450 protein-coding genes, 5 tRNA genes, 1 other RNA gene and 3 pseudogenes (2 of these 459 cut by a window edge) are annotated in these 446,394 nt (G+C 69.6%); 222 read left to right on the top strand and 237 right to left on the bottom strand.

Annotated elements, in window-relative coordinates; translation table 11 throughout:
- From ACXVUM_RS09550 to aztA, 6 genes are all read right to left on the bottom strand, one after another.
- On the bottom strand, window positions 1-1,050 hold the 5' portion of the coding sequence (locus ACXVUM_RS09550) for an AlbA family DNA-binding domain-containing protein (protein WP_458521573.1). 441 nt of this gene lie to the left of the window's left edge; the window shows 1,050 of its 1,491 coding nt (coding positions 1-1,050); it begins with the start codon at window positions 1,048-1,050; the stop codon falls past the left edge of the window.
- Between the two features lie 308 nt (window positions 1,051-1,358).
- Window positions 1,359-1,907 carry a uridine kinase family protein gene (locus ACXVUM_RS09545; protein WP_458521572.1) on the bottom strand — a complete coding sequence of 183 codons (549 nt, stop codon included), beginning with the start codon at window positions 1,905-1,907 and terminating at the stop codon, window positions 1,359-1,361.
- Complete coding sequence (recR, locus tag ACXVUM_RS09540) at window positions 1,904-2,515, bottom strand: recombination mediator RecR (protein WP_458521571.1); 612 nt, start codon at window positions 2,513-2,515, stop codon at window positions 1,904-1,906. Before recR ends, ACXVUM_RS09545 begins: the two co-directional genes overlap by 4 nt.
- Before the next feature lie 7 nt (window positions 2,516-2,522).
- The gene (locus ACXVUM_RS09535; protein WP_458522841.1) at window positions 2,523-2,849 is read right to left on the bottom strand and encodes a YbaB/EbfC family nucleoid-associated protein; all 327 of its coding nucleotides are present in this window, start codon (window positions 2,847-2,849) and stop codon (window positions 2,523-2,525) included.
- A 49-nt stretch (window positions 2,850-2,898) separates the two neighbouring features.
- Window positions 2,899-3,234 (bottom strand): hypothetical protein, encoded by a 336-nt coding sequence (locus tag ACXVUM_RS09530; RefSeq protein ID WP_458521570.1) that lies wholly within the window; start codon window positions 3,232-3,234, stop codon window positions 2,899-2,901.
- The gene (gene aztA, locus ACXVUM_RS09525) at window positions 3,231-3,935 is read right to left on the bottom strand and encodes a zinc ABC transporter ATP-binding protein AztA (protein WP_458521569.1); all 705 of its coding nucleotides are present in this window, start codon (window positions 3,933-3,935) and stop codon (window positions 3,231-3,233) included. Before aztA ends, ACXVUM_RS09530 begins: the two co-directional genes overlap by 4 nt.
- 51 nt (window positions 3,936-3,986) lie before the next feature.
- On the opposite strand from aztA, the gene aztB reads away from it, so the two are divergent.
- From aztB to aztD, 4 genes are read left to right on the top strand one after another with little or no spacing between them, the layout of a single operon-like run.
- Window positions 3,987-4,838: a zinc ABC transporter permease AztB gene (gene aztB, locus ACXVUM_RS09520; protein WP_458521568.1), complete on the top strand. Its 852-nt coding sequence runs from the start codon at window positions 3,987-3,989 to the stop codon at window positions 4,836-4,838.
- Window positions 4,835-5,992, top strand: coding sequence for a hypothetical protein (locus tag ACXVUM_RS09515; RefSeq protein ID WP_458521567.1), 1,158 nt, complete (start codon window positions 4,835-4,837; stop codon window positions 5,990-5,992). Before aztB ends, ACXVUM_RS09515 begins: the two co-directional genes overlap by 4 nt.
- Window positions 5,989-6,915, top strand: a complete 927-nt coding sequence (gene aztC, locus ACXVUM_RS09510; RefSeq protein ID WP_458521566.1) for a zinc ABC transporter substrate-binding protein AztC — start codon at window positions 5,989-5,991, stop codon at window positions 6,913-6,915. The genes ACXVUM_RS09515 and aztC overlap by 4 nt, the downstream gene beginning before the upstream one ends.
- A 31-nt stretch (window positions 6,916-6,946) precedes the next feature.
- Entirely contained in the window at window positions 6,947-8,119 is a 1,173-nt protein-coding gene (gene aztD, locus ACXVUM_RS09505) for a zinc metallochaperone AztD (RefSeq protein WP_458521565.1), read from the top strand.
- A gap of 9 nt (window positions 8,120-8,128) precedes the next feature.
- On the opposite strand, the gene ACXVUM_RS09500 is transcribed toward aztD, so the two are convergent.
- From ACXVUM_RS09500 to ACXVUM_RS09490, 3 genes are read right to left on the bottom strand one after another with little or no spacing between them, the layout of a single operon-like run.
- Complete coding sequence (locus tag ACXVUM_RS09500) at window positions 8,129-9,046, bottom strand: pseudouridine synthase (RefSeq protein ID WP_458521564.1); 918 nt, start codon at window positions 9,044-9,046, stop codon at window positions 8,129-8,131.
- The gene (locus ACXVUM_RS09495) at window positions 9,046-9,483 is read right to left on the bottom strand and encodes an SRPBCC family protein (RefSeq protein WP_458521563.1); all 438 of its coding nucleotides are present in this window, start codon (window positions 9,481-9,483) and stop codon (window positions 9,046-9,048) included. Before ACXVUM_RS09495 ends, ACXVUM_RS09500 begins: the two co-directional genes overlap by 1 nt.
- 55 nt (window positions 9,484-9,538) lie before the next feature.
- Complete coding sequence (locus tag ACXVUM_RS09490; RefSeq protein ID WP_458521562.1) at window positions 9,539-10,036, bottom strand: OsmC family protein; 498 nt, start codon at window positions 10,034-10,036, stop codon at window positions 9,539-9,541.
- Window positions 10,037-10,135: 99 nt separating this feature from the next.
- On the opposite strand from ACXVUM_RS09490, the gene ACXVUM_RS09485 reads away from it, so the two are divergent.
- Window positions 10,136-11,536: an FAD-binding oxidoreductase gene (locus tag ACXVUM_RS09485; protein WP_458522840.1), complete on the top strand. Its 1,401-nt coding sequence runs from the start codon at window positions 10,136-10,138 to the stop codon at window positions 11,534-11,536.
- Between the two features lie 10 nt (window positions 11,537-11,546).
- The gene (locus ACXVUM_RS09480; protein ID WP_458521561.1) at window positions 11,547-12,884 is read left to right on the top strand and encodes a class I SAM-dependent methyltransferase; all 1,338 of its coding nucleotides are present in this window, start codon (window positions 11,547-11,549) and stop codon (window positions 12,882-12,884) included.
- 97 nt (window positions 12,885-12,981) lie between these two features.
- Here ACXVUM_RS09480 and ACXVUM_RS09475 read toward each other — a convergent pair whose 3' ends face one another.
- Entirely contained in the window at window positions 12,982-15,195 is a 2,214-nt protein-coding gene (locus tag ACXVUM_RS09475; protein ID WP_458521560.1) for a DNA polymerase III subunit gamma and tau, read from the bottom strand.
- Window positions 15,196-15,205: 10 nt separating this feature from the next.
- Window positions 15,206-16,507 carry a glycosyltransferase 87 family protein gene (locus ACXVUM_RS09470; RefSeq protein WP_458521559.1) on the bottom strand — a complete coding sequence of 434 codons (1,302 nt, stop codon included), beginning with the start codon at window positions 16,505-16,507 and terminating at the stop codon, window positions 15,206-15,208.
- 52 nt (window positions 16,508-16,559) lie between these two features.
- Here ACXVUM_RS09470 and ACXVUM_RS09465 point away from each other — a divergent pair, with 52 nt between their 5' ends.
- Window positions 16,560-17,438: an SDR family oxidoreductase gene (locus tag ACXVUM_RS09465; protein ID WP_458521558.1), complete on the top strand. Its 879-nt coding sequence runs from the start codon at window positions 16,560-16,562 to the stop codon at window positions 17,436-17,438.
- On the opposite strand, the gene ACXVUM_RS09460 is transcribed toward ACXVUM_RS09465, so the two are convergent.
- The 3 genes from ACXVUM_RS09460 to ffs all read right to left on the bottom strand — a co-directional run bounded on the left by ACXVUM_RS09460 (window position 17,410) and on the right by ffs (window position 20,152).
- Complete coding sequence (locus ACXVUM_RS09460) at window positions 17,410-18,729, bottom strand: glycosyltransferase 87 family protein (protein ID WP_458521557.1); 1,320 nt, start codon at window positions 18,727-18,729, stop codon at window positions 17,410-17,412. The two genes, ACXVUM_RS09465 and ACXVUM_RS09460, sit on opposite strands and share 29 nt — an antisense overlap.
- Window positions 18,730-18,736: 7 nt before the next feature.
- The gene (locus ACXVUM_RS09455; protein WP_458521556.1) at window positions 18,737-20,014 is read right to left on the bottom strand and encodes an aminotransferase class I/II-fold pyridoxal phosphate-dependent enzyme; all 1,278 of its coding nucleotides are present in this window, start codon (window positions 20,012-20,014) and stop codon (window positions 18,737-18,739) included.
- A 41-nt stretch (window positions 20,015-20,055) separates the two neighbouring features.
- Window positions 20,056-20,152: signal recognition particle sRNA small type (gene ffs / locus ACXVUM_RS09450), an RNA gene on the bottom strand.
- 95 nt (window positions 20,153-20,247) lie between these two features.
- Between ffs and ACXVUM_RS09445 the strand changes: the two genes are divergently transcribed.
- From ACXVUM_RS09445 to ACXVUM_RS09435, 3 genes are all read left to right on the top strand, one after another.
- A tRNA-Ser gene (locus tag ACXVUM_RS09445) sits at window positions 20,248-20,336 on the top strand.
- Window positions 20,337-20,473: 137 nt separating this feature from the next.
- The gene (locus tag ACXVUM_RS09440) at window positions 20,474-20,983 is read left to right on the top strand and encodes a DUF6764 family protein (protein ID WP_458521555.1); all 510 of its coding nucleotides are present in this window, start codon (window positions 20,474-20,476) and stop codon (window positions 20,981-20,983) included.
- 164 nt (window positions 20,984-21,147) lie between these two features.
- A complete protein-coding gene (locus ACXVUM_RS09435) occupies window positions 21,148-21,894 on the top strand; it encodes a hypothetical protein (protein WP_458521554.1) in 747 nt (248 codons plus the stop codon).
- Between the two features lie 45 nt (window positions 21,895-21,939).
- Here the strand turns inward: ACXVUM_RS09435 and ACXVUM_RS09430 are convergent, their stop codons facing one another.
- Window positions 21,940-23,205 carry a DUF7373 family lipoprotein gene (locus tag ACXVUM_RS09430; protein WP_458521553.1) on the bottom strand — a complete coding sequence of 422 codons (1,266 nt, stop codon included), beginning with the start codon at window positions 23,203-23,205 and terminating at the stop codon, window positions 21,940-21,942.
- Between the two features lie 92 nt (window positions 23,206-23,297).
- Between ACXVUM_RS09430 and ACXVUM_RS09425 the strand changes: the two genes are divergently transcribed.
- The 5 genes from ACXVUM_RS09425 to ACXVUM_RS09405 are packed head-to-tail and all read left to right on the top strand — an operon-like array spanning window position 23,298 to window position 29,265.
- Window positions 23,298-25,139, top strand: coding sequence for a dynamin family protein (locus tag ACXVUM_RS09425; RefSeq protein ID WP_458521552.1), 1,842 nt, complete (start codon window positions 23,298-23,300; stop codon window positions 25,137-25,139).
- Window positions 25,136-26,599 carry a GTPase gene (locus ACXVUM_RS09420; RefSeq protein ID WP_458521551.1) on the top strand — a complete coding sequence of 488 codons (1,464 nt, stop codon included), beginning with the start codon at window positions 25,136-25,138 and terminating at the stop codon, window positions 26,597-26,599. Before ACXVUM_RS09425 ends, ACXVUM_RS09420 begins: the two co-directional genes overlap by 4 nt.
- Window positions 26,596-28,356 (top strand): Hsp70 family protein, encoded by a 1,761-nt coding sequence (locus ACXVUM_RS09415; protein WP_458521550.1) that lies wholly within the window; start codon window positions 26,596-26,598, stop codon window positions 28,354-28,356. The genes ACXVUM_RS09420 and ACXVUM_RS09415 overlap by 4 nt, the downstream gene beginning before the upstream one ends.
- Window positions 28,353-28,730 (top strand): hypothetical protein, encoded by a 378-nt coding sequence (locus tag ACXVUM_RS09410; RefSeq protein ID WP_458521549.1) that lies wholly within the window; start codon window positions 28,353-28,355, stop codon window positions 28,728-28,730. The genes ACXVUM_RS09415 and ACXVUM_RS09410 overlap by 4 nt, the downstream gene beginning before the upstream one ends.
- The gene (locus ACXVUM_RS09405; protein ID WP_458521548.1) at window positions 28,723-29,265 is read left to right on the top strand and encodes an RNA polymerase sigma factor; all 543 of its coding nucleotides are present in this window, start codon (window positions 28,723-28,725) and stop codon (window positions 29,263-29,265) included. Before ACXVUM_RS09410 ends, ACXVUM_RS09405 begins: the two co-directional genes overlap by 8 nt.
- A 12-nt stretch (window positions 29,266-29,277) precedes the next feature.
- Here ACXVUM_RS09405 and ACXVUM_RS09400 read toward each other — a convergent pair whose 3' ends face one another.
- From ACXVUM_RS09400 to ACXVUM_RS09390, 3 genes are all read right to left on the bottom strand, one after another.
- Window positions 29,278-30,819, bottom strand: a complete 1,542-nt coding sequence (locus ACXVUM_RS09400; protein ID WP_458521547.1) for a DUF222 domain-containing protein — start codon at window positions 30,817-30,819, stop codon at window positions 29,278-29,280.
- A gap of 103 nt (window positions 30,820-30,922) precedes the next feature.
- On the bottom strand, window positions 30,923-31,543 hold the full coding sequence (locus ACXVUM_RS09395) for a methyltransferase domain-containing protein (protein WP_458521546.1): 621 nt from the start codon (window positions 31,541-31,543) through the stop codon (window positions 30,923-30,925).
- Between the two features lie 64 nt (window positions 31,544-31,607).
- Window positions 31,608-32,804 (bottom strand): epoxide hydrolase family protein, encoded by a 1,197-nt coding sequence (locus ACXVUM_RS09390; protein WP_458521545.1) that lies wholly within the window; start codon window positions 32,802-32,804, stop codon window positions 31,608-31,610.
- Window positions 32,805-32,893: 89 nt separating this feature from the next.
- Between ACXVUM_RS09390 and ACXVUM_RS09385 the strand changes: the two genes are divergently transcribed.
- From ACXVUM_RS09385 to ACXVUM_RS09370, 4 genes are all read left to right on the top strand, one after another.
- A complete protein-coding gene (locus ACXVUM_RS09385; protein WP_458521544.1) occupies window positions 32,894-33,460 on the top strand; it encodes a CGNR zinc finger domain-containing protein in 567 nt (188 codons plus the stop codon).
- 92 nt (window positions 33,461-33,552) lie between these two features.
- Window positions 33,553-35,145 (top strand): carboxyl transferase domain-containing protein, encoded by a 1,593-nt coding sequence (locus tag ACXVUM_RS09380; RefSeq protein WP_458521543.1) that lies wholly within the window; start codon window positions 33,553-33,555, stop codon window positions 35,143-35,145.
- A gap of 4 nt (window positions 35,146-35,149) precedes the next feature.
- The gene (locus ACXVUM_RS09375) at window positions 35,150-37,150 is read left to right on the top strand and encodes an acetyl-CoA carboxylase biotin carboxylase subunit (RefSeq protein ID WP_458521542.1); all 2,001 of its coding nucleotides are present in this window, start codon (window positions 35,150-35,152) and stop codon (window positions 37,148-37,150) included.
- Window positions 37,147-38,310 (top strand): acyl-CoA dehydrogenase family protein, encoded by a 1,164-nt coding sequence (locus ACXVUM_RS09370; protein WP_458521541.1) that lies wholly within the window; start codon window positions 37,147-37,149, stop codon window positions 38,308-38,310. The genes ACXVUM_RS09375 and ACXVUM_RS09370 overlap by 4 nt, the downstream gene beginning before the upstream one ends.
- A gap of 4 nt (window positions 38,311-38,314) precedes the next feature.
- Here ACXVUM_RS09370 and ACXVUM_RS09365 read toward each other — a convergent pair whose 3' ends face one another.
- Window positions 38,315-38,812 carry an SRPBCC family protein gene (locus ACXVUM_RS09365; RefSeq protein ID WP_458521540.1) on the bottom strand — a complete coding sequence of 166 codons (498 nt, stop codon included), beginning with the start codon at window positions 38,810-38,812 and terminating at the stop codon, window positions 38,315-38,317.
- A 93-nt stretch (window positions 38,813-38,905) separates the two neighbouring features.
- Between ACXVUM_RS09365 and ACXVUM_RS09360 the strand changes: the two genes are divergently transcribed.
- Window positions 38,906-39,658, top strand: a complete 753-nt coding sequence (locus tag ACXVUM_RS09360; RefSeq protein WP_458521539.1) for an isocitrate lyase/PEP mutase family protein — start codon at window positions 38,906-38,908, stop codon at window positions 39,656-39,658.
- Between the two features lie 46 nt (window positions 39,659-39,704).
- On the opposite strand, the gene ACXVUM_RS09355 is transcribed toward ACXVUM_RS09360, so the two are convergent.
- Window positions 39,705-40,046, bottom strand: coding sequence for a DMT family transporter (locus ACXVUM_RS09355; protein ID WP_458521538.1), 342 nt, complete (start codon window positions 40,044-40,046; stop codon window positions 39,705-39,707).
- Window positions 40,043-40,372 (bottom strand): DMT family transporter, encoded by a 330-nt coding sequence (locus ACXVUM_RS09350; RefSeq protein WP_458522839.1) that lies wholly within the window; start codon window positions 40,370-40,372, stop codon window positions 40,043-40,045. Before ACXVUM_RS09350 ends, ACXVUM_RS09355 begins: the two co-directional genes overlap by 4 nt.
- A 126-nt stretch (window positions 40,373-40,498) precedes the next feature.
- On the opposite strand from ACXVUM_RS09350, the gene ACXVUM_RS09345 reads away from it, so the two are divergent.
- Window positions 40,499-41,260, top strand: coding sequence for a lysophospholipid acyltransferase family protein (locus ACXVUM_RS09345; RefSeq protein ID WP_458521537.1), 762 nt, complete (start codon window positions 40,499-40,501; stop codon window positions 41,258-41,260).
- Window positions 41,261-41,361: 101 nt separating this feature from the next.
- Here the strand turns inward: ACXVUM_RS09345 and ACXVUM_RS09340 are convergent, their stop codons facing one another.
- Window positions 41,362-42,234, bottom strand: a complete 873-nt coding sequence (locus ACXVUM_RS09340; protein ID WP_458522838.1) for a LysR family transcriptional regulator — start codon at window positions 42,232-42,234, stop codon at window positions 41,362-41,364.
- Between the two features lie 135 nt (window positions 42,235-42,369).
- On the opposite strand from ACXVUM_RS09340, the gene ACXVUM_RS09335 reads away from it, so the two are divergent.
- From ACXVUM_RS09335 to ACXVUM_RS09315, 5 genes are read left to right on the top strand one after another with little or no spacing between them, the layout of a single operon-like run.
- Window positions 42,370-43,554: a CaiB/BaiF CoA transferase family protein gene (locus ACXVUM_RS09335; protein WP_458521536.1), complete on the top strand. Its 1,185-nt coding sequence runs from the start codon at window positions 42,370-42,372 to the stop codon at window positions 43,552-43,554.
- 54 nt (window positions 43,555-43,608) lie between these two features.
- Window positions 43,609-44,781, top strand: coding sequence for an acyl-CoA dehydrogenase family protein (locus ACXVUM_RS09330; protein ID WP_458521535.1), 1,173 nt, complete (start codon window positions 43,609-43,611; stop codon window positions 44,779-44,781).
- Window positions 44,782-44,807: 26 nt separating this feature from the next.
- Window positions 44,808-45,983, top strand: a complete 1,176-nt coding sequence (locus ACXVUM_RS09325; RefSeq protein ID WP_458521534.1) for an acyl-CoA dehydrogenase family protein — start codon at window positions 44,808-44,810, stop codon at window positions 45,981-45,983.
- A gap of 12 nt (window positions 45,984-45,995) precedes the next feature.
- Window positions 45,996-46,907 carry a hypothetical protein gene (locus ACXVUM_RS09320; protein ID WP_458521533.1) on the top strand — a complete coding sequence of 304 codons (912 nt, stop codon included), beginning with the start codon at window positions 45,996-45,998 and terminating at the stop codon, window positions 46,905-46,907.
- Window positions 46,904-47,797 (top strand): 3-hydroxyacyl-CoA dehydrogenase NAD-binding domain-containing protein, encoded by an 894-nt coding sequence (locus ACXVUM_RS09315; protein ID WP_458521532.1) that lies wholly within the window; start codon window positions 46,904-46,906, stop codon window positions 47,795-47,797. The genes ACXVUM_RS09320 and ACXVUM_RS09315 overlap by 4 nt, the downstream gene beginning before the upstream one ends.
- 10 nt (window positions 47,798-47,807) lie before the next feature.
- Here ACXVUM_RS09315 and ACXVUM_RS09310 read toward each other — a convergent pair whose 3' ends face one another.
- Window positions 47,808-48,362, bottom strand: a complete 555-nt coding sequence (locus ACXVUM_RS09310) for a hypothetical protein (RefSeq protein WP_458521531.1) — start codon at window positions 48,360-48,362, stop codon at window positions 47,808-47,810.
- 159 nt (window positions 48,363-48,521) lie between these two features.
- Here ACXVUM_RS09310 and ACXVUM_RS09305 point away from each other — a divergent pair, with 159 nt between their 5' ends.
- The 3 genes from ACXVUM_RS09305 to ACXVUM_RS09295 all read left to right on the top strand — a co-directional run bounded on the left by ACXVUM_RS09305 (window position 48,522) and on the right by ACXVUM_RS09295 (window position 51,456).
- A complete protein-coding gene (locus ACXVUM_RS09305; RefSeq protein ID WP_458521530.1) occupies window positions 48,522-49,535 on the top strand; it encodes a poly(ethylene terephthalate) hydrolase family protein in 1,014 nt (337 codons plus the stop codon).
- Window positions 49,532-50,767, top strand: coding sequence for a glycosyltransferase (locus ACXVUM_RS09300; protein WP_458521529.1), 1,236 nt, complete (start codon window positions 49,532-49,534; stop codon window positions 50,765-50,767). The genes ACXVUM_RS09305 and ACXVUM_RS09300 overlap by 4 nt, the downstream gene beginning before the upstream one ends.
- A gap of 95 nt (window positions 50,768-50,862) precedes the next feature.
- Window positions 50,863-51,456, top strand: a complete 594-nt coding sequence (locus ACXVUM_RS09295; protein ID WP_458521528.1) for an Rv1733c family protein — start codon at window positions 50,863-50,865, stop codon at window positions 51,454-51,456.
- Window positions 51,457-51,525: 69 nt separating this feature from the next.
- Here ACXVUM_RS09295 and ACXVUM_RS09290 read toward each other — a convergent pair whose 3' ends face one another.
- The 5 genes from ACXVUM_RS09290 to ACXVUM_RS09270 form a co-directional block, all read right to left on the bottom strand.
- Entirely contained in the window at window positions 51,526-51,948 is a 423-nt protein-coding gene (locus ACXVUM_RS09290) for a DoxX family protein (protein WP_458521527.1), read from the bottom strand.
- 49 nt (window positions 51,949-51,997) lie between these two features.
- A complete protein-coding gene (locus ACXVUM_RS09285) occupies window positions 51,998-52,705 on the bottom strand; it encodes a cation transporter (RefSeq protein WP_458521526.1) in 708 nt (235 codons plus the stop codon).
- Window positions 52,651-53,004, bottom strand: coding sequence for an ArsR/SmtB family transcription factor (locus tag ACXVUM_RS09280; RefSeq protein ID WP_458521525.1), 354 nt, complete (start codon window positions 53,002-53,004; stop codon window positions 52,651-52,653). The genes ACXVUM_RS09285 and ACXVUM_RS09280 overlap by 55 nt, the downstream gene beginning before the upstream one ends.
- 31 nt (window positions 53,005-53,035) lie before the next feature.
- Window positions 53,036-53,977 carry a cellulase family glycosylhydrolase gene (locus ACXVUM_RS09275; protein WP_458521524.1) on the bottom strand — a complete coding sequence of 314 codons (942 nt, stop codon included), beginning with the start codon at window positions 53,975-53,977 and terminating at the stop codon, window positions 53,036-53,038.
- Between the two features lie 320 nt (window positions 53,978-54,297).
- On the bottom strand, window positions 54,298-55,380 hold the full coding sequence (locus ACXVUM_RS09270) for a DNA polymerase domain-containing protein (protein WP_458521523.1): 1,083 nt from the start codon (window positions 55,378-55,380) through the stop codon (window positions 54,298-54,300).
- A 68-nt stretch (window positions 55,381-55,448) separates the two neighbouring features.
- Between ACXVUM_RS09270 and ACXVUM_RS09265 the strand changes: the two genes are divergently transcribed.
- A complete protein-coding gene (locus ACXVUM_RS09265) occupies window positions 55,449-56,516 on the top strand; it encodes an ATP-dependent DNA ligase (RefSeq protein ID WP_458521522.1) in 1,068 nt (355 codons plus the stop codon).
- A 46-nt stretch (window positions 56,517-56,562) separates the two neighbouring features.
- On the opposite strand, the gene ACXVUM_RS09260 is transcribed toward ACXVUM_RS09265, so the two are convergent.
- Window positions 56,563-57,105: a hypothetical protein gene (locus tag ACXVUM_RS09260; protein ID WP_458521521.1), complete on the bottom strand. Its 543-nt coding sequence runs from the start codon at window positions 57,103-57,105 to the stop codon at window positions 56,563-56,565.
- Between the two features lie 55 nt (window positions 57,106-57,160).
- Between ACXVUM_RS09260 and ACXVUM_RS09255 the strand changes: the two genes are divergently transcribed.
- The 4 genes from ACXVUM_RS09255 (at window position 57,161) to gluQRS (ending at window position 60,951) form a co-directional block, all read left to right on the top strand.
- Window positions 57,161-57,481 (top strand): NUDIX domain-containing protein, encoded by a 321-nt coding sequence (locus ACXVUM_RS09255; protein WP_458521520.1) that lies wholly within the window; start codon window positions 57,161-57,163, stop codon window positions 57,479-57,481.
- 9 nt (window positions 57,482-57,490) lie between these two features.
- Window positions 57,491-58,324 (top strand): TIGR03854 family LLM class F420-dependent oxidoreductase, encoded by an 834-nt coding sequence (locus ACXVUM_RS09250; protein WP_458521519.1) that lies wholly within the window; start codon window positions 57,491-57,493, stop codon window positions 58,322-58,324.
- A gap of 81 nt (window positions 58,325-58,405) precedes the next feature.
- Window positions 58,406-60,046, top strand: a complete 1,641-nt coding sequence (locus ACXVUM_RS09245) for an SMP-30/gluconolactonase/LRE family protein (RefSeq protein ID WP_458521518.1) — start codon at window positions 58,406-58,408, stop codon at window positions 60,044-60,046.
- A complete protein-coding gene (gluQRS, locus tag ACXVUM_RS09240) occupies window positions 60,043-60,951 on the top strand; it encodes a tRNA glutamyl-Q(34) synthetase GluQRS (protein WP_458521517.1) in 909 nt (302 codons plus the stop codon). Before ACXVUM_RS09245 ends, gluQRS begins: the two co-directional genes overlap by 4 nt.
- A 3-nt stretch (window positions 60,952-60,954) precedes the next feature.
- Here the strand turns inward: gluQRS and ACXVUM_RS09235 are convergent, their stop codons facing one another.
- The gene (locus ACXVUM_RS09235) at window positions 60,955-61,824 is read right to left on the bottom strand and encodes a hypothetical protein (RefSeq protein ID WP_458521516.1); all 870 of its coding nucleotides are present in this window, start codon (window positions 61,822-61,824) and stop codon (window positions 60,955-60,957) included.
- Window positions 61,825-62,008: 184 nt separating this feature from the next.
- Here ACXVUM_RS09235 and ACXVUM_RS09230 point away from each other — a divergent pair, with 184 nt between their 5' ends.
- Window positions 62,009-62,728 (top strand): RDD family protein, encoded by a 720-nt coding sequence (locus ACXVUM_RS09230; protein WP_458521515.1) that lies wholly within the window; start codon window positions 62,009-62,011, stop codon window positions 62,726-62,728.
- A 32-nt stretch (window positions 62,729-62,760) separates the two neighbouring features.
- Here the strand turns inward: ACXVUM_RS09230 and tgt are convergent, their stop codons facing one another.
- Window positions 62,761-64,002, bottom strand: a complete 1,242-nt coding sequence (gene tgt / locus ACXVUM_RS09225) for a tRNA guanosine(34) transglycosylase Tgt (protein WP_458521514.1) — start codon at window positions 64,000-64,002, stop codon at window positions 62,761-62,763.
- A 42-nt stretch (window positions 64,003-64,044) separates the two neighbouring features.
- On the bottom strand, window positions 64,045-64,503 hold the full coding sequence (locus ACXVUM_RS09220; protein WP_458522837.1) for a cupin domain-containing protein: 459 nt from the start codon (window positions 64,501-64,503) through the stop codon (window positions 64,045-64,047).
- Between the two features lie 100 nt (window positions 64,504-64,603).
- Between ACXVUM_RS09220 and ACXVUM_RS09215 the strand changes: the two genes are divergently transcribed.
- Complete coding sequence (locus ACXVUM_RS09215) at window positions 64,604-65,092, top strand: hypothetical protein (RefSeq protein ID WP_458521513.1); 489 nt, start codon at window positions 64,604-64,606, stop codon at window positions 65,090-65,092.
- A gap of 277 nt (window positions 65,093-65,369) precedes the next feature.
- Here the strand turns inward: ACXVUM_RS09215 and ACXVUM_RS09210 are convergent.
- The 4 genes from ACXVUM_RS09210 to ACXVUM_RS09195 all read right to left on the bottom strand — a co-directional run bounded on the left by ACXVUM_RS09210 (window position 65,370) and on the right by ACXVUM_RS09195 (window position 66,826).
- A tRNA-Ser gene (locus ACXVUM_RS09210) sits at window positions 65,370-65,457 on the bottom strand.
- A 66-nt stretch (window positions 65,458-65,523) separates the two neighbouring features.
- Window positions 65,524-65,733 (bottom strand): CsbD family protein, encoded by a 210-nt coding sequence (locus tag ACXVUM_RS09205; RefSeq protein ID WP_458521512.1) that lies wholly within the window; start codon window positions 65,731-65,733, stop codon window positions 65,524-65,526.
- 99 nt (window positions 65,734-65,832) lie between these two features.
- On the bottom strand, window positions 65,833-66,282 hold the full coding sequence (locus tag ACXVUM_RS09200) for a nucleoside deaminase (protein WP_458521511.1): 450 nt from the start codon (window positions 66,280-66,282) through the stop codon (window positions 65,833-65,835).
- Window positions 66,283-66,316: 34 nt separating this feature from the next.
- Window positions 66,317-66,826 carry a tRNA adenosine deaminase-associated protein gene (locus tag ACXVUM_RS09195; RefSeq protein WP_458521510.1) on the bottom strand — a complete coding sequence of 170 codons (510 nt, stop codon included), beginning with the start codon at window positions 66,824-66,826 and terminating at the stop codon, window positions 66,317-66,319.
- Window positions 66,827-66,916: 90 nt separating this feature from the next.
- On the opposite strand from ACXVUM_RS09195, the gene ACXVUM_RS09190 reads away from it, so the two are divergent.
- Window positions 66,917-67,918 carry a prephenate dehydrogenase gene (locus ACXVUM_RS09190; protein ID WP_458521509.1) on the top strand — a complete coding sequence of 334 codons (1,002 nt, stop codon included), beginning with the start codon at window positions 66,917-66,919 and terminating at the stop codon, window positions 67,916-67,918.
- On the opposite strand, the gene ACXVUM_RS09185 is transcribed toward ACXVUM_RS09190, so the two are convergent.
- From ACXVUM_RS09185 to ACXVUM_RS09175, 3 genes are read right to left on the bottom strand one after another with little or no spacing between them, the layout of a single operon-like run.
- Window positions 67,891-68,418 (bottom strand): putative glycolipid-binding domain-containing protein, encoded by a 528-nt coding sequence (locus ACXVUM_RS09185; protein ID WP_458521508.1) that lies wholly within the window; start codon window positions 68,416-68,418, stop codon window positions 67,891-67,893. The two genes, ACXVUM_RS09190 and ACXVUM_RS09185, sit on opposite strands and share 28 nt — an antisense overlap.
- 37 nt (window positions 68,419-68,455) lie before the next feature.
- Entirely contained in the window at window positions 68,456-69,289 is an 834-nt protein-coding gene (locus ACXVUM_RS09180; RefSeq protein ID WP_458521507.1) for an aspartate/glutamate racemase family protein, read from the bottom strand.
- A 5-nt stretch (window positions 69,290-69,294) separates the two neighbouring features.
- Window positions 69,295-70,803 (bottom strand): NCS1 family nucleobase:cation symporter-1, encoded by a 1,509-nt coding sequence (locus tag ACXVUM_RS09175; RefSeq protein WP_458521506.1) that lies wholly within the window; start codon window positions 70,801-70,803, stop codon window positions 69,295-69,297.
- A gap of 84 nt (window positions 70,804-70,887) precedes the next feature.
- Here ACXVUM_RS09175 and ACXVUM_RS09170 point away from each other — a divergent pair, with 84 nt between their 5' ends.
- Entirely contained in the window at window positions 70,888-71,268 is a 381-nt protein-coding gene (locus ACXVUM_RS09170; RefSeq protein WP_458521505.1) for a VOC family protein, read from the top strand.
- Between the two features lie 79 nt (window positions 71,269-71,347).
- On the opposite strand, the gene ACXVUM_RS09165 is transcribed toward ACXVUM_RS09170, so the two are convergent.
- The 11 genes from ACXVUM_RS09165 to ACXVUM_RS09115 form a co-directional block, all read right to left on the bottom strand.
- Window positions 71,348-71,548 (bottom strand): hypothetical protein, encoded by a 201-nt coding sequence (locus tag ACXVUM_RS09165; protein ID WP_458521504.1) that lies wholly within the window; start codon window positions 71,546-71,548, stop codon window positions 71,348-71,350.
- A 10-nt stretch (window positions 71,549-71,558) separates the two neighbouring features.
- The gene (locus ACXVUM_RS09160; protein ID WP_458521503.1) at window positions 71,559-72,248 is read right to left on the bottom strand and encodes a GntR family transcriptional regulator; all 690 of its coding nucleotides are present in this window, start codon (window positions 72,246-72,248) and stop codon (window positions 71,559-71,561) included.
- A gap of 7 nt (window positions 72,249-72,255) precedes the next feature.
- Complete coding sequence (puuE, locus tag ACXVUM_RS09155; RefSeq protein ID WP_458521502.1) at window positions 72,256-73,203, bottom strand: allantoinase PuuE; 948 nt, start codon at window positions 73,201-73,203, stop codon at window positions 72,256-72,258.
- The gene (gene alc, locus ACXVUM_RS09150; RefSeq protein WP_458521501.1) at window positions 73,197-74,189 is read right to left on the bottom strand and encodes an allantoicase; all 993 of its coding nucleotides are present in this window, start codon (window positions 74,187-74,189) and stop codon (window positions 73,197-73,199) included. Before alc ends, puuE begins: the two co-directional genes overlap by 7 nt.
- Window positions 74,186-75,418 carry a DUF6986 family protein gene (locus tag ACXVUM_RS09145; protein WP_458521500.1) on the bottom strand — a complete coding sequence of 411 codons (1,233 nt, stop codon included), beginning with the start codon at window positions 75,416-75,418 and terminating at the stop codon, window positions 74,186-74,188. The genes alc and ACXVUM_RS09145 overlap by 4 nt, the downstream gene beginning before the upstream one ends.
- Window positions 75,419-75,450: 32 nt before the next feature.
- A complete protein-coding gene (locus tag ACXVUM_RS09140; protein WP_458521499.1) occupies window positions 75,451-76,164 on the bottom strand; it encodes an ABC transporter permease in 714 nt (237 codons plus the stop codon).
- Window positions 76,161-76,862, bottom strand: a complete 702-nt coding sequence (locus ACXVUM_RS09135; RefSeq protein ID WP_458521498.1) for an ABC transporter permease — start codon at window positions 76,860-76,862, stop codon at window positions 76,161-76,163. The genes ACXVUM_RS09140 and ACXVUM_RS09135 overlap by 4 nt, the downstream gene beginning before the upstream one ends.
- Window positions 76,859-77,956: an ABC transporter ATP-binding protein gene (locus ACXVUM_RS09130; RefSeq protein WP_458521497.1), complete on the bottom strand. Its 1,098-nt coding sequence runs from the start codon at window positions 77,954-77,956 to the stop codon at window positions 76,859-76,861. The genes ACXVUM_RS09135 and ACXVUM_RS09130 overlap by 4 nt, the downstream gene beginning before the upstream one ends.
- Complete coding sequence (locus ACXVUM_RS09125; RefSeq protein WP_458521496.1) at window positions 77,953-78,945, bottom strand: ABC transporter substrate-binding protein; 993 nt, start codon at window positions 78,943-78,945, stop codon at window positions 77,953-77,955. Before ACXVUM_RS09125 ends, ACXVUM_RS09130 begins: the two co-directional genes overlap by 4 nt.
- 65 nt (window positions 78,946-79,010) lie before the next feature.
- On the bottom strand, window positions 79,011-79,781 hold the full coding sequence (locus ACXVUM_RS09120; RefSeq protein ID WP_458521495.1) for a class I SAM-dependent methyltransferase: 771 nt from the start codon (window positions 79,779-79,781) through the stop codon (window positions 79,011-79,013).
- Window positions 79,782-79,786: 5 nt separating this feature from the next.
- Complete coding sequence (locus tag ACXVUM_RS09115) at window positions 79,787-80,890, bottom strand: aldo/keto reductase (RefSeq protein WP_458521494.1); 1,104 nt, start codon at window positions 80,888-80,890, stop codon at window positions 79,787-79,789.
- A gap of 103 nt (window positions 80,891-80,993) precedes the next feature.
- Between ACXVUM_RS09115 and ACXVUM_RS09110 the strand changes: the two genes are divergently transcribed.
- Window positions 80,994-81,626, top strand: coding sequence for a TetR/AcrR family transcriptional regulator C-terminal ligand-binding domain-containing protein (locus tag ACXVUM_RS09110; RefSeq protein WP_458521493.1), 633 nt, complete (start codon window positions 80,994-80,996; stop codon window positions 81,624-81,626).
- A gap of 7 nt (window positions 81,627-81,633) precedes the next feature.
- On the opposite strand, the gene ACXVUM_RS09105 is transcribed toward ACXVUM_RS09110, so the two are convergent.
- Complete coding sequence (locus ACXVUM_RS09105; RefSeq protein WP_458521492.1) at window positions 81,634-83,082, bottom strand: ATP-binding protein; 1,449 nt, start codon at window positions 83,080-83,082, stop codon at window positions 81,634-81,636.
- On the bottom strand, window positions 83,079-84,749 hold the full coding sequence (locus tag ACXVUM_RS09100) for an FAD-dependent oxidoreductase (RefSeq protein WP_458521491.1): 1,671 nt from the start codon (window positions 84,747-84,749) through the stop codon (window positions 83,079-83,081). The genes ACXVUM_RS09105 and ACXVUM_RS09100 overlap by 4 nt, the downstream gene beginning before the upstream one ends.
- A gap of 65 nt (window positions 84,750-84,814) precedes the next feature.
- Between ACXVUM_RS09100 and ACXVUM_RS09095 the strand changes: the two genes are divergently transcribed.
- The 7 genes from ACXVUM_RS09095 to ACXVUM_RS09065 all read left to right on the top strand — a co-directional run bounded on the left by ACXVUM_RS09095 (window position 84,815) and on the right by ACXVUM_RS09065 (window position 92,364).
- Entirely contained in the window at window positions 84,815-85,546 is a 732-nt protein-coding gene (locus ACXVUM_RS09095; protein WP_458521490.1) for a YqjF family protein, read from the top strand.
- Between the two features lie 69 nt (window positions 85,547-85,615).
- Window positions 85,616-86,635 carry a hypothetical protein gene (locus ACXVUM_RS09090; RefSeq protein ID WP_458521489.1) on the top strand — a complete coding sequence of 340 codons (1,020 nt, stop codon included), beginning with the start codon at window positions 85,616-85,618 and terminating at the stop codon, window positions 86,633-86,635.
- Between the two features lie 120 nt (window positions 86,636-86,755).
- Window positions 86,756-87,013 carry a hypothetical protein gene (locus ACXVUM_RS09085; RefSeq protein WP_458521488.1) on the top strand — a complete coding sequence of 86 codons (258 nt, stop codon included), beginning with the start codon at window positions 86,756-86,758 and terminating at the stop codon, window positions 87,011-87,013.
- A 25-nt stretch (window positions 87,014-87,038) separates the two neighbouring features.
- On the top strand, window positions 87,039-87,998 hold the full coding sequence (locus ACXVUM_RS09080) for a TIGR03557 family F420-dependent LLM class oxidoreductase (RefSeq protein WP_458521487.1): 960 nt from the start codon (window positions 87,039-87,041) through the stop codon (window positions 87,996-87,998).
- 75 nt (window positions 87,999-88,073) lie between these two features.
- The gene (locus ACXVUM_RS09075; protein WP_458522836.1) at window positions 88,074-88,961 is read left to right on the top strand and encodes an NADPH-dependent F420 reductase; all 888 of its coding nucleotides are present in this window, start codon (window positions 88,074-88,076) and stop codon (window positions 88,959-88,961) included.
- A 323-nt stretch (window positions 88,962-89,284) separates the two neighbouring features.
- On the top strand, window positions 89,285-90,325 hold the full coding sequence (locus ACXVUM_RS09070; RefSeq protein WP_458522835.1) for an ATP-grasp domain-containing protein: 1,041 nt from the start codon (window positions 89,285-89,287) through the stop codon (window positions 90,323-90,325).
- A gap of 41 nt (window positions 90,326-90,366) precedes the next feature.
- Window positions 90,367-92,364, top strand: a complete 1,998-nt coding sequence (locus tag ACXVUM_RS09065; protein ID WP_458522834.1) for a hypothetical protein — start codon at window positions 90,367-90,369, stop codon at window positions 92,362-92,364.
- A gap of 40 nt (window positions 92,365-92,404) precedes the next feature.
- Here the strand turns inward: ACXVUM_RS09065 and ACXVUM_RS09060 are convergent, their stop codons facing one another.
- The 3 genes from ACXVUM_RS09060 to ACXVUM_RS09050 form a co-directional block, all read right to left on the bottom strand.
- Window positions 92,405-93,058, bottom strand: a complete 654-nt coding sequence (locus ACXVUM_RS09060) for a nucleoside/nucleotide kinase family protein (RefSeq protein ID WP_458521486.1) — start codon at window positions 93,056-93,058, stop codon at window positions 92,405-92,407.
- Window positions 93,059-93,133: 75 nt separating this feature from the next.
- Window positions 93,134-93,206 (bottom strand) — tRNA-Arg (locus ACXVUM_RS09055).
- Window positions 93,207-93,236: 30 nt separating this feature from the next.
- Window positions 93,237-93,325, bottom strand: a tRNA-Ser gene (locus ACXVUM_RS09050).
- Window positions 93,326-93,429: 104 nt separating this feature from the next.
- On the opposite strand from ACXVUM_RS09050, the gene hisC reads away from it, so the two are divergent.
- Window positions 93,430-94,494: a histidinol-phosphate transaminase gene (gene hisC / locus ACXVUM_RS09045; RefSeq protein ID WP_458521485.1), complete on the top strand. Its 1,065-nt coding sequence runs from the start codon at window positions 93,430-93,432 to the stop codon at window positions 94,492-94,494.
- A 19-nt stretch (window positions 94,495-94,513) separates the two neighbouring features.
- Here the strand turns inward: hisC and ACXVUM_RS09040 are convergent, their stop codons facing one another.
- A complete protein-coding gene (locus tag ACXVUM_RS09040; RefSeq protein WP_458522833.1) occupies window positions 94,514-95,488 on the bottom strand; it encodes an alpha/beta hydrolase in 975 nt (324 codons plus the stop codon).
- 222 nt (window positions 95,489-95,710) lie between these two features.
- Here ACXVUM_RS09040 and ACXVUM_RS09035 point away from each other — a divergent pair, with 222 nt between their 5' ends.
- Both ACXVUM_RS09035 and ACXVUM_RS09030 read left to right on the top strand, forming a co-directional pair.
- Window positions 95,711-96,139, top strand: coding sequence for an acyl-CoA thioesterase (locus ACXVUM_RS09035; RefSeq protein WP_458521484.1), 429 nt, complete (start codon window positions 95,711-95,713; stop codon window positions 96,137-96,139).
- A gap of 130 nt (window positions 96,140-96,269) precedes the next feature.
- Window positions 96,270-97,646, top strand: coding sequence for an alpha/beta hydrolase-fold protein (locus ACXVUM_RS09030; protein ID WP_458522832.1), 1,377 nt, complete (start codon window positions 96,270-96,272; stop codon window positions 97,644-97,646).
- A gap of 3 nt (window positions 97,647-97,649) precedes the next feature.
- On the opposite strand, the gene ACXVUM_RS09025 is transcribed toward ACXVUM_RS09030, so the two are convergent.
- Window positions 97,650-98,279 carry a TetR/AcrR family transcriptional regulator gene (locus tag ACXVUM_RS09025; RefSeq protein WP_458521483.1) on the bottom strand — a complete coding sequence of 210 codons (630 nt, stop codon included), beginning with the start codon at window positions 98,277-98,279 and terminating at the stop codon, window positions 97,650-97,652.
- Between the two features lie 44 nt (window positions 98,280-98,323).
- On the opposite strand from ACXVUM_RS09025, the gene ACXVUM_RS09020 reads away from it, so the two are divergent.
- Window positions 98,324-99,766 (top strand): serine hydrolase domain-containing protein, encoded by a 1,443-nt coding sequence (locus ACXVUM_RS09020; protein ID WP_458521482.1) that lies wholly within the window; start codon window positions 98,324-98,326, stop codon window positions 99,764-99,766.
- A gap of 3 nt (window positions 99,767-99,769) precedes the next feature.
- On the opposite strand, the gene ACXVUM_RS09015 is transcribed toward ACXVUM_RS09020, so the two are convergent.
- Complete coding sequence (locus ACXVUM_RS09015; RefSeq protein ID WP_458521481.1) at window positions 99,770-101,152, bottom strand: MFS transporter; 1,383 nt, start codon at window positions 101,150-101,152, stop codon at window positions 99,770-99,772.
- Window positions 101,149-101,592: a MarR family winged helix-turn-helix transcriptional regulator gene (locus ACXVUM_RS09010; RefSeq protein WP_458521480.1), complete on the bottom strand. Its 444-nt coding sequence runs from the start codon at window positions 101,590-101,592 to the stop codon at window positions 101,149-101,151. Before ACXVUM_RS09010 ends, ACXVUM_RS09015 begins: the two co-directional genes overlap by 4 nt.
- 59 nt (window positions 101,593-101,651) lie before the next feature.
- On the opposite strand from ACXVUM_RS09010, the gene ACXVUM_RS09005 reads away from it, so the two are divergent.
- Window positions 101,652-102,209, top strand: coding sequence for a cysteine hydrolase family protein (locus tag ACXVUM_RS09005; RefSeq protein ID WP_458521479.1), 558 nt, complete (start codon window positions 101,652-101,654; stop codon window positions 102,207-102,209).
- Here ACXVUM_RS09005 and ACXVUM_RS09000 read toward each other — a convergent pair.
- From ACXVUM_RS09000 to ACXVUM_RS08990, 3 genes are read right to left on the bottom strand one after another with little or no spacing between them, the layout of a single operon-like run.
- Window positions 102,198-103,406 (bottom strand): hypothetical protein, encoded by a 1,209-nt coding sequence (locus ACXVUM_RS09000; RefSeq protein WP_458521478.1) that lies wholly within the window; start codon window positions 103,404-103,406, stop codon window positions 102,198-102,200. The two genes, ACXVUM_RS09005 and ACXVUM_RS09000, sit on opposite strands and share 12 nt — an antisense overlap.
- Window positions 103,403-104,509, bottom strand: coding sequence for an acyltransferase family protein (locus ACXVUM_RS08995; protein WP_458522831.1), 1,107 nt, complete (start codon window positions 104,507-104,509; stop codon window positions 103,403-103,405). The genes ACXVUM_RS09000 and ACXVUM_RS08995 overlap by 4 nt, the downstream gene beginning before the upstream one ends.
- A gap of 35 nt (window positions 104,510-104,544) precedes the next feature.
- Window positions 104,545-105,879: a UDP-N-acetylmuramoyl-tripeptide--D-alanyl-D-alanine ligase gene (locus ACXVUM_RS08990; protein WP_458521477.1), complete on the bottom strand. Its 1,335-nt coding sequence runs from the start codon at window positions 105,877-105,879 to the stop codon at window positions 104,545-104,547.
- An 83-nt stretch (window positions 105,880-105,962) separates the two neighbouring features.
- Here ACXVUM_RS08990 and ACXVUM_RS08985 point away from each other — a divergent pair, with 83 nt between their 5' ends.
- From ACXVUM_RS08985 to ACXVUM_RS08970, 4 genes are all read left to right on the top strand, one after another.
- Window positions 105,963-107,081: a D-alanine--D-alanine ligase family protein gene (locus ACXVUM_RS08985; protein ID WP_458521476.1), complete on the top strand. Its 1,119-nt coding sequence runs from the start codon at window positions 105,963-105,965 to the stop codon at window positions 107,079-107,081.
- Between the two features lie 5 nt (window positions 107,082-107,086).
- Window positions 107,087-108,160: a magnesium transporter CorA family protein gene (locus tag ACXVUM_RS08980; protein WP_458521475.1), complete on the top strand. Its 1,074-nt coding sequence runs from the start codon at window positions 107,087-107,089 to the stop codon at window positions 108,158-108,160.
- Between the two features lie 64 nt (window positions 108,161-108,224).
- The gene (locus tag ACXVUM_RS08975; RefSeq protein WP_458521474.1) at window positions 108,225-109,385 is read left to right on the top strand and encodes an NAD(P)H-binding protein; all 1,161 of its coding nucleotides are present in this window, start codon (window positions 108,225-108,227) and stop codon (window positions 109,383-109,385) included.
- A gap of 5 nt (window positions 109,386-109,390) precedes the next feature.
- Window positions 109,391-110,104: a CPBP family intramembrane glutamic endopeptidase gene (locus ACXVUM_RS08970; protein ID WP_458521473.1), complete on the top strand. Its 714-nt coding sequence runs from the start codon at window positions 109,391-109,393 to the stop codon at window positions 110,102-110,104.
- 1 nt (window position 110,105) lies between these two features.
- On the opposite strand, the gene ACXVUM_RS08965 is transcribed toward ACXVUM_RS08970, so the two are convergent.
- The 8 genes from ACXVUM_RS08965 to ACXVUM_RS08930 all read right to left on the bottom strand — a co-directional run bounded on the left by ACXVUM_RS08965 (window position 110,106) and on the right by ACXVUM_RS08930 (window position 116,344).
- Window positions 110,106-110,711, bottom strand: a complete 606-nt coding sequence (locus ACXVUM_RS08965; protein WP_458521472.1) for a class I SAM-dependent methyltransferase — start codon at window positions 110,709-110,711, stop codon at window positions 110,106-110,108.
- The gene (locus ACXVUM_RS08960; RefSeq protein ID WP_458521471.1) at window positions 110,708-111,235 is read right to left on the bottom strand and encodes a hypothetical protein; all 528 of its coding nucleotides are present in this window, start codon (window positions 111,233-111,235) and stop codon (window positions 110,708-110,710) included. Before ACXVUM_RS08960 ends, ACXVUM_RS08965 begins: the two co-directional genes overlap by 4 nt.
- 246 nt (window positions 111,236-111,481) lie before the next feature.
- Window positions 111,482-112,258, bottom strand: a complete 777-nt coding sequence (locus ACXVUM_RS08955; RefSeq protein WP_458521470.1) for a hypothetical protein — start codon at window positions 112,256-112,258, stop codon at window positions 111,482-111,484.
- A gap of 52 nt (window positions 112,259-112,310) precedes the next feature.
- Window positions 112,311-114,398, bottom strand: coding sequence for a hypothetical protein (locus tag ACXVUM_RS08950; RefSeq protein WP_458521469.1), 2,088 nt, complete (start codon window positions 114,396-114,398; stop codon window positions 112,311-112,313).
- 23 nt (window positions 114,399-114,421) lie between these two features.
- Window positions 114,422-114,748 carry a hypothetical protein gene (locus tag ACXVUM_RS08945; protein ID WP_458521468.1) on the bottom strand — a complete coding sequence of 109 codons (327 nt, stop codon included), beginning with the start codon at window positions 114,746-114,748 and terminating at the stop codon, window positions 114,422-114,424.
- A 25-nt stretch (window positions 114,749-114,773) separates the two neighbouring features.
- Window positions 114,774-115,427: an MspA family porin gene (locus ACXVUM_RS08940; protein ID WP_458521467.1), complete on the bottom strand. Its 654-nt coding sequence runs from the start codon at window positions 115,425-115,427 to the stop codon at window positions 114,774-114,776.
- 270 nt (window positions 115,428-115,697) lie between these two features.
- A tRNA-Ser gene (locus ACXVUM_RS08935) sits at window positions 115,698-115,782 on the bottom strand.
- Between the two features lie 43 nt (window positions 115,783-115,825).
- Window positions 115,826-116,344 (bottom strand): MarR family winged helix-turn-helix transcriptional regulator, encoded by a 519-nt coding sequence (locus ACXVUM_RS08930; RefSeq protein WP_458521466.1) that lies wholly within the window; start codon window positions 116,342-116,344, stop codon window positions 115,826-115,828.
- Window positions 116,345-116,553: 209 nt separating this feature from the next.
- On the opposite strand from ACXVUM_RS08930, the gene ACXVUM_RS08925 reads away from it, so the two are divergent.
- The gene (locus ACXVUM_RS08925) at window positions 116,554-117,531 is read left to right on the top strand and encodes an NAD(P)H-quinone oxidoreductase (RefSeq protein ID WP_458521465.1); all 978 of its coding nucleotides are present in this window, start codon (window positions 116,554-116,556) and stop codon (window positions 117,529-117,531) included.
- A 24-nt stretch (window positions 117,532-117,555) separates the two neighbouring features.
- On the opposite strand, the gene ACXVUM_RS08920 is transcribed toward ACXVUM_RS08925, so the two are convergent.
- A complete protein-coding gene (locus ACXVUM_RS08920; RefSeq protein WP_458521464.1) occupies window positions 117,556-118,752 on the bottom strand; it encodes a cysteine desulfurase-like protein in 1,197 nt (398 codons plus the stop codon).
- A 173-nt stretch (window positions 118,753-118,925) separates the two neighbouring features.
- On the opposite strand from ACXVUM_RS08920, the gene ACXVUM_RS08915 reads away from it, so the two are divergent.
- The 4 genes from ACXVUM_RS08915 to glfT1 are packed head-to-tail and all read left to right on the top strand — an operon-like array spanning window position 118,926 to window position 122,158.
- Window positions 118,926-119,480, top strand: coding sequence for a bacterial proteasome activator family protein (locus ACXVUM_RS08915; protein WP_458521463.1), 555 nt, complete (start codon window positions 118,926-118,928; stop codon window positions 119,478-119,480).
- 19 nt (window positions 119,481-119,499) lie between these two features.
- Window positions 119,500-120,348: a galactan export ABC transporter permease subunit Wzm/RfbD gene (wzm, locus tag ACXVUM_RS08910; protein WP_458521462.1), complete on the top strand. Its 849-nt coding sequence runs from the start codon at window positions 119,500-119,502 to the stop codon at window positions 120,346-120,348.
- A 48-nt stretch (window positions 120,349-120,396) separates the two neighbouring features.
- Window positions 120,397-121,245, top strand: a complete 849-nt coding sequence (wzt, locus tag ACXVUM_RS08905) for a galactan export ABC transporter ATP-binding subunit Wzt/RfbE (RefSeq protein ID WP_458521461.1) — start codon at window positions 120,397-120,399, stop codon at window positions 121,243-121,245.
- Window positions 121,238-122,158: a galactofuranosyltransferase GlfT1 gene (glfT1, locus tag ACXVUM_RS08900; RefSeq protein ID WP_458521460.1), complete on the top strand. Its 921-nt coding sequence runs from the start codon at window positions 121,238-121,240 to the stop codon at window positions 122,156-122,158. The genes wzt and glfT1 overlap by 8 nt, the downstream gene beginning before the upstream one ends.
- Before the next feature lie 173 nt (window positions 122,159-122,331).
- On the opposite strand, the gene ACXVUM_RS08895 is transcribed toward glfT1, so the two are convergent.
- Window positions 122,332-122,937, bottom strand: a complete 606-nt coding sequence (locus ACXVUM_RS08895) for a hypothetical protein (protein ID WP_458521459.1) — start codon at window positions 122,935-122,937, stop codon at window positions 122,332-122,334.
- Between the two features lie 106 nt (window positions 122,938-123,043).
- On the opposite strand from ACXVUM_RS08895, the gene ACXVUM_RS08890 reads away from it, so the two are divergent.
- Entirely contained in the window at window positions 123,044-123,922 is an 879-nt protein-coding gene (locus tag ACXVUM_RS08890; protein ID WP_458521458.1) for a TIGR03619 family F420-dependent LLM class oxidoreductase, read from the top strand.
- A gap of 37 nt (window positions 123,923-123,959) precedes the next feature.
- Window positions 123,960-124,823: an alpha/beta fold hydrolase gene (locus ACXVUM_RS08885; protein ID WP_458521457.1), complete on the top strand. Its 864-nt coding sequence runs from the start codon at window positions 123,960-123,962 to the stop codon at window positions 124,821-124,823.
- Between the two features lie 18 nt (window positions 124,824-124,841).
- On the opposite strand, the gene ACXVUM_RS08880 is transcribed toward ACXVUM_RS08885, so the two are convergent.
- Window positions 124,842-125,531, bottom strand: coding sequence for a GntR family transcriptional regulator (locus ACXVUM_RS08880; protein ID WP_458521456.1), 690 nt, complete (start codon window positions 125,529-125,531; stop codon window positions 124,842-124,844).
- Window positions 125,532-125,630: 99 nt separating this feature from the next.
- On the opposite strand from ACXVUM_RS08880, the gene ACXVUM_RS08875 reads away from it, so the two are divergent.
- Window positions 125,631-126,047 carry a nuclear transport factor 2 family protein gene (locus ACXVUM_RS08875; protein ID WP_458521455.1) on the top strand — a complete coding sequence of 139 codons (417 nt, stop codon included), beginning with the start codon at window positions 125,631-125,633 and terminating at the stop codon, window positions 126,045-126,047.
- 49 nt (window positions 126,048-126,096) lie between these two features.
- On the opposite strand, the gene ACXVUM_RS08870 is transcribed toward ACXVUM_RS08875, so the two are convergent.
- Both ACXVUM_RS08870 and ACXVUM_RS08865 read right to left on the bottom strand, forming a co-directional pair.
- Complete coding sequence (locus tag ACXVUM_RS08870) at window positions 126,097-126,906, bottom strand: UbiA family prenyltransferase (protein ID WP_458521454.1); 810 nt, start codon at window positions 126,904-126,906, stop codon at window positions 126,097-126,099.
- Between the two features lie 40 nt (window positions 126,907-126,946).
- Window positions 126,947-127,396, bottom strand: coding sequence for a MarR family winged helix-turn-helix transcriptional regulator (locus tag ACXVUM_RS08865; protein ID WP_458521453.1), 450 nt, complete (start codon window positions 127,394-127,396; stop codon window positions 126,947-126,949).
- 49 nt (window positions 127,397-127,445) lie between these two features.
- Between ACXVUM_RS08865 and ACXVUM_RS08860 the strand changes: the two genes are divergently transcribed.
- Window positions 127,446-127,802 carry a Fe-S protein gene (locus tag ACXVUM_RS08860; RefSeq protein WP_458521452.1) on the top strand — a complete coding sequence of 119 codons (357 nt, stop codon included), beginning with the start codon at window positions 127,446-127,448 and terminating at the stop codon, window positions 127,800-127,802.
- 22 nt (window positions 127,803-127,824) lie between these two features.
- On the opposite strand, the gene ACXVUM_RS08855 is transcribed toward ACXVUM_RS08860, so the two are convergent.
- Together ACXVUM_RS08855 and ACXVUM_RS08850 are read right to left on the bottom strand one after the other, a co-directional pair.
- Window positions 127,825-128,646 (bottom strand): SDR family oxidoreductase, encoded by an 822-nt coding sequence (locus ACXVUM_RS08855; protein ID WP_458521451.1) that lies wholly within the window; start codon window positions 128,644-128,646, stop codon window positions 127,825-127,827.
- Complete coding sequence (locus ACXVUM_RS08850; protein ID WP_458522830.1) at window positions 128,646-129,077, bottom strand: GtrA family protein; 432 nt, start codon at window positions 129,075-129,077, stop codon at window positions 128,646-128,648. Before ACXVUM_RS08850 ends, ACXVUM_RS08855 begins: the two co-directional genes overlap by 1 nt.
- Before the next feature lie 159 nt (window positions 129,078-129,236).
- Between ACXVUM_RS08850 and ACXVUM_RS08845 the strand changes: the two genes are divergently transcribed.
- A complete protein-coding gene (locus ACXVUM_RS08845; RefSeq protein ID WP_458521450.1) occupies window positions 129,237-130,109 on the top strand; it encodes an aldo/keto reductase family oxidoreductase in 873 nt (290 codons plus the stop codon).
- 3 nt (window positions 130,110-130,112) lie between these two features.
- Here the strand turns inward: ACXVUM_RS08845 and ACXVUM_RS08840 are convergent, their stop codons facing one another.
- Window positions 130,113-130,742, bottom strand: a complete 630-nt coding sequence (locus ACXVUM_RS08840; protein WP_458521449.1) for a LysE/ArgO family amino acid transporter — start codon at window positions 130,740-130,742, stop codon at window positions 130,113-130,115.
- A 70-nt stretch (window positions 130,743-130,812) separates the two neighbouring features.
- Between ACXVUM_RS08840 and ACXVUM_RS08835 the strand changes: the two genes are divergently transcribed.
- Window positions 130,813-131,721, top strand: a complete 909-nt coding sequence (locus ACXVUM_RS08835) for a LysR family transcriptional regulator ArgP (RefSeq protein ID WP_458521448.1) — start codon at window positions 130,813-130,815, stop codon at window positions 131,719-131,721.
- A 2-nt stretch (window positions 131,722-131,723) separates the two neighbouring features.
- On the opposite strand, the gene ACXVUM_RS08830 is transcribed toward ACXVUM_RS08835, so the two are convergent.
- The gene (locus ACXVUM_RS08830) at window positions 131,724-132,563 is read right to left on the bottom strand and encodes an aldo/keto reductase (RefSeq protein WP_458521447.1); all 840 of its coding nucleotides are present in this window, start codon (window positions 132,561-132,563) and stop codon (window positions 131,724-131,726) included.
- 72 nt (window positions 132,564-132,635) lie between these two features.
- On the opposite strand from ACXVUM_RS08830, the gene ACXVUM_RS08825 reads away from it, so the two are divergent.
- From ACXVUM_RS08825 to ACXVUM_RS08805, 5 genes are all read left to right on the top strand, one after another.
- Entirely contained in the window at window positions 132,636-133,850 is a 1,215-nt protein-coding gene (locus ACXVUM_RS08825) for an alpha/beta hydrolase (protein WP_458521446.1), read from the top strand.
- The gene (locus ACXVUM_RS08820) at window positions 133,847-135,049 is read left to right on the top strand and encodes an alpha/beta hydrolase family protein (RefSeq protein ID WP_458521445.1); all 1,203 of its coding nucleotides are present in this window, start codon (window positions 133,847-133,849) and stop codon (window positions 135,047-135,049) included. The genes ACXVUM_RS08825 and ACXVUM_RS08820 overlap by 4 nt, the downstream gene beginning before the upstream one ends.
- Window positions 135,050-135,143: 94 nt before the next feature.
- Window positions 135,144-136,850 (top strand): dihydroxy-acid dehydratase, encoded by a 1,707-nt coding sequence (gene ilvD, locus ACXVUM_RS08815; RefSeq protein WP_458521444.1) that lies wholly within the window; start codon window positions 135,144-135,146, stop codon window positions 136,848-136,850.
- A 19-nt stretch (window positions 136,851-136,869) separates the two neighbouring features.
- Entirely contained in the window at window positions 136,870-137,271 is a 402-nt protein-coding gene (locus ACXVUM_RS08810; protein WP_458521443.1) for an SRPBCC family protein, read from the top strand.
- Between the two features lie 89 nt (window positions 137,272-137,360).
- Window positions 137,361-138,236 (top strand): crotonase/enoyl-CoA hydratase family protein, encoded by an 876-nt coding sequence (locus ACXVUM_RS08805; protein WP_458521442.1) that lies wholly within the window; start codon window positions 137,361-137,363, stop codon window positions 138,234-138,236.
- 21 nt (window positions 138,237-138,257) lie between these two features.
- Here the strand turns inward: ACXVUM_RS08805 and ACXVUM_RS08800 are convergent, their stop codons facing one another.
- Entirely contained in the window at window positions 138,258-138,707 is a 450-nt protein-coding gene (locus ACXVUM_RS08800) for a DoxX family protein (protein ID WP_458521441.1), read from the bottom strand.
- A 121-nt stretch (window positions 138,708-138,828) separates the two neighbouring features.
- On the opposite strand from ACXVUM_RS08800, the gene ACXVUM_RS08795 reads away from it, so the two are divergent.
- On the top strand, window positions 138,829-139,305 hold the full coding sequence (locus ACXVUM_RS08795) for a DUF2231 domain-containing protein (protein WP_458521440.1): 477 nt from the start codon (window positions 138,829-138,831) through the stop codon (window positions 139,303-139,305).
- Here ACXVUM_RS08795 and ACXVUM_RS08790 read toward each other — a convergent pair.
- A complete protein-coding gene (locus tag ACXVUM_RS08790) occupies window positions 139,260-140,627 on the bottom strand; it encodes an alpha-hydroxy-acid oxidizing protein (RefSeq protein ID WP_458521439.1) in 1,368 nt (455 codons plus the stop codon). The genes ACXVUM_RS08795 and ACXVUM_RS08790 overlap by 46 nt on opposite strands.
- A gap of 253 nt (window positions 140,628-140,880) precedes the next feature.
- Between ACXVUM_RS08790 and ACXVUM_RS08785 the strand changes: the two genes are divergently transcribed.
- On the top strand, window positions 140,881-142,092 hold the full coding sequence (locus ACXVUM_RS08785; RefSeq protein ID WP_458521438.1) for an EAL domain-containing protein: 1,212 nt from the start codon (window positions 140,881-140,883) through the stop codon (window positions 142,090-142,092).
- Window positions 142,093-142,174: 82 nt separating this feature from the next.
- A complete protein-coding gene (locus ACXVUM_RS08780; protein ID WP_458521437.1) occupies window positions 142,175-142,684 on the top strand; it encodes a MarR family winged helix-turn-helix transcriptional regulator in 510 nt (169 codons plus the stop codon).
- Here ACXVUM_RS08780 and ACXVUM_RS08775 read toward each other — a convergent pair.
- Window positions 142,675-143,421 (bottom strand): SDR family oxidoreductase, encoded by a 747-nt coding sequence (locus tag ACXVUM_RS08775; RefSeq protein ID WP_458521436.1) that lies wholly within the window; start codon window positions 143,419-143,421, stop codon window positions 142,675-142,677. The genes ACXVUM_RS08780 and ACXVUM_RS08775 overlap by 10 nt on opposite strands.
- Before the next feature lie 120 nt (window positions 143,422-143,541).
- On the bottom strand, window positions 143,542-144,723 hold the full coding sequence (locus ACXVUM_RS08770) for an MFS transporter (RefSeq protein ID WP_458521435.1): 1,182 nt from the start codon (window positions 144,721-144,723) through the stop codon (window positions 143,542-143,544).
- A 128-nt stretch (window positions 144,724-144,851) separates the two neighbouring features.
- On the opposite strand from ACXVUM_RS08770, the gene ACXVUM_RS08765 reads away from it, so the two are divergent.
- From ACXVUM_RS08765 to ACXVUM_RS08745, 5 genes are read left to right on the top strand one after another with little or no spacing between them, the layout of a single operon-like run.
- Window positions 144,852-146,213 (top strand): RraA family protein, encoded by a 1,362-nt coding sequence (locus ACXVUM_RS08765; protein ID WP_458521434.1) that lies wholly within the window; start codon window positions 144,852-144,854, stop codon window positions 146,211-146,213.
- Window positions 146,210-147,550 carry a TRAP transporter large permease subunit gene (locus ACXVUM_RS08760; RefSeq protein ID WP_458521433.1) on the top strand — a complete coding sequence of 447 codons (1,341 nt, stop codon included), beginning with the start codon at window positions 146,210-146,212 and terminating at the stop codon, window positions 147,548-147,550. The genes ACXVUM_RS08765 and ACXVUM_RS08760 overlap by 4 nt, the downstream gene beginning before the upstream one ends.
- Window positions 147,551-147,584: 34 nt before the next feature.
- Window positions 147,585-147,872 (top strand): hypothetical protein, encoded by a 288-nt coding sequence (locus ACXVUM_RS08755; RefSeq protein ID WP_458521432.1) that lies wholly within the window; start codon window positions 147,585-147,587, stop codon window positions 147,870-147,872.
- Window positions 147,869-148,861, top strand: coding sequence for a cyclase family protein (locus ACXVUM_RS08750; RefSeq protein ID WP_458521431.1), 993 nt, complete (start codon window positions 147,869-147,871; stop codon window positions 148,859-148,861). The genes ACXVUM_RS08755 and ACXVUM_RS08750 overlap by 4 nt, the downstream gene beginning before the upstream one ends.
- Window positions 148,862-148,919: 58 nt before the next feature.
- Window positions 148,920-149,687 (top strand): IclR family transcriptional regulator, encoded by a 768-nt coding sequence (locus ACXVUM_RS08745; RefSeq protein ID WP_458521430.1) that lies wholly within the window; start codon window positions 148,920-148,922, stop codon window positions 149,685-149,687.
- Between the two features lie 66 nt (window positions 149,688-149,753).
- Here ACXVUM_RS08745 and ACXVUM_RS08740 read toward each other — a convergent pair whose 3' ends face one another.
- Window positions 149,754-150,359: a TetR/AcrR family transcriptional regulator gene (locus ACXVUM_RS08740; protein WP_458521429.1), complete on the bottom strand. Its 606-nt coding sequence runs from the start codon at window positions 150,357-150,359 to the stop codon at window positions 149,754-149,756.
- A 106-nt stretch (window positions 150,360-150,465) separates the two neighbouring features.
- Between ACXVUM_RS08740 and ACXVUM_RS08735 the strand changes: the two genes are divergently transcribed.
- Both ACXVUM_RS08735 and ACXVUM_RS08730 read left to right on the top strand, forming a co-directional pair.
- Entirely contained in the window at window positions 150,466-151,542 is a 1,077-nt protein-coding gene (locus tag ACXVUM_RS08735) for an aldo/keto reductase (RefSeq protein WP_458521428.1), read from the top strand.
- Window positions 151,543-151,547: 5 nt separating this feature from the next.
- Window positions 151,548-152,345 carry an alpha/beta fold hydrolase gene (locus ACXVUM_RS08730; protein ID WP_458521427.1) on the top strand — a complete coding sequence of 266 codons (798 nt, stop codon included), beginning with the start codon at window positions 151,548-151,550 and terminating at the stop codon, window positions 152,343-152,345.
- Window positions 152,346-152,377: 32 nt separating this feature from the next.
- Here the strand turns inward: ACXVUM_RS08730 and ACXVUM_RS08725 are convergent, their stop codons facing one another.
- From ACXVUM_RS08725 to ACXVUM_RS08715, 3 genes are all read right to left on the bottom strand, one after another.
- Window positions 152,378-153,886 carry a flavin-containing monooxygenase gene (locus ACXVUM_RS08725; protein WP_458521426.1) on the bottom strand — a complete coding sequence of 503 codons (1,509 nt, stop codon included), beginning with the start codon at window positions 153,884-153,886 and terminating at the stop codon, window positions 152,378-152,380.
- A gap of 50 nt (window positions 153,887-153,936) precedes the next feature.
- Complete coding sequence (locus ACXVUM_RS08720; RefSeq protein ID WP_458521425.1) at window positions 153,937-156,765, bottom strand: DUF2232 domain-containing protein; 2,829 nt, start codon at window positions 156,763-156,765, stop codon at window positions 153,937-153,939.
- A gap of 122 nt (window positions 156,766-156,887) precedes the next feature.
- Window positions 156,888-157,670, bottom strand: coding sequence for a crotonase/enoyl-CoA hydratase family protein (locus tag ACXVUM_RS08715; protein WP_458521424.1), 783 nt, complete (start codon window positions 157,668-157,670; stop codon window positions 156,888-156,890).
- 177 nt (window positions 157,671-157,847) lie between these two features.
- Between ACXVUM_RS08715 and ACXVUM_RS08710 the strand changes: the two genes are divergently transcribed.
- Complete coding sequence (locus tag ACXVUM_RS08710) at window positions 157,848-158,498, top strand: hypothetical protein (RefSeq protein WP_458521423.1); 651 nt, start codon at window positions 157,848-157,850, stop codon at window positions 158,496-158,498.
- A gap of 187 nt (window positions 158,499-158,685) precedes the next feature.
- Here the strand turns inward: ACXVUM_RS08710 and ACXVUM_RS08705 are convergent, their stop codons facing one another.
- Window positions 158,686-159,243, bottom strand: coding sequence for a dihydrofolate reductase family protein (locus ACXVUM_RS08705; RefSeq protein WP_458521422.1), 558 nt, complete (start codon window positions 159,241-159,243; stop codon window positions 158,686-158,688).
- Between the two features lie 95 nt (window positions 159,244-159,338).
- On the opposite strand from ACXVUM_RS08705, the gene ACXVUM_RS08700 reads away from it, so the two are divergent.
- Together ACXVUM_RS08700 and ACXVUM_RS08695 are read left to right on the top strand one after the other, a co-directional pair.
- A complete protein-coding gene (locus ACXVUM_RS08700) occupies window positions 159,339-160,391 on the top strand; it encodes a crotonase/enoyl-CoA hydratase family protein (protein WP_458521421.1) in 1,053 nt (350 codons plus the stop codon).
- Window positions 160,392-160,486: 95 nt separating this feature from the next.
- Entirely contained in the window at window positions 160,487-161,674 is a 1,188-nt protein-coding gene (locus tag ACXVUM_RS08695) for an RtcB family protein (protein ID WP_458521420.1), read from the top strand.
- Window positions 161,675-161,725: 51 nt separating this feature from the next.
- On the opposite strand, the gene ku is transcribed toward ACXVUM_RS08695, so the two are convergent.
- A complete protein-coding gene (ku, locus tag ACXVUM_RS08690; protein ID WP_458521419.1) occupies window positions 161,726-162,685 on the bottom strand; it encodes a non-homologous end joining protein Ku in 960 nt (319 codons plus the stop codon).
- A 153-nt stretch (window positions 162,686-162,838) separates the two neighbouring features.
- Entirely contained in the window at window positions 162,839-163,819 is a 981-nt protein-coding gene (locus ACXVUM_RS08685; RefSeq protein WP_458521418.1) for an NADPH:quinone reductase, read from the bottom strand.
- A 111-nt stretch (window positions 163,820-163,930) separates the two neighbouring features.
- On the opposite strand from ACXVUM_RS08685, the gene ACXVUM_RS08680 reads away from it, so the two are divergent.
- Together ACXVUM_RS08680 and ACXVUM_RS08675 are read left to right on the top strand one after the other, a co-directional pair.
- Entirely contained in the window at window positions 163,931-164,368 is a 438-nt protein-coding gene (locus tag ACXVUM_RS08680; protein WP_458521417.1) for a MarR family winged helix-turn-helix transcriptional regulator, read from the top strand.
- Between the two features lie 43 nt (window positions 164,369-164,411).
- Entirely contained in the window at window positions 164,412-164,810 is a 399-nt protein-coding gene (locus ACXVUM_RS08675) for a DUF5313 family protein (RefSeq protein ID WP_458522829.1), read from the top strand.
- Window positions 164,811-164,812: 2 nt separating this feature from the next.
- Here the strand turns inward: ACXVUM_RS08675 and ACXVUM_RS08670 are convergent, their stop codons facing one another.
- Window positions 164,813-165,994 (bottom strand): MFS transporter, encoded by a 1,182-nt coding sequence (locus tag ACXVUM_RS08670; RefSeq protein ID WP_458521416.1) that lies wholly within the window; start codon window positions 165,992-165,994, stop codon window positions 164,813-164,815.
- A gap of 323 nt (window positions 165,995-166,317) precedes the next feature.
- Between ACXVUM_RS08670 and ACXVUM_RS08665 the strand changes: the two genes are divergently transcribed.
- On the top strand, window positions 166,318-166,824 hold the full coding sequence (locus tag ACXVUM_RS08665; RefSeq protein ID WP_458521415.1) for a hypothetical protein: 507 nt from the start codon (window positions 166,318-166,320) through the stop codon (window positions 166,822-166,824).
- Window positions 166,825-166,878: 54 nt separating this feature from the next.
- On the opposite strand, the gene ACXVUM_RS08660 is transcribed toward ACXVUM_RS08665, so the two are convergent.
- A complete protein-coding gene (locus ACXVUM_RS08660; RefSeq protein WP_458521414.1) occupies window positions 166,879-167,922 on the bottom strand; it encodes an aldo/keto reductase in 1,044 nt (347 codons plus the stop codon).
- 84 nt (window positions 167,923-168,006) lie between these two features.
- Between ACXVUM_RS08660 and ACXVUM_RS08655 the strand changes: the two genes are divergently transcribed.
- A complete protein-coding gene (locus tag ACXVUM_RS08655) occupies window positions 168,007-168,567 on the top strand; it encodes a TetR/AcrR family transcriptional regulator (protein WP_458521413.1) in 561 nt (186 codons plus the stop codon).
- Between the two features lie 180 nt (window positions 168,568-168,747).
- Entirely contained in the window at window positions 168,748-168,987 is a 240-nt protein-coding gene (locus ACXVUM_RS08650; RefSeq protein WP_458521412.1) for a hypothetical protein, read from the top strand.
- Between the two features lie 22 nt (window positions 168,988-169,009).
- Here the strand turns inward: ACXVUM_RS08650 and ACXVUM_RS08645 are convergent, their stop codons facing one another.
- Genes ACXVUM_RS08645 through ACXVUM_RS08625 form a run of 5 tightly spaced genes read right to left on the bottom strand, consistent with a single transcriptional unit; the run spans window position 169,010 to window position 172,358 of the window.
- Complete coding sequence (locus ACXVUM_RS08645; RefSeq protein WP_458521411.1) at window positions 169,010-169,273, bottom strand: ferredoxin; 264 nt, start codon at window positions 169,271-169,273, stop codon at window positions 169,010-169,012.
- Complete coding sequence (locus ACXVUM_RS08640) at window positions 169,270-170,505, bottom strand: NADH-ubiquinone oxidoreductase-F iron-sulfur binding region domain-containing protein (protein ID WP_458521410.1); 1,236 nt, start codon at window positions 170,503-170,505, stop codon at window positions 169,270-169,272. The genes ACXVUM_RS08645 and ACXVUM_RS08640 overlap by 4 nt, the downstream gene beginning before the upstream one ends.
- Window positions 170,502-171,083 (bottom strand): ferric reductase-like transmembrane domain-containing protein, encoded by a 582-nt coding sequence (locus ACXVUM_RS08635; RefSeq protein WP_458521409.1) that lies wholly within the window; start codon window positions 171,081-171,083, stop codon window positions 170,502-170,504. The genes ACXVUM_RS08640 and ACXVUM_RS08635 overlap by 4 nt, the downstream gene beginning before the upstream one ends.
- Window positions 171,080-172,012, bottom strand: a complete 933-nt coding sequence (locus tag ACXVUM_RS08630; RefSeq protein WP_458521408.1) for an FAD:protein FMN transferase — start codon at window positions 172,010-172,012, stop codon at window positions 171,080-171,082. Before ACXVUM_RS08630 ends, ACXVUM_RS08635 begins: the two co-directional genes overlap by 4 nt.
- A 1-nt stretch (window position 172,013) precedes the next feature.
- Entirely contained in the window at window positions 172,014-172,358 is a 345-nt protein-coding gene (locus tag ACXVUM_RS08625) for a hypothetical protein (protein WP_458521407.1), read from the bottom strand.
- 132 nt (window positions 172,359-172,490) lie between these two features.
- Between ACXVUM_RS08625 and ACXVUM_RS08620 the strand changes: the two genes are divergently transcribed.
- On the top strand, window positions 172,491-173,516 hold the full coding sequence (locus tag ACXVUM_RS08620) for an NADP-dependent oxidoreductase (RefSeq protein ID WP_458521406.1): 1,026 nt from the start codon (window positions 172,491-172,493) through the stop codon (window positions 173,514-173,516).
- 9 nt (window positions 173,517-173,525) lie between these two features.
- Here the strand turns inward: ACXVUM_RS08620 and ACXVUM_RS08615 are convergent.
- Window positions 173,526-175,108 (bottom strand): annotated as a pseudogene (locus ACXVUM_RS08615) (serine hydrolase).
- A gap of 223 nt (window positions 175,109-175,331) precedes the next feature.
- Between ACXVUM_RS08615 and ACXVUM_RS08610 the strand changes: the two are divergent.
- Window positions 175,332-175,814: an SRPBCC family protein gene (locus ACXVUM_RS08610; RefSeq protein WP_458521405.1), complete on the top strand. Its 483-nt coding sequence runs from the start codon at window positions 175,332-175,334 to the stop codon at window positions 175,812-175,814.
- Window positions 175,815-175,899: 85 nt separating this feature from the next.
- On the top strand, window positions 175,900-176,619 hold the full coding sequence (locus ACXVUM_RS08605; protein ID WP_458521404.1) for a VIT1/CCC1 transporter family protein: 720 nt from the start codon (window positions 175,900-175,902) through the stop codon (window positions 176,617-176,619).
- Between the two features lie 11 nt (window positions 176,620-176,630).
- On the opposite strand, the gene ACXVUM_RS08600 is transcribed toward ACXVUM_RS08605, so the two are convergent.
- The 4 genes from ACXVUM_RS08600 to ACXVUM_RS08585 all read right to left on the bottom strand — a co-directional run bounded on the left by ACXVUM_RS08600 (window position 176,631) and on the right by ACXVUM_RS08585 (window position 180,364).
- Complete coding sequence (locus tag ACXVUM_RS08600; protein WP_458521403.1) at window positions 176,631-176,897, bottom strand: metal-sensitive transcriptional regulator; 267 nt, start codon at window positions 176,895-176,897, stop codon at window positions 176,631-176,633.
- Window positions 176,898-176,972: 75 nt separating this feature from the next.
- Window positions 176,973-177,383 carry a DUF302 domain-containing protein gene (locus tag ACXVUM_RS08595; RefSeq protein ID WP_458522828.1) on the bottom strand — a complete coding sequence of 137 codons (411 nt, stop codon included), beginning with the start codon at window positions 177,381-177,383 and terminating at the stop codon, window positions 176,973-176,975.
- 33 nt (window positions 177,384-177,416) lie between these two features.
- Entirely contained in the window at window positions 177,417-179,582 is a 2,166-nt protein-coding gene (locus tag ACXVUM_RS08590) for an MMPL family transporter (protein WP_458521402.1), read from the bottom strand.
- A gap of 167 nt (window positions 179,583-179,749) precedes the next feature.
- Window positions 179,750-180,364, bottom strand: coding sequence for a mycothiol-dependent nitroreductase Rv2466c family protein (locus tag ACXVUM_RS08585; protein WP_458521401.1), 615 nt, complete (start codon window positions 180,362-180,364; stop codon window positions 179,750-179,752).
- Between the two features lie 146 nt (window positions 180,365-180,510).
- On the opposite strand from ACXVUM_RS08585, the gene ACXVUM_RS08580 reads away from it, so the two are divergent.
- The gene (locus ACXVUM_RS08580; protein ID WP_458521400.1) at window positions 180,511-181,599 is read left to right on the top strand and encodes a sulfite oxidase; all 1,089 of its coding nucleotides are present in this window, start codon (window positions 180,511-180,513) and stop codon (window positions 181,597-181,599) included.
- Window positions 181,600-181,647: 48 nt separating this feature from the next.
- On the opposite strand, the gene arsB is transcribed toward ACXVUM_RS08580, so the two are convergent.
- The 5 genes from arsB to ACXVUM_RS08555 form a co-directional block, all read right to left on the bottom strand.
- Complete coding sequence (gene arsB, locus ACXVUM_RS08575) at window positions 181,648-182,715, bottom strand: ACR3 family arsenite efflux transporter (RefSeq protein WP_458521399.1); 1,068 nt, start codon at window positions 182,713-182,715, stop codon at window positions 181,648-181,650.
- A 121-nt stretch (window positions 182,716-182,836) separates the two neighbouring features.
- Entirely contained in the window at window positions 182,837-183,892 is a 1,056-nt protein-coding gene (locus ACXVUM_RS08570) for an ABC transporter ATP-binding protein (RefSeq protein ID WP_458521398.1), read from the bottom strand.
- Complete coding sequence (locus tag ACXVUM_RS08565; RefSeq protein WP_458521397.1) at window positions 183,889-184,674, bottom strand: ABC transporter permease; 786 nt, start codon at window positions 184,672-184,674, stop codon at window positions 183,889-183,891. The genes ACXVUM_RS08570 and ACXVUM_RS08565 overlap by 4 nt, the downstream gene beginning before the upstream one ends.
- Window positions 184,671-185,474 (bottom strand): ABC transporter permease, encoded by an 804-nt coding sequence (locus ACXVUM_RS08560; protein ID WP_458521396.1) that lies wholly within the window; start codon window positions 185,472-185,474, stop codon window positions 184,671-184,673. Before ACXVUM_RS08560 ends, ACXVUM_RS08565 begins: the two co-directional genes overlap by 4 nt.
- A gap of 52 nt (window positions 185,475-185,526) precedes the next feature.
- On the bottom strand, window positions 185,527-186,738 hold the full coding sequence (locus ACXVUM_RS08555) for an ABC transporter substrate-binding protein (RefSeq protein ID WP_458521395.1): 1,212 nt from the start codon (window positions 186,736-186,738) through the stop codon (window positions 185,527-185,529).
- A 129-nt stretch (window positions 186,739-186,867) separates the two neighbouring features.
- Between ACXVUM_RS08555 and ACXVUM_RS08550 the strand changes: the two genes are divergently transcribed.
- Together ACXVUM_RS08550 and ACXVUM_RS08545 are read left to right on the top strand one after the other, a co-directional pair.
- Window positions 186,868-187,590 carry a TVP38/TMEM64 family protein gene (locus ACXVUM_RS08550; protein WP_458521394.1) on the top strand — a complete coding sequence of 241 codons (723 nt, stop codon included), beginning with the start codon at window positions 186,868-186,870 and terminating at the stop codon, window positions 187,588-187,590.
- Window positions 187,590-188,219, top strand: coding sequence for a CDP-alcohol phosphatidyltransferase family protein (locus tag ACXVUM_RS08545; RefSeq protein WP_458521393.1), 630 nt, complete (start codon window positions 187,590-187,592; stop codon window positions 188,217-188,219). Before ACXVUM_RS08550 ends, ACXVUM_RS08545 begins: the two co-directional genes overlap by 1 nt.
- Before the next feature lies 1 nt (window position 188,220).
- Here ACXVUM_RS08545 and ACXVUM_RS08540 read toward each other — a convergent pair whose 3' ends face one another.
- Window positions 188,221-189,690 (bottom strand): dihydrolipoyl dehydrogenase family protein, encoded by a 1,470-nt coding sequence (locus ACXVUM_RS08540; protein WP_458521392.1) that lies wholly within the window; start codon window positions 189,688-189,690, stop codon window positions 188,221-188,223.
- A gap of 87 nt (window positions 189,691-189,777) precedes the next feature.
- Here ACXVUM_RS08540 and ACXVUM_RS08535 point away from each other — a divergent pair, with 87 nt between their 5' ends.
- Window positions 189,778-190,401: a class I SAM-dependent methyltransferase gene (locus ACXVUM_RS08535; protein ID WP_458521391.1), complete on the top strand. Its 624-nt coding sequence runs from the start codon at window positions 189,778-189,780 to the stop codon at window positions 190,399-190,401.
- 51 nt (window positions 190,402-190,452) lie between these two features.
- On the opposite strand, the gene ACXVUM_RS08530 is transcribed toward ACXVUM_RS08535, so the two are convergent.
- The 6 genes from ACXVUM_RS08530 to ACXVUM_RS08505 form a co-directional block, all read right to left on the bottom strand.
- Entirely contained in the window at window positions 190,453-190,824 is a 372-nt protein-coding gene (locus tag ACXVUM_RS08530; RefSeq protein ID WP_458522827.1) for a MerR family transcriptional regulator, read from the bottom strand.
- A 36-nt stretch (window positions 190,825-190,860) separates the two neighbouring features.
- On the bottom strand, window positions 190,861-192,381 hold the full coding sequence (locus tag ACXVUM_RS08525) for a SulP family inorganic anion transporter (protein ID WP_458521390.1): 1,521 nt from the start codon (window positions 192,379-192,381) through the stop codon (window positions 190,861-190,863).
- Window positions 192,382-192,500: 119 nt separating this feature from the next.
- On the bottom strand, window positions 192,501-192,644 hold the full coding sequence (locus ACXVUM_RS08520) for a hypothetical protein (RefSeq protein ID WP_458521389.1): 144 nt from the start codon (window positions 192,642-192,644) through the stop codon (window positions 192,501-192,503).
- A gap of 123 nt (window positions 192,645-192,767) precedes the next feature.
- Complete coding sequence (locus ACXVUM_RS08515; protein WP_458521388.1) at window positions 192,768-192,935, bottom strand: hypothetical protein; 168 nt, start codon at window positions 192,933-192,935, stop codon at window positions 192,768-192,770.
- A gap of 41 nt (window positions 192,936-192,976) precedes the next feature.
- Window positions 192,977-193,111: a hypothetical protein gene (locus ACXVUM_RS08510; protein ID WP_458521387.1), complete on the bottom strand. Its 135-nt coding sequence runs from the start codon at window positions 193,109-193,111 to the stop codon at window positions 192,977-192,979.
- On the bottom strand, window positions 193,108-193,806 hold the full coding sequence (locus ACXVUM_RS08505) for a phosphatase PAP2 family protein (protein ID WP_458521386.1): 699 nt from the start codon (window positions 193,804-193,806) through the stop codon (window positions 193,108-193,110). The genes ACXVUM_RS08510 and ACXVUM_RS08505 overlap by 4 nt, the downstream gene beginning before the upstream one ends.
- A gap of 229 nt (window positions 193,807-194,035) precedes the next feature.
- On the opposite strand from ACXVUM_RS08505, the gene ACXVUM_RS08500 reads away from it, so the two are divergent.
- Together ACXVUM_RS08500 and ACXVUM_RS08495 are read left to right on the top strand one after the other, a co-directional pair.
- A complete protein-coding gene (locus ACXVUM_RS08500; RefSeq protein ID WP_458521385.1) occupies window positions 194,036-194,287 on the top strand; it encodes a hypothetical protein in 252 nt (83 codons plus the stop codon).
- Window positions 194,288-194,311: 24 nt separating this feature from the next.
- The gene (locus ACXVUM_RS08495; protein ID WP_458521384.1) at window positions 194,312-195,451 is read left to right on the top strand and encodes a permease; all 1,140 of its coding nucleotides are present in this window, start codon (window positions 194,312-194,314) and stop codon (window positions 195,449-195,451) included.
- Here ACXVUM_RS08495 and ACXVUM_RS08490 read toward each other — a convergent pair.
- Both ACXVUM_RS08490 and ACXVUM_RS08485 read right to left on the bottom strand, forming a co-directional pair.
- On the bottom strand, window positions 195,407-196,561 hold the full coding sequence (locus tag ACXVUM_RS08490; RefSeq protein ID WP_458521383.1) for a sensor histidine kinase: 1,155 nt from the start codon (window positions 196,559-196,561) through the stop codon (window positions 195,407-195,409). The two genes, ACXVUM_RS08495 and ACXVUM_RS08490, sit on opposite strands and share 45 nt — an antisense overlap.
- Before the next feature lie 2 nt (window positions 196,562-196,563).
- The gene (locus tag ACXVUM_RS08485) at window positions 196,564-197,274 is read right to left on the bottom strand and encodes a response regulator (RefSeq protein WP_458521382.1); all 711 of its coding nucleotides are present in this window, start codon (window positions 197,272-197,274) and stop codon (window positions 196,564-196,566) included.
- Window positions 197,275-197,394: 120 nt separating this feature from the next.
- Here ACXVUM_RS08485 and ACXVUM_RS08480 point away from each other — a divergent pair, with 120 nt between their 5' ends.
- Together ACXVUM_RS08480 and ACXVUM_RS08475 are read left to right on the top strand one after the other, a co-directional pair.
- Window positions 197,395-198,045, top strand: coding sequence for a DUF305 domain-containing protein (locus ACXVUM_RS08480; RefSeq protein WP_458521381.1), 651 nt, complete (start codon window positions 197,395-197,397; stop codon window positions 198,043-198,045).
- 17 nt (window positions 198,046-198,062) lie between these two features.
- The gene (locus ACXVUM_RS08475) at window positions 198,063-199,499 is read left to right on the top strand and encodes an ATP-binding protein (RefSeq protein WP_458521380.1); all 1,437 of its coding nucleotides are present in this window, start codon (window positions 198,063-198,065) and stop codon (window positions 199,497-199,499) included.
- Here ACXVUM_RS08475 and ACXVUM_RS08470 read toward each other — a convergent pair.
- A complete protein-coding gene (locus ACXVUM_RS08470; protein WP_458521379.1) occupies window positions 199,475-200,149 on the bottom strand; it encodes a response regulator transcription factor in 675 nt (224 codons plus the stop codon). The genes ACXVUM_RS08475 and ACXVUM_RS08470 overlap by 25 nt on opposite strands.
- A 74-nt stretch (window positions 200,150-200,223) precedes the next feature.
- On the opposite strand from ACXVUM_RS08470, the gene ACXVUM_RS08465 reads away from it, so the two are divergent.
- The 3 genes from ACXVUM_RS08465 (at window position 200,224) to ACXVUM_RS08455 (ending at window position 203,901) form a co-directional block, all read left to right on the top strand.
- Window positions 200,224-200,694 carry a DUF2231 domain-containing protein gene (locus tag ACXVUM_RS08465; protein WP_458521378.1) on the top strand — a complete coding sequence of 157 codons (471 nt, stop codon included), beginning with the start codon at window positions 200,224-200,226 and terminating at the stop codon, window positions 200,692-200,694.
- An 83-nt stretch (window positions 200,695-200,777) separates the two neighbouring features.
- Entirely contained in the window at window positions 200,778-203,150 is a 2,373-nt protein-coding gene (locus ACXVUM_RS08460) for an ATP-dependent DNA ligase (RefSeq protein WP_458521377.1), read from the top strand.
- A gap of 10 nt (window positions 203,151-203,160) precedes the next feature.
- Window positions 203,161-203,901, top strand: coding sequence for a metallophosphoesterase (locus ACXVUM_RS08455; RefSeq protein ID WP_458521376.1), 741 nt, complete (start codon window positions 203,161-203,163; stop codon window positions 203,899-203,901).
- A 426-nt stretch (window positions 203,902-204,327) separates the two neighbouring features.
- On the opposite strand, the gene ACXVUM_RS08450 is transcribed toward ACXVUM_RS08455, so the two are convergent.
- Window positions 204,328-205,746, bottom strand: coding sequence for an MFS transporter (locus ACXVUM_RS08450; protein ID WP_458521375.1), 1,419 nt, complete (start codon window positions 205,744-205,746; stop codon window positions 204,328-204,330).
- Window positions 205,747-205,797: 51 nt separating this feature from the next.
- On the opposite strand from ACXVUM_RS08450, the gene ACXVUM_RS08445 reads away from it, so the two are divergent.
- From ACXVUM_RS08445 to ACXVUM_RS08430, 4 genes are read left to right on the top strand one after another with little or no spacing between them, the layout of a single operon-like run.
- The gene (locus ACXVUM_RS08445; protein ID WP_458521374.1) at window positions 205,798-206,379 is read left to right on the top strand and encodes a winged helix-turn-helix transcriptional regulator; all 582 of its coding nucleotides are present in this window, start codon (window positions 205,798-205,800) and stop codon (window positions 206,377-206,379) included.
- A 57-nt stretch (window positions 206,380-206,436) separates the two neighbouring features.
- On the top strand, window positions 206,437-206,811 hold the full coding sequence (locus tag ACXVUM_RS08440) for a VOC family protein (protein WP_458521373.1): 375 nt from the start codon (window positions 206,437-206,439) through the stop codon (window positions 206,809-206,811).
- Window positions 206,808-208,529: a chloride channel protein gene (locus ACXVUM_RS08435; protein ID WP_458521372.1), complete on the top strand. Its 1,722-nt coding sequence runs from the start codon at window positions 206,808-206,810 to the stop codon at window positions 208,527-208,529. Before ACXVUM_RS08440 ends, ACXVUM_RS08435 begins: the two co-directional genes overlap by 4 nt.
- Window positions 208,526-209,236 (top strand): IclR family transcriptional regulator, encoded by a 711-nt coding sequence (locus tag ACXVUM_RS08430; RefSeq protein WP_458521371.1) that lies wholly within the window; start codon window positions 208,526-208,528, stop codon window positions 209,234-209,236. Before ACXVUM_RS08435 ends, ACXVUM_RS08430 begins: the two co-directional genes overlap by 4 nt.
- On the opposite strand, the gene ACXVUM_RS08425 is transcribed toward ACXVUM_RS08430, so the two are convergent.
- Complete coding sequence (locus ACXVUM_RS08425; RefSeq protein WP_458521370.1) at window positions 209,222-210,646, bottom strand: CoA transferase; 1,425 nt, start codon at window positions 210,644-210,646, stop codon at window positions 209,222-209,224. The two genes, ACXVUM_RS08430 and ACXVUM_RS08425, sit on opposite strands and share 15 nt — an antisense overlap.
- A gap of 344 nt (window positions 210,647-210,990) precedes the next feature.
- Here ACXVUM_RS08425 and ACXVUM_RS08420 point away from each other — a divergent pair, with 344 nt between their 5' ends.
- Window positions 210,991-211,416 carry a Rieske (2Fe-2S) protein gene (locus ACXVUM_RS08420; protein WP_458521369.1) on the top strand — a complete coding sequence of 142 codons (426 nt, stop codon included), beginning with the start codon at window positions 210,991-210,993 and terminating at the stop codon, window positions 211,414-211,416.
- A 73-nt stretch (window positions 211,417-211,489) separates the two neighbouring features.
- Here ACXVUM_RS08420 and ACXVUM_RS08415 read toward each other — a convergent pair whose 3' ends face one another.
- Genes ACXVUM_RS08415 through ACXVUM_RS08405 form a run of 3 tightly spaced genes read right to left on the bottom strand, consistent with a single transcriptional unit; the run spans window position 211,490 to window position 214,400 of the window.
- Complete coding sequence (locus ACXVUM_RS08415; protein WP_458522826.1) at window positions 211,490-213,007, bottom strand: NAD(P)(+) transhydrogenase (Re/Si-specific) subunit beta; 1,518 nt, start codon at window positions 213,005-213,007, stop codon at window positions 211,490-211,492.
- 8 nt (window positions 213,008-213,015) lie between these two features.
- Window positions 213,016-213,321: an NAD(P) transhydrogenase subunit alpha part 2 gene (locus tag ACXVUM_RS08410; protein ID WP_055784778.1), complete on the bottom strand. Its 306-nt coding sequence runs from the start codon at window positions 213,319-213,321 to the stop codon at window positions 213,016-213,018.
- The gene (locus ACXVUM_RS08405; RefSeq protein ID WP_458521368.1) at window positions 213,321-214,400 is read right to left on the bottom strand and encodes a Re/Si-specific NAD(P)(+) transhydrogenase subunit alpha; all 1,080 of its coding nucleotides are present in this window, start codon (window positions 214,398-214,400) and stop codon (window positions 213,321-213,323) included. The genes ACXVUM_RS08410 and ACXVUM_RS08405 overlap by 1 nt, the downstream gene beginning before the upstream one ends.
- Before the next feature lie 207 nt (window positions 214,401-214,607).
- On the opposite strand from ACXVUM_RS08405, the gene ACXVUM_RS08400 reads away from it, so the two are divergent.
- On the top strand, window positions 214,608-215,078 hold the full coding sequence (locus ACXVUM_RS08400; RefSeq protein ID WP_458521367.1) for a MarR family winged helix-turn-helix transcriptional regulator: 471 nt from the start codon (window positions 214,608-214,610) through the stop codon (window positions 215,076-215,078).
- The gene (locus tag ACXVUM_RS08395; RefSeq protein ID WP_458521366.1) at window positions 215,075-215,464 is read left to right on the top strand and encodes a DUF5313 family protein; all 390 of its coding nucleotides are present in this window, start codon (window positions 215,075-215,077) and stop codon (window positions 215,462-215,464) included. The genes ACXVUM_RS08400 and ACXVUM_RS08395 overlap by 4 nt, the downstream gene beginning before the upstream one ends.
- A gap of 4 nt (window positions 215,465-215,468) precedes the next feature.
- On the opposite strand, the gene ACXVUM_RS08390 is transcribed toward ACXVUM_RS08395, so the two are convergent.
- From ACXVUM_RS08390 to ACXVUM_RS08380, 3 genes are read right to left on the bottom strand one after another with little or no spacing between them, the layout of a single operon-like run.
- Window positions 215,469-216,272, bottom strand: a complete 804-nt coding sequence (locus tag ACXVUM_RS08390; RefSeq protein ID WP_458521365.1) for an anti-sigma factor — start codon at window positions 216,270-216,272, stop codon at window positions 215,469-215,471.
- Window positions 216,262-216,888: an ECF RNA polymerase sigma factor SigK gene (gene sigK, locus ACXVUM_RS08385; RefSeq protein WP_458521364.1), complete on the bottom strand. Its 627-nt coding sequence runs from the start codon at window positions 216,886-216,888 to the stop codon at window positions 216,262-216,264. The genes ACXVUM_RS08390 and sigK overlap by 11 nt, the downstream gene beginning before the upstream one ends.
- A 32-nt stretch (window positions 216,889-216,920) precedes the next feature.
- Window positions 216,921-218,489, bottom strand: coding sequence for a molybdopterin-dependent oxidoreductase (locus ACXVUM_RS08380; protein WP_458521363.1), 1,569 nt, complete (start codon window positions 218,487-218,489; stop codon window positions 216,921-216,923).
- A gap of 260 nt (window positions 218,490-218,749) precedes the next feature.
- On the opposite strand from ACXVUM_RS08380, the gene ACXVUM_RS08375 reads away from it, so the two are divergent.
- Window positions 218,750-219,433, top strand: coding sequence for a fasciclin domain-containing protein (locus ACXVUM_RS08375; protein WP_458521362.1), 684 nt, complete (start codon window positions 218,750-218,752; stop codon window positions 219,431-219,433).
- 153 nt (window positions 219,434-219,586) lie between these two features.
- On the opposite strand, the gene ACXVUM_RS08370 is transcribed toward ACXVUM_RS08375, so the two are convergent.
- The 3 genes from ACXVUM_RS08370 to ACXVUM_RS08360 form a co-directional block, all read right to left on the bottom strand.
- Window positions 219,587-221,041, bottom strand: coding sequence for an FAD-binding protein (locus tag ACXVUM_RS08370; RefSeq protein ID WP_458521361.1), 1,455 nt, complete (start codon window positions 221,039-221,041; stop codon window positions 219,587-219,589).
- 106 nt (window positions 221,042-221,147) lie between these two features.
- Entirely contained in the window at window positions 221,148-221,594 is a 447-nt protein-coding gene (locus tag ACXVUM_RS08365; RefSeq protein WP_458521360.1) for a hypothetical protein, read from the bottom strand.
- On the bottom strand, window positions 221,594-222,253 hold the full coding sequence (locus ACXVUM_RS08360; RefSeq protein WP_458521359.1) for an RNA polymerase sigma factor: 660 nt from the start codon (window positions 222,251-222,253) through the stop codon (window positions 221,594-221,596). The genes ACXVUM_RS08365 and ACXVUM_RS08360 overlap by 1 nt, the downstream gene beginning before the upstream one ends.
- 255 nt (window positions 222,254-222,508) lie before the next feature.
- Here ACXVUM_RS08360 and ACXVUM_RS08355 point away from each other — a divergent pair, with 255 nt between their 5' ends.
- Genes ACXVUM_RS08355 through ACXVUM_RS08325 form a run of 7 tightly spaced genes read left to right on the top strand, consistent with a single transcriptional unit; the run spans window position 222,509 to window position 225,549 of the window.
- On the top strand, window positions 222,509-222,991 hold the full coding sequence (locus ACXVUM_RS08355; protein ID WP_458521358.1) for an Asp23/Gls24 family envelope stress response protein: 483 nt from the start codon (window positions 222,509-222,511) through the stop codon (window positions 222,989-222,991).
- Window positions 222,988-223,320 carry a hypothetical protein gene (locus ACXVUM_RS08350; RefSeq protein WP_458521357.1) on the top strand — a complete coding sequence of 111 codons (333 nt, stop codon included), beginning with the start codon at window positions 222,988-222,990 and terminating at the stop codon, window positions 223,318-223,320. The genes ACXVUM_RS08355 and ACXVUM_RS08350 overlap by 4 nt, the downstream gene beginning before the upstream one ends.
- Before the next feature lie 7 nt (window positions 223,321-223,327).
- Window positions 223,328-223,615, top strand: a complete 288-nt coding sequence (locus ACXVUM_RS08345) for a hypothetical protein (RefSeq protein ID WP_458521356.1) — start codon at window positions 223,328-223,330, stop codon at window positions 223,613-223,615.
- Between the two features lie 39 nt (window positions 223,616-223,654).
- Window positions 223,655-223,837 carry a DUF2273 domain-containing protein gene (locus tag ACXVUM_RS08340; RefSeq protein WP_458521355.1) on the top strand — a complete coding sequence of 61 codons (183 nt, stop codon included), beginning with the start codon at window positions 223,655-223,657 and terminating at the stop codon, window positions 223,835-223,837.
- Window positions 223,830-224,237: an Asp23/Gls24 family envelope stress response protein gene (locus ACXVUM_RS08335; RefSeq protein WP_458521354.1), complete on the top strand. Its 408-nt coding sequence runs from the start codon at window positions 223,830-223,832 to the stop codon at window positions 224,235-224,237. Before ACXVUM_RS08340 ends, ACXVUM_RS08335 begins: the two co-directional genes overlap by 8 nt.
- Window positions 224,234-224,980: a DUF6286 domain-containing protein gene (locus tag ACXVUM_RS08330; RefSeq protein WP_458521353.1), complete on the top strand. Its 747-nt coding sequence runs from the start codon at window positions 224,234-224,236 to the stop codon at window positions 224,978-224,980. Before ACXVUM_RS08335 ends, ACXVUM_RS08330 begins: the two co-directional genes overlap by 4 nt.
- A complete protein-coding gene (locus ACXVUM_RS08325) occupies window positions 224,977-225,549 on the top strand; it encodes a hypothetical protein (RefSeq protein WP_458521352.1) in 573 nt (190 codons plus the stop codon). The genes ACXVUM_RS08330 and ACXVUM_RS08325 overlap by 4 nt, the downstream gene beginning before the upstream one ends.
- Window positions 225,550-225,610: 61 nt before the next feature.
- On the opposite strand, the gene ACXVUM_RS08320 is transcribed toward ACXVUM_RS08325, so the two are convergent.
- The 5 genes from ACXVUM_RS08320 to ACXVUM_RS08300 form a co-directional block, all read right to left on the bottom strand.
- Complete coding sequence (locus ACXVUM_RS08320; protein WP_458521351.1) at window positions 225,611-227,911, bottom strand: heavy metal translocating P-type ATPase; 2,301 nt, start codon at window positions 227,909-227,911, stop codon at window positions 225,611-225,613.
- Window positions 227,908-228,114: a heavy-metal-associated domain-containing protein gene (locus tag ACXVUM_RS08315; RefSeq protein WP_458521350.1), complete on the bottom strand. Its 207-nt coding sequence runs from the start codon at window positions 228,112-228,114 to the stop codon at window positions 227,908-227,910. The genes ACXVUM_RS08320 and ACXVUM_RS08315 overlap by 4 nt, the downstream gene beginning before the upstream one ends.
- A 31-nt stretch (window positions 228,115-228,145) precedes the next feature.
- A complete protein-coding gene (locus ACXVUM_RS08310; protein ID WP_458521349.1) occupies window positions 228,146-228,445 on the bottom strand; it encodes a metal-sensitive transcriptional regulator in 300 nt (99 codons plus the stop codon).
- A 127-nt stretch (window positions 228,446-228,572) separates the two neighbouring features.
- On the bottom strand, window positions 228,573-228,743 hold the full coding sequence (locus tag ACXVUM_RS08305) for a hypothetical protein (protein ID WP_458521348.1): 171 nt from the start codon (window positions 228,741-228,743) through the stop codon (window positions 228,573-228,575).
- A 78-nt stretch (window positions 228,744-228,821) separates the two neighbouring features.
- Window positions 228,822-230,108, bottom strand: coding sequence for a nucleotide disphospho-sugar-binding domain-containing protein (locus tag ACXVUM_RS08300; protein ID WP_458521347.1), 1,287 nt, complete (start codon window positions 230,106-230,108; stop codon window positions 228,822-228,824).
- Window positions 230,109-230,222: 114 nt separating this feature from the next.
- Here ACXVUM_RS08300 and ACXVUM_RS08295 point away from each other — a divergent pair, with 114 nt between their 5' ends.
- Window positions 230,223-230,855 carry a TetR/AcrR family transcriptional regulator gene (locus ACXVUM_RS08295; RefSeq protein ID WP_458521346.1) on the top strand — a complete coding sequence of 211 codons (633 nt, stop codon included), beginning with the start codon at window positions 230,223-230,225 and terminating at the stop codon, window positions 230,853-230,855.
- 19 nt (window positions 230,856-230,874) lie between these two features.
- On the opposite strand, the gene ACXVUM_RS08290 is transcribed toward ACXVUM_RS08295, so the two are convergent.
- The 3 genes from ACXVUM_RS08290 to ACXVUM_RS08280 all read right to left on the bottom strand — a co-directional run bounded on the left by ACXVUM_RS08290 (window position 230,875) and on the right by ACXVUM_RS08280 (window position 234,541).
- The gene (locus ACXVUM_RS08290) at window positions 230,875-232,125 is read right to left on the bottom strand and encodes a phophatidylserine decarboxylase associated domain-containing protein (RefSeq protein WP_458521345.1); all 1,251 of its coding nucleotides are present in this window, start codon (window positions 232,123-232,125) and stop codon (window positions 230,875-230,877) included.
- 104 nt (window positions 232,126-232,229) lie between these two features.
- On the bottom strand, window positions 232,230-233,747 hold the full coding sequence (gene glpK / locus ACXVUM_RS08285; RefSeq protein WP_458521344.1) for a glycerol kinase GlpK: 1,518 nt from the start codon (window positions 233,745-233,747) through the stop codon (window positions 232,230-232,232).
- A complete protein-coding gene (locus ACXVUM_RS08280; protein ID WP_458521343.1) occupies window positions 233,744-234,541 on the bottom strand; it encodes an IclR family transcriptional regulator in 798 nt (265 codons plus the stop codon). Before ACXVUM_RS08280 ends, glpK (ACXVUM_RS08285) begins: the two co-directional genes overlap by 4 nt.
- Before the next feature lie 162 nt (window positions 234,542-234,703).
- Between ACXVUM_RS08280 and glpK (ACXVUM_RS08275) the strand changes: the two genes are divergently transcribed.
- From glpK (ACXVUM_RS08275) to ACXVUM_RS08265, 3 genes are read left to right on the top strand one after another with little or no spacing between them, the layout of a single operon-like run.
- Entirely contained in the window at window positions 234,704-236,218 is a 1,515-nt protein-coding gene (glpK, locus tag ACXVUM_RS08275; RefSeq protein WP_458521342.1) for a glycerol kinase GlpK, read from the top strand.
- Window positions 236,219-236,267: 49 nt separating this feature from the next.
- The gene (locus ACXVUM_RS08270; RefSeq protein WP_458521341.1) at window positions 236,268-238,019 is read left to right on the top strand and encodes a glycerol-3-phosphate dehydrogenase/oxidase; all 1,752 of its coding nucleotides are present in this window, start codon (window positions 236,268-236,270) and stop codon (window positions 238,017-238,019) included.
- A 5-nt stretch (window positions 238,020-238,024) separates the two neighbouring features.
- Window positions 238,025-238,765: an MIP/aquaporin family protein gene (locus ACXVUM_RS08265; protein WP_458522825.1), complete on the top strand. Its 741-nt coding sequence runs from the start codon at window positions 238,025-238,027 to the stop codon at window positions 238,763-238,765.
- 32 nt (window positions 238,766-238,797) lie between these two features.
- Here ACXVUM_RS08265 and ACXVUM_RS08260 read toward each other — a convergent pair whose 3' ends face one another.
- The 3 genes from ACXVUM_RS08260 to ACXVUM_RS08250 all read right to left on the bottom strand — a co-directional run bounded on the left by ACXVUM_RS08260 (window position 238,798) and on the right by ACXVUM_RS08250 (window position 240,973).
- A complete protein-coding gene (locus tag ACXVUM_RS08260) occupies window positions 238,798-239,451 on the bottom strand; it encodes a hypothetical protein (protein ID WP_458521340.1) in 654 nt (217 codons plus the stop codon).
- 75 nt (window positions 239,452-239,526) lie between these two features.
- The gene (locus ACXVUM_RS08255) at window positions 239,527-239,691 is read right to left on the bottom strand and encodes a hypothetical protein (RefSeq protein ID WP_458521339.1); all 165 of its coding nucleotides are present in this window, start codon (window positions 239,689-239,691) and stop codon (window positions 239,527-239,529) included.
- Between the two features lie 139 nt (window positions 239,692-239,830).
- Window positions 239,831-240,973: an acyl-CoA dehydrogenase family protein gene (locus ACXVUM_RS08250; protein WP_458521338.1), complete on the bottom strand. Its 1,143-nt coding sequence runs from the start codon at window positions 240,971-240,973 to the stop codon at window positions 239,831-239,833.
- A 230-nt stretch (window positions 240,974-241,203) separates the two neighbouring features.
- On the opposite strand from ACXVUM_RS08250, the gene ACXVUM_RS08245 reads away from it, so the two are divergent.
- A complete protein-coding gene (locus ACXVUM_RS08245; RefSeq protein WP_458522824.1) occupies window positions 241,204-242,058 on the top strand; it encodes an alpha/beta fold hydrolase in 855 nt (284 codons plus the stop codon).
- On the opposite strand, the gene nadB is transcribed toward ACXVUM_RS08245, so the two are convergent.
- From nadB to ACXVUM_RS08220, 5 genes are all read right to left on the bottom strand, one after another.
- On the bottom strand, window positions 242,055-243,635 hold the full coding sequence (gene nadB, locus ACXVUM_RS08240; protein ID WP_458521337.1) for an L-aspartate oxidase: 1,581 nt from the start codon (window positions 243,633-243,635) through the stop codon (window positions 242,055-242,057). The genes ACXVUM_RS08245 and nadB overlap by 4 nt on opposite strands.
- 68 nt (window positions 243,636-243,703) lie before the next feature.
- A complete protein-coding gene (locus ACXVUM_RS08235; RefSeq protein ID WP_458521336.1) occupies window positions 243,704-244,750 on the bottom strand; it encodes a 2Fe-2S iron-sulfur cluster-binding protein in 1,047 nt (348 codons plus the stop codon).
- Window positions 244,747-245,580: an SDR family NAD(P)-dependent oxidoreductase gene (locus ACXVUM_RS08230; protein WP_458521335.1), complete on the bottom strand. Its 834-nt coding sequence runs from the start codon at window positions 245,578-245,580 to the stop codon at window positions 244,747-244,749. The genes ACXVUM_RS08235 and ACXVUM_RS08230 overlap by 4 nt, the downstream gene beginning before the upstream one ends.
- On the bottom strand, window positions 245,577-246,521 hold the full coding sequence (locus ACXVUM_RS08225) for an AurF N-oxygenase family protein (RefSeq protein ID WP_458521334.1): 945 nt from the start codon (window positions 246,519-246,521) through the stop codon (window positions 245,577-245,579). The genes ACXVUM_RS08230 and ACXVUM_RS08225 overlap by 4 nt, the downstream gene beginning before the upstream one ends.
- Complete coding sequence (locus ACXVUM_RS08220) at window positions 246,518-247,573, bottom strand: diiron oxygenase (RefSeq protein WP_458521333.1); 1,056 nt, start codon at window positions 247,571-247,573, stop codon at window positions 246,518-246,520. The genes ACXVUM_RS08225 and ACXVUM_RS08220 overlap by 4 nt, the downstream gene beginning before the upstream one ends.
- A gap of 162 nt (window positions 247,574-247,735) precedes the next feature.
- Between ACXVUM_RS08220 and ACXVUM_RS08215 the strand changes: the two genes are divergently transcribed.
- A complete protein-coding gene (locus ACXVUM_RS08215; protein WP_458521332.1) occupies window positions 247,736-248,089 on the top strand; it encodes a DUF4873 domain-containing protein in 354 nt (117 codons plus the stop codon).
- A 21-nt stretch (window positions 248,090-248,110) separates the two neighbouring features.
- Complete coding sequence (locus ACXVUM_RS08210) at window positions 248,111-249,802, top strand: alkaline phosphatase D family protein (RefSeq protein WP_458521331.1); 1,692 nt, start codon at window positions 248,111-248,113, stop codon at window positions 249,800-249,802.
- A gap of 27 nt (window positions 249,803-249,829) precedes the next feature.
- On the opposite strand, the gene ACXVUM_RS08205 is transcribed toward ACXVUM_RS08210, so the two are convergent.
- Window positions 249,830-250,741, bottom strand: a complete 912-nt coding sequence (locus ACXVUM_RS08205) for an AurF N-oxygenase family protein (RefSeq protein WP_458521330.1) — start codon at window positions 250,739-250,741, stop codon at window positions 249,830-249,832.
- A 213-nt stretch (window positions 250,742-250,954) separates the two neighbouring features.
- Between ACXVUM_RS08205 and ACXVUM_RS08200 the strand changes: the two genes are divergently transcribed.
- From ACXVUM_RS08200 to ACXVUM_RS08190, 3 genes are read left to right on the top strand one after another with little or no spacing between them, the layout of a single operon-like run.
- Complete coding sequence (locus ACXVUM_RS08200; protein ID WP_458521329.1) at window positions 250,955-251,167, top strand: hypothetical protein; 213 nt, start codon at window positions 250,955-250,957, stop codon at window positions 251,165-251,167.
- A 2-nt stretch (window positions 251,168-251,169) separates the two neighbouring features.
- The gene (locus ACXVUM_RS08195) at window positions 251,170-252,543 is read left to right on the top strand and encodes an NADP-dependent succinic semialdehyde dehydrogenase (RefSeq protein WP_458521328.1); all 1,374 of its coding nucleotides are present in this window, start codon (window positions 251,170-251,172) and stop codon (window positions 252,541-252,543) included.
- Between the two features lie 28 nt (window positions 252,544-252,571).
- Complete coding sequence (locus ACXVUM_RS08190) at window positions 252,572-253,204, top strand: lipocalin family protein (protein ID WP_458521327.1); 633 nt, start codon at window positions 252,572-252,574, stop codon at window positions 253,202-253,204.
- Here ACXVUM_RS08190 and ACXVUM_RS08185 read toward each other — a convergent pair.
- A complete protein-coding gene (locus tag ACXVUM_RS08185) occupies window positions 253,201-254,082 on the bottom strand; it encodes an aldo/keto reductase (RefSeq protein ID WP_458521326.1) in 882 nt (293 codons plus the stop codon). The two genes, ACXVUM_RS08190 and ACXVUM_RS08185, sit on opposite strands and share 4 nt — an antisense overlap.
- A gap of 89 nt (window positions 254,083-254,171) precedes the next feature.
- On the opposite strand from ACXVUM_RS08185, the gene ACXVUM_RS08180 reads away from it, so the two are divergent.
- On the top strand, window positions 254,172-254,741 hold the full coding sequence (locus tag ACXVUM_RS08180) for a TetR/AcrR family transcriptional regulator (RefSeq protein WP_458521325.1): 570 nt from the start codon (window positions 254,172-254,174) through the stop codon (window positions 254,739-254,741).
- Between the two features lie 39 nt (window positions 254,742-254,780).
- On the opposite strand, the gene ACXVUM_RS08175 is transcribed toward ACXVUM_RS08180, so the two are convergent.
- Window positions 254,781-255,428, bottom strand: a complete 648-nt coding sequence (locus ACXVUM_RS08175; protein ID WP_458521324.1) for a TetR/AcrR family transcriptional regulator — start codon at window positions 255,426-255,428, stop codon at window positions 254,781-254,783.
- Window positions 255,429-255,480: 52 nt separating this feature from the next.
- On the opposite strand from ACXVUM_RS08175, the gene ACXVUM_RS08170 reads away from it, so the two are divergent.
- Together ACXVUM_RS08170 and ACXVUM_RS08165 are read left to right on the top strand one after the other, a co-directional pair.
- Window positions 255,481-256,341, top strand: a complete 861-nt coding sequence (locus ACXVUM_RS08170) for an SDR family oxidoreductase (RefSeq protein ID WP_458521323.1) — start codon at window positions 255,481-255,483, stop codon at window positions 256,339-256,341.
- Window positions 256,342-256,408: 67 nt separating this feature from the next.
- A complete protein-coding gene (locus tag ACXVUM_RS08165; RefSeq protein ID WP_458521322.1) occupies window positions 256,409-258,193 on the top strand; it encodes a CocE/NonD family hydrolase in 1,785 nt (594 codons plus the stop codon).
- Here ACXVUM_RS08165 and ACXVUM_RS08160 read toward each other — a convergent pair.
- Window positions 258,168-258,659 carry a MarR family winged helix-turn-helix transcriptional regulator gene (locus tag ACXVUM_RS08160; RefSeq protein WP_458521321.1) on the bottom strand — a complete coding sequence of 164 codons (492 nt, stop codon included), beginning with the start codon at window positions 258,657-258,659 and terminating at the stop codon, window positions 258,168-258,170. The two genes, ACXVUM_RS08165 and ACXVUM_RS08160, sit on opposite strands and share 26 nt — an antisense overlap.
- Before the next feature lie 136 nt (window positions 258,660-258,795).
- On the opposite strand from ACXVUM_RS08160, the gene ACXVUM_RS08155 reads away from it, so the two are divergent.
- Both ACXVUM_RS08155 and ACXVUM_RS08150 read left to right on the top strand, forming a co-directional pair.
- Complete coding sequence (locus tag ACXVUM_RS08155) at window positions 258,796-259,737, top strand: NADP-dependent oxidoreductase (RefSeq protein ID WP_458521320.1); 942 nt, start codon at window positions 258,796-258,798, stop codon at window positions 259,735-259,737.
- Between the two features lie 55 nt (window positions 259,738-259,792).
- A complete protein-coding gene (locus ACXVUM_RS08150) occupies window positions 259,793-260,365 on the top strand; it encodes a hypothetical protein (RefSeq protein WP_458521319.1) in 573 nt (190 codons plus the stop codon).
- 602 nt (window positions 260,366-260,967) lie between these two features.
- On the opposite strand, the gene ACXVUM_RS08145 is transcribed toward ACXVUM_RS08150, so the two are convergent.
- Window positions 260,968-261,609, bottom strand: coding sequence for a TetR/AcrR family transcriptional regulator (locus tag ACXVUM_RS08145; RefSeq protein ID WP_458521318.1), 642 nt, complete (start codon window positions 261,607-261,609; stop codon window positions 260,968-260,970).
- 312 nt (window positions 261,610-261,921) lie between these two features.
- On the opposite strand from ACXVUM_RS08145, the gene ACXVUM_RS08140 reads away from it, so the two are divergent.
- The 4 genes from ACXVUM_RS08140 to ACXVUM_RS08125 all read left to right on the top strand — a co-directional run bounded on the left by ACXVUM_RS08140 (window position 261,922) and on the right by ACXVUM_RS08125 (window position 266,194).
- Entirely contained in the window at window positions 261,922-262,953 is a 1,032-nt protein-coding gene (locus ACXVUM_RS08140; protein ID WP_458521317.1) for an oxygenase MpaB family protein, read from the top strand.
- Between the two features lie 578 nt (window positions 262,954-263,531).
- Entirely contained in the window at window positions 263,532-264,053 is a 522-nt protein-coding gene (locus ACXVUM_RS08135) for a PaaI family thioesterase (protein WP_458521316.1), read from the top strand.
- Between the two features lie 43 nt (window positions 264,054-264,096).
- A complete protein-coding gene (locus ACXVUM_RS08130; protein ID WP_458522823.1) occupies window positions 264,097-264,993 on the top strand; it encodes a metal-dependent hydrolase in 897 nt (298 codons plus the stop codon).
- A 10-nt stretch (window positions 264,994-265,003) separates the two neighbouring features.
- Window positions 265,004-266,194: a PucR family transcriptional regulator gene (locus ACXVUM_RS08125; RefSeq protein ID WP_458521315.1), complete on the top strand. Its 1,191-nt coding sequence runs from the start codon at window positions 265,004-265,006 to the stop codon at window positions 266,192-266,194.
- Between the two features lie 19 nt (window positions 266,195-266,213).
- Here the strand turns inward: ACXVUM_RS08125 and ACXVUM_RS08120 are convergent, their stop codons facing one another.
- The 10 genes from ACXVUM_RS08120 to ACXVUM_RS08075 form a co-directional block, all read right to left on the bottom strand.
- Window positions 266,214-266,843, bottom strand: a complete 630-nt coding sequence (locus tag ACXVUM_RS08120) for a hypothetical protein (RefSeq protein WP_458521314.1) — start codon at window positions 266,841-266,843, stop codon at window positions 266,214-266,216.
- 32 nt (window positions 266,844-266,875) lie between these two features.
- Window positions 266,876-267,979: an MCE family protein gene (locus ACXVUM_RS08115; protein WP_458521313.1), complete on the bottom strand. Its 1,104-nt coding sequence runs from the start codon at window positions 267,977-267,979 to the stop codon at window positions 266,876-266,878.
- Window positions 267,980-268,023: 44 nt separating this feature from the next.
- A complete protein-coding gene (locus ACXVUM_RS08110; RefSeq protein WP_458521312.1) occupies window positions 268,024-269,205 on the bottom strand; it encodes an MCE family protein in 1,182 nt (393 codons plus the stop codon).
- Window positions 269,202-270,284 (bottom strand): MCE family protein, encoded by a 1,083-nt coding sequence (locus tag ACXVUM_RS08105; RefSeq protein ID WP_458521311.1) that lies wholly within the window; start codon window positions 270,282-270,284, stop codon window positions 269,202-269,204. The genes ACXVUM_RS08110 and ACXVUM_RS08105 overlap by 4 nt, the downstream gene beginning before the upstream one ends.
- A complete protein-coding gene (locus ACXVUM_RS08100; protein WP_458522822.1) occupies window positions 270,281-271,294 on the bottom strand; it encodes an MCE family protein in 1,014 nt (337 codons plus the stop codon). Before ACXVUM_RS08100 ends, ACXVUM_RS08105 begins: the two co-directional genes overlap by 4 nt.
- Window positions 271,295-271,305: 11 nt before the next feature.
- Window positions 271,306-272,328 carry an MCE family protein gene (locus tag ACXVUM_RS08095; protein WP_458521310.1) on the bottom strand — a complete coding sequence of 341 codons (1,023 nt, stop codon included), beginning with the start codon at window positions 272,326-272,328 and terminating at the stop codon, window positions 271,306-271,308.
- Window positions 272,328-273,629: an MlaD family protein gene (locus ACXVUM_RS08090; RefSeq protein ID WP_458521309.1), complete on the bottom strand. Its 1,302-nt coding sequence runs from the start codon at window positions 273,627-273,629 to the stop codon at window positions 272,328-272,330. The genes ACXVUM_RS08095 and ACXVUM_RS08090 overlap by 1 nt, the downstream gene beginning before the upstream one ends.
- A 4-nt stretch (window positions 273,630-273,633) precedes the next feature.
- A complete protein-coding gene (locus ACXVUM_RS08085; RefSeq protein ID WP_458521308.1) occupies window positions 273,634-274,494 on the bottom strand; it encodes an ABC transporter permease in 861 nt (286 codons plus the stop codon).
- Window positions 274,494-275,300, bottom strand: coding sequence for an MlaE family ABC transporter permease (locus ACXVUM_RS08080; protein ID WP_458522821.1), 807 nt, complete (start codon window positions 275,298-275,300; stop codon window positions 274,494-274,496). Before ACXVUM_RS08080 ends, ACXVUM_RS08085 begins: the two co-directional genes overlap by 1 nt.
- Before the next feature lie 193 nt (window positions 275,301-275,493).
- Window positions 275,494-275,838, bottom strand: coding sequence for a winged helix-turn-helix transcriptional regulator (locus ACXVUM_RS08075; protein ID WP_458521307.1), 345 nt, complete (start codon window positions 275,836-275,838; stop codon window positions 275,494-275,496).
- A gap of 105 nt (window positions 275,839-275,943) precedes the next feature.
- On the opposite strand from ACXVUM_RS08075, the gene ACXVUM_RS08070 reads away from it, so the two are divergent.
- Window positions 275,944-276,777: an SDR family NAD(P)-dependent oxidoreductase gene (locus ACXVUM_RS08070; RefSeq protein ID WP_458521306.1), complete on the top strand. Its 834-nt coding sequence runs from the start codon at window positions 275,944-275,946 to the stop codon at window positions 276,775-276,777.
- 86 nt (window positions 276,778-276,863) lie between these two features.
- Here ACXVUM_RS08070 and ACXVUM_RS08065 read toward each other — a convergent pair whose 3' ends face one another.
- From ACXVUM_RS08065 to ACXVUM_RS08040, 6 genes are all read right to left on the bottom strand, one after another.
- A complete protein-coding gene (locus ACXVUM_RS08065; protein ID WP_458521305.1) occupies window positions 276,864-277,625 on the bottom strand; it encodes an SDR family NAD(P)-dependent oxidoreductase in 762 nt (253 codons plus the stop codon).
- A 4-nt stretch (window positions 277,626-277,629) separates the two neighbouring features.
- On the bottom strand, window positions 277,630-279,435 hold the full coding sequence (locus tag ACXVUM_RS08060) for an AMP-binding protein (protein WP_458521304.1): 1,806 nt from the start codon (window positions 279,433-279,435) through the stop codon (window positions 277,630-277,632).
- A 21-nt stretch (window positions 279,436-279,456) separates the two neighbouring features.
- The gene (locus ACXVUM_RS08055; protein ID WP_458522820.1) at window positions 279,457-280,758 is read right to left on the bottom strand and encodes a lipase family protein; all 1,302 of its coding nucleotides are present in this window, start codon (window positions 280,756-280,758) and stop codon (window positions 279,457-279,459) included.
- Window positions 280,759-280,993: 235 nt separating this feature from the next.
- Complete coding sequence (locus ACXVUM_RS08050) at window positions 280,994-281,881, bottom strand: GGDEF domain-containing protein (protein ID WP_458521303.1); 888 nt, start codon at window positions 281,879-281,881, stop codon at window positions 280,994-280,996.
- 375 nt (window positions 281,882-282,256) lie between these two features.
- Window positions 282,257-282,412, bottom strand: coding sequence for a hypothetical protein (locus ACXVUM_RS08045; protein WP_458521302.1), 156 nt, complete (start codon window positions 282,410-282,412; stop codon window positions 282,257-282,259).
- Window positions 282,409-283,686: a cytochrome P450 gene (locus ACXVUM_RS08040; protein ID WP_458521301.1), complete on the bottom strand. Its 1,278-nt coding sequence runs from the start codon at window positions 283,684-283,686 to the stop codon at window positions 282,409-282,411. Before ACXVUM_RS08040 ends, ACXVUM_RS08045 begins: the two co-directional genes overlap by 4 nt.
- A gap of 91 nt (window positions 283,687-283,777) precedes the next feature.
- On the opposite strand from ACXVUM_RS08040, the gene ACXVUM_RS08035 reads away from it, so the two are divergent.
- Window positions 283,778-284,410: a TetR/AcrR family transcriptional regulator gene (locus ACXVUM_RS08035; RefSeq protein ID WP_458521300.1), complete on the top strand. Its 633-nt coding sequence runs from the start codon at window positions 283,778-283,780 to the stop codon at window positions 284,408-284,410.
- Between the two features lie 28 nt (window positions 284,411-284,438).
- Here ACXVUM_RS08035 and egtD read toward each other — a convergent pair whose 3' ends face one another.
- The 6 genes from egtD to ACXVUM_RS08005 form a co-directional block, all read right to left on the bottom strand.
- Window positions 284,439-285,425 carry an L-histidine N(alpha)-methyltransferase gene (egtD, locus tag ACXVUM_RS08030; RefSeq protein WP_458521299.1) on the bottom strand — a complete coding sequence of 329 codons (987 nt, stop codon included), beginning with the start codon at window positions 285,423-285,425 and terminating at the stop codon, window positions 284,439-284,441.
- 43 nt (window positions 285,426-285,468) lie between these two features.
- Complete coding sequence (gene egtC, locus ACXVUM_RS08025) at window positions 285,469-286,203, bottom strand: ergothioneine biosynthesis protein EgtC (RefSeq protein ID WP_458521298.1); 735 nt, start codon at window positions 286,201-286,203, stop codon at window positions 285,469-285,471.
- A gap of 3 nt (window positions 286,204-286,206) precedes the next feature.
- Window positions 286,207-287,541: an ergothioneine biosynthesis protein EgtB gene (gene egtB / locus ACXVUM_RS08020; RefSeq protein ID WP_458521297.1), complete on the bottom strand. Its 1,335-nt coding sequence runs from the start codon at window positions 287,539-287,541 to the stop codon at window positions 286,207-286,209.
- A complete protein-coding gene (gene egtA, locus ACXVUM_RS08015) occupies window positions 287,538-288,839 on the bottom strand; it encodes an ergothioneine biosynthesis glutamate--cysteine ligase EgtA (RefSeq protein WP_458521296.1) in 1,302 nt (433 codons plus the stop codon). Before egtA ends, egtB begins: the two co-directional genes overlap by 4 nt.
- Before the next feature lie 91 nt (window positions 288,840-288,930).
- The gene (locus ACXVUM_RS08010; protein ID WP_458521295.1) at window positions 288,931-290,502 is read right to left on the bottom strand and encodes a HAMP domain-containing sensor histidine kinase; all 1,572 of its coding nucleotides are present in this window, start codon (window positions 290,500-290,502) and stop codon (window positions 288,931-288,933) included.
- Window positions 290,499-291,221 carry a response regulator transcription factor gene (locus ACXVUM_RS08005; protein WP_458521294.1) on the bottom strand — a complete coding sequence of 241 codons (723 nt, stop codon included), beginning with the start codon at window positions 291,219-291,221 and terminating at the stop codon, window positions 290,499-290,501. The genes ACXVUM_RS08010 and ACXVUM_RS08005 overlap by 4 nt, the downstream gene beginning before the upstream one ends.
- A gap of 140 nt (window positions 291,222-291,361) precedes the next feature.
- Here ACXVUM_RS08005 and ACXVUM_RS08000 point away from each other — a divergent pair, with 140 nt between their 5' ends.
- The 4 genes from ACXVUM_RS08000 (at window position 291,362) to ACXVUM_RS07985 (ending at window position 294,773) form a co-directional block, all read left to right on the top strand.
- Window positions 291,362-292,147 carry a hypothetical protein gene (locus ACXVUM_RS08000; protein WP_458521293.1) on the top strand — a complete coding sequence of 262 codons (786 nt, stop codon included), beginning with the start codon at window positions 291,362-291,364 and terminating at the stop codon, window positions 292,145-292,147.
- Window positions 292,148-292,269: 122 nt separating this feature from the next.
- A complete protein-coding gene (locus ACXVUM_RS07995; protein WP_458521292.1) occupies window positions 292,270-292,440 on the top strand; it encodes a hypothetical protein in 171 nt (56 codons plus the stop codon).
- Between the two features lie 7 nt (window positions 292,441-292,447).
- Entirely contained in the window at window positions 292,448-293,218 is a 771-nt protein-coding gene (locus ACXVUM_RS07990) for a putative protein N(5)-glutamine methyltransferase (protein WP_458521291.1), read from the top strand.
- An 82-nt stretch (window positions 293,219-293,300) separates the two neighbouring features.
- Complete coding sequence (locus tag ACXVUM_RS07985) at window positions 293,301-294,773, top strand: DUF2867 domain-containing protein (protein WP_458521290.1); 1,473 nt, start codon at window positions 293,301-293,303, stop codon at window positions 294,771-294,773.
- On the opposite strand, the gene ACXVUM_RS07980 is transcribed toward ACXVUM_RS07985, so the two are convergent.
- Together ACXVUM_RS07980 and ACXVUM_RS07975 are read right to left on the bottom strand one after the other, a co-directional pair.
- Complete coding sequence (locus ACXVUM_RS07980; RefSeq protein WP_458521289.1) at window positions 294,748-296,010, bottom strand: APC family permease; 1,263 nt, start codon at window positions 296,008-296,010, stop codon at window positions 294,748-294,750. The genes ACXVUM_RS07985 and ACXVUM_RS07980 overlap by 26 nt on opposite strands.
- A gap of 40 nt (window positions 296,011-296,050) precedes the next feature.
- On the bottom strand, window positions 296,051-296,992 hold the full coding sequence (locus ACXVUM_RS07975) for an alpha/beta hydrolase (RefSeq protein WP_458521288.1): 942 nt from the start codon (window positions 296,990-296,992) through the stop codon (window positions 296,051-296,053).
- A 211-nt stretch (window positions 296,993-297,203) separates the two neighbouring features.
- On the opposite strand from ACXVUM_RS07975, the gene ACXVUM_RS07970 reads away from it, so the two are divergent.
- The 5 genes from ACXVUM_RS07970 to ACXVUM_RS07950 all read left to right on the top strand — a co-directional run bounded on the left by ACXVUM_RS07970 (window position 297,204) and on the right by ACXVUM_RS07950 (window position 302,694).
- Entirely contained in the window at window positions 297,204-297,644 is a 441-nt protein-coding gene (locus tag ACXVUM_RS07970; RefSeq protein WP_458521287.1) for a MarR family winged helix-turn-helix transcriptional regulator, read from the top strand.
- A gap of 28 nt (window positions 297,645-297,672) precedes the next feature.
- Window positions 297,673-299,517 carry an MFS transporter gene (locus tag ACXVUM_RS07965; protein ID WP_458521286.1) on the top strand — a complete coding sequence of 615 codons (1,845 nt, stop codon included), beginning with the start codon at window positions 297,673-297,675 and terminating at the stop codon, window positions 299,515-299,517.
- Window positions 299,518-299,756: 239 nt separating this feature from the next.
- The gene (locus ACXVUM_RS07960; RefSeq protein WP_458521285.1) at window positions 299,757-300,902 is read left to right on the top strand and encodes an acyl-CoA dehydrogenase family protein; all 1,146 of its coding nucleotides are present in this window, start codon (window positions 299,757-299,759) and stop codon (window positions 300,900-300,902) included.
- A 29-nt stretch (window positions 300,903-300,931) separates the two neighbouring features.
- Entirely contained in the window at window positions 300,932-301,693 is a 762-nt protein-coding gene (locus ACXVUM_RS07955) for an SDR family NAD(P)-dependent oxidoreductase (protein WP_458521284.1), read from the top strand.
- Window positions 301,690-302,694, top strand: a complete 1,005-nt coding sequence (locus ACXVUM_RS07950; protein ID WP_458521283.1) for a GmrSD restriction endonuclease domain-containing protein — start codon at window positions 301,690-301,692, stop codon at window positions 302,692-302,694. Before ACXVUM_RS07955 ends, ACXVUM_RS07950 begins: the two co-directional genes overlap by 4 nt.
- A 22-nt stretch (window positions 302,695-302,716) precedes the next feature.
- Here ACXVUM_RS07950 and ACXVUM_RS07945 read toward each other — a convergent pair whose 3' ends face one another.
- A complete protein-coding gene (locus tag ACXVUM_RS07945) occupies window positions 302,717-303,382 on the bottom strand; it encodes a peroxiredoxin-like family protein (RefSeq protein WP_458521282.1) in 666 nt (221 codons plus the stop codon).
- Between the two features lie 104 nt (window positions 303,383-303,486).
- Here ACXVUM_RS07945 and ACXVUM_RS07940 point away from each other — a divergent pair, with 104 nt between their 5' ends.
- The 4 genes from ACXVUM_RS07940 to ACXVUM_RS07925 all read left to right on the top strand — a co-directional run bounded on the left by ACXVUM_RS07940 (window position 303,487) and on the right by ACXVUM_RS07925 (window position 308,714).
- Window positions 303,487-304,119, top strand: coding sequence for a TetR/AcrR family transcriptional regulator (locus ACXVUM_RS07940; RefSeq protein ID WP_458521281.1), 633 nt, complete (start codon window positions 303,487-303,489; stop codon window positions 304,117-304,119).
- Between the two features lie 52 nt (window positions 304,120-304,171).
- The gene (locus tag ACXVUM_RS07935) at window positions 304,172-307,057 is read left to right on the top strand and encodes a DEAD/DEAH box helicase (protein WP_458521280.1); all 2,886 of its coding nucleotides are present in this window, start codon (window positions 304,172-304,174) and stop codon (window positions 307,055-307,057) included.
- Window positions 307,058-307,146: 89 nt separating this feature from the next.
- Window positions 307,147-307,839 carry an SWIM zinc finger family protein gene (locus tag ACXVUM_RS07930; RefSeq protein WP_458521279.1) on the top strand — a complete coding sequence of 231 codons (693 nt, stop codon included), beginning with the start codon at window positions 307,147-307,149 and terminating at the stop codon, window positions 307,837-307,839.
- Between the two features lie 20 nt (window positions 307,840-307,859).
- A complete protein-coding gene (locus tag ACXVUM_RS07925; RefSeq protein WP_458521278.1) occupies window positions 307,860-308,714 on the top strand; it encodes an alpha/beta fold hydrolase in 855 nt (284 codons plus the stop codon).
- A gap of 7 nt (window positions 308,715-308,721) precedes the next feature.
- Here the strand turns inward: ACXVUM_RS07925 and ACXVUM_RS07920 are convergent, their stop codons facing one another.
- Entirely contained in the window at window positions 308,722-309,972 is a 1,251-nt protein-coding gene (locus ACXVUM_RS07920; RefSeq protein ID WP_458521277.1) for an NAD(P)/FAD-dependent oxidoreductase, read from the bottom strand.
- A 29-nt stretch (window positions 309,973-310,001) separates the two neighbouring features.
- Window positions 310,002-311,756 carry a potassium channel family protein gene (locus ACXVUM_RS07915; protein WP_458521276.1) on the bottom strand — a complete coding sequence of 585 codons (1,755 nt, stop codon included), beginning with the start codon at window positions 311,754-311,756 and terminating at the stop codon, window positions 310,002-310,004.
- Window positions 311,757-311,880: 124 nt separating this feature from the next.
- Here ACXVUM_RS07915 and ACXVUM_RS07910 point away from each other — a divergent pair, with 124 nt between their 5' ends.
- Entirely contained in the window at window positions 311,881-312,459 is a 579-nt protein-coding gene (locus ACXVUM_RS07910) for a TIGR03086 family metal-binding protein (RefSeq protein WP_458521275.1), read from the top strand.
- A 136-nt stretch (window positions 312,460-312,595) separates the two neighbouring features.
- Window positions 312,596-313,489 carry an alpha/beta hydrolase fold domain-containing protein gene (locus tag ACXVUM_RS07905; RefSeq protein ID WP_458521274.1) on the top strand — a complete coding sequence of 298 codons (894 nt, stop codon included), beginning with the start codon at window positions 312,596-312,598 and terminating at the stop codon, window positions 313,487-313,489.
- 10 nt (window positions 313,490-313,499) lie between these two features.
- Here ACXVUM_RS07905 and ACXVUM_RS07900 read toward each other — a convergent pair whose 3' ends face one another.
- Entirely contained in the window at window positions 313,500-314,015 is a 516-nt protein-coding gene (locus ACXVUM_RS07900; protein ID WP_458521273.1) for a hypothetical protein, read from the bottom strand.
- A 122-nt stretch (window positions 314,016-314,137) separates the two neighbouring features.
- On the opposite strand from ACXVUM_RS07900, the gene ACXVUM_RS07895 reads away from it, so the two are divergent.
- A complete protein-coding gene (locus ACXVUM_RS07895) occupies window positions 314,138-315,277 on the top strand; it encodes an XdhC family protein (RefSeq protein WP_458521272.1) in 1,140 nt (379 codons plus the stop codon).
- A gap of 3 nt (window positions 315,278-315,280) precedes the next feature.
- Here ACXVUM_RS07895 and ACXVUM_RS07890 read toward each other — a convergent pair whose 3' ends face one another.
- On the bottom strand, window positions 315,281-315,841 hold the full coding sequence (locus ACXVUM_RS07890; protein WP_458521271.1) for a nucleotidyltransferase family protein: 561 nt from the start codon (window positions 315,839-315,841) through the stop codon (window positions 315,281-315,283).
- 88 nt (window positions 315,842-315,929) lie between these two features.
- Here ACXVUM_RS07890 and ACXVUM_RS07885 point away from each other — a divergent pair, with 88 nt between their 5' ends.
- From ACXVUM_RS07885 to ACXVUM_RS07855, 7 genes are read left to right on the top strand one after another with little or no spacing between them, the layout of a single operon-like run.
- The gene (locus tag ACXVUM_RS07885) at window positions 315,930-317,927 is read left to right on the top strand and encodes a solute carrier family 23 protein (protein ID WP_458521270.1); all 1,998 of its coding nucleotides are present in this window, start codon (window positions 315,930-315,932) and stop codon (window positions 317,925-317,927) included.
- Between the two features lie 3 nt (window positions 317,928-317,930).
- Window positions 317,931-318,458, top strand: a complete 528-nt coding sequence (gene uraD, locus ACXVUM_RS07880) for a 2-oxo-4-hydroxy-4-carboxy-5-ureidoimidazoline decarboxylase (RefSeq protein ID WP_458521269.1) — start codon at window positions 317,931-317,933, stop codon at window positions 318,456-318,458.
- Window positions 318,458-318,781, top strand: a complete 324-nt coding sequence (gene uraH, locus ACXVUM_RS07875) for a hydroxyisourate hydrolase (RefSeq protein WP_458521268.1) — start codon at window positions 318,458-318,460, stop codon at window positions 318,779-318,781. The genes uraD and uraH overlap by 1 nt, the downstream gene beginning before the upstream one ends.
- Window positions 318,782-318,792: 11 nt before the next feature.
- Window positions 318,793-319,701: a factor-independent urate hydroxylase gene (gene pucL / locus ACXVUM_RS07870; protein WP_458521267.1), complete on the top strand. Its 909-nt coding sequence runs from the start codon at window positions 318,793-318,795 to the stop codon at window positions 319,699-319,701.
- A complete protein-coding gene (locus tag ACXVUM_RS07865) occupies window positions 319,698-321,062 on the top strand; it encodes an 8-oxoguanine deaminase (RefSeq protein ID WP_458521266.1) in 1,365 nt (454 codons plus the stop codon). The genes pucL and ACXVUM_RS07865 overlap by 4 nt, the downstream gene beginning before the upstream one ends.
- A 6-nt stretch (window positions 321,063-321,068) precedes the next feature.
- On the top strand, window positions 321,069-321,887 hold the full coding sequence (locus ACXVUM_RS07860) for an FAD binding domain-containing protein (RefSeq protein WP_458521265.1): 819 nt from the start codon (window positions 321,069-321,071) through the stop codon (window positions 321,885-321,887).
- Entirely contained in the window at window positions 321,884-324,529 is a 2,646-nt protein-coding gene (locus ACXVUM_RS07855) for a molybdopterin-dependent oxidoreductase (protein ID WP_458521264.1), read from the top strand. The genes ACXVUM_RS07860 and ACXVUM_RS07855 overlap by 4 nt, the downstream gene beginning before the upstream one ends.
- On the opposite strand, the gene ACXVUM_RS07850 is transcribed toward ACXVUM_RS07855, so the two are convergent.
- From ACXVUM_RS07850 to ACXVUM_RS07830, 5 genes are all read right to left on the bottom strand, one after another.
- A complete protein-coding gene (locus tag ACXVUM_RS07850; protein ID WP_458521263.1) occupies window positions 324,499-326,193 on the bottom strand; it encodes a DUF222 domain-containing protein in 1,695 nt (564 codons plus the stop codon). The genes ACXVUM_RS07855 and ACXVUM_RS07850 overlap by 31 nt on opposite strands.
- A gap of 79 nt (window positions 326,194-326,272) precedes the next feature.
- Window positions 326,273-327,223: an NADP-dependent oxidoreductase gene (locus ACXVUM_RS07845; RefSeq protein ID WP_458521262.1), complete on the bottom strand. Its 951-nt coding sequence runs from the start codon at window positions 327,221-327,223 to the stop codon at window positions 326,273-326,275.
- Window positions 327,224-327,298: 75 nt separating this feature from the next.
- Entirely contained in the window at window positions 327,299-327,907 is a 609-nt protein-coding gene (locus ACXVUM_RS07840; RefSeq protein WP_458521261.1) for a TetR/AcrR family transcriptional regulator, read from the bottom strand.
- A 41-nt stretch (window positions 327,908-327,948) separates the two neighbouring features.
- Entirely contained in the window at window positions 327,949-328,878 is a 930-nt protein-coding gene (locus ACXVUM_RS07835; protein ID WP_458521260.1) for an oxygenase MpaB family protein, read from the bottom strand.
- Between the two features lie 77 nt (window positions 328,879-328,955).
- Window positions 328,956-329,438, bottom strand: a complete 483-nt coding sequence (locus ACXVUM_RS07830) for a MarR family winged helix-turn-helix transcriptional regulator (RefSeq protein WP_458521259.1) — start codon at window positions 329,436-329,438, stop codon at window positions 328,956-328,958.
- A 110-nt stretch (window positions 329,439-329,548) separates the two neighbouring features.
- Here ACXVUM_RS07830 and ACXVUM_RS07825 point away from each other — a divergent pair, with 110 nt between their 5' ends.
- The gene (locus ACXVUM_RS07825) at window positions 329,549-329,914 is read left to right on the top strand and encodes a DoxX family protein (protein ID WP_458521258.1); all 366 of its coding nucleotides are present in this window, start codon (window positions 329,549-329,551) and stop codon (window positions 329,912-329,914) included.
- A 141-nt stretch (window positions 329,915-330,055) separates the two neighbouring features.
- A complete protein-coding gene (locus ACXVUM_RS07820) occupies window positions 330,056-331,357 on the top strand; it encodes a lipase family protein (protein WP_458521257.1) in 1,302 nt (433 codons plus the stop codon).
- Here ACXVUM_RS07820 and dnaB read toward each other — a convergent pair.
- Entirely contained in the window at window positions 331,354-333,567 is a 2,214-nt protein-coding gene (gene dnaB, locus ACXVUM_RS07815) for a replicative DNA helicase (RefSeq protein ID WP_458521256.1), read from the bottom strand. The two genes, ACXVUM_RS07820 and dnaB, sit on opposite strands and share 4 nt — an antisense overlap.
- A 512-nt stretch (window positions 333,568-334,079) precedes the next feature.
- Between dnaB and ACXVUM_RS07810 the strand changes: the two genes are divergently transcribed.
- Window positions 334,080-335,090 (top strand): DUF3089 domain-containing protein, encoded by a 1,011-nt coding sequence (locus tag ACXVUM_RS07810; protein ID WP_458521255.1) that lies wholly within the window; start codon window positions 334,080-334,082, stop codon window positions 335,088-335,090.
- 75 nt (window positions 335,091-335,165) lie between these two features.
- Here the strand turns inward: ACXVUM_RS07810 and rplI are convergent, their stop codons facing one another.
- The 4 genes from rplI to rpsF all read right to left on the bottom strand — a co-directional run bounded on the left by rplI (window position 335,166) and on the right by rpsF (window position 336,912).
- The gene (rplI, locus tag ACXVUM_RS07805; protein ID WP_458521254.1) at window positions 335,166-335,621 is read right to left on the bottom strand and encodes a 50S ribosomal protein L9; all 456 of its coding nucleotides are present in this window, start codon (window positions 335,619-335,621) and stop codon (window positions 335,166-335,168) included.
- 17 nt (window positions 335,622-335,638) lie between these two features.
- Window positions 335,639-335,902, bottom strand: a complete 264-nt coding sequence (gene rpsR / locus ACXVUM_RS07800; RefSeq protein ID WP_458521253.1) for a 30S ribosomal protein S18 — start codon at window positions 335,900-335,902, stop codon at window positions 335,639-335,641.
- 62 nt (window positions 335,903-335,964) lie between these two features.
- The gene (locus ACXVUM_RS07795) at window positions 335,965-336,483 is read right to left on the bottom strand and encodes a single-stranded DNA-binding protein (RefSeq protein WP_458521252.1); all 519 of its coding nucleotides are present in this window, start codon (window positions 336,481-336,483) and stop codon (window positions 335,965-335,967) included.
- 141 nt (window positions 336,484-336,624) lie between these two features.
- Window positions 336,625-336,912, bottom strand: coding sequence for a 30S ribosomal protein S6 (gene rpsF, locus ACXVUM_RS07790; protein ID WP_458521251.1), 288 nt, complete (start codon window positions 336,910-336,912; stop codon window positions 336,625-336,627).
- Window positions 336,913-337,072: 160 nt separating this feature from the next.
- On the opposite strand from rpsF, the gene ACXVUM_RS07785 reads away from it, so the two are divergent.
- Window positions 337,073-339,061, top strand: a complete 1,989-nt coding sequence (locus ACXVUM_RS07785) for a phosphotransferase (RefSeq protein ID WP_458521250.1) — start codon at window positions 337,073-337,075, stop codon at window positions 339,059-339,061.
- 3 nt (window positions 339,062-339,064) lie between these two features.
- Window positions 339,065-340,591 carry a hypothetical protein gene (locus tag ACXVUM_RS07780; protein ID WP_458521249.1) on the top strand — a complete coding sequence of 509 codons (1,527 nt, stop codon included), beginning with the start codon at window positions 339,065-339,067 and terminating at the stop codon, window positions 340,589-340,591.
- Here the strand turns inward: ACXVUM_RS07780 and ACXVUM_RS07775 are convergent.
- The 3 genes from ACXVUM_RS07775 to ACXVUM_RS07765 form a co-directional block, all read right to left on the bottom strand.
- Complete coding sequence (locus tag ACXVUM_RS07775; RefSeq protein ID WP_458521248.1) at window positions 340,480-342,051, bottom strand: glycosyltransferase family 87 protein; 1,572 nt, start codon at window positions 342,049-342,051, stop codon at window positions 340,480-340,482. The genes ACXVUM_RS07780 and ACXVUM_RS07775 overlap by 112 nt on opposite strands.
- A gap of 10 nt (window positions 342,052-342,061) precedes the next feature.
- Complete coding sequence (locus tag ACXVUM_RS07770; RefSeq protein WP_458521247.1) at window positions 342,062-344,227, bottom strand: transglycosylase domain-containing protein; 2,166 nt, start codon at window positions 344,225-344,227, stop codon at window positions 342,062-342,064.
- Window positions 344,228-344,309: 82 nt separating this feature from the next.
- Window positions 344,310-344,714, bottom strand: coding sequence for a DUF5318 family protein (locus ACXVUM_RS07765; RefSeq protein WP_458522819.1), 405 nt, complete (start codon window positions 344,712-344,714; stop codon window positions 344,310-344,312).
- Window positions 344,715-344,934: 220 nt separating this feature from the next.
- Here ACXVUM_RS07765 and ACXVUM_RS07760 point away from each other — a divergent pair, with 220 nt between their 5' ends.
- The gene (locus ACXVUM_RS07760; RefSeq protein ID WP_458521246.1) at window positions 344,935-345,531 is read left to right on the top strand and encodes a PadR family transcriptional regulator; all 597 of its coding nucleotides are present in this window, start codon (window positions 344,935-344,937) and stop codon (window positions 345,529-345,531) included.
- Entirely contained in the window at window positions 345,524-346,621 is a 1,098-nt protein-coding gene (locus ACXVUM_RS07755) for an inositol-3-phosphate synthase (RefSeq protein WP_458521245.1), read from the top strand. The genes ACXVUM_RS07760 and ACXVUM_RS07755 overlap by 8 nt, the downstream gene beginning before the upstream one ends.
- 72 nt (window positions 346,622-346,693) lie before the next feature.
- On the opposite strand, the gene ACXVUM_RS07750 is transcribed toward ACXVUM_RS07755, so the two are convergent.
- Together ACXVUM_RS07750 and ACXVUM_RS07745 are read right to left on the bottom strand one after the other, a co-directional pair.
- The gene (locus ACXVUM_RS07750; protein ID WP_458521244.1) at window positions 346,694-347,377 is read right to left on the bottom strand and encodes a response regulator; all 684 of its coding nucleotides are present in this window, start codon (window positions 347,375-347,377) and stop codon (window positions 346,694-346,696) included.
- 26 nt (window positions 347,378-347,403) lie between these two features.
- Window positions 347,404-349,041 carry an ATP-binding protein gene (locus ACXVUM_RS07745; RefSeq protein WP_458521243.1) on the bottom strand — a complete coding sequence of 546 codons (1,638 nt, stop codon included), beginning with the start codon at window positions 349,039-349,041 and terminating at the stop codon, window positions 347,404-347,406.
- 117 nt (window positions 349,042-349,158) lie between these two features.
- Between ACXVUM_RS07745 and ACXVUM_RS07740 the strand changes: the two genes are divergently transcribed.
- From ACXVUM_RS07740 to ACXVUM_RS07720, 5 genes are read left to right on the top strand one after another with little or no spacing between them, the layout of a single operon-like run.
- Complete coding sequence (locus tag ACXVUM_RS07740) at window positions 349,159-350,127, top strand: Bug family tripartite tricarboxylate transporter substrate binding protein (RefSeq protein WP_458521242.1); 969 nt, start codon at window positions 349,159-349,161, stop codon at window positions 350,125-350,127.
- Entirely contained in the window at window positions 350,124-350,657 is a 534-nt protein-coding gene (locus ACXVUM_RS07735) for a tripartite tricarboxylate transporter TctB family protein (protein WP_458521241.1), read from the top strand. The genes ACXVUM_RS07740 and ACXVUM_RS07735 overlap by 4 nt, the downstream gene beginning before the upstream one ends.
- The gene (locus tag ACXVUM_RS07730; RefSeq protein ID WP_458521240.1) at window positions 350,657-352,186 is read left to right on the top strand and encodes a tripartite tricarboxylate transporter permease; all 1,530 of its coding nucleotides are present in this window, start codon (window positions 350,657-350,659) and stop codon (window positions 352,184-352,186) included. Before ACXVUM_RS07735 ends, ACXVUM_RS07730 begins: the two co-directional genes overlap by 1 nt.
- Window positions 352,183-352,578, top strand: a complete 396-nt coding sequence (locus ACXVUM_RS07725) for a universal stress protein (protein ID WP_458521239.1) — start codon at window positions 352,183-352,185, stop codon at window positions 352,576-352,578. The genes ACXVUM_RS07730 and ACXVUM_RS07725 overlap by 4 nt, the downstream gene beginning before the upstream one ends.
- Window positions 352,579-352,604: 26 nt before the next feature.
- Window positions 352,605-353,453 (top strand): DUF1206 domain-containing protein, encoded by an 849-nt coding sequence (locus tag ACXVUM_RS07720; RefSeq protein ID WP_458521238.1) that lies wholly within the window; start codon window positions 352,605-352,607, stop codon window positions 353,451-353,453.
- Window positions 353,454-353,457: 4 nt separating this feature from the next.
- Here ACXVUM_RS07720 and ACXVUM_RS07715 read toward each other — a convergent pair whose 3' ends face one another.
- Both ACXVUM_RS07715 and dinB read right to left on the bottom strand, forming a co-directional pair.
- Complete coding sequence (locus ACXVUM_RS07715) at window positions 353,458-354,705, bottom strand: lipase family protein (protein WP_458522818.1); 1,248 nt, start codon at window positions 354,703-354,705, stop codon at window positions 353,458-353,460.
- 84 nt (window positions 354,706-354,789) lie between these two features.
- Complete coding sequence (dinB, locus tag ACXVUM_RS07710) at window positions 354,790-356,046, bottom strand: DNA polymerase IV (RefSeq protein WP_458521237.1); 1,257 nt, start codon at window positions 356,044-356,046, stop codon at window positions 354,790-354,792.
- Between the two features lie 100 nt (window positions 356,047-356,146).
- Here dinB and ACXVUM_RS07705 point away from each other — a divergent pair, with 100 nt between their 5' ends.
- The 3 genes from ACXVUM_RS07705 (at window position 356,147) to ACXVUM_RS07695 (ending at window position 359,554) form a co-directional block, all read left to right on the top strand.
- Window positions 356,147-356,962, top strand: coding sequence for an LLM class F420-dependent oxidoreductase (locus tag ACXVUM_RS07705; RefSeq protein ID WP_458521236.1), 816 nt, complete (start codon window positions 356,147-356,149; stop codon window positions 356,960-356,962).
- Complete coding sequence (locus tag ACXVUM_RS07700) at window positions 356,959-357,372, top strand: thiol-disulfide oxidoreductase DCC family protein (RefSeq protein ID WP_458521235.1); 414 nt, start codon at window positions 356,959-356,961, stop codon at window positions 357,370-357,372. Before ACXVUM_RS07705 ends, ACXVUM_RS07700 begins: the two co-directional genes overlap by 4 nt.
- 100 nt (window positions 357,373-357,472) lie before the next feature.
- Window positions 357,473-359,554 carry a PhoX family protein gene (locus ACXVUM_RS07695; RefSeq protein ID WP_458521234.1) on the top strand — a complete coding sequence of 694 codons (2,082 nt, stop codon included), beginning with the start codon at window positions 357,473-357,475 and terminating at the stop codon, window positions 359,552-359,554.
- Between the two features lie 12 nt (window positions 359,555-359,566).
- On the opposite strand, the gene ACXVUM_RS07690 is transcribed toward ACXVUM_RS07695, so the two are convergent.
- The 3 genes from ACXVUM_RS07690 to ACXVUM_RS07680 are packed head-to-tail and all read right to left on the bottom strand — an operon-like array spanning window position 359,567 to window position 362,279.
- Window positions 359,567-359,881, bottom strand: a complete 315-nt coding sequence (locus tag ACXVUM_RS07690) for a hypothetical protein (protein WP_458521233.1) — start codon at window positions 359,879-359,881, stop codon at window positions 359,567-359,569.
- Between the two features lie 59 nt (window positions 359,882-359,940).
- Complete coding sequence (locus ACXVUM_RS07685; RefSeq protein ID WP_458521232.1) at window positions 359,941-360,957, bottom strand: hemolysin family protein; 1,017 nt, start codon at window positions 360,955-360,957, stop codon at window positions 359,941-359,943.
- The gene (locus tag ACXVUM_RS07680) at window positions 360,954-362,279 is read right to left on the bottom strand and encodes a hemolysin family protein (protein ID WP_458522817.1); all 1,326 of its coding nucleotides are present in this window, start codon (window positions 362,277-362,279) and stop codon (window positions 360,954-360,956) included. The genes ACXVUM_RS07685 and ACXVUM_RS07680 overlap by 4 nt, the downstream gene beginning before the upstream one ends.
- A 135-nt stretch (window positions 362,280-362,414) precedes the next feature.
- Here ACXVUM_RS07680 and ACXVUM_RS07675 point away from each other — a divergent pair, with 135 nt between their 5' ends.
- Window positions 362,415-362,900: a DUF421 domain-containing protein gene (locus tag ACXVUM_RS07675; protein WP_458521231.1), complete on the top strand. Its 486-nt coding sequence runs from the start codon at window positions 362,415-362,417 to the stop codon at window positions 362,898-362,900.
- Here the strand turns inward: ACXVUM_RS07675 and ACXVUM_RS07670 are convergent.
- Together ACXVUM_RS07670 and ggh are read right to left on the bottom strand one after the other, a co-directional pair.
- Window positions 362,894-363,175 carry a YrhK family protein gene (locus ACXVUM_RS07670; RefSeq protein WP_458521230.1) on the bottom strand — a complete coding sequence of 94 codons (282 nt, stop codon included), beginning with the start codon at window positions 363,173-363,175 and terminating at the stop codon, window positions 362,894-362,896. The two genes, ACXVUM_RS07675 and ACXVUM_RS07670, sit on opposite strands and share 7 nt — an antisense overlap.
- A 42-nt stretch (window positions 363,176-363,217) precedes the next feature.
- Window positions 363,218-364,558, bottom strand: a complete 1,341-nt coding sequence (gene ggh / locus ACXVUM_RS07665) for a glucosylglycerate hydrolase (protein WP_458521229.1) — start codon at window positions 364,556-364,558, stop codon at window positions 363,218-363,220.
- Between the two features lie 163 nt (window positions 364,559-364,721).
- On the opposite strand from ggh, the gene ACXVUM_RS07660 reads away from it, so the two are divergent.
- Both ACXVUM_RS07660 and ACXVUM_RS07655 read left to right on the top strand, forming a co-directional pair.
- A complete protein-coding gene (locus ACXVUM_RS07660) occupies window positions 364,722-364,982 on the top strand; it encodes a hypothetical protein (protein ID WP_458521228.1) in 261 nt (86 codons plus the stop codon).
- A 66-nt stretch (window positions 364,983-365,048) separates the two neighbouring features.
- A complete protein-coding gene (locus tag ACXVUM_RS07655) occupies window positions 365,049-366,206 on the top strand; it encodes an EAL domain-containing protein (RefSeq protein ID WP_458521227.1) in 1,158 nt (385 codons plus the stop codon).
- Window positions 366,207-366,226: 20 nt separating this feature from the next.
- On the opposite strand, the gene ACXVUM_RS07650 is transcribed toward ACXVUM_RS07655, so the two are convergent.
- Entirely contained in the window at window positions 366,227-366,382 is a 156-nt protein-coding gene (locus ACXVUM_RS07650; protein WP_458521226.1) for a hypothetical protein, read from the bottom strand.
- A 436-nt stretch (window positions 366,383-366,818) separates the two neighbouring features.
- Here ACXVUM_RS07650 and ACXVUM_RS07645 point away from each other — a divergent pair, with 436 nt between their 5' ends.
- Window positions 366,819-367,511 carry a YceI family protein gene (locus ACXVUM_RS07645; RefSeq protein ID WP_458521225.1) on the top strand — a complete coding sequence of 231 codons (693 nt, stop codon included), beginning with the start codon at window positions 366,819-366,821 and terminating at the stop codon, window positions 367,509-367,511.
- Between the two features lie 42 nt (window positions 367,512-367,553).
- On the top strand, window positions 367,554-368,231 hold the full coding sequence (locus tag ACXVUM_RS07640; protein ID WP_458521224.1) for an SDR family oxidoreductase: 678 nt from the start codon (window positions 367,554-367,556) through the stop codon (window positions 368,229-368,231).
- Between the two features lie 38 nt (window positions 368,232-368,269).
- Here the strand turns inward: ACXVUM_RS07640 and ACXVUM_RS07635 are convergent, their stop codons facing one another.
- Together ACXVUM_RS07635 and ACXVUM_RS07630 are read right to left on the bottom strand one after the other, a co-directional pair.
- Window positions 368,270-368,929 carry a TMEM175 family protein gene (locus ACXVUM_RS07635; protein ID WP_458521223.1) on the bottom strand — a complete coding sequence of 220 codons (660 nt, stop codon included), beginning with the start codon at window positions 368,927-368,929 and terminating at the stop codon, window positions 368,270-368,272.
- Window positions 368,930-368,950: 21 nt separating this feature from the next.
- Complete coding sequence (locus ACXVUM_RS07630; RefSeq protein WP_458521222.1) at window positions 368,951-369,502, bottom strand: DUF6790 family protein; 552 nt, start codon at window positions 369,500-369,502, stop codon at window positions 368,951-368,953.
- 59 nt (window positions 369,503-369,561) lie between these two features.
- Here ACXVUM_RS07630 and ACXVUM_RS07625 point away from each other — a divergent pair, with 59 nt between their 5' ends.
- Window positions 369,562-370,041, top strand: coding sequence for a MarR family winged helix-turn-helix transcriptional regulator (locus tag ACXVUM_RS07625; protein ID WP_458521221.1), 480 nt, complete (start codon window positions 369,562-369,564; stop codon window positions 370,039-370,041).
- Here ACXVUM_RS07625 and ACXVUM_RS07620 read toward each other — a convergent pair.
- Genes ACXVUM_RS07620 through ACXVUM_RS07610 form a run of 3 tightly spaced genes read right to left on the bottom strand, consistent with a single transcriptional unit; the run spans window position 370,014 to window position 372,401 of the window.
- The gene (locus tag ACXVUM_RS07620; RefSeq protein ID WP_458521220.1) at window positions 370,014-370,883 is read right to left on the bottom strand and encodes a sulfurtransferase; all 870 of its coding nucleotides are present in this window, start codon (window positions 370,881-370,883) and stop codon (window positions 370,014-370,016) included. The genes ACXVUM_RS07625 and ACXVUM_RS07620 overlap by 28 nt on opposite strands.
- 33 nt (window positions 370,884-370,916) lie before the next feature.
- Window positions 370,917-371,963 carry a hypothetical protein gene (locus ACXVUM_RS07615; protein WP_458521219.1) on the bottom strand — a complete coding sequence of 349 codons (1,047 nt, stop codon included), beginning with the start codon at window positions 371,961-371,963 and terminating at the stop codon, window positions 370,917-370,919.
- Window positions 371,964-372,017: 54 nt separating this feature from the next.
- Window positions 372,018-372,401, bottom strand: coding sequence for a nuclear transport factor 2 family protein (locus ACXVUM_RS07610; RefSeq protein WP_458521218.1), 384 nt, complete (start codon window positions 372,399-372,401; stop codon window positions 372,018-372,020).
- A gap of 247 nt (window positions 372,402-372,648) precedes the next feature.
- Between ACXVUM_RS07610 and ACXVUM_RS07605 the strand changes: the two genes are divergently transcribed.
- From ACXVUM_RS07605 to ACXVUM_RS07585, 5 genes are all read left to right on the top strand, one after another.
- Complete coding sequence (locus tag ACXVUM_RS07605; RefSeq protein ID WP_458521217.1) at window positions 372,649-373,641, top strand: GGDEF domain-containing protein; 993 nt, start codon at window positions 372,649-372,651, stop codon at window positions 373,639-373,641.
- Complete coding sequence (locus tag ACXVUM_RS07600) at window positions 373,641-374,309, top strand: GntR family transcriptional regulator (RefSeq protein ID WP_458521216.1); 669 nt, start codon at window positions 373,641-373,643, stop codon at window positions 374,307-374,309. The genes ACXVUM_RS07605 and ACXVUM_RS07600 overlap by 1 nt, the downstream gene beginning before the upstream one ends.
- Window positions 374,310-374,380: 71 nt before the next feature.
- On the top strand, window positions 374,381-375,784 hold the full coding sequence (locus ACXVUM_RS07595; RefSeq protein ID WP_458521215.1) for an allophanate hydrolase: 1,404 nt from the start codon (window positions 374,381-374,383) through the stop codon (window positions 375,782-375,784).
- Window positions 375,781-376,485, top strand: a complete 705-nt coding sequence (locus ACXVUM_RS07590; RefSeq protein WP_458521214.1) for a cysteine hydrolase family protein — start codon at window positions 375,781-375,783, stop codon at window positions 376,483-376,485. The genes ACXVUM_RS07595 and ACXVUM_RS07590 overlap by 4 nt, the downstream gene beginning before the upstream one ends.
- Entirely contained in the window at window positions 376,482-378,080 is a 1,599-nt protein-coding gene (locus tag ACXVUM_RS07585) for a regulator (protein ID WP_458521213.1), read from the top strand. The genes ACXVUM_RS07590 and ACXVUM_RS07585 overlap by 4 nt, the downstream gene beginning before the upstream one ends.
- Before the next feature lie 21 nt (window positions 378,081-378,101).
- Here the strand turns inward: ACXVUM_RS07585 and ACXVUM_RS07580 are convergent, their stop codons facing one another.
- The gene (locus ACXVUM_RS07580; RefSeq protein WP_458521212.1) at window positions 378,102-378,599 is read right to left on the bottom strand and encodes a DUF427 domain-containing protein; all 498 of its coding nucleotides are present in this window, start codon (window positions 378,597-378,599) and stop codon (window positions 378,102-378,104) included.
- A gap of 140 nt (window positions 378,600-378,739) precedes the next feature.
- Here ACXVUM_RS07580 and ACXVUM_RS07575 point away from each other — a divergent pair, with 140 nt between their 5' ends.
- Complete coding sequence (locus tag ACXVUM_RS07575; RefSeq protein WP_458522816.1) at window positions 378,740-380,155, top strand: MFS transporter; 1,416 nt, start codon at window positions 378,740-378,742, stop codon at window positions 380,153-380,155.
- A gap of 1 nt (window position 380,156) precedes the next feature.
- Here the strand turns inward: ACXVUM_RS07575 and ACXVUM_RS07570 are convergent, their stop codons facing one another.
- The 5 genes from ACXVUM_RS07570 to ACXVUM_RS07550 form a co-directional block, all read right to left on the bottom strand.
- A complete protein-coding gene (locus ACXVUM_RS07570) occupies window positions 380,157-380,780 on the bottom strand; it encodes a response regulator (protein ID WP_458521211.1) in 624 nt (207 codons plus the stop codon).
- A complete protein-coding gene (locus ACXVUM_RS07565; RefSeq protein WP_458521210.1) occupies window positions 380,777-381,973 on the bottom strand; it encodes a sensor histidine kinase in 1,197 nt (398 codons plus the stop codon). The genes ACXVUM_RS07570 and ACXVUM_RS07565 overlap by 4 nt, the downstream gene beginning before the upstream one ends.
- A gap of 51 nt (window positions 381,974-382,024) precedes the next feature.
- Complete coding sequence (locus tag ACXVUM_RS07560; RefSeq protein WP_458521209.1) at window positions 382,025-382,813, bottom strand: ABC transporter permease; 789 nt, start codon at window positions 382,811-382,813, stop codon at window positions 382,025-382,027.
- A complete protein-coding gene (locus ACXVUM_RS07555) occupies window positions 382,810-383,721 on the bottom strand; it encodes an ABC transporter ATP-binding protein (protein ID WP_458521208.1) in 912 nt (303 codons plus the stop codon). Before ACXVUM_RS07555 ends, ACXVUM_RS07560 begins: the two co-directional genes overlap by 4 nt.
- A gap of 73 nt (window positions 383,722-383,794) precedes the next feature.
- The gene (locus ACXVUM_RS07550; RefSeq protein WP_458521207.1) at window positions 383,795-384,292 is read right to left on the bottom strand and encodes an SRPBCC family protein; all 498 of its coding nucleotides are present in this window, start codon (window positions 384,290-384,292) and stop codon (window positions 383,795-383,797) included.
- Between the two features lie 114 nt (window positions 384,293-384,406).
- Between ACXVUM_RS07550 and ACXVUM_RS07545 the strand changes: the two genes are divergently transcribed.
- The 4 genes from ACXVUM_RS07545 to ACXVUM_RS07530 all read left to right on the top strand — a co-directional run bounded on the left by ACXVUM_RS07545 (window position 384,407) and on the right by ACXVUM_RS07530 (window position 387,749).
- Window positions 384,407-385,027: a TetR/AcrR family transcriptional regulator gene (locus ACXVUM_RS07545; protein ID WP_458522815.1), complete on the top strand. Its 621-nt coding sequence runs from the start codon at window positions 384,407-384,409 to the stop codon at window positions 385,025-385,027.
- 178 nt (window positions 385,028-385,205) lie between these two features.
- Complete coding sequence (locus tag ACXVUM_RS07540; RefSeq protein WP_458521206.1) at window positions 385,206-386,423, top strand: hypothetical protein; 1,218 nt, start codon at window positions 385,206-385,208, stop codon at window positions 386,421-386,423.
- Window positions 386,424-386,433: 10 nt separating this feature from the next.
- Window positions 386,434-386,988, top strand: a complete 555-nt coding sequence (locus ACXVUM_RS07535; protein ID WP_458521205.1) for a hypothetical protein — start codon at window positions 386,434-386,436, stop codon at window positions 386,986-386,988.
- Window positions 386,985-387,749, top strand: a complete 765-nt coding sequence (locus tag ACXVUM_RS07530) for a hypothetical protein (RefSeq protein WP_458521204.1) — start codon at window positions 386,985-386,987, stop codon at window positions 387,747-387,749. The genes ACXVUM_RS07535 and ACXVUM_RS07530 overlap by 4 nt, the downstream gene beginning before the upstream one ends.
- Window positions 387,750-387,770: 21 nt before the next feature.
- On the opposite strand, the gene ACXVUM_RS07525 is transcribed toward ACXVUM_RS07530, so the two are convergent.
- Window positions 387,771-388,313 carry a CGNR zinc finger domain-containing protein gene (locus tag ACXVUM_RS07525; protein WP_458521203.1) on the bottom strand — a complete coding sequence of 181 codons (543 nt, stop codon included), beginning with the start codon at window positions 388,311-388,313 and terminating at the stop codon, window positions 387,771-387,773.
- Between the two features lie 25 nt (window positions 388,314-388,338).
- On the opposite strand from ACXVUM_RS07525, the gene ACXVUM_RS07520 reads away from it, so the two are divergent.
- Together ACXVUM_RS07520 and lon are read left to right on the top strand one after the other, a co-directional pair.
- On the top strand, window positions 388,339-388,584 hold the full coding sequence (locus ACXVUM_RS07520) for a hypothetical protein (protein WP_458521202.1): 246 nt from the start codon (window positions 388,339-388,341) through the stop codon (window positions 388,582-388,584).
- A gap of 59 nt (window positions 388,585-388,643) precedes the next feature.
- The gene (lon, locus tag ACXVUM_RS07515) at window positions 388,644-390,968 is read left to right on the top strand and encodes an endopeptidase La (RefSeq protein ID WP_458521201.1); all 2,325 of its coding nucleotides are present in this window, start codon (window positions 388,644-388,646) and stop codon (window positions 390,966-390,968) included.
- Between the two features lie 51 nt (window positions 390,969-391,019).
- Here lon and ACXVUM_RS07510 read toward each other — a convergent pair whose 3' ends face one another.
- Window positions 391,020-391,634, bottom strand: coding sequence for a hypothetical protein (locus ACXVUM_RS07510; RefSeq protein WP_458521200.1), 615 nt, complete (start codon window positions 391,632-391,634; stop codon window positions 391,020-391,022).
- A gap of 495 nt (window positions 391,635-392,129) precedes the next feature.
- On the opposite strand from ACXVUM_RS07510, the gene ACXVUM_RS07505 reads away from it, so the two are divergent.
- The 3 genes from ACXVUM_RS07505 (at window position 392,130) to ACXVUM_RS07495 (ending at window position 395,219) form a co-directional block, all read left to right on the top strand.
- On the top strand, window positions 392,130-393,245 hold the full coding sequence (locus ACXVUM_RS07505; RefSeq protein ID WP_458521199.1) for an alpha/beta hydrolase: 1,116 nt from the start codon (window positions 392,130-392,132) through the stop codon (window positions 393,243-393,245).
- Between the two features lie 10 nt (window positions 393,246-393,255).
- A complete protein-coding gene (locus ACXVUM_RS07500) occupies window positions 393,256-393,591 on the top strand; it encodes a TfoX/Sxy family protein (RefSeq protein WP_458521198.1) in 336 nt (111 codons plus the stop codon).
- 80 nt (window positions 393,592-393,671) lie between these two features.
- Window positions 393,672-395,219 (top strand): alanine/glycine:cation symporter family protein, encoded by a 1,548-nt coding sequence (locus ACXVUM_RS07495; protein WP_458521197.1) that lies wholly within the window; start codon window positions 393,672-393,674, stop codon window positions 395,217-395,219.
- A gap of 1 nt (window position 395,220) precedes the next feature.
- On the opposite strand, the gene ACXVUM_RS07490 is transcribed toward ACXVUM_RS07495, so the two are convergent.
- Together ACXVUM_RS07490 and leuS are read right to left on the bottom strand one after the other, a co-directional pair.
- A complete protein-coding gene (locus ACXVUM_RS07490) occupies window positions 395,221-395,922 on the bottom strand; it encodes a YoaK family protein (protein ID WP_458521196.1) in 702 nt (233 codons plus the stop codon).
- 8 nt (window positions 395,923-395,930) lie between these two features.
- Window positions 395,931-398,804: a leucine--tRNA ligase gene (gene leuS / locus ACXVUM_RS07485; RefSeq protein ID WP_458521195.1), complete on the bottom strand. Its 2,874-nt coding sequence runs from the start codon at window positions 398,802-398,804 to the stop codon at window positions 395,931-395,933.
- Between the two features lie 29 nt (window positions 398,805-398,833).
- Between leuS and ACXVUM_RS07480 the strand changes: the two genes are divergently transcribed.
- Together ACXVUM_RS07480 and ACXVUM_RS07475 are read left to right on the top strand one after the other, a co-directional pair.
- Window positions 398,834-399,277: an SdpI family protein gene (locus tag ACXVUM_RS07480; RefSeq protein WP_458521194.1), complete on the top strand. Its 444-nt coding sequence runs from the start codon at window positions 398,834-398,836 to the stop codon at window positions 399,275-399,277.
- A pseudogene (locus tag ACXVUM_RS07475) lies at window positions 399,241-400,273 on the top strand (bile acid:sodium symporter family protein). The gene ACXVUM_RS07480 and the pseudogene ACXVUM_RS07475 overlap by 37 nt, the downstream one beginning before the upstream one ends.
- Here ACXVUM_RS07475 and ACXVUM_RS07470 read toward each other — a convergent pair.
- Entirely contained in the window at window positions 400,230-400,964 is a 735-nt protein-coding gene (locus ACXVUM_RS07470; protein ID WP_458521193.1) for a mycothiol-dependent nitroreductase Rv2466c family protein, read from the bottom strand. The pseudogene ACXVUM_RS07475 and the gene ACXVUM_RS07470 sit on opposite strands and share 44 nt — an antisense overlap.
- A 55-nt stretch (window positions 400,965-401,019) precedes the next feature.
- Window positions 401,020-401,616, bottom strand: coding sequence for a TetR/AcrR family transcriptional regulator (locus ACXVUM_RS07465; protein ID WP_458521192.1), 597 nt, complete (start codon window positions 401,614-401,616; stop codon window positions 401,020-401,022).
- A gap of 106 nt (window positions 401,617-401,722) precedes the next feature.
- On the opposite strand from ACXVUM_RS07465, the gene ACXVUM_RS07460 reads away from it, so the two are divergent.
- The 6 genes from ACXVUM_RS07460 (at window position 401,723) to ACXVUM_RS07435 (ending at window position 408,077) form a co-directional block, all read left to right on the top strand.
- Window positions 401,723-402,901: an MFS transporter gene (locus ACXVUM_RS07460; RefSeq protein WP_458521191.1), complete on the top strand. Its 1,179-nt coding sequence runs from the start codon at window positions 401,723-401,725 to the stop codon at window positions 402,899-402,901.
- Window positions 402,902-402,978: 77 nt separating this feature from the next.
- Window positions 402,979-404,391 (top strand): amino acid permease, encoded by a 1,413-nt coding sequence (locus ACXVUM_RS07455; RefSeq protein WP_458521190.1) that lies wholly within the window; start codon window positions 402,979-402,981, stop codon window positions 404,389-404,391.
- Complete coding sequence (locus ACXVUM_RS07450) at window positions 404,388-405,488, top strand: alpha-hydroxy acid oxidase (RefSeq protein ID WP_458521189.1); 1,101 nt, start codon at window positions 404,388-404,390, stop codon at window positions 405,486-405,488. The genes ACXVUM_RS07455 and ACXVUM_RS07450 overlap by 4 nt, the downstream gene beginning before the upstream one ends.
- Window positions 405,485-405,868, top strand: coding sequence for a RidA family protein (locus ACXVUM_RS07445; protein ID WP_458521188.1), 384 nt, complete (start codon window positions 405,485-405,487; stop codon window positions 405,866-405,868). Before ACXVUM_RS07450 ends, ACXVUM_RS07445 begins: the two co-directional genes overlap by 4 nt.
- Window positions 405,865-406,872 (top strand): hypothetical protein, encoded by a 1,008-nt coding sequence (locus ACXVUM_RS07440; protein ID WP_458521187.1) that lies wholly within the window; start codon window positions 405,865-405,867, stop codon window positions 406,870-406,872. Before ACXVUM_RS07445 ends, ACXVUM_RS07440 begins: the two co-directional genes overlap by 4 nt.
- Window positions 406,869-408,077, top strand: a complete 1,209-nt coding sequence (locus tag ACXVUM_RS07435) for an FAD-binding oxidoreductase (protein WP_458521186.1) — start codon at window positions 406,869-406,871, stop codon at window positions 408,075-408,077. Before ACXVUM_RS07440 ends, ACXVUM_RS07435 begins: the two co-directional genes overlap by 4 nt.
- 12 nt (window positions 408,078-408,089) lie before the next feature.
- Here ACXVUM_RS07435 and ACXVUM_RS07430 read toward each other — a convergent pair whose 3' ends face one another.
- Window positions 408,090-408,635, bottom strand: a complete 546-nt coding sequence (locus ACXVUM_RS07430) for a molybdenum cofactor biosysynthesis protein (protein ID WP_458521185.1) — start codon at window positions 408,633-408,635, stop codon at window positions 408,090-408,092.
- Between the two features lie 22 nt (window positions 408,636-408,657).
- Window positions 408,658-409,344 carry a hemerythrin domain-containing protein gene (locus ACXVUM_RS07425; RefSeq protein ID WP_458521184.1) on the bottom strand — a complete coding sequence of 229 codons (687 nt, stop codon included), beginning with the start codon at window positions 409,342-409,344 and terminating at the stop codon, window positions 408,658-408,660.
- 146 nt (window positions 409,345-409,490) lie between these two features.
- Between ACXVUM_RS07425 and ACXVUM_RS07420 the strand changes: the two genes are divergently transcribed.
- On the top strand, window positions 409,491-410,888 hold the full coding sequence (locus ACXVUM_RS07420) for an HNH endonuclease (RefSeq protein ID WP_458521183.1): 1,398 nt from the start codon (window positions 409,491-409,493) through the stop codon (window positions 410,886-410,888).
- Window positions 410,889-410,912: 24 nt separating this feature from the next.
- Here the strand turns inward: ACXVUM_RS07420 and ACXVUM_RS07415 are convergent, their stop codons facing one another.
- The gene (locus ACXVUM_RS07415) at window positions 410,913-411,485 is read right to left on the bottom strand and encodes a YqgE/AlgH family protein (protein WP_458522814.1); all 573 of its coding nucleotides are present in this window, start codon (window positions 411,483-411,485) and stop codon (window positions 410,913-410,915) included.
- Between the two features lie 187 nt (window positions 411,486-411,672).
- On the opposite strand from ACXVUM_RS07415, the gene ACXVUM_RS07410 reads away from it, so the two are divergent.
- Window positions 411,673-413,001: an MFS transporter gene (locus tag ACXVUM_RS07410; RefSeq protein WP_458521182.1), complete on the top strand. Its 1,329-nt coding sequence runs from the start codon at window positions 411,673-411,675 to the stop codon at window positions 412,999-413,001.
- On the opposite strand, the gene ACXVUM_RS07405 is transcribed toward ACXVUM_RS07410, so the two are convergent.
- A complete protein-coding gene (locus ACXVUM_RS07405) occupies window positions 412,964-413,569 on the bottom strand; it encodes a hypothetical protein (RefSeq protein ID WP_458521181.1) in 606 nt (201 codons plus the stop codon). The two genes, ACXVUM_RS07410 and ACXVUM_RS07405, sit on opposite strands and share 38 nt — an antisense overlap.
- A gap of 82 nt (window positions 413,570-413,651) precedes the next feature.
- On the opposite strand from ACXVUM_RS07405, the gene ACXVUM_RS07400 reads away from it, so the two are divergent.
- On the top strand, window positions 413,652-414,746 hold the full coding sequence (locus tag ACXVUM_RS07400) for an aminotransferase class V-fold PLP-dependent enzyme (RefSeq protein WP_458522813.1): 1,095 nt from the start codon (window positions 413,652-413,654) through the stop codon (window positions 414,744-414,746).
- Window positions 414,747-414,756: 10 nt separating this feature from the next.
- On the opposite strand, the gene ACXVUM_RS07395 is transcribed toward ACXVUM_RS07400, so the two are convergent.
- Window positions 414,757-416,298 carry a glycerol-3-phosphate dehydrogenase/oxidase gene (locus ACXVUM_RS07395; protein ID WP_458521180.1) on the bottom strand — a complete coding sequence of 514 codons (1,542 nt, stop codon included), beginning with the start codon at window positions 416,296-416,298 and terminating at the stop codon, window positions 414,757-414,759.
- Entirely contained in the window at window positions 416,298-416,918 is a 621-nt protein-coding gene (locus ACXVUM_RS07390) for a TetR/AcrR family transcriptional regulator (protein ID WP_458521179.1), read from the bottom strand. The genes ACXVUM_RS07395 and ACXVUM_RS07390 overlap by 1 nt, the downstream gene beginning before the upstream one ends.
- A 20-nt stretch (window positions 416,919-416,938) precedes the next feature.
- Here ACXVUM_RS07390 and ACXVUM_RS07385 point away from each other — a divergent pair, with 20 nt between their 5' ends.
- Both ACXVUM_RS07385 and ACXVUM_RS07380 read left to right on the top strand, forming a co-directional pair.
- Window positions 416,939-418,579: an FAD-binding oxidoreductase gene (locus tag ACXVUM_RS07385; RefSeq protein ID WP_458521178.1), complete on the top strand. Its 1,641-nt coding sequence runs from the start codon at window positions 416,939-416,941 to the stop codon at window positions 418,577-418,579.
- On the top strand, window positions 418,576-419,481 hold the full coding sequence (locus ACXVUM_RS07380; protein WP_458521177.1) for a diacylglycerol kinase: 906 nt from the start codon (window positions 418,576-418,578) through the stop codon (window positions 419,479-419,481). The genes ACXVUM_RS07385 and ACXVUM_RS07380 overlap by 4 nt, the downstream gene beginning before the upstream one ends.
- 279 nt (window positions 419,482-419,760) lie before the next feature.
- Here ACXVUM_RS07380 and ACXVUM_RS07375 read toward each other — a convergent pair whose 3' ends face one another.
- From ACXVUM_RS07375 to ACXVUM_RS07345, 7 genes are all read right to left on the bottom strand, one after another.
- Window positions 419,761-420,297 carry a Dps family protein gene (locus ACXVUM_RS07375; RefSeq protein WP_458521176.1) on the bottom strand — a complete coding sequence of 179 codons (537 nt, stop codon included), beginning with the start codon at window positions 420,295-420,297 and terminating at the stop codon, window positions 419,761-419,763.
- Between the two features lie 96 nt (window positions 420,298-420,393).
- Complete coding sequence (locus tag ACXVUM_RS07370; RefSeq protein ID WP_458521175.1) at window positions 420,394-421,002, bottom strand: SAM-dependent methyltransferase; 609 nt, start codon at window positions 421,000-421,002, stop codon at window positions 420,394-420,396.
- Complete coding sequence (locus tag ACXVUM_RS07365) at window positions 420,999-421,793, bottom strand: PIG-L deacetylase family protein (RefSeq protein ID WP_458521174.1); 795 nt, start codon at window positions 421,791-421,793, stop codon at window positions 420,999-421,001. The genes ACXVUM_RS07370 and ACXVUM_RS07365 overlap by 4 nt, the downstream gene beginning before the upstream one ends.
- Entirely contained in the window at window positions 421,790-422,791 is a 1,002-nt protein-coding gene (locus ACXVUM_RS07360) for an acyl-CoA dehydrogenase (protein WP_458521173.1), read from the bottom strand. Before ACXVUM_RS07360 ends, ACXVUM_RS07365 begins: the two co-directional genes overlap by 4 nt.
- Complete coding sequence (locus tag ACXVUM_RS07355) at window positions 422,788-423,546, bottom strand: glycosyltransferase (protein WP_458521172.1); 759 nt, start codon at window positions 423,544-423,546, stop codon at window positions 422,788-422,790. The genes ACXVUM_RS07360 and ACXVUM_RS07355 overlap by 4 nt, the downstream gene beginning before the upstream one ends.
- The gene (locus ACXVUM_RS07350; RefSeq protein WP_458521171.1) at window positions 423,543-424,211 is read right to left on the bottom strand and encodes an HAD family hydrolase; all 669 of its coding nucleotides are present in this window, start codon (window positions 424,209-424,211) and stop codon (window positions 423,543-423,545) included. The genes ACXVUM_RS07355 and ACXVUM_RS07350 overlap by 4 nt, the downstream gene beginning before the upstream one ends.
- Window positions 424,208-425,755 carry a catalase gene (locus ACXVUM_RS07345; RefSeq protein ID WP_458521170.1) on the bottom strand — a complete coding sequence of 516 codons (1,548 nt, stop codon included), beginning with the start codon at window positions 425,753-425,755 and terminating at the stop codon, window positions 424,208-424,210. Before ACXVUM_RS07345 ends, ACXVUM_RS07350 begins: the two co-directional genes overlap by 4 nt.
- A 101-nt stretch (window positions 425,756-425,856) precedes the next feature.
- On the opposite strand from ACXVUM_RS07345, the gene ACXVUM_RS07340 reads away from it, so the two are divergent.
- Window positions 425,857-426,573, top strand: coding sequence for a GAF and ANTAR domain-containing protein (locus ACXVUM_RS07340; RefSeq protein ID WP_458521169.1), 717 nt, complete (start codon window positions 425,857-425,859; stop codon window positions 426,571-426,573).
- Between the two features lie 4 nt (window positions 426,574-426,577).
- On the opposite strand, the gene ACXVUM_RS07335 is transcribed toward ACXVUM_RS07340, so the two are convergent.
- The 3 genes from ACXVUM_RS07335 to ACXVUM_RS07325 form a co-directional block, all read right to left on the bottom strand.
- A complete protein-coding gene (locus ACXVUM_RS07335; protein WP_458521168.1) occupies window positions 426,578-427,015 on the bottom strand; it encodes a hypothetical protein in 438 nt (145 codons plus the stop codon).
- Window positions 427,015-428,178 carry an EAL domain-containing protein gene (locus ACXVUM_RS07330; protein WP_458522812.1) on the bottom strand — a complete coding sequence of 388 codons (1,164 nt, stop codon included), beginning with the start codon at window positions 428,176-428,178 and terminating at the stop codon, window positions 427,015-427,017. Before ACXVUM_RS07330 ends, ACXVUM_RS07335 begins: the two co-directional genes overlap by 1 nt.
- A gap of 386 nt (window positions 428,179-428,564) precedes the next feature.
- Window positions 428,565-430,040, bottom strand: a complete 1,476-nt coding sequence (locus ACXVUM_RS07325) for a CCA tRNA nucleotidyltransferase (protein WP_458521167.1) — start codon at window positions 430,038-430,040, stop codon at window positions 428,565-428,567.
- Between the two features lie 108 nt (window positions 430,041-430,148).
- On the opposite strand from ACXVUM_RS07325, the gene ACXVUM_RS07320 reads away from it, so the two are divergent.
- The 10 genes and pseudogenes from ACXVUM_RS07320 (at window position 430,149) to ACXVUM_RS07275 (ending at window position 443,689) form a co-directional block, all read left to right on the top strand.
- A complete protein-coding gene (locus ACXVUM_RS07320; protein WP_458521166.1) occupies window positions 430,149-431,291 on the top strand; it encodes an NUDIX domain-containing protein in 1,143 nt (380 codons plus the stop codon).
- Window positions 431,288-433,762 carry a DUF6049 family protein gene (locus ACXVUM_RS07315; RefSeq protein ID WP_458521165.1) on the top strand — a complete coding sequence of 825 codons (2,475 nt, stop codon included), beginning with the start codon at window positions 431,288-431,290 and terminating at the stop codon, window positions 433,760-433,762. The genes ACXVUM_RS07320 and ACXVUM_RS07315 overlap by 4 nt, the downstream gene beginning before the upstream one ends.
- 155 nt (window positions 433,763-433,917) lie before the next feature.
- The gene (locus ACXVUM_RS07310) at window positions 433,918-437,712 is read left to right on the top strand and encodes a murein biosynthesis integral membrane protein MurJ (RefSeq protein WP_458521164.1); all 3,795 of its coding nucleotides are present in this window, start codon (window positions 433,918-433,920) and stop codon (window positions 437,710-437,712) included.
- Between the two features lie 10 nt (window positions 437,713-437,722).
- A complete protein-coding gene (locus ACXVUM_RS07305) occupies window positions 437,723-438,352 on the top strand; it encodes a DNA-3-methyladenine glycosylase I (protein WP_458521163.1) in 630 nt (209 codons plus the stop codon).
- The gene (locus tag ACXVUM_RS07300; RefSeq protein WP_458521162.1) at window positions 438,349-439,413 is read left to right on the top strand and encodes an NAD(P)H-dependent flavin oxidoreductase; all 1,065 of its coding nucleotides are present in this window, start codon (window positions 438,349-438,351) and stop codon (window positions 439,411-439,413) included. The genes ACXVUM_RS07305 and ACXVUM_RS07300 overlap by 4 nt, the downstream gene beginning before the upstream one ends.
- 31 nt (window positions 439,414-439,444) lie before the next feature.
- Window positions 439,445-439,999 (top strand): annotated as a pseudogene (sigM, locus tag ACXVUM_RS07295) (RNA polymerase sigma factor SigM); the annotation flags it as partial.
- A gap of 104 nt (window positions 440,000-440,103) precedes the next feature.
- Window positions 440,104-440,895 carry an anti-sigma factor family protein gene (locus tag ACXVUM_RS07290; RefSeq protein WP_458521161.1) on the top strand — a complete coding sequence of 264 codons (792 nt, stop codon included), beginning with the start codon at window positions 440,104-440,106 and terminating at the stop codon, window positions 440,893-440,895.
- Between the two features lie 118 nt (window positions 440,896-441,013).
- Window positions 441,014-442,003, top strand: coding sequence for a thioredoxin-disulfide reductase (gene trxB, locus ACXVUM_RS07285; RefSeq protein WP_458521160.1), 990 nt, complete (start codon window positions 441,014-441,016; stop codon window positions 442,001-442,003).
- Between the two features lie 44 nt (window positions 442,004-442,047).
- Entirely contained in the window at window positions 442,048-442,386 is a 339-nt protein-coding gene (gene trxA, locus ACXVUM_RS07280; RefSeq protein WP_458521159.1) for a thioredoxin, read from the top strand.
- A gap of 139 nt (window positions 442,387-442,525) precedes the next feature.
- Window positions 442,526-443,689, top strand: a complete 1,164-nt coding sequence (locus ACXVUM_RS07275) for an N-acetylmuramoyl-L-alanine amidase (protein WP_458521158.1) — start codon at window positions 442,526-442,528, stop codon at window positions 443,687-443,689.
- A gap of 9 nt (window positions 443,690-443,698) precedes the next feature.
- On the opposite strand, the gene ACXVUM_RS07270 is transcribed toward ACXVUM_RS07275, so the two are convergent.
- The 3 genes from ACXVUM_RS07270 to ACXVUM_RS07260 all read right to left on the bottom strand — a co-directional run.
- On the bottom strand, window positions 443,699-444,403 hold the full coding sequence (locus ACXVUM_RS07270; RefSeq protein ID WP_458521157.1) for a hypothetical protein: 705 nt from the start codon (window positions 444,401-444,403) through the stop codon (window positions 443,699-443,701).
- 129 nt (window positions 444,404-444,532) lie between these two features.
- Window positions 444,533-445,555: a ParB/RepB/Spo0J family partition protein gene (locus tag ACXVUM_RS07265; RefSeq protein WP_458521156.1), complete on the bottom strand. Its 1,023-nt coding sequence runs from the start codon at window positions 445,553-445,555 to the stop codon at window positions 444,533-444,535.
- Window positions 445,552-446,394 carry the 3' portion of a ParA family protein gene (locus tag ACXVUM_RS07260; RefSeq protein WP_458521155.1) on the bottom strand. Its footprint extends 9 nt past the window's final position, so the window shows 843 of its 852 coding nt (coding positions 10-852); its start codon lies beyond the right edge, outside the window; its stop codon occupies window positions 445,552-445,554. Before ACXVUM_RS07260 ends, ACXVUM_RS07265 begins: the two co-directional genes overlap by 4 nt.

The raw sequence follows: 446,394 nt of genomic DNA, 5'->3' as shown, positions 1-446,394 counted from the left end.
TTTGTTGGCGGGGTACAAAAAGTCGCGCGAAGCAGCGACTTGACCTTCGCGGATCCAGGATGGGTAGACCTCTTCAATGGGTAGTTGCAGTACCAGTTTGCGGAGGTCGCTCCATTTCTCGAGTCGGACCAGGCAGCTGCCCAGGACGTACACCCGGTCGACAATAGCGAGCTTTATGCGGCTGTCATTGAGCGTGAGTTGGAGGTACACCCTGTGTAGCTGGTCGACGACCCAGCCGTAGACTTCGTCGTTCTGGTAGAGCGCTGCGTGCGTGCCGATGATCGTGAGCTGATCGAGCGCGGTAGTGTCGTCATCGCCGAATTGCAGTGCGCGCTGTCCAGCCGCAAGTATGAAGGTCCGGATCGCACCGTAGGTCGTGGAGTGCTCGAAATGGGACACCAGCGTAGCCGCGAAGCCGGTTTCATCGAGCCCCGGATCGATGGGCAGGAGCGATGGGGTCACTGCTTGTTGGCCGCCCGCGAGTCGGTTTATCAACGCATCCAAGTCGCGGCGTGTTCTTTCCTGGATCGCTCCCTCATGCCGGGCCAGCAGGGCTGGCCAATGGCTGTATTCGAGCGAAACGTTCTGTGCGCCTTCGCGTACGGGAACGTCCCCCTTTCGGAACTTGTATTGCTTGCGCTTCTTGGCGTCTTCATACTCACCGTCGGTGATCATGGGCAGGGGTGGACCGGAAGTCGGCGGCACAAAGATCACGATTACCTCGTTCCTGCCGACGGAGTGCGGTTGGCTGACGAGCGCGGGGACAGGCCGGGTGTACCTACGGAAGATGTCGTTAAGTTTTGCTGGATCGAACCGAGGCCGATCGAGTGATCCTGACGGCGCGCACGGGTCGCCGACGTCGTCGACGCCGACAAGGATGTAGCCGCCACCCGTGTTACCCATCGCGACTGCATCTTTGACCAGGTTTAACCTGGTCTCGTGATCGGTCAGATCCAACGCTTCTTTGTATTCGAGAGACTGCTGTTCTGCCTGTTGAAGCAATTCTCGCAGCTTCTCGGCGTCGGTCCGGCCGTCGACGACAATACTCACTCGTTGCCCCCCTACCCGTCGCCAATTTGCGTCTCCATGGAAGCTTAAAGCCGGGATGGCCAGGCAACTCGCCGACACTGCCGTCTACCGTCACGCCTCCGGCCCCTGCATTGAGAAAGCAGCGACGGTCCTGGACCACCGCCACTAGTACAGAAGGCTGCCTTCCACTGTTGAAGCTGGCGCTCATCTACCCCGAAAAACGGGTCGCGGACACCAAGACCGTATGCGCCGAGCCGATTGTCGAGCACCCAGCCGCCGTAGCACGCACGGACCGAACCCGGGGTAGTAGAACGGCTCTCGGTCACGCCTCAGAGATCGAGGACGCGACAGCGCTCGCGGGTTCGATCGACGGCGAACCAGCCGTCTTCGAACTCCTGCCACCGCCGCAGGTGCGGGCGAGCGGATTCCCCGTCGCGCGCGACGGCTCGTTCCAGGCGTGTCTCGCGATCCTCGCCGTCGAGCCACAGCGCCGCGGCGACCCGGTCGGCGATGCGACGACGCGCCGAGGTCACGCCCTCGATGACGAGCAGCGGCTCCCAGCGCCGCCACACCCTGGGCCCCGGTTCGGCGACGTCGCCGGACCACACGCGGGGTCGGTGCCGGAAGTCGTGCCCGCGTCGGAAGGCCTGCAGCACTTCACGATCCATCTCCGACCACCATCCGGCGGGGTCCTGCCAGGTGGCGAACTCGTCGGTGCGGACGAGCGCCGCGTGCATCCGTCGGGCGGACAGCGCGCGCATCAGTGCGTCGGCGAAGGTCGACTTCCCGGCCCCGGACGGGCCGTCGATGACGACGATCCCCGTGTCGAGATCGGCCGCGATCGCAGCGGCGGTGGCGTCGACGTCGAACGCGGTCACGTCAGGATGCGGCGGCCCGACAGCGCGCGACCAAGTGTCAGCTCGTCGGCGAACTCGAGGTCACCGCCCATCGGCAAACCGGAGGCGAGCCTCGTCACCGACAGGCCGGGGAAGTCCTTGAGCATGCGCACGAGGTAGGTCGCGGTTGCCTCACCCTCGGTGTTCGGGTCGGTCGCGACGATCACCTCGGTCACGTCGACACCATCGGTCTGATTGGCCAACCGGCGCAACAACTCTCGTATCCGCAGCTGGTCCGGTCCGATGCCGCCGAGCGGATCGAGCGCACCCCCGAGCACGTGGTAGCGGCCGGTGAACTCCTTGGTCCGCTCGATGGCCTGCACGTCCTTCGGCTCCTCGACGACGCAGATCTTCGTCGCGTCACGCCGCGCGTCGGAGCAGATCCGACACAGCTTCTGGGCGGACACGTTGCCGCACTCCGCGCAGAAGGTGACGTTGTCGCGGACGTTTCCGAGTGCCGCGATCAGGCGATCGATGTCGGTGCGTTCGCCGCCCAGGAGGTGGAACGCGATCCGCTGGGCGCCCTTGGGACCGAGACCCGGCTGCTTTGCCAGCTCGTCGATCAGATCCTGGATCGGCCCCTCGTACACCGGCCCGTCACTGCCCCAGACCCGGGCCGCCGAAGCCCGGGAGTCCGCCACCCAGGCCGCCCGCGAGCGGGCCCATCGTCGTCGCGGTCAGCTCGTCACGCTTGCGGGCCAGGTCGGCCAGTGCGCCGACGAGGAGGTCCTGCAAGGTCTCGACGTCGGACGGGTCGACGACGGACGGGTCGATGGTCACCCCGGTGACCTCACCCGCACCGTTGCCGGCCACGGTCACGCGACCACCGCCGGCGGTGCCGGTCAGCTCCGTCGCCGCGATCGTGTTCTGGGCCTCCAGGAGCTGCTGCTGCATCTTCTGTGCCTGCTCGAGCAGACCTGCCATCGGGTTCTCGGGATCCACGTCCACGAGAGTAGTGGCCCGCGGCGACAGGTCAGCGGATGAGGCGCGCGACGTGGTCGGCGATGTCCTCGAGCGTCGTGTCCTCGGCGGGCTCCGCCGCGAACGACAAGACGTCGGCGCCACCGAAGATGCGGGCGGCGCGCGGCGTCAGCGCGAACTCGAAGCGGTCGTCCACACGCCGCCAGTCGACGATCCCGCCCGGCAGCGGTGCCGACACCCCCGTGGTCAGGTGGTACGTCGGCGCGGTGTCGCCGACCGAGGCCGGCAGCGACCGCTGGATCTGGAAACACTCGCCGCTCTCGGTGTCGAGGAACACGACGGCCTCGATCCCGTGCCGCTCGAGGCGGTCGTACGACGCGACGATCACCGACCCATCGTCGCACCGACCACCGCGCCCGGCCCCCACACCGCGGCGATCCGGTCGTCGGTGAGCACCTCGCTCGCCACCCCTCGGGCCACGACACGCCCCGCCGAGAGCAGCACACTCCGATCGGCGGCCCGGGCGGAACCAAGGTCGTGCGTGACCTCCACGACCACGCACCCCCGACGCACCTCCTCGGTGACGACGGCCGCGACCTCGGCACGACCCGCGGCGTCGAGGGCGCTCGTGGGCTCGTCGAGCACCAGCACATCGGCCTGTCGGGCGAGGGCCTGCGCCAGCAGGACCCGTTGTCGCTGACCGCCGGACAGCGCGCCGACCTGCCGGGACCGCAACGTCGCGATGCCCACCCGGTCCATCGCCTCGGCCACGATCGCCCGGTCGCGACCGCGGATCCGGCGACGCCGCGCGTGTGGCCATCGGCCCATCGTGACGACCTCGGCGACCGTGATGGGCAGCCGCTCGGAGATGACGCGGTGCTGCGGGACGTACGCCGCAGGTGCGCCGGTCACGGTCCCCGCGTCCGGTCGACGGACGCCGCACAGGACGTCGAGCAGCGTCGACTTCCCCGCCCCGTTCGGTCCGACGACGACCGCGCGGCACCCGCCGTCGAACGACGCGGTGACGTCGCGCAGAGCCCAGTGCTCCCCGTAGCGGACACCCACCGCGTCGAGCTGCAGCTTTACCAAGTCATTACCCGCCTACTCAGATGAAAACGACTGTCATTATGCTCTCACGCCATGTACTGGTTGACCGAGCCCTTCGCGACGGGCGCCACCCAGCGCGCCCTGGTCGCGGGCGTGCTGGCGGCGATCCTGTGCGCGGTGGCCGGATCGTGGGTCCTGGTCCGGGGCCTGACGTTCCTCGGTGACGCCCTGCCCCACGGGATGCTGCCGGGGATCGCGATCGCGACGTTGCTCGGCGGCGAGCCGATCGTCGGCGCCGCCGTGAGCGCGCTGGCGATGGCCGCCGGCGTCGGAGCGCTGACGGGGATCCGCCGGATCGGCGGGGACACCGCCATCGGGTTGCTGTTCGTCGGGATGCTGGCGCTCGGGGTCGTCATCGTCTCCCGATCCGCGTCGTTCACCGTCGACATCACCGCGATCCTCTTCGGCGACCTTCTCGGCGTCCGACGATCCGACGTCGTCGTCCTCGCGATCGCGACCGCCCTCGCGCTGGTGTTCGTCGTCGTCGGCCATCGCGCCTTCACCGCGGTCGCGGTGGATCCTCGCCTCGCCATCACGCTGGGGTACCGCCCCGCGGTGGTGACCGCGGCGCTGGTCGTCCTGCTCACCGTCGCCGTGGTCGCCTCGTTCCACGTGGTGGGCACGCTGCTGGTGTTCGGGTTGCTCATCGCACCGCCCGCCGCCGCGGCTCTGTGGGCCTCCCGGGTCGCGCACATGATGCTGGGCGCCGCTGTCGTCGGGTCCGCCGCGACCGTGGTCGGCCTCGTCCTGTCGTGGCACCTCGGTACCGCCGCCGGGGCGACTGTCGCGCTCGTCGCCGTCGCCGCATTCGCCGTGTCCGCGCTCACCGCGGCGGTCCGCACCCGTGTCTCCCTGTCCCCCATCGTCGAAGAGGTCTCCCGATGAGCCGTCGTCTCGTACCCGGTGCGGTCGCCGCCGCACTGTCCGCCGTTCTCGCAGTGTCCGCCTGCGGTTCCGACGAACAGACACCCACGCGCGGAGCGGATTCCTCAAGACCGCACGGCTACGTCGAGGGCGCGGAGGAGGTCTCGGACACGCAGTACCGCCTCGTGGTCGGGGACCGCACATCCGGGGAGATCGCCGTGGTCGACCTGCTGGACGGCGAGTCGAGCGTCGTCGGTCGCGCCCCCGGTGTGACCGGACTGCGCGGGGACGGTCGATACGCGTACGCCGTGACCCCCACGTCGACGCACATCGTCGACAGCGGCGGGTGGACCGTCGACCACAGCGACCACGTGCACTACTACCGGGCGGAGTCCCGCGCGATCGGCGCTGTCCCGGTCGGGGGCCGCCTCCTCGACGTGCAGGCCGACGCGACGCGCACCGCACTCACCTACGACGACACCGTCGTCGTCCTCGACCGCGACGCACAGGACGATGGTCGCGTCGAAGTGGCACACCGCCTGCCGCGGACGGGTGCAGGAGCCGCCGCCGTCCCGCTGGCGGGAAAGCTGCTGTTCCCCGTCAACGGCGGGATCGAGGTGCGGGAGTCCCCGACCGCGACCGCGTCTGAGACCGTCCCCTGCCGGGCGCCGAGCGCGTCGACCGTCGCACGACGCGGTGCGGTCTTCGCCTGCGCGGACTCCGCGGTCGTGATCTCCTCGCGGGGCCGCGTGACATCCCTGCCGTTCCCTGCCGGCGTCGGCGCCATCGACTCCCTGTCGCACCGATCGGGCGCGAACGGGATGGTCGCGACCGGCCCCGGTGTGCGACTGCTGCTCGACCTCACCGCGCGCACGGCCACACCTCTGCCCACGGACCTCCCCGCGACGAACACCACGTCCGGTGGGACGGGCCCCGTGGTCGGGGCCGCCGACGGGACGGTCGAGGTGCGTTCCGATGCGTCGTCTCCGCCGGTGCGCACCACACTGCCCGGGGTACGCACGACCGGCGACCTCCAGATCGACACCGGCCGAACCTATGTGAACGACCCCGACAGCGATCGGGTGTTCGAGATCGACCACCGGGACGGGGCGCGGGTGGCACGGGTCATCCAGACACCGGGGACCGCCTCGATGATGGTGGAGACCGGCCGATGACCCGGTGGCGTTGTCTCACAGCGGCACTCGCCGTCGCCGTCGCGATGACCGGCCTGGCCGCCTGCACGGACCGCCCCGCTCCGTCCGTCGTGGTCACCACGAACATCCTCGGCGACATGACGCGGCAGGTCGTCGGCGACCAGGCCCGGGTGACCGTGCTGATGCCGCCCGGGTCCGATCCGCACAGCTTCGGGATCTCGTCCCGCCAGGCCACGGAGATGAGCCGCGCCGACCTCGTCGTGGCGAACGGGCTCGGTCTCGAGGAAGGCGTCGCACGGGCGGTCGCCTCCGCGCGCGACGACGGCGCCACCGTGCTCGAGGTCGGTCCTGCGGTCGACCCCATCCCCGTCTCGGCCGACGACGGATCCGACGACGAGATCGTGGACCCGCACTTCTGGACCGATCCGGACAGGGTGGTCCGCGCCGTCGACGTGATCGCCGATGCGGTGGCGACGAACGTCACCGGGATCGACCGGACCGAGCTCGACAGGTCGACCGACTCCTACCGGCAGCAGGTGCGCGCGCTGGCCGATGAGATGCGGACCGCGTTCGACACCATCCCACCCCCGCGGCGGAAGCTGGTCACCAACCATCACGTGTTCGGTTACCTGGCACAGCGATTCGGCCTCGAGGTCATCGGGGCGATCATCCCCGGAGGCACCACCCTGGCGTCACCGAGCGCGTCGGATCTCGCCGACCTCGCCGCCGCGGTGCGTACCGCCGGCGTGCCGACGATCTTCGCCGACTCCTCGCAACCGGATCGACTCGCCCGCGTGCTCGCGGAGCAGACAGGCACCGACGTCGACGTGGTGCCGCTGTTCTCGGAGTCGCTGACGCCTCCCGGCGGGGGCGCGGCGAGCTACCTGCAGATGATGCGCGCCAACACAGAACGGATCACGACCGGTCTCACCCGAGACCGCTGAGCACGACCCCACCAGAGAGAGGCACACCTTCATGTCCACCACCCTCCGACGACGCACCGCCGCGGTGTCCGTCGCCGTCGCAGCCGGCCTCGTCGCCGCCGCGTGCGGCGGTTCCGACACCGCCGAGTCCGGCCCGTCATCCTCGGCTCCACGCGCCGGTGCGATCGCCGAGCCCATCGCCGTCACCTACGACGGTGGCATCGCGATACTCGACGGGACGACGATGTCGACCGCGAAGACGGTTGCGATCGACGGCTTCACGCGCCTGAACCCGGCCGGCGACGACCGCCACATCCTCGTCACGACACCGGCCGGGTGGCAGGTGCTCGACGCGGGGACCGGCGAGCTGACCGACCAGACGTTCACCGCCACCGACGCGGGCCACGTCGTCACCCATGGCGGCACGACCGTCCTGTTCGACGACGGCACCGGCAAGGTCACGATGTTCGACCCCGAGGATCTCGGTGGTGACGCCCTGCCCGAGGTGACCGAGTACACCACGCCCGCAGCGCATCACGGCGTCGCAGTGCTCTCGGGAGACGACCTGGTCGTCACCGAGGGGACCGAGGACGCACGGACCGGGATCGTCGTCCTCGACAAGGACCGCGAGCCGGTCACCCGCAACGCGGACTGCCCCGGCGTCCACGGCGAGGCGACGGCGCAGGACGAGGTCATCGCCGTCGGATGCGAGAACGGCATGCTGCTGTACAGCGACGGCGCGATCCGCACGGTGACGAGCCCGGACCCGTACGGCCGCATCGGCAACCAGGCGGGCAGCGACAGCTCGCCGTACCTGCTCGGCGACTACAAGAAGGACGAGGACGCCGAACTCGAACGCCCGACGCAGGTGTCGATCGTCGACACGCGATCGGCGTCGATGCGTCTCGTCGACCTCGGCACCAGCTACACGTTCCGGTCGCTCGGGCGGGGACCGTCGGGTGAGGCACTCGTCCTCGGCACCGACGGGAAGCTGCACTCGATCGATCCGCAGACCGGGCAGATCACCCGCAGCGAGCAGGTCGTCGACGCGTGGGAGGAGCCGATCGAGTGGCAGGACCCCCGACCGGCGCTGAGGGTCCGCGGGAACACCGCCTACATCACCGATCCCGCCACGCGTTCGCTGCGGACGGTGGACCTCTCGTCGTTCACGGTCGGCCCGCAGGTCTCGCTGCCCGGCGTCCCGAACGAGATCGCGGCCGCATGACGCGGCCGGTCACCGCCGGGACACGAACTCCCGGCGGTGACCGGTGATCGGGTCCTCGAACGCCAGCCGACGCGCTGTCAGACGCAGCGGTCGGCTGAAGTCCCCGTCGTCCGGGAGCGCCGCCAGCTCAGGGCGGACGTCGGGGTAGAGGGGATCGTCGACGATGGGCACGCCGAGTCCGGCCATGTGCACCCGAAGCTGATGTGTACGACCGGTCTGCGGGAACAGTCGGTACTCGGCGGTGCCCGGCAGCGGACCCGGGCCGGCGAACTCGATCCGTGAGCGCGCATTCACGGGGCCGTCGACGACCCGCGCTCGGAGATCGCCCGCAGTCTTCTCGATGCGGTCGGTGACATCGATCGGCAACGACAGTCCCGGCGGCGGCTCGGGGGCGATGGCCCGGTACTCCTTCTCCACCCGACCGAGCGCGAAGAGCTCCTGGTAGCCACGACGTACCTGTGGGCGTCGGGTGAACAGCAGGACCCCCGCAGTGAGTCGGTCCAACCGGTGCGCGGGACTCACCGCGTCGTCGTCGAGCAGTCGACGCAGCCGGACCAGAGCGGTCTCGGCGACATGCGCTCCGCGCGGCATGGTGGCGAGGAAGTGCGGCTTGTCGACGACGACGATGTCGTCGTCGGCGTGGAGGATCTCGAGATCGAACGGCACCGGCGCCTCGACGGGCAGATCCCGGTACATCCACAGCGGGCGGCGGGCGACCACCATGTCGTCGGCACCGACAGGGCTGCCGTCCCCGTCGACCACCTCGCCGTCATGCAGACGCCGGATCAACGCGGCGTCGGAGAGGTCGGCCAGCGACGACGCCGTCCGCAACGCCTCGAACGCCGAAGCGTCCTCGCGCGGGACGATCCGGGTCGCGTCGACACCATCCCGCGCCGGCAGCGGCACCGGGCGGCGTCGACGGCCCACTACTTCTCCAGGTGCGACTTCAGGTTGCCCAGCAGCGCGGCCTGGATGCGGTTGAGACCCTTCGGCGCGAACGTCTTCTCGAAGAACCCGCCGATGCCACCCGCGCCCTGCCACGACGTCGTCGTCGACACCGACGACCCCGACCCGGACGGCGTCACCGTGTAGGTGGTCACCATCGTCGAGTTCGCGTCACGCTCGGTGATGGTCGATCCGTCCACGGCCACCGTCGCCTTCACGTTCCGCGAGCGCTTCTTCGTGGCCTGCAGCGTCCACTGGGCGACGGTCCCGGACCCCGACGTCCCCTCGAGCACCTGGTAGTCGAGATACTGCTCGGGCAGGATCTGCGGGCGCACGGTCGCGTAGTCGGCAAGGGCCGCCAGCGTCGCGTCGGGCGCGGCCGCGATGTCGATCGACTGGGTTGCGGTCACCTGTGCCACGTCGTCACTCCTGCGTTCTCGGGTGCATGTCCGGGAGTCAGGGTACGTGGGGCCCCTATCCGCGCCGGACCGCGACCGGCACGTTCAGCGTCTGCGCGACGACGCAGTATCGCTCGGTCAACTCCAGCAGCTTGTCGACCTTGGCGTCGTCGGCGTCGGTGGTGAAGGTGAAGGTGAGCCCGAGGTCGGACATCCCCACCCGTGCCTCCCGGTCGATCCCGAGGGTGCCGCGGGCGTCGAAGGCGCCGTCGGCACGCACCGACACGTCCTGCACGTCGATCGACATCGCGGTCGCGACCGATCGGAAGGTGACGCCGGCGCACCCGACGAGTGCCTGGAGCAGCATGTCGGCCGAGCAGGCATCGCTGCCGTCGCCACCGGTAGTCGGATGGAAGCCCGCCCGCACCGGACCGGCCCAGGTGTCGACGGTGGCGGTGATGCCCTCGTCGGCGAACGTGCCGTCGGCGTGGACATGGGCGATCGCGGCCGACGGATCGGTCTTGTAGGTGTTCTTCAGCGGCTTCTGCAGCTCGCGCAACGACGTGGCATCCATCCTGCGATGGTGCCACGGGGTCCGTCTGGCACCCGTCCGGCGAGGGTCCTAGGCTCACCTGTGATGACTGCCGACGGCGTGGGCGCAAGCGGGCGGGAGATGGGCTGGGATGCCTTCTCCCGCGGAGTCGCCACACTGCAGGCGAGCTACCGAGCGATCCCTGCCGACGCCACGGTCCGTCTGGCGAAGAAGACCTCGAACCTCTTCCGGCGACGCGCCGCCAACCCCTACCCCGGGCTCGACGTCTCCGGTCTCGACCGGGTGATCGAGGTGCACCCCGACGAGCTCACCGCCGACGTCGCCGGGATGTGCACCTACGAGGACCTCGTCGCCGCGACGCTCCCCTACGGCCTCGCGCCCTACGTCGTCCCGCAGCTCAAGACGATCACGCTCGGCGGCGCGGTCACCGGACTCGGTATCGAGAGCACCTCGTTCCGCAACGGGCTCCCGCACGAGTCGGTGCTCGAGATGGACATCCTCACCGGCAGCGGCGACATCGTGACCGCGGCGCCGGACGGCCCGGACGCGGCGCTCTTCCACGGCTTCCCCAACTCCTACGGGACGCTCGGGTACGCGACGCGCCTCAAGATCCGGCTCGAACGGGTGCAGCCGTACGTCGAACTGCGCCATGTGCGTTTCACCGACGTCGCAGAGTTGCAGTCGGTGATGGGCACGATCGTCGAGACCCGTACCTACGAGGGCGAGCACGTCGACCACCTCGACGGTGTCGTGTTCTCCGCGACGGAGAGTTACCTGACGCTCGGCCGCCAGACCGACGTCGCCGGACCCGTCAGCGACTACACGGGGATGGACATCTTCTACCGCTCCATCCAGCACGCCGCGGCCCAGAGCCCCATCCGCGACCGGCTGACGATCCACGACTACCTGTGGCGCTGGGACACCGACTGGTTCTGGTGCTCGCGGGCGTTCGGGGCACAGAACCCGCGCATCCGCAGGTTGTGGCCGAAGCGCCTGTTGCGCAGCAGCTTCTACTGGAAGCTCATCGCGCTCGACCACCGGTACGACATCGCGGACCGGCTCAACGCCCGCAAGGGATTGCCGGCGAACGAACGCGTCGTGCAGGACATCGAGGTGCCCGTCGAGCGCACCGCCGAGTTCGTCACGTGGTTCCTCGACAACATCCCGATCGAGCCGATCTGGTTGTGCCCGTTGCGACTCCTCGATCCCGCACCGCCCGGCGCGGACACCACCCGGCCGTGGCCGCTGTACCCGCTCGAGCCGCATCGCACCTATGTCAACGTCGGGTTCTGGTCCGCGGTGCCGATCGAGCCCGGGGCGCCCGAGGGCCGCGCGAACCGACTCATCGAGGCCACGGTCTCCGACCTCGACGGCCACAAGTCGCTCTACTCCGACGCCTTCTACGACGAGGCGGAGTTCGACGAGCTGTACGGCGGGGAACCCTTCCGCCTCCTCAAGAAGCAGTACGACCCCGGGTCGCGCCTGCTCGACCTGTACGCGAAAGCCGTGAGACGACAGTGATGGTGACCCGATGACGACTTCCCGCGATCGCGCCCGCGCCGATCATCCGACGGCCCGCGCGCTGCTCGACCCGCCGAAGATGACGCTCGCGGAGATCGTCGAGACGATCGCCGGCGGCGATTTGAGCGTCCGCATCACCGCCTACGACGGCAGCACGGCCGGCCCCGAGGACGCCGAGTACGGACTCGACCTGGTCACCCAGCGCGGGACCACGTATCTCGCGACCGCGCCGGGCGATCTCGGGCTCGCGCGGGCCTACATCGCCGGGGACCTGCGGATGCACGGCAGTCCTCCCGGCGACCCGTACGACGCGCTGAAGGCGTTGAGCGACACCGTCAGCTTCGCCCGTCCGGACGCGTTGACCCTCGCCGCCATCGCCCGCTCGCTCGGGCTGGAGCACTTCAAGCCCGTCGCCCCACCGGCGCAGGAGGCGCTGCCGCGGTGGCGTCGGATCGCGGAGGGCCTGCGACACAGCAAGACCCGTGACGCCGAGGCCATCCACCACCACTACGACGTCTCGAACACGTTCTACGAGTACGTCCTCGGCCCGTCGATGACCTACACCTGCGCCTGCTACCCGGAGCGCGACGCGAGTCTGGAGACCGCGCAGGACAACAAGTACCGGCTCGTGTTCGAGAAGCTGGGCCTCACGGCCGGCGACCGCCTGCTCGACATCGGTTGCGGCTGGGGCGGGATGGTGCGGTACGCCGCGCGTCAGGGTGTCCACGCGATCGGCGCGACGCTGTCCGCGGAGCAGGCGACCTGGGCGCAGAAGGCCATCGCCGACGAGGGCCTGTCGGAGTTCGCCGAGGTCCGCCACAGCGACTACCGCGACATCACCGAGAGCGGGTTCGACGCGGTCTCGTCGATCGGGTTGACCGAGCACATCGGCGTCGCGAACTACCCGTCGTACTTCGGCTTCATGCACGACAAGGTGAAGCCCGGCGGCCTCATCCTCAACCACTGCATCACCCGCCCCGACAACAAGGGCAAGCACAAGGCCGGTGCGTTCATCGACCGGTACGTCTTCCCCGACGGCGAACTGACCGGATCCGGCACGATCATCAGCGCGATGCAGAACCTCGGCGGCCTCGAGGTGCTGCACGAGGAGAACCTGCGCGAGCACTACGCGATGACACTGCGCGACTGGAACCGCAACCTCGTCGAGAACTGGGACGAGGCCGTCACGGAGGTCGACGAGTCGACCGCGCGGCTGTGGGGCCTGTACATGGCGGCCTGCCGGATCGGGTTCGAGCGCAACGTGATCCAGCTGCACCAGGTGCTCGCGGTCCGTCTCCACGACGACGGGTCGAACGGTCTCCCGCTGCGCCCGTGGTGGAGCGCCTGAGTTCCTGATCGCGCGCCCCCCACCCGCGAACGGCTTCGGCACGCTCGGTGGCGAGTTTCAGCCCGCTCGGTGGCGGGTTGTTGCCCGCCTCGGCGGGTCAGTCGATGCGGCGGGCGCCGAGTTCCGACGCCAGCAACTCCAGCGCCACCTGGTCCGGGTCGTGGTGCGGATCCGGGTCGCTGCCACGGGCGTCGGCGATCATCTCGTCACGCTCCGCCTCGCTGAGGTCCTCGTCGGCGACGGGTGGTGGGGGTTCCGGCGCAGGCTCCTCCGGCGGAGGTTCGTCGTCGGTCGACGACGGCGCCGCACCCCCGGACCGTCCCCGACGGGTGTAGGTCGGCGCCGCGGCCTTGGCAGGACGACCGGCCCCTCCCCGTGCGGCCGGCGGCCCGGCCGGTGAGGCGTCCGCAGGCATGTGAACGCACCGCATGGACCACTCACCACCGAAGATCTCGCCCATCGCGGCGCCGACGGCCGACGACGCGCGCGCATCCGACAGGCGCGCGACGAGCGGCGCCGTGTCGTGACTGATGACGAGGGTGGTGCCCTCCACGGCACGGACGACGGCCGCGGACAGCATCACCTGGATGACCTTGTCGCTCTCGCCGACCTTCGCGCGGATGTCGCCCCACTGCGCGCGGACCGCGTCGACGTCGACGGACGGCCCCTGCGCCGCCGCGGGCTCGGGTTCCGGGGCACCCGCAGGTTCCGAGTCGAGTTCTGGTTCCGGCTCGGGTTCGGGCTCCTGCTCGGGTTCCGGCGGCAGCGGCGGTTCGGGCTCGGCCGCGACCTCCGGCTCGGGCTCCGGCCTGCGCTCGGGTTCCGGCGCAACCGCTTCCGGCGCAGTGGGTCCCGGCGCAGTGGGTTCCGGCGCAGTCGCTTCCTGCGCAGTGGGTTCCGGCACGGTCGGCTGGGGTGCGGTCGGTTCCGGCGCGACTGGAGCCGGTGCCGCAGGAACGGGTTCCGGGGCGATGGCGTCGGGTTCGGGTTCCGGTGCGGGCACCTGCTGAGATCTGCGGACGAACTTCGATCCCGGCTCCGGGCGGGAGGGGTCGCTCGGGACCGGCGAGGGAGCCGGAGCCGGAGCCGACGGCAGGTCACGCGCAGCGGTCGGTGCATCGCGGACAGCCGGCGGCGCGGTCACCGCCGGCGGACCACCGGCGAGCTGCGCCTCGATCCGCTCGATGCGCTGCAGCACCGCCGACTCCTCGTCGCTCGCGGCGGGAAGCAGCATCCGCGCGCACATCACCTCGAGCAGGAGCCTCGGCGAGGTGGTGCCGCGCATCTCCCCGAGCGCGGCGTGCACCGTCTCGGCATACCGGGTCAGGGTGGCCGGGCCGATGCGGGTGATCTCCTCCCTCAGATGTGCCAGCTGCTCACCGGGCGCCTCCACGAGACCGCGGTCGGCGGCGTCGGGGACGGCCTGCAGGAGGATCAGGTCGCGGAAGCGCTCGAGCAGGTCGACGGCGAACCGTCGCGGGTCGTGACCGGCGTCGACGAGACGCTCGACCGCCGAGAAGAGCGCTGCGCCGTCGCCGTCGGCCAGCGCGTCCACAGCGGCGTCGATGAGGGCGACGTCGGTGACGCCGAGCAGCGCGAGCGCCCGGTCGTAGGTGACGCTGCCGTCGTCCCCGCCGGACAGCAACTGGTCGAGCACGCTCAGCGAGTCACGCGGCGAGCCGCCACCCGCTCGGATGACCAGCGGGAACACCAGCGGGTCGACGGTGACACCCTCCCGGGCGCAGATCGACTCGAGGAGACCACGCATCACCGGCGGCGGCAGCAGGCGGAACGGATAGTGGTGCGTCCGCGACCGGATGGTCGGCAGCACCTTCTCCGGCTCGGTGGTCGCGAACACGAAGATCAGGTGCTCCGGCGGTTCCTCGACGATCTTCAGCAGGGCGTTGAACCCCGCCGTGGTGACCATGTGCGCCTCGTCGACGATGAACACGCGATAGCGCGACTCGGCGGGAGCGAAGAACGCCCGGTCGCGGAGTTCGCGGGTGTCGTCGACGCCACCGTGGCTGGCCGCGTCGAGCTCGATGACGTCGAGATTGCCCGGCCCACCGGGCCGCAGCGCGACACACGAGTCGCAGACACCACACGGGGTCGAGGTCGGGCCCTGCACACAGTTCAACGACCGGGCCAGGATCCGGGCCGACGACGTCTTGCCGCACCCCCGGGGCCCGGAGAACAGGTAGGCGTGGTTGATCCGGCCCGAGTCGAGCGCGCGGCACAGGGGGTCGGTCACGTGCTCCTGGCCCACGACCTCGGCGAACGTCGATGGTCGGTACGTGCGATAGAGCGCCACGCCGAAGAGACTACCGGCGCACCCCGACGCCCACGCCGCCCGTCGCGGCGGGCTGTGGACGGCGCTCGACGAGGGCGTAGACCACGATCGTCACGACGGCGGCCACGGCGAACGCCCACAGATACGGCTGCGCGGCGAACCACCTCAGGGCCGGGTGGACCGGGTTCATGAACAGCCCGATCCCGTAGAACGGCCGCAACCCCATGGCACCGTCGGGCAGGTAGAACTTCCAGATGAACGCGTCGACGACGACCGCTAGCGGCGCGACGAGGAGCACCATCGCGAGGATGCGACGACCGGCGGACCACACCCGCAGGACCAGGTCGATCGCGATGACGAGCAGCGGGACGAACCACACCCAGTGGTGCCCCCACGAGAACGGGGACACCGCGGTGGTCGTCATGCCGGTCAGCGTCAGCGCCAGCAGCTCGTCGCCGTGGCGGTGGGCGAGCCACGCTGCGGTCGACCCCAGCACCACCGCGACGATGCACGTCGCCAGCCACAGCACCGTGCTCGGGTGCGCGGTGCCCAGCGCGGAGGCGAGAGCCCCGCGCAACGACTGGTTCGCCGGGGAGCGGGTCGCACCCACCCGCTGCGAGTCGAAGACCTTGTCGGTCCAGAACATCCACGACTGTCGCGGGATCACCGCGAACCCGAGCGCGATCGTCGCGGCCAGGGTGATGCCGGCAGCCACCACCGCGCGCCACTGCCGCGTCACCGCCAGGTAGACGACGAAGAACGCGGGGGTCAGCTTCACCCCGGCGGCCAGACCGACGGCGAAGCCCCGTGTACGGGAGCTGCTCCCCCTCAACAGATCCCACAGGATGACGACCATCAGGAACAGGTTGATCTGGCCGTACCAGACGGTGGTACGCACCGGCTCCAGGAGCGACGCGACCGCCGCGGTCGCCACGGTGAGCAGGGCGAGTGTGACGCCCGGCCGATGACCGAGGCTGCGATAGCCCATCCACACCACCCACAGCAGCGCGACGATCTCCAACGCCGTCCACACCCCGACCGCCACGTCCCGGTGCAGGAGGGCGAAGGGGATGAGCACGATGGTCGAGAACGGCGGATACGTGTACTCGAAGTGGCCGAGCACAGGACCGTCGTAGATGGGCATCGCGTGCAGGAGATGCGTCGCGCCGGAACGATAGACGCGCAGATCGATCTGGTTCTGGAACAGGCCGAACACCCTGGCCGACAACGGGATGTAGCGGTACTGCACAAACAACGCGAACCCGGCGACGACCAGCAGCAGGAGCCGGAACATCGTGTGACGTGGCAACACTCGGTTGTCAGGGGTGGTCACGGGAACGAACCCGCCTCGCTCGCAGGGCCTCGGACATCTCGGATCGTATAGCGTGACGCAGCCGACACGGCACACCCGCGACGCGACCCACCGTCAGGAGTTCACCATGCCCGCTGTCCTCGTCACCGGAGCCGGACGCGGCATCGGCCTCGCGACCACCCGGCGCCTCGCCGCCGCCGGATGGACCGTGTACGCCGGCGCCCGCTCGCAGGCTCAGCGTGCCGAACTCTCCGCGATCAGCGGGGTGATCCCCCTCGAACTCGACATCACCAGCGAGTCCGACGTCGACGCACTCACCGAGCGTCTTCCCGACCGGCTCGACGGGCTGGTCAACAACGCCGGCATCGCGGTCCACGGGCCGATCGAGACGCTCTCCCGCGCCGATGTCGACCGCCAGTTGCAGATCAACGTCGCCGCCCAGGTCGCGGTCACACAGGCGGTGCTGCCGCTGCTGCGACGGGCGCACGGTCGGATCGTGTTCGTCTCCTCGGTCAGCGGACGCGTCGCCACCCCGGGGACCGGCATCTACTGCGCGTCGAAGTACGCCGTCGAGGGGCTCGCCGACGCGCTGAGGATCGAGCTCCGGCCCTGGCGGATCGGTGTCTCCCTGGTGGAGCCGGGACCGACCCGCACCGACATGTGGACCGGCGTCTTCGACGACTTCGACGCCGCGACGGCGGCGATGAGCGAGAACCACCGACAGCTCTACCGACCGCAGATCACCGGTATGCGCCGGCTGCTCCCGGCCATGCAGCGCAGTGCCGTCGACCCGGACGTGGTGGCGCAGCGGATCGAGCACGCGCTGAGCGCACGGCGACCTCGACGGCGTTACCTGTGCGACGCGGCCAGTCGGGCACAGGTCGTCAGCACCCTGGTCACGCCGGCGGCGGTGACCGATCGGATCATCTCGCGGGTGACGCGGTCGCGGTGACCGGGTCGTCGACCGCGTCCGCCGCCCGCGGACCGCGCAGGACGATCAGCGTGACGACGGCGGTCACGACGAGCACCCAGACATAGGGCGAGAGGGTGAACCACCGGAGCCACTCGATGCCGTTCTTGAAGAACAGCCCCGTGTACAGGGCATAGGGGTGCTCCACCCCCACATAGGTCATCGCGCCGGCGATGCGGGTGCGCCACGCGAACGACACCAGGACGAGCGCGAGGACTCCCGCCGCAGACGCCGCCGCGACCGCCCGGCGTCCGTTCAGCAGGTGATGGACACCGATCACCAGCAGCGGCACGAACCAGACCCAGTGGTGGCCCCACGACATCGGCGAGACCGCGCACGACGTCATCCCGACCAGGGTGAGGGCGAGCAGTTCCTGCCCGCAGCGGTGCGCACGATGGGCCGCGACGAACCCGAGCACGGCGACGACCGCGGCGAGAACCAACCACAGGGAGGTGAACGGGGAGGCGGTCCGGCCGAGGTTCGCGATGAGACCCCGCAGCGACTGGTTGCCGACGGTGTCCGGTGCGCCGACGCGGTTCGAGTCGATGAACGTGCCGGTCCAGTAGCGCCAGGAGTCGCTGGGCAGGACGGCGAACGCGAGGGCGATGGTCCCGACGAACCCCGCCATGCTCATCACCGCCGCGCGGGGGCGACGGATCAGCAGGAGGTAGACGGTGAAGATCAGCGGCGTCAGCTTGATCCCGGCCGCGATGCCCGCACCCACCCCCTGTGCACGTGACCCTCTGCGGCGCAACAGGTCCCACAGGATGATCGCCATCAGGAAGACGTTGACCTGACCGAACCAGATGGTGCTGCGCACCGGTTCCATCAGCGTCGACATCGCGACCAGTGCGATCGCCACGGTCCGCAGCCGCCAGGTGACGTCGCGACCGAGTGCACGGAACGACAGCGTGATCACCCAGTACAGGGCGACGAACACCAGTGCGCTCCAGACGATCCGGGCGACGAGGAACGGCACCGCGGCGAACGGGGTGAACACGAGCACCGACACCGGCGCGTACGTGTAGTCCATCTGGCCGAGCAGTTTCGCGTCGTAGAGCGATCTGCCGTCGAGAACGGTCTGCGCCCCGGCGCGGTAGACGTCGAGGTCCAACTGGTTGTCGAACAGACCCCAGAACGGTTCGTCGTAGGCGGTGATGAGGTGCTGCAGCCAGATCGACAGGACGCCGATGACCACGGCAGCGACGACGGCGACGCCCCGGACGTCGGATCGTGGTCGACGACCGGCGGTCTCCTCCCCGGCGGCCGTCACCGAGGGCTCAATCCTCGTGCGCTGCGAGCAGGCTGTCGGCCGCGGCGAGGAGGACACAGGTGGCCACGCCGTCCATCGCCGTCTCGAGGTCGTCGACGGAGGGGAACGTCGGTGCGATACGGATGTTGCGGTCGTGCGGATCCCGCTTGTACGGGAACGTCGACCCGGCCGCCGTCAGCGCGATCCCCGCGTCCTTCGCGAGGTCGATGACACGCGAGGCGGTCCCGTCCAGCACATCCAGGCTGACGAAGTACCCGCCGTCGGGTTCGGTCCACGACGCGACCTTCGACGCGCCGAGCCGGTCCTCGAGAATCGAGGCGACCAACGCGAACTTCGGTGCGAGGAGTGCTCGGTGCCGTTCCATGTGGGCGCGTACACCGTCGGCGTCGCCGAAGAAGCGCAGGTGCCGCAGATGGTTGAGCTTGTCGGGGCCGATCGTCGACACCGACTGATTGCCCTGATGCCAGCTCAGCGTCTCCTCGGAGGCGGCCAGGAACGACACCCCGGCGCCGGCGAAGGTGATCTTCGAGGTGGACCCGAACACGTACGGACGGTTCGGGACGCCCGCCTCGGCGGCCATGTCGAGGATGGGCAGCGGCCGGAGGAACTCACCGGTGAGGGTGTGCACCGCGTAGGCGTTGTCCCAGTAGATGCGGAAGTCCGGTGCCGCGGGCATGGAGAGCAGAGCACGCAGCACGTCGTCGGTGACGGTCGCACCGGTCGGGTTGGAGTAGGTGGGGACCAGCCACATCCCCTTGATCGACGGGTCGGCCGCGGTGAGCGCCGCGCACTGCTCGACGTCGGGCCCGTTGGGCAGCATGTCGACGACGATCATCTCGATGCCGAGCTTCTCGCAGATGGCGAAGTGTCGGTCGTATCCGGGTGCGGGACAGAGGAACTTGACGGTCTCGCGCGCCCAGGGACCGTCGGAGTCGGGGGTGCCGTGCAGCATCGCCTCGACGGTCAGGTCGTACATGATCTGCAGGCTGGAGTTGTTGGCGGCGACGACGTTCTCGGTCGACACCCCCAACAGTTCGGCGAAGATCGCCCGCAGCTCCGTCAGTCCCGACAACCCGCCGTAGTTGCGGCAGTCGGTGCCGTCGGGAGCGCGGAAGTCGTCACCGGGCATCGACAGCATCGGCGTGGAGAGATCGAGCTGATCCGGCGCCGGCTTGCCGCGTGTCAGGTCCAGAGACAGCCCGGCAGCGCGGAGCGTGTCGTAGAGGCCGGTCAGCTCGTCACGGGTGGCGCCGAGTTCGGCGGCACTCATCGAGTGGTAGTTCACACTGACCTCTCACCGGCCTCGCGGCCGGGCGATCCCGGACAAAGTAGGGGACCCCGCGCACCCGAGAGAGCCCGCTGACCCTTGCTGCCTTCCGGCCCTGGGGGAGTTCACAGGATGCACGCCGCGCGGGATCCGACAGCAAGTGTAGACGCCCGGCCGCCGGTGCCCGAATCATCACCGTGACCTCGGGCGTTGTGACCGTCCGACCGCCCGCCGCTATCATCGTGCCCGTTGGAGGATTCGCCTAGTGGCCTATGGCGCTCGCCTGGAACGCGGGTTGGGTTAACAGCCCTCAGGGGTTCGAATCCCCTATCCTCCGCCACACGGCCCGGCACCGATCTCGATCACGGTGACCGGGCCGCGTCGTTCTCGTGATCTCTCTGTGACCGTCGGGGGCCTGTCCCGTGTCGACGGATCCGCACCATGGCGTGCACACATCCATCCGACAGAGGGGTCCTCATGTCCATCACCACACGTCGCGTCGCCGCCACCGGCGCCTTCACGCTGTTCGCGGGTGCCGGGATCGCGTTCGCCGCTGCTCCCGCCTCCGCCGCGCCCGTCGCCTGCCCCGCCCTGCCGAACCAGACGTCGGTCACCGACAACTGCTCTGCGACGTCGTCGCCGACGGGCACCTCGGCCGGCATCGGTGACACGCCGGGCGCTGCGTCGGCCACGGCCGGCGCGAACGGTCTGTCGCTGGCTGTCGGACTGGACGGCGGCAAGGCCACCTCGCAGGCACAGGGCTTCGCGGGCCCGGCCGCCATCGCGACCGGCCCCGGCGCCGTCGCGAACCTCACCGGCGTGAAGCCGGGTCTCGCCATCGGGATCGCCGGACCGGGTGCGACCGTCACCGTGACAGGCACCTCCGCCGCCACCTGCACAGGCGGCCAGGGCTTCGCCGGTGACTTCCAGACGTTCTCCGGTTGCATCAACCTCGGCAACGGATCCATCCCACTCGGCAACCGCTGAACGATCCGTCAGGGGCGGTTCTTCCTGTGACCAGGGTGAACCGCCCCTGACGCATGTCGGGCGAAAAACTCTCGCGCCGTCGGGAACCTTTCGGCGAGCCGGCTGCATCCAACGCTGTGACCGACCGGAGACCACTCCGGACGCCCACACCGCAGGAGCCCGACATGACCACTCGCGAATACGACACCGACCACGACGGCCGCAACGACGTCCGCCTCACCGACACCAACGGTGACGGACGCGCCGACATCGAGGAGAGGGACACCGACGGCGACGGCCGCGCGGACGTCAAGCTCACCGACACCAACGGTGACGGCCGGGCAGACATCAAGCAGGTCGACACCGACCACGACGGCCGTTACGACAGCACGGTCCGCGACACCGACCACGACGGCTACGCCGACACCCACGGGTCGGCGACCACCACCTCGGACACCGGCCGCTCGGACATCTCGTCCTCCCAGACCACCGACTCCCCGGGGAGCGAGGCCACGGGCCGCACCGGCATCACGCACACCACCGACTCGCGCGGCGACGACGTCGTGTTGATGGACATCGACGGGAACGGCCGCACCGACATCACGATGTGGGACACCGACCACGACGGGAAAGCCGACGTGATGGCCTCCGACACCGACCACGACGGCAAGGTCGACATCACCATGTGGGACACCGACCACGACGGCTACTACGACACCGCGGAGACCGAGGGGAAGGGCACCGGCGACCACACCTTCTCGGTGCACATCGCGTCGACGGACATGCCCGAGGACACCGCGTCCGACAGCTACTCCTCCGGCACCGACAGCTACTCCGGGAACGACCACTCGGGCCACGACAGCTACTCGGGCGGCTCCGGGTACGGCCACGACAGCCACACCTCGGGCTCCTACGACCACTACGGAGCCTGAGCTGCGCGATCGGCCGGTCCGGGACCCCACGCCCGGGCCGGTCGATCAGTTCGCGTTCTGGTCCGCCTGGGTGAGGATGAGATATTGAGCCGAGATCTGTTGCGCCGCAGCCGTCGCCGACGCGTCGTCGCTCTGCCCGACGTACCGACCGACCACCACGTAACACTCGTTCTGCGAGCCCGACGACGCGTCGCGGGTCAGGCATGTCGCGATCGGCAGACCCCGGGGCGAGGCCACCCTGCGCCACCCGTCGTTCGTCGCGGCGGTGACGAAACGCGACGCGAGGGTGTCTGCCGCCGTCCCCGTCGACGCTCGGTACACCGAGGTCAACCAGTACGCGTTGTGCTGCGATCCGGCATCGGTGAGGGCGGTGAAGGTCGTCTCCGGGGACCCGCGCAGCATCGACATCCCGCGGGGTCCGTACACCGCCCGATCGGTGCCGTTGACGGCGTTCGGCTTCGGGTTGGGCAGGGCGTAGATCAGGATGCGGTTCGCGTCGACCTGCACCGAGGGCTGTCGGCCACCGTTCTGGGACCGGGTGGGGGTCTTGGGGAACCGGTCGATCAGCGGCTTCTGCTGCGCGAGGGCCGTGCGGACGGCCGGCATCTGCACCGCTTGATCCGACTGCGGCGTCGACACATACGTGTAGAGGACGTAGTCGCCGTGCGGGGTGAACGCCGCGAGCGCCGTCGTGGGCGGGGCGCCGCTCAGCGCGACGCCGGGTGTCGCGACGGCCACCGTGTCCGCGGCGCCGTCGACGGTGACACGTCTCGCGTCGGGCATGGCCAGTGTCGCGGTCGACATCTGTCGAGCGGCCGCCGCTGCGTCCTGCGGGGTCACGTATCGGATGACCATCTGCACCAGCGATCGCTTCGGATCGCTCAGCCGCAGGGTGGGTGTGGACGCGGCCGTGACGAAGCCGGCGAGGAACCGTTGGTTGGCCGGGACGTTCGCCGCGGCGCCCCCGACGACCGCCGCGATGTTGCCGCGGCTGCGGATGATCTCCGTCGGCAGGACGGTGTTCGTCAACTCCCGATCGATCTCGAAGGGCGCGACGACGAAATCCGCCATCCGCTGACCCTCCACGGGGACGATGTCGTCGCCGCTCACCGGCGGGAAGGGTTTCGACGGGACCTTCTGATAGGTCCCGGTGTCGAGCGCGGAGATGTCCACCTCGTCCGACGGCACCGCCGAGGACGACGGTCCACCGGTGTCCGCGGCGTCGTCGGATCGGGCGCCCTCGCCGCAGGCGGCGCAGAGCAGCGCCGTCACGGTCACCGCGCAGGCCAACCGCACTACCCTCATCCGCATGTCGCCTCCTGCCGACGTCGTCGCGGGGCCCGCACCGGGCCGGTCGACGTCTGGTTCGCGGGCAACAGTCAACCAGATCGGTCAGGTGTCCGATGAGTGACCAGGCAAGCACCCCAGCCCCCTCACGAGCGGACGCGGTGCTCTCCGCGGCGTCGTCGGTGTTGCGTGCGTACCGCCTCGACGACGTCGCCGACCTCGCCGCCCGCAAGGCCGCCCGCGAGGATCAGCGGCGCACGGTCGTCGTCGTCGGCGAGGTGGCGCGCGGCAAGAGCTCACTGGTCAATGCGCTCGTCGGTCGACCGGACCTGACCCCGGTCGGCGTGGACGCCACCACCACGGTCGCGATCGGCGTCGTGCCGACGGACGACCCACCGCTCGACGGGACCGCCGAACTGCTCTTCGCCGACCGCACCGAGCAGGTGCCGCTGAGCACGCTGCGCGACTGGGTGACGACATCGGGACGTCATGTCGTCGACCCGCTCACGCCGTCGCTGCCGACCGGGGCCAGCATCCCCACCACGACGACGGCGATGCCCGGCGTGACGATCGTCGACACCCCCGGCGTCGGTGGACTGGACCCGGCGATGGCAGCGCTCGCGACGCAGACCGCGCAGACCGCCTGCGTCGTGGTGATCGTGTGTGACGCGTCGAGTCCCCTCACCGCGCCCGAGATGGCGTTCATCCGCGAGGCCGGCGCGTCCGTGGACTCGCTGGTGGTCGCGGTCACCAAGACCGACAAGCACCTCCGTCGCTGGCGGGCCATCGTCGACGACAACCGACGCCTGCTCACCGAGCACCTGCAGCGTGACGTCACCGTGCTCGGGGTGTCGAGTCTGCGGGCGTCACTGGCCGGCGAGCTCCCGGCGGGCCCCGATCGCGATCGGGCCGAAGCCGCCTCGGGGATCGTCGCGCTGCGGACGGCGATCACCGAACGCCTCGACGCGGCTTCCGGTCTGCCCGCCGCGGACGCACTCCGCACCGTGCGCGAGGGGCTGGTGCGGGTGCGCACACAGGTGGCGGCCGAGCGGGACGCGATCGCCGGCCGCGGTGCGACGGTTCCCGATCTCACCGCGAAACTCGACGAGCTCAACGCGTTCCGGGAACAGAGCCGGGAATGGGAGCAGTTCCTCGCCCGCGATCTCACCGAACTGCGCCAGCGCGCCATCGACGACAGTGACCGACGACTGGAGGACATCCGACGACGCTGGACCGAGCGGATCACCAAGAGCGGAATCGCCGTCCTGCGTCGCAGCCCGCAGCAGTTCACCGCCGAGATGCAGTCGGAGCTCGAACACGCCCTGGCCGAGACCATCTCGTCGTTCCTCACCAGTCTGTACGAGACGGTCGTCGAGCCGCGGTTCTCCTCCGACGCGGTGTGGGAACAGATCTGCGGCCGGATCGTGGAGTCCATGCAGGGCCCGCGGATCGAGTCGCACCCGGTCGGCAGTCGGCGACAGGGACTGTTCGACCCCACACTGCTCAACATGGGCGTGATGGGGTCGTCGGTGATCGGCGGGATGGTGGGCCTGTCGGCTGTGCTCGGCGTCGGCGCCGTCGTCGGGACGCTCTGGGTCGGTGTGAACCTCGGTTTCCGCGCGATGCGCACCGGGAAGTCGAATCTGCTGGCGTGGCTGCGGGAGACGCTGGCCACCACCAAGACCGTGACAGCCCGCCTGCTCGAGATGGCGATCGCGCAGGCCCGTCCCGAGATCGTCGTGCGTCACCGCGAGTTCCTCCGGGTGTCGATCGAGGACCTGCAGAAGCAGATAACCGTCGCACGCGACTCCGCCACCGCGGACGCCGCACGGCGGGAGAAAGATCTGGCCCGGGTGACGTCGAACCTGGAGATCATCGGCAAGCGCATCACCGAGGTGGAGGAGCTCCTCGACGAACTCGGCACCACCGCGACGCCGGTGATCGGGTTGACCCGATGACCGCCCCGGGGATCGATCCGGTCCACGCTGCACTGGACCGCGGTCTGCACCGACTGGCCGCGCTCGGCGGCGACCTCGTCGAGCAGGCCAACGCGATCGGCGCGACTCTCTGGGCACCCCCACGCCTGGTCGTCGTCGGGCGGTTGAAGGCCGGGAAGTCCACGCTCGTCAACGCGATCGTCGGCGCCCCCATCGCCGAGACCGCCGCCCTGGAGGCGACACGCGTCGTCGCCGTCTATTCCGACGGACAGCCGTCCCGCGCCGAGGTGATCGCACTCGACGGCACACGTCATCCGGTTCCGTTGGGGCCCGGTCACGTCCGCGAACTGCCGCTCCCCGACGAGGAGATCGCCTATCTGCACCGGTGGCTGCCCTCGGCGGCGATCCGTGACCTGACGTTCGTCGACACACCGGGGCTGGCCACCCTCACCACCCGCAACGACCGGGCGACGCGGCGTGTGTTGATCGACGGGGTCGAGCAGACCCGCGCGGCATCGGTCGACGCGGATGCGGCGGTGTTCCTGTTCGATGCCACCCCACGGCAGGACGAGCTCGACTTCCTGCGGAAGCTGCCGCTCTCACCGCTGAACACCATCGGGGTCCTGTCGCGCGCAGACGGTTTCGCCGAGGGCGCGCTCGGCCGGCGGGACCCGATGGAGCACGCCGGTGAGCATGCACGCAGCCTCGCGACCCGTCTCGCCGGGACCGTCGCGGCGGTGGTGCCCGTCTCGGGCCTGATGGCGCAGACGGCCCGGACGGGCACACTCTCCGAGGCCGACGCCCGCGCGCTCGCCCAGTTGGACGGGATGGCCCCGCTGGACCTGATCGAACTGTTGGAGTCCGACGCGCCCGGACCGGTGGCGCCGGAGGTCCGCGATCGGCTGCTGGACCTGGTCGGCGAGTACGGGATGATCCACGGCCGCACCGTCGCCGGACGGGGTGCGGCGGCGCTCACCGCCTGGCTCGACGCGACCTCGGGTATGGCCGAGCTGATGCGCGTCGTGCGATCGTCCCTGCGGGAGTACGCGGTGCTCAACCGTGCACGCCGCGTCCTCGACAGGATCGACGGGTTGGCCTATTCGCACCCGTCGCGGGACGCGATCCGCGGCATCGTGCACGACATCCGCGCCGACCCGTCGATGCTGCGCGTCGCCCTGCTCACCGACCTGCAGAACGTGTTGACCGCGGATCCGACCGCCCAGGTGGCCGACGACCTGCGTGGGCTGTTGGTGGGGCGTTCCCCGGCGGCCCAGGTGGGTCTGCCACCTGACACCCCGGACGGCGAGGTGCGGGCGACCGCGCGCGATCGCGCCGCCGAGGTCGGCTCCCGCGCGCTGGCGTCGGCATCGGCGGCCGAGGACGCGGCCATCGTGGACGTGGTCCGTGCGTACACCGCGATCGCGAGTGGTCCGCCGGCCGGTGTCGGATCCGCACAGGGATACGGGAGGATCCACCCATGACCACCGGCAACTGGGTTCTCGGTGTCGACTTCGGGACCTCGAACACCGCCGCCGCACACTCGGCGGCGGTGAGCGGCGCCACCGAGACACTGCCGCTGTCGCACACGTCGAACGTGATGCCGTCGGGGGTGTTCGTCGCCGGGCCCGATCGGATCGCCGTCGGTGACCACGCACTCGACGAGGCACAGCGTCATCCGGCCGGTTTCGTCCCCGCACCGAAGCGCCTCATCGGCCAGGGATCGATGTCCGTCGGCGGGTTCGACCTGCCCACCTGGCGGCCCATCGCGGCGATCTTCGCGACCGTGTTCTCGCGGGCGGCCGCCGTGCACGCCGGCCAGATGCCGGCGCGGCTCGTGCTGACCCACCCCGAGGCGTGGTCGCCCGCGCAGATCGACGTGCTCCGCCAGGCCGCGGCCGCCGCGGGGATGGACCCGTCGGCGATCGTCACGGTGTCCGAACCACGTGCTGCGGCCGCGCATTACGCGCGGGGGACGCGGGTCCCGCCGGGTGGGCGGATCGCGGTGGTCGACTTCGGCGGAGGCACCATCGACGTCGCCGTGCTGGCCATCGACGAGTCCGGGATGTTCGAGGTCGTCGCCGCCCGCGGCGACAACGCGCTGGGCGGCAAGACGTTCGACGCGATGATCCGCCAGTGGGTCGTCGAGCAACTCGACGCACGGGACCCGGATCTGTCGGCAGCGCTGCGAACGCCCGCTGTGCGCCAGCGGCTCGACGAGTCCATCCGCCGTGCCAAGGAGTTCCTCTCCGAGGCCCCGTCGGCGACGATCAGCGTGCCCGGCGACGGGGTGGCCGAGACGTTGCAGATCACGCGCGACGAGTTCGAGGAGCTGATCGCCGAGCCCGTCGCCGCGGCCGTCCGGTTGACGCGCGCGGTCCTCGCCGACGCCGGGGTCTCCGCGGACGCACCGCTGTCGGCGATCTTCCTCACCGGCGGCACGTGTCGGGTGCCGCTGGTACAACGGGCGATCCAGAGCCTCGGGCCCGTCGCGACCCTGGACGATCCGAAGACCGTCGTCGCGCAGGGCGCCATCACCGCGACGAGCGTCGCGGGTGGCCGACGACCGACGATGCCGGCGGCGTCGGACCTGTTGAGCCGGTGGGACACGGCGCCGACCCCGACCGCCGGGCCCGTCGAGGATCCGCCGGCCCGGCGGAGTCGTCGGGCGCTCGTCGTGGGTGGTCTCGCCGCTGTCGTCGCCGCCGCTGCCGTGGTGACCACCGTCGTCCTCACCTCCGGTGGTGATCCCGGCGCCGACAATCAGGCCGGTGGCACGTCGACGACACCCACTGCGTCGGCGGCGTCGTCGGCCACGACGGCCACCAGCCTCGAGCAGATCCGATCGGCGTTGCCGCAGCGACTGGGTTCCGCCCTGCAGAACTGTTCACCGAGCCAGGCGATGATCGGGAGTCCCTTCGCCGTCAACTGCACGCTCGACGCGGCGTCGGGGTTGGTGACGGGATTGCTGGACAACAGATCGCGGGTGATCGTGGCCGTCGACGACGATCGCGCCCGGCGGGACCTGGTGCAGATCCGCCAGGGGGCGGGGGCGTCTGCGTCGGACACGTTGGTGGAGAACACTGCTCGAACCGCTGCCGCGACCATCTCGCAGGACCCCGGCTCGTCGGCGGAGCTCAGATATGCGAGCTCGGCCACCGGGGTGCGCCTGTTCGTCACCGGGGTGCTCGGCGCCACCGAGGGCAAGACTTTTCTCACCAGATCGGAGCTGATCCAATGACCGACCCCGACGAACCGTCGGTTCTCCGCGACACCGGTGTGACGACGACCGTTCCCGACGACGTGTGGTCGCGGGCGCTGTCGGTCGCCTTCGATCCGGACGCCCAGTCCTCGGACGCCTCGGTGGTCCCGGTGATGGACGACTCCGGGGACCTGCCGGACACGTCGTCCGGCGAGGCCGATCCCGGGATTCTCCATCAGCCCGAACACGATCCCGGCGGTCATGACGGGGCCGCTCACGGCGCGATCGACCTCGGCGATGGCGATCACGATGCGATCCATCACGACGACGCGCACGGCTCCGATCACGGTCATGACGACGGCCACGGTGACGGGCACGGCCACGACTCGCATGACTCGGGGTGGCATGTCTGACGCGGCGACGCTGATGGCGGCGCGGACCGGCGATCAGCAGGCGTTCGCGGAGCTGGTCGGCGAGCACCGCAACCACATCTGGGCGGTGTGCGTGTCAATCACCGGGAACGCGCAGGACGCCGAGGACGCTCTGCAGGACACGTTGATCTCGGCGTGGCAGCACCTCGACCGGTTCCGGGGTGAGGCGAAGTTCGGGACGTGGCTGCACCGCATCGCCGCGAACTGTGCTCTCGCCGTGGTACGTCGGCGGAAGCCGAACACGGACACGGTGGACTTCACCGACACCGACCGGCCGGTGGTGCTGACGGACACCGCCCCGGCCGTCGACGAACGGGTGGCCCGGCAGGACCAGGTTCGCGCCGCGCTGGCGACCTTGTCGGAGGATTTTCGCGAGGCGATCGTGCTGCGCGAGTTCGGCGATCTCACGTACGAGGACATCGCCGCACACCAGGGCGTCGGGGTTCAGACCGTCCGATCACGGTTGAGCCGGGCGCGCAGTCAGCTGGCCTCCGCGCTGGCGACCGTAGACGGCTGACCGGCTGCCGGCTCACTCACGCTCGAACCCTGGCATGTCGATGACGAGGCCGGGGATCGTCCGCATCTCGACAACCAGTATCGGTGGGGGCGGGATGTGTTCGCGCAGTGCGAGTGTGAGGGCACGTTCGACCGGGGACTCGGTGTCCGGTGGTGGTGCGTGATCCTCCAGGATCTGGTCGGGTCGGTGGAGGTGATTGGTGCGGGGTGGGTCGGTGGTGCCGTTGGCGACCCACCCGAACCGACCACGATCGGGACCGTCGGTGATCTTCTCTGTCTGCCAGCCGCCGGGCCGGTCGTGCACGGCCCGGTTGTGCGGTCCGCACGCCGGCGCGAGATCAGTGGAATCGGTGTTCCCGCCGGTGGCCCAATCCTGTTTCGCGTGGTGCATCTCGGTGTGGGAGAACGGTGCCGGGCATCCCGGCATGGCGCAGCCGCCGTATTGGGCGAACAACAGGAACCGTTGCACCTCTGAGGCGAGGCGGCGGGTGCGCCCGTAGAACAGTGGTTCCCCGGTGTGATCGTCGAAGACGGCCAGATGCATCTGCGCCCGCGCAGCCAACGTGAGGATGTCCGACATGGGCAGGTCGGTGCCGGTGGCGGTGTGCCCGACACCCGCCCGCTCCCGCAACTGGGATTCGGTGATGGAGATGATGATGTGCGGCGGCAACCCCCGATGCGACGCCCCATACACCCCACCATCAGCCGCCGCCCGCAACAACGCCTGCAGGGCGTCGTGATTGCGTTGGGCTTGTGTCCGTGAGTCCCGTTCGGCCGCTGCGGTGAGCGCATCGGTGTCAACAGCGTTGTCGTCGCAGCCGCCGCGGGGTGAGTGCTCGTCGTCGGGATTGTTCATCCCCGGTTTCGCCCACTTCGACAGCATCACCTCGAACAAGGCCCGGGTCGTGGGGTCGAGGGTGCCCGCGAGTTTCGACATCAGCTGCGCATCCTGATTGCCCACCGTCAGGGATCGTTGCCGGGCCCGGTCGCGGTCGGAGGGTTCGGCACCGTCGGGATCCAGATGCGACAGCAACCGGGCGCCGGCGCGGTGGATCTCTTTCGGGCTGAAGTTGCGGGCGATGTCGGCGATCTGTTCCTCGGCCTTCTCCCGCACCTCCGGCGAGGTCGCCGCGGGGATCTTGTCCATCACCGACAACACCGCATCCACATGCTCATGCGACAGGTCCCCCTCGGCCATCGCCGCCGCGGTCTCTGGACACCGGGGTGGGAGTGTCTCCCCGGTCATGGCGTGCATCTGCGACAACGCGAGCACCTGCTTCAACCGGCGTTTCGGGTTCGCCACGCGAAGCCGGTCACCGACGAACTGCGTCAGGGTCGCGCACTGCACAGACCGGAACGCATCCCGATCCGACACATCCAGGATCCGACGCAGACCTATCGAACCCATCCTGCGCACCGCACGTTCATGGGTGATCGCGAGCTCGGCGACCTCGGTCTCCGAACACGCATCCGAGGTCGCATCAGCGATCTCATCCAGAAGAACATGCAGCGCGGCATATTTCGCGACCAGTGATGTCTCGACGGTGTCGTCCACAATGCACCTCCCCCGGGATGTAGCGACCACCCCAGGATAGAACACCTGTACGACATTCGCAAGTGTGTTCGAATGTGGCGGCGACTCGCCGAGGTTCACAGCCTCAGGGCTTCGCGCCCGCCACGATCAACTGCGCGTGACGGGATGCCGGACCGGGAGCGAGGCGGAGGTCGGCGACGACCTCGAGGCCGACATCGCCGAGCATCGTCGACAGTTCCTCCGGCTCGTAGAGGTGCGTCGTCCAGTCGACGGGGACGTCGCCGTAGCAGCGCGTACGGCGGACGTCGCCGGTGCCGCAGTGCGTCGCCACCAGGAGTTGCCCGCCGGGTCGGAGCGCTCGTGTCATGGTCGTGATGACTGTCGGGAGCCACGGGCGGGGCAGGTTGAACCACGACCACCACCCCAGGACGCCCCCCAACGACTCGGGCTCGGGGCGCAGATCGGTCACCGATGCCACCTCGAACGCGATGTCCGGATGGTCCCGTCGGGCGTGCTCGATCATGCGGGGAGACAGGTCGACTCCTGCGATGTCGACACCCTTGTCATGCAGGTACCCGGTCACCCAGCCAGGGCCGCACCCCGCGTCGAGAACGGGTCCGACCGTGCGGACCTGCTCGGCGAATGCGTCGAGGGCGGCCCGTTGCCACGGGCCGGGGTCACCCACCATCGCCACGTAGTTGTCCGCTACGGCGTCGTACGACGACCGCACGGCGTCGAGGTCCACGGGCGTTTCCTCTTCGACGCCGGGATGGTAGTCATGCGGATGAACGCCGCCCGACGTAGACGAGTCACCGACGAGCGTCGAGCACAGCCGTGAGACCGGTCAGCAAGTCCCGGACGAAGTAGTCGGGCATCTCGAGCGACGGGAAGTGCCCGCCCTTGTCCGGCGTAGACCACCGCACGATCGAGCGATACCGATGCTCAGCCCAGGGCAGCGGACACTTCTCGATGTCTGCCGGGTACACGGTGATTGCAGCCGGAACCTCTACTCGCAGCATCGGATCCAACGAATCGTGACTCTCGTGATAAATCCTCGCGGCCGACGCCCCCGTACGCGTCAACCAGTAGAGCGTCACATCGTCGAGGATCCTGTCACGGGAAATGGACTCCCACGGGACGTCCTCCGTGTCCGTCCACTCGGCGAACTTGTCGAGGATCCACGCGAGAAGACCCACGGGCGAGTCGACGAGGGAGTATCCGATCGTCTGTGGCCGGGAGGCTTGCTGCTTGGCATAAGCCGCGCGCTCTCCTGACCAGAAGCGTCGCGTCTCATCGATCCAACCGCGTTGCGACTCGGTCAGACCATCTGCGGTGAGGCCCGGGGGCGCCTGCGCGAGCGTGGTGTGGACGCCGAGGACACGGTCCGGGAACCTGGCGCCGAGAATCGCCGTGACGACTCCTCCCCAGTCGCCGCCGTGGGCGAGAAACTCTGCGTAGCCGAGGCGTTCCATCAGCTGCACCCAAGCGCAGGCGATCTTCTCCGTGTCCCACCCTGGGACCGTCGGTCTGCCGCTGAATCCGAATCCTGGGAGAGACGGCACCACGACGTGGAACGCGGTCGCCGACGGATCGTCCGGCTCCGTCAGTTCGTCGATGACATCCACGAATTCGACGATGCTGCCAGGCCATCCATGTGTCAGGACCAACGGAACAGCACCAGGCCGTCCCGAGCGCCGATGCAGGAAGTGGATCTCGAGGCCGTCGACGACAGTCGAGAACTGGCCGATCTCGTCGAGTCGCTCCTCAAATGAGCGCCAGTCGTACCCGGACCGCCAACGCTCGATGAGCTCGACCATGACGGTCAAGGGAACTCCCTGTTCCCATCGGCGCGGATCAGGCGCCGGCCGGTACACCGTCTCGCGATCGGGAAGTCGCGCCATCGCCAGGCGGGTGCGCAGGTCGACCAGCTCCGATTCGTCGACCCGACACACGAACGGATGAATCGAGGCATCCCCCGACGCCCGACTCGCAGAACCACGGAGCATCGACACGACCTCTCGTTCGCAGAACCGTCTAAGACGGTTCTCACCTGATCACATCCGGCGGCCCTGGTGCAACCACCTAAGGTGGTTCCATGCCATCTCGCACTCCCGAGTTCCGACTGGGGACCGTCGTGGCGACGTCCTTCACGGGGACACTCTCCGAACGCCACGGCGTACCGGTGGAGCGGATCCCGACTCCACGTCGACTCGCCGACTGGCTGGACGTGTACGGCTTCTCGGTCGACTCCTGCAGCGAGACAGACCTCCGCGGCGCCCGCGAACTCCGAGAGGCCATCCACGCCGTGGCCACGGCCGCTGCGTCGGGGCGAGACCTGCCGGAGGCGGAGGTAGATGTCATCAACCTCGCAAGTGCGAACGGCCAGGCATGGGCAGAACTCACCACCGAAGGCAGACGCCGATGGCGGCTCGAGAACGCAGCGGTCGACGACGCGTTGAGCCTGATCGCAGACGACGCGATCGCGATCGTCGCCGGCGAACGCGACGGTCGTCTTGCGCTGTGCGCGTCGCCGACCTGCCGTGCCGCGTTCTTCGACACGAGTCAGAGCCGCACCCGTCGATGGTGCGACATGAACACCTGCGGAAACCGACAGAAGAAGGCGCGCCTCAGGGCAGGACGCGACCGACGTGACGATTCCTGATCTCCACACCTGCGATGCCCATGGACAGTCCCGCCCTGGCCGACGTAGAGTGCACTCAGTTATCAGTCGTTAACTGAGTCGAGGGGGTCGTCGTGCCGGTCGATCGCGCGCTCAATCGCGCCGAGCACCAGCGTCTCGTCGCCGACCTCCGCGAGCGCACCGCAGCAGCCGCCCGGGGTGGCTCGGACGCTTCTCGCGAGCGGCACGTCGCGCGCGGGAAACTGCTCCCGCGCGATCGGGTGAACACCCTGCTCGACCCCGGCAGCCCGTTTCTCGAGCTGTCGCCGCTCGCCGCGACCGAGATGTACGACGACGCATGTCCGGGCGCCGGAATGATCGCCGGCATCGGACGGGTGTCGGGCCGTGAATGCCTGATCGTGGCGAACGACGCGACGGTGAAGGGTGGCACCTACTACCCGATCAGCGTGAAGAAGCACCTGCGTGCCCAGGAGGTCGCTGCGGCGAACCGCCTCCCGTGCATCTACCTGGTCGACTCCGGGGGCGCCTTCCTCCCCATGCAGGACGAGGTGTTCCCGGACCGCGAACACTTCGGCCGCATCTTCTTCAACCAGGCGACGATGAGCGCCCGCGGCATCCCACAGATCGCGGCCGTGCTCGGATCCTGCACCGCCGGTGGCGCATACGTCCCCGCCATGAGCGACGAGGCCGTCATCGTCGCCGATCAGGGCACGATCTTCCTCGGCGGCCCGCCGCTCGTGAAGGCCGCAACCGGTGAGGACGTCACCCCCGAAGAGCTCGGCGGCGGCCTGCTGCACTCCCAGACCTCCGGTGTGACCGACCACCTCGCCACCGACGACCGCGACGCCCTGCACCGCGTCCGATCGATCGTCGCGACACTCGGCCCTCGCGATCCGTCCCCCTGGGAGGTCGTCGAGACACAGCCTCCGGCTGCAGATCCCGACGAGCTCTACGACCTGGTCCCCGTCGACCTCCGCACCCCGTACGACGTCCGCGAGGTCATCTCCCGGGTGGTCGACGGCCGCGCCGACGGCACGTCGTCGTTCGACGAGTTCAAGGAGCTCTACGGGACGACACTCGTCACGGGATTCGCCCGCATCCACGGCCACCCCGTCGGGATCATCGCGAACAACGGCGTGCTCTTCGCGGAGTCGGCACTCAAGGGCGCGCACTTCATCGAGCTGTGCGACAAGCGGTCGATCCCACTGCTGTTCCTGCAGAACATCTCCGGCTTCATGGTCGGCCGCGACTACGAGGCAGGCGGTATCGCCAAGCACGGCGCGAAGATGGTCACCGCCGTCGCATGTGCGCGCGTCCCCAAGCTCACCGTGGTGATCGGCGGCTCCTACGGGGCCGGCAATTATTCCATGTGCGGGCGGGCGTATTCGCCTCGCTTCCTGTGGATGTGGCCGAACGCGCGGGTCTCGGTGATGGGCGGCGAACAGGCCGCCTCGGTCCTCGCGACCGTCCGCGGCGACCAACTCGACGCCGCCGGGAAGCCCTGGTCCGACGAGGACGTGGAGAATTTCAAGGCACCCATCCGCGAGCAGTACGAGCGGCAGGGCAACCCCTACTACTCAACCGCCCGCTTGTGGGACGACGGCGTCATCGATCCCCTCGACACCCGTCGTGTCGTCGGCCTCGCGCTCGGCGTCTGCGCCAACGCGCCACTCGAACCCGTCTCCTACGGCGTCTTCCGGATGTGAACGCATGAGCCGACAGATCAACTCCGTCCTCGTCGCCAACCGCGGCGAGATCGCCGTCCGCGTCATCCGGACCCTGCGGGACATGGGGATCCGATCGGTCGCCGTGTTCAGCGACGCCGACAGCGATGCGCCGCACGTGCACGCGGCCGACGACGCCGTCCGGATCGGTCCGCCGCCCGCACGGGAGAGCTACCTCGACATCGCCGCGGTGATCGGCGCCGCCCGTGCGACCGGCGCCGACGCGATCCACCCCGGATACGGATTCCTCTCCGAGAACGCCGCTTTCGTCCGCGCCTGCACCGAGGCAGGGATCGTCTTCATCGGCCCGTCGACCGAGGCGATCTCGGTGATGGGCGACAAGATCACCGCGAAGTCCACCGTCACCGGCCACGGCGTCCCGGTGGTGCCCGGCATCTCGCGCCCAGGTCTCACCGACGACGACCTGATCGCCGCGGCGCCCGAGATCGGATTCCCCGTTCTCGTGAAGCCGTCAGCCGGCGGCGGCGGCAAGGGGATGCGGGTCGTCGAGAGTGCCGCAGACCTTCCCGCGGCGCTGGCGGGAGCCCGCCGTGAGGCCGCGTCGTCGTTCGGCGACGACACCCTGTTCCTCGAACGGTTCGTCCACCGGCCCCGGCACATCGAGGTGCAGGTCCTCGCCGACGAGCACGGCGCCGTGATCCACCTCGGCGAGCGCGAGTGCAGCCTGCAGCGCCGCCATCAGAAGGTGATCGAGGAAGCCCCCTCCCCACTGCTCGACGCAGCGACCCGGGCGCGCATCGGTGAGGCAGCGTGCGCGACGGCGCGCAGTGTCGGGTACACCGGCGCCGGCACCGTCGAGTTCATCGTCTCCGCGGACGCACCCGACGAGTTCTTCTTCATGGAGATGAACACCCGCCTGCAGGTCGAGCACCCGGTCACCGAGATGGTCACCGGGATCGACCTGGTCGCCTGGCAGGTACACATCGCGCGAGGCGAACCGCTGACCCTCACCCAGGACGACGTCGTCCTGCGTGGACACGCCGTCGAGGCGCGGGTCTACGCAGAGGACCCGGCGAACGGTTTCGTGCCGACCGGAGGAACGGTCGCGCGCGCCCGGTTCGGCGACGGCCCCGGCGTACGCGTGGACTCCGGTGTCGCGGACGGGACAGAGGTCGGTGGCAACTACGACCCGATGCTCGCCAAGGTGATCGCGCACGGACCGGATCGCATGACCGCGCTGGCGCGCCTGGACGGCGCCCTCGCGGACACGGCGCTCCTCGGCGTCGGCACCAACGTCGACTTCCTGCGGTTCCTCCTGGCCGACGACGAGGTCCGTGCCGGCCGGCTCGACACCGCTCTCCTCGACGTGGTCGCCGCGTCCTACGCGACCGCAGGTGTTCCCGACGACGTCCTCGTCGCGATCGCTGCGATCGACGCGGCACTGCGATGGCAGGGCGACGACGAACCGTGGTCACGACCGGACGGCTGGCGCCTCAACGGCCCGTCAGCGACCGAGCGGATCGAACTCGGTGACGACGCCACCACACGCGTCCTCACCGTCGGCGGGAGCCTGGACGACCTGCAGGTCGCGCTGGACGACGAGCGGCACACTGCGTCGGTCCGAATCGTCACGAGCACAGTGGATGTCGTGACCGCCGAGGTCACCGTCGACTGCCGCCGCCGGGCGTACTCGCTGGCATCGTTCGGTGCCCTCACCTGGGTGGCACGCACCGGTGGCTGCTGGCCGGTCCGGCGCGTCGACGCCGAGCGGGGCGAGACGACACGGTCGATCACCGGCGACACCGACGTCCGTAGTCCGATGCCCGGGAACGTGATCGCACTGCCGGTGGACGCCGGGTCGGCGGTGACGGCCGGGACGGTCGTCGCCGTCGTGGAGGCGATGAAGATGGAACATTCGCTCACCGCAGTCGTCGACGGCGTCATCGACGTCGTCGTCGCGGTGGGCGACCAGGTGAAGGTGGGCGACGTGCTGGTGCACGTACAGCCGGAGGGAGAACAGGCATGAGCGGGTTCCTGAGCACGGAGGACCTCCCCGAGGACTACCGCGACCTGACGGCGACAGTGGCGGACTTCGCCCGATCCGTCGTCGCACCCGTTGCGGCCGAGCATGATCGCGAGCACTCGTTCCCCTACGAGATCGTCAAGGGCATGGCCGACATGGGCCTGTTCGGTCTGCCGTTCCCCGAGGAGTACGGCGGCATGGGCGGTGACTACTTCGCGCTCTGTCTCGCGCTGGAGGAGCTCGGCAAGGTCGACCAGAGCGTCGCGGTCACCCTCGAGGCGGCGGTGTCGTTGGGCGCCATGCCGATCCATCGGTTCGGCACCGAGGAGCAGAAGCAGACGTGGTTGCCGCGGCTGACGTCGGGCCAGGCGCTCGGGGCGTTCGGTCTCACCGAACCGGGTGCGGGCAGCGACGCCGGCGGCACTGCGACGACCGCGCGACTCGTCGGCGACGAGTGGGTGATCAACGGCTCCAAGCAGTTCATCACCAACTCCGGCACCGACATCACCGCGCTCGTCACCGTCGCCGCCGTCACGGGTACGGACAGCGCGGGCCGCAAGCAGATCTCCACGATCATCGTTCCCAGCGGCACACCCGGATTCGAGGTCGGACCCGCCTACGACAAGGTGGGGTGGAACGCGTCGGACACGCATCCGCTGTCGTTCACCGATGTCCGTGTCCCACGGGAGAATCTCCTGGGCCAGGAAGGTCGTGGATACGCCAACTTCCTGCGGATCCTCGACGAGGGCCGCATCGCGATCGCCGCCCTCGCCGCGGGGGTGGCACAGGGGTGCGTTGACGAGTGTGTGCGATACGCGAAGGACCGCAGCGCGTTCGGGCGGCCGATCGGGAAGAACCAGTCGATCGCCTTCACCATCGCGCGCATGCAGGCCCGCGCCTACACGGCGCGGACGGCCTACTACGATGCTGCGGCACTGATGTTGTCGGGCAAGCCGTTCAAGCGCCAGGCGTCGATCGCGAAGATGGTCGCGTCCGAGGCAGCGATGGACAACGCCCGCGACGGGACGCAGGTCCACGGCGGCTACGGGTTCATGAACGAGTACACCGTCTCCCGTCACTACCGGGACTCGAAGATCCTCGAGATCGGCGAGGGGACCACCGAGGTGCAGCTGATGCTCATCGCCCGCGACCTCGGGCTCTGACCACTCACCCGCGCTCGGCGACCACCGCGGGCAGTGCGTCGACGAACCGCTGCAGCATGGCGGCGACGACGGGGCGTCCGGCTTTCACACCGAGTCGGGCGACCGTGCTCCCGGGCGCCATCCCGACGATCCAGGTGAGGCGACACCCCGTCGACGTCCGCTCGATGCGGTAGTCCTCGAGGAACGCCGTGAGCATCGACGACGACGTCGCGTCGAACCGGAACACGAGGCGCTCCCCGCGCTCCCAGACCAGGAACTTCTCGTAGCCGGTCAGACCGGCCACCATCTTCACGGTCCGTTCGGAGTCGACCCCGTAGGGCTCGCCCGACGTCCACCGGGCGTGGCGGACCACCTTCGCCCAGTGCGGGAGTGCCTCGGCGTCGACCAGGACGTCGAAGACCTTCTCGGGCGACGCCTCGATCTCGACGGTGCTGTCGAACCGCACCGGTGCCCGCGCTGCCCAGTCGGCGTCGACCTTCTCGAACTCATGTCGTGCTGCCATGTCCCCATCGTTCCCCGGGCACGCGGGAGAACGTTCGTTCTCAGATGATGGGATGTCGGGAATGGACCCCGGAGAACGCTCGTTGTCCCCGCCATGACGACCCTGGCCGACAAGGCGACAACCCTCCTTCAACTGCACCGACCCGGTGACCCGGTGATCCTTCCGACCGTGTGGGACGCCTGGTCGGCGAACCTTGCCGTCGACGCCGGTTTCACCGCCCTCACCGTCGGCAGCCACCCGATCTCGGACTCCATCGGCAAGCCCGACAACGAGGGCCTCACGTTCGACGAGGTGCTCACCCGCATCCGGCAGATCACCGCAGCCGTCGACGTCCCGATCTCGGTCGACATCGAGAGCGGGTACGGCGAGGACCCGAAACGCCTCATCGAGGGTCTCGTCGACGCGGGGGCCGTCGGACTGAACATCGAGGACACCGTGCACAGCGAGGGAGGCCGACTGCGCGAGGCGCAGGAGCACGCGGACTTCGTCGGCGCCCTGCGAGCCGCGTCCGACGCGACCGATGTCCACGTGGTGGTGAACGCCCGCACCGATCTGTTCCTCAAGCAGGTCGGCGACGAGGCCGACCGTGTCGATCGCGCCGTCGCGCGCCTGAACCTCGCGGCCCAGGCCGGCGCCGACGTGCTGTATCCCGTCGGATTCCACAGTGACGCAGTCCAGAAGCGCCTCACCGCCGAGCTCACGAAGCCGGTCAACGCGATCGGCCACCCGGCGAAGAACGACAAAGCATCACTCGCGGCGCTCGGCGTCGCACGGGTCAGCTTCGGCCCCCTGCTCCAGGCGACCCTCGCCGAACGCGCGACGGAGTTGCTGAACCGCTGGAACTGATCCGTGTTCGAGGGGCGATGTCCTGACACGCAGGCATCGCCCCTGCTCACGGCACCTCGGTGAACGTCGGCGCCGCACCGAGTTCGATCGCCAGCACGCCGACGGCGATGAGTCCGATGCCGGCGATCATGCGGCGCGTCAGCGGTTCGGAGAACAGGACGTGCGACGCCAGCGCGGTGAGCGCGACACCGGCGGCCGCCCAGATGCCGTAGGCGACGCCGAGCGGGAGACCCGCACGCAATGTGCCGATCAGCGCGAGGAACGAGACGACGTACCCGACGGCGACGCCGAGGTAGAACATCCGGCGCCCGGTGGCGGCCGCCCGCAGCGACAGCGTGCCGAGCACCTCGGACACGATCGCCAGGATCAGGAACAGGTAGGCGGTCACGACGGCGACTCTTCTGTCGAGCCGGTCTCGACGAGCAGGACGCCCGCGATGACGAGCACGATCCCGACGATCATCACCGGCGTCAGGGACTCACCGAAGACGCCCCACGACAGGATCGCGGTGAGGGCGACGCCGCCCGCACCCCAGATGCCGTATGCGACGCCGAGCGCCATACCCCGCTTCAGGACGATCGTCAGGCAGGTGAACGCGGCCGCGTACCCGACCGCGACCACGACGTAGAGCGCCGGGTGCGACTGCGACCCCTTCAGGGACAACGTCGCCGCGACCTCGGCCACGATCGCGCCGAGCAGGAGGAGCCACGTCATGCCGGTGCGTCGGATCTCGCGGCGGCGATCGGGGTGTGCGTCACGGGGTGACTTCATCATCCGCGGCCATCAGGGACAAGCGAGGAACCGCACCTACGCATGCGTAAGTTACGCTACCGTAGGTTCGTGGAGATCGAACTCGCCCGGGCCGACCGCGTCTACGCGCACTACCGAACCCATCAGCAGTCCGTGGCGCGCGCACGTGCGATGTATGCACTCCTGGCCTGGAGACACCGCCCGCGCGTCCACTACGTCGGCGCTGCACGACGGCAACTCGAGCAGATCGTGCGGACCCCGTCGGAGACCCCGATGCTCATCGCGGTCAACCACGTCAGCGAGCGCGACCCGCTGGTCCTCGCAGCGGCAGGGTTCCTCTCCCCGCTGCGCGCCCGCATCGGACACATGCGGGTGTTGGCGAAGGACGAGCTCTTCGCCGACGCCGAGCAGCGGGCGAAGATCGATGCCCTCGGCGGCATCCCCGTGTTCCGACCCTCCGACCACGACGTCCGCGCCGCCGTGGCCGCCGCCCATCAGCTGTTCGAGGTGTGCGGCGAGCGGATGTCGCGCGGCGACGCGATCGCGATCTTCCCCGAGGGCACCTGCAACACCGGGGATCCCGCGCGTCTCCAGAAGATGAGCAGCGGGGTGGGCCACATCGCCGTTCGAGCACGCAATCTCGGGGTGGCGACGCCCGTCCTGGTCACGATCGGTCTGGCCTATCCGCAACAGACAGGCTCCCGGCGTCACTCCCGACCGGTGGTCGTCATCGGTGAACCCCTACGGCTCGACGCCGAGCGTGCCCCGTCCGCCGCTGCGGTCACCCGCCTCGTCACCGAGCGCCTGCAGGAGGTCGTCACCGACGCACACGAGCACGTCACCGGCCGATAGGTCCACCTCGACGGCGGCCGCTCGCCAGTCTTTTGCGCGATCGGTGGCGCCGACGCGACAAACCCCGAGACCGGTGAGCGCCGGATCACTCCGCGGCTGACTCAGTCCGGACGCGCGTCAGCCGTACCGAGCACGGCCGCAACGGGATCGAGCCAGGAGTCGGCGGCCCGACGCAGCAGGTAGGTGGTCAAGGTCTCGCGCATGTCGTCGACGGGCAGCACCGCGTACTCGTCTCGGTCGAGGGAGGCGACTGCTTCGGACTCGATCGGCACGACGGTGAACGCGGCCGTGCTGCGGAGGAAGATGAGCATGCCGCTGATGTCGCTGAACTGGGCGTCGGTGTCGATCACGGCACCCGCGGCAGCGAGTCGATCGGTCCGGCCCGCACCGAGATCCCAGTGACGCGGACCCTGGATGTAGCGCATGCCACGCAGATCCCGCGTCGTCAGCGACGTCCGCTCGGGGAACCGTGACGCGTCGACGACGGCCGCGAGGGGCTCGCTGTAGAGCACGCGCGACGACAGCGTCGGGTGTGTCGTCCCGACGTGGGCGATGGCGATGTCGATCGACGAGCTCAGGAGCGCGGACTCCATGTCCAGCGACGGCATCTGTCGCAGGGTGATGGCCCACTGCGACTCCAGGTCGCGGATCGCGTCGCCGAGCGCTCGTCGGTGGCGGGGGTTGAGGACGTCCGGGACCGCCAGCCGGACCTGCTCGCGAACGGCACCCTGCCCGATGAGCCGCGGGATCGCGTCGAAATCCGACACCACCGATGTCGCCAACGGAAGCAGCGACTCTCCGGCCGCCGTCAGTCGGGTGTGGTGGGTGGACCGGTCGAAGAGTGGAGTGCCGAGTTCGCGCTCCAAGGTCCGGATCCGCTGACTCAGCGGTGGCACCGACATGTTCAACGACTTCGCCGCCCGGGTGAAGTTCAGTTCCCGCGCGACGGCGAGGAAGTAACGCAGGTGGTGCATCTCCACCGGTCACACGCTACGCCCGGTGTTATCGCCGTGGACACACCAGCCTGAGGCCATCGGACATTCCTTTACCTGCGGTAACGACCTAGCGTCGGAGACAGCGACAGAACACGACCGGACGAAGGAGCGCACATGACCGTGCAGCAGAACACCCCCACCGAGGCCACCGGGCCGCTCGCCGGGGTGACCGTGGTCGACATCTCGACGGTTGTCATGGGCCCGTACGCGACCCAGATCCTCGGCGACTTCGGTGCCGACGTCATCCGCATCGAGCCACCCTTCGACACCGCCCGCACCTCGCCGGCCAACACCGGGCGCAATCCCGGCATGGCGCCGCTCTACATGCAGGTCAATCGCAACAAGCGCAGCGTCGCCCTCAACCTCAAGGACTCCGAGGGCCTCGCCGACCTGTTCGCGATCCTCGCCGACGCGGACGTCCTGGTCACCAACATGCGGGCGGGCGCCCTGGCACGTCTCGGCCTCGACTACGACGCCGTGCACGACCGCTTCCCGCACCTGATCTACGCGCACGCACAGGGGTTCGCACCGCAGTCCTCGCAGGGCAACCGCCCCGCCTACGACGAGGTCATCCAGGCGGTGTCCGGTCTGGTGAGCCTCCAGGACCGCGCCGGCGACTCGCTGCAGTTCATGCCGACCTTCATCGCCGACAAGACCGCTGCGCTCTACCTGCTCAACGGCATCCTGGCCGCGCTCTACCACCAGCAGCGCACCGGCGAGGGTCAGCACGTCGCACTCGCGATGGCCGACGCGATGATCGCGGTGAACCTGGTCGAGCACATGGCCGGCGACGTGTTCGTCCCCGCCGCCGGCGATGTGGGCAACCCGTTGAGCCTCACCGGCGCCCACGCCGCCATGCGCACCAAGGACGGTGGCGCGATCGCCGCCGTTCCGTACACCAACGAGGCGGTCCGCAAACTGCTCGTCGGCGCCGGACTCGACGAGGACGCGGCCGATCCGGCCTGGGACTCCCCGACCATCGACCGCGCCGTCTTCACCGCCGGGATCGAGAAGGTCCTCGCGCACTCGGAGAGCAAGACCACCGCGGAGTGGGAGGAGTACCTCACCGCCAACGACATGCCGTACGGCGTCGTCGTCGACATCGCGGACCTCCCGAACGACCCGTACGTCCGCGAGATGGACCTCATCACCGAGGTCGAGCACCCGACCGAGGGGACCATCCGAGTGATCGCGAACCCGCTGCACTTCTCGGCCACCCCGACGAGCTACCGCCGTCACGCCGAGCGCGCCGGAGCCAGCACCGACGAGGTGCTGGGCAGCGTCCGCGCCCCGGCCTGAGACCGCCGCCGGATCGCACCGCCCACTCCACCCGAACGACCAAGGGAGAGAACCATGGACCTCGAACTCTCGAGTGCCGACATCGAGTTCCGCGACAGCCTGCGCGAGGTGTTCGTCGGGGAGATCCCCGCCGACATCCGCCGACGCAGCGCGCTGAACCAGACCACCCACGACGACATCGTCACCAGCCAGCGGATCCTCAACCGCCACGGCCTCGCCGTCCCGCACTGGCCCGCCGAGTGGGGTGGCAAGGACTGGAGCGCGACGCAGTCGCACATCTACGGCTCGGAGCTCCAACGCGCCGCCGTGCCACAGCCGCTCGCGTTCAACGTCTCGATGGTCGGCCCCATCATCGCCGAGTTCGGTTCGCAGGAGCAGAAGGAGAAGTTCCTGCCCGCGACGGCGAACCTCGACATCTGGTGGTCGCAGGGATTCTCCGAACCCGAGGCCGGCTCCGACCTCGCGTCACTGAAGACCACCGCGCGGCGCGACGGTGACCACTACGTCCTCAACGGCCAGAAGACCTGGACGACATTGGGGCAGTACGGCGACTGGATGTTCGTGCTCGCACGGACGAACCCCGACGCGCCCCGCAAGCAGCAGGGGATCTCGTTCCTCCTGCTCGACCTCACGACCCCGGGGATCGAGCGCCGCCCGATCCGTCTGATCGACGGCAGCGCCGAGGTCAACGAGTTCTTCTTCGACGACGTCGTCGTCCCCGCCGAGAACCTCGTCGGTGAGGAGAACAAGGGCTGGACCTACGCCAAGTTCCTGCTCGGCAACGAACGCAACAGCATCGCGCAGGTCGGCACCTCGCAACGGATCTACGCCGACCTGGCGGCCGCTTCCTCCGAGACCGACACGGGGTCCGGCACTCTCGCCGACGACGCCGCGTTCCGGGGGTCGATGCACTCGCTGAAGACGCGTCTCCTGGCGCTGGAGGCGACACAGTTGCGTGTCACCGGCGCATCCGAGAACGGCCAGGCGAGCCCCGTCTCGTCGCTGTTGAAGATGGAGGGCACCCAGACCCTGCAGGCGCTGACGCGTCTGCGGATGTCGGGCGCCGGCTCCGACGGGGCGATGGTCTCCGCCGACGGCGAACTCGCCGCCGACGCGGCAGCGACCGCCTCCGCCGCGCAGTACCTCAACTTGCGCAAGCTGTCGATCTTCGGCGGCTCCAACGAGATCCAGCGTGGCGTCATCGCCAAGACGATCCTCGGACTCTGAGCGACACGGACGTAGGAGAAGAACACATGAACCTCGACCTGAACGACGACCAGCAACTCCTCTTCGAGACCGTCGACTCCGCCGTCGGCCGCGACTACACCATGGGCGGCCGCGCGAACGCGACGTCGTCGGACCTCGGGTGGAACGCCCGCACCTGGTCCACCCTCACCGAACTCGGACTGACCGGGCTCACCATCGCGGAGGACCACGGCGGCGTCGGAGCCGGACCGGTGGAGCTCTACGCGAGCCTGCAGGCCATCGGGCGTCACGCCGCGACCGAACCCCTCCTCGACGGTGTCGCCCTCCCCGGCTGGATCATCACCGACCTCGGCACCCCGACGCAGGCGAAGGAACTGCTCGGAGCCCTCGCCGCCGGCGAGACGATCGTCGCGGTCGCGCACGCCGAGCCCGGTCGCGCATGGGACGCCACCCCGTCGGCCACCGCGACGGCCGCCGACGACGGCACCGTCACCGTCACCGGTGTGAAAGCACCTGTCGTGCACGCCGACCAGGCGTCGCACCTCCTCGTCACCGTCGCCGACGGCGGGGGCCGCACCCAGGTCGCACTCGTCGAGGCGTCGGCGGCAGGCGTCAGCCGGTCCGACGGCCGCACCGCCGACTGGACCCACGCATCGCAGGTGACGTTCACCGACACCCCCGGTGTGCTCCTCGGGGACGGCAGCGCCGACGCGGCGACCGCACTGCGCACCGCGTTCGCGAAGGCGCGCATCGCCGTCACCGGTGAGGCCGTCGGTCTGATGGAGTCCGGTCTCCGTCTCACCGTCGAGTACCTGAAGTCCCGCAAGCAGTTCGGTGTGCCGCTGTCGACGTTCCAGGCGCTGGTCCACCGCGCCGCCGACCTCTACACACAGGTCGAACTGGCACGGTCGATGGCGCTGTACGCCACCGCGACCGCGGAAGCCGTCGCGAACGGCGCCGCCGACGTCGGTGTCCTCGTGTCCACCGCCGACGACGCGTTCGTCTTCGTGTGTGACGCCGCGATCGGCGTGGCCGAGGAGATCGTGCAGCTCCACGGCGGCATCGGCATGACCTACGAGTCGGAGATCGGTCACCACGCGGCCCGGCTCGTCGGCATCACCGCGACACTGGGCGGAGTGGAGGCGGCACGACGCCGTGCGGTCGCGTCCGACTCCGTGCTGCGCGCACCGAGCGCGCTGCTCAACAACGCCGACGCCGCCTGAGAGGAGCGCATCGTGTTCGATCATCTGCTCGTCCTCGACATCGCCGGCGGCGCCATCCGTCGGATCGACCTCGACGGCACGGTGAGCACCGTCGTCCCCGAGACCGGTTCGGCACCGGACGGGATCGTCCGCGACCCCACCACCGACCGCATCTGGTGGACCCTCATGGGCCGCCCGCGGCGCGGGGACGGCGGCGCCGACTTCACCGACCGCAACGGCGGTCTCCGCTCTGCGCGCACCGACGGCTCCGACATCACCACGGTCCTGACCGACGGTGCGATCACCACCGGCAAGCAGCTCGATCTCGCCGACGGCCACCTGTACTGGTGCGACCGCGAGGGCGGCCGCGTCATGCGCGCTGCCGTCGACGGCAACGACGTCACCGATCTGGTGGTCCGCCCCCGGGACCCGGAGACCGGTCTCGTCGACATCGGCGACCAGTGCGTCGGGATCGCCGTCGACACCACATCGCGGCACCTGTACTGGACGCAGAAGGGCCCGGCCAAGGGCGATGCGGGACGGATCTTCCGGGCCGGCCTCGACATCCCCACCGGGGAGACCGCCGAGACCCGCACCGACATCGAGACGGTGTGGTCGGAGCTCCCCGAGCCGATCGACCTGTGGTTCGACGACACGTCGTCGGTCCTCTACTGGACCGACCGCGGCGCTCCACCGTTCGGCAACACCTTGAACTGCGCACCCGTTCCGGCCGTCGGTGAGTTCGGTGTCGAACCGACGATCCTGGCGAAGGATTTCGCCGAGGCGATCGGGCTCGCCGTCGACATCGACTCCGGTGTCGCCTACGTGACCGCGCTCGACGGCTCCGTGCGCGCCGTCCCGATCCGTGCGGGCGCACCCGAGGAGCACGTGCTCGCAACGGTTCCCGGCAGTGCGTTCACCGGCCTCGTGGGGGTGGCGTCATGACCGCGGTGGCGATCGTCGGTGCCGGCGTCATCGGGATCTCGTGGGCGCGACTCGCCCGCGACCACGGCTGGACCGTCACGATCACCGACCCCCGACCCGATCTCCACGACATCGTCACCGCCGCGTTCGGCGACGACGAGAACGTCCGGGCCACCGCCGATCTCGCCGAAGGCGTCCACGACGCGGACATCGTCCAGGAGAACGGCCCCGAGCGGCTGCCGGTCAAACAGCAACTGTTCACGGAGATCGGCGCGGCCGCCCCCGCGAACGCCGTCCTCGCGACGTCGAGTTCGTCGATCACCGCATCCGAGATCGCCGCCGACCTCGACGACGACGTCGCAGCACGGCTGATCGTCGGCCATCCGTTCAACCCGCCCGAACTCATGCCGCTCGTCGAGGTCCTCCCCGGGTCTCGCACGGTCGCGTCCACCACCGAGCGCGCCGTCGAGCTCTACCGGGGGCTGGGTCGCGAGCCCGTCGTCGTCGCCACGGAGATGCCCGGCTTCGTCGCGAACCGGTTGCAGGCAGCCATCTCCCGCGAGGCGCGGTACCTCGTCCAGCAGGGCGTGGTGTCTCCCGCGGACCTCGACACCATCCTGCAGAACTCGCTGGGCCTGCGGTGGGCGACCATCGGGCTGTTCGAGGGCAATGTCCTCGGCGGAGGCCCGGGCGGGATCCGCCATCTGCTGGCCGGCGTCGGCGCGCAGACCGGTGGTATCGAACCCGGCGTCCCGGCCACCGATCCCGCGTCGATGGAACGTCTCGTCGACGCCGTCGAGTCCACCTACGGGACGGGCGAGGACGTCTACGAGTCGCTGCGGACTCGTCGGGACCGCCGTACCCGCGCGGTGCTGGCCGCACTCGCCGACGACGACGCCCGGGACCGCTGAGACGGCGATGTCAGATCTGCGGCCCCTGGGCACGCAGGGTGTCCACGGAGTCCATCGCCTCCCGCAGTTCCGCCAGCCAGGCCTCGGTGTGTTCACCGACCAGCTTGACCGACCACGCCACCGCGTCGGCGCGCGATCGCGCGACACCCGCGTCGACGAGCGTGTCGAGGACCTGCCGCTCGGACTGACGGAGCCGTGTCATCACCGGAACGGCGAGGTGCGTGAACATGATTCGTCGATCATCGATCCGCACACCCCACGACACCGTGCGCCCGTAGCGCGCCTGTGCCTCGTCGGCGATGGTCATGCGCTGCGCGCGTGTGTCCTCACGGAACCGCGACGCTCGGCCCTGGGCTGCCGCGGTGCCGTCACCGTCGGCGTCGGGGGCGGTCAGCGTGCCCACCACGGTGATCTCGTCGCGGTCGACGACGACCTCGGGGGCGCCGTCGAACCAGTCGTCGGGGAGGCGACCGACGAACCACGCGGAGGCGTCACCCGCGTCGGGGAGTTCGGCCTGCTGCCACCCACCGCGACGTCCTCCGCCGCGACTCGGTTGTCTGGTCATGATTGCTCCTTCGTTGCGTGATTAGATGATTACACGCTAACGGAGTAAGCAAGCCCGGGTTCGCTGAGAGCAGATGCTCTCGCGCTGCAGCGACCGCACGGTCGCCCTATCCTTCCCACCGTCTGTTCACGTCAATGAACGTCCGGTTCGAGGAATGCCATGTCGCGCTCGATCGTCGTCGCCACGCTCGTCGTCCTCGTGTGCCTCGGTCTGGTGACGGCGCCCGCCGACGCCACACCGCCCGGCGTCGCACGCGATGATCTCGCCGCCCCGGGGCCGTTCGCCGTCGCGTCGACCGCGCGGATCGTCCCGTGCGCCGGCCCGAGCGCTGCGGAGCAGAACGCGGACGCGCGACGGCAGGGTGCGCGCACCGCGCTGCAGTGCACGACCACGCAACCGGTCATCGGCGGTCCGTCGAACAGCATCGACTTCTGGTATCCGACAACGGCACCCGGCCCTCGACCACTCGTGGTGTTCGTGCCCGGTGACGGCGCCAATCCCGGGTACTTCGCCGCGCTGGCCCGCCACTGGGCCGGCTACGGATTCGTCGTGGCGATCGCGACGATCCGGCAGGAGATCCTCCCGGGGAGCCCGTCCTACGGCGTCCGCCGGGCACTCGCCGCGGGCCGCGACCCGCGCTCACCGATGTTCGGGCGCATCGACACCCGGTCGGTCATCCTGGCCGGACATTCCGCGGGCGCGACGAAGGCGATCGAGGCCGCCGGACTCGACGGGGCGTCCCGTCGCGGCGTGCCGACCCCGGCCGATCTGACGCTCCCCCGCGGGACACGGCTCACCGCGGTCCTCGCCCTCCAGCCCGACGTCTACACGGTGACCGCCGGCGTCGACGTCCCGACGTTCACCGTGACCGGTGACGCCGACCGGACATCGCGCCCGGATCCGATCGGCGTGCTCGTGCAGGACCGCATCGACGGACCCGCCTGGTTCGCCGTCGCGCGCGGCGCACCCCACCTGATCACCGTCGACCCTGTGCGCACCGTCCCCTTCGCCGGCGCGGCGACCGCGTTCCTGCTCGCGACCACGGGCGACGCGAGCGCCTGCCACACGTTCGTCGGTCGGGACTGGGCGCTGCGCGACGACCCCACTTTTGTACGCGCCGTGCGCAACCGCGCCGCGACCGCGACCGCCTGCCCGGTGGGAGGTGCCCGGTGACGCGCATCCTGGCGATGACGTCGCCCGCGCGGGGATTGCTGTACCCGATCGTCGAGACGGCCCTCACCCTGCGCGCCCGTGGCCACGACGTCCACATCGCCACGATCACCGACGAGGTCCCGATGCTCTGGAACCTCGGCCTCGACGCGTCGCCGCTGCCGCCGGTGCTGAAGAACACGGCGCCCGGGGACCAGCACGACGGCACCGGCCGCGGCATCCGTGCGCTGACCGACCGACTGGTCGCACGCGCCGACGCCGAGTTCGACCACTTCTCCCACCTCATCGCGCGGCACTCTCCCGACCTGGTGATGGCCGACGTGTCCGCGACGGGTGCGCATCTCGCCGCCGAGGCGTCGGGCCTGCCGTGGGCGATGTGGAGTCCGACGTTCCTGCCTCTGAGCGGCGACGGACCGCCGCCGGGGCTCGGCCTGCGCGTGCGATCCGGTCGTGTGTGGCGCGCACGCGACGCCGCCCTCGGTGCCGTCGCGCGGGGCGTCTGGGACCGCACGTTCCTCCGGCCGCTGAACGACCTGCGCGACCGCCGCGGTCTGCCGCCGGTCGGCCACACCGAGGACATCGTCCGCGGCGCGCCGCTGGTCATCAGCCTCTGCGGACCACCGCTGCAACATCCGTCGTCGACGTGGCCGTCGTCGGTCGTCACGGTCGGTCCGTCACTGTGGGGGCCACCGGCCGACCCCGATCCCCGGATCGCGGAGATCACCGAGCCGATCGCGCTGGTGACGTGCTCCACCGAGGTGCAGGCCGACGCCGCGCTCGCCCACACCACGCTCGACGCCCTCGCCGACACCGCTCTGCACACCGTCGTCACCACCGGCGCCCACGACCCCGCCGCGTTCACGACCCGCCCACGGGCAACCGTGGCACGCCTGCTCCCACACGATCAGATCCTCGCGACCGCGCGCGTGGCGATCACCCACGGCGGCCTGGGCATCACACAGAAGGCGCTCGCCCGCGGGGTGCCGCTCGTCGTCGTCCCGTTCGGGCGCGACCAGCGCGACGTCGCCGTCCGCGTCGAGGCCGCCGGTGTCGGCGTCCGTCTCGTCCCGCGATCGCTCACCGCGGAGACCCTCCGCGACGCCGTCGACCGAGCGATCACGATGCGGGACCGTGTACACGGCGTCGCCGCGGCGATGAACGCCGACGGCTCGGCCCGACGAGCCGCCGACGCCCTCGACGACCTCGTGGCGACCGCGGCACGACACGTCGCGTGAGGGCCGGCTCCCCCGGACACCGCATGCGCGAACCAGACATCGCTTACCCTCGACAGGAGACAGCGTCACCTGCGGTTCCCGAGGAGAGCGAGCCCATGTCCGGCGATCAGCGTCCGCCCACGCGGAGGGTGCACCCCCGTCGGTCCGTCGCACGGACGGACCGGGTTCGTCGACATCCCCTCGAGCGCGACATCGACATCCGCGAACGCCGACTCCAGCTGCTGCTCGGGTTCGTCGGCCTGCTGATGCTGCCGCTGGCGATCGTGCCCGGCATCGTCATCTGGGCGTCCCAGGACGAGGCGCCCCCGCCGGTCATCACGATGGTCAACGCGACCACCGACACCGCAGCGCCACCGGTCACACCGATCGCCACGACCCTCGGCCGGGACGACGTCAACACCGTCGTGGCCCATTGGACTTTCGAGGGTCGTCCGCACACCGGGCGGATCACCGTCCCGCCGGGCACGGAGGCCGGGAGCAAGCTCCTGCTCACGGTCGACGAGCTCGGTGAGCCGACGCCTCCGGTCCCGCTCCGCGCCGACTCGGGTGTCACGGGTGTGGCCGTCGCCGTGGTCCTCGTCGGCCTCGTCATCGCGATCTACCTGGCCCTGCGGGCGCTGATCACCACCCGCTGCGACCGCGTCCGCATGGAGCGCTGGGACGAGGACCTCGCTCGTCTGCTGAGCTGAGGGACTCGTCGGCCGGCACCCGGATCCCCGGTCCGGGTCTTTTCTCGTCGCGAGTCAGGCGGCGATGCCTCACACGGAATCGGTGACGGCGGCCCGTCGGTGCCGCACCGCGGCCCAGGCACCGGTGCACCACAGCGCCCACGCGACGAGCAGCGGTTGGAAGAACAGCCGGATGAGTCGAGCACTGTCGGTGTCGAGACCGAACGCGTCCCGGTGGTCGACGTACTGGGCGATGTTGCCGGGGAACACGGCGACGAAGAACGCCGCGACGACCCACCCCACGATGACCGTGTGGCGGTACAGCAGCAGGAGCGCGAGGCCGAGAACGATCTCGACGATCCCCGACGCGACCACGACGAACCCGGTGTCGAGCGGGACCCAGCCGGGGACCTGCGCGTCGAACTCGTCGCGTGCGAACGTCAGATGAGCGGTCCCGGCGAAGATCAGGAACCCGCCGAGGACGCCACGGAGTGCGTTGCGGAACCAGGTCACGAGAACTCCCACCGCCGAGGACGTGTCCTCTCACCGTAGGCGCACCCGATCAGGGACAGCAGCTGTCGGACGGACACGCGTCGTCGGCAGGCCGCCCGGGCATCGGTGCGCAACACGTCTCGCCGTGCCAGGCACTCACACCCTCTCGGACGGCGATCGCAGCGATGAGGAGGGCCGCGAGCGGATCAGCCCACCACCAACCGACCGTCGCACTGAGCAGCAGCCCCACGAGAAGCACGGCCGACAGGTAGGTGCACAGCAGCGTCTGTCGCGAATCCGCCACGGCCGACGCCGAACCCAGCTCTCTGCCGGCCCTGCGCTGCGCCCACGACAGGATCGGCATCACGACGAGGCTCGCGGCGGCGAGGGCGATGCCGATCACGCTGTGCTCGGCCTCCCGTGCGCCCACCAGTGCACGGAGCGCGTCAACCGTCACGTAGAGGGCCAGCGCGAAGAACGATCCGGCGATGATCCGGAGCGCCACCTTCTCGCGCCGTTCCGGGTCCGTCGCCGAGAACTGCCAGGCGACCGCGGCCGCGGAGGCGACCTCGATGGTCGAGTCCAGACCGAACCCGATCAACGCGCCCGACGACACCCGGCGCCCCTCCGTGAGTGCCACCGCCGCCTCGATCACGTTGTAGGAGATGGTCGCCGCGACGAACCACCGGATCCGTCCCCGCAGGACACCCCGGCGGTCGGCGGTCAGCGTGCCGGTGGCCAGCAGCAGCAGCCGTCGACGGCCGCGGCCGCACAGCATGCGGGGTCGACGGCGAGAACGAGACCACGGAGGTCGTCCAGAGCCCGGGCGATGCGCTCGTCGGCGAGCTCGTAACGCACCCTGCGGCCCTCGGGGACGGCCACGACGAGGCCGCACCCACGCAGACACGCCAGGTGGTTGGACAGGATCTGCCGCGAGACGCCGATGGCGTCGGCGAGAGCCGACGGGTGTGCACCGGCCTCCCGCAAGCGCAGCAGGATCTGCAATCGAGTCCCGTCCGAGAGTGCATGTCCGAACCGGATGAGTGCCTGGTCTGCTGTCGCCGCCGCGGTCGCCACGGGGCGATAGTACAGATTTCGCTGTACTAACTCAGCTCGTTGCCGCGGCCCCGACCACTGCTGCGGCCGGTTTCGGCGTCCAGTTGTCCTGGTAGATGCCGAACGTGCTCTCCGGATCCGAGGTGTCGGCGGAGTTGCGATCGACGAGGGTGTAGACGTAGGCGGGTCCGGCGTAGGAGAGGGTTCTCCAGGTGGACAGGAAGTCGTCGATGTAGTCCGACTGCTGCGCGGCCGAGACCTGGTTGGTGGGAAGGCCGTACTCGGTCGCCCAGATCTTCTTCGTGCCGTCGCCGTTGGACACCATCAGGTTCCGGATCGCGGTCACCTGGTTCAGGGGCGAGTTCGCCAGCGAGGCACCCTGTGAGAACTTCGTCGAGTACTGGTACGGGTGGAACGACAGGGCCGTGAACGATCCCTTCGCGCCGGCCGCGTACATCTGCTGCACGAAGTCGACGGGATTGAGCGTCCAACTCCCCCACGTGATGGTCGACCCCAGGACCCCGCCGATCACCGTGGCGCTCGGCTGGGCCTTCTTGATCGCCGGATACGCCGCCTTGAGCAAGGCCGTGTAGCCGACGGGGTCGGGTGCAGGCGAATACGAGGTCGCCGCGTTGGGCTCGTTCCACACCTCGAAGGCCGTCATCTTCGAGACATAGCGCTTGGCGAGGACTCCCATGAACGACCCCAGATCGGCGGGGTTCGTCGGCGGGGCGTAGAGCGACGTGTTCGCGGCGCGCGCCCACGCCGGCGTGGTGTTGACGACCCCCAGCACCCCGAGACCCTGCGACGCCGCCGCCGACACGACCGCGTCGAGGGGCGCCCACGAATAGACGCCGTCGGCGGGCTCGTAGGCAGCCCAGGGCACAGCCAGACGAACCGTCTTGACGCCGAGAGCGGCGATGGTGCTCAAGTGCTTGGCGACGACCGTCGGATCGGAATAGGAGAAATAGAGATCATTGTCCGAAATTCCCACCGTTCGTTTGTTCACGGATATCGACGCAGCTGTACGGAATTCCGTACGGATCTCATGCGTCGTGGTGATGCCGTGAATCCCCGCCACCAGCGAGATGGCCAGCGTGACAGCCACTACCAGCCGTGCCGACCGATGGAACAACCATTGTGCGATGCGCGATGACATCTGCATTGCCTTCTCCGATCATCCGATGACGATCCCCCGAGAAGGCTCTGAACTTACACTTTATTTGAGTGAATAACGGACAACATCAGAAATTTTACATGCAATTGCGCATCACTCACAGCACATGAGAAATCTGCAAAAACCGACGTGAACCGTCAGCTGTCGATGCGATTGCCGTCGTCGTCCCAGTGCTCGGCCACCTTCTTCGACGGCTGCACGCGAGGAGGTTCACCGGGCATCTTCGGATAGTCCGGTGGGAAGTTCAGCTCCCCACCGGGAAGGGTCTCCCACAGTTCCAGCAGCGGATCCAGTTCGTGCGCGGTGTCGTTCATGTCCGCCCACGGATCGCCGTCGGCGAAGTGGTCGGGCACCGTGAAGACGTTGTACGCGGCGGGATCCGAGGTCTCCGCGAGGAGGTCCCAGGTCATCGGCGTCGAGACAGGAGCGCCGGGACGGGGCCGCACACTCCACGCGCTCGCGATGGTGCGGTCGCGGTTGTTCTGGTTGTAGTCGATGAACAGTCGCGAACCCCGCTCCTCCTTCCACCAGGCGGTGGTCACGCTGTCGTCCCGGCGCTCCAGCTCCCGGCCGAACCCGATGGCCGCGTGCCGCAGATCCTCGAACGACCACCGCGGCGCGATACGCACGTAGACGTGGATGCCGCGATTGCCGCTCGTCTTCGGATATCCGCGAAGTCCCAGCTCCTCCAACAGTTCCCGCGCCACCAACGCAACCCGGCGCGCGTCGGTGAACGTGGTGCCCGGCTGCGGGTCGATGTCGATGCGCAGCTCGTCGGGGTGGTCGACGTCAGCACGGGTGACCGGCCACGGATGGAACGTCAAGGTGCCCATCTGCGCGGCCCACACCGCCGCCGCCGGCTCATGCGGGCAGAGTTCGTCGATGGGACGGCCGTTCGGCGTGTGCACGCGGACGGTCTCGAGCCAGTCGGGCGCACCCTTCGGCAGCCGCTTCTGATAGAAGCCGTCGGCCTCGCGATCCTGCGTGCTGGTGGCGAGCCGCATGCCCTCGCGCCACCCGCTCGGCCAGCGCTCCATCGCCACCGGCCTGTTCCCGATCGCACCCATGAGCGCGTCGCCCATCGTCGCGAAGTACTCACACACCTGCAGTTTCGTGACCTCGGGGGTCGAATCGGTGGCGTCGAAGACGACGCGGTCCGGGCTCGACACCCGGACCTCACGGTCACCGACCGTCACCGTGGTCGCCGGGGCTTTGGCCATGCGCACACGCTATCGGGAGACGACCCGAGTCGGCACTGCTTCGGACCCGGGTGCGACACAATGACCGGGTGGACCTCCCTGTGATGCCGCCGATCTCACCGATGCTGGCCAAGCCGGTGAAGACGATGCCCGCGGATGCTTCGTACGAGCCGAAGTGGGACGGATTCCGCAGCATCTGCTTCCGCGACGGCGACGAGGTCGAACTCGGCAGCCGCAACGAGCGTCCGTTGACGCGGTACTTCCCCGAGGTCGTCGCCGCGGCCGCCGCGGAACTGCCGACCCGGTGCGTCATCGACGGCGAGATCGTCGTCGCCACCGACCACGGGCTCGACTTCGAGGCGCTGCAACAGCGCATCCATCCCGCCGACTCCCGGGTCCGGATGCTGTCGTCGGCGACGCCCGCGGCGTTCATCGCGTTCGACCTGCTCTCGCTGGACGACGAGGACTACACCTCGCGACCGTTCACCGAACGTCGTGCCGCGCTCGTCGAGGCCCTCGCCGGGGTGGGCCCGACCTTCCACGTCACCCCGGCCACCACCGATGCCGACGTCGCCCGGACATGGTTCTCCGACTTCGAGGGCGCCGGTCTCGACGGGGTGATCGCCAAACCCTTCGACGTGACGTACCAACCCGACAAGCGCGTGATGTTCAAGGTGAAGCACGAACGAACCGCCGACTGCGTCGTCGCCGGGTACCGCGTGCACAAGAGCGGACCCGACGCGATCGGGTCGCTCATGCTCGGGCTCTACACGGACTCGGGTTCGCTGGCGTCGGTCGGGGTGATCGGCGCCTTCCCGATGGCCAAGCGCCGCAGCCTGTTCGAGGAGCTCCAACCGCTCGTGACGGACTTCGAGGACCACCCGTGGAACTGGGCGGCCACCGAGGCCGGCGGACAGACGCCGAGCCGCAACGCCGGGTCGCGGTGGAACGCGGGCAAGGACCTGTCGTTCGTGCCGCTGCGTCCGGAGCGTGTCGTCGAGGTGCGCTACGACCACATGGAGGGTGAGCGCTTCCGCCACACCGCCCAGTTCAACCGGTGGCGTCCCGACCGTGATCCTCGTTCGTGCACCTACGAGCAACTCGACCAGCCCGTCACCTTCCGCCTCGACGACATCGTCCCGGGGCTGGGGAGCTGACCAACTGCCGGCCGCATCCCCTGCGCGGCGGCCCGACTCCTGGCGTCTACGGCGTGCTCGCGGACGACGGGGGCTGGGTGGGCTGCAGTGTGAGGGTGGTGTTCGACAAGACGGGTGGGCACGAGCCGCTGAGCGTGACGAGCGCCGACCCGCCGTCGGCGTAGAAGAGGGTGTACTTCGTGACATACCTGGGCCGTCCCGCCATGCTGGGGCAGCTCATCCCAGGATCGGGCGACGTCGCGGTGGCGAAGGTCGTGAGCAGTTCGCGCATCGGTGCGCCCGTGTATCGCACGGAGGGGCCGAACAGTTCGGACCGGCCATCCGACGCAGCCAGTCGGTAACTGCACTCCACGACGATGTCCGGCGTGTCGGGAGCGAGGACGCCGGGCGCAGTACGGGTGGCCTCCGGCCAGGCGGGGTCGTCGACCGTCGGAGGACAGGTCCAGTTGCGAGCGCTCGTGGTGGCGACAGCCGTCGACGGCGTCATCCCGACCAGTGGCCGATCCCCGGCCGGGGAGGAGCATCCCGTCGCCGACGCGATCAGTGCGAGCGTGGCGACAACCGTCGCCACGGATACGGGCGTACGCATCCTGCGACGATAGCCGTGCATCTGTGCAGTGATGGGCCGTCGATGATCTCGCGGTATGACCGTCGCCGCCATCCGGCCGATCGCGCTGGCCCTGGTCCGCCGCTCCGACGGCGCTCTGCTGGTGACCGGACACGGCCTGGACTCCGACGACCCGCGCGTCCGACCGGTCTGCGGGGGGATCGAGTTCGGTGAGACCGCCCTGGGGGCACTCGACCGGGAACTCCGGGAGGAGCTCGACGTCGGGGTGCGGGGCGCGCGGCTGCTGAGCGTGTTCGAGAGCATCTTCGGCGTCGACGACGGGCGACTGGTCCCCGAGGCGTTGATCGGGATCGACGACTCCCGGCGCCGCGTCCCCCAGCCCCGCGACGAGGTGTAGGCAGAGACGGTGAGCATTCGTTTCGGCATCGGGGTCGGTGGCGACGTTCCCCCCACCGACCTCCCCGGGTTCATCGACCGCCTCGAGGCGGACGGCGTCGATTCGCTGTGGTTCTCCGAGCTGGTCTATTCGCCTGCCGTCGACCCGTTCGTCGGCATGGCGTTCGCGGCTGCACGCACGACGCGGATGAAGGTCGGGACCTCGGTGGCGATCCTTCCGGGGCGCAATCCTGTTCTGCTGGCGAAGCAGCTGATCTCGCTGTCCCAGCTGGCCCCGCGGCGTGTGTTGCCCGTCTTCGGCCTGCAGCCGGCGAATGCCCGAGAGCGTGATCTCTTCCCCGTCGAGGGCCGGCGCGGCGACGTGTTCGACGAGTCGCTGCGGCGACTCCGGGCCTCCCTCGACGACGACGATCTTCGGCAGGGTGCCACCGGCTCGCTCGACATCTGGCTGGGCGGACGGGCGCCGGCGGCATTCCGGCGGATCGGGGCGCTGGGAGACGGGTGGCTGGGGAGCTTCCTGACCGCCGCCGAGGTCGAGGCCGGTATCGCGGCCATCCGTGACGCGGCGACAGCGGCGGGTCGGACCGTCGACGACGACCACTTCGGGATGACCCTCCTGGTCACCGACGGAGCCCGACCCGACGAGGTGATGCGGCGAATCGGGACCCAGCGACCGGAGGTCGACCCCCGCGAACTCGTCGCCACCGGCTGGCCCGCCCTGCACCGGATGATCGACGACCACGTCGCCGCCGGCGTCAGCAAGTTCGTCATCGTCCCGGCGGGCGGCGACGCGGGGGCCTTCGTCGACCGATTCGTCGCCGAGGTGCTCCCGCGTCAGACCTGACTCGGCCGGCGGGGTCGACAGGGTCCGGTGGGCTGTCGCGAACCTAGACTCGTCAGCGGCCCATCGCGAGGAGGACACCGAGTGCAGTACCCGTGGCGCCCGGCACTGCGGTCCGCCTCCGGCGCCATCGCACTCGAGTGGTGGGTCGGCGAGGTACGGACAGCCGACTGGTGGGTGGAGGCCTATGCCCAGCGGATCGCCCGCATCGCCGACGCCGACGAGGTGGCCGTCCACCACCTCGAGGGCGGACTGGTCCTGGTCGAGGTCGTCGCGCCGTCGCGTGTCGGGCTGGATCCCGGCGACCTCTCCCGTGGCCCGCACGAGACCCGCGTGCCGATGGCCGGTCAGGTGACCTCCCGCGGGGATGTCCTGACGACCACATCGGAGGCGAGGGTCGCCGGACGCGCAATCCTCGTGACAGCCCACACACCCCACGACGCCGCAGCAGTGCGCTCGAGTCTCGTCGACCGGGTCGTCCCCGCACTGCACGCGGCTCCGGGTGTCCGCGCGGCGCGTGTCCACCTCACCGACGGTCGTCACGGGTCGTCTGTGCTCGGCGACGTCGTGGTGGTCGAGGCCCGCGACGCGCATTCCGCCCGGACCGCACTCGAGACCGTCGCCACCGACGACGTGTTCGCTGGGCGCGAGCCTTGCATCCACACCGTGACCGCGACCCGGATACTCCGCGAGAACGGTCGGCCCCTGCTGCCCGCGGACCGCCCGGTGCCCGCGCCCCCGCTCGACCCGATGCGTCGTCGCCCGACCCCCGCACCGGTGTCCACCGCATCCCCATCGCTTCCACCGTCGAGGGTCATCGACCTGCCGGCGGGCTTCGCCGAGGACGTCGTCGTCGACGCGAGCGGCTTCCTGCTGTGCGGCGTCGAGGGTGGCACGATCCTGCGCATCGATCCCGCGAGTCATGCGGTGTCCACGGTCGCATCGACAGGTGGCCGACCCCTCGGCCTCGAACACCGTTCCGACGACACGCTTCTCGTGTGCGACGCACACCTCGGACTGCTTCACCTCGACCTCACCACCGGCGAGCTGACCACCCTGACCCGATTCGTCGACGATCGCCCGCTGCGCTTCTGCTCCAACGCGACCACCCTCGCCGACGGCACGGTCTGGTTCACCGAGTCCACGACACGATTCGACTTCGAACACCACCGCGGTTCATTGATGGAGAACCGACCGTCGGGCCGTCTGCTGCGCCGCGCACCCGATGGGACCGTCACGGTGATCCGGGACGACCTCTGGTTCGCGAACGGCATCACGCAGACCCCGGACGGCACGGCGGTCATGGTCGTCGAGACCGCCGCACACCGCGTCGATCGTGTGACACTCCGCGGATCACGTTCCGGCGCGGTCGACATCGTCACCGCCGGGCTTCCCGGATTCCCCGACAACATGTCCGCCTTCCGCGACGGCCGGGCGTGGATCCCGCTGACCAACCCGCGGATGCGAGCCCTGGAGATGCTCGGTACGACCCCCCGCTGGGTGTCGCAGATCGCCTGGCGTGCACCCGACCGACTGCGGCCCGAGCCAGAGCACACCGTCTGGGCGGTGGCGATCGACGAGGACGGTGACATCGTCGACGAGGTACACGGTGCGCATCCCGCGTTCCACACCGCGACCGGAGCCGTCGAGGTCGGCGGGAAGCTGTTCCTGGCCAGTGCGTTCTGCGGTCCGATGCTCGAGGTCGATCTCAGGGGTCGACGATGAGCGGCGCCGGCCGGTTCGCCCCGTCCCCGTCGGGTGACCTGCACGTCGGCAATCTGCGCACCGCGCTGCTGGCATGGCTGTTCGCGCGGTCGTCGGGCCGATCGTTCCTGCTGCGGATCGAGGATCTCGACGACCGGACCTCGCCGGAGGTCGCCGAGCGGCAGGTCGACGACCTGACCGCCATCGGCATCGTCTTCGACGGTGAGCCCGTCGTCCAGTCGTCGAGGCGTGACCGGTACGACGCCGTGATCGACGAATTGCGCTCCGACGGTCTGACATTCGAGTGCTTCTGCACCCGCAAGGAGATCCTGTCCGCGCCGCGGGCGCCGCACTCCCCACCTGGCGCGTACCCCGGGACATGCCGCGACCTCAGCGAGACACAGCTGCGGGAACGTCGGGAGTCCGGACGTCCACCGGCGATCCGACTCCGATCACAGGTCACCCAGTTCACCATCCACGACGAGTTGTGCGGGACGTTCACCGGCGTCGTCGACGACTTCGTGCTCCGCCGCGGTGACGGCGTCGCGGCGTACAACCTGGCGGTCGTCGTCGACGACGCCGACAGCGGTGTCGATCAGGTCGTTCGCGCCGACGACCTGCTCAGCTCGACCCCGCGCCAGGCGTACCTGGCCCAGGTCCTCGACCTCGCGACCCCGTCGTACGCCCATGTCCCGCTGGTGCTCAACACTTTCGGCACCCGACTCGCCAAGCGCGACGGCGCCGTCACGCTGGGCAGCCTGCGGTCGATCGGGGTGTCGCCCGATCGGGTCCGCGCACAGCTGGCCGGATCCCTCGGCCTCGGCGACGGATCCGAGACGCCGGACGGCGCAACACTTCTCGCGCGGTTCGACCCGGCGAAGATCCCCGCGGGACCGTGGATCCTCGACCCGGTCGACCTTCTCTGACCCTCAGGCCACCTGATCTTTCGCCGGCGAGACGTATCCGCCGGTCAGGACACGGTAGGCGTACGTACCCGCGATGAGGGTGACCGGGATGCTCACCAGCAACCCGACGAGGCACAGGATGAGCCCGACGACGTTGAGCAACGCGCACACCAGGGCCAGCGGGAACAGCTGACCGAAGTTCTGCGTGGTGAGACGGAAGGTGTTCGAGAGCGCGGCTCCGAAACCGTCGTTGCGATCGATCGCGAACGTGAGCGCGTACCAGGTGAGGTAGAGCAGCGCGATGCCCGGGATGATCAGCAGCACGAACCCGATGCCGACCATCAGACCCACGACGATCACCAGTCCGAAGATCGCGCCGAGGTTGGAGAACCGGAAGAACGCGCCGAGACCCGGCTTGCGCCCGTCGCACTCGTCGAGCGCGCCACGGATGTAGGCGGCCTGGAACAGGACACCGACCACGAACGACACCAGGGACCCGACGATGGACAGAGCCGAGGTGGTCGTCGTCAGATCGCTGGTGTCGAAACCGCGGAAGGCCAGGTTGATCACCACGTTCACGAGCAGCGACAGAAACGCGATCAGCAGCCAGCTGCCGACGTTGCCGCTGAACTTGCTCCAGCCGTAGGACAGAGCCGCGCCCACCGACAGCTGCGGTGCCATCTGCGTGCTGGGCGGCGGCATCGGCGGCGGGAAGCCACCGGACCCCTGCCCATATTGGGGTGGCGGCGGGTACGAACCGGGCGGCGGTGGATAGGAACCCGGCGGCGGCGGGTACGACCCCTGCGGCGGTGGATACGCGCCGGGCGGGGGCGGGTAGCCCGTCGAGCCGTCGTCGGGCTGGCTGCGCTGCGGATCCTCGGGGGGCTGGGTCATCTCGTCGCTCCTCGGCAGGGTGCATCCGGTCAGCTCATGAGAGTAGGCGTTCGGCGACCGTCTCGGGAGCATCTCGTGCAGGTGTTCGGCGACCGGATCGACAAGATCTGCTGCGTCCGATCCGTCTGATTTAGGCTGGGGCAGCATCCGCCGCGTCTGTGGTGGGCACGAGGAAGGATCCGAGATGACCGGACCGCAGCAGTACCCAGGTCAGAACCCTGAGGGACAGAATCCCGGCTACGGGCAGTCACCCCAATACGGCCAGTCGCCCCAGTACGGCCAGGGTCCCGATCTGGGAAAGACCGGCGACCAGTCGGCCGGCTACCCGCCGCCGGGCGCATACCCGCCACCGCAGGGCAGCTACCCGCCGCCCGCGCAGGGCAGCTACCCGCCGCCCCCGCCGCCGCAGTACGGCGCGCCGAACGAGCAGGGCATCTACTCGACCACCGGACAGCCGGCCGGTGCCGGTCTGCGCCTGGTGGCCCGCATCCTCGACGGATTGATCGTGGGGATCCCCGTCGCGATCATCGAGGGCATCGTCGCCACCGCCGCAGGCTGGGTCGCGGGCTACATCGTGGCGCTGATCCTCAGCCTCGCCGGCTTCGCCTACTTCGTGCTGCTCGAGTCCCGCACCGGCGCGACGCTGGGCAAGCGGGTCCTGTCGCTGCGCACAGTCGGCCCGGACGGCGGCATGCCGTCGCAGGACGTGGCGATGCGCCGCAACGCGTTCATGCTGCTCGGATTCCTCTCCGCGCTGCTGAACTTCACGTTCATCCTGTCCGGACTCGTCGGATTGGTGACCCTCGCGGTGTTCATCGCGATCGGCGTCACCATCGCCAACGACCCGAACAAGCAGGGTTTCCACGACAAGTTCGCCGGCGGGACGCGCGTCGTCCGCAACTAGGTCCCGCGTTCTCCCACTCCGGCCGGTCCGCCTCAGGCGGGCCGGCCGGCGTAGTACCGGGACAACGTCGCGTCACGGAAGTCGACATACGTTCCGTCCTCGATCGCGGCGCGAGCACGGTCGACGAGGGTCACGATGAAGTGCTCGTTGTGGATCGTGCACAGCGTCGACGCCAAACCCTCTTTCGCACGGAAGAGATGGTGGATGTAGGCGCGGGAGTAGGCACTCGTGTAGTTCGTCAGCTCCGGTTCGATGGGCCGGAAGTCGGAACGGAACCGACTGTTGGTGATGTTGACCCGACCGTCGAACGTGTAGACGGCACCGTTGCGCGCCACCCGCGACGGTGACACGCAGTCGAAGGTGTCGGCGCCGTTCTCGATCGCGGTGAAGATGTCGTCGGGTTCGCTGATCCCGAGGAGGTGGCGCGGCGCCTCGTCGGGCAGCTCGTCGACGACCCACCCCACGATGGTCCCCAGATTCGCCTTCTCCAGCGCCCCGCCGATCCCGTAACCGCCGAAACCCCGTCCGCCGTCGGCGATGTCCCGATCGTGCAGCGCGACGAGTCCACGCGTCGCGGCACGCCGCAGATCCTCGTACTGCGCACCCTGCACAACACCCCACAGAGCCTGCGCGGGACGGTGACCACGTTCGCGGGACTGCCGGTTGTGTTCGGCCAGACAGCGTTCCGCCCACAGTCGGGTCCGTTCGACCGAGGTCTCCTGATAGCCGCGGGTGTTCATCAGGGTCGTCAACTCGTCGAACGCGAAGATGATGTCGGCGCCGAGCTGGTGCTGGATCTGCATCGACACCTCCGGCGTGAACCGGTGCGTGGTGCCGTCCAGGTGGGATTTGAAGGTCACGCCGTCGTCGTCGACACGCGCGAGCCGCTCCTTGCCGGGTGCGATGACCGCGTCGTCCTCTTTCCCGGACACGTCCATCGATATGACCTTCTTGAAGCCCGCACCCAGCGACATCACCTGGAACCCGCCGCTGTCGGTGAACGTCGGACCGGGCCAGTTCATGAACGCACCGAGCCCGCCGGCGGCGTCGACGATCCCCGGCCCGGGCTGCAGATAGAGGTGGTAGGCGTTGGCGAGGACGGCCTGCGCACCGAGGTCGCGCACGGACTCCGGCAGGACGGTCTTCACCGTCGCCTTCGTACCGACCGGCACGAACGCGGGGGTACGGATGTCGCCGTGCGCGGTGTGGATGACGCCGGTGCGTCCGCGGGTACCCGGGAGGCCGGTGCCCGGGGTGAAGGGAGTCGACGTCACCCGGGGATCCTCCCAGGCAGCAGCATCACCCGCCGGGACGGGTCAGCGATCGCAGGGCGGCGCAGGGGCGTCGACGAAGAAGGGCGCGCCTTTCGGCAGCAGGTAGACGACGTCGAGCACGACGGGCTCCGTCGTGAGGTTCTGACCGCGGTGGGTGTTGCCCTCGCCCTCGGGTTCGACGATCGCCTGACCGGCTCGGTAGACCACGGGCTTGCAGTCCGAACCGGGGTGGGTGAGCGTCCCCGACTCGACGATGCCGACGATGCGCCCGTCGTGGAAGTGCCAGCCCGTCGTGCCTCCCGGCGCGATGGTGATGCGGCGGGCCGTCGCCGTCCCGGGACCCGCGACGAACGGGAGCAACCCGGCAGGGAGGTCCGCGGTGGCGATCGTCTGGGCGGTCACACCGGAACTGGGCGTCGCCGACGCCGTCGCCGTCCCGCTGGTCAGGAGCCCGGCGGCGCAGGCCGCCACACCGAGGACGCGCAGTGCGCCACCGCGCATCGTCGCTGAAGGCTGGTACATCGACGCAGCGTACGCCCGCACATCGGCCTGACGACGTCGATCGGCGAGAGCGACGACCGGGTTCGCTACGGTGGCGGGCATGGCTGTCCCACCGATGCGTCTCTGGGCCCCCGCCGTCGCCGCCATGGCGGGCGCCGTGCTGCTCGGCGGGTGTGGATCGGACTCCGGCGACGTCGCCGGCACGGTCTCCTCGACCGCGGCACCCTCCGCCGAGCAGGCATCGTCGACCGTCGATGCGCCGACCAGCACAGATCCCGACGCACAGTCGGTCCCCGGCCCCCGTCTGCCCGCGGCGACGTCGGTCCCGGAGTCGAAGGAGGCACCGACCGTCGACGGCACGCGCTGCGACACCGCGAACGGCCCGGAAGGCGCGCTGCGGGTGGTCGTCTTCCCCGGCGGATCGGCCGACTGCGGGACCGTGATGCCGGTGGCGCGGAAGTACGGTCCGCTCATCTCGTCCGGTCGCAACCAGGACGTCGACGGCTGGAACTGCGGGCCGTCACAGATCACCGGCGTGCTGGCCCGGTGCACGAAGGGCTCGGACGCCTTCGGCTTCCTGCCCCAGTGATCCCCCACCGTCCGTTGGGCGGTAGGAGCCGTTCGTTGGGCGGCCGGAACCGTTGGTTGGGCGGTAGGAGCCGTTCGTTGGGCGGTAGGAGCCGTTCGTTGGGCGGTGCGAGCCGCGCCCGCTCCGACGAGTTCTCCGGTGCGCCCGCGAACCGCGCCTACCGCCCAACTACTGGTCCCTACCGCCCAACAGACGGTCCCTACTGCCCAACAGACGGTGTGGTGGGCCATCAACGACGAATCCCCGCCCCGGTGACCCGGGACGGGGATCCGCTCTGCGGTGGCGGGGGGATTTGAACCCCCGGTACGGGGTTACCGCACACAGCATTTCGAGTGCTGCACCTTCGGCCGCTCGGACACGCCACCGCCGGTGACTGTACCGCAGGCGGCCTGCGACCTCTGAATCGGCTGCTCAGGTGAGCACCGGACCGGTCAGTGGCCGGTGAGCTTGTCCTTGACGTCGTCGATCTTGCCCTTGACGGCGTCAGCGGCGTCGGTGGCCTTCTGCTTCAGGTCGGCATCGGCCTGGTCGCCCTTGCCCTCCGCCTTCAGATCGTCGTCACCTGCGACACTTCCGGCAGCTTCCTTGCCGCGACCCTTCAGATCCTCGGCCTTGTTCTTGGCGTCATCAGCGAGACCCATGGTGAACTCCCTCGGTCGTTCTTCGGTGCGAGCGTCGGCGACGCCCTTGCCCTCCACAGTGTCACCGTGGCGCACCGAGTCCCACCGGATGCGGCTATCTCAACCCGATCGTTGTCCGCGGAAGAATTGGGTAACGAGTTCGACACAATCTGCTTCGCGGACGCCCCCGACGACTTCCGGCCGGTGGGTGGCCCGTCTGTCCCGGACGAGGTCCCACTGGGAGCCGACGGCACCCGTCTTGGGCTCCCACGCACCGAAGACGACGCGTGCGACACGCGCGGCGACGATCGCACCTGCGCACATCACGCACGGTTCGAGGGTCACGACGAGTGTGCAGCCCTCCAGTCGCCAGCCGTCGCCGTGGACGCGGGCCGCTGCGCGGAGGGCGCTGATCTCCGCATGCGCTGTCGGGTCGCCGTCACGTTCGCGGGTGTTGCCCGCGCGCGCCAGCTCGGTTCCGTCGGGCCCGAAGACCACAGCACCGACCGGCACGTCCGCAGGTCCCGACGATCGCGCTGCGTCGATCGCGGTTCCCATGGCGGCGGCCATGACGTTCGGACCACGACCGAGGCCCATGGCCTGATCAGTGACCGAGGCGGTCGAGCACGGCGGAGAGTTCGTCGGCGAAACCGAGACGGGCGGCGATCATCCCGATCTGCTCGTCGGCGTAGAGGTCGGTGTCGCCCACGATCACGCTCATCACCGATTCGGGCAGTCCGAGGTCGGACAGGACACCGAGGTCGCCCTCTTCCCACGGGTCGACGTCGTCGAGATCGTCGGAGTCGATGTCGGGAACGTCGATGTTGAGTGCGTCGAGGACATCGGCGGCGATGTCGTAATCGATCGCCGCGGTCGCGTCCGACAGCAGCAACCGGGATCGCGACGGTGCCGGGCGGATTACGACGAAGAACTCGTCGTCGACGTCGAGCAGACCGAAAACGGCACCCGCACTACGCATGTCACGCAGACGCTTCTCGGCGTCCTCGAGGCCGGTCAGCGTGCTGGAGTCCATGGCCGTCACCGACCACTTGCCCTCCTCGCGCACCACCGCGACGGCGAAACCGTCGAGGTCGTCGCTGTCCGCTGCCGCCATGTGCGACACCGTAGTCCTCTGCCGTGAGTTCACCCAACTCCCGATCGGCCGGGATCTGCTGCACACGGCGCCGTGTGCGACGCTGACCGCGTGACCACGTGGCCGACCGCAGACCGCCCCACCGCACCCGTCTGCGTGCTGGGGCTCGGGCTGATCGGTGGATCGCTGGTGCGTGCCCTCGACCGGGCCGGACGCCGGTGTCTCGGGTGGAATCGCTCGTCGGCGACCGTCGCGGCGGCGACCGCGGCCGGCCATGACGCCGACACCGACCTCGAGTCCGTCCTGGGCCGGGCGGCCCGGGAGAACGCGCTGATCGTGGTGGCGACCCCCACGCCCGTCGTCGGGGAGATCCTCGCCCGCGTCGCCGAGTACGCCCCCGACTGCCCTCTCACCGACGTGGTGAGCGTCAAGGAGGCCGTCGCCGAGGCGGTGGCCGCCCAGGGCCTGTCGGCGCGGTGGGTCGGCGGGCATCCGATGGCGGGGACGTCACAGTCCGGCTGGGACGCCACCGACCCGGACCTCTTCGTCGACGCCCCGTGGGTGGTCTGCACCGACGACCATTCCGATCCGGCCACGTGGGCCGCGGTCGCCGACGTCGCGCTGGCGGTGGGTGCCCGGGTGATTCCGGTGGCCACCGAGGACCACGACCCGCTCGTCGCGGCGATATCCCACGTCCCGCACCTCACCGCGGCGGTCACCGCGGCGATCGGTGCCGCTCCCGGCGACCTGGCCCTGCGCCTCGCAGCGGGTAGCTTCCGGGACGGCACCCGCGTGGCCGGGACCGCCGTCGACACGCAGCGGGCGATGATCGAGGCGAACGGCCCCGCCGTCCTCACGCTGCTGTCCGAGGCGATCGACCGGCTCACCGCGGCCCGCGACGAGCTGCGCGACTCCGGCACCGTGCACACCCTCGTCGAGGACGGTCACCGTGCCCGGCGTCGCTGGGAGGAGACGCGGGCGCGCGACCCCCAGCCGATCACCGACGTCACCGTCGGGGCTGCGGGCTGGGCGGCGGAACTCCGCCGCCAGTCACATCTCGGCCGGGTGTGGACCGGCGACGCCGATCACACCCTGCGCGACAGCCCGGGGTAGTCGACGACGAAGCCCGTCGAGTCGGTCGTGAGGGTGACGTCACCGACCGGTGACTGCACCGCCACCGACGACCCGTCCGACGAGTACCGGGTGGTCACGGGCTCGACGGTGCCCTCCGGGAGGCGGAGGTAGACCAGCGGCACGTCGACCGGCTCCGACGGTGTGCGGTGCAGGTCGAGGCGACGGATGGGCAGCGTGTTGAACAGCGGGCTCAGCACCAGGTCGACGTCCTGCGCGCCGCCGAAGTCGCCGCGCTCGGTGCCCTGTGCGGACTGGATGAGCCACGTGCTCTCGCCGTCACGACTGATCGAGACGTGCGACTCCCCCGACTCCCGGATCATGTGGACGGCGAGGCGGCGTGTCACGCCGGCGTCGTCGGTGACCAGGTCGTAGTTGGCGCCGAAGGCGGGGTGTGCGTCGGTCGCGGCCGCGATGATCTGGCCGTACGCCTTCACCCGCAGGCCCGAGACCTGTACCCGCGCCTGCTCCAGGCGCGTCACCTCTGTACCGCTCCAGGTGAGAACGGTTTTCAGGTCGTCAGAGGCTGCTGGTTTCGCCTGTGGACTGTTCACCCGACCACGGTAAGCGACCGCCCGGCTCGACGGGGAATCGATCGTCCGATCCGTCGTCGCTCGCCGGGGCCGGCACGGTGAACTCGGTGAGGAGTCCCTCGTACCGCTTGGGCAGGGGTGGCGCGAACTCGCCGAGTTTGCCGGTCGCCAGACCCATGGTCACCAGCGACTGCACCGTCAGTGTCGCGGCGCACACACCGTCGACGACGGGCACCCCGAGTTCGGCCGTCAGGTCGGCGCACATCGCCGCCATACCCGCGCAGCCGAGGACGATCGCGTCGGACTCGTCCTGGGCGATCGCCATCCGGCAGGCATCTGCGATCCGGCGGTAGGCCGCGGGGTCGGTGTCGAGGTCGAGCACGGGGATCTCGCACGCGTGGATGCCGCGGCAGACCCGGCTCATCCCGTAGTGCGCGGCGAGGTCGGCGGCGCGCCCGCTGGTGCGACCCAGCGTCGTGACGACGCTGAACCCGCGCCCCAGGAAGCTCGCGGCGTGCATGGCGGCCTCGGCGATGCCGACGACGGGTCCCGCCGCCAGCTCCCGTGCCGCGTCGAGCCCGGGGTCCCCGAAACAGGACACGACATACCCGTCGAGGCCGCGGCGCTCCCCGTCGGCGATCGCCGCGAGGAGACCGGGAACCGCGAGCGCCTCGTCGTAGTGGCTCTCGATCGACACCGGGCCCATGGTCGCGGTGATGCCCTCGACCTCGGTGCCGGGCGCGACGACCGAGCGGGCGGCCGCCGCCGCGACGTCGGTCATCGCGACCGTGGTGTTCGGGTTGACGACTCCGATGCGCATGGTCCTCATGCTGCCGAGGCGGCGGCGTACTCGCGCCGGCGGGCCGTCGAGAGCGCCATGTAGACGGCCCCACCCACGGCGACACCGATGAACCAGGAGTACTGCGCCGCGCCGGCCATCCCCCAGATGTTCCAGCCGAACGGATGCGCCTTGGTGATCACGGGGATGACGGCGACGAGCGCTCCGACGAGGGTCGCGATGACGGCGGCGGGGTTGACGCCCTTGGAGTACCAGTACGGCTTGTCCTCCTCCATGGAGAAGAGGGCGTCGACGTCGACGCGCTGCTTGCGCACCACGTAGTAGTCGACGATCAGCACACCGAACAGCGGTCCGATGAACGCCCCGAGGGTCTCCAGCGTGTAGTGGATGACGTCGGGGTTGTTGTACAGGTTCCACGGGGTGATGAGCACCGAACCGACCGCCGCGATCATGCCGCCGGCACGCCAGCTGATGCGCTGCGGGTCGACGTGGGAGAAGTCGAACGCGGGCGAGACGAAGTTCGCGACGATGTTGATGCCGATCGTCGCGACGATGAAGGTCAGCAGACCCAGGACGACCGCGAACACGCTGTCCATCTGGGCGACCGTCTCCACCGGGTCGGTGATGAGCTTGCCGTAGACCGGGAGGGTCGCCGACGCCGTGATGACGGTCAGCAGCGAGAAGAACAGGAAGTTGATCGGCAGGCCGAGGAAGTTGCCGACCCGCACCGATCGCATCGTCGTCGCGTACCGCGAGAAGTCGCCGAAGTTGAGCATCGGGCCGGAGAAGTAGGAGACGACGAGCGCGATCGCACCGAGCATCACCGGCAGCGCCGACCAGCCGGAGTACTCGACGGACCCGAGGTTCAGGCTGATGTTCGACCAGCCGGCCTTCGTGACGAGGTACACCGCGAGCACCAACATGACGAGATAGACGGCGGGACCGCAGAAGTCGATGAACTTGCGGATGGCCTCCATGCCACGCCAGAACACCAGTGCCTGCAGGACCCACATGATCGCGAACGCACCCCAGCCGAGGGTCGACAGGCCCAGGAACCCGTGCTGATCGACGTCGGCCCACGGTGCGAGGGACGGCCACAGCTTGAGCCCGAGCACGACGAACGCGTTCGACGCGAGGTAGGTCTGAATCCCGTACCAGGCCACCGCGATCAGACCGCGGATGACGGCCGGGACGTTCGCACCCAGGACGCCGAACGCCGCGCGACAGATGACCGGATAGGGCACCCCTGCTGCCTGCGACGGCTTGGCGACGAGGTTCGCGAAGATGTTCACGATGATGATGCCCGCGATCAGCGCGACGAGCACCTGCCAGCTGGTGAGCCCGAGCGCGAAGAGGCTTCCGGCGGTGACGTATCCACCCACGCTGTGCACGTCGGACATCCAGAACGCGAAGATGTTGTACCCCGACCAGGTCTGGGGAACCAGGGGCTTGAGGTCGTCGTTGGTGAGACGGGCGTGGTAGCCCAGTTCCGCGGTGGAGACCGCCGGAGGCGGCGCGGCAGGTGTCGTCGTCATGCGAGGAAAATATTCGCCTACTGTTTCCGCCCCGTTGCCCTGAAGATATATCTTCACCGGCCCTGCGGAGAAGGAGATCCAGCCATGGCCTGTCGCCTCAGCGAACTCGTCCTGGAATGCCGAGACCCGCAGGTCCTGGCCCGTTTCTGGTGTGATGTCCTCGGCTACGTGATGCTCGACGAACCCGGCGACGGGTCGATCGAGATCGGTCCGGAAGTGGGGTTCGGCGGTCTGGCGCCGACGATCATCCTCAGCCCCCACCCCTCGCCGGAGCGCGCGAAACCGCGCCTGCACCTCGACGTCAACGCCACCGACCGCGACCAGGACGCGGAGCTGGAACGACTCCTGGCCCTGGGTGCTCGGAAGGCCGACGTCGGACAGACCGGCGACGAGTCCTGGCACGTCCTCGCCGATCCGGAGGGCAACGAGTTCTGCCTTCTCCGCGCTCGTCTGGCTCCGCTCTGACGTCTCGCCACCGCACACGCCGATGTCCGATTTCCACATCCTCGGACGACCCGGTGGTCATACTGGCCACGACATGAGCTCAGGACGCGGGTTTCGACAACGGCACGCTCTTGGCGGCGATCGACCCACCCCACCCCGGCTGGATCCGTCGGAGGTCCCCGACGACGCTGTGCGCCATGCCGTGTCGGTCACGCCGGATCGGATCGCGGCGATCCGCGCGCTCCGGGAGGCGCATCCGGGCCTCGGACTCCGAGACGCCGCCGTCCTCGTCGACGCGCACCGCTGACGCGTCAGGCGTCTCCCTGCGACTGCGCGATGGCGGCGCGGAGTCGGTCGTTGTGATGGGAGGTCGCCGCGGTGAGGGACTCCGCGTCGCGGGCGAGGAAGGCGCGCAGCATCTCACTGTGGTCGAGGTGCAACGCGACGCGTTCGCCGACCGGCAACTGCCACATCGGTCGACCCGGTTCGGTGATGTTCCACGTCGACTCCAGCACGTGCAGCAGCCGGTGCATGCGGCACGGTGTCACGAGCGCGAGGTGGAAGGCGCGACTCTCGTGGTGATACCCGGTGACGTCGTCCGCGAGCACCGCGCGATCGAGGGCTGCGTATGCCGCCTGCGCGCGCTCGTCGTCGTCGACCGTCGCCGACGGGAGGGCGACGCCGTGCGCGGCGGTCTCGAGCGCCCCACGCACCAGGTACAGCTCGACGAGTTCGGCGGCGGTCAGCCGTGCGATGGAGTAGCCGCCGTTCGCACGGTGATCGACGATCCCCTCCCCGACCAGCGTCTTCAACGCCTCCCGGACAGGGATGCGGCTGACGCCGAAGTGCGCGGCGACGGTGTCGACGGGGATGGGGGTCCCGGGCGGCGCGACTCCGTCGAGGATGACCGTGCGCAGGGCGTCGAGGATCGCGGCCTGCGACGACCCGCCCTCGGTGCGGGGCAGCGCGGCGACGAGGCGCTCCTGCGGTGGTCCCAGCATCGGGTCATCATCCCGCCGGGGCGGTGTCCCCGCTCGCTGTCGGCGGATGTGTCGTGCGCCAGTGGCGTGCGATGTCGACGCGGCGGGTGACCCAGACACCCTCGTGCGCGGCGACGTGATCGCAGAAGCGCTCCAGCGCCGCGGTTCTGGCCGGCCGGCCGGCGATCCGGCAGTGCAGCCCCACCGACAGCATCTTCGGCGCGCCCGCCTCACCCTCGGCGTACAGGACGTCGAACGCGTCGCGGAGATGGGCGAAGAACTGCTCACCGCTCGGGAATCCCCCGGCCGACGCGTATCGCATGTCGTTGGTGTCGAGGGTGTACGGCACGACGAGGTGGTCCTGCGCGCCGGCGGCCGTCTCCACCCGGGTCCAGTAGGGGAGGTCGTCGGCGTAGGAGTCGGAGTCGTACTCGAACCCACCGTGCTCGACGACCAGCCGTCGGGTGTTCGGGGAGTCGCGACCCGTGTACCACCCGACCGGCGCCGAACCGGTGAGGTCGGTGAGCATCTCGACGGCCGCGGCCATGTCGGCGCGCTCGGTCTCCTCGTCGACCAACTGGTAGCTCTTCCACCAGAGCCCGTGGCTCGCGATCTCGTGACCCAGCTCGGTGAACGCGGCGACCGCCTCGGGGTTGCGGTGCATCGCCCGGGCGACGGCGAAGATCGTCAGCGGCCACCCGCGCCGCTCGAAGACCCGCAGCACGCGCCACAACCCGGCGCGGGAACCGTACTCGTAGAGCGACTCCATCGACATGTGCCGGTTCGGGAACGCCTGCGCGCCGATCATCTCCGACAGGAACGTCTCCGAGGCGGGGTCACCGTGCAGCGGGTTGTTCTCCGCACCCTCCTCGTAGTTCAGGACGAACTGCAGTGCGATCCGCGCCCCACCCGGCCATCGCGGATCGGGCGGTGTGGGGCCGTACCCGACCATGTCCCGGGGGTAGTCGCTCACCATGCCAGCTCCGCACGCCCGGCCTCGGTCAGCGAGCCCCACACCCGCACCCGGGCCATCCCGCCGTCGGGGAACGCGTCGACCCGGATGTCGGTCACGGGATCCGCGCCGTCGACGACGAAACGGTGGCGGGTGTCGGGGTGGAGGTCGGTGCGGGGCAGCAGTTCCACCCAGTCGCCGCTCCCCGACCGGCCGCGGACCAGCGCGGCACCCGGCGCGTTGCCGAGGAAGTACGACGTGTCCAGTTCGATCAGGCGCGGCACACCCTCTGCCGCGAGGGCGATCTCGACCCAGTCGTTGCCGTCGTCACGACGGCGCGCGGTCTCCCATCCGTCGCCCATCGATCGTGCGACGCCGGGCAGGAGCATGTTCTGCGGAGAGCTGTAGAACATGTTCGAGCAGTCGGTCACCCGGCCGCCGTTCTCGATGGCGGCCAGGTCCACCGGTCCGGCGTCGAGGAAGCGGGGGTCGGGACGTGCGATGCCGTGGATCCGCAGTCGGGCGACGCCGCCGTCCGGGTGCATCGTCAGCTTGACGTGGGTGACCCGATCGCCGGGGTCGACGGTGAACTCGTTCTCCGAGTCCCCGGTGACCGGCGAGATGGGCACCAGCGGTGACCATTCCGCTGCCCGCAGCTCGTCGACCGACGGGTGCCCGGGCACCGTGGCGGACTCCACGGAGATCTCCGGCGGGTAGTTCCCGCGGAACCAGGCTGTGTCGACGACGACGCCGTGCACCACGCCGGGCGCACCGAGTCGGACGATCGCCTCGTCGACACCGGGCGACCGTCGACGACGGGTCTCCCACCCGTCGTAGACCTGCCCCTTGTGCCCGAACGTGGACGGCGAGTAGGTCGCCGGGCCCGGCGTGATGAGGTTCTCGCGCTCGGCGAAGAACTCGTCGTTGGCCCACACGACGGCACCACCGAGGGTGCGCAGGGCGAGGTCGGGCAGGGTGCGGAACGGGGCAGCCGTGGTCTGATCGGTCATGATGGGCCCGAGTATCGCAGCAGCCCCCGCAGCGTCGACACGGTGCAGCTCGGCACGTGCGCGACGATCTCGTCCTCGGTGAGTGCGCCGCAGTCGACTCCCCGCAGCACCACCGCCGCCAGCGCCTCGGCGGTGGCGGGCTCGTCGACGATCGCCCCACCGAGACGGCCGAGGTAGGACTCGAGACGACGCGCCGCGGGCGGCAACGCAGCGCGGTAGAAGGCGACGGTCGCCGCCCATCGGGTGACGAGGTGGCCGGGGTGCATGTCCCACCCCTGGTAGATCCCACGCTGCATGGACCGCATCACGAGTCGGAAATGTCGTGAGAGGGCGGCGATCACGACGTCGGCATCACCCTCCGGCATCACCTGTGTCGACCCGTCGGACACCCACACCCCGGTCTGCGCCGCCGCTGCGGTCATCACGTCCTTCGCGTGGTCGGCGACGGGATGGTCCAGCGACTGGTGGCGGGCGGCGATCCCGACCGCGGCGCTGTAGTCGTAGGTGCCGTAGTGCAGCCCGCTGCACCGGCCCTGCGCCGCGGCGATGGCCCGGGCGAGGGTGGCCGTCCCGTCGTGTCCGACGACGGCCTGCGGGCTCTCGATCTGCAGCTCGAACCGCAGACTCCCCTCGGAGAGCCCGTGCGCGCGTTCGAGTTCGTCGCACAGGGCGACGACACCGTCGACCTGACGCACCGATCGGAGCTTGGGAACGGTGAACACGAACCCGTCGGGGACACCCCCGGCCCCGTCCAACACCAGTTCCAGGGTCCGGATCCCACGGCCGCGTTCGGCCGCGCCGAGGCCCTTGGCACGGACGCCGAAGGAGAACGGTCCGGCGGGATCGTCGGCCCAGGCGCGCAACGTCTCCCCCGCGCGAATGGCGTCGGCGTCCTCGACCTCGTCGCCGCGGTCACCGTAGCCGTCCTCGAAGTCGATGCGGAGGTCCTGGATCGGTCGCTCGGCGAGGATGGTGTCGACCTGACCGACGTCGACGGCGGCGTCGAGTCCGGCGACGATCGTGGTGTGGTCGGTGAGCAGCGATCGCGCCGCGACCCCCCACGCATGGGGCGTCTGCGGCGACGCCCGGTCGGCGGTGACGTAGGCGGTGTGCACCGGCTGTCCCGTTCGCCGATCACCCGGATAGTGGCGATCGAGTTCCGCGTCGGCCTCGGCCAGGATCGCGTCCACCCGCGCGAGTGCGGCGGTGTCCATTCGTGCATGCACCATGACTGGTGATCGTGTCAGAGGCGTCGATCGCCTCAGGCGGGGCCCGCCGCCGCGTCGAGCGTCGGTGTCGGGCGCAGTCGACCGGTGCCGGGTGCCGCCACCCACACGAATCCCGCGATGATCGCGTCGAGGACGAGAGCGAGCAGGGTGACGAGGATCGATCCGGCGATCATCGGTGCGTAGTCGTAGGTGGCGAGGCCGTCGAAGATGGGTCGACCCAGCCCGCCGAGACCCGCGTACGCCGCGATCGCAGCGGTCGCGACGATCTGGAGCGTGGCGTTGCGGAGGCCGCCGAGGATGAGCGGCAACGCATTCGGCAGCTCCACGCGCAGCAGGATCTGCCACTCCCGCATGCCCATCGCCCGTGACGCGTCGACGACCACACGGTCGACGTTGGCCACCCCGGAGTACGCACCGGCCAGCAGCGGGGGGATGCCCAGCAGGATCAGCGCGATGAGCGTGGGTGTGAGGCCGAGACCCATCCAGAGCACGAACAGCAGCAGCAGGCCCAGTGTCGGCAGCGACCGAACCACGTTGACGAGTCCGACGACGACGATCTCACCCCGCCCCGTGTGCCCGACGACGAGACCGAGCGGCACCGCGACCACCGCGGCGACGGCCACCGCGATCACGGTGTACTGCAGGTGCTGTCCGATGAGCAGCCCCAGCCCGTCGACGTCCTGTGTGCCGGTCCAGTTCGACCCGGTCGTCAGATACGACCATGTCTGGCTCGCGATCCCGCTCATGCGCCTGCTCCTCGTGCGGCGATCTGCCGGCCCAGTCGACGGAACCGTCGCGAGGACGGCGCGGAGGACGCCCGTGTCCAGGGTGTGGCGGCGCGCCCGAGCAGCACGAGGATCACGTCGATGACGAGCGCCAGCACCACCGTCGCGATGATCCCGGCGATGATCTCGCCGGTGTAGTTCCGGCTGTACCCCTCGGTGAAGAGCTTGCCCAGTCCGCCGAACCCGATGACCGACCCCACCGACACCAGCGAGATGTTGGTGACCGAGACGACGCGGACCGACGCGACCAGCACCGGGATCGCAAGCGGCAGTTGCACTCTCAGCACGCGCTCCCACGGTTTGTAGCCGACCGCGGTCGCTGCGTCGAGGGATGCGGCGGGTACCGCGTCGAGCGCCTCGGGCACCGATCGCACCAGCAGCGCGGTCGCGTAGAGGGCCAACGCGACGATCACGTTGAGGTCGGAGAGGATGCGCGTGTCGATGAGCGACGGCATCACGATGAACAGCGCGATCGAGGGGATCGTGAAGACGATCGAGCCGACCACCACGGTGATGCGACGCGCCACCGCGGACCGGTGGACGGCGAGGCCGAGCGGGATCGCGATGACCAACGCGACGGCGATGGGGATCAGCGCGAGCTTGAGATGCTCACCGACCAGTCCCCAGACCTTGTCGAAGTGGTTCAGCAGGTAGTTCACGACGTGCGCTCACGCTCGATCACCGACAGCACACCCGCCGCGCGCAGACCGCCGGTCACCACACCGCCGTCGTCCACGACGACCCCGATACCCGACGGCGAGGACAGCGCGGCGTCGAGTGCCTGTCGGGCGGTACCGCCCTCGACGAACAACGACCCTCCGGCCGAACAACTCTCGTACAGAGCCGCTCCGCCGCGATGGGCGGTGACGCCGCCGGCGTCGACCCATCCGAACGGCCGCCGGTCCCCGTCGAGCACGAGACGCCAGTCGTCGTCGCCGAGACGCAGGTCGTCGATCTCGGTCTCGGTGATCGGCACCAGGGGTTCGAGCGGGATCTCCTGACCGGAGGTGAACTGCAGCAGGCGATATCCGCGGTCGCGTCCGACGAATCCGGCGACGAAGTCGTCCGCGGGGGCGGCGAGGAGCCGTTCGGGTGTGTCGTACTGGTGCAGTCTGCCACCGGATCCGAAGATCGCGATGCGGTCGGCGAGTTTGACCGCCTCGTCGATGTCGTGGGTGACGAAGACGATCGTCTTGCGCAGTTCCCCCTGCAGACGCAGCATCTCGTTCTGCAGGTCCTCGCGGACCACGGGGTCGACGGCGGAGAAGGGTTCGTCCATCAGCAGGATCGCCGGGTCGGCGGCGAGAGCCCGTGCCACACCGACACGTTGCTGCTGCCCGCCCGAGAGCTGCGCGGGGTAGCGGGTCGCCAGCGACGCGTCCAGGCCGACGCGGTCGAGCAGCTCCATGGCCGCGTTCCGTGCCGCCTTGCGCCGGACACCCTGCAGCACGGGCACGGTCGCGACGTTGTCCACGATCCGCTGATGCGGCATGAGGCCCGCGCTCTGGATGACGTACCCGATCCCGCGCCGCAGCGTCACCGGGTCGACCCCGCTGACGTCGTCGCCGTCGACCCGCACCACACCGCTGGTCGGCGTGATCATCTTGTTGATCATCCGCATCGACGTCGTCTTGCCGCACCCGGACGGCCCGACGAACGCGGTGAAGGAGCCCGCCTCGATGGTCAGGTCGAGGGAGTCGACGGCGGTGGTCCCGTCGGGGTAGGTCTTGGTCACCGACTCGAAGGTGATCATCGCGTTCCGATCTTCTCGTTCAGGTTCCACTTGTCGACCCACTCCGACGCCGCCTGTTCGACCTCGAGCTTGCGGGGTCCGGAGACCGCGTAGTTCAGGTCCCGCAGCTCGGTCACGGTGAGCTTGGCCGACACGGCGTTCAGCACCGCGAGCAGCCGCGGGGTCGCCTTCGACTTCGCGATGAGCGGGACGACGTTGTTGGCGGGGAAGTTGTTCTTCGGGTCCTCGAGGACGACGAGGTCGTCCGTCGTGATCGCCGGCGTGGTCGTGTAGATGTCCGCGGCCGTGACGCGACCCGAGGTCAGCTCGTTGATCGTCGCCTGACCGCCGGAGTCGTTGTTCGGGCGGAACTCGACGCGCAGGCCGTAGTTCTTCTCGAGGCCCGGCAGTCCGACGGAACGCGTCGCGAACTCGCTGTTGGCCATGAACGTCACCGTCTGCCGCTTCGACAGCTCGGCGAGGTCGCCGATGGTGCGCAGGCGGTACCGCTCGGCGGTGCTCGAGGTGACGGTCACCGAGTCGGAGTCCGATCCCGGCGCGGGTTCACCGATGGCGAGGTCGGGACCGAGCGCCTCGGGCATCGCCGCCTCGATACCCGGGAGGTCGGTGATGGTCGAGATCTGTTCCGCGCGTTCGGACGAGATCGCCGGGTTGGTCGACGCCAGGTAGTAGAGCAGGTTGCCGATGAAGTCCGGGGTGAGATCGATGTCGCCGGCCTTCAGCGCGGGGACGTACCGCTCACGGGTACCGGAGTTCAGCTGATCGTCGACGTCGAAATCGTTGGCTTTCAGCGCGTCGATGTAGATCTGGCCGATGATCTGGGCCTCGAGGACCCCGCCGGAGCCCACGACGATGTGGTTCGGGTCGGGATCACGGGAGCCGGCCCGGTCCAGCGGGTCGAAACACCCCGCGAGGAGCACGGCGACGGCGGCCACCGTCACGGCGAGGACGATTCGACCGCGGCGCGGACGGCCAGGGAGCAGACGCACCCGATCCATACAACACCACCGAACGCCCGCCCGTGCGCCTTACGGTCGCCGAGGGCCGATCGGAGTCAGCGAACCAGTGCCGTGACCACCACGTACGGCGAGTCGAACGCGACCGTCCCGTCGGTACCGGAGGTGGCGGTCAACGCGGCCTCGAACGCAGTCAGGAGCCGGTCGCGCTGCACCTCGTCGACCTGCGCGAAGGCGCCGACGTGCAGGGGCGACTCGCGCGTGATGAAGTGCAGTGCCGTGTCGACGGAGTCGAAACGCCATGTGTGCACACGGTGGTCGACCTCGACGGTGTGGAATCCGTCGGCCAGCCGGGCGTGGACGGTCTCGGCGTCACCCCAGGCGTCCGGACCGGGCTCGTCGCCGGACGGGGCACCGAGGACCTCGACGATCGGGTCGTAAAACGGGTTGTGCGCACCACGGGTCCAGGCGGTGAAACCGAGCGTCCCACCCGGACGCAGCAGCCGGACGATCTCGTCGAGCACGGCAGCCGACGCGAAGATGATCCCCATGCTGGAGACGACGACGTCGGCGCTGCTGTCGGGGAGCCCCGTCGCGACGGCGTCGGCGACGACCCAGTCGATCGCGTCGGGCGATGCGCCTCGCGCGATGTCGACGAGTTCGGGGGTGATGTCCACACCGGTCACACGGGCACCGAGCCGGACGGCTGCCCGCGCGACCGACCCTGTGCCGCAGGCGAGGTCGACGACATCGCACCCGGCGAGCGGACGCTGATCCCCGACACGAGCGACGAGTTCGTCGGCGATGGGCGCGATCATCGTCGCGACCGACTCGTATCGACCTCGCGCCCACGGCGCCTGTTGGGACATGGGGCTCAGCCTAGTGGCGTGACCGATCCGGGCGGGTGCTTCTCTGCCTCCCTGTGGTTCTCGTCGGGTGTCGCGGGATCGAGCGGCGGGTTCAGGCGGGCGAACCCCTCCTGACGGAAGTAGGGGAAGTGGGGGTACGGCGCCTCCACACGCGACGCGGCGTCGAGTCGCGTCACCTGGTCGACCGACAGCGACCATCCCACGGCGCCGAGGTTCTCGCGCAGCTGCACCTCGTCCCGGGCCCCGATGATCACGCTCGCCACGGTGCGGCGTCGCGAGACCCAGTTCAGCGCCACCTGCGCGACGGTCCGCCCGGTCTCCTCGGCGATCTCGTCGAGCACGTCGACGACGGCGAAGAGACGCTCGTCGGGGACAGGCGGACCTGCGTCGGCTGTGGTGTGCAGCCGGCTGGTCGTCGGCAACTCGGCGCCGCGCCGGATCCGACCGGTCAGCCGACCCCACCCCAGCGGGCTCCACACGATCGCACCGACACCCTCGCTGACGCCCAGGGGCATCAGATCCCATTCGTAGTCACGGCCCACGAGCGAGTAGTAGACCTGATGTGCGACAGGGCGTGTCGAGCTCCGTCGGTCGGCGACCGCGGCCATCTTCATCACCTGCCACCCGGCGAAGTTGGACACCCCGACGTAGCGGATCTTGCCCGCACGGACCAGGTCGTCGAGGGTGTCGACGACCTCCTCCATCGGGGTCTGCGCGTCGAACGCGTGGAGCTGGAACAGGTCGATGCGATCCGTCTGCAGTCGCGTCAACGCCGCCTCGACGGCCCGGATGAGGTGGGTGCGCGAGGTCCCGTGATCGGCGGGCCCGTCGCCGATCGGCAACGCCGCCTTGGTCGACAGGACGACCTGGTCTCGACGACCGCGCAGAGCCGCACCGAGCACCTCCTCCGACGCACCCGCGGAGTAGACGTCGGCCGTGTCGAACAACGTCACCCCCGCCTCCAGGCACACGTCGACGAGGCTGCGGGCCGCATCCACGTCCGTGTCGCCCCATGCCGAGAAGAACTCACCCCGTCCGCCGAATGTCGCGGCCCCGAACCCGAACTCCGAGACGATCAGCCCCGATTCGCCCACTCGCCTGTATTCCACGACCATCTCCTTAACGGGACTGCGGTTCCTTTTAAAACTATCACGGCCCGCCTGCTATCGGAACTGTGGTTCCGTCAGGGCCGGGCTCGTATCGTCTGCGTCCATGGATCCGTCCGCCACCGCCCCCATGTCCGGGGCCACCGCCACCCGGCCCGGCGGACGGACCGCGGCAGTCCGGGCGGCAGTGCTCTCGGCCACCGAGGACGCGCTCATCGCATCGGGTTTCGCGCACCTCGATCTCCCCGCGATCGCCGCGCGAGCAGGTGTGGGCAAGACGACGATCTACCGCCGATGGGGCACTGCCCAGGCGCTCGTGTCAGACCTCCTGACGGACATGGCTGCGCAATCGGTCGACGCCACCGCGTCCGGATCCCTCGACGACGACCTCCGGGCCAACGCGGACCTCTTGGTGCGCACGCTCACCGACCCCCGACAGGGCCCGCTCTTCGCCGCCCTGATCGCCGCATCGACCCACGACGACGACACGAAACGCGCTCTCGCCGGGTTCTACGACACCCGCGTCCGTGAATGGACCCGGCCCGTGCGTGACGCCATCGACCGCGGCGACATCCCCGCCGCCACCGATCCCGTCGAGGTGGTGCGGCACATCTCGGCGCCGCTGTACTACCGCTTCATCACCTCGACGACGCCCCTGACGACGGCAGATGCGGACTCAGCGGTGCGCGCCACCCTCGCGGCCCTGCACGCGGGGGTCTTCACCACCGACGAGGGATGAACCCGCGTCAGACGGCGGCCGGAGCGGGCGCGTCGGAGACGGGCGTCTCGATGGGGATCCGCACCTCGAAGACGGTGTCGCCGGGTTCCGAGCGCACCGTGAGGCTGCCCTTGTGCTTCTTGACGACGATGCGCCAGGAGATGTCGAGACCGAGCCCGGTCCCCTCACCGACGGCCTTGGTGGTGAAGAACGGTTCGAAGATCCGGGTGCGCAGGTCCTCGGGCACACCGGGACCGGTGTCGGCGATCTCGACGATCGCGGCGTCGCCGTCGCGTCGGGTGCGCACGGTCAACGTGCCCGATCCACCCATCGCGGCGACGGCGTTGTCGATGAGGTTGGTCCACACCTGGTTCAACTCGGCCGCGTAGACGGGGATGGCGGGTAGCGCCGGGTCGTACTCACGCACGACGGTCACGCCGTCGCCGATCTTGCGGCCCAGCATCACCAGCGTCGAGTCCAGCAGTTCACGGAGATCGCTGCGCTGGTGCGGCGCGCGGTCCATCTGCGAGTACTGCCGGGCCGCGTCGACCAGCGTCGACACCCGCGTCGTGGAGTCGCCGATCTCGTTCATCAGCAGCTCGGTCTCGACGGTGTAGTCGAGCCATCGGATCGCGCTCTCCAGCAACGAGTCGTCGACGCGGGCGGACACCTTCTCGAGCCAGTCGACGTCGATCCCCGACGCGACGAACGGCGGGGCGAGTTCCCATCCGCGCGTCACCCCGTGGTCGTCGAGCCAGTCGGCGATGCCGTCCTCGCGGTCCGACGCCTCCAGCGGGGAGAGCGTCGGTGCCTTCGCGACCAGCTCGGCCGCCTCGTCCTGGAGTCGGATGAGGGTGGCGATCGCCTCGGCGTCGTACGTTCCCGACGCGATCACCTGCAGCTTCCGCCGCATGTGCGCCACGCGGTCCCGCAGCGCCGACGTGGCGCGCACGGCCGCGGCGGCGGGGTTGTTGAGCTCGTGGGTGAGGCCCGCCGACAGCGACCCGAGCGCGAGCAGACGCTCCCGCTGGTCGAGGATCTGACGGGAGTTCTGGTTGCCCCAGAACAGCCCCTCCAGCAGGTGCACGGCCATCGGGAACCACTCACGCACCAGTCGACCGAAGACGTCGGCGTCGAGGACGAAGAACCGCGACGGCACCAGGACCCGCATCGATCCCGGATACGTCTGCGAGGCACGCTCACCCAGATACGACTGCCAGGCACCGGCGTACACACCCTTCTGTGTGGTCCGGGAGATCTCGATGTCCTCGCCCGCCGACATCTTCGACAGCACCAGCTCGCCGGAGACGAGGACGTAGAAACAGGTCGCCGGTTCGCCCTCGGTGTAGACGGGCCCGGGTTCGACGACCTCGATCCGTCCCTGCCGGCACAACTCGTCCAGCTGGTCCTCCGCGAGGTGTTCGAAGAGGAACAGCTCCCGCAGTTCGGTCGGTGTGCACATCGTGTCGTCTGTCATGACTGCCCCAGGTAGCGGTGGACGAGCATCACGGCCATCGCCCCCTCGCCCACGGCGGAGGCGACGCGTTTGGCGGACTGCGAGCGGACGTCACCGGCGGCGAACACGCCGGGGACGGTGGTCTCGAGATGGTGCGGCATGCGGTCCAGCGACCACCCGCCGACCACCGCACCGTCGGACACCAGGTCCGGTCCGGTCGGGATGAAGCCGTGCGGATCGCGCGCGACCACCCCGTCGAGCCAGTCGGTGCGGGGTGCGGCGCCGATGAACAGGAAGAGGAACGCGCTGTCGACGGTCTCGTCCACGCCCGACGTCCGGTCGCGGAGGGTGATCGTCTCCAGATGGTCACCGCCGCCGACCCCGACGACCTCGGTGCAGGTGCGCACCGAGACGTTCGGGGTCTTCTCGATCTGCGCGATCAGGTAGTGCGACATCGACGCCTGCAGCGACGGGGCGCGGACCACGATCGTCACCGACCGTGCGCCGCGGGCCAGGTACAGGGCGGCCTGTCCCGCGCTGTTGGCGCCACCGACGATGTAGACGTCCTGCTCGCTGCACCGCGCGGCCTCGGTCACCGCCGACCCGTAGTAGACGCCGCGGCCGGTCAGTTCGTCGAGGCCGTTCGCGTCGTGCCGGCGATAGGAGACGCCGGTCGCGAGGATGACGGTGTGGGCGTGGATGGTGCTGTCGTCGTCGAAGCGCACGGTGCGGGCGGATCCGTTGACCTCGAGGGCCACCACGTCACGGGTGGTGATGAGTTCGGCTCCGAACCGGATCGCCTGTCGCCGAGCACGATCGGCGAGCTGGGCGCCGGAGACACCGTCGGGGAAACCGAGGTAGTTCTCGATGCGAGAGCTCTGGCCGGCCTGTCCACCGGTGGCGGTCCGTTCGACGAGCACGGTGCGCAGCCCCTCGCTGGCGCCGTACAACGCCGAGCCGAGTCCGGCCGGGCCGCCGCCGACGACCACGAGGTCGTAGAACTCGCCCGTCGGGTTCGTCTGCAGGCCCAGGTGTTCGGCGAGCGCGGTGTCGGTCGGCTCCTGCAGGACCGACCCGTCCGAACACACCACCACCGGCAGCCGCGCGGTCTCGTCGAGACCCGCTGCCGCCAACAGGCGCACACCCTCCGGCTCGTCGGACATGAACCAGCGGTAGGAGAGCTGGTTGCGCGCGAGGAACTCTCGCATCGCCGAACTGCGCGGGTCCCAGCGGTGACCGACGATCCGGGTGTCGTCGGCCCGGGCGCGGTCGTCGGCGCGCCAGGTCTCCAGGAGCGCGTCGACGACGGGGTAGAGCTTCTCCTCCGGTGGATCCCACGGCTTGAGGAGGTAGTGGTCGAGGTCGACGACGTTGATCGCGTCGATGGCCGCGCCGGTGTCCGCGTAGGCGGTGAGCAGGACCCGCCGCGCCGACGGGACGAGATCCATCGCCCGCTCGAGGAACTCGATGCCGGTCATCAGCGGCATCCGGTAGTCGGCGAGGATCACCGCGACGTCGTCGCCGCGCAGGGTGAGCTCACGGAGGGTGTCCAGCGCGGCCTCCGGGGACTCGGCGCGCACGATGCGGTACGTCTCGCCGTAGCGACGGCGCAGGTCTCGGGCGACGGCCCGGGACACGGATGGGTCGTCGTCGACGGTGAGGATGGCGGGTTTGCTCCCTGGTGGCACGAATCACCATCCTCCGCTCGTCGAGCACGGTCTGCCACACCCGCGGGTGAGAGATGATGAACGGTATGTCCAGCATCATGGGGGCGCCCCTGACCGCACCGCGGTTGCCGCGGCCGATGATCCTCGACCAGCGATGGGAGAACCTGACTTTCGTCCACTGGCCCGTCGAGGCGACATCCGTCGCGCATCTGTTCCCGCGCGGCACCCGACCGGACGTGTTCGCCGACGGCGTAACCTACGTCGGCCTCGTCCCCTTCGAGATGCACGACATCTCCGTCGGCCCGACACCGGCGATCCCCTACCTCGGGTCGTTCGCCGAGACGAACATCCGGCTCTACTCCGTCGACGACGCCGGACGGCACGGCGTGTTCTTCCGCTCGCTGGAGACCAGTCGGCTCGCCGTCGTGCCGCTGACCCGCATCGGGCTCGGCATCCCGTACACGTGGGCCGACATGTCGGTGCGTCGCATGGGCACCCGTGTGGAGTACCGCAGTCGCCGCCGGTGGCCCGAGCGCGGACTGCGCAGCCTGCTGGAGGTGGAGATCGGCGAGCCGGTCGAGCCGACCGACCTCGAACAGTGGCTGACAGCCCGCTGGGGCGCGCACACCCGCGTGGCCGGCCAGACCCTCTGGGTGCCCAACCAGCACTCGGCGTGGCCTCTGCACCGGGCCGAGATCGTCCGACTCGACGACGACCTGCTCGACGCGAGTGGTGTCCGCGCGGCAGGCCCGCCGGTACGCGCGCTGTGGTCGCCCGGGGTCCGCACCCAGTTCGGGCGGCCCTCCGTCGTCCGGTGACACCGAGTTGCAGTCGCTGAATGTGTGATGAGATATCGCACAGATCGTCGACAGCGCCGAGGAGCACCGATGACCCCTCCCCTGCCCCGCCCCGTCCGTCGGTGGGTGATCGTCGCGGCTGCGGCGGTCGTCGGCGCGGGCCTGCTCGCCGCATGCGGCGACGACGGGAAGCCCGACCCTGCAACGATGTTCAGCGGGACGTACTCGGTCTCCCGCACCACCACCTCCGTCGACGGCGCCGCCGCGACCGGCACCGACGCCGTCCCCCAGACCTCCACCTGGATCGTGCAGACCTCCTGCGTCGGTCCGGGTGACGGATGCGTCGCGGTGGCGACGTCCACGACACCGGACCCGAGCCTCCCGTACGACCAGGAACGCATGGACTTCGTGTTCGAGAACGGCACGTGGACACGCACCGTGGTCCCGGCGATGCGTCCGTGCATCCCCCAGGGTCTGTCGGCGCCCATCGACGAGCCCTGGGTCGCGCTGGAGAGTGCGTCGATGCGCGCGAACGACTCGGCGAGCCGACTGAGCGGGACCACCTCCTCGCTGGAGGGTGGTTCCTGCGCGATGGCCTCCGAGGGGACGATCACCCTCTCGCGGTCCGGCGGACTACCCGCCGGGACCCGCCGACTCGGCGACGTACGGGTCCCCGCCGCGGTGACGTCACCCGTCGCCGGCTTCCGCGGTGCGTACGAGGAGACGACGCGGATCGTCGCGTGGGACCCGCCCACGTTGATCCGCACACCGACCGTGGACACCACCCGCCTCACCGCCACCCCGACCTGCACCCGCGACGCCGTCACCTGCGCCGTCGTGATGTACGACCAGGGCTCGCCGGGCGGTTCCCCGACAGTCGCCGGGTACACCGGCGGGCCGTCACGCATGCTCTCGCAGGTGGAGACGGTCGGTCCGCGGCGGTGCGCGGACGGCCGCACCTATCGCCCCGTCCTCACCTCGACGACCACCATCCCCGACGGCGCGGCCACGCCTGTGGAGTCGATCACCAGCACCTCCACGCTGGCGTGGTCGGAGGCATGCCCGGGACGGGTCACCTTCGAGAACGATCTGCGTCGCATCGGGGACTGACGGGGGCCGACCCCCGAAGATCACGACGTCGTTATCGGAGCGCGACCGGCGACACGGTTTCGGCATCGATCGCGTCGAGCTCCTTTCCGGGTGCTGCTGCCCGCTCCTACCGTCGGGAACGTGACGAACCACAGAGCACTCGCAGATCTCCTCGCACGCGGGTCGTCGCCGACACAGATCGCGGCGGCACTCGAGGTCCCCCTCGTCGACGTCGAGCAGCGGATACGTGAACTGCAGACGATCCTGCGCGGGGCGAGCCTGGCGTCGGTCCGGGACCGCCTCGTCCAGATGGGCTACGGCTCACCACGACTCGCCCCGTGGAGTGCAGCGGCGTTCCACACGTCGCGCCGGTCGACCGACGCCGTCACCGCGGCCTGACCCACCTCACGAACGGAGCATGCCCATGACCCGCCTCGGATACTTCCTCTCCTGCGAACAGTTCGGGCCCGCGGAACTCGTCGACCAGGCGCGCCGCGCCGAGGACGCGGGTTTCGAGGCCCTGTGGATCTCGGACCACTTCCACCCGTGGAACGACGCCGAGGGCCAGAGCCCCTTCGTGTGGGGTGTCATCGGCGCCCTGTCGCAGGCAACGTCGCTCCCGGTCGCGACGGCGGTGACGTGTCCGACGGTGCGGATGCACCCGGCGATCGTCGCGCAGGCGGCGTCGACGGCGTCGGTGCAACTCGACGGGCGGTTCGTGCTCGGTGTCGGATCCGGGGAGGCGTTGAACGAACACATCCTCGGCGACCGGTGGCCGTCGGTCGGCGTCCGGCTGCGCATGATGGAGGAGGCGGTGCAGGTGATCCGTCTGCTGCAGGAGGGCCGCGAGATCAGCCATCACGGCGAGTTCTACGAGGTGCAGGACGCCCGCCTGTACACGCTGCCCGACGACCCGACACCGATCTACGTGTCGGCGTTCGGACCGCAGGCCGCGGAGGTCGCCGGGCGGATCGGTGACGGGCTGGTGACCGCGATGGCGGACACCGAGATCATCGCGGCGTTCCGCGACGCAGGCGGGCAGGGCAAACCGATCCAGGCGGGGACCAAGGTCGCGTGGGGACCCGACGCGGACGCCGCGCTGGACCTCGCACATCGCCTGTGGGCGAGCGAACAGCTGCCCGGTCAGCTCGGTCAGACCCTGCCCCGACCGCAGGACTTCGAGGCCGCGATGTCGCTGGTCGACCGCGAGACCGTCGGCGATGCCGTCGCGCACGGCAACGACCCCGAGGCGCATGCCCAACAGATCCAGCAGTTCGTCGACGCAGGGATCGACGAGGTGTACGTCCACCAGATCGGTCCGGACATGGAGGGATTCTTCGACGCGTTCGCCCGGGAGATCCGGCCACTCCTGACCGGGATCTGATCCGGGACGCCATACACGGACGGCGCCGACACCCTCGTGAGGTGTCGGCGCCGTTCGTCGGGGACGGGGCCGGTGATGCGCCTCTCGGCGAGTGGCCGCTCGTGGCGGCTGTGGGGTGGGGCCCGGGGCATTCGGTCCGGCTCCGTCGGTGGTGTCAACCGACCCGAGCCCCCGGCTATTCCGAACCGGTGGACGTCTCGCGCGTCACACCCACGGGCTCGGTGGAATACCCGTGTCGCGCCGACCCTTCTGTCCCCCGGGAGCCGGATCAGGTCCGGCGACGAACGGAAGGAACGCGCCATGCGCATCGGGATCATCGGAGCAGGACACATCGGTGGCAGCCTCACGCGGCGACTCACCGCCCTCGGACACGAGGTGTACGTGGCGAACTCACGTGCGCCGGAGACGCTGGCCGACCTGGCATCCGAGACCGGCGCCACCGCAGTGTGGGCACGTGAGGCGGCGCGCGACGCCGACCTCGTCATCCTGTCCATCCCGCAGAAGAACGTCCCCGACCTCGAGCCCGGGATCTTCGCGGGCCGCACGCCCGGGGCCCCGATCATCGAGACGAACAACTACTACCCGCAGCAGCGGGACGGTCTGATCGCAGCCATCGAGGACGGTCAGACGGAGAGCGCGTGGGTGTCCGAGCAGATCGGTCAGCCCGTGGTGAAGGTGTTCAACGGGATCTTCTGGAAGTTCCTGCTCGAGCGTGGCAAGCCCGCCGGCGACGAGGGCCGCATCGCGCTGCCGATCGCCGGCGACGACGCCGCCGCGAAGGTGGTCGTCTCCGACATCGTCGACGAACTGGGGTTCGACCCCGTCGACGCAGGCACGATCGCCGAGTCGTGGCGGCAGCAGCCGGGCACCCCGGTCTACGGGCAGCACGGCACCGCCGAGGAGACCCGAACCGCTCTCGAGCAGGCATCCGCCGAGCGCACAGCGGAGTGGAAGGCTGCCTGAATAGGTCTGCACGTGCGTGATCTGTACCGTTGGCGGGGCTCGACCCCCTACCGCTCGACGGGAAGGAGACAGGCATGACGCAGACGCAGACACAGTCGGCGACGCAGTCACAGACGCAGGTGCAGAGCGCGCGGCAGACGTTCCCGAAGGACCCCGAGAAGGGGTACGTCGCCCTCCTCGGATGGAGCCTCGCCGCTGTCGAGGCACTCGACGCGTTCGACCGGAGATACGTGGTGGTCGCGCCCGAATGGGCACGCGAGTACTGCGAACAGCACGACATCCCGTATCTCTCCTGGGACTTCGAACGCCTCAACGACCGATCTCTGGAGATCGCCGAGACACTGCGAGACCTCGGTGTCGATGTCGCGATCCCGCTGTACGAGGAGACCGTCGAGTGGGCCGGGGCGGTCAACTCGGTGCTGCTGGACAACCCCCGTCTGCTCGGTCAGGCGATGTTGTTGCGCGACAAGGCCCTCATGAAGCGGCGCGCGCAGCTCGGCGGCATCCGGGTCGGGATCTTCGAGGAGGCACACGACCGCGAGGACGTGATCCGGTTCCTGCGCCGCGTGAACCAGACGCTGCTCAAGCTCGACGGTGACCCGAACGACCCGATCCATCTGAAGGCGTTCGACAAGGCCGGCTGCCTCGGGCATCGCGTCATCCGCACGCCCGACGAGGTCGACTCGATCCCCGACGAGGAGTTCCCGGTGCTGATGGAGTCGCACCTGGACGGGTGGGAGTTCGCCGTCGAGGCGTGGATCCACGACGGGAAGATCAAGTTCCTCAACATCTCCGAGTACGTGACGCTGGGTTACTCGGTGTTCGTGCCGGCGACGCCGGAGCTGGAGAAGTACCGTCCGGCGATCACCGCGCAGATCGAGAAGCTCATCAAGGCGTTCGACATCGACTTCGGGTTCATCCACCCCGAGTACTTCGTCACCAGTGACGGCGAGATGTATTTCGGCGAGGTCGCCTACCGCCCGCCGGGTTTCAAGGTGTTCGAGCTTCTCGAACGGGCCTACGGTTTCAACGCCTACCAGGGTCTCGCGTTGGCGTTCGACCCGAAGACGACCGCCGAGGAGATCGACGCGTTCTTCCCGACCGAGGTCGTCGACGCGAGCGGTGTCGCGGGATGTTTCGGCGTGTACCCCCGTCGACGGGTGGTCAGTTCGCTGGAGATCCCCGCGGAGACGGCTGAGCACGACTACTACGAGACCAACGACCTCGCACCCCCGTTGGAGCAGACGGTCACCAAGCGCACCGCCTTCGGCACGCACTGGGGACTGCTGTACTTCTTCGGTGATGACCCGGTCCGGATGCGGGATCTGTTGAAGCATCAGGAAGAACTGGACTTCTACGTGTGAAGCAGGAACTCGGTACGGCCGACCGCGGGCCCACGCAGTCGATGGACCCTGTCGCGCACGGGGACTCGACCGCGCCTGACCCTGCCCTGACGTCGCGTCTCGCACAGCTCGACCACGCGACCGCGGCACTGCGTGAGGCACCGGAGTTCTCGAAGAGCACGAAGGTGCGGCGGGTCCTGGACTCCCTCACCCGCGTCCTGACGCAGAAGGGCGGATGCGCGGCGGTTCGTGAACGCGCCGGGGCGCTGGAGGAGGCCGGCCTGTTCACCGGCACCGACTGGGCTCAGCCGGACATCCTGATCCCCGCCATCGTCGGATCGAGCCTGCGTAGCGGCCACGCCGACACCGTCGCGATGGAGGCCGCGAGCGAGTTGCGGCTCGTCGCCGTCGCCGGCGGCGACATGACGCACCCGGCGGTCGACGCCGACGACGCCCGACGATTCCTGTCGCAGGTGCTCGCGATGAACCTCGAGGTGCTGTTCACGCCGCCCTCGGAGGCCGAACGAGTCCGGCTGGGGCGGACCGCCCATCTCATCCGCGATCTGTTCGGCTACGTCGCCGAGCAGATCGGGTACGACAGCGTCCTGGACGAACTGGTCGAGGAGATCTGGCGCATCCTGCGGCAGCGGCCGATCCAGGTCGATCAGGTGACCGCGATGGTCACCCGCATCGCGATCTACCGCGACGACCCCGACGTCGACCTCGGTTCGTCGGGACAGGGCTTGGACCGTCTCATCTCCGCGTTGTTCGGGACCACCGATGCCTGTCGGGAGGACCCCGGCGTCGAGGTCTACCGGTCGCGGCTGGAGGTGATGGACGCCGGCGGACTGCAGTTCGAGGCCGGCGGCTTCGCGCGCGCCATGCACGACACGGGCCTGGTCTCGCCGTACCACGCCACGCTGTTGCGCTACCTCGTGGAGACCAACCCGCATCTCCTGCCCGAGGCGCTCGGGCTGTCGGACGTGGGTCGCACGTCGCTGCAACGATTCCCCGACCTCGTCTACCGACTCGTCGATGTGGCCGTGCACCCGCAGACCGCGCAGTGCATCTACGGACTGGCGTTGATGCTGGACCGCGGCATCCTGCATCAGCCGCCGATCGTCCCGTCGCTATGGCGTCAGATCGCGCTGCCGCTGTCACCCGACTCGCGCGAGCGGCTGCGACTGGCCTTCGGCGACACCCCCGACCCTGCGGCGCGGCTGCTGGCAGGACTGCTGTCGATGCTCGGCCAGCCACTCGGTGTCGGCCAGGGTGACAACCCGACGTGCCAGTCGGCGCGGGCGCTGTCGATGTGGGCCTACAACGATCCCGACTATCTCCTGCAGATGGTGGTGTGGGCTGCCCGCGACGACGAGATCGTCATGCACTTCGAGGGCAAGGCCCTGTCGTCGACCGCGAGTGCGAGCGGTGTCGCGACCAGCGACCCGATCGACCTCGATCCGGTCTCGCTTCTGCTGGTCCCCCACCTCGACCGCATCTACGCCGAGATGGTCCGCGAGTGCGCCGGGCGTCCCGGTGATCCACACCGCTGGGTGAACCCGGAGTTCCACGGGTGGTGGTCCTGGCGGGAGTTCCACATCGACGTCGACGTCGAGACCGGCAACCTCGTCGACCTGGACGGCTTCCTGCGTCAGTTCCACGCCTCGTACCACCCGGCCTACAACGGGGACCAGCCGCTGATCCACCCGCAACCGGCAGGCGTCGCCGTCACCGACAGCGCCGCGCGCTACATCGGCTGGCATGCCATCACGATCCTGCGCGTCGCCGCCGACCCCGACGGGGTGATGCGGGTGTACTTCTTCAACCCGAACAACGACAGCGGGCAGGACTGGGGTGACGGTGTCGTCGTCGGCACCGCGGGCAACGGCGAACGCCACGGGGAGGGCTCGCTCCCGTTCGACCAGTTCGCGTCGAGGCTCTACATCTTCCACGCCGATCCGCTGGAGAACGGTCGACCCGACGACGTCCCGGCCGAGGACATCGACGGCATCGTCGGCTACATCCGACGGAGCTGGGGAGCCGAGCGGATGCCCTCCTGACCGCCTGCTCCACCAGCGGAGCAGGGCCATGTCGCCCGCCTCACCGCTCGATCGACCAACCACCGGGGACGTTGACGATGACACGGGAGGCGCGGGCAGCGGTCGACGACACCAGTTCGGCGTTGGGCTCGTCGACGTCGGCGATCCACGCGCGGGCCGATGCCGGCGTCTTCCCGAACTCGACGTGCCTGGCGAGCAGTCGGTCACGCCGTGTCGACTCGGCGGCGGTCACGAACCACACGGCCTCCATCGCGGCTCTCGCCGCCGCCCAGTCCGGGTCGTCGAGCAACAGGTAGTTGCCCTCGGTGACCACGAGCCGCGCCTCGGGCAGGACCACCAGCGCGGCGGCCACCGGTTGCTCGAGTGTCCGTTCGAAGCCGGGTGCGTAGACGGGTCGCCGGTCGTCGAGTCGGACCCGCTCGAGCAGAGCCGCGTACCCGGCCGTGTCGAAGGTGTCGGGCGCGCCTTTGCGTCCGAGGGCTCCCAGACGCCGCAGTTGATCGTCGGCCAGGTGAAAGCCGTCCATCGGGACGACTGCAGCCCAGCCAGGCCCCCGCATCTCCTCGATCCGGGCGACGAGCGCCTGCGCCACCGTGGTCTTGCCCGCGCCGGGTGGTCCGGTGATGCCGAGGACGGCGCGCGCGTTCCCCCCGACCAGATCGATGGCGTCCCGGGCGAGAGAGTCGATCACCACCGCGACGACTCTAGAGGCCCGGGACGACGAGAATCCCCCGCCTGGTCCATGTGGACCCGACGGGGGATTCGTGTGTGCGCCCGAAGGGATTCGAACCCCTAACCTTCTGATCCGTAGTCAGATGCTCTATCCGTTGAGCTACGGGCGCAGGTATTCAGTTGTCGGCGGGTGCCGGCGGCGGAGGCGAGAGGATTCGAACCTCCGGTCCGGTGTTGGCCGGACAACTCATTAGCAGTGAGTCCCATTCGGCCACTCTGGCACGCCTCCAGCGGAGTTCTCGCGAACTGCCGAACGCAAAGGTTACACATGCGTTCCGAGTGGGAGCAAACCAGCATGGAACCGCAGGTGGCGCCACCGTTACATTGGTCTGCGTGACCCCGCGCATCCGCCCCGACCTGGCCTCGGTTCCCGCCTATGTCCCGGGTAGGACGTTCCCGGGCGCGGTCAAACTGGCCAGCAACGAGGTCACCTTCGGGCCTCTTCCCAGCGTCGCCCGGGCCATCGCCGACGCGGCACAGGACCTCAACCGCTACCCCGACAACGGCATGGTCGGGCTCACCGAGGCGCTGTCGAAGAAGCTCGGTGTCCCACCGGACGCGATCCAGACCGGGTGCGGGTCGGTGAGTCTGTGCCAGAACCTCATCACCATCACCTGCCGGCCCGGAGACGAGGTGCTCTTCGCCTGGCGGTCGTTCGAGACCTACCCGTTGGCCACACGCGTGGTCGGAGCGACACCGGTCCAGGTCCCACTGACCGGCGACCGCGTACACGACCTCACCGCCATGGCCGACGCCATCACCGACCGCACCCGGCTGATCTTCGTCTGCAACCCCAACAACCCCACAGGGACCGTCGTGGAGGCGCAGGCGCTCGTCGACTTCCTGGAGAAGGTGCCGTCGGACGTCGTCGTGGCGCTCGACGAGGCGTACGTCGAGTATTCGCGGCCGGATGAGACCCACGCGTACGACGCGATCGAGCTGCAGCGGCGCTTCGACAACCTGGTGGTGCTGCGGACGTTCTCCAAGGCGTACGGACTGGCGGGGCTCCGCGTCGGCTACGCGATCGCCGACGACGCCGTCATCGACGGTCTGCGACGTGTGCACGTCCCCTTCAGCGTGAACTCACTGGCCCAGGCCGCGGCGACGGCATGCCTCGACGCCGACGACGAACTGCTCGCGCGCACCGACGGCGTGCTCGCCGAACGCGCACGGGTGAGCGCACGCCTGCACGAGCTCGGGTACCGGGTCCCCGACTCGCAGGCGAACTTCGTCTGGCTCGACCTGGGAGACGCGGCAACCGATTTCGCCGCCGCGTCGATCGAGAACGGGGTCGTCATCCGCCCGTTCGCAGGCGACGGCGTGCGCGTGACCGTCGGCGATCCCGACGAGAACGACCTGTTCCTGCGGTTCGCCGAGCAGTGGAGTCGTCCGGCCTGACCGTCGACGACCTACCCGGTCAGAGACCGCGTGCGATGGTCGGCCAGAGCTGCGGGAGGTCGCGCTTCCAGTACACCCAGCTGTGGGTGCCGATGAGCGGGAAGCTCTCGGTCGCCGGGATGTTGTTCGCCCGCAACGCCACCGCGAACTCGAGCGAACAGCGGTAGGCGCCGCTCTCGAGACCGGACGCGGCGAACGTCTGCTGCTGCCGACTCATCCCCGGATCGAGCGGTGCCTCGAAGTCCAGCGGGCCGATCGCACCGGAGCCGGCCGAGATGTAGAGGTTCTTGCCGCGCAGCTTGTCCAGGTGCAGGGTCGGGTCGTGGGCGGCCCAGCCCGGCGCACCGAAAGGCCCCCACATGTTGGTCGCGTCGCCTCCGTCGCGGCCGACCGTGGCGCGCACGTAGGCCTCGTCGAGCAGGCCGCTGGTGGCCGGGCACCCGCTGAGCGACGCCGCACCGGTGTAGAGCTGCGGATGACGGAAGGTGAGGGCGAGCGCAGCCTGCCCACCCATGGACAGCCCGACGATCGCGTTGCGCCCGTTGCCGTTGTAGTAGCGGTCGATCAGTGGCGGGAGTTCCTGGGTCAGGAACGTCTCCCACATCGGCTTGCCGACGACGGGATCGGGGCGTTCCCAATCGGTGTAGAAAGTGCCCTTGCCGCCGGCGGGCAGCACGACGTTGACGTCCTTGTCGGCGAAGAACTGCACAGCGCCGCCCTTGGTGATCCAGTCGCTCACCGCGCCCGTGGCGCCCGCGCCGTCGAGCATGTACACCGTCGAGCGGCTGCGTGAGGTGTCGCGCGGGAGCAACACGGTGACCGAGACCGGCCCACCCATCGCCGGCGACTCCACGGTGAGGTCGAGCCGACGCGGCGACACCTTCACGACCTTGTCGAGGGCGACCTCGGTCGGCGGCGGCGGTGGAGCAGGAGCGGCGAGCGCCACGGGAGACACCGCCCCGGTGACCGCGAGAGCAGCTGTCAGCGCGACCAGCACATGACGGATCCCGCGTCGTCGAACCCCCACCGGCCTGCCCACGTTCTCCACCCCTCGCAACGGACCACACACCCCGACGCTGTAACAACAAGGGGTGTCTGCGCCCACCAAGAGTAGCCACCGCCCAGCGGCGGGACCGGCCGTCGCCGCAATTCACCGGGCATCGGGTCAGTCACGATTGGGCGTCCCTCCCGCAACATCAGCCCCAGAAGTCACACCGTGGGCATAGGCGAAGCGGCCTTCACCGCGTCGGTCCCGGTCCGCTGGTCCGACGCCGGGCAGTCGGGCCTGATGTCCACCGCACACCTGGTCACGGTCATGGAGGAGGCACGGGTGGCGTGGCTCCTCAGCGCGGGCGACGAACACCGCCCGCTCATCACCAGCGCGATGATCGTGACGGTCGACCTCACCGCGCACCGGCACCTCAACGCCGACGACGGTCCGATCCGGGTGGCGATGTGGATCGCCGGGTTCCGCTCGGTGGACTTCACCATCGGCTACGCGCTGAGCGCCGCATCCGACGCGCCGGACGCGTCGCCCGCCTACACCGCGTCGACCCAGATGGCCGTCGTCGACGTGCAGGCGCACACCCTGCGCCGTCTCACCGACGACGAGAAGGCGACCCTGCGGGCCTGGTCGGGGCGCTGACGGCCGACGGGGCCGGTCGGCTCCACGGTCAGCCTCCGCCCGAAACGTCGGCTGCGCCCGTGTTCGCCTGTCCTCACACGTATCTCACAGAGACCGGACAGGTTCGCTCGGCACAATCGCCGACGTGCCCATGTCGTCACACAACGGTGTGTCCCTGCTCGGCGGCTGGTTTCCCCTGACGCTGCAGATCGTCGCCGTCGTCCTGCTCGTCGTCGCCGTCGGGTGGCGCAGCCGACGGTGGCGGTTCCTCTGGGTCCCGGTCTCGGCACTGATCGCGGTGATCGGCGCCCTGCTGGTGCGCCTCTACTTCGACTCCGAGGGCCTCGCCACCGACCCGGCGCCGTGGCAGCTGTGGATCTGGGTGGGCGCGACCGTGGGTGCCTTCGCGGTCCTCGTCCTCGGCTTTCGCAGCGCCCGGTGGTGGCGGCGCGGGGTGGCCGTCCTCGCGGTCGTCGCGGCAGCGCTCACCACCTCCGTCGTGCTCGACCAGTGGGTGGGCTATTACCCGACGCTGGCGGCCGCGTGGGGTGGCATCACCGCGGGGCCGCTCCCCGATCAGGTGTCCGCCAGTCATCTCGCGGCGATGCGCGGCACCGATCGCACCACCGGTGCCGTCGTCCCGATCACCACCACCGACGACATCAGCCACTTCGCGCACCGCACCGAGTACGTCTACCTGCCGCCGGCATGGTTCCGCGGCGCGACGCCGCCGACGCTGCCCGTGGTGATGATGATCGCGGGCGAGTTCAACACCCCGGCGGACTGGATGCGCAGCGGCGACGCGATCCCGATCGTCGACAAGTACGCCGCCGCACACGGCGGCGTCGCCCCTGTGCTCGTGTTCGTCGACGCGGGCGGATCGTTCAACAACGACACGGAGTGCGTGAACGGTCCGCGCGGCAACGTCGCGACGCACCTCACCGACGAGGTCCGGCCCGCGGTGATCTCCCGATTCCACACGTCGTCCGCGGCGGCGAACTGGGGGATCGTCGGGTGGTCCATGGGCGGGACCTGCGCTGTGGACCTGACCGTGATGCACCCGGACCTGTTCCACTCCTACGTCGACATCGCCGGTGACGCAGCGCCGGTCGCCGGGACGAAACAGCAGACCATCGACCGGCTCTTCGGCGGCAACACCGCCGCATACGAATCCTTCGACCCCGCCGTCGTCATGCAGCGACACGGCCCCTACGCCGGGGTGTCGGCACTGTACGAGGAAGCCGACCAGTCGCACATGCCGCGCTGGCGGCACGCCGGGGGCCACCACCGTCCACCGGGCGGATGGAAGCCACCGTCGCAGGGCGGTGCGGGGCTCGGCGGCCGGGGTGACGGCGGCTCGGCGGATCAGGCGCAGGAGGCGGTGCAGTTGTGCGCCGCGAACCGCGCGGTCGCGATCAGCTGCACCATCGACAACCGTCCGGGTCGGCATTCGTGGCAGTTCGCGTCGACCTCGTTCGAGGACTCGTTGCCGTGGCTGGCGCAGAAGATCGGCGTCGCCGGAGCCTGATGCTCAGCTGCCCGAGCCCTGGCCCGCCGCGAGGTGCAGCACGGCGCCGGTCATGAACTGCGCGGCCAGTCGTGACGCCTCGACGGGATCGGCATGCGAGACGACGAGCGCCTCCCGCGCGGCGTAGACGGAGGCGCCGACGAGCATCGCCCCGATCTGCCGCAGCACCGGCGACGACGCCTCGATTCCCGTCCGTTCCGCGAGCCGCCGTGCGATCCGCGCGATGACGGTGTCGGAGAACGACTGTGCGACCTCGCCGCCCGGCCCGCGATGGCTGTCGTCGACGATCAACCGGAAGCCGTGCGGACGGATGCGCGCGTAGTCGAAGAACGCGACGACGTCGGCGGTCACCTCGTCGGCGATGGACTCCGATTCGGCACGGGCGTATGCCTCGAAGAGGAAGTCCTGTGCGACCGCGACCTCGACGTCGAGACAGGCACGGTACAGCCCGGCCTTGTCACCGAAGTGCTTGTAGAGGGTCGGCTTGCTCGTCTGCGCACGACGGGCGATCTCCGCGACCGACGCTCCGTCGTACCCGTTGTCCGCGAAGACCTCCGCGGCGGCGAGGAGCACGGGCTCGCGCGCGATGGGTGCCGGACCTGGTCGCCTCCGGCGGGTCTGCGGGGCGGACACGGCGATCACTGTACGCAGAGCGCGCCGTGTGCTATCTGTTTACCGTGGAGTCAAGTGTTGCGGGTCACAATCGTCGGCGGGTCCCGCGGTTCTCCGGCCGTCGCCGACGCGCCGTTCTGGTCGTCCTGGCGCTGACCGCCGCGCTCGCACCCCTACAGGCGCCCGTCGTCGGGGCGACCCCGGTCGCATCCACCCGGACGTGCACGGTCCCCGAGGGGTCGACGCCGCAGAGAGCCACCCCCGGTGCGGTCGGCATCGACGCCGCGAAGCTACGCACGGCGATCGCCTTCGCCTCACAGCGACTGCGCACCAACGTCCAGATCTACCGGTACAACTGCCTGATCGGCGAGGGCCCGTTCAACAGCGTGACCGACCGCGTCCCCTGGAACCTGTGGAGCGGCACGAAATCGGTGGTGTCGATGCTCGCCGGCGTCGCCTCCAGCGAGGGCCTGCTGCGACTCGACGCGCCCATCGGCGACTACCTCCCCGCAGGTCTCGGCGACGCCGCGCACCGCGCGATCACGGTCCGGGACCTCGTGACACAGACGTCCGGGCTGAAGCAGTCGATCGTCAGCGAGGGGATCCCCGCCGCACTCGACCTCGACATCAACGTGGTGAAACAGGCACTGGCACTGCCCATCCTGCACCGGCCGGGGACATTCTTCGAGTACGGACAACACAACGGGGACCTGCTCGCCTACGTCGTCGGCCGGGCCGTGGGTGAGGACGTCCAACGTTTCGCACAGGACAAGCTCTTCGGACCCGTCGGCATCGGTCCGCACGACTGGTTCTGGAACCGCGACCGCAGCGGCAACACCTACGGCTACGCGTTCCTCTACATGCCGCCCGACGACTTCGCCCGGCTCGGCCTGCTGATGCTGAACAACGGGGAATGGAACGGGCGCAGGGTGATCGACGCCGATTACGTCGATCAGGCGCGGACCCCCACGGCGACCAACCCGTGCTACGGCTACATGTTCTGGCTGAACCGCAAACCGTGCACGGGGCCGTCGATCCCCTCGCGACAGACGATCGACGTGACGCCCTTCGCGGGCCTCCCGTCGGACGTCTACGCGATGGTCGGGCTGGCACAGCAGAACAACTTCATCATGCCGAGCCTCGGCATCCTCGTGAGCTGGACCGGCGCGTTCGGCGACGTCTCACCGGACCCCATCACCACACTCAGCGGAAGCCTGAACAGCGAGCTGTACCACAGCTTCCTGCGGCTGTTCGCCGCGTCGGTGACCGATCCACACCTGCCCGATCCGGGGCCCTACCGACCGACGTTCAACCTCACGGTCGCGCCCGACGAGTTCGCCGATCCGTCTGTGGCGCTGGGAGCGTTCGGGCTCGGCCCCTACGCGCCCGCCGGGTGCACCATCACCCACTGCGGCCCGACACCCCTGCGCGCTCCCCTGCAGGGGAACCCGGGCTGCTTCGCGCTGGCCTGCCTGCCGATACCCGGTGCGCCGCAGCGTCCGCGGTGACGGTCAGGAGCGCCCTGCCGCGGCGTCGACCGCTCGCAGGCTCCGGTCCGCGGCGGTGACGACCACGAGGACAGCCGCGATGGAGAGCATGAAGATCGCGAGCTCGTGCACGCCGGCGGTCGTCGCGCGGGCCCCGAAGAACGCCCCGGCCGCCGCCGAGGACAGCATCGCCCCGGAGTAGAAGAACGTCCGGAGCAGTCCCGACGATGCACCCATGCGCTCGGGATCGGCCTGGTGGTACAGCGTGTTCTGCACCGCGAGGCTGAGCAGCCCCTGCGGCACACCGGTGACCGCGGCGGTCACCACCAGGTACCAGATGGGCTCGTTCCCGGTGGAGGCCAGGATCAAGCCCGCCGCAGCCATCTGCGCGATCGCCCCGACCAGCAACTTGCGTCGGATCTGGGGTCGTCGACCGGTCGTCACCGAGACGAGGATCCCGATCGCGAATGTCGGCAGCAGCACGAGACCCGCTGCGGTGGAGGACAGTCCACGTGTCTCCTGCAGCCACTGGGTGTAGCCGTAGAGATAGCTGTAGGAGACGGTGGCCGCGAGCACGGCACGGAGATAGGTGACGGCGAGCGGGCGGTTGCCGACGAACAGTGCGACGTCGATGAACGGGCTCTCGGTCCGCCGCTCCCACATCACGAAGACCGCGCCGATCACCACCGCACACACCGGCAGCCACAGCAGCGCGACGGACAGGTGCATCAGGAAGAGCAGCAGCGACAGGACCATCGCCGTGAACAACGCGACGCCGAACCAGTCACCTCGGCGTTGCGACGGGGCGACATCGGGGACCCGTCGCGGCAGGAAGACGATCCCGAGGACCAGGATCGCAGCGCCCAGCGGGATGTTGATCGCGAACGTCGCACGCCACCCGCCCAGGCCGATCAGCAGGCCACCGAGCGTCGGCCCGATCACCGCGATGGTCTGGGTGGTCACCGACAGGGCGGTCAACACCCCTGCCGGACTGGACATCCCGGTCCGGTCGCTCTCCATCCGGATGAGGTACATCGACGCCGGATACGCTGCGCAGGTGCCGACACCGAGAAGGATCCGCGCCACGACGAGCACCCACACGTCCGGTGCCAGCACCCCCACGACGCCGGCGACGATGGTGCAGACCGCCCCGATCAGATAGAGCCTTCGCGGACCGTGCGCGTCGATGAGACGACCCATCACCGGCTGCCCGATCGCGGTCGCGAGGTACAGACCCGAGACGAGCCACGCGGTCTGCGACGCCGGGGCCCCAAAGGCCACCGCGATGGGGACCAGCGCGATCGCGATGATCGACGAGTTGATCGGGTTCAGGATCGAGCCGATCATCATCGGCGCCAACAGCCGCCGATCGAAGCGGGCCGGGCGCGTCCCGCTCACCGCGGTCACCGTCCGACCACCTTGTCGATGATCCGGGCCGCGTCGACCAGGACGGCGCATTCCTCGTCCGTGAGTCGTTCGCTCACGGTGTCGGTCAGCCATTCCCGGCGCGCCTGGTGGTTGTGATCGTCGGCGTCACGGCCCGCGGCGGTCAGGACGACGAGCTGGCGTCGACCGTCCGTGGGGTCGGCGTGTCGCTCGAGGAGGCCCATCCGCTCCAACGCGGCGACCGTCGCCGACATCGACTGGGGACGGACGTTCTCGATCTCGGCGAGCCGAGCGGCGGTCGACGCCTCACCCTTGCCGACCCGCGCGAGCACCGACGCCTGCGCGGGGGTCAGCTCGTCACCCGTCGACACCTCGCGCAACCTGCGGAGGAGGCGCCCCACGGCCACCCGGATGTCGCCGGCCGCGCGCAGCGCCAGTTCGGACGGTTCAGAGGAAGTCATACTTGTCAGTCTAGACTGATCAGCTTGCAATGAACAGTCTGGGCTGTCATTATCGGCTCATGAACTCAGCTCTCCTCGTCATGGACTTCCAGAACGGCATCGTCGGTCGTCTGGAGTCGTCCGACGTCCTCGACAACGCGGTCACCGCCACCGAGGCCGCTCGCAGCGCGGGCATCCCGGTGGTCTTCGTCCGGGTCGCCTTCCGCCCCGGCTACCCGGAGGTGGCGGCGAGCAACGCCGCGTTCGCCGGCGTGGCGGGTGCGGCCGGGGACACGATGACCGAGTCCGCGGAGGCGACCCGGATCCACGCCGCTCTCGCCCCGCGACCCGACGAGCCTGTCGTGGTCAAGCGTCGGGTCAGCGCCTTCACCGGCAGCGACCTCGAGGTGCTCCTGCGTGGGCTCGACGTCTCGGAGATCGTCCTCGCCGGCATCTCCACCAGTGGGGTCGTGCTGTCGACGCTTCGACAGGCCGCCGACCTCGACTACCGGATCACGGTGCTGTCAGATGCGTGCGCCGACACCCAGACCGACGTCCACGACGTGCTGATGAACTCGGTGTTCCCCCGTCAGGCGACGGTGACGACCACCGCGGACTGGGCGGGGTCACTCGCCTGAGAAGGGGCGGGTGCCTGCGGACAGGCGATGGATGTTGCCCTGCAGCACATCCCGGTAGATGCGGAGATTCTCCTCGCCTGCGCGGACCTGCTCGGTGAGCCTGCGGGTGTTGTCCGCGGAGACCTCGCGCGACCCGGACCGGCCGACCAACTCGTCGATGCGGTCGTCGATGGTGGCGGTGCGCGCGTACTCCTCGAGCACCCGCAACTCGGCTGCGGCCGATTCGACGACCTCGGCGACCGTCGCCAGCGCCGCCACCCGGTCGACCAGTTCCCGCCAGACCGGTCGCAGCGATCGTTCCCGACGGGCGATGTGGCCGTCGAGGTCGTCGTCGAAACCCGCCGAGCGGCGTGAGGTGTCGAGATCGACGCGGATGGCACGCAGGGCGATGACGTCCGCGGCGATCTCGGCCAGTTCCGCGTGCAGATCGACCTGGCCGCGTTGCAGCGCGAAGTGCTCGGAATGCCATGCCGGACAACGCAGGACGCGGTCGTAGAAACTCCCTGCGGCGAACAGCATCGTCTCGTAGCCGTCGATGAACCGGGAGTCGGCGCTCGGTGCGGCACTCTCCACGTCTCCGGCCATCTCGGCGAACCACCGTCGGCCGGAATCCTTCCCGGACCGCGCAGCGGCGTTCTCGATCGCACCGGCGACGCGCTCGAGTGCGGCGTTGCCGATGCGACGGACGTATCCCCCGACGTCCGGTGTGGGGGTGTAGGTGAGGCCGATGAACAGGCGCTCGCGGTCGACGGCCTCGAGGTGGGTGCCCTCGCGGCGTTCGCGGCGGATCGCCCGGACGCCGGTGGCGAAGACGCCCTTGCCGTTGACGAGGACGCGGCGCGCGTCGTCGAGCTTGCGGGCCACCGAGTTCCGGCGCGCGCGGATGACCGCGGCCACCATCGACGGCGTCATCGGTGCGTTCGCCTGTTCGTCGAGAGCCGCGACGGTCCGCTGGAGGCGTCGGAGTTCGGCGAACTCCCGTGTCCCGGGCAGCATCTGCGCCGACGACGGGATCGGGAGTCCGGCCGACATGCGCGCGAGGACGACACCCCGCGCGGAGGCGTCGAGGTGGCCCGTGGCTATCGCGACGGCAGCCGGATCCGACAGTTCGGGGTGGCGGCCCGGGATCGTCGACTTCTCGCACCACCGGTGGACGGTCTCCGCGGTGACCTGGACGGAGGAGGCGTCACGGCTCATCGGGCAGTGCTCCTCTCGGGTCGCGCGGTCGCCTCCGATGGTACGGATCGGGCCCACAACCAGGCATATGTCGTGCGATGCAGTGCCCAGGCGATCGGAATGCTCACCACAGTCGTGACGATGAGCACGCCGAGCATCGACCCGGTGAAGGTCGGGTAGCCGAGCAGGTCCATCGCCCAGACGAGCACCACGAGGTGGACGAGGAAGAACTCGTAGGAGATCTCACCGAGCCACACGGCCGCGCGGTGCGCCAGGAGGCGGTCGAACGCATTCCCCGGCCGCGACAGCGCCAGTGCACCCACCAGACACGACGCGGTGATCGCGTACAGGACCGACTTCACGATCGTCGCGCCCGCGGTGGTCGGCGTGATGGTCGGCTCCCCCGCGGCCGCCGTCCAACTCAGCTGGAACGCGAGCACGGCGACGAGAACCGCGAGCAGGGGATGCACCCGCACGGCGCACTGCGCGGCGACGGCGAGGGCCATGCCGCAGGCGAACCAGATCACGAATGCAGGCGGCCACAGCCGCGCGGTCGGGTCGGTCAGGGTGCCGTCGGAGGTCAGGATCGCCCAGACGGGGCTCACCGCGGCGACGAGCACGAGTGCCCCGAGGACCGCCCACGGACGCCACCGCCGTCGGCAGACGACGCGCACGATCAGCCAGGCGATCACGGGCAGTGCGACATAGAACGCCGCCTCGACGGCAAGGCTCCACATCTGCGTGAGCCCCACGTGCAGGTGACCGAAGCCGTAGATCTGGGTCAGCGTCATCGACCGGACGAACCCCGACCAGTCGTGTGCAAGCGTCGCGTCCTGCGTACGCCACACCGAGAACAGCGCATACGTGGCGATCACCGTCACCCAGTACGCCGGAAGGACCCGACGCACCCGGTGGACCGCGTACCGACGCACCGACGGGCCCGGTCGCCCCTCGGCGAGCGCACGCACCCACGGTCGGAACAGCAGGTACCCCGACAGCACGAAGAAGATCGCCACGCCGATCTCCAGTCGGGCTGCCATCCGCCCCGGCAGGTCGTCGGTGTAGCCACCGGTCCAGAACGCCGCGTGCGTCGCGCAGACCGCGAACGCGGCGACCGCCCGCAGACCGGTCAGGGAGTCCCGGCGGCCTCCGGTGGTGGTCAGCGCGACGCCGGTGCCGCCAGCAGAGCTGCCGCGACGCGTTCGAGTGCCGCGACCCGCGACCCCTTCACCAGCACGGCGTCGCCGGTGGAGAGGCCGGACAGGGCGGAGAGTGCGGCGTCGATGTCCGCGACGTGCTGCGCGCCGGGCCCGTAGTCGGGCGCGTCCACGGCGACCACCTCGACACCCAGTTCGCGGGCGCGGGCGGTGATCGCCCGATGTTCGCCGGCGGCGGTGTCGCCCAGCTCTGCCATCACCCCGACGACTGCGACCCTGCGCCCCTCGGTCAGACCGGCGAGCGCGTCGAGCGCCGCGTTCATCGACGTGGGGTTGGCGTTGTAGGAGTCGTTGAGGACGGCGACGCCGTCGTCGGTGCGCGTCAGCTCCATCCGGAGCCCCGAGATCGCCGCACCCGAGAGCCCCTCGGCGATCTGCTCGACGGACAACCCCAGCCCGCCCGCGACCGATGCCGCGGCGAGCGCGTTGTGCACCTGATGCCGACCACGCGCCGCCATCGCGACCTCGATCGATCCCCACGGCGAGCGCAGCGTGAACGTCGGGCGCAGTTCGGCGTCGACTCGGATGTCGTCGGCGTGGACGTCGGCCTTCGACGACAGCCCGTAGGCGATGACGTCGGCGGTCGTCCGGGCGGCCATCGCGATGACGGTGTCCTGGTCGACATTGAGAACCGCGAGGCCGTCGTCGGGCAGGGACGCGATGAGTTCACCCTTGGCCTGCGCGATCGCGCCGATGGAGCCGAACATCTCGAGGTGCACCCCGTCGACGCGGGTCACCACGCCCACGGTGGGATGGGCGATGTCGCACAGCATCGCGATGTGCCCGATGCCGCGGGCACCCATCTCGACGACGACGGCCTCGGTGTCGTCGGGCGCACCGAACAGGGTGAGCGGGAGCCCCAGCTCGTTGTTGAACGACCGCTCGTTGGCGTGCGTGCGCAGCGCGGTCGAGAGCACCTGCGCCAACATGTCCTTGGTCGATGTCTTGCCGACCGATCCGGTGACACCCACGACCGGCCCGGTGACACGTGCGCGAGCGGCCTCGCCGAGCGCGGCCAACGCCGGGGCGGTGTCGTCGACCTCGATGGCCGTCACCGCCGAGTCCGCGACCGGTGGGCGTGCGGTCAGGTAGGCCGAGGCACCGGCGGACAGCGCCTGGGGGATGAAGTCGTGACCATCGCGTTCGGCGACGATCGGGACGAAGAGCTGCCCCGACGCGATCGTGCGGGAGTCGATCCCGGCGCCGTCGATCTGGACATCGGCGCCGGTGAGACTCCCGCCGACGGCGGAGGCGACCTCGCTGGCTGTGAAATGCACTCGTCGAATTTACTCCGGCGGCGACCGGGGACGGTTCCACCACGTCTCGCGGGTGTCCGGATCGTGACCGTAGGCTGATCGCCATGGTCTCACCGCCCGACCCCGAGCAGCCGCTCGAACGAGTGCGTCTGGTCGTCCTCTACGGCGGCCGATCGGCCGAGCACGACATCTCCTGCATCACCGCCGCGCACGTGATGGCAGCCGCCGATCGACGCCGCTACGACATCGTCCCGGTCGGCATCACCCGCGCCGGCGAGTGGCTCCGCAACGACAAGGCGATCGCGGCGCTGGACGAGGGTCGCGAGCTGCCGTCGAGCCTGTCGCCCGAGGGCACCACCGTCAGCTCTACGGAGATCCTGCAGGAGTCGCGAGGGATCGGCACCGGTGAACCGATTCCGACCACGGTGGTCCTCCCGCTGCTCCACGGCCCGCACGGCGAGGACGGCACCGTCCAGGGGATGCTGGAGCTCCTCGGCGTGCCCTATGTGGGCAGCGGGGTCCTCGGGTCGGCACTGTGCATGGACAAGGCGATGGCCAAGGTCGTTGCCGCACAACACCGGATCCCGCAGTGCCGGTGGCTGGAGTACCAGGACGGCATCGGCACGACCACCGAGTTCGCGAGTCGCGTCGCCGACGAGCTGGGTTTCCCGGTGTTCGTCAAGCCGGCGAATCTCGGTTCCTCCGTGGGCATCTCGAAAGCACACGACGCCGCCGAACTGGCCGCCGCGATCGACCTGGCGTTGCGGTACGACGAGGTGCTCATCGCCGAGGAGGGGGTGACCGGCCGCGAGATCGAGGTCGCCGTGCTCGGCAACGCCGAGCCCGAGGCGTCGCTTCCCGGCGAGATCCTGCCCGGCTCCGAGTTCTACGACTACGCCGACAAGTACCTGAACGGCACTGCGGGGCTGTCGATCCCGGCACAGTTGCCCGACGACGCCATCGCCGAGGTGCGCGCGTTGGCGCGCACTGCGTTCACCGCGATGCGCTGTTCGGGCATGGCCCGCGTCGACTTCTTCTACGAGGCAGATGGCCGCGGCTGGCTCCTCAACGAGGTCAACACGATTCCCGGGTTCACGCCGTCGTCGATGTACCCGAAGATGTGGGAGGCATCGGGGTTGTCGTATCCCGACCTCATCGACCGCCTCGTCGACCTCGCCTGGTTCCGCCACGGTCGTCGCTCGACCTTCTCCACCGAGCACTGACCGCAGTGTCGGACGGGGCGATCACCGGCCAGATCTGGCGGGGTGGCCGGCCGGTCGACGGGTTCGAACTCGCCGTCGTGTCCGAGTGCCTCGAGGATTCCGACACCCTCGTCTGGGCCGACCTGCTGGATCCGTCGGAGGAGACGCTGGGTCGTCTCGCCGAGGAACTGGACCTGAGCCCGTGGGCTGTGGAGGACTCCCTCGCCGCCGCCGAGCGCACCAAGGCGACCACCTACGCCCACCACACGTTCCTCACCGTCTACGCGGTCCGGTGTGCTTCCGACGCCGGCGTCCGGGCGGCCGATTCGCCCACCGGCGCGTCGCAGTCGATCGCCACACAACGCATCTCGGTGTTCGTCAAGCACAACGCGTTGATCACCGTCCGCCTCACCGGTTCGACACGCGACGGCGGAAAAGGCCGCACCGACCGCCCCGGCGAGGGCTCTCCCAGCCTGGTCGACATGAACGAGGTCCGCCGGCGGTGGGACGAGACCGAGGCGCGCGACCGCGGCGTCGAGGCTCTGCTCCACGGCCTGCTCGACGTCGTCGTCGACGGGCACTTCGAGGCGGTGCAGACGCTCGACGACGCGATCGAGGACCTCGAGGGGCTGCTGTTCGACGAGTCCGTCGCCGCGCGCACGCTGCAGCGTCGGACCTACGGCGTGCGGAAGGACCTCGTCGCCCTGCGACGTGTGGTGCTGCCGATGCGGGAGGTCGTCGCGGTGATCCAGCACCGCCGCGACGCACTCGGGCAGGGCGACCGCCTCGACGCGGAGTTCGCCGATCTCTACGACCACGTCCTGCGCGCGGCGGAGTGGACCGAATCGTTGCGCGACATGGTGTCCACGGTGTTCGAGACGAACCTGTCGTTGCAGGACGCACGGCTGAACACGGTGATGAAGAAGTTGACCGGGTGGGCGGCGATCATCGCCGTGCCGACCGCCATCACCGGCTTCTACGGGCAGAACATCCCGTTCCCCGGTTTCGACCACACGGTGGGATTCGTCACCAGTTCGGTGCTGCTCGTCACCGCCATGGTCGTCCTGTATGCGCTGTTCAAGCGCCGCGACTGGCTCTGACCTCGCCGATGCGCAGGGCCCCGCGCCCGCGCTCGTCCCGCGAGCAGCGCCTACCGTGGGACCCATGCGCATCCTGGTGACCGGTGCCAGCGGCTACGTCGGGTCACGACTGGTCACAGGCCTCCTCGACGCGGGCCACGAGGTGATCGCCGCCTCCCGCAAGCCCGACGGACTCGCCGCCTACGGCTGGTACGACGACGTCGTCCCGGTCGCGCTCGACGCATCCGACCGCACCGCGGCCGCGACGGCGTTCGGTGCGGTCGGCCCGATCGACGTCGTCTACTACCTGGTGCACGGCATCGGGCAGCAGGACTTCCGTGCGAAGGACAACGCGGCGGCCCGCAACGTCGCCGAGGCCGCCCGCGACAACGGTGTGTCCCGCATCGTCTACCTCGGCGGTTTCGTGCCGGACGACTCGCGGCTGTCGGAGCATCTCGTCAGCCGGGCCGAGGTCGCCGACCATCTCCAGGTCCCCGGCGGCCCCGAGCTGGTCTGGCTGCGGTCGGCCGTGGTCCTCGGTGCGGGGTCGACGTCGTTCGAGCTGATCCGCTACCTGGCCGATCGCCTCCCCGTCATCCCGCTGCCCGCCTGGGCCGACAACAAGATGGACCCGGTGTCGGTGCGCGACGTCGTGCACTATCTGGTCGCCGCGGCCGACGCGTCGGTGCTGCCCGCGGGCGCCTACGACGTCGCGGGTGCGGACGAGTCGAGCTACCGCGACGTTCTCATGACCTACCTGTCGGTCGCCCATCGGCGGCGGATCCCGTTGCCCCTGCGGGGTTTCGGCACCGGCCTGGCGTCGAAGGTGAGCGGCCTGCTGGTACCCGTCCCGACCGGACTGACCGGTGATCTCGTCGCGTCGCTGGACTACCCCATGTACGCCACCGAGCACCGCATCCGAACGCTGGTCCCCGACCCGCCAGGTGGGCTGCTCACGGTGCGTGACGCGATCGAACGCGCCCTGTCCGACGGAACACCCCGGCCGGTCGACCAGCTGGTCGATCCGCACCACATCGCCGACTCCGACCCCGACTGGGCGGGTGGCGACGTCGCCCACATCCGCAAACTCGGTTCGGCCGCGGTGTCGGTCGACGGGTGGGACCAGTTCGAACGACTCGGCGCGTCACTCGTGCTGTCCTCCGGTCCGGCCGCCGGCGCCGTGCGCGTCGGATGGGATCTCGCCGCGGCGACGGTGGCGCGGGTGAACGACCACCTGGGGAGGTGAGAGACATGACCACGTTGGTGACCGAGGGCTGGGATCAGTTGCGGGGCGCCGTGCTCCACAAGGAGGCGGCACACCCCGCCGAACCGCAGAGCACGATCCGCCGTCGACGGATCGTCGTCATCGTGTTCCTGGTGATCGGTTCGGTGTTCCTGGGCCTGTCGCTCTCGACGAAACCGGGCGACGCGATCTTCTACGTCTACACGCTCGCGCTCGCCGCCGTGTGGTGCATCGGTGCTGCGCTGTCGCGGCCACTGCACCTCGGCCGCGTCACGTGGCGAGGACACCGACGGCGACCGATCCTCACCGGTATCGGCGTGGGGCTCGGCCTCGGCGCGGTGTTCGTCCTCGGCGGGCTCGTGGTGCGTCTCATCCCGCCGCTCAAGGACCTGGTCACCTCGGTGTTCGAGCACGCGACGGCCGGCAACCTCGCCGTCGTCGTGGTGATCGCGCTGATCAACGGCATCGCCGAGGAACTGTTCTTCCGTGGCGCGTTGTACTCGGCGCTGGGCCGCCACTACCCGGTGGTCTTCTCGACGCTCATCTACATCGTCGTCACCCTCGCGAGCGGCAACCCGATGCTGGGCTTCGCCGCGATCCTCCTGGGCTTCGTCGCGGCCGTCGAACGCCGCGCCACCGACGGTGTGCTGGCCCCGATCCTCACCCACGTTGCCTGGACCGCGGTGATCCTCCTCGCCCTGCCCCCGCTGTTCGGCGTCTGAGTCAGGGCTTGCGCCACTCGATCAGGTAGCGCCACATCGGCAGTCGACGCCACTCGCAGCCCGGCAACACTTCTCGCGCGACGTCGCGCATCTCGCTGTACGTGTGCGACTGCTGCCAGATCTTCGGTGCCGTGTGCTCCCAGAAGCCATGGCGCATGGACAGGATCCGGTGCTGCAGTTGGCCCGCGAGGTGGATCGCCACGTCGCTGACCGTCGATGTCCGCGCCAGCCCGACGATCACCACCACACCTCCTGGTGCCGTCAGATCCGCGAATCTCTGTAACGCAGCTGCGGGGTCGGCGAGGTGGTGCAGAGTCGCCACCGAGGCGACGACATCGAAGGATTCCGGCGCGAAGGGGTGGGTCATCACGTCGCCGTGCACCCATGGGACCGACGACGATTCGCCACGGGCCGAGGTGAGAACCTCCGCGTCGGTGTCGATACCCGTCACCGACGCGACGACCGTCGCGAGATCCGCAGCGAGCAACCCGTCACCGGTACCGACATCCAGGGCGGTCCGGGCACCGTCGGGAACGGCGTCGAGCACGACCTGGTGGTAGTGGATGTTGTGATTCCACCGTCCGTCGATCGGCCCGCGTCCGCTCACGGCGCCGGCCGTACGGTCGGCGGCGACGTGCGGAGGTGCCGCACGACCACTCCTCGATCTCTCAGATCAGGCAGCAGCGTCGCGATCGCCCGCGCCCTGTCTCTGCGGATCCGCACGGCATACAGCAGGATCGAGTCCGGACCGAGGGCACTGCGCAGCGACTCCGTGTTCCCGTTCCACAGCTCCTCTCGGGTCCGCACGCGACGAAACGTCCGGCGCAGCAGGCGGGACCACGACGTCGCGAACGGCGGGTCGAGCCAGACGATGCATTCGGATCGGGCCGCGAATCGGGTGAACAGCGCCGGATAGAAGCCGTCGACGACCCACCGCGGCGACGACAGCTTCGCGGTGAGCTGCTCGACCAGCCACTCCTCCGACCGCGCTTGCCATCCCGGACCCCAGAACAACGCGTCGAGCTCGATCGGCTCCACACCGAGCTGCTTCGCGTACGACCGGGCGAAGGTCGACTTGCCTGCACCCGGCCCCCCGACGACCCAGACGCGGTCGAATTCGGCTTCTGTCATCGAGCAGCGATCGTAATCGGCGACAGATGTCCGAGACCCGCATCCTGAGCCCGACTCGTGGTCACAGTGACCACGGTGACCCGTGAGGACGCGGATGTCGGACACGGTCCACGAAATCTGTGCGGAACTGGAGGGATTTGAACTGAAATTGGAATGCCCGGTCGCAGCTCGTAACACCCTCTGATCTGCAGTTCTGTCGCTTTCCGACTAACTCCCGAGTTTTGAACCCGAGAAAGACGGTTCAACCTAACTATTGCTCATAGTTCGTGCACTGATTATGGAATCAATCAGGTCTACTACCGGGCCTTGCTCCTGCATCACATACTCGTCTCCGTACGACCAGGCCAGCCCGTCAGGATTGTTGACATCAAACATGTATGCGGCGTCGCGGCCGTTGTGTCCCACAACCGCCATTTCAGGCGGTCGTGGGGCCTGTTCTATTGGGATCCCCTGATAGTTTGCGTCGCTCGCCTGAATCGGCCCGTTCAGGTTCTCGAATATCCCGGTCAGTGAGGCGTACTGCTCAAGCGTCATCCAGTCTTTGATAGGGTCAATGCCGTTGTCGTACCAGTGATCCTCGACGAATCCGTCATGAATGTGGGTCACAAAGTTGCGCAGTTGGGAAGGCGCTCTATCCCAAAATTGCGGCCTGTCCGCCGAATGCGGTGCGGGCGGAAAACCGACCATGCCCAGCGCCCCCGTCTTGGCAGGTTGCATATAAAAGAGGCCGACGTGGTTCAAGCTCCCGTCGCGAACACGCGCAAATTTAGCTATGCGTACGTGAGTAGTGCGCCTCAATATAGCGTCAGCCGCTTTCGGTAAGTAGCTGCGGAGCTGGCTGGCTGCGATCTTTACCCCTTCTTGAGCTGGGGCACCGTTTGCTTCAAACCAGTAGTCCGGCACAGTTTCTCCCAAGTGCCCGAGCTCGGACCTGGTTGTCACAAACTCAAATTCGCGACCCCCGGTGCCGCGGACCCAGCTTCGAAACTGATCAGGAACGTCATTAGCGTCAGCAGAGGTCATACGACGAGTTCCTTTTGGTTGAAGTAAATGAGGGCATCATACAGAACAGGGATTATCCGAAGACCAGGGCCGCGACCCCCGCTGCGATAATGACGGCCGCCGCGGTTCCGGCAATGACTGCCTTCGATTGCAGCGGCAGGCTCTGCCATGCATTCGAGATCTTCGTGCCGAAGCTCTGGCGAGGTGCGCTATCGCCGCTGCTGCTGCGATCGTTTTCGGCTTGGGCGTCGGCAATCTGTTGCTGAATCTTCTCCCATGTATCCGCAGTCTGTTGCTCGCGTTCCGCTCGTCGTTCGGACGGTATGTCGCCGTATCGCGAGTGTCCTGGATATTCCGGGTAGGTCTTTGCACCTCGCGACCTATTTTCGGCCGGAGACGATGGGACGATGTTTTCAGTTTGGTTCGCGATTTCGTCTTGCTGCTGATCGGAAAGCTCGTCAAACCCGGGAATTTGAACCAGGCGACGGAGGGCAATGAGGTGATCTGCCTCCGAGTCGCGCGACAACGTCCGGCCCGAGAATGCAGGGTCATCGTCACCCTTCAGCGGAACACCGTCGCGCGCGAGCATGTCCCTACGCGCGTTGCGTCCTGCGGAGCTCTTGCGAAGGCGCTGATAGATCTTGTTCTGCCGAGGAGTCAGAGGACGGTCTGGCGGTATTGAGCGGAGGATTTCTTCCCGGCGAATCCGTTGTTCGTTGGCGATCCGTTGTTCGACAGCTTCCGGCGACTGGTCGTACGAGGGTCCGGCAATCGGGGGGATTGCCTCTGAGCCTGGTTCCGGCTGGCCGTCGGCACTCCCGATGCCGTCGGGTGCTGATGTCGCTGACTGGGCGTCATCGTTGCTCACAGTCTTTTGAGGTGGGAGGCCTGAGTGGGTATCGGCCTGATTATGGGGCTCGCCCCCGTAGTCCGGACGGTTCGACGCTGGTGTCTGCGGCGGCGAGGGCGATGCCGCATTAGGCGACTTGTCGACTGTGGTGCCGGTTCCTTTTTCGTGTGCGTCCGTTCCTTGATTGGCCGCTTGTTGTTGCTGCTTGATCTGTTTCAGGGTGTTTTTGTCCGGATCAGCCAGGATCGGATACAAGGCGTTGAGTTCAGCACCGACGTGCTGGACGAGGTTGCCGTTGTCGTCGACGGTGTACCAGGTGCGTTGCGGTTGGCCGAGGCTGTCGTAGGCCCAGGGCTTGGCGATGTGGCTGACGGCGCGGCCGTTCTGGTCGTAGATCGTGGCCGAGCCGTCGGGGTTGACGTCGATGCGCCCGCCGGGCGGGACGTTCTCATGAAAAACGTATGCGCGGGGGCTGGTCTCGTCGTTGATCAGGACCAGTTGCGACGACCCGATGGTGGCGCGTTCGGACCCGCCACGGGGGAGCCATGAGCGTAGTGCGGCACCGACAGATGGGTATCCGTTGGCACGGGCGAGTGCGGTGTAGCGGCCGAACCCGCCGCTGCGCGCGCTGAGTCCACCCGCGACCAGCGCTGCAGCTCCCGCGGCGAGCCACAGACCGGTTACCGCCGTGTCCTGATCGCCGCTATCGCGGGGGCCGATGGTTGCCTGTCTGTTCCGGGGACTTGTTTCCGACCCGGACTGCTGTGTAGCTGATGGCGCGGTCGTCGTCGAGGACCTGGTCGGCGGCGATGTGGACGGGGGAACCGATGCTGTGTTGGGAGTGCTCTGGGGTGTGAGCGGGTTGGGCGCGACGGGGCCCGATTCGCTACCTCCACCTGCACCTCCACTCGGCCCTCCGCCCGGGACGGCAGGAGTTGCCGGGGTCTGGCCGGGTACGGGGACGATGGGGGTGCCGTTGCCCTCGCCGGGTCCGGGTCCGATGTTCGATCCGACCGACGGCCCCCCGCCGGAGCTGCCGCTACTGCCGGTCGTGGTGGGAGCCGCCGGCGCCGTCGGGGTGAAGGTGTTGGTCGGAACGCTGATGCAGGGATAGCCCGGTCCGAAGCGGGCGCGCATGGCGTCGCAGAGCGCGTCAGCGTGGGAGGGCGTCGAGCCCACGAACACCGCCAACGCGAGGGCGCCGACGACGGATGCGAGGACGAGCGCGAGAGCACGCCCCCACCCCGGCACACGCCGTGGCGCGACGGCGCGGGGTGGCGTCAGCTCCCCATCGCGTTGTTGCTCACCCACGGCTGTTCGGCGTAGGTGGGCGTTCACTGACTGCTACCCCGGATGACTCGGCCCAGGGCGGCGTCGATACCGGCCCAGAACCACCGGCCCGCGATCGACATGATCAGAAAGAACACGAGGAAGACCAGCATGCCGCCGTAGTCGTGGGACCACTGCTGCAACCGACTACTCAGCGCCCACGCACATAACACCAGCAGCACACATCCGAGGACGAACGAGATCCACCGCCACGCCGCCGCCAGGGTCGTAGTGGTGTGGGATCCGCTGGTGTGGGTGTCGATGCCTGGGGCCGCCGAACTGGTCGCGGCGTGGTGGGTTCGTCCATCACGGGCGGTGGCAGGAGTGCTCATCGGTGAACCTGGATCCCTCGTGGTCTCAGAGGTAGTGCGGCAATCCGTACACGTTGACCGTGTCGTCGTTGTTCGGTGTCGAGATCGCAACCGTGACATACGAACGCAGCACCACCGGCCCCAAGCAGCCGTCGACCTTGATGTGGACATCGGTGGCGTTGATTGCCCCACTGGCCGCGGCCAGCTTCTTCGTCCCGAATGACACGTCGGCGATGGTGCCGGGCCGCAACACACTCGAGATCGACGGCTGCACCGACGCCCCGATCCCCAACGCCGGCGGATACGACACATTCAACGTCGCGTTGGGGCCACCCGCGATACCGATCGTCGCCCCGGAGGTGACATCGGTGTTGCACCCGACCTGGAACCCACCGGTCACCGTCCCCGAGGTGACCGGCGACCTACCCGCACCCGCGATCGAGCCCGCCGCACGCAACGACACGAACCCCTCACGCGTCCACGGGGACTGATTCAACGGCGGCACCGACCGCACAGACTCCCGCGCTTTCGTCGCGGTCACCACCCACCCGTCATCAGTCGTGCGCGTCACCGACCGATCAGCAAACGAATTGCCCGGCTTCATGTTCGGGCCGGCCGCGGCCGATGCCGCGCTCAACGCGGTGAGCGCAGAAACGCCCACGACGGCGACCATCGAAACGGCCACTCGGATGGAACTCATGTCATGCCTCGTGTGTCGGTGGATCCCCATCCCCGCACAGGCGTGCAAACGGCACGCTAGACGGTCCTCCACCGATTCGCACGGAAAGTGACCACCAGCACATGCGCGATGAAGATGGCGTCGGCAGCGTGATGCCGGACCGCAGGTGTGCCGCACGAGTGGACATCCCCGTAGCTTGCGCCGACGCGACGGCGGATCCACCGCCGCTCGAGGTCGCCGGAAATCCTCTATCCACCCCCGGCTGAACTCAACCTGAGATTCCCGATTCTGCGGAAGTGGAGGGATTTGAACCCCCGGTGGTTTCACCCACGCTCGCTTTCAAGGCGAGTGCATTCGGCCGCTCTGCCACACTTCCCTCGCCGGTCAGGGTAACGCAGCCGGTCGAGCCGGTTTCGCGGCTACTGCAAGCCCTCGCGGATGTCGCGGAAGAAGGCGTCGAGGTCGCCGATGTGTCCGGGACGCGGGTCGACGTGGGCGAGCAGGTGGCGGCGCACCCTGTCGGCGTGACCGCCGGTCGCGCGTCGCAGATGGGCGCGGCCGGTGTCGGTGATCCTGACCAGGCGGTTGCGCGCATCGCTGGTGTCGGAGATCCGTTCGACGTCGCCGAGTTCGACGAGTCGTGAGACCTGACGCGAGATCGTGCTGCGTGACGCGAGACCACCGCCGGCGAGATCCGTCATCCGCAGCACCGGGTGCTCGGCGAGCGCTTCCAGGATCATGTACTCGCCCAGACCGAGATCGGCCTCGTCCACCAACTCACGGTCGAGGTGGGTGAGCAGAGCCTGCGTGCCCTCCACGAAACTGCGCCACGCGCGCTGCTCGTCGGGGCTCAGCGACTGGTCGGAAGCGCCGGCGGCGTGCAGCGGGTACACGCGCCCACCTGCTTGCGGCTGCAGATCATCGCCGGTGCTGTACATCGCGCCCCTCCCACGTCACATCCCGGCGAATCCGCGCAGGGTTGGACGGAAGGCGCCTCGGCTCGGCCACTCGACACTAGTCATGTTCATCCCCCACGGGCAGTCGGTCGATCACACGAAAAGTGCTGGTCGACCTGTGATGGTCTGGCACGCGTGCGCCACCGTGGCGACTCGGGGAATGGTGCTCGCTCCCCGTGGTTGGGTAGGGCATGCGCGTGATCTCCGTCGAGAACGAGGGCCCCGACTCGGTCCTGACACCAGCAACAGCCGATCGGCCCACGGCCGGCCCGGGTGAGGTCGTCATCGCGGTCGCCGCCGCCGGCCTCAACCGGGCGGATCTGATGCAACGACAGGGCTTCTACCCCCCTCCGCCGGGTGCCAGCGACATCCTGGGCCTCGAGGTCTCGGGGACGGTCGACGAACTCGGCGACGGTGTCACGGGGCTGTCCGTCGGTGACGAGGTGTGCGCCCTCCTCTCCGGCGGCGGGTACGCCGAGTACGTCGCGGTTCCCGCGGTCCAGGTGCTGCCCGTCCCCGACGGGGTGGATCTCGTCGAGGCCGCAGCGCTGCCCGAGGTCGCGGCGACGGTGTGGTCGAACCTCGTCCTCGCCGCCGGACTGCGTTCCGGGGAACGCCTTCTCGTCCACGGAGGCGCCAGCGGCATCGGCACCCACGCCATCCAACTGGCGCGGGCGCTCGGTGTCGAGGTCGCCGTCACCGCCGGATCCCAGCGCAAGCTCGACGTCTGCGCGGAGTTCGGCGCCACCACGCTGATCGACTACCACCAGGACGATTTCGTCGACACCGTCGCCGATCTCGGTGGTGCCGACGTCATCCTCGACATCATCGGCGCGAAGTACCTGGCGCGGAACGTCGATGCGCTCGCGACCGGAGGCCGGTTGGTGATCATCGGCATGCAGGGCGGCACCACCGCCGAACTGGATCTGTCGGTGCTGCTGCGGAAACGGGGGTCCGTCGCCGCGACCAACCTGCGTGGACGGCCGGTCGACGGACCGACCGGCAAGGGCACCATCATGGCCGGAGTCCACGAGACCACCTGGCCGCTCATCGCCGAGGGACGCATCCGTCCCGTCGTCGACCGCACCTTCCCGCTCGAGGAGGCCGACGCCGCCCACCGTCATCTCGACGGCGGCGACGCGGTCGGCAAGGTGCTCCTCACCCTGTGACCGTCCAGCCCCGGTGACGCCGGTTCAGCCCAGCGACCCCAGACAGCGCACCAGCTGATCCACCTCGTACGGGGTCGAGTACTGCCCGAGTCCGATCGTGACCGCGCCGCCGACGTCCCCGACACCGATCACGTCCAGCGCGCGGCTGGGCACGTCGACGAGCGCGCAGATGCCGTTGTCGGCCAGACGACGGGCGACCTTGTCTGCGGCGACCCCGTCGACGGTCAGGCTCGCCGTCGGGACCGTGTCGGTGGGAGAACCCACCATGTGCACCGAACTCAGATGGGACACCGACTCCACGAGGTAGGCCGTGAGGCGGCGGAGGTAGGTGTTCAGGCTCCCGACGGACGTGACGAGGCGGTCGCGGCGACTGCCCGTCGCGGCCTCGTCGAGCGATGCGAGGTGCTCCACCGACGCGGCGAGACCCGCCAGCAGGGCGTGCGGGAGACCGTCGACCTCGAGACGTCCCGGGCCGCTCGTCGTCGACGACAGCCCCGACGCACGCAGCGTCGCGACGCGGCCGGGGTCGCGGAACACCAGAGCCGCGACCTGGGGGCCACCCCACCGCTCGGCGGACACGACCAGGACGTCGGCACCCATGGCCTCGATGTCGAGGACGGCGTAGGGGGCGGCGGAGGTGGCGTCGACGACGAAGAGCGCGCCGACCTCATGGGCTGCGGCACCGATCGCGGCGATGTCGGTGACCGTGCCGATCGTCGACGACGCCGCCGTCACGGCGACGACGGCGGTCGAATCGTCGAGGAGGTCCTTGTACTGCCAGGGCGGGAGTTCACCGTTCTCGATGTCCACCTCGGCCCATCGGACGCGGGCACCGTAGCGATCCGCCGCGCGCAGCCAGGTGATCACGTTCGGCTCGTCGTCGAGGCGACTGACCACCGCCGTCGATCCGAGCCACACCCGCGCCGGCACCGATTCCGCGAGCATCGACAGGAGGATGCCGCGGGTCGGTCCGAGCACCACCCCGGTGGGATCCCCGCCGACGAGATCGGCGACCGCCTGCCGGGCGGCGTCGATGACAGCCTGCGACTGCCGCGCCGCCGGGTAGACCCCACCCGGTTGCGACACGAGTGCCCGGAACGCCTTCGAGACGGTCGACGCGACCGAGTCGGGGATCTGGCTCCCGGCCTGCGGATCGAGGTGGATCCACCCGTCGCCGAGCGACGGGAACAGCCCGCGCACCCGTGCGACGTCGTAGCTCATGGCAGACACCATAGACCCGCACCGCGACGCCCCCGAGAGTCGTTCACACGTGCGGCCCGCCGATGGGCAGGACGCATACGTGCGACATCACCGCAGGTGGCGAGGGTGGTCATGAACATCCACAGTCGGTGGCCGGTCGCAGACGTGTCCGGGTCTCGCGCACAATGGAGCGCATGACGTCACCACTGTTCGGATCGGGTCCCGACAACCACCCCGACCGCGACGACATCATCGTCCCGGGCCCCGGGTCGCGGGCGCCGGGCGGCAAGGACGGCGACCCCGACGACCAGCCCGGCGGCATCGCCGACATGGTGGAGCAGCCGGCGAAGGTGATGCGGATCGGCACGATGATCAAGCAGCTCCTGGAGGAGGTGCGCGCGGCACCTCTCGACGACGCCAGCCGCACCCGCCTCAAGGAGATCCACGCGTCGTCGATCCGGGAACTCGAGGAGGGCCTGGCGCCGGAGCTGCGGGACGAGCTGGAACGGCTCGCCCTGCCGTTCGGTGACGAGTCGACCCCGTCCGACGCCGAGCTCCGGATCGCCCAGGCACAGCTCGTCGGGTGGCTCGAAGGCCTGTTCCACGGGATCCAGACGGCCCTGTTCGCCCAGCAGATGGCCGCACGGGCCCAGCTCGAGCAGATGCGGCAGGGTGCGCTGCCGGGTCCGGGCGGTTCGGGCGTTCCGGGAACCGGTCACGGCGTCACCGGGACCGGTCAGTACCTGTAGCCCGGTAGGGTCGACCCTCGTGTCCACCGTCGCTCCGGGGATCGAACCCCCACCGGAAGCCGTCGACTCGCGCACCGTGCGCCGAGCCGTCGACGATCTGCGCTCGGGACTGCTCAACTGGGAGCTCTGGCTCCATCTGGGCTGGCAGGACATCCGGCAGCGCTACCGTCGATCGCTGCTCGGTCCGTTGTGGATCACCGTCGCGACCGGCGTCACCGCGCTCGCCATGGGGCTGCTCTACGGCGAGTTGTTCGGCATCGACATCAAGACGTTCCTGCCGCACGTCACGCTCGGCCTGATCTTCTGGAACTTCATCTCCCAGTCGATCCTCGAGGGGTCGGTGGTGTTCTCCAGCAACGAGGGCCTGCTGAAGCAGATCCCGGCACCGCTGAGCGTGCACGTGTACCGGCTCGTGTGGCGGCAGCTGATCATCTTCGCCCACAACATCGGTATCTACGTGATCGTGTTCGCGATCTTCCCGCAGCCGATCGGCTGGTCCGCACTGCTCATCGTCCCGGCGTTGGTTCTGATGGCGATGAACGCCGTCTGGGTGACCGTGGTGTTCGGAATCCTCTCGACCCGCTTCCGCGACATCGGTCAGCTGCTGAACACAGTCGTGCAGCTGGTGTTCTTCATGACGCCCATCATCTGGACCGTCGACAGCATCTCGGGCCACAAGTCGGGTCGCGCTCGGCTGGTCGAGCTGAACCCGATGTTCCACTACCTCGAGATCACCCGGGGACCGCTGGTCGGCGAGCACGTGCAGGCCTACCACTGGTGGATCGTCGTCGGCTGCACCGTGGTCGGATGTGCCCTGGCGATGCTGGTGCTGCGGAACTACCGCGCCCGTGTGGCGTACTGGGTGTGAGGGACAGGGTGAGCGGAGCGATGCGATGACCCGGAGCGGAGCGATGCGATGACGGAGGTCCGGCTCGACACCTGGGGTGCATGTGTCGACTTCCCCATCTTCGACGCGAAGACGCGGTCGCTGAAGAAGTCCGTCCTGGGCAAGGCGGGTGGCGTGATCGGCGCCAACGACTCCGACGTCGTCGTGGTGGAGGCCCTGAAGAACATCGATCTGCACCTCGAACACGGCGATCGCGTCGGCCTGGTGGGGCACAACGGTGCCGGGAAGTCGACGCTGCTCCGTCTGCTGTCGGGGATCTACGAACCGACCCGCGGTGCCTGCCGGATCCGGGGTCGCGTCGCGCCGGTGTTCGACCTCGGTGTCGGCATGGATCCGGAGATCTCCGGCTACGAGAACATCATCATCCGCGGCATGTTCCTGGGCATGAGCCGTCGCGAGATGCTCAAGCGCGTCGACGAGATCGCCGAGTTCACCGAGCTGGGCGACTACCTGACGATGCCGCTGCGCACGTATTCGACGGGTATGCGTGTGCGGGTGTCACTGGGTGTCGTCACCAGCATCGACCCCGAGATCCTCATCCTCGACGAGGGCATCGGCGCGGTCGACGCCGACTTCATGCGCAAAGCCCGTGTGCGCCTGCAGGAGTTGGTGAAGCGGTCCGGGATCCTGGTGTTCGCCAGCCACTCCAACGAGTTCCTCGCCCAGCTGTGCGACCGTGCGCTGTGGATCGACCGCGGCGAGGTGCGGATGGACGGTGACATCGAGTCCGTCGTCGGCGCCTACGAGGGCCCGGACGCGGCCAAGCACGTCCACGAGGTGCTCACGGAGATCGAGCGCGAGAAGTCGGGTCTGTCCGCCGATCCCGACAGCGCGATGCGACGCGGGAACCGTGGCTGACACGGCGAACGGGCGAGTGGTGGCCGTCGTGGTCACACATCGACGGGTCGAACTGCTCGAACGGTCGCTGGCGGTGCTCGCGGAGCAGACACGGCCGGTGGACCATCTGGTCGTCGTCGACAACGGCAACGAGTCCGCGGTCGCCGATCTCGTTGCCGCGCAACCCATCCCGTCCACCTACGTCGGATCGCAGCACAACCTCGGGGGTGCCGGCGGCTTCGCGCTCGGCATGCTGCACGCGCTGACACTGGGTGCCGACTGGGTGTGGTGTGCCGACGACGACGGTCGACCCGAGGGTCCCGAGGTGCTCGCCACCCTGCTGCGGTGCGCGGTCGCCGGCGGCTACGACGAGCTGTCGCCGGTGGTGGTCAACATCGACGACGCCGACACCCTCGCCTTCCCCCTCCGTCGCGGACTCGTGTGGCGTCGCAAGCGATCGGAGCTGTTCGAGCCGGGCGAGGACACCGCGAGCCAGGAGGTGCTCGACGGGATCGCGTCCCTGATGAACGGTGCGCTGTTCTCGGCGCGGGCGATCGAGGCGGTCGGTGTCCCGGATCTGCGACTGTTCGTCCGCGGGGACGAGGTGGAGATGCACCGGCGTCTCGCACGATCGGGCCTGCGGTTCGGCACCTGCCTCGTCACCGCCTACCTGCACCCCGACGGCACCGCCGAGTTCCGGCCCATCCTCGGCGGACGGATGCACACGCAGTACCCCGACGACGCGACCAAGCGCTATTACACCTACCGCAACCGTGGGTGGCTGCTCCACCAGCCGGGACTGCGCCGACTGATCCCTCAGGAGTACGCCCGCTTCGGCTGGTACTTCCTCGTCCAGCAGCGCGACGTCGCCGGCTTCCGCGAATGGGTCGCGTTGCGGCAGAAGGGTCGTCGGGAACTGTTCAGCCGACGCTGACCCGCTTCTCACGCTCCGCTTGCAGGGTTCCCGCTCCGGTTGCAGGGTTCCCGCTCCGGTTGCAGGGTTCCCGCTCCGGTTGTTCGAGGACGCTCCGCCTGCAGGCGGAGCGTCCTCGAACAAGTGGAGCGTCGTCGCGGCGATCTCGCCATACGGCCGACGACTTGCGCGGATCAGAACCCGAACAGCTCCTCGACGCGATCGGTGATCCGATCGATCCCCTCGCTGCCGTCGATCTCGATCGTCCGCAGGCCCAATCGTGATGTCTCGCTGCGCAGGTGGTCGGTGAACAGTGCGTCCCGCGCCAAGAGGTTCGCGAGCGCCTGCGGCGGATCGCTGGTGCGTCCGGCGATCTCCCACGTCGAGCCCCGCGCCTCGAGCGCCTCCTCGCGGAACGCGGGTGTCGGCAGCAGCCACACCGCGTGGTCCGATGAGGTCAGGTGCGGTGCCACCAGATGCGGGAGCAGGCGAAAGCCCTCGGCGACCACCGTCGCGCCGGATGCAGTCATGGCACCGAGGTCGTCGAGGATGCAGTCGAACGCCTCGCCGCGGAACCAGTGGAAGCGCTCCGCCATCTCCCGGGGTGTCCGGCCGAGCCAGCGTTCGTCCATCGTCATCGCCAGGAAGCGGTGCAGTTCGGGCGCCGACGACGCCGCTGTGCGACGGGCGTGGTCGAGCATGGACGCGTCGGTGGAGTAGACGGAGATCCCGCGACGGTCGGCGAGGCGGGCCGCGACGGTGGACTTGCCGCTCGCGCTCCCGCCGCCGATCCACCGCATGGAGATCAGTCAATCGCACGTGCGTATCCCACCCCGACCCGATTCCACGGTTCCGCGAAACTGGAACGTGTTCTACTTTGGTGGCAACCGGACCGAGGAGCACCCCATGCGTTTCACCTATGCGGAGGCGATGACCGACCCGCGGTACTACACCGACCTGGCGGTGGCCGCCGAGGAGGCCGGCTACGACGGGTTCACGATCCCCGACTCGATCGCCTACCCGGAGGAGTCCGACGCGACCTACCCGTACACCGAGGACGGCAACCGCGAGTTCCTCGACGGCAAGCCGTTCATCGAGACCTTCATCCAGGCGATGGCGATGGGGGCGGTGACCAGCCGGATCCGCTTCACGCCGTTCGTGCTGAAGCTCCCGATCCGGCCACCGGTGCTCGTCGCCAAGCAGGCGAGTTCGGTCGCCTACCTCACCGACAACCGTCTCGCGCTCGGCGTCGGGAGCAGTCCCTGGCCGGAGGACTACGACATCATGGGTGTCGACTTCGCCCGCCGCGGTCGCCGCATGAACGAGTGCATGGACATCATCCGCGGGCTCACCACCGGCGAGTACTTCGAGTTCCACGGCGAGTTCTACGACATCCAGAAGATCAAGATGAGCCCCGCCCCGACGCAGCCCATCCCGCTGCTCGTCGGCGGCCACGCCGATGCGGCACTCAAGCGAGCGGTCATCCGCGGCGACGGGTGGATGCACGGCGGTGGACAGCCGGAGGAACTCGATGCCCTCCTCGCGCGCATCGACGAGATCAAGAAGGCGGAGGGCCTGCAGGACAAACCGTTCGAGGTGCACGTGATCTCGTTCGACGCCTACACTCCCGACGGCTGCAAGCGGCTCGAGGACAAAGGTGTCACCGATGTCATCGTCGGCTTCCGGATCCCGTACATCATGGGTGAGGACACCGAGCCGCTGCAGACGAAGGTCGACAACCTCCGCGGCTTCGCCGACGGTGTGATCAGCAAAGTGAACGGCTGACGACAGCACCGCCCTCGCGGCGGACCGAGGAGACACCGTGACGCCGACCGACGCCAGACATGTTGTTCTGCACGGCGAGCACATCGCCTACCGGGATGCGGGCCGGGGTGACACCCTTCTCCTCATCCACGGCATGGCGGGGAGTTCCGCGACGTGGGACGCGGTCGTCGAACCACTCTCCCGGCGATACCGGGTCGTCGCGCCGGACCTGCCGGGGCACGGCGCGTCGTCGAAGCCCCGAGGCGACTACTCGCTGGGTGCGTTCGCCGCGTTCCTGCGCGATCTGCTGGATCACCTCGGGATCGACCGCGCGACGATCGTCGGCCAGTCACTCGGCGGCGGGATCGCGATGCAGTTCACCTACCAACACCCTGAACGGTGCGAGCGCCTGGTGCTCATCGGCAGCGGCGGCCTCGGCCCCGAGGTGAACTGGACGCTCCGGTTGCTCGCCGCGCCCGGCGCCGAGCTGATGCTTCCGGTGATCGCCCCGCGGTGGGCGGTGGCGGCGGGAGTGCGCGTACGCAGATGGCTGGCCGCAACGGGTTTCGAGTCCGCGCGGGCGGACCAGTCGTGGCAGGCCTACGCCTCCCTGTCCGATCGGGCGACACGCGATGCGTTCCTGCGGACACTGCGATCGGTCGTCGACCACCGCGGGCAGGCCGTCAGCGCCGTCAGCCGGTTGCACCTCAACGCCGAGCTGCCCACCCAGCTCATCTGGGGTGAGGACGACAAGATCATCCCGGTCGCGCACGGGTACGCCGCGCACGAGGCGATGCCGCACAGTCGGCTCGAGGTCCTCGACGGGGTCGGCCACTACCCGCACGCGGAAGCGCCGGAGAAGGTCGTCGCGATCATGACCGAGTTCATGGAGACGACGGCACCGGCGCGGGCCGCTCGGTGAGCACCCACTTCGGCTGAGTCACCTCGAGGCCGAATCCGTCCTGCCGAGCACCGGTGGTGTGGCCGGCGGATCGAGGAGCCGATCAGTGAGTGCCCTTGCGGCCTCGACGAGACTGTCCTGCACCTTGCGACTGACCGCGCTCGCCGCCGCCACGTCGTCACGGTCGACGATCGCCGCGCAGATCTCCGCACTCTGAGCGGCCGACGCCGCGGCTCGGCGTTCGTTCCTCGCGAGCATGTGCCGTACGCGGGCGAGTTGCACACGGGTTCTGTCGATCACGTCGCACAGCGGGCCGTTCCCCGAGCACTCACGAAGCGCGAGGCGATACCGCTCGCCCAACTCGGCGGATACGACGTCGAAATTCTTCGGGTCGGAGGCGGCCGCTCGGTAAGCAGTCGCGAGTTCGTCGAACTCGGATCGGTCGTCCGCGAGGCAGGCCAGGCGGGCCGCGTACACCTCCACGGCCTGCCGTAACTGGTAGATGCTCACCACCGTGTCGAGCGAGATCGCGCTGACCCGGGCCGGTCGCCCCGGTGAGATCTCGACGAGTCCGTCGGCTGCGAGCCGCGCCAGCGCCGACCGGATCGGCGTCCGTGAGACACCGAGCCAATCGGAGAGCTCGTTCTCCGGCAGCGGATGGCCCGGGGGCAGGACGAAGTCACCGATGGCCTCGGCGATGCGGTCGTATGCGGTGTCCGTCCGGCTCACGCGTTCCTCCTCATCCGTTTCGGCAGGCAGAGCTCCGCTTGCCGCACCTCTTCCACGGTTGTATACAGGAATGTATACAGACAACGAGAGGGAGCGCACATGACCGCACGAGCATCTCTGTTCGACCTTCTGGGTGACCCTGCGACCACGTCGCAGTTCTTCGACCACGTCGCCGAAGACGTCGAGTGGACCGTGATGGGGACCCATCCTCTCGCCGGCGTGTACCGCTCCAAGCAGGAGTTCTTCGACGCCACGTTCGCAGTGCTGAACGGGATCATGACCGCGGGTGTTGCACTGCACGTCGTCGCGGTCCACGAGACAGACGACCACGTCATCGCCGAGTTGCAAGCCTCGTCGACGACCGTCGACGGAATCCCGTTCGACAATCGCTACTGCTGGGTGTGCCGGTTCGTCGACGAGACGATCGTCGAGGTGCGCGCGTATCTCGACAGCGCGATGGTCGCGTACGCGACGGGGCGGGCCCGCGCGACCGGCTCAGTTGACCGCACCCACTGACACCGGGCGGTGACGAGGGTTTTGGCTTGTCTCGCGCAACAAGCCGGCGTCAGGCCGTGACCAGGATCGCGAGATCGACGACGGCGATGGTGACGGTCACGGTCAGGGGTGCGCGCCGGCACTGGGTCGCGATCACCACCACGCCCGCCAGCGCTGCCCAGTGCCACAGATGCGCACCGGCACCGACCACGGCGACGAGCGTCGCGACGGTCATGATCACCGTCGTCGCGACGGGGATGCCACGCCGCCCGAGCCGCTGGGGAAACCCCCGCACGCCTGTGGCTGCGTCCGCGTCGAGGTCGGGATAGACGTTCAACAGGTGCGCCCCGATCCCCAGCAGTCCGGCGACCACCACGACCCAGACGGGTGGCAGTTCCGTCGGCCGGGCCGTCAGCCCCACCGCCACGGGCAATGCCCCGAACGCGACCATGTACGGAACCCACGACAGCACAGTGGTTTTCAGGCCGAGGTTGTAGGTGATCGCCGCGCCGACACCCAGGACGAGATGGACGGCGGCGGCTGCCGGTCCGCAGAGAAGCGAGAACACGACGCAGACGACGGCCGAGACCCCCGCGGTCGCCGCCACCCCCCGGACCGTCAGAGAGCCTGAGGCGAGCGGCTTCTCGTCGCGCCCGGCTCGCCGGTCCACGCGGACGTCGATGAGGTCGTTGGTCCAGCCGACCAGCAACTGGCCGCTGAGCACCGCGACGGCGAGGATCACCAGGCGTTCGAGGGGGAGACCACCGAATGCACCGAGGGCGACGGTCAGGGCGGTGACGGCGACACCCGGTTCCGGGTGCCCCGCCCGCACGACGGCCGCCACACGCGACGCACGACCTCGTGAGCGGGCGCCTGCCATCGCCCGACCGTACGCGCCGGAGGATGCGTCGTGATCGTCGCTATTCTTCTGAGCCCACCTCGTCGAGGGCCCGCGTCAGCGCGGGGAATGCCCGCGACAACTCGACGACGGTCTCCTCCGACAGGTGCTCTCGCAGCATGCCGTCGAGCTCGTCGTACACAGATCGTCCCACCGCCATCAGGTCTCGTCCGGTGTCGGTGACGAACAGCCGAGCAGTGCGGCCGCGGCCGGCGTCGGTGTCCCGATGCACAGCGCCCATCTCCTCGAGTGTCCGGAGCGTCGCCTGCATGCTCTGCGGCGTGAGCCCGGCACGTCGGGCGAGTTCGCTGTACGACAACCCCGGATCGCGGGAGAGATGTCCCAGCGCAGACAGGTGACGCACGGCGATGCCCTCCGCGCGGAGACGCGTCTCGGCGGCGTCGCGAAGATGCCGTCCCAGCGCCATCAGGACGAACGAGGCGCTGACCAGGGGAGGGGCATCGTCGGACATCGGTTACAGTCTAGCTGAAACTCATGGCCGGTCGGGAGAGGACACCCCCATGGAGACGCTGCGGCACGTGGTCGTCCTGGTGCACATCGTCGGATTCGCCGTGACCTTCGGCGGGTGGGTGACGCTCGCCGCGGCACGACGACGCGAGTTCGTGCGTCCGCTCGAGTACGGGCTCCTCGTCTCACTGCTGAGCGGAGCGGCCCTGGCCTTCCCGTGGCCCGCGGGGACCGAGGTGAACTACCCGAAGGTCGCGATCAAGCTCGTGATCCTCCTGGTGCTCGGGGCGCTGCTCGGCATGGGACGCGCACGGCGACGTCGAACCGGTGGCCCTGTCCCGACGGCGGTCTTCGTCGCCGTCGGCGCGCTGTCGGTGCTCGCGGCGGGACTCGGCGTCGTCTGGCGCTGAGACCCCGGCGTGGCGCGCTGGGTCAGCCCTGCTCGCGCAACGACTTCTGGTAGCGGCGCATCCCCGCGAGCCAGCGGTCGGGATCGGCGGCCTTGTGTGCGTACATCGTCGCGACGTCGGCGTGCGGGAGGATCAGGAACCGTTCGTCACCGATCGCCTCGATCACCACCTCGGCGACGGCGTCGGGGCTGAGCACCTCACCGGCCGACCGGACCGCGTTGGCCGCGACGGATGCCCCCGCCCGGTCGCTGTGGAACCCGGCGTTGAGCAGCTCGGTGTCCACGCCCATCGGGCAGAGGCAGCTGACGCGCACGCCGTCGTCGCCGTAGGTCACCGACAACCACTCCGCGAACCCCACGGCCGCGTGCTTGCTGACCGAGTATGTGGCCGAACCGATCTGGGTCAGGAGTCCCGCCGCCGAGGCGGTGGACAGGAAATAGCCGTGACCGCGTTCGACCCAGCCGGGCACCAATGCCTTCGCCGCCCGGACGTGGGCGAGGGTGTTCACCTCGAGCGCGGTGTGCCAGGCGATCTCGTCGGAGTCCAAGCCCATCCCGGCGGTGGTCCCGGCGTTGGCGACATAGAGATCCACCGGCCCGAACTCACCGCGCGCGACCTCGATGGTGCGGGCGATCAACTCGGGGTCACTGGCGTCGCCGGCGATCGCGACCGCCCGCTCCCCTCCTGCCGCGTCGTTGATCGCGGCGGCGACGTCCGAGACCCGATCGGCGGCGAGGTCGGTGACCACCACACGCGCGCCGTTCGCCACGAGCGCACGCGCGACCGACGCTCCGATCCCCGCCCCGGCGCCGGTGACGATGGCGACCATCCCGTCGATCTGCATCAGCGGATCCGGAAGATGACGGCGCGCTGCACGGCGAAGTTGATGACCGTCGCGGTGCCCTGCGCGATGACGTAGGCGAAGAAGCTGTACAGAACCGTCTCGGGCCACACATGCGACAGGCCCGTGTAGATCCCGACCTGCACGGCGAAGGTGACGAGGTAGAGCGCGATGACTGCGACGAAGCGGGCGCGGCTCGGCTCGGCTCGGAACGTCCACCGACGGTTGATGAGGTACGCCGTCGTGGTCCCGCAGACGAAGCCGACGGCCTTGGCCAGCCAGTACGGGGCCCCGATCACGTACTGCAACACCAGGGTGACGCCGAAGTCGAGGACACCCGACCCGGCGCCGGTCACGACGAATCGGATCAGTTGGGTGACGAGCGGGACGTCGGTCGACGCCTCCGCATCGTCGAGCGGGAGTTCGATCGGCATCGGCGCGTGCGGGGACGCGAACTCCTCGTGCGAATGGTGCGCGGCGTCGGTCACGACGATCAGGGTAGGACCCTCAGTCCCTCGTTCGTCGACGCGTGCGCGATTAGCGTCGGGGACAGCGCGGACGACCCCCGCGGATCACGACGAAGGAAATCACCCATGTCGGACACAGCACTTCCCGGCGGTACCCACCACCTCGGCGACCTGACCGTCACCCGCGTCGGCTACGGCGCGATGCAACTCGCCGGTCCGGGCGTCTTCGGCCCGCCCGCCGATCGCGCCGCCGCGATCGCGGTGCTCCGCGAGGTGGTCGACCTGGGGATCACCCACATCGACACCTCGGACTTCTACGGCCCGTACGTCACCAACGAGATCATCAAGGAGGCGCTGCACCCCTATCCCGAGGATCTGCACATCGTCACCAAGGTGGGCGCCCGCAGGGACGAGCAGGGCGGCTGGCCGCACGCCCGCACACCCGACGAGCTCCGGCAGCAGGTCCACGAGAACCTCGCGCACCTCGGCCTCGACGCGCTCGACGTCGTCAACATGCGGGTCGGCGCCGTCGACGGTCCCGAGCCGGGATCTATCGCGGAGCAGATCGAGACACTCGCCGACCTGCAGCGCGCCGGGCACATCCGGCACATCGGGGTCAGCAACGTGACCGCCGACCAGCTCGCCGAGGCACAGGAGATCGCGACGATCGTCTGCGTCCAGAACAACTACAACCTGGTGCACCGCGCCGACGACGCCCTCGTCGACAGCACGGCCGACCAGGGCATCGCGTTCGTCCCGTTCTTCCCGCTGGGCGGGTTCTCGCCCCTGCAGTCGGGCGAGCTGTCGGCGATCGCGACGCGTCTGGACTCGACGCCGCTGGCGGTGGCGTTGGCGTGGCTGCTGCACCGCTCGCCGAACATGCTGCTCATCCCCGGCACCTCCTCGGTGGCCCATCTGCGGGAGAACGTCGCCGGTGCGGGGCTGGAGTTGAGTGCGGAGGTCCTGTCCGAGCTCGACGCGATCGGCGCCGCGGCCTGACGGTCACAGCACCGACGCGAGAAGCATCGACCCGAAGGCGAGCATCACCACGGCGATGACCGCGTCGAGGATCTGCCACGCGCGCGGACGGGCGAACCACGGCGCGAGGCGAACCGCGCCGAACCCCAGCGCCGAGAACCACAGGACACTGGCGACACAGGCGCCCAGCCCGAACGCCCATCGTCCGTGCGGTCCGTGCGCGTTCGCGACGGCTCCGAGCATCAGCACGGTGTCGAGGTAGACGTGCGGGTTGCCGAGAGTGAGGAGCAGAGCGGTCCCCACGACGGCGGTTCGTGTGCTCCGGCGGGCCCCGTCCCCGTCAGGGATCGGGTCGCCGGCGCGCGCGGGGAAGGCGGCGCGGCGCGCGGCCATCAGACCGAGGACGATCACGTAGCTGCCCCCGACCACGGTCGCCACCAGCACCAGTGACGGATGGCCGGACACGACGGTCCCCAGACCCGCGACGCCTCCGAGGATGAGCACGATGTCGGCGGTGGCGCACACCGCGACCACCGAGCGCACATGCGTTCCCGCCAGACCCGTGCGGAGCACCATCACGTTCTGCGGACCGATGGCGACGATCAGGCCCGCGCCGGTGAGCAGCCCCGCGACAGCGGTGTAGATCCAGGTCATGGCGTCGACGCTAGGACCGCGCGGTGGATCAGACCAGCGAATGATTTTCACGTTTCATTAGAATCCCTTCATGTCGATCTCGAGTGACGGTCTCGCGACCCTGGTCGCCGTCGTCCGCGAGGGCACGTTCGACGCCGCCGCGCAGGCCCTGCATGTCACGCCGTCCGCGGTGAGCCAGCGGATCAAGGCGCTGGAGACCGAGACCGGGCGCCTCCTCGTGCGACGGACACGGCCGTGCACCCCGACCGCCGACGGGGAGGTGCTGATGCGACTGGCCGAGCAGTGGGAGTTGCTCCGCAGCAGCGCACTCGCCGAGCTGGCCGGGGAGCCCGAGAAACCGTCGACCGACCCGCGTGATCAACCACGTGTGTCGTTGCCCATCGCCTCGAACGCCGACTCGCTCGCCATCTGGTTACTACCGGTGATCGTGGAGATGCAACGCCGCCACCCGGTGAGCGTCGAGGTGCTCCGCGACGACGAGAGCCGCAACACCGATCTGTTGCGCGCCGGGCGGGTGGTGGGCGCGCTCACCTCGGAGCCGGGCCGCGTGCGGGGTTGCGTCGTCCACCGACTGGGCGCGACCCGGTATCTCCCGGTCGCCACACCGGAGTTCGCGCGGTACTGGTTCCCCGACGGCCTCCGAGGATCTGATCTCGCGCGGGCGCCGATGGTCGCGTTCGACCGCGCGGACACGATCATGTCGACGCTCGTCTCTCGGCACACCCGACGTCACGTCGACCCGCCCACCACCTACATCCCCGCGTCGACCGAATACCACCGCGCCGTCGAACTCGGGGCGGGATGGGGAACCGTTCCCGCCGACCAGATCGCACCGGCCCTCGCGCGGGGAACCGTGCAGCTCCTGTCCGACCACCACGTCGACGTCGAGTTGTTCTGGCAGCACTGGGCGGTGGAGTCGCCGATCATCGGCACGTTCACCGATCTCGTCACCGAGGCGGCGGCCGACCACCTGGTGTGAGGTCAGAACTCCTCGTCGATGTGCGGGTCCCGGGCGGCCGCCTCGCCGAGGTCCAGCCCTGCGAGCACGGCCATGTCGTCGTCGGTGAGCGACCAGTCGAACAGCGACGCGTTGTCGATCTGACGCTCGGGGTCCGCCGACTTCGGGATCACCCCGATGCCCTGCTGGACCGACCACCGGAGTGCGACCTGGATCGGGCTGCGACCGTGGGCGTTCGCGATGCGGGCGACGCGCTCGTCGTCGAGCACGCCCTCGGTGCGCCCGGTCGGACTCCACGCCTGCGCGTGGATCCCCTTCTCCGCCATGAATGCGCGCAACTCCTGTCGGGGCAGAGCGGGTGAGCACTGGATCTGGTTGAGTACGGGCCACCGTCCGGTCTCGTCGAACAGCATCTGCAGTTGGTCGACGGTGAAGTTGGAGACCCCGGCCGCACCGACGAGCCCGTCGTCGACGAGGGTGAGCATCGCGCGCCACGTCTCTACGGTGAGTCCGAGACTCGGACAGGGCCAGTGGATCAGATAGACGTCGATGCGTGACGTCCCCAGCCGACGGGCCGACTCGCGCGCAGCGGTGATCGTCGGGTCGAGACCGTGGTCGCCGCCCCCGAGTTTGGTGACGACCGTGATCTCGTCGCGGTCCACACCGGAGTCGTCGATCCCGATCCCGACGCACCTCTCGTTGCTGTAGCGCGTCGCGGTGTCGATCATGCGGTAGCCGGACCGGATCGCGGTTGCGACGGCCTCGGCTCCAGGACGACCGAGGAGCTTGTAGGTGCCCAGGCCGACCAGTGGGATCGAACGGGCATCGGTCAGCGGGACGGTCGGGATCTCGAGGGTGGCCATGAGGCCATTGTGCGCACCCGACGACACCCGAACGGCTGAGCAGCGCGGACGGGCGGGCCTAGAGTCACCGACGTGATCGTTTCCCCGCGTTCCCGTCTCCGACTGGTCACCGTCGTCCTCGCCGCCGCCGTCAGCGCGTCCCTGGTGACGCCCGGATCGGCCGGTGCCGACACCCCGCCGCCGACCGCGGCACCGGTGTGGTCGGGGCTCGACGTCCGGGACTACGCGGGGCCCGTCCCGTCGACACCCGGGACGCTGATCCGCTCGGTCCCGCTCGACCGACGGCTGTGGGTCCGCTCGGCCGGCGACGCGAAGCGGTTCCTGTACTCCTCGATCGACCAGCGAGGACGGGTCGCCGTCAGCACGGCGGCCGTGTTCCTCCCCCGGTCGCGTCCGCCCGCAGGTGGTTGGCCGGTCGTGGCGTGGGCGCACGGCACGGTCGGGATCGGTGACGACTGCACGCCGTCGGCACAACCTCGGTCGACACGCGACGACGACTACATCTCGCACTGGCTCGACCAGGGGTACGCGGTCGTCGGCACCGACTACACCGGCCTCGGCACGCCGGGACTGATGAGTTATCTGAACGCCGACGTCGAGGCGCGCTCGGTGGTCGACTCGGTGACCGCCCTGCGGCAGATGGACCTGTCCACGTCGCCGCGGTGGGTGATCGTCGGCCAGTCACAGGGCGCGGGGACCGCGATGAACGCGGCCCGCCGGGCCACCGACCTCAGTCGCGGTCGCGGCCTGGACTACCGCGGCGTCGTCGCCACTGGTACCCCGGCGAACATCGAGTCCATCATCGCCCTCGGTGGACCGACGTTCCCGCCCGTCCGACTGCCCGTCGGCCTCACCACGTATCTCACCTACATCATCGCGGCGATCCGCGACGCGCGCCCGGACCTCGGCATCGACCGCATCCTCACCCCGGCCGGCCGTTCGGCAGCGGACCTGTCCGAGACGGCCTGCTACCCCGAACTCGCGAAGCGTCTGACGGGTGTCGACGTGCGGTCGTATTTCTCGCGGCCGATCGCGTCGATCCCGAACGCCCGTGGCCAGTTGGCGGCGTTCCTCGGGATACCCGCGTCCGGGTACGACCGACCGATCTTCCTCGGTCAGGGGCTCACCGACATCGACGTGCCGGCACCGTTCGCACTGTCGCTCGCAGCCCAGTTCACCGCGAACCGTCAACCGTTCGAGCTGCACGTCTACCCGACCGACCATTCCGGCACGGTCTATGCGTCGCAACGCGATTCGACGCCGTTCGTCGCTCGGGCGCTCCGGTGAGACCGCTCCGGCGGTGGGCGGCCATCGCGCTTGCCGTCGTCGCGAGCGCGGCCGTCGCCGCGCCCGCAGCCGCGATCCCCGCGCCGCCACCCGAACCCGCCCCGATCTGGTCGGGCCTCGACGTCCGCGAGTACACCGGCCCGGTTCCGTCCCAGCCGGGGACACTCATCCGGTCGGTCCCGCTCGACCCCCGACTGCGCTTGCCCGACGCCGGGTCCGCGACCCGCGTTCTCTACTCCACCGTCGACGGGCTCGGACGGCCCGCCGTCAGCACCGGATCGATCACCCTCCCGCCCGGGACCCCACCACCGGGTGGGTGGCCGGTTCTCGCCTGGGCGCACGGGACCGTCGGCATGGGCGACGACTGCGCGCCGTCCGCGCAACGCCCGAGCCCGAGCGACGTCGGATACCTCGGACACTGGCTGCGGCGCGGGTACGCGATCGTCGCGACCGACTATGTCGGCATGGGCACACCGGGCCCGCTCTACTACCTCGACGGCATCACCGCCGCGCACTCCGTCGTCGATTCCGTCGTGGCAGCAGAGGCTTCGGGGCTGCCGCTGGCGCGTCGGTGGGCCGTGATCGGGCATTCGCAGGGGGCAGGGGCCGCACTGAACGCGGCGCGGCGCGCGACCGAGTTCTCGGCGGGGTCGGGACTCGACTACCGCGGGGTGCTGGCGACCGGTGTCCCGGCGAACATCGAGTCGGTGGTGCAGACACTGGGCCCGCAGTTCCCACCGGTGGTGTTGCCGCGCCCGCTGAACGCCTACGTCCTCTACATCCTCGCCGGGCTGCGCGCCGCCCGGCCCGACCTGCGACTCGACGACGTCCTCACCGGCACCGGCCGGGGTCTCGTCGACCGGGCGCTCACGACGTGCGGGAAGCAGTTGCGGACCCGGACCGAGGGCCTCGACCTGCGCACGGTGTTCCGCCGACCGCTGGCGTCGATCCCGGACGTCTACGGCGTGCTCCATCGCTACCTGGCCACCCCCGACTCGGGGTACACCCGCCCGGTGTTCATCGGCCAGGGACTCGTCGACGTCAACGTCCCGGCCCCGTCGGCCCTGTCACTGGCGGCGCAGATGACCGCGAACCGGCAGCCGCTGGAACTGCACGTCTACCCCGCCGCGGACCACCCTGCCGTGTTGACCGCGGTGCTCGACGACGCGGACCGGTTCCTCGCCCGCATCCTGCGGTGAGCGAGCCCCCGCAGCCCCCGTCCTAGGCTCGACACGACAGCCCCGAGACCCACACGCCCACCCCGCAGCCCACCGCCTGCAGTCAGGAGACGCCATGTCGACCGAGAACCCCTCCCCCGACGTGAAGCCCCGCAGCCGAGACGTCACCGACGGCCTGGAGAAGACCGCCGCCCGCGGCATGTTGCGCGCCGTCGGCATGGGCGACGAGGACTGGACCAAGTCGCAGATCGGTGTCGCGTCGTCGTGGAACGAGATCACGCCGTGCAACCTGTCGCTGGAGCGGCTCGCCAAGGCGGTCAAGGGCGGCGTCAGCGCGGCGGGCGGTTTTCCTCTGGAGTTCGGGACGATCTCGGTGTCCGACGGGATCTCGATGGGTCACGAGGGCATGCACTTCTCGCTGGTCTCGCGCGAGGTGATCGCCGACAGCGTGGAGACCGTGATGAGCGCCGAACGCCTCGACGGGTCGGTGTTGCTCGCCGGGTGCGACAAGTCTCTGCCCGGGATGCTCATGGCCGCAGCACGTCTCGACCTCGCGAGCGTCTTCCTCTATGCCGGCTCCACCCTCCCCGGTTTCGCGACCCTGTCCGACGGCAGCGAACACCAGGTGACCATCATCGACGCGTTCGAGGCGGTCGGCGCGTGCTCCCGCGGACTGATGTCGCGAGAGGATGTCGACACCATCGAGCGCGCCATCTGCCCCGGTGAGGGCGCCTGTGGCGGTATGTACACCGCCAACACGATGGCCAGCGCCGCCGAGGCGCTCGGGATGTCGTTGCCCGGCAGCGCATCTCCACCCGCCCCCGACCGCCGTCGCGACCAGTTCGCGCACGCCAGCGGCGAGGCCGTCGTCGAGCTGCTGCGTCGTGGCATCACCGCGCGCGACATCCTCACCCGCGAGGCGTTCGAGAACGCCATCGCGGTGGTCATGGCGTTCGGTGGGTCCACGAACGCGGTGCTGCACCTGCTGGCCATCGCGAACGAGGCCGAGGTGGAGCTCACCCTGGACGACTTCACCCGGATCGGCTCGCGGGTGCCGCACCTCGCCGACGTGAAGCCGTTCGGCAAGCACGTCATGACCGACGTCGACCAGATCGGCGGCGTGCCGGTCGTGATGAAGGCACTGCTCGACGCCGGACTGGTGCACGGCGACTGCCTCACCGTCACCGGGAAGACCATGGCGGAGAACCTCGCCCACATCGCCCCACCCGATCCCGACGGGAAGGTGCTGCGCGCGATGTCCGAACCGATCCACCCGACCGGCGGCATCACCATCCTCAAGGGCTCGCTCGCTCCCGGCGGCGCGGTGGTCAAGTCGGCCGGCTTCGACTCCGACGTCTTCGAGGGCACCGCACGGGTCTTCGAACGGGAGCGGGCCGCGATGGACGCACTCGAGGACGGCACGATCGCCGCCGGTGACGTCGTGGTCATCCGCTACGAGGGCCCGAAAGGCGGGCCCGGGATGCGCGAGATGCTCGCCATCACCGGCGCGATCAAGGGGGCCGGGCTGGGCAAGGACGTGCTGCTGCTCACCGACGGCCGGTTCTCCGGCGGCACCACCGGCCTCTGTGTGGGCCACGTCGCCCCCGAGGCGGTCGACGGTGGGCCCGTCGCGCTCGTCCGCGACGGAGACCGTATCCGGCTCGACGTCGGCAAGGGGACGCTGGACCTGCTGGTCGACGACACCGAACTGGAGTCCCGCCGCGAGGGGTGGGAACCGCTGCCTCCCCGGTACACCCGCGGTGTCCTGGCGAAGTACACCAAGCTCGTCGGGTCGGCGTCGCAGGGAGCCGTGCTCGCGTAGGGCTCGTAGGGTCGGCTCCATGCGACTCGGACTACGCAACCGGATGCCGACGGTCGACCGCGCCATGCCGGTGCCGGCCCGGGCGGCGTGGGACGTCATCGTCGACCTCGACGCGTGGCCGCAGTGGGGACCGTCGGTGTCCGGTGCCGAGCTCGACGGCCCGGGCCCTCTCGCGGCCGGGTCGCGTGGGCGGGTGTGGACGCCCGTGGGTGTGCCGCTGCCGTTCGAGATCACCGAGTTCGACGACGGTCGCGCCTGGGCGTGGCGCGTGCTGGGGATCCCCGCGACGCGGCACGAGGTCATCCCCACCGGCGACGGCTGCGTCGTGAGCTTCGGGGTCCCCCTCTGGGCGCCGGGCTACCTGGCCGTGATGGCCCTCGCCCTCCCCCGGATCGAGCGGCTGGCGCGGCAGCGCGGTTGAGGTCGCGGCGACGGCGACCGGGCGATGTGCGACTGTGAACGTCGACGGGCACGTCGGTGTCGCCCGCATCCGACCTCCAGGAGTTCCGCATGCACCGTGAGACCGTCCGCTACGACGTGACCGACGGGATCGCCGTCCTCACCCTCGATCGCCCGGATGCGCTCAACGCGTTCACCGTGCAGATGGCCGACGATCTCGAGGCGGCGTTCGGCGAGGTCTCCGAGGATCCGGCCGTGAAGGCGGTCGTCGTCACCGGGTCCGGGCGGGCGTTCTGCGCCGGGATGGACCTGAGCAGTGACGGCAACGTCTTCGGCCTCGACGAGACGCTGACCCCGACGCTGCAGGACCTGCACGACCACTTCGACGACCCCGCCATCGCCCGCGGCGTCCGCGACACCGGCGGGCGGGTGTCGCTCGCGATCTTCCGCTGCACCAAGCCGGTCATCGCGGCGATCAACGGCGCGGCGGTCGGGATCGGCGCGACGATGACCCTGCCGATGGACTTCCGTCTCGCGTCGGAGAAGGCGCGGATCGGGTTCGTCTTCGGGCGTCTGGGGATCGTCCCCGAGGCCACCTCGTCGTGGTTCCTGCCCCGGGTCGTCGGCATGCAGAACGCTCTGGAGCTCGTCTACTCGGCGGACATCGTCGACGCGGCGACCGCCAAGGAGATGAACCTCGTCCGCAGTGTCCACGCACCCGAGGACCTCATGGACGCCGCGATGGCTCTGGCACATCGGTTCTCCGACGGACGTTCCCCGGTCGCCACGGCGCTGACCCGGCAGATGATGTACCGCAACAGCGCTGCCCGGTCGCCGGTGGACGCCCACCGTGTCGAGTCGCTCGCGATGTTCTACACCAGCATCGGCGACGGCAAAGAGGGCGTCGCCGCCTTCCTGGGGAAGCGGGCCGCCGAGTTCACGACGCGGGTGCCCGAGGACATGCCGGACGCCCTGCGCGACTTCTGAATCGACGTCCCGCCGCAGCGGTCAACGCCGACGCAGACCCAGGACCGTCAGCAGAGCCGGTCGACGGAGCAGCATCGCCACCCAGAGCAGAACACCCAGGTACGCCGCGAACAGGGTTGTGCTCGCCAGTGGGGCGTCGTCGTTCCAGTTGGCGGTGACCGCACCGCCGAGGTAGGCGCTGATGCCGATCGCGCCGAGCACGGCGGTCCGCGGGATCAGCCAGACGATGGTGCACAGCGCGAGCACGATGCCCATCACGGTCGCCTGACCGGTGGTGAACCCGAGGTCCGTGGTTCCTCTCACGACGGACTCGGGCTGGAACAGCTTGCCCAGCACGTCGAACACGAGGAACACGGCGATCAGCACGGTGAGCACGGTCCCGACGGTCCACGATCGGGTCCGTCGGCCGCTCGGTGCCGCGTCGGGTGCGTCGGGGGCGGTCGCGGTGGTCTGCGAGAGTCGGTCGTTCATGATCGCTCCTGTGGTCGATGTCGGCGAGTGCATCGATACAGACCGCGCGGCGACTCAGAACTCATCGAGCGAGTGCAGGAAAGCCCCGTCGGCGGACGCCATTCCCCCTACGATCCGATCCGTGGACACCATCGGAGGAATCCCCGCCCATCCGCTCTTCGTGCACCTGACCGTCGTCGCGATACCCCTGGCCGCGCTGCTCGGGATCGTCGCGGTCGCGTGGCCGGCGGCGCGCCGCCGGATCGGGATCGTCGCCCCGCTCGTCGCGCTGGTCGCGATCGTGATGACCCCGTTGACCACCAGCGCCGGTGAGTCGTTGGAGAAGACGAAGTTCCCGCTGAACCCCGATCTGGCCGACCACGTCGAGCTGGGCGACCAGATGATCATCTGGGTGGCACCGCTGTTCGTGTTCGTCGTCCTGTTCTGGGCGCTGCAGACCCCGGCGGTGATGGACCGACTCCCCGTTCAGGTGCCCGCCCGCGCAGTCACCCTGTCCACGTGGGTGTTCGGGCTCGCGATCGTCGTGTTCGGGATCGGTGCGATCGTGATGGTCTACCTGGTCGGGGATTCCGGCGCACGATCGGTGTGGCTGAACTGACCGCACCCACAGGCGGCCCGCCGCACCATGTCCTCCGTCAGGTCCCCGACCGCGGTCTGGCCCGCCAGGCCGAGTGTCAGGTCCAGTTCGGCGACGATGTTGGCGACCGCGTCCCGCGCCCCGTCGCGGCCGTCGATGGCGAGACCGTACATGTGCGGTCGCCCGACGCACACGGCGTCGGCGCCGAGGGCGAGCGCCTTGTAGACGTCGGACCCGGTGCGGATCCCGGAGTCGAGGAGGACATGCGCGCGGCCACGGACTGCGGCGGCGATCTCGGGTAGCGCGTCGAGGGCAGCGATCGACCCGTCGATCTGGCGTCCCCCGTGGTTGGACACGACGATCCCGCCGACACCGAGATCGACTGCGCGAGTGGCGTCGTCGGGATGCAGGATGCCCTTCAGCACGACGGGGAGGTCGGTCCGGTCGCACAGACCGGCGATGTCGTCCCAGTTCAGCGACGGGCGCGAGTAGATGTCCAAGAACGTCTGCACCGACTCCCGCGGAACCGGCGACCGCAGGTTGGACAGGAACGACCCCGGGACACGCCGAGCCATCGACGCCAGCGCGGACACCGCGGCGCGGGTGACACGCACCTTCGGCCCGGCCGGGCGGTCCGGCGCGGCGAGCCGCTCGGCGACGATCTCACGGAATCGTGGGTCGGATGTGTACTGCGCGATGCCCTCTGCGCGGGCGAACGGCAGTGACCCGATGTTCAGGTCCTGCGGACGCCAGCCGAGCATCGTGGTGTCGAGGGTGACGACGATCGCCTGCGCACCCATCGTCTCGGCGCGTCGCACGAGACTCGTCACCAGGTCGTCGTCGGTGGACCAGTAGAGCTGGAACCACCGGGGCGCGCCGGGACGGACGCGCTCCATCGCCGCCGCCGTCTCCTCCATCGGCGAGCACCCCTGATTCGAGAAGATGTACGGCACACCGAGGTCCGCGGCTGCCTGCCCGATGAGGACGTCGGAGTCCGGTCGTGCCAGCTCACCGGCGCCGACAGGCGCGAAGAGGACCGGGGCGGGCAACCGCGTGCCGAACAACTCGACAGACAGGTCCCGGCGCGAGACGTCCCGTAGCACCCGGGGCACGATCTCCCACCGCGCGAACGCAGCCCGGTTCGCCGTCATCGTCGAACCCTCGCCGGCGCCACCGGCGATGTACGCCCACGCCCGCTCCGACATCGCCGCCCGGGCCCGGCGTTCGAGCTCGGCGAAATCCGCGGGGATGCGCGGGCGGTCGCCGAACACACCCGCGGTGTAGATGGCGTTCTGGCGCGCACGTCCCGGCGACGGGATCTCGGTGGCCTGCTGGTCGGTCATGATCGCCCTCTCCGAGTGGCGTCGTCCGCCACCTCCTGCCGACGCGCGATCAGCAGGGCACCCAGCGCCCCGGGCTCATCGTCGGCCACACCCATGTGGCGCACGCTACTCGCCCGGTTCCGTGCAGGATCGCGCAGCGGATTCGCAGGACCGAACGCGGGTACCGGGTGCATTAGTGTGGCTCCCCGGAGCGGTTTCGGGGGACACCGCGTCAGCTTCCGGGGGGACACTCGTGCGAACACCAGGGTCGAGCATGTCGACCATCCTGGGTGACCCGTCCTGCGTCGTACCCGTGTTCCAACCGGTCGTCGAGCCGGCGACCGGACGCACGGCGGGCTACGAGGCGCTCGCCCGGTGGCCGTGCATGCCGTCCGTGTCCCCACTCGAGGCCTTCGACGCCGCACGTCGGTGCGGTTCTGCGGCGGCGATGGACTGGTGGTGTCGGCGCCGCGCGGTCGAGGGCATCCGTCGCCGCGGATCGTGTGCGGCACCGCACGTGTTCGTCAACGTCGAACCCGATTGCCTCACCGCACCGCCCCCCTGGGGGCCGACGACGGTCCTCGCCGATCCCGACGGTGCACAGACCGGTGTCCGTGTCATCCTCGAACTGACGGAGCGAACACTCCTGCACGATCCGCCGTCGGTGGTCGCGGGCGTGGAATGGGCCCGCGCACTGGGATACGGCATCGCCCTGGACGACGTCGGCGCTCTTCCCGAATGTCTCGCCCTGCTCGACGTCGTCGCACCCGACGTGGTGAAGCTCGACCGCAGTCTCACCCAGATGTCCGCACACGGCCTGGAGGCCGCGCGAGCGATCACCGCAGCCGGAGACCTGGCCCGTCGTCGCGGTTCGGTGATCCTGGCCGAGGGCGTGGAGACCGACGAGCACGAGGAGTGCGCGATCTCGATGGGCGCCGGCCTCGCCCAGGGATACCGGTACGGCCGTCCCGGCGCCCTGCCCAGGACTGCCGCGGAGCCGTCGCCGCTGACCATCGTCGACAGCCGTCGCGGTCGGATCCGTCCGCTGCCCGACATCCTCGACGAAGCCCCGGCGGCCGTCGGCGACGCGTCCGAGGCGACGGAGGCGTGCGATCTCGTCGAGTCGATGGCCGCCGCCGATCACCGGGACGGCTGCGTGGTGGCGATGATGCACGGCGCGCGGCACCTCTCGGCCGAGATCGCGGGGCGCTACCGCGCCCTGGCCGGCCGGCACGCCCTGGTCGGGATCAGTGCTCCCGGGCTCGGACCGACACCACGGCCGGGTGTGCGCGGCCCACGATCACCCGAACTCCCCGACCCCGGGGCGTTCGCCGTCGCGTCCATCGGCGCCGATCACGCCGTCGCGGTCATCGCAGCTCCGCTCGGCTCCGATCCGCACGGCTCGGTCCGGTGGTGCATCACCACCGACCGCGACGTCGTCGCCGATGTCGCCCGCCACGTGATCGGGACCCTCGCCTCGCGCTGACATCCGGGCGTCGGCGAGAGTCTCCGGCGACACGCCTGCCCTACCATGCGATCAGGTGCCGCCCTCGCTGATCGGAGTCGAAGTGCCTGGTCGACCAGACCCCGACAGCGGGGAGAACGCCGAACTCACCGGCGTCCAGCAACAGACGTGGTTGGCGTACATGCGGGTCTACCACCGCCTCGAGTACGAGATGAACCGACAACTGCTCTGCGACAGCGGATTGTCGTTGGGCGACTACACCGTGCTGAACGCCCTGTCGCAGCAGCCCGGCCACCGGTCGCGCTTGGGCGCGCTCGCCACCATGATCGGGTGGGAACGCAGCCGTCTCTCACATCACCTGCAGCGCATGGGCCGTCGAGACCTCGTCACCCGCGAGCTGTGCGAATCCGACCGTCGTGCAACCGATGTCGTGCTCACGGCGACAGGCCTGGACGAGCTGAGGGCGGCAGCCCCGCTCCACGCCGCGTGGGTGCGGTCCGCGTTCTTCACCGATCTCGACGAGACCCGGACAGCGGAACTGGGCCGCACCCTCGACGTGGTCCACGAGAGCCTGCTGCGGACGGGAACCCTTCCCCGCCCGGATCAGACCTGAACAGAGCCGCCGTCGACGAAGACCTCGCTGCCGGTCATGAAGCTGCTCGCGTCGGATCCGAGGAACACCACGGCGGCGGCGATCTCCTCGGGCCTGCCGACCCGCCCCAGCGGCAAGCCCGCGGCCTGCTCGTCCAGCAATGCCTGCTGATGCTCCTCCGGCACGAGGTTCTTCAGGCCTGGCGTCTCCGTCGGTCCCGGCACCACCGTGTTCACGCGGATCCCGCGACCGGCGAGTTCTGCGGCCCACGTACGCGCCAGGGACCTGACGGCAGCCTTCGACGCGGCGTAGGCGCCGAAGGCGGGGACGCCCTCGGAGGCGGCGGTCGATCCGGCCAGCACGATCGAGGCACCGTCGTTGAGCAGCGGCAACACCGCTTGAACGGTGAACACCGTTCCTCCGACGTTGCGGTCGAACGTGTCGGAGAGATGCTCGCGGGTCTCGTCCTCCAGCGTGGCGAACTCACCGCCACCGGCGTTGGTGACGACGATGTCGAGACCGCGCCCGCGAGCACGGATGACGTCGGCGAGGCGGTGCAGATCGTCCGCGTCGGTGACGTCACCGGTGACCCCGGTGGCGGCATCACCGATCGACGCGACCGCCTCGTCCACCGCATCGCCACGGCGGCCGGTGACGAACACGTGCGCGCCCTCGGCCGCGAGCCGCTGGGCGGTCGCGAGTCCGATACCCGAGGTCCCGCCGGTGACCAGAGCCGTCTTGTCGTCCAGTTGATGCATGGTGACCCTCCTAAATGTGTGGCGTCGGCATCTCCGGCGTCTGGCCATCACAACTAGGTGACATGTCACGTTATTTCCCGCAGCCGACTCCGTCCGCCGACCGCGGGACGAGGTCACGCGTCACCGGGCCCGCGTCGTCCTCCACGTCACGGCCGACGCGGCCGCCAACAGCGCGGCGGTGGCGACGAACACCGCCCCGACACCGGTGACGGCGGCGAGTCCGCCGGCGGTCAACGGGATGACCACCTGGCCGAGGCGGTTGCCGGTCATGCGAAGCGACAGCGCGGACCCCCGCGCGGAGGCGGGAACCAACCGCGTCACCCAGGTCATCGAGAGCGGCTGCGCCACACCCCAGAAGAAGCCCGCGATCGCCATCAGTCCCGCAGCGACGGCGACGTGCGGAACCCACGGCAGGGCGACGACGGGCAGAACCGACCCCGCCGTACCGGCCACCAGCAGCGCGCGTCGAGGGACCGTCGCGAGCAGCGGGGAGAGGAACGCACGCGAGACCACCGACGCCACGGAGCGAGACGTGAGCACAGTCGTCACCGCCAGGACGGTCCACCCCATCTGCTGCCCGAGCACCGGGAGGTATGCGCCCATGAGATCGATGGCGCTGAGCACCATCAGGCTGCTGAAGACCGCACCGAGGACGCCGGGGTCCGAGAGCATGGCGACCATCCCGATGCGATCGGGCACGCCCCCATCCGACGACCCCACCTGGTCGCTCGTCGTCGTCAGCGACCGCGCTCGACTCGCCACCGCGGCAGCCGCCGCAAGCCCACCCATCACCGCGATGGCACCGACTGTGTGCAGCGGGGTGGAGGCCAACACCCCCGCGAGGGGAAGGCCGCCCGCCTGCCCCAGCGACACCCCGAGGGAGAACACCCCGAAGCGGTGATCGAAGTCGGCAGGTCGGCACCGCCGCGGGATGTAGGACTGCCCGGCGACCATCGTCAGGAGGTTGCCGACGCCCAGCAGGACGCTGCCGCCGGCGAGGACCGGCAACGTACCCGCGAGCGCGCACGTCGCCACCGCAGCCGCACTGACGGCGGCGCCGCACCGGAGCACCGCGGACAGTCGGCCTCCGTCCACCCAGCGTCCCAGCTGAGTCGCGATCACCAGGGGCACAAGCGAATACGCCGCCGTGATCACGCCGATCACCACCGTACCCCCGTCGAGCTCGAGCGCTCGATAGGTGATGAGCACCCGCACGGCGACGAAGACCGCCTGCAGCATCCCGGCGGTCACGCACAGGTGGCGGAACCAGCCCGAGGAGTCCGTGGGCAGCGCAGGCGACATGACCGGAATCATCTCATTCAGCGATAGCCGATCTCTCAGAACGAACAAGCGAGGGGTTGACGCATGCAACCCGGTGTGATCAGTATTACAGCGTCATGTGAGAGTCCCTATCAAAGAATGAGAACACGATGCGCGTCACCATCCTGGGCCTCGGCGAGGCGGGAAGCCTCTACGCCGCCGGCTTCCTCGCCTCGGACTGGGAGGTCGCCGGGTTCGATCCCGCCGACGTCCCCACCCCGGCCGGCGTCACCCGCCACGACACGATCGGTGCCGCGGTCGACGGGGCACAGCTGGTCCTCAGCCTCACCAGTGCGTCGGTCGCGCTGCGTGCTGCGACGGACGCGGCACCGCATCTTGCCGCCGGCACCGTCTACGCCGACATGAACTCGGCCGCGGTCCCGATCAAGACGGCAGTGGCGGACGCGCTGGCCACATCGCCCGGCGTGACCGTCGCCGACGTCGCCGTCGTGGGATCGGTCCCCGCGACCGGGTCACGGACCGCACTCGTCATCAGCGGTGCGGGGTCCACTCGAGCCGCCGCGCTGTTCGCCGAACTCGGTGCACCCGTCGAGGACATCGGCGGTCGACCGGGCGACGCGTCCCGACGGAAGCTGCTGCGCAGCAGCTTCATGAAGGGACTCGGCGCCCTCATCGTCGAGTCGACCGATGCGGCTGTGGCGGCCGGGGCCGAGCAATGGGTCCGCGGACAGATCGCCGACGAGCTGACCGGCGGCTTCGAGTCGCTCGACCGCCTCGACGCCGGTACCCGCAAGCACGCCGCCCGGCGCGCGATCGAGGCGTCCGCCGCCGTCGATCTCCTCGACGAGCTGGGCCGGCGGCCCCTCATGGCCCGCGCCGCCGCCGCCGTGCACCAGACCCTCGCCGATCACGACGGAACCGACGACGACGAGCTGATCGCGGCATATGCTGGCCTCCCGGTCGCGAACATCGGTGATGCCCGCGAGCGCATGGGGATGCTCGACTCGGGCATCCGATCGATGTGGAAGGGCGCCCGCGTCGTCGGCCGCGCCCGGACCGTGTGGACGGCCGCCGGCGACAACAGGGCGCTGCAGGAGGCGCTGACCCGAGTGCGACCCGGCGAGGTGATCGTGATCAACGGTCACGGAGAGACGAACCGAGCGCTCATGGGCGAGTTGATCGCCGAGCGCGCCCGGTCGCTCGGATGCGTCGGGATGGTCATCGACGGCGCCGTCCGCGACGTCGACGACCTCGCCGAGATCGGTTTCGGTGTGTGGGCGCGAGCGGTGTCCCCGGCCGGCCCCTACAAGAACGGCCCGGGCCGGATCGACGTGCCCGTCGCCGTGGGCGGCGTGGTGTGCGCGCCGGGCGATCTCGTCGTGGCCGACGACGACGGCGTCATCGTCATACCGGCCACCGAGGCGCACTCGAGCCTGGCGGGTGGCCGCGCCGTCAACGCCGACGAGGCACAGCGTCGTGCCTCGATCATCGCCGCTCGGGCCGCATCGTGATCGCCATCTGGGCGCTGGTCGCCTTCATCGCCGCGATCGTGTTCTGGAACGCGGTCCTCAAACGCAACATCGGCGAGTCGATGATCGTCGGCTTCCTCGTCGTCGGCGCCTTCGCCGGCACCAAGGCGCCGACATACATGTGGCACGGGTTCGTCGACTCCATGCAGGAGGAGGTCACCTTCGCCGGGTTGGCGTTCATCTTCATGAGCTACGTCCTCGCCAAGACCCCTGTCCTCGACCGCCTCATCGACATCCTCAACTCGTTCCTCGGCGGCGTCCGTGGCGGACCGATCTACACCTCGACGGTGGCGGGCGGGATGTTCGGTGCCATCGCGCACGTCGGGGCGTCCGTCACCGCCGCGGTCGGCTCGGTGACAGTCCCGTGGATGAAGCGGTCCGGGGTGAGCCCCGAACTCTCCGCGACGGTGGTCGCCGGATGCGCAGGCATGGGTGTGACGTTCCCGTTCAGCGCCACCATGTTCATCCTCGTCGGGACCAGCACCGTCACCGGCCTCATGGAACCCGACGACATCGTCCTGCCCCTGGCTCTCGCCGGACTGTGGTGTCTCGGTTACCGTCTCGCGCTGAACTTCTACCTGGTCCGCAAGCACGGTCTGCAACCCATCGCACCCGAGGACCGGTTGCCGGCACGACGCAGCCTGCGGCGCGGATGGACCTCGCTGCTCCTCTTCCTGCCGATAATCATCCCGTTGATCCTGACCCGCGGCCCGATCGCCGAGCCCATCGCCCGCCACACCGACCTGGTGATGTCGAAGGCCATCAGCCTGATCACCTGGATCCCCGTGCTGATGATCCTGCTCGTCCTCTTCCTCGGACGTCGGCACCTGCCGAAGTCGACGAAGGGGTGGTGGAAGGTCCTCGGCGACGTCGCTCCGCAGTTCGGTGTCATCGGCGTGACGATCGTCGCCGCCTTCTCGGCGTCCGCGGTCCTGGCCGACCTCGGTTTGCCCGAGCAGCTCACCTCGGTCCTCGAATCACTCAGCGCCCCGGCGTGGTTGATGGCGATCGTCATCGGCGTGATCGTCGTCGTCATCGCGATCCCCCTGACGGCGTCCGCGACGATGGCCGCGGTCGGCGGTGTCGCGGTGGCGGCGCTGGTCGGCGTCGGTATCCCTGCCCCGGTCGCCGCGGCAGCGGTCCTGGTCTTCGCGTCGACCGAGGGTGCCTCGCCGCCGTCGGGTGCGCCGATCTACGTCGCGGCCGGTATCGCGCGGGTCGACCCGGCGAAGACCTTCATGCCGCTGCTGAAGTACTACTGCCTGCCGATCCTCGGTGTCGGGGTGCTCATCGCCCTCGGCCTGCTGCCCGTCTCCTGACGACACCCCACCGCTTCTCACGACAGGAATAGTCATGATCGAAAACACGCTCTCGACCGTCTTCCGCGTCAGCGTCGTCGTGTTCCTCCTCGGCGGCCTCGCCATCGTCACCCTCCAGGCGGGCGGGCTGATCGCCGGCAGCGGATCGTTCGTCACCGGCGCCGAGGAGTCGCTCGCGCCGTACGCCTACGGCGCAGCCGGTGTCGCGGGACTCCTCGCCTTCGCGCTGTCCTACTTCCGCGACGGTGCCGCGGAGTCCGAGGACGGCGTGGCGGACACGCTCGACGTCGACCACCACGAGTCAGGCGCGCGCGCAGCATGACCCGGACCACCCGCCCGACGGCGGTCGACATGTCCTACGACGACCTGCTGCACCGCGACGATGCGCCGGCAGGATCGACCTGGGGTCTCTTCGACGACGTCGACCGGGGTATGGCGGGTCTCGCCGGGCCCGAGCACGTCGCCGAGGCGTGTCGGTCCGTCCGTCGAGGCGCGGTGTTCAGCCTCGACCACCATGTCGGTGCGTTCGACCCGCCGATGTCGCGCTCGCGCTCGGCGCCCGTCCACACGATCACCGCCGCGCACGCGGAGTCACGGGACGATCTGCTCGACGGGTTCTACCTGCAGGCGAGCAGTCACATCGACGGTCTCCGTCACCGACGCGCGTCGGGGCACGGCTTCTACGGCGGCACGCCCGACGAGGCGATCGTGCCGGGACGGACCGAGCTCGGCGTGCAGGCATGGGCGGATGCACCCATCACCGGTCGAGGGATCCTGCTCGACGTGGAAGGCCTGTTGCGGGAGGAGGGCACCCCGATCGACCACCGTCAGGGGCCGGCACTGCCGGTCGACGTCCTCGACCGTGCGGCCGAGAGACAAGGATGCAGCGTGAGGCCCGGCGACCTCGTCCTCGTCCACACCGGGTGGGCACGCTGGTTCCTCGACGCCGACGACCACGGTCGCGCCGAGCTGCGCGATGCCCGGCGTGCGACGGGCTTCGCGCAGGACCGTGCGTTGCCCCGGTGGTTGTGGGACCACCGGGTCGCACTGTTCGGCACCGACACCTTCGCGGTCGAGGTGCTTCCGGTGCAGCCCGACAGCCCCTTCCTCCGATCGGCGCCGGAGGACGCCGGGATGATGCACCAGGAGTTGATCGCCCGGCTCGGTGTCCCCCTCGGTGAGCTGTGGGATCTGACGGCACTCACCGCCGACAGCCGCGCCCACGGCCGATGGGACGCGTTGGTGGTGGTCAAGCCGCTCGCGCTTCCCGGCGGCGTCGGGGCGCCCTGCAACGCGACCGCCATCCGCTGACCACACCTCTCGTACGCTGATAACGTGATCGGGACACCGTCCCCGATCGAGAGCAGCGATGACATCACCGGCGAACACCATGCGTTCGCTCGACCGGGCACTCGACGTCCTGTCCACCCTGCAGTCCACCGGACAACCGCTCCGCCTCAGCGAGGTGGCCCGCGAGGCCGGTCTGCACATCGCGACAGCCCAACGCATCCTGAACGTGCTGCTGCTGAGGGGGTACGCGTCGCGGTCGGGTGACGGGTACACGGCAGGGCCGGCAGCCCTCGCGATCGCACACGCCTTCGTGATGACCAACCCGATCAGCGTTCTCGCGCAGCCGATTCTGCAACAACTGGCCACGACCAGCGGTCTGACGGCATCGCTCTACGTGCGGGTGGAGTTCAGTCGCGTCCTCGTGGGGCGGGTCGAGGGTACGAGCCCGCTGAGCTACGTGTTGCCGATCGGCGACCGTCTGCCCCTGCACCTCGGCGGAGCCGGCAAGACCTTCCTGGCGGAGATGGCACCCGACGAGCTGGCCCTCGCACTCGACGGGGTCGACGCCGTGCATCACTCCGACGGTTCGCGCGTCGACCGCGACGGCCTGATGAGTCAGCTGGAGACGATCCGCAGCGACGGGTACGCGGTGTCGGTCTCCGAACGGCTCGTCGGGATCGTCTCGGTGACCGCACCGGTCCGCGACCCCACCGGCTCGTTGGCCGCAGTGCTCGGACTCACCGGGTCGGAGAGCGAGCTGACCCCGGACGTCGTCAGCCGGCTGAGCACCGAGGTCCGGCGCGCAGCGTCGTCGCTCGGCTCCCGACTGCCCCGCGGCCGCGGCTGACGACGATCGCATTCACGGCCTCCGCACCGGCGAGGTCGAGGGCGAGGAAGGTCGCCGACGACGTGGTCATCGGCGCGTTGCCGTCGTGGCATCGCGGGGGATGGCCGCGTCCAGCACCGTCCGGGCGATGGCTCGCGCCGTCGCCATCGACTCGACGCCCGTCACCCGCGTCCGTGTCGACGCTCCGTCGAGGAGCAGCGCCAACTGCTCGCCCACCCGGTCGGGCTCGCGTGCTCCCGCCTCGGCCGCCCACTGCGCGAACCGGTCGGCAACCGCGGACTTGTAGGCACGGACGATCTCCCGGGCCGGATGGTCGGGGTCGGGCAGTTCCACCGCGGTCTGCACGAAGGGACAGAGCGGCGTGAGTCCGTCGGCCTCCGGCGACGGGGTGAAGACCGCGAGGATCCTCTCGCGGGGGCTCGACGACTCGTCGACGTCCCACGGTTCGTGGTCCAGATCCCGTGTGCCGAGGTAGGCGCTGAGCACGTCGTCCTTCGTGGGGAAGTGCCGATACACGGTCCGCTTGGACACACCTGCGGCGTCTGCGATCCGGTCCATGCCCGACGTCGGGACGCCCCGGGTCTCGAACAGCCCGCGCGCAGCCGCGAGGATGCGCTCGCGCGCTCCGCGTCCACGCCTCTGCCCGGTCGGCCCCATCGCCAGGTCGGACATGCGATCACCCCTCTCAGGTATACGCAGGAGTGTACTTAGTTGCGTCGGCGCCTCCCGCCGCCTAGCGTTCTATGTGTACACAATCGTTTACCTAATGGAGTGAGACGTGACGCTGGCACTGGACTCGTATCGCACACTGGGACGCTCGGGACTGCGCGTGTCCCCGTTGGCGCTCGGCACCGCGACCTTCGGTACGGAGTGGGGGTGGGGTGCGGATCGCGACGACGCGCGGCGCCTCTTCGACCGCTACGTCGACGCCGGCGGCAACTTCGTCGACACCGCAGCGACGTACACCGAGGGCACCTCGGAGCGCCTCGTCGGTGAGTTCGCGCGTGGCCGACGTGACGGTCTCGTCATCGCCACGAAGTACTCGACGCTGCGACGAGCCGGCGACCCCAACTCCGGGGGCGCGAACCGTAAGAACCTGCTCTCCTCGGTCGAGGAGAGCCTCGGGCGGCTGGGCACCGACTACGTCGACCTGCTGTACCTGCACGTGTGGGACGAGCTCACACCGATCGACGAGATCCTCCGAGGCATGGACGATCTGGTCCGCCACGGCAAGGTCCTGCACTGCGCGATCTCGACGGCACCGGCCTGGCAGATCGCCCGCATGCAGACACTCGCCGACGTGCGCGGGTGGACACCCGTCGTCGCCCTGCAGATCGAGCACAACCTGATCGAACGACGCGGCGAGCTCGACCTGATCCCGATGGCCCGGGAGCTCGGGCTCGGACTGGTCCCGTTCTCCCCCTTGGCCGGCGGGCTCCTCACCGGCAAGTACCGGCGGGGCGGCGAGACCACCGACAGCACACGAGCGGCGTTCAACGCCGGACTCGGCGCCGTGACCGAGCGCAATCTCGCCATCGCGGACACCGTCGCCGAGGTGGCCGACCTCATCGGGACCACCCCGGCTCAGGTGGCCCTCGCGTGGAGCCTGCGCCACCCCGACGTGACCGCGCCGATCATCGGCGCCCGCACCGTGGCGCAGCTCGACGACAACCTCGGCGCACTGGCGGTCGACCTCGACGACGACCACCTGCGCCGACTCGACGAGGCGAGTGCGATCGATCCCGGCTTCCCGCACGGCATGCTGCGCAGCGACCACATCCGCACCCAGACCCGCGGGGACATGACGATCGAGCGCGGCACGGCGCACCGATCGGCGGGCGCGATGGCATCCTGAGCAGCATGGATCGTGTCCACTCCCCCGACGGCGTCTCGATCGCCTACCGGGTGACAGGTGCGGGCAGTCCCGTCGTCCTGCTGCACCCCACCGGCCTGTCGCAGGCCGTGTGGCGCAGCTTCGGATACGTGACCGGCCTCGGCGACGACCACCGACTCGTGCTGCCCGACTTCCGCGGTCACGGACACAGCGACAAGCCTCACGATCCGGCCCTGTACGCGATGGACCTCCTCGTCGGCGACGTCCTCGCACTGCTCGACGAACTCGGCCTCGATCGCGTGAGCATCGTCGGCTACTCGCTCGGCTCGCGCGTGGCGCTGACATACGCCGCGACGCATCCCGAGCGTCTCGACCGACTCGTGCTGGGAGGCACCAGTTCCCGTCCCCTACACGGCGCTTTCGACGACCTGTTCTTCCCCGGCTGTGTCGGCGTCCTCCACGAGGAGGGGATGGCGGCGTTCATCGAGGGGTGGGAGCGGGCGCGCGGCACCACACTCGACGCGGGCAGCCGCGCCGCGTTCGAGGCCAACGACGCGTCGGCACTCGCCGCCTACATGACGAGCGTCGACGCCGAACCCGGCGTACCCGACGCCGACCTCGCCGGGATCACCGCGCCGACACTGACATTCGTGGGGTCGGCCGACGACGGCCGCCTCGAGGACACGCGCCACGTCGCGGCCACGATGCCCGACTGCGAGCTGCTCGTGGTCGACGGGACCGATCACGCGACAACCCTCGCCGCGACATCGACGGTGCTCCCGGCCATCCGGGAGCACCTGTCGGACCAGACGTCCGTGACCTGAAACCGACTCAGACGTCGGCGGTCCGATTCGACTCAGACGTCGGCGGTCTGGCGCACCTTCCCGAACGTCATCGCGTCGGTGACCTTGCCGCGCCTCTCGTCGATCGTGTCGAGCACGACGTTCGCCCGCACCCGCCAGGGCTGTTCGGGCGCGGACCGCGGCAGCGAGCCCGCCGATCGCGCGATGTACCCGGACTGCAGATCGACCATGGGCTCGTCGGGCAGTGGTGCGTCGCCGCGGTCGGGGAAGGCGTGGGTGTAGCCGTGCTCACCCATGTAGGCGATGAGTTCGGCGACGGCCTTCGAGGTCAGATCGGCACGCAGGGTCCACGACGCGTTGGTGTAGCCGAAGGTCCACGCGAAGTTCGGCACACCGTCGAGCATGCGGCCGCGGTAGAGCACGTGCTCGTTCGGCTTCATCTCCTCGCCGTCGATCGACAGCGTGATCCCACCGAACACGAGCAGTTGCAATCCCGTTGCGGTGACGATGATGTCGGCGTCGAGGTGGTCGTCGGACGACAGGCGGACGCCGGTCTCGTCGAACGACGCGATCGTGTCGGTGACGATGTCGGCCTTGCCCTTCTTGATGGCCCGGTACAGGTCACCGTCGGGGATGACGCACAGCCGCTGGTCCCACGGGTTGTAGGTGGGGTTGAAGTGTGTGTCGACGTCGTAGTCCTTCGGCAGCACCCGCTTGGCGAGACCGCGCAGGCGGGCGCGGGCGGAGTCCGGGTACTTCCGGCAGTACAGGTAGAAGGCCAGGGCGATCCCCGCGTTCTTCACCCGGATGATCCGGTGCGCCAGGCCGGCGGGGAGTCGCTTGCGCAACGCCAGGGCGATCTTGTCCTTCGACGGCAGGATCGTGATGTAGGTGGGCGACCGCTGCAGCATGGTCACCTTCTCGGCATCCCGTGACATGGACGGGATGAGGGTGATGGCCGTTGCGCCACTGCCGATCACGACCACCTTCTTGCCGGTGTGGTCGAGGTCCTCGGGCCATTCCTGCGGATGCACCACGGTGCCCGTGAAGTTCTCGATCCCGGGGAACTCCGGCGTGTAGCCGCCGGAGTAGTCGTAGTAGCCGGTGCACAGGAAGAAGAAGCGGCACCGCACCGTCTGGGTGGACCCGCCTACCTCGGTGACGACGGTCCACTCGTCGGTGGTGGTGTCGAAGTCGGCCGAGCGCACCGAGACACCGAAGCGGATCTTGTCGGTGATGCCGTAGTCGTCGGCGGCGTCGGCGATGTACTGCCGGATGTCGGCGCCGTCGGCGATGCTCTTCTCCCCGTCCCACGGGCGGAACGGGTAACTGAGCGTGTAGATGTCGCTGTCCGAGCGGATGCCGGGGTAGCGGAACAGATCCCATGTCCCGCCGATGCGGTCGCGCTGCTCGAGCAGGGCGTAGCGGAGTCCGGGGTTGCGCTCGACGAGCCGGTACGCGGCATCGATCCCCGAGAGTCCCGCGCCCACGATGACGACGTCGAGGAATTCCGACGGTCGGTCTCCGGCTCCGCCGGTGGAACGATCCTGCACCTGGGTCATGGCAATCCTTTCGGTATGCCGATGACGGTACCCGCGTTATTGACGCGTCGTCAATAACGCGTCCCGACGAGGAACGCACACCCGATCGTGAGGGCGAGGATCGCGACGATGACCAGGATGTCCAGCACGCCGGGGCGCCGGTCGGCGCGCGCCACGGAACCGATCCCGCCACGGTTCTCCATCGACGTGGCGACCTCGCGGGCGTTCTGGACGGCGAGGCTGCACACGATCGGCAGACATGCACCCCACTGCACCGCACGCTGGGTGAGCGACTGCGGTCCCGGGGTGCGGCGTTGCGCGATGGTCTGCAGCAGCGCACGGAAGTCGGTGAGCATGAACGGCAGCAGACGCAGGGCGACGGTCACCCCGACCGCCACCGGCTGGACGGGTATGCGGACCCGCGCGAACCAACCGACCACCCGCTGCAGGAACGCGGGCACCTCGACCATCGGCGTCGTCCAGCAGAACAGCAGAGACAGGTACAGCGACACGATCGTGATGCAGATGAGGACGCCGAAGGTGCTCGCACCGCCCAGGCCGAGCCGGACATCGGCGATCGTGACGAAGGGCGCCCCGCCTCCCAACGCGGTGACCGAACCGCCGGCGAGCGCGACCACCGGGACCCACCAGGGAAGTCGCGGCAGGGTGCGCAGCGAGATCCGGCCCGCCAGGGTCCAGACCAGCGCCAGGAGCGCGGCCGCGCCGACCGTGGTCCACGACGGGTTCCACGCCAGCATGGCGGCGGTCGCGACGATGGCCAGCACCTTGGTGCCCACCCACAGACTCTTGGCCGGCGACGGCTGCGGGAGCACCCGCCCGACCACACCGATCATCGACGCACGGGACGCCTTGCCGGCGAGCGGTTCGTCACCCGACAGCAGAGGAGAGACCTCGACGACCCGGTCGGCGATCGCGGAGAGTTCGGTCTCGTCGTGGGTGACGATGACGAGCGTCGTCCCCGAGGCGCGCACCCGTGCCAGGGCGGCCACCATGGCCTGTCGGGATGCGGTGTCGAGTCCGGCGAGCGGCTCGTCGAGGACGAGGACGCGCGGACGCGCGGCCAACAACCCGGCCAGCGCGACACGGCGCTGCTGACCGACGCTGAGGTGGTCGATGCGGGCCTCGGCGACGCGGGCCGGGTCGAGCCCGAGTTCACGCAGCGCCTGCCACACCAGCCGACCGTTCGCGCGGTCGACGCCGGCGGCGTCGCAGACGTCGTCACGGACGCGGGACCGCACCAACGACAGGCGCGCGAACTGGTGGCCGTACAGGGCACAGGTGCGATCGTTGCGGACCGGCTCGCCGTCCACGAGAACCGTTCCGGCGACGGGCTTCTCGATCCCGGCGAGCAGACGCGCAAGCGTCGTCTTGCCCGCTCCGTTGGCACCGGTGACGAGCACGGTCTGTCCCGGCGCGATCGACATCGACACGTCCCGCAGCACCGCGCGCTGCCACGGGGTCCCGCTGTCGTGGGCGAATCGCAGACCGTCGACGCGGACCGCGCCGCCACGGAGCCAGCGCCCGCCGCCGTCGGGGACGGGCACCGCGGGCTCCGAGCTCCCGCCGGGGACGACGACGGTCGAGTCGGCGCCGGCCATCTCGGCCGGATCGTGGGTCACGTGGACAACGGCGGTCCCGGTGTCGGCGATCCTGCGGTACAGGCGCATCAATCCGTCACGGCCGGCGGCGTCGATCATCGCGGTGCTCTCGTCGCTGACGAGCAGCCCCGGGCCGCGCACCAACGCCGACGCGACGGCGAGTCGCTGGAGCTGACCACCGGACAGTCTCGACGTCTCGGCGTCGAGATCCAGGTCGAGACCGACGCGATGCAGAACTGCCGCCGAACGCTCCGGCGTCATGTCGGGCACACCCCAGGCGAGGTCGTCGCCGACGGCGAGCCCCAGCACGCCGGTCTCCGGACGTTGCCCGATCATCGCCGTCCCGCCCGGCATCCCGAGTCCCGCGGTGCCCGGTCGCCAGACCTGACCCGCGGTGGGCGCGCGGCCGGAGATCACCCGCGCCAGCGTGGACTTCCCGGCGCCGTTGTGGCCGACGACGGCGACGAGGGACCCCGGTACTACGTCGACGTCGATGTCGGCGATCGTCGGGACGAGCGCCTCGGGGTGGACGACGGTCACCCCGCGGGCGTGCAGCGGAACCGGTGCCACGATCGCCGTCTCGTCCGCCGGAGCGTCGTCGGTGGCGACGGCACCCAGCCTGCGGGCGATGGACTGCGCGGGCCGCCACACGAACACGGCCGTCAACAGAACGCCTCCGGCCGCCCCGATCAAGCCGACGACGCTGACGGTGATCGGCCACACCTCGAGGGCGCGGCGCACCCCGTCGTCGAATTCCTGGACCTGTGCGATGCCCGCGGCGGCGAAGATCCGCGCCGTGCCGCCGAGGCCGTTGCGGATGTTGTCGAACACGAACTCGCGGTAGCTCGCGAAGACGGCGAGCAGACCCGTGGTGAGCGCGGCCGACGGCACGCCGACGATGAGGATCGCGCGCACCACCACCGACGGCGGGGACCACCCACGACGTAGCGCGATGCCCGCGAAACACCCGGCGATCGCCGCAGCGCCCACCATGTTGGCGGCGGTGTAGCCACCGAAGAGCAGTCCGACGATCCAGCCGATCACCGTGGCCAGGACACACACCGACAGCCGTCGACGGATGCCGAGGACGGCGAACGGGATGGACGCGACGAGCATGGCCGCGCCGGCGATCGGCAGGATGCGGCTGAGTACGCAGATGGCGGCGGCGACATCGGCCAGCGCGGCGGCCTCGGCGACCTCGGTCGCCGTCAGACGACGGCGCGGCGGCCTGGCGCGTGACGGGGTCTCCGGATCGGCGCGGCGCAGCGTCGGGTGTCCCATCTGCCACTCCCTCTCGCGCCGCACGACGATGTCCGAATCCAGGGTGCCAGAGCGGACGGGACGGGCGGGGTCGTCGACGTGCGCAGGCGGCGCCGGGAGGGGGTCGCAGGCGAGGCGCGGACTCAGTCGGGATCTGCGGGTGCGCCGTGCCGTCCCGCGCCCGCGGTGAACCGCGCAGCACCCTCGGCGGTGCCGTTGACCAGCGACGTCGCTCCGTGACGGGTCTCGTTGAGAAGCGCCTGCTGCAGCGACAGCCCATGTTGCTCGCGTGCGGACAGCCGGTCCTGTCGCAGGCAAGTCTGAGGAAACGCTGCGAGTTCGCGGGCGAGGCTCTGCGCGGCCTGCAGCGCGGTGTCCGACGGGACGACCCGATTCGCCAGGCCGATCGACAGCGCCTCGTCGGCGTGGACGGCCCGCCCGGTGAGGATGAGGTCCATGGCCCGGCTCTCGCCGATCAGGCGCGGCAGCCGCACGGTGCCACCGTCGATGAGGGGTACGCCCCACCGGCGGCAGAAGACGCCGAACACGGCGTCGGCGGCAGCGACGCGCATGTCCGCCCAGAGCGCGAGTTCGAGCCCGCCCGCGACGGCGTAGCCCTCGATGGCGGCGACGACCGGTTTGGTCAGTTCCATCCGGGACACCCCCATCGGGGCGTCGCCATCGGGCGCGAAGCGGTTGATGCGGGCGGGGTCACCCGCGATCGCACCGAGGTCCGCGCCGGAACAGAACGTGGAACCCGCCCCCGCCAGTACCGCCACCGCCGCGTCGTCGTCGGCGTCGAAGGCCCGGAACGCCGCGGCGAGTGCCTCGGCCGTCGGACGGTCGACGGCGTTGCGGACGTCGGGCCGGTCGATGGTCACGGTGGTGACGGGTCCGTCGCGGTGGACGTGGACGAGGTCGCTCATCCGGCGAGATTAAGCCCGTCCAACACCTCAGCTCTCCAGGTGACCGGGGCCGTGTCGGTTTCGCGCCTCGGCAACACGAACCGTCCGATGTCTGGGGAAGACCGTGATGGATGTCCACGACGGCGATCACCCCACTTGACGGGTGATGACGAGCGACCGTGCGGCACCATGCCTTGCATGAGTCGCTTGTTTGTCTGGTTGATGTTCCTGGGTTGTCTCATCGGGCTGTTGACAGCGGCGTTGTTCGAGGGACTGGCGGGACCCGGCAATGGGGAGTACTTCGTTGTCTCCTCGTTTTCTGGAGCGAACGTCACTGCCTCAGAACCACTGCGCTACCTGATGATTGCCGTGGCGGGCGCGGCGATGGGAGCAGTCGGCGCAGGCGTCCTCCGGGCCGCCGGTGCACAAGTACCGCCTCACCGTCGTGTCGGGCTCACAGTGGCGGTGGGCGTCATCGGTTGCGTGGTGGGAGTGTTGCCGGCGCTGATCGCGGTGGCAGTGGCGGCGGACCTTCCTGGTTGGTTGCCCCCGTTGCTGCTCTACGCGGTCACCGGTGCGCTCGGTTACGGCCTTGCCGTCACCGCGGTGTACCTGGCACTGCGAAACGTCGGGGACCACGCAATCCGCCCGACAACCCGGGCTACCGCCCTCGTGCTCCCGGTGGGTGCACTGCTTGCGACGGCGGCCGGAGTCACCAGCGCATGGGTGCTCGGCTTTTCCACCGTCACGTCGACCTGGGTGGTGGTGATCACCCTCGTCGTCCTGATCCTCAGTGCGACCTTCGCGGCCGCTCGCGCGATCGGATTGCGTCAGCCTCAACCAGAGTGACGCCACCCTGCGCACAGATATGCATTGCGACCGGCTGATCGGACGGGGTGACCGCGGACGCAAGGTTCACAGATCGAGGAGGCCACCGCCGCAACCGCCCGGCCGGTCCCAACCGCTCGGCATCTGCGATCAACTCGCCGCGTCAGCAGCGGTGGCCACACGGTTCGCGTCCTTCAGGCGAAGGCGTTCAGCGATCGACCGTGTAGCGCATGTAGGTCCACCCCGACGCGCGGAAGGTCCGGATCTCGGCGAGCGTGAGGTCCCACCGGTGGCCGCTCGGATAGAACGGGGTGCCGCCGCCCAACACCGTCGGCAGCACGTACGGGTCGACCTGGTCGATGAGATCGGCGACGGACGCGGCCAGTCGGGGCCCACCGATGCTGAGCAGGCCGTCGGTCTCCGCCTTCAGGCGCACGACCTCGTCCCTGGCGTCGGGACTGCGCACGAGCCGGCACCCATCGGGCACCGACCGCAGAGAATCGGAGAACACGATGCGCGGGGTCTCTGCGTACACCTCGGCGAACTCCGCCTCGACCGGCTCGCCGTCGGCACGCTCCGGGGCCGTCCAGAAGTCCTCCATCACGTCGAAGAGTCGCCGGCCGAACAGGAACGCCGCCGTGTCCCGGACCTGCCGGTTGGAGACTCGATGCATCTCTTCGTCGGGTACGCCGAAGTCGATGCTCCCGGTCGGGTCCTCGATGTAGCCGTCGAGGGAGATGTGCATGCCGTAGGTCAGGATTCCCATGTCGCTCCGTTCGTCGTGTCTCATCTGTGTGGACTGGGCGACGGCATGGTTCTCATCGGTCCCGGGGCGACGGGCTCGCCGATAGTGTGACGCCGATGAGCGACGATGCGAACCTCACCACCCCGACCGACGGTGGCGACCACCCGGCGGCCTGGCGCGACGACTGGACCGCGGGACCGCCGGTGTCGGCGGCGCGGGACCGCACGCCACCCGACTCCCTGGAGTTCCCGACGCTGACCTACGAGGTGACCGATCGGGTCGCACGGATCACCTTCAACCGCCCCCGGCACGGCAACGCGATCACCGCCGACACCCCGCGCGACATCGCCGCGGCCGTCGAGCACGCGGATCTCGACCCACGAGTCCATGTGATCCTGCTGTCGGGGCGGGGCAAGGGATTCTGCGGCGGGTACGACCTCGGCATGTTCGCCGAACGGTGGGAGGACCCGGGCGCCGACGAGACCGGGAAGGCCACCCATCAGGTGAGCGTCGACGGAACCGTGCTCGATCCCCTCGTGCAGGCCACGAACCACGACCCTCGCCGGCAGTGGGATCCGATGGTCGACTACGCGATGATGAGCCGCAACGGCCGCGGCTTCGCGAGCCTCCTGCACGCCGACAAGCCCGTCGTGGCCAAGCTGCACGGCTTCTGCATCGCCGGCGGGACCGACATCGCCTTGCACTGCGACCAGATCATCACCGCCGACGACGTCCGCATCGGCTATCCACCCGTGCGCGTGTGGGGTGTGCCGTCGACCGGCCTGTGGGCGCATCGCATCGGCGACCAGCGGGCGAAGCGGATGCTCTTCACCGGCGACAGCATCGACGGGAAGACCGCCGTCGAGTGGGGTCTCGCGGTCGAGTCCGCTCCGGCCGATCGACTCGACGAGGTGGTCGAGGACTACGTCGCGCGGATCGCCCGCATGCCGATCAACCAGCTGATGATGGTCAAGCTCGCACTGAACAGCGCTCTGCTGTCGCAGGGGGTTGCCACCTCCGCGATGGTCAGCACGGTCTTCGACGGGGTCTCGCGGCACACGCGAGAGGGGTACGCATTCCAGACCCGATCGGCGACAGCCGGTTTCAAGCAGGCGGTCCGAGAGCGCGACGAACCGTTCGGCGACTGGAGCGGCGCGCCGAAGTCGTAGACGTCCCACGAGCGGGACGTGCGCTCGGCGAGAAACCCGTTGCGGGCGAACGCCTCGACGCGAACACTGGGCCGGCACACCGAGAGGAGAATCCCGTGCCCAGCCGTATCGGCAACCTCAAGCTGCTCACCTTCGCGTCCGACCTCGACGACAAGACCGTCGAGCAGGCGATCGAGGCCGCCCGGCTGCCGTTCGTCCACCCACACGTCGCGTTGATGCCGGATGCCCACTACGGCAAGGGGTCGTCGGTCGGCACCGTGTTGCCCACCGTCGATGCCGTGATCCCGGCCGCCGTCGGTGTCGACATCGGATGCGGCATGATCGCGGTCCGCACCGTTCTCGACGCCGACGCCGTCCGGGGACGCGACCTCGGCGATCTCCGGGCCTCCATCGAGTCCGCGATCCCCTTGTCGCCGGGCAACTACAACAACGGCGTCGACCGCTTCGACTTCACCGCGCCGAGGATCGCCTCGCTCGAGGACCGCGCCCGACGTGACGGCGTCGATCTGTCACACTCGCCGCAGTGGCGGGAGCAGCTCGGATCGCTCGGTGGCGGGAACCACTTCATCGAGCTCTGTCTCGACGAGACCGACCAGGTGTGGATGTTCCTGCACTCGGGGTCACGGGGCGTGGGTCACCGGATCGCGTCGCGGTACATCGCGCTCGCGCAGAAGCTCTGTCGGCGTTGGCACGTCCGGCTGCCGAATCCCGAGCTCGCGTACCTCCCTGCGGACACCGGGGAGCTCGACGCCTACCTCCGTGATCTCCGGTGGGCCCAGCAGTTCGCCCTCGACAACCGGGCGGAGATGATGGACCGGTTCCGCCGGGCCCTCGCGCACTGGTCGGGTGTCGACGACCCGGCCGCCCTCGAGGTCGAGCGGATCAACTGTCACCACAACTACACGACGCGCGAGACCCACGGCGGTCGTGAGCTGTGGCTCACCCGCAAGGGCGCCATCGATGCCCACGCGGGTGTCCGCGGTGTCATCCCCGGATCGATGGGGACGCGGTCGTATGTCGTGACCGGGAAGGGGAACGCGGCGGCGCTCTGCTCGGCGCCGCACGGGGCCGGACGACGGTTCTCCCGCGCGGAGGCGAAGCGACGCTTCACCGAGGCAGACCTCGCGTCGTCGATGGAAGGGATCGAATACCGCCACGGCGCCGACTGGATCGACGAGATCTCGCATGCGTACAAGGACATCGACGTCGTCATGCGCGATGCCGCGGACCTCGTGAGCGTCGACCACACCCTGCGTCAGATCCTCAACGTCAAGGGGACCTGACCCTCTCGGGCAGCGTCACCCGGCTCGGTCGGGCCGGGTGACGCCGCGGGGTCAGCCGGCCTTCTTCGCCGGCGCCTTCTTCGCTGTCGTCTTCTTGGCGGTGGCTTTCTTGGCTGTCGACTTCTTCGCTGTCGACTTCTTGGCGGCGGTCTTCTTGGCCGGCGTCTTCTTCGCGGTCGACTTCGCAGCCGGTGCCTTCTTCGCCGTCCCGCCCGAGGACCCCGACGACTCGCCCCGCCCCTTCACCGACGCACGCAGCGCGGCAAGCAGATCCGCGACCTCGGAGTCGTCGTCGGCGGAGTCGTCGGCCTCGTCGGTCGTGGGGAACGCCTCGCTCCCCTGCGCTTTCGCCTCGATGAGCTTGCTGAGCTCCAGCTGGTAGGTGTCCTCGTACTCGTCGGGGTCGAATTCGGTGGCCATGCTCTCGATGAGCGACTGTGCCATCGACAGCTCCTGCGGGCGGATCTCGGGTTCGTCGTCGAGCGAGGCGAACTCGGGCTTGCGGACCTCGTCGGGCCAGAGCAACGTCTGCAGGGTCATCACGTTCTCGTAGACGCGCAGCGCGGCCAGACGAGTGCGGTTGCGGAGGGTGAAGGTGGCGATGGCGAGACGCTCGGTGTCGGCGAGTGCCTGACGGAGCAGCACATACGCCTTGGTCGACTTCGATGCCGGTTCCAGGTAGTACGGCTTGTCGAAGAAGATCGGGTCGATCTGGTCCTCGGGTACGAAGCCGGTGATGGAGATCTCCGGGCTTCGTTGGACGGGCAGCTCGGCGAGGTCGGACTTCGTGAGGATCACCGTCTCCCCGGAGTCGGCCTCGTAGGCGTTGGCGATGTCGGAGAACTCGACCTCGGTGTCGGTGCCCTCCCGCACCTTGCGGTAGCGGATCCGGGTGCCGTCCTTGGAGTCGACCTGATGCGAGGTGCGATCGTGCGACTCCGTCGCCGAGTAGACCTTGACCGGCACGTTCACCAGGCCAAAGCTCAGATCGCCTTTCCAGATCGAGCGCATCTGCTCATTGTGCCCACCAGGGGTGCCCGATGCAGCCCCTTACACGCCCCGGACGTGCCACCTGTTCACCGAGACGTGACCGCAGCGGCGCGGTCAGAGGTCCCCGGGGCGGGCCTCCGCACGTCCGGTGTCGTCGGGACGGATTCCGGGGAGTCAGTCCGCGATGGTGAGCACGACGCGCCCTCGGGGCCGACCGTGTTCGACGAGCTCGTGGGCGTCCGCGATCCGGTCGAGCGGGAACTCCTCGATCTCGGGGACGAGTCGTGGGTTGTCGGCGGCGGCCGCGGTCAGTTCGACTGCTGCGGCGGCCTTGGCCTCGGAGGAGAAGTCGTCGCTACCGAGAAGACGAATCGACACGTTCGCGAACAGCAAGGGCCACAGCGGGATCGACGGCCTGGGCTGCGGACTGCCGTAGGTTGCGATGACGGCATCCGGGGCGACGACCTCGCTGTCGAGATCGATGTTCGCCGAGAACGCCACCTCCACCACACGGTCGACACCGTCGGGCGCAGCCGCCCGGATCCGTGCCACCGGATCGTCTGCCGTCGAGATCACCAGGTCAGCGACACCCTCGTCGACCTGCGACACGTCGTCGTCGTGACGCACCGTCCCGATCACCCTCGCCCCTCCTCGCCGCGCGAGGTGGGCGGCCAAGGAACCCACAGCTCCCTTCACCCCGTGCACGAGGACGGTGCGACCGGTGACGGGCCCGTCGGCGAACACCGCGCGATGGGCGGTGATCCCGGGGATCCCCAGACAGGCACCCACGGAGTACGAGACGTCGTCGGGAAGGTCGACCGCCATGTGGTCGGGGACCACCGTGCTCTCCGCGGCCGTGCCGAACTGCCGGTAGGACTGTGCGCCGAACACCCAGACCCGACGTCCGACCCGCCCCTGGTCCACCCCGCTGCCGACGGCATCGATGACACCTGCCCCGTCGCTGTGCGGGACGATGCGGTCGAACGCCATGGGGGAGTCGAGCCACGCCTGGCGCTTCTTGACGTCACCCGGGTTGACTCCCGATCGGTGCAGCCTGACCCGCACCTCTCCCGGGCCGGGATCCGTCCGAGGGAGCTCGCCGACCTCGAGCACCTCGCCTGCCGGTCCCTGCCTGTCGTAGAACGCTGCGCGCACGCCGTCACCCCTCACGTCGATCCGAGATAGTTTCCATGGAATAGACTACGGGCAGGCTCCGGTCCTCCGGAGACCGACGACGGAAGGGAGCAGCGGATCGACGACGACCTCGTGCTCTTCGATCGCCTGGTCCGTGCGCAGATCGTGGTGTGGAACGCGCTCGACGCGCGGCTGCGCGCGGACCACGATCTGCCGCTCACCTGGTTCGAGCCGATGAGGGTGATCGGCCGCCGGGGAACCGCCCGCGTGCAGGACCTCGCGCAGGACCTGCTCATCACGGCGGGAGGCGCCAGCAAACTGGTCGACCGCATGGAGACGGCTGGACACGTGGTCCGTGCCCGGCACCCGTCGGATCGCCGGTCGTCACACATCACGCTGACCACGGACGGCACCAGACTGCTCGCCGCGGCGGAGCGGACCGCACGAGAGACGGTTCACGATGTCGCCTGGGGTGATCTCCCCGACCGGGATCGTCGGCGGCTCATCGCTGCGCTCGACCACATCCGCACCCGCGCGTCGGCGGGCGTCTCCCTGGAATCCGCCGACTGAGGCGGAGCTCCGGACGCGGTCTAAGGTGACTGCCGTGAGCAGCATGAGCGAGCCGTCGTCGGGCGACACACTGTCCCGACCGCCGCTGGTGCGCTTCCTGCTCTACTGCTACGGCGCGAGGCTCGGCCGGTCGTATCTGCCCTGGGTGACGCGCGACCTCACCGGCAAGGGCGCGGGCGCCCGGATGGTGGTCCGGTGGGCGGTGCCCTGCATCGCCGTCCTGACGCCGTTCATGTTCGTCCCGGCGGAATGGATCGTGAAAGCCATGATGACGATCCCGATCATGCTGCCGTACATCTACTTCTCCATTGCCCTGAACCGGGTCTACCGCCGCCACCGGATGAGCCAACACGGCCTCGATCCCGCGCTGGTCGACGCGCGTGAACGGGCCAAGAACCACCACGCCGAACAGGCCTATCTCTCGAAGTACCGCGGCATGTGAAATCAGTCGGCCACCGGGTCGACCTCTCCACCGACTCGGGTGTCACGGGCGGCATACCACCCGCAGACGGCGAGCGGCGCCATCGCTGCGAGCAGGAAGAGAACTGGTGCGGTCCACGATCCCGTGGCACTGTGCACAGCCGCGACGATGAGTGGTCCCGTCGCTGCGACGAGATAACCGACCGACTGGACCATGGTCGACAGGCTCGCGGCTGTCGCCGCTGATGCCGCTCGCAAGTTGATCATGGTGAGCGCCAACGACAATTGGCCGCCCTGTCCGAGGCCGAGGAGCACTGCCCACACGAACGCCTCGCCGATCCCCCCGAATGCCACACCGCACAGTCCGCAGACGGAGAGTGCGACGACGGTCGCCGCGACGATCCGCTGACTTCTCATGCGGGCGGCCACCATCGGAACGGCGAGGGCGGTCACCACACTCGAGATGCTCAGCGCCGTCAGCAGCAGACCCGCCTGTTGCGGACCGGCTCCACGGTCGCGGTAGATCGTGGGCAGCCATCCGATGAGCGCATAGGCGAGCATCGACTGCAGTCCCATGAAGCCGGTGAGCGCCCAGGCTGTTCTCGAGGTGAGCACACGGTATGGCCGACGAGGTCCGCCGGATCGGCTCTCGACTCTGGATGCGTGGCGGTGCCGTACCGCCATGGTCGCCATGGCCGCTGTTGCGAGTACCGCGGGAACGGCCCACGCGAGCAACGTGGCGCGCCAACCTGGCAGAACATTGTCTGCCAGAGGCACGGTGACGCCGGATGCGAGTCCTGCGCTCGCGCTGACGAGCGCGGTGAGCAGGCCCGTCATGAGCCCGATGTGCCGCGGGAAGAACTGACGCACGAGGACGGGTCCGAGCACGTTGGCCACCGCGATCCCGACACCCGCCAGCAGAGTGCCGGTGACCAGGACCGGCCACGACGGGATGCCGCGCAGCGCTGTCCCACCCGCCACCACGGCGAGACATGCGGTGAGCACCGCGGGAACGGACCACCGCGAGATGAGTCGGCCGGCAGCGACACCGAACAGTCCCAGGCACACGACCGGCCCCGTCGTGAGCAGGGCAGCGCTTCCCGACCCCAGGTGGTAACCCCGGGTGATCTCGGTGATCACCGCGGATGCGCTCCCGAAGACCAGCCGCAGGTTGATCCCCAACAGCACCACTGCCACGACCGCCACACCCACACCGACGGGCCGGATCGGATCGCCGCCGGCCACGGGACGCGGAACGCCCCGCCCGACACCGACCCCCGCCATCACGTACGCATGTTTAGCAGGGCGCACGAGACGCCTGTGCTGCGGCCCGCTCGCATCACGCTGCGTCGGTCTGCGTCGAGCCGGGCTGTTCGCGCGCAGTGATCGGCACACCGGTCATCCCCACGTCGCCCTAGGCTGCACCGATGAGGACGACGTCGTGGATCGAGCTCGCAGGCCGTAATGCGGTGGCGGATTCCGTGTAAGCGATCGGGACGCTGGCGGTCAGCGAATCCCCCACCGAACGGGTGCGCTTCGACTTTCACCACGCCCCGGGCGGGAAGTGGAGGGTCGAGATCGACACCGAGCCGGTGTACCTCTCCTCGGCGACCACCACGCTGGTCAAGGTCGACGGCCAGATGCGTCAGCTCGACAGCGACATTCGGTTACCTCTCTTGGGCGCGAGGTTCAGCCCGCTTGATCTATTGGGACCGGACTCACTGCTAGGACACCTGAGTGCGGGGCTCACCGCCGCAGGGCCCGCGGAACAGACCGAGGTCGCTGGGCGCCCGGCATGGTCGGTCCGGCTGCACACATCCGACGAGCAGTCGATCTTCCTCGGTTTCGACGACGCAACCGGAATCCTGATGCGCGTGACGAACGCCGACGGTTACGCGTTGCTCGACGTCGAGAAGCTCTCCCAGCCAGACTCGTTGCCGGACTCCCTGTTCGAGTGGGACGGGCCGATCGGCCGGTTCAGGGGTGACGAAGCCGCGTCCGACCGACAGACACTCGATGCACGTGAATCGCGGTGACTTTTCGGACCTCGTCCATTGATCACTCGCCTTCGGTGCGACCTACCACCCGCGTCAGAAGGAGTAGCCGGCGATCCGATCGCGGATCTGCTGCATCTCGGCCTCGTCGGAGACCCCTTGGAAGTCGTTGCGCGGGGTGTAGGCGCGTTCGAGCCGGCTGATCTCCTCGGAGGTCAACTCGAGGTCGAGCGCCGCGACAGCGTCATCGATGTGGGATGTCCTGTTCGCCCCCACCAGCGGCGCGGTGACGACGGGCTTGCTGGTGAGCCAGGCGAGCGCGACCTGCGAGCGACTCACACCGCGGGTCTCTGCGATCGCGCCGACGGCCTCGATGATCGCGCGATCACTGTCGGCGGTGGAGCTGTAGAGCAGGTCTGCGTACCCGCCATCGGTCGCCGCACGAGTGGTCGACTTCGCTTCGTCGTGAGGGCGGGCGAGACGCCCCCGCGCCAGGGGGCTCCAGACGAGGGTGCCGACTCCTTCGTCGAGACACAGGGGGATCATCTCCCGCTCCTCTTCCCTGGCGAGCAGGTTGTAGTGATCTTGCATGGTGACGAACCGAGCCCACCCGTGTCTGCGTTGCAGGTGCAGTGCTTTCGCGAACTCCCAGGCATGCATCGACGACGCCCCCAGATACCGGACCTTGCCGGCCTTCACCAGGTCGTGTAGCGCCTCCAGGGTCTCCTCGACCGGCGTGGAATGGTCGTTGCGATGAATCTGATAGAGGTCGATGTAGTCGGTGCCCAGACGCCGCAAGCTGTGCTCGACCTCGGACATGATCGCTTTGCGGGACAACCCCTTTCCGTTCGGTCCGGTTCGCATCGGGTGCCGCAGCTTCGTGGCTATGACGACCTCGTCCCGGTTGGCGAAATCTGCCAGTGCTCGACCGAGGATTTCTTCGCTGGACCCGTAGGAGTACATGTTCGCCGTGTCGAAGAAGTTGATGCCCGATTCGAGTGCGTGCTTGATCAGGGGCCGACTGCTCTGCTCGTCGAGCGACCACACCGGATGGCCACGGTCGGGCTCGCCGTAGGTCATCGCGCCGATCGCGATCGGCGAGACGTCGAGACCGGTCGTGCCGAGTTTGGTGTAACGCATGGTGCTCCTCTAGGTTCAAACGGAGACGTCTCCGTCTGGCACCGACGCTAGTGGAGAGGTCTCCACTTAGCAAGGGAGTGTCCGATGGTCCGTTCCGACGCCCGCGACAACCGAGAGCGCGTGTTGGCTGCTGCTCGTGCTGCATTCGCCGAGGACGGCCAGACGTCGTTGAACCAGATCGCAAAGCGGGCTGAGGTGGGGCCGGGAACCCTCTACCGCCACTTCCCCACCCGCGAAGCACTGGTGCTGGCGGTCTACGAAGACGAGGTCGAGCGGATCATCGGGTCGGTGCCCGCACTGCTGGCATCCTCGACTCCGCTGGAGGCGCTGCGCCAGTGGACGACCATTCTCGTCGCAGCCATGAGACAGAAGCACGGCCTCGGCGACGCACTCGGACCCGCCGCGCACCGAGCGATCACCGAACGCACCTACGACCCGGTGATCGAGGCGATCACGACGCTGTTCGACGCCGGGAAACTCGACGGGACCATCCGCGCCGACGCCGACCCCCGCGATTTCCTACAACTCACCGCCGCGTTGTGGCGAGCAGCCCCGGGGCCAAGTGACAGGTCACCCCACATGCTCGCCCTGATCCTCGACGGGCTACGCGCCACCGACTCCACGCCGCCGCACCCCGACAGCTGATCCGCGACGACCTGAGCCCGACGACGGCCCGTGAAACGATCGTCGGACCGGTAGAACTCGCGCGGCGATCCGCTGATCTGGTCTGACACCGTATGGATCTGCTTGAAGCCGACCCTCCCCGGGGACGAGCCACGAATGCGACAGCCGCCGACACCCTGCACGACGACGTACGGTTCGCGTGTGGATGTGATCGCGACACGCCAGCGCGAGGAGCCGTCGCTGGTGGTGTGGTCGTCGATCTGGGTGAAACGGCCCGACGCGCACATCCGTTTCGACCTCACGCCCCACGACGGCGGAACGGCTCTGCGGTGGTCGTTGATGGTCGAGCCGCCTGCACCCGACGACCGGTTGTTCCGCCACCTCTGTCAGCGCATCGGTGAGCTGATCAACGCGCACCTGCGCTACACCTATGGCCAATGAGGCCTGTTCCCTGACGACGAGCTCAGCGCCGGGACGACGGCGAGCCGGCGGGGTCCACCACGGACAGCGCCGATCGGGGACATGCGCGCACAGCTCGCGCCACATGTGCGATGTCGGAGGCGGCGACCTGCGGTTCCCGCTGAACCGTGGTGCGCGGGTCGGCGATCGCGATGGGATACCCCCACGGGTCCCGCGCGAACGTCCCCGGCAGCAGTTCGGCGCACAGCCCGCGGCCGTCGCACCGGGTGAAGTCGATGTGGACCGCCACACGGTCGTTCGTCGTCACCGGCGTCCCTCCCGTCCGCGTCCGACGCAGTGGCCGTGCGCGTGATCGTGGATCTCGTCGGCGAACACCCGCAGCGCGGATCGGACGAGGCGGGCGGTCCCGTCGGGATGTGCGCAGGCGCCGCGCCCGTCGACGGTGGCGGCGAGCCGCGCCACGCGGTTCGCGGCCGCAGGGCCACCCCCTTCGATGATCTCGTGGAAACCCGCTGCCAGAGCGGGCAATCCGAACACACACGGTCCGCACTGGCCCGCACTCTCACCGGCGAGGTGATCGAGGTAGCGGGCCGTCACCTCCAGACCGCACGCTTCGGCACCGAGCGAGTGCACGATCCCGGCGCCCGGCGCAGCGCCCACCGCACGCAGCGATCTCGACGAGAGCGCCACCGTGGCGACCTCCTCACCCCGGACCCAGGTGCCGTGATAGCCGCCGATCAACACCGCCCGCGCTCCACGGTCGACGTATGCGGCCAGGGGCGCCCCGAGGTCGGACTCGGCGACCCCCCGGATGCCGCGATCGTTCGAGATCGTCACCAGCATCGACCCCGGCTCGGCCGCGGTTCCGCGGCCCCGGAACCAGGCAGCGCCGTGCCGCTCGACGAGTGCGATGTGGGCGAGTGTTTCGACGTTGTGCACCGCGGTGGGGCGGCCGTGCACCCCGCTGACCGCGGTCGGTGTCCGACGGTCGCGCGGGACTCCCGGGCCGCCGGAGATCCCGTCGACGACAGCGGTGCTCTCCCCCGAGACGAACCGGTCCGGAGCAGCCACGACGACGGGAACCCTGGTGTCCCAGCCACTGTCGACCCTCTGCCGGACGATCGCCGTGATCGCGCTCGTCGCGCCCTGGGGTACGTAGAGGTAGGTCTGTGTGGCACCGATCGCCGACGCAGCCGCCGACAGGCCGTCGAGGACGAGATGTGGTGCCTCGGTGAGCAGGACGGCGTCCTTGCGCGAGAGTGGCTCGCCCTCGGCCCCGTTCCCGACGACCACGGAGGGTCGTCCTCGGGTCATCGCGTCGCGGGCGATGGACAGCTTGGCGGCGACCGGATAGGCGGCACCGCCCCGACCGGTCAGACCCGATGCCGCGATCTCGTCGAGCAACTCCGGCCCGACGGGCCTCCGGGTCCCGTGCGTCGAGGCGTGTGTCGCGAGATCGGCGCCCACTCCGAGGAGCAGTCGACGCCGACCTCCAGGACGCGGGACGACGGATCGAAACCTGCTGGTGGCGGCGGTCATCGAGTGGCCTCCAGGACTCGGCCACCGGGTGCGGCGCGGCGGACGTGATCGAATTCGCCGGGAATGGTCCACCGCGCGACGACCGCGCCGAGGACGGTGAGAGCGCAGACGGCGCAGATCGCGATCATCCAGCCGTGCCCGACGTCGGTCCCGCTTCCCAGGGCATGGGCGAACGCGACCGGCCACAGCGCGTAGGTCGCGAGATGCACTGCGCGAAACACTCTCGGACTCATCCGATGTCGCAGGAGCGCCGTCACCACCAGCACGACGAGGAGGTCGAGTGCCAGCGTCCCCAGTCCGACCCAGAAGGGTGCATACCGCGACCGGAACGGCAGGACGACGTCGAGGAGGTCGATCTGGGCGTAGGGATCGATCACCATCGTGGTGACGTGCAGCACGATCAGGAGTGACGCGCCCAGCGCGACCGACCGGTGCAGCGACGAGAGGGCGAAGCGCGGCAGTCCGAGGAGCGGACGGCCCGCCCGGGTGGTGACACCCAGCACGATCGACAACGTCAGCAGCAGCAGTGCGGTGATGCCGGTTCCCCTGCCCAGCGCCCACAGCGCTTGGTCACTCATGCTGCCACCGCCTCCGCAGGCCACCCGGACAGTCCGACGACCGCGCCGTCCGCGTCGACGAGACGGGCGGGCAGCTCGGTGCGCCGCACGAAATCCAGACCGGCGGAGCCGTTCACGATGCACGCTGTCGAGACGGCGTTCGCGTCGACGCACCGACGGGCGACCACGGTGACCGTCCGCCACACCTCGTCGGCGGGGAAACCGGTCCGCGGATCGATGATGTGGTGGCGCTCGATGCCGTCGCTGTCGCGCCACCTCCGGTGCAGGGTGCTCGACGTCGCCACCCCGCAGTTCCCCGTGAGCGCGACCTGTGCGGTCGGCTGGCCCGGACCGTCGTCGACGAGGATCTGCCACCCGCCCTCGGGATGCATCCCCCGCGTGGCGATGTCACCACCCAGGTCGACGAGGACACCGCACCCGACCTGCGCGGCGACGACATCGGCCGCGAGGTCCGCGGCGACCGCTTTGGCCGTCGCCCCGAGGTCCAGACTCACCCCCTCCGGGACGGTCAGGGTGTCGCCGTGCCGCGAGATCATCCCGGCGTGCGCCCGGTGCGCGGCGAATCGGGACCGCAGCACGGCAGGACCGGCGTGCACGGCCGGGTCGGGGATGGCGTCGAGGTCGCGGTCGTAGCCGAGGACGACGAGGCGGTTCCCGATCGTCGGGTCGACAGCGCCGTCGGTGGCGCGCGCCGCGCCGAGTGCCGCGTCCACCAACGTCGCCAACACCGGCGAGATGCGGGTCGGCCGGCCACGTCGGATCGAATGGCAGGACAGCTCCGAGTCGTCTCGGAAACGGCTGCACGCCCGGTCGACGTCGTCGAGCACGGTGTCGACGATCTCCCGGGCGACGTCCACCGCGCCCGGGTCGGTGACGGTCACCGACGCGTCGAGTCCCCACACCCGCCATCGGCTGGTCGCGGTGTCCATCTCAGCTCCCGCTCGTCTGGGCGTGACTGTCGCCGCTGCCCGCCGACACCGTCGGGGCGGTACCCCATCCGCTGGGCGAGCTCCCGAGGTCGGTGGACCCGCTCGACGAGCCGTCCGAACCGGACGAGGAGTCGGTGGAGGCGCTCGTGTCGGTCGACGCGGAGGTCGCCGGTGTCGTCGAACCGTGGTCGGTGTCGGCGTACGCCAGACCCGACGTGATGCCGATGGCGCCCAATGCGGTGACGCCCAGGGTCACCGCGGCCGCGCGCGCCCTGCGGATTCCTCGTTCCGGTGGGGTCATGGTCCGTACCTCTCGTCGATGCCGATGGTGCTGCTCATCGGCCATGACCCGAGTGTGCGAATCAAAGCTGTGGGGACGCTGGCAGCACCATGTGAGGTCGGGAGCGATCTGTGGGAACAACCCCGACCGGCGCCGGTGTTGACCCAGGGTTTGCACACGTCCGACCACGGGAGAGCCATGACCACCCACACGACCCGACGCATCGTCCTCGCGGCCCGACCCCACGGCGAGCCGACCGACGACGACTTCCGGTTCGAGGAGGTGGAGCTGCCCCGGCCCGACGAGGGCCAGGCGGTCCTGCAGACCCTCGACCTGTCGCTCGACCCCTACATGCGCGGTCGGATGAGTGCCGCGAAGTCCTACGCCCCGCCGGTGGAGATCGGCGACCCGATGGTGGGTGCCACCGTCTCGCGCGTGCTCGAGTCCCGCGATCCCGCACTGTCGGAGGGCGACGTCGTCCTCGGGTACGGCGGCTGGCAGACCCATTCCGTCGAGTCGACGAAGCACCTGCGCCGGCTGGACACCTCGGTGGCGCCGCCCAGCACTGCGCTCGGGGTGCTCGGTATGCCGGGCTTCACCGCCTACTCCGGTCTGCTCACCATCGGCGACCCGAAGCCCGGTGAGACCGTCGTGGTCGCCGCCGCGGTCGGCCCGGTCGGATCGGCCGTGGGTCAGATCGCGAAGCTCAAGGGTGCACGGGCGGTCGGGATCGCAGGCGGACCGCAGAAGGTCGCCCATCTGCGTGACGAGTTCGGCTTCGACGCGGCGATAGACCACCGTGCGGACGACTTCGCCGACCAGCTGGCGGCGGCGACGCCCGACGGGATCGACGTCTACTTCGAGAACGTCGGCGGTGCGGTGTTCGACGCCGTGTTGCCCCGGATGAACACCTACGGCCGCATCCCGGTGTGCGGCCTCGTCGCCAACTACAACCGCACGTCCCTCCCGGAGGGCCCTGACCGCAGCGGCGCTCTGATGGGTCAGATCCTGACCCGCAGCCTCACCGTCCGCGGATTCATCCAGACCGAGTTCGTCGCGACGCAGCAGGAGGCGTTCCTGCGGGAGGCGACGCAGTGGGTGGCCGACGGGAAGCTCAAGTACGTCGAGGACGTCACCGACGGCTTCGACAACACCCTCGACGCGTTCCGCGCGATGCTCGCCGGCCGTACCTTCGGCAAGACGGTCGTCCACGTCGCCGACTGACGGCGCACCTCAGCGCCGGGTGAACACGCCGTCGTCGCCGTCGGATGTCAGGTACTCGACCGTCATCGACGGACCGGCGAACGTCACCGCGGAGATCGAACCCGGCTCGGCGTTCTCGCTGCGCGGTGAGAACGTGAACGTGTCGCCGTCACGGTGGGTGAGCGGATAGCGCGTCTGCCCGTTCGGGCCGAGCCCGATGGTCAGGCCGCCGTTCTGGGTGCTGATGGTCGCCGGCCCCCAGTACGCGTTCTCGTAGGTCCCGACGTACGCCGAGTCGGGTCGTGCGGGAGCGGGGTCGGTCGGCGCCGGTTTCCCGACCAGCGATCCCGTCGGTTCGGACAGCCCGGCGTACGCGTCTCCGTAGAGCGTGTCCCACGGCTGGCGCTCCTCGCCGTACTGCACCAGGTCCATGAACCGCATGCCCACCGCGTCCGCGACGCCGATCGGCGCCGCGTTGGTCAGCATGATGATCGCGACGTCGGCAGAGGGCATGACGACGAAGTTCGTTCCCGTCCCGAGCGCGAACGCGCCGGAGTGCGAGTAGGTCGTCCTGCCGTCCGACGTGGTGGCCGCGTTGAAGCCGTACCCGTAGAACCCCGCGCGGTCGGCCGCCGACTCCGGTTCGGACGTGCGGATCTCGGGGATCGTCGCCGGCAGGATCGACTCCGGGCTGAACACCGTCTTCCCGGCGTACGTCCCGTCGCCGAGCATCGCCGTCAACCACCGGGCCATGTCGTCGACCGATGAGCTGACACCGCCAGCGGGCGCCTGCGCATCGGGTTCGCGCTGCTGTGGCGTCACCATCCATCGGCCGTTCTCGCGCACGTGGCCGACGGCGCGATCCGCCCGGCCGGCGAAGTCGGAGTAGCGCATCGACGAGGACCGCATCCCAGAGGTTCGAAGATCGCCCGCTCGGCGAGGGTCGCCCAGTCGGTCCCCGCCTTGTCCGCCACCGACTGCGCCGCCGCCGTGAGACCGAAGTTGGTGTAGGCGTACGTGGTCCGGAACGGCTCGAGGGGCAGCAGTCGGAGCCGCTGCAGGATGGTGTCGCGGTCGTACCCGATCTCCTCGAGCTTGTCCCCGGCGTGCTCGGCGAGACCCGACCGATGGGCGAACAGGTCGCCGACGGTGACGTTGGCCGTCACGTAGGGGTCGGAGAGCGCGAAGGTCGGCATGGAGGCGACCACCGGGGTGTCCCAGGACACCCGGCCCTGCGTGATCTGGGTCGCCACGACCGACGCGCTGACCGACTTGGAGACCGACGCGAGCTGGAACACCGTGTCCGCGTCCACTTTCCTGCCGGTAGCCATGTCGGCGACGCCGAAGCCTTTCGCGTACACCGTCCGGCCGGCGTGGACGACGGCGACCGCCGCTCCGGGGATGCCCGTCCTGCGCAGCTCGTCGTTCACGATCGAGTCGAGCCGGCCGACCGCCTTGTCGACCGCGTCTGCCGGGAGCGGCTGCGCCACAGCGGCGTTCACGTCACCCGGGCTGGACGGGGAATCGGGGCCCGGAGGCGCCGACGAACACGACGACACCGCGAGCACCAGACAGGTCGCGAGGACCACCGCGGGAACGATGTTCCGGGTCATGCGGACGGAGGCGGGGGTCAGGTCACAGGTCATCGTCGCTCCGGTGGAACAGGCCGGCGGCCGGTGTCGTCGACTCCACGACGGATGGAACACCCGTGGAGCCCACGGTGTACGGCGATTCGTCGCATTCACGATCCACCGTCCCCGGTCAGCGAAAGCTGGTGCATAGTTGCGCTGACCAGGTCGTATGTCTGCCTCCGGATCGCGGACTAGGGTCGTGTCCATGGCTGCCGCCCACACGCATTCCGGGACCGTCGTGATCGCCGCCGATCCGGAGACCGTCTACGACGTCGTCTCCGATGTCACCCGCACGGGCGAATGGAGCCCGATCTGCGAGGCCTGCTGGTGGGAGTCGGGTGACGAGCCGGGACCCGACGGCCCCCGTGAGGGTGCCTGGTTCGTCGGACGCAACAAGACTCCCGCCCGCACCTGGGAGACCCGGTCTCTCGTGGTGGCCGCCGAGCGTGGCCGCGAGTTCGCCTGGCTGGTGGGCGGGAAGTTCGCGCGATGGGGTTACACGCTGCGGCCGGTCGACGGCGGCACCGAGCTCACCGAGTCGTGGGCGTTCCTCGACAGTGGGATCGAGACGTTCCACGAGCGGTACGGCGACGATGCCGAGGCCCAGATCCAGGACCGGATCGATGCCGCGCACAGTGGGATCCCAGCCACACTCGAGCGGGTGAAGCAGGTCGTCGAAGGCCGCTGAACTCGTTGTTCACTCTCGCGCAGCGCTTCTCAGGCTTGCCTGCGCTTGCTGGACGAGTCGGCCAGGACGGTGTTGGCTGGCGTCCATGACCGAGATCCCGACCCAGCACGGCGCGGAGCCACACGCCGCCGGCGCGGCGAGCAAGTTGAACTGGTTGCGCGCAGGTGTCCTCGGCGCCAACGATGGGATCGTCTCCGTCGCAGGCATCGTGATCGGTGTCGCTGCGGCCACTGCGTCCCGCGAGCCGATCCTCACCGCCGGGATCGCGGGCCTCACTGCCGGCGCGGTCTCGATGGCGCTCGGCGAGTACGTGTCGGTGTCCACCCAGCGCGACACCGAGAAGGCTCTTCTGCTCAAGGAACGCACCGAGCTCGACGAGCAACCAGAGGAGGAGTTCGAGGAGCTCGCCGCGATCTACGAGGCGAAGGGACTGACGCCGGAGACGGCGTGGCAGGTCGCGACCGAACTCACCGAGAAGGACGCGTTCGCCGCACATGTCGAGGCCGAGCTGGGCATCGACCCCGACGAACTGACCAACCCCTGGCACGCTGCGTTCTCGTCCGCCGTCTCGTTCACCCTCGGCGCGCTGCTGCCGCTCGTGGCGATCGTCCTGTTGCCGCTGCACCTACGGATCCCGCTGACGTTCGTGGTGGTCGCCCTCGCCCTGGCCCTCACCGGATACGTCAGTGCAGTCGTCGGGGACGCCGATCGCCGCGCCGCTGTGCTCCGCGTGACGATCGGCGGCGTCATCGCGATGGCGGTGACGTACCTCATCGGCCTCCTGGTCGGGACCGCTGTCGGATAGTCCCGGCCGTCTCAGGCCAACGCGAGGAAGAGCTTCTCCAACTCGGCCTCGGTCATGGGCTCCTTGGCGTCCGGATCTCCGGTGATGCACTCGCGCAACCCGGTGGCGACGATCTTGAACCCGGCCTTGTCCAGCGCACGGGACACCGCCGCCAACTGCGTGACGACGTCCTTGCAGTTGCGTCCGTCCTCGATCATCGAGATCACGCCGCCGAGTTGTCCGTGTGCACGGCGCAGTCGGTTCAGAACCAACGCCAGCGTCTCGTCGTCTCCGGTCATGACAGTCCTCCCGTGTGAAGAGACCAGCCTACCCCCGGGGGCATGATGCGCCGCGGGGGCAGGACGGCCATGTGATCAGGCGTCGCCGAGGGCGGCGATCGCCTTGCCGAGCAGCCCTGCGGCCTCGGCCGCGACCGGCTCGAGCCCCGACTCGCCGGTGACGGAGACCATGAGATCGGGGTTCATCGCCTCCACGATCATGGTGCGACCCGAGTCGTCGGAGGTGTCGGCGCGGACGACCACGTTGCAGGGCAACAGCATCCCGATCTGGGGCTGCACACCGATCGCCTTGTGCGCCAGAGTCGGGTTGCACGCACCGAGGATCGTGTACTGCTCCATGTCCTCGTCGAGCTTCTTCTTCAGCGTCGCCTGGACGTCGATCTCGGTGAGGACGCCGAAGCCCTGATCGGCCAGTGCGGCGGTCACCTTCTCACGGGCGGTGGCGAAATCGGTGTCGGTGAGGGTCGTGGTCAAACCCAGTTCCATCATCTCTCTCCTTCGTTGTCGTCGATCACGAGGTCAGTTGTGCGCGAAGCTGATCGACGGGAGAACCCGTCGCAGCCAGGCGGGCGACCACCAGCCGGCGTGGCCGGTGATCCGGAGCAGCACCGGCAGCAGGATCAGCCGGATGAACACCGCGTCGAGCAGGACCGCCACACCCAGGATGATGCCCATCTCCTTCGGCGGGAGCGGATCGGCGAGCGCGAAGCTGAAGAACACCGCCACCATCACCGCGGCGGCAGCGAAGATGACCCGGCCCGAATGGGCCATCCCGTCGACCTGCGCCGTGTGCGGGTCACCGGACTTCTCGTAGTGCTCCTTGGCCGTGGCGAGGAGGAACACGGTGTAGTCCATCGCGATGGCGAAGATCATCGCGAAGAAGAACACCGGCCCCCACCCGTCGAGGAAGCCCTGCGGGGTGAACCCCAGCAGCGACGCCCCGTGGCCATCCTGGAAGACCAGCTTCGCGACACCGAAGGCCGCGCCGGTCGAGAGCAGGCTGACGACCGTTCCCATCAGTGCGATGAGCGGCGCCTGCAACGCGACGAGCAACAGCAGGAAGCCCATGATCAGGATGACGCCGACGATGATCGGCAGGTAGTCGTTCAGCGCCGTCTGCAGATCGAGGTTCTCCGCCGGCGCACCCCCGACGAGCGCGTCTGCGGGGAGCCGTTCACGCAGCGTGTGCAGGATGCTGCCCATGCGGGCGTCTGACGGATCGACGGTCGGGATGGCCTCCATCAGCGTGTAGCCGGATCCGTCACGCGCCGATTGCGGCGGTGTGACCATCGCTATCCCCGGGCTGGACGACGCGATCGTCGCTGCGGCCTGCGCGTCGGCGGCAGGGGTGATGATCTGCAGGGCACCGGGCGCCCCGGGTCCGAACTGCTCCTGCACCAACGCGTAGCCCTGACGGACGGGGGCATCCTCCGGGACCACCGAGATCGACGGCATGGCGACCTTCAGTCCGACGACCGGCAGAGCCAGCAGCACCAGGATCCCCAGGGAGACGACGGCAAACGGCCACGGGTGCTTGTGCAGCAGCGATCCCCACCGGTGGAACACCGGCGAGCGGTGTTCCTGCTTCTTCGCGTACGGCAGCGAGACCGCGTTGACCTTCGGGCCGAGGGCACCGAGCACGGTGGGCAGCAGAGTCAGCGTCGCGAGCAGGACGAAGACCACCGCGAGCATGATCCCGACCGCCATGGTGCGCACCGCCGGGGCGGGCACGAGCAGCACGGCCGAGAGGCTCACCAGGACGGTCAAGCCCGAGAGGAACACGGCCTTGCCCGCGGTGTCCATGGTGTCGACGACGGCCTGTCGGCGATCACCCCGCTGCTTCAGCGCATCACGGAACCGCGAGACGACGAACAGCGCGTAGTCGATCCCGAGCGCGAGGGCGAACATCATCGCGAAGTTCATCGCCCACACCGAGATCGGCGTGACGTGGTTCAGCAGCACCAGGCCACCGGCCGAGGCCACGAGACCGGCGACGGTCAGCAGCAGCGGGAGCCCCGCCGCGACCAGCGACCCGAACGCCAGCACCATGATCGCGAGGGTGACCGGCCACGAGAACAGTTCCGCCTTGATCATCGCGTCGTGGTTGGCCTTGTTGAAGTCTGCCCAGAGCGCCGACGCCCCGGTCGGGTAGACCTCGATCCCGTTGCGCGACAATGCGGTCAGGTCGGACTTGTGATCGTCGACCGCCTTGACCATCTCGTCGGTCGACGCGTTCGCACCGGCGATGAGGATGCCGGTGTGACCATCGCGGCTGATCGTCATCCCGGGCTGGGGTGCGACGATCTCGCCGAATCGGGGGTCCGACCCGAGCTCCCGACCGATCTGGCTGAACACCGCCTGCATGGACGGATCGGTGACGGTCGCGGAGTCCGAGTGGACGACGACCTGGACCGCCGACGAGGCGTTCCCGCCGAAGTGCTGCTGCGCGAGCTCGCGAACTGCGACGGACTCCGAACCGTTCGCCTGCCACCCGGCGCCGGCGAGCGACGAGAACACCGACGGCGCGAAGGCGCCGAGGACCACGATCGCCGCGAACCACACACCGAAGACGATGCGACGGTGGTCACTGCCCCAGCCGCCGATGCGCCCGAGAACACCCGGACGTGAGGCCTCTGGATCGGCACCCGGTCGATCGGGTGGCGCGGTGGTGTCGGTGCTCGTCATTTCTTCCGTCCTGTCAGTCGAGAGAAGATCGATCCGGTCGGGGCGCTCGCGTGGCCGTCACACCACTGCGAATCGGGTACCCGTCGCTTGACGGATTCGATGTGTCGACCGCAGCCGGCCCACGTCGTCTTGCCGCATGTCCTGCATGTCATCGCGTGACACATGGGTCAGTTCTCCTGCGCTGTCGTGAGGGTGGGCGGCCCCGAGCGGGGCCGTTGGAGTTGAGCGAACGCCGGCGTCCGGGCGACGACGGTCAGTGCGTCGAGCAGATCGTCCGCCGCCTCGCCGGCAGGGATCTCGGTGAGCACCGGTCCGAAGAAGGTGCGGCCGTCCACCGCGACGAGCGGTGTGCCGGAGGGCTCGCCGTAGGCGTCGACCGCCGCGGCGTGGGCCCGCTCGACCTCCTCGTCGTGGGACGGGTCGTCGATGGCCGACGCGAGGGCGGGATCGAGCCCGCACTCGTCGAGAGCGGCGCGCGCGACATCGGCGTCGACGTCACTGCCGTGGAGGTGGACCCTCCGTCCGAGTGCGCCGTACAGATCCGCGAACGCCGCTGCGGGAGCGGCGGCCAGGAGCCGACCACCGGCACGCGAGACCGCCATGTGGTGGGCCATGCCGGGATCCATGTCGCCGCTCGAGACGGCCTCGGCATTCAGGACCGCCAAGCTCATCTGGCGCAGCGTGAGGGTCACGTCGTCGTGGCGGCCGACGACGTCGGTGAGCCACCGGGATGTCGCCCACGCGAAGGGGCAGGCCGGGTCGACATAGCAGTCGATGTGCATCTCGCCTCCTGAATATGTACCCCGGGGGGTATCCTCGGATGAATGGTTCGGTCCCGTGACGGACCGGTCGAATGATGGCGACCATACCCATGGGGGTATCTGATGTCCAGCGATGCGTCGAGGTGCACACTCGACGGTGAGGCCCGGTGAGCGAGGAGGACGACAGCGCGATGCCCGAGACCCCGATGACCGTCCACGAGACCGCCCCGCTGAACGCCGAGACGCCGCCGCAGCACCTCGGCAGCCGATTGACCGACCCGACGTCGTTCTACGTGCGGAGCCACGGAGACATCCCCGACATCGACCCCGAGACGTGGGAACTCGTCGTCGAGGGGATGGTCCGGACGCCGCTGCGTCTGCGACTGTCGGAGCTCCGGTCGCAGTTCACGTCGCGGACCGTCGAGGCGACCCTGCAGTGCGCGGGCAACCGTCGCACGGACCTGATGGCGGTCCGCGACATCCCCGGCGAGGCCCCCTGGGACATCGGCGCGATCTCGACTGCGCGGTGGACCGGCGTCCGGCTCCGCGACGTCCTCGACCGGGCGGGACTCGCCGACGCTGCGCTCCACATCGCCGTCACCGCATCGGACGTCGCGGGCGAGGCCGAGCCCCCTCAGACATACGGCGGGTCGATCGACCGAGAGAAGGCACTGTCGGACGAGGTCCTCCTCGCGTGGTCCATGAACGACCGGCCCCTCCCCAGCGTCCACGGCGGGCCGGTTCGGATGGTCGTGCCCGGGTACATCGGCGCCCGCAGCGTGAAGTGGGTCCAGTCCGTCTCCGCGCAGACATCGCCGTCCGACAACTACTTCGAGCGGGTGTCCTACCGGATGCTGTCGGCCGAGCAGGAGCCCGGCCCGGAGGTCGGCACCGCGTTGACCGCCACACCGGTCACATCCGCGGTCATCGACCCCGTCGACGGCGCCGAGATCTCAGCGGGACCGGCATCGATCCGTGGATACGCGATCGGCGGTCACGGCCACACCGTCACCTCCGTGCAGGTCTCGACCGACGGCGGCGCCACCTGGACCGACGCCGATCTCGACGAGGAGTCCTCCCCGTGGTCGTGGCGGCACTGGCACCTGCCGACACATCTCACGCCCGGCGACCACACGATCACCGTGCGCGCCAGGGACTCCGGCTCCGGCGAACAGCCCGTCCACGCCGCCGACCTGTGGAATCCCAAGGGCTACGCCAACAATGCGTGGCATTCGGTCACCGTTCGGGCCCGCTGACCGGGAGCCCGCTGTTCCACACGCAGACGAACAGCACCGATGGGCTGGTCATGCTGCGGCCGCGTGGAATCGACGCCGAAGGGCCAGGGACACATAGACGAGCCCGACGAGGACCGGCACCTCGATCAGCGGCCCGACGACCCCGGCGAGCGCCTGCCCCGAGGTGGCGCCGTAGGTCGCGATCGCGACTGCGATCGCGAGCTCGAAGTTGTTGCCCGCAGCGGTGAAGGCGAGGGTCGTCGTGCGCTCGTACCCGAGGCCGATCGCCGCGCCCACGAGATACCCGCCACCCCACATCACCGCGAAGTAGATGAGCAGGGGCAGAGCGATCCTCACGACGTCGAGCGGCCGGGAGGTGATCTGGTCACCCTGCAGCGCGAAGAGGATGACGATGGTGAACAGCAGGCCGTAGAGCGCCCACGGTCCGATGCCGGGTAGGAAGCTGCTCTCGTACCAGTCGCGCCCACGGACACGCTCGCCGAGGCGACGCGACGCGAACCCGGCTGCGAGCGGGATGCCCAGGAACACCAGAACGGAACCGGCGATCTGCCAGGGCGACGTGGCGATGTCCGTCTGCTGCAGTCCCAGCCACCCGGGTAGGACCGACAGGTAGAACCAGCCCAGCACACCGAACATGACGACCTGGAACACGGAGTTGATCGCGACCAGGACCGCAGCGGCCTCACGGTCGCCGCATGCGAGGTCGTTCCAGATGACGACCATCGCGATACACCGGGCGAGACCGACGACGATCAACCCGGTCCGGTACTCCGGTAGGTCCGGGAGCAACAGCCAGGCGAGGGCGAACATCAGCGCCGGTCCGACGATCCAGTTCAGGGCCAGTGACGCGATGAGCATCCGGCGGTCGCCGGTGACCGCACCGAGCCGGTCGTAGCGGACCTTCGCCAGCACCGGGTACATCATCACGAGCAGTCCCACGGCGATCGGAAGCGAGACCCCGTCGACCGAGATGGCCGACAACGCATCGTTCAGTCCCGGGACGAACGCGCCGAGACCCAGTCCGGCCACCATCGCCACGCCGATCCAGACCGGCAGGAAGCGGTCGAGCGTCGACAGTCGCGCCGCGACGGCAGCGTCGTCCTGTGTGGTGGTCATGCTCGGACCACTCCGACACCCACCCTGTGGCGAGCGATCGACTCACGGATGCGCGCAGACCCGCGCTGTGTCGACATGTGTCCATTTTGACAGAGCACCCGGGTCCGGTCGGACGCGCCGATCAGCCCGGCCCGACGACCCAGACGGCGTCGCGCGGGATGTCCAGTCCCACGGACGATCCGATCCCGACACTGGTGTGGGGCGGGAGGTCGGCGACGACCCGTGCGTTCCCGACCGCGACCGTCACCCGTGTCCGGACGCCCGCTGTCGCCGTCGCGACCACCGAGCCGATCGTCGAGGCCGACGACGGAGGGCACAGGGCCACGCCCTCGTGCCGCATCAGCAGCAGACCCGGACCGTCGGGCATCGGGCATCCCTCGGGCACCCGAACCGCGCCGAGGTCGCTGTGATGGACGCCGTCGTCGACGTGACCGGCGATCTCGACGAGTCCCCCGAGGTGACGATGAACCGCAAGGGTGGACGGCCGGTGGAAGGCCCCGTCGATGTCCGATTCGTGGTGCAGTTCGCCGTCGACGAGGACGGCGATGCGATCGGCCGTCTGCGCGGCCTCGTCGAGATCGTGCGTGACCAGCACGATCGTCGGGTTCACCTCCGCGCGGATGTCCCGCAGCAGCCGATACATGTCCGTACGCAGCGGCCCGTCGAGGGCGCTGAACGGCTCGTCGAGGAGGAGCACCGACGGCGTCGCGCAGAGCGCTCGCGCCACGGCCACCCGCTGCGCCTGCCCACCCGAGATCGCTGTCGAGGACCGGTCGGCGAGGTCGACCGCCGCGACCATCTCCAGATACCGCAGCGCCCGGCGGCGCGCGTCGCGGCGCGTCGATCCGGCCGCACGAAGCGGGAACGCGACGTTGTCGAGCACCGAGAGATGCGGGAACAGCAGCGGCCGCTGGAAGACCATCCCCACCCCGCGGGATTCCGCCGGCACCCCGGTGACGTCGCGGCCGTCGATGCGGACCACGCCGTCGGTCGGTTCGTCGAGGCCGGCGACGAGCCGCAGCGCCGTGCTCTTGCCCGACCCGGACGGTCCGACCAGCGCCGTGCACGATCCGGCCCCGACCTCGAGGGTCAACCCGCTCAGCGCCGGCGCGGACGCACCCCGATGCCGGCGTCCGAGATCGACGACGGACAGGCCGGTCCGCGACCCCGGCGTCACCGGGCGACCTCACGGCGGCCGCGGAACCGCGCGACCACGATCAGGAGGATGAGCGGTGGCAGGATCGCGCCCGACGACAGCACGGCGACCACCGACTCGTTCCCGGTCCCCGCCGCGAACGACGCCACCAGGATCGGCAGCGTGATCAGCCGACCGCCACCGATGAGCAGCGTGACGACGTAGTCGCTCCACGCGACGAGGAACGCCAGGAACGCCGCGCCCGAGATCGCCGGGGCCAGCAGGGGGAGCCGGATGCGCACGGCGACAGTCCACCGCGATGCGCCCAGGGTGCGGGCCTCCTCTTCGTAGGCCATGTCGTACGCGCCGAAGGCGAGTCGCATCACGGTCGTCGTGTAGGGCAGCGCGGCGACGGCCAGGATGCCGACCACCGCCGCGGTGCCGGGGATCCGCAGTCGCAGGACCACCACGTCGAGCCCGAGCGCCACGGCGAACGCCGGCAGCACCAGCGGCGCGAGGATGATCGCCTGGACGAGGCGCGGGGCGACGACCCTCCCCGTCGCGAGTGCCCGGGCGGCGAGCGCACCGACCGGTGTCGCGACGGCGGCCACCGCGAGGCCCAGAACCGTGGACATCAGCGCGGCGTGTCCGGCGCCGGAGGCGAGAGCCGTTCGCAGACCGTCGAACCCGAACTCGTCGGGGAGCCGATCGGGGAACGGCCAGCGGTCGGCGAACGCCCACAGGACGAGAGGGACGAGCGGCACGAGGAACCAGCCGACGAGAAGTCCACGCAGCGCGTGCCCCGGCCTGAGGCGTCCGATCATCGCCACACCGTCAGCCGTCGGAGTGCCGCCAGGGCCAGACCGATCACCAGCAGCGACAACCCGGCCGTCACCACCGACACCGCCGCTGCCTCCGGCCGGGCCGACAGGTCGATGGACCGGAAGAGTCGTACGGCCATGACCGCCATCGGCTCGGGGTACGGCCGGCCGAGCAGCATCGCGACCTCGTAGGACCCGAGCGCGTAGGTGAACGTGATCGCGGACGCCGCCACCACCGACGGCGCGATCAGCGGGAGGGTGACGAACCGGAAACGCGCCCGCCGACCGGCACCGAGCAGCGCGGCCGTCTCGTCGTATCCGGCCACCCGTGACGCGAGCGTCCCGCCGACCACGAGCGCGATGAAGGCCGACTCCTTCCACGTGTACTCGGCGATCACCGCGATCCACCACCGACCGCCGACCAGGCCCAACGACTCCGCCCCGCTGATCCCGAACAGACGCGCGAGCAGCCCGGAGTCGGCGAGCAGCAGACCGATCGTCGCCGCACCGACGAGGTGGGGGACCGGCACGGTGATGGTGCCCGCCGCCAGCACCGAGCGACTCGCCGCGGCCACGGCAAGTGCTGCGGCGACGCCGATGATCACGGCCAGCACGGTCGACACCGCGGCGATCCCCACGGACACACGAACGGACGTGAGGAGTTCGGGCCACGCGGACGTGTACCCGTCGACACTCAGGGCCGGTGAGCCCACCAGCGGCATCAGTCCGAGGCTCTGCAGGATCGCTGTGGCCAGCGCGACCACCACGACGAGGACGACCAGGACGACGGCCGGTACGACCATCAGAGTCGTTCTCCCGGAGCGCCGATCCATCGTGGTCGAGGAACTCACCGTCTCAGCGTGCCGCGAGGACGGATTTCCGCCAGCCGTCGTCGAGCGGGGTCACCCATGCCGACGACAGCTCCGGATGCGCGTTGCGGGACAGGACCTCGTAGGAGGGGACCACCGGCGAGGCCGGTAGCGCGGCGAACGCCGCGCGGTCGGTGGCGTCGAGTCGCGCGAGGTCGAGGACGGTGAACTGACCCCACGTCGACGGACGCGCCTTCGCGAGCTGTTGCTGCGGCGACAGGGCGAGGTTCGCGACGACCTGCGCGCCCGCGGAGTGTCCGGACGTCGACGGGATCGCGAGGAAGCTGGCGTTGCCGACGGTGCCGTCGGACAGCGTGAGCACCTTCGTCTGCGGCGGGAATGTCCCCTTCGCGACCAGCTCGGTCAGGGTGGCGGGGCCGTACGTCATGGTCATGTCGACCTGACCACCCGAGTACAGGTCGTCGAGCGCGGACGACGTCTGCGGGTACGTCGATCCCCCGCGCCACAACGACGGGGCCAGTCGCCTCAACCGGTCGAAGAGCGCCGGGGTGAGTCGGTCGTATGCCTCACGCGAATAGGTCAGCGGCACACGGCCCGCGCCCCCGGACAGCGCGACGAGAGCCTCCCGGACGAACACGGATCCGGTGAAGTCCGGCGGGGCCGGATAGGTGAACCGGCCCGGGTGTCGTTGCGCCCAGTCGAGGACCCCGGTGAACGTCGTCGGCGGGTCGGGAACGGCCGCGGCGTTGTAGACGAGGGTGAACTGCGCCTTGTTCCACGGCGATTCACACCCGTCGACCGGGACCCCGAAATCCTTCTGCAGCAGCGGGTCGTCGGGGTCGGTGTAGCGCATGTTCGGCAGACGTGGGGTCCACCCGCACAGCCACCCGCCCGCCTGTTTCGCGGTGCCGAAGTTGTCGCCGTTCACCCAGACCAGGTCGACCGAGCCGTTCGTGGTCCCCGACTGCCGCTCGGCGAGGATGCGGCTGACGGCGTCCTTGGTGTCGGCGACGGGTACTCGACGCAGGGTCACGCCCTCCCGTGCGGCTGCAGGCGCCAGGACGGTGTCGACGTAGGCGTTCCCCTGTTGATCACCGCCGTACATCCACAGCGACACCGTCTGGCCGCGTGCCTCCTGCTGGACCTGTGACCACGGCACATCGGCGGCCCGCTTCCCGGTCGACCCCGGCGCGGCGCACGCTGCGGAGAGCAGCGCGACGACGCCGAGTGCGAGCATGGAGCGGACGGTGTGTCGAGTACCTCGCGTCGTCACGGATGTCCCTTCGATCGGTGTACCCGCCCGGGCACACGCCGGGAAGGTCGAAGCCTTCCCTGCCCGATGGTCCACGAGAACCGAGGAGATGCGATGTCGACCCACCGCGACGCCGTCGACGACAGCATCGAGGACGACGCCCGGACGGCCGATACGAGCGGCCCGTCGCGCGGCCGGTGGCTCAAACCGGCCGTGTTCGGGGTCCTCGTCGTCGCCGCGGTGGCAGTCGCGCTGACCGTCGACATCCCCGACGCGGCGTCGGTGCGTGACCGCGTCGACGCCGCCGGCGTGTGGGGGGTCCTGCTGTTCGTCCTGGTCTACGCGGCGCTGTCGCTGACCCCGTTCCCCGCGAGCGCGCTCACCATCGCGGCCGGACTGCTGTTCGGTTTCGTCTCCGGGGTCCTCGTCGTCGTGGTGTCCGCGACGCTCGGCGCGTGGATCGGGTTCGGGATCGCGCGGTGGCTCGGTCGCGAGTCGGTGTCCCGGCGGATCTCCGGCCGGGGTGCGGCGCTCGACAGGATGCTGACGAGCCGCGGACTGCCCGCGGTGATCGTCGTCCGGTTGATCCCGGTGTTCCCGTTCGCGCTGGTGAACTACGCGGCCGGGTTGAGCGGTGTGCGGCAGCGTCACTACGTCATCGGCACGGTGGTCGGGATCCTTCCGGCGACCGCGGGGTACACGGCTCTCGGCGCCTACGGCACCTCTCCCCTGTCGTGGCCGTTCCTCGCCGCCGTCGCCGCGGTGGTCGTCGTGACCGTCGTGTCGAGTCTGGTGGCACGGCGGATGCGTCGCTCGGACCCCGGGATCGACGACTGATGTTCGACGCCGCACTCCGCCCGCGCCTCGAACGCCCTCTGCGCGAGGCGGCGCGCCTCCTCGACCGCCCCGGTGTCACCCCCGACCGGTTGACCGCGGCCGGACTCGTGCTCGGCCTCGGCAGCGCCGTCACCTCCGGGCTGGCCTGGTGGTGGGCCGCACTGCTCCTGTGGCTGATGTCCCGTCTGGCCGACGGACTCGACGGTCCCCTCGCGCGGCGTCGGCGTGCGGCTGACCCGGGGACCGCCGACGCGGGAGCGGGCGGATTCTTCGACATCACGGCCGACTTCGTCGTCTACGGCTCGACCGTGGTGGGGGTCGCGATCGGCGCGAGCCACGCGAGTGGCGCCCCCTGGTGGCCGTTCCTGCTGGTCCTGTTCACCTATTACATCAACGGGACCGCGTTCCTCGCGTTCTCGTCGATCGCCGAGAAGTCGGGCCGGACGATCGACGACGGTCGGTCGCTGTCGTTCCTCGGAGGCCTCGCCGAGGGGACGGAGACGATCGTCGTGCACGCCCTGTGGCTGGTCTTCGCGACGGTCGCCTGGCAGATCGCGATCGTCTGGGCGGCCGTCGTCGCCGTCAGCTCCGTCCAGCGGATCGTCGCCGGATACCGCGCCCTGCGCTGACTCAGCCCGACGACCACCGCACCCACCGGGCGCGTACCCGGGCGATCACCCGCAGTGCGCGGCGGGTCGCCGGCGCGTCCAGTTGTCCGCGGACGTCAGCGATCGCAGCGTTCCACGCACCGTCGGAAAAGGTGGGATACGGGTGCGTCGTCGCTGCGATGTCCCGGGTCCGCAGGCCGAGACGGACGGCGAGCGCCAGCTCGCCGATGGTCTCCCCGGCACGAGGGCCGACCACCGTCGCTCCTCGCACGCGGTGGCGCTTGTCGAGGATCAGCCTGGTGAAGCCGTCGGTCCGGCCCTCGGCGACCGCCCGGTCGACCTCGTCGTGCGGCAACGTCAGCACGCGCAGACCGGGGGCGGGAGTGGTGACCCCCACCGCGGCCACCTCGGGATCGGTGAACGTCACCCGCGGCTGCCCGGTCCGCTCGACCGACCGCGGGACCCCGAGGACCGCGTTCGACGCGGCGACGCTGCCGTGCATCCCGGCGGTGTGGGTGAACTGGGGGTGCCCGGTGACGTCGCCACACGCCCAGATCCGAGGGTTGCTGGTTCGCAGGTACCGGTCGACGACGACGTGTCCTCGGCCGTCGACGTCGACCCCTGCCGCGTCCAGGCCCAGCCCATGCGTCGTCGGGGTGCGCCCGGCGGCGACGAGGAGGTGATCGGCGGCGACACGACGGCCGTCCGTGAGGATCAGGTGCCCGTCGACGACCTCCGCCGGCCGGACGCCGGTCAGCACGGTCACACCGTCGGCCGCGAGCGCGGCGGCGACCACCTCGGCGGCGTCGGGATCCTCGCGCGCGAGGATCCGTTCGCCGCCCTCGACGATCGTCACGGTCGAACCGAGTCGCGCGAAGGCCTGCCCCAGCTCGCATCCGACGCTGCCGCCGCCGAGCACCGCGAGACGGGCGGGGAGCTCCGTCAGATCCCAGATGGTCTCGCTGGTGGACGTCGGCACGCCGCCCGACCCAGGGATCTCCGGGATGGTCGGCTGCGCGCCGGTGGCGATGACCAACTGGCGGAACAACAGGTGACGCTCACCGACCACCACCGAATCCGGCCCGGTCACCACCGCCGCACCATGCAGGACAACGACCCCCTCCGCCCGCAGCGCGTCCGGGGAGTCGATCGGGGCGATGCGGTCGATCGACGACCGGACGTGCGCGCGCACCGCAGCGAAGTCCACCGTCACCTCCGCCGCGGAGACACCGAGTCGTCCCGCCCGCCGCGCGGCGGTCGCCGCATGCGCGGCCGCGAGAATCGCTTTCGACGGCACGCATCCCGTCCACAGACAGTCGCCGCCGGTCCGATCCCGCTCGACCAGCACGACGCGGGCACCGAGCCGCGCCGCGGTCTTCGCGGCGACGATGCCCGCGGTTCCGCCGCCGAGGACGAGCAGATCGATCTCCGGCTCCCCGCGGGCATGTGATGCACGGGCGGTCGTCGCGGGGTCCGGTGAACTCTTCTCCACGATGATGGAACCCTGCGGGGCCCCCGATGCGTTCCCCCGACGTCGAGCGGCCCCCGGCGGGCGGGCCGCCGATGTCGAGGAGGGCGCATGACGGGAACCGGGAAATACACCGCGTCGGCGCGCTTCTACGACCTGATCTCCGCTGAATGGCCGGTCTACCGGGCAGGCCGCGTCCGCGGCATCGCGATGTGCGGGCTCGGCGCGGGCGACCACGTCGTGGACATCGGATGCGGCACCGGGCTCAACTTCGCACTCCTCCAGGATGCGATCGGGCCCACGGGAACCATCACCGGCGTCGACAGCAGCCCGCAGATGCTCGAGCAGGCGCGCCGGCGGGCAACGACACACGGGTGGTCGAACGTCACCCTGGTGTGCGACGACGCGACGGCGCTCGACGACCGCCGCACGCCCGGCCACGTCGACGCGGTCATCGCGACCTATGCGATCTCACTGATGCCCCACTGGCATCGGGCCGTCGAGACGATGGTGCGACTGACTGCTGCCGGGGGCACGGTCGCCATCGTCGACATGCAGGCGCCGACAGGAGCAGCGCGGATCTGGACGCCCCTGGCCCGACTGGCCTGCGCCCTGGGCGGTTCCGACATCACCGCGCATCCGTGGACCGCCCTGGAGGACCTGACCGAGGACGTGTCCTGTGCCGAGGCCCGCGGGGGACACATCCAGGTCCGCGTCGGTCGCACACCACGCTGACCGCCGCCTCCGCCGCAGACGACCGCCCACACACGATGGACGCGCCGGGTGTCAGCGCCCGATGTTGTCGAGTCGCTCGGTCAGTTCGCGCGCGTAGTCGAGCTGGACCCGAAGACGGTCGCAGGCGTCCACCGTGCGAGACCGGAACGCGTGCAGGACCTCTCGTGCCGCATCACGTGCGGCGTCGGTGGCGTCCGCGTCGTCGAGCTCGGCGATCGCCCGCAGCATCTCCCCCATCTCGTCCAGCGAGAAGCCCAACGGTTTCATCCGGCGGATGGTGAGGAGCCGGTCGACGTCGTCCTGGGTGTAGAGGCGGAACCCGCCGGCCGACCGGGCCGACGGCTGGACGAGTCCCACCTCGTCGTAGTGCCGGATCGTCTTGATCGACAGCTCGGTCGCGTCCGCGACCTCGCCGATCTTCATCAGAGACGACGCGGCGGGGTCTGACACCCCCGACACCTAGTGCGCTCCGGCGAGTCGACCGCTGAGCCGCTCGTGGCGATTCGCACTGTCGTCGTTCAGCCCGATGATGGTGGCCGTCTTGCCCTTTGCCGCGTACTTGCCGGTGATCGCGTCGAGCGCGGCGACGGTGGAGGCATCCCAGATGTGGGCGTCGGTCATGTCGATGACCACGTTCGCCGGGTCGTCGACGTAGTCGAACTGGTAGACGAGATCGTTGCTGCTGGCGAAGAACAACTCACCGCAGACCGCGTAGACGCGGGTGTGCTCGTCCGGGTGGTCGACGTCGACCACCTCGGTCAGATGCGCGACCCGACGCGCGAACAGCACCATCGCGGTGAGCACGCCGACACCCACCCCGTACGCGAGGTTGTTCGTGGCCACGGTGACCGCGACGGTCGCCAGCATCACGAGGGTCTCGCTCTTGGGCATCCGTCGCAGTGTCGACGGGGTGATGCTGTGCCAGTCCATCGTCCCGACCGAGACCATGACCATCACCGCGACGAGCGCGGCCATCGGGATCAACGCGACGATGTCACCGAGTCCGACGACGAGGATCAGCAGGAACACACCCGCGAGGAATGTCGAGATACGCGTCCGTGCGCCCGAGACCTTCACGTTGATCATCGTCTGCCCGATCATCGCGCACCCGCCCATGCCCCCGAAGAAGCCGGTGACGACGTTGGCGACACCCTGACCGACGCCCTCGCGCGTCTTGTCCGAGTGCGTGTCGGTGATGTCGTCGACGAACTTCGCGGTCATCAGCGACTCGAGAAGACCGACGATCGCCATCGTCACGGCGTACGGGGCGATGATGCTGAGCGTGTGCAGCGTGTAGGGGACATCGGGGATCAGGAAGGCGGGCAGGCTCGACGGGAGTTCGCCCTCGTCACCGACGTTCGGGACCTGACTCCACCCGAAGAGGAGTGTGGCCGCGGTCAGCAGGACGATCGCGACGAGAGGCGCCGGCACGACAGCGGTGATCCGCGGAAGCAGCACGATGACCGCGATGCCGACGACGACCAACGGGTAGACGAGCCAGGGCACGTGGATCAGGTGTTTGAGCTGCGCGAGGAAGATCAGGATCGCCAGGGCGTTGACGAAGCCCACCATCACGCTGCGGGGGACGAAGCGCATGAGGCGCGCCACCCCGAGGCCCGCGAACACCACCTGGACGATGCCGGCGAGGATGACCGCGGCGATCAGGTAGTTCAGTCCGTGGCTCTTGACCAGCGGCGCGACGACGAGCGCCACCGCGCCGGTCGCGGCGGAGATCATCGCGGGCCGACCGCCGACGATCGAGATGGTGACGGCCATGGTGAACGAGGCGAAGAGTCCGATCCGGGGGTCGACGCCGGCGATGATGGAGAACGAGATCGCCTCGGGGATCAGGGCGAGCGCCACGACGAGCCCCGCGAGCACCTCGGTGCGCAGGCGCTTCGGGGAGCGGAGTGTGCCCAGAACCGACTGCAGCGCGGCAGGACTCGGCTCGGTGGACACACTGGGGGCAGGTGTGGACATGGGTCACTCCGTTCGGCCGTGGCCGGATGCGTGCGTGATGGCGCGGCGGTGCGCTCTCGGGATGCCGCGGGGGCCCGGCTCGCCATCGGCGGCGGCTCCGTCGCGGAACTCGTCGAACTCTACCCCGAGGGGAGAGTTTCGCCGAATCGGGGGCGCGCGTCGATCGCGAGGAGCATCGCCCCGGCGACCACCTGGGTGACCAGGGAGTACACGTTCACGGCGGGGATGGACCGCACCCCGCCACGATGCTGGTCATCGGGCACGACGCCGTCACCAGCCGATGCCGCTGTAGTTCTCGGCGATGAGTGGCACAGCGACCGCGGTCATCGCGTACCCGAGCATCGACTGGTCCCAGCGCAGCCCGATGCGATCGGAGAGCGGGCCCGTCACCATCCGCAGGATGAGCGCGACGGCCTCCCCTGCGCCGGTGATGAGTCCGACCAGTGCCGCGGATGCCCGACCGTCGCGAGGTACGGCCCGGTGATCGACCGGGCACCCTCGTAGACCATGTCGGTGAGCATGCTGACGACGCCGAACCCGACGACGAACTGCATGGGGCTCAGGCGGTTCGAACGCTCGGCTCGCGGTCGGGACATCACCGGCGCGCGGACGCCTCGTCCACTGCGTGGCGCTCCGCGCGCTCGGCGCTACGGATCCCGCGGGCGACCACCAGTGCGGTGGCCACCGAGCAGGGGACCCACGCGGTGAGTCCGACGACCACGAGGCTCATCGTGCGGCCTCGGCCGATGTCCGTCCACCGGCGTCCACCATCGACCGCAATCGCAGCGGCAGATGAGGTCGGAGTGCGGCGAGCACGGCGTCGACGACCACCGGCCCCGCGATCACCGCGGCGACGGCGACCGCAACGGAGGCGATCACGTCGGTGAGCCAGTGGGCGCCGAGGTAGAGGCGAGACACCGCGACCGCGACAGTCAGCAGCGACGCCGTGGTGAGCGCGGTGGTCCGCGCGGCCCGCGACGCCGTCACCGTCAGCGCAGCGGCGAGCAGCAGAGCGGCGGTGCCCGTCACGTGTCCGGACGGGAACGACGCCGCGGCCTCCGGTGAGGCGACCTGGTCCACCGCTGGGGGGCGCAGGCGGTTGATGCCGAGCTTGAACACCTCGGCGAGGGCCCCCGCGATGGCAACGGTGCCGAGCACCCGCACTCCTCGGTCGAGCAGCTGATCACGCCGGATCAGTCCGACCGCCACGACGACGGCGGCGATCGCCACCCACATCGGGGCGAAGACGGTGCTGAGAGCGGTCGCGAGATGCGTCGCCCAAGGCGTCCGGTGGTCGAGGAACCAGCGCAGCGTGGCGCCGTCGGCGCCGGCCGCCGGGTCATGATGGACCGCGATCGCGAGCCCGAGACCCAGCACGGCGGCAACCAGGACGAGCGTGGTCGCAGCACGCGCACGAGGAGACATGAGAACACCGTGCACGACGTCCACTGTGAGGACGCTGAAAGCGCATGCGGTGCAGGGTTCACACAAACTCCACACACCGACACCACGAAATCCATACATCCTGCTCACTCGCCCGGCGATTCCCCGTAAGACGGACGAACACGACACCTAGGACAAGGCGCCTTGTTGCAACCGACGCCTTGCCATCCGTATACCCAACGGGGCACGGGTGAGGACTACGGAAGGGCACGTGATGATGAACGGCGCGGGGATGGGCATCGGCGGCTTCTGGGTCGTGATCGTGTTCCTGGTGGTGGTCGTCGTCGGTGTCGTCGCCGTCGTCGTGATGCGCGGCGATCGAGGTCGGGGCACGGTCGCGCCGAAGGAGCCGACAGTCCACGAGGGGACCGTTCGTGATGTGATCGAGATGCGATACGCACGCGGCGAGATCACCGCCGTCGAGATGCGCTCAATGCTCGACGACCTCGACCACCGCCGCTGACGCCGGACCTCGGAGGAGCACGCCATGCACGCAGTCCTGCACGCCCTCGAGGTCGCCGGTTCGATGGCGTGGACCATCCTGTGGCCACTCGTCTTCGGCTTCGCGATCTCCGCGGTCATCCAGTCCGTCGTCCGAAAGTCGGCGATCACCAGCGCGCTCGGTGGTGACGGGCCACGCGAGCTGCTGGTCGCCACGGGATTCGGCATGGCGTCGTCGTCGTGTTCGTACGCCGCAGTCGCACTGGCACGTTCGCTCTTCCGCCGGGGGGCGTCGTTCATCTCGGCAATGGCCTTCGAGATCGCGTCGACGAACATGGTCATCGAGCTCGGCGTCGTCCTCGCCCTGTTGATGGGGTGGCAGTTCACACTCGCCGAGTTCGTCGGGGGTCCGATCATCATCGTGTTGGTCGCGGTGATCTTCCGGATCATCCTGCGCGAGCGGGTCATCGCGGCGGCACGCGAGCAGGCGGACAAAGGCATCGCCGGCTCGATGGAGGGGCACGCCGGCATGGACATGTCCGTCGACTCCGACGCCGGCTTCTGGCGGCGCCTGTTCTCCCGCAAGGCGTTCACCTCGGTGTCGGAGATCTTCGCGATGGAGTGGGCGGCGATCTACAAGGACATCATCGCCGGTGTCCTGATCGCCGGCGCCGTGGCTGCGTGGGTTCCCGACAGCGTCTGGCGGGCATTGTTCTTCGAGGACCACCCCCTGGCGTCCGCGGTGTGGGGGCCGATCATCGGTCCGCTCGTCGCGGTGATCAGCTTCGTGTGTTCGGTGGGCAACGTGCCGCTCGCGGTGGTGCTCTGGACCGGCGGCATCAGCTTCGGTGGCGTCGTGGCCTTCATCTTCGCCGACCTGCTCATCGCGCCGATCCTGAACATCTATCGCAAGTATTACGGGACGGCGATGACCGTCCGGATCGTCGGGACGTTCTACGTCGCCATCGTCCTCGCGAGCTGGATCGTCGACGCGCTCTTCTCCGGGCTCGGCCTCGTGCCGGACCCGTCGACGGCCCACATCCCCGATCAGGGGATCTCGTGGAACTACACCACGTGGCTGAACATCGTCGCGCTCGCGCTCGCCGCCATCCTGGTGACCCGGTTCGTCCGCACCGGCGGTCTACCGATGCTCGCCCACATGGGCGGCGACCCGTCCCGGGACTGACGCGCGACGCGCGGCGACGGGCAGACGGAGCGTGAAACGCGCACCCCGGCCTCGGCCATCACTCGCCGCAGAAAGAGTTCCGCCGTGTGCGTGCGCGAGCGATCGCGCGATGGTGAGACCGATGCCGCTGCCACCCGTCGCGGTACTGCGGGCGGAGTCACCGCGGTAGAACCGGTCGAAGACGTGCTCGAGGTCGCCTGCGGCAATGCCCTCGCCGGTGTCGACGACGTCGACGTCGACGCCGCCGTCCGCGGCCGTCGCGCCGATGCGTATCGTCCCGCCGGCGAGCGTGTGGCGCAGCGCGTTGTCGAGCAGGACACCGATGATCTGACCGACGCGGTCGAGATCCACCTCGACGGCGACGTCGTCGACGTCACCGACGTCGAGCGTGACCCCGGAATCCCGGCTGCGCGGGAGCGCGAGTGTCACCGCGTCGTCGACGACCTGCCGCACGGAGACCGGGCCGACGGCCAACTCGAGCTGTTCGTCCGCCGTCGACACCGCCCCGAGGTCCGCCGCCAGTCGGTGCAGACGCCCGGTCGCAGCCCGGATCGCTTGCAATGTCCGCGCATCGGGCTCCCGCACACCGTCCTCGATGGCCTCGACCTGCGCGATGATGGTCGCCACCGGCGTCCGCATCTCGTGCGCCAGGTCCGACATCAGCCGACGCCGGACTCCATCGGTCGCGGCGAGCCGTTCACCCAGGACATTGATCGACTCACCGAGACGGTCGAAGTCAGTACCCAGGCCGGACGGTCCGACACGGGTGTCGAGTCGCCCCTCGGACATGTCGGCTGTGGTGGACGCAACCGACGCAATCGACTGCTGGATCCGATGCGTGAAGTACCACGCGACACCGATGCTCAACAGGACAGCGACGAGCAATGCGACGCCGAGCGACAGCACCAGAGCCGAGCGAAAGGCGCGATCGGCGTGCTCCACACCCATCGGAATGTTCGCGACACCCGCCTCGAGGAGGTGCTTGTGAAATAGGCCTGGCGCGATCGCGGCCGCGATACCCGCCGCGGTCAGCGCGCCTGCGACAACAACCGCGCTCTGCGCGATGAGCAGACGTCGAGCGAAACCCGAACCGGGAGAACGTCGACCCATGATCATCCCTCCCCCATCCGATAGCCTACCCCTCGGGCGGTGCGGATGTACTTCCCCACCGCGGCATCGTCGCCGAGCTTTCTACGCAGATGCCCGACGTGGGTGTCGATGAGGTGCGCGTCGCCCACCCACCCGGCGCCCCAGACCATCTCGATCAGCTGGTGGCGACTCAGAACCACGCCTCGGTGACGTGCGAGCGCTTCCAGGACATCGAATTCTGTTCGTGTGAGGGGTACGAGCCCTCGCGCGGCCCGAACCTCACGGGCGTCCAGATTGATCTCCAGGTCGCCGATCACGATGACGTTCCGAGGGCCGGGATGCTGCGCGGTCCGAGGTCGCCGCATCATCGCCTGCACCCGTGCCGTCAGCTCCCGGGGTGAGAACGGCTTGGTGACGTAGTCGTCCGCGCCCACGCCGAGGCCGACGAGAGTGTCCACTTCATCCGACCTCGCCGTAAGCATCACGACGTAGGCGTCGGAAAACGTGCGCAGCCGACGGCACACCTCGATGCCGTCCAGGTTTGGCAGACCGAGATCCAGTACGACCACGTGCGGATCCGACGCACGAGCGCGCTCCACCGCGCCCAGACCGTCGACGATGTGTTCCACCGCGAAACCCGCCCGGTCGAGGTACGAGACGACGACCTGAGCAAGATCCACCTCGTCCTCGACCACCAGGGCCCGGAGGGCCGCGCCACCCTCGTCGACACCCATGCCCACATCGTCGCGAAGGGGCGCCGGTCTGTCGACTACATCGGACCCGACCATCGATCTCCATCGAATCTCCATGATTCGAGGATCAGTCCTCGACACCGTGGTCCGATCATCGGGGGCATGACCGAGACCACCCTTCGTCGTCGCCGTGTCAGACGCGCAGCGCTGGCGGTGACCGCACTCGCCGCCGGCGCGACCATCGCGCTCACCGCCTGCGGGACCTCGTCGAGCGACACGTCGGCACCCGCAGCCTCGTCCTCCGCCTCGGCTTCGGCCGGGTCACACAACGCTGCCGACGCAATGTTTGTGCAGATGATGATCCCGCACCACGAGCAGGCCATTCAGATGTCGGACATGCTGCTCGCGAAGTCCGGCATCGACCCCCGCGTGGTGTCGCTCGCACAGGAGATCAAGGCAGCACAGGGGCCGGAGATCACCACCATGAAGCGGTGGGCGTCGTCCTGGGGCGTGTCCGCCGACGGCGGCATGTCCATGGATCACGGCTCGATGGACCACGGGACCATGGACAAGGGTTCGATGTCCGGGATGATGTCCGCCGACGACATGGACGCGCTGCGGTCCGCGCAGGGAGCAGACGCGGCGAAGCTGTTCCTCGACCAGATGATCCAGCATCACAGCGGGGCGATCACCATGGGGCAGAACGCGATCCGCGCCGGCAAGAACGCCGACGCGAAGCAGCTGGCGCAGTCGATCGTGACCACCCAGCAGCGTGAGATCGCGACGATGCGTCAGCTACTCGCGCAGCTGTAGGGATCTACGCTGCAGGGATGACCCTGTCCCTTCAGCGCATCGCCTCCGGCGCCTACACGAGGTTCGCCCGCGTCCGCGTGCGGCTCACCGTGGTGGCCACGGCGCTGCTGGCCGTCGGGCTGGCGATCGCCGCGGGGGTCATGCTCCTCGTCCTGCACCAGTCGCTGCTGAGCACCGCCGACGGGGTGACCCGTGCCCGCGCAACCGAGATCGCCGGTGCGCTCCGGACCACTCCGGTCGCGTCGCTCGACCCCGGTGTCCTCGTCCCGACCACGAGCATCGATCTCATCCAGGTCGTCGACGCCGACGGTCGCGTCCTCGCCGCCACCCCCGGCGACCGCGACATCCCCCTGGCACCGCCGGGCGCGGCGGGGTTCACGCGCACCCTCGACGACGCCCGGATCGCCGGTGACGACGACACGAAATACCGGGCGACGGCGCGGGCGGTGAGCACCCCGGATGGTGTGGTGACGGTGATCGTCGCCGCGGCCGAGGGCCCGATTGATCGGGTGCTGTTGATCGTCGCCGCCATCGTGGCCGCGGTGTTCCCGCTGATCCTGGTGATGATGGCCGTCGCCACCTACCTGTTGAGTGGCCGCACGCTCGCGCCCGTCGAGAGGATCCGGGCCCGCGTCGCGGCCATCACCGGCTCCGGACTCGACCAGCGTGTCCCCGTGCCCACGACACGGGACGAGATCGCCGACCTCGCCGAGACGATGAACGCGATGCTCGACCGGCTCGACGCGGCGCATCGACGACACGTGCAGTTCGTCGGCGACGCCTCTCACGAACTGCGCAGCCCCCTCGTCACCCTGCTCGGTCTACTCGACCTCGCGGCGTCGCGCGGCGACGGTGTCGACCACGAGACGGTGTCCGACGTGCTCCTGCCCGAGGCGCGACGGTTGCACGCGCTGATCGACGACCTGCTCCTCCTCGCCCGGTCCGACGAGGGTGCATCCCCGCTTCCGGCAGCCGACGTCGACCTCGACGACCTCGTCGACGCCGACGTCCGCAGGCTCCGACAGACCACCGACGTCTCGGTGACGGCCCAGGTCTCGGCCCTGCGGGTCCACGGAGACGCGCAGACCCTGGCGCGCGCGGTGCGCAACATCACCGACAACGCGGCGCGGCATGCGCGCACGACGGTGCAGATCTCCATGCGGTGCGGGGTCGACGGTGAGGCGAGGATCGACGTGGACGACGACGGCCCGGGGATCCCGGCCGTCGATCGCGCCCGCGTCGTCGAACGGTTCACACGGCTCGACGGCTCACGTTCCCGCGCGGGCGGCGGCGGTGCCGGTCTCGGCCTGGCGATCGTCACCGAGATCGTGCGGGCCCACGGCGGGAGTCTCACCCTGGACGACTCACCTCTCGGTGGGACCCGCGTCACGCTGACGCTCCCGACCGTCGACGAGGACAGCCCTGTCGATCAGTCGACCGCCACGAGTCGGTAACCGACGCCGCGGACCGTCTCGATCGATGTGCACCCGAACGGCTTGTCGATGCGGCGCCGTAGGTATCCGACGTACACCTCGACGACGTTCTCGTCGCCGTCGAAGTGCGCATCCCACACCGAACGCAGGATCTCGGCCTTGCTGACCGCGACCCCCACGTTGCGCATCAGGAACTCCAAGACCGCGAACTCACGGGGCGTCGGTGACAGTGCTGTCCCTCGTCGCGTGACCGTGTGGGCCGCCGGGTCCAGCGTGAGGGACCCGGCGGTGAGCACGGCCGGTCGTTCCGGGGCACCCCTGCGGATGAGAGCGCGGAGCCGCGCCACCATCACCTGCGTCGGGAACGGTTTGACGAGGTAGTCGTCGGCCCCGAGGTCGAACGCGTCGATCTGGTCGTACTCACCGTCTTTCGCGGTCAGCATCATCACCGGCGTCCAGACCTCGTGCTCGCGGAGACCACGGATCACCTCGTATCCGCTGCGCCCCGGGAGCATGATGTCGAGCACCACCGCGTGGTAGTCGCCGTGGATGGCGCGGACGAGTCCGGTGTCACCGTCGTGGGCGACGTCGACGGCCCAGCCCTGGGCCGCCAGGGTGCGTCGGAGCGTCTCGGCGGCGTTGCGATCGTCCTCGACCACCAGGATGCGCACTCCCTGCTCCCCTCACCCAGGTGTGCCTCACCTGTCTCAGCGATCTCTCAACGACGCTCTGCTTGCATGCGCGTATGGATTCCATCAACGGGATACCCGCCCATCCCCTCTACGTCCACTTCGCGGTGTCGTTCATCCTCCTCCTGGCCGTGCTGGGGATCGTCACGGTCGCCTGGCCTGCCGCGCGCCGCAAGCTCGGCATCATCGTCCCGATCGTGGGACTGATCGCCGTGATCATCACGCCGATCACCACGTCGGCGGGCGAGGCGTTGGAGAAGACCACACCGCCGAATCCCGAGCTGGAGCACCACACCGAACTCGGTGGCGCGATGATCTACTGGGTCGCCCCGCTGTTCGTCGCCGTGGTGCTGTACTGGGCACTCCAGGGTCCGCTGGTGATGGAGCGCATGCCGCGAGTCCCCGCCGGTGCACTCCGTGTCAGCACGATCGCCCTGGCGGTGGTGACGGTGGCGCTGTCGATCGGCGCCATCTATTGGGTCTACATCACCGGCGACAGCGGCGCGCAGTCCGTCTGGTCACACTGACTCTCGTCGGCTGCGCTGACCCTGTTCAGCGGCGCTGATGCCGTCCGGCTGCGCGTGGCGCCGAGCCTGGGACACTGGTTCTCATGGCGGACACGCTCGACGTCGACGGCCGGACGGTGTCGGTCACCCACCTCGACAAGGTGCTCTACCCCGCGACGGGGACCCGTAAAGCCGAGGTCATCGAGTACTACGACCACGTCGCCGCGCTGATGCTCCCGCACCTGTGGTGGCGTCCGATCACCCGCAAGCGCTGGCCCGACGGCACCGGGGCCCAGCCGTTCTTCGAGAAGAACCTTCCCGCAGGGACCCCCGACTGGGTGGCGCGGCGGGTCATCGACCACAGCGACCGCAGTGCGACGTACCCGCTGGCGACCTCCCGGGCCGACCTGATCTGGTTCGCCCAGCAGGCTGCGCTGGAACTGCACGTCCCGCAGTGGACGTTCCCCGTCGACGACGGGCCGCTTCCCAAGGCGGAGCGCCGCGCCAACCGTCTCGTCCTGGACCTCGACCCGGGCCCCGGTGTGCCCCTCGCCCAGACCGCCCAGATCGCGTTGCTCGTCCGCGACATCCTCGACGGAGCCGGCCTCACAGGATTCCCGGTCACGAGTGGCAGCAAGGGGATTCACGTCTACGCGCCCCTACCGGCCGCGGTCACGTCGGACAACGCGCGCACCGTGGCGAAGCAGATCGCGACCGCGCTCGCCGCCGAGCGTCCGCAGGACGTCACCGCGGTGATGTCGAAGTCGGTGCGTGCGGGCAAGGTGTTCATCGACTGGAGTCAGAACAGCAGCGCGAAGACGACGCTGTCGCCGTACTCGCTGCGCGGCAGGGACGAACCGACGGTCGCCGCTCCCCGGACCTGGGAGGAACTGGAGGATCCCGATCTCGCACACGTCTCCCTGACCGAGATGCGCACGCGGATCGACGAACTCGGCGACCTGATCGCCGATCTGGATCGTGCGGTGCCGGGCCCGACCGCGGGGACGGAGCCGGATCGGCCGACCGCACCGGGGATCGTCGACCTGTCGGAGTACCGCCGCAAGCGAGACGAGTCCCGCACACCGGAACCGTTCGGGGACACGGCGAACCCACCGGCCGACGACCCCGGGCCAGACCTCGTCGAGGACAACCGTTCCGAGGGGCCCATCTTCGTGATCCAGGAACACCACGCCCGTCGGCTGCACTACGACTTCCGACTCGAGCGCGACGGCGTCCTCGTCTCATGGGCGGTGCCGAAGAACCTTCCCGACGACCCCGGGCAGAACCGCCTCGCCGTGCACACCGAGGACCACCCGTTGGACTACGCGGACTTCGCCGGCGACATCCCCGCCGGCGAGTACGGCGGCGGGCACGTCGAGATCTGGGATCGCGGGACCTACGAGACCGAGAAGTGGCGCGACGACGAGGTGATCGTGCGGTTGCACGGTGAGCGCATCCAGGGCAGGTACGCGCTCATCAAGACGGGCGAGAAGAACTGGCTCGCCCACCTCATGTCCGACGAGCCGCGGCCGATCGTGCCCGACAGCCTGCGCGACCCGCGACCGATGCTGGCCACCCTCGAACCCGTCGAGGGGCTCGATCCCGCGACGTGGGCGTTCGAGGGCAAGTGGGACGGCTACCGGATCCTGGCCCAGTACACCGACGGCACCCTGCGCCTGCGAAGCCGATCCGGCATCGACATGACCGCCGACTTCCCCGAACTCACCTCCCTGACAGATGATCTCGGCCTTCTCGACGTGATCCTCGACGGTGAGGCCGTCGCGATCGATCCCAGTGGCCGCAGCAATTTCACGTTGCTCACCGGGCGCGGTGGATCCGAGGAGCACGTCGACATCCGGTATCTCGTGTTCGACGTCCTGTTCCTGAACGGGACGTCGCTGCTGCGCAGACCCTGGCGGGACCGACGCGCGGTACTCGAGGAGATCGCACCGCTGTTCGCCCACGACCCGGTCGTCGAGGTCCCACCCGTGCTCGAGGGTTCCGGCGAGGACGCCATCGCACACAGTCGTGACCGTGGCTGGGAGGGCGTCGTGGCGAAACGCCGTGATTCGGTCTACCAGCAGGGTCGGAGGTCGACCACGTGGCGGAAGCAGAAGAACTGGCGTGACATCGAGGTCGTCGTCGGCGGGTGGCGGCCCGGGAAGGGGAACCGCTCGTCGACCATCGGGTCACTGTTGGTGGGGCTGCCCGAGGACACCGGCCTCCGCTACGTCGGCCGCGTGGGCACCGGCCTCACCGAGCGCCAGCTGAGGGAGCTGACCGCAGAACTGGAGCCGCTGCGCCGGAAGACGTCCCCTTTCGTGGAGCGTCTCGACCGGCCGATCGAACGGGATGCGGTGTGGGTGCTCCCGAAGGTGGTCGCCGAGGTCCGCTTCATGGACTGGACCACCGCCGGGCATCTGAGGCACCCGAGCTGGCGAGGCATCCGCCGGGACAAGTTGCCGGGCGATCTGTGATCATGTCGGCGTGACGGTGATCGCCCACATCAGTGACCTGCATGTCACCGGTGATCCAGCTCGACGGGCCCGCATCCGTGCCGTGATCGACCATGTGAACGCCCGCGCCGCCGGGATCGACGTGCTGCTGGTGACCGGTGACATCACGGACGAGGGGACGGCGGCCCAGAGTGCCGAGGCAGCCGAGATCCTGGGCGAGGCACTGATCCCGACACTCGTGATCCCCGGCAACCACGATCGTCGTGCCGAGTTCTCCGAGGCGCTGCTCGACGGCACCCGGACCGACCTCCCGCTGAACCGCTCCGCGACGGTCGCCGGTGTCCTGTACGTCATGTGCGACAGCACGATCCCCGGCCGCAGCGACGGGTGGCTGTCGGACGCGACGCTCGAGTGGATGGAGTCCACGATCGACGGCGTCGACGCCTCGACACCTGTCGTGGTGTGCTTCCACCACCCCCCGGTGCCGCTGCTGATGCCGTTCATGGACGGCATCCGTCAGATCGGCGAGGACCGTCTCGCCGAGATGATCGTGCGCCATCCGAACGTCGTCGGGTTCCTGTGCGGGCACGCGCACACCGGCGCGGTGACGGCCTTCGCGGGCCGGCCGCTCGTCGTCGCCCCCGGGACGTCGTCGACGCTCAAGCTGTCCTTCGAGGGCGAGGGCATCGTCGACGACGCGCAGCCCGCCGGGATCGCATTCCACCAGCTCGACGGACTCCGCCTGATCAGCCATTTCCGCTCGGTGGTGTGAGAGTGTCGTCACGCAGCGTGTGAACCCTGTGCCGGTGCGCGGGACCTGTGTTCGCGCCGGTCGGCGTTTGTATCCGGGGGTCGTGTCGGCCGTGGTCGTCGGTGGCGGTGGTGACCTGCCAGCCGGGGTTCTCTTTCTGCCGTTCGTGGGTGCGGCATTCACCGAGGCCGTTGTCGGCGGTGGTCGGCCCGCCGTCGTAAAACCAGTGTGTGCACAACCACATTCACGACCCTGCACCCCGTTTGTTGGGCGGCCGGAACCGTCGACTGGGCGGTTCCAGACGTCGACTGGGCGGTTCCAGACGTCCACTGGGCGGTACACGACGTCGCCGAGCACCCAAACGCCCAACGAACGGTCCCAACCGCCCAGCAGACGGTTCCTACCGCCCAACGAACGGCTCCTACCGCCCAACAGACGCGGGCCGGGTCAGGCCGTCGCGAGCTCCGACGGTGCGGCCGCCGCGCTCGAGGCGCGGGTCGGCGTCATCAACGGGGCGGCCATCGCCGCCACGAGCGCGACCACCGCACTCGCCCACCAGGCGTGCTGGAACGCGTCGTGTGCCGCCGCGTACCCGATCGGGGTGCCGACCGCGGCGACCACCAGGCTCACGCCCAACACCATGCCGACCTGACGGAACATCGTCACCGTGGCGCTCCCCGCTGCGGCCTGTGAGGCGGGCAGGTCGACCGTCGCCGACGACAGGATCGACGGGAGGGCGAGGCCCACGCCGACGCCGGCGATCAGCCAGCCCGGCAGCATCGCACCGACGTAGTCCGCCTGCGGCCCGACGGACACCGACACCAGCACGCCCCCCGCCCCGGCGAGGAGGCAGCCGACCGCGACGACGATGCCCACCGGGATCCGTGCCGAGAGCCGGTGTGCGACCGCGGCGAACACGGGGACCATGAGCGGTCCCGGGGCCACGGCGAACCCGGTTGCGATCGCCGAATATCCCCAGACCTGTTGCATCCACAGGATGTTGGTGAGCAGCGCCGCCGCGAACGGCACCGCGAACAGCAACGACGTCGCGTTGGACCACGCGAACGCGCGGACGCGGAACAGCGACGCGGCCAGGAGCGGCGAGCGATGACGGGCGTTGCTCACCACGAACAGGGCGAGCGTCACGACCGCGACGAGCCACACCACCCCTGACCGTGCGGACGTCCACCCCCAGTCGGGGCCCTCCACGAGTGCCAGCGTCAGTGCACCGATGCCGACGACGGCAGCGGCGGCCCCGAACACGTCGGGGAACGGCGTCGGCGTCTCCTCTCGCGAGGACGGCACGACCACGGCCGCAGCCGCCATCGCGAGGACGCCGACCGGGACGTTGACCAGGAACACCCAGCGCCAGTCGACGGTCACCAGGAGACCGCCGGCGACCGGCCCGAGGGCGGCGGCGAGAGCGCCGGTCGCGGCCCAGATCCGTACCGAGCGTTCGCGGTGCTCGGGCCGCGCGGCGACCACCACCAGCCCGAGGCTCGCCGGCGTCAGGATCGCGGCACCCAGTGCCTGCACCACTCGGAAGGCGACCAGCCACCACACCCCGGGACTCACCGCGCACGCGACCGATGCGGCGGTGAAGATCCCCAGACCCAGGAGGAATCCGCCCTTCCGACCGAAGCGATCGTTCAGGCGACCGGCGGGGATGAGGAACGCGGCGAACACGATGGCGTACGCGTTCAGCACCCACGACAGCGTCGTGAGGTCGGTGCCGCCGAAATCCTGTCCGATCGCGTCGAACGCGACGTTGACGATGAACACGTCGAGGCTGGCCATGAAGGCGGCCAGGCAGAGCGTCGCGAGGGCGAGCGACTCGCGGCGACCCCGCAGACTTGTGTTTGCCATAGTCAGGAACTACAGACCCTGGCAATGGTTTTGTCAAGCTAGAGTGGTGCGATGGACACGCGAGACGACGTGAACGACGGGGACGGCGCATCCCTCGCACCGACCGGCCCGCTCGCCCACCGATCGGCGTGGCGAGCCGACGGGTGCCCCGCCGCGGCGAGCCTGTCGGTGGTGGGCACGCGATCGGCGTTGCTGATCATGCGCGAAGCCCTCTACGGCACACGACGATTCGACGACTTCGTCGATCGCGTCGGCGTCACCGAGGCGGTCGCGGCGGCACGCCTCAAGGAACTCACCACCGCCGGCCTGTTGCACAAGGTCCCCTACCGGGAGCCGGGGAGTCGCACGCGCCACGAGTACCGGCTCACCCCCGCGGGCAGCGACTTCGCGCCGGTCGTGTTGGCGCTCTACGACTGGGGTGCGAAGCACCTCCTGCCCGACGGTGCACCCCTGGAGTTCCGCCACGTCGACTGCGAGGCTCCGGTCCACGTCGACGTCGTCTGCGACGAGGGCCATCGCGTCGCCGTGGACGAGGTGCATGTCACCCGACCACGGTCGGGTGACCCGATCAGCCGATCGACCACGCCCGCAACGACGGTCGCGACGACGACGTCGGGTACACGCTCGTCGTGACGCGGTGATCGCCGCCTCGACTCCGGACGCCGGGGCCCGCCGACTAGGTTGATCCCCATGTCCAGTCGGCTCGCCGTGATCGCCATCGACTGCCACGACGCCCGGATCATGTCCGATTTCTGGTGTTCGGCCCTCGGATGGAGGGTCCGCGACGTCGACGGACCGGACATCGGCATCGGTCCCGACGATCCCGGCACACCGGGCATCGACCTGCTCGCCTTCCCCGAGGCCAAGACGGTCAAGAACCGGATCCACCTGGACCTGCGCGCCGACGACACCACCCCACCGGCCGACGAGGTGCGCCGCCTGATCGATCTCGGCGCCCGCCACGTCGACGTCGGACAACCCGACGACGCCTCCTGGGTGACACTCGCCGACCCGGAGGGCAACGAGTTCTGCGTGCTGGGGATCAACCGCGGAGATCTCGCGTGACCACGGCGGCGGTCGGGTCCTGGCTGCGGACGGGGCGGTCTGCGCTCGTCCCCCTCGCTGTCGTCATCGGGTTGGGCACCGGCCTCGGCGCCGTCGGGTTCCGGTATCTCATCGAGGTGATCACCTGGGCGTTCACCGGGACCGGCGACTTCTCCGACGCCGGCCGCGTCGGCAGCCCGCACTTCCCGGGTCTCGGCATCTGGTTCCTGCTGATCGCGCCGGTCATCGCCGGGGCGCTCTACGGTCCGCTCGTCTACCGGTTCGCCCCCGAGGCCAAGGGCCACGGTGTGCCCGAGGTGATGTTCGCGGTCGCCGAGCGAGGCGGACGGATCGCCCCGCGCGTCGCGATCGTCAAAGCGGTCGCGTCGGCTCTGTGCATCGGCGGTGGCGGATCGGTGGGACGAGAGGGCCCCATCGTGCAGATCGGGTCCGCCCTCGGATCCACGTTGGGGCAGTGGACCCGTCTGGACGCCGACCGCCTGAAGGTGATGGTCGCGTGTGGTGCGGCGGCGGGCATCTCCGCGACGTTCAACGCCCCGCTCGCCGGCCCGTTCTTCGCGCTCGAACTGATCCTGCGCACGTTCGCCGCGGAGTCGTTCGGCGCCGTCGTCCTCGCCAGCGTGACCGCGAGCATCGTCGCCCGGGCCATCCTCGGTGACGAGACGTTCCTGTCGCTGCCGACCTTCACCGTCGACCACCCGGCGGAATACCTGCTCTATCTCGCGCTCGGCCTCATCGTCGGCGTCCTGGGTGTGGCGTTCTCGCGGGCGCTGTACCTCGTCGAGGACCTGTGCGACTGGGCGTGGCGCTGGCCGGAGTGGGCGCGGCCCATCGTCGGCGGGCTGCTGTTCGGTGGGGTCCTCGTGGCCGTGCCGCAGATGTACGGCGTGGGCTACCCCATCCTGCAGAAGGCCGTCGAGGGTCACTACGCCATCGCGATCCTGCTGGGCCTGTTGCTCGCCAAGATGCTCGCGACCAGCCTGACCATCGGTATCGGCGGCTCGGGTGGTGTCTTCGCGCCGACGCTGTTCGTCGGGGCGATGGCGGGCAGCGCTTTCGGGGCGATCGGACACGACGTCGCGCCGGGCATCGTCGGGAACGCCGGCGCCTACGGCCTCGTCGCGATGGCCGCCGCACTCGGCGGCGCGACACGAGCGCCGGTCACCTCTGTGGTGATCATCTTCGAGCTCACCGGCGAGTACGGCATCATCCTGCCGCTGATGCTCGCCGTGGCGATGGCGGCGGGGGTCTCACGCCTGCTGTCCGAGGACACCATCTACACGCGCAAGCTGCTGCGCCGTGGCATCGACATCGACCGCGCACCCGAACACGACCCGTTCACCGAGCTGTCCGTGGCGGCGGTGATCACGGCCGCGCCACCACCGCTGCGATCGGACCTGTCGCTCGACCAGGCGGCCGACGCCCTGACCGAATCCGACCACGCCATGCTCCCCGTCATCGACGACGAGGGTCGCTACCGCGGCTGCGTGACATCGAGGGGTGTCACCGAGGCCCTGCGGATCCCGCACGCACGGGCCGTGACGATCGATCAGGTGACGGCCCTGCCGGACCCGATCACCGCCGACGACGACGTCGACACCGTCCTCGAGGCGCTGGCTGCACACGGGACAACCGGTCTGCCCGTGCTCGACGCCGACCACGAGAACGTCGTCGGCTGGATCACCCACGCCGACGTGCTGGGCGCTCTTCGGCGATGAGCAACCGGTCGCTACGGCGAGCCGATGCCATTCTCGACGTGGTTGCCCGGACCCCGGAGCCGTTGTCACTCACCGAGATCGCCGACGCGGTCGGGGCGCCCGTCAGTTCGGCGCACGACCTGCTGGACGAGCTCACGGCACTGGGCCACCTGCGTCAGGTCGACCGCCGCTATGTCCTCGGATGGCGGCCACACACCCTGTCGGTGATCGGCCGGACGACGCGGCCGGCCGGTGTGGACCATGCCCGGCTGGGTCGACTGAGCCGGGAGTGCGGCGCGCCGCTGACGCTGGCCGTCCTCGTCGGACACTCCGTGCACTATCTCGACCACGCGGGTCCGCGCGCGCCCGACCCCATCCAGGCTGTCGCCGACGAGCACCGCCCGCGCCCGGTGCTCCGGACGGCGGCCGGACGGTTGATACTCGCCCGGGCAGAGCAGGGAGCCCGCGATCATGTCCTCGATGCCTCACGGACCGACGATCCCAGGGCTGCAGCGGCGTTCGACTCCGAGATCGTGACCATCCGCCGACAGGGCATCGCACGCAGCGACGGCCTCGCCGATCCCGACATCGCCGCGATCGCCGTCCCGACAGCCGACCCGACCGTCGCACTGCTCCTCACGGCGCGCCGCGGGCCCCGGGGCGGTCGGATCCCGCACCTCGAGTCCGCCGCACGTCGGCTGCTCATGCAGCTCTCACCGCGGCCCTGACGACACCCACCGCAGCGAGTCGCTCCCCAGAGGCGTCGGAGGTCGATGCCCCGGTGTGCCTGCCGGTGACATCCGGAACGGCACGGCAGGCTCGGTGAGCGCACCGAAGACTGTGGGTTGCGTCGTCAGCTCGATGGCGGGGTCGCCGGGCCTCGGCAGGTCCGTGAACGCGGACACGGCGCCCAGTCCCCGGACCCACGTGCACACCGACGCCAGGGTCAGCCGGACACGCCACGACCCTCCCTCGGCCGCTCGGCGACGCAGTGCGGCAAGCGTTCCGGCGGCACCGAGGTAGGCCGCGAGATAGTCGTTCAGGAGATGGGTGGGCGGCAGGCTCGGGCCGTCGTCCGAACCTTCTTCCAACGCGAACCCGGTCGCACTGCAGGCGAGTTGATCGAAGCCGCCGCGGCTCGCCCACGGGCCGTCGGCTCCCCAGCAGTGGTAGTCGACGACGACCGTCCCCGGATGGGACCCTGCGACGGCCTCGGCCGACAGTCCGAACCGGGCCAGGTCGCGATAGCCGGTCACGAGGACGTCCGCAGTGCCCAGCAGTTCCTCGACCGCCGAGCGGTGCTCGGGCCGACGGAGGTCGGCGAAGGCGTTGCGTTTGCCCCCACCGGTCGACGCGACCATACCGACCGGATCGGGTAGATCGGGTCGGCTCACGTGCAGCACGTCGGCACCGTGCTCGGCGAGAAGCTTCGTCGACACCGGCCCGGCGATCACGTGCGTGAGGTCCAGGATCCGCAGACCGTCGAGCAGCGATCCACCGGTGTTGCGCGGCAGCGGAATCGGAGGTGCGTCGCCGACCCGCTCGATCTCGACGACCGGCCGGCCGGCCAGGTGGCGCCCGGCGGGGTGGGCCGCCCATTCCGCCGCACTGCGGACAACGGCACAGACACCCCCTGCCGCGCACACCGCGTCCTCGAGCGCGAACGCATCCCACGATCGCGCCGCGTCGGCGATACGTTCGGGCAGCGGTGGGACGTCGAGGACACCGCACACTGCGTCTCGGAGACCGGAGAAGGTGGTGATGAGGAAGATCCACCGGCCGTCGGCACATCGATAGAAGTCGTTGTTGGCCAGTGATCGCTGATCCTCGACCAGTGCTCCGACCGGCACTCCGGAAACGGAGGTCAGGTATGCGGCACGCAACTGGTCGATCGCTTCGGTCGCATGGACGGACACCGTCTGCGGCAGTGCGTCGGCGGTCTCGGCGAGAGATGCCATCTGCAGGCCGAACGTCGCGATGGCGGCCGACATCGCGTCGGCGAGACGGTGCGGTGACGGTGTGACCGGGTCACCGCCGTCGACGACGACGGTCGCATGGACATGTCGCTGGTCGGTGCCGAGGACAGCGGTCAACTCGTCGACGATCTCGCGGACGGAGGGTGAGTTCGTGGTGGGCATGCGTCGAGGATCGGTCGGCGAACATCACCGTGTCCGCGCCCTCCGCCATCTCGGAAAGGGTTGACGGCGCCCCTGCGGCGGGCCACGGGTGGCGCCGTTCAGTTGCCGGCGGTGCTCTCACGCACGATGACCGAATCGGTTCTGCTGAAATCGGATCTCGTCACTCCGATGACAGCGGGAAGGGTGGTGCGTGGCGTGACCGCGTGTCGCACGGTCGACGACCTTGGGGGAGGTCGGCTGCGTCAGCGAGCTGAGCGCCCCGGAGATCCGGGCGGTCGGACTGGGTGAGACGGCGCACGGCCGCGCCGAGCCGGGTTCACAGGTTCCGCTCCTACCCTGAGCGCATGAACGCCGATACATCCGTGGGTCGTCGTGCCGTCCTCGCCGGTGGGGCGGCCGGAGCCTGTGCCTGTGCACTCGCCGCCTGCGGCGCGGGCGGGCCGTCGGAGTCCACGCCCGCTCCGTCGACGAACACCGACGGGTCGCTGGCGGACTTGTCCGCGGTTCCGGTCGGTTCCTCGGTGACGGTGGGCCTGCCGGGCGGGGCGAGGGGCATCGTCACCCGCACCGGCGACTCGACCGTCCGCGCGTTCTCCGCGATCTGCCCGCACCAGGGGTGTGCGGTCGCGCCGAAGGGCGGGAAGCTCGTCTGCCCCTGTCACGGTTCGGAGTTCGCCCCGGACACCGGCGCGGTGGTCGAGGGGCCGGCCCGCTCCGGTCTCACGACCGTCGCGGTCGCCGTCCGTGACGGCAAGGTCTATCCCGCCTGACGCCGACGTCAGAAGAGGCGATCCTTCCCGGTGAGCGGGAAGAATCGCCTCGTCTGAGGGTGGTGGTGCGACGTCAGAGCGCCTTGAGTTCCTCGATGACCTCGCCGACGGACTTCTTCGCGTCACCGAACAACATCGAGGTGCCCGCGGCACCGAACAGCGGGTTGTCGATGCCGGCGTAACCCGACGACATCGACCGCTTCAGCACGATCACCGAGCGCGCCTCGTCGACGTTCAGGATGGGCATGCCGTGGATGGGTGAGCTCGGGTCGTTGCGCGCGGCCGGGTTGGTGACGTCGTTGGCGCCGATGACGATCGCGACATCGGTGCGACTGAACTCGCCGTTGATGTCGTCCATCTCCTTCATCGCGTCGTACTCGACGTCGGCCTCGGCCAGCAGCACGTTCATGTGCCCGGGCATACGACCGGCGACCGGGTGGATCGCGTACTTGACCTCGACACCCTTGGCCTCGAGCAGCGTCGCCATCTCCTTCACCGCGTGCTGTGCCTGCGCGACGGCGAGGCCGTAGCCGGGCACCACGATGACCTGGTTGGCGTAGGCCATCTGGATCGCGGCGTCCGCGGCCGAGGTCGCCTTCACCGTCCCTCCGTCGCCGGCCGGGCCCGCCGCGGCACCTCCGCCACCACCACCGAACGACCCGAAGACGATCGCGGGGATCGAGCGGTTCATGGCCTTGGCCATGAGGTTGGTGAGGATGGATCCCGAGGCGCCGACGATCATGCCCGCGACGATGAGCGCGGTGTTGTCCAGCGCGATACCCGCTGCGGCAGCGGACAGTCCGGTCATGGCGTTGAGCAGCGAGATGACGACGGGCATGTCCGCACCGCCGATCGGGAGCACCACGAACAGCCCCATCACACCGGCGGCGACCAGCAGTCCGACGATCCACCAGACACTTGCGCCGCCACCGCTGGTGGCCTGCACGCCGAGGAAGATCGCGATGCCGATCGACAGGGCGAGGAGCACGATGTTGGCGAGCTGGAACAGCTTCGCGTTGCCGACGAAGACCTTCTCGATGCCCTTCGGCAGGATCTCCTGCAGCTTCGAGAACGCGATCAGCGAGCCCCAGAACGAGATCGACCCGATGATCGCGGCGATCAGCGACCCGACGACGAGAGGCGACGCCGGCTCGCGACCACCGAACTCGGAGAAGCCGGAGGTCTCGATGAACTCCGACCACGCGATGAGCGCGACGGTGCCACCGCCGACGCCGTTGAACAGCGCGACCAGCTGCGGCATCGCGGTCATCTTGGTCTTGAGCGCCGGCGGGATACCCAGGGCGACACCGAGAACCAGACCGATGGCGATGAGGATCCAGTTGATCGCCGGGACGTCGACCCGTCCGATCCCGTTGTCGGCCCGAGAACCCTCGTTCCAGACGTAGAGCAGCGTCGCCGCGACGGCGATGCCCATGCCGACGGCGGCGATCCAGTTGCCGCGCACGGCGGTCTTCGGACCGGTCAGCCCGGACAGGCCGTAGATGAACAGCGCGAAGGCGACGATGTAGAGCGCGGTGACCGCGTACGACACACCCTGGCTCGGCGAGTGGCCGCCGACGAAGTTGACGATCTCGACGGTCACTTCTCGACCTCCTTCTTGCCCTTGAACATCCCGAGCATGCGGTCGGTGACGGCGAAGCCGCCGATGACGTTCAGCGTGCCGAACACCAGCGCGACGAACGCGATGATGCGCACGCCCCAGTTGGCGTCGGCGGGAAGGGCCCCGAGCACCACCAGCGCACCGAGCACGACGATGCCGTGGATGGCGTTCGTGCCCGACATCAGCGGGGTGTGCAGGGTGTTGGGCACCTTGGAGATGACGGCGAAGCCCACGAACCCGGCCAGGACCAGGATCGCGAGGTTCGCCAGGAGACCGGTGTACATCAGGCGTCCGCCTCTCGGGTCACGCACGACTTCGCCAGCACCTCGTCGGAGAAATCCGGTGCGATGGCGCCGTTCTCGTCGAGCATCAGCTCGATGAGGGCGAGGAGATTCTTGGAGTACAGCTCGCTGGCGTGCTCGGGCATGCCGGCGGGGAGGTTGAGCGGCGAGCAGATCGTGACGTCGTGCTTGACGACGTCCTGCCCGGGCTCGGTCAGTTCGCAGTTGCCGCCTGTCTCGCCGGCGAGGTCGACGATGACGCTGCCCGGCTTCATCCCCTCGACCGCGGCCGCGGTCACGAGGCGCGGCGCGGGACGACCCGGCACGAGCGCGGTGGTGATGACCACGTCGAAGCCCGTGATCGCGTCCTCGAGCGCTTTCTGCTGCTGCGCGCGCTCGTCCTCGGTGAGCTCACGGGCGTAGCCGCCCTCACCGGCGGCGTCGATGCCGAGGTCGAGCCACTGCGCGCCCACCGACTTGACCTGCTCGGCGACCTCGGGACGCACGTCGTACCCGGTGGTGCGGGCGCCCAGACGCTTGGCGGTCGCCAGCGCCTGCAGCCCGGCGACGCCGACACCGAGGATCAACGCGGTCGCCGGCTTCACCGTGCCGGCGGCCGTGGTGAGCATCGGGAAGTAGCGCGTCGACTTCTCGGCGGCCAGGATGACGGCCTTGTAGCCGGACACGTTGCCCTGCGAGCTCAACGCGTCCATCGCCTGCGCGCGACTGATACGGGGGATCGCCTCGACGGCGAACGCCTGCACGCCGGCGGCCTTCAACGCGCCTATCTGGTTCTCCTGATTGCGAGGCGCGAGGAAACCGATCAGCGTCTGACCGGACCTCAGCTTCGCGACCTCGTCGTCGGTCGGGGCAACCACCTTCACCACGACGTCCGCCGACCAGGCGTCACCGATGGTGGCACCCGCCTCCGAGTAGAGCTCGTCGGGGATGAGCGCCTGCTCCCCCGCCCCGGACTCGACGACGACGTCGACCCCCTTGTTGACCAACGTCGCCACGACCTTGGGGACCAGCGCGACTCTGCGCTCCCCCTCGGCCACCTCCCGCACGACACCGACACTCATGGACACACCCGTTTCTCACATACGGAGCGATGGACGCATCTCCGACACCACGCCGGGGGTCGCCCAGGGTGTCGGGGATGAGGGCACGGCCGCGATCGGCGGCCGATGGATGCACGAAACATAGCATGAGGTGGCGCACACTGATCCTGTGTCCAGACAGCTGTCCAGCACTGGTTCGTGCGGATACTGTTCGTGTACGATCCAATCGTGCCGCAATCATCTCCCGACCCCGGTGATCTACTCGCCCTGGATCGTCAGCTGTGCTTCGCCCTCGCCGTCACCAACCGCACGGTGTTGACGATCTACCGACCGCTGTTGGAACCGCTGGGGCTGACGCATCCGCAGTACCTCGTGATGCTCGCGCTGTGGGAGCAGTCGCCGCGGTCGGTCCGGTCGATCGGCGATGCGCTCGTCCTCGACTCGGCGACGCTGTCGCCGCTGCTCAAGCGCCTCGAGTCGATGGGACTGATCACCCGACGTCGCTCCGACATCGACGAGCGTCGTCTCGACGTCGCGCTGACCGAGTCGGGTGTCGCGTTGCGCGAGCGCGCCGAGGCGGTCCCACCGGCGGTGATCGAGCGTCTCGGGATCTCGCTCGCCGAACTCGAACGGCTGCGCGACGTGCTGTGGGAGCTCAACCGCGCCGCACTGCAGACACCCGCGGAGGACCTGTCGTGAGCGCCCGGCGACGGCCGTCACCCGCGCAGTGGATCGGATACGCGTTCGGGCGCAGACTTCCCGACGACCTGCGCGAGTGGGTCCGCGAGGACCTCACCGGCCGCAACGCCTACGTCCGTCACCTCATCCGCGGGACGGTGCCGTTCATCCCCATCTTCGTGGTGTTCATGCTGTTCCCCGGCCCGTGGTGGTTGCGGGCGCAGATGGTCGCGCTCGGACTGGTCCTGGGGTTGATCTACTCGGCGGCGTACATGAAGCAGAACCGCGCCCACCGACTGGAGAGGCACGGCCTCGATCCGGACCTCAAACCGGCGCGTCAGCAGGCAGAGGACGACCGCGCGCGGCGCGAGTACGAACGGCTCTACCGCTCGCAGCGCAGCACCTGACCGGTCAGATCGTCACGGCGGCGAGGACGTCACCGGTGGGCTGGGTCGAGCCCCCCTCGGGTTCGACGGTCATGCCGATGGTCCGTGACCCGTTGAGGCCCCTGACCACCACCGACGTCTCCGGACTCACCGAGTCGACGAGACCCGCCGACCGCGGGCTGTGCGTGTTGCCGATCAACCACAACTGATAGACGCGCTGCGTCGGCGGCTGCTGCGCGCCGTCGAGAAGGACGACGGCGGTGTCGGCACTGCGTGACGACGCCACCACGACGGTCCCGGGCATGCCCGCCATCTCGGTGCGGTGCACCTCGGCGTCGGGTCGGCTCATCACCGACTGCAGCGTCGGTGTCCGGTCGGACTGCGCGATCGAGGGTTGCTGCTCGGGCGTCGAGACCGTCGACCGACCGATGAGCACGCCACCCACCACGAGGATGATCGCTGCGGCGGCGGACGAGATCGCGACGGCCGTGCGGCGGCGACGCGCGCGACGCGCGGCCAGTTCGTCCTCGGGGGCCACGGGTGCCGGCGACGCGGTGCCGTCAGCCCGGTCACGGTCGAGGGCCGCCAGGACGCGCCGACGGGCCTGCGGTCCCGGCTCCTCGGCGTGTTGGGCGGCCCACCGTGCGACCGCGTCCTGTGTCCGACGGATCTCGGCGACGGCGCGCCGTCGCGACGGCTCGTCGAGGACCGTCAGCGCGTTCTCGAACGCCTGTGTCTCCTCGGCGGGCAGCGCATCGATCGCATAGAGCTCGAGCAGGTCGTCGACCATGCGGCCGGCGTCCCTGCGGGTGGTGTCGTCAGCCCTCATCGGAGCTCTCCAGGCATGTCTTGAGTCGTCGCAACCCGTCGCGGATGCGCGACTTCACGGTCGGCAACGCGGCGTTCAACCGCTGCGCCACCTGCGGGTAGCTCAGCCCGCCGTAGTAGGAGAGCTCGATGCTCTCCCGCTGGGTGTCGGTGAGCGTGCCCAGGCACACGATGACCGCGCGACGGTCCTCGCGGGTCACCACCGAGTCGACGACCAGGTCGGTCTCGATGGTCAGCGACGAGACGGAGTACTCCACCCCGCGCCGTGTGGACGCCTCCTCCGAACGCACCCGGTCCACCGCACGACGGTGCCCGATGGTCAGGATCCAGGAGACGACCGAGCCCATGTCCGCGCGATAGTTCGGCGCGTTCTGCCACACCTGCAGATAGACCTCCTGCAGCGTCTCCTCGGCGTACCCCGGATCCCGGAGTACGCGCTTGATCAGCCCGAACACACGGGAACTGGTGGCGTCGTAGAGCGCCGCGAAAGCCTCCCGGTCCTGCGCGGCCACGCGATGGATCAGGTCGACGAGCCGCGTCGGCTCGTCGACGGCCGCCGCACCGTCCCGGCTCGGCGCGGCCGGGGGTGCCGGTCGTGCGGCTGAGCGGTCGGTCACACGGCTGACAGTAGCGCGTCATGGTCAACCCCCTAGGTGATCGTGATGACCCGGTTGTGCCAACCGGTGGCACCACCCGGGATGGGCGGCGTACGTTCCTCGGTCTGCAGTTGACCGGTCATGTCGGTGGCCCTGCAGTACAGGGTGTGCTGGCCGGGCGTCGCCTGCCAGCGGTAGGACCACTGCCGCCAGGTGTCGATCGAGTACTCCTCGGCGAGCTGCGCGGTCTCCCACGGGCCGTTGTCGATGCGGACCTCCACCTTCGAGATACCACGGTGCTGCGCCCACGCCGTGCCGGCGATGACCACCTCGCCTGCCGGGATGTTCGCGAACGAGGCGGGGCGATCGATGCGGGACGCGGTCTTGATCGGACCCATCTGGCCCCATCCGCGCTCGGTCCAGTAGGCCTTCTTCTTGTCGAAGCGGGTCAGCTCCCAGTCGACCACCCACTTGCAGGCGGAGACGAAGCCGTAGAGGCCGGGGACCACCTGCCGGACCGGGTACCCGTGCTCCAGGGGCAACGGCTGACCGTTCATCCCGACGGCGAGGATCGCGTCGCGGCCGTCGGTCAGCGCCGACACCGGTGTCCCGGAGGTCCACCCGTCGACGCTGGTGGAGAAGAGCATGTCCGAGTCCGGCTTGACGCCGACCTTGGCGAGGATGTCCTTGATCGGGAACCCGATCCAGGTCGCGTTGCCGGCGAGGTCACCGCCGACCTGGTTCGAAACGCAGGTGAGGGTGATGACCTTCTGCACCGCTTCCATCGCCATGAGGTCGTCCCAGCCGAGGGTCATCTCGCGATCGACCATGCCGTGGATGCGCAGCTGCCACTCGGTGGTCTTGAGCTCGGGCACCTGCAGTGCGGTGTCGATGCGATAGAACGTCTGGTTGCTCGTGACGAACGGGGTGACGCCGGGGATGTCGAGGTTCGCGCCCGGAGGTATCGGCTTGGCCCGCACGCGCGGGGTCGGGAGTTTCAGCGACGCCCGCTCGGAGATGGCGTTGCCCGCATTCGCGATCACCCGGCCGACCAGCGCGATCGCGCCGGCGGCGACAGCAGCGGTCGCCGCCGCTCCGACGAAGGCGCGTCGCGAGAGACCGTCCTGCTCGGGTGCGGCGGCATTGCGTCGACCGACGTAACCGGAGAGCACCCGCAGGACCACGACGCCGACGACGATCGCAGCGAGCGACGGGAAGACGTAGGTGGCCTCGGCGGTCGGGCGCTGGAACGCGGCCACGATCCCGACGATCCCGAACAGCACGACGAGAACGGAGCCGAACGGCTTGGTCCTGCGTTCCACGAGACCTGCGACCACGGCGAGCACCGCGATGCCGATGGCCATCCCGGTCAGCAGCACCTCCTTGTCGGAGGTGCCGAAGGTCCGGATCGCGAACTCCCGTACCGACGACGGGGCGTTGTCGACGAGCAGCGCACCCACCGCGAAGTAGGGGGAGGAGAACGACGACACCGCCAGCGACACGATCTCGCCGGCCGCGAGTGCGGCGCCCACGGCTATCAGACCGGCGAGCGCCCGGCGGATCACGTTCTCTGTGCGGGACACGTGTGTCACCCCTTCCGGGTGCTGGGTGCTGCTGGGCATCGGGCGGACTCGATGGCGACCTCGGCCCGCGCTCTGGACGTGGCCCGGATGTCGTCGGCTAGGAGTTCGGCACCGACGGCTCCGCGGATGGACCGATGACGCGGATCACCCCATGTAGATCACGCCTGCGTTACCCGTTCGTGACCGCAGCGGGCGATAGACGCACATTCGATACCGGAAATTTCGGGCATCACCCATCCGCCCACACGTACGTTGCGAATGGATAGCGACCGACATCCCCAACTCGAAGGATTCAAGCAATGGCTCTCAAGCGCACCCAACGATTCGCTGTCGCCATCGCCGGCGTCGGCCTGGCCATGGGCCTCGTCGCCGGTTGTTCCAGCGATGACAGCTCCGACTCGTCCGCCGCGTCGAGCACCACGGCCGCCTCCTCGGCTGCCGAGTCCTCGTCCGCCTCCGGTGGTGGCGCGAGCGCCGATCCGGCCGCCGACCTCGTCGGCTCCGGCTGCGCGAGCTACGCCGAGCAGAACGCCTCGGGCCCCGGCTCGGTCAGCGGCATGGCGCTGGACCCGGTCGCGACCGCGGCCAGCAACAACCCGCTGCTCACCCAGCTGACCGCTGCCGTCTCCGGCAAGCTGAACCCGCAGGTCAACCTGGTCGACACCCTGAACGGCAGCCAGTTCACCGTCTTCGCGCCGGTGGATGCGGCCTTCGCCAAGCTCCCGGCGGCCACCGTCGACACCCTGAAGACGGACAGCCAGCTGCTGACCAAGATCCTGACCTACCACGTGATCCCCGGTCAGCTGTCGCCCTCCGAGATCGACGGCACCCACAAGACCGTCGAGGGCCAGGACGTGACCGTCACCGGTTCGGGCAACGACATCAAGGTCGGCTCGGGCAACGCGTCGGTCATCTGCGGTGGCGTCAAGACCGCCAACGCGACCGTGTACCTGATCGACTCGGTGCTCATGCCCCCGAACTGATCACCCACACGGTGACCCGATGAGCCGGAGTCCTGCTCCGCGCTGATCGACCCCACACAACGAGACCCGGAGTCGTCCTCGGACGGTTCCGGGTCTCGTCGTCTGTGCGGAGCCGGGCTGGGGTCGAGCCGAGGAGATGGTGGCCGGCTGCCCTCAGCGGGTGCCGGCGGCGTGACGGCCCGCGCGGCGGCCGAAGTAGGACCCCTCCCCGAGCTGTGTCCCGCTCGCGTAGCCCTTCGCGTCCTGCGCGATGTTCGCCGCGCCGGCGCCCGCGGCGTAGAGGCCGGGGATCCGCGCACCGTCGGCGGTGAGGACCTCGCCGTCCACCGACGTCGCGAGTCCGCCCATGGTGAAGCCGGCGTACAGCGCCTCACCCAGACTCATGTTGAACGCCGCCCACGGACCGGTGTCCTGCGGGGCGAGCCAGTCCGCGCTCTTGTGGAAGTCGGGGTCCTCGCCCCGTGCGGCGAACTCGTTGTAGCGCGCGACGGTGGCGACCAGCTCGCCCTGCGGCATGCCGAGGGCGGCCTCCATCTCCTCCACCGTCTCCCAGCCGTCGACGAACTTGATGAGGGGCATCGTCGGACGTTCCATGTGCGCCTCGTCGACGATCAGCCAGGCCTTGGCGTCCGGCTGGTCGAGGATGAAGCCGGACGTGCGCGAGTGGTACGAGTCCTCGGCGACGAACCGCTTGCCGTGCTTGTTGACGATGAGCCCGGTGATGAGGATCGACGGCGGGTAGGCGGGCGCGGTCACGAACGGCTCGCCCATGTGCTTGAGGCCGGCACCCACCGAGGCGCCGAGGCGGATGCCCAGGCCGTCGTCGTACGTGTTGCCCAGGGTGTACGGCTTCTCGGCCAGCGCGGGCACGAACTCGTCGACCATCTCCGGGTTCATCACGAACCCGCCCGCGGCGATGATCACGCTGCGGGCGCGGATGAACCCGGTGTCGGACAGGCTCTTCCACGCGACGCCGACCACCGATCCGGAGTCGTCGACGACGAGGTTGCGGGCCCCCGTCTCGTACCGGACGCCGACCCCGAGGTCGGCGAGGCGCGCGACGATCAGATCGATCACCATCCCGGCGCCGCCGGTGTCGCCGGCGACGGGGACCTTGTGACCGCGGGGCGCCGGGCGCGCCATGTCGCAGAACGGCCACACCTTCTCGTTGCCGGTGAACATCAGCCCCTGCGTCTCGGGCTGGATGACGGCCTTGCCGGGGAAGAAGCTGCGTTCGAACTCGAAGCCGAGCGACTCGATCCAGTCGAAGTGTTCGACGCTGTCCTGGCAGTACGCGTGGATCTTGTCCGGCTCGGGGTCGCGGCTCACCGCGGTGATGTACTTCTCCATCTCCTCGGCCGAGTCCTCCTGGCCGGTGGCCTTCTGCACGGCCGTGCCGCCCCCGAGATAGAAGTGGCCCCCGGCGAGGGAGGTGGTGCCACCGGCGACGGCCGCCCGTTCGAGGACGAGCACCGAGGCGCCGTGTGTCGCGGCCTCGACCGCCGCGCATCCGCCGGCAATGCCGCATCCGATGACGACCACGTCGACCTCGTCCGTCCATGACTCGACCGACGACGCGGGGATCACCTCGGGAAGCTCGGCGCGCATGGGGACCTCCGACACTCGACGCGACGGCGTCGGCCGACGCCGCCTCGATCAAGCGTAGCGAGTCACTAGAACAGGTTCTAGTTCTGGTCCCTGCGTCGCACCGCGGTCACTCCAGGTCGGTCCAATGGACGTCGATCGACGACGCCACCACGGCCGCGTGATCGGCACCGAGGACGTCGACGAGCAGTCCCGCGACCACGTCGCGCACCTGATCGGCCAGCGACAGGAGGTCGTCGGTGTAGCGCCCGACGAGTCCGAGTCGCACACCGACAGCACGCCCTTCGTCGATCCGGACGGTCACCTCGGCGACGCGCCGCCGCACCGTGGAGCGCACCGCCATGAGGATGAGCCGACGGACCACCCGATCGGTCACGACCACCAGGCCGTCGTCGGTGGCCAGTTCGTCCCGGGACTGCGAGAGGCGACGCGCGGTGTCGACCACACTCCTCGTCAGCCGCGCGACGTCCGACGGCGGTGGGTCGAGACGACGACCCGCCTCGACGATCCACGGCTCGGTCTGCGGTTCGGCGAACCCGGTCTGCATGTCGACCATCACACTCCCGCTTCCTGCGATGCACCGGAACCCGCGCCCACCAGTCGATCGCGTCCCGAGGGACGGGGGCGCCAGGGCTCGAGCCGTTCGGCCAGTCGCGCTCGAGTGCGCTGGAGATGTCCGCGCACCGAATTGGGCGAGATGGACAGGATCTCACCGATCTCGGGGTGCGAGAGGCCCTCCATCTCGCGAAGCCACCATACGGCGCGGGCGGTGGGGGTCAACGCGGCGAGCTCGACCTCGAGCGCCTCGTGCAGCGATCGCCCGACCGCCGTGTCGGCCGGGCCGGGCCGACGGTCGGGCACTGCGATCATCATCTCGTCGTCAGACGGGGCGTCCACGCGACGGCGACGCAGATCGATGATCTTGCGATGGGCGATGGAGAAGACCCAGGTCCGAAAACTGCTCTGGAATCCGAACTTCGGGAGCCCCTTCCAGGCGGCGACCAGCGTCTCCTGCACGACGTCCTCGGCGTTCTGCGCATCCGGGGTCAGTCGCCGCGCGTAGCGAAGGAGAAGCGGGAGGGTGCGTCGCACCAGCTCCTCGAACGCGCCACGATCCCCGACGGCCGCACTCGCGGCGAGCGATTCGTCGGTCTCGTCGGCGAGCCGGCCCTGGAACGGCCGCTCCCGGCGGGCGTCCTGCTCCCCGATCGCCATGTCGTCTCCGTTCGGCGGCGGGCCCGCTCTCTGAACCCGCCTGTCTGACCTGGTCAACGGGCCGTGCACCCGACGGTATCCCACTGTGACCCACATCACTCCACATCGATGGTGCAGACGGACGCTCCCCACCGTCTACACAGGTGCGTCGATCGGATGACCGGACACGGGAATCCACTCGACGCGACCACGTACATCCGAATCGTGCGAGTCGACCCGATCGGTCGACTCATGTGTTGACATGAAGGAGTGCAGATGAGCACCTCGACCACCACCACCACCGACACCGCAGCGAAGGTCAGCCCCAGCAAGGAGGTCTCGCCGGAGCACCGCGACCTCGTGGGTGAGCACGGCCGCACCACCATCGCCGACCAGGTCGTCGCGAAGATCGCCGGCATCGCGGCCCGCGAGATCGACGGGGTCTTCGCCCTGGGCGGTCAGGCCGCCCGCATCGTCGGCCGTGTCCGTGAGGCCATCCCCGGCGGACAGCAGAGCATCACCCAGGGCATCTCGGTCGAGGTCGGCGAGAAGCAGGCCGCCGTCGACCTGGGCCTGGTCGCCGAGTACGGCGTGGCGATCCACGACCTCGCGGCCGCCGTGCGCTCCAACGTCATCAACTCGATCCAGCAGATGACCGGTCTCGAGGTCACCGAGGTCAACGTCGCCGTCTACGACATCCACTTCGAGGACGACGACGCCGACGCGGACGGGTCGACCGCCGAGCCGCGAGTCCAGTGAGTTCCGACGCCGAACTGGCCGATGCGGTGGCGAGCGCCGCCGCATCGGTCCCCGGTGTCACGGGGCTCAACGCAGGTCGGTTCGGTGAGGTGGCCACGCTCGCGCCGGGTCGTCGCGTCGTCGGGGTCCGACTGCACGACCACAGCGGTGAGGTCCACATCGAGGTGACCCTCGACCGCGCGGTGATGGACACCGCCGAGGACGTCCGTCGCGCCGTCGAAGAGGTCGCCTCGCGACCGATGACGGTCGTCGTCGAGGACGTGTCCATCGCCGGCGACGATCCCGATCCGGCCCCGACGGAGTCCCCGTCGGCCCCGCTCGAGACCTGACGCCGTCGTGCCGGTCCCGTCCGAGTACGCCTCGCGGCGTCGAGCACTGATCCGTCGTCACCACCCGGATGTCGGGGGTGACCCCGAGGTGCTCGCGGCCGAGCTGGACGCCCTGGATCGCGAGTTCGCGGCATCCGACGCGGTTCCTCCGCGGATCGCCACCGCGTCTCCGGTACGGGTCCGCCCCACCGGACGCGTACGCCGGCTCCGCCGCACGGTCAGAAGGACCGCGACCCGCCTCCGCACACGACTGCCGCGATCGGTCCCCGGGAGCCGTCGGTACTTCGAGATCTGACCCGTCACCCATCCCCTCCCCGCTTCGGAAAGAGACACCATGAACAACAACGCCACCATCGGACTGCTCGTCGGACTGCTGCTCGCCATCGCAGCCACCACCGGCGGCTTCGGCGGGTTCATCCTCGCCATCGTGCTGGGTGCCGTCGGCCTGGCCATCGGCCTGCAGCGGGACGGGACGATCGACCTGTCCGGTCTGCTGCGGAGCCGGAACCGTGGCTGACGACCGACTCCCCGTCACCCGCCCGGACCTCACCGTCCGTCCGCCCACCGAGCCGGACGGCGGACCGGGGACCACCACGATCCACGACCGGGTCGGGGAGAACATCGGCAAGCGGGCCGCGCTGTCCATCGAGGGCGTGCTGCGTCACCGCAGCTCACTCGGCCTGATCACCGGCGGGGAGCACCCGAAGGTGTCGGTCGACATGTCACGGCCCCATCCGGACGTGACGGTCGACATCGCCGTTCGCTGGCCCACCCAGGTGACCGCCCTCTGCCAGGAGGTGCGGGCCGTGGTCCACACCGAACTGGGCCGTCTCACCGGCGTCACACCACACCGTGTGGACGTCACCGTCGCCGACGTCTCCGTCGGTGACGAGGGCTCGCAGAGGAGAGTGCTATGACAGCACCAGACACGACAGGCGCGGCCGAACCCGGGCCCGCGTCCGGACTGAAGAAGCTCGTCCCACCGACCGCCACACCCGGCGCCGTGTGGATCACATCGCTGTTCGCGGTGGCGCTCATCGCCCTCGGCGGGGTCGCCATCCGCGACATCTGCGTGGACCAGAAATGGATCAGCGGGTCGGGGTGGATCGCCGCCGCGTCGCGCTGGATCGCCGACCTGTCCTGGCAGGGCTGGTTCTGGGCTGTCGCGATCGCACTGATCGTCGTCGGACTGCTGCTGCTCTGGATCGCCGTCAAACCCCGTGCGCGGACACACATCCCGCTCGACGGGGCGGGCACCGTCGACGGCTACGCCCCGAGCACGTGGACCCGAAAGGGTGACGTCGCCCGACGGGCCAGTGCCGTGGCGCGACAGATCGCCGGCGTGACCAAGGCGACCAGCACCGTGAAGCGGCGCAGGATCATCACCCGGATCACCACCACCGACGAGGCACCCGCCGACGCCGACGCGGTCCGGGACGCGGTGACGGCAGCGATCACCACCGTGCTGCCCAAGCACTCGGTCAGGGTCAGGACGACGACCGTCCGTGTCCCCCGATCGCAGACACCGCCGCCGGCGAGCGACAGGCCGACGATGCCCGAGCCGTTGGACGACGAGGCCCCGGAGTCGGAGAAGACCACACCGGACTCCTCGTCCACCGCCGAGACCGTCCCCGCGACAGCCAAGGAGGTCCGCTCGTGAACGCGTTCCCCGCCGGCGTCAACCGGCTCATCACGTTCCTGCTCGGCGCGGTCTTCATCGTGGTCGGCGCGGTGGCGATCGCCTGGGAACTGAAGGTGCAGCAGGTCCGCGATCAGCTCGACAAGATCGACCTGTCCTGGTTCGACCGTGCACCCGACGAGAGCTGGTGGCTGTACGTCCTGATCGGGATCGCCGTCGGAGGCATCCTCGTCGGGCTGCTCCTGCTCCTGATGAACAGCCGTCCCCGCAAGACCTGCTCCGTGGTCCTGCCCGGCAGCGACGCATCCGGAACCCTGATGGTGAGCCCCGCGAAGATCGCGAATGCCGTCGCCGACGATCTCGCGCGCCACCGCCTCATCACGTCGACGCGCTCACGGGCCGTCGACGACCGCAAGCGCATCATGCTCGAGGTCACCGTCGAGGCCGAGTCGACCCGCGACTTCGCCGAGATCGCGGAGGTCGTGGGACGCGCGGAGCAGCAGATCGCCGCCGCGCTGCCCGGCAGCGAGGTCCGTCCCCGCTTCCAGGTCCACCTGTCCACCCCGAAGAAGGCGACCCGGGTCGACTGAGAAGTCACCGCGACGCGCACGACGGGCCCGGGGTACTCGCCCCGGGCCCGTCGTCTGTGCGCTATCGGAACCGTCGCAGCCGCAGGCTGTTGGTCACGACGAAGACCGACGAGAACGCCATCGCCGCCCCCGCGAACATCGGGTTGAGCAACCCGGCCGCCGCGAGGGGCAGTGCGGCGAGGTTGTAGGCGAAGGCCCAGAACAGGTTGCCGTGGATGGTTCTCCGCGTCGCCCGGGCGAGACGGACCGCGTCGACCGCCGACGACAGGTCACCGTTCATGACCGTGATGTCCGACGACTCGATCGCCGCGTCGGTGCCGGTGCCCATCGCCAGTCCGAGGTCGGCGGTGGCGAGAGCTGCCGCGTCGTTCACACCGTCGCCGATCATCGCCACGCGCGACCCCTCGGCCTGCAGCGACTCGACGATCGAGGCCTTGTCCGCGGGCAGCACCCCCGCGATCACCCGGTCGATGCCGACCGACGCCGCGACGGAGCGTGCGGCGCCCTCGTTGTCACCGGTCAGCAGGACCGGCGTGAGGCCGAGGTCGCGGAACCGGGCGACTGCGTCCCGCGACGACTCCTTGACCTCGTCGGACACGACCAGCACACCGCGCGCGACGCCGTCCCATCCGACGCCGATCGCGGTGGCGCCCGACTCCTCGGCGGAGACGACAGCGCCGCTCAGGGTGTCGTCGACGGTCATGCCCGAATCACGCAGCCACGTCACCCGGCCCGCGAGGGCAGTGCTGCCGGCGACGACGGCCGTGACGCCTCGGCCCGGCTCGGACGAGAAGTCCTCCACGGGCGGGAGGTCGGCGCCGAGGCGACCACGGGCACCGGCGGTGATCGCTCGGGCGATCGGGTGTTCCGACCTCGCCTCGACGGCCCCGGCGACCCGCAGCACCTCGTCGCGGTCGACGCCGGGAGCGGCGACGACGTCGACGAGTGTCATGACGCCGGTCGTCACCGTCCCGGTCTTGTCGAGTACGACCGTGTCGATGCGGCCGGCGCGTTCGAGTGCCTCCTGTCCACGGATGAGGACACCGAGTTGAGCGCCTCGTCCGGTCCCGGCCATCAGGGCGGTGGGTGTGGCCAGACCGAGTGCGCAGGGGCAGGCGATGATCAGGACGGCCACCGCGGCGGTGAACGCCGCCGCCGCACCGCCGCCCGCGACGAGCCATGCCACCAACGTCACGATCGACAGGACCAGCACCACGGGGACGAAGAACGCGGAGATCGTGTCGGCGACGCGCTGCAGTCCGGCACTGCCCTCCTGCGCACGCTGCACCAGCTGGGCGATCTGCGCGATCTGGGTGTCCGCACCGACGGTCGTGGCGCGCACGGTCAGGGTGCCGTCGACGACGATGGACGCTCCGACGACCCGGTCGCCCGGACCCGCGTCGACCGGCACCGACTCACCGGTCACGACGGACGCGTCGACCGACGAGCGGCCGTCCTCGACCACACCGTCGACGGGGATCTTGTCGCCGGGACGGACGACGACGAGGTCCCCGACGGCGACCTCGTCGGCCGCCACCGTCCGCTCCCGACCGTCGACGAGCAGCGTCGCCTGTTTGGCACCGACCTCCGCGAGCGCGCGCATGGCGGCGCCCGCCTCACGCGTCGACCGGGCCTCGAGGTAGCGCCCCGCCAACAGGAACACCGTGACGCCGGCCGCGACCTCGAGGTAGATCGACGACGACGCGTCGCCGCGGTCGAGAGCGAACGAGAACCCGTGACGCATGCCAGGCATGCCCGCGTGACCGAGGAACAGCGCGTAGAGCGACCACCCGAACGCGGCGCCGATGCCGATGGACACGAGTGTGTCCATCGTGGTGGCACCGTGGCGCGCGTTGCGGACCGTGGCCAGGTGGAACGGCCACGCACCCCAGACGACCACGGGTGCGGCGAGGGTGAGCGACAGCCACTGCCAGTTGTCGAACTGCAGCGCCGGGATCATCGCGAGCGCGATCACCGGGATCCCGAGTGCGGCCGAGATCCACAGGCGTCGGCGGAGATCGGCGGCGTCACCCCGAGGGGAGATGTGGGCGCCGCCGAGCTCGTGATCCTCCGTCGTCGGCGGCGCGGACGACCCCTGCTCGTCGCGCACGACAGCGCGGTACCCCGCCGCGGAGACCTGGCCCGCGAGGTCGGACACGGTGACGTCGGCAGGATGGTCGACCCGGGCACTGGCGGTCGCGAAGTTGACCGTCGCCTCCACACCGTCGATCTTGTTGAGCCGACGCTGGATCCGGGCCGCGCACGACGCGCATGTCATGCCCTCGATGTCGAAGCGCGCTGTCGTCGACGTCTCGGACGTGGTGTCACCCCTGGTCGTGGTGTCACCGGCCGTGGACGTCATGACGTCAGCTCGTAGCCCGCCTCGTCGACCGCCGCCGCGACCGCGGCCCGATCCGGCTCGGCGTCGGCGTGGACGGTGAGACCGCCCGAGGCGAGATCGACGTCGACCTCGGTCACACCGGGGATCGCGGCGACCTCCTCGGTGACGGCGCGCACGCAGTGCTCGCAGGTCATGCCGGTGACGGTGTAGATGCTGACGCTCATGGTGAAGTCCTCTCGACGGGGGTGGCGGTTCTCAGGAACGGACGAGACGGGTGATGGCATCCATCGCCTCGGTGACCTTGGCCTGACCGAGCTCCGGATCCTCACGGGCCGCGTCGACGACGCAGTGACCCATGTGCTCCTCGAGGAGGCCCAGACTGACGGCGTGCAGCGCCTTGGTCATGGCGGTGACCTGGGTGAGGATGTCGATGCAGTACGCCTCGTCGTCGACCATCCGCTGCAGTCCCCGCGCCTGACCCTCGATCCTGCGCAGGCGCTTCAGGTAGTCGTCCTTGCGGTGGATGTACCCGTGCTGCCCGGTGCCCTCGGCCATGTCGCTCCCTGGTGGTGTCTTCTGGATACCCCCACCAGGTATACGCGCGATCAGGCCGTCCCGCTACCCCCGGGGGGTAGTACCCGGCGGACGTACCCCACGCCCGCCCGCCGGGCCGGGCCCCGGGTCACGACGACATCAGACCCAGCTGCGTGAGGAGATCGAGCTGGTCGAAGTAGAGGTGCTCAGACCTCAGCGCGAGCCCGTCGACGAGATATGTCGCGCTCCAGCGGAACTCGACGGGTCGCCCGGTTGCAGCGACGGGGCCCGCGGGGGTCTGCAGCACACCGTCGTGCACGCCGCATGTCTGCTCCCCGCCGTCCGGAGCGACCTATTTTCGCTAGAGTGGCACTCTAGCGATGTGACACCAGGCCCGTCACCGCCGTGGACCGCTCACCCCTGCGGCACGGCACACGGTCTCCATGGGGTCGTAGCCGGACGCCGCGTCGGCGAGACGCCGGACCCGATCGGCGATCGACGGGTCGGACAGGACCCGTCGGACTGCGGTACGCACCTGCTCCGGGGTCGGGCGGCGGGTCCCCAGATCGGTCCCGACCCCGAAATGGCTCACCCGCGCGGCGACTTCGGGCTTGTCCTCCCCACCGGGAGCGACGACCACCGGCACCGCGTTCATCAGGGCCTGCTGCACGGTGCCGTATCCACCGTTGGTCACCAGTACCGCGGTGCGCGGCAAGAGGACCGTGTAGTCGATGTCGTCGACGACGATCGCGTTGTCGGGCAGCGGGACACGGACGGTGTCCACAGGAGCGCCACCGGTGGAGACGATCACGTGCACGTCCTCACCTGCGAGAGCGACGAGAGCCGGCTCCACCAGCTGACCGAGGTCGTGGTTGTCCAGGGTGCCCTGGGTGACGTGGACGACGGGCAACCCCGACCCCTCCACCTCGGCCCACCACGGCGGCGCCGATCCGCCGCGGGGCGTGGCCCCCACGGCACCACCGAAGACCAGGTTCGACGAGAGATCCCTCCGCGGGTACTCGAATTCGGCCGGGCACAGCTGGACGAAGCGATCGAATGCCCGCGACAGGTCCAGGACCCCGAACCGCAGGTGGCCGCCCGCCTGCGCCACGCGACTCTCCGCGGCGCGTTGCACCGATCGGAACAGGACCCGTTCGACGAGCTGATGTGCGGCCCGATTGCGCAGGCGAGCCGCGTATCCGGAGCGAAACGGGATGCCGCTGTTGTACGGCGGGACGTCGACACTGCGCTGCGCGAGGGGCAGGGTCCCCAGGCCCAGCACGGGCGGGCGCGTGCCCGGAGGTCGTCCGAGAAGCGGGATCACGCCGGCGAAGGTCGCATCGACGAACACATGGTCGACGGTGGCGCCGTCCATGACGGCGGCGAGGACGCGAGCCTGGTCGGTGATGGGTTCGACGAACGTGCCCATCACCTGATGCCGCGACAACGCGAGGCCGGACAGGTGAGCCGCCTCCGGGGTGAACGAGTCGGGGTCGCGTTCGTCGAAGTCGGCGGCACCGGTCAGCGCCACCACCGTCATACCGGCACGCTCGACGACCTCGGCGAAGCGTGAACCGGTGATCATGGTGACCTCGTGACCCGCCTCGAGCAGGTACCCACCGATACGCACGATCGGACTCACGTGACCCTGCAACGGCGGGCTGCACAACACGATCCGCGCCACGCGCGACTCCCTTCACGACCCCCTATTTCGATAGTATGTCGTCACACTCGATTCAGTGGGCCGACGGGTGGTAGGAACGAGCAGCGGCCGGACCGACACAGGGGGTGGGAGGACATGGTCAAGCGCAGTTACGTCTCCACCCGACGAGCCGCCACGGCTGCGCAGACCCGCACCCGGATCCTCGACGCCGCCCACCACCTGTTCGTCGAACGCGGCTACTCCGCGACGACCCTCAAGCAGATCGCCGACGCCGCCGGCGTGTCGGTGCAATCGGTGCATCTCGCAGGCAGCAAGGCGTCACTGATGACCGCGGTTCTCGAGCGGGCGTTCACCGGCGACGAGAAGTTCGTCTCGCTGCTCGCACGGCCGGAGTTCGCGGCGATCATGGCCGATCCCGACACCGACCGCGCGCTCGACCGCTACGTCGATCACATCGTGACCGCCAACTCCCGCATCGCGGACACATTCCACGCCGCCACGCTCGCGGCCGACTCCGACCCGTCGATCGGACAGGAGCTCGAGCGCAGCGAACTGCGTCGGCTCGACGACATCCACACCGGCAGCGTGTGGTTCGTCCAGCGGGGGCTCGTCGGCGCCGAGGACGTCGGCGAGTTCGCCGACGTGTTGAGCTACCTCACCAGTCCGCAGACGTACCGCTACTTCACCGTCGACCGCGCGTGGGATTGCGGCCGCTTCACGACGTGGCTCAGGCGCTCGATCGCATCCCACCTCACGCCGACCGAGTGACGTGGGACGTCCGGCCGCGCTACCCGGTCGCCGTCGCGAGGTGGGAGTTCACCAGGACCAGCGGGGCCTGCGAGTCATTGGTCTGCGGGACGGCCGACAGGGAGAACTCGCTGATCGCACCGGGCCGGAACACGAGGCAGTGGGTCGACCCGCCGAACTGGAAGTACCCGAGTTCGTCACCCTTGCCGATGTGCGCACCGGGTCGCACGGCGTCGGAGATCAGGCAGGACGAGACCTCCGACATCCCGACCGCGACGAACGCCATCCGGCCGATGGCCGGGTTGTCGGCGTCGATCACGATGATCGCGCGCGCCGAGACGTGGGCGAGATAGGACTGGGAGAAGGTCGGCTGCAGTGCGTCGCCCTGCCCGTCCGCCTCCGAGAAGTAGGTGCCGTCGACGAGGTGGGTGCGCACGATGGTCCCGGCGACCGGGCTGTGCCACCGGTGATAGTTGAAGGCGCTGAGGAAGGCCTGGTACACCGTGCCTCCCTCGAACTCGTCGACGGAGGGATCGTTGTCGAGCAGGTCGACGAGCGAATACGGCTGCCCCTTCACCCAGAAGTCCTCGCGCAGTGACACATCGGTGCTGATGCGATAGGGCGTCGACTCACACGCGCTGACGATCACCGAGTCGTCCTCGGGCGCCGCGACAGGGCGTGCCCCGGGCTTGAACGTGCGGGTGAAGAAGTCGTTCCACGACGTGAACCCGGCGTGCTCGTCGTCGGGGTCGTGGACGAACTCGTCGAACCCGATCTTCTCGCGGGCGTCCGCGCAGAGCCAGCCCGACGGGGAATCGTCGAGGACGTAGCGGGACTCGGGACCGCTGAGGAACTCGCACCACGCCCCCAACAGCTTCTCCAGCATGGCGTTGATCCGCGGGTCACGGAACGCCGCGTGCCCTGCCTCGGTCCCCATCGACCAGTCGAGGATCGCGCCGAGCGGGGTGACGACGGCATTCGGGCCGAATTCCGGGGCCACCGTGAGGACCTCGTCGATCAGACGCAGCAGCTGCGGCAGGTCGTGGATGTGGCGATCCCGATAGGCCCGGCCCGAGGGGACCTGCGCGATCATCTTCTCCAGGTACATCCGCACGACCGGGTCCGCATCGATCAGTTGCTGGAACTCCGTCATGACCGGATGCCACTCCCGATCGGTCCTCGAGTCGGCCTTGTCGCGATGTCCGCGCAACCACTCTTCGAGGTCGTCCTGCTCGGCGGGCAGCCAGCCACCCTGGCGTCGGGAGTCGGGATGGGTCTTGTCGACGGTCATGACCCGACGTTACGCGAACTCGACCGACCGTCGACAAGCGTTGCGGCGGAGGGGTTCCACGGCCCACCGACGGATCGGACAAAGCGCGCGGCGGTCGCGCCGGGTCAGCTCGGTGACCAGCGGGCGGCGAGATCGACCGCCGACTCCCAGTTCCCGATCAGTCGTCGACGTTCGTCGTCGGGGAGCGCCGGCGTCCACCGCGCCGCGGGCTGCCAGTTGTGCCGCAGCTCCGCCCGGTCCGCCCAGAGCCCGGCGGTGAGTCCCGCCCCGTATGCCGCGCCCAACGCGACCGCCTCGGCCATCCGGGGCCGCACGACGGGGAGCCCGCACACGTCGGCCACCATCTGCATCAGCAGGTTGTTCGCCGTCATGCCGCCGTCGACGACGAGGGTCGACAGACGGGTCGTCGCACCCGCGGCCACCAGGTCGTCGTTGACCGCGGTCACCATCGCGTGCGCGCCGAAGGCGTTGGTCTGCAACGCTGCCCGGGCCAGGTGGCCGCGGTTCACGTAGGCGGTGAGACCGACGATCAACCCGCGGCTGGAGGAGACCCACCGCGGGGCGTGGAGTCCGGAGAACGCGGGGACGATGTAGCAGCCGCCGTTGTCCTCGACCGTGGTCGCCAACGTCTCGATCTCCGCGGCGGTGTCGATCAGGCCGAGGTTCTCGCGGATCCACTCCACCAGCGCGCCCGCCGTGGGGTTCGACGCCTCGAGCGCATAGTGCAGGGGCTCACCCTCCATCTGGAAGGCGACGGTGGTGATCAGCCCGTTGACCGACCGGACCATCTCCCGACCGGTGGTGAACAACAGGAACCCACCCGTCCCGAGGGTGTACTTGGACTCCCCGGGCTCGAACGCGGTCTGGCCGACCAACGCGGCCTGCTGGTCCCCGATGACCGTGGTGATCGCGAGTCCCGGCACCGGGTCGACGGTGGTGCCCACCCGGGACAGCGACGGGCGGATCTCCGGCAGCACCGTCTCGGGGATGTCGAACGCCGCCAACAGATCCGGGTCCCACCGGCCGGTCGCGATGTCCATGAGCATGGTGCGACCGGCGTTCGTCGGGTCGGTGACGTGGAGCCCGCCCTCGGGTCCACCGGTGAGGTTCCACACCAGCCAGGAGTCCATCGTCCCGACGAGGACGTGACCCGCCGCGGCGGCGTCGCGCGCTCCCGGGACCTCGTCGAGCAGCCAGCGCAGGCGGGGCGCGGAGAAGTAGTTCGACAGGGGTGCACCGCTGCGCCGGGCGATGTCGTCCGCGTGACCGCGCTCGCGCATCTCCTCGATGAGGCTCGTCGTGCGCGTGTCCTCCCAGACGATCGCCCGGTGCAGCGGCCGACCTGTCCGCACATCCCACATCACCGCCGTCTCCCGCTGGTTGGTGATGCCGACCCCCACGATCTGCTCACGGGTGACGCCTGCCGAGCGCAGCGCCTCGGGCAACAGGGCGCGCACCATCGACCAGATCTCGGCGGCGTCGTGTTCCACCCAGCCGGGCCGGGGGAAGTACTGGTGGTGACGTCGCTGGGCGACCGACACCATGGCGCCACCGCGGTCGTACACGATGCATCGTGTCGACGTCGTGCCCTGGTCGATGGCGACCACGTGGTGCGTGCTCATGGTCGTCGACCGTGTCCGAACTCGCGCGAGATCGATCGGCCGGCGGCGACGACCTGATCGAGGACGGTGCGCTGCGGTTCCGAGCCCCGCCCGCAGATCCGGGCGGTCGCACCCGTCACGCCGACGACGGCCATCACCGTCCCCGTGTTGTCCCGGACCGGAACGGCGAGCGTCGCCAGATCGTGGATGTGATCACCCACCACACAGCACCACCCGTCCTCGCGCACCCGCGCGAGCGACTGGGCGAGCGCGTCCGGGTCGGTGATCGTGCGGGCGGTGTGCGCCGGCAGGTCCGTCGCCAACGTCACGCGGGCGAGGTGGGCGTCGTGGGCGAGATGGACGCGGCCGAAGGCGGTGACGTGCACCGGCGGTGTCGAGCCCGTCGGCAAGGGACGATCCGGCGTCCCCGCCGCCTGCCCACCGCCGCGGACACTGGATCCGAGGACGTCGTGCACGACGACCATCTCGCCGCCGCGCACCGCGGTCACCTGTGTCGCCAGACGGGTCCGCGAGGCCAGCGCATCGGTCCAGTTCAGTGCCCGGGCGCGGATCTCGTTGTGGTCCCACCGATCCCGTCGCGGGAGGAGGGCGTCGACGACGAGGCTGTAGTCCCCGGTACGGACGTCCTGGTCGACCACGCCACCGGCGACCAGCGTGCGGACGAGACCGTGCGCTGTCGACCGGGCCACACCGATACCCGTGGCGATCTCGGACAGGGCGACCGGCTCGTCACGGGCGGCGAGCAGGTGCAGCACCGCGGTCGCGCGTTCGACGGACTGGATGAGACCGGGCACGACGCGGACGCTACCCCCAGTCCGGACGGGGTCGTGGTCGATCGGCGTTCGACGATGTCGAACGGCGGTCCTCGTCAGGGGTCGGCGGCGTGCATACGTTCGAGGGGCGGTGAGATCCATGTCACCGCCTGACAGATCCATTCCAACGGCGGAAAAGGACCCATGACCAGCTACGTAGGCGCCATCGACCAGGGTACGACCAGTACTCGATTCATGATCTTCGACCACAAGGGCGCCGAGGTCGCGCGCCACCAGCTCGAGCACGAGCAGGTGATGCCGCAGGCCGGCTGGGTCGAGCACGATCCGATCGAGATCTGGGAACGCACCTCGTCGGTGCTGCAGAACGGGCTGCGCAAGAAGAACCTCAAGGCCGGTGACCTCGCAGCGCTGGGCATCACCAACCAGCGCGAGACCACCGTCGTGTGGAACAAGAACACCGGGCGGCCGTACTACAACGCGATCGTCTGGCAGGACACCCGCACCGACAGGATCGCCTCCGCGCTCGAGCGCTCGGGCGCCGGGGACGTAATCCGGCAGAAGGCCGGCATCCCGCCCGCCACGTACTTCGCCGCGGGCAAGGCGCAGTGGATCCTCGAGAACGTCGACGGTGTGCGTGCCGACGCCGAGGCGGGCGACGCTCTCTTCGGGACCATCGACACCTGGGTGATCTGGAACCTCACCGGCGGGATCGACGGTGGTGTGCACGTCACCGACGTGACCAACGCCAGCCGCACCATGCTGATGAACCTGGACACCCTCGACTGGGACGACGAGCTCATCGCACTCTTCGACATCCCCCGATCCATGCTGCCGACGATCGTCCCGTCGTCGCCGACCGAGCCCTACGGCCACACGACCCGCACGGGTCCGCTCGCCGGCGAGGTGCCGATCGCCAGCGCGCTCGGCGACCAGCAGGCCGCGATGGTCGGGCAGGTCTGCTTCTCCCCCGGACAGGCAAAGAACACCTACGGCACGGGAAACTTCCTGCTGCTCAACACCGGTGAGAAGTTGGTGCGGTCGAAGAACGGGCTCCTGACCACCGTCTGCTACCAGTTCGGCGATCAGCCACCCGTGTACGCCCTGGAGGGGTCGATCGCCGTGACCGGTTCTGCCGTGCAGTGGCTGCGCGATCAGCTCGGCATCATCTCCGGCGCCGCACAGAGCGAATCGCTCGCCCGCGAGGTCCCCGACAACGGCGGCGTGTACTTCGTCCCCGCGTTCTCCGGGCTCTTCGCGCCCTACTGGCGGTCGGACGCCCGCGGTGCCATCGTCGGACTGTCCCGCTTCAACAACAACGCGCACATCGCCCGCGCCACACTCGAATCCATCTGCTACCAGAGCCGCGACGTCGCCGATGCGATGGAGAAGGACTCCGGCGTGAAGCTGGAGGTGCTGCGCGTCGACGGCGGTGTCACCGCGAACTCCCTCTGCATGCAGATCCAGTCCGACGTGCTCGGCATCCCGGTGAGCCGACCGGTCGTCGCCGAGACCACCGCACTCGGCGCCGCCTACGCGGCCGGACTGTCCGTCGGGTTCTGGGAGAGCACCGACGAGCTCGAGACCCATTGGAAAGAGGACTCCCGCTGGGAGCCGCACTGGAGTGACGACGAGCGTGCCGACTACTACGGCCGCTGGCAGAAGGCCGTCACCCGCACCCTCGACTGGGTCGACGTGTGATCGCCACACCGTCATCCCACTCACATCTGATCATCAGGAGAACTCCCGCATGACCGTGCACCCCATTGCACTCGACCCCGAATCACGCCGCGGCGCACTGTCGTCGATGGCGGCTGACGAACTCGACGTCCTCGTCATCGGCGGGGGTGTCGTCGGCGGCGGCGCCGCCCTCGACGCCGCCACCCGCGGCCTGCGCGTCGGCCTCGTGGAGGCCATCGACTACGGCGCCGGCACCTCGAGCCGGTCGTCGAAGCTGTTCCACGGCGGCCTGCGCTACCTCAAGCAGCTCAACTTCTCGCTTGTCTTCGAGGCGTTGCGGGAACGCAAGCTCATGCTGAACACCGTCGCACCGCATCTCGTCCGTCCGGTGGAGTTCGTCTTCCCGCTGGTCACCCCGGTGTACGACCGGGCCTACGCCGGCGCCGGCATCGGGTTCTACGACCTCCTCGGCGCGGGACGCGGTGTGCCCCATCACCTCCGGCACATCGGCAAGAAGAAGACGTTCTCGATCTTCCCCGGCGCCAAGCGCGGCACCATCCGCGGCGGCGTGTTGTTCTACGAAGGTCAGGTCGACGACGCGCGGCACACGATGATGCTGTCGCGCACCGCGGCCACCTACGGTGCGCTGTGTGCTTCGAGCGCTCGTGTCACGGACTACCTGCGTGAGGGCGACCGCGTCGTCGGTGCCCGCGTCGAGGACCTCGAATCCGGTGAGCAGGTGGAGATCCGGGCCAAGCATGTCGTCAACGCCGCGGGCGTGTGGACCGACGAGCTCCAGGACATCCTGGGTGGCACGAGCGCGTTGCGTGTCAAGGCATCGAAGGGCGTCCACATCGTGGTCCCCCGCGACCGCATCGACTCGGCCGTCGGCCTCATCACCGAGACCGAGAAGAGCCTGCTGTTCGTGATCCCGTGTCCGTGGAGCGACGACTTCTGGATCATCGGCACCACCGACACCGAGTGGAACCTCGACCTCGCCCATCCCGCCGCGAGCAGTGCCGATCTCGACTACATCCTCGGCGAGGTCAACGTCATGCTGGAGAAGCCGCTGACACGCGACGACATCGTCGGTGTCTACGCCGGACTGCGGCCGTTGCTCGCCGGTGAGTCGGACCAGACGAGCAAGCTCTCGAGGGAGCACGCCGTCGTCCCGGCCGCACCGGGTCTCACCGTGATCGCGGGCGGCAAGTACACCACCTACCGGGTGATGGCCGCCGATGCCATCGACGCCGCGGTGCAGGGTCTGCGCGGCACGGGTCGTCGCGGGGTGGAGCCGTCGCGAACAGATCGGGTCGCCCTCGTCGGCGCCGACGGATACGACGAGCTGTGGGAGGCGCGTGTGCGCCTGGCCAACGAGCACGACCTGCCCGTCGCCACCATCGAGCACCTGCTGCATCGGTACGGCAGCGCGATCTCGGAGATCTTCGAGATCATCGAGGCGGAGCCGGAGTTGGGTCGACCGCTCGCGTCCACCGACGACCGGTACCTGGGCGCCGAGGTGCGTTACGCGGTGACGCACGAGGGTGCACTGCACATGGTGGACATCCTGGCGCGTCGGACCCGTGTGTCCATCGAGACCGCCGACCGCGGCAAGAGCGCGGCGGTCGAGGTCGCGGACATCGTCGCCGGGCCGCTCGGATGGTCGGCCGAGCAGCGCGACAAGGAGATCCGGAACTACCAGGCGCGGGTCGACGCCGAGATCGAGTCGCAGCGTCAGCCCGACGACCAGACCGCCGACGCCGCACGGCTCGGCGCACCCGGTGTCCGTGGGTCGTCCGCCGTCGCGGACGTCTCCGCGTGACCGCCATCAGCGACGGCCAGATATGGCTCTGGGAGATCATCGGCACCGCGGTGCTGATCCTTCTCGGTGCCGGCGTCGTCGCGGGCAACAACCTGGTGAAGTCCGGTTTCCACAACAGCGGGGGCCTGTTCATCAACTTCGGGTGGGGTCTGGCGGTGTTCACCGGTGCGTCCATCGCGTGGAAGTCCGGCGCACACCTGAACCCGGCGGTCACCCTCGGGTTGGCGATCGCGGACAAGACGCCGTGGTCGCAGGTGCCGATCTACATGTGCGCGCAGATGATCGGCGCGTTCATCGGGGCCATGCTGTGTTATCTGGCCTACAAGAAGAACTTCGACGCCGATCCGCACCCGGAGAACACCCGCGGCATCTTCTGCACGGGCCCGCAGGTGCGGAACCACTTCTGGAACACCGTCACCGAGGTGATCGGCACGTTCGTGCTGGTGTTCTGGATCCTGCGGTCACCGGCCCTCTCCCAGGACGGCGGTGCCCTCGATCTCGGCAACTCCGGTCTGGGGTATGCGGGCGTCGCGTTCGTCGTCCTGGTGATCGGCAACAGCCTGGGCGGGCCGACCGGGTACGCGATCAACCCGGCGCGTGACCTCGCCCCGCGGATCGCGTACGCACTCATGCCCATTCGCGGCAAGGGCAGCCTCGAGTGGAACTACGCGTGGGTTCCTGTCGTCGGACCGTTGATCGGCGGCGCGCTCGCCGGCGGTCTGTTCCTCCTCACCCACACCGTCTGAACCGGGAGGCCCGCCACCGCGTCGGTCGGGCGTCAGGCGTCCCGTGCGCGACGGCCGCGCGGGGCGCGCAGCAGGTCGGCGAGGCGCGCCAGCGCGGCGACGACATCGTCCAGCGCGGCGACCACCGCGGGGTCGGTCGGCGACGCGACAGGAGACCGGTCCTGCGCGTCGTCGACCTCGCGGTGGGGGCCGCCGTGGCGTCCGGTCGGGGCCTGCGTGTCCGGGTGTGGTCCGTCGAGCCCCGGGGTGCGGACCGCGCGGTTGCGCATCGACGGGACGTCGGTGGCGAGGTCGAGGGCGCTCTGCCGGGGGATGTCGGCACTGCTCGGTGCCGCAGAGATCGGGGGTGGCGCCTGCGGGGGCGGCGCCGGACGGTGCGCGTGGCCGTTGCTCGGCGCGAACCAGTGGGCGCCGGGGTGCCCCTCGAACAGGATGCACGGTGTGGCCGCGGGCACGGCGCAGGGATTCCGCTCGATCAACGACTGTGCGTGGGCGTCGGCGTCGTTCCACTGGATCCAGAGGCGGCGGTCGAAGCGGGGCACGGATTCGGCGTCGCTGGCGTGGTCACCACGGTGACCGATGCTCAGACGACAGTCGACGACCCATCCACTGACGCTCGTGTCCCCCAGCGCGGCCCGTTCGGCCGCGGTACAGATGACGGTCGACCAGCACCCGTCGTTGACCATGCTTCATCCCCTCGCCCCCGCGCGGGCTCAGACTAGCCGGGCGACGCGACGGATGTGGTCGGGACAGCCCACGGATCAGGGCTGATCGACGAGGACCCGCTCGTCGGAACTCGACGCCTCGTCCACAGCACGCTTCTCCGCGAGCGAGATGGCCCGCCCCACGAGCAGCGAGACGCCCACCGCAACTGTGCCCCACACGACGACGACGGTCGCGATCACGGCGATGAGGAGAACACTCATCTCCGCACACCTGCCTTCCGGCCGGATGCCCCCGCCCGGCTGTCGAGACCCCCGACAGAACATTCACTTCTGTGCATCCAGGATGCACGAGCATCCTGAGTGCGCCGTGAGGGGTGGGTGAGAGTTCCCGGACCGCGCCTCAGAAACCCAGGTCACGCCCCACGATGTCCTTCATGATCTCCGTGGTCCCGCCGTAGATCGTCTCGATCCGCACGTCGGTGTAGAGCCGTGAGATGGGGTACTCGGCCATGTAGCCGTACCCACCGTGGAGCTGCACACAGGTGTCGACGATGCGCTTGAGCAACTCGGTGGTCCACCACTTCGCCTTGGCGGCGTCGACGGCGGTCAGCTCCCCGTCGACCATCGCCTGGATGCTGCGGTCGACGTACCCCCGCGCCACGTCGAGCTCGGTCGCGATCTCTGCCAGCTTGTGGCGGTTGACCTGGAACGACCCGATCGACTGCCCGAACGCCTTGCGGTCGCGCACGTAGTCGGTGGTGATCGAGAAGGCCTCGTGGGCCGTGGCCACCGCACCGACCGCGATGGCCAGACGCTCCGACGGCAGGTTGTGCATGAGGTGGTAGAAGCCGCGGCCCACCTCACCGATGACGTTGGTCTCGGGCACGCGGACGTCGTCGAAGTGCAGCTCGGCGGTGTCCTGGGCGTGCTGGCCCATCTTGTCGAGGTTGCGTCCGCGCTCGAAACCGTCCATGCCGCGCTCGACGGCGAGCAGGGTGAATCCCTTGTGTCCGGCCTCGGGATCGGTACGGGTGACGACGATGACCAGGTCGGAGTTGATGCCGCACGAGATGAAGGTCTTCGACCCGTTGAGCACCCAGTGGTCGCCGTCCTTGACCGCGGACGTCCTGATCCCGGCCAGGTCACTGCCGGCGCCGGGCTCGGTCATCGCGATCGCGCCGATGATGTCGCCGGCGGCGAAGCCCGGCAGCCACCGCTGCTTCTGTTCGTCGGTGCAGAGGTTGGTCAGGTACGGACCGACGATGTCGTTCTGCAGGGTCAGCCCGGGTGCACGCGAACCGGCGCGGACCATCTCCTCGATGACGACCGCGTTGAACCGGAAGTCGTCGATCCCCGAGCCGCCGTACTCCTCGGGGATGTAGAAGCCGACGAGTCCCGCTTCGCCGGCCTTCTTGAAGACCTCGCGGTCGATGATGCCGTCGGCCTCCCACTGGTCGGCGTGCGGCAGCACCTCGCGGTCGACGAAGGCGCGTGCGGACGCGCGCAGCTGCTCGTGCTCGGACTCGAAGACCAGGCGCTTCATCGCTACCTCTCACTGTGCGGGCATGACACGACCACACCCTCGGCGGCCGACATAAGTGAGGTTACCCGCGATCGACGATTTCTGACAATGGTTTCAGTTCTGCACTCCGACACCCCCGGGCCGGTTCGACCCCGCACGCGTACGCTTTTCCCGTGAGCACGGGTAACGTTCCGCAGCTGGGTGTGCTGGGTGGGTCCGACGGGACCCCCTCACCGTCGGAGCCCGCTCGGATCGACACGGTGCGGTTCGACGGGGTCGGGGGAGTCGAACTCGTCGGGGACCGCTGGACCCCGAACGCACCCTGGCCCGCGACGGCACTGTTGCTGCACGGTGGTGGCCAGACCCGCCATTCGTGGAAGCGGACCGGTGATCATCTGGCTGCGGCCGGTCTGCGGGTGGTGACCCTCGACTGCCGCGGCCACGGTGACAGCGGATGGTCGCCCGACGGGCACTACGACATGGACCTCCTCGCCGAGGACGTCCACCGCGTCATCGACTCCCTCGGTGGGCCGGTCACGCTGATCGGCGCGAGCCTGGGCGGCTTGACCGGGATCGCCGTCGCCGACCGATGGGGTGTCGACGAGGTGTCCGCGCTGGTCCTCGTCGACGTGGTGCCCCGCTACGACCGTGGCGGCAGTCGCCGTATCCGCACGTTCATGCGCAGCGGCATCAGCGGGTTCGACTCCCTCGACGACGCCGCCGACGCCGTCGCCGGGTACCTGCCGCACCGACGCCGCCCGCGCAGCGTCGAGGGCCTCAAGCGGAACCTGCGTCGCCGGGCCGATGGTCGGTGGTACTGGCACTGGGACCCGAACGTCATCGCCCCGGAGACCGTCGCCCGCATCCCCACCGACTACCTCGACGACGCCGCCGCGCGGCTCCGGATCCCGATCATGCTGGTCCGCGGCATGCTCTCCGACGTGGTCCCCGACGAAGTGCTCGCCGCGTTCCGGGAGCGGGTGCCCCACGCCGAGGTCACCGAGTTGCGATCCGCCGGCCACACGGCCGCGGGCGACGACAACGACGCCTTCAGCGAGGCCGTCGTGCGGTTCGTCCGACGGATCGTCCCGCCGAGCACCGGTTAGACCCGAGCCGGGACCGCACCGTCCACGACGGGCCCCGGGACCACGGCGACCTCGAACGTCCGGGCGTCCGGGGCGAGACGCAGCGTGGTCGTCGTGTCCTCGGCTGCCGAGCTCGGCGCATCCGACCGACGGTGACATCCCCGGCTCTCGGACCGTCGCAGCGCCGCCGCGATCACCGCGCCGGCCACCAGTGTCATGTCCGCCGACCGGGACGTGCCGCCGGAGTCGACGGCCGATCGGGCACGGTCGAGGCCGTCGGCGTCGCGGTCGACACCCGCGCCGGCCGACATCGCGGCCCGGATGACCGACGGCGGTGTCCCGGATCCGACGGTCACCCGTGCCGGCGCACCGGCCGGGACCGGACCACGATCGAGGTCCTCCGCGGCGGTCGCGGCGGCCCGGGTCCCCAGGACGACCGCCTCGGTGAGGCTGTTCGACGCGAGGCGGTTGGCGCCGTGCAGACCGGTGCGAGCCACCTCCCCGGCCGCGAGGAGTCCGGCGACATCGGTGCGTCCGTGCAGGTCGGTGACCACGCCGCCGCAGTGGTAGTGCGCCCCCGGGACGACGGGGATCAGGTCGTGCTCGGGGTCGATCCCGGCGGCGCGGACACCTGCGGTGACGGTGGGGAACCGGGTGGCCAGATCGGGGACGTGGCGTGCGTCGAGGTACACGCAGCGCGCGCCGCCGGCCACCATCGCGTGGTGGATCGCGGATGCGACGACATCGCGCGGGGCGAGGTCACCCGCGGGGTGCGCACCGGCGGTGACGGACGCGCCTCCCGCGTCGACGAGCCGTGCACCCTCGCCACGCAACGCCTCGGTGATGAGCAGGCAGCGCCCACCGGCACCGGGTGTGTACAGCATCGTCGGGTGGAACTGCACGAACTCGAGGTCCGCGACGGTCGCACCCGCCCGCAACGCGATGGCGAGACCCGACCCCGTCGACGACGGCGGGTTGGTCGTGGCCTCGTAGAGCGCCCCGAGCCCGCCGGTCGCGAGGAGCACCGTCCGCGCCGGGATCACCCGCCGACGGCCGTGGTCCTCGACGATCACGCCTGCGGCCCGTCCGTCCGCGACGATCACGTCGAGGACGCGGCACCCCGCACGGACGTCGATGCCACGGGTGCCGTCGACGGCGGACGCCCACAGTGCGGCCTGCACGTGGGCGCCGGTCGCGTCACCGCCGGCGTGCACGATGCGCCGCATCCGGTGGCCGCCCTCCCGGGTTCGCGCGTAGCCCCCGCCGGGAACGCGGTCGAAGGCGACGCCACGGTCGGCGAGGTCGGCGAGTGCGTCGGGCCCGTCGGCCAGCACCGATCGCACCGCACCGGGATCGGCGTGTCCGGCGCCGGCCGCCAGCGTGTCGGCCACGTGGTCGTCGAGGGAGTCCCCCGCGTCGACCGCGACCGCGGCCATCCCTCCCTGTGCGTACGCCGTGGAGGTGGCCGCGCCGACCGTCCGGTCACGGGCGTCCACACCGGCGACGAGGGTGACCGACAGCCCGCGGTCCGCGGCATGCAGCGCGGCGGTGAGGCCGGCGACACCGGCTCCCACCACGACGAGATCGACGACGTCCATCAGGCTCCCCGGGGGTCAGGTGGTTTTCGACCGTGAGTCGATAACCACCTTCACGGTACGCCGTCTCCTCACGAGTCGAACGTGACCGTGATCTCCTCCGAGCGCGGGACCGCCTGGCAGGCGAGCGTCAGCCCCATCGCGATGTCCGAGTCGACGAGGGTGTCGTTCTTGCGCATCGTCACCTCACCGCTGACGACGCGGCAGGCACAGGAACTGCATTCGCCCTCCCGGCAGGAGAAGGGCGCGTCCTGACCCGCGTCGAGCAGGACGTCGAGCAGTGTCGCCGAGCGCGGCCACGCCAGGTCGAGGGTGTCGCCGCGCAGGGTCACCGACACGTGCGCGTCGTCGTCGTGGTTGACCACCGACACGTCGACGTCGGCGAACGGATCACCCGACAGCGATCGGTACCGCTCGGTGTGGACCCGGTCGGCGGGGATCCCGACCGCCTCGGCAGCCCTCTCGACGACGGCCATGAACGGGGTGGGCCCGCAGATCCAGAGTCGACGATCGGCGTGGGCCGACAGCTCGTCGGCGAGGGCGTCCGCCGACGGCAGACCCCGGTCGGACTCGTACCAGTGCTCGACGGACAGCCGGTCGCCGAACTCGGCCTGCAACTCGTCGATCACGTCGGCGAAGATGACCGCACCCGGGTCGCGGTTGGCGTAGAACAGCCGGACCCGGCTCAGCCCTCCCATGAGGGCCGACGTCGCGATGGACATCAACGGCGTGATGCCGCTGCCCGCGCCGACGAGCAGGAAGTCCTCGTCAAACGCCCGGGGGAAGAACGACCCCGACGGGGTCAGCACGGTGAGCCGCTCACCGACACGGACCTCGTCGCACAACCACGCCGACGCCCGTCCCCCCGGCACCCGCTTCACCGTGAGGATCAGGTCGTCGTCGAGATGCGGGGAACTCGACATCGAATAGCACCGCGCAGCAGCCGAATCCGGCTCGCCGCCGGGGATCCGGACGGTGAGGAACTGCCCCGGGTGATAGCGGAACCGGTGCGCTACCTCCTCGGGTACGTCGAGGACGAGTGACACCGAGTCACTCGTCTCCCGGATGATCTCGACGATCTCGAGGTCGTGTGCGCGCCCGCGCGGACCGCCGCTCACGACCCGATGCGCTGGCCTGCGGCCAGTGGACGTGCCATGACGTCCTGGTAGCGACCGCCGAGCAGCCGAGGCAGGGTGTCGAACAGTCGGGCGTCGGGCCCGATCAGCACGCGCGGCTTGTTCTTCTCGATCCCGCGGACGATGCGCTTGGCCGCCGTCTCCGGACGGGTGAAGGCGATCTTCTGGAAGTTCTCGTCCTTCACCTGCAGATCCTGCGCGTACTCACCGCTCTGTCGCCCGTTGCGGACGATGTTCGTCTTGATGCCGCCGGGGTGCACACAGGTCACCCCGACGCGATGCCCGCCGCTGATCATCTCCTGGCGCAGCGACCCGGTGAACCCGCGGACGGCGAACTTGGCCGCGTTGTACGCACTCTGACCCGGGATCGACATCAGTCCGAACACCGACGACACGTTCACGATGTGCCCGTCACCCGAGGCGATCAGGTCCGGCAGGAACGCCTTCGTGCCGTTGGCGACACCCCAGAAGTCGATGCCCATGATCCAGTCGAAGTCCTGCCAGCTCATGTCCGCGATCGTGGCGCTGAGCGAGACACCCGCGTTGTTCACGACGAGGTTCACCCCGCCGAAATGCTCGCGCACGGCGTCGGCATGGGCCAGGAACTCACCACGATCGGCGACGTCGAGACGATGGGGCACCGCCTCGGCACCCGCCTTCTCGCAGAGCCGGACCGTCTCGGTCACGGCGTCGATGTCGATGTCGCTCAACGCCAGACGCGCGCCACGGTCGGCCAGTCGCAGGGCGACGGCGCGTCCGATCCCCGACCCCGCTCCCGTCACGACCGCCACACGGCCCCGGAAGTCCTTCATCCTGCACGCTCCTCGTCACGGATTGCCTCGAGCACGTCGTCGGGAAGGGCCCGGGACGCCTTGTAGAGCGCGGTGGTGACGCGACCCTTGATGAGCCCCGCCTCCTGGAAGTACCGGAGCATCGGACCGCACATGAACGTCGCGTTCGCGCGATAGCGCGGCGACCGCTGGGCCGCGAGCCACCCGCGCAGCTGTCCGATCCCGACCGATCTGTACGCCTGCGAGTCCACCAGCGTCGGCATGACGAAGAGCGTCAACGCACCACACAGCAGCCTGTTCACCGCCAGCGTGATCGGACCGGATCGCTCGATGGCGTCGGCGAGCTCGTTGCGCGCGAACGTGATGTGCCGCGCCTCCTCCAACACGTGGATCTTCATGAGCTGGCGGACATGCGGCTGGATGCGCTCGTCGGCCATCGACTCCCGTTGGACCCGGTCGAGGACCTCCTCCACCAGCAGCGTCCCGGCGTACACGATCGGGCCGTGCGGGATGAACCCGATGAGACGCAACGGCATCGACAGCACCTTGGGCCGGCGATACGGCTCCATGCCGGTCTTCTCGATGAGTCGACCGAACATCGTCGAGTGGCGCGTCTCCTCGGCGACCTCGCTCAGCGAGTAGAGCGTGCTCGCATCGGAGAAGTCGCGGACGGCGAATATGCCGCGGAGCAGGTTCGTGCACAGCCCGATCTCGGCGTTGATGCCGTAGGTGAGGATGGCGACGGCCTCGGCACGACTCAGCAGCAGCTTCTGGTCGTCGGTGAGCGTCTCGTAGATCTCGGTGCCGAACAGGGTCCCGCGGGTCTCGGTCGACCACGGCATGTCGGGTACGACCGGTGCGTCCCAGTCGATGTCGAGGTCACCGTCGTAGGCGCGGTCCGCCGTGGAGCGCAGCAGCCGGTCGGCGAGGGCCTGGCGTTCGGTCGCGTCGTCGACGGTCACCGTGCCCCCACAGCCGTCGGTGCCTCGCGGTCGGTCGGCGTCACACGCACCGTGTCGGCGACGATCGTGTCGAGTCGGACGCCGGTGGTGCGTACGAGCGCACGACTCACCGGGTCGGCGAACATCCCCGCCCCGACAGCCGCATCGAGGAACTCCCCGAAGAGGACGTGAGCGCGGCGGGTCCGCATCGGGGCGCGCCGACGTGCGAGACGGGCACGCCACGCCGGGATGCCCACGGCCGCAGCGGTCTCCGGGGAGTCCAGCGCGCGCGTCACGGCACGCATCACCACGGCCGCGGCTACCGAGTACCAGGCCGTGAGGAACCGACCACGACCCGGCACCGAACCGGCGAAGTCGAGGTGGGCGAACTCCCGCAGACGCTGGGTCGACCGCAGGTGGATGTCGGCGACCTGACGCGCGTGCGGCTGCACGCCGGGATCCTCGGCCAGTGCGCCGGCGAACCCACGCACGAAGGACTCCGCGAGCAGGTACAGCGCCGCGGTCGTGCCGCCGGCCGGGACGAGCAGCGTGTACCGCTCGAACCGTCGGGCGAGTGTCGCGTGCCGCTGGGGCGCGAGCCCGGTCACCGTGGCGAGGCGCCCCAACATCGCCGTGCTCGTGGTGCGGATGTTGATGGTGGCCAGACCCCACCGTGCGGTGTCGTCGCACAGCGTCTGGTCCTCGCCGATGCGCCGGAACTCCAGCATCGACTGCGATGTCGTCGCATAGGCCGCGAGTGTCGCGAGGTCGACCAGTTCGTGGCGGCCCAGATCGGTGCGCGCCTCCGGTGTCAGCCGACGCCACGGACGCGTCCCCGCGAGCCCGACGAGACCGTCGGGAACCCATGCGGCGTCCGGCCGGGGTGCCGCGGACCAGTCGATGTCGAGGTCGGGGTCGAAGCGGTCGTCGACGGTGTCGACGAGGAACCGCTGGGCCGCGGCCTCTCGGTCCGCCACCGACCGCCGCCGGATCGATCGCCGTCCCCGTCGTTCAGAACCCTCGTCGGCCGTGCCGTCGGCCGCCGTGCGCCCCGGCTCCACGAGCCCTGACATCTGCCATCCTCTCCGTCGAACGTTCTGCCCCGCAGACCCGAACTGTAGGGATGGCCGAGTGTGACAGCTCACTGATTGACATGATTTGGTGCCGTGTCACAGGGTGCCGGGTGCACCATGGAACCCGCACGGCCGGGGGATTGCAACAGGGGAGGCTCACGGGTGAACACGTTTCTGGACATTCGCGACACAGGGCGGTCGACTCCGCGATCGCATCACGACGACTCCGACTACGTCGGCAACGCCACGATCGTCGTCAAGGGCATCGAGATCCCGGTGCATCTGGAGTTGAAGGGCTACCGCGAACCGATCGACGGCATCTACCGGTGGATCGGTCGGGTCGGTGCGAACGATCGTCTCGCCGCGACAGTCGGCAGCGCGAAGCGGATCCGCGTCGTCGTGTCGACGCCGCACAGCGCGCGCGAGGCGTACCTGGGAGATCCGGACTTCTGGGGCCGGTACCGGATCAACGGGAAGTCGACGCCGCCGTTCGCGGTCGACTCCGACGTCGAGTAGGGCCACCGGTAGCGTCGGTCCATGGCACCGACGTTGGTCCTCGGCCCGATCCTGCGCTTCGTCGACACCGGCCGGGCGACGATCTGGGTGGAGACCGACCGTCCCTGCGTGGTCGAGGTCGTCACCTCCGTGGGAGTGCAGGCATCCGAGGAGACGTGGGGCGTCGCCGGTCACCACTTCGCACTCGTGGTGGTCCGCGACCTCCCCGCCGACACGCTCGTCGACTACACCGTGCGCCTGACGGAGCCCGACGCGGAGCCGGTCCACGTGTGGCCACCGTCGGGTGTGGCCTGCCATCTCCGTACGGCCGGGTTCGACCAACAACCGTCGATCGCGTTCGGGTCCTGTCGACGGGGTGAGAACCACGACGCGGAGTCGATCGAGAGGGTCGGTGCCGACGCGCTGACCGGGTTGGCCGGGCGGGTCCGGACCGAGGCCGCCGACCGTCACCCGGATCTGCTGCTGTTCCTCGGGGATCAGGTCTACGCCGACGACCCGTCGCGCGAGGTGCTCACGCGGCTGCGGCGCCACCGTGCGGCGCACTCACCCGACCCCGAGCTGACCGCCGCGGTGCGCGAGGAGATCTGCGACCTCGAGGAGTACACCTGGCTCTACCACGAGTCGTGGGGGTCACCCGCGGTGCGCGGACTGATGGCGTGCGTCCCGAGCTGCATGATCCTCGACGACCACGATCTGCGCGACGACTGGAACTCGTCGTGGTCGTGGCGCCGTCAGACGACGGCGCAACCCTGGTGGCGGAGGCGGGTGATCGGTGCGTTCACCTCCTACTGGATCTATCAGCACCTGGGAAACCTCGATCCCGACTCCCTCGAGCGGGACCGCACCTACGCCCGCGTCCGTCTCGCCGTCGACGACGCCGAACGCGAACGCGTCCTCGCGGACTTCTCCCTCCGCGCCGATTCCGAACCGTCCTCCGCGCGATGGAGTTTCCTACGCGACCTCGGGCCGCTGCGCCTGGTGATGATCGATTCCCGGTGCTCACGGGACCTGGCGCCGGACCACCGCGGGATCCTCGACGCGCAGGAATGGGACTGGGTCGTGCAGGCGGCCACCGGACGACCGGCCCGGCACATCGTGTTCGGGACCTCACTGCCCTTCCTCATGTTGCCCGCGCTCCACCACCTCGAGCAGTGGGACGAGGCCGTCGCGCAGGGTGCGTGGGGGAAGATCGGGGCACGGTTGGGCGAGAAGGCCCGTCTGGCACTCGATCTCGAGCACTGGGCCGCGTTCGACGCGTCGTTCCGTGACATGGCCCAGCTCGCGTCGGACATCGCCGACGGGCCGGACGCGCCGGCGTCCGTCGTGTGGGTGTCCGGTGACGTGCACTGCTCCTACATCGCCGACGCACACCTCGTCGACAGCCGACCGGGACGTGCGACCGCGCTGGTCCAGCTGGTGATGTCGCCGTTCCGCAACCCCCTCGAACGGCCGGTGCGCCTGGTCAACCGGCTCGCACGACGAAAGCCGTTGGTGCGACTGATGCGTCGGCTCGCCCGCGGCGCGGGGGTCGCCGACCTGCCGCTGGAGTGGGAGACGTCCGCGGGCCCCTGGTTCGACAACGGGGTGATGACGCTGTCGGTCGACGGCGACGACCTCTCGGTGCGTGTCGAGCACGCGTTCACCGCTCCGGACGGGTCGCAGCGGCTGTCGTCGACGCACAGCCGGCAGCTCGCCGGGCCGTCCGTGGCCTGACGTGCTGCGACCGGCCGACGCGGCGGGTCACAGCTGTGCGCGCAGCTCCTCCGGCAACGATCGGGACATCCTGTAGAGGCGCGTGGTGACGCGGCCCCGGATGAGTCCGACGTCGTGGAAGTAGGTCAGCATCGGACCACACGCGAACGTCGCGTTCTCCCGGTAGCGCCGGGAGAACTGCGCCACGATCCACCCCCGGGTGGGCGAGATGCCGACCGAGCAGTACGCCCGCGGGTCGATGAGCGTCGGCATCACGACGAGCACCAGGAGTGCGACGAGGACACGGTTGACGGCCAGGGACACCCGGCCACATCGAGCGACGGCCTGCGCCAGTTCTGTTCGTGCGTAGGTGATGTGGCGCGCCTCCTCCAGGATGTGGATCCGCATCATCTGCCGCACGTGCGGTTGCACGTTCTCGTCCTTGCACGCCTCCCGCTGCACACGGTCGAGGATCTCCTCGACGATCAGGGTGATCGCGTAGATGAGGGGGCCGTGGGGGACGAACCCCATCATGCGCAGAGCCCAGTTCAGGGGCGCCGGCGCGGGCCAGGCCGGCATCTCGGCCTTGTTGACCAGACGACCGAACATGGTCGAGTGCCGTGTCTCCTCGCCGACCTCGCTCAGCGCGTAGAGCATCTCCGGACTCGTCCAGTCGCGCGCCGAGAACAGGGTGCGCAGCAGGTTCTGGCACAGACCCTGCTCGGCGACGATGCCGTAGCTCAGCACCGCCACGGCCTCGGCACGCCCGAGGGTCAGTTGCTCCTCGCGGGACAGCCCGTCCCACAAACGCGTCCCGTAGAGGGTCCCGCGGTGCTCGCTCAGCCAGGCCTTGTCCGGATCGACCGGCGCGTCCCAGTCGATGTCGATGTCGCCGTCGAGGGCGGAATCCGCCGTGGAGCGCAGCAACCGCTCCGCGGTCGTCGTGACATCGATGGTCATGGCCCCTCCTGATTCCTCAACACATGCTGAGTCAGCCTCATCGGTGGTGGCATGCGTGTCAAGCGTCGCGTTACGTCTTCGTGACCCGCGGACACGAGTCAGATGCAACGGCTGTGGGCGGTGTACAGCGACCGGATGCGTCCCTACCGTCGAGGTGGGAGTGACTCGAGTCCGAGGGTCGACCCGTCTCATCCCACCGATCAGGAGGCACACATGGCCGACTACCGCGTACTCGATCCCACCGGCGAGGTCGTCTCGACCAAGGACTTCGACAACGCGTCCGAGGCGTACGAGTGGTTCATCAACGCGAAGGCCGACAACACCGAACTCGGGTGGCGTCTGGAGGTCGACCACGACGGCGAGTGGTCGTTCGTCGACGACACCGAGGGCAACGCCGTCGGTGAAGACGGCGCCGAGAGCGTCTGATCGTGGCGATCGCGACCACCGATCCGACCACCGGCGAGACGCTGAAGGAGTTCGACGCCCTGTCGGACACCCAGATCGAGGAGAAGATCGCCCGCGCCGCCGAGGCGTCGCGTACTCAGCGCGCGACGTCGCTCGACGAGCGGGCTGCCGTCCTGCGGCGGGCGGCGGACATCCTCGACGAGGATCTCGACTCGCTGGCCTCGACGATGACCACCGAGATGGGCAAGACCATCGCCGCCGCAAAGGCCGAGGTCGGCAAGTGCGCGACCGGTCTGCGCTACTACGCGGACAACGCACCGAAGATGCTCGCCGACGATGTCGCCGACGCCGAGGCGGTGAACGCGAGCCGGGCGTTCCACCGGTTCCAGCCGCTGGGGGTGATCCTGGCGGTGATGCCGTGGAACTTCCCTCTGTGGCAGGTCATCCGCTTCGCCGCCCCCGGCTTGATGGCCGGCAACGTCGGACTGCTCAAGCACGCCTCGAACGTCCCGCAGACCGCGCTCTACCTGGAGGATCTCTTCCGGCGGGCCGGACTCGTCGAGGGCGGCTTCCAGACCCTGTTGATCTCATCCTCGCAGGTGGAGTCGATCCTCGGCGACAAGCGTGTCGCCGCCGCGACGCTGACCGGCAGCGAGGGCGCCGGCCGGTCGATCGGTGAGACCGCCGGTGGCCGGCTGAAGAAGGTCGTCCTCGAGCTCGGCGGCTCGGATCCCTTCGTCGTGCTCCCGTCGGCGGACCTCGCCGAGGCGGCGAAGGTCGCGACCACCGCCCGCTGCCAGAACAACGGACAGTCGTGTATCGCGGCCAAGCGGTTCATCGTGCACACCGACGTCTATGACGAGTTCACCCGGCTGTTCGTCGAGAACATGGCCGGCCAGAAGGTCGGCGACCCGACCGACGACGACACCGACGTCGGTCCGCTCGCCACGGAGCAGGGCCGGCAGGACGTCATCGACCTCGTCTCCGACGCGACGTCGAAGGGCGCGCGGATCCTCACCGGCGGTGAGGTGCCGGATCGGGCGGGCTGGTTCTACCCGCCCACCGTCGTCGCCGACATCACCACCGAGATGGACATCTACGGCGAGGAGGTGTTCGGACCCGTCGCGTCGCTGTACCGCGCCACCGACGCCGACGACGCGCTGCGGATCGCCAACGACACCGACTTCGGCCTCGGGTCGAACGTCTGGACCACCGACCAGGCCGAGATCGACATGTTCGTCGACGGTTTCGAGGCGGGACAGGTGTTCGTCAACGGCATGACGACGTCGTATCCGGCGATCGCGTTCGGCGGGATCAAGAACAGTGGGCACGGCCGGGAGCTCACGAAGTTCGGCATCCGCGAGTTCTGTAACGTCAAGACCGTCTGGGTCGCATGACCGTTCTTCGAGTACAGGAGCAATGAGCATGGCGCACTTCACTTCCCCGTCCCGCAGGACAGGTCGACGTCGGTCGGTCGTCGTCACACTGCTGGCCACCGCCGCCGCAGCGATCGCGATGGTCGCGGGGGCGGGTGGTGCGAGCGCAGCACCGCTGCAGCCGATCCCGTCGCTGGACGTCAGCCGGTACCTCGGTGTGTGGAATCAGGTGGCCGCGATCCCGCAGCCGTTCAACCTCGACTGCCTGCGCAACACCCAGGCGCGCTACACGCAGATCGACGCGAACGACATCAAGGTCGAGAACACGTGCACCAAGTTCACCGGTCAGCCCAGCGGGATCACCGGGAACGCTCGTGTCAACGACCCGATCACCAAGGCGCAGCTGCACGTCAGCTTCCCGGGCGTGCCGTTCCAGGGGTCGAAGTCGGGCCCGACGAACTACGTCGTCACCTACATCGCGCCCGACTACTCGTGGGCGCTCGTCGGTGACCCGAACCGCCTGTCGGGGTTCGTCCTGAAGCGTGACAAGCACGTGAGCAGCGCGCAGTGGAAGCAGATCCGCGACGTGATCCGGTCGCGTGGGTACAACGACTGCTTCTTCCTGACCACGCCGATCGACGGTGCCTACCCGAACATCCAACCGCTCTGCACGGTGCGTTAGACCCCTCCGACGGCCTCGAGCCGAGCCATCTGATCGGGACTCAGGACCACCTGCGCCGCAGCCACGTTCGCGCGCAGGTGGTCCGCGTCGGCCGTGCCGGGGATGAGTCTGGTCACCGGCGAGTGCTGCAGCAGCCAGGCCAGGCCCACCTGTGCGGGCGTGTGCCCGGTCTCCGTGGCGACGGCGCGCACCACCGCGTCGTCGACGACCGACGGCATCATGCCGATCGCGCCGCCGAGCGGGAAGAACGGGATCCACGCGATCCCCTCCTCCGCGCAGAGCGTGAGCTGGTCGTCGTCGTCGCGGACGAGCAGGTTGTAGGCGTTCTGCACGCAGACGACACCTGCCGGCACGGCTCGTCGGAGTCCGTCGAGGGTCACGCCGCTCACGCCGATCGCACCGATGACCCCGCGGTCGCGGAGCTCGACCAGGGCGGCGAGCTGGTCGTCGACCCCGACCACCTGGTCGCCGTCGGCGCGAATGCCGTGCCGCGTGTCCAGTCGTCGCAGGTTCACGACGTCGAGGCGGTCCACCCCGAGGCTCTCGAGGTTGCGCTCGACCGACGCGCGCAGGTCCTCCGGTCGTTGTGCAGGTCGGAGCGATCCGTCGGCCGCGCGCTCGGCACCCACCTTCGTCACCACCAGCACGTCGTCGTCACGTCGGATCGCGTCGCGGATGACGGCGTTGACCTCGCCCGCGCCGTAGAAGAACGCGGTGTCGAGGTGATCGGCACCGGCGTCCACGGCGGCGCGGACCAGGGCGGTCGCGCCCTCACGGTCACCGGCGTCCAGCAGATGTTCGAGTCGCATGGTCCCGAACCCGATGCGGGCCCGGGACGAGAAGGGGTTGGTGTGCGGCAGAGCCGACGTGAGGGTCATGGCGACCTCCCGTTCTACGATGGACGAGAAGCGGAGGCACCTCCGCTTTCTGCACCGACCGTAGCAGAAACGGAGGTTCCTCCGCTTTGATGGCCGACCGACCTCTGCGCAAAGACGCCCTCCGCAACCGCGAACGCGTGCTCGACGCCGCCAGGGCCGCCTTCGCCGCCGGCCGTGACACCCCCTCGTTCGACGCCATCGCCCGCGCGGCGGGCGTCGGGGTCGGCACGGTGTACCGGCACTTCCCGACGCGCGAGGCCCTGGTCGAGGCGGTGTATCAGGCGGAACTCGACGATCTCACCGGCGCGGTCGATCAGCTTCTCCGCGATCTGCCGCCCGCGGACGCGTTGCGCGAGTGGATGACCCGCTACGCCCGGTTCTTCACCACGAAACGGTTGATCATCGACACCCTGAAGACCGGCTGGGCGTCGGGGTCGATGACGACGCCCACCACGCGCCGTCGGGTGACGGCGGCGGTCGAGGCCATCGTCGCGGCCGGGGTCGAGGCGGGCACACTCCGCGACGACGTCGAGCCCGACGACATCACCGCGCTGGTGCTCGGCGCGCTCATGGCGACCGGGCCGGACGACGTCGACAAGACCGAGCGGATGCTGTCGCTCGTCGCCGACGGGGTCGTCGTGTCGCGTTCGGGCCGCTGAGTCCGAGCCGACGAGCCGGTCGCCCGCCGCACGCTGCGGTCATGGCCCGACTCCCGGGCCGGTGCCGTCGTGCTCACGAGCCGCGATGAGGTCGCGGACGAGGCGCAGGGGTGTCTCACCGTCGAACGGTCCGTCCGGCGGATGCGGTTCGTTGCTCAGGGCCCAGCGGTCGAGGCAGTGCAGGACGGTCACGGTGAGTTGGATCAGCAACTCGGTCGGGATGTCAGCTCGGACGACTCCCAGGTCGCGCCCCCGGCGAACGGCGCCCGCCAGCCAGTCGGAGACGGAGTCGCGGGTCTGCTGGAGGTGCCGACACCCGTTGTCGAGATCCCGGCCCTGATGGAACATCTCGCCCAGCAGCCGGCTCTCCGGGTGATCGCCCGCCGACCGGCCGAGGCTCGTCAGGAAGTCGGCCATCGCGGGCCAGAACTGCTCTGCGGTGAGACCTGCCAGGTCAGGTGGCGTGACGCCGTGCATCAGGCGTCGGGCGAGCGTCGCGACGACATGCTCGTGAAGGCGACTCTTGTCCGCGAAGTGATGGTAGAAGGAACTCTTCTGCCATCCGGCTTCCGCCAACACCTGGTTGAGCGATGTCCCCTCGTAACCCAGCGCGGCGAAACGGCGTCCTGCGGCCACCACGAGCGCCAGGTCCCGGTCCGGTTCGAGCGGCTTTGCCTTGCGTGCCACCCGACCAGTGTATGAGAATTCGTGTACCGAATGGTCCAGGAAAGGTGCGCAGGTGTCCGAGCTGGTGGTGGTGGCAGGCGCGACGGGATATGTGGGTCGACATCTGGTGGTGGCCCTGTCCGAACGAGGACACCGCGTGCGGGCCGTCGTGCGGTCCCGGTCTCGGGCCGAGGGCCCCGGGGCATTCGGTGCGCCGTCGTTGGCAGGCCACGTCGCCCAGTGGCGTGTCGGCGACATCACCGATCCGGACTTCGTCACCGGCCTGTGCGGTGGCGCGGATCGTGTGGTCTCGGCGCTCGGCGTCACCCGCCAGAAGGCCAGCCCATGGGACGTGGACTACCGGGCGAATCTGCACCTGCTCCAGGACGCGGAGAACACTGCGGTCCGGTCGTTTCTCTACGTCAACGTCATGCACGCCGACGCCGGGCGGTCACTGATCCTGCGGTCGAAGTCCGCCTTCGCGCAGGCGCTGGTCCGATCGTCGGTGGCCCACCAGATCGTCAACCCATCCGGCTACTTCTCCGACGTCGGGGACTTCCTGTCGATGGCTCGATCGGGGTTCATCGTGCTCCCGCCCACCCGCGGCGTTCGGATCGCACCGATCCACGGCGCGGACCTGGCCGGATTCTGTGTCGAGCACCTCGGGGACACGAGCGGCTCCTGGGATGTCGGTGGCCCCGACGTGTTCACCTACCGGGATGTCGCCGAGCTCGCCGCGGCAGCCGTCGGCAAGCCCTGTCGGATGGTCGAGCTGCCGATGGCCGCCGTCAGAGCGTCGGTCTGGCTCGCCAGACGGATCGGCGGTCGCCCCGCGAACGTCGCGGAGTTCTTCGCCGAGGGAGTCACCCTCGACGCGATCGGCGACCGCCACGGCGACCATCACCTGAGCGACCACTTCCGGTCTCTCGTGTGACCCCACTCCGCGCGGGGAGATCCGCGATACGGCAGGGCGACGACCGGCGCTCGGCTACCCTTTGCCGGTGCGAAAGACCTGGGGGATCACCGCGCTCACCGTCGTCCTGCTGGCTCTCGGCCTGGCCGCTCCGGCGGCCGCCGAACCGGCCGGCGGCTATTCGACCGAGCTGCTGCACTTCTCGGTGCGGACCGGACCCGACCGTGCGACGCCGTGCACGATCGTCGGGCAGTTGTACCGCCCGACCGGGGTGTCGTCGTCGCACCGTGCGCCCGCCATCCTCACCACGAACGGGTTCGGTGGGTCCTACCGGACGCAGGCGCCGATCGCGCAGTATCTCGCCACCCAGGGGTACGTCGTTCTCGCCTACTCCGGTCTGGGCTTCGGGGGCAGCACATGTCCCATCACCCTCGACGACCCCGACGTCGACGGTGTCGCGGCCTCCCAGCTGATCGACTACCTCGGCGGCACGAAGGGTGTCGCGTTCACCGACGCCGCCCTGCGACGTCCCGCGCCCGCTCTCGACATCGTCACCCACGACGCCACCGACCACACGGGACGACGCCGCGCCGACGACCCGCGCGTCGGAATGATCGGCGGGTCGTACGGCGGCGGCATCCAGTTCGCCACCGCCGCAGTCGATCCGCGCCTGGACACGATCGTCCCCCAGATCACCTGGAACGACCTCAGCTACTCGCTCGCGCCCAACGCGACGTCGACCTTCGCGGGAGTGAGCACGCGGGTCTCCGGCTCGGCGAAGACGGTCTACGCCCAGGGCCTGTTCGTCGACGGGGTCAGCAACCCGGGCCGATCGGGATACCTCACCGACCCGGCACGCATCACGCCCTGCCCGAACTTCACACCGTCCCAGTGCGCGACGTTCGCCGAGGGCGCCACCGTCGGGCAGTTCAGTCCGGCGAGCGTCGCCCATCTGCGCCACGCATCGGTGGCGACCTACATCGACCGGATCCGCATCCCGGTGCTCCTCGAGCAGGGCCAACGCGACACCCTGTTCGACCTGAACGAAGCCGTCGCGACCTACCAGTCGCTGCGGGCCCGCGGTGTCCCCGTGTCGATGATCTGGCACCAGTGGGGACACAGCGGCGGACCCGCCCCGGGTGAGTACGACAAGAACCATCCCGATCGGACCACGCAGTACGAGGTGGGGCGCACCCTCGACTGGTTCGATCATCACCTCCGCGGTGAGGACGTCGACACCGGTCCCGGCTTTGCCTACTTCCGGAACTGGGTGCCGTACACGGGGATCGCGACGCCGGCGTACGCGAGCGGCTCGTACCCCATCGGCGCTCCGGCCTCCTTCCACCTGTCCGCGGGACGCGGCCTGCTCGACGGGACACTCGCCGCGGCGGGCGCCCCGGTCCGCGCCGGCGCTGCCACCATCTCGACGCCCCTGCTCGGTGCGCCGACGGGAACCGGTCCCCTCGACACCGCACCCGATGCGTCACGGCCGACGCGCGAGGACCCCGGGACCCACGCCCGCTGGGACACCGCACCCCGGACCTCGCCGCTCGACGTCGTCGGGATCCCGACGATGCGTCTGCACCTGCGGGCGGTCGGTCAGCCGCTGGTGTTCGCGAAGGTCTACGACGTCGCACCCGACGGGACGGCCGACCTCATCAACGGACTCGTCGCACCCATCCGGGTCGACGACCCCTCCCGCCCGGTGGCCGTCACGCTGCCGGGACTGGTTCACCGGTTCGACGTCGGACACCGCCTGCGGATCGAGATCACCGGTGGTGACCCGAGTTTCCGCAACGGGCTGCAGGGACAGCCGGTCACCGTGCTCAGCGGTCCCGACACGACACTCACCCTGCCGGTGACGTCCGACTGACCGCGCGTGAGCGGGCCGGTCGGGACCGCATGTGGTCGCGCACGCGGGTCAGGATCGCGCCCAGGGTCGCGACGTCCTCGTCGTCGAGCACGCCGTAGAGCAGGTCACGGACCACGTCGATGTGTCCCGGCAGCACACGCGCGACGCGATCGCGCCCGTCGGCGGTGACCTGCACGATCGTCGACCGCTGGTCGGTCGGGCACGGCGAGCGGGTGATGAGTCCGGCCTTCTCCAGCAGCGCCGCCTGGTGGGTCAACCCGCTGCGGCTGTACACGACCCCGTCCGCGAGGTCGGTCATCGTCATCGGGCCCGGCGCGGCGTCGAGCGTCGCGAGGATCTCGAACTGGACGTAGCTCAGATCGGCATCCGCCCGGAGCTGCTGAGCGACCGCGAACTGCAGCAGTGACGCCGCCTCGGTGAAGGCGAAATAGGTCTGCATCTGCGACGGCGCGAGCGGCTCGGACATGCCGCTCACCCTACTGCTTCGATCTCGAAGCGTTGTGAGGCGAATCACGCCGTTCCTGCTATGTACTTCGATCTCGAAGCGGTCTACCGTTCCTGCTAGTTGCTTCGACATCGAAGCATCAACCGGAGGAGACATCATGAAGGCAATCGCGTACGACCGCCACGGAGACGCCGACGTCCTGCAGTCGACGGAGATCCCGCGCCCGACCGCCGGCCCCGGCGAGGTCGTGATCCGCGTGGCCGGCACCTCGTTCAACCCGGTCGACGCCGGAATCCGTGGCGGCTGGCTGACCGACGTGTTCCCGGTCTCCTTCCCGCACGTCCCCGGCATCGACGTCGCCGGGACGGTCGTCGAGACCGGCCCGGACGTCGTCCGACCGACCGAGGGGGACACGGTTGTCGGGATGCTCCCGATGGACGCCGACGGCGCCACCGCCGAGTTCGTCGTCGCGCCGGCCGACGTCCTCGCCTCGGCGCCCGCGTCGGTGGATCTCGCCGACGCCGCCGCGCTCCCCGTGGTCGGCCTGACCGCCTGGCAGTCCCTGTTCGAGATCGCCTCGCTCACAGCGGGACAGCGGGTCCTGATCAACGGCGCGGGTGGAGCCGTCGGTGACTACGCGGTCCAGCTCGCCCACCGGGCCGGTGCCCGCGTCACGGCGACCTCCTCGGCCCGCAGCGCCGATCGGGTCCGCGCGCACGGGGCCGACGAGGTCATCGGCCACATCGATCTCGGGGCGTCTCCCGTCGAGGTCGTCGGCGCGCCGTTCGACCTGGTGCTCAACCTGGTCGGCACATCCGAGGAGGAGACGGCCGCACTGGTCGGCCTCGTCGCCGACGGTGGCGTGCACGTCGGGACAATGACGGCAGGCGAGCCCGACCCCGCCCGGGGTGTCCGTTCCACCCGGGTCTTCGTCCGCAGTGACGCCACAGATCTCGCCGAACTGGTCCGGCAGGTCGACGCCGGCGAGCTCGTCGTCGAGGTGGGGTCGCGGATCTCGGCCGACGCCCTGGCTTCGGTCCACGCCGACTCCGACGCCGGACGCACCTCTGGCAAGGTCGTGGTCCTGCCGCCGCGCTGAGACGGCAAGTCGGACATGCGGGTTGCCCGTCTGCGAGCCGTACTACTGTCATGCGATGACCACAGGCCCCGCGCGGCGACTCACCGTTCTGCTCATGATCCTCGTCATGCCGATCGCGGTGCTGGCCGGCTGCAAGGCGTCCGACTCCGCCTCTCCCGCCTCGTCCTCGGCGGTCGCGGCGGGCCAGTCGACGTCGAGCAGCGACTGCCCGACCAGCAACACAACGGCGTTCGCGAAGACGAAGTTCGTGGCGCACACCGGTCTCGCGTTCGGTGCCTTCCACCGCTATCTCTACAAGCCGTACAAGGCCGGCACCTTCAGGAAGGGCGCGGACGGGCGCCTCACCGCCTTCGCCAAGGGCGGCCTCGCGGCGCTGTTCATCAAACGCGAGATCCGGCTGGCGAGCGAGGACGTGAAGGCGAACCCGACGCTCTGCCGGACCATCGCGGCCCCGCTCGCCCGCATCGGCGACACCGTCCAGTCCGCGTTCGACAAGGCGAAGTCGGGGGACGCCGGCGGCATCGACGCCGTCGAGTCGGCCATCACGTCGGTGAGCAGCTCGTCGAAGAAGGACGGCGTCGACATCACCGAGAACGACGACCCGGATCTGAGTTCCACCCCGAGCTGACAGCAATCGCCGACCGGCGGGATCACACTGCGCACACCTCCGCTCGCGGTTCGGGCGCGGAAGCACCGTCGGGCTACGAACCCATGGATGCGATCAGTCGGCGTATCCGCGCGACTGCGGTGAACTCAGGCGTCGCGGGTCTCATCGATCGCAGGGCGACCGCGAGTGACGAATCGATCGATCTCGCGACGTCGAATCGAACCGGCCCATCCTCGCCGCCCGACGTGATCTCCGCGTGAGCCTTCATCACTGTGTCGGCCACGGCCTCGTAGACCGCGCCGTGGCCATCCGCATTCTGCGCGGCATGGACGTAGTGCGTCCTGATGAGTTCCCGGAGGAGGTCGACGATCGCTCCGGAGTCAGACGGCGGTTGCTCCTGGTCGGACAACTCGTTCCTCCACGGCGTGTGCACGCTGCGCCGGCCGCGGCGCCTACCACCACGGCGGCACCGCCACGGCGTTCACCGGGGCTCCGGATCATCCCTAATACTACCATCCAGTAGCTTTTGCGGTCGGGCGGACGCAACTCGTCGAGGCCGACGACATTCGTACAGACCCACCGCCACACGCGGACGCCTCGCCGGTCACCCCGTCACGGGAAGGTCACCCGACGAGTCCTGCGACAATCGCGGCGACGGTGCCGGCGAATCGCTCCGGTGGATATTTGCGGGGATGCTCGACCACCAGGGTCGCCGAGCTCTCGAACACCGCCATCAGGGCGTGCGTGAGGATCTCGGCATCGACGTCGGTCGCACTCGAGCGCTTCAGCGTCTCGTCCACGATGCCGGTGAGCCTCCTGACGATCTGACCCCGGATCTTGGCGCGTGTCACGTGGAACTCCTGCGGCATCCCGTACACGTCGAGAAGTACGCACCGCCAACGATCCGGCGCGTCTCGGACGGCCTTCAGGAACTCGAGAAATATCTCGGCGAAGGCCGACCCCCAGTCCGGCAGACCGTCTTTACCCGCACCGGGCGGGAGGATCGACAACAGCTGCGCCATGGCGAGTTCTCGTTCGCGTTCGAGCAGAGCTCCGAGCACCTCGCCCCGGTTCGCATACATCGAGTAGACCACCGGCTTCGTCACCCCGGCCTCCTCGGCGATGGCCGCCATGGTCGCGGATCCATGCCCCCGGCTGACGACGAGACGAAGAGCTGCATCAAGCAACTGCGTACGTCGCACGTCCTCGGGAACGCGGGGGGCGTAAGGGCGACGTCGGCCGGAGACGGGGGTACTTGTCGCCATGTGGCAACTCTACAAGCGAAGCCCCCGCAAACCCATCGAGGCGTGGGGCGCGGCTCCCGATCCGCCTGGACGTCTCGTCTTCGCACGAGAGTTTCAGGCCGGCGTGGCACGCCTCGTCGCCACCCGAGCACCGACGATGCGGCATGTCCCGCCGTGAGGATCACCGACCCAGGACGAACGCCGTTGCGACGCCGATCAACTGCGGAACGGAGCCGCACCCTTCCTATTTACTACGTCGGAGTAGTAATGTGGCGGCACCTTCGACACCCGCCTGTGCGCGCGGGTTGGGCGACACAGCACGAGAGGCAACGCATGACAATTCGCGATCGACGGATCACCACTCACGAGCTTCCGCAGGACTACGGGTTCTTCGGTCCGGACTCGGTCACCTGGAAGGTGTGGAGTCACCCGGCGGGTATGACAGTCGGGTTTCAACGTGCCGTCGTGATCGAGGAACTCGATCCGTTCCTCATCGCCGCAGTGCACGACACGGGCAAGATCTTCACCCGGCCACGAGTTCGTTACGACCACACGCTGCGCTACTTCGCCATCAGCGCGTTCGGGGACGCGCGGACCGCCGTGACCGCCGCCGACGTCCTCGTTCGAATCCACGCGCGCGCTGTGGGGCTCGAGCCCGTGAGCGGCGGCGTCTACAACGCGAACGATCCTGCTCAGCAGTTGTGGATTCATCTCACCGCCTGGCACTCCATCCTCTACGCCTACGAGGTCTACGGTCCGGGCCCACTCACGACCGAGGAGGAGACCGAATACTGGGAACAGTGCGCCATCGCCGCGGAACTGCAGACGTGCGACCCTGCCGACGTACCGAGAACTCGGGAGGGCGTCCGCGAGTACTTCGCCGCGATGCGTCCCAGGCTCGCCGCGAGTTCGGCCGCGCAGCATGCAATGCGTCAGTTGCTCGACGCCGAGGTCATGTTCCCACCGACTCCGCCGTGGATGCGGCCGGGCGCCGCCCTGATCAATCGGGTCCTACGATCAGCGACACTTGCGACGATGCCACGGTGGCAGCGGGAACTGGCCGGGATGACACAACCGCGAGCGATCGACGCGGCCGTCCGTCCGGTGATGAAGATCGCCTTCAGGCTGGTGGCCTCGAATGCACGCGTCGAGCTCAGGCTGCTGAAGTGGATTTCTCCCGGTACCTACCCGATCGTCAAACCCGTCCTCGAGAAGGCTGTTCCGGTCGATCCGAGGACGTGGTCCCCTCAGGACGCGTTCGCGGAGTACGGCGTGACCCCGCCCCCGGAGTCGGCCGCCGCACTTCCGCCACGTCGAGACCTGGCGACCCTCGCTCCTTCCCGACCGATGCCGGTGACCGCATGACGATCAGGCGCAGCGAGGAGAGAAGGCGATGACACTCGGGCTACGCCGGCATCGGCGTCATCGTCGTCAGCGTCGTCTCGCGATCACATCACCCGGGGTCATCGTCATCGATCCTCGTCGCGACGCCACCGCCACACCGACGGAGAGGTGGCGCGACATCGCATCACCGGCGGGCGTGGCGATCGCATCACTCGGAGCAATGCACATCGTGCGGCCACGATGGTTCTCACGACCTGTCGGCCTTGCGTTCCCGACGAATCGTCGGGTGTGGACCACCGTGCTCGGTGCGGCCGAGATGGCCCTCGGAACCGCCGTCTACAACCCCCGGACGAGAGCCGCGGGCTCGCTCGGTTCAGCGGTTCTCGTCGGGGTGATGACGGGGCGCGCAAGCCGACGGCCACGGGCCGGCCACCGAGGGGGTGACGACTCGACGCCGACAGGCGTCGAGGAGACCGCCCCGGTGAGCACCGGGAGCGAGATCGATCGCCCGCAAGTGGCCATGCGGCCGACCAGTTGACGCGATGTCCACGCCGAGTTCGGCTGTTCGTCGCTGGCTGTCCCGGCCGCCACGGTCGCGCTTGCTGATCGGCCTGTACCCACCGCTGCTGGGCGCCGGTATCCGGGTCACACGGATGAGCCCTGACTGGACGAGCGGAGAACTCGTTCTCCGGGTCCACCCCTGGACTGCGAACCTGCATGGCGCCGCCTTCGGTGGCGCGTTGTTCTCGGCGACAGACGTTCTCTACGGAACGATGCTCACCGCACAACTCGGTCACCGATTCCAGGTGTGGACCAGGTCGGCGACGATCGATTTCCTCTCGCCCGGAAAAGGGAAGTTGATGCTGCAGGTCGAGCTCCCGCGTTCCGAGGCCGAATCGATCCGCGAGCGCGTCGAACGCGATCGGTCGAGTGAGGCCGTACATCGCGTCAGCATCGTCGATGCGCACGGTACGACCATCGCGGTGGCACAACACGTCCTCCGGATCCGCCTTGCGGCGACCACCTCGCGCGATCGAGTCTGCACGGAGTCGATGTGCGGCGCCCCGCGGGACACGAATTACTACGCCGTTGACAATTGTTCCCGCGACGCACGACACTGAGGCCGTGGCCGGCGTCAGCCGCCGACCAGATGTGGAGGCTGCCATGCGTGATGTCTCGACTACTTCGCCCCCCAGTGGCCCGGTGCCGATTCGCGCACGTCGGATCACGTTCTCCTATCCGAGCAACGGCGCCGACAGGCACTATGTGAGCGGCGACCTGGTCATGAGCCACGCGGTCTCCATGCTGTCCTCGGTGTTTCCCGAAGGTGAGGACTTCTTCGTTCGTTCGGTTCGACACTACAAGGACCGGATCTCTGATCCTTCACTGCGTGAGGAGTTCTCGGGCTTCGTAGGCCAGGAGGTCACCCACGGCCGAGAGCATCGGAAGATCAACGAGCGGCTACAGGAGATGGGCTACCCGACGCGAAAGTGCGACCGATTCACCAAACGGTCACTGGCGACGATCTACCGTCACGTCCCGCATCGGATCTCACTCGCGATGACAGCCGCGTTCGAGCACTACACGGCCACGCTGGCACATCACCTGCTGACGACCGCGGCTGCCCGCGAGTTGCTGACCTCGGACGAGATCCGAAAGCTGCTCCTGTGGCATGCCTACGAGGAGGTAGAGCACAAGGCCGTCGCGTTCGACGTCTACCGACACACCGGCGGTTCCGAGACAACGCGCATCTGGACGATGCGAGTGATCAACGTCGTCTTCCCGGTCTTCGTGGCGGTATCGACTGTTGCCTCGATGTCACTCGACCGATCCACCTATCGGCCGGTGATTCTGGCGAAGAGTCTGTGGGAACTGCGTTCCAACCCCTGGCTGACCAATGACGTGCTCGCCGAACTCCGCACCTACACGAAGCGTGGCTTCCACCCTGACGACAACCCGACTGCTGAGTTGCTGGAGATGTGGCGGGAGGAACTCTTCGGAGACCGGGGGATCCTCGCAGGCAACCTCACCGCTCAAGCACACCGCCGTCCAGGGAGATGATGATCGGGTCGTGACAGCACCGACGCCGTCGGCGAGCGCGACAGCTCGACGAGAACGGTCGATACGTCTCATGCACCACCGCGCGTACTCCGTCATCGACGCGTTCTCGGCGGAGGTGCCCGCCTACGATGACGTTCCGAGCGCTCTCGTCGAACGTGATGTGGTCCGCGGTATCAGGTTGAACGTCGACCTCTACTTCCATCACCTCGCCAACTCCACGACGCCGACTGCCGACGAGTTCGGGCCGTTGGTCGACCTGGCAGTGCGACGGCATCAGGACGGCGTGCCGCTCGAGGACATTCTCGAGATGTATCAGAGTGGTTCGACGCTGATCTGGGATCAGCTCGCGAAAGAAGTCCTGCCCCAGGACGGGGAGTTGCTGCTCGAAGGAGCGTCGTCGCTCGTCCGCCACCTCGCGATCGTGACCGGTCGGATAGCCGTCGCCTGTACTCCGCGTGCCGACTCGCAAGAGCTGTGGGGAAAAGAAGAGGCGAGACGGGCCGTGGCGGTGGCGTTGCTCACCGGCGTCACACCTGAGCGCGGCGCGCTGGATCGCGTCGGCCCCCTCGCGAGCGCCTACGTCGTGCTCGTCGTCGATCCTGCCGACAGCGCCGACCCCACAGTCCTGCGCGCGATCCACACGCGTACTGCAGCCATCCAGGGTTCCTTCACGGTCGCGGACGCTGCGGGATGGACAGCGCTACTCCCCGTTGCCGACCTCGACGCTGATGAGAAGCGTTGGGTGTTCGCCGACATCTTCCCCGATCTCTCGACGAGATCGGCGCCCGGATTCTTCGCAGGCGCGACGGATCCGGTCGTGGTCGACGCCATTCCCGGTGCCTGGACGGAGGCGCAGACCCTGTGCAGGGCGGCCCGTCTGCAAGGACGCTGGGACGAGCCGTGCACTGCTGACACGGTGCTGTTCGCCTACACGGTCGCGACCGCGCGTGCTGCTCACCCTCATCTCAGACACGTCATCGACACCCTGGCCGTCGACCGGACCGTGCAGGAGACCCTGTGGGTCTATCTCGACAGCGGGTGCAATCAGCTGGCCACCGCCGAGTTGATGCACGTCCACCGCAACACCGTTTCCTACCGACTGAACAGGGTCGCGAAGTTGACCGGCCATGACCCGCAGACCCCGGACGGTAGCTGGGTACTGGGTGCCGCGCGGCTGACGGCCGAACTGTTCGATCGCTGAACCAGAAGGACAACCTGTTTCACGGTGCGGCGCCAGACGGGTTCTGCACGGAACTGGCCAGCCATCGACCGTCGACTTTCTCCATGGCCATCTGCAGGACGTTGACCGCCTCCTGCGGTGTGGTGACGGTCGAGTTCGAGGCGGTCTGCTGAACCACCACGACCAGGTCGACGTGTCGTCGCGCCGCTGATCTCGTTGCCACGTCGAGAACACGTCCAGTGGACTTCACACCGGCCTTCACGAGAGTGTCCTTGAGTCCGTTGCTGGTCCGGCTGAACGTCTCCTTCAATTCGCCCGTCGATCCGGCCATGACCTTCTGGACGTACGAGTCCATCCCCGCAGCGTCATAGCTGACCATGGTGAGAGCGAACGACTTCGCGGCACTTTCGGCCTGCGTCTGCGCCGTCCGCACCTCGTCGTCGTGTACCACCTGCAGGCCGAAGTACGTCGCGAGGCCGCCGGTGATCAGAATCAGCACGACCAGAAGCGCGAGGACCGCTGCCCACCGATGTCGAGTCGGACGACTGCTGTTCACCTCGACCGACTTCTCGTCCTGGTCGACCTCGCCGCAGGTCGGGGTCGATTCCTCGACTTCGTCGCCCACGTCGTCCGATGCCGCTGTGGTGTTCGACGTCTCGCTCGTTGTCATGGTTTCTCCTCGTCGGGCCCAGGTCGTCTGGTTCATGGAGTGGGTCGCGCTCGTTCGGTGCCGGTGACACCTGTCGGCGGTCCGGCGGTGTCGTCGCCGGGCGGGCGTGGCGCGTTCGCGGCGCCACGGACCTGCACGTCGGGCCGATCTGTGACGCAGTACATGTACAGCAGCGGATCCGGTGTACCTGCCAGGGTGGGATCGCGCATCGGGTTGCTGTATTCGCACGTGGGCCGTGGATAGATGTCGGCGGCGACGTTCACCTTCTGGCCGTCGCCGATCAACGCCAGGGAGTTGCCGAGGTCCCGGATGGACGGGAACACGGCTTGCAGTGCCGGTGCCCGTAATTGACCCGCGGTTGCGATTCTCGCGAGATTGCGGAGGAGATCTCCTCCACTGGAACGGTTGTCGTGGATGACGGAGGAGACCGAGTCGATCTCCCCCGGAACGTCGTTCAGAAGTCGCCGGATCTCGCTGTCGGCGGCCGTCAGTTGGTCGGCGACGACACCACCACTGCGGCTGAGGGTCTCCAGGTCAGGGGTGGCTGCGCCGAATGTCGCCAGCACAGTGCGACCGGTTCTGATGAGCTTCGTGGTCTGAGGTAGCGCGGAGTACAGGCCGTCGAAAAGCGTCTGGGCGCTGTCGATGAGCGTCGCGAGCTGGTCCGGCCCCCCGGCCAGTGCTCGGTCCAGTTCGGCGAGTGTGGATTCGAGCTTCGCGGGGTCGATCTGAGCGACGACGTCGGAGACGTGCGACAGCATCGTGGCGAACGGTGTCGGGATGTCGGTCTGCGGGCGGTGGACGATCGAACCGGAGCTCAGGTACGGTCCCTCGTCCGTGCTGGGACGAAAGTCCAGATATTGCTCTCCGGCGGCGGAGAGATCGGCGACAGCAACGTCTGTGGACGACGAGATCCGGATACCGGATCGGATGATCGCGGTGGCGACCACCCCGGTGTCGTCGAGGTCGACTCCGGAGACGTGTCCGACCCGATATCCGTGCAGGGTCACATCGGAACCGGGTTGCAGTCCGCCGGACGCAGTGAGTTCGACGGTGACCGTGTAGGTGTCGGCAGCGGGGTCGATCCGAAGCGCATACATCAGCAGGTAGCTGCTCCCGACGATGAGAGTGACCACCAAGCCGGCGCCCGACAACCCGCGGCGATGTCGGTGTAGCCACGTCACCACGGGAGCCTCGTCGCTGTACCGACACCGGCCGGCGCTGCGTTCTCCTGCCCCGGCCCATCGGCAGGCGCCGAAGTACGCGGGGTCGGGGTCAGACGCCGACCGGTGATCCGTCCGTAGACGCGGGCAAGTGTGTCGGAGAGGCTACCGACGAACGCCTGGGCATCTGTGGCGTCCGGGACCCTGCTGCCCCGATCGTTCAGAACTCCCAACGACAGCCAGGAGATCCGCATGTAGTTTGCCAGGGCGGTCCCGCGAGCGCTGTCGACGACCTCGGGGGTCAGTTCGCTCACCGTACGCAGGGTCGTCTGAAGGCGGTCACCGACCGCGCTCACCGCACCGAAGGCCTTGTCGGCCTCCGATATCAGACTGGACACGTTGTCTCCGGCCTCGCGAAGGATGCGATCGGCCTTGCCGCCGGCACGCTCCAGTCCTGCGAGCAGGTCGATGATCCGTCGGTTGTTCGCGGCGAGTGCACCGACGGCAGGACCGATCGCATCGATGGCGTCACCCAGCTGTCCGCGGCCTGCCGCCAGCGTTCTGGTCAGTGCGTCGGAATTGCGCAGCACCCTGTCGATGGTCGCGGACCGGCTGTTGAGCGTGTGCAGCGTAGATGTGAGCTGGACGATGATCCGTGCGGGATCACCTTGGCGCCCCGCCAGTGCGGCGTCGAGCTCGTTCACGATCCCCTGCAGCTGAGTGAGCGCTCCTCCGTTGATCAACACCGACACCGACGCGAGCAGGTCCTCGACGGTGGCCGCAGCCGAGGTGGATGTGATCGGGATCGTCGATCCGGCAGCGAGGTCCCCGGCGAGCGAGGGGTCGCTGTGCGCGGTGAGCGCGACGTAGACATCCCCGAGGGGCGTTGCCTGACGAAGTTCCGCGGTGGTGTCGCGCGGTAGGTGCACGTCCTGTCGGATGTCCATCGTGACCCGCGCGGTGTAGTCGGATGCCACCACCTCTCGCACCTCACCGATGTCGGTCCCGGTCAGCTTCACCTTCGCCTTGTACGGGAGGTTGAGGGCGTCGGTGAACACCGCCGAGATCGGATAGGTGGCCTCGGAGACTCCGGGGCTCGGCAACGGCAGACTCTCCAGAGTCACCGAGCAGCCGCTCGCGCCGAGGGCGACGACGAACCCCACCGACAACGCGCGCACCGCACGTCGCGCACTCGTCATCGGGTCATCCCCAAGAGCATCGCGGTGACCCCGAAGTCGGGACCGAAGTCCGCGAGTCGGCCGGTGTCACAGCCGCGCGATCGGAGTTGTACCTTTCCGCAGAACTGACTGAGCAGCTCGTTGTCGAGCAACGTCTTGTCGGTCAGGAAGTGCACGCGCAGTACTCTGTTGACCGGATCGATCGCGCGCACGATGTTCTCGTTCATCAGGGGCAGGACATCGATGACCTCGTCGAGTTGGCGCCCGTATCGGTACATCGTCGACGTGGTGTCGCGCAGTTTGCCGAGCGCCCCGGCCAGCCGATCCTTGTTGCGCACGATGAGTGATGTCAACTGCTCAGCGATCTCGTCGACCTCCGCGATCGACTGCGTCAACGAGGGGCCTTGTTCGGCGAGGGTGCGTCCGAGTTCGGCGAGATCGGCGCTGAAGCCTCGGACGGCTGCATCGTTGTCCGCGGCGAGTTCGGTGAGGGTGCTCAACGAGGTCACGAGTCGCTTGATCGACTCGGAGTTGTCGGATCCCACCTTCAGCGCACCGGCGAGATTGTCGAGTGCGGAGCGGATCCGGTCGCCGTTGCCGGCGAGGGTGCGTGCGGACAGATCGATGGCGCGACCGAGCGGCCCCGATCCGTTCGCGTCGGTCGCGAGCGCCGAACTCAGTGTGTCGACGGTCCGGATCACCTCGTCGATCTCCACCGGTGTCCTGGTCTGGGCACGAGGAATCCGGCTCCCGTCGGCGAGCTTCGGCCCCTTCCCCGGGTACGGCGGACTGAGTTCGATGTGACGATCGGTGACGACCGACGCCGACACGACGGCGACGGTGACGTCGGCAGGAATCGCGATGTCGTGATCGACCGTGAAGGTCACCGCGACGCCCCCACCCGTGGGCACCATCGTGGTGACCGAGCCCACCGTCATACCCAGGACTGCGACCGAGTTCCCCTTGTACAGGCCGGCCGCGTCCGCCAGGTCGGCGGTGAAGGTCTGGTCGCTCGTCCCGGGCAGGGACGCGCAGGCGGCGAGCGCCATCAGCGACGTGCACAGCACTGCCAGGGCCGATGTTCTGACCGAGCGTCTCACCGGCATCCACCGACCAACTGCAACGAGCACAACCAGTTGTCGGGGATCAGTCCCCACGGGTAGTAGACGTCGACGTAGTTTCCGTTACCGGTGGCGTTCGCGATCTGCCGAACCGCGGGCGGCAACTGCTCGAACAACCGGGTGAGCCCGGCCTGGTGTTCCGACAGCCCCTGTGCCAGTGATTCCAACTTGGCCACGAGCGGATCCACCTTGCCGATGTTCTCGGTCAGCAGTCCGCCCAGCTGCGTCGCCGCACCCCGGACGGAGGTGAGCAGTCTCTCGACGAGATCGCGTTGCGTCACGAGTTGACCGACGAGTTCACCGCCCGCGGTGACCATGGTGTTCAGCGACGATCGGTTGTCCGCCAACATGGTCGTGACCGTGTCGGCGTTGCGGAGTAGAGAGGCGACCTGCGCTCGCCGAGTGTTGATCACGCCGGACAGGGTCGAGATGGCGTCGATCGCCCCGCCGGCGAGGTCGGGCGCCGTTCGCAGCGCCTCGGTCATCGCGTCCAGGCCGGCCGCGATGCCCGGTCCGTCCACCCTCTCTACGAGAGGCTGTCCGGTCTCGATGGTCTTCTGTAGGTCGTATGGAACAGCAGAGTGGGACAATGGTATTCGATGCACCGGAGGTGACTGTGGTCCCGCGGGTCGCAGATCGACATACCGCGCGCCGAGAAGGGTCGACAGTTTGATGTCGGCGCGGGTTTCTGCGCCGACCGGCACGTCGTGGTGAATCTGCAGGTCGATAACGACGCGGTTTCCTGCAAGACGCATCCGGCCGACCGTGCCGACATCGATTCCCGCGACGCGGACCGGGTCACCCGCTGCGATTCCAGCTGCCTGTGCGAATTCAACGGTGATGTCCCGGCTTCCGACGCCCAGCCGGGGTATCACGGCGGCGGCGAGGAGTATCACCCCGATGACCGTGCCGCTGATGACGCCCGTCCACACGTGCCTGCGGTCGGCATCGGCGAGCACTCGGCGGAGAGTGTCCACCAGGACGGCCATTCTGTTCTCGTTCATCGACACACCTCAGAGTGGCGTTGACCGCCGACCTGGGCGAACAGTCCGGGCGGGAAGAGGACGCCCGCGAGGCTGACGTCGAGATTGCAGTCGTACACGTTGAGATAGCTGCCGTTCTGCGACACCCGCGAGAACGCCGCCAAAAATTGCGGCAGGTCGGCACCGACGGTGGTCGTCAACTGTGGTCCGTTCATGTTGATGAGATCGACGACGGAGGAGAGGTTGGTGACTGCCGCAGGAAAGATCGGGTCGACATCGTCGAGGACCCCGTCGAGCCGGGCGGCGACGGTCGCGGTCTGGTCCAGCGCACCTGTCACCGTGGCGCGGCGCGCGTCGAGCGCGCCGACGAGTCTCGCCGCATCTCGGATGAGGTCGCGCGTGCGGATGTTGTGCGTGGCGAGGGTGTCGACCACCGAACTCAGGTTGGTGAGGATGTCGCCGAGGATGTCGTCCTTGGTCGCGAACTCTTCGGCGAGCGAGGCGCTCTCGGCGATCAGGGCGCTCACCGACACCCCATCGCCCTGCAGTGTCTTCACCACAAGGGTGGACAACGAGTTGATCTGCTCAGGCTTGAGAACGTCGAACAGTGGTTGAAAGCCGTTGAGGAGCTTCGACACGTCGAATGCGGGCTCGGTGTGCGCTGTGTCGAAGACCAAGTCGGACGGGCGTCGTACCTTGTGCGATCCGAACGGCAATGTCAATGCGAGGTACCGTTGGCCGATCAGGTTCTGGTAGCGGATCAGGACCTTCGTGTCCTGGTACACCGACTGGTCGCTCTGCACGGAGAACCGGACGCGGGCCAGCGTGCCGTCGAGTGCCAGGCTCTCGACCCTGCCAACTCGTACGCCGGCCATCCGGACGTCGTCACCGGGTCTCACACCCGAGGCATCGGTGAATGTCGCGGTGTACGTGACGGTCCGGCCGGACACAGGACGGAGCAGCGTCGACCACATGGTCCAGGTCAGTCCGAGGGCGACCACCACGAACAGAGCGACGCCGATGACCGTCCTGCTCCGCATCAACGTCCACCACCGGAACGGCCTGTGCCGACCGTGATCGACTTGCCGCGCAGCAACGGGCCGAGCAGTATTCCGGTCACCGTGTCTGCGGGTCTCCCGAGGAAGGCCGTCAGAATGCGCTGTTCGGCCGCGCTCCCTACTCCGCCCACGTTGCCGCCCACCGCCGAGACGAACGATGTGTCCGACAGCGATCGTGGGCGCAGCGCGTCGGGGAGCGAGCCGCGACCGCTCGCCCGGGGAGCAGTCCGGCAACTCGGACCCGACATCGATCCGTATCGAGGACAGTCTGCAGCGCCGTACGGCGTGAAGGGCGTGAAGGACACGTCGATGTCGAAAAAGAGACGTCCGTTGGTGCCGGTGAACGCGCGACCCAGGACAGACGCGCCACGGTTCAGTGCGTCGAAGGCGGCGGGGATCGTGTCAGCGGTCGCGGCCACGGCTCCGATGGTGGCGTCGAGTCCGGTGATCAAGCGAATACCCCCGGTGACGTTGGCCGGTGTCAGTACCCCGTCCACACGGTTCACCGCGCCGGTCGCGCTCGTCAAGAAGTCGGTCAGTGACTCGGATCGGGTCGCGAGTGTCCGAGCGGGCCGCAGGGACTTCGTCAGGGTCGACACGAGCTCGGGGGCCACCCTTCGCAGGCCGCCGATGGCGGAGTCGAGGGCGCGGAGATCACCACCGGCATCGTCGGTGGCGGCATGAATGTGGGCGAGGTAGTCGGTGAGATGTGCCATGGCGGAACCGAGTCCGGCCCCTCGTCCGGACAGCGCACCGGAGATGACGGACATCGTCTCCGCCAGGCGGGCGGGGTCGATGGCGGCCAGGACCGTGCGGATCGAGTTCATGGCCGTCTGCAGCGCCAGGGTCTGCTGCGACGTGTCCTGAGCGATCTCGGTCCGGTCGGTGAGGTGTCCTCCCGATCCCGAGGCCGGACCGACCAGCTCGATCGCCGAGACCGCGAAGATGTTGCTGGGTACCACCCGGGCAGTCACCGATCCGGGAATCGATTCGGCACGAGAAGGATCCAGTTCCATTGCCACCGAGCTCCGCTGGTCGTCGACCAGGGACACCCCGGAGACCTTCCCGACCACCATCCCTCGAAACCGGACATCGGCGTCGGGTGGCAATCCGTCGCCGACTCCGGAGATGATCGCGGTCACTCGGGTCGTCGGCGTCATGACACCCTGGTAACGGGCTATCAGCAGCGATACGACGGCCCCGATGAGCACCAGCGCGATCATGCCCCGTAGCAGGAGTGTCCCGGGCCTCGTGCCGCGCCCGGTCGCGTCGAGATAGGTCACGCCGTCACCCCGAGATCCGGACACCAGGCGAGTTTCCCCACATCGCGAGTGTGAGCAGGGTGTTGACGATGACGACGATGACGATGCAGGCACGGATCGCCCTGCCTGCGGCCGCCCCGACACCTTCCGGTCCGCCGGAGGCGTAGAAGCCGTAGTAGCACTGGACGAAGGTCGTGACCATGACGAAGATCAGAGCCTTGCCGATCGAGTAGGCGACGTCGGTGCCGGACAGGAACGAATGGAAGTAGTGCTGGTATGTGCCGGCTCCCGCGCCGCCGCTCTGGAAGAGAACGACGACCTCTGCCGCGATGTAGTTCGCCGCCAGGCCCACGGTGTACAGCGGGAGGATGGCGACCATGGCGGCGATCATCCTCGTGCTCACCAGATAGGCGAGTGGGTCGATCGCGAGCGCCTCGAGTGCATCGACCTCCTCCGATATCCGCATGGCACCGAGTTGGGCGGTGAACCGACAGCCCGCCTGTGCCGCAAAGGCTATGGCGGCGATGAGGGGACCCAGCTCCCGGGTCGATCCGAATGCGGAGACGGCGCCGGTGAGCGGCCCCATCCCGAGGAGCTTCAATGCGCCGTATCCCTCGATCCCGACCGTGGCGCCGGCGAACGCGCCCAGGAGAACGATCACGCCGACGGTGCCGCCACCGACGACGAGTGCGCCGTTCCCCCAACTCACGTCGGACAGCAGACGGCCGACCTCGGTCCTGTACCGCTTGAGCGCGAGGGGGATGGACATCATCGACCGGACGAGAAAGGTGAGCTGGTGGCCGAGAAGGAGTATCGCCCGCTGTGGCGGATCGCTGATCGAGACCAGTGGGACGAGCCATCGCGGACGGTAGGTGGCGATGGTCATCAGATCACCTGCGGAGGAATCAGGATGGTGTACAGCTGCGTGAACAGAACGTTGACGCCGAACAGCAAGATGGTCGAACTGACCACGGCGGCGTTCACAGAGTCGGCCACACCTGCAGGGCCACCCTTGGTGGTCAGCCCTTTGTCACACGCGACCACGGCGACGATCGCGCCGAACGTCACCGATTTGAGCAGGGCGAGTATCAAGTCGCCAGGGGTGGCGAACGCGGCGAAGGTCCCGAGGTAGCTGCCGGGAGTGCCCGATTGCGCGTAGACATTGAACACGTAGCCGGTGATGAACCCCATGAAACAGACGACGCCGCAGAGCAACACACTGACGAGCATGGATGCCGCGAGACGCGGAACCACCAAGCGTTGAACAGGGTTGATCGAGATGATCACCAGCGCGTCGATCTCCTCACGAATGGCTCGCGATCCGAGGTCTGCGCAGATCGCCGACCCGACTGCGCCCGCGATCATCAACGCGGTGACCATCGGTGCCCCCTGGCGGATGATGCCGAGCCCACTGGCGGCGCCGGCGAACGAGGTCGCGCCGACCTGGTTCGCGATGGTGCCGACCTGTATCGACACGATCACGCCGAAAGGGATCGCGACGAGCAGAGTGGGAAGGACAGCGGTTCGCGCCATCACGCTGCACTGAGTGACGAATTCACCGAACGGAAAGGACCGATGCACGACGTCGGCCAGGAGATGGCGAGCCGACTCGACGGCCATCTCGACCTGTCGTCCGAAGGTCTGGACGGACCGTCGTGGGTGTTCTCGGACGTACCGCCGAGTACTGCTCATCAGCAGTAGCCGAGTAGCCGTCATGTCGCCTGCTCACCTCCGATCGCGAGCGTCACCCGCCTCGCAGCCGACCTCTGAACGCCGCCGGACCTTCAGCTTGTTACTACGTGTCCGTAGTAACACGGAACTACGGTAGCGTAGCAATCTGGCGTGGGAGATCGATTCAGGATTTCCTCGGCGGCAGGGTTTCCGGTCAGCGCTCAGCCGCTCTGTGGTCACGACGTGTCGGCATGTTCGTGCATCCCCAGACCGCGAGCGGCTGAAGCGCCGCTGCGAGGTCGCGGCCCAGACCGGTCAGCGCGTACTCCACCCGTGGGGGGATCTCCTTGTGGTCGCGTCGCTCGATCACACCAGCCTCACGCAGATCCCTCAGAGCCGAGATCAACATCTTCTCGCTGACTCCCTCGAGCGCGCGCCGCAGTTCGCCATACCTCGTAGGTCCACGGGCATCGAGTTCCCAGAGCACGAGGAACTTCCACCTCCCGCTGACGATCGACAGGGCCGCGTCCAGACCGCAATAGAACTCTCGGTTCGCCACGTCACACCACTTCTCCAGGGGCCGGTTCTCGGGTACGAACCACAAAGTTCGTACTTGTGGTCCGACACGGCCCGTGCTGTCCTTTGTCTACACCCGTACCGCGGCATGCACCAGCTCGCCGCCTCGCGCGAGCGACCATCGCGACACATCGGGAAATGCTTCAGCACAGAAGGATTCGAGAACATGGGATTTGTCGTAGCACCCTCCGTACCGACCGACGCGTCGCACGACCTGACCGGGAAGACGGCTGTCGTGACTGGCGGCACCAAGGGAATCGGTGCAGGGATAGTCGACCGCCTCGTCCGAGGAGGAGCCGTTGTCGTCGCCGTCGGCCGTTCCGCGCCTTCCGACCTGGGCCCGAACGTCCACTTCGTCGCCGCAGATCTGAGCTCCCTCGATGGGGCACGCGCACTTGTCGACGACGCGACACAACTGCTGGGGCACATCGACGTTCTGGTCAACAACGCCGGGAGCACGGTGCCTCGTCCCAGTGTCCTCGACATCAGCGACGCCCAGTGGGTCGACGACATCACGATCAACTACCTTGCCGCCGTGCGAGTCACCTCCGCGGTTCTGCCGGACATGTATCAGCGCGAATCCGGGGCAGTGATCAACGTGTCGTCCGTGGCGACGAACAATCCGGTCGGCCCGATCCTCCATTACGCCTCCGCGAAAGCTGCCCTCAACACCTACACCGTCGGGCTCGCCACCGAAGCCGCCGACCACGGCGTTCGTGTCAACGCGGTCAGCCCAGGATTCGTACCGACCGCGGCATCGCTGAGCGTCGTCGGTCCCGATGGCCCTCCCCCGGCATCCACGTTTCCCCTGGGCCGGTACGGGAATCCGAGTGACATCGCCGAAGTGGTCGCCTTCCTCGCGTCCAACCGCAGCCCATGGATCACCGGCATCAACGTAGCGGTGGCCGGCGGAACCCGGTAGAGACATTCTGGTGCAGACCCGGCGCACGTCTGGGACCTCATGTGCAATAAGGCAGACATACCAATTCGTCTGGGAGTGGTCCCAGGTCACCGTGCACCGAGTCTGATCGCTCCATCGAGTCGGACCGTCTCGCCGTTCAGATAGTCGAGATCGATGATCGTTGCCGCCAGCTCTGCGAACTCCTCCGGCGTGCCGAGGCGACGGGGAAACGGAACACTCTCGACCAGGTTCTGCCTCGCGCGCGGCCTCAGCGCCGCGAGCATCGGGGTGTCGATGCTTCCGGGCGCTATGGTGCACACTCGGACTCCGACATCGGCGAGGTCGCGGGCGGCCGCGATCGTCATGGCGTGTACGGCGCCCTTGGACGCGGAGTATGCGATCTGGCCGATCTGCCCTTCGAACGCGGCGACCGACGATGTCATGACGATCACCCCCCGTTGTCCGTCGACGTCGCACTGCGGCTGGCGCGCCATGACATCCGCCGCCAGCCGTAGGACATTGAAGGTTCCACATACGTTGACCGCCAGGACCTTCTCGAAGATGTCGAGCCCGTGTGTGCCCCACTGGGACAGCACTCGCTGGGTCCAGCCGACACCTGCGCAGGTGACCACGGCTCGCAACGCCAGTCCGGAGTTCTCGATCTCACCCAGCGCGTCGGCCATCTCCTGACTGCTCGTCACATCGCCTGTCAGACGACGAACATTCTGTACCGGGTCTGCACCCGAGTCGACTGCCTGCAGATCGAGTGCGAACACGGTGGCACCCGACGCCGCGAAGCGCGTCACCGCAGCCGCGCCCAGTCCGGATGCTGCGCCCGTCACCAGCACCGCAGACTCTCTGATGTCCACGACTTCACCGCTCCTGTTCAGGATCGCCGAGGGTGCGTGACCGTCGCTGCGCGGTCAGCCAATCCTTGTGCGCCGCACGTATCCCGCGCCGATCCACCTTCCCCGTCGCTGTGCGCGGAAGATCCGACAGGAACACGACGTCCCGTGGCACCTTGTACCGCGCCAGGTGCTCACGTACGTACCTCTGCACATCGCCCTCCGTCAGCTCGGACCGGAGCACCACGAACGCTGCGAGCCGCTGGCCGAACTCATCGTCGGGAACTCCGTCCACCGAGGCTTCGGCGACGGCGGGGTGAGCCGTCAGGAGACTCTCGACCTCGCCGGGGAAGACATTCTCGCCGCCGGAGACGATCATGTCGTCGTCACGGCCATCGATGAAGAGGAGACCCTGGCTGTCCCAATGCCCCACATCGCCGGTACTCATGAACCCAGCCTTCGTGGGTTTGCTCCCACCGCCCGAATATCCGTCGAATGCCAACGAGTTGCCGACGTGAACAGTGCCCTTGACCCCGGGGGTGGTGACGCGCGCATCACCGTCGTACAGGGCGACGGCGATACCGACCGGCGGCTTGCCGACCGTGCCGGGCGCGGCTTTCCAGTCCTCCGGCGTGGCGACCGTTGCTGTACCGGTCTCGGTGGATCCGTAGAGGTTGTAGATGCATGGGCCGAAGAGCGCCGTGGCGTCATCTCCGAGTGACGCGGGCAGCGCCGAGCCCGCGGACAACACGATCTTCAGTGCCCGGGTGTCGTGGCCTGCGATGAACTGCTCACCGAGATCAACGATCCTGCGCAACATGGTCGGCACGAGCACGACCGCGTCGCACTCGTACCGACCGAGTTGTTCCACGGCGAGCGCGGGATCGAACCGGGGCCCGTGTACCACGATCGTCAATCCGAGATTGAGTCCGATGATGAATTGAGACAGCGCCGTTCCGTGGAAGAGTGGGGCACACAGCAGAATCGTCTGACCGCGTCGCAGGGGAACGCGATCAACGAATTGCGCGGCCGCCAGTGGCGATGAGACGCGACGGGCCGCACCCTTGGGGACGCCGGTCGTCCCTCCGGTGAGAAGGACCAACCGACCCTGACTCTGTGGTCGCGGTGGTGGCCGGGTGTCACCGGTCTCGAGTGCGGTCTGCGTGATCGCCGACAGACGCTTGTGCGTCGGCAACTGCGCGAGTCTGTCCGCGAACTCGTCGTCGTAGACGAACGCCGACACGCCCTCTCGGTCAGATACATCCCGCAGCTGACGCCCGCCGAAGCCGGTGTTCATCAGGACCAGTCGCGCGCCGATCTTGCCGGCTGCGGCCATCGCCACGACCAGATCAGCACTGTCACGTCCCAGCACAGCCACCGTCGACGCATCAGTGATGCCTTCGACTGCCCACTGGCGGGCGACCGCGTTTGTGATCTGGTCGAGCTCGTCATAGGTGAACTCCAGGCCCCGGTCGATGAGAGCAACACTCAGCGGGCACCGTTGCGCACCTGCCCGAACGCCGCCGGCGATGGGGCCCAACCGACGTAGCTGACGGGCTTGGCGCATGATGCGATCTGGCCGTCGAACGTCCACGACCCCTGCACGATTCAGCACCCGCACCTCGTGGAGCGCCACGCCCAGTCCTCGACCCCGTTGTCGACGGTCGACGTCAGGCACGGAACCGCCTGCCAGAAATCTCTGTGTCGTCACGTGAACAGCACAGCCGAGCCGGGGTGACGCCGCATCGTGCATTCGCCCAACGCTGATGGAGCACGTTTGCGCATTCTCACATCCACAGGTGAGGCGAGGCGTCTCCGGGCCGAGGTGGGTCACCGAGATCGGCCAGTTGCCGGATCAACTACCAGGAAAGCCAGGCGGCAGAGGCGTGATCTCCGCCTTGAACCGGGGTCCTGGCGGCAGACCGCGAAGCACCGCAGAGGTCCACGCGACCGCGGGCAACCAACCGGCGAGGTCATTCACCGCGTGTTCCCCTGTGGGGACCGTGTAGAAGCGCAGGTCTGCGCCAGCCTTCCAGTACTTCTCCACGGTGGGTAGAACAACTCTGCTGGGCGGGATCAACTCATCCCAGAAGCCGTGGTACCAGAACACCGGAGTGTCCGGGATGTGCTTCCCGAGACTGTTGTCTTCCAGGACTTTCCGTACGGCCGGTTCGGTGTCCAGCGACTTTCCCGGTTGAAAGTACTCGTCGATGGGTCGCCAGGCACCGGTCAACGCGGCGGAGTACACGCACCGATGCTTCATGTCCGCGATGATCTGCTGACCGGCCGGTGTCAAGAGCTTCTTGGGATCGATGACGTCGGGGTACTGCTGCGCGACAGCGGCGAATCCGAGCCAGATCGTGAAGCTGCTGAAACCCGTCAGGCCGGGCTGCCTGGTCATCGCGTACCGCGCCATGGCGACCAGGTCTCCGGGGGTACCCCCGATGGCCGTCCCGAGGAGCCTGACGTCAGGGGCATATGTCTTCCGGAGTTCTGCGGCTCGGATCGATCCCGATCCACCACCTGAGTACCCGTTCAAGACGATTCCTGATCTGCTGAGTCCCAGACTTCGGTCGTTCTTCAGCGCCCGTAGACTGTCGAGGACCATCTGACCTTCATCGAAGGTGTTGAAAGTGTTGTACTTCCCGTCGAAGTCGGGCACGTTCACGGCGAACCCCTGTTCCAGCCAATACTGGGTCTGGGCGAGTTCTTTCATGGTTCCCGTTCGCAGCGTGTACGACGGGTTGCACGAGGAGTCGGTGGAGTCGATCGCCTCCTGGTAGGAGAGCACCGGACGGGGACTCCCGTTCCAGGGAATCCCCGGTATGAGAACGGTTGTGGCAGTGACGATCGGCCTGCCGTGCACGTCATTCGACCGAAACAGCAACTGCTTGCTGAACACCGGCACCGGGAGTCCCACGAATCTGGTCTGCACGACCCGCGACCGGACGATCTGGCCGGGGGCGTAACCACGGAGATTCGGTGGATCGTCGTACCACGGATCATCGTCGGGCACCGGTATCGGGAGAAGCTTGTACAGCTCGGGTTCTCTCGGCAGCTGCGGCAGTTGATTCTGATCGCTCGGGAACGACGGGGGGAATGGTGGCTCTGGCGCCGCGTTCGCCACCGTCAGACCGGTGCACAGTGCCGTAGCCACAACGCACACCAGCAGTAACCACCGTCGCACGATCTTCTTCACCACACACCCGCCCTTCCGACAGCGTTCTTTCCGACGCGACCATGAGTGTGAGGACGTCGAGTGGTGTGGTTCACCAGACATGTGCACACGAAAGCTGTGGCGACGGTTGTGCACATGCACGGATGAGTACGAGTCGAATCCCGTGGGACGGGTGATCCGGGCGTCGCCGCCGAGCACCTGTGTCCAGCAGGCCTCAGAGATCCCTTGTCGCCACGAAGCAACGATTCGAGCCCGCTCGCTTGGCCGCGTACAGAGCTTCGTCAGCGACAGCGAGCGACGCAGCGAGAGACATGTCGCGTGTGCGTTCACAGAACGGGACATACGTCGCAGCACCAACACTCGCAGTCACGATGTCGGCGCCGGATGCGGCGGCGTGCACCCGCTCAGCGAACTGCCGCAGGGTCTCGTCCAGAAGATGCGCGGCGACAACGAATTCGTCACCGCCGAATCGGGCGAAAACTGCACCTTGTCCTATCTCACGCCTGATGCGTGCTGCCATCTCGACGAGGATCCGGTCACCGGCGTCGTGGCCCAACCGGTCGTTGATCTGCTTGAAGTTGTCGATGTCGATGTGCAGGAGGGCGATGTCCGAGGGCGCACGTCGAATGAGGCTCCGCACCCGTGAACCGAACCCCCGTCGGTTCAGCACATCGGTGAGAGGGTCATGCGTGGCGTCGACGACGCTGCGCTTTATCGCGCCGCGCATGTCGGCCGCGAACACTCCTTGAAGCGTCACAGTTCCGTTGACCACCATGAGGGTCACCAGGACTCGCGCCGACACCCCGAACACGTCCCCCTCGCCCTTCGCCCAGCTCAACACGCCCAAGAAGACGATGACCGTGGACGTGAAGACGATGTGCGCAACACGTAGACGAATCCCCACGAAGTGCGCGACATACGCCCCCGTGATGGCGAAGAGGGATGCCCCGTACAACCCCGCTGCCGGACTGACGAACGCCAGAAGCACTGATGCCAGACCGAAGTCGGCGTACACCACGAACGCGATCGGGACGACCTTCGCACTGGGGCGATCCGACCACCAGATCGTGCCCAACCGAATTCTGCCGATGACGATCGCCACAGGAATCGTCGTCGCGAAGACGCAGCACGCGTATGTGGCTCGAGCCGGTGTGTGCGCTCCCTCAGGTGATATGGACGCCAAGGCACCCGCAAGGGCGAACATCGGGACAAAAGCAGCTATCCCGAAACGGATCACCCGCTCGCGCACTCGCAGGTGCCCCAGGCCGCTTTCTCGCTGAGGGATCACGTCGTTCACCTCTGCACTTGTTGAGCGGCTGGTGCCCACCGGGTAGGCAATGCCGCGGTCAGTGCGGGGAGGCTAGCAGTTCAAGTGAGGCGATTCGGTGCGCCTGGTGACCTCTTCACGGCAACAACCGCGCACAGGTGAACCCGCCGGTGTCACACCGGCGGGTTCACCTGTTCGAGCTGTGCGCGATCAGAAGTAGTGCGCGCGACCGGCGTTGAGCCGGCCGTTCTTCCCGGATGCCGCGAGCGTGGCGCCCACGACCGTCAGCACGATCCCGACGATCCAGATCCACGGCACAGAGATGATGACGCCAAGGATGATCGCGATGATCCCCAGGATCGTCATGGCGTCGAGTAGGTCACCGGCAGGCGCTTGATGCCGTTGATCCATCCGTGGCGCAGTCGTTCCGGGTCACCGAGTCGTGAGATGTCCGGGCAGTGGTCGGCGATCGCGTTGAAGATCAGGTCGATCTCCATACGCGCGAGGTTGGCGCCGATGCAGAAGTGCGTCCCGTTGCCACCGAAACCGACATGCGGGTTGGGGTCGCGCGTGATGTCGAAGGTGAACGGGTCGTCGAAGACGTCCTCGTCGAAGTTGGCCGAGCCGTAGAACATCCCGACACGCTCGCCCGCCTTGATCTGCACGCCGTCGAGTTCGACGTCGTGACGGGCGGTGCGCTGGAAGCAGTTGACGGGGGTTGCCCAGCGGACGATCTCGTCGGCGGCGGTCCGCGGACGGTCGCGCTTGAAGATCTCCCACTGCTCCGGGTTGTCGAGGAACGCGTTCATCCCGTGGCTGATCGCGTTGCGGGTGGTCTCGTTGCCGGCCACCGACAGCAGGATGAAGAAGTAGCCGAACTCGATCTCCGACAGCGACTCCCCGTCGAGGTCGGCGTTGACCAACTCGCTGACGATGTCCTCCGCCGGGCACTGCTTGCGCTGCTCGGCCATCTGGTACGCGTATCCCAGCACCTCGGCCGACGCGGTCGTCGGGTCGACGGTGAACTCCGGGTCGTCGGCGTTCATCATCGAGTTCGACCACTCGAAGAGCTTCTCGCGGTCGGCGCTGGGCACCCCGAGCAGATCTGCGATCGCGATGAGCGGCAGGTCGACGGCGACCTGGTGGACGAAATCACCGGTGCCCGACGCGGCCGCCTTCTGCACGATCTCGGCGGCGTGCTTCTCCATCTCCTCCTGCAGCGCGTGCACCGCGCGCGGGGTGAACAGGCGCGACACGAGCTTGCGGAGACGGGTGTGCTCCGGCGGGTCGTGATTGATGAGCAGCGCCTTGGTGATCTCGAGCGCCTCCGGCGGCATCGTGTCCTCGAACCGCATGATCACGCCGTTGGCGTTGGTCGACCAGTTCTCGTCGTTCTTGGAGATCTCGCGGATGTGCCGGTGCTTGCTGACCACCCAGTACCCACCGTCGTGGAAACCACCGCCGGATCCCTCCGCCTGCGCGTTCCACCACACCGGGGCGGTCTTGCGGAGTTCGGCGAACTCCGTGACCGGCATGCCCTTGTGCAGCAGGTCGGGACTCGTGAAGTCGAACCCGTCGTGCATGAAAGGGCAGGCGTGGGGATCGCGCGCCGCCGCGGTGGTGAGATCATTGGTGGTCATCGTTCTCCTGACGCTGGCGTTCGAGACGGTATCTAGACCACTGGTTCCGATACCGATGGTTACGGTACCACTGGCTCACGAAAGGAGCTACGTGTTCACACCCGATTCGTCACCGTCTCCTCGCGGGGGCCGCCCGCGCGACGAGACCGTCGACGGCAAGGTGCTGCCGGTGGTCCGTGACCTGCTGCTCGAGGTCGGCTGGAACGACCTGAGCGTGCGGGCCGTCGCCGCCAGGTCGGGCGTCGCGCGCGCCACCATCAACCGCCGCTGGGAGACGAAGGCCGGACTCGTGCTGCATGCGGTGCTCAACGACCGCATCCGTCTCGACGACATCGGCACCGATCAACCGGGCGGATGGATCGAGGACCTCATCGCGCAGAGCCGCGAGATCTTCTCCCACCCCGAGGTACGCACGGCGCTGCCCGGACTGCTCAGCACGTTCGAGCAGGACCCCGATCTCCGCGCCCAGCTGTGGACGGGTCTCGCCGGCCCCGCAGCGGCCCGCTACGCGACGGGCGGTGCGCCCGAGCGGCGTGACCAGGCAGAGGTCGACGCGCTCGCGATGATCATCATCGCCGCCGGGACCGCGCTGTTCACCAGCGTCCTGGCCCCGGACATCACCACCGAGCCGATCCGCGAGCGCATCGACGAGCTCCTCCACGTCGCGGCCCGCGAGGTCACCAGCGCGATGGACAGCACGACCGAGGGCACGCCGACCCACTGACCGCGGCCGGACCCGCTCGGGGGTTCGGTCAGCGGCGGGTGCCGAGGAGCACCGCGAAGCGGTCGTCGGCGTCGGTCCAGACGCGCGTCGCGTCGAATCCGGCGGCAGCGAGTTCGTCGCCGATCCCCTCGACGCGGAACTTCGCCGAGATCTCGGTCCGCATCTCCTCCCCCTCGGCGAACTGCACCTCGAGGTCGAGGTCGGCGACACGCACCGTGGTCGCGTGCAGCGACCGCAGGCGCATCTCGATCCACTCGTTCTCGGCGTCCCAGATCGCGACGTGGTCGAAGGCGTCGGGGTCGAAGTCGGCGTGCAGCCGCTCGTCGATCACCGACAGCACGTTCTTGTTGAACGCCGCCGTGACGCCCTGGGCGTCGTCGTAGGCGGGGACCACCAGCGACTCGTCGACGACGAGCCCCACCCCGATCAGCACGTGCTCGCCGGGACTCAGCGCGTCGGCGATCCCGGTCAGGAACCCGGCGCGCTCGACCGGGGTGAGGTTGCCCAGCGTCCCACCGAGGAACGCCACGGTGCGACCCGGCCGGTCGGGGATGGAGACCGCGAGATCGGAGAAGTCGCTGACGATGCCCTCCACCGCAAGCGACGGGTAGGCCGCGGTCAACTCGTCGACCGCACCCTGCAGCGCGCTGATAGAGACGTCCTGCGGGACATAACTCGTCAGCGTCCCGCCACGGACACCGGCGTCGAGCAGGAGTCGCGTCTTCTCCGACGACCCCGACCCCAACTCGACCAGCGTCTGCATGCCGGTGATCGCTGCGATCTCGTCGGCCGCCGCGGCGAGGACCGCACGCTCGGTGCGAGTCGGGTAGTACTCGGGCAGGGCAGTGATCTCCTCGAACAGCGCACTGCCGGTCGCATCGTAGAACCACTTGGGAGGCAGGTGTTTCGGTGACGCGGTGAGCCCGGCACGCACGTCGTCGACGAGCGCGGCATCGATGTCGGCGTCGGTGAGGTGTACCTGCACGGGGATCGATGCCGGAGGGGTGGTCGTCACGGGAAGTCCTTCGCTGTCGGGTGGATCGGACGTGTGGGGCGGATCAGAGATCGGTCAGGTCGATGCCGTCGCGCGTGGCGACGACGAGCGAGCGGTCGGGGACGGGTTGCCAGCGCGGGTCGTCGTCGAGCGGTTCGGAGGCGAGGAGGACCGACCCGTCACCCACCAGCACCGACAGCGAGTGGTGGACTGTCGTGGCCCACAACGACATCCCGTCGCCGAGGAGAAGGTTCAATCGGGATCCCGGCGCGGAACGGTCCAGGTCGGTGACGACCGACCGGAGCACGGTGGCAGGGTCGTCGGAACGCAGCCGGTGCCGTACCACCGACCACAGGCCGGCGGAGTCGGTGGCGGCCGGCTGGCGGAGCAGGTCCTCGACGGGGACCTCGCGCGCTAGTGGGGCGAGGCCCTCCGGCCACCCGCGCACCACACCGTTGTGGCTGAACGCCCAGCGTCCGTCGACGAACGGCGCCGACGCGGTCGCGGTCACGGGCATACCGGTGGTGGCAGACCGCACGGCGGCCACGACAGCGCCGGACCGCACCGACGACAGTGCCCCACCGATCGCCGGGTCACCCCAGGCGGGCATCGCCGAGACATGGACGGACGCCTCGGCGGTTCCGTCCCACCACGCGGCACCGAACCCGTCGGCGTTGGCGACGGCGTCGCAGCGCATGTCGGTCGGCGCCCACGACTGCACGACGAGCGAATGGTCTCCGCGCGTGAGGATCTCACCGACCGCGGCGACCGGGCCCAGATAGCCCAGGTGTCGACACATCGGTCAGGCGACGTCTCGCGCGAGCCGCAGCCCGGAGAAGATCTGCCGTCGGATGGGGTGATCCCAGTTGCGGAACGTGCTCCGCACGGCGACAGGGTCGGTGCCGAACGACCCTCCCCGCAGGACCCGGTAGTCGCCGCCGAAGAACACCTCGGAGTACTCCGGGTACGGGAACATCGCGAACCCCGGGTACGGGTCGAACCCGCTGGAGGTCCACTCCCACACGTCACCGATCATCTGCTGCACACCCAGCGGCGACGCGCCGGCCGGGTAGGTGCCGATGTCGGCGGGTTCGAGATGACGCTGTGCGACGTTGGCGTGCGCGGCTGTGGGATCCTCGTCGCCCCATGGGTAGCGATGACCCGGCGATCCCGACGCAGGCTCGAACCGAGCCGCCTTCTCCCATTCCGCCTCGGTGGGAAGCCGTTTGCCGGCCCAGCGCGCGAACGCCTCCGCCTCGAAGAAGCAGATGTGCACGACAGGCGCGTTCGCGCGCAGCGGCGTCATGGTGCCGAACACCCGTCGCCACCAGCCACCGTCGGCGTCGCGGTCCCAGAACTGCGGTGCGGTCAGGTCCGCCTCGACGCGGTGCGCCCACCCGCGCTCACTCCACAACTCGGGTCGGTCGTAGCCACCGTCGTCGATGAAGGCACACCACCGGGAGTTGGTGACGGGGAACTGTTCCATCGCGAACGTCGGCAGGGAGACCCGGTGCGCGGGTCGCTCGTTGTCCAGCGCCCACGGGTCGACGTCGGTGCCCATCACGAACTCGCCCGCAGGGATCACGACCTCGTCGACCTCGGGTGCGACGGTGGCGCGCGGGGCATCCGGTGCACGCAGAGCCGTTGCCCCGGTGCGCAACTGGTGCGTCGCGAGCATGGTCTCGTCGTGTTGTTGCTCGTGCTGGGCGATCATCGCGAACGCGAACCCGCGGTCGACGAGACGCTCGCCGGACAGCGGGGAGGAGTCGAGAACGTCGAGTGCGTGGTCACGGACGCCTGCGGTGTAGGCCCGCGCCTGGGTGGGATCGAGCAGAGGGAGACCCGGGCGTGTGGCACGGGCGTGCCGGAACGCGTCGTACAGGTCGTCGAGGTCGGGCCGGAGCGGTGCACGTCGGCCGACCTCGCGGATCAGCCACATCTCCTCCTGGTTGCCGATGTGCGCGAGATCCCACACCAGGGGGCTCATCAGCGGGGAGTGCTGGCGCCGGAGGTCGTCGTCCGACACGGCGTCGACGAGGGCGGCGGTCCGGGCGCGGGCGGTCGTCAGCACGGTCTCGAGCCGGGTGCGTATCTCACGGGGGCTCTCGGCGTGGGGGTCGTCGTGGAGTGCGGTCATCGCGAGACGGTGTCCTGTCGGTCGTTGGGCAGACGCGGCTCCGCCGCGGTGGGAGTGGTGGATGTCTGTGCGGCCGCGGGTGGTTCGCGGCGGGCGCACCGCGCGGAGGCCGCGCCGAGCAGGTCCCGGTCGATCCCGCGGGGTGTGACGTCGGCTGCGAGGGCGAGCAGGCGGGACGCGGTGGACGCCAGTTCGGCATCGGCGAGTCCGGACCGGGCGCCCCGCACCCAGGCGTCCGCGGTGGGGCCGGCGATCGCATCGGCCTCGGCGCCGACGGTGTCGTCGGACATGAGTGCCGTGACGGCTGCGATCGGGACGCGCCACAGGTTCTCGGGTTGCCCGTCGAGATACCGGACCTCCAGGTACCCCTGCGGCCGGACCATCGGGAAGACGGTCGTCACGTGGTAGGCGAGGTCGTCGGCGTCGGGCCGGCGACCGACCTCCTCGTCGAGTGCCCCGTCCATCCAGTCGGCGAACGTGGCACCCGGTGGTGGGGCGAACCAGCTCCCGTCGGCGCACCGCACGCAGAGGAGCGGCACCGACAGCACCCAGTCGGCGTAGTCCTCGACGGTCTGGGCGTGCGGTGGGATACGGGTGCGGTCGGTCCCGAGCCAGGCCCGCATCCGCTGCGACGCCCATGGTTCGTCGTCGGCGCCGTGCAGGCGCGGCGAGTTCGCGAAGGCGGCGGTGAGCGCGGGGCCGATGGTGTGCAGACGCGTCCACCGACCGACGGCGTGATCGGCGTCGACGCCGGCGTCGAGGGCGACCTGGACGGCCGCGGTGTTGCACATCATCAGCGACCCGAAGATGCCGCGCAGTGCGAACGCGGCCTCCATCGAGCGGTATCGCTCGCTCCGGAGGATCCGGTTCGGTGGTCGGGTGGCGTCACCGGCGCCGGCGACGACGCGGATCCCTGCCGCGGCGAGCATCCCGCGCAGGTCGCGTTCGTCGGAGGCGAGGGCCTCGTACAGGTCCTCGACGCGGTCGAAGGGGGTGCTGGAGAGTTCGATCTGACCACCGGGTTCGACGGAGACGAGGCTTCCGGAGCCCAACGGCAGGGCGGGTGAATCGGGGGAGATGGTGCGAGGGGCGTGGTCTCCGAGTGCGGCGGCGAGGCGCGGGACGTCGGGACGGCCGGGGTGCTGTGGATCGCTGGTGTTCGGGTGATCGGTGGTGCGGGTGAACCATTCGAGTTCGGCGCCGACGAGCCGAGGCGGACCGAGCTTGAAACAGACGCGGGTCAGGTGCGCGGCCGCTGCGGGTCGCGACGTGATCGCCGATGAGGTGGAGGTCGTCATGACACCTTCCCGGTGTGAAGGGGCCGCGTGCGGGCCTCGAAGGTTCCACCGGCGCCGCGTTCTCGAGCGTCCGACGGTGACCGATCCGATGCTACGGAGTCGGACCGACAGGCACACCCGTCCCGCGGATCCGCCCAGGTCGCGTCGGCAGGATCACGACAAACCGGGCCCCTCGTCCGGCCGTCGAGACGCCCGGGTCGACACATCGGACGTCCCCGCCGTGCGCCCGGGCCAGCGCCCGGGCGATCGACAGGCCGAGTCCCGCCCCCGGTGTGTCGCGGGCGCGCTCGAGCCGCACGAGCCTGTCGAAGATGCGGTCCCGATCGGCCTCGGGCACCCCGGGACCGTCGTCGGTGACGGTGATCGTCGCGGTCCGGCCGTCACCCTCGGTCGTGCGGCCGTCGTCGGTACCGGCCACCGACAGCTCGACGTCGATCGTCCCGTCGGGCGGCGTCACCCGGGCCGCGTTCTCGAGGAGGTTGGTGAGCACCTGGTCGATCCGCCCCGGGTCGACGCGGGCGGGGACGCTGGACGGGCCGCGGCGGGTGATCGTCAGGTCGGGGTGGACCATCCCGGCGCGTTCGACGGCGCCGTCGACGACGGTCGCGATGTCCGCGTCGACGAGTTGCAGGCCGGGGTCGTCGTCGATGCGTGCCATGTCCAGCAGTTCGTCGACGAGGCGGGCGGCGTGCCGGGATTCGCGGACGAGCAGATCGGACCAGCGTGCGACACGGTCGGGTCGCTCGCCGCCGTCACGGGCGACGGACTCGGCGACCGCGGAGAGCCCGGCGATCGGTGTCCTCAACTCGTGGGCCGCGTCGGCGAGGAAGCGGGTCATCTCCGCCTCGGCACGTCGTGCCGCCTGCGCGGCACGACGTTCGGCCGTCTCGGCGGCCTCGAGCGCGTCGAGCATCTCGTCGATCGACTCGGCCGTGCGGCCCAGTTCGGTGGTCGGCGACCGTGGCCGGACCCGCCGACCCCGGTCGCCGGAGGTGATGTCCCGCGCGACGTCGACCATCGCCTCGAGCGGTCGCAGCGCCCGCCGCACCACCAGCAGGATGAGTCCCACCGCGACCGCCACCGCGAGCGCACCCGCGGCGACCATCAACCAGCGCAGTTGTTGTCGGACCTGGGTGATGGACGTGGTGTCGCCGAGGAGGGTGACGGTGGACCCGTCGGGCAGGGCCCGGGTGACCACGAGGGCGTCACGAGGGGGCCCCGGGGCGCCTGCGGGCCCGGGACCACCCGGGCCGGTTGCCGGGGGAGGCGGACCGAGGGCGCCGCGGGGGCCGCGATCCCCGGAGGGGCGGGGCGGCGGGATCCCGCCTGGATCGTCGAGCACCGGGCCCGGGGTCTGGTAGACGGTGCCGTCGGCGGTGCGCAGGCGAACCCGGATCGCGTCGCCCTGCAGCGCGTCGACCAGATCCTGGCCCCGGTACCCCTCGGCGAGGAGGCTCGGTGCCCGGTCGGCCCGATCGGTGACGCGTGCGGAGAGGTCCGAGCGCAACCGTTGGCCGAGGGCCACGTCGACGGCGACGCCCACGACGAGCAGCAGGACGGCGAACGCGACGCTCACCGCGACCACCACCCGCCATCGCAGTGACGGGGTGGCGGTGGTGTCCGGGCTGTCGGCCCGTCGGGCGCGCACCCACAGGCGGTTCACCGCGTCGCCCGCAGCACGTAGCCGAGCCCGCGGACGGTGTGGATCATGCGCGGGCCGTGGGCCTCCATCTTCCTGCGCAGGGCGCTCACATGCACCTCGACGAGGTTGACGTCGTAGGCGTCGTACCCCCAGACCGCCTGCAGGATCTGACGTTTGGTGACCGTCCGACCGCGTTGCGCGACGAGGAACTCGGCGAGTCGGAACTCCGTGGCGGTGACGTCGAGGACGGTGTCGCCCCGGGTGATGGTGGCGCCGTCGGGGTCGACGAGGAGATCGCCGACGGTGATGGCCGTCCCCCGTCCACCACGGCGGCGCAGCACCGCGTCCGCGCGGGCGAGGAGTTCGTCGAGGAGGAACGGCTTCACGACGTAGTCGTCGGCGCCGCCGTGCAGTCCACGCAGCCGGTCGTCGATGTGGTCGCGCGCCGTCAGCATGATGATGCCGGCGTCGCTCCGGGTGCGGACCACATCGATCAGGTCGAACCCGTCACGGTCACCGGGCAACATCACGTCGAGGATCACCAGGTCCGGCCGGCGTGCCTCGACCAGCTCCTCCATGCCCTCACCGGAGGCGGCGCCGTACGACAGGTACCCGGCGTCGGCGAACGCGGCGATCACCGGTTCCCGGATGGCGTCGGCGTCCTCGACGACGACCATCCGACGCGCCGCGCTGAACTCCCCTCCGCCCGTCACCGCGCTGCACCCGTCACGAGATCCCATTGTGGCCACCAGCCTGAAGACAGGCTGAAGACCGCGCCGCGACGGGCCCGATTCAGCGTGGCTTCAGGTGCGCCGCACACCGTCGGGACCGCTGCCGACGACGACCGCCGCCGGCGCGGAACCACGAGAGGTGAACGACCATGACAGACGACAAGGACCGGTCGGCCGACGACCGGACGACACACGACCCCACGTCCCGGCCGGACGGTGGGAACGCCGCGGACGCCACCCGGCCGATCGACCGCGTCGCCGACGACAGCGCCACCGCGCCGTACTCGGCACCCGTGTCCGACACCATCCCGCCGGAGGCTCCCGCCAAGCGGTCACGCATGGAACGTGTCCGGGCGACAGCGTCCAAGCCGTGGGTGCCCGTCGCGGCGATCGCCGTGGGTGCAGCCCTCGTCGGTGCCATCGTCACGTCGGCGATCTTCGTCGCCAACCCGGTCCACGAGGATGTGAGCACGGCGTCGTCGAACAGTGCGCTCCCGGCGTCCGGCGGGCAGGACAGGACCGGCGGACAGACCTCGAACGGCCAGGGTCCCGACGGGCAGGCGCCCCAGCCGCCGAACGGCCAGGGCCCCGGCGGCGCGGCCGGCCCGGGAGGTCCCGGCGGGCCCGGATGCGCCCCGGGCGGACCCGGCGGTCCGGCCGGCCCGGGCGGCAAGGCACCTCAGCCCCGGAACGGGCAGGCCCCCCAGCCGCCGAACGGCCAGGGCCCCGGCGGCGCGGCCGGCCCGGGAGGTCCCGGCGGGCCCGGATGCGCCCCGGGCGGACCCGGCGGTCCGGCCGGCCCGGGCGGCAAGGCACCTCAGCCCCGGAACGGGCAGGCCCCCCAGCCGCCGAACGGTGGCCAGGCCCCGCAGCCGCCGAACGGGCAGGCCCCCCAGCCCCCGAACGGACAGGCGCCCGCACCGCAGGGCAGCTGAGACCCGCGCGTGTCGCACCCCCTCCCACCCGGAGGGGGTGCCGTGCGTCCGCGGCCGCCCGTAGCGTGGGGGTACGCCGAGCCCAGGCGGTCCACCCACCCGCCTGCGAAAGCGAGTACGAGATGAGCGACTTCCCGCACGACGAGGAGAGCCAGGTCGGCGAGACCGAGGAGCTCCGCCGCGAGGAGAAGGTGTACGAGGCGGGCCGGTCCGACGACGAGGCCCCCTCCAACGAGATCAGTCCCGACGAGCACTCCGACGGCGGGTCCGACGGGACCACCGACGGCACGTAGCGCGCCCGTGGCGGCGGTGAGTCACCAGCGTGTCGTGGACGAACTCCGCGCTGCGGGATGCGTTTTCGCCGAGGACGAGGCGGCGATCCTGCTCGAGGCGGCACCGGAGGACGTCGCCGACCTGCTCGCGCGACGGGTCGCCGGGGAGCCGCTCGAACACGTCGTCGGGTGGGTCGCGTTCGCCGGTGCCCGCCTCTCGGTGACACCGGGCGTGTTCGTGCCCCGTCGTCGGACCGAACTGCTCGCCGAGGTCGCGGCCGACGCCTGCCGGCCCGGCGACACCGTCGTGGACCTCTGCTGCGGGATCGGGGCGGTCGCGCACGTCCTCGCCCGTCGTCGGCCGGGGCGGCTCCTCGCCGTCGACATCGACCCCGCCGCGACGGCATGCGCACGGCAGAACCTTCCCGAGGCCACCGTCCTCACCGGCGATCTCTACGACCCGCTGCCCACCGATGTCCGCGGGTCCGTCGACGTGATCGTCGCGAACGCCCCCTATGTCCCCACCGACGCCGTCGCATCGATGCCCCGCGAGGCCCGCGACCACGAACCCCGTCATGCCCTCGACGGCGGCGACGACGGACTGGACCTCGCCCGGCGCATCGTCGAGGGCTGCGGCGGATGGCTCTCCTCGCACGGCCTCGTGGCGATCGAGACGTCGTCGCGGCAGGCCGACTCCCTCACCGCCGCGATGGGTGCCGTCGGACTCGTCGCCGAGGTCGTCGAGGACGACGAGTCGGGTGGCGTCGTCGCGGTCGGCCGACGCGGGACCGGGCCATGAGAACAAACCGACAGCCGGGGTCGTTGACCCCGACGACGACCGCGCGTCCCATCCCCGGGTCAACCACGGAAGCGAGCACCCCATGAGCACGACCGGAACGGCACTGGTCACCGGAGCGACCGGCTATGTCGGGGGTCGCCTCGCCCCCCGCCTCGCCGCGGCCGGCTGGACGGTGCGTGCCCTCGCCCGGACGCCGGCGAAACTCGGCGACGCGCCCTGGGTCGGGGACGACACGGTCGTCCAGGGCGACCTGTCCGACCGCGACTCGCTCATGCGGGCGTTCGACGGGGTCGACGTGGTCTACCACCTCGTCCACTCGATGGGCGGTGACGGCGCCGGCGACTTCAAGGAGGAAGAGGCCGAGTCGGCACGCAACGTCGCCGCCGCCGCGAAAGCACAGGGGGTCTCCCGGATCGTCTACCTCGGCGGGCTGCACCCCAGCGGCACGAAACTGTCGAAGCACCTGGCCTCGCGGGTGGAGGTCGGCGAGATCCTCCTCGCATCCGGTGTCGAGACCGTCGTCCTGCAGGCGGGTGTCGTCATCGGGTCCGGGTCGGCGTCGTTCGAGCTGATCCGCCACCTCACCGAACGGCTGCCCGTGATGACCACCCCGCGCTGGGTGCACAACACGATCCAGCCGATCTCGATCCGCGACGCGCTGCACTACCTCGTCGAGGCCGCGAGCGCGCCGGTCCCCGACAGTCGGACGTGGGACATCGGCGGCACCGAGGTCTTCGAATACGGCGAGATGATGCAGCTCTACGCCCAGCAGGCCGGGCTGCCGCGGCGCCGGATGATCGTCATCCCCTACCTCACACCGACCCTCGCCAGCCGATGGGTCGGCACGGTCACCCCCATCCCGACATCCCTCGCCCGACCCCTCGTCGAATCGCTCGAGTGCGACGCGGTGATGAAGAACCACGACGTCGACGACGTCATCCCGCGTCCCGACGGCGGTCTGATGACGTACCGGGAGGCACTCGACGCCGCGCTCGAGCGAGTACGTCGCGGTGACACCTCGGTCACCTGGGCCAACGCCGACGCCGCGGTGTCACCGGCCGAGCCCCTGCCCACCGACCCCGACTGGTCCGGCGAGGACGTCATGGTCGAGGAACGCACCGCGTCGACGTCGGTGTCACCGGAGCACCTGTGGGACACCGTGTCCTCGCTCGGTGGCGACACCGGGTGGCTCTCCCTCGACGCCGTGTGGCGGGCCCGCGCATCGGTCGACCGCGTCGTCGGCGGGCCGGGTCCGCGACGTCGACGGTCGTCGGGTGAACCGTCGACGGGTGAGACGCTCGACTGGTGGCGCGTCGAGGACGTCGAACCGGGCCGGCTGCTGCGCCTGCGGGCGGAGACGACGATGCCCGGCTCGGCGTGGCTGGAACTCGGTGTGGAACGACAGGGTTCGGGCGCTCTCCTGCGCCAGCGGACCATCTACTACCCGCACGGGCTCGTCGGCCTCGGCTACTGGTACGGCCAGCTGCCCGCCCACAAGCTGGTCTTCGCGGCGCTGGTGCGCGACATCGTCAGGCGCGCCGAGAAGACCGCGTGACGATCACTCGGTAGGCCACCCCGGTGAGCGCGACAGCCACCCCGGCGACGACCGACGCGAGTGGCAGCGCAGCGGCGAGCACCACACACCCGATCGCCCCGACGACATGGACGGGCGTCGGGACACGGCGATGGGTGCCCGACTGCGTCATGGCCGCGAGGTTGGCGACGAGGTAGTACAGCAGCACCCCGAACGAGGAGAACCCGATCGCGCCGCGCAGGTCGACGGTGAGCACCACGACCGCGACGACCAGCCCGACGGTGATCTCCATCCGATGCGGCACCCGGAAGCGGGGATGGATCGCCGCCAACGGGCGCGGCAGATCGCCGGTCCGTGCCATGGCGAGGCCGGTCCTGCCGATCCCGGCGACCAGTGCGAGCAACGCCCCGAGCGCTGCGACGGCGGCAGCGACCCGCACCAGGGGCGCGATGACCTCGGCACCGCTCGCCGACACCAGCGACACCAGCGGCGTCGGGCTGTCGGCGAGCCTGTCGGGACCGAGGACGGCCAGCGCCGTCACCCCGACCGCGGTGTACACGACGACCGCACCGGTGAGAGCCCCGACGATCGCACGCGGGATGGCGCGACGCGGGTCACGGACCTCCTCGGCGAGCGTCGCGATCCGCGCGTAGCCGGCGAAGGCGAAGAACAGCAGCCCGGCCGCCTGCAGGATGCCGTGCGCGCTGCCGCCGTCGAGCCGCAGGGACAGGTTGCTCGCGGTGGGATGGCCGCCGACACCCCCGATGACCACCACGACGACCAGTACGGCGACGACCGCGGCGACGATGACGGCCGTCGCGGTGGCCGTGCGGGTGACGCCGAGACAGGTGACGGTGACGACCGCTGCGACGGCGACCACCGCGACGATCGGGCCCCACGACTCCCCCGCCACATAGGTGCCGACGGTCAACGCCATGGCCGCGCAGCTCGCGGTCTTGCCGACGACGAACATCCACCCGGCGACGAAACCCCACCACTGCCCGAGCCGCTCGCGGCCGTAGAGGTAGGTGCCGCCCGCCTGCGGGTACTGCGCGGCGAGCTGTGCCGACGAGAGCGCGTTGCAGACCGCCACGACCGCGGCGATCGCCAGCCCGACGAGCAGCGCCGACCCGGCAGCGTCGGCGGCGGGTGCGAACGCGGTGAACACGCCCGCACCGATCATCGACCCCAGCCCGATGACGGTGGCCTGCGCCGTCGACAGGCGACGGGCGAGACGACCGGAGCCCGGTGCGGTCATCGTCGTGATGACCTCACCGGGCTCCGGGTGTCGCTGGTTCTCAGGCGCCGAGCGCCGGACCCAGGGTGGAGACCCAGGCCTCCTTCAGGCGGGCCTGCCAGTAGGTCCACCAGTGCGTGCCCTCTTCGGTGATGTGGGTGACGGGGTTGATCCCGTTCATCCGCAGGGTGCCGATGTACTGCTGGCTCGCGATACCGGCCGCGGTCTCCAGCGGGACGAACTGCGAGAACTTCACCGGATCGGTGGCGGGGTCGATGTTCGAGCCGCCGAGACCCGCGGAGATGTAGACGCGCTTGCCGCGCAGGTTGCCCGCGTGCAAGGCCGGGTCCTTGGCGAGCCACTCGCCGCCGGGCCACACACCCCACATGTTGTCGACGTTGCCGCCGATCTGACCGACGGCGACACCGATGCCCTGGGCGAAGCCGGGCTCACTGGTGACGGGGTAGCCGCTCATCGAGGCGACGGCCTGGTACATCGAGGGGTGCTCGGTGGCCAGGATGAGCGCCGACGTGCCGCTCATCGACAGTCCGGCGATGGCGTTGCGCTTGCCGTCGGACCCGAAGCGGGCCTTCATGGCGGCGGGGAGCTCACGGGTCAGGAAGGTCTCCCACTTGACCACGCCCAGCTTGGGGTCGGGACGCTCCCAGTCCATGTAGAACGTCCCGGCACCGCCGTAGGGCAGGACGACGTTGACGTTCTTGTTGGAGAAGTAGCGCACGACGTCGGTGTTGATGAGCCACCCGTTGTCGTTGTCCGGGGCGCGCAGACCGTCGAGCAGGTACAGCGTCGGGGCGTTGTCGCTGCCGTTCGCGGCACGCAGCACCTTGATCGGGATGTTCTTGCCCATGGCCGCGGAGTAGACGTACGCGGTCGCGGGACGGGCCTGTGCGGGGGCCGTGGTGACGACGCCGGCGACACCCGCGGCGGTCACGGTGGCCACGAGGACTGCGGTCAGACGCGTCCGGAGGCTGCGAATCGACATGAGTGGTGGTGGTCCTTCGGGTGCTCGTCGGTGAGGATCCCCCGGAGGGTAACAGGCAAATAACGCTCTGGCAGAACCGTCGAGGCGAGACCGGACACACGCGACATCTCCCGTCACGTGCCGGTCACCTGCGGTTTCTTTACGACTCGATTACTTAGCGTCTGACAACTAACCTCTTGTGGGTCCCAACGGGACGACGAGGGAGGACCACATGTCGACGACAGCGACCCGTCCCGGGCGCGCCGTGAACGTCTACACCGCGCTCGCACGGATCATCCGGACGCTGCGCAACGAGAGCGGTGCGGGATCACTGTCGCTCGGTGCGACGTCCGCGCTGTGGGTACTGGTGACCAGCCCGCCGATGCGACTGTCCGACCTCGCCGCCCACGAGGGCGTCACCGCGCCGACGATGTCGCGGATCGTCTCGACCCTGGAACGCGACGGCATGGTCCGACGCACCGCCGACCCCGTCGACGGGCGTGCCTGCCGCATCGAGCCGACCGAGGACGGGATCGACCTCATCAACGGCACCACGTCGCGCCGCGCGCGGCTCGTCGAGGAGGCCCTGGGCCGACTCGAGCCGGGTGACCGTGCCGCGGCGGAGCGGTCGATCGAGCTGCTCGCCGCCGCACTGTCCGCCCACCGCGACTGACCCGCCGCCCACCGCAGAGAAAGCAGTCATGTCTCACAATTCCACTGCTGTCCTCGACCAGCCCGGGACGCCTGAGCCGCCCCGCTCCGGCCGCACCCGGTCCCTGGCCGACCTCGGACCGCATTACAAGTGGATCGCGTTGTCCAACACCACCTTGGGCATGCTGATCGCCACCATCAACTCCTCCATCGTGTTGATCGCGCTGCCGGACATCTTCAAGGGCATCAAGCTCAACCCGCTGGATCCGTCGAACACCAGCTACCTGCTGTGGATGATGATGGGCTTCTTCGTCGTCACCGCCGTGCTGGTGGTGAGCTTCGGACGTCTCGGTGACATGTTCGGCCGGGCCCGCATGTACAACATCGGCTTCCTGGTCTTCACCGTCTCGTCGATCTTCCTGGCCGCCACCTGGTTCGACGGCAGCAAGGCCGCCCTGTGGCTGATCTTCTGGCGCATCATCCAGGGTGTCGGCGGCGCGTTCCTGATGGCGAACTCGTCGGCGATCCTGACCGACGCGTTCCCGCAGAGTCAGCGCGGACTCGCGCTCGGCATCAACGGCGTCGCCGCGATCGCGGGATCGTTCCTCGGCCTCCTGGTCGGTGGCGTGCTGGCGCCGATCGACTGGAACCTCGTCTTCCTCGTGTCCGTGCCGTTCGGTGTGATCGGAACCGTGTGGGCGTACATGAAGCTGCACGACACCGGTATCCGGCAGAAGGCGTCGATGGACTGGTGGGGGAACATCACCTTCGCCGTCGGTCTCGTCGCGATCCTCGTCGGCATCACCTACGGCATCCAGCCCTACGGCTCGTCGAACATGGGCTGGTACAGCCCGATGGTGCTGACCTGCATCATCGGCGGCGTCGCGGTGCTCGCGGTGTTCGCGGTGATCGAGACCCGCGTGTCCAATCCGCTGTTCAACCTGTCGCTGTTCCGCAACCACTCGTTCCTGTACGGCAACATCGCGAACCTGATGGCGTCCATCGGGCGTGGTGGCCTGCAGTTCATCCTGATCATCTGGTTGCAGGGGATCTGGCTGCCGCAGCACGGGTACGACTACACCCGCACACCCCTGTGGGCCGGTATCTACATGGTGCCCATGACGATCGGGTTCCTGCTGTCGGCGCCGGTGTCGGGATTCCTGTCGGACCGGCTGGGCACCCGGTGGTTCACCACCAGCGGGCTGGCGCTCACCGCAGCGACTTTCGTCGCTCTCGTCGCGATCCCGGTCGATTTCAACTACTGGGTCTTCGCGGTGATCCTGCTCGTCAACGGCGTCGGCATGGGCCTGTTCGCCTCGCCCAACCGTGCCGAGGTCATGAACAGCCTGCCGGCGAACGCCCGTGGGTCGGGCGCCGGGATGATGACGACGTTCCAGAACTCCGCGATGGTCCTGTCGATCGGGCTGTTCTTCAGCCTCATGATCGCCGGCCTGTCGACCGATCTGCCGTCGGCGATGCACGGCGGTCTGGTCGCCCACGGGGTCTCGGCAGCCGATGCCACCAAGGTCGCCAACCTGCCGACCGTCGGCATCCTGTTCGCGGCGTTCCTCGGGTACAACCCGATCAAGGAGCTGGTGGGCCCGCACCTGGCGACTCTGTCGCAGTCGAACCAGGACACGCTCACGGGTCTGAAGTTCTTCCCGCACCTCATCTCCGAACCGTTCTCGAACGGGCTGACGGCGGCCTTCACCTTCGCCATCGTCTGCTGCATCCTCGGTGCGATCGCCTCGGTGTTCACGGGCCGCAAGACCGCGGACGCGACAGTGGACGGCGAGGTCGCACCGCACGAGACCCTCGGCGAGGAACTCGCGAGCGTCGGCTTCAACGGTGTCGCCGCCCGCGACGCCGAGCACTCGGAGGTCGTGCGCCGGTAGACGCGCAGCACCGCTGACCACCGTCACAAACGTCCGCTCCACGTGGGCCGAGGGAAGATCGCCCTCTGCTCGCGCAGGGCGGACGTTTGTGACGGTGTCGCTGCCGGATGCGTGCGACCCAGATCACACACCGCGTTTTGACCTGCATGACCGTCTCGGCGCAGCATGGAGACACCTGGAGCTACTCGCCGGTAACAACGGCGCGCCCGGGATGCCAGATCTTCTCGAGGAGACACATCATGCGCAGGACGCTGTACGGACCCGACCACCGCGCGTTCGGGGAATCAGCCCAGGAGTTCGTGGACCGGTACGTCACGCCGCGTCACGAGAAGATCATCGAGCAGCGGTTCATCGACCGCGAGATCTGGAAGCAGGCCGGTGAGCTCGGCTTCCTCGGACTCGAGATCCCCGAGGAGTACGGCGGCTCGGCTGCCGGCGACTACCGCTTCAACGCCAAGTTCACCGAGGTGCTCTCCGGTGTCAGCGCCGCGATCCCGTCGGCGTTCGGCATCCACGTCGACATCGTCGCGCCCTACCTGGTGCACCTGACCACCGAGGAGCAGCGGCAGCGCTGGCTACCCGGGTTCTGCACCGGAGACACCGTCACCGCGATCGCGATGACCGAGCCCGCCGCCGGCTCCGACCTCGCCGGCATCAAGACCACCGCCCGGCAGGAGGGGTCCGACTGGATCCTGAACGGGTCGAAGACCTTCATCACCAACGGCTACAACGCCGACCTGGTGGTCGTCGCGGTGAAGACCTCGCCGGAGAAGAAGGCCAAGGGCATCACGCTGTTCGCCGTCGAGAAGGGCATGGAGGGCTTCGAACGAGGCCGGAAGCTCGACAAGGTCGGCCAGCCCGAGTCGGACACCGCCGAGCTGTTCTTCTCCGACGTCCGCGTCCCCGCCGAGAACGTGATCGGCGAGATCGACCGCGGCTTCATCCACATGATGACGTTCCTCCCGCAGGAGCGGATGAACTGCGCCGTCTCGAATCTCGCGCACGCACGCGCCCTGTTCGACGAGACCCTCACCTACATCACCGAGCGCAAGGCGTTCGGCCAGGCCGTCGGCTCGTTCCAGTACAACAAGTTCACCGTCGCCGAACTGTCGACCCAGCTCGACGTCACCCAGGCGTTCGTCGACGCCTGCGTCGCCGCCCACTGCGACGGCGAGCTGAGCCCGGCCGATGCGGCCAAGGCCAAGTGGTGGACCGCCGAGATCCAGAACAAGGTCCTCGACACCTGCGTACAGCTGCACGGCGGTTACGGGTTCATGAACGAATACCGGATCGCCCAGGCATGGAAGGATGCCCGGGTGACCAAGATCTGGGCCGGCTCCAACGAGATCATGAAGGAGATCATCGGCCGCGATCTCGGTCTGTAAGGACCACCGTTCTCAGCGAGGAGACCGTCATGCCCGTACTCGACATGTTCCGCCTCGACGACAAGGTCGTCATCGTCACCGGCGCGTCGTCGGGTCTGGGTGTGGCCTTCGCCCGAGCGGCCGCCGAGGCCGGAGCGTCGGTCGTCCTCGCCGCACGTCGGGTCGACAGGCTCGCCGACACCCAGGCGATGGTCGAGTCGCTCGGCGCCACGGCCATCAGCGTCGCCACCGACGTCGCCGATCCCGCACAGGCCGCCGCCATGGTCGACGCCGCGACGGAAGCCTTCGGCCGGGTCGACGTGCTCATCAACAACGCCGGCGTCGGGACAGCGGTCCCCGCCACGCGGGAGACGCCGGAGCAGTTCCGCGCGGTCATCGACGTCAACCTGAACGGCTCGTACTGGACCGCCCAGGCCGCCGCCAGGGTGATGCAGCCGGGCAGCAGCATCGTCAACATCTCCAGCGTCCTGGGACTCACCACGGCCGGACTCCCGCAGGCCGCCTACGCCGCCAGCAAGGCCGGGGTCATCGGCCTCACCCGCGATCTCGCCCAGCAATGGGGCAGCCGAAAGGGCATCCGCGTCAACGCGATCGCCCCCGGCTTCTTCGCCTCCGAGATGACCGAGCAGTACGACGAGGGCTACCTCGAGTCGCAGCAGGCCCGGCAACTCCTCAAGCGGATGGGTGATCCGGCCGAGCTGGCAGCGACCGCGATCTGGCTCGCGTCCGACGCCGGCGGATACGTGACAGGGCAGACCATCGTCGTCGACGGCGGCGTCACCGTCACGTGAGCCGACGTCGGCTGGGGGTCCTCACCGGGATCGGGGTCGTCGCGGTGATCGCGCTGGTGGGGCTGATCGCACCCGACGACACAAAACAGTCGTCCGATCAGGCCGCCGCGGTGACCGCGTCGTCGACGCGCTCCGACGTCGTGACACCCACGCCGACGACGTCCACACCTCCGACCTCCACGGCGACACAGGAACCGGCTGCGGCGACCGATGCCCTGAGCACGCTCGACGCACTTCCCGTGAAGGGCCGGGCACCCAAGACCGGGTACAGCCGTGCCCAGTTCGGCCAGGCGTGGTCCGACGACGTCGACGTGGCCCTGGGACACAACGGATGTGACACCCGCAACGACATCCTCCGCCGCGATCTCACCCGGATCACCGCGAAGCCGGGCACCCGCGACTGCCTCGTGCTCACGGGGTCTCTGGCCGATCCCTACACCGGTCGCACCATCGCGTTCACCCGCGGCGCCCGGACGTCCGAGGCCGTCCAGATCGACCACGTCGTCGCCCTGTCGGATGCGTGGCAGAAGGGGGCGCAACAACTCTCGGCGGACGAGCGGCGCGACCTCGCCAACGATCCCCGCAACCTGCAGGCCACCGACGGGCCGACGAATCAACAGAAGGGCGACGGCGACGCCGCGACGTGGTTGCCGCCGAACCGTTCCTACCGGTGCACCTACGTGACCCGCCAGGTGGAGGTCAAGGCGGCCTATCGACTCTGGGTGACCACGGCCGAGAAGGACGCCATCACGGGGATCCTGCGCTCCTGTGGCGGGTCGACGCCGCCCGCCCCACCGGCCTCTGTCGTCGAGACGACGCCGCCACCGAGGACGACGGACGTCCCCCTCCCGCTGATCCCCGCGCCGACCGCGCCGGACACAGCGACGTACTACCGCAACTGTGCCGCGGCGCGGGCCGCCGGTGCCGCGCCGCTACGGGTCGGGGAGCCCGGCTACCGGGCTGCCCTCGACCGCGACGGCGACGGCGTCGCCTGCGAGTGACCCCGCGTCGGCGCCGGATCGATCAGCCGAGGGCGGCGACGGCGTCGAGGATCTGCGCCGGCTCGGTGCGGGTCGTGTAGTTCGGGTGCACGTCGATGAAGGTCACCGTCCGATCGGCGTCGAGGACGACGACCGTCGGGTACGGCAGATCGGCTGTGCCGTCGGCGTTCTGCTCGGTGACGTCGAGCCCCAGCTGCCGCTGCGCCGCGATCGCGTCGGGGTTGTTCGGCGCGATGATGCCCAGGGCGCGCGCGACGTCGTTGCCGCTGTCGGAGAGCACCGAGTAGGTGAGGTCGGCGGACTCCTGGGCGGAGAGCGATCCGTCCGGGGTCTGCGGGCTGATCGCGATCAGTGCCACACCCTTGTCCTCGAGCGCGGGTACGAGTTCCTTCTGGTAGGCGCGCAGCGTGACGTTGCAGTAGGGGCACCAGGCTCCGCGGTAGAAGACGAGAACCGCGGGGCGAGCACCGATCGCGTCGGACAGGCGCGTCGCCGACCCGTCGACGGTGAGCAGGTCGGCGTCGGGCACGACGGTCCCGACGCCGGCGACGTCGGTGGGGACGCCCGCGGCGTCGAGCGCTTCGCGGTCGGCGTCGAATGCTGCGGAGACGTCGGCGGGGAGCTGCGTCCGCGAGCCCTCGAGGGTCGCGGTGAGCTGGTCGGTCATGGAGTCCTGCGCTGCGGTCATCGGGTCGTCCTCAGGTCGGCGGGGCACCGGGCGGGTCCCCCTGTGCGACCCACGGTGCCGCGCAGAAACTGGACTGTCCACTCCAGAAACTCTAGGCTGGCCAGATGTCGATCGACACCGTGGTGACGAACACCGGACGACCGCTGACGAGCCGGGGCCGCCAGACCCGCGCGCGCATCGTGACGGCGGCGGCGGAACTGATGCTGGACACCGGGGTGGCCGGGACGACCATGGAGGACGTCCGCGACCGGGCCGGCGTCAGCAGTTCGCAGATCTACCACTACTTCTCCGACAAGGACGAGCTCGTGCGCGCGGTGATCGCCCACCACGACGAGACGATCGTCGGCACCCAGGAGGAGGTGTTCGCCGAGCTCGACTCGATCGACGGGCTGCGGAAGTGGTGTGCGGGCATCGTCGAGTACCAGCGCCTGGGTGGCTGCTCGGGCGGGTGCCCCCTCGGGTCACTCGGCGCGCAGCTGGCCGAGACGGACCCCGACGCCCGGGGCGCGGTCGCCGCGGCCCTCGCGCGCTGGGAACGCGCGATCCGTCGCGGGTACGAGACGATGCGTGCGCGCGGTGCGATCGCCGGCGACGTCGACACCTCCGCCCTCGCGCTCTCGACGCTGGCAGCGCTGCAGGGTGGGCTGATGATGGCGCAGATCCAGCGCGACACGGCACCCCTGGAGGCGTCGTTGGACGCCGTCGTCCGTCACGTGGATCTGCTCGCGGCCGGGTGAGCAGCCCCTCGGGCCGATCGTGGCTGTCGGGGCCCCGTGCCACGATGACGTCGTGAGCCCCACACCGCCGACGCATGCGCTGTGGCGGCCCGGGGTGGGACTGTCGCTGTGGTTCGCCGACGACACCGGGGCCCCCGTCTCCGAACCCGGCGACGACCTCCCGGCGCCGATCGCGACGCTGCTCACCGGTCGGTCGCTGCGACGTACGGTCGCCGTCCGGCTCGGCGAGGCCACCGTGCACGCGGGGACCCTCACGCTCGGACCGACCGCGTCCGTGTCACTCCTCGACGACCCCGATCTCGGGACTGCACCCGGCGGTGAGCTCGCGTTCTATCGCCATGTCGCACAGGCGGTCCGACGGTTCGTCACCTCCGGCGCCGTGACGCCGTCGATCGTCTGGGCGGGCGGGTCGTGGAGCGTCCGGTGGGCCCCGGTCCCGACAGCCCGATGGCGGACGTGGCTGTCCCAGGCCTCGGCGGCGGCCCCCCAGGTCCTCGTCGAGAACGGTGGACCGGAGGCCGTCGAGGACTTCTGCCGGGAAGTCGTCGACCTCACCTGCCGGGAGCGGTGCCGATCGGTTCCCGCGGGATCGCTGCGCTCGCCGTTCGTACGGTCGCTCCTGCCCGACGGCGAGAGCGCGATCCCCGCCGACCGTGCGGCCACCGCCTCCCGGACGTGGCAGGACTGGTCCGACGCGGTCCGCGAGGGTGAGAGCTCACTCATCCTGCGCCTGCACGAGCCGACCGCACCGACCGACCCCGACCTCGTCGAGATGGACGCCGAGCGGTGGCGGCTGCAGGTCTGCCGCCGCACCCCCGAGGGCGACGACCCCCTCGAGATCCGTCGGTTGACCCCGCTCGAACTCGACGAGGTGACGACGGAGATCGCCGCCGCTGTACGGGCATTCGCGCCACTGGGTCACGCCGACCACGACGACCACACCCTCGACTTCCTCGTCGACACCGAGACCGTCGGCGCGCTCCTCGACCACGGGGCGACCGCCCTGGGTGACGCCGGGATCGGCGTCCTGCTCCCGCGGACCATCGCCGTGGCGACGCCCACCCTGTCCCTGCGGGGCTCCGCACCGGGCGCGACGGTCCGTCGATCGGTCGTGGCGGGCCTCGCCGAGATCCGCGACTTCCAGTGGCAACTCGCCCTCGGAGACACCGTCCTCGACGAGGGTGAGCTGCGTTCCCTCGCCGAGCAGAAGGGCAGTCTGGTCCGGGTCCGCGGGGTGTGGGTCCGCGCCGACGGCGCGTCCCTGCGTCGGGCCGCCGAGTTCATCACCACCCAGGAGGCGCTCGCGGCGTCCGGCCACCCCCCGGACATGGGTGAGCTGTTCGGTCTCGTCACCGGCGCCGGCGGCCCCGGCCTGCCGGTGACGTCGGTGTCGGGGCTGTCGTGGCTCGACGACATCGCCGACCAGGGTGGCCTCCGCCCCGAGCCGCGTCGCGCCCCGGAGACGCTCGACGCGGTCCTGCGCCCGTATCAGCACCGTGGCCTCGAGTGGCTCGCCCACCTCTCCGACCTCGGGATCGGTGCCGTCCTCGCCGACGACATGGGACTGGGCAAGACGATCCAGGTCATCGCGCTGCTGTGCGCGGAGCGCGAGGAGGACCTCGACGACGACCCCGGACCGACGCTGATCGTCTGCCCGATGTCGGTGGTCGGCAACTGGGAACGCGAGATCGCCCGTTTCGCACCGCATCTGCGTGTGCTGGTCCACCACGGGCCCGGCCGCACGCGCGCCGCACGGTTCGCGTCGGCGGTGGCCTCGGCCGATGTCGTCGTGACGACCTACGCGCTCACCGTGCGCGACAGGGAGTCCCTCGGCGCGGTGCGCTGGGAACGGATCGTCGTCGACGAGGCGCAGCACGTGAAGAACGTGTCGACCGCCGCGGCGAAGGCCGTGCGTGCCGTCCCCGCCCGTCACCGGATCGCACTCACCGGGACCCCGGTCGAGAACCGGCTGGAGGATCTGCGGGCCGTCGTCGACCTGGTCAACCCGGGGCTGCTGGGGTCGCCGTCGGTGTTCAAGGCCCGCTTCGCCGAGGCGATCGAACGTGAGCGTGACCCCGACGCCGTCCGACGGCTGTCGGCGATCACCTCGCCGTTCATCCTGCGGCGGGTGAAGACGGATCCCGGCGTCGTGTCCGACCTCCCCGCGAAGACCGAGCTCACCGTGCGGGCCAACCTCACCGTCGAACAGGCCGCCCTGTACCGGGCGGTCACCGACGACCTCATGGCGGCACTGGGCAAGGCCGAGTCCGACGCGACCCACGAGGGCCACCGCGTCCGGACGGTGCTCGCGGCCCTCACCCGGCTCAAGCAGGTGTGCAACCACCCGGCCCACTTCCTGGGCGACGGATCGCCGCTGCTGCGTCGCAACGCCCACCGGTCGGGGAAACTCGAACTCCTCGCCGACATCGTCGACACGATCGTGGCCGACGGCGAACGCGCACTGCTGTTCACACAGTTCACCGCATTCGGCGAGATGCTGGCGCCGTGGCTCGCCGCCCGGCTCGACGCGCCGGTGCCCTTCCTGCACGGCGGTGTCGGCCGCGCCGCGCGTGACGCGATGGTCGAGCAGTTCGCGGACGGCGACGGCCCGCCGCTGATGATCGCGTCGCTCAAGGCCGGCGGTACCGGCCTCAACCTCACCGCGGCCAATCACGTCCTGCACGTGGACCGCTGGTGGAACCCCGCCGTCGAGGACCAGGCCACCGACCGGGCGCATCGCATCGGCCAGCGGCGCGAGGTGGAGGTGCGCACCTTCGTGTGCATCGGCACCATCGAGGAACGGATCGATGCGATGATCCGCGACAAGCGGGTGCTGTCCGATCTGACGGTGACCTCCGGCGAGCACTGGCTCGCCGACATCGGCGACGACGAACTGCACGACCTGATCCGGCTCCGCGACGAGGCGGTCGGCGAGTGAGTCCGCGGGGAGGATCCCGGGGCACAGGTTCCCGACGACGTGCCGACACCCCTCTGCGGGGGTACGGGCGCACCCCCTGGTCGCGGGCGATGCTCGCCGTCGCCGACCGTCCCTCCGACACCCGCCGCGTGAACAAGGCGCGCGGCTACTTCCGCGAGCGTCAGGTCCACGACTTCCGTGTCCGCCCCGGTGTCGTCACCGCACTGGTCCAGGGCAGCCAGCTCGAGCCCTTCGAGACCGGTTTGCGTTTCCGCACCGTCGAACCCGACACGGTCGTCACGCTGCTGCGGGCCCAGGACGCCACCGACGACCTGCTCGCCGTGGCGCGGGGGGAACAGCCGTCGACCCTCGGCGCGATGGTGTTGCCCACCGAGGCCGCCGATCTCGTCGTCGAGTGCTCCTGTCCCGACGACGAACCGCACTGCATCCACGTCCTCGCCGTCGCCTACGAACTCGCCGCTCGCATCGACGACAGCCCCGGGGTGGCGCTGGCGATGATGGGCGCCGACGTGCCCACGTTGCTGACGCGGATGCGTGCGGGTCCGGTCGACGGCTCGAACCCACCGCCGACCGACTCCCCGCCCCGCCGCCCCAGCGACGACCCGTTCGCGATCGGGGTCCTCCCGCTGCTTCCCGAACCGCCGGACTTCGACGTCCTCACCGACCTCGACAGCGACGGACTGACACGGGCGCTGCGCGCGTCCGGCGTCGCAGCCCTCGACGTCGCCGAGGTCGTCGACGAACTCGCCGAGCTGTACGCACGCGTGCGGGGTCGCCCCTGACCGCGTGTCAGGATCAGACGATGACCGAGCGCATCACCGAGTTCTCCCGGGGCTCGTACACCTTCGACGTCGCCGACATCGGCCCACTCGACAGCCCGGGCGCGGACGGCGCCGTGGTCGTCGCGCTGCACGGATTCCCGCAGACCAAGGAATCGTGGCGGCGGGTGTCGGCGGAGCTCGCGACGCGCGGTGTCCGGACGATCGCGCCCGATCAGCGCGGATACAGTCCGCGGGCCCGGCCGACGGGCCGCCGTGCGTACGCACTGCCCGAACTCGTCGCCGACGTGGCTGCGCTCGTCGAGGCGGTCGGGGGACCGGTGCACCTGCTCGGCCACGACTGGGGTGCGACGGTCGGCTGGGGTGTCGCCGCGAACCGCCCCGAGGTGCTCCGTTCCTACACGGCGCTGTCGGTGCCGCACCCGGCGGCGTTCCTGTGCGCGCTCGTCACGTCGTCGCAGGCCCTGCATTCCTGGTACATGGCGGCGTTCCAGATCCCCGGCGTGCCCGAGCGGATCGTCCGTGCCGCCGGCGATCGGATGGTGCCCTCCCTCCGGGCGTCCGGACTCGACGACGAGAGCATCACCATCGTGCGCGAGCGGGTCGTCGGGACCGACGCCCTGACCGGTGGGATGAACTACTACCGGGCCATCGCACGGGGGATGCGCAGCGGCACCGGGAAGGTCACCGTGCCGACGACCTATGTGTGGGGTGCGCGCGACACGTTCCTCACCCGGGCGGGCGCCGTCGACACCGCCGCGCACGTCCTGGCGAGGTACCGGTTCGAGGTCGTCGACGACGGTGGGCACTGGCTGCCGGAGACCCATCCCTCGCGGATCGCGGACCTCGTCGTCGACCGCATCGACTCCACCCGCTGAGCACTGGTCAGAGCAGGCGGAGGACGGCCGACGCGGCGCGCCCGCCGGAGACCATCGCACCCTGCAGGGACGGGGTGTCGCGGTGGTCGCCGGCCATCACGGTGCGCTCGCCGACACGGACCCGCCGGCGGACGGGCAGTCCGGGCGCCTGGGACGGCAGAGCATGTCGGATCATGTTGCGGGTCAGCAGTTCCCACCCTGAGGTCGACGTCTGCCACAGCCGCGCCAGCTCCTCGCGGACGACCGACTCGTCGACCGGGGTGTCACCCTGCAGGACGGAACTGGCCTGCACGAGGGTGCGGCCGGGCGGCGCATAGTCGGGGGCGATGGCGCTCATGCACGCCGTGTTGGCGAGCGGACCGCCCGACCCGGAGACCCGGAGGAACTCGTCGGACAGCTCGTCGTCGGCTGCGAACCACCACGTGACCAGTCCGCGCATCGGGGAGGTCGCGACGCCGGTGAGGTCCGCGGCGTCGGACGCGTCGGTCGCGACGACGACCGCCCGCGCGACGAGGTGCTCACCGCCCGCGGTCCGCACCGACACCGAACTCCCCGCCTCGTCGACCTCCTCGACGGATGTGTCGTAGCGGATGGTCGCCCCGCACCGCGCCGCGAGCTGATCCGGCAGCGCCTGCATCCCGATGGCGGGCACCCCGGGTGTCGCGCGGAGGAAGCTCCGCAGCACCAGGCGCACATAGCGATCCGAGGTGACGCCCTCGGTGTCGGCGAGGACTCCCGACAGGAACGGCAGGAGAACCGAGTCACGCAGGGGCCCGTCGACGCCGTACCGGTCCCAGTCGTCGCCGACGGCGGCATCGGGCCGCGCCTGCAGGCGGCGAACCGGCCCGATCGCGGGCAGGGCCCATCGGACGGCACCCGTCACCGCGGTCGGGCGGAGCAGACGCAGCGACACCGCGGAGGCCGCGGTGGTGCGGGCGAGGTCGGGGTGTCGGATCGGATCGGCCAGTGTGTGCACCGCGCCGTCGGCGCCGACGACGCGGACACCGCGGCCGGCGACGCGCAGATCGAGGGCGTCGAGATCGACGTGACGCCGCAACGCGGGATACGACGGGTTGATCAGCTGGAAGCCGCGGTCACAGCGGAACCCGTCGACGGTGTCGGTGCGAACCCGTCCGCCCGGACCGTCCGACCGCTCCAGCACCACCACGTCCAGGCCCCGACGACGCAACACCCCGGCGCATCGCAGACCCGCCAGTCCGGCGCCCACCACGACGACGTCGACATCGATTCCGGTCACGTCCACCATCCAACACGCAGTGGGCGTCCTCACCCCACCCGTTGGTGTTCGAGCACTGCGAGGAGTTCCTCGTGCGGACCGACGACGACCGCCTCGTCGCCGGCGGCGAAGGCGGTACCCCGCCGGGGCGGGTACTCGAGGTCGCCGGTGTCGTGGCGGCGGATCGCGATCACCCGGGTGTGCGCGGAGAGTTCCTGCATCGCCACCCCGACGAGACCGCCGTCGGGCTCGACCCGCAGCCGACCCACCACGAACGACAGGGACTGGACGGTGAACGTGCTCAGCACCGTCAGACCCAGGGCGGCGCCGACGAACCACGGGATCGCCAGTTCCGTCGTCGACCGCACGTGTCGGAACCCGAAGCGGTGCGCGACCGCGTCACCCATCGTGCGGTCGAACACCCGCAGCACCACCGGGACGCCACGACGATCGCCCTTGTCGGACCAGGCGTCGCCGAGTGCGCCGCGGACGGCGGTCCCCGTCTCGATGTTCACCATGTCGTCGCTGGTCAACACCGCGACCGCACCCGCGGTGTGCACGCGGGCGTCGGCCAGGGTGGACGCGAGCGTCGCGTCCCCGATGACCACGGGGATCGACGCCGCGGCCGCCACCGACAGGAACCGGTTGTCCGAGGACCGTTCGACGATCACCACGTCGCGGCCGCGGGCGGCGATGTCCCGGGCGACCCGGATGCCGAACGCGCCCAGCCCGATCACCACGACGTGACCGCTCATGAACCGCGCGCGACGACGTCCCGCGGCCTCGGCGATCCGCCGCGAGATGAGCAGTTCGGCGAGGAACGCCATCACCATCGCGGTCGTGGTGAGGCCGAGGAACATCAGGAAGATCGAGTAGATGCGCAGTGCCGTCGGCTGATCGGCGAAGGTGAAGTCGCCGTAGCCGACGGTCGCGATGGTCTCGGAGCTGAAGTAGACCGCGTCGAGGACGCTCATCCCGGGTTTGCGGTAGGAGAACCGGAGGATCGTCGTGGACACCGCGATCAGGAGCACGAGGACGACCAGCATCCGGAAGAAGTTCGGGTTCGCGTCCCGGATGAACGACCGCACCGCGGCCCGGGCGCGACGCGCGATCCCCGGCGGCCGCGGCCGGTGACCGGTCTGCGCCTGCTCGTCGACGGTCAGTCCGTGCGATGCGAACTCGTCGACGGTGCCGAGCATCGTCGCCACGTCACCCGGCGAGACCCGGTGGTCGCGGCCGGGGCACGCGACGACGTCGCCGTCGTGCGCAGACACGGCCAGCGGGGCGAGGTCGCCGAACTGTTCGCGCAGGGTTCCCTCGGCGCGGACCGGCACGGTCGCGGCGACGACATCGATGCCGGCGGCGGTGATGCGGTGGGTGGTGATCCCGAGACAGGCCTCGACGACCGACGGCGCGGCGAGGTCGGCCACGTCGAGGACGGTGTCACGGTGGCCGACGTCGGTGGCCGACATGGCACCGGCGACGGTCGCGTTCGCGAGGCGGGTGACGATGCGGACGTCCGGTCGCAGACGGCGGGCGACCAGCGCGGTCTCCAGGTTGGCCATCTCGACGTCCTCGACGCACACCACCGCGTCGGCCGTGGCCAGACCTGCGGCCAGCAACGCCTCCTCGACGGCGCCGGCGACGACCACCACGGGGATGTCCAAGCGCTCCGCGGTGACCCGACCGGCGGTGTCACCGCCGCGCACGACGACGGTCACCGGCGCCCCGGCGGCGAGGAGGTGTTCGGTGACGGGTACCGCGATGCCCGTCTGTCCGCAGACGATCACGCCCGACTCCCGCATCGACGCCACCTCTCACACCCCCTCGGGTGCGGTGAGAGTACGACGATCTCCGCCGTCGCGATGAGTTCGTGGGACTCGGCGGGTCACACCCGGTGACACGACCCTGCGTCCGAGAAGGTGACCCATGTTCGATCTCGCACCGGCGACCACGGAGATGACACGACTGATCGGCGGTGTGCGCGCCGACGACCTCGATCGTCCGACGCCCTGCGACGACTGGACGGTGCGGGACCTGCTGGCCCACATCCACCAGTTCGTCGACGTGTTCACCTGCAACGCGCGGAAGGACCCGCTGCAGCCGCCGGACGCACTCGTCGACGACTGGCGCACCGCGATACCGGCTCGACTGGAGGAGCTCGCGGCCGCCTGGCGTCGCGGCACCGCGTGGGAGGGACAGGTCACGGTGGGCGGCGTCGCGATGTCGGCGGCCGACAACGCGGTGGTCGCGGCCGAGGAACTGACCGTCCACGCGTGGGACCTCGCCCGGGCCACCGGGCAGGAGGTGCAGGTGGCGTCCTCGATGCTGGACCGCGTCGACGAGTTCCTCGAGATGTTCGCCCCCGGCACGGACGACGACGCGTTCGGGTCCAGCGCGAACGGTCCGTTCGGGCCCGTCGGGCCGCTGTTCGACGGCGCCGGCCGCCTCGATCGGATCGTCGCGCAGACGGGCCGTGACCCGGCGTGGGGGTCGTCCGATTCGTAGACGGCGGATGAGAACCACATCACCATCCGTGTGATGCATGAACCGGCGGGGAACGGGGGACCCCCATCTCATGCACCAGGAGCACGACACGACCAGGACCCACACCGTCGCCGGAACGGTGTCATGGCGAGCCCGGATGCTGATCGCCCAGATCCGACTCCGACGACGGAAGCGGTTCTACGCCAGCGCAGCGACGATGCGCGAGCAGTTGCCCCAGCACCAGGACGCGTCGCGCGCCCGTCCTCCCCGCTCGCTGCGGCGACACCTGCGCGTCGACGAGACCGACGTCGAGGGCTTCCCCTGCTTCACCCTCACCCCGCGGTCCGGGGTCCGCACCGACCTGCACATCGTGCACTTCCACGGCGGCGGGTTCGTCGAGTCTCCCGAGTCCCACCACTGGCACTTCGCGCGGCGGATCGTCGACGCGCTGGGGTGTCGCTACACACTGCCCATGTATCCGCTCGCACCGAGCCACGACCACCGCCGCATCGTCCCGTTCGCGCTCGCCGGGTACGAGCAGATCACCCGAGACACCCCGGCGCACGCCCGCGTCCTGTTCGGCGACTCCGCCGGCGGCAGCATGGCACTGACCATCGCCCAGGATCTGCGTGATCACGACCGACCACAACCGGCGTGCATCGCGTTGTTCTCACCGTGGCTGAACCTCGCCACCGACGATCCCGAATCGATCCTGATCGACCCGACCGACCCGGAACTGGGGATCGAGGGGTTGCGGCAGGCCGGACGGTGGTACGCGGCCGACAAGCCGCTCGACGACCCCTACCTCAGCCCCGCGCACGCCGACCTGGACGGCCTCGCGCCCATCGCCGTGTTCGTGGGCACCCGCGACATCCTGATGCCCGACGCGACGATGCTCCGCCGCGACGCCGCGGTGGCCGGGGTCCCGCTCGACCTGCACATCCACGGCGGCATGTTCCACAACTGGATCATGAAGCGCATTCCCGAAGCCCGCACCGCCACCCGGCAACTGCTGGACTTCCTCGACGGGCACCGGGTCGGCACGAGCTGACCGCCGCCCCCTAGTCCGGGAGTCCGATCACGTCGAGGACGGTGGTGCGCGGGAGCAGTGCGGCGTCGGCACCCCACAGGGTGCGCGCCGCACGCAGCGACAGTGCCAAGGACTCGCACCGCCACGGCGCGACGTCGTCGCGGCAGGCCCGTCCGGTCAGCACCAGGGTGTGCAGGCGCGGCAGCTCGCGCATGTCGATCATGTGCCGGTCGCGGGTCACCGAGACCGGGCCGAACTCGACACCGCTCAGGCCCGCCGACTCCACCGCGTCGCGGACCGTGTCGGTGACGGCGTACAGCCCCCCGACGGCGATCACCCCCTCGGTGACGGTGTCGTCGAGAACGATGTGCCCCGACGTCGCACGCGGTGGGTTGTGGGTGCGATCCCACGTGACCGAGACGAGTCGGCCCGGGCAGGTCGGACGGAGTCGGTAGTGCATCGGGGAATCGATGCGGACGAACGAATCGATCTCCGCGAGAGAGGATTCGACGCGGACGGGACGGGTGAAGTCGACTGGTGCGGCCATGTCGTCGAGCCTGCTCGCCGCTCGGCGTCGCGGGTAGGGGTCACCGCGTCAAGATCGTGGCTCGACCCGTCAAGATCTCGTTCACGGGGTTAGGGTCGCGTGATCTCAGGAGGAGGAGCGCCGTGCCCGATGTGAGCGCCGACATCCTCGCCGCGTGGCGCGCGGGCGAGGTGTGTGCCGTCGCCACCGTGGTGCGAGCGACGCGATCGGCACCGTGTCCTCCCGGCACGACGATGGCGCTGCTGCCGGACGGTTCGATCACCGGGTCCGTCTCGGGCGGATGCGTCGAGGCCGACGTGGTCGAGTGCATGCGTGACGTGCTCGCGGGTGCGAGTCCGTCGGTGCACCGGTACGACGCCGGAGACGACCTGGTGGCGGTCGGGCTGCCCTGCGGGGGAACACTCGACGTCTTCGTCACCGCGGTGTCGCAGGCCGCCGCTCCCCATCTGACGACGGTCGCCGACGACCGCGCCGCCGGGCGCGCGGTCGCGACCGCCACCGTCGTCGACCATCCCGATCCCGACCAGGTCGGCACCACACTCGTGGTCCGGGACATCGGGATCGTCGGCACCCTCGGGTCACCGCGGCTCGACAGGGTGATCGGCCAGACGGCACGGACCATGCTCGACACCCGGAACCCGGGCGTCGTCGACGTACGCCCCGACGGTCGCCCCGGCGTGGGGGTGTCGGTGTTCGTCGACGTCCATCCGCCGCGCCCCCGGATGCTGGTCTACGGCGCGGCCGTGGTCGCTGCGGCGGTCGCCGAGCAGGGGTCGTTCCTCGGACATCGGGTCACCGTCTGCGATCACCGCGCGGAGTTCGCCACCGCGCGGCGCTTCCCCGCCGCCGACGAGGTCGTCGTGGCCAGGCCTGCCGACCACCTCTCGACGGAACTCGCCGCGGGCACCGTCGACGACCGCACCGTGGTCTGCGCGCTCACCCACGATCTCCGCGTCGACGTCGACCTCCTCGAGGTCGCCCTGCGCGCCCGCCGCCTCGGGTACGTCGGGGCGATCGGGTCCCGGCAGGTCCACGACGAACGGACGCGACGACTGCGGGGTCGCGGTCTGACGGCGTCGCAGCTGGCGCGTCTGTGCAGCCCGATCGGCCTGGACCTGGGCGCCCGCACACCCGCGGAGGTCGCCCTCGCAGTGGCGGCCGAGATCACCGCACGCCGGCACGCGGCGTCGGGTCTGCCACTCTCGTCGACCCGCGGACCGGTCCACGGGTCGGTCGTCTCCCCGTCCGAGCAGAGCGCCTGACGATCACCGCTCGTCGACGTCGCGGCCGGTCGCGAGATCACCGCACTCGACGGTCACCACATCGGCACGAGCCGCCAGGAACGGGCCGGCACCGCGATCACCGGTGAGGGTCGGGACGAGCGCGTCGAGGTGGTCGGCGCCGAGGTGGACGGGGTGACCGGGCCGCCCGTCGTAGACCGCGCGCACCAACGCGCTCGGCGACCGCTGCGCCACCGACAGGACCCGCGCCACGACCGCCGCGTCGACGTCGGGGAGATCCACCAACGTCACCACCACCCCGGCCAGGTCGGGAACTGCGCGGGCAGCAGCGATCCCGGCACGCACCGAGGCCGACACCCCGGACCGCCAGTCCGACACCCTGACGGCGACAGCCGGTTCGGGGACCGTGACGTCGGCCGCCCCGAGGGTGACGACCACCCGGTCGCACCCGCCTGCGGCGAGGGCCGTGACCGCGCGGGACAGCCAATCGTGCGCGGTGACCTTCGGTGCACCCCACCGGGTGCCGGCACCGGCGCCCAGCACGACACCGACGACCGACCCGCTCTCGTTACAGACGTGAGTCATCGAGGTATATCTTCGCTCCCCCGGTCGCGGATCCGGGCCGCGCGGGCGATCGTTTCCGTACCGGCTCGCGACGGAAGGGGGCTGCATCATGGCGCGACCGACTGCGCAGACCGACGACGCGGCGGCGCACATCAAGGTCACCCGCAAGCATCCGGTGGACGAGGTCCCGCCCATCGGGAAACTCGCGACCCTCGGGCTGCAGCACGTCATCGCCTTCTACGCCGGCGCGGTCCTGGTGCCGCTGCTCATCGCCAGCGCGATCAAGCTGGACTCCGAAGCACTCACGATGCTCATCACCGCGGACCTCTTCACCTGCGGGATAGCGTCGTTGCTGCAATCGGTGGGCATCTGGAAGATCGGCGTCCGCCTGCCCCTGCTGCAGGGCATCACCTTCGCCACCCTCGCCCCGGTCATCAAGATCGCCAACGACCACGGCGGCGGCCGCGTCGGGCTGCTCACCGTCTACGGCGCGGTGATCTCGGCCGGCGTCATCACATTCCTCATCGCACCGTTCTTCGCGCGTCTCGTCCGGTTCTTCCCACCCGTGGTGACCGGGACGCTCATCACGATCATCGGGATCTGTCTGCTGCCGGTGGGTGCGGGCGACGCGACACGCGACCCGGCGTCGAAGCTCCCCGACGCCGGCAACGGCCGCTGGCTGCTGTACGCGATCGGCACGATCGTGCTGATCGTCCTGATGCAGCGGTTCTTCCGCGGCTTCTGGGCCACCATCTCCATCCTGTTGGGGCTCGTCATCGGGACCTTCGTGGCATGGACGGTGGGCGACACCGGGTTCCAGAAGGTCGGCGAGGCGTCGTGGGTCGGGTTCACCGACCCGTTCGCGTTCGGGTGGCCCCGCTTCGACGTCATCGCGATCGTCTCGATGGTCGTGGTCCTGCTGGTCGTCGCCGTCGAGTCGACGGGATCGGTGTTCGCGACCGGCGAGATCGTCGGCAAGCGCATCACCCCGGCGCACATCGCGGCGACGGTCCGCGCCGACGGCCTCGCCACCGTCATCGGCGGCATCTTCAACTCGTTCCCGTACACCGCGTTCTCCGAGAACGTCGGTCTGGTCCGGTTGACCGGGGTGAAGAGCCGGTTCGTGGTCGCCGCGGCCGGTGTCATCATGATCGTCCTCGGACTGCTGCCCAAGACGGCGAAGCTCGTCGAGACCATCCCCTCGCCGGTCCTCGGCGGTGCGGCGCTCATCATGTTCGCGACGGTTGCGATCGTCGGCATCCAGACGCTCGGTGCCGTCGACTTCACCGACCACCGCAACCTGATCATCGCGGGCACCTCGCTGGCGATGGGTCTGTACGTGCAGTTCTCGCAGTCGGTGGCCCCGGAGTCGGTGCTGGTCGGCGGCGCGAACGTCGACGTGCCCGCCCTGCCCGGAGTGGACGAGGCGGTGCCGGGTCTGCTGCAGATCCCCTTCAGCACCGGCATCACGATGGGTGCCATCACCGCGATCCTGTTGAACCTGCTGTTCTTCCACACGGGGAGCCGGGGTCCCGCGGTCGCGGGCCGCGGAGCCATCCGACTGGCCGAGGTCAACGGCATGTCGCGGGAGACGTTCCGCGCGACGTTCGGCGGGCTCGTCCAGGGCACCGACTGGGTCGTCGACCGCGCCTTCGAGCAGCGGCCGTTCGAGACCACACACGACCTGCGGGCGGCGTTCTCCGAGGCGATGCTGACCGGCAACGACGAGGAGCAGCTCGCGTTGATCCGATCGTTCCCGGATCTCGGCGCGCAGGACGACGAGGGCAACCCCGTCGCCGTCGACCACACCGGCCTGGTGCTGCTCGACGAGGAGGAACTCGGCACGGTGACCGACCTGGCGAAGGCCTACCATGAGCACTTCGGGTTCCCGCTCGTCATCTGCGCGCGGGAGACCGAACGGTACGAGCGGGTGCTGAGGAACGGGTGGTCGCGCATGGAGAACTCACCGACCAGCGAACGGTCGTTCGCGCTGATCGAGATCGCGAAGATCGCCAACTACCGCTTCGACGACCTCGTCGCCGACGCCAACCCCATCGCCACGGCCCGGCTGCGACATCTGGCCGACATCGGCGGGACCGGTCGGTAGCGCATGCGCCGTCCCGACTGGCGAGGCATCGACAGTTTCAACGGACTCACCGAGAACCAGGCGGTGCACGCCCTCTACGCGTGCTGCTCGTCGCGGATCTGGGCGGTCCGGGTCGCGGCCGCGCGACCCTTCACCGACGCCGACGCCCTCTACGACCAGGCCGATCTGATCCTCGCCGAGTTGACCGACACGGACCTCGAAGAAGCGCTCGACGGGCACCCCCGTATCGGGGAGCGGCCGACGAATGCGATGTCGACGCGGGAGCAGCGGGGTGTCCGCGGAGCCGACGAGAGCGTGCTGGCGGAACTGCGCGCGGCGAACGCGGCCTACGAGGAGAAGTTCGGGCACGTCTACCTCGTGCACGCGGACGGTCGGCCCGCCCAGGAGCTCCTGCGCATCCTGCAGCAGCGGTTGCACAACGACGCCGTCACCGAACGTCGGGTGATGCGTCTGGAGTTGGCGAAGATCAACCGGGCACGGTTGTCCCGCATGCTCTGTCCCGCGTCGGAACTGGCGGAGGGGGTGGGCTGATGGCATCGGTGAGCACCCACGTCCTCGATGCCGTGACGGGACGACCCGCCGTGGGTGTGGCGGTCACGCTGACCGCCGCGGACGGCTCCACGGTGAGCGAGGACGTCACCGACGACGACGGGCGAGTCGCTTCCGTCGCCGACGGTCTCGCCCCCGGTGTGTTCCGGATCCGGTTCGACACCGGCACCTGGTTCGCCACGCGGGAGATCGAGACCTTCTACCCCGAGATCGTCGTGACGTTCCGCATCACCGATCCCGACGGCCATCAGCACGTCCCGATCCTGCTGAGTCCGTTCGCATTCTCCACCTATCGCGGCAGTTGAGAGGAGGTCCCGTGGGAATCGTTTTGGGCGGGAACCAGTACGGCAAGGCCGAGAACCGTGTGGTGCGGATCTACCGTGACACCCCGCGTCACGAGATCCGTGACCTGAACGTCGGCACGGCGTTGCGCGGCGCGTTCACCGAGGCCTACACGGTCGGCGACCAGGGCGCGGTCCTGCCCACGGACACGCAGAAGCAGACCTGCTATGCGTTCGCCAAGGAGAAGGGGATCTCCTCGATCGAGCAGTACGGGCTCGATCTGGCAACACATTTCGTCGACACGGTCGACCCGGTGAGCAGCGCGCGGATCGAGATCGAGGAGTACGCCTGGCAGCGGGTCCTCGTCGACGGCGCCGAACACGACCACACCTGGGTGCGGCGCGGACAGGAGACGCGGACCGCCGACATCACGGTCGACGACTCGGACGGCACCCGTCGCACGTGGGTCATCGGCGGCTTCACCGATCTGGTGATCCTCAAGTCCACCGGGTCGGAGTTCCACGGCTTCCCCACCGACCGCTACACGGTCCTCGAGCCGACCACGGACCGCGTGATGGCGACCTCGCTGGTTGCGAAGTGGCGCTTCTCCACTGTCGACGTGGACTGGGACACCGTCTACGACGACGTCAAGGCGATCATGACGGCGCAGTTCGCGACGGTGCAGTCGAAGGCCCTGCAGCAGACGCTGTACGCGATGGGAAGCGCAGTGCTGGAAGCGCATCCGGAGATCGTGGAGATCCGGCTGTCCGCACCGAACAAGCACCACTTCGTCTACGACCTGTCTCCGTTCGGTCTCGACAACCCCAACGAGGTGTTCCACGCCGACGACCGGCCGTACGGGCTCATCCAGGCGTGCGTCACCCGCGACGACGCCCCCGACGCAGGCTCGGCATGGATGCCGCAGCGATCGTGGCTCGGATGAGCGCACCACGGACGGTGGTCATCTCCGACGCCGCGGTCGTGACGATGGACCCCGACGGCCGCGAGTTCGCGTCGGCCACGGTGGTCGTCGAGGGTGACCGCATCACGGGCGTGGACGTCGACGACGCCGCGATCCCGGCCGACGCCGAACGGATCGACGGTCGGGGATGTCTGCTGACGCCCGGCCTGGTCAACACCCACCACCACCTCTACCAGTGGATCACCCGCGGCCTTGCCGCCGACCACACGCTGTTCCAGTGGCTCACCACCCTGTACCCGGTGTGGGCAGGCATCGACGTCGACGGACTGCACGCCGGTGCACGCGGCGCCATCACCGCGCTGCTGGAGTCCGGATGCACCACCACGACCGACCACCATTACGTCTTCCCCACCGGAGCCGGCGATCTCCTCGGCGCGGAGATCGACGCCGCCACGACCCTGGGCGTCCGCTTCCACCCGACGCGCGGGTCGATGGACCTCAGCGAGAAGGACGGTGGACTCCCACCCGATTCCGTCGTCGAGACCCTCGACGCGATCCTCGCCGACAGCGGCGCGGCGATCGACAAGTGGCACGACCCGTCACCCGGCGCGCTGGTACAGATCGCGCTCGCCCCGTGCTCCCCGTTCTCGGTCACCGCCGATCTCCTGCGGGAGTCCGCCGCGCTCGCACGCGATCGTGGGGTGCGGCTGCACACCCATCTCGCCGAGACGCGCGACGAGACCGACTACTGCGCCGAGCACTTCGGGTGCACGCCGCTGCAGTACATGCGGGACCTCGGGTGGACCGGCTCCGACGTCTGGTTCGCGCACGGCATCCACTTCGACGACGAGTCGGTCGCCGAGCTCGGCCGGACCGGCACGGCGGTCGCGCACTGCCCCACGTCGAACGGACGCCTGGGCGCGGGCATCGCTCGCACGCGCGACCTGCTCGACGCAGGTGCGGTGGTCGGGCTGGGCGTCGACGGCGCGGCGTCCAACGAGTCCGCCCGACTGTTGCCCGAGGTGACGATGTCACTGATGCTGGCCCGCGCCGTCGGCGGGCCGCAGGCGCTGTCCACCCGAGAGGCGTTGCGGCTGGGGACCGTCGGTGGTGCGCGGGTGCTCGGCCGGGACGACGAGCTGGGGGCGATCGTCCCGGGCATGCTGGCCGACCTGGTGCTGTGGGATCTCACCGGTCCCGCGCACGCGGGCGTCGACGATCCCGTCGCCGCGTTGGTCCTCGGGTCGAACCCACCGATCCGGCGGTCGTGGGTCGGGGGTGAGACCGTCGTCGTCGACGGTCGCGCCGTCGGGTCCGATCCGGACGTCCTCGCCCGCGACGTCGCCGCCGCCCACCGCCGACTGCTCGACCGGGCGGGCTGAGCGGAGGTGGATCTGCATTTCGTGGACGACGTCGTCCGACCGGTCACCCGCGGCGATCTCCCTGCCCCGCGGCCCGGCGACACGCTTCTCGCGGGCGGGACCGCGGTGATGGCCGACCCCAGCCCGGACATCCGACGCCTCGTCGATCTCACCTCGCTGCACTGGCCGGATCTCACGGTGCGGCAGGACGGGCTGGAGATCGCGGCGACCTGCACGATCGAGCGCCTCATCCACGGTGAGTATCCCGCTGCGTGGCAGGCGGTCTCGCTGTTCGCCTGGTGCGCCGACTCGCTGCTGGCCTCGTACAAGATCTGGCACACGGCGACGGTCGGCGGGAACATCTGTCTCGCGTTGCCCGCGGGGTCGATGACGTCGCTGTGTTCCGTCCTCGACGCCACGCTCCTCGTCTGGCACCCCGACGGGACGGACTCGACCCACCGCGTCGACGAGATCGTCGTCGGCAACGCCCGCACCGTGCTGCGTCCCGGGGACGTCGTCCGGTCCGTCCATCTCCCCGCGAGTGCGTTGGCGGCCCCGGTGGCGATGCGACGCATCTCCTATGCCGAGTACGGACGCGCCGGTGCCGTCGTGCTGGGGCGTCGCACCGGCGACGGTGTCGTGGTCTCGGTGTCCGGGGCGACGGTGCGACCGATCGTGGCAGTGGTGGCGTCCACTGATGTCGACGAGATCGTCTCCACCTGCGCTGCAGCTGTTCCCGACGACGCCTGGTTCACCGACGCGCACGGGACCACCGAGTGGCGACGAGCCGTCGTCCCGCACCTGGTGCGCGAGGTGGCCGAGGAGCTGGTGGGAGGTACGCGATGAGGGTCGACGGGCGTGACGTCCCCGGTCAGCCTGCGCCGGGCCAGTGCCTGCGGACCTACCTGCGGGACGCCGGACATGTCGCGGTGAAGAAGGGGTGTGACTCCGGCGACTGCGGTGCGTGCAGCGTCGTGATGGACGGGCAGGCGGTGCACTCGTGCATCATCCCGGCCTTCCGTGCCGTCGACGCGGACATCGTCACCGCGGCCGGTCTGGCCGACGGTGAGGACCTGCACCCTGTACAGCGGTCGTTCGTCGAGCGGGCGGGCTTCCAGTGCGGCTTCTGCACCGCGGGGATGGTGGTCACCGCATCGACCTTCGACAGCGCCCAGGCCGCCGACCTCGACCGGTGCCTCAAGGGGAATCTGTGTCGCTGCACCGGCTATCGGGCGATCGCCGACGCGATCGGTGCCGCGATCGGTGCCGCGACCGGGACCACACCACCGGACGAGGCGGCCTCGGTTCGCGCACCGGCCGGTCCCCGAATCGTCACGGGTGCAGAGCAGTACACGATGGACGTCGCCGTCGACGACCTCGGGCACATCGCGGTGCTCGGCAGCCCTCACCCGTCGGCACGGATCGTCGACATCGACACGTCGCGCGCGGAGGCCGCACCGGGCGTGCGGGCCGTCCTCACCCACGACGACGATCCCGGTGTCGCGTTCTCCACCGCGCGACACCACTCGCGTACCGACGACCCCGACGACATCCGGGTGTTCGACACCCGGCTGCGGTACGTCGGTCAGCGCGTCGCCGCGGTCGTCGCGGACACACCGCGGCAGGCGCGTCGCGCCGTCGAACTGATCGAGGTCGTCTACGAGGTGCTGCCGGCGGTCGTCGACGCCGAGGAGGCGATGGCGCCCGGCGCCCCCGCTGTCCACGGTGACAAGGACCCCGAGACAGCGCGTATCGCCGATCCGGCCCGCAACGTGATCGCCGAGATCCACGGTGAGGTCGGCGACGTCGCCGGCGGTGTCGCAGCGGCGCGTGCCGCGGGAGGCGCAGTCGTCGAAGGGGAATGGCACACCGCCCGTGTGCAACACGTACACCTCGAGACGCACGGCACCATTGGATGGATCGACGACGGCCGGTACGTCCTGCGGTCGAGTTCGCAGGTCCCGTTCCTCGTCCGCGACGAGCTCGCGTACGTGTTCGGGATGGAGCGCGACAGCATCCGGATGGTCGCCCCGCGGATCGGCGGTGCGTTCGGGGCCAAGCAGGAGCTGCTGACCGAGGACGTCGTGCTGCTCGCCGTCCTGCGGACGGGACGACCGGCCGCGTACGAGATGTCACGGACAGATCAGTTCACGATCGCACCGTGTCGCCACCCGATGCGCGTCCGGGTGACCGCGGGTGCCGAGCCGGACGGGACCCTGACCGCGTTGGCGATCGACGTCCTGTCCGACGCGGGCGCCTACGGGAACCACAGTCCCGGTGTCATGTTCCACGGGTGTTCGGAGTCGGTGTCGCTGTATCGCAGCCCGAACAAGCGGGTCGACGCGCACTGCGTCTACACCAACAACCTGCCGTCGGGGGCGTTCCGCGGCTATGGGCTCGGTCAGGTGATCTTCGCGGTCGAGAGCGCGATGGACGACCTCGCGCGGCGGATCGGCATGGACCCGTTCGACTTCCGCCGGCGGAACGTGATCACTCCCGCCGAGCCGTTCGTCACCTGGCAGGTCGAGGATCACGATCTGGAGTTCGGCAGTTACGGACTCGACCAGTGTCTGGATCTCGCCGAGTCCACGCTCCGCGAGGGCGCCGAGGATCCGGACCGCGGCGGGCACGGGTATCGCGACCTGGCGGACTGGGTGGTCGGCGAGGGGATGTCGCCGTCGATGATCGCCACGATCCCCCCCGACGGACATGTCGCCGACGTGACCGCCGAGCTGCGGGCCGACGGCCGGTACGTGGTGTCGGTCGGTACCGCCGAGTTCGGCAACGGGACCACGACGGTGCACCACCAGCTGGCCGCGGACGCGCTCGGCGTCGATCCGGCCGACATCGTCGTGCGGCAGGCCGACACCGATGTCGTCGACCACGACACCGGGGCGTTCGGGTCCGCCGGCACCGTCGTCGCGGGGGCTGCCGTGCAGCGGGCCTGTCAGGAACTCCGTCGACGGGTCGACGCGGGCGAGTCAGCGCCGATCGTGGTTCGTGGTCGGCACGAGGGCACCCCTCGGTCGGTGGTGTTCAACGTCCATGCCGTCCGTGTCGCGGTTCATCTCCCGACGGGGCGGGTGCGGATCCTGCAGTCGATCCAGGCCGCCGACGCGGGGACGGTGCTGAACGAGCAGCAGTGCCGCGGTCAGGTGGAGGGTGGTGCCACTCAGGCGATCGGCTCGGCGCTGTACGAGGAGATGATCCTCGCCGACGGCGTGGTGCAGACCGATGTCCTGCGGAGTTATCACATCCCGCGCCTGTCGGATTCGCCGTACACGGAGGTCTTGTTCGCCGACACGTACGACCGTCTCGGGCCGTCCGGCGCGAAGTCGATGAGCGAATCCCCGTACAACCCGGTCGCTCCCGCGATCGCGAATGCCATCTGCGACGCCACCGGCGTCCGTGTGCGGGAACTGCCGATGAACCCCGCCCGCGTCTGGGCGGCGCTCCATCAGAACGGGGGCGGGTTCGCCTCGTCGTAGCGTTCGATGGCGCGGAGGTGTGCGGCTCGGTCGCGGTGGCGTGTGGTGGTGAGTGTGGTTCGGGCGGGGTGGTTCTCGGGTGTTGGTGGTGGTCCTAGGGCGGGGAAGATGTCGAGGGCGGTGTAGGCGTTGCCCAGGAACATGTGTCCGGTGGGGGACTGGAAGAACGCCTCACCGAGGGGCCCTTGGTAATCCCGCCACGCGCGGTTGAAGGTTTTGGTGCGGTGGTGGAATCGGCACAAGGGTTTGAGGTTGTCGCGGCTGGTCTGCCCACCGCTCTCAGGGTTCTGGTGGTCAAACGGGGTGGTGTGGTCGAGGTCGATGTTCCAGGCGGGTGCGGAGCAGCCGGGGAAGGTGCAGCAGATCTCCGACGCCCGGATCAGCGCGGCGAGCTTCTTCGACGGCACGTAGGTTGCTGCGGCTGCGGCTGCGGCTGCGGCGGTGCGGGTGGGGTCGTCGCGGTGGAGGACGTCGCGTTCGGCGTTGGCGAGTAGGGCGCGCATGGTGTCGGCGTCGATGATGCCGCGGCCGTCGAGGTAGCCGGGCTGATCATCCAGGCCGAGCAGGGTCGTCAGGTTGACCACGATGTGGAAATACGGCCGCGCTGGGCCCACCGGTGGGGCGATCGGCTGCGCGGCCGCGGGATCGACGGGTTCGGGCGCGTCGGTCGGGGGTGCGGGATCGACCGCAGGTTCCGGCGCGTCGAGTTCCACCGGTGCGGGATCCACCTGGGCATCGATATCGACATCGACATCGACATCGACATCGGTATCGGTATCGGCATCGGTGGTCTGTGTGCAGTTCTCGCAGCCGCAGCCGCAGACGAGGTGATCGAGGCCGGCGGCCAGCGCGACCAACGCGTCGGCGCGGCGTTGGGCCCGGGTGCGGGGATCACCGGAGTGCAGGGCATCGGCCATCGCGGATAGGCGGGTGTCGATGGTGGTGGCGTCGATCATGGGTAGTGACGCCGAGACCCGCGACGCACCGGGCTGGAACCGATCCGGGCGGATGGTGACATCCCGATCGGCGGCGGCCCGTTCCTTACGACGCACGAGTGCGTCGGGGTCGATGGTGGCGACGAGGTGATCGACCATCGCGACCAGGCGTGCCCGTGACACCGGTGGCCGGTCGAACAGGGCTTGCGCGATGTGGGTGTCGAGGATCTTCACCAACTCCGGGTCGACCACCAGTCTGGTGCGGGCGCAGATGAGCAGGAACCCGGCCAGATCGATGCGTCCCACGGCCAGGGCGTGGCCGGTGAACACCAACCGGTAGCGGGCGACGTCACCAGCGGTGATGACCTCCCGTGCTTTCGACGCCGGGATGGTGAGTACGGCGCCGACCTCGGCGACGGCACGCTCCATCCCGTCGGGCCCGAACTCCGCGCGGGGATCCCGCCCGACCATGCGGTCCACGTGATCGGCCATCAACTCGTCGAGCGAGGCCTTCTGCCCGGAGTCGTGGGCGGCGACCTCGACCAGGTAGTCCTCACAGCGGGCGTCGTGGATCAGCGACGCCGCAGACAGCAACCGGTAGTCCGCGGAGGCGGTGATCGACCGGCAATGCGCCAACACCTCGACCAGTTCCTCGGCGGAGAGTCGTTCGTCGGCGGCCAGCGACGCCACGACACCCGAGGTGTCGAACGCGGTGACCGTCTCGCTCATGACATCGAACATACATTCGACCACCGACAGAAACGAGGGGTCCCGGCGAGCCTGTGGACAACCCGCGGCGCGCTCCGGGTCAGGCGAAGTCGAGAACGAGCCGGCCGCGGACTCCACCCGCCTCCATGCGGCGATGTGCCTGCGCAGCGTCAGTCGCCGGCAACACGTCGGCCACGCGCGGGGTCAGGACACCGCCCTCCACCAAGGACACCAACTCACGGAGGTCACCGGAATCTCGGACGTGATCGGCCACGCGGATGTCACGCCGGATGATGCGGTCCGTGTCGGTGGTGACTCCACCGATCTCGCCCCATCGCACTGCGAGGTACCGGCCGCCGTCGGCCACCGCCGGCATCACCGCATCGCCCATCACGGCGCCGTCGACCAGTGCCGTGACGCCGCCCGGGGCCAGCTCGCGGAACCTGTCGGCGACATCGTCTCCCCGCCGGACGACCTCGGCCGCGCCGAAGGCACGGACCGTCGCCTCGTCCGCCTCCGACGCATCCGCCAGAACCCGCACCCCGCGGTGGGAGGCGATCTGCACGATGTACCCGCCGAGCGCGCCGGCCGCGCCCGTCACCGCGAGCGTGTCCCCACTGCCCAGATCGGCGAGGGTGAGCGCGACGAGGGCGGTCAGCCCGTTCATCGCGATGGTCGAGGCCGCGTACAGGTCGGTGTCGGACGGCGCGCGAGCCACCGAGGCGGCGGGGACGACTATCGAGTCCTGGTACGCACCACCGCCGTCGAGGACAGGCAGCGTGATCGCGATCACCTCGTCCCCAGGAGCGAACCCGGTGTCAGGGTCCGCGTCCTCGACGATCCCCGCCGCGTCCCATCCCGGGACGTAGGGAGGTGCGACGTCGGCGTATCGGTCACGGCCGACGCCTGACCGCGTCACCAGGTCGGATGGGTTGACCGCCGCTGCGTGGACGCGGATCCGGACCTCGCCCTCGCCCCGCTCGGGTTCGGGGACGTCGACAGCGGTGAGGACGTCCGGCTCGCCGAAAGTGGTGAATCCGATGGCACGCATGGTGGTCCCTCCGGTTGGCGTACAGGGTTCTCCCGGTCAACGCGTGCCCGGCAGAGCGTGTTCCGACCGTCCGGGTCAGTGCACCATCGGGGCGAGGAAGGTCGTAACCATGACGCGGATGGCAGTCTCGTCGTCGATGTCGACAGCTGCTGACGAGCGGCGGGACACCGACACCAGCACGCGGAAGATCAGATCCGCTGCGATGCGGAGTTCGTCGTCGGGCATCGTTGCGCCGGCGCGTCGCAGTGTCCCCGCGATGAGCGCGCTGACGGTGTCGATGAGCGAATCACCCTCTCCCGCATCGGCGGTACCCACGACGAGGTCGAGCATCTCCGGCTCGTCGACGAGGAGGCGTTTCGCAAGGGTGCTGCCGCGGACCTCGCGGGTGGCGAGCACGAACGACTCGACGACTGCCTCGCGCGGACCGAGTCCGCGTGTGGCCTCGCCGAGATCGTGGCTGAGCTGCAACGACATTCGACGCACGACGGCGACCAGCAGGTCTTCCTTACCCGGGAACCGACGGTAGAGGGTGCTGCGGCTGACGCGGGCGACACGCGCGATCTCGTCGAGACTCGCGCGACGCACACCGACTGCGGTGAACTCGGCCTCGGCGGCGGAGACGATCTCGGCTTCCTGCTCGGCAGGCGACGCCGACGTACGGAGTGCTGGGCGGCGCGCGGCCATCGTCACGTCCCTCCGCTCACGACTTCTCGGTCGCGGCAACCTTACGCGGGGCGGTTGCCGATGCGGCGGGGATCGACACCCGCGCGCGCCCACGCGTCCACGGCCCACGGGACGTACAGCGTGGACATCGGCAGGCGGGTGATCACCGGGTTCAGGGCACGCATCGTCGCGGCGAACCGCTGGAACCGCCGCTCGTCGCGCGCGGTCCACTCGAGGCGACACACGTCGCGCATCTGTGGGGGAAGCGTCCCGACCACCACGACGTGCATCGCGGCGTCGACAGCCGGTCCGATGACCCGCCACACCGGCGCGGGCACCTGCTTCGGACGCGGGACGCCCTTGCGGAGGTAACCCGTTGCGTACGTGATGGTCTTCGTGGGGACGAAGCGGTCGAGCATGGAATCCCAGTAGGCGCGGAACTCGTCGTAGGTCTGCGGCTGCGTCCGGTCACTCACCCCGTACAGCGCGTACCAGGCCTTGCTCTCGGAGAAGATCTGCTCCTTCTCCGCCTCCGACAGCCGACGGATGAACGTGTCGGTGGTGTAGAGGACCTGGTCGACGAAAGTGGCGTGCGCCCAGTAGAACAACTCGGGATTCAGGGCGTGGTACCGCGAGCCGTCGCTGTCGACGGTGCCCTTGATGGACCTGTGGAAGTCACGGACCTTCCGACCCCACACGGCCGGGGTCTCGCTGTAGATGGTCTTCATGATCGGCGGAACGGTCCGCCGGGCGCGACCCGCGAAGTCGCTGAAGATCACCGAATGGTCCTCGACGCCCTTCGCGAGCTGCTCGATGCAGTTCTCTGTCCCTGCGACCCGCTGGAAGCTCAGCACCGCGCGCCGGTCACCGTAGAACTTCCAGATGAGCGAGGTCGGCCCCAGCGGGTTCACCTCGTCCGCTGTCCCGGCGTCGTCGACAGGCATCGGTTCGGCCTGACGGATGCCCTCGTCGAATCCGATGCTCATCGCCATCTCCACACGGTCACTGGATCACTGTTGAGACGAATATACATTTCTGTCTCAGCAGTGCAACGTGGTGGTCAGGCCGGCTAGGCCCCACGTCGGGTGCCGGCCTCCGCCATCGTCTCGAATGCCGTTGCGAGAGCATCCAGATCGAGGTCACCGAGACGCGAGATGACCAGATCGCGCACCGCGGCGAGGTGACCGGGGTACGCGGCCTCCAGTGCGGCGAGCCCCTCTGGACGGAGTACCGCGACGGCACCGCGACGGTCGCACCCGTCGCGCGCCTTGTCGACGTATCCGCGCCGCCGGAGCCCGTCGATCAGACGCGTCATCCGGCTCGCCGAGAGGCCGACGGCGGTGGCGAGCTCGCTCATCCGACACCGCCGTTCCGGCGCCTCGGAGAGGATGACCAGCACCTGGTATTCGCCAGAGGTCATCCCCGAGTGGGCGAGCAGATCGGCCTCGAGCGCCCGCGGAACGACGATCAGGCCGCGCGCCAACGCTCGCCACACCCGCGCCTCTGCGGCGTCGAGTGGACGGGGGCCGTCCTCACGGGCCGCCTCTCCCATCGACAGCTCCCTTCGACGGATCGTGACGACGAGCAGCTTACTTGCGTCAGCAAGGACTTGGCTGCCATCCTGGGCTCCTTGCTCACGCAACAATCTTCCGGGAGGCACACATGACAATCGTCGCGATCATCCTCAGCATCGTGGTGGCGCTGATCAGCGCCGGCGCGGGCGCACCGAAGGCCGCGCTCAAGGGCCCGGCCACCGAACAGCTCACGGCCCGCGGCCTGAGCGCGAATCTCGTCCGCTTCATCGGTGCGGCCGAGGTCGCCGGCGCGATCGGTCTGCTCATCGGTCTCGCCTGGCAGCCGCTCGGCATCGCGGCGGCGATCGGCCTGGTCATCGTCTTCATCGGCGCGGTCGTCTTCCACGCGCGCTTCGGCGACTTCTCCGACACGCAGACCCGCGGTGCCGCCCTCCCGTCCGTGGCGGTGATGGTCCTGTCCATCGTGACCCTCGTCGTCGTCGCCGCTGCCTGAGACCGGCGCCCCCGGCCGCAACCGTCGGCCGGGGTACCGTCGAAAGGCTCCGACACGACGGCGTGTCGGATTCGTTGCAGAGGATCACCCATCAGCTCACACGACTGCGCCGCCGCGACAACGCCCGGTCACCCCCTCGGTGTGCCGCACGAGACACTCGTCGCCGGGCGATCGCCACGGCTGCCCCGTGAGGACGACTTCTACCGGGCGGTCGACGGGTTCGAGAACGCCGCGCCGGGAACCGTCCTTCGTTCACGCGACGTGGAGCTGGCGTTCCTCGGTGTGATCCCTCAACGTGTGCGCGCTGTGCAGCTGAGCTACCGCACGGTCGATCTGCGCGGCGAGCCGATGGTCGCGGTGACGACCGTCCTCGTGCCCGACCGGCGTGACGACGGCGAACCCACACCGATCGTCTCCTACCAGTGCGCGATCGACGCCGTCACCGGACGGTGCTTCCCGTCGTACGCCCTCCGGCGGCGGGCTCGTGCGGTCGGGTCACTGCCCCAGCTCGAACTCCTGCTGATCTCGTCGCTGCTGGCCGAGGGGTGGGCCGTGTCCATCCCGGACCACGAGGGGCCGCAGGGACTCTGGGGCATCCCCTACGAGCCGGGCTACTGCGTCCTCGACGGCATCCGCGCTGCACTCGCCTTCGCCCCGCTGGGTCTGCGTCCGGACGCGCCGATCGGCCTCTGGGGGTACTCCGGCGGCGGTCTCGCGACGGCCTGGGCCGCCGAGATGTACGACTCGCACGCCCCGGAACTGAACGTCGTCGGCGCCGTACTCGGTTCGCCCGTCGGCGATCTCGGCCACACCTACACGCGCCTGAACGGCACCTTCTGGTCGGGCCTGCCGGCCCTGGTGGTCAGCGCGCTGCGCCACGTCTACCCCGAGCTGGATCGCATCATCGACGACCACGCGACCGAGGCCGGCCGCGTGAGACTGGCGCGACTGCAGTCGATGACGACGGTGGAGGCCGTCGCGCGGTTCATGTTCACCGACATGGACGCGTTCCTGGACACCCCGCTCGACGAGATCCTCGCGCTCCCCGAGGTGCGGCGTGTCTTCGACTCCATCCGGCTCGGCCAGTCGCCGCCGACGGTCCCGGTCCTGCTGGTGCAGGCCTGCAACGACCGCATCGTCGCGGTCGACGACATCGACACGCTCGCACGCACATACGCCGCCGCCGGGACCGACGTCACCTACCACCGCGACAGGTTCAGCGACCACATGCTGCTGCATCCGATGTCCGCCCCGACCGCACTCCGCTGGCTCCGGGAGCGCATGGAGGGCAGACCTGTCGACGAGAACCGACGGCGCACGACCTGGCCCACACTGGTGAACCCGTCGACCTATCGCGGGATGATCCGCCTGGGCACGATCGCCGGAAAGGTTATGTCCGGCAGATCGATCCCTCGTCGGGAACTGTCGGAACTCGACCGCTAGCCGCGCGCCATGTTCCGGAAGCGGGACATGTGGAGCTGGTGGGCGACGGTGATGGTCGCGGTCGGGCCGTTGCGGTGCTTGCCCAGGATGATGTCGGCCTCGCCGGCGCGGGGGTCGTCGCGCTCGATGGAGTCCGGGCGGTGCAGCAGGATGACCATGTCGGCGTCCTGCTCCAGCGAGCCGGACTCACGCAGGTCGGACACCTGGGGCTTCTTGTCGGTGCGTTGCTCCGGACCACGGTTCAGCTGGCTGATCGCGACCACCGGCACCTCGAGCTCCTTGGCCAGCAGCTTGAGGTTTCGGGAGAACTCCGAGACCTCCTGCTGACGTGACTCGACCTTCTTGCCCGACGTCATCAGCTGCATGTAGTCGATGACGACGAGACGCAGGTCGTGACGCTGCTTGAGCCGGCGCGCCTTGGCGCGGATCTCCATCATCGTCAGGTTCGGAGAGTCGTCGATGAACAGCGGCGCCTCGGAGATCTCACCCATGCGGCGGGCGAGGCGGGTCCAGTCGTCGTCGCTCATGCGACCCGACCGCATGTCCGCCAGTTTGATGTTCGCCTCGGCCGAGAGCAGACGCATGACGATCTCCGTCTTGCCCATCTCGAGCGAGAACATCGCCGAGGTCAGCTGGTTCGCGATGGAGCAGCTGCGCAGGAAGTCCATCGCCAGCGTGGAGTTGTGGGTGGGGATCATCGACTCGCCGGCCAGGTACAGGTGGTCGGGGTTGTCGACCTCGACGCACCGCACCGGAACTCCGTCGATCGGCCGGACGTCGACGATCCGGCGCGACCCGGCGGGGCGACGCAGCTCCTTGTGGCGAATCGCCTTGCGGTGCACCGTGAACACGTCGTCGTCGGCGTCGATGCGTACCCAGCCGGTCGCCGCACGACGGTAGGAGAAACCCAATCCCGCCGCGAGGTCCGCCACGACCGAGGTCATGTGCTGCGTCGCAGCCGGGACCGTGATCCAACCGTCGTCGTCGACGATTCCGCGCGCGTCCAGCAGACCCGCCAGCAGCGCCCGTCGCTGGGCGATCGAACCGCGCAGGTACTCGTAGGGGATGCGCCCACCGAGGTCGGACATCAACGCCATCACGTCGACGGGGCCCTCGGCATCGATCCGCATCGCGATCTCGGGATCGTCGAACGCCATGCCCGCCAACGCCGCAACGGTGTAGGGGCCGTAGCAGAACCGACGACGCGGGAGGTTCAGCGGCTCGGCGTTGCGCACACCGACCACGCCTTCCTGGCCGCGCAGCTGACCGGTCGTCTGCACCGACGAGCCGGTCTCGGTCTCGGTGAGCCACTGGTGCTGCTCGTCGGCGACGAGGACCGAGCCGTCGGAGAACTCGACCTCGTAGCAGGGGCGGTCGGTCATGACCTCGGTCGCGGCGACCACACGCGTCGGCCGTCCCTGTGCGTCGATCAGGTGGTCGCCCACCTTGACCTCGCCCATCGTCGTCCACCCGGACGGGGTGGGCAGCGGCGTGTCCAGCGCGAGCGCCTTCCCGACACCGGGGCGCGCGGCGACGATGATCATCTGGCCCGGGTGCAGACCGTTGGTGACCGCGTCGAGATCGGCGAAACCGGTTGGCACGCCCAACGACAGACCACCGCGGGACGCGATCGAGTCGATCTCGTCCATGGTCGGCTGGAGCAGTTCCTCCAGCGGCACGTAGTCCTCGGCGGTGCGACGTTCGGTGACCTCGTAGACCTCGGCCTGCGCGCGGTCGACCACCTCGGCGACGTCCTGGCCGTCGTCACCGCCGTAGCCGAACTGCACGATGCGGGTCCCGGCCTCGACGAGACGCCGCAGGATCGCCTTCTCCGCGACGATCTGGGCGTAGTAGCCGGCGTTGGCCGCGGTGGGCACCGTGGAGATGAGGGTGTGCAGATAGGGCGCGCCACCCACGCGACGGAGTTCTCCCGCCCGCTCGAGCTCGGCGGAGACGGTCACGGCGTCGGCGGGCTCCCCCTTGCCGTAGAGCTCCAGGATCGCGTCGTAGACGGCTTGGTGCGCCGGGCGGTAGAAGTCACCGGGACGCAACACCTCCAGCACGTCGGCGATGGCGTCCTTGGAGAGCATCATCCCGCCGAGCACCGACTGCTCGGCCAGCAGATCCTGCGGGGGTTGACGGCCGAAGTCCTGCGCCGGTGGCTCATCACGGTCACGAGGCGCATGACCGCGTTCATCCACAACAGCCACAGCTGATCCTCCCGACTCGACCCTGCCCGGTCTGTGCTCGAGGCACCTCGCCCCGCCGCCGGTTGTACCCCGCGGCACCGACACCGCGAACGGCGCGGGCGACAGGAGACGACATTAGGTCCCGTTGTGGCGACGTCCAACCGGGCGTGTGGACGGATGTGTGCACATCCTGTGGACCGATGCGGGAAAGGATGTGCACGGCGTGTGCACAGCTGTGGACGGATGGGGCTCCGTACACCCGTCCGCGCTGGTCAAGCACCGGTAAAGACGTGGACAAAAGAAATCTCGATTCACTCGGCGTGTCGCGTGGCGCCGTGCCGTCGGGCGTGTCCGTCGAAACGCAACCGACGGCACGCGTCGAGAGGGTGAACACCAGCCGACACGGGGGCGACGAGAACGCGAGGAACGCCGACGTGTCGTCTACTGGAGACCGACGACCAGCGGAACGGCGGGAGAGACACATGACACCACGGAGACGATCCGTACGGCTCGTCAGGGGGTCCCTCGCCGTGATGGCCGTCCTGGCGGCCCTGCTGCCGTTCTGGGCGGCAGGGACGGCCGCCGCCGAACCGGCCACCCAGGGGTCCACCCTGTGGCTGTGTCGCCCCGGTCAGCCCGCCGACCCGTGCGGCGGCCGCGGCGACGCGCCGGTCGACTGCTTCTACGTCTATCCGACGGTCTCGCTCGCCTCCGGCGCCACTGCGCCGTTGCGCGTCGGCCCGGAGGAACGGGTGATCGCCGAACAGCAGGCAGCTCCGTTCGGCTCGCGGTGCCGCGTGTGGGCGCCCGTGTACCGGCAGAGCACACTACGAGGTCTGTTCTCCGCGAGGACATCTGCCGACCGGACCGCGGCACTGCGCGTCGGGTACACCGACGTCCTGTCGGCGTGGCGGGACTATCTCACCCACGACAACGACGGGCGCGGTGTCGTGCTGATAGGCCATTCGCAGGGCACGCTGATGTTGCGGACGCTGCTGCGCGAGGAGATCGAGCCGTCGCCGGCACACGACCGGCTGCTGTCGGCGATCCTGCTCGGCGGCAACGTCCTCACCCGTCCGGGGTCGCTCCTCGGCGGCGACTTCACCCGGACCCCGCTGTGCACCGCACGGGCCGAGATCGGCTGTGTCATCGCCTATTCGACGTTCGGTCGCACACCCGGCGCCGACGCCCGCTACGGCAGGCCCCCGGCGGCAGGAGATGCCGTGAGCCCGTCCCGCGAGCTACCCAGCGGTCCCGGTTACAGCGTGGCGTGCACCGATCCCGCAGCCCTCGGCAGCACGTCGACCGCTGCGCTGCACAGTCGGATCGCGGGCCGTTCGGTCACCGGGTACCGCGGCCGCTGCACCACCGGGACCGGTCCGCACGTGCTGCAGGTGAGCGGCGGCAGCCCCGTGCCGGCCTCGGCACTGCCCGAGCTGCCCGACCGCACCTGGGGTCTGCACCTGCTGGACGTGAACATCGCCCAGGACGACCTCGTCGGCCTCGTCGGAGCGCAGGCGCAGACCTGGGCCCTCCGGCACTGATCGAGCACCACCGGAGAAACACCTCGGCCCCCGAACGCATCTCGCGTCCGGGGGCCGAGGTGTGGTCGGCCGGGATCAGCCGGCGGCGACCACCGAGATCTGCACCGACGCGGTGACGTCGGGGTGGAGGGAGACCTCCACGGGGTAGGTGCCGGTGGCCTTGATGTGCCCCTTGGGCAGCGACACCGAGCGCTTGTCGACGACGGGTCCGCCCGCGGAGCGGATGGCACCGGTGACGTCACCGGTGGTCACCGAACCGAACAGCTTGCCCGAGTCGTGGGTCTTGACGTTCAGCGTGACCGCGTCGAGCGCCTCGAGGGACTGCTTGAGCTCGTTGGCGTGCTCGAGGCCGCGCACCGCGCGGGCCTCCTGGGCACGGCGGATGCCGTCGACCTGCTTCTGGGCGCCACGGGTGGCCGGGATGGCCAGGCCGCGGGGCAGCAGCAGGTTCCGGCCGTAGCCGTCCTTGACCTCGACGGTGTCGCCTGCGACACCGAGGTTCTCGACCTCTGCGGTGAGGATGAGCTTCATGGTGTGATCCCTTCCGCTCAGCGCGCCGTCGAGGTGAACGGCAGGAGCGCCACCTCGCGCGAGTTCTTCACCGCGACGGCGACGTCACGCTGGTGCTGGACACAGTTGCCGGTCACACGACGCGACCGGATCTTGCCGCGGTCGGACAGGAAACGACGCAGCAGCGACGTGTCCTTGTAGTCGATGACGAGGTTCTTCTCCTTGCAGAAGGTGCAGGCCTTGGCCTTGGTCACCTTCTCGGCGCGGGCCTTGCGGCCACCGCCGCTCTTCGCCTTGGGCATTCGTTGTTCTCCTGATGGTTCGAGCGCACGCACACGTGCGGTGCGCCCTCAGATGTGTCGTGTCAGAACGGGGGCTCGTCGTCGCTGCCGCCGAACGACCCGCTCGCCGGGGCACTGCCCCAGGGGTCGTCGGTCGCTGCGCCGCCGCCGGAGGACGCGCGGTTTCCGCCGCCGCCTCCGGAACCGGATCCGTAGTTCCCGCCGCCGCCACCGCCGCGCGAGGCACGGTTGACCTTGGCCGTCGCATACCGCAGCGACGGACCGATCTCGTCGACCTCGAGCTCGACGACCGTTCGCTTCTCGCCCTCGCGCGTCTCGTACGAGCGCTGCTTGAGACGGCCCGAGACGATCACACGGGCACCCTTGGTGAGGCTCTCCGCGACGTTCTCGGCGGCCTCACGCCAGATGCTGCAGCGCATGAACAGCGCCTCGCCGTCCTTCCACTCGTTGGACTGACGGTCGAACATGCGCGGCGTCGAGGCCACGGTGAAGTTCGCGACCGCTGCGCCGGAGGGGGTGAAACGCAACTCCGGGTCAGCCGTGAGGTTCCCGATGACGGTGAGGATGGTGTCGCCGGCCATGGATCAGCTCCTTGGATGGATCGATGCGAGAGGGGCGGGTTCGGTGTGGGTCGGTGAGGACTCTCGCCTCATTCGACCCGCCGGGCGTCGATTCGGTTCCGTCTTCGACGAAATCTCCTCGCAGACACCCGACCCGTGGGCTCACTTGCCCGCGCGCAGCACCTTCGTCCGCAGCACCGACTCGTTCAGCTTCAGCTGACGGTCGAGCTCGGTGACGGTCTTCGGCTCGGCATCGATGTCGATGACGGCGTAGATCGCCTCGGAGTGCTTCTGGATCTCGTAGGCCAGCCGGCGCTTGCCCCAGATGTCGACCTTTGCGATCGTGCCGCCGTCGTTGCGGATCACGTTCAGGAACGTGTCCAACGACGGGGCCACGGTGCGCTCGTCGAGACTCGGGTCGAGGATGACCATCAATTCGTAGTGACGCATGGGGATCCCATCACCTCCTGTGGACTGAGAATCGGCCACGGACTGTCCGTGGCAGGAGGGTCGCCTGCGTCGGCAACTCGCCCACGGTACAGCAACGGGTCGTGACCAGCGAAATCATCGACGCCACCGCGCAGCCCTGAGCGCGGTAACCTCCTCGCTCGTGCCCGGTTGGTGGTCCCTCGACGAGATCGACGCGGAGTGGATCCGTGAGGTCCTGCGGGTGCGCGACGCGCACTCGTGGGACGTCGAGACCGTCACGTCCGGCCGGATCACCCGGACCGGCCGGTTACGGGTGACCGGCGACGACGGCTCCGTCATGCGGTTCGTCGTGAAGTCCGCCGATCCCGGGTGGGACGGTCCGATCGACCCGCTGGTCCGCGAGCACCGGTTCCACACCGCGGCACACGGTGGGTCGCTGCCGATCTCGCCGTGTCTGGCCGACCGCCTCGACCCCGATGCCCGCGTCTACTGGCTGGTGTTCGCCGACGCAGGTCCCGGCGCGTACGGCAGAGACCTGGCCGGCCCGGCGTACACGACGTCCTTCCTGGCGATGGCCTCGATCGCACGGGTGCACCGCGCAGTCGATCCTGCCGAGCCGCGACCGTCGTGGCTCGAGCCGACACCCGTCCCGGACCGCGACAGCGTCGGCGAGGACTACGTCCGGTTCGTCCAGCAGTACGGCGAACGGCTCGACCCGGTCCATCTGTCGATCGCCAACCAGGTGGTCGCCTCCATCGGCACGCTGACCGATCACGCCGGTCGACTCGGTGCACGGATCGGTGTGGTGCACGGCGACATGCGTTCCGGGAACCTCATCTTCGGCGGGCACCGCGCGACGCACCCGGTGGTGATCTCGAACTGGAACCACGTCGGCTGGGGTCCCTGCGTCGTCGACGTCGCGTCCTACCTCGCCCTGTCGTTGCCGGTGGACGTACGCCGCGCCTCCTACGACGAACTGCTCCACCGCTACCTCGTCGCGATGGACGCACCCGTCGGACCCGAACGGCTCGACGCCCTGCGCCGGGAGATCCACGACCACGCCTTCCTGGTGCTGGTGCAGGTGCTCCGACGGGCCGTCGAGACACCTCGCTGGGAGACGTCGACCCGGGGGGCGACCGAGGTGTGGCCCACCCTGTTCGCCCGGGCCTGTGAGTTCCTCGACGACCTCGGCAGGCCGTCGAGCACACCGGCACGCGCGCGACCCGTGCCCGAGCCGCTGCCGGGCGACGAGTTCCCCCACCCCGAGGCGGTCGGCGACGGTCGCAGCGAGGAGTGGATCCTCGCGGTCGCCGACGCCCACGAAGGCGTCGGCGCGTGGGTGCGTTTCGGCCGCCACACGGGCCTGGACGAGGGCGCGTACGTCGCCGTCTCGATCACCGGCCCCGACATACCGCCGGTGTGGCTCACGGCGCTGACCCCGGGCCTCGACGAGAGCCTGTCGCTGCGGACCCCCGACGTCCACATGGAGCACACGGTCGTCGAACCGTTCCGACACGTCCATCTCCGCTTGACCGGCCGGGGCCACGCGGCCGGCGCCGACGTCGACATCGCGATGGACCTGCACGCCTATGCGTCGGCCCGTCCCGCGCTCTACGGCGTCTCCCCGTTGCTGCTGGTGCCGTCGGTGGTGACGGGGACCATCACCGTGTCCGGTCTGGGCCCCACCGAGCGCCGCTTCCCCGTCGACGCCCCGGGCTACCGGGAGCACGCGTGGGCAGGCACCGACTGGTGGGACATGCGCTGGACGGCGTTCACCGCCCACTTCGACGACGGCAGTGACATGAACGGCCTCGACATCCGGGTCCGGGGACTGGCCCCGATGTCCCTCGGACATCTGCAGTCGACGACGACCCCTCCGATCCTCCTCGACGTCTGCCGGGTGCTGCAGGGTCCCGACGAGATCGACGCCACCTGGACGTTCGCCCTCGAGCCGGGGTCGCACACCCTGACCTTCACACCCGTCTCCGGTGCGCCGGTCCTCCGACCGGGCGGGGCCGCCGAGACCCTGATCCGACGGGTCTGGGGCACCTTCACCCGTAACGACGGTCACACGGGGATCGGCTGGGTGGAGAGCGAGCCCCAACCGGTCACACCGGACGGAGCGTCACAGGGCGTGCACGACCCCACAGCTTCTCCCCCTAACCTGTAGCCCATGTCCGCCCTGTCCGTCGCCGATCGTCGACGGCTGCGCCGTCGGGCCCTGCGCGGCGAGACCACCGTGCTGATGCTGGTCCTGCTGCTGTGCACCCTCGTGTTCATGACGCTGGGGTTCCTCGGGAAGCTCGACTGCGGAGGGCCGCCCTACGACGCGTCCGGCCGCAGCGCGCACTGGCCCGTCGGCAAGCACGAGCTCCTCATGCCGTGTTACTCGGATCTGCAGTTCCTGTGGATCGGCCGCGACATCAACAACCACGTCTTCCCGTTCATCCACGGCGGCATCCGGCCCGACGGGGTGCTGTTCGGTGGTGCCGTCGAGTACCCGGTCCTCTCCGGTCTGCTCATGTACATCGGGGCGATCGGGGCCCACACCGACACCCAGTTCTTCGTGCACTCGGCGATCCTGTTGGCGCCGTTCGGGATCCTGGTCACGGTCCTGCTCGGCCTGCTGGTCCGGTGGTGGGCGCTGCTGTGGGCGGCCACGCCTCCGCTGATCCTGTACGCGTTCCACAACTGGGAACTGCCCGTCGTCGCCACGGCGGTCGGTGCCGTGGCGCTGATGGTGTACGGCGAGTCGACCTCGCCGCGGACGGGACGCCCGCGGATACCGTTGCGCGTCAGCGGTTCCCTGGCGTCGGTGATCCTGGCCGTCGGGTTCTGCCTCAAGCTCTATCCCGGTCTGTTCGTGCTGCCGCTCGCAATCTACGTCGCGACCCGAGGGCTGCGTCGCGCCGACCTGACGTCGATGGCCGGCGTGCGACGAGGTGTCGACACGATCGGCGCTGCCTGGGTGATCGGCGCGGCCGTGGTGACCGTCGCCGCCATCCAACTGCCGTTCATGATCGCCGGTTTCCAGGGGTGGAAGGCGTCGCTGACGTTCCAGGGGCGCCGCAAGTCCGACGTCGACACCAACTCGATCTGGTATTGGGGGCTACGCCACTTCACCGACGGGATGACGCCGACGTACAACTCGATCGTCGGTGTGGCCTCGCCGACGCTCATCCTGGTCTCGTTCGTCGTCGTGATCGCCCTGGGCATCCGGGCATGGCGCTCGGGCCAGGTGTTCCCGTGGGTCGGGGTGAGCGCTGCGATGCTGGCCGGCTTCATGCTCTTCCACAAGGTGCACTCGCCGCAGTACACCCTGTGGATCCTGCCGTTCTTCGTGCTGCTGCGGGTGCCGTGGCAGCTGATCCTCGTCTACCTGATCGGTGATCTCGCGCTCGACCTGACCATCTTCCGCCTCTTCGGGATCTACACCTCGGGCCAACCGATGAAGTGGTGGGTGATGACCGGGGTCAACGTCGGCGTGTGGTCCCACGCCATCGTCCTGGCGATCCTGCTCGTCGCCTTCGTCCGCGCGCCGGTGCGGTGGCAACGCCCTGCCGCTCCCGAGGAGGTCCCGCCGAGGGACTACCCGACCGCCGTCGTCGGCGTGGGCGCCGGCGCATCCGAGGTGGGTCCGCGAGACGGCCGCACCGCGTCGGGCGCGCCGTCGAGCACACCGCCCGCCGGATCGTCGTAGAGGCGTCCGCCCACGCCGACCCGCACGAGATCCCTGCGCGGGTGGTAGATCTCCCAGATCACGACGGCGCACAGGCCGAGCACGGCGAGGAAGCGCAGCACGACCGCGCCGGTGAACCACTGCTCGGGCAACCACTTCACGTCCGCCGGTAGATACAACCCCATCCGCGGGATCCAGACGGCCGCGTCGAGCACCATCCACGCCATCAGCAGACGGAACCGCGGCAGTGCCAGCACCGCGACGGGCACGAGCCACAGCGAGTACTGCGGGCTCCACACCTTGTTCACCAACAGGAAGCCGGCCAACACCAGGAACATCAACTGCGCCAGGCGTGGTCGCGTCGGCGCCGTCAGACCGATCACCACCACCGCGACGCACACGAGTACGAACAACCCGACGAACAGTGCGTTCACCAACGCCGACTGCCCGTTGGCGTCGGCACCCCAGTCGTATCCGGTCACGCGCGTCACGACGGTGAACCAGGTGTCGGGATCGACACCGCGGGCGGAGTTGTAGCGGAAGAACTCCCACCAGCCCGAGGGGAACAGCGCCGCGATCGGCAGGTTCACCACGATCCACGCCGCGATCGCGGTCACCGTCGCCACGGTGAACTCGCGCACCTTCCCGGCACGCAGGCACAGCACCGCGAGAGGGATCAGCAACAGCGCCGGGTACAGCTTCGCCGCCGCCCCCAGGCCGATGAAGATGCCCGTGGCCCACGGGTTCCGCCGAGACCACGCGAGCATCGCCAGCGCCAGGAACGCCGTCGCGATCGCGTCGAAGTTGGTGAACGCGTGCACGATGACCAATGGTGAGACCGCCGCGATCGCGACCGACCACACACGCACACCCGCGGTGAGGGCCGTCGCCCAGATCGTCACCAGCCAGAACAGCGCGAGCCCCAGCGCGCACACGACGAAGAAGACGACCACGTCCAGGGCGGACGGGAAACCCCAGTGGTCGTGCAGCCATTGCCATCCCGCGGTGACCTGCGCCGCGCCGTACATGTACATCCCGGTGAGAACCGGGTACTCCATGCGACGGACCTGCGGCGTCCCGTCGGGCTTGTCCTCGGTCCACGACACCTTGTAGGGCAGTGCCCCGGTGTTCAGATGCTCCGCGGTGTAGAGCGGGACGGTGTCGGAGTAGCAGAGGGCGATGTACTGGCGGTGGTGGTCCCAGTCCAGTCGCTCCACCCCGGTCTGCGGGTCCGGCGCCTGCTGCAGACATCCGGCCTTGCCGTACCAGCCGAGCGCGAGCGCGACGAGCGCCAGCAGGAACACCACCCGCAGCGGGGTCCAGTACCGCGACCGACCGACGACCGCGTGGAGCCCCACCGGTCCACCGATCGCGATGGAACCGTCGCGGGCCACCGGGTCGCTGTGGCTGGGCAGGACACGGTCCTCCGCCTCGCGGGGATCGGCTGCGAACCTCGTCGGCGACTCGAACGCGTCCGCCACGTCAGGCGCCTCAGCCGCCGTTTTGGAACGGATCGTTGTTGTCCGGTGTCGGCGTGGGTGTCACCACCGTCTCGGTCGGCGGACCCGGCAGCGGGATCGTCACACCCGGCGCGAGGGTGGCCGAGGGCGGCGCGAACGTGGTCACCGGTGCCTGCGGCTCGGTGGTCTCCGTCGCCGACCGCCTCGACCGCGTGGGCTGCTCGGTGGTCTCCGGCGCCTCGTACGGGACACCGGCGACGCCACCGATCGCGGCGGGCTCGGGGAACTGCTCGATCGGCTTGCCCTCGAGCGCACCGTCCATCGCGGACTGCCAGATGTCCGACGGCAGACCCGAGCCGTACACGATCGACCCGGTGTAGTTCTTCAGTGCGACACCGGCATCGGTGCCCACCCACACCGCCGTGGACAGCTGCGGGGTGTACCCGACCATCCAGGCGTCCTTGTTCTGCCCGGTGTCACCGAGCTGCGTGGTGCCGGTCTTCGCCGCCGACGGCCGGCTGCCCCCGTCGAGGGCGTGGCCGCGCGAGTACGCCGCGATGGGCTCCATCGCCGAGGTCACGTTGTTCGCCACGGCCGCGGAGAACCGGCGCTCGCCGGCGTCGCTCTTGCGCTCGTAGAGCACCGTGCCGTCGGAGGTCTCGACCTTCTGGACGAAGTGCGGTGCGTGATAGACGCCCTGGTTGGCCAACGTCGCGTACGCCGACGCCATGTCGATGACGCGGGACGGGTACTGGCCGAGGACGACGCCGCCCTCGACGCCGCTGCCGTCGGTGTTGGTCAGCGTCTGCTTGATGTCGCCGAAGCTCTCGGCGATGCCGGCCTGGTGGGCGGCGTCGGCCACGGCCTTCGCCTGCCCGTCGAGGTCCATCATCAGGCGGTAGTAGACGGTGTTCAGCGACATCTTCAGCGCGGTCGCGAGGTTGCACGACCCGCAGGACTCACCGTCGGAGTTGGTGACGGTGAGGCCCCCCGGCGCGTCGAACGGCGAGGAGCTGTAGACCTTCGACAGCGGGATGCCCTGCTCGAGTGCCGCGACGAGCGCGAACACCTTGAACGACGAGCCGGTCTGCAACGCCGCCTGGGCGTAGTCGTAGCCCTGCCCGTTGTTGCCGCCGAAGTAGCCGCGGACGGCCCCGGTCGACGGGTCGATGGAGACGGCGGCGTCGCGGATGTTCTTCGGCTCACCGTCGAGCTCGTCGTTCGCCGCCGACACCAACGACCGCTGCACCTGCGGGTCGATCGTCGTGGTGATCTTCAGACCCTCGGTCTGGACGTCCTGCTCGGAGATGTTCAGCGAGTTCAGCTCGGCGAGGACCTGCTGCTTGATGAGCCCGTTCGGCCCGCTGGTCACGTTGCCGGAGGTGTCGCTCGGAGGATCGACCTTCGGGTACTTCAGCGCGGCCTCGTCCGACGGCGACAGCGCGCCGATGGTGACCATGCCGTCGAGCACATACCGCCAGCGCGCCTGCGCCGCGGCCGGGTTGGTCGCCGGGTCGTAGTAGGACGGCGACCGGATCGACGAGGCGAGCACCGCCGCCTCCGGCACCGTGATCTTCGCGATGTCCTTGTTGAAGTACGCCTTCGCGGCGGCGGAGACGCCGTAGGCACCGCGCCCGAAGTAGATGGTGTTCAGGTACGCGGCCATGATGTCGTCCTTGGACCACTCGTTCGACATCTTCGTGGCGATCGCGAGTTCCTTGAACTTGCGGGTGTAGCTGCGTTCGTCGCCGACGAGGGCGTTCTTCACGTACTGCTGGGTGATCGTCGAGCCACCGCCGGCGTCGGCGTTGTCGGTGAGCTGGCCCAGGACGGCGCGCGCGAGACCCGACACCGAGAAGCCGGCGTTGGTGCGGAACTGGCGGTCCTCGGCGGCGATGACGGCGTCCTGCATCGCCTTGGGGATCTGGTCGATGGAGACGTCGGTGCGGTTGCCCTCGGGCGGCACGATGCGGGCGATCTCACCGCCGCGCGAGTCGAGGATGGTCGCGACCTGGTTCTGCTTGATCGCGTCCGGACCCGGGACCGAGGCCCCCAGGTAGGTGAAGAGGAACACGACGGCCATCACGACGACGGCGAGCGGCACCAGACAGCCGACCACGCCGACGATCCAGGCCACCACGTTCAGCCGCGACCGCTTCCTGTCCTGCGTCGCGCGCGCACCAGTTCCGTTGCTCACGTCTGTTCTCACCGTTCTCGTTCTCGCCTCGGCCGCACGGCCGAGGGCGGGGTGTGGTCACCGCACCGGCGTCCCACAGGGGTCAGTCTGCACTCCCCGCGGCGCGACGTGATCGTCGCTGCCGTGGTCGGGGTACACGTCCTGCGACGAACGACTGGACCAGATGGTTCCATCGGCAGCTCCGGCACACCTCCACGACGTGGACGGTGAACTCCTCGCTGTCGGCCGCGAGCCGGGTGATCTCGTCGATCGACCGGGCCGATCCGTTGACCGTCCCGAGCCTGTCGCCGAACACCCACGACACGAGCGTGAGCTGTTCCTTCCGGCAGATCGGGCAGATCGCGTCGCTGGGTCGCCCGTGGAAAGCGGCCGCGCGCAGGAGATACCGGTCCGCGTCGCAGACGGCCCCGACGGCCATGCGCCCCGCGTCGACCTCGGACAGCAGGGACCGGCGCTGCAACGCGTAGTCCACCGTCTGTCTCTGCACCAGCACGAGGACAAGAGTACGTGGCCCGCCCGCGCACGGACCCGTCGTCCGGACCGCCGACGATCGACACGGCGACCCACTCGCGCGCAACCCGGCGACCGTCGGCACGCAACGCCTGGTTCATGTCCGGTTTCCTGTACCGGTTATATCGGCGCGATACATTGTGTGTACCATCGGCTGGACACGTTCGTTCGACAGGTCGGTGGAAGGGGTTCGTCCAGTGCTCGAGTTGGCAGTGCTCGGCCTCCTCCTCGAGGCGCCGATGCACGGCTATGAGCTGCGCAAGCGCCTCACCGGGCTGCTCGGCGCGTTCCGTGCCTTCTCCTACGGCTCGCTGTACCCGACGCTGCGTCGGATGCAGGCCGACGGCCTCATCGTCGAGGACGCCGGGCCGCAGGGGACGCTCAAACGGCGGGCACGACGCGTGTACAAGCTGACCCCGGCGGGCCGCGAGCGGTTCGCCGAACTGGTGGCCGACACCGGTCCGCAGAACTACACCGACGACGGGTTCGGGGTGCACCTCGCGTTCTTCAGCCGCACACCGGCTGTGGCGCGCATGCGCATCCTCGAGGGCCGTCGCCGCCAGGTGGAGGAGCGCCGCGAGGGTCTGCGGGAGGCGGTCGGTCGGTCGACGCGCGCCGTCGACCGGTACACCCGCCAGCTCCACCAGCTGAGCCTGGAATCGAGCGAACGCGAGGTGCGGTGGCTCAACGAGCTCATCGCAGCCGAGTCCGCGGCCGAACCGGACGGTCCGGTCCTCGAATCCGACACAACGGCAGTTTCGCAACAGAAAGAAGGAGAGCCCGACCATGGGTGACAACAAGTCCGTCCGCGTGGCGATTGTGGGCGTGGGCAACTGCGCCTCATCCCTGGTGCAGGGCGTGCAGTACTACAAGGACGCCGACGAGAACGCGGTCGTCCCCGGCCTCATGCATGTGATGTTCGGCGACTACCACGTCCGCGACGTCGAGTTCGTCGCCGCGTTCGACGTCGACGCCAAGAAGGTCGGCTTCGACCTGTCCGAGGCGATCTTCGCGTCGGAGAACAACACCATCAAGATCGCCGACGTCCCGCCGACCGGCGTGACGGTGCAGCGCGGCCACACGCTCGACGGCCTGGGCAAGTACTACCGCCAGACCATCACCGAGGCCGACGGCGAGGGCGGCGACGTCGTGCAGACCCTCAAGGACGCGCAGGTCGACGTCCTGGTCTCCTACCTGCCCGTCGGCTCCGAGCAGGCCGACAAGTTCTATGCGCAGTGCTGCATCGACGCGAACGTCGCCTTCGTCAATGCGCTGCCCGTGTTCATCGCCTCCGACCCCGAGTGGGCCGAGAAGTTCCGCGCGGCCGGTGTGCCGATCGTCGGCGACGACATCAAGAGCCAGGTCGGTGCCACCATCACCCACCGCGTGATGGCGAAGCTGTTCGAGGACCGTGGCGTCGCTCTCGACCGCACCTACCAGCTCAACGTCGGCGGCAACATGGACTTCAAGAACATGCTCGAGCGTGAGCGCCTGGAGTCGAAGAAGGTCTCCAAGACCCAGTCCGTCACCTCGAACCTGACCGGTTCGCTCGCCGGCAAGATCGACGACAAGAACGTCCACATCGGACCGTCGGATCACGTCGAGTGGCTCGACGACCGCAAGTGGGCCTACGTCCGCCTCGAGGGTCGCGCCTTCGGCGACGTGCCGCTGAACCTGGAGTACAAGCTCGAGGTGTGGGACTCGCCCAACTCGGCAGGCATCATCATCGACGCCGTGCGCGCGGCGAAGATCGCCAAGGACCGCGGCCTCGGCGGCCCGATCCTCCCGGCGTCGGCCTACCTGATGAAGAGCCCGCCGGAGCAGATCGCCGACGACGTCGCGCGTGAGCAGCTCGAGGCGTTCATCATCGGCGCGGATTCCTGACCAGCCGAATCCTGATCGGCGCGGGCCCGTCACCTCTCCGGAGGTGGCGGGCCCTCGTCGTCTCTCGGGCGGTCAGAGTCGGCGGTAGCGACGCTCGGGTCGACCGGCCCGCCCGTACTGCAACCGCACGGCAAGTACACCGGCGCCGAGGTAGTGCTCGAGGTATCGCCGCGCACTGACCCGCGAGATGCCGATCGACGCGGAACACTCCGACGCCGACAGCTCGTCGCCCGCGGCCATCGCGTCGAGGATGAGCGCACCGGTCTCCGGCGAGAGCCCCTTCGGGAACCGGGCCGCAGGTGCGGGCCTGGGCGGCGACGCCGGCCCGGCAGCCGCACCGAACAGCGAGTCCACCAACGACTGGTCGGCCTGTCCGTGGTCCAGGGCCGTCGTCCGTGCCGTGAACGCCTCCAGCTTGTCCCGCAACTGGGGGTACTCGAACGGCTTGATGAGATAGTCCGCCGCGCCACCGCTCAACGCGCCGGCGACGGTGTCGACCTCGCGGGCGGCGGTGATCATGATGACCCCCACCGGATTCCCCCCGGCGCGCACCGAACGCAGCAGTTCCACCCCGGACGCATCGGGCAGGTGCACGTCCAGGAGGACGAGGTCGGGTCGAAGCGTCGCGATCGCCGCCCGCGCCTCCGCTGCCGTGTGCGCCACTCCGACCGTGGTGAACCCGTCGGTGGCGTCGACGAACCGCCGGTGGATGTCGGCCACCATGAAGTCGTCGTCGACCACCAACACCGTGGGCATCTGATCCTCCTGCCGTATCGGCGACGCTAGACGAGCGGGATGTGGACGCGGAAGCACGCACCGCCGGTGTCGGCGTCGTCGATGGTCGCCGTCCCTCCGTGCTGCACGCTCACCAGCCGCACCAGGGCCAGCCCGATGCCGCGCCCACCGGGGGCGTCGCCCTTCGAGGTGACGCCGCGCGAGAAGACGAGTTCCCGCATCCCCGGCGGGACGCCCGGGCCGGAGTCGGTCACCTCCACGCGCAGTCCCGGCTCCGCATCCGACGACGCGTCGTCGCGGACCAGCACCGTGATGGACCGCGACCCGTGGTCTCGCGAGACGTCGAGGGCGTTGTCGACGAGATTGCCGAGGACCGTGATCACGTCGGTCGACAGCGCCGGGTCGAGCGCATGCAGATGGGAGGTCGGGTCGAGGGTGAGTCGCACCCCGGTCTCCGCGGCGAGGGACGTCTTCGCGATGAGCAACGCCGCGACCGCCGGGTCGCCGATGTGGGCGGTGATGGATTCACTGATCTCCGCGCGGCGGCGGGTGAGGGTCCCCACGAATGTCGTGACGTCGTCGTACGCACCGAGCTGCGCGAGCCCCGAGATGGTGTGCAGCTGGTTGGCGAACTCGTGGGTCTGGGCGCGCAGGGTGTCGGTGACGCTCTTGTGCGAGGTCAGCTGGCTCTGCATCGACGCCAACTCGGTGCTGTCGCGCATCGTGGTGACCGTGCCGATGTGTTGCCCGCGGCTCTCGGCTCGTCGGCTGGTCGCGCTGCGACGGTTGAGGGCCAGCACACGTGTCGACGTCGTGACGACGACGTCCTCCACGTCGCCCGGCGACAGCAGGATCTCGCGCACGCCGGCGTCCATACCCGAGTCGACGACGTCGGTGCCGACCACACCGGGGTCGAGATCGAGGAGGGCGCAGGCGCTGTCGTTGATCATCGTGATGCGACCGTCGTTGCCGACGGCGATGACGCCCTCGGCGATGCTGTGCAACAACGCCTCCCGGTGATCGGCGAGGCCCGCGATCTCCGCGGTCTCCATCCCGAGCGTGTGGCGGCGGATGCGGCGCGACAGCAGCCACGACCCGACCGCACCGACCCCGGCGCCGATCCCCAGGTAGATCAGGAGCCGAGCGCCCGCGTCGGACAGCAGCATCCACGTCGACGGGTAGTTCTCCGACACCGTCACCACCGCGAGCACCCGACCGTCGGTGTCGAGGATCGGGATGTGGCCGGCGATGGAGCGTCGACCGTCGATGTCGACGTCACCCGACCATCCGCGCCCGCGCAGGACATCGCTGTCACCGAGGTCGGCGGTCCCCCGGAGCCGCGTCGGATCGGTCGAGACCATGATGCGGCGATCGGGGGAGACGATCTCGGCCACCGTCGCACCGGACAGCGCGACCGCCTTCTCGACGTCCGGTGCGAGCACCTGTTCGACCAGGGGCGCGCCGAGCTGCTCGCGCACGATCGGTGTGGAGGCAAGACTCTCGGCGACCGACAGCATCCGGCCGCCGGCGATGTCGCGGAACTCCTTGGTGGACTGGTGGATGGAGATCGCCGCGACGGCACCGAGCACGACCGCGACCACCAGGAGCTGCAGCACGAGGAACTGTCCGGCCAGCGAGCGACGACGGCGGCCGGGACGTCCCGCCCGCCGATCGTGTCCGTGCACTCGTGACCACAAAGAACACAACTTCCGTTGACTCCGCAAACGTGACGTGACTCACTGCGGACCTCATGATTGACCTCGATCACAGTCTCACACCTGTACCGGACGAATCGAGGACCGATGCGCACACGGCTGGCCGCCATCGTCGCGTTGATGATGCTGTTGGCATCCTGCGGCGTGACGCGCGGCGACGACGGGGACGGTCTGCATCGTCTCCGCATGATGGTCCCGAACAGCCCCGGCGGCGGGTACGACCTCACCGCACGCACCGCGGTGAAGATCATGGAGGACTCCGACATCACCGGTCGGGTGGAGGTCTTCAACGTGATCGGCGCGGGTGGCACGGTCGCGATGGCCCGTCTGATGAACGAGTCCGGCAACAACGACCTCATGATGATGATGGGCCTCGGGGTCGTCGGCGCCACCTACACCAACGGCTCGAAGGCGCGCGTCTCCGGCGCCACCCCGCTGGCGAAGATGGTGGAGGAGCCCGAAGGCATTCTCGTACCCGCGGATTCGCCGTACAAGAACGTCGGCGACTTCGTCCGCGCGTGGAAGGCGAACCCGGGGTCGGTCACGATCGGCGGCGGTTCGTCACCCGGCGGCCCCGACCACCTCTTCCCGATGGAGACCGCCGAGACCGTCGGCGTCGACCCCACCGAGGTCAACTACATCTCCTACGACGGCGGCGGAGACCTGCTGACGGCGTTGCTGGGCAACAAGATCGCCGCGGGCACCTCCGGACTCGGTGAGTACGTCGACCAGATCGAGGCCGGCCAGGTCCGCGTGCTCGCGGTCTCGGGGTCGGAGCGGGTGGCCGGCGTCGACGCCCCCACCCTGCGCGAGGCGGGCATCGATCTCGAGTTCACCAACTGGCGCGGGGTCCTCGCACCACCGGGCCTGTCCGACAAGGCCCGTGAGGCGATGGTCACCGCCCTGACCGAACTGCACGCGACCACCGAATGGAGTGAGGCGATGACGAAGAACGGATGGACCGACGCGTTCCAGACGGGTCCGGCGTTCGCGCAGTTCCTGCGCGACCAGGACGAGCGGGTCCAGTCGACGCTGACCGGACTGGGGCTGGTGTGACCGCCACCCTGGACCGGCCGGACGGTCCCGAGGAGACGCAGGAGCAGGGACCCGACTGGGCCCAGCTGATCGTGTGCGGCGTGATGGTCGTGGTCGGGGTGTTCCTCATCGTCGACGCCATGCGGCTGAGCGCCGAGTTCGCGAAGGTCGACCCCGTGGGCCCGAAGATGTTCCCCCTCGTCGTCGGCATCGGGCTGCTGATCTGTTCGCTGCTGCTCGCCGTCGCCACCTGGCGCGGGAGTCGGGGCATCCCCGACGACGGTGAGGACATCGACATCTCGGCCCCCGTCGACTGGCGGACGGTCGGGTTCCTGGTCCTGCTCTTCGTCGCCACCGTCGCCCTCGTCGACACCCTCGGGTGGGTCATCGTGGGAGCCCTGCTCTTCGGTGGCGCGGCCACGATCCTGGGCAACCCCCACTGGGTCCGCAATCTCGCGATCGGGCTCGGCCTGTCGCTCACCAGCTTCTACGCGTTCTACGTCGGACTCGGGATCCCGCTGTCCGCAGGCATTCTGGACGGGATCCTCTGATGGACAACCTGAACTGGTTGATGACCGGTTTCGCCGAGGCGGCGACGCCGATGAACCTGCTCTACGCCTGCATCGGCGTGCTCCTGGGCACCGCCGTCGGCGTGCTCCCGGGCATCGGCCCGGCGATGACGGTCGCGCTGCTCCTGCCGATCACCTACAACGTCAGCCCCAGTGCCGCGTTCATCATGTTCGCGGGCATCTACTACGGCGGCATGTACGGCGGGTCGACGACGTCGATCCTGCTCAACACCCCCGGCGAGTCGTCGTCGGTGATCACCGCCATCGAGGGCAACAAGATGGCGCGGGCCGGACGGGCGGCGCAGGCGTTGGCCACCGCGGCCATCGGGTCGTTCGTCGCCGGGTCCATCGGCACCATGCTGTTGGTGTTGTTCGCGCCGATCGTGTCCGGCTTCGCGGTCTCCCTGGGTGCACCGTCCTACCTGGCGATCATGCTGCTGGCGCTGGTCGCGGTCACCGCCGTTCTCGGCAGCTCGAAACTGCGCGGCTGCATCTCGCTGCTGCTGGGCCTGGCGATCGGCCTGGTGGGCATCGACTTCCTCACCGGTCAGCCCCGTGCGACCTTCGGGATCCCGCAGCTCTCCGACGGCATCGACATCGTCGTGATCGCCGTCGCGGTCTTCGCCCTCGGCGAGGCCCTGTGGGTCGCGGCGCACCTGCGCCGCAAGCCGGCCGAGGTGATCCCGGTCGGGCGTCCGTGGATGGGCAAGAGCGACTGGAAGCGCTCGTGGAAGCCGTGGCTGCGCGGCACCGCCTACGGCTTCCCGTTCGGCGCCCTCCCCGCCGGCGGCGCCGAGCTGCCGACGTTCCTCTCGTACATCACCGAGAAGAAGCTCAGCAAGCACCCCGAGGAGTTCGGCAAGGGCGCCATCGAGGGTGTCGCCGGACCGGAGGCCGCGAACAACGCCTCCGCCGCAGGCACTCTGGTGCCCATGCTGTCGCTGGGGTTGCCGACCAACGCCACCGCGGCGGTCATGCTCACCGCGTTCGTCTCCTACGGGATCCAGCCCGGCCCCACCCTGTTCGACAAGGAGCCGCTGCTGATCTGGACCCTCATCGCCAGCCTGTTCATCGGCAACTTCCTGCTGCTCGCGCTGAACCTGCCGCTGGCCCCGCTGTGGGCGAAGCTGCTGCGGACGCCGCGGCCGTACCTCTACGCCGGGATCCTGTTCTTCGCCGTGCTGGGCGCCTACGCGGTGAACCTGCAGTGGCTCGACCTCGCCCTGCTGCTGGTGTTCGGTCTCCTGGGGCTCATGATGCGACGGTTCGGACTGCCGGTGCTGCCACTCATCATCGGTGTCATCCTCGGGCCGCGGATCGAGCGTCAGCTCCGACAGACGTTGCAGCTCAACGAGGGTGACTGGGGTGGGATCTTCACCGAACCCATCGCCGTGGTCGTCTACGCCATCATCGTGATCCTCCTCGTCGCACCCCTGTTCGCCCGATTCATCCGCCCGCGCACCGCGCCGGCCGTCGACAGCGCCCCCACGCGCGAGAAGGAGAACGCATGATCGTCGTCGGCTACACCCCGGACGTCTACGGCCGGGCTGCGTTGCAGCACGCCATCTCCGAGGCACGGGTGCGAGCGACCGGACTACGCGTCGTCAACGCGACGACGGGCGACGCCCTCGCGGATCCGCGGTTCGCCGACACCGGCGAGGTCGACCATCTCGAGGCGACACTCGCGTCCTCGGGTGTGCGATACGAGGTCCAGCAGGACATCGCGGTGCAGCCCGTCGACGCACTCCTCGACGCCATGGACACCGACGAGGCCGATCTGCTCGTCATCGGCATCCGACACCGTTCGCCCGTCGGGAAACTGCTCATGGGCAGCACCGCCCAGCAGCTGCTGCTCGACTGCCCGAAGCCCGTCCTCGCGGTGAAGCCGGACACGTCGACCTGATCGCAGGCGTCGTGAGACGGTGAGGGATGACCGGCGACAGGGATCCAGGCCCCGACCAGAGCGGTCCGATCGCCTCCGCCGTCGATCGGGCGACCGACCAGTCGTGGTTCGAGGCGGCCGCGCGCGGCGGTCACGTGGTCAGCGGCATCGTGCATGTGCTGATCGCCTACGTGATCGTCCGGATCGCGTTCGGCGACGGTGGGAACGCCGACCAGTCGGGTGCGCTGGGCACCGTCGCGGGCACCACCGGCGGCACGATCGCGCTGGTCGCCGGGACGGTCGCCTTCGTCGCCATGGCGTTGTGGCGTCTGGCCGAGACGGCCATCGGCGTGCACGCGACCGAGCCCGACGACCCCGACGACGGTGGTCCGTCGGCTCTGCTCGATCGGGGGAAGGCCCTGAGTCTGGCGGTCATCTACTTCGCGTTCGCCTGGACGGCGGGCCGCTTCGCACTCGGCGACCGATCCTCGAGCGGCCGGCAGAACGCCGACATGAGCGCTCGCCTGATGTCGTCGGACCTCGGCACCGGGGTGCTCGTGATCGTCGGCGTGATCGTGGCGTGCGTCGGCGGATACCACGTGTACAAGGGCGCATCACGGAGCTTCATGAACGACCTGACCATCACCGACAACGCCGCGGTGCGCGTCACCGGCGTCGTCGGCTACATCGCCAAGGGCCTCGTGCTCGCCGGCGCCGGCGTGCTGCTGATCGTGGCCGCGCTCCACACCGACCCGTCGCGGGCGACCGGTCTCGACGGCGCCATCAAGACGCTGGGTACCGCGCCCGCCGGGCACACCCTGCTCCTCGTCGCGGCGTTCGGTGTCGCCACCTACGGTGTCTACGCCTTCGTCATGGCACGCTTCGCGCGCATGTGAGCGATCAGTTGGTGGCGTTGAACCGGTCGTAGAGGAACTGCGACGCCGGGAGTGTGCTGAACAGGTACGGCAGCGCGTGGTTCACGGCCAGCTTCGGGAAGATCGGTGGGGTCCCGTCGTTGACGACGGTCACCTGAGCACCCTTCGCCCGCCAGCTGCGCACCATCTCGAGCACCTGCCCGTGCGGGATGATGTCGTCGTTGATCCCGGTGTCGACCAGGACCGGCGCGTTCGGCTTCATCGTCCCGATCAGCTGGTCCGCCAACGCCTTCTGGATCTGCGGGTACTTCTGCGAGATCTGGTACAGCGACTGGTGCGAGGTGGTCCACTCGTTCGTGCGGTGGAAGCCGTACCGGAACGCGGTGTCCCCGATGCAGGAGTTCGCGAGCTGCTTCAGCGCCGCCTTGCCCGCCGGGCTCGCCTCCTTCTGGATCAGCGGACCCAGCTCGGGGTAGCGCGCGACGAGACCGTTCACCGTGTAGCCGATGACACCGGCGATCGACGAACCGTCGACGGCCTGCATCACCTTTCCGAGGTCCGCGGGGGGAGCGCCGGCGTAGGTGCCCTTGATGTTCAGTTCCGGCGCGTAGGTGGACGCCATCTCGGCCGCCGAGGCGGTGGCCCCGCCGCCCTGCGAGTAACCCCAGAACCCGATCGGAGATCCGGCGGGGAGCTTGCCCAGGCTGAGGGCGGCCCGCGCACCGTCGAGGACGGCGTGACCTTCTTCGACACGGTTCACGTAGGTGTGGACGCCGGGTGTGCCCATGCCGATGTAGTCGGTCATCAGGATCCGGTAGCCCTGGTACAGGAGGATGTTCGCGAACAACTCCTCGTAGTTCGCCCCCAGGGTGAGGTTCTTCGTGTCGATGCCGACCGGGAAGGACAGCAACTTCGACGGGGCGCACTGGTCGCCCTGGCCGATGGTTCCCGGCGCCATCACGATCGTCGGACGCGGACCGCGACCGCGCCACGGCGCGAACGGCTCGATGTAGGTGCCCGTGACGGCGGTGGGCGAGCCGTCCTGCAGCCGCGACGTGTACATCACCGTCTGAGCCGCACCCGGGAACGGGCGCGGGTTGCCCGGGATCTGCAAGAAGATCGACACCGGACGTGTCTTGACGATCGCGCCCTGCGCAGACGGCAGCTGCGCCGGCGGCGTGTAGAACGCATCGCCCGGCGCGGCCTGGGCGGGTGCCGCCCCGACGACGACCGCGGTCGCTGCCGCGACGGCGACACTGGTGACGAGTGTCATGACCCCACGAAATGACTTCACGTCGGTCACTGTAAGCCACGCCACAACCCACTGGACACCCGGACGGCTACCTGTCCAGTTCGGTCAGTCCGGCAACAGCGGCGTGTCGTCGGGTTCGCGACGGCCTACGAGGGCACCACGAGTCACCGATCCTGCCCCGAACCGTGAGCGCAGGTCGTCGAGGGTGGCGTCGAGGGTGCCCGTGTCCATCGCCACTCGACCGCCGCTGACCTGCGCCGACGATCCCTTCTCCTGCTCACGGAACGGCAGCGACAGCTGATACGGATCGGCGTCGGCGAGGTTCGAGAGCGCGACACCGACCAACGTGCACCCCCGCTCGGCGATCAGCGGTGCCGCGTCGGCGAGAAGCCGTCGGGCCGCCGACAGCACCAGATCGGTGGAGTCGGTCGCGTCGTCGAACGAGTGCGATCGCGACGCCCGGGTGAAGTCGTCGAACCGGAGCCGGAGGACGACGGTGCGGCAGACGCGGTCGGCCCGACGCAGTCGCCGACCGAGCTTGTCGACGATCCCGAGGACCGTCGCCTCGAGATCGGCGAGAGCGTGCGGCCCCCGCCCCACCGCGCGCTGCGCACCGATCGAGCGGTGCCGTCGGCCGGTGGTGACGCGACGGGGGTCGCGCGCCAGCGAGAGGTCGTGCAGGTGCGCGGCGGCACCGCGGCCGAGCATCGTCGCCAGCGTCGCCTCACCGGCGTCGGCGATGTCGCCGACGGTGTCGATGCCGTGTGCGTGGAGTGTCGCCGCGGTGACCTTCCCGACGCCCCAGAGTCGCTCGACGGGGAGGGGATGCAGGAACGCGAGCTCGCCGTGCGGCGGGACCTCGAGCAGTCCGTCGGGCTTGGCGACCGCGCTGGCCACCTTGGCCAGGAACTTCGTCCGCGCGATGCCCACGGTGATCGGCAACCCGACCTCGGCGGCGACCCGCTCCCGCAGGGTCCGCGCGATCTCGACCGGGGATCCTCGGATCCGCCGGAGGCCGGTGACGTCCAGGAACGCCTCGTCGACGGAGATGCCCTCCACGAGCGGGGTGGTGTCGTGGAAGATCGCGAACACGGCGCGACTGGCCTCGGTGTACGCCGCGAAGCGAGGTGGCACTGCGATCACGTGCGGACAGAGGCGCCGCGCCGCGCTCCCGCCCATCGGGGTGGAGATGCCGAACGCCTTCGCCTCGTAGCTCGCCGCGAGGACGACGCCCCCGCCGACGACGACCGGGCGGCCTCGCAGTGCGGGGTCGTCGCGTTGCTCGACCGAGGCGTAGAACGAGTCCAGGTCGGCGTGGAGGATCGACGGCCGTCCCGGCCCCACGACGCCGTCGGTGCTCACCTGCGCATGGTCGCACCCGCCACCGACAGTCGCGACGATCCGCGGGACCCGACGGAGTCGGCCTGTGGCCAAGACCCCTGCGCGCGGGTTAACTGTGTCCATGGCGAAAGACGTTCGCATCGGTGTCCAGATCCAACCCCAACACGCGCCCGACTACGGACTGATCCGCGACGCGGTGCGCCGCGCGGAGGACGCCGGCGTGGACGTCGCGTTCAACTGGGATCACTTCTATCCGCTCTACGGCGATCCCGACGGCGCCCACTTCGAGTGCTGGACGATGCTCGGTGCCTGGGCCGAGCAGACCTCCCGCATCGAGATCGGTGCCCTGGTGACCTGCAACAGCTACCGCAACCCCGAACTCCTCGCCGACATGGCCCGCACCGTCGACCACATCTCGGGCGGCCGTCTCATCCTGGGCATCGGGTCGGGCTGGTTCGAGAAGGACTACGACCAGTACGGGTACGAGTTCGGTACGGCCGGTTCACGTCTGAACGACCTGGGCGCCGCCCTGCCGCGCATCGTCGACCGCTGGGGGAAGCTGAATCCCGCGCCGACCCGCAAGATCCCCGTGTTGATCGGCGGCGGCGGAGAGAAGAAGACCCTGCGGTATGTCGCCGAGTACGCCGACACCTGGCACTACTTCGTCGATCCCGACTCCTACCGCCACAAGTCGTCGGTCCTCGAGGCGCACTGCGCGGACGTCGGCCGCGACCCGGGCGAGATCGAGCACTCGGCCGGCGTCGAGTTCACCCCGGGCGACGCCGCCTCCGGCGATGCGCTCACGGATCTCGTCGGCCGGGCCGAGCAGTTGCACTCCGAGGGCGTCACGTTCTTCACCGTCGGCGTGACCGGCCCCGAGTACGACCTCACCGGCGTCGAGGAACTCTGCCGCTGGCGCGACTCGATCTCGGGGTGAGCGCATCCCCGTCGGGACCGGGTGTCCTCTTCTTCGACGGCCACTGCGGGATGTGCACGCGGTCGCGTGACCTGCTGGAGCGGATGAACCGTACCGGCGACGTGCGGCTGGAACCGTTGCAACGGCCCGATTGCGTCGAGCGTCTGTCCGAGGCCCTGGGTCGCCGCCTCGCCGACGAGGAACTGATGGCGTCGATCTGGTGGCTCGGCGACGACGGCCGGGTGTGTGCCGCCGCGGAGGCCGCAGCCGTCGCCGCGAGCGTCGCCACCGGTGTCCCGGTGCCGCGCTGGCTGTACCGCCTGCCCGGCGCGCGCCCGTTGTCGGAATCTGCCTATCGCTGGGTCGCCGACAACCGGGGGCGCTTCCCGGGGACCACGCCCTACTGCGACCGCGAGCCCTCGAACTGCTGACCGGCGTCTTTGCCTCGCGTTTACTCGGTGCTGGGGGCAGCTTTACCTGTCGCACGTAGCTTTCGCGGGTCACCTGCCGTCCCCAGCCCTGGAGAAGTGCGTGGTCCGCATCCCGCTGCCCCTGTCCACCCGTGCCCCGTCCGCGCCCGGCTCGTCGTCGCGTGCGCACGTCACGTGCAAGTACAAGTGCGGTGAGGCCTGTTGGAAGCAGCCCGGCAACACCAGCGACAACGCCTACTTCGGCGACGTCGTCCGGGCGGCCGTGTCGCGGCGCTCGCTCCTCAAGGGCAGCGCCACCGCCGCCGTGGGTGTGGGTGCCGTGTCGCTGCTCGCTGCCTGCGGTGACGACGGTGGCGCGACATCCGCACCGTCGACGCCGCCTGTCACCGGGACCGGGACGGGGACCGGCATGGACTTCACGGCGGTCGCCCCCAACACCCGCGACGCCGTCGTCGTCCCCGACGGCTACGAGCAGTCGGTGGTGATCCGATGGGGTGATCCGGTCGTCCCCGGTGCGCCGCGCTTCGACATGGCCGCGCAGACACCGGAGGCCCAGGAGAAGCAGTTCGGCTTCAACAACGACTTCGCCGGCCTCATCCCGATCGACGGGCAGGCGGATCGCTTCTACCTCGTGTGCAACCAGGAGTACACGACGGAGGAGTTCATGTTCACCGACTACCGGCCCAAGGACCCGACCGAGAACCAGGCACGCGTCTCGATGGCCGCCCACGGGATCACCGTCGTCGAGGTGAAGACCGAGTCGGGATCCGGGAAGCTGGCACCTGTTGTCGGTGAACGCAATCGGCGCATCACCGCGTCGACCCCGTTCACACTGACCGGGCCGGCGGCCGGCAGCGAGTTCGTGCGGACGGCCGCAGATCCCGCGGGCACCCGCATCCTCGGGACCATCGCCAACTGCTCGGGCGGACTCACCCCGTGGGGAACCATGCTCTCCGGTGAGGAGAACTTCCCCAACTACTTCAGCGGCGTCTCCGCGGTCACCGATCCGACCACCAAGGATCGCCTCGACCGCTACAGCTTCGACGACGAGGCCGACTACCACCAGTGGGGGCGCTTCGAGGAACGATTCGACCTCTCACGGAACCCGAACGAGGCCAACCGCTTCGGGTACGTCGTCGAGGTCGATCCGCACGACCCGACGTCGACCCCGATCAAGCACTCGTCGTTGGGACGTACCAAGCACGAGTCGGCCACGATCCACGTCACCGACGACGGCACCGTCGTCGCCTACTCCGGTGACGACGAGCGCTTCGAGTACATCTACAAGTTCGTCTCGTCCCGGAAGATCCAGCAGGGCACGAGCGCGGCCGCGATGCGCAGCAATCTCAGGATCCTCGACGAGGGCACGCTCTACGTCGCCGTGCTCACCGGCGACAGCCCGCAGCAGATCGACGGATCCGGGAAGCTCCCCAGTGACGGCTCGTTCGCCGGGACCGGACGGTGGATCCCGCTGCTGACCGTCGACGAGTCCGGCGAGTCCACGTCGAGGGTCGACGGCATGTCGCCTGCCGAGGTCGCGGTGTTCACCCGCGTCGCCGCCGACAAGGCCGGTGCCACGAAGATGGACCGCCCCGAGGACATCGAGCCGCACCCGAGGACGGGCAAGGTCTATTGCGCGCTGACCAACAACTCCAAGCGCGGCACCAGCGGAAAGGCCCCCGCAGACGAGGCGAATCCCCGCAACGAGAACAAGAACGGGCAGATCCTCGAGCTCACCGACGACCACGCCGGCACCGAGTTCACCTGGGATCTCCTGCTGGTCTGCGGTGACCCCGCCGAGGCCGACACCTACTTCGGCGGCTTCGACAAGACGAAGGTGAGCCCCATCTCCTGCCCCGACAACGTCGCGTTCGACCCGCACGGGAACCTGTGGATCTCCACCGACGGCAACGCGCTGGGGAGCAACGACGGGCTGTTCGCCGTCGCCCTCGACGGGCCGAACCGTGGAGAGACCAAACAGTTCCTGACCGTCCCGAAGGGCGCGGAGACATGCGGTCCGATCATCGGTTCCGAGCGGGTTCTCGTGTGCGTCCAGCACCCCGGTGAGACCGACGACGCCAGCGCCGACAACCCCACGTCGAACTGGCCCGACGGCGGGAACAGCCAGCCGCGACCGTCGGTGGTCGCCGTGTGGAAGAAGGACGGGTCCATCGGCGTCTGACCGTCACCACGCTCAGAAGCAGAACTCCCCCGGCCGCAGGATCGTCTCCGCGACCACCGCAACAGCGCAGGCGAGGGCGATCACGCCTGCGACGACGGCCGGCACGGATCGCCTCCATGCGGCGACGGCCACGAACGGGCTCACCCAGACGGCGACCGTCACGGCCACCCACATCACGCCACCCGGGTCGGCACGGAGTTCGCCGCCGTCACAACTGGTGTCGGACGAGACGAACGCGCCGATCGCCAGGAACGGCATGGCGAGTGCGGTCCACGCAGCGGCGGCGACGAGAGTCGACACCACTCGCACCGCCTGCCGCCTGGTCATGACCGCCAGCCTGCCGCGTCCCGCGGGCGGGCGAATCGGGGGAACTACTCAGTGAGCCCTCAGACGGGGACGTCGGTGGTGCCCCGCAGGATCCGATCGGCGACGTCGGTGACGGTGACGACCCCGAGCGTGCGGTCGTCGTCGATCACGACGGCGAGGTGGGTGCGGTCGGTGCGCATGGTGTGCAGCAGGTCGCCGAGGTGCTCCTGCGGGGCGACCCGCACCACCGGGCGCATCAGGTCGCGCGCCGTCGTGTCGGCGGCGACGACGGCGTCACGCGCGTGCACCATCCCGACGGGTGCGCTTCCCGACCGCACGAGAAGGCGCAGGTGGCCGGATCGGGCGGCCACCGCGCGGATCTCCGCCGGCGTCGCGTCGACATCGACCTGAGCCGGTCCGGTGTCCCGATCGCCGAGGACGTCGGCGACCGTGAGTTGCTCGAGATCCAGTGCACCGAGCAGTCGGTCGCGATACTCCGCGTCGAGGGCGCCGGTCGCCCCGGAGTGCTCCACCAGGTGGCGGAGCGCCGCCGGGTCCTGACCGGTCGACGTCTCGTCGACCGGCTCGACGCCGACGCGGCGCAGGAACCAGTTCGCGATGCTGTTGAGCGACAACAACACCGGGCGGGTGACGATGAGGAACGCCCGCATGGGCAGTGCCAGCAGGATGGCCGACCTCTCCGGGTGGGCGATGGCCCACGACTTCGGCGCCATCTCACCGACGACGAGGTGCAGGAACGTCACCACGATCAACGCCAGGACGAACCCCGCCACGTCGGCCACCCAGGCGGGTGCGCCCCAGCCCGCGATCAGTGGCGTCAACGCATAGTGCACAGCGGGTTTCGTGATCGCGCCGAGCGCGAGTGTGCACACGGTGATGCCGAGTTGGGCACCGGCGAGCAGCACCGACAGGTCCGTCGCGCTGCGGACGGCGGCCCGCGCCGAGCGGCTCGTCGCGGCCTCCTCGGCCAGCCGATGGGTCCGTGCGGCGATGAGCGCGAACTCGACGGCCACGAAGAACGCACTCGCCGCGATCAGTACGACGCTGACGAGGAGGACCACCCACGGATTGCTCATCGCAGGGCCTCCGCATCGACGCGCAGGTCGACGTCGACGACCGCGGGGACCCTCCGACGCACCTCGCGCACGGTGAGCGCCAGTCGGTGCCGGGGGAGGTCGTCGGTGCGCGCCGCCTCGGTGGGGTCGGGCTCGAGGTCGACGATCACCGTCTCGTCGGGTACCGGGAAGCGGTGCAGCGTACCCAGGATCGCGCCGGCGACGGTCTGGTGGTCGCCCGCGGGCAGCTTGTGGCCGACGAGCCTCTCGAGTTCGTCGACGGCGAGGTCGCCGCGCACCGTCCACGACGGCTCGGCCGTCGACCGCAGGGCGGTCACGACCACGTCGTGCTCGTCGGCGATCTCGCCGAGGAGTTCCTCGGCGATGTCCTCCCGGGTCAGGATGCCCGCGAAGCCGCCGTACTCGTCGATGACGGTGACCATCTGGACGCGACGGGACTCCATCTCCGTCACCACCTCCGAGAGCGGCAGAGACGTCGGTACCGCCACCGCGGGTCGTGCGATGTCCGCGGCGACGCCGGAGACGGCGTCGTCGAGGAGGTCGTGCAGGGAGACGATGCCGCGGAGGTCGTCGTGGTCGGATCCGAGGACGGGGTAGCGGGTGTGGCCGGTGGCCATGCGTGCCCGCACCTCCGACACCGGCATGTCCGCCGCGACGACGTCGACGCGCGGTCGCGGCACCATCGCGTGGTCCGCTGTGCGCGTGGGGAAGTCGAGGATGCGGTCGAGCAGCGTCGACGTGTCGTCGCCGAGCTCGCCGGTCGCGCGGGACGCCGCGACGATATGGGTCAGGTCACGCGGTGTGGCCGAGTGCTCGACGTCGTGGACGGGTTCGATCCCGAGGGCCTTGAGCAACGCGTTCGACGACTGGTCGAACAGCCAGATGAGCCAACCGAACAGCGACAGGTAGACCGTCGTCGAACGGGCCAACCAGCGTGCGACGGGTTCGGGCCGGGCGATGGCGAGGTTCTTGGGCACGAGTTCACCGAAGACCATCTGCACCCCGGTGGACACCACGACCGCGACGAGGGTGCCGATCGCGACACCGACCGCCGTCCCGATCCCGATCCCGCCGAGCAGTTCCCCGACACCCTGTCCGATGAGGGGTTCGGCGACGTACCCGACCAACAGACCGGTGACCGTGATGCCCAGCTGGGCACCGGAGAGCATGAAAGACGTGCGACGTGTGACCGTCAGGGCACGCGCCGATGCACCGTCGCCCGCCGCCGCGGCGGCGCCGAGCCGCGAGCGGTCGGCCGCCATGTACGCGAACTCCTGGGCGACGAAGTACCCCGTGAACGCGGTGATGACGACGACCACCATCAGGCCGAGCAGGATCTCGAGGACGATCACGAGGGTCGGACTCCGGGCACGCAGGTGTACATGACCTGCTGACGAACACACGAAGGTAAAAGTTCCTTTACCCTCGATCCGTCAGATCCGGGTATGACCGAAGTCATGACCTCACTCGTACACCAGCTCGTCGGCGACGCAGGCCGACTCGTGCCCACGGCCGTCAAGACGGTCCTGCTGTTCGCGACCGCTGCGATCGCCCTCCGTCTCTCCGAACGCCGGACCATCGCCGAGTTCGCGCCCTACGACTGGGCGGCAGCCGTCGCCATCGGCGCCATCGTCGGACGCAGCGCCACCGCGGCGGACACGTCCTGGCTCGTGGGTTCGGTGGCGCTCGTCGCCCTGCTGACCGCGCACGCGGCCCTCACCCGCGCGCGTTTCATCCCTGGGGTGGCGCGCCTCATCGATCCCCCGATCCGGGTGCTCGTGGAGCACGGGCACGTGAATCGGCGGGCGACACGACGCGCCGGATTGACCGAGGCCGACCTCGACGGCATCCTCCGCCGCCACGGACACTCGTCGGCCGCCACGGTGCGGTGGGCGATCGTCGAGTCCAAGGGCGCCGTGACCGTGATCGGCGAGGATCAGTAGTCGTCGTCGCTGTCGGTCGGGGTCGCAGCGCTGCGGATCCGTTGGATGTGAAAGCGCCGACTGAGGCGGATGGCCGGGCGGACGAGGAACTGGATGCTGCCGATGAGGAAGAACCACGTCGCCGCGAACGTGGTCGACTCCCAGAAGAACAGCACGCTGCCGATGACGAACCAGACGGCGATGAGGAAGTCGTTGGCGATGCTCGCCGCCTCCCACCTCTGGCGAACGATCAGCTCGTCGTGCCCGATACGGAGGGTGAGGTCTCTGTCACTCATCCCTCGAGTGTGGCGCATCCCCGGCGGCGCGGGCGGGTGGTGTCAGTCGAGCCAGTCGAGGACGGCGGCCGCGGTCCAGCTCTGCTGCATGCTGCCGAGGGGCTCCCCGGTGAACGGTTCGAAGTACTCCGCGAACGACCCGTCGCGCGCCTGACGCAGTCCCTCGTCCCGCAGCCGGACCGCACGTTCGGGCCATCCGCGGCGGGCGAACGCCCAGGAGAACAACCAGGTCATGACCGGCCACACCGGGCCGCGCCAGTACTCGCGCGACCGGAAGTCCGGCGAGATCGGCGACGTCGACGGCGGGACCACATAGCGCAGGTCGGGGTGACCGCAGAACCGCGGACCGTCGAAGACCCGCATCAGGGTCCGCTCGCGATCCCGGGGCAGACCACCGCACAGCAGGGGCGCGAACGCGGCGATGGTCTCCGTGGTGATCCACCGGCCGGCACGCAGGTCGAAGTCACGCGCCATCCCGTTGCGCTCGGAGCTCGCCGCCACGACCCCGGCGCGGAAACGGTCCGACCACGCGCGCAGATCGCGGACATCGGACCGTGGCTTCGCGTAGTCCTCGCCGATCGCGGCCAGGACGTCACAGGCCACCGCGAAGATCGCGCTGACGAACACGTCCTCGACCGCGAAGTCCATCACCGACGGCAGAACCGCGTCGTCGTAGTGGGCGCGTTTCATCTGTTCGACGAGCCACAGGTACCGGTCGTACTCGGCGTCGCTCGGGCGCATCGTCAGGTCGTCGACGTGGTCGAGATCCGCGCGACGGTACGGCGGTAGGTCGTCACCCACCGTCACGTTCGCGTAGGCCGCATCCCATCGCGGCGAGTTGTCCATGCCGGACTCCCAGCCGTGGAACAGCGTGATCCGCCCGCGCCCCTGGGGGTCTCGCGCATCGGCCAACCACCGGTGCCACCGCACGAGGTTCCCCCAACGGCGGTCGATGAACTCGTCGGCGGCCTGGCGTGTGGTCCGCCCGCGTCGGCGGGAGTGGTCGAGGATGCGCTGCACCGCGATCGCGTGCACCGGCGGCTGGGTGATCCCCGAGGTGTCGACGAAGGTGGGGGCGTGCGCCGCGAGCCTCGCCGTCTCCCAGCGCGCCGGTCCCGGGAAGTACCCGTCGCGACCGTTGGCGAAGACGATGTGCGGGATCATCCCGTTGCTCCACTGGGCGGAGAGCAGCGTGTCCATCTCGATGACCGCGCGCTCCACCGACAACGGCGCCAGCCCGACGGCCACGAACGCGGCGTCCCAGCTCCACATGTGCGGGTACAGCTTGGGCGCCGCACTGGTCATCGTGCCCAGGTCGTTACCCCGCAGCAGGTAGGCCGCACGGGCCGCCAGTTGCGTTGAGGTGAAACCCGCGTTCGGCACGCCGCCATCCTGCCCCCGGCGTACCGTTCGCGCTCGTCAGGGGTGTGGCCACGCCGATCGCGAATCACAGATCTGCGTTATCGGACCGTTACTCTCGACACGATCGGGCGGCTGTTGTCGTCGTGCCTGTCGATCACGCGTTCGGGTGCCTACCGTCGAAGACATGACCGAGATGAAGTCGATCGCCGACCACGTCGCACACGGCGAGTCGCTGGCCGAGACGGCCGACGCACTCGGCCTCACCGAGGACGAGGTGTCCCGCTGGGCGGACGAGATGATGGTGATCCTCAAGGTGCAGACGCTGCCCGCGCTCGTGGATCAGCTGCGTCACATGCAGTATGGGGAGCCGACCACACAGCCGTGGGATCGTTCGATGTTCACCTCGACGCGCGAGGTGGACGAAGCCGTCGACTCGGTGGCGTGAGGCGTCACCGGTTCTCAGTCGCCACCGAGGGCGAGCCACGCAAGATCTCGTGATCGAGAGGGTGTCATGCAGTTCGCGCCGGTACGGCGGCTCTCCGACGGAGCCCTCGCTGCCGCGGAGTTGCGTCTGCGCGGAACGCAACACACCCGGATAGGACGCACCGAGGATCTGCTCCGTGCCGCGGCCCTGATGAGTCAGCATGTGGCCGGTCTCGGCCGGTCCGGCGGCACCGTCACCGCCGTCGACGTCGCCGACGCGATCCCGCTGCTCGTGTCCATCGACATGGACATCACCTCGTCGTTCACCGACGACGACCTGAACCCGATCAGCAAGGTCGTGGTGTGCGTCTCGCCCGACGACGTGATCGCCCACCCGCACCGCTGCCTCGCGACCATCGCCGACGCCCGGATGCACGGGCGACTCATCTGTGTCGACGACATGGGGTCGACGGAGAACGCGTTGGCGATGCTCCCCCTCATCGAGCCGGACATCATCATCACGCCGCCCGAGTTGCTCGATCGGATGACCGAGCCGGAGATGGCCGACCTCGCCAACGCGCTGCAGGCCTACGTCGAGCGCAGCCATGCGGTGATCGTCGCCGAGGGTGTCGACTCCGAGGACCGGCGCGAACGCGCGCTCACCGTCGGCGCGACGTACGGCGCTGGCGCCCTCTACCCGGCGGTCGCCGATCCGGTCGGCTTCCTGCACGAGGTCGTCGTGCCCCTCCCGGAGACCCCGGTCTGGAACACCCCGAGGACCGAACTGCAGACCCCCTACGCCATCGCCTCGCAGGGCGTGCGACCGCGGCGCGGGACGAAGCAGTTGCTCATCGAGATGAGCAAGTCGCTGGAGGCGCAGGCGGCCGGCGTCGGGCACTCGATGATCGTGATCGGCACGTTCCAGCACAAGCGCCACTTCACGACGGAGACCTCCAAGCGCTGGCATCTGCTTTCGGAGGCAACGGGTTTCGCCGGTGTGTACGGCGTGGGCCTCGCCGACCGCATCGAGGGGAAGATCCAGCACGCCCCGCTGGAGCCGGAGGACGACCTGGTCAACGAGTGGACCGTCGCCGTGCTCGGTCCCCACTACTCGGCCCTGCTCTCGGCCCGCGACCTGCACGACAACGGCCCCGATCTCGACCGGACCTTCGACTTCGTCCAGAGCTTCGACCGGGTCACCGTCACCCAGGCCGTCAACAGCATCCTGTCGCGCTTCACCGGCTGAAGGGGCGTTCCGCGGAACGCTCAGGCGACGAGCACTTCTGACTGCTGCCGCCGCCAGGCCCAGGCGGCGTGCAGCACCTCGGTGGTGTAGCCGAGGTAGAGCTTCCCGCCGTTGATCGTGGACAGACCATCAGTAGGAATTCGTCGGTCGGGCGTCCATCCGGAGGGCGCCGCCATAGGTGGTGCATCGGGTAGCAGCGATCCATCGGGGGCATGAAAAGTGAAGAGTTGGTGCCGCCGTCGCGCCAGAACGTCACGTGGTGGGCGTGCAGATGGCGGGTGCGTCCGCAGCCGGGATGACGGCACCCACGGTCGCGCCGGAACACGACCTGCAGGAGACGCCGGGTCGGGAGACGCCGCCTGCGTTCCCAGCGCAGAGCCACGCCGCGGTTGCCGCGCCTGTCGACCACCATCGCTCAGCTCATCCGGGGCGGTGTCGTCGAACACTGACACGACTCTCCCTCCCGAGATGTGCCGTCACCGTAACAGATGCACACCGACAATTGCGGCGCTGCCGGACGGTTCCTCGAGCGTTCCGCGGAACGCTCGGGAATCACCCGAAACGGACATTCGTCGGTACCCTCGGTGGCTCACCGGACCGGGAGGGCATCGGATGCGCAGGAAGCTGCTGTGGGCGGCGGGGATCGTCGTGATCGCGGTGGTGGCCGTCGCCGCGGGCCCATGGGTCTACACGAACTGGATCGTCGACGACGCAGACGCCGAACTCGCGCTGCCGTCGCAGACGCGCGCAGCCACCGTCGACGTCAACGGGACCTGGGGCGTCGTCGCCGGCCCCGCCGCCGAGGACCGGCGGACGCAGGCGGGCTACCGCGTCGACGAGGTTCTCCGCGGCGAGAACATCACCGTCAACGGGCGCACCCAGCAGGTGACGGGCACGGTCGAGGTCGTCGACGACCAGCTGACCGAGGGCACCGTCGTCGTCGACGTGGCATCGATCCGGAGTCCGGATTCGGCCCGCGACAACCGCTTCCGCGGCGAGCGGATCATGGACACGTCCCAGTTCCCGACAGCCACCTTCCGTGTCACCGAACCGGTGGACCTCTCGGGCGTCCCGGCGAGCGGAGCGCCCGCGACGATCCGCACCGTCGGGACGATGGAGATCAAGGGACGCGACCGGCCCGTGACCACCGATCTGCAGGTCGTCCGGTCGGGCGAATCGGTGATCGTGCAGGGCTCGGTGCCGGTCCGCTGGTCCGACCACGGCGTCGACGCCCCGAACCTCGGTTTCGTGCAGGTCGAGGACACGGGGACGATCGAGTTCCTGGTGAACCTCGCCCGACGCTAGGCGTACGCCGGGGCCGTCCACCGCGTCGGTACTGTCGCGGACATGCCCACCGCACTCGTCACCGGCGCATCCCGCGGGCTCGGCGCCGCGATCGCCCGCGCGCTCGCCCCCACCCACGACCTGCTGCTCGGAGGCCGCCCGAGCGCCGAACTGGACGCGCTCGCAGCAGATCTCGACGGCGCGTCGACGTGGCCGGTCGAACTGACCGACCACGAGGAGATGGAGGCGGCGACCGAGGCGATCACCTCGCTGGACCTGCTGGTGCACAACGCCGGCGTCGGGTCGATCGGCCCGGTCGAGGACACCTACGCCGACGAGTACCGCGCGATGATGGAGGTCAACTTCATCGCCGTCGCCGAGCTGACCCGGCAACTGCTGCCCGCCCTCCGTGAGGCACGGGGTCACGTCGTCATCATCAACTCCGGCGCCGGTCGGGACGCCAAACCGGGATGGAGCGCCTACGCGGCCAGCAAGTTCGCGGTGCGCGCCTTCGCCGACGCCCTCCGCCAGGAGGAACGCGACCTGAGGGTGACGTCGGTCTATCCCGGTCGTATCGACACCGACATGCAGCGCGACATCGTCGCGATGGAGGGCGACGACTACGACGGCAGTCGGTTCCTGCGCGTCGAATCCGTCGCCGCCGCAGTCCTGTCCGCGGTCACCACCCCGGCGGACGCGCACCCCACCGACATCGTGCTGCGGCCGACCGGTCGCGGCTGACCGGTCGCGGCTGACGGGGACCCGGAACCGCCGGGACCTCACCGGGTCTCAGTCGCTCGCGTCGCCACCTTGTCGCTGCGTCGCTGGAGGAGATCTGATCCCCAGCCGGCGGGTACGAGCAGGAGAAGCCACCACACGCCCGAGTCCGGCACGGCGATCGTGCCTACGAGAGCGGCGATGAGTGCGCCGAAGGTGAGCCAGCTGTTCGCGGGATGCAGGTCGTGGTGAGAAGTGGCCGTACGCAGAGACCTGTTCCGGATGACGAGCGCCTCCATGAGCGCGAACATGAGGCTGGCGACCGCGATGGTGCCGACGTACAGGGCGTTCGCCGGTGAGCTCTGAGCCGCCGCGGCGAGCATGTTCGACGCGACCGGGAGGAACACGATGCCGGCGATCCAGAGCAGGTTCACCCGCATAAGCGCCGGGGAACAGGCGCTCACCTGCTCGAACAGGCGGTGGTGCATCATCCACATTCGGGCGATGACCGCGAAGCTCACGACGAAGGCGATCATCGTGCCCCGATTGTCGTCGAGCAACTGCCACACGTGGCCGGGTCGTGCCCCGGACACCGCGTCGACCAGGGGGAGCAACAGGAGGGTCATCGCGATCGCGACGGTCGCGTCGGAGAAGTTGACGAGTCGGTCCAGGCCACGGGACGTACCGGACTCCTCTGTCGCCGACCGCATCATTCGAGTCATCAGGGATTCACCACTCGGAGTTCAGCGGACCGGAACCGGCGACGTCGCGGAGAACGGCGCCCCGGCCGCCGCTGTGCCCGTGTCGGCACCTGGGGGTCGGCTGATCACCGCGAGGATGACCATCACTGCGGGGATCACGAAGTCGTAGAGGAGGACGCCACCGGTGTTCCCCGGATCCCAGTTCCCGTGTGCCACCGACTGATGGACGTGCCCGAGCGCGGCCCCCCACAGGAACGTGCCGGCCATCAGCCCGGTGGTGATGCGTTCTCGCCGACCGGCGTGGATCGCGCGGAACGCCGCGACGGCGAGCCCGAGGTTGGCGCAGGCGATCTCGGTCACGAACGGCGTCTGCGCGTATCCGATCGCCGTGGTCATGACGGTGGGGGCCACGAGGAACGAGATGGCCATCCAGGCGCTCCCGCACCCGAGCGCCACCACCGCCCACCAGCGCTGCCAGATCTCCAGCCGCTGCGATCTCGTGAAGCGTGACGAGTGGATGCTCGCGCCGATCACGGCCGCGAGGATCCAGACGACGGGAACGGAGGTCTGCGTCACGAACGCTGCTGAGGACATGGCATTGAGACTTGCACACGCAAGGTTGCGCGTGCAAGTGTGGAAGGTAGATTCACATCATGGACGACGGATTGGCAGACCTGCTGCACCGTGTGGTCGCGATCTTCGGGGAGATCGCCCGGAGTCGGATCGCCTCGGCGTCGACGTCGGCGGGCCTCACCTACACGCAGATTCGCATCATCGGTTCGCTCGAGGAGTCGCCGAGGATGACCCAGCGACAGTTGGCCGACGTCATCGGGCTGTCGGAAGCTGCGACATCTCGCGCGCTGCGAACCCTTCGGGACGCCGGGTTCGTCGAGACCGTCGTCGACGAGACCCATGCCGGGCGACGGCTGGCGACCGCCACCCGCGCCGGCCTGGACACATTCCATTCATCCGGCGTGGCCATGGAGAGCGAACTGCGGGACTGGCTTGTGCGGGAGGGGTTCCCGTACGAGGACTATGTGGCCGAATCGAAGCGGTTGGCCGACCTGCTCGCCTCACTGACACGTACCCCGACGGCGGCGCCGAGTCATGGCCTGCCGAGGTCACCGGGATGATCCGGGAACACTGCCGCGGCCGTCGACGCGGGGCGGTCCGGATCGGACGACCACTGTGACCACGACCCCGGGTAGAGAGCGGCGTCGACGCCCGCGATCGCCAGGGCCGCGATCTCGTGGGCGGCGGTGACACCGGATCCGCAGTAGACGGCGACGGGGGTGGCGGGGTCGACGCCGAGCGCGGCGAAGCGTGTACGCAGGTCGCCGGGCTCGAGGAACCGGTTCGAGCGGTCCAGGTTCTCGGCGGTCGGCGCGCTGATCGCGCCGGGTACGTGTCCGGCGCGGGGGTCGACGGGCTCGGTCTCACCGCGGTAGCGCTCGCTCGCCCGGGCGTCGAGGAGCGTTCCGCGGAACGCGGCCACCTCGTCGGCGTCGACGGTCGGCAGGTGTCCTGGGTGCAGCGTCACCGTCCCCGCCGCCGGTGCCGGCTCGTCGCCGACGTGGAGATCGTGGCCGGCCTCCAGCCACGCTGTCAGGCCACCGTCGAGGAGCAGCACGTCGTCGAGACCGGCCCATCGCAGCAGCCACCAGGCACGGGCCGCGGACTGGTTGCCGTTGTCGTCGTGGGCGACGACGGTGCGTCCGGAAGTGATCCCCCATCGACGGGCGGCGTCCTGGAGGACGGCGATGTCGGGCAACGGGTGTCGGCCGGATGCCGGATCCGACGGCCCTGCCAGTTCGGTGTCGAGGTCGACGTACACCGCCCCGGGGATGTGCCCCTCCCGGTGGCGCTCACGACCGCGGTCGTCGCCCAGTCGCCACCGGACGTCGAGCACCACCGGCGGGTCCGACGACCCCAGCCGGGCGGCGAGCTCGTCGACCCCGATCGTCACCTGTGCCATCGACCCTCCTCGACGTCGGACCCACAGCCCTGTCTACCCCCGCCGGCTCTCGTCCCGCTGCCGCCGCGCCCGCTCGCGATACCCGTAGGTCGCCTCCAGGATGTCGTCGTAGCTGTCGGCGCTCGATCCGACCGCACCGGCGACGGTCCCCATCGAGGTCGCCAGCCAGGCCAGACAGATGTAGCCGCGCAGCCCGGCGTCGCCGCCGATCTGGGAATCGAGATACCCGTCCTGGATGACGGCGAGAGCCGCGCACAAGGTGACGACCAGCAACCCCACATAGAGCACCCCGGCGTTCAGCACGATCGTGACGGTGGTGGCCGCGTTGTAGAGCCGCGCCCGGTAGCGGGGTAGTTCACCGCGCGTCTCCCACAAGCGGTTGTTGACGATCAGCCAGACCGTCATCACGACGATCGACAGCACCGACAGGCCGGCGAGCCGCCAGAGGCTCAGTGCGTTCGCCATCGCCCAGATCGACGAGTAGAAGACACCGAACGACGCTGTCGCCGCGGCGGCGGCCATCACGCCGGTCAGCGTCGGGATGAGGCGCCACGGTCGGTTGCCGCGCACCATCCCCATGACCATGCGGGTCCGGCCGAACAGCGACCGGGTCGCCAGGTACTCGGCGTGATCGGTGTCGCCGGCGAACCAGTGCGCCCCGCGGACGGTGGGGGACGCGTCGCCGTCCCGCAGGCGCGCGATGGCGTCGGAGATGACCGTGATCAGCCGCCGGTGCGGGGCCACCCCGAGCGCCGGCAGGGACACCAGGACCGTCGACGCCTCGTGGTCGATCTCCACCAACAGCTCACGACTGCCGCGCAACCGGGGGAACTCGGTCACGACGACGGCGGCCGCCGAGTCCCGCCGGGTGCGCTCGATGAGTTCGGGCACCTGCAGCGACCCCTCGGGGTCCAACGTCACCGGTTCGGTCTCGACGGTCAGCGACGAGACGCCGAGCCGGTCCCTCAGCCTGTCGGCCAGACGGTCACGGATGTGATCGACCGTGTCGGTGGGAGGGCCGGGGTCGGCGACGATGCGGATGTCGTCCCACGACGATCCGGACTTCTGCGTTGTGGCCACCCGATTCCAGTACCCGCCGGATCGGGCCGTCACACGTGGCGCGTCACACCGGGGTCAGGAGACCGCGATGTCCTTCTCGGGGTCCCAGACGGCGCGCATGCTGACGACACGGGCGTCGTCGTCGAACCGCATGATGTCGACGGGGGTGACGGTGAAGGTGTTGTCGCCGGCCTTGGTGTGGAGCACGAACTCGAACACCGCGGTGTCGCCGGCGACGCGGACCCATCTCAGCTCCGTGGACGGGCTCATCGCGCAGACACCGCCGTAGAACTCCAGCAGCGACTCGCGTGTGGTGCGGAGATCGCTGCCGATCGGGTCCTCCACCGTCGCGCCGTCGGCGAAGAGCCCGACGACGGCCTCGGCGTCGCCGGAGGCGAGGTGGGCGACATAGTTCTGCACCGTCTCGGTGATGCGATCTGTGGACAAACCGGTGGTCACGGGCAGGCCTCCTGTGAAAACGAGAACGTGTTCTAGTGTCTGGCAGAGTAGCGCAACCCACCGGATGACCGTGTCCGGCCGCACGAACCGTGCTCCGCATAGGAGAATCGGCCGTGAGAGGTCGCGGCCGCCCGGCCCGACCCGGCTCGACCCGACGACGGCCCCGATCCGGAGGTGCACCCTGAGACGCTCGCTGGCCGGTGGTATCGCCTGGCTGTGTCTGCTGATCGCGGCCGCATGGGTCGCGATGATCTGGGCGCCGGGTGGACCCGACTCGACCGCGCGGTACGCCCTGATCGGTGTCGCCGTGGCGCTCGCGGCCGTCGTGGCGATCGTCTGGCTGTCCCGGCCCGACCCCGACCCCCGCATCCGGACCGCATTCGTCGTCGCGGCGGACGTCGCAGCGCTCGCGGCCGGTGTCGCCGCCGTCGACGGCCGGGTCGGACTCGTCGCGACCATCCCCCTGGCGTTCGTCGGCATCTACTCCGCCGCGTTCTCCACCCGCGCGGCGTTCGGCGGCCAGATGATCGCCGCGGCCGCGGTGGTCTTCGTGGTGACCGTGATCGGCGTCGCCGACGGCGGCGAGGACATCGCCGAGTTGTCGCCGTTCGTGGTGCAGGCCGCGTTTGCGGCGCTCGCGCTGCCGGTCATCCTGCATCATGGTCTGACCATCGCCGGACGAGCACGGCCGGCACAGACGGGGGAGCCGATGCAGGACACGCTGACCGATGTACTCACACGCCACGGGCTCTACTCGGCGGCGCAGACGAGCCTGTCGGCGCTGAACCGCAAGAGCCGTCTGGTGGTCGTGCGGGTGCACCTCGACCAGTTCCAGGACATCACGGTCGGTGACGGTCGGGAACGCGGCGAGCAGGTGCTCAAGCGTGTCGCCCACCGACTCGCCCAGGGTGTCCGCGGTGGTGACTTCGTCGCCCGCACCGGGGACGCCGAGTTCTCCGCCCTGGCCGGCGTGACCGACGAGGGCGTCGAGATCTTCGCGAACCGGTTCCGGGAACTGGTCTTCGACGTCGAGGACCCCGTGCCCGTCAGCGCGAGCGTCGGTGTCGCCTTCTCGGCGACGCCCATCGCGTCGTCGGACGTGCAGCGCGCGATCGACGATCTCCTCCACCGCGCCGAGGTCGCCATGCAGACCGCACAGGACGCGGGCGGCGATCGGGTCGAGATCGACTGGGACGGCGAGGGGGCCACCACGGGGGGTCAGGCGGGCACGAGCCCCTGATGGCCCAGCCCGTCGACATCGCCGAGGGCGCGTTGCCGGTCAGCCTGGTCGACGTCGCCCGGGACAGGGTCCGCGACGCGATCTTCGACGGCACGCTCGCACCGGGCGACAAGGTCGTGGAGGAACGGCTGTGCTCGTCGCTCGGCATCAGCCGCGCCCCGCTGCGCGAGGCCCTTCGGCTGCTCGCGCAGCAGGGACTGGTGGTCCAGACACCGCGACGCGGCTCCCGGGTCGCGGAGTGGTCGCCCACCGACATCCGGCAACTCTTCGGCCTGCGACTGGCGTTGGAACGGCACGCCGTCGACCTGGCGATCCCGATGGCCGATCCCGATCGGCAGCTCGCCCCGGTCCGGGCGGCCCTCGAGACGATGCGCACCGCGACCACCCCGCTCGATCGCGATGACGCACACCGGTGTTTCCACGCCGCGGTGGTGGCGCTCGCCGGCAACCGTCAGCTCGACCTCGCGCTCGAGCCGATACTGCTGAAGCTGCAGCTCCCCATGGCGCTGAACCTGCGCACGGAGGCCCGCCGTCGCGACCCCGACGACGGGATCCGACGGCACGAACTGATCGTCGAGGCCCTCGCCGAGAACGATCGCGACATCATCCTCGCCGCGCTCCGGGACCACGGACACCTCGATCACCTGGACCTGCACGACGCCACCTGACGTGTGAGACCGCTTACACGATCGACACACAGCCGCATTCGCCGCGCCACAATTCTGTCGACAATCGACACATGCAGAAGTCGAAAGGCCTGGTCACAGGCCCCGCGGCCGGCCCATCGGTGTCCGAGATCCTCGACGATCACCGGTCGGGCCCGGGATCACCCGCCGCGACGGCGTCCCGGGTCGCCGCCGCCATCGCAGCGGCGGGCGACGACGGGACCTGGCTGTACACGGTCCCCGCCGACGAACTGATCGCCTCCGCAGCAGCTCTCGAACGACGCCCCGACGCGGCCGACCTCCCGCTCTACGGGGTGCCGTTCGGGGTCAAGGACAGCATCGACGTCGCCGGCGTCCCGACGACGCTGTCGTGTCCCGACTACGCCTACACGGCCACCACCACCGCACCCGCGGTCCAGCGCCTGCTCGACGCTGGCGCGGTGTTCGTCGGCAAGACGAACCTCGATCAGTTCGCCACCGGCCTGAACGGCACCCGGACCCCGTACACCGTGCCGCGCAGCGTCTACGGCGACGAGCTGATCTGCGGAGGGTCGAGTTCCGGGTCGGCCCGGGCCGTGGCGCTGGGCCAGGTGCCGTTCGCCGTCGCCACCGACACCGCGGGGTCGGGGCGGGTGCCGGCGGCGTTGAACGGCGTGATCGGGCTCAAGCCGTCGCGCGGGCTGATCAGCACCGTCGGACTGGTCCCCGCCTGCCGGTCGCTGGACTGCATCACGCTGATGGCGGGGTCCGTCGACGACGCCGATCGCGCCTTCGACGTGATGGTGGGCCGCGACGACCGGGACCCGTGGTCGCGTGACCGGGGCCCGCGGTTCGACGGTCGCCCGGTCCGCGTGGGCCTGCCGCCCGAGGACGATCTGACGTTCTTCGGCGACACCGCCGTGGCCGACGTGCACGCCGGTGTCCGCGACCGCATCCGTGCGACGGACACCACCGACATCGTCTCGCTCGCACCGTTCCTCGCGGCGGGCGAGCTCCTGTACCAGGGGCCGTGGGTGGCCGAGCGGCTCGTCGTGTTCGGCGACTTCCTCGCCGAACACCCCGACTCCATCCATCCCGTCGTCCGGGACATCCTGCAGGGCGGGCTGCGCTACACGGCCGTCGACGCCTTCGCCGCCCTCGCACGACTACAGGAACTCCGCGCCGAGGTCACCCGCCTGTTCGAGGACGTCGACATCCTGGTGGTCCCCACCATCGGGACCACCTTCCGCGTGGCCGACGTCCTGGCACGGCCGATCGAGTGCAACACGATCCTCGGCCACTACACGCACTTCGGCAATCTCCTCGACCTCCTCGGCGTCGCCGTCCCGACAGGTGTGACCGTCGACGGACGGCCCACGGGCATCACGGTTCTCGCCCCCGCCGGTCGGGACGACCTTGCTCTGGACTGGGCCGCGCGGTTCCTCGGACAGACCCGCGAGCACGCCGGTGAGCTCTCCGGTGCGGCGGTCGCGCGATGACCGCGCTCGTCGGTGCAGCCCGTCCCGGTCCATACACCTTCGACGTCTCCACGACGGCGCTCGTGGTCATCGACATGCAGCGGGACTTCCTGCTGCCGGGCGGTTTCGGCGAGACGCTGGGCAACGACGTCTCCCTGCTCGCCGAGGTGGTGCCGCCCCTGCAGCGGCTGCTCGCGGCGGCGCGGGCGGTGGGGATGACGATCGTGCACACCCGCGAGGGGCACCGGCCCGACCTGTCGGACTGCCCACCCGCCAAGCTGTCCCGCGGCCGGCCGTCGCTGCGGATCGGGGAGGAGGGCGCTTTCGGCCGCATCCTGGTGCGCGGGGAGTACGGCCACGACTTCGTCGACGAGTTGACGCCGGAGCCAGGCGAATTCGTCGTCGACAAGCCCGGCAAAGGCGCCTTCCACGCGACGGACTTCGGCGACATACTCGCCGACGCGGGCGTCACGCACCTGGTGGTGACGGGCGTGACGACGGAGGTGTGCGTGCACACCACCATCCGCGAGGCCAACGACCGCGGCTACGACTGCCTGCTCGTGTCCGATTGCTGCGGTTCCTACTTCCCCGAGTTCCACCGCGTCGCGCTGGAGATGGTCGCCGCCCAGGGCGGCATCTTCGGCTGGGTCGCGGAGTCGACCGACGTGATCGACGCCCTGTCGACCACACCGCAGCCCACCGAATCCAGGAGCCATCCATGACCGCCGACACGACTTCCCCGGACACCCAGGCGACCCCACCCCCGCCCGGGTCGACGCCGAGACTGCCGTGGTGGACGCGCGGTGACACCAACGCGTTCTTCGGACTCGGCTTCAACATCCTCGTCAACGTCCTGACGCTGACCGGTCTCATGATCGGCGTCGTGCAGTTGCCGTCGGCGGATGTGCTCGGGACGGTGCTGCCGGCCCTGGGTGTCGCGCTGATCCTCGGCAACGTCTACTACACCGTCCTCGCCCGACGACTCGCGACGCGGGAGAGACGGTCCGACGTGACCGCGCTGCCCTACGGGCCGAGCGTGCCGCACATGTTCATCGTCGTGTTCGTCGTCATGCTGCCGGTGTACCTGTCCACCAAGGACGCGATGCAGGCCTGGCAGGCCGGGGTCGCATGGGCGTTCATGATCGGCGTCATCGTGATGATCGGTGCCTTCGTCGGTCCGTACATCCGACGGCTCACACCCCGCGCCGCCATGCTCGGCACCCTCGCCGGCATCTCGCTGACGTTCATCGCGATGCGGCCCGCCGCGCAGATGTGGGACGCAGCCTGGATCGGACTCCCCGTCCTCGCGATCATCGTCATCGGGTTCTTCACCGACGTGCGACTGCCCGGGAACATCCCGGTCGGTCTGGCCGCCCTCCTGGTCGGCAGCGCCATCGGCTGGATCGGCGGCTACATGTCGGCCCCCGATGTGTCGCAGGCGATCTCGGACGTGTCGGTGGGGCTGCCCGATCAGCGTTTCGACATGCTGTTCTCCGGGCTCGGTCACCTCGCACCGCTGTTGGGGACGGCGATCCCGCTGGGCGTCTACAACTTCACCGAGGCGATGAGCAACGTGGAGAGCGCCGCCGCGGCCGGCGACAGCTACAACCTGCGCAGCGTGCTGCTCGCCGACGGTGCCGGCGCGATCATCGGTTCGGCCTTCGGATCCCCGTTCCCGCCGGCGGTGTACATCGGTCATCCGGGGTGGAAGGACGCCGGCGGCCGGACGGGGTACTCGCTGGGGAGCGGCATCGCGATCGGGCTGCTGTGTTTCCTGGGGCTGTTCGGCGTTCTCGACGCGCTGCTACCCGTCCCGGCGATCGTCCCGATCCTGCTCTACATCGGACTGCTCATCGGCGCGCAGGCGTTCCAGGCGGTGCCGAGGCTGCACGCCGTCGCCGTCGTCGCCGCGATCCTGCCGAACCTCGCGCAGTGGGCGTCGGGTCTCATCGACAACGCGCTCAGCGCCGCGGGCACCACAGCCGACAAGGTGGGCGACCCCGCGTTGAACAGCGCCGGCGTCGTGTACGACGGACTCCGGACCTTCGGTGAAGGCGCGGTGCTGGTGGGTCTCGTGCTGGGCACCATGGTGACCTTCGTGCTGGAGAAGAAGTTCCTGCACGCCGCGATCGCATCCGGGGTGGGTGCGGTCCTGTCGTTCATCGGGCTGATCCACGCGCCGGAGGTGGCGTGGGCCGCGAACCCCCAGGTGGCCCTGGGATATCTGTTCTTCGGTGTGGTGTGCGTCCTGTACTGGTTCCTGCCGGGGGCACGGACCGCGGTCGAGGTCGACGACAGCGACGTCGTCGAGGTGTGAGCCGGTCCGTGGTGTGCCGGCCTACCAGCCCATCGAGCCGGGGATCCCCTTGAACGGCCCCACGACCCTGCTCGTCACCCAGCCGCCGTAGAAGCTGCCCGGCTGCGGGATCACGGTCTCCCCGTCGACGGTCGCGCGGTCGACGAGTGCGGGCATCACGGCGATCGCCCCGGCGAGGTCGGTGAAGCCAGGGGTGGGGCGGGGGTAGGTCCACGCCGCGCGGTGCGCTCGCTTCTCCGGGGTGACCAGGTCGAAGTACGCGGCCTCACCCTTCCACTCGCACCACGAGGCGCCGTCGGTCGGTTGCAGCACCCCGTCGACGAATGCGTCCTGCGGCACGTAGTAGGTCGGCGGGTGGCTCGTCTCGAGCACACGCCAGCCCCGCGTCGTCGACGCGATGGTCTGGCCGCCGAGTTCGATGGTGATCGACCCGGCGAAGGTCTCGAGGCGAGGCGGTCGGGGGTAGTCCCAGACGGATTCCTGACCGGGGCCGGGCTTCTCCGGGGTGGGATGTCGCATCACCCCAGCGTACGGGTGGCGCATCCGTGATCGACGCTGTTCCGTACGCTCACAAAATGAGCACCGACGTCGAGGAACGGCCCGAGAACTGGGAAGTGGACCAGCTACGACGCTCCCGATGGGCGGCTCTGCGGGACCTCATGCGCGCCAAGCCGCCGCTGACGAGGGAGTCGATCACCGTCGTCGACGCGCCGATGCTGAAGCGGGCGGTCACCGCCGCGGCCCTCGGCAACATGATGGAGTGGTTCGACTTCGGGGTGTACGGCTACCTCGCCGCCACCCTCGGCAAGGTCTTCTACCCGTCCGCGTCGAGCAGCGCGCAGCTGTTGGCCACGTTCGCGACCTTCGCCGCCGCGTTCATCGTCCGGCCCCTCGGCGGCATGTTCTTCGGGCCCCTCGGCGACAAGATCGGCCGGCAGAAGGTGCTCGCGGCCACGATGATCATGATGTCGGTCGGCACCTTCGCCGTCGGACTCATCCCGAGCTACGGCTCGATCGGGATCTGGGCACCGATCCTGTTGCTCGTCGCGCGCATGGTGCAGGGGTTCTCCACCGGAGGCGAGTACGGCGGTGCGACGACGTTCATCGCCGAGTACGCACCCGACCGCAGGCGCGGATTCCTCGGCAGCTGGCTGGATTTCGGCACCTTCATCGGCTACTCGATGGGGTCGTTGCTCGTGACCGCGCTCAACGCGGGCCTGGGCAGCGAGACCATGACGGACTGGGGCTGGCGGATCCCGTTCTTCGTCGCCGGGCCGATGGGACTGATCGGGTTGTATCTCCGACTGAAACTCGAGGACACGCCGGCGTATCGCGCCCAGCTCGACCAGCACGAGGAGAAGGTCAAGGAGACGCAGACCGGTGGTCGCAACATCCGCGCCATCTTCGTCGACCACTGGCGCGCGCTGCTCATCTGCGTCGGCCTGGTGATCCTCTACAACGTCACCAACTACATGGTGACCGCCTACCTGCCGACCTACTTCACCGACGTCATCGGCCGCAGTCAGCTCAGCGCCGACCTGTTGGTGCTGCTCGCGATGCTGGTGGTGGTCGCGTTGATCGTCGTGATCGGCCGCCTGTCCGACCACGTCGGCCGGCGACCCGTGTTCGCCGTCGCCGCGATCGGTCAGATCGTGCTGGCCGTCCCGGCGTTCTGGTTGCTCGACCAGAAGCCGATCTGGGCGCCGATCATCGCGTGCATCGTGCTGGGAGTCCTGCTCGCCGGGTTCGCCGCGCCGACGGCCGCGACGCTCCCCGCGCTCTTCCCCACCGTGGTCCGCTACGGCGCTCTGTCGATCGGCTTCAACATCGCGGTCTCCGCCTTCGGCGGCACCACCCCGCTGGCCACCTCCGCACTGGTGACGGTCACCGGCAACCACCTGATGCCCGCCTTCTACCTCATCGCGAGCGGGGTGGTCGGCCTGGTCGCCGTCGCGTTCCTGCGCGAGACCGCGACGGCGCCGCTCACCGGATCGCCGCCACAGGTCGACGACGACGAGGCGGCCACCCGACTGTTCGCCGAGGCGAAAGAGGCTGTGGCGGCCGACAGGACGTGAGTCAGAGGACGCCGCGTTCGTAGGCGACGCGCACCGCGGCGGCCCGGTCGCGTACGCCGAGCTTCGAATAGATGTGCAGCAGATGGGTCTTGACCGTCGCCTCGCTGATGACGAGCGACCTCGCGACCGTGCGGTTCGTCCCGCCGTCGGCGATGCCCGCGAGCACCTCCACCTCGCGCGCGGTCAGCTCCTCGGCGGGTCGGCGTCCCATCAGGGTGGCGACGGCGACCGGCGCGAGGACGGTACGTCCCGCGGCCGCATCGACGACGGCGGCGACGAGTTCGTCGCGGCCGAGCGCCTTCAGCAGGTAGCCGTCCGCGCCGGCGTCGACCGCCGAGGTGATGTCGCGATCCGACTCGTAGGTGGTGAGGACGAGGATGACCGGTCGCCGCGGATTCCGCTGCCGGAGTTCGACGATCGCGGGGACACCGTCGCCGCCCGGCATCCGCAGGTCCATCAGCACGACGTCGGGATCGTGACGGGCGGTCAGCGCGACGGCCTCGGGCCCGGACGACGCCGACGCCACCACCGCGATCCGCTCGTCGGACGACAACATCCCCGTCACACCGTCGCGGACGATCGGGTGGTCGTCCGTGACGAGCACGGTGATCGGGTGCTCGCTCATGCCGGCACCGCCGCGCTGACCACACATCCCGACCCCGGTGTGGTGACGACGCAGACCGTCCCGCCCGCGCCGGCGACCCGCTCGCGCATCCCCCGCAACCCGTTGCCCTCGTGGACACTGCCGGTGTCGAAACCCGCACCGTCGTCGACGATGTCGAGGAGGACACCTTCCTCCACGTAGGACAGGCGGACCCGGACGCTCGACGCCGCCGCATGGCGCGACACGTTCGACAGTGCCTCCTGACAGATCCGGAGGAGGTCCTGGTCGCTGTCCGTCGGGACGAGGTCGCCGTCGACGGTCACGCTGGTCTCGATCCGGTGCACGGTTCCCCAGGCGTCGACGAGATCGGTGAGCGCCACCGGCAGGGGCGCGGTGTCGAGCATGGGGGAACGCAAGGCGTAGACCGCCCGACGGGCCTCGCTCAGACCTGCACGGGCCAACGTCTTCGCGGTGTCCACCCGGGGGCCCCACGCGCCGTCGGCGTCGATCGCCTCCAGTTGACTGACGATCGCGACGAGGTCCTGCGCGACGGTGTCGTGGATCTCGCGGGACAGCCGCGCGCGCTCCTCCAGGACCCCTTGTTCGCGGGCGCGCTCGAGCAGTTGGTCCTGCAGCTGCGCGTTGCGTCGCTGAGCCTCCTCGAGCGCGGTGACCGCCGCCTCGCGGTCGGCCACCTCACGGTCGCGCCTCGCCCCGACCCAGCTGAACAGGACCACCAGAGCGGTGTTCACTGCGATCAGCGCCAGGTACGCCGGCCACGCTCGGGGCACCTCGCCGAACCCGCCGACCTGGGCGGCGGCGGTGATCACGGCGTTCGCCGCCATCGCCGTCCACAGGGCGGCACCGGAGAACAGCATCAGCGCGGTCAGGTATCCCATGAAGGCGTAGATCCCGAAGAACGGGCTCGTCGCGATCAGACCGGTCGTGACGGCGAACTGCGCCACGAAGACCGCGGCGCGGGTCGGGGTCGTCAGCGTCGCCGCCCGGATCCAGGTGAACGGCAGGAGGAATGCCGCGACCGACAGCCCGATCAGCGCCCACATCCGCCACCCCGACGTGGTGATCCCGGTGAGGACGCTGACGAGCGCGGAGACCAGGATGAGGCCGGCCGGGACGAGGACGAGGAACACCGGCGCGATGTCGAAGCGATCCCAGTTCAGTGGCTGGGCCGCGGCGCGTCGGGAGGCACCCATGACGGGATTCTCCCACGGTCTCCGGCCCACGACGGGCGCCGCGGGCACGTCTCACTCCCAGCGGAAGGTCCGCACGGCGACCGCCGCGAGGACCACCGTCCAGGCGGCGAGCACACCGAGGTACATCAGCTGCGGCCATGCCCCGTGAACGCTGTCGGTCAGTGCCCCGACGGCGGCGCCGCTCGGCGTCGCGTCGGACACCCCGCGCAGCCACCCCGGCATCGTCGCGCGCGGCACCCACAGGCCGGCGAAGAACTGGAGCGCGAAGAACAGGACCGTCCCGACCGCAGCCGCGATCTTGTTGTGGCGCAGCGTGCTCGCGATGACCATGCCGATGGACAGCATCGCGGCGGCGGCGAGGACGAACGACACGACGAAACCCATGGGGTTGCCCGGTAGGGGCGCACCGGTCGCGGTGGGGACCAGCACCATCAGCGCCGCCACCACCACCTCGACGGCGAACGTGAGGACCACCTGCGCGGTGAGCAGCGCCGCCGGTGAGGCCGGCGTCGTCCGCAGTCGCTTCAGGATGCCCATCTCGCGGTACCGGGTCAGCACGTCCGGGAGGATCTGGACACTGAGCAACACGGCCGAGAACATCACCAGGACGGGCTGATACGCGCCGAAGACGCTGAGACCACCGAGGTCCGCGACGGGCCGACGCGTGGCGGGGACGGCGCCGAGGACCACCGCGGCGATCACCGGAAGCGCGGCGACCCACACCACCAGTGCCGGGTTGCGGCGCATCAGGCGCGCCTCGGAGATCAGCACGGGACGCAGTCCGCGAGGCAGGGATGCGGCGGTCGCCGTCGGACGGTGCAGAACAGCGTGCGTGGTCATCGGGACACCTTTCCGGGATCGGTGAGTGCGACGAACGCGTCGTCCAGGGTGGGTTCGTCGACGTGGAGATGCTGTGCGCTGGAGCCGTTGTCGCGCAGGATCGTCACGATGTCGGCGAGCGCGTCGTCGGTGCCGCGGATGCGCAGCGCCGTGCCCGACTCGACGACGTCGGAGACGCTGGGGAGTCGACGCAGCAGATCGACGTCGATCGGGGTGGACGGCGTGACACTGATGACCCGCCCGCCCGCCACGCGGCCGGCGAGGTCGGCGGGGGTCCCCTGCGCGACGACGCGGCCGTGGTCGATGAGGACGACGCGGTCACAGAGGCGCTGCGCCTCCTCCATGAAGTGGGAGACCAGCAGCAGGGTGACGCCGTCGGCACGCAGGTCCTCCAGCAGCGACCACACCTCGCGACGCGCCTGCGGGTCGAGCCCGGTGGTCAGCTCGTCGAGGATCGCCACGCGTGGCCGCCCGACCAGTGCCAGCGCCACCGACAGGCGCTGCTTCTGGCCGCCGGACAGCGACGCGAAGGGGACGGTGAGGTGGTCGGCGAGTCCCAGCCGGGCGGCGAGCTCACCGGTGTCCGCGGGGTGGGCGTACAGGGCTGCGTAGAGCTCCAGCGCCTCACCGACACGCAACTTTGCCGGCAGCGTCGACTCCTGCAGCTGGATGCCGAGGATCTCGCGGAAACCCGCGCTCTCGTGGGCCGGGTCGAACCCGGCGACGTCCACGACCCCGCCGTCGCGGTCGCGGAGCCCGCCGATGCACTCGACCGTGGTCGTCTTGCCCGCCCCGTTGGGGCCGAGGACGCCGACGATCTCGCCCTCCTCCACGGTGAACCCGACGTCGACGACGCCACGGCCGCCGGGATATGTCTTCGCCAGCTGTTCGACTCGGATGATCGCCATGCGTCCACGCTCGCCGAGTTCGGCGGCGGGGACATCAACCGGTCGGTGAGACCGGGATCAACCGATCGGTGGATCAGCGCGGCGAGGCCCCGGGATACCCGCGGCGCACGGTGCGGGCGAGGATCCCGAGCGTCGCGCGGAGGGATTCGGGATTGATCACCGGGAAGAGGCCGGCGTCGCGGTAGTCGGGGTGGATGTCCGACCAGTCGAGATACGAGGTCACCAGGGTGGCGTCGCCGTCGGCTTCGAGGCGGTACCCGTAGACGTGCCCGATGGGCGGTCGCATCACACCGACGATGGTCCAGGCGATCTCGCGGTCGGGTTCGAACGCGGTGATGGTGACGGTGACGTCGTACTCCCCCATCGGCCGGTCGCCGAGCGCCTCGCGGTCCATGTGGACGACGAAGGTGTCGCCCGCGGCGGTGACGCGCTCGCCGTCGGCGGACATCAGCATCCCCGACGAGTCGATCGCCACGTGTCCCTGCGGATCGGTCAGTACGGCGAACACGTCCGCCTGCGTCGCGTCGATCCGACGCTGCGCCTCGAGACGGGACGGCTGATCGGTGCCCATGCACCCGAGGCTACGTCGACGCGTGTGTTCCTCCGGGGCGCTGCGTTGACTACCGTGTGATCACCAACAGGTGTTTCGACCGCGTCGGGGGTTCGGTCGCCGGGAACGAGAGGTCTGACCATCGACGCACAATCCGGGACATCCGCGCGTACCGACGACGCGACCCACACGCCTGCCCCGGGGACCACGCGCCGCGAGAGCATCAGGACGGCGGCGGTCGCCGTGCTGGCCGATCGCGGCCCCCGCGGGTTCACCCATCGCGCCGTCGACGCGGAGGCCGGCCTCGGCCAGGGCGCGGTGAACTACCACGCACCGTCGCGGTCGAAGTTGCTCTCCCTCGCGCTCGAGGAGGTGTTCCAGCGAGACCTGGACACCGTCGTCCGGCACTTCGCCCTCGAGGACTGGTCACCGGCCAGCGTCGTCGCGGCGCTCACCGGCTTCGTCCGGGAGATGACGTCGGGGGAGAACCGGCAACGCGTCATCGCTCGGCACCACCTGCGTGGCGAGGCGATGACCAACGCGGAGATGCGTGAGGCGTTCGACACCCAGCAGGCACAGTTCCTGCAGGCGGTCACCGACGGCTTCGCCGCCGCCGGCAATCCCATCGGGACCGCGCGGGCGGAGCTGTTCCGCATGGCCGTCGAAGGACTGATGACCCGGCAGGTCATGTACGGCCAGACCCCTCTGCCGGACGACGTCGTCGACGAGATCGCCTGGCTGCTCGTCACCCCGTAGCGACGCCGCGGCACTGTCCACAGCCCCCGTTTGTCCCGCTCATCTGTACGTGATTAACTCTGCTCAGAGTTTGCTTTCGGGGGTTTGCGCGGTCGCTTCGGGGCTCTGACATGGGCCCCGGGTCGCCGCGTGGCCGATCACAAGGAGTGTGACCGTGTCACAGAGTCATTCACAGCGGATGACCCGCACCACCGCCGGTGTGGTGCTCGCCGCAGCACTGGCATCGGCAGCCGCGGGCCAGGCGGCCGCCGCACCCGCGCCGGGTACCGCGCCGCCGGTGAACGAGATGGCGCCCGGCACCGCGCCGGAGTCGGCCCCGGGTACCGCGCCCGGCACCGCGCCGTCCACACCGACGCCTGCGCCGCCGCCCCCGCCGAGCGGCCAGAGCATCATCCCGGCCCCCACGTACGACGCGCCGGTCATCTACGAGGACTCCCCCGGCTACACCCCGCCGGTCTACTCGGGCAACTACAACCCGGTCCCGCCGATGTTGACCGCACCGAAGCCGGTCGCGCCGGTGAACCCGATCCTCCCCCGCCCGGGGACGATCAAGCTGGGCAACTTCCGTGCCCCGCAGCCCGCGTGGCTGTCCGACGCCGACGCCCGCAACCTCAACGGCCAGGCCGCGACGATCGAGGCCCGGACCGCCACCTACTACGAGTCCATCGGCTTCCCGAAGGATCAGGCCGCCCGCACCGCTGCCTCGACGACCCTCGGCGTACTGGTCGGTGGAGCGACCGGTGCTGCCATCGGTGCGGTCCCGGGCGCGATCATCGGTCTCCCGGTGGGTGCCGGCGTCGGTGCGATCGCGGGCGCGATCACCGGTGCAGTCATCTCGGCACCCGCAGGCTTCGTACTGACTGGCCCGGGTGCAGGAACGGGCGCGCTCATCGGTCTCGGTGTCGGCCCCGTCGTCGGCGGCCTCGGCGGCGCCGCGCTCGGCGCCCTCGTCGGTGGTGGCATCGGTGGTGCGATCGGTTACGCCGTCGGTGCCGGTGACCCGGGCGGTGACCCGAACGCCCCGATCGGTGGCGCGACAAACGAAGACCCCAGCAAGTCGAAGCCGGCGCCGCCGAACCCGGACGCGAACCAGTACGAGCTGCACCTCGACCGCGCGAACCTGCCCGGTGGCGGGAAGATCGACTACGTCGTGGCGAAGAACGGCGACGTGCGCGGGCAGGTGAACGTCGGCCCGATCAACGCGCCCATCGCGATCGACCACGACGCGGCCGATGCCCCCTACAAGGCGGCCGGCGTGTTCGCGCAGACCGCCCGTGACTCCGTGACCGCCGCGGTGGTCAACTTCGGCAAGGAGGCGCAGAAGGCGTTCCCCGGCCTGCAGATCGACTACCCGCAGTACGCATCCGCGTCGGTCGGGGGCAAGCACCGCAAGTAATCTCGCTGAGGTGTCGAGCGCTCTCATCGTCAGGCCACCCTCTCGCCCCCGGGCGAGCACGGGTGGCCTGACGGCGTTCGGGCTCATCGCCCTGGTGGTGGGTCTCACCGCCTGCTCCAGCCCCTCCGGCCCGTCCGGTGTCGCGACGGCGCCGTCCGGGTCGGTCTCGGTCAGTCCGTTGCCCGCGATCCAGCCGCTGCCATGTGACCCCTCCACCGCGGCGCCCGGCGAGACGGTGACCAACGGGCCGGGGAGTCAGGAGTCGGCAATCTCGATCGTCGCCGAGTACCACTACGCCGTCATCACCGCGCGGGACACCGCCCGGGCGACGAGGGCCGTGAAGGCGGGCAACCCGATGGCGACGCCGGAGCTGATCTCGCAGGCTCTCGACGGTTACCCCGCCGGCTCCACCTACTGCCTGCGGATGCGGCAGACCCGCCCGGACACGGTCCTGCTGACGCTGACGACACAGCCACCGAGCGGTGGGGTCACGTCGTACCGGTTGCAGGCGAGCGTCGCGGGCAGTCCGGGTTCGATGCTGCTCACCGGTGAGGTGTCCCAGTGACCGACGACGACCGGCCCGACGAACAACGTCCGGAGGAGACTCGTCCCGACGACGAGCCCACGCGCGACGAGCCGACGACGCGGGCGGCACTGCCCGAGCCCCCGTGGTTCGCGATGCGCGACCCGGAGCCACCGCGCGGATCACCGTCCGAACCCCCGCGTGCGGCAGCAGGATTCGGCACCCCGGAGGCGTGGTCGGCGGGACTCGAGCAGATCGCCGTCGCCGGCCAGCAGCGCGCCCGGACGGGCGGTCGTCGTCGCCCGATCCTCATCGCCCTCGCCGCGATCGTCGTGGTCGGTGGCATCGCGGCCGGGGTCGCCGTCGCACTCACCTCGGGGGGCGGCGGCGGCCCCACCGCGGCTCGGGTGCCTTTCTGCGAGGTCGGAACCAAGGGTGACGTCACCACCACCTCGACGACGATGGATCCGAGCACCCCCACCGGTGCGGTCACCGCGTTCGTCGACGCCGCTGTCCGGCAACGATCGGCCGCCGCGGTGCGCGCGACCATGTCCCAGGCCGCGCCCGCGCCGAGCGGTGCCGAGCTGCAGACGTGGATCGCCGCGCTGCCCTCGTCGACCGACGGCTGGTGCGCGACGATCACCACGACCGACTCCACCGCACGTCTCCTGGTCGACATCCGGATCCGGACCGCGGACGGCGTTGCGCAGATCGCGAAGGGCGACACCTTCTACGTGTCCGCACCGTCGCCGGGTCGATGGACGATCGACGCCGTCGTGGCCGGCGACGGCTCGTCCGACTGATCCGCCGTCGTCGGCCATCCGTCACCGGGCCGAGACGCCGCGAGCACGGTGCCGGCGCACCGCGGCACGATTCGCACAGCGCACCGAGCAGTACCGCTGGGTGCCGTTGCGGCTGACGTCGACGATCACCATGCGGCAGGTCCCGCCGCCGGGGAGGCCCGCCGCGCACCGGCCGATGCGATGCATCCCTCGCGTCGTGAGGTGGAGCGCGGTCCCCACGGAGATGACGGCGCTGAGCACGTGGGCGAGTGACTGGTCGAGGTCGCGGTAGTGGAGGTGCCACCCCTCGTCGTCGTGGTTGGTCAGACGCGGGTAGGCCGTCGCGCCGCTCATCATCTCGTTCACCAGACGGGCGCGGTCGTCGTCTGTCTCGGCGTCGACCACGCGCAGCCAGGTGTCGATCACCGCCCGGGTGCGTGCGTGGTCATCGGGTCCGGTGACGAACTGCCCGGTCATCCCGAAATCGCGCGCCCGCTGCTCGATGCCGTCGCAGTCGTCGGGCCAGTCGTCGGCCAACGAGGCCGCCAACAGCACCGCGTATTCGCCGTAAGGGTTGAGATGCACAAGACCATGACATCACAGTGGTCGCATGCAGTCCTCACACACGGCGACGACCACCTCGCCCACCCCCCTCGCCACCACTCATGAGCACGCCTGGATCACCGAGTCGACCCACCCCACCAGTGACGGCACCGTTCTGTACGTCCGCTGCGTCGCCTGCTCGGGCCGACGCATCGACCTCCGGCGCGGCAACGACATCGCGCCGGCGGCCACGAGCTCCGTCCTGAGCCGCACGGCACCCAGGGATTTCGCTGTGGACGAACAGACGGGTTGAGCGGGAACACCGCAAGTCTCTGCCCAGTTGAGCCGTTCATGCTCAACACTGGAGGAAGCATGAGCGAACGTCTGCCTGTCCTGTTCCTGACCGATCCGATCGTCCTGCCCGGGATGGTCGTCCCCCTCGAGTTGGATGACGCCGCGCGTGCCGCGGTCGACGCCGCGCAGGCCGCCGGCGGCTCGAACAAGCTGCTCGTGGCGCCCCGCCTGGAGGACCGCTACCCGTCGCACGGCGTGGTCGCGTCGATCGTCCAGGTCGGGCGACTCGCGAGCGGCGAACCCGCGGCCGTGGTGAAGGCCGAGTCCCGCGCGCACATCGGGTCGGGCACGACGGGACCCGGCGCCGCATTGTGGGTCGAGGTCGACCCCGTCGAGGAGGCCCCCGTCACCGACGAGGTCCGCGAGCTGGCCGCCGAGTACAAGAAGCTGGTGCTGGCGATCCTGCAGCGTCGTGAGGCCTGGCAGGTCATCGACTCGGTCAACCGGCTCACCGAACCGTCGGCCCTCGCCGACACCGCCGGCTACGCGTCGTACCTCACCGACGTGCAGAAGCGGCAACTGCTGGAGACCCCCGACGTGGGTGAGCGCCTGCGTGCGCTGATCGGGTGGACCACAGACCACCTCGCGGAGGTGGAGGTCAACGACAAGATCGCCGACGACGTCCGCGACGGGATGGAGAAGCAGCAGAAGGAGTTCCTGTTGCGGCAGCAGCTCGCCGCCATCCGCAAGGAACTGGGCGAGGACGAGCCGGACGGCTCCGACGACTACCGCGCCCGCGTGGAGGCCGCCGATCTGCCCGATGCCGTCCGCGAGGCCGCCATGCGGGAGGTCGGCAAGCTCGAGCGGGCCAGCGAACAGAGCCCCGAGAGCGGCTGGATCCGTACATGGCTCGACACCGTCCTGGATCTGCCGTGGTCGGTGACCACCACCGACTCCACCGACATCGCGGAGGCGCGACGCGTCCTCGACGCGGACCACCACGGCCTGTCGGACGTGAAGGACCGCATCGTCGAGTACCTCGCGGTGCGATCGCGGCGGGCCGAGCGTGGCCTGCAGGTCGTGGGCGGTCGCGGGTCGGGTGCCGTGCTGGCGCTCGCCGGCCCTCCCGGGGTCGGCAAGACGTCACTGGGCGAGTCCGTCGCGAAGGCGTTGGGCCGCAACTTCGTCCGCGTAGCCCTCGGTGGCGTGCGCGACGAGGCCGAGATCCGCGGGCACCGGCGCACCTACGTCGGCGCGCTCCCCGGGCGCATCGTGCGCGCGATCGGCGAGGCGGGGTCGATGAACCCGGTCGTCCTGCTCGACGAGGTCGACAAGGTGGGGTCGGACTTCCGCGGCGACCCCGCGGCCGCTCTGCTCGAGGTGCTCGACCCGGCGCAGAACCACACGTTCCGCGACCACTACCTCGACATCGACCTCGACCTGTCCGACGTGGTCTTCCTCGCCACCGCCAACGTGGTGGAGCAGATCCCCGGTCCCCTGCTGGACCGCATGGAGCTCATCACCATCGACGGCTACACCGAGGACGACAAGGTCGCGATCGCCCGTGACCACCTGCTCCCCCGGCAGCGGGAGCGTGCGGCGCTGACCGCCGACGAGGTCGTCGTCACCGACGAGGCGCTCCGGGAGATCGCGGCGAACCACACCCGCGAACCCGGGGTGCGCCAATTCGAGCGCTTCCTCGCGACGGCCCTGCGCAAGGCCACGACGCGGCTGGCCGACGGGTCCGTGGAGTCGGTGACGATCGACGTCGAGAACCTCGCCGACTTCATCGGCCGGCCGCGGTTCACCCCCGACTCCGACGAGCGGACGGCGGTTCCCGGCGTGGCGACGGGCCTCGCGGTGACCGGCATGGGTGGCGACGTCCTCTACATCGAGGCCACCGCCACCGACGGCAAGCCGGCCCTGAACCTGACCGGTCAGCTCGGTGACGTGATGAAGGAGTCGGCGCAGATCGCGCTGTCCTACGTGCGGTCGCACGCCGAGCAGCTCGGCGTCGACCCGGCGTCGCTGGAGAGGGGCATCCACGTGCACGTCCCCGCGGGCGCCATCCCGAAGGACGGTCCGTCGGCGGGCGTCACCATGGTCACCGCCCTGGTGTCCATGGCGACCGGCCGTCGCGTCCGGGCGGACGTCGGCATGACCGGCGAAGTGACCCTCAACGGTCGCGTCCTGCCGATCGGCGGGGTGAAGCAGAAGCTGCTCGCCGCGCAACGGGCCGGGCTGTCGACGGTCTTCGTCCCGCATCGCAACGCACCCGACCTCGACGACGTCCCGGCCGAGGTCCTCGAGGCACTCGACGTGCGCCCGATGACCGATGTCGCCGACATCATCGCCGTCGCGCTGGAGGACGCGCCCGCCGAGGTCGGCGCGGCCGCGGCATGATCGCCGGGTGGCCGGGGCCGACGGGTCCCGGCCACCGCCGGCAGTCGACCATCAGGCGCCGCAGACACCGGAGCCGGTATCTGCGTACCGACACCAGTAGACGGTCGGATCGTCCGAGAACACGAGCACCCTCGCCCCTTCTGCCGTCGTGAGGGATCCCGTCCACGAGGTGCCGGACGCGATCGCGCCTGCACCGGCCCCGTACTGCTGTGTCTGCGTGGTGAAGACCAGCTGGAACGAGTCCCCCGTCTGGCGCCAGGTGGCGTCCCAGCTCGAGCCGTTCGACGCACCGCTCGCCAGGTCGACGGAAGCGCTCCCATCAGGTCGCAGGTCCACCTGCCGTCCGTGACCCATCCACTTGCCGGTGAAGTCGACCGGCGCCGCGGTGGGCGCGGGCATCTGAGCCCGTGCGCCGACCGGGGTGTAGGACCACACGTACCCGGCGTCGGAGAACGTGAATCCCTTGCCGGAGGTCCTGTCGAGGCAGGAGGTCCCTGAGAACGCGGTGTTGCAGGCGAACCCGTCGGCGACGAGTTCCCGCCCGTACGGCAGGACCGGGGTCTGCTCCAGCGGGAACCGCCAGAAGTCGGCCTGGCCCCGATACGTGAACTCCGGGTCGCGCCCTCTCTGGATCCAGATCGCATTGGGGCGGGAGGTCGTGCCCACCGGATTCGGTACGGCGGCCGGCTCGCCGGTGACCCCGATCGACGGACCTGTGTTCGATGAAGGCTGACAGCCCACGGCGGTCAGCCGAGGCACGATCGCGCAACGCCACCTGCCGCTCGGGGTGATGAAGAACCAGCCCTGACTGCCCCCCGACGTCGCGGAGTACGCGTCTGCCGAGACCGACGGGGCGGTCGACTGCTTTGCGCTCGTCGTCGTCGAGGACGTCGCGCTCGAAGTCGGTGGCGTCGCCGTCGCACCGGCCGCCATCGCAGAGCCCCGAACGGACGACGGAGCCCCGGATGTCTCCCCGCCGCCGTCACATGCAGCCGTTCCGGCCATCACGGCGAACGCGGGGAGACAGACTCCGAGACGCAGCAGGCGTGAGGTGCTGTGGACCATCTGTCGATGGTCGCGTCGAGCGCCGACCTGGACCATCCTCCGAACGGAGCACAGCGTCACCACAGGCGACCGTCGAGGCCACCTAAACTGGCACCCATGGTGATGGCGGATCGACCCGAGGTCCAGACCGCGTCCGCACCGGTGACGGCGCTGGCGATGCTCGGACTGTCGGAGAGCATGCTCAACGGCCTGGCGCGGGTCCCGTTCCGGAAGTTCTGGCGGGGCCCGGGCGGGCTGCTCGACAACATCGGGCAGTCCGTCACACGGCAGACCATCCGTTCGTTCATGGGCTACTCGATGGCGCTGCCGATCGAGGAGTTCCGTTCGATGGAGAAGATCCTCGACGACATCTGTCGGGTCGTGATGCCGCCGTTCATCAGTCTCACCGACGGCGTGGAGATCACCGACGACACCATCGGCGGTGTCGAGGGGATCTGGTGTCGCGCCAAGGGCAGCACCGACGAGTACGTCGAGCAGTCCACCGACAAGGACGCCATCACCGCGACGGTCCTGTACCTGCACGGTGGCGGGTACATCGGCACCTCGCCGATCATGTACTCCGCCTTCGCGGCCTCGCTGGTCAACATCACCGGGTACGAGGTGTTCATCGCCGACTACCGGATGGCCCCCGAGTTCCCGTTCCCCGCCGGCGTGCACGACGCCGCCGACGTCTACCGCGGGCTGCTGGAACGGGGTATCGACGCCGACCACATCGTGATCGCGGGCGACTCCGGTGGCGGCGGTCTCGCGACGTCGCTCGTGTCGTACCTGCACGAGCACGACCTGCCGAAACCTGCTGTGGTGATGCTGTTCTCACCCGAGGTCGACCTCGACATGAACCATCCGTCGATCACGGCGAACGCACAGCTCGACATCCTGCCGTGGAACGTGCCCGTCAGCCCGTACCTCCAGGGCGTCCAGCCGAACGACGAACGGGTGTCGGCGATCTACGCCAAGCCCGACCCGAAGTGGTTCCCGCCGACCTTCGTCTGCTGGGGCGCCGACGAGATGTTCCGCGACGGGATCCGGAAGTTCGCGGAGGGACTCGAGGCCGCGGGCGTCACGGTCTACGCGATGGAGGAGGTGGGGATGTTCCACGTGTTCCCGATCCTCATGCCGTGGGCCGAGTCGTCGCGCCGCGTCTTCCGCGCGTTGCGCGAGTTGTCGCATCGCCACGTCGAGTCCGACCCCGCGGCCGTCGCGACGCACTGAGACGACCACCGTGGCGTACGACGAGTCCCTCGCGGATCGCGTCCGCGACGCGATGGAGACCGAACCGCATCTCACCGAGAAGCGGATGTTCGGCGGGCTCGCGTTCCTCGTCGGGGGTCACATGGCCGTCGTCATCCTCGGCAAGCAGCAGGGCCTCATGGTGCGTGTCCACCCGGACGAGGTCGACGCCCTGATGGCGCGGGATCACGTCGGGCCGATGCTGATGTCCGGCAAACCCGCCCGCGGCTGGCTCCGCATCGAGCCTGCCGGTCTCACCGACGACGACGTCCTCGGCGACTGGGCCGACCGCGCGGCGTCGTTCGTGCTCACACTCCCGCCGAAGTGACGGTCGGTCATGCCGCACAGCCTGCGGACTTGCCCGTTTTGTGTGATTCTTGACGCTCTCCGACTTCACGAAAGCTGGTCATGAGCGACATCCTCGCGTCGATCTACGACGTCATCTGGTCCAACGCGCTGGTCTACCTGTGTCTCGGCGCCGGCCTGTACTTCACGATCCGGTCCCGCTTCGTCCAGGTGCGTCAGATCCCGGAGATGCTGCGCCTGCTGGTCCGTGGCGAGAAGTCCCCCCAGGGGGTGTCGTCGTTCCAGGCACTGGCCATGTCACTGGCCGGACGCGTCGGCACCGGCAACATCGCCGGTGTCGCGACAGCGATCGCCTTCGGCGGACCGGGCGCACTGTTCTGGATGTGGATGGTGGCCTTCTTCGGCGCGTCCACATCGTTCGTCGAGTGCACGCTGGGTCAGATCTACAAGACCCGTGACAAGCTGACCGGCGAGTACCGGGGCGGGCCGGCGTACTACTTCAGTCGCGCACTGGCGCACACCAGGTTCGCGGGCCCCGCGAAGGTCTACGGGCTCGTCTTCGCCGCGGTCACGGTGATCGCCTGCGGCATCCTGCTGCCCGGCGTGCAGTCGAACTCCATGGCCGTGGCCATGGACGAGGCGTGGGGCATCTCGACGTGGATCGTCGGCGTGGGTGCGGTGATCGTCCTGGCGTTCGTCATCGTCGGCGGCGTCAAGCGCATCGCGACCTTCGCCTCGGTGGTGGTGCCGTTCATGGCGGTCGCCTACATCGTCCTCGCACTGATCGTGCTCGGCGCCAACGCCTCCGAGGTGCCGGGGGTGTTCCGGATGGTCCTCTCCAGCGCCTTCGGGTTCGACTCCGCGTTCGGTGGCGTCGTCGGCGCCGCCATCATGTGGGGCGTCAAGCGCGGCATCTACTCCAACGAGGCGGGCCAGGGCACCGGGCCCCACGCCGCCGCGGCCGCCGAGGTGTCGCACCCGGCCAAGCAGGGACTCGTGCAGGCATTCGCCGTGTACATCGACACCCTCTTCATCTGCACCGCCACCGGATTCCTCATCCTCACCAGCGGTGCCTACCGCGTGTTCGAGGGCGAGAGCGCCGACGGACGCGTGCTCGGTCAGGGTGGTGCGCTCGGTGACGACGCCGTCGTCGGCCCCGCCTACGCACAGCGTGGGTTCGACACCGTCTTCGACGGAGCGGGCGCGTCGTTCATCGCCGTCTCACTGCTGTTCTTCTGCCTGACGACGATCATCGCCTACTACTACATGGCCGAGACGAATCTGCGTTTCCTCATGGGCGACTTCGCCACTCGCACCGTCCCGGTCATCCGGGGCACCATCGGGGCGAACCTGACGATCGTGTTGCAGGCGGCGATTCTCGTCGCGGTGGTGTGGGGAACGGTGTCGACCGCCGCAGACGCATGGACACTGGGCGACATCGGTGTCGGGGTCATGGCGTGGCTCAACATCGTGGGCATCCTGATCCTGCAACAGCCCGCGTTCAAGGTGCTGCGCGACTTCGAGTCGCAGAAGAAGCGTGGACTCGATCCACAGTTCGACCCGGCGTCGATCGGCCTGGTGGGGGCGCACTTCTGGGAGAAGGACACGACCACCGCCGACGCGACGTCGAAGGCCTCCGTGGACCGCTGAGTCAGCCCACCGGTTCGCCTGCATCGGAGTCGATCTGGCGGGAGTCGACGAGGACGAAGAGCGCGACGACGGCCATCGCCACCGCACAGACGGCGACGGCCGGGGAGCCGAGCCACCGGGAGACGATCGCCCCGATCACCGCTCCCCCGGCGAACGCCGCCACCACGGCGCTGTAGAGACCGCAGCGTCGGCGGCTCTCGGCGTCGCGCGTCGTGAGGGCGGCGTGCACCGACTCGACGAACCGCATGAGGTTGCCGGTGGTGGCGATGGTGATGATGGGCAGTCCACCGATGGTGCGGAACAGCTCCATCTGCATCGCCGCGATGAACGCGATGGGCACGGTCACAGCGACATTCGGCCACCCGGCCGGCACCGCGGCCACCACGCCGAGCACGACCGTCTGCGCGATCGTCACCGACAACAGCAGCGACGCGCTCATCGCATCGCGCCACCATGTCCGGAGCATCGTCGCCACGAGGACCCCGACGACGAACGCCAGGATCGACCACAGATGCGCCACCGTGCGATGCCACTCCCCCGCCGCCGCGGACGTCGCGAGCAGGATCACGTTGCCGGTCTGCGTGTTCGCGAACACGCCACCGCGGGTGAGGAACGTGTAGGTGTCGAGAAATCCCCCGACCCCGATGAGGATCAGCACGAATCGCGGTGTGGACGCCGTCGCGACACTCCCCGATCCGCTCATCGCACCTCCTACAGGACGATGTTGACCATCTTGCCGGGCACGTAGATCACCTTGCGCGGCTCACCGTCGAGCAGGGCGGCGATCTTCTCGTCGGCAAGAGCCGCAGCGACGACAGTCGCCTCGTCGGCGTCCGCGGCGACGGTGATCCGACTCCGCACCTTGCCCTTCACCTGCACGGGGAGCTCGATCGACGCCTCCACCAGCAACGACTCGTCCGCGACCGGGAACGGGCCGTGCGCCAGCGACTCGGCGTGGCCGAGGTGCGCCCAGAGTTCCTCCGCGACATGCGGCGCGACGGGAGCGACCATCGACACCAGCGGCGACACCGCGTCACGCGGAGCGCCACCGGGGTACTGCTTGGTCAGGTGGTTCGTGTACTCGATGAGCTTCGCGATCGCCGTGTTGAACCGTAGCGCCGCGTAGTCCTCCCGGACGCCGGCGATGGTGCGGTGCAACGTCTTCACCGTCTCGTCGGCGGGCGCCTCGTCGGTCAGACGGACACCCCCCGACTCCTCGTCGATCACCAGTCGCCAGACCCGCTGCAGGAAGCGCTGCGCGCCGACGACGTCCTTGGTCGCCCACGGCCGCGACTGGTCCAGCGGCCCCATCGACAACTCGTACACACGCAGGGTGTCGGCACCGTAGTCGCGGCAGATGTCGTCGGGCGCAACGGAGTTCTTGAGCGACTTGCCCATCTTCCCGTACTCGCGCCGGACCGGCCGGCCCTGATGGAAGTACCCGCCGTCACGCTCCTCGACCTCGTCGGCCGAGACGTAGATCCCCCGCGCGTCGGTGTAGGCGAACGCCTGGATCATGCCCTGGTTGTACAGCTTCCGGTACGGCTCGATGCTCGACACGTGACCGAGGTCGTAGAGCACCTTGTGCCAGAACCGGGCGTACAGCAGGTGCAGCACGGCGTGCTCGACACCGCCGATGTACAGGTCGAGACCGCCGGGATCGTTCGCGCCGTGGATGTCCGGCCGCGGACCCATCCAGTACCGCTCGTTCTCCGGCTCGCAGAACCGATCGGGATCGGTGGGGTCGATGTAGCGCAGCTGGTACCACGAGCTGCCGGCCCACTGCGGCATGACATTGGTGTCGCGGGTGTAGTGCTGCAGGCCGTCCCCGAGATCCAGCTCGACGTTCACCCAGTCGGTGGCCTTCGCCAGCGGGGGAGAGGGGACGCTGTCCGCGTCGTCGGGATCGAAGGAGACCGGCGCGAAGTCGTCGACCTCGGGCAGCTCGACGGGCAACTGCGACTCCGGGATCTGATGTGCCAGTCCGGCATCGTCGTAGACGATCGGGAACGGCTCACCCCAGTAGCGCTGCCGCGCGAACAGCCAGTCACGCAGTTTGTACTGCGTTGTCCCCGTACCGGTCCCGTCCGCCTCCAGGCGCTCGATGATCGCGGTCTTCGCCTCGTCCACCCGCAGCCCGTCGAGGAAGCCCGAGTTCACCAGTGGTCCGTCGCCGACGTAGGCCGCCTCGGCGACACCCTCGTCGGACCCGATCACCTCGACGATGGGCAGACCGAACGCGGTCGCGAACTCGAAGTCGCGGGCATCGTGTGCCGGGACCGCCATGATGGCGCCGGTCCCGTATCCGAGCAGGACGTAGTCGGCGATGAACACCGGGACCTGCTGCCCGTTCACGGGATTGACGGCGTACGACCCGGTGAAGACGCCGGTCTTCTCCTTGTTCTCCTGGCGCTCGAGGTCGGACTTCGCGGCGATCGACGCGCGGTACGCGGCCACGGCCTCCGCGGGGGTGGCGGCGCCGCCGGTCCACCGGGCGTCGACGTCGACCGGCCAGGTGTCGGCGACGATCTCGTCGACGAGCGCGTGCTCGGGGGCCAGCACCATGTAGGTGGCGCCGAACAGGGTGTCCGGTCGGGTGGTGAACACCTCGATGGGCGTGTCGATCCCCTCCAGGGAGAAGGACACCCGCGCGCCGCGGGACCGGCCGATCCAGTTCTGCTGCATCGACTTGACCTTGTCCGGCCAGTCGAGCAACTCCAGGTCGTCCAGCAGGCGATCGGAGTACGCGGTGATCCGCATCATCCACTGCCGCAAACGCTTCCGGAAGACCGGGAAGTTCCCGCGATCGCTACGACCGTCGGCGGTGACCTCCTCGTTGGCCAGCACGGTGCCCAGACCCGGGCACCAGTTCACCATCGAATCCGACTGGTAGACCAGGCGGTAGGAGTCGACGACGGCCGCCTTGCCCGCATCGTCGAGATCGGCCCACACCGAACCGTCGGCGGGGGAGCGGGTCCCGGCGTCGAATTCGGCGATCAGCTCCGTGACCGGTCGCGCCTTGTCGGCCTCCTCGTCGTACCAGGCCCCGTGGATCTGCAGGAAGATCCACTGCGTCCACTTGTAGAAGTCGACGTCGGTGGTGGCGACGCGGCGGCGTTCGTCGTGACCGAGCCCGAGGCGTCGGATCTGTCCCAGGTACCGCTCGACGTTGGCCTCGGTGGTGGTGCGCGGATGGGTGCCGGTCTGCACGGCGTACTGCTCGGCGGGCAGGCCGAAGGCGTCGAACCCCATCGTGTGGAGGACGTTGACACCGTTCATGCGGTGATAGCGCGCGTAGACGTCGCTGGCGATGAATCCGAGCGGGTGCCCGACGTGCAGACCCGACCCCGAGGGGTAGGGGAACATGTCCTGGACGAACAGCTTCTCCGTCGTCCCGCTGAGGTCTCCCGCGAGCGGACCGACCGGGTTCGGCGCCTCGAAGGTGCCGCGCTCGGTCCAGATCCGCTGCCAGCGGGCCTCGATCTCACCGGCCGACTCCGCAGTGTAGCGGTGGCCGGTGGCGATGGCGGTGTCGTCGTTCGTCACCTGACCAGCGTAAAGCGTGGCTGTGGGCCCGCGGACCACCGGTCGGCGGGGCCTCGTATCCTGGGGCGGTGACCATCGCTGCCCTCGTCCTCGGACTCGTCGACGCCGTACTGGCGGTCGCGTTCCTGGTCGTCGGTGGGCTCGGGGTGACGCGTCGCCTCCCGCGGAACCGCGTCGTCGGTATCCGGACCCCGGCGACCATGCGCTCGGACGACACCTTCCGCACCACCCACGCCGTCGCCGGACCGGGACTGCTCGGGGCCGGACTCGTCGCCGCCCTGGGCGCGGTGTTGGGCCTGGCGGGCGGCTCGGCGTCGGCGGTCGTGTTCGCGTCCGTCGCGTTCGTGGCCGCGCTGGTCATCGTCGGCGCTGCCGCGTCCTTCGGCCTGCGCGCAGCCGCAGTCGTCCCCGACGCCGATGACCACGATGCGTCGTGCGACACCGGGGCGTGCGGGACGTGCGTGCTCGCCGGCGCCTGCGGAACCGCCGGTTCCTCCGCCGCGCGGTGCTGAGAAGGCTCCACCTCGACGGCTTCATCCTGGCGATCCTCGCCGCCGTCGTCGTCGCGTCGCTGCTCCCAGCGCGCGGTGTGTTCGCCGACATCATGTCCTGGGTCGTCGTCGCGGCGATCGCGCTGCTGTTCTTCCTCTACGGCGCGCGGATGCACCCGCGCGAGGCGGTCGACGGTCTGCGGCACTGGCGCCTGCACGCGACGATCCTCGCGTTCACGTTCGTGCTCTTCCCGCTCGTCGGCATCGGACTGCGCCCGCTCGCCGGACCGGTGCTCGGCGACGACCTCGCACTGGGCGTCGCGTTCCTGTGTCTGCTCCCCTCGACGGTGCAGTCGTCGATCGCGTTCACCTCGATCGCCCGCGGCAACGTGGCCGGCGCGATCGTGAGCGCGTCGGCGTCGAATCTCATCGGGGTCGTCCTCACACCGCTGCTGGTGGTCGCCGTGCTCAGCGGTGGCGGCGGTGTGCACATCGACGCGTCGGCGATCTTGAAGATCCTCCTGCAGATCCTGGTGCCGTTCGTCGCCGGCCAGGTGGCACGTCCACTGGTCGGTGGTTTCCTCACCCGGCACGCCGGGCCGACGAAACTGGTCGACCGGGGATCGATCGTGCTGGTCGTCTACGTCGCCTTCAGGCGTCCGCGAGCACGTCTGGTCCATCGTGCGGTGGTGGCAGATCCTCGTCGTGATCGGCGGTGCGGCGGTGCTCGTCGCGGTGATGCTGACCCTCACCGGATGGGTCGCACGCCGACTACGGTTCTCCCGCCCCGACGCGATCGCCATCCAGTTCTGCGGGACCAAGAAGAGCCTTGCGACCGGACTGCCCATGGCCGCCGTGCTGTTCGCGAACCACCAGGTCGGCCTGATCGTGCTGCCGCTGTTGATCTTCCACCAGGTCCAGCTGATGATGTGCGCCTGGTACGCGACGCGGTTGTCGCGCCAGGAGCCGGCGGTCACTTCTTCTGGCGTCGACTCCCCGCATGCCAGTCCTCGGTGATGCCCTCGGTACCGGGTTCGACACCGAACGCGCGGAGCTGAGGGCGTTCGCGCAGTGACCGCTTCATCTCGGCGAAGCCGGGGAAGCTCGCCAGTCCGATGACGTGGTCCCACAGTTCGAGTGCGTCGGCGTCGTCGGGGAGTCGGCTGATGACGGGGCCGAAGAACGCGACGCCGGTCGGCGGCGTGAAGTGCAGGATCGGCGTGCCGACGTCCTTGCCGGTCAGCGACAGCGCGCGGTCGGTCTCGTCCTGGATGACGTCGTCGCGGGCGGTGTCGTCGAGAGCCTCGACGTGGTCGCTCGCCAGGCCCAGATCGGCGAGGATCGGCGCGACGAAGTCCGCGGTACCGCGCCGGGCCTGACCGGCGGCGTCGTCGGGGGCCGGCGCATCGTCGAAGATCGCGGTCCCGAGAGCCTCGTAGAAGCGGCCGACGGCCTCGTCGCCCTCGCGGTCGCGGATGCTCGACGCCACACGCAGCAGCTTCAGGCCCGCGGTGTGTTGGGCCTCGTACTCCGGCGGGAAGTGGCTGTCGTAGTCGATGTGCGCGTTGAGCTGGCGGAGCGAGATGAACCGCCATCCGACGGTGTAGTCGCGCTGGCGGGCGACGATGCGGACCCATTTGCTGGTCATCCAGGCGAACGGGCACACCGGGTCGAAGTAGAAGTCGAGGTCGGTCTGGGTCTGCGACATCCCTCCACTGTGCCCCGCCCGTCGACCACGGCGTCCGACGGCCCGTGCAACCGGGTCAGTGTCGGAGTCCCAGTGCGCCGCGCGCCGCGGCGGTGAGGTGGTCGACGATCTGGCCGGTCGACCATCCGCGGTGGTGGGCGAGGTCGTACACGACGCGCTCGTCGAAGATCGTGATCCACAGCAGTACCGCGACGGTGATGTCGGTGGGCGCCATGACGCCGTCGTCGACGAGGGCCTGCAGGACGGTCCCGAGCGTCTCGTGGAGCGCCACGATCGCCGGGTCGCCGGCGACGAGACGTTCGATGAATCCCTGGTGGCTGCGGATGTGACGCACCGCAGGACCCCACGTCCGCGCCTGCGACACCCACTGTGCGCAGTAGGCGTCGAACAACTCGGGCGGGGTCGCCGCCTCGGTCGCCTGCAATGCGTCGGCGAGTTGCCCCGCCGCGCGCGCGTAGTAGGCATGCAACGCATCCGACGGGGAGGGGAAGTGGCGATAGGCGGTGGCGACCCCGACGCCGGCCTCACTGGCGAGTTCGGGGACCGAGAAGTCCACCCGGCCCCCCTCGAGGAGACGCTCGACGGCGTCGGTCAGGGCGGTCCGGCTGCGGAGCGCGTCGCTGCGGGTCCGGGCTGGTGTGCTCGGTGTCACGACCACACTGTATCCGAGAAGTTCTTCCCAATTGCCCACGCCTGCGCTACGGTCTTCCGGCAAGTGACAAGAACTTCTCACTTGTTCCCGACGGAGGAGGACCACGATGCGAGTCGCCGCTCCCAGTGTGCTGTTCGTCCTCGTCATGGCCCAGCCCAATCTCGCCACCGGGATGATGCCGCTCTACCGCGCGGAGTGGTCGCTTCCACCGCTGCTGGTGACGGTCGTGTTCGCCGCCTACCTCCTGGCTCTCGTCCCCACCCTCGTGCTCATCGGGCGCCCCGCCGGCCGCGCCGGATGGTGGTGGCGCATCGCAGCGGGTGCTGCCGCGGGCGTGATCGCCGACGTGATCATGGCGTCGGCGGACTCCGCGGCCACGGCGTGCGTGGCGCGCGTCGCGGCAGGCCTGTCCGTCGGTCTCGTCACCGGCTCCGTCTCGGGGCTCGTCCTGGAACGCGCCGGCGACCGCGGACGGACGACGATGGCCACCGCCACCGTCCTCGGTTCCGCGGTCGGCACCCTGGCCGCAGCGGGGTTCGCCCAGTACCTGCCGGCGCCCACCGTCGCCGTGTACCTCGTCCACGCCGGCCTGCTGGCCACCACCGTCGTCGCGGTAGTCCTCGACCGCCGCGCGCCCGCGACCACGCCGAACGATCGGGGGAGTGGACCGATGACGGCGAGCGCACCCGCTCGACGTCCGATGGTCGGCTACCTCAGCGGGATCTCGGCGTGGGTCTCTGCGGGCCTCGTCGTGGCGTTGTTACCCAGCTACGGCGCGGCGATGCTCGCCACGCACAACCTGGCGGTCCTCGCCGCACCGGTCACCGTCTACCTGCTGGCGGCGTGGATCGCCCAGCGTGTGCTGTCCCCGAGCGCGCGTGCGTCGGATCCTGTCGCGGCGCAACTGCTCATCGTCGCGGGAGTCGTCGTCGCCGGGCTGGTCCCGGCTATCCCGGACATCGCGACCCTGCTCGCAGCCGGGCTGATCGCCGGGACGGGACAGGGCCTGGCGTACCGCTCCGGACTGCGCATCGTCAGCGCGGCGTCAGGGCCCGGTGAACATGCCCGCGCCGCGTCCCGTTACGCGGCCGTGGCGTACCTGTTCGCCGCGGTTGCGACAGTCGCGTTCGGCGCGATCGCCTCGGCGTCGTCGATGTCCCACGCCGTGGTGGCCGCCGCCGTCACGCTCGCCGTCCTGCTCGCCCTGACGGCCGCCGCGACGCGACGAGCACCTTCGACCGCTCCCGCATCGACGCCGGGGACACCGTCGGACGCCCTCGTCTGACACGCACGCGCTCCACCTCTCCTCGGGTCCATCGCCGCACCCGCGAATCCGCCCGCCCGATCGATCACGAGGCCCTCATGTCCCACACGTCCACCCCTGACACCGTTCCCCCGACGGGGGCACCGTCGCTGCACCGCCGCCTGGGTCGTCTCGACCTCGTGGCGATGGGCGTCGGCGCCATCGTCGGTGCGGGCATCTTCGTCACCACAGGCGTCGCCGCCGCGACCAAGGCGGGTCCGGCGATCATGCTGTCATTCGTCCTCGCCGGGGTCATCTGCGTACTCGTCGCGCTCTGCTACAGCGAACTGGCCTCGATGACACCGCAATCGGGCAGCGCCTACACCTACACCCGCCACTCCATGGGTGAGGGACCGGGATTCATGGTCGGCTGGAACCTGTTGCTGGAGTTGGTGGTCGCCGGATCGGCCGTCGCGATCGGCTGGTCCGGGCTGTTCACCGCGACCCTGAAGTCCCTGTTCGGCGTGACCCTGCCGACGGCGATCACCGCGGGCCCGTCCGCAGGTGGGGTGATCAACGTGCCCGCGGTCGCGGTCATCGCGGTGATCGTCGGAATCCTCGTCCTCGACGTCCGGATGACCGCCGCGGTGGTGAAGACACTCGTCGTGGTCACCATCGGGGTGCTCGTCCTGGTCGTGGTCATCGGCGCACCGCACATCACCACCGGCCACTGGACGCCGTTCGCACCCTTCGGCGTCAACGGTGTCGCAGGTGGTGCGGCGCTTGCGTTCTTCGCCTACCTGGGATTCGACATCGTCGCCACCTCGGCGGAGGAGACCAAGCGGCCCGGGCGTGACATGCCCTGGGGCATCATCGGATCCGTCGTCGTCGCGACGGTGCTCTATGTCGCGGTCTCGGCGGTTCTCACCGGGGTCGCGCCGTACACCTCGCTGGACAACGAGGCCCCGGTCGCCACCGCACTCGAGGCGGTCGGAGCGGGGTGGATCGGCGACGTCATCCTCGTCGCGTCGGTGATCGCACTCACCAAGGGCCTGCTGATGCTCTTCTACGGGCAGACGCGCCTCGTCTTCGCCATGTGCCGGGATGGGATGCTGCCGCGCGGCCTCTCGGCCACCTCGTCGCGCGGCGCCCCGCGCCGTCTCGGCATCCTGCTCGGGGTCGTCGGAGCAGTGATCGCCGGCCTCCTTCCCATCGACACGGTCGCCGAACTCGTCAACATCGGCGCACTGTTCGCCTTCGCCGCGGTGGCGCTGGGCGTGATGGTTTTGCGCCACCGCGCACCTGACACGCCCCGCAGTTTCCGTGTGCCGCTGATGCCGGTGGTACCCGTCCTGGCGATCGCCGGCTGCGTGTGGCTGCTCACGACGCTCGACGGGCTCACCTGGGCACGATTCGCCGTGTGGAGCGCGGTCGGGTTGACCGTGTTCTTCGCCTGGTCCCGCAGGCATGCACCGGCACGGAGCACAGCCCTGACATCCGACGACCCGGCCCTCGCGGCCGCGCAGGGATGAGCCCCGTGACGGACACGATGTACCCCACCACCGTCGACTTCGGCTCCCTCGACGAGATCCACCAGACGGCACTCGGTGTGCTCCCCGCCGATGTCGCCGACTTCCTCGAGGGTGGCGCGGGTGCCGAGGCCACCCTCGCGGCGAACCGAGAGGCTTTCTCGCGCTGGGCTGTTCTGCCGGACCCGATGTCGGGGGTCAGCACCCCGGACACCCGCACCTCGCTCGTGGGGATCGATCTCGCAGCGCCGCTGCTCACCGCACCGTTCGGGGGCGACACCCTGTTCCATCCCGACGGTCACCTCGCGGTCGCGCGTGCGGCGCAGGACGTCGGTGTGGTCGACATCGCACCCGAGGCCGGCAGCTACTCCTACGAGGACGTGCGCGCCGCCGCACCAGCCGGTGCGCGGATCGCGCAGCTCCACCCGTTCGCTGGAGCCGAGGACGTCGCCGACCGGATCGCCGCCGCGGGATACGACGCCCTCTGCGTGACCGTCGACTGTCCGATCGGGGGGTTCCGTACGCGCAACATGCGTAACCGGTTCTCCCCGGATCTGTCGCCGTTCAGCGGCAACGTCCCCACGTTCGCCGACGACGGACCGCGCGTCGCCGAGGTGATGGGTCGCCTGATGGGCAACGGCGAGTCCGCCTGGGACTGGGCGCAGTTGCAACGTGCTGCGAGCGCCTTCCGCCTGCCGTGGATCGCGAAGGGCATCCTGACACCCGCAGCCGCCCGGCGGGCCGTGGAGGCCGGGGCCTGCGCGGTCGTCGTCTCCAACCACGGCGGACGCCAGGTGGATCCCGCCCCGGCCAGTCTGGGGATGCTGCCGGCGGTCCGGAGCACCGTCGGCGCCGAGGTCCCAGTCTTCGTCGACAGCGGATTCCGGAGCGGCGCAGATGTTTTCGTCGCGCTCGCCCTCGGTGCCGACGCAGTGATCCTCGGACGCTCGGCGATCTACGGTCTCGCCGCAGGCGGGCGGGCCGGCGTCGCACGGGTCCTGGACCTCGTCACCGCCGAGTTGCGTGTGCTGATGACGCTCGCCGGTGCCCCGGACATCGCGGCGATCACCGCCGACCGGATCATCGGGGTGAACCGGTGACGTCGACCGCACCCGTGTTCCCACGCGCACGCCTCCACGACGACCTGGTGATCACATCGGGTCTCGCATCCGTCGACACCGCGACGATGACACCGCGTCTGCCGGACTTCGACGGTCAGTGCCTGGACGTGCTCGCCCAGCTCGACGACGTTCTCTCCGAGCACGGGTCGTCTCGGCACGGGGTGCTGCGCCTCGAGTGCTTCCTGTCCGATCGGATCCATTTCGCCGCGTGGAACGCGGCGTTCACCCGATTCTTCCTCGGCAGCGGCGCCGGGGTCGCGAGCGCTCCCGCTCGCACCACCACCATCACGACGCTGCCCATCGACGGGTTGCTCATCGAGTTACAGGCCATCGCCTGCACCACGAAGGAGACACCATGACCACCACCGAACCGATCACCACGGCCGTCACACCTGACGCGACGTCGATCCGCGACATCGTCGAGGGTCAGACCGCCGGCCACCTCGTCGTCGCGGCCGACGACTGGGGCTGGTGGACCGACCTCCTCGACGGTGCGCCGGTCCGGGCGGCCACACGGATGGAGCAGGTCGTCGCCGACGGACTGATCCGCGCGGGACTGCTGGCAGCTCGCGACGACACGCTGGCGCTCACCACCGCCGGACACGACGTGGCCGCCCACCGTGGCTTCGTGCGCGTCGCCGTCCGCGGATGGGAACCCACCTTCCGGCAGCTGTCGGATGCCCGGAACGATCACCACATCCCCGCGGCGACCGAGCCGGACAACGTCGCGCGGGGGTGCACCGACATCGCGAGGCGGCGACCGGAGATCCTCGCCGCGGTCGGCGGCGCGATCGCATCCGACACCCCCGGTGTCACCGTCGATCTCGGTTGTGCCGACGCGGGGCGCATCGCGCTGCTGTCCGCGCTGGCACCCGACGAGCGATTCGTCGGAGTGGACATCGAGGCCGGTGTCATCGCCGATGCCACTGCCGATGTGGCGGCACGTGGACTGTCGCAGCGGATCTCTCTGCTGACCGGGTCCGTCCAGTCGACCGAGGACCGTCCCACATGGCTCGACGAGCTCGACTGCGATGCGGTGACCACCGCCATGTCGTTCTTCCTGCTCCACCAGCTCGCCAGCGACGGGGGTGGCATCAAGGCGGTGCTGCAGGGGTGGATGCGGTGGTTCCCCAACCTCCGCCGGGTGGTGATCGGTGACGGAATCGACATGCGGGCACCGCTGTGGACTCAGCAACCGTGGTTCTCACCGACGTACGAGATCTACCACGCCGCCACCGGCGTGCGTCTCTGGCGCGACGACGAGTACACGTCGGCGTTCGACGAGCTCGGATGGTCGGTACGGCAACGCCATTCCGACCACACCATGCTGGTGACCACCATCCTCGAGCGCGACGACCGGTGACCGTCACCCTCCCTCGGGATCTCGCCTCACGCACCGATACGCGCCTGTCGGTGCGTGAGGCGTTCACCCGCGACGAGACCGGCATGCCAGGCCGCATGCCTCGCGCAGTCGTCCACGCCCACACCACGTCCGATGTCGTCGACTGTGTGCGGTGGGCTAGCGGTGCGCGGGTTCCGATCATCCCCGTCGGCGCGGGTACCAGCCTGGAAGGCCACCTGCTCGCACTCGGGGACGAGATCATGCTCGATCTCACCGAGATGGCCGACATCGTCGCGGTGTCACCGTCCGACTTCACCGCTGTCGTGCAGCCGGGCGTCACGCGCAGCCGGCTCGGCCGTGCGCTCGCACCGCACGGAGTCCACTTCCCGGTCGATCCCGGGGCGGACGCCACCCTCGGTGGCATGGCAGCCACCAATGCCAGCGGGGCAACCAGCGTCCGATACGGCGGGATGCGTCCCAACGTGCTGGCGCTGCAAGCAGTAATGGCCGACGGGTCGGTCCATCGATTCGGCCGCGCTGTAGCTAAGACCAGCAGCGGTTACGACCTCAAGGATCTGATGATCGGCTCCGCGGGAACGCTCGGGGTGATCACCGAGGTGACGCTGCGTCTACATCCCGTCCCCGACGCTGCCGGTTCGGTGCGCTTGGCTTTCCCGAGCGTCGACGTGGAGGCGACATCGACGGCAGCGCGCACCGAACTCCTCGACGCGGTCGAGGCGATCGCCGCCGACCGCGGGATGATCGATGCGCAGCGGGCAGAGACGGCCACCGATCGGGAGAGTCTGTGGCAGGACCGCCACCGACTGTTCTGGGCCATCAAGGCCGCCCATCCCGGTCACCGATTCCTGGTGACCGACACCGCGATCCCGTTCTCGGAGATCGTCGGCGCAGTCGCCCACGCACATCGCGTCGCCGCGGACATGGGGTTGTCGGTGACGACAGCGGGGCACATCGGTGACGGCAACGTCCATGTGGTGGTGCCGAATTCGGGTGGCACGCTCGATCGTGCCCGTCGTTTCTCCGACGCGGTCGTCGCACACGCGCTGTCCGTCGGCGGTACCGCGACAGGTGAGCACGGCATTGGCCTGGCCAAGAAGAAGTACCTCGGGGCCGAGCACGGATCGGCGTGCGGCGTGATGGCCGCCATCAAGACCGCCCTGGACCCGCTGAACCTGTTGAACCCAGGCAAGATCCTCGACCCGTGACGGTGCGTCGGCTCAGATCGGTTGGGCCCGGCGCACCTGATCCGCCGCGCGAGCGGGGTCGAGGTCCACATCGCAGGTGAGCACAGCGGGCCCGATGCGTAACACCCCCGACGAGAGCGGTTGCGCGCGGAGCCCACCCCGGCCGATCAGCGCCTTGCGGGTGCCGTCGCCGGCCATCGTGTCCATCCACGAACACGGGTGCGCGGGCCGCCCGCCGCGGAAGCGAACGGGGCCGTCACCGGTGTCGAGGGTGAACTCGACCCCACGCAGCGGATCGAGCTCGAGGCCGCGGGTCATCACGTTGCGGCGGGCCAGATGCGGGTCGGCGTCGCCGGCGGCCGCCTCCCACGCCTCGAGCGCCAGGAACGTGACGGCCGCTTCGGTGTGCGCGCGGACGCCGAAGAAGCGGTCGCCGCGGATCCCCTTGTCGGCGATCACCTCGACGACGGCGGGGGTGGCCGTCTCGACGTCGCCCGCGGCGCCGTCCTTCGGTCGACCGAAGTAGGCGTGCCGCGGGGAGACGAGGAACGACACCACCTCGACGTCGTGACTGCGCATGCCACCACGGTGGCACACCAGCTCACATGCCGGCGATGATCAGTTCCCGTCGCGCGAAGGCGCGCCCGGCGGTCGCCTTCACCACCGACAGCATCAGTCGCAGCCCGATCCCACCGTCGGCGAGTGCGCGGTCGAGCTCGTCGGGCGTGGTGTGGGTGAGGAAGCGGGGGAACTCGAACCCGAGCTTGCCGCCCTTGCGCGCCGTCTCCTCCACAGACGCCCAGGCCTCGGGCGTCAGGTGCGCCCGGATGATCGGGAACACCACGCGCTCCTCCTCGGCGATGTGGTCGTCGAGGAGCGTGTGCAGTCGACGCAGCAGCGCGCCGAGACCGGCCGCGGTCGACGGGTCGGGATCGTCCGTGCGGAACGAGGCGACGAATCGAGTCGTCAGCGTGCGCAACCGGTCGAGCAGGGGATCGAGGCTGTCGTGGTCCTCGGTGAGGTCCGACAGGTCGACCGCATCGCCGACGGCGTCGACGATCAGCGGCCACAGCACGTCGTCCTCGACGGTGTGGTGGTGATGGATCGAGTCGGCGAAGTCGGTCAGATAGGCGCCGATGGCGGTCGCGCGGCGACGCGAGCAGGCCGCACCATCGCCGATGGCGGTGAGCATCGTCGCGAACCGGTCGGAATCGGCGAGCATGCCGCGGTGGGCGACCTGCATGCCGAGCAGGTCGAGATCGGCGGCGGGGGCGGAACTGGTGGTCATGGATCCTCCGTGGTCGGTGTGTGGGACCACGGTGCGACGACCCTCTTGGAGATCACTGGGAGACCGCTTGGCGAGCGTTCCGCGGAACGCCGGGATTGTCGGTGCACGTTCGTACAGTGGGGACAGATCTCGGGTCAGGGGGAGTCATGTCGGTGATGGATCTGCGCGCGGTCGACGGTGTGGGACCGTCGATGTTCGACGACGTTCCGGTCGAGACGCTCAGTGAGGCGCAGTTGGGTGAGCGGATCGTCGGGTACGCCGGTCAGATCGCGGCCCTCACGGCCCGCTTCTTCGATCTGCTGGTCGCGTTCGACACCCGCCACGGCTGGTCGGGTGACGGGATCGCCTCGTGCGCGCACTGGTTGTCGTGGCGGGTGGGGATGTCGCAGCGCACCGCCCAGGACCACCTGCGGGTGGCGCACGCGCTGACCGACCTTCCTCTGCTGCACGAGGCTTTCGCCCGAGGCATGTTGTCGTATTCGAAGATCCGGGCCCTGACCCGTGTGGCCACACCCGAGCGGGAGGAGGAGTTGCGCAATGTCGCACTCTCGGCGACCGCGGCACAGGTGGAACGCCTCGTCCGGTCGCTGCGCCACATCGACCGCCGCGACGACGAGGAGGCAGCAGGGGTGATCACCTCGCGAGGCCGGTGGCGGTGGAACGACGACGGCAGCCTGTCGGTGTCCGTGCGTCTGGCGCCGCTGGACGGCGCGCGGTTCCTCGCCGGGGTCACCCGCGCGGAGTACGAACGCACCCGCACCCACGACGACCCGGACATCCCCGTCCCCACCGTCAGCACAGTGACCCACGGTGACCCGGGGGAACCGCCGGCACGGGCGGATCTGTGGCGCGGGGTCCCCACCGACATCGCCGGGGCGGTGGTCGCGATGGCCGACACCGTCGCCGACATCGTCACCGTCCCCGAGTTCGTGCCCGGCGCCGAGATCGTCGTCCACACCGCCGACGACGCCGACGCCCACCTCGACAGCGGGCCCGCCCTCGACGACGCCGATGTCGACGAGGCGTCCTGCGGTGGCTCCACCCGTCACGTCGTCGACGCCCCTCGGCGCGGCGGGACTCGTGGCGGGGTGGTGTTGCGGTGGGGGCGCAAACGCCGACTGCCCACCCGGCGGCTGCTGCGGCTGGTGTTCGAACGCGATCGCGGCTGCCGCCATCCCGGCTGTGGACGGACCCGCCACCTGCACGCCCACCATGTGCGGTTCTGGCGCGAGGGCGGCACCACCGACCCGGACAACATCGTGCTGTTGTGCTCGGCGCATCACCGGGCGTTGCACCGCGGGGAGTTCGGGATCGTCGCCCGCGGCCATCAACTGTTCTCGTTCCACAGCCCTGACGGGTCGCTGCTGCCCGATTCCCCACCCACCAGCACACCCATCGGGTGGCGACCCGACCCGCACATCGCCCCTGATGGGCTGACCACCATCAACGGCGGCCGACTGGAACTCGGCTACACCACCGAAGTCCTCCACGCCGCCTGGGCGTGGCGACGAGCACAAGCGGCCACACTCCCAGCCGCGGCCTGAGCGTTCCGCGGAACGCTCGGACGGTCAGTTCCGGTCGACGTCGATGGGGTGGGTGGCAAGGAGGGGGAGCGGCCAGGGCTGGCGGCGGAGCACCGAGGCGAAGACGTCGGTCTGTGCCGACGCCAGCAGGTCACCGGGGAGGGCGGAACCGACGAGCCAGGAGTCGCGCCGCAGTTCGTCCTCCAACTGGCCGATGCCCCACCCGGAGTAGCCGGCGAAGATCCGCAGACCGTCGAGCACCTCGGACAGCTCCTCGGGGTCGGCGTCGAGGTCGACGAGGACGACGCGGCCGTCGACCGGTCTCAGTCCGCCGACCGCGGCCACGTCGACACCGCGGCGGACCACGCCCAGACACAGAGCCGCGTCCTGCTTCACCGGTCCGCCGATGAACACCGCCCGCGGTGATGCCGAGAGATCCGTCCAGCGGGGGAGCAGGTTGTGCACCGCGGTCTGACTCATCCGGTTGACGACGACCCCGAGGCTGCCGGCGTCGTTGTGCTCGACGATGTAGATGACGGTGCGACGGAAGGTCGGCTCGGTGAGCGTCGTCGACGCGACGAGGAGGCTTCCCGCGCGGACCCGGTTCGCCGACACCATGTCGTCCGGGCCCCGGTACTCGGGACCCTGGTGCTCGGGATCGGGAGGCGTCGGCACCGCCTCATTGTGGCACGCACCAGCGTCGCGCCGCCGTCGCTTGACGGTGCCGACCGACGTGCTCACCGACCTCGTCACATCGTCGATCTCACAGCTCACGGGTGCGGGAACAGTCCGTACGCTCGTGTGCGTGAACGCTGTTCGTGCACTGTGCGCACGTCCCTTCGCCGGGCGTCTGCTCGCCGTGCGCATCAGCAGCCAGCTCACCGACGGACTGTTCCAGGCCGCGCTCGGCGGGGCCATCCTGTTCAACCCCGAACGTCACGCCGATCCGCTGGCCGTCGCCGGCGGTCTCGCCGTACTCCTCCTGCCGTACTCGGTCATCGGACCGTTCGCGGGCGCCCTGCTCGATCGGTGGGATCGGCGCATGGTGCTGATCTGGGCCAACCTGCTGCGCGGACTGCTGATCTGCCTCGCCGCCGCGACCATCGCCCTGGGCGCTCCCGACTACGCGGTGCTGGCCGCCGCCCTCACCGTCACCGGCGCGAGCCGGTTCGTCGCGTCCGGTCTGTCCGCGGCGCTGCCGCATGTCGCGCTCCGCGAGCGGCTCGTCACCACCAACGCGGTCTTCACCACCATCGGTTCCGGTGCGCTCGCGGTCGGCGCAGGTCTCGCGCTCGGACTCCGCGCGATGTTCGGTTCGGACAACGTCGGCAGTGCCGCAACGACGATCACCGCGGCCTCCCTCGCCGTCGTCGCGGCGGCGATCGCGATCGGGTTCGGTCGTCTCGCGCTCGGCCCCGACCATCCCGACACCGACGGCGCGCACGTCTCACCGGCGCATCCGACCGGCACCGTCATGCGGGCCGTCGCCGTCGGATTCGCCCACGGGGCACGTGCTGTCGTCCGCGCCCCGACGGTCCTCGCGGCGCTGTCCGCGATCGGCGCGCACCGGCTGGTGTTCGGGCTCAACACCCTCATGTTGTTGGTGCTCGCGCGGCACGCCGACTCCACCGGCGGACTGGCCGGGATCGGCGTGGTGGCGACGCTCACCGCCGTCGGCCTGGTGGCCGCGGCGGTGGTGACACCGGTGTCGATCGCGCGGATCGGACGTCGGAGCACCCTGTTCCTCGCGCTCGGTGTCGGCCTGTGCGCGGAGGTGTCGCTGATCTCGTTCGACACCGTCGTCATCTGCGTGGCGGCGCTGGTGCTCGGCCTGATCGGGCAGATGGCGAAGCTGTGCGGCGACGCGGCGATGCAGCTCGACACCGACGACGCCGTCCGGGGGCAGGTCTTCTCCGTCCAGGACGCGGTGTTCAACGTCGCCTACGTCGCCGCGGTCACCGTCGCCGCACTCACCGTCGCCCCCGACGGTCGCTCACCGATGCTGCCCGTCGCAGGCGCGATCCTCTACGGCGTCGGGATCGTCGTCGTCCGGGTCGTCCATCCGCGGCATGTCCCCGAGCCGCGCGCCACCGTCGTCACCCCCGCTCCTCCCGGCGACCGCCTGCCGACCTGAGGGGTTGGTCCTCCCGGCCGCCGGCGGTGGTGAAGTCGGCGTCACCCCGGACGAGCCACCGATCGGCCACTCCGTCGGCATCGACGTCGGCGAGGGCCGCGTCCACCACCTCGTCGCCGTCGAGGTCGAGCAGGACGCGGACCGGCGTCGACTCCGACCCGGCCGGGAACACCAACCCCACGCCGTCGGGTGAGGTCGGTTCCGGCGGTGCAGGTTCCGCGTGTACCGGCGGTGCCGGCGACGGTGCGACGTCGTGGACGCGGTGATCCCACAGCCCGCGACCGGTGTCCGAGTAGTACCGGCCGACCCCGGTGTCGTCGACGTCGAGTCCGGCGAGATCGGCCCGGCCGTCACCGTCGCTGTCCCACATCACGTCGTCGCGGCGGCCGTCCCCGTCGAAGTCGAGCGTGAGCGCGTCGGGCACACCGTCGCCCGACAGGTCCCGATCGGCCGCGGACGTCCAGGTGTGGACGGTCCCGTCGCCGTCGCCGAAGGAGTAGACGAGGCCCGGGGTGTGCGGGTCGGTCACGGTGCCGGGGGTGTCGAGGTGAGCGGGCTCCACATCCATTCGACGCAGTGGACGGCTGACCGGTTCCCCTCGGATGTGCGGCGGTACGGTGACACCGCGGTCGATGGCGGAGAGGCGGGTCATGTACATCAGCGAGCTCGGGGAGCTGTGGCACCGCTCGCGCGTCGCCCCCGACATCGTCCATCTCGACTCCGCGGCCGCCTCCCGGTCGTCCGACGCCGTCATCGGTGAGGTCACGGCACACCTCTGGCGCGAGTCCGCCCGTGGCGCCTATGTCGCCGCCGAGCAGTCCGCCGAACGCCTCGACCGTGCGCGGCGCGATCTCGCCGCGATGGTCGGGCACGCACCCGCCGGGATCGCCTTCCGTGAGAGCGCGCTCTCCGCGCTGCGGGCGCTGCTGACGTACTGGACGATGCCCGTGCCGGCGACGGTCTGGGTGTGCCCGACGGAGTACGGACCCAACCTCGACCAGTTCGAACGCCGCGGTTACTCCGTGCACACCATGCCGTCGACGGACGGCACCGGTCGGGTGAACACCGATGCGTTGGAGAACATGCTGCAGTTCGAGCAGCCCGACGTCATCCACGTGTGCCACATCGGCTCGCTGAGCGGGATCGTCCAGCCGACGGCGAAGATCGTCGAACTCGCCCACCGCGTGGGGGTTCCGGTGGTCGTCGACGCCGCGCAGGCCATCGGGCACGTCGACTGCGTCACCGGCGCGGACATCGTCTACGGCACCAGCCGCAAGTGGCTGGCCGGCCCGCGTGGTGTCGGGTTCCTGTCGGTCAGCGACGACTCGTTGCGACCGGTGGAGATCGAGAGCAGCGAGGCGTTCATCGCCGGACGCATCGGTTTCGGTACGGCCGTGCAGGAGTTGCAGAGTTACGGGCTCGAGCGGGTCCGCCGTGAGCTGGCCGCGATCGGCGAGTACACCCGCACCAGGCTCGACGGTGTCGGCAGCTGGGAGGTCATCGAGCCGCTCGACGAGCCGTCGGCCATCACGACGCTCGCGCCACCGCCGGGCTGGCAGGATGCGGACGTCGCGGCGGCACGCGAGACGCTGCGCTCACGGGGCATCCTGGTGACCGCCGCCGACTCCTGGCGTGCGCCGCTGACGACACGGGAGCGATCGGTGCTGCGGATCAGTCCGCACCTCGACGTGGAGGACACCCACCTCGACCGCCTCGCCGGCGAACTGCGCGGCATGGGCTGGTGACCCACCGGCGTCACGCGGTGTGGGCGGCGCCGATCTGATCGAGGATGTGCACGACAGCCGGCCGGGCGCGGGCGGCGTCCGCATCGACGAGACCGATCCGCGTGCGGCGATGCAGGACGTCGTCGGCGTCACGCGCACCCTCGGCGACGACGGCGAACTCGATCTCCGCACGGGTCACGTCGATCCCCGGTGCGATCGGCGCGAGGGGGGCGCCGATCGTCGACATCGCCACCACGCGATCCGCCTCGCCGCCGTGACGGGCCAGCAGGCTCGCGGGGAGCCGACGGTTGCGCGGGCCCTGCGCCCCGATCAGCGGGACGGAGGCGGTCACGCAGGGGTGTGCGTCGAGATCGCCCTGCTCGAGCGCGAGATCGAGCGCGTCGGCGGCCATCCGGCGGTAGGTGGTCAACTTGCCGCCCACGACGGTGATGACGCCGTCGTCGTTGCGCGTGACCGAGTGTTCGCGGGACACGTCGGCGGTCTCGCCGCCGGACTCGAGCAGCGGCCGGAGACCGGCGTACGTCCCGACCACGTCGGATCGCGAGAGCGGTTGGGCCAGGGCCGTGTTGATGGTGTCGAGGATGAAGTCGACGTCGTCGTCGGTGGCGAGCGGGACGTCGGGGATCGGGCCGGGGGCGTCGGTGTCGGTGAGACCGATGTGCACGCGCCCCAACTGCGCGGGGATGGCGAAGACGAACCGACTCCGCGACCCGGCGACCGGCACCGTCAGAGCGGCGGTCGGGTTGCCCAGTCGGGCTGCGGGGACCACGAGATGTGCACCGCGACTGGGTCGGACCGCGATCGAGGTGTCCACCGTCCCGGCCCACACCCCGGTCGCGTTGACGACGGTGCGGGCGGCGACGTCGAAGGACTCGCCCGTCACCGAGTCGGTGACACGTGCTCCGCGGCCGGTGATCTCGTCGGCGCGCACACCCGTGACGACGGTCGCTCCGTGGGCGGCGGCGGTCCGCGCGATCGCGACGACCAGCCGCGCGTCGTCGACCAGTTGCCCGTCCTGCGAGGTCCACGCGCCGTGCACCCCCTGCAGCGAGACGGCCGGGCAGATGCGCGCGAGGTCGTCGGCGTGGATCCGACGCGGCGGCGCCAACACCGCCCTCGGGGTACGGGCACCGCGGCGCAGCAGGTCGCCGAACACCAGCCCGGTGTGGACCAGCATCGACCCCGCCCGGTCGGTGATCGGGATGGCCTGGGTCAGCGGGGACACCAGGTGCGGCGCGATGGTGGTCATCAGGTGGTTGCGCTCCACCGCGCTCTCCCACGCGATCCCGACACGACCCGAGGCGAGGTAGCGCAGGCCGCCGTGCACCAGCTTGCTGCTCCAACGCGAGGTGCCGAACGCCAGGTCGTGGGCCTCCACGAGCGCCACCGACAGTCCGCGGGACGCGGCGTCGAGCGCCACGCCGACGCCGGTCACGCCGCCACCGACGACGAGCACGTCCCAGGGCGCACGTCGGCTCCGCAGCGTGAGTCGGTCCGTCTCACGGCGCCGAGGGCCGAGGTCGCCGGCGAAGTCGGGGCGTCGGGTCGTCATCAGGAGTCACCATCCGTGGTCCGGGGAGGGGCGGGGGAGCAGTTGTCGGGTGCGAGGTAGCCGCGCACGACGCGGGATAGTTCGGTCGCCCACCCGTCGCCGACGATCGCGGCGACGGTGGCACGGCCGGTGATGGCCGACTGCACGACCAGGATGACCATGGCCGCGATGCGGTCGGGGTCACCGGTGCGGACGGCCTCCAGTCGCTGCGCGGCGGCGAGGCGGGAGGCGAGGCTCTCCAGAGCCATCTGCTGGCTCGCCCCGAACCGCTCGAAGACGTAGGGGGCGAGGAGGTCCGGCTGTCGGCGGGTGAGCATCTCGAACAGTCGGTCGGCGGTCACGGCGTCGGCCACCTCGACGACGGCCGTGACGATCGCCTCCAGGACACCGGAGCGGCGGGCGATCGCGTCGTCGATCGACGCGAGATGCGCGGCGCTGAGGTTCTCCAGCTCACGGGTGAGCAGATCGCGGATGACCGCGGAGATCTCCGGCCAGTGGCGGTAGACGGTGGGCCGACTGACCCCCGCCTCGCGGGCCACCTCGGCGAGGGTCACCTTGCGTCCCTCGCTGCGCACCAGGCAGCGACGGGCCGCGTCGAGAACCGCATTACTGGTTGACATGTTGTGTAAAACTGTAACGCATGATTGCGTCGCCGTCCTCGTTCTCGTCGGTTCCCGCACCCCCGATGCGGTGGGACGGCTGGGGTGATCCCGATCGGGAGACCGTGCTGTCCGAGGGGATGCTCGCCCTCATCCAGGGTGCCCTCGGGGTCGGCGGCACCCAACGCGCCCGACAGCGGCCCGAGGACGTCGAGGTCCCCGCGACCCGCCTCGCCGACGACGACGTGGCACACCTCGCCGGACTCGTCGGGCGCGAGAACGTCTCCGTCGACCCGGTCGACCGGCTGCTGCGGGCCGCAGGTCGGAGCACACCTGATCTCCTCCGACGCCGCGCGGCCGCCCAGGATGCGCCCGACGCCGTCGTGACCCCCGCGTCGACCGAGGAGGTCGCCGCGGTGCTCGCCTGGTGTTCCGACGACGACGTGGCGGTCGTGACCTACGGCGGCGGGACGGCGGTGACCGGGGGACTCGCGCCGATGGCGGGCGCCCACCGGGCGGTGATCTCGCTCGACATGCGCCGCTTCGACAGACTCGTCGAGGTCGACGAGATCTCCCGTATCGCCACCCTCGGCGCCGGCGTCACCGGTCCACGGGCCGAGGAGCTCCTGTCCGGACACGGACTGTCCCTCGGTCACTTCCCGCAGAGTTTCCGCTTCGCCACCATCGGCGGGTTCGCGGTGACCCGCTCGTCCGGGCAGTCCTCGGCGGGCTACGGCCGCTTCGACGAGATGGTGGTCGGGCTGACCCTGGTCACCCCGCGCGGCGTCCTGCGCCTCGGTCCCGTGGAGCGATCGGCCGCCGGGCCGGACCTCCGCCAACTGGTCCTCGGCTCCGAGGGGACGTTCGGGGTCGTGACGGAGGTGGCCCTGCGCGTCCACCCCGTCCCCGAGGCCGTCGTCTCCCAGGCGTGGCGTCTCCCCGATTTCGCGTCGGGTGCGGCCGCCATGCGGACCGTCGCGCGATCCGACGCCCGCCCCACCGTGCTGCGCATGTCCGACGAGGCGGAGACCGCGGTGAACCTCGCATCGCCCGACGCCATCGGCTCCGACGGCACCCCGGGTGGCTGCCTCGTCATCACGCGCTTCGAGGGCCGCGAGTCCGACTGCGCCGACCGTCGCGCCCGGATCGCGGCGCTGCTGACCGAGGCGGGTGCGTCCGATCTCGGTGCGGCGCCGGCCGACGCATGGGCGCACGGCCGGTTCGACGCGCCCTACCTGCGCGACGCGCTCCTGGCGATCGGCGTCGGCTGCGAGACCCTCGAGACCGCGACGACGTGGGCCGGGGTCGAGGCACTGCGGTCGGCGGTCTCCGATGCGCTGACCGGCGCGCTGGGATCCGACGACGGGCCGTGGTCCGGGTCGCCGGCGCTGGTGCTCTGCCACATCTCGCACACGTACGCGACCGCCGCGTCGCTCTACTTCACCGTCGTCTACCGCCTCGACGACGACGATCCGGTCGGCCAGTGGGAGTCCGCGAAGCAGGCGGCGTCACGGGCCATCGTGGCCCAGGGGGCGACCATCACCCATCACCACGCGATCGGCACCGACCACCGCGCGTACCTGGGTGAGGAGATCGGCGACCTCGGGGTGCAGGTGCTCCGCGCGGTCAAGGCGACCCTCGATCCGGCCGGTGTGCTGAACCCCGGGAAGCTCATCCCGTGAGCGGGCCGATCCGCGACGTCGTCGCGCTGGTGAACCCCCACTCCCGGCACGGCGCGGGTGCGGAGACCGCACAGGCCGCGGTCGCGGCGCTGCGGGACGCCGGGCTGTCGGTCGACGTGCGATCGGGCAGCGATGCCGACGACGCCCGACGGGTGGCCGCGGCGGCGGTCGCCGAGGGCACCGACGCGCTGGTGGTCGTCGGAGGGGACGGCACCATCGCCGGCGCCCTCGACGCGATCGCCGGTTCCGCCGTCCCGATCGGCGTCATGCCGGCGGGAACGGGCAACGATCATGCCCGTGCGCTGGGGATACCCGTCGGGGACGTCGCCGCGGCGGCCGCGATCGTCGCCGATGGGAACGTCCGCGCGGTCGACCTGGCACGTCTGAGCGCGGGTGGCCGGTCGATGGTGTTCGGGACCGTCGCCGCCGTCGGACTGGACGCTGCCGTCACCGAACGGGCTGTCGCGATGCGGTGGCCGCGGGGGCAGGCGCGCTACCCGCTCGCCGCGATCGCGGAGATCGCCCGGCTGGCGCCCCATCGCATCCGCCTGACCGTCGACGACGAGGTGCATGACCTCGACGCGATCCTGGTGGCGATCGGCAACACCCCGTCCTACGGGGGCGGGATGCGGATCTGTCCGACCGCCGCGATCGACGACGGACAGCTCGACGTGACCGTCGTCGAGCACTCGTCGCGGGGGCGACTGTTGCGCCTCTTCCCGACCATCTACCGGGGCACCCACGTACGCCACCGCGGGGTGCACACCCTCCGAGGCCGGTCGATCACGGTGGAGTCGGCCGACGCGCTGCCGGTGTCGGCCGACGGCGAACTGTTCGGGGTGACACCGGTCACAGTCGACGTGATGCCGGGCGCGGCACGCTTCGTCGCGTCCCCTGTGTGATCGGCACCACAGGAACATGTTATCCACACTTTCCACAGGCCCCTGTGGAAAGGGGTGCGACTCCTGCTGTCGGGCAACATCTTCGCGTTCCGCATCGCGAACGATGCACGGGGACACCGTTTCTCACAGGTCCCTCACAGACTGGCGTGGGCGGCTCGGACCAGGTGTCCGAACCGCCCACGCGAGCGACGCCTCCCGGGCAGGAGAGAGCGTACGTTTTCTGTTGTCGCCGGAGGACCGACGTGAATTCGCAATCCACCGATGTGGAATGCGAACAGTTCAGCGAGCCTTCGACGCGGCTTCCTGCTCGCTGTCGGCGCCCGCGTTGGACAGCTCGCCGGTGTAGCTCTCGAGGTGGGCGCGGACGAACCAGTGGAACTTCTCCAGCTCGGCGGTCTGCCCGATGAGGATGTCCTCGGTGACCGGGTCGAGCTTGCCGGTGGTCTCGATCGCGTTGCGATGCGAGGTGATGAAGCCGACGTAGACCAGGTCGAGCGCACCCAGGTGCGCCTGGACGGTGTCCCGACCCAGGCTGTAGTCGTCCCAGGTGCGCTTCTCCTCGATCGCCTTGGCCGTGCCCTGCGGCGACGCGCCCAGGGTCGCGATGCGCTCGGCGATGGTGTCGGCGTATCCGCGGACGAGCTCGACCTGGGGGTCGATCATCTCGTGCACGCCGATGAAGTTCGTACCGACCACGTTCCAGTGGATGTGCTTGAGGGTCAGATGGAGGTCGTTGAGCGCCGACAGCCGCTCCTGCAGGGTCTCGACGACGGTCTTGGCGCTGTCCTCGGTCAGTCCGGGTGCTGTGAAAGCCATGCTCTCAACGGTAGAGAGGCTCACGGTCCGCGCACAGGAGCGGCCATCGATCGCAACCAGAACGATGTTCGCGATAACGATCGGATAACGGATGGCTCAGGGGCGGGGTGCGAGCCCGTCCTCGACCGCCACCGAGAGCTCGTCGGGTGCGGCGAAGACGTCCACGAGGACGTCGGGGTCGCCGTAGGCCGCCATCGGTCCTCCCAGGACCGACCGGAGACTCTCGTGCACCTCGTCCCCGGACAGTACGTGCTCCGGGACGGGGTGCCGGAAGTGGACGGCCACGATCGTCGCACCGGCGTCGCGGAGCTCGCGCACCCAGCTCGTGACCTGGGCGAGATCGTCGCGGTCGAGGTAGTAGAGGACCTCGCTCACGACCACCAGGTCGTGGGACGCGGTGGACCGCCACCTCCGGATGTCCCCGACCTCCACCCGCACGCGGTCGCCGTACGCGGCGAGCCGCGTCCGCGCCAGGTCGACCGCCCGGGGATGCAGCTCGACGCAGGTCAGACGGTCGCAGCGCGTGATGAGCGTCGTGCTGAGCACGCCCGTGGACGACCCGAGCTCCAGGGCGTGGGTGTAGCGGCGACGCGGCAGGACCGCGACGGTGAGATCCCGTTTGCGCGTCTCGTACCAGTGGTCGGTGAAACCCCACGGGTCGTCCCCCGCGGCGTACATCGCGTCGAAGTAGGCGGGATCGGTCATGTGAAGAACAGTTCGGTGTCGGTCAGGAGCCGCTCGAGCACGGCGGGCGGGAGGATCGCGCGATCGGCCGGGTCGCCCGACAGATCCTCCACCTGGCTCACGAACCGCGCCACCGCCGCCCGCTTGGCTGCGACCACCGCGGCGGGCAGCGACAGCACGCGGGCACGCGCCCACGGGACCGAGACGTCGTCCGGGGACGCCCAGTGCCACATCCACACCGGGTACTCGAGGTAGACGCTGCCGGCACCGGATGCCGCGGTCGCGGCCGCCCACCCGACGGCGGCGTGATCGGGGTGGCGATCGCCGCGCCACACCCCGACCACCACGTCGTGCCCGCCGAAGGTCGCGATCGCGTCCTCGATCTCGGTGACCAACTCGTCGGCGTGCTCGGAGAGTTCTCCGTCGGGGTACGAGCGGTGCTGCACATGCGCCACACCCAGCTCGTCGAGCGCCTCCACCAGTTCGGTCCGACGGCGTACGGCGAGGTCATCAGGCGTGACGGTGGGGGAACCGGGGTGGGAGGCCGCTCCGTCGGACAGGCACAGGACGGTCACCGACCCGCCGTCGCGGATCGTCTGGGCCATGAGACCCCCGGCGCCGAGGACCTCGTCGTCGGGATGGGCGGCGACCACGAGCATCCGCACCGCCGGGGTCCGCGCCGGATGGTGCTCGTCGAGGGTGGGGAAGGAGCGGCCGGCCATCCATTCGCGCCAGCGCGCGGCAGGGGTCACGCCGGGGTCGGACCCGCGGAACGCCGGCACGGGCTGCGCGCCCCACAGGTCGGCACTCACCGTCGTCCCCCATCACGACGTCCGTCGACACCTGCGACGAGGTCTCCGAGAGCGGCCAGGTCGTGATCGGCGTGCGACTGGCGGATGTAGACGGTGAGGTCCGCGACGGCCGCCGCGTGGGAGGCGTCGGACACCATCGGTCCCGGCCCGAGTGCGCGACCCGCGCGGTCCAGCACGGCGGTCGCCACACCCTCGACGACGGCACGCGTGCGCAGTGCGGTGGTGTGGGCGACGGCGACGTCGTCCGGTCGACGGTCCACGGCGGCCGCGGCCTCGGCGAGCACCGACCGACCCGCCCACAGCGCGGCGTCGACGGCGCCGATGTGCGCGCGGGTGACGGGGTCGTCGCGACGGGTCCGCAGCACCCGGTCCGCGACCAGGAGCGTGCCCCCGAACCAGCAGGCGGCCACGCCGATCGCCCCGTGCCAGAAGCCCGGGCGGTCGAGGTAGTCGGCGCCGCTGCCGACGCGACGCGCCGACACGTCGTCGAAGCGGACAGGGCGGGTGTCGGTAGCGGCCATCCCGGCCGACCACCACGAGCGGGCGTCGTCGGTGCTCACCCCGCCGCGGCGCAGGTCGACCGCGAACAGGGCCCGATCGGGGCCCGACGGCCCGTCGACCCAGGCGGTCACGAGGGCGTGGGTGCAGCCGCGCGCACCCGAACACCACGCCTTGACCCCGGACAGGTGCCACCGGCCGTCGCGCAGTGTGGCCTCCAGCCGTGCGTCGGGCGCCTCGGCCGCCCAGACACCCCACAGCTCGTCGGGGCCGGGGGTGTCGCCACCGAGATCGGTGAGGATCTGCTCTGCGTCGACGTGTGCCTCGATCAGACGGGCCGTCGGAATGTCGGCGCGTGCGAGGTCCGCGAGCGCGTCGAACCGGCCGGCGGTGTGTCCGGAGCCCGGCGCGGGCAGACGCAGTCCGCCGACGATCGTCCGGGCGCGACCCGTCGCGTCGTTCTCCGGGGCGGACGGGCGGTCGGTCACCCACGCGATCATGCGCTCTCCGTCAGCTCCCCGGCGACCGCCGGCCTCGGGAGAGGGGGAGGCGAGTCGTCCAGCTCTGCCAGTGCGCCGGCGAACCCCGCGGGTGCTCGGCCGACCCGACGGGTCGAGGTGGCGACCGGGGCCTCGGTGTCCCAGGCGACGCGGTGACCGGCGGCGTCGAGGGATTCGACGATCTGCACGTCCTCACCCGAGGTGACCGCGGGGAATCCGCCCACCGCGGCGTAGGCGCTCGCCCGGATCCCCAGGTTCGCGCCGTGGACGTGGCCGTGCCGACCCGGACGCTGCGGCGCCCGGTAGTCCTCGTCGAAGCGTCGTCCGGTCTCACCCGGCCACTGCGCCCAGTCGCGGGGTGTCACCGTGCCCACCACGGCGTCGGCTCCACCGTCGGCCACGGTGAGCTGCCGTCGCAACCAGACGACGGGAACACGGGAGTCGGCGTCGGTCGTCGCGAACCACACGTCGTCGGACGTGGGGCGACCGACGAACCCGGCGCGCCGGGCGGCCCCGACGTTGCGGACGTCGACCACCCGGACCGTGATGTCGGGCCCGGGGATCGACGCCGACGCGTCGGTGCAGGCGTCGAGCACCACGGTCACGTCGACCGGCACGTCGACCGCGTCCGCGGCGGCGGCCACCGCGCGCAGAGCCCCCGCCAGTTCGTCCGCCTCGTCGTGGACGGGGATCACCACGACGACCCGGCGGATCGCCGCGGGCACCGAGGCGGGCTCAGGCACGGGTGGGCTCACGAATAGAGCGGACAGCGGTCGAGTAGGTCGGCCGCATCGCGATAGGTCTCGTCCGCACCGGCCTCACGCAGCTCGGCGGCGCCGATGCCGCCGGAGCACAGCCCCACACCTCGGACCCCCAGTGGGCGCGCGGCGAGGAAGTCCCACGTCGCGTCGCCGACCATCACCGCGGCCGACGCGTCCACACCGGCGCGTTCGAGCGCGACGCTGACGACGGTCCCGTCGGGCTTCGCGGTCGCGACGTCCTCCGACGAGGTCACCGCGTCGACGATGTCGTCCACGTCGAGCAGTGCGCGCAGTGCCGTCAACTCGTGGTCGGGTGCCGACGTCGCCAGCACGACGGTGAACCCGCGATCCTTGCTCGCGCGGATCAGCTCCCGCGCGCCGGGCAGGACCGACAGGCGCTCCACACGGTCGCCGTAGCGATCGTCGTGCGCCGAGGACAACGTGGACGCGAGGTCGTCATCGTCCCCGTCGGCACCCGCGATGCCCATCAGCTCGGAGACGAGGAGTCCACCGTCCTTGCCGATACGGCGATGGATCTCGTTGTGGGACACCGACAGTCCCTGGTCGGCGAACGCCTCCCACCACGCGGTGACGTGGTCGTAGACGGAGTCGACCAGGGTGCCGTCGATGTCGAACAGAACCGCCTGGATGCGGCTCACACGCGGGCGCGCATGTCGGCACGAGCAGGGTTGTCCTGCTTGTCGGCCTTCGGGTCGTCCATGTCCGCCTTCTCGGACACGCCCTTCTCGATGGCGTCCCCGATGTCGGGGTCGATCCGACGCCAGTACTCGAACGCCCGCTCGAGCACCGGCGCGGACACCCCGTTGAGCAGATGGCCGACCACGTTGTCGACCAGTCGCCCACGGGCGTCGTCGTCCATCACCTCGCGCACCAGCGCCCCGGCCTGACCGAAGTCGTCGTCGGCGGGGTGATCGACGTAGGCGGTGCGCACGATCGCGCCGTCGGCGGCCCAGCCCGGGTCGAGCGTCGACGGTGGATCGGCGGCCGGTCCGCCCTTGGAGTTCGGCGCGTACACCGGATCGGCCACGGGCTGCACCCGCATGGCGCCGTCCTTGGAGTAGCTGTGCGTCGGCACCGTGGGTGCGTTCACCGGCACCTGCTTGTAGTTCGCGCCGATCCGGTACCGGTGGGCGTCGGAGTAGGCGAACGACCGGGCGAGCAGCATCCGGTCCGGGCTCAGTCCGATGCCGGGCACGAGGCTGTTCGGTTCGAACGCCGCCTGCTCGATCTCGGTGTGGTGGTCACCCGGGTTCCGGTTGAGCGTGAGGCGACCCACCTCCTGCAGCGGGTAGTCCTCGTGCGGCCACACCTTGGTGAGGTCGAACGGGTTGTACCGGTAGGCCGTGGCGTCGTCGTACGGCATCAGCTGCACCTTGAGCGTCCACGACGGGTGGTCGCCGGCGTCGATCGACTCGAAGAGGTCACGCGTGTGGTAATCGGTGTCGGCGGAGGCCATCTGGTCGGCCTCGTCCTGCGTGAAGCACTCCACGCCCTGGTCGCTGATGAAGTGGTACTTCACCCAGTGCTTGACGCCTTGGGCGTTGACCCAGAGGTAGGTGTGCGAGGAGTAGCCGTTCATGTGACGCCACGTGCGCGGGATGCCGCGGTCGCCCATCAGCCACGTGACCTGGTGTGCGGACTCCGGCGAGAGGGTCCAGAAGTCCCACTGCATGTCGTGGTCGCGGAGGTTGTTGTCGGCGCGACGCTTCTGCGACCGGATGAAATGCTGAAACTTCATCGGGTCTTTGATGAAGAAGATCGGCGTGTTGTTGCCGACCATGTCGTAATTGCCCTCGCGCGTGTAGAACTTCAGCGCGAAGCCACGGGGGTCACGCCATGTGTCGGGGCTGCCACGCTCGCCGGCGACGGTGGAGAACCGGGCGAGCACCTCGGTCTTCTCGCCGGGCGAAAACACTGCGGCGGAGGTGAATTCGGAGACATCGGCGGTCACCTCGAACTCGCCGAAAGCACCGCTTCCCTTCGCATGCGGCTGACGCTCGGGGACACGCTCGCGGTTGAACTGCGCCATCTGCTCGATCAGGTAGTGATCGTGCAGGACGATGGGTCCACCGGCGCCGACGGTCAGCGAGTGTTCGTCGCTCGGGGCGGGTGCACCGGAATCGGTGGTGGTGACAGGGCGAGTCGGCTCAGAGTTGTTGCCGACAGCGGGATCAGACGTCATAAAGGCCTCCGACTTTCGGTCGTGCGCGGAGCACCCGAGGGCTTCAGGCCGTGGGGTCGATACTATCCAGGGACATCAACCTGTCAACCGAGGACGGCACCATGAGCGCTGGCGACACGACGACCGGAGCACGGCTCGCCGCACTGGCCCGTGACCTGTTCGAGCAGGGTGAGGACGCCGACGAGGAGACGTTGCTGTCGTCGGTGACCGACAGCGCGGTCGATGTCGTCGAGGGAGCGGATTTCGCAGGCATCACGCTGGTCGACAAGGGGCATCTCACCTCGGTGGCCCCGACCGACCCGATCGCCGCACGCCTCGACGACCTGCAACACGAACTCCGGGAAGGTCCGTGCCTGGAGGCCGCGTGGGCCGACCACAAGGTGCTCGTCGACGACCTCGAGTCCGACGACCGCTGGCCGGCGTTCGTGCGTCGCGTCCTCGACGACACACCCGTGCGGTCGATCCTGGCGTTCCAGCTCTACCGGGGCGAGACCGCGATGGGTGCGCTGAACCTGTATGCGTCCGCACCGCAGGCGTTCTCACCCGAGACGCAGGAGACGGCGCTCGCACTCGCCACACATGCGTCCATCGCGCTGCACACCGCCCGCCGCGGCCAACAGTTCAGCAGCGCCCTCGCCAGCCGCGACATCATCGGCCAGGCGAAGGGGATCGTGATGGAACGGTTCGACGTCGACGCGATCGCGGCATGGGACCTGATCCGGAAACTGTCGCAGGACAGCAACATCCGCGTCGCCGAGGTCGCCGAGCAGCTGGTGCGGGCCGACCACCCGACGAAGGTGCGAGACCTGTCGAACTGACCCGTCAGCCCGGTCGGGACTCGTGTCCCTGCCGACCGTGCGTCCGCCGGCTCTCCTTCATCTCCGATTCGAGGACATGTCGCCGACCGCCGAGGAGGTCGTCGCGGACGCGCTTCTCCGCTGCGCGGACGACGGAGTAGTACTCGTCGTCGTACTCCTCGACGAGTTGGAACGTCCAGCGTCCCGGGAACGTGTTCAGCCCCACGATCTCCGCGCGGACGGCTGTCGCGAGCTCCCCGTGGCCCGCCTCCTCCAGGAGATCTGCCGCCTCCCCGAAGCGGAGGTCGGCGGTACCCGACAACTGATGCAGCTCGTACAGATGGCCCCTCGCACGCTCCACGTACTCGAGCGCCTCGGTCATCTTCCCGACCGCACGGACGGTGGCGTCGTCCACTCCCTGCGGACGACGATGCGGGTCGTCCACAGGGAGCTCGTCGCGCATCACTCGACCGTGAACCGCGTCAGGATCGAGTGCACCGCCTGGGTGACCGTCACCCGGTCGTAGGACTGGATGAAGTCGAAGTTGCGGTCCAGATCCTCGGCCTCGGTGTGGAGGTCGCGAGCGGAGAGCAGTGCGCAGAAGTGCGGGCCCAGCACGGCCACGTTCCACTCGTCGACGAGAGGGTCACCCTCGTCCAGCGGTGCGTGCTGCACGTTGCCGTCGATCATGTTGGCCAGCCCGACCCCGTATACACCGGCGAGGCCGGCGCGGTCGGACAGGTCGCGCCACCGGTCGGCCGTCAGGGCCGTGAAGTGACGGGCGTGCTGGAACGTCCCGAGGACCACCACCGCGGAGCCCGCGGCCGATGCCTGCGCCTCCAGCGACTTGCTCATCTCGATGAGGAGTCGCTTGGACCCGCGTCGCGGCGTGTGCGTCGCCGTACCGATCTGGTACGGGGTCGACAGGCCGGGATCGGGTGTCGACCAGACGGGGACGTCCGGCAGCGGGTCGAACTCGCCGTCGATGATCCGTTCCGGGTCGTCGACGGGCGGGAACAGCATGCCCATGCCGTAGGCGGCGCCGATGGTCTGCGCGGCCATCAGACGTTCCTCGCTGTCGATGCCCTCGGCGATCACCACCGCGTGGCTGCGTTCGACGTGGGCGGCCAACGCGTGGGCGAGACGGGCCATGTCCGGCTCGGTGGTCCGGGACAGCAGCTCGGGGCCGGTGATGATCACGTCCGGCTCGATGAGCGCGAGGAGCGTCACCGCGTACTCGCTGACGCCGAGACCGTCGACGCAGATCACATGGCCCGCACGACGAGCCGCGGCGACCTTCGTCATCGTCCGGTGCGGGCTGTGCAGGACCTCGTCGGGGCGGACCGAGACGGTCAGGCGCTCGGCACCGACGGTGACGTCGGAGAGATCGAGGGAGTCGAGGTCGACCGAGACCAGCAGCGGCACGCGAGCGGCGGCGGCCTGCGCCCGCTCGGACCGAGCGAACGCGAACTTGTGTCGGTCCAGGGCACGTTCCTGCTGCATGAGGCGCGCGGCGTGGCGCAGCCCTTCGGCCGAGCGCAGCGCCGACCCGCGGGGGCCGCGGATCTGGAGTTCGGCACCGGCGAGGACGCGGTCCCGGAGACGCCGGATGGGCGCGAACTGCATCGCGACCTCCAGGGCGCCGACGAAGGAGTCCTCGTCGACCTCGACGCGGTTGTGGTGCCCGTGTACGGGCTGTGAATCAGTGGAAATGCTCGTCACCTGCCATCAGGGTGACCGTGTGCTCGACGGCGACGGTCGTTCGAAGGGACGTCGCACTCGTGTGCGATGAAGTCTGGGGATGCATGTGCTCTCCCGCCCATGTCTCCCAGGAGCGCCTGCTGCGCGATCCGGGTTGTGTTCGGGGTCCCGGCATTCGGGACGTGGACGGGGGCCGCTGCTCGACCTGGTACTCAGAGTAACGGGATGTCACGGCCGGGTCCAGAGAGCATCACGCAACGGACCCGGCCGCGAGATCGGGTCACGATTGAGTAACGGTCGGCCTGCGCTGGTCAGGAGGTCGAGTCGGTGTTCTCCGGCTGACGGGACCACCAGTCGCGCAATGCGTCCTCGGCGGCATCGCGATCCAGCGGACCCGAGTCCAGGCGCAGTTCCTTGAGGAACCGCCAGGCCCGACCGACGAGGGGCCCCGGCGGAAGACCGAGGAGTTCCATGATCGCGTTGCCGTCGAGGTCCGGGCGTACCCGTGCCAGGTCCTCGGCCGCCGACAGCTCGGCGATCCGGCGTTCGAGATCGTCGTAGGTGCGCTGCAGCCGCGTGGCCCGCCGCTTGTTCCGGGTGGTGCAGTCGGCGCGGACGAGCTTGTGGAGTCGGGGCAGCAGCGGACCGGCGTCGGTGACATAGCGCCGGACCGCGGAGTCCGTCCAGCGGCCCTCGTCGTACCCGTGGAAACGCAGGTGCAGGAACACCAGCGTCGCGACATCCTCGATCACCGCCTTGGGGTACTTCAGCGCGCGCATCCGCTTGCGCACCATCTTCGCGCCGACGACCTCGTGGTGGTGGAAGCTCACGCCGCCGTCGGGTTCGTGCCGACGGGTGGCCGGCTTGCCGATGTCGTGCAGCAACGCGGCCCACCGCAGGACGAGATCGGGGTCGCCGTCCTCGAGGTCGATGGCCTGCTGCAGCACGGTGAGCGAATGCCAGTACACGTCCTTGTGCTGGTGGTGCTCGTCGATGGCGAGCTTCATCCCGGGGATCTCCGGCAGGACCCGCTCGGCGAGACCGGTGTCGGTCAGCGCGATCACCCCGTCGACCGCGTGCTGCCCGAGGATCGTCTTGTCCAGCTCCGCCGCGATGCGTTCTGCGGTGATGCGATCGATCGAGTCGGCCATCTTCGCGATCGCCACGCGGACCCGCTCCGACGGGGTGAACCCGAGCTGGGCGACGAATCGCACCGCCCGCAGCATCCGCAGCGGGTCGTCGGTGAAGGACACCGAGGGCTCGGACGGGGTGTCGACGACCCCCGCGAGCAGATCGTCGAGACCGCCGAGGGGATCGAGGAACTCCTGCTCCCCGCCGGGTCCCAGCCGCACCGCCATCGCGTTGATGCGGAAGTCGCGGCGGACGAGGTCCCCGTCGAGGGTGTCACCGAACTCCACGGTCGGGTTGCGGGTCACCTTGTCGTAGGTGTCGGCGCGGAACGTCGTGATCTCGATGTGTTGGCCGGCACGGGCGGCGCTGACGGTGCCGAACGCGATACCGGTGTCCCAGACGGCGTCCGCCCAGCCGCGCAGCAGCGCCTGCACCGCCTCCGGGCGGGCGTCGGTGGTCAGGTCCAGATCGGTGCCGAGCCGGCCGAGCACCGCGTCACGGACCGATCCGCCGACGAGGAACAGCTCGTGACCGGCGGCGGCGAAGCGATCGGCCAACGGATCGAGGACGTCGGAGAGGGTTCGCAGGGAGACCGCGGCACCGGCCAACAGGCGGGTGCGGCGGTCCTCCGATGCCCCGGTGGCCGATCCCGTCACGACGCAGCAGCCTACCCACCGGCGGGCGTCCGATCCGCCCCCACCGAGCCCGCACAAGCCTCTTGACGGTTCCCGGGCGCTGGGTTACAAGCCCGCTAGCATCAGGGGATGTCTGCCGAACCCCACGACCCCGACCCCGCCTCGGCGGGCGTCGGTGGCCGCGAGCCCGCGGGGCGTCCGCGGCGTCGTCGTGGCCGTCGACGGGGCGGTCGCGGACGCGGGTCGACTCCCCAGAACAGCGGCGCCCAGACCAGCCAGCGCGAGACCAACCGGCGCGAGACCGGCACCCCCGACACGTCCACATCCGGCGAACCCCCCGAGGGCGCTGCGGCCGCCCCCACCGAGCCGGTCCGATCGTCGCGCCGCGGTCGTCGTGGCCGTCGGCGAGGTGGGCAACGTCCACCCGACGCCGCACCTCGCGTCGCCGAGGGCGCTCCGGAGGACGCCGCCGTGGTGGTCACCCCGGCGGCACCGACCGGCCGTGCCGTGACCCCCTCCGATGTCAGTGCCCTGGCGCGCCCGACCCGATCGGGGAACGGCCGCACCACCCCGACACGCACCCCCGCTGCGCGCAATCGTCCCCGACGGGCCGATCGGGACCACGCGACGGACAAGAACGCCGAGACCAACGGCCCCCGGATGCGCACCGTGCGCGAGACCTCGGCGGGCGGGCTCGTGGTCTCGGGCATCGACGGACCGCACGACGACCGGTGCGCCGCACTCATCGGCCGCGTCGACCGGCGCGGACGGATGATGTGGTCGCTGCCCAAGGGCCACATCGAGACCGGCGAGACCGCCGAGCAGACCGCCGTGCGCGAGGTGGCCGAGGAGACCGGCATCGAGGGCAACGTCGTCGCGCCGCTGGGCAAGATCGACTACTGGTTCGTCAGCGAGGGCAAGCGGATCCACAAGACGGTGCACCACTACCTCATGCGGTCGACCGGTGGTGAGCTCTCCGACGCCGACTACGAGGTCGCCGAGGTGGCGTGGGTGCCGTTGGCGGAGCTGCCCCAGAAACTCACGTACTCCGACGAACGTCGGCTCGCCCGGGCCGCGACGAAGGTGATCGCCGACCTGGCCGACGACCCCGAACGGCTCGCCCGGTCGGAGGCGGACTCTCTCCGCACGGAGCCGAACGACTACGAGAAGGCCGCCGCGGCCCGCAACCAGCGGCGGAACGAACCGGTCCGCGCCCATCGACCCCGTCGGCGCCGCAAGCGCGACCCGTCCGGGGACACCGACGGCGCATGACCCACCACAGCGCATCGACGGCGGTGCGTCGCGCCCTGGTCGCCGTCGTCGCGGTGGTCCTCGCCGTCATGGCCCCCGGCGCCGCGCTCGCCGCACCCGCGGAGGCGGCGCCGGGCCAGACGACCCGGTTCCCGGAGGCGGCACAGTTCGTCGAGATGTCGCTGCGGTCGGTGACCCCGTCGACGGTGACGGCGTCGAGCCCGTCGACGGTGACCGTCACCGGCACCCTGACCAACATCGGTGACCGCGACGTCCGGGACCTGGTGATCCGGCTGCAGCGCGGCGAGCCGGTCTCGTCCGGCGCCGACGCGCGCACCACCCTCACCGTCGACCCGGCGCAGTACGAGACGACGACACCGTTCGTCACCGTGTCCGGCCGGCTGGCGCCCGGCGCCCGCACCGACTTCCGGATCTCGGTCCCACTGGCAGGTGATGCCGGGTCCCGCGGACTCGGCATCGACCGGCCCGGCGTCTACCCGCTGCTGCTCAACCTCAACGGCACCCCGGACTACGGATCGGCGGCGCGTCTGGACGACACCCGCACCCTGCTGCCGGTGCTGGCCGTCCCCGCGGACGGATCCCGGGCGCCGGTGCCGCCCGCCGGACCCGTCACGTCCACGCCGGCGCCCACCACGCTGCTGTGGCCCCTCGCCGCACCCGGCCAGCTGGCTCCCGGGATCCCCGGCGGCGGTGCGGAACCGGTACGCCTCGTCAGCGACGACCTCGCCACCTCGGTCCGACCCGGAGGTCGACTCCGCGGACTCCTCGAGGCGCTCGACGCCGCGACGGGGGACGCCGACTCCCCACTCACCCGCAGCGTCTGCCTCGCCGTCGACCCGGATCTGTTGGTCACGCTGCAGGCCATGTCGCGCGGGTACGTCATCTCGAAGGACCCCACCGATCCCCGTTCGTCGACCCGCGAGGGCACCGGCTCTGCCGACGCCGCCGCCTACCTCGACGCGCTGAGGAACGTGGCGGGGCGCGTGTGCACGGTCGCCCTGCCGTTCGCCCAGGCCGACCTCGACAGCCTGGCCCGCGCGGGTGACCCCACGCTGACGCGCACCGGACTGCAGCGGCCGGCCGACATCGTCGACTCCGTCCTCGGCGTGCGCAGCGTGCGCGGCATGGTCATCCCGACCTCGGGTGCGGTGTCCGAGGCGGGGGCCCGCCTCGTCACCGCGACCGGCTCGTCGTCGGCCCTGCTGGGATCGAGTGCCCTCGACCGGTCACTGCCCGACGCCGACGGTCGCTACCGCGTCGGCGACATGGCCGTGCAGACGTTCGACCCCGCGATCACCACGGCCCTGGGCGCGATGGGCACCGCGCCGCAGACGCCCGCGATCACGCCCCTCGACCAACGGTTCGACCTCGGGACCGAGTCACCGGTCGCGCGACGCGGCGCCGCCGTCGGGGCGATCGCCTACGCGGCTCTGGCCCCCACCACCGACACCGACACCGTCCGGATCGGGGGCAACCCCGACGACCCGACGACCGGTCGCAGTGAGGTGATCTCCCCGCCCGCGGTGTGGTCCGCGTCGGCCGCCGACGCCTCGGCCGTGCTGGGCATCGTCGACGCGACGCTGCGCGCCGGTCTGACCACGCCGGAACCCCTCCCGGACCTGGTGGGCGCGCTCTCGTCGGCGGCCACACCCGCCACGCTGCGCACCCCGCCGGACACGACGGTGCCGTTGACCACGCTCGACCCGGACACCACGTCCGCCATCTCCCGGACCGCGGGGACCCTGTTCGCGCTCGAGTCGTCCATGGTCGCCGGCAACGACGTCGCGATGTCACCGCAGACCTACGTCGCGCCGCTGGCGGAGGATCTCGTGCGTGCGATGCGATCGGCCCCGGTCGACTCGACCACCGAGCGCCGATCGGTCACCCGGATCGCGCGGGCGCGCGTCCATGCCGTCGACCTCACCGTCGACCGGATGCGCGACGCGGTGGCGATCCTGGACCCGGGCGGGCGGTACACGCTCGCCTCCGAACGTTCGCCGCTGCTGCTCGTCGTGCGCAACGACCTGCCGCTCTCGATCCGCGTCCGTCTCGACACCGCGGCCCCGCCCGACCTCGACATCGGCGACATCGGGGTCGTCGAGATCCCCCCGCGGGGAACCCGCCAGATCCAGTTGCCGACGCAGGCGAAGTCGTCGTCGTCGATGACGGTGAACATCGCGCTGATCACCTCCAGCAACGTCGCCGTGGGGTCGGCGATCGACCTGTCAGTACATTCCAACGCGTATGGCAAGCCACTGTTCATCATCACGATCTGCGCGGGCGCACTCCTGGTGCTGCTCGCCGGACGCCGTCTGTGGCATCGGTTCCGCGGCCAACCCGACCCCGCGGACCACGACCGACCCGAACCCGACGAACGGGACCGCCTGATGGCCGAGAGCCGCTACCTGCACAGTCTCGACGGGCCCGGGGTCGACGCGCCCGGGGTCGACGGGGACAGGGACACGCGATGACCACTCCCGGCGACCGCGGACCGCTGCCACCCCACGACCGGCGCGCCCGCCCGCAGCGCATCCCCCCGACGGGGGAGGCCCCGACTACCCGCGGCCGACGGCTGCCCCCGCCACCGGACACCCCGCGACCGCACACCCCGCCACCGTCGCGACCCATGTCCCGCCGGCCCGCGGGCGCGGTCGCCGTCGCCACCCGCGACGTCCCGACCGCTGAACCCGTCGTCGGCAAGGACCCCGCCGACCGCCGGCAGCCGTCCGACGACAGCGTGCTGCGGACCAGCGGGTCGATCGCGTTCGCCACGCTGACCAGCCGCATCTCCGGGTTCGTCCGGACCGTCCTGGTGCTGGCGATGCTCGGCCCGGCCGTGGCGTCGGCGTTCCAGGCCGCCTACGTGCTGCCGAGCATCGTCGCCGAGGTCGTCCTCGGCGCGGTCCTCACCGCGATCGTCATCCCCGTCCTGGTGCGCGCCGAGGCCGAGGACGCCGACGGCGGTGAGGGGTTCATCAACCGGATCTTCACCCTCGCGTTGACGATGCTGGGCGCGGCCACAGTGATCGCGCTCGTCTGTGCACCGGTGCTGACCTACCTCAATCTCGGCGACGGGGAGGTCAACCGACCGCTGTCCACGGCGCTGGCGTATCTGCTGCTGCCCGAGGTGCTGTTCTACGGGTTGTCGGCGCTGTTCATCGCGATCCTGAACATGAAGGGCGCCTTCCGTCCCGGCGCGTGGGCGCCGGTGTGGAACAACGCCGTCCAGATCGCCACTCTCGTCGCCTACTACTTCGTCCCCGGTGAGATCTCGCTGAACCCGGTCCGCATGGGCGACGCCAAGCTGCTCGTCCTCGGGCTGGGCACCACCCTGGGCGTGGTCGTGCAGGCGTTCATCCTGCTGCCGGCGCTGCGTCGTGCGGGCATCCGCCTGCGACTGCGGTGGGGCCTCGACGATCGGCTGCGGACGTTCGGCAGGATGGCCGCGGCGATCGTGCTCTACGTCGCGGTGCTCCAGGTGGGCTTCTTCATCACGTACCGGATCGCCTCCGGCGCGGACTCGTCCGGCGTCAGCGTGTACGCCACCCACTGGCAGCTGCTCCAGCTGCCCTATGGCGTCCTGGGCGTCACCATCCTCACCGCGATCATGCCGCGGCTGTCGCGCAACGCCGCGGCGAACGACACGCACTCAGTCGTCGACGACCTGTCGCTGTCGACGCGTCTGACGATGGTCGCGCTGGTGCCCGTCATCGCGTTCATGACCTTCTTCGGACCGGCGATCGCCATCGCGATCTTCGACGTCGGCAAGTTCGATCTCGACGCCGCCGACCAGCTGGGCATGGTCCTGAGCTGGGGCGCGTTCACGATCATCCCGTACTCGATGACGCTGGTGCAGCTGCGCGTGTTCTACGCCCGCCAGGACGCCTGGACACCCACGCTCATCGCGGTCGGCATCACGGTGGTGAAGGTCGCCGCCTCCTACCTCGGCCCGGTGCTGTTCGACGACGGGCACACCATCGTCCGGTGGCTCGCGTTCTCCAACGGGCTCGGCTACCTCGTCGGTGCGATCGTCGGCCACTTCCTGCTGCGTCACCGGCTCGGCACGATGCGGATGACGAACGTCGGACGGACCACCGTGACGACGCTCGCCGCGTCGATCGTCGGCTGCGGTGTGGTGTGGGGGATCGCGCGCCTGTCGGGACTCGACCGCCTCAGCGACGACCACGGGAAGATCGCCTCGCTCGGCTACCTGGCGCTCACCGCCGTCGTGTCGCTCGGGCTGATCTACTCGGCACTGGTCCTGCTGCGCATCCCCGACGTCATCGCCGTGAGCGTGGCCGTGCGTCGCGTGCTCGGTCGGGTGGTCCCCGCGCTCGCGCCGCGTGCCGAGCCGCCCACGGAGTCGGTCGCCGAGATGACGGTGCAGTTCCCGCGTGTCACGGGCGACGAGTCGACACCGTATTCTGGCCAGGTCCAGGTCATGCGGCGTTTCGACAGCGAGACGTCGAGCTGGCGGGCATATTCGGAGTACACCGGTGGCGCCGCCGGGCAACGACCTGGCGGCGGTCCCCTCCGCCCGGGTGCGACGCCCCCGGACATGCGCTACCGACGGAGAGGAGTGGGTTTCGTGGGAGAGGGCAGCGACGCAGGCGGCTCGGGCGTCGACCGTCCCGGTGAGGACGATCCCGGAACCCGTTCCGACATACCACCGACCCGATCCGACGTTCAATCGACGTCGACAGGCGGTGGTCTGCACGACCTCCCGGGTGCGGTGCACACCGATCCGCGACTGTCGGCGCTGCGTCCGGACGGCACGCCGCGGTCCGCACCACCGACCGACACCCCGCCCGCCGAGACCGCCGCCGCACCGCCGGTGCCACCTCGCCGTGGGCCGCGGCTGGTCCCCGGCGCGGCCGTCGCCGGTGGCCGGTACCGCCTGCTGTCCGAGCACGGCGGTGCCCGCGGGCTGCGGTTCTGGCGCGCCCGCGACATCAACCTCGACCGCGATGTCGCGCTGACGTTCGTCGACGCCGACCAGAGCGCTCCCGCACCCCCTCCCGGCGAGGCGGTCGGGTCGCGCGGCGAGGGCCCGCAGGCCGTGTTGTCACGCACGCTGCGTCTGGGCCGGGTGAACGCCCCTGGCATCGCGCGAGTACTGGACGTCGTCCGCGGTTCGTCGGGCGGCATCGTCGTGTCCGAGTGGGTGACGGGGTCCTCGCTCGCCGAGGTCGCGCGGACCAACCCGTCCCCGATCGGCGCTGCACGCGCAGTCCGTGCGCTGGCGGCGGCGGCCGAATCCGCCCACCGCACAGGCAGTTCGCTGTCGATCGACCACCCCGACCGGATCCGTATCTCGCGTGAGGGCAACGCCGTCCTCGCGTTCCCGGGCACCCTCGCCGGCGACGACAAGTCGACCGACGTCCGTGGACTCGGCGCGGTGCTCTACGCGCTGTTGCTCGCGCACTGGCCGCTCGACCCCGACGACGTCTCCGTCAACGCCACCACCGACACCGTCCACGAACCCATCGGCGGCCTCGAACCGGCGATCCCCTCCGCGGCGGGCGGGCCGGCCGAACCCCGGTCGCAACGACCCGACGTGCCGTTCGAGATCTCCGCGGTCGCCGCTCGGGCGTTGGAGGGCAACAGCGGCATCCGCACCGCGGCGACGATCCAGCACGTCCTCGACCAGGCCACGGTGGTCGACCAGAAGACCGACCTCATGCCGGTGATCGCCGCCGACGGGGAACGTCCCACGCCGACGAGCAACGTCGCGCCCGGATCGTCGGGCAGCCGGTTCTCGTTGCGCGACATGTCGTCCCGTTCCAAGCGGGTACTCGCCGTGTCCGCCGCGGCCGGACTGTTGATCCTGCTCGTGGTCATCGCGCTCATCGTGTGGCTCTCCGACGCCGTCGGACCCGACGAGTCACCGACGGACATCAACTCGATCATCACGTCCTCGGAGCCGGCGGGCGCCTCCGGTGCGCCGGCCACCTCCACGACCGGTGCGCCACAGGCGCAGTCCGGACCGGTCGCGTTGCGATCGGCGACCGTCGTCGACTACTCCCAGCAGACGCCCGACTCGTCGACGAACGTCGGCAACGTCATCACCGGTCAGAACCCGCCCTGGCAGACCGACCTGTACCGGGGTGGCCCGCGGTTCGGGAACCTCAAGCCGGGGCTGGGTCTGATGATCGCGCTGCGGAACCCGGCGGCCGTCCGCACGGTGACCATCCGGACGCCGGATCCCGGCCTGTCCCTGCAGATCCGGACGTCCCCCTCCGCCGACGCCGCCTTCGACTCGACCGTCCCCGTGGCGACAGCGACCATCGATCGCCCGACCACCACCGTCACCGTGGACCAGCCGCGCGAGAGCCCGTACATCCTGGTGTGGCTCACCGAGCTGCCTCAGGTCGGCCGCGGCTACCAGGGCGTGATCAGCCAGATCTCGATGACCTCCTGAGGGCGCGACGGTGGACGGCAACGACCTCGTCGTCGGCGACGACGGCCATGCGCGACCGGTGTGGGCGGCGCAGCCCGGTCTCATGCAGGACTACTACGACACCGAGTGGGGCGATCCCGTCCACGGTGAGAACGCCTACTTCGAACGGCTGAGTCTGGAGGGGTTCCAGTCGGGGTTGTCCTGGGCGACCATCCTGCGCAAGCGACCCGCGTTCCGAGAGGTGTTCCGCGACTTCGACGTCGACACCGTCGCACGCTTCGGCGACGACGACGTCGAGCGGCTGATGACCGATGCGCGGATCGTCCGGAACCGCGCGAAGATCGTGGCGACCGTCGGCAACGCCCGCGCCACCCGGGATCTCCGCGACGACGGTGGGCTGGAGGACCTCATCTGGTCCTTCCGGCCTGAGCGGACCCCGATGCCGCACAGCATGTCCGAGGTCCCGACGGTGTCGGCGGAGTCGACGGCCCTGTCGAAGGAGCTGCGCCGCAGGGGTTTCCGGTTCGTCGGCCCGACGACCGCCTTCGCCCTGATGGAGGCGCTCGGCGTCGTCGACACCCACCTGCTGGGATCACACCGCCGCGGCGCGTCCGGGGTGTGGGCGGCCGACGGCTCGTTCGTCGCCAGGCCGGGCCGATGATCCTCCCGTCCGACCTGTCCGTGCCGATCGTCGGTGCACCGATGGCGGGCGGTCCCACCACCGACGCCCTCGTGGTCGCGGTGTCCCGGGCCGGCGGACTGGGTGTCCTCGCGACCGCGTACCGGACACCGCATCAGACCGCGGAGTCGATCGCCGCGGTCCGCGGCGCGGGGGTCGACCGATTCGGTGCGAACCTGTTCGTACCCGGTGACCCGACCTCCCGGCACGGCGATGACACCGCGCTGTCCGACTATCGAGAACTGCTGCAGCACAGGATTCCCGGCATCGAACCCGGAGTGGTGACGCCGCCGTCGACCCGGGACTACGCCGAGACGGTCGAGATCGTCGCGGAGTCGGCGGTGCCGTGGGTGTCGTTCACCTTCGGTCTGCCCGCGGCGGACGTCGTCGACCGGCTGCACGCACGCGGGTGCGCGGTGGTCGTCACCGTCACCACAGCGAGGGACGCGCGAGCCGCGGTCGACCGTGGAGCCGACATCGTGTGGGTACAGGGTCCGGAGGCCGGTGGGCACCGCTCCACGTTCGACGTCGCGGCCGACCCACCGACGACGCCGCTGGACGATCTGCTCGGGGAGGTCCGCTCAGCGGTGGACGTCCCCCTCGTCGCCTCCGGGGGAGTGGGCACCGGTGCGGACGTCCGACGACTGCTCGACATCGGCGCCGACGCCGTCGGTGTGGGGACCGCACTCCTGCTCGCCGACGAGGCCGGGACCACAGCCCCGTACCGGGCGGCACTGTCCGACCCGTCGTTCGCCGAGACGGTGGTGACGCGGGCGTTCTCCGGGCGCGCCGCGCGAGGTCTGCGCAACCGCTTCCACGACGACCTCGGTGCCGCTGCACCCGCTCGCTTCCCCGAGGTCAACACCCTCACCGGACCGCTGCGGCGTGCGTCGACCGCCGCGGGGGACCCGCAGGGCATCTCCCTGTGGGCGGGCACGGGACACTCGGCGGTGCGAGAGGCGCCTGCCGCCGACATCGTCGGCGGACTGTGGGCTGACGCGGGTGGCCGTGGTCCATCCACAGGTGCCCGCGCCGACCGGTGACCCGCTGCAGGGCGCGCATTAGTCTCCCTGCATGGCCGGGGGTCGAGACGGAGACGAGCGCAGTGACGCCGACCTCCTCGCCGCACACGTCGCGGGAGACCGCGAGGCCTTCGGCATCCTCGTCGGGCGTCACCGAGCGCACCTGTGGGCGGTGGCGGTGCGCACCAGCATCAACGACGACGACGCGGCCGACGCCCTGCAGGAGGCGCTGCTCAGCGCCCATCGCGGTGCACATCGGTTCCGATCCGACGCCAAGGTCAGCTCGTGGCTGCACCGCATCGTCGTCAACGCGGCCCTGGACCGGATGCGTCGGGAACGCAGCCGGCAGGTCGCCGCGCCGCTCGACGCGACGAACGACACCGTGATCGACCCGACCGACGCCACCGGACATGTCGATCTGAGACTGTCCGTCGGGGGAGCGCTGGCGACACTGCCCGCCGACCAGCGTGCCGCCGTCGTCGCGGTCGACGTCGAGGGCTATTCGGTCGCCGACGCGGCGACGATGCTGGGGGTGCCGACCGGCACCGTCAAGAGCCGCTGCGCCCGCGGACGCGCCAAACTGGCCGTCTCGCTGGGCCACCTGCGGCCGGAGACGTCCGGTCACGGGGGTGGAACCGATCGGCCGCCGCCGGCGTCTGATGGAGGAGGGCTGTTCCCACCCGGGGCGCGGCAGGATCCTGGAGGAGGACGGTGAGCGACGAACAGTCCGCGGGCCCGACCGTCCCGATCGACCTCATCGCCGACCTGCACGCCGGTGTCCTGTCCGCGGAGGAGGCTCGTACGGTCCGCGCCCGCGTGGAGGCCGACCCGGCATCCCGGCGTGTGCTGGCGGCCCTCGACGCCACCGTCGCCGACCTCCGCGACGCCCCGGTGGAACCGCGGGAGCCCCCGCCGGAGGTCTCCGCCAGGATCGACGCCACCCTGCTGTCCCTCCGGGACGAACCTCCCCCCGCAGCCGTCCCCGTCGACCTGCCTCCGCATCCGTCCGACGACCCGCGCGTCATCGCCCTCGACGCGGCCCGCGACGCACGCCGCAGACGCGGGATGGTGATCGCGGCGGCTGTCGCGGTGGTGGTCGCCGTCGCGACCGGCATCATCGCCGTGTCCACGGCGACGCAACCGTCGTCGGACACCGTCCGTGCAGACCCCACACCGTCGACCGGTCCCTCCACACCCCGCGGCGCGACCGGGTCCCCGGTGTCACTGCTGTCGGTCATCGGTCGCAGCGACCCGTCGCTCGGCAGCCCGACCGACCCCACGTCGCGCCTGCGCGGGTGTCTCGCGGCCAACGGGGTGCCCGCCTCGACGGCGGTGGTCGGCGCAGGTCCGGTCGAGGTCGACGGGACGCCCCGGATCGTCGTCCTGCTCACCACCGGCGTCGCGGGGCGCTTCGACGCGCTCGTCGTCGGCACCGACTGCGCCGCCGGGCGTGCGTCCACGGTCTCGCGACAGGTGATCGGCGCCACTGAACCGACCCGCTGACCTGCGTGGAGTCGGTGACGGCGACATACGTCACGCCGGCGTCGCGCATGCCGCGCTCGGGGAACAGAAGCCCCTACCCTGACGTTGGACAAGCCGTTCGCGCAAGAGAAGAGGACCGATGAGCGACACGGGTAGCGACACGATCCACGACGTGATCATCGTCGGATCGGGCCCCGCCGGATACACCGCAGCCGTCTACGCGGCCCGCGCCGAACTGGCGCCGGTCGTGTTCGAGGGGACCCAGTTCGGCGGCGCCCTGATGACGACCACCGAGGTGGAGAACTTCCCGGGCTTCCAGACCGGCATCCAGGGGCCCGCCCTGATGGACGAGATGCGGGAGCAGGCGATGCGCTTCGGCGCGGATCTCCGCATGGAGGACGTCGACGCCATCCGTGCGACGGGTGACATCAAGGAGGTCGAGGTCGCCGGGGAGGTCCACCGTTCCCGCGCCCTGATCCTCGCGATGGGTGCCGCGGCGCGCTACCTCGACGTCCCCGGAGAGGCCGATCTGCTCGGCCGCGGGGTGTCCGCGTGTGCGACCTGCGACGGCTTCTTCTTCAAGGACCAGGACATCGCCGTCATCGGCGGTGGCGACTCCGCGATGGAGGAGGCCACCTTCCTGACGAAGTTCGCGCGCAGCGTCACGCTGGTCCACCGCCGCGGCGAGTTCCGCGCCTCGAAGATCATGCTCGAGCGCGCCCGCGCCAATGAGAAGATCCGCTTCGTGACCGACGCGGCCGTCGTGGAGGTGCTCGGTGAGAACTCGGTCACCGGGATCCGCCTGCGCGACACCGTGACCGGCGAGACCTCGGTCCTGGACGTGACCGGGATGTTCGTCGCCATCGGCCACGATCCGCGCAGCGGTCTCGTCGCCGGTCAGGTCGATCTCGACGATGCCGGCTACGTGCTGACCGTCGGCGGGACCACCGCCACATCGGTGGACGGGGTGTTCGCCGCCGGCGACCTCGTCGACCACCGGTACCGCCAGGCCATCACCGCGGCGGGTACCGGCTGCAGCGCCGCGATCGACGCGGAGCGCTGGCTCTCCGAACGGGCCGACGGCGCGGTCGCCGTCCCGGCCGACGCAGCGGTCGCCGCCCTCGGCTGACCGCCACCACCTATCGACCACCAGTTATCAGGAGGAACACCACCATGGGTGCACACACAGTCACCGTCACCGACGACACCTTCCAGTCCGAGGTCCTCGGCGCCGACAAGCCGGTCCTCGTCGACTTCTGGGCCACCTGGTGCGGCCCGTGCAAGATGGTCGCCCCCGTCCTGGAGGAGATCGCTGCCGACAACGGCGAGAAGTTGACCGTCGCCAAGCTCGACGTCGACGCCAACCCGGGTGTCGCCCGCGACTTCAAGATCATGTCGATCCCGACGATGATCCTCTTCGAGAACGGGCAGCCGACGAAGACGATCGTGGGTGCCAAGGGCAAGGCCGCGCTCCTGCGTGAGCTCGACGGGGTCATCGGCGCGTCCGCCTGACACCCGGGCACTCCGACGCCCACTCCGCCGACCCCTGGTCCGGTCCTCGCCACCACGCGGACCGGACCAGGCGTGTTGGCCTGCGACGGCCCGACCTGCGAGACTCACACAGTTCGGCCGAGAGGGAGAAGGAACTGCGATGACCGTGTACCGCCTGGGTGATCAGGGGTCGGCTGTCATCGAGATCCGGTCCCTGCTCGCCGACCAGGGTCTGATCCCGCGTCACACCGAGGACGGCGGCCGCCACAGCGCCTCGTCCCCGGTGGTGTTCGACGCCGAGACCGACCACGCGGTCCGAGCCTTCCAGCAGCATCGCGGACTCATCGTGGACGGGCTCGTCGGGCCGGCCACCTTCCGCGTCCTGCGCGAGGCGTCGCATCGCCTCGGCACACGTGTTCTCGCCTACCGGCTGTCGGCGCCCATGCATGGCGACGACGTGGCTACCCTGCAGTCCCGTCTGCAGAACCTCGGTTTCTACACCGGTCTCGTCGACGGCTCGTTCGGCCCGTCGACCCACGCCGCGCTGTGCACGTACCAGACCGAGAACGGCATGTCCCCCGACGGCATCTGCGGTCCGGAGACACTCCGCTCGCTGGAGCGCCTCGGCACCCGCGTGACCGGCGGCTCGCCGCACGCCATCCGCGCCGAGGAGAACGTCCGCCGGTCCGGACCGCGGCTGTCGGGCAAGCGGATCGTCATCGACCCGGGAACCGGCATCGCCGACGGGATCGTCGACGCCGCAACGGCTTCGGAGGAGACGAACATCCTCTGGGACCTCTCGCACCGCCTGGAGGGCCGGATGGCCGCTGCCGGGATGGAGACCGTGGTGTCACATCCCGCCGGTGCGGATCCGGACGACGCCGACCGGGCACGGACCGCGAACGCCTTCGGCGCCGACCTCGTGATCGCGCTGCGATGCGGTCGGTACACCTCGCCCGTCGCGAACGGCGTCGCCACGTTCCACTTCGGCAACTCGCACGGATCCGTCTCCACCATCGGGCAGTCGCTCTCGGGCTACATCCAGCGGGAGATCGTCGCGCGAACCCCGTTGCTGGACTGCCGATCCCATGGACGGACCTGGGACATCCTCCGGTTGACACGGATGCCTGTCGCACAGGTCGACGTCGGCTACATCACCAGTCCGCACGACCGTGCGATCCTCGCCGACGACGTCGTCCGCGACACCATCGCCGACGCGATCCTCGTCGCGGTCAAGCGCCTCTATCTGCTCGGCCAGGACGACCGGCCCACGGGTACGTACACCTTCGCCGACCTCCTGGCGTCGGAGCAGATCGCCCGCTGACGACGTCGGTCAGCCGACCGGAGCCACCGTCAGTGTGCGTTCGCGGCCGGCGACGTCGATCGTCGCCATGATCACCAGGTTGTCGAGCGCGCTCTCGACCGCCGTCTTCCATCCGAGCCCCTGGTCGAGTTCGAGGCGGTAGCGGGGGAAGCGGTGGTGTGCGGCCACCAGTTCGAAACCGGTGTCGGCGAGGAAGTGCGCGTCGATCATGCAGCCCGGACACAGCCCGCCGGGAACACTGTCCTCGCGCGCCGCCTCCATCTCCTCATCGCCCTCGGTCGACGAGCGGACGATCCCGAACGCCTCGACCGCACGGACACCCCGCTGCACGAGATCGGCGAGCACGGCGTCGATCAATCTCTGTGCGGTCCCGGCGACGACGGCGTCCACACGCAGAGACGTCAGCAGCACGGCGTCCGGGCTCACCGGTGAGGTGGGGAAGAGACGGGCGCGGGGCACGCGGCCCGGGGGAGCGTAGAACGCGGTCCCGACGACGCGCCCGGTGTCGGTGTCGACGGCGAGCTGCCCGCAGCGACCCCAGTCGAGCATCACCATCGAGATCCAGGCTTCCTTGTCGAACTCCGTGTCGATCGACAGGCCCGAACCCGGGTCGGGGATGCCGGCCGGATCGACCTCCCAGAAGACGCATCGACGGACATGCCGGGGAAGGGTCTCGAACCGGTCGAGTTCGAGCGCTCGGATGACGACGTTCACTCGGCGTGCACCGCCGGATCCACCGAACCCGTTGCATCGCAACGCTTTCGGGACACACGCTGCGTCGCCGAGCTGAGGACCGTCACTGTGACGTTTCGGTCGTGACTCCGTGTACCCGGTCTCACGACGTCACTGGTCCCCGTTCCGGGCCAACAGCTCGACGATGCGTTCGAGGTCGTCCACCGACCCGAACTCGACGACGATCTTGCCCTTCCGCTTGCCGAGGGACACCGTGACGCGGGTGTCGAGACGGTCCGACAGTCGCTCGGCGACGTCCTGGAGGCCCGGCATCTGCATCGGCTTGCGACGGGGCGGTGTCGGAGCGGGTGCCGGCCCGTCGTGGTTGGCCAGCGTCACCGCCTCCTCGGTGGCGCGCACCGACATCCCCTCCGCGACGATGCGTGCGGCGAGCGCCTCCTGTGCGTCCGCGCCGGACTCGAGTGACAGCAGCGCACGCGCGTGTCCGGCCGACAGCACCCCGGCCGCGACGCGGCGCTGCACGGGGATGGGGAGTCGCAGCAGCCGGATCATGTTGGTGACGACGGGCCGCGACCGACCCAGACGAGCGGCCAGTTCGTCGTGGGTGACGCCGAACTCCTCGAGGAGTTGCTGGTATGCCGCCGCCTCTTCCAACGGGTTGAGCTGGACCCGATGGATGTTCTCCAACAGGGCGTCGCGGAGCATGTCGCCGTCCTGCGTCTCCCGCACGATCGCGGGAATCCGCTCGAGCTCCGCCTCCTGGCTCGCGCGCCACCGGCGCTCACCCATGACCAACTGGTAGCGGACGTCGCCCCGGGACTGGGGGAGTCGGCGGACCACGATGGGCTGCATGAGCCCGAACTCGCGGATCGAGTGGACGAGTTCGGCGAGCGCCTCGTCGTCGAAGGCGGTGCGCGGCTGCTGCGGGTTCGGCTCGATCTCCGACGGCGGGATCTCGCGGTAGACGGCACCGGCCTCGTCGAGTTCCTCGACGGTCGCGCGGCCGGCGTCGGGGGCATTGGTCTCCGACCCGTCACCCAACACGACGTCGGCGGCCGCCGAGGTGAGGCGCGGACCCTCGTCGGGTCCGGTGGGGATGAGAGCCGCCAGACCGCGCCCGAGTCCGCCGCGCCGCGGTGTGGTCGGACGGGGGGAGGTGGGTCGCTCATTCATCGCTGCGCCTCCTCCGTCGACGTCCCACCGGATCGGGCGCGCAGACCGATCTCACGACCGGCGTCGAGGTAGCTCATCGCCCCGCGGGACCCGGGGTCGTACTGGATGATCGTCATCCCGAAGCCGGGCGCCTCGGACACCTTCACGCTGCGCGGGATGATGGTCGTCAAGACCTTGTCGCCGAAGTGTCTGCGGACCTCGTCGGCGACCTGGTCCGCGAGTTTGGTGCGGCCGTCGTACATCGTCAGCAGCACGGTCGACACGAAGAGGTCGCGGTTCAGGTGCGCCGAGACGAGTTCGATGTTCTGCAGGAGCTGGCCCACACCCTCGAGTGCGTAGTACTCGCACTGGATCGGGATGAGCACCTCCTTCGCGGCGACCATCGCGTTGACCGTCAGCAAGCCGAGCGACGGCGGGCAGTCGATGATCACGTAGTCGATGCCGCGACGACGAAGCGTCTCCGGGTCGAGCGCGTTCCGCAGACGGGTCTCACGGGCGACCATCGACACGAGCTCTATCTCCGCGCCGGCGAGATCCAGGGTCGCGGGGACACACAGCAGGTTCTCGTGAGCGGTCGACTGTGCGATCGCCTCGTCAAGCGTCACCTCGCCGAGGAGCAGTTCGTACACCGACGCGATGTCGGGGCTGCGGTGGTCGATGCCGAGCGCGGTGCTCGCGTTGCCCTGAGGATCGAGATCGATCACGAGGACGCCCAGTCCGTGCAGCGCGAGGGCGGCGGCGACGTTCACCGCTGTCGTGGTCTTCCCGACGCCGCCCTTCTGGTTGGCGACCGTGATGATGCGGGTGTCGTTCGGGTGGGGGAGATGACCTTCGAGTCC

Source organism: Williamsia sp. SKLECPSW1, from assembly GCF_054332755.1.
This window is presented reverse-complemented; position numbering and strand designations above follow the sequence as displayed.

What these genes read in the sequence shown, in the direction of transcription:
- ACXVUM_RS09535 (WP_458522841.1), bottom strand. Translation starts at nt 2,849, where the DNA reads ATGGCAGGTCTGCTCGAGCAGGCACAGAAGATGCAGCAGCAGCTCCTG.
- aztB (WP_458521568.1), top strand. Translation starts at nt 3,987, where the DNA reads ATGTACTGGTTGACCGAGCCCTTCGCGACGGGCGCCACCCAGCGCGCC.
- ACXVUM_RS09515 (WP_458521567.1), top strand. Translation starts at nt 4,835, where the DNA reads ATGAGCCGTCGTCTCGTACCCGGTGCGGTCGCCGCCGCACTGTCCGCC.
- aztC (WP_458521566.1), top strand. Translation starts at nt 5,989, where the DNA reads ATGACCCGGTGGCGTTGTCTCACAGCGGCACTCGCCGTCGCCGTCGCG.
- aztD (WP_458521565.1), top strand. Translation starts at nt 6,947, where the DNA reads ATGTCCACCACCCTCCGACGACGCACCGCCGCGGTGTCCGTCGCCGTC.
- ACXVUM_RS09490 (WP_458521562.1), bottom strand. Translation starts at nt 10,036, where the DNA reads ATGGATGCCACGTCGTTGCGCGAGCTGCAGAAGCCGCTGAAGAACACC.
- ACXVUM_RS09485 (WP_458522840.1), top strand. Translation starts at nt 10,136, where the DNA reads ATGGGCTGGGATGCCTTCTCCCGCGGAGTCGCCACACTGCAGGCGAGC.
- ACXVUM_RS09480 (WP_458521561.1), top strand. Translation starts at nt 11,547, where the DNA reads ATGACGACTTCCCGCGATCGCGCCCGCGCCGATCATCCGACGGCCCGC.
- ACXVUM_RS09440 (WP_458521555.1), top strand. Translation starts at nt 20,474, where the DNA reads ATGTCCATCACCACACGTCGCGTCGCCGCCACCGGCGCCTTCACGCTG.
- ACXVUM_RS09435 (WP_458521554.1), top strand. Translation starts at nt 21,148, where the DNA reads ATGACCACTCGCGAATACGACACCGACCACGACGGCCGCAACGACGTC.
- ACXVUM_RS09430 (WP_458521553.1), bottom strand. Translation starts at nt 23,205, where the DNA reads ATGCGGATGAGGGTAGTGCGGTTGGCCTGCGCGGTGACCGTGACGGCG.
- ACXVUM_RS09425 (WP_458521552.1), top strand. Translation starts at nt 23,298, where the DNA reads ATGAGTGACCAGGCAAGCACCCCAGCCCCCTCACGAGCGGACGCGGTG.
- ACXVUM_RS09420 (WP_458521551.1), top strand. Translation starts at nt 25,136, where the DNA reads ATGACCGCCCCGGGGATCGATCCGGTCCACGCTGCACTGGACCGCGGT.
- ACXVUM_RS09415 (WP_458521550.1), top strand. Translation starts at nt 26,596, where the DNA reads ATGACCACCGGCAACTGGGTTCTCGGTGTCGACTTCGGGACCTCGAAC.
- ACXVUM_RS09410 (WP_458521549.1), top strand. Translation starts at nt 28,353, where the DNA reads ATGACCGACCCCGACGAACCGTCGGTTCTCCGCGACACCGGTGTGACG.
- ACXVUM_RS09405 (WP_458521548.1), top strand. Translation starts at nt 28,723, where the DNA reads ATGTCTGACGCGGCGACGCTGATGGCGGCGCGGACCGGCGATCAGCAG.
- ACXVUM_RS09390 (WP_458521545.1), bottom strand. Translation starts at nt 32,804, where the DNA reads ATGCTCCGTGGTTCTGCGAGTCGGGCGTCGGGGGATGCCTCGATTCAT.
- ACXVUM_RS09385 (WP_458521544.1), top strand. Translation starts at nt 32,894, where the DNA reads ATGCCATCTCGCACTCCCGAGTTCCGACTGGGGACCGTCGTGGCGACG.
- ACXVUM_RS09375 (WP_458521542.1), top strand. Translation starts at nt 35,150, where the DNA reads ATGAGCCGACAGATCAACTCCGTCCTCGTCGCCAACCGCGGCGAGATC.
- ACXVUM_RS09370 (WP_458521541.1), top strand. Translation starts at nt 37,147, where the DNA reads ATGAGCGGGTTCCTGAGCACGGAGGACCTCCCCGAGGACTACCGCGAC.
- ACXVUM_RS09365 (WP_458521540.1), bottom strand. Translation starts at nt 38,812, where the DNA reads ATGGCAGCACGACATGAGTTCGAGAAGGTCGACGCCGACTGGGCAGCG.
- ACXVUM_RS09360 (WP_458521539.1), top strand. Translation starts at nt 38,906, where the DNA reads ATGACGACCCTGGCCGACAAGGCGACAACCCTCCTTCAACTGCACCGA.
- ACXVUM_RS09350 (WP_458522839.1), bottom strand. Translation starts at nt 40,372, where the DNA reads ATGACGTGGCTCCTCCTGCTCGGCGCGATCGTGGCCGAGGTCGCGGCG.
- ACXVUM_RS09340 (WP_458522838.1), bottom strand. Translation starts at nt 42,234, where the DNA reads ATGCACCACCTGCGTTACTTCCTCGCCGTCGCGCGGGAACTGAACTTC.
- ACXVUM_RS09335 (WP_458521536.1), top strand. Translation starts at nt 42,370, where the DNA reads ATGACCGTGCAGCAGAACACCCCCACCGAGGCCACCGGGCCGCTCGCC.
- ACXVUM_RS09330 (WP_458521535.1), top strand. Translation starts at nt 43,609, where the DNA reads ATGGACCTCGAACTCTCGAGTGCCGACATCGAGTTCCGCGACAGCCTG.
- ACXVUM_RS09325 (WP_458521534.1), top strand. Translation starts at nt 44,808, where the DNA reads ATGAACCTCGACCTGAACGACGACCAGCAACTCCTCTTCGAGACCGTC.
- ACXVUM_RS09315 (WP_458521532.1), top strand. Translation starts at nt 46,904, where the DNA reads ATGACCGCGGTGGCGATCGTCGGTGCCGGCGTCATCGGGATCTCGTGG.
- ACXVUM_RS09310 (WP_458521531.1), bottom strand. Translation starts at nt 48,362, where the DNA reads ATGACCAGACAACCGAGTCGCGGCGGAGGACGTCGCGGTGGGTGGCAG.
- ACXVUM_RS09305 (WP_458521530.1), top strand. Translation starts at nt 48,522, where the DNA reads ATGTCGCGCTCGATCGTCGTCGCCACGCTCGTCGTCCTCGTGTGCCTC.
- ACXVUM_RS09295 (WP_458521528.1), top strand. Translation starts at nt 50,863, where the DNA reads ATGTCCGGCGATCAGCGTCCGCCCACGCGGAGGGTGCACCCCCGTCGG.
- ACXVUM_RS09285 (WP_458521526.1), bottom strand. Translation starts at nt 52,705, where the DNA reads ATGCTGTGCGGCCGCGGCCGTCGACGGCTGCTGCTGCTGGCCACCGGC.
- ACXVUM_RS09270 (WP_458521523.1), bottom strand. Translation starts at nt 55,380, where the DNA reads ATGGCCAAAGCCCCGGCGACCACGGTGACGGTCGGTGACCGTGAGGTC.
- ACXVUM_RS09260 (WP_458521521.1), bottom strand. Translation starts at nt 57,105, where the DNA reads ATGCGTACGCCCGTATCCGTGGCGACGGTTGTCGCCACGCTCGCACTG.
- ACXVUM_RS09255 (WP_458521520.1), top strand. Translation starts at nt 57,161, where the DNA reads ATGACCGTCGCCGCCATCCGGCCGATCGCGCTGGCCCTGGTCCGCCGC.
- gluQRS (WP_458521517.1), top strand. Translation starts at nt 60,043, where the DNA reads ATGAGCGGCGCCGGCCGGTTCGCCCCGTCCCCGTCGGGTGACCTGCAC.
- ACXVUM_RS09235 (WP_458521516.1), bottom strand. Translation starts at nt 61,824, where the DNA reads ATGACCCAGCCCCCCGAGGATCCGCAGCGCAGCCAGCCCGACGACGGC.
- ACXVUM_RS09230 (WP_458521515.1), top strand. Translation starts at nt 62,009, where the DNA reads ATGACCGGACCGCAGCAGTACCCAGGTCAGAACCCTGAGGGACAGAAT.
- ACXVUM_RS09220 (WP_458522837.1), bottom strand. Translation starts at nt 64,503, where the DNA reads ATGCGCGGTGGCGCACTGCGCGTCCTCGGTGTGGCGGCCTGCGCCGCC.
- ACXVUM_RS09215 (WP_458521513.1), top strand. Translation starts at nt 64,604, where the DNA reads ATGGCTGTCCCACCGATGCGTCTCTGGGCCCCCGCCGTCGCCGCCATG.
- ACXVUM_RS09205 (WP_458521512.1), bottom strand. Translation starts at nt 65,733, where the DNA reads ATGGGTCTCGCTGATGACGCCAAGAACAAGGCCGAGGATCTGAAGGGT.
- ACXVUM_RS09200 (WP_458521511.1), bottom strand. Translation starts at nt 66,282, where the DNA reads ATGGCCGCCGCCATGGGAACCGCGATCGACGCAGCGCGATCGTCGGGA.
- ACXVUM_RS09195 (WP_458521510.1), bottom strand. Translation starts at nt 66,826, where the DNA reads ATGGCGGCAGCGGACAGCGACGACCTCGACGGTTTCGCCGTCGCGGTG.
- ACXVUM_RS09180 (WP_458521507.1), bottom strand. Translation starts at nt 69,289, where the DNA reads ATGCGCATCGGAGTCGTCAACCCGAACACCACGGTCGCGATGACCGAC.
- ACXVUM_RS09175 (WP_458521506.1), bottom strand. Translation starts at nt 70,803, where the DNA reads ATGACGACGACACCTGCCGCGCCGCCTCCGGCGGTCTCCACCGCGGAA.
- ACXVUM_RS09170 (WP_458521505.1), top strand. Translation starts at nt 70,888, where the DNA reads ATGGCCTGTCGCCTCAGCGAACTCGTCCTGGAATGCCGAGACCCGCAG.
- ACXVUM_RS09160 (WP_458521503.1), bottom strand. Translation starts at nt 72,248, where the DNA reads ATGCTGGGACCACCGCAGGAGCGCCTCGTCGCCGCGCTGCCCCGCACC.
- puuE (WP_458521502.1), bottom strand. Translation starts at nt 73,203, where the DNA reads ATGGTGAGCGACTACCCCCGGGACATGGTCGGGTACGGCCCCACACCG.
- alc (WP_458521501.1), bottom strand. Translation starts at nt 74,189, where the DNA reads ATGACCGATCAGACCACGGCTGCCCCGTTCCGCACCCTGCCCGACCTC.
- ACXVUM_RS09145 (WP_458521500.1), bottom strand. Translation starts at nt 75,418, where the DNA reads ATGGTGCATGCACGAATGGACACCGCCGCACTCGCGCGGGTGGACGCG.
- ACXVUM_RS09140 (WP_458521499.1), bottom strand. Translation starts at nt 76,164, where the DNA reads ATGAGCGGGATCGCGAGCCAGACATGGTCGTATCTGACGACCGGGTCG.
- ACXVUM_RS09130 (WP_458521497.1), bottom strand. Translation starts at nt 77,956, where the DNA reads ATGATCACCTTCGAGTCGGTGACCAAGACCTACCCCGACGGGACCACC.
- ACXVUM_RS09120 (WP_458521495.1), bottom strand. Translation starts at nt 79,781, where the DNA reads ATGTCCCAACAGGCGCCGTGGGCGCGAGGTCGATACGAGTCGGTCGCG.
- ACXVUM_RS09110 (WP_458521493.1), top strand. Translation starts at nt 80,994, where the DNA reads ATGGATCCGTCCGCCACCGCCCCCATGTCCGGGGCCACCGCCACCCGG.
- ACXVUM_RS09105 (WP_458521492.1), bottom strand. Translation starts at nt 83,082, where the DNA reads ATGACAGACGACACGATGTGCACACCGACCGAACTGCGGGAGCTGTTC.
- ACXVUM_RS09095 (WP_458521490.1), top strand. Translation starts at nt 84,815, where the DNA reads ATGTCCAGCATCATGGGGGCGCCCCTGACCGCACCGCGGTTGCCGCGG.
- ACXVUM_RS09090 (WP_458521489.1), top strand. Translation starts at nt 85,616, where the DNA reads ATGACCCCTCCCCTGCCCCGCCCCGTCCGTCGGTGGGTGATCGTCGCG.
- ACXVUM_RS09080 (WP_458521487.1), top strand. Translation starts at nt 87,039, where the DNA reads ATGACCCGCCTCGGATACTTCCTCTCCTGCGAACAGTTCGGGCCCGCG.
- ACXVUM_RS09075 (WP_458522836.1), top strand. Translation starts at nt 88,074, where the DNA reads ATGCGCCTCTCGGCGAGTGGCCGCTCGTGGCGGCTGTGGGGTGGGGCC.
- ACXVUM_RS09065 (WP_458522834.1), top strand. Translation starts at nt 90,367, where the DNA reads ATGGACCCTGTCGCGCACGGGGACTCGACCGCGCCTGACCCTGCCCTG.
- ACXVUM_RS09030 (WP_458522832.1), top strand. Translation starts at nt 96,270, where the DNA reads ATGTCGTCACACAACGGTGTGTCCCTGCTCGGCGGCTGGTTTCCCCTG.
- ACXVUM_RS09010 (WP_458521480.1), bottom strand. Translation starts at nt 101,592, where the DNA reads ATGACTTCCTCTGAACCGTCCGAACTGGCGCTGCGCGCGGCCGGCGAC.
- ACXVUM_RS09005 (WP_458521479.1), top strand. Translation starts at nt 101,652, where the DNA reads ATGAACTCAGCTCTCCTCGTCATGGACTTCCAGAACGGCATCGTCGGT.
- ACXVUM_RS09000 (WP_458521478.1), bottom strand. Translation starts at nt 103,406, where the DNA reads ATGAGCCGTGACGCCTCCTCCGTCCAGGTCACCGCGGAGACCGTCCAC.
- ACXVUM_RS08985 (WP_458521476.1), top strand. Translation starts at nt 105,963, where the DNA reads ATGGTCTCACCGCCCGACCCCGAGCAGCCGCTCGAACGAGTGCGTCTG.
- ACXVUM_RS08975 (WP_458521474.1), top strand. Translation starts at nt 108,225, where the DNA reads ATGCGCATCCTGGTGACCGGTGCCAGCGGCTACGTCGGGTCACGACTG.
- ACXVUM_RS08970 (WP_458521473.1), top strand. Translation starts at nt 109,391, where the DNA reads ATGACCACGTTGGTGACCGAGGGCTGGGATCAGTTGCGGGGCGCCGTG.
- ACXVUM_RS08960 (WP_458521471.1), bottom strand. Translation starts at nt 111,235, where the DNA reads ATGACAGAAGCCGAATTCGACCGCGTCTGGGTCGTCGGGGGGCCGGGT.
- ACXVUM_RS08955 (WP_458521470.1), bottom strand. Translation starts at nt 112,258, where the DNA reads ATGACCTCTGCTGACGCTAATGACGTTCCTGATCAGTTTCGAAGCTGG.
- ACXVUM_RS08945 (WP_458521468.1), bottom strand. Translation starts at nt 114,748, where the DNA reads ATGAGCACTCCTGCCACCGCCCGTGATGGACGAACCCACCACGCCGCG.
- ACXVUM_RS08940 (WP_458521467.1), bottom strand. Translation starts at nt 115,427, where the DNA reads ATGAGTTCCATCCGAGTGGCCGTTTCGATGGTCGCCGTCGTGGGCGTT.
- ACXVUM_RS08930 (WP_458521466.1), bottom strand. Translation starts at nt 116,344, where the DNA reads ATGTACAGCACCGGCGATGATCTGCAGCCGCAAGCAGGTGGGCGCGTG.
- ACXVUM_RS08925 (WP_458521465.1), top strand. Translation starts at nt 116,554, where the DNA reads ATGCGCGTGATCTCCGTCGAGAACGAGGGCCCCGACTCGGTCCTGACA.
- ACXVUM_RS08920 (WP_458521464.1), bottom strand. Translation starts at nt 118,752, where the DNA reads ATGAGCTACGACGTCGCACGGGTGCGCGGGCTGTTCCCGTCGCTCGGC.
- ACXVUM_RS08915 (WP_458521463.1), top strand. Translation starts at nt 118,926, where the DNA reads ATGACGTCACCACTGTTCGGATCGGGTCCCGACAACCACCCCGACCGC.
- wzt (WP_458521461.1), top strand. Translation starts at nt 120,397, where the DNA reads ATGACGGAGGTCCGGCTCGACACCTGGGGTGCATGTGTCGACTTCCCC.
- ACXVUM_RS08895 (WP_458521459.1), bottom strand. Translation starts at nt 122,937, where the DNA reads ATGCGGTGGATCGGCGGCGGGAGCGCGAGCGGCAAGTCCACCGTCGCG.
- ACXVUM_RS08890 (WP_458521458.1), top strand. Translation starts at nt 123,044, where the DNA reads ATGCGTTTCACCTATGCGGAGGCGATGACCGACCCGCGGTACTACACC.
- ACXVUM_RS08875 (WP_458521455.1), top strand. Translation starts at nt 125,631, where the DNA reads ATGACCGCACGAGCATCTCTGTTCGACCTTCTGGGTGACCCTGCGACC.
- ACXVUM_RS08870 (WP_458521454.1), bottom strand. Translation starts at nt 126,906, where the DNA reads ATGGCAGGCGCCCGCTCACGAGGTCGTGCGTCGCGTGTGGCGGCCGTC.
- ACXVUM_RS08865 (WP_458521453.1), bottom strand. Translation starts at nt 127,396, where the DNA reads ATGTCCGACGATGCCCCTCCCCTGGTCAGCGCCTCGTTCGTCCTGATG.
- ACXVUM_RS08860 (WP_458521452.1), top strand. Translation starts at nt 127,446, where the DNA reads ATGGAGACGCTGCGGCACGTGGTCGTCCTGGTGCACATCGTCGGATTC.
- ACXVUM_RS08855 (WP_458521451.1), bottom strand. Translation starts at nt 128,646, where the DNA reads ATGCAGATCGACGGGATGGTCGCCATCGTCACCGGCGCCGGGGCGGGG.
- ACXVUM_RS08850 (WP_458522830.1), bottom strand. Translation starts at nt 129,077, where the DNA reads ATGCCGATCGAACTCCCGCTCGACGATGCGGAGGCGTCGACCGACGTC.
- ACXVUM_RS08845 (WP_458521450.1), top strand. Translation starts at nt 129,237, where the DNA reads ATGTCGGACACAGCACTTCCCGGCGGTACCCACCACCTCGGCGACCTG.
- ACXVUM_RS08840 (WP_458521449.1), bottom strand. Translation starts at nt 130,742, where the DNA reads ATGACCTGGATCTACACCGCTGTCGCGGGGCTGCTCACCGGCGCGGGC.
- ACXVUM_RS08835 (WP_458521448.1), top strand. Translation starts at nt 130,813, where the DNA reads ATGTCGATCTCGAGTGACGGTCTCGCGACCCTGGTCGCCGTCGTCCGC.
- ACXVUM_RS08830 (WP_458521447.1), bottom strand. Translation starts at nt 132,563, where the DNA reads ATGGCCACCCTCGAGATCCCGACCGTCCCGCTGACCGATGCCCGTTCG.
- ilvD (WP_458521444.1), top strand. Translation starts at nt 135,144, where the DNA reads ATGTCGACCGAGAACCCCTCCCCCGACGTGAAGCCCCGCAGCCGAGAC.
- ACXVUM_RS08810 (WP_458521443.1), top strand. Translation starts at nt 136,870, where the DNA reads ATGCGACTCGGACTACGCAACCGGATGCCGACGGTCGACCGCGCCATG.
- ACXVUM_RS08805 (WP_458521442.1), top strand. Translation starts at nt 137,361, where the DNA reads ATGCACCGTGAGACCGTCCGCTACGACGTGACCGACGGGATCGCCGTC.
- ACXVUM_RS08800 (WP_458521441.1), bottom strand. Translation starts at nt 138,707, where the DNA reads ATGAACGACCGACTCTCGCAGACCACCGCGACCGCCCCCGACGCACCC.
- ACXVUM_RS08790 (WP_458521439.1), bottom strand. Translation starts at nt 140,627, where the DNA reads ATGACCGACCAGCAGGCCACCGAGATCCCGTCGCCGGGACGTGCGCGC.
- ACXVUM_RS08785 (WP_458521438.1), top strand. Translation starts at nt 140,881, where the DNA reads ATGTCGACCATCCTGGGTGACCCGTCCTGCGTCGTACCCGTGTTCCAA.
- ACXVUM_RS08775 (WP_458521436.1), bottom strand. Translation starts at nt 143,421, where the DNA reads ATGCATCAACTGGACGACAAGACGGCTCTGGTCACCGGCGGGACCTCG.
- ACXVUM_RS08770 (WP_458521435.1), bottom strand. Translation starts at nt 144,723, where the DNA reads ATGTCGCCTGCGCTGCCCACGGACTCCTCGGGCTGGTTCCGCCACCTG.
- ACXVUM_RS08765 (WP_458521434.1), top strand. Translation starts at nt 144,852, where the DNA reads ATGCGCGTCACCATCCTGGGCCTCGGCGAGGCGGGAAGCCTCTACGCC.
- ACXVUM_RS08755 (WP_458521432.1), top strand. Translation starts at nt 147,585, where the DNA reads ATGATCGAAAACACGCTCTCGACCGTCTTCCGCGTCAGCGTCGTCGTG.
- ACXVUM_RS08750 (WP_458521431.1), top strand. Translation starts at nt 147,869, where the DNA reads ATGACCCGGACCACCCGCCCGACGGCGGTCGACATGTCCTACGACGAC.
- ACXVUM_RS08745 (WP_458521430.1), top strand. Translation starts at nt 148,920, where the DNA reads ATGACATCACCGGCGAACACCATGCGTTCGCTCGACCGGGCACTCGAC.
- ACXVUM_RS08740 (WP_458521429.1), bottom strand. Translation starts at nt 150,359, where the DNA reads ATGTCCGACCTGGCGATGGGGCCGACCGGGCAGAGGCGTGGACGCGGA.
- ACXVUM_RS08730 (WP_458521427.1), top strand. Translation starts at nt 151,548, where the DNA reads ATGGATCGTGTCCACTCCCCCGACGGCGTCTCGATCGCCTACCGGGTG.
- ACXVUM_RS08725 (WP_458521426.1), bottom strand. Translation starts at nt 153,886, where the DNA reads ATGACCCAGGTGCAGGATCGTTCCACCGGCGGAGCCGGAGACCGACCG.
- ACXVUM_RS08720 (WP_458521425.1), bottom strand. Translation starts at nt 156,765, where the DNA reads ATGGGACACCCGACGCTGCGCCGCGCCGATCCGGAGACCCCGTCACGC.
- ACXVUM_RS08715 (WP_458521424.1), bottom strand. Translation starts at nt 157,670, where the DNA reads ATGAGCGACCTCGTCCACGTCCACCGCGACGGACCCGTCACCACCGTG.
- ACXVUM_RS08710 (WP_458521423.1), top strand. Translation starts at nt 157,848, where the DNA reads ATGAGTCGCTTGTTTGTCTGGTTGATGTTCCTGGGTTGTCTCATCGGG.
- ACXVUM_RS08705 (WP_458521422.1), bottom strand. Translation starts at nt 159,243, where the DNA reads ATGGGAATCCTGACCTACGGCATGCACATCTCCCTCGACGGCTACATC.
- ACXVUM_RS08700 (WP_458521421.1), top strand. Translation starts at nt 159,339, where the DNA reads ATGAGCGACGATGCGAACCTCACCACCCCGACCGACGGTGGCGACCAC.
- ku (WP_458521419.1), bottom strand. Translation starts at nt 162,685, where the DNA reads ATGCGCTCGATCTGGAAAGGCGATCTGAGCTTTGGCCTGGTGAACGTG.
- ACXVUM_RS08675 (WP_458522829.1), top strand. Translation starts at nt 164,412, where the DNA reads ATGAGCGAGCCGTCGTCGGGCGACACACTGTCCCGACCGCCGCTGGTG.
- ACXVUM_RS08660 (WP_458521414.1), bottom strand. Translation starts at nt 167,922, where the DNA reads ATGCGTTACACCAAACTCGGCACGACCGGTCTCGACGTCTCGCCGATC.
- ACXVUM_RS08655 (WP_458521413.1), top strand. Translation starts at nt 168,007, where the DNA reads ATGGTCCGTTCCGACGCCCGCGACAACCGAGAGCGCGTGTTGGCTGCT.
- ACXVUM_RS08640 (WP_458521410.1), bottom strand. Translation starts at nt 170,505, where the DNA reads ATGACCGCCGCCACCAGCAGGTTTCGATCCGTCGTCCCGCGTCCTGGA.
- ACXVUM_RS08635 (WP_458521409.1), bottom strand. Translation starts at nt 171,083, where the DNA reads ATGAGTGACCAAGCGCTGTGGGCGCTGGGCAGGGGAACCGGCATCACC.
- ACXVUM_RS08630 (WP_458521408.1), bottom strand. Translation starts at nt 172,012, where the DNA reads ATGGACACCGCGACCAGCCGATGGCGGGTGTGGGGACTCGACGCGTCG.
- ACXVUM_RS08625 (WP_458521407.1), bottom strand. Translation starts at nt 172,358, where the DNA reads ATGGCCGATGAGCAGCACCATCGGCATCGACGAGAGGTACGGACCATG.
- ACXVUM_RS08620 (WP_458521406.1), top strand. Translation starts at nt 172,491, where the DNA reads ATGACCACCCACACGACCCGACGCATCGTCCTCGCGGCCCGACCCCAC.
- ACXVUM_RS08610 (WP_458521405.1), top strand. Translation starts at nt 175,332, where the DNA reads ATGGCTGCCGCCCACACGCATTCCGGGACCGTCGTGATCGCCGCCGAT.
- ACXVUM_RS08605 (WP_458521404.1), top strand. Translation starts at nt 175,900, where the DNA reads ATGACCGAGATCCCGACCCAGCACGGCGCGGAGCCACACGCCGCCGGC.
- ACXVUM_RS08600 (WP_458521403.1), bottom strand. Translation starts at nt 176,897, where the DNA reads ATGACCGGAGACGACGAGACGCTGGCGTTGGTTCTGAACCGACTGCGC.
- ACXVUM_RS08595 (WP_458522828.1), bottom strand. Translation starts at nt 177,383, where the DNA reads ATGGAACTGGGTTTGACCACGACCCTCACCGACACCGATTTCGCCACC.
- ACXVUM_RS08590 (WP_458521402.1), bottom strand. Translation starts at nt 179,582, where the DNA reads ATGACGAGCACCGACACCACCGCGCCACCCGATCGACCGGGTGCCGAT.
- ACXVUM_RS08585 (WP_458521401.1), bottom strand. Translation starts at nt 180,364, where the DNA reads ATGCACATCGACTGCTATGTCGACCCGGCCTGCCCCTTCGCGTGGGCG.
- arsB (WP_458521399.1), bottom strand. Translation starts at nt 182,715, where the DNA reads ATGACCACCACACAGGACGACGCTGCCGTCGCGGCGCGACTGTCGACG.
- ACXVUM_RS08565 (WP_458521397.1), bottom strand. Translation starts at nt 184,674, where the DNA reads ATGATCGGACGCCTCAGGCCGGGGCACGCGCTGCGTGGACTTCTCGTC.
- ACXVUM_RS08560 (WP_458521396.1), bottom strand. Translation starts at nt 185,474, where the DNA reads ATGGTCGTACCGGCCGTCGTCCTGGTCGTCCTCGTCGTGGTGGTCGCG.
- ACXVUM_RS08555 (WP_458521395.1), bottom strand. Translation starts at nt 186,738, where the DNA reads ATGCTCGCACTCGGCGTCGTCGCGCTGCTCTCCGCAGCGTGCGCCGCG.
- ACXVUM_RS08550 (WP_458521394.1), top strand. Translation starts at nt 186,868, where the DNA reads ATGTCGACCCACCGCGACGCCGTCGACGACAGCATCGAGGACGACGCC.
- ACXVUM_RS08545 (WP_458521393.1), top strand. Translation starts at nt 187,590, where the DNA reads ATGTTCGACGCCGCACTCCGCCCGCGCCTCGAACGCCCTCTGCGCGAG.
- ACXVUM_RS08535 (WP_458521391.1), top strand. Translation starts at nt 189,778, where the DNA reads ATGACGGGAACCGGGAAATACACCGCGTCGGCGCGCTTCTACGACCTG.
- ACXVUM_RS08530 (WP_458522827.1), bottom strand. Translation starts at nt 190,824, where the DNA reads ATGAAGATCGGCGAGGTCGCGGACGCGACCGAGCTGTCGATCAAGACG.
- ACXVUM_RS08525 (WP_458521390.1), bottom strand. Translation starts at nt 192,381, where the DNA reads ATGTCCACACCTGCCCCCAGTGTGTCCACCGAGCCGAGTCCTGCCGCG.
- ACXVUM_RS08515 (WP_458521388.1), bottom strand. Translation starts at nt 192,935, where the DNA reads ATGCAGTTCGTCGTCGGGTTCGGCGTCGTCAGCATGCTCACCGACATG.
- ACXVUM_RS08510 (WP_458521387.1), bottom strand. Translation starts at nt 193,111, where the DNA reads ATGAGCCTCGTGGTCGTCGGACTCACCGCGTGGGTCCCCTGCTCGGTG.
- ACXVUM_RS08505 (WP_458521386.1), bottom strand. Translation starts at nt 193,806, where the DNA reads ATGTCTCCTCGTGCGCGTGCTGCGACCACGCTCGTCCTGGTTGCCGCC.
- ACXVUM_RS08495 (WP_458521384.1), top strand. Translation starts at nt 194,312, where the DNA reads ATGCACGCAGTCCTGCACGCCCTCGAGGTCGCCGGTTCGATGGCGTGG.
- ACXVUM_RS08490 (WP_458521383.1), bottom strand. Translation starts at nt 196,561, where the DNA reads ATGGGTCGACGTTCTCCCGGTTCGGGTTTCGCTCGACGTCTGCTCATC.
- ACXVUM_RS08485 (WP_458521382.1), bottom strand. Translation starts at nt 197,274, where the DNA reads ATGGGTGTCGACGAGGGTGGCGCGGCCCTCCGGGCCCTGGTGGTCGAG.
- ACXVUM_RS08480 (WP_458521381.1), top strand. Translation starts at nt 197,395, where the DNA reads ATGACCGAGACCACCCTTCGTCGTCGCCGTGTCAGACGCGCAGCGCTG.
- ACXVUM_RS08475 (WP_458521380.1), top strand. Translation starts at nt 198,063, where the DNA reads ATGACCCTGTCCCTTCAGCGCATCGCCTCCGGCGCCTACACGAGGTTC.
- ACXVUM_RS08465 (WP_458521378.1), top strand. Translation starts at nt 200,224, where the DNA reads ATGGATTCCATCAACGGGATACCCGCCCATCCCCTCTACGTCCACTTC.
- ACXVUM_RS08460 (WP_458521377.1), top strand. Translation starts at nt 200,778, where the DNA reads ATGGCGGACACGCTCGACGTCGACGGCCGGACGGTGTCGGTCACCCAC.
- ACXVUM_RS08450 (WP_458521375.1), bottom strand. Translation starts at nt 205,746, where the DNA reads ATGGCAAACACAAGTCTGCGGGGTCGCCGCGAGTCGCTCGCCCTCGCG.
- ACXVUM_RS08445 (WP_458521374.1), top strand. Translation starts at nt 205,798, where the DNA reads ATGGACACGCGAGACGACGTGAACGACGGGGACGGCGCATCCCTCGCA.
- ACXVUM_RS08440 (WP_458521373.1), top strand. Translation starts at nt 206,437, where the DNA reads ATGTCCAGTCGGCTCGCCGTGATCGCCATCGACTGCCACGACGCCCGG.
- ACXVUM_RS08430 (WP_458521371.1), top strand. Translation starts at nt 208,526, where the DNA reads ATGAGCAACCGGTCGCTACGGCGAGCCGATGCCATTCTCGACGTGGTT.
- ACXVUM_RS08425 (WP_458521370.1), bottom strand. Translation starts at nt 210,646, where the DNA reads ATGCCCACCACGAACTCACCCTCCGTCCGCGAGATCGTCGACGAGTTG.
- ACXVUM_RS08420 (WP_458521369.1), top strand. Translation starts at nt 210,991, where the DNA reads ATGAACGCCGATACATCCGTGGGTCGTCGTGCCGTCCTCGCCGGTGGG.
- ACXVUM_RS08410 (WP_055784778.1), bottom strand. Translation starts at nt 213,321, where the DNA reads ATGTACACCGGTCTCCTGGCGAACCTCGCGATCCTGGTCCTGGCCGGG.
- ACXVUM_RS08405 (WP_458521368.1), bottom strand. Translation starts at nt 214,400, where the DNA reads ATGAGTGTCGGTGTCGTGCGGGAGGTGGCCGAGGGGGAGCGCAGAGTC.
- ACXVUM_RS08390 (WP_458521365.1), bottom strand. Translation starts at nt 216,272, where the DNA reads ATGAGGGCTGACGACACCACCCGCAGGGACGCCGGCCGCATGGTCGAC.
- ACXVUM_RS08380 (WP_458521363.1), bottom strand. Translation starts at nt 218,489, where the DNA reads ATGCCCAGCAGCACCCAGCACCCGGAAGGGGTGACACACGTGTCCCGC.
- ACXVUM_RS08375 (WP_458521362.1), top strand. Translation starts at nt 218,750, where the DNA reads ATGGCTCTCAAGCGCACCCAACGATTCGCTGTCGCCATCGCCGGCGTC.
- ACXVUM_RS08370 (WP_458521361.1), bottom strand. Translation starts at nt 221,041, where the DNA reads ATGCGCGCCGAGCTTCCCGAGGTGATCCCCGCGTCGTCGGTCGAGTCA.
- ACXVUM_RS08365 (WP_458521360.1), bottom strand. Translation starts at nt 221,594, where the DNA reads ATGGTCGACATGCAGACCGGGTTCGCCGAACCGCAGACCGAGCCGTGG.
- ACXVUM_RS08360 (WP_458521359.1), bottom strand. Translation starts at nt 222,253, where the DNA reads ATGGCGATCGGGGAGCAGGACGCCCGCCGGGAGCGGCCGTTCCAGGGC.
- ACXVUM_RS08355 (WP_458521358.1), top strand. Translation starts at nt 222,509, where the DNA reads ATGAGCACCTCGACCACCACCACCACCGACACCGCAGCGAAGGTCAGC.
- ACXVUM_RS08340 (WP_458521355.1), top strand. Translation starts at nt 223,655, where the DNA reads ATGAACAACAACGCCACCATCGGACTGCTCGTCGGACTGCTGCTCGCC.
- ACXVUM_RS08330 (WP_458521353.1), top strand. Translation starts at nt 224,234, where the DNA reads ATGACAGCACCAGACACGACAGGCGCGGCCGAACCCGGGCCCGCGTCC.
- ACXVUM_RS08320 (WP_458521351.1), bottom strand. Translation starts at nt 227,911, where the DNA reads ATGACGTCCACGGCCGGTGACACCACGACCAGGGGTGACACCACGTCC.
- ACXVUM_RS08315 (WP_458521350.1), bottom strand. Translation starts at nt 228,114, where the DNA reads ATGAGCGTCAGCATCTACACCGTCACCGGCATGACCTGCGAGCACTGC.
- ACXVUM_RS08310 (WP_458521349.1), bottom strand. Translation starts at nt 228,445, where the DNA reads ATGGCCGAGGGCACCGGGCAGCACGGGTACATCCACCGCAAGGACGAC.
- ACXVUM_RS08295 (WP_458521346.1), top strand. Translation starts at nt 230,223, where the DNA reads ATGGTCAAGCGCAGTTACGTCTCCACCCGACGAGCCGCCACGGCTGCG.
- ACXVUM_RS08290 (WP_458521345.1), bottom strand. Translation starts at nt 232,125, where the DNA reads ATGACCGTCGACAAGACCCATCCCGACTCCCGACGCCAGGGTGGCTGG.
- glpK (WP_458521344.1), bottom strand. Translation starts at nt 233,747, where the DNA reads ATGAGCACGCACCACGTGGTCGCCATCGACCAGGGCACGACGTCGACA.
- glpK (WP_458521342.1), top strand. Translation starts at nt 234,704, where the DNA reads ATGACCAGCTACGTAGGCGCCATCGACCAGGGTACGACCAGTACTCGA.
- ACXVUM_RS08270 (WP_458521341.1), top strand. Translation starts at nt 236,268, where the DNA reads ATGACCGTGCACCCCATTGCACTCGACCCCGAATCACGCCGCGGCGCA.
- ACXVUM_RS08260 (WP_458521340.1), bottom strand. Translation starts at nt 239,451, where the DNA reads ATGGTCAACGACGGGTGCTGGTCGACCGTCATCTGTACCGCGGCCGAA.
- ACXVUM_RS08255 (WP_458521339.1), bottom strand. Translation starts at nt 239,691, where the DNA reads ATGAGTGTTCTCCTCATCGCCGTGATCGCGACCGTCGTCGTCGTGTGG.
- ACXVUM_RS08250 (WP_458521338.1), bottom strand. Translation starts at nt 240,973, where the DNA reads ATGAAGCGCCTGGTCTTCGAGTCCGAGCACGAGCAGCTGCGCGCGTCC.
- nadB (WP_458521337.1), bottom strand. Translation starts at nt 243,635, where the DNA reads ATGGACGTCGTCGATCTCGTCGTGGTGGGAGCCGGTGTCGCCGGCCTC.
- ACXVUM_RS08230 (WP_458521335.1), bottom strand. Translation starts at nt 245,580, where the DNA reads ATGAAGGACTTCCGGGGCCGTGTGGCGGTCGTGACGGGAGCGGGGTCG.
- ACXVUM_RS08220 (WP_458521333.1), bottom strand. Translation starts at nt 247,573, where the DNA reads ATGTCAGGGCTCGTGGAGCCGGGGCGCACGGCGGCCGACGGCACGGCC.
- ACXVUM_RS08210 (WP_458521331.1), top strand. Translation starts at nt 248,111, where the DNA reads ATGGCACCGACGTTGGTCCTCGGCCCGATCCTGCGCTTCGTCGACACC.
- ACXVUM_RS08205 (WP_458521330.1), bottom strand. Translation starts at nt 250,741, where the DNA reads ATGACCATCGATGTCACGACGACCGCGGAGCGGTTGCTGCGCTCCACG.
- ACXVUM_RS08200 (WP_458521329.1), top strand. Translation starts at nt 250,955, where the DNA reads ATGGCCGACTACCGCGTACTCGATCCCACCGGCGAGGTCGTCTCGACC.
- ACXVUM_RS08190 (WP_458521327.1), top strand. Translation starts at nt 252,572, where the DNA reads ATGGCGCACTTCACTTCCCCGTCCCGCAGGACAGGTCGACGTCGGTCG.
- ACXVUM_RS08185 (WP_458521326.1), bottom strand. Translation starts at nt 254,082, where the DNA reads ATGACCCTCACGTCGGCTCTGCCGCACACCAACCCCTTCTCGTCCCGG.
- ACXVUM_RS08180 (WP_458521325.1), top strand. Translation starts at nt 254,172, where the DNA reads ATGGCCGACCGACCTCTGCGCAAAGACGCCCTCCGCAACCGCGAACGC.
- ACXVUM_RS08160 (WP_458521321.1), bottom strand. Translation starts at nt 258,659, where the DNA reads ATGTCCGAGCCGCTCGCGCCGTCGCAGATGCAGACCTATTTCGCCTTC.
- ACXVUM_RS08155 (WP_458521320.1), top strand. Translation starts at nt 258,796, where the DNA reads ATGAAGGCAATCGCGTACGACCGCCACGGAGACGCCGACGTCCTGCAG.
- ACXVUM_RS08150 (WP_458521319.1), top strand. Translation starts at nt 259,793, where the DNA reads ATGACCACAGGCCCCGCGCGGCGACTCACCGTTCTGCTCATGATCCTC.
- ACXVUM_RS08145 (WP_458521318.1), bottom strand. Translation starts at nt 261,609, where the DNA reads ATGGCGACAAGTACCCCCGTCTCCGGCCGACGTCGCCCTTACGCCCCC.
- ACXVUM_RS08140 (WP_458521317.1), top strand. Translation starts at nt 261,922, where the DNA reads ATGACAATTCGCGATCGACGGATCACCACTCACGAGCTTCCGCAGGAC.
- ACXVUM_RS08130 (WP_458522823.1), top strand. Translation starts at nt 264,097, where the DNA reads ATGCGTGATGTCTCGACTACTTCGCCCCCCAGTGGCCCGGTGCCGATT.
- ACXVUM_RS08120 (WP_458521314.1), bottom strand. Translation starts at nt 266,843, where the DNA reads ATGACAACGAGCGAGACGTCGAACACCACAGCGGCATCGGACGACGTG.
- ACXVUM_RS08110 (WP_458521312.1), bottom strand. Translation starts at nt 269,205, where the DNA reads ATGACGAGTGCGCGACGTGCGGTGCGCGCGTTGTCGGTGGGGTTCGTC.
- ACXVUM_RS08100 (WP_458522822.1), bottom strand. Translation starts at nt 271,294, where the DNA reads ATGGCCGTCCTGGTGGACACTCTCCGCCGAGTGCTCGCCGATGCCGAC.
- ACXVUM_RS08095 (WP_458521310.1), bottom strand. Translation starts at nt 272,328, where the DNA reads ATGCGGAGCAGGACGGTCATCGGCGTCGCTCTGTTCGTGGTGGTCGCC.
- ACXVUM_RS08085 (WP_458521308.1), bottom strand. Translation starts at nt 274,494, where the DNA reads ATGACCATCGCCACCTACCGTCCGCGATGGCTCGTCCCACTGGTCTCG.
- ACXVUM_RS08080 (WP_458522821.1), bottom strand. Translation starts at nt 275,300, where the DNA reads ATGAGCAGTACTCGGCGGTACGTCCGAGAACACCCACGACGGTCCGTC.
- ACXVUM_RS08070 (WP_458521306.1), top strand. Translation starts at nt 275,944, where the DNA reads ATGCACCAGCTCGCCGCCTCGCGCGAGCGACCATCGCGACACATCGGG.
- ACXVUM_RS08045 (WP_458521302.1), bottom strand. Translation starts at nt 282,412, where the DNA reads ATGACGATCCTGGGGATCATCGCGATCATCCTTGGCGTCATCATCTCT.
- ACXVUM_RS08040 (WP_458521301.1), bottom strand. Translation starts at nt 283,686, where the DNA reads ATGACCACCAATGATCTCACCACCGCGGCGGCGCGCGATCCCCACGCC.
- egtC (WP_458521298.1), bottom strand. Translation starts at nt 286,203, where the DNA reads ATGTGTCGACACCTGGGCTATCTGGGCCCGGTCGCCGCGGTCGGTGAG.
- egtB (WP_458521297.1), bottom strand. Translation starts at nt 287,541, where the DNA reads ATGACCGCACTCCACGACGACCCCCACGCCGAGAGCCCCCGTGAGATA.
- egtA (WP_458521296.1), bottom strand. Translation starts at nt 288,839, where the DNA reads ATGACGACCTCCACCTCATCGGCGATCACGTCGCGACCCGCAGCGGCC.
- ACXVUM_RS08005 (WP_458521294.1), bottom strand. Translation starts at nt 291,221, where the DNA reads ATGGGATCTCGTGACGGGTGCAGCGCGGTGACGGGCGGAGGGGAGTTC.
- ACXVUM_RS08000 (WP_458521293.1), top strand. Translation starts at nt 291,362, where the DNA reads ATGACAGACGACAAGGACCGGTCGGCCGACGACCGGACGACACACGAC.
- ACXVUM_RS07995 (WP_458521292.1), top strand. Translation starts at nt 292,270, where the DNA reads ATGAGCGACTTCCCGCACGACGAGGAGAGCCAGGTCGGCGAGACCGAG.
- ACXVUM_RS07985 (WP_458521290.1), top strand. Translation starts at nt 293,301, where the DNA reads ATGAGCACGACCGGAACGGCACTGGTCACCGGAGCGACCGGCTATGTC.
- ACXVUM_RS07980 (WP_458521289.1), bottom strand. Translation starts at nt 296,010, where the DNA reads ATGACCGCACCGGGCTCCGGTCGTCTCGCCCGTCGCCTGTCGACGGCG.
- ACXVUM_RS07975 (WP_458521288.1), bottom strand. Translation starts at nt 296,992, where the DNA reads ATGTCGATTCGCAGCCTCCGGACGCGTCTGACCGCAGTCCTCGTGGCC.
- ACXVUM_RS07970 (WP_458521287.1), top strand. Translation starts at nt 297,204, where the DNA reads ATGTCGACGACAGCGACCCGTCCCGGGCGCGCCGTGAACGTCTACACC.
- ACXVUM_RS07965 (WP_458521286.1), top strand. Translation starts at nt 297,673, where the DNA reads ATGTCTCACAATTCCACTGCTGTCCTCGACCAGCCCGGGACGCCTGAG.
- ACXVUM_RS07960 (WP_458521285.1), top strand. Translation starts at nt 299,757, where the DNA reads ATGCGCAGGACGCTGTACGGACCCGACCACCGCGCGTTCGGGGAATCA.
- ACXVUM_RS07955 (WP_458521284.1), top strand. Translation starts at nt 300,932, where the DNA reads ATGCCCGTACTCGACATGTTCCGCCTCGACGACAAGGTCGTCATCGTC.
- ACXVUM_RS07945 (WP_458521282.1), bottom strand. Translation starts at nt 303,382, where the DNA reads ATGACCGCAGCGCAGGACTCCATGACCGACCAGCTCACCGCGACCCTC.
- ACXVUM_RS07940 (WP_458521281.1), top strand. Translation starts at nt 303,487, where the DNA reads ATGTCGATCGACACCGTGGTGACGAACACCGGACGACCGCTGACGAGC.
- ACXVUM_RS07930 (WP_458521279.1), top strand. Translation starts at nt 307,147, where the DNA reads ATGCTCGCCGTCGCCGACCGTCCCTCCGACACCCGCCGCGTGAACAAG.
- ACXVUM_RS07925 (WP_458521278.1), top strand. Translation starts at nt 307,860, where the DNA reads ATGACCGAGCGCATCACCGAGTTCTCCCGGGGCTCGTACACCTTCGAC.
- ACXVUM_RS07915 (WP_458521276.1), bottom strand. Translation starts at nt 311,756, where the DNA reads ATGCGGGAGTCGGGCGTGATCGTCTGCGGACAGACGGGCATCGCGGTA.
- ACXVUM_RS07910 (WP_458521275.1), top strand. Translation starts at nt 311,881, where the DNA reads ATGTTCGATCTCGCACCGGCGACCACGGAGATGACACGACTGATCGGC.
- ACXVUM_RS07905 (WP_458521274.1), top strand. Translation starts at nt 312,596, where the DNA reads ATGCTGATCGCCCAGATCCGACTCCGACGACGGAAGCGGTTCTACGCC.
- ACXVUM_RS07900 (WP_458521273.1), bottom strand. Translation starts at nt 314,015, where the DNA reads ATGGCCGCACCAGTCGACTTCACCCGTCCCGTCCGCGTCGAATCCTCT.
- ACXVUM_RS07890 (WP_458521271.1), bottom strand. Translation starts at nt 315,841, where the DNA reads ATGACTCACGTCTGTAACGAGAGCGGGTCGGTCGTCGGTGTCGTGCTG.
- ACXVUM_RS07885 (WP_458521270.1), top strand. Translation starts at nt 315,930, where the DNA reads ATGGCGCGACCGACTGCGCAGACCGACGACGCGGCGGCGCACATCAAG.
- uraD (WP_458521269.1), top strand. Translation starts at nt 317,931, where the DNA reads ATGCGCCGTCCCGACTGGCGAGGCATCGACAGTTTCAACGGACTCACC.
- uraH (WP_458521268.1), top strand. Translation starts at nt 318,458, where the DNA reads ATGGCATCGGTGAGCACCCACGTCCTCGATGCCGTGACGGGACGACCC.
- ACXVUM_RS07865 (WP_458521266.1), top strand. Translation starts at nt 319,698, where the DNA reads ATGAGCGCACCACGGACGGTGGTCATCTCCGACGCCGCGGTCGTGACG.
- ACXVUM_RS07855 (WP_458521264.1), top strand. Translation starts at nt 321,884, where the DNA reads ATGAGGGTCGACGGGCGTGACGTCCCCGGTCAGCCTGCGCCGGGCCAG.
- ACXVUM_RS07850 (WP_458521263.1), bottom strand. Translation starts at nt 326,193, where the DNA reads ATGAGCGAGACGGTCACCGCGTTCGACACCTCGGGTGTCGTGGCGTCG.
- ACXVUM_RS07845 (WP_458521262.1), bottom strand. Translation starts at nt 327,223, where the DNA reads ATGCGTGCCATCGGATTCACCACTTTCGGCGAGCCGGACGTCCTCACC.
- ACXVUM_RS07840 (WP_458521261.1), bottom strand. Translation starts at nt 327,907, where the DNA reads ATGGCCGCGCGCCGCCCAGCACTCCGTACGTCGGCGTCGCCTGCCGAG.
- ACXVUM_RS07835 (WP_458521260.1), bottom strand. Translation starts at nt 328,878, where the DNA reads ATGGCGATGAGCATCGGATTCGACGAGGGCATCCGTCAGGCCGAACCG.
- ACXVUM_RS07830 (WP_458521259.1), bottom strand. Translation starts at nt 329,438, where the DNA reads ATGGGAGAGGCGGCCCGTGAGGACGGCCCCCGTCCACTCGACGCCGCA.
- ACXVUM_RS07825 (WP_458521258.1), top strand. Translation starts at nt 329,549, where the DNA reads ATGACAATCGTCGCGATCATCCTCAGCATCGTGGTGGCGCTGATCAGC.
- ACXVUM_RS07810 (WP_458521255.1), top strand. Translation starts at nt 334,080, where the DNA reads ATGGCCGTCCTGGCGGCCCTGCTGCCGTTCTGGGCGGCAGGGACGGCC.
- rplI (WP_458521254.1), bottom strand. Translation starts at nt 335,621, where the DNA reads ATGAAGCTCATCCTCACCGCAGAGGTCGAGAACCTCGGTGTCGCAGGC.
- rpsR (WP_458521253.1), bottom strand. Translation starts at nt 335,902, where the DNA reads ATGCCCAAGGCGAAGAGCGGCGGTGGCCGCAAGGCCCGCGCCGAGAAG.
- ACXVUM_RS07795 (WP_458521252.1), bottom strand. Translation starts at nt 336,483, where the DNA reads ATGGCCGGCGACACCATCCTCACCGTCATCGGGAACCTCACGGCTGAC.
- rpsF (WP_458521251.1), bottom strand. Translation starts at nt 336,912, where the DNA reads ATGCGTCACTACGAATTGATGGTCATCCTCGACCCGAGTCTCGACGAG.
- ACXVUM_RS07780 (WP_458521249.1), top strand. Translation starts at nt 339,065, where the DNA reads ATGTCCGCCCTGTCCGTCGCCGATCGTCGACGGCTGCGCCGTCGGGCC.
- ACXVUM_RS07755 (WP_458521245.1), top strand. Translation starts at nt 345,524, where the DNA reads ATGGGTGACAACAAGTCCGTCCGCGTGGCGATTGTGGGCGTGGGCAAC.
- ACXVUM_RS07750 (WP_458521244.1), bottom strand. Translation starts at nt 347,377, where the DNA reads ATGCCCACGGTGTTGGTGGTCGACGACGACTTCATGGTGGCCGACATC.
- ACXVUM_RS07740 (WP_458521242.1), top strand. Translation starts at nt 349,159, where the DNA reads ATGCGCACACGGCTGGCCGCCATCGTCGCGTTGATGATGCTGTTGGCA.
- ACXVUM_RS07730 (WP_458521240.1), top strand. Translation starts at nt 350,657, where the DNA reads ATGGACAACCTGAACTGGTTGATGACCGGTTTCGCCGAGGCGGCGACG.
- ACXVUM_RS07725 (WP_458521239.1), top strand. Translation starts at nt 352,183, where the DNA reads ATGATCGTCGTCGGCTACACCCCGGACGTCTACGGCCGGGCTGCGTTG.
- ACXVUM_RS07720 (WP_458521238.1), top strand. Translation starts at nt 352,605, where the DNA reads ATGACCGGCGACAGGGATCCAGGCCCCGACCAGAGCGGTCCGATCGCC.
- ACXVUM_RS07715 (WP_458522818.1), bottom strand. Translation starts at nt 354,705, where the DNA reads ATGACACTCGTCACCAGTGTCGCCGTCGCGGCAGCGACCGCGGTCGTC.
- ACXVUM_RS07705 (WP_458521236.1), top strand. Translation starts at nt 356,147, where the DNA reads ATGGCGAAAGACGTTCGCATCGGTGTCCAGATCCAACCCCAACACGCG.
- ACXVUM_RS07690 (WP_458521233.1), bottom strand. Translation starts at nt 359,881, where the DNA reads ATGACCAGGCGGCAGGCGGTGCGAGTGGTGTCGACTCTCGTCGCCGCC.
- ACXVUM_RS07685 (WP_458521232.1), bottom strand. Translation starts at nt 360,957, where the DNA reads ATGAGCAATCCGTGGGTGGTCCTCCTCGTCAGCGTCGTACTGATCGCG.
- ACXVUM_RS07680 (WP_458522817.1), bottom strand. Translation starts at nt 362,279, where the DNA reads ATGGTGGTCGTCGTCATCACCGCGTTCACGGGGTACTTCGTCGCCCAG.
- ACXVUM_RS07675 (WP_458521231.1), top strand. Translation starts at nt 362,415, where the DNA reads ATGACCTCACTCGTACACCAGCTCGTCGGCGACGCAGGCCGACTCGTG.
- ACXVUM_RS07670 (WP_458521230.1), bottom strand. Translation starts at nt 363,175, where the DNA reads ATGAGTGACAGAGACCTCACCCTCCGTATCGGGCACGACGAGCTGATC.
- ACXVUM_RS07660 (WP_458521228.1), top strand. Translation starts at nt 364,722, where the DNA reads ATGACCGAGATGAAGTCGATCGCCGACCACGTCGCACACGGCGAGTCG.
- ACXVUM_RS07655 (WP_458521227.1), top strand. Translation starts at nt 365,049, where the DNA reads ATGCAGTTCGCGCCGGTACGGCGGCTCTCCGACGGAGCCCTCGCTGCC.
- ACXVUM_RS07650 (WP_458521226.1), bottom strand. Translation starts at nt 366,382, where the DNA reads ATGGCGGCGCCCTCCGGATGGACGCCCGACCGACGAATTCCTACTGAT.
- ACXVUM_RS07645 (WP_458521225.1), top strand. Translation starts at nt 366,819, where the DNA reads ATGCGCAGGAAGCTGCTGTGGGCGGCGGGGATCGTCGTGATCGCGGTG.
- ACXVUM_RS07640 (WP_458521224.1), top strand. Translation starts at nt 367,554, where the DNA reads ATGCCCACCGCACTCGTCACCGGCGCATCCCGCGGGCTCGGCGCCGCG.
- ACXVUM_RS07635 (WP_458521223.1), bottom strand. Translation starts at nt 368,929, where the DNA reads ATGACTCGAATGATGCGGTCGGCGACAGAGGAGTCCGGTACGTCCCGT.
- ACXVUM_RS07630 (WP_458521222.1), bottom strand. Translation starts at nt 369,502, where the DNA reads ATGTCCTCAGCAGCGTTCGTGACGCAGACCTCCGTTCCCGTCGTCTGG.
- ACXVUM_RS07625 (WP_458521221.1), top strand. Translation starts at nt 369,562, where the DNA reads ATGGACGACGGATTGGCAGACCTGCTGCACCGTGTGGTCGCGATCTTC.
- ACXVUM_RS07620 (WP_458521220.1), bottom strand. Translation starts at nt 370,883, where the DNA reads ATGGCACAGGTGACGATCGGGGTCGACGAGCTCGCCGCCCGGCTGGGG.
- ACXVUM_RS07605 (WP_458521217.1), top strand. Translation starts at nt 372,649, where the DNA reads ATGATCTGGGCGCCGGGTGGACCCGACTCGACCGCGCGGTACGCCCTG.
- ACXVUM_RS07600 (WP_458521216.1), top strand. Translation starts at nt 373,641, where the DNA reads ATGGCCCAGCCCGTCGACATCGCCGAGGGCGCGTTGCCGGTCAGCCTG.
- ACXVUM_RS07595 (WP_458521215.1), top strand. Translation starts at nt 374,381, where the DNA reads ATGCAGAAGTCGAAAGGCCTGGTCACAGGCCCCGCGGCCGGCCCATCG.
- ACXVUM_RS07590 (WP_458521214.1), top strand. Translation starts at nt 375,781, where the DNA reads ATGACCGCGCTCGTCGGTGCAGCCCGTCCCGGTCCATACACCTTCGAC.
- ACXVUM_RS07585 (WP_458521213.1), top strand. Translation starts at nt 376,482, where the DNA reads ATGACCGCCGACACGACTTCCCCGGACACCCAGGCGACCCCACCCCCG.
- ACXVUM_RS07580 (WP_458521212.1), bottom strand. Translation starts at nt 378,599, where the DNA reads ATGCGACATCCCACCCCGGAGAAGCCCGGCCCCGGTCAGGAATCCGTC.
- ACXVUM_RS07575 (WP_458522816.1), top strand. Translation starts at nt 378,740, where the DNA reads ATGCGCGCCAAGCCGCCGCTGACGAGGGAGTCGATCACCGTCGTCGAC.
- ACXVUM_RS07570 (WP_458521211.1), bottom strand. Translation starts at nt 380,780, where the DNA reads ATGAGCGAGCACCCGATCACCGTGCTCGTCACGGACGACCACCCGATC.
- ACXVUM_RS07565 (WP_458521210.1), bottom strand. Translation starts at nt 381,973, where the DNA reads ATGGGTGCCTCCCGACGCGCCGCGGCCCAGCCACTGAACTGGGATCGC.
- ACXVUM_RS07560 (WP_458521209.1), bottom strand. Translation starts at nt 382,813, where the DNA reads ATGACCACGCACGCTGTTCTGCACCGTCCGACGGCGACCGCCGCATCC.
- ACXVUM_RS07555 (WP_458521208.1), bottom strand. Translation starts at nt 383,721, where the DNA reads ATGGCGATCATCCGAGTCGAACAGCTGGCGAAGACATATCCCGGCGGC.
- ACXVUM_RS07550 (WP_458521207.1), bottom strand. Translation starts at nt 384,292, where the DNA reads ATGGGCACCGATCAGCCGTCCCGTCTCGAGGCGCAGCGTCGGATCGAC.
- ACXVUM_RS07540 (WP_458521206.1), top strand. Translation starts at nt 385,206, where the DNA reads ATGACCCGCACCACCGCCGGTGTGGTGCTCGCCGCAGCACTGGCATCG.
- ACXVUM_RS07520 (WP_458521202.1), top strand. Translation starts at nt 388,339, where the DNA reads ATGCAGTCCTCACACACGGCGACGACCACCTCGCCCACCCCCCTCGCC.
- lon (WP_458521201.1), top strand. Translation starts at nt 388,644, where the DNA reads ATGAGCGAACGTCTGCCTGTCCTGTTCCTGACCGATCCGATCGTCCTG.
- ACXVUM_RS07505 (WP_458521199.1), top strand. Translation starts at nt 392,130, where the DNA reads ATGGTGATGGCGGATCGACCCGAGGTCCAGACCGCGTCCGCACCGGTG.
- ACXVUM_RS07495 (WP_458521197.1), top strand. Translation starts at nt 393,672, where the DNA reads ATGAGCGACATCCTCGCGTCGATCTACGACGTCATCTGGTCCAACGCG.
- ACXVUM_RS07490 (WP_458521196.1), bottom strand. Translation starts at nt 395,922, where the DNA reads ATGAGCGGATCGGGGAGTGTCGCGACGGCGTCCACACCGCGATTCGTG.
- ACXVUM_RS07470 (WP_458521193.1), bottom strand. Translation starts at nt 400,964, where the DNA reads ATGTCGCAGACCCAGACCGACCTCGACTTCTACTTCGACCCGGTGTGC.
- ACXVUM_RS07460 (WP_458521191.1), top strand. Translation starts at nt 401,723, where the DNA reads ATGCGAGTCGCCGCTCCCAGTGTGCTGTTCGTCCTCGTCATGGCCCAG.
- ACXVUM_RS07455 (WP_458521190.1), top strand. Translation starts at nt 402,979, where the DNA reads ATGTCCCACACGTCCACCCCTGACACCGTTCCCCCGACGGGGGCACCG.
- ACXVUM_RS07450 (WP_458521189.1), top strand. Translation starts at nt 404,388, where the DNA reads ATGAGCCCCGTGACGGACACGATGTACCCCACCACCGTCGACTTCGGC.
- ACXVUM_RS07440 (WP_458521187.1), top strand. Translation starts at nt 405,865, where the DNA reads ATGACCACCACCGAACCGATCACCACGGCCGTCACACCTGACGCGACG.
- ACXVUM_RS07430 (WP_458521185.1), bottom strand. Translation starts at nt 408,635, where the DNA reads ATGCGCAGTCACGACGTCGAGGTGGTGTCGTTCCTCGTCTCCCCGCGG.
- ACXVUM_RS07425 (WP_458521184.1), bottom strand. Translation starts at nt 409,344, where the DNA reads ATGACCACCAGTTCCGCCCCCGCCGCCGATCTCGACCTGCTCGGCATG.
- ACXVUM_RS07420 (WP_458521183.1), top strand. Translation starts at nt 409,491, where the DNA reads ATGTCGGTGATGGATCTGCGCGCGGTCGACGGTGTGGGACCGTCGATG.
- ACXVUM_RS07415 (WP_458522814.1), bottom strand. Translation starts at nt 411,485, where the DNA reads ATGGTGTCGGCGAACCGGGTCCGCGCGGGAAGCCTCCTCGTCGCGTCG.
- ACXVUM_RS07405 (WP_458521181.1), bottom strand. Translation starts at nt 413,569, where the DNA reads ATGGATGTGGAGCCCGCTCACCTCGACACCCCCGGCACCGTGACCGAC.
- ACXVUM_RS07400 (WP_458522813.1), top strand. Translation starts at nt 413,652, where the DNA reads ATGTACATCAGCGAGCTCGGGGAGCTGTGGCACCGCTCGCGCGTCGCC.
- ACXVUM_RS07395 (WP_458521180.1), bottom strand. Translation starts at nt 416,298, where the DNA reads ATGACGACCCGACGCCCCGACTTCGCCGGCGACCTCGGCCCTCGGCGC.
- ACXVUM_RS07390 (WP_458521179.1), bottom strand. Translation starts at nt 416,918, where the DNA reads ATGTCAACCAGTAATGCGGTTCTCGACGCGGCCCGTCGCTGCCTGGTG.
- ACXVUM_RS07385 (WP_458521178.1), top strand. Translation starts at nt 416,939, where the DNA reads ATGATTGCGTCGCCGTCCTCGTTCTCGTCGGTTCCCGCACCCCCGATG.
- ACXVUM_RS07375 (WP_458521176.1), bottom strand. Translation starts at nt 420,297, where the DNA reads ATGGCTTTCACAGCACCCGGACTGACCGAGGACAGCGCCAAGACCGTC.
- ACXVUM_RS07370 (WP_458521175.1), bottom strand. Translation starts at nt 421,002, where the DNA reads ATGACCGATCCCGCCTACTTCGACGCGATGTACGCCGCGGGGGACGAC.
- ACXVUM_RS07360 (WP_458521173.1), bottom strand. Translation starts at nt 422,791, where the DNA reads ATGATCGCGTGGGTGACCGACCGCCCGTCCGCCCCGGAGAACGACGCG.
- ACXVUM_RS07345 (WP_458521170.1), bottom strand. Translation starts at nt 425,755, where the DNA reads ATGACGTCTGATCCCGCTGTCGGCAACAACTCTGAGCCGACTCGCCCT.
- ACXVUM_RS07340 (WP_458521169.1), top strand. Translation starts at nt 425,857, where the DNA reads ATGAGCGCTGGCGACACGACGACCGGAGCACGGCTCGCCGCACTGGCC.
- ACXVUM_RS07335 (WP_458521168.1), bottom strand. Translation starts at nt 427,015, where the DNA reads ATGCGCGACGAGCTCCCTGTGGACGACCCGCATCGTCGTCCGCAGGGA.
- ACXVUM_RS07330 (WP_458522812.1), bottom strand. Translation starts at nt 428,178, where the DNA reads ATGCAGTTCGCGCCCATCCGGCGTCTCCGGGACCGCGTCCTCGCCGGT.
- ACXVUM_RS07320 (WP_458521166.1), top strand. Translation starts at nt 430,149, where the DNA reads ATGTCTGCCGAACCCCACGACCCCGACCCCGCCTCGGCGGGCGTCGGT.
- ACXVUM_RS07315 (WP_458521165.1), top strand. Translation starts at nt 431,288, where the DNA reads ATGACCCACCACAGCGCATCGACGGCGGTGCGTCGCGCCCTGGTCGCC.
- ACXVUM_RS07310 (WP_458521164.1), top strand. Translation starts at nt 433,918, where the DNA reads ATGTCCCGCCGGCCCGCGGGCGCGGTCGCCGTCGCCACCCGCGACGTC.
- ACXVUM_RS07300 (WP_458521162.1), top strand. Translation starts at nt 438,349, where the DNA reads ATGATCCTCCCGTCCGACCTGTCCGTGCCGATCGTCGGTGCACCGATG.
- trxB (WP_458521160.1), top strand. Translation starts at nt 441,014, where the DNA reads ATGAGCGACACGGGTAGCGACACGATCCACGACGTGATCATCGTCGGA.
- trxA (WP_458521159.1), top strand. Translation starts at nt 442,048, where the DNA reads ATGGGTGCACACACAGTCACCGTCACCGACGACACCTTCCAGTCCGAG.
- ACXVUM_RS07275 (WP_458521158.1), top strand. Translation starts at nt 442,526, where the DNA reads ATGACCGTGTACCGCCTGGGTGATCAGGGGTCGGCTGTCATCGAGATC.
- ACXVUM_RS07265 (WP_458521156.1), bottom strand. Translation starts at nt 445,555, where the DNA reads ATGAATGAGCGACCCACCTCCCCCCGTCCGACCACACCGCGGCGCGGC.